The following is a 341,158-nucleotide window of genomic DNA, read 5'->3' on the forward strand; positions in this document are numbered from 1 at the left end:
CCGCTCATGAACCAAGTGAGCAATATAATCCAGTACCTTATTTCGTAGGGCTCGATAGATATAGGATTTAAAATTTGTGATTTGAATAGCCGCCCTATTAATCCAGAATTTAACGAATAGATCGTGTACAATATCTTCAACGACTTCTTCATCATCCAATTTCTTTAAAGCCAAACCAATCATTGGACGTTTATAACGATTGTAAAGTTCAGAAAATGCCAACTCATCCTCATTTTTAATCAGGTCAAAAAGCTCTTCATCTGATAATATGAAATAGTTGTGCATCAAAGGGATTTTGGTTATCCGTAAAAACGCAAAACTAAACAAAATTAGCGTATTACCTTAAAAAGAAACACGTCTTTTCCTTTATGCATATCTCTTTTAAAAGTGAATAATTAAATATGCAAATGATTAGATTAAATCTGTTTTAGATTATGTGTCGCAAAAAGCTTCTTAATATTGTTTAGAAAAATTTTCTTAAATTAGAAAGAAAAATAGCATGCAGAAAATCAACTCCTTTTCTAAAGCTATTTTTAATTCAGTATCCTATTACTTATTCTAATTTTTTTTCATTCTTCTTGCCAGCAAATTAAGCAGAGCTTTGAAAAAACTTTAAACCCGAAACCTAATTCGACTGTTGAAAAACCAAAAGCAGAGGAACATATTAGTAGCTCAAGCTGCTATTGAATCATCATCGAGCACATTTAATTACAGCACAGGCACAGACAATCAACCTACCAGCAGTATTATGCCGAAGGAAAACTATTGTTTTGTAACATTTCATTATTTCTCCAAAATGATTCAAAAAAATTACGCAAATGAAAATCTGCATTTAAACCCATTGAGGCAAGATAATTATTTAAAAAAATATTAATAATGATAAATAGATGTTTAAACACGAGAAATAATTAGATATTTCCTTATTTTCAGCAAGAAAAACAAATGATCATTGAAAATCACTTGATTTCAAGTTCAACATTTTGTTTAACGCAATAGATTTCACGCTAATAATTTTAAGCAAGCAATTTTGCTTAATCATTTTGTTTAAATAATAACTTATGAGCAATAAAACGTCAAGTTAAGTCTTGCCTCATTAGCAGCAGCCTTATACGTTTCATGCACACAAATCATAAAGTTCAGCCGAATAAATTAATGCATAAGTGAATAAAGACTGTTAAGAGTACCAGCAAATAAAAACAACACATATAGCTATCAAATAATCACTATCTATTCAAAACGAAATCACATATGAAAAAAAGCATCCGACATTTACTAGTACTCACGAGTCTGCTAACAGTTAGTAGTCTTGGTTCAAATTTATATGCGCAGGAAAAAGCCGACTTGGTAATACACAATGCGAAGGTGCATAGCATGGAAAACAATTACACGGTTGCTGAGGCAATTGCTATAAAGGGCAATAAAATCATCGCTGTGGGTTCCAACCAGGAAATCAAGAAAAACCAAGGTAAAAACAGTAAGGTCATTGATGCCAAAGGCAAGACCGTTATCCCTGGTTTATTTGATTCTCATGCCCATGTGATTCGTGCTGGTCGTTTTTACAACAGTGAATTACGTTGGGATGGTGTAAAAAGCTTGGAAAGAGCATTACAATTATTAAAAGAACAGGCTCAACGAACTCCAAAAGACCAATGGGTTAGAGTGGTTGGCGGTTGGTCTCCTTTTCAATTCAAGGAACAAAGAGATCCCACATTAGAAGAAATCAATGCGGCAACTGGAGATGTGCCGACCTTTGTGCTGTACCTATATGGAAAGGCTTATCTCAATAAGGCCGGTATTAAAGCCCTCAAGCTTGATGAAAATACGGAGAACCCAATTGGTGGTTTAATAGAAAAAGACAAAGAAGGAAAGCCAACAGGGATGCTATTTGCAGAACCAAATGCTTTTATCCTTTACTCTACTTTAGGCAAGCTACCAGAGCTTAGTAAAGAGGAAAAAATCAACTCCACTTTGCAGTATATGACGGAGTTAAACCGATTAGGGATTACCTCGGTGATGGATGCAGGTGGTGGTTTCCAAAACTATCCGGATGATTACAGCATTACTGACGAATTAAATGATCAAGGTAAAATTACTTTGAGACTCCCACATTATTTATTTGCGCAAAAAAAGGGGCAAGAATTAAACGATTATACGAAATGGGTCGGTATGGTTGATGTCGGTATTCACCCTAAAGCTACAGCCATTCCAAGAGATTATTATGTGGCGGGCGCTGGAGAGAATATTGTTTCAGATGCCGGCGACTTTGAAAACTTTATTTTCCCAAGACCAGAATTGCCGGATTCCATGGAAACACAATTGCTACCGGTAATTCGATTATTGGTGAATAATAGGTGGCCATTTAGATTGCATGCTACATATGATCAGACTATCGGTCGAATGTTGGATGTCATAGAAGCTGTAAACGAAGAAAATCCTTTAAATGATCTAGTTTGGTTTATTGACCATGCGGAAACGGTTAGTGAAGCAAATCTTAAGCGTATCAAAGCATTGGGTGGTGGTATTGCCATTCAGAACAGGATGTCCTTTCAAGGAGAAAACTTCATCCGTCGATATGGCAAGAAAGCTGCGAATGAAGCCCCTCCAATTCACAAGATCTTACAAATGGGAATTCCCCTTGGATTAGGAACAGACGCTACACGTGTCTCTTCTTATAACCCTTGGATAGCCTTGCATTGGTTGGTATCAGGCAAGACAGTAGGCGATACAGAAGTATTAAGTCCTGATCATAGATTATCCAGAGCACAAGCCTTACAGCTGTTGACTAAAGGAGGCTATGAGCTTATAAAACAAGGAAATGAGAAGGGTCTTCTTAAAAAGGGATATTATGCGGATTTAGCCATTCTAGATGAAGATTATTTCAGCATCGATGAAAGTAAAATCAAGGAACTAAAAGCAAACCTAACCATTGTTGATGGGAAGATTGTATATGCCGATGAACAGTTTCCAGGCTTAACAACAAAGAAGCTTGAGGTCATCCCGGCATGGAGTCCTGTAAAACATTACGGGGGCTATCAGTATCAGTAGTATAATGCAAATGAATACAATAGGTTAAAATAAACGAAATACATCACATGGAATTATTAGCCGTTGAGTTGCTGTCCCGCTGGCAATTTGGTTTTACAGCAGCAATTCACATTCTATTCCCATCCATCTCCATTGGATTATCCTTTTGGTTAGTCTATTGGTATTACCGGTACTTGAAAACCGAGAACGAGGCTTATCTAAAGCTATACAATTTTTGGAAGAAGATCTTTGCTGTAGGCTTTGGTTTAGGTATTGTTAGTGGTACAGTTATGACCTTTGAGTTTGGGCTCAATTGGTCGCGATATGCACATGCTGTAGGTCCAATTTTAGGGGTCATCATCAGTATGGAGGTTATAACTGCCTTTTTCCTGGAGGCAGGCTTTATTGGTATTATGCTTTATGCAGGCAAGCGAGTAAGTAAAAAGGTGATGTTTTTGGCTACTTGTATGGTTGCCTTGGGGACTCTGATGTCCATGACATGGATTATGAGTGCCAACTCTTGGATGCAGACTCCGGGAGGCTATGAGTTTGTCAATGGTCAATTCCTTCCCAAAGATTGGATGGCCATCATCTTTAATAAATCTTTTGTCATTCGATTACTTCACATTGTATTGGGTGTAGCCTTGACCAGCACCTTGGTGGTTAATGGGGTCTCTGCCTATTATCTTTTGAAAAAAAAGGATGTATATATACATCGTCGGGTATTCAATCAAGCTATGGTTTTCTTGACGATACTTATTCCCTTTCAACTTTATGTAGGGGATGAGACGGCATTATTAATCGGACTCGAAGGCGGACAGACCGGGAAATTATTAGCTCTGGAAGGCCATTTCAACGATGAAAGTGCCGATTGGTTGATCGCCATTGATGCCAATCAAAAGGAACAGAAAAACAACTGGCAATTCGGAATCCCTAAGCTTGGAGGGCTATTGATAAATAAGGACCCTAATAAACCAATCCCCGGATTGAATAATGTTCCTGTAGAAAATCAACCTCCTGTCAATACGATATTTTACACCTTTCGGATCATGTTTTTCATTGCTATTCTAATATACATATTCGTATTTGCAGGTCTATTTGCTCGAGTCCGAGGGACTTTTTTTACAAGTAAATTTCTACAGAAGTTTGCGGTATATATGTCTCCTATTGGCTTTGTTGCTATTGTCTGTGGTTGGTTAACAGCAGAAATTGGTCGTCAACCCTTTGTGGTCTATGGCCTTTTGCGGACAGATGAAGCCTATAGCATGCTTACAGAAAAACAGGTAGCAATAACCCTATCTATGATCATACTGATTTATGCTTTTGCCATCATTATGTATTTACGGTATTTCCAAAAACAGGTTAGAGTAGGTTTAAAATAATCCAATAAGAAAAAGCGATATGACAATTGAAATTTATATAGCATTAGCATTGATCGGATTTGCATTGACATTCTATTTGATGTTGGATGGTTATGACGTAGGATTGGGAATTATGCTACCCTTTCAAGGAAATATTCAGGATCAACGTGTTTTGGTTTCCATCGTACAATCGAGTTGGGATGGAAATGAAAGCTGGATTATCTTAATCGGGACTATGCTCTGGGGCGCATTCCCTGGTGTTTATTCTACCGTATTGCCAGACCATTACATTTATCTCTACATTATGCTGTTCGGCTTTTTCCTAAGAGCGGTGAGCATGGAGTTTCAAGGAACTAAAAGACAATTTGCCCAATATTGGCGCTATTTGTTTTTTCTGTCTAGCTGGATGATCGTACTCCCTCAAGGCCTAATCTTCGCAAGTATTATCTGTAGTTTCTTAAATCCTGCAGTAGTTAATCATGTCATCATGAACACTTGTATTGTTCTATTATTGGTTTTGATGTATGGGATTAATGGAATGAATTGGCAATACATGAAATCAGTAGGACGCGTGAAGAAAAAGGCTGTTCTATTCAGCAGGTGGTTGATCGTTTCATTTCTTCTGATCTTCTCCATCAGCTTATGGATGTTGCTTCAAAAAAATGCCATATTAATCAGCTTCAGTAAGGAGCGTGCCATTGCGCTTATTGCAGTTGCGGTACTAATATACATGGTCTTGATATTCATGTATTCCTATTACAGCTTTAAGAAAGTACAACAACATGTAGCCACCTTTTATGCCGCATTAATGATAGATTTATTATTGGTTATAGGCCTAGGATTATTTATGTTCCCTTATATTAGTCCGGAGGTGTTAATAGAAAATACAGCATCCCCAAGTCCAAGCAGTATTCGCTTTTTGGTGATTGGAGTAGGTTTATGTATGCCTATGGTACTTTGGTATAATTTATTTGCTTATCGCGTTTTTAAAGGAAAACAGAAATACGTCAATAAACACTAAACATTATGAAAATATTATCTCGTATTGTGTTGAATTTAATATTCCTGGTCATTGGCTCCCTCCTATTCTTTGCCTTCTTAGGTGTGCTAGGAATGGCAACTGCATTGATATCAGGAGCAGTATTCGGAATTCTAGCAGGAAGTCTCTTACCAAACCTTCTAAAGAAAAGAAACGATATTGATGCTTAAAGAATCAAAAGAGTGGTTGCATTCATATATTCCTAGCATAAAAAAGTATTGGATTTTAGGGGCAATATTTACCCTCGCGGGATCTATATGTTTTGTTGCTTTTGCCTTTTCGATTTCTCAATTCTTATACCTTTGGTTGAATAAAACCGTTGAAGAGAATTATTTATACCTTGCTGTGGTCGCCGTAATTCTTCGCTATATTTTCAATTATTTCAGCCAGCATTATAATGAACTGGCAGGAGAGAAATCCATGCTCTCCATGCAATCAGATTTCTTAAAAGCCAGCTTGAACAACCAACAGGTCAAACCAAGTGAAGCTGTACATATTTATAGCGATTTGTTGGAAGACACGAAACCTTACTTTAGCAACTTTATCCCAACTGGTATTGCCTCTGTTCTGGTAAGTGGAGCACTCATCTTGGTGTTCTTTTATATTGATCCCATTGTTGGGGGAATATTACTGCTCTCCTTACTGTTGATTCCCCTTCAGATGATTGCCGTTGGTTATGGCGCAGAGTCCATTCATCAGAAAAATATTCAGCTATTCTTACGATATTCTTCCGTATTCTACAATAGAATTCAATCCATAACCAGTATTCAGAATTTAGGAAAGCTAAAACAACAAGAAGAATTCATTCAGGAAAAAAGTACCGAAGTAAATGAGGCAAATATGAAGGTTATGCATGTAGCTATGCTTTCTTCTACTTTGATGGAGTTCTTCATTACCTTCAGTATTGCCATCGTTGCGCTCTATTTAGGATTAAGTTTACTGGATTATTTACCCTTTCACGAAAGAGGTGCTGGCTATCATTTTGGAAATGCGATGTTCCTATTGATGTTAACCCCCTTTTATTATGTTTACCTCAGGAAATTTGTTAGTGCCTATCACGATCGCAATAAAGCAATAGCAGTTGCTGAACAGGCGTATGAAATTATTAAGGAACAATCATTTCCTACTGTTACAACCTCCAAAGAACTTATAGAAAACAGCATGTTCTCCACAATTCATGTCCAGGATTTATGTTTCCAATATCAAAGGCAAGGCCAGATGGTGTTGCAAGACCTAAATTTCGACTTGCCAAATAAGGGCTTAGTTTGGTTAAAAGGAATATCCGGATCGGGTAAATCAACTTTGTTAAAACTGCTGACAGGATATTTAAATCCAAGCTCTGGAACAATTACGCTAGATAATTATTCAGTGGAAGAAACCGAGGAGTGGTTGTTAAAAAATACGGGCTATTTTAACCAGCACACTTTTGTGTTCACCGATAGCATCCGAAAAAACATTGCATTAAATCAAGATTTTTCAGAGTCTGAATGGACTGAACTCTTAAATTTTTCTGGCTTTCAACAGGTGCTAACAAGCAACCAATGGGACCTGGATGTTAGACTAACAAATAATGCAATTCAGCTTTCTGCCGGTCAAAAACAACTCTTAGGATTTGCTAGATTATTAGCTGAGCAAAAACCAGTTTTATTATTAGACGAACCTACAGCAAACCTGGATTCGCATTCCGAAGAGGTTCTTTTTCGTAAATTAATGGAACTCTCCAAAACCAAATTAGTCATCCTCGCAACGCATCAAACATCCGTAAAAGAATTAGCAGATTTCCAATTGGAACTATCGCTAGGTAGTCAAATCCATTTTTCATGATTAGACATATCCTACAATATTTCCTACACAAGAATCGTACTTCTTGGATCATTGGCCTAATACTCGCCATTATCTGGAGCATTTCCTTTATTGCTCTTCCTACAGTTGCTGGTTGGTTCTTAGTCGTTTGTTCCATAGTTTTTGCTACGGGCAATAGCACCTTCTCTTATTTATTCCCTTCCTCTATCATTCGCTTTATTGCCATTGTCAGGACGGCAACCAAATACTTCGATAAAACGAGAAACCATAAGACCGTACTTGGTCTAGAGCAATACCTACAGCTCCAAATTTTCAAGAATCTAGGCGCTCTACCCTACTATGAAAAGCAAGTTCATGACCATTCTGAAATTGCCCATACAAGCCTTAAAGGAATACAGGCCTTATCCAATTTTCTATTGCTTTGGTTCTTCCCTTTTATCGCTTTTCTGGTTAGCTCCGTCATTGCAGGCATCATCTTATGGGACTATGCCCTCAGCTTTGCCCTTATGTATGTTGCTTATGGGGCAATTGCTTTTTTCCTTGTCCCAACGATATTGCTAAGGAGAAATAAAACGCTACACCAAAAGGCGCAGGAGATTAAAAGAGAACAGAAAAAACAGCTTCTGGAGACTTTCGAAGCTTCAATCGAAATCAAGAAACTTCAATTGGCAGCATTCGTAATAGATCAACAGCAAGGCCAAACTAAAGAATTGCACAAGCTGAATAACATGATCCGTAAGCAGGCTATTGCCTTACAGCAAGTGGCGGGCCTATTATTCACATTGCTGGCTATCAATCTGTTGTTTCTATTTAGTTCTGCCGGAGAATCGGTACAAGTCAGTACAGGTATCTTCTTGGGAATTCTGGCCCTTACAGAACTAGCAGAACTATTGTTCTTCCAAAAGGCAATTAACAAGGAATTAAAGGCCAATGTACAACAGATCGATAAGTTGCTAGCGACAACAAAAGCTATAGATTGCTCTACAAGTCTGCCAAAATTGAATAGTTTGGAATTAAGTAATTGGTCTGCTAAAATACCGAATGAACCGCATCCTTTTCCTACATTGAACTTCAAGCTTCAAAAAGGCAAATGGCATGCCTTAGTTGGTCCTACTGGTGTTGGAAAGTCCACCCTATTAAATAGCTTATTCTATCCCGAATACCAAGCCTCTGGAAGCATGACGTGGAATGGCTCCCCCATACAGAAGCTACCCATTCCTCAATGTATTTACATGAGCCAAAATGCCAATCTACTGACAGGAACCATTCAGGAAAATTTCCTTCAATACTCAGAAGCTGAAATAGAACATATCCTTAACCTGGTCGATCTAAAAGAATGGTACACTCAATTACCGGAAAAGCATCACACTTGGATAGGTGAAAAAGGAGTCACCTTAAGTGGGGGACAAAGAAAGAAGCTGTTGTTAGCACAAAGCTTTATTCAATCTCCTGAGTTGATAATCCTCGATGAACCTACAGCAGGAATTGATAAAAGTAGCGCAAGACTGATTTTGGATAATTTAAAGCGTGAGTTTCCAGAGGTTACAGTTCTGCTTGTGACACATCAGCTGGAGTTGTTAGAGCAAGTGGATGAAGTGGTGAGGGTTGGTTGATAGAATGGGTAATGATAACTGCTGCCTTTTATCTGAATGACTTGCATGTCCCTTTTGTGAATCCTGTATAAAAAACCTGGGAATTGTAGGATTTAATATGAAGTGATTTACCTAAGACCTTAACTAATTACGATTGTATTTCCTTTGGGTTTGGCTTAGGATTGCTAGTAGTTAAGCTTGATATTGCTTCGATACTCTAATGGATTTTCTAAGGATCTTACACGGATCTCTTTCGGATCTCGTTCGCTTCTAACCGAACGAGATCCGAAGGAGATCCGAACAAGTTCCGAAGGAGATCCGATGGAGTGTCAAAGAAAACCCTTGGAAGAGACGATTAGACCACAGACAAAAGACAAAGAGACAACCTCATGAAACGGGAGTAAAATCAGTAAATTTTCTAACTGTGTTTAAGGGGATAATTAGGAAAACTTTTGTTTTATGATACGCTTAACTCCGTCTAAAGTTCCGTACCATATTGTGCCGTTATTATCTTCTTCTATGCAGATGATGGATTCTTCTCCAAGAGAATATACTTTTTCAGATATTTTCTTGGTTAATTCACTAACTTTCTCACAATCAATTAAATATTTATTAACTGTATTTGGATTAGCTTTTTTTCTTTGTAATTAATTCTTGAATTGTTTATTTCAATTTGTAAATTAATTATAGAATAATTGAATTTTTTCCATTTTGAATAGTCTATTTATATAATAAGGCATTCCGTTATGGAATTACCTACATTAATATACGTCAAACCATTAATTAAAAGAACTTCTTCTTAAAATTGAGTTTAAAAAAATTAATTGTACATGTAAATTTTCAAAGTGGTATAATTGCTAGCTTTGTATCTTTATGTAAAAATTTAAAACCTGTTGAATTTGGAAAGTTTCAAGAGGCAAAGATTAAGGATTCTGTGATTATATACTATATAGAGCAAATTTTAAAAATTAAAAGAGCTTATTAAGGTTAGATTTAATCTAACTATTTATTTTTGAATATTAAACCAACTCTCTTTATTTAAAAAAAATGAGCGATATATTCAATATTTTAAATAAATACAGTCTGTTTTTACATTTAATAAATCTATAAAAAATTTATGTTTCACATTTTTGGTTAGACCAATCTTAAAAGTATTCCCAGATGTATAAAATATATCAATATGATTTTCTGGATGCATATGTTCTTTTCCTTCAGCTTTTGCTTTCAGGAAAGTATCTAAATCTCTATCCAACCTTAAGTAACCATCTTCAAATATTAATAAATCTTTTAATAAAGGCCAGGTCTTACCTAAATATATATCATCTATGTCCGAAAAGGATTCTGCAAAGTCAAAATAATCTTCACTATAAAATTTAGGTTCATGAATGATGCTTATAATATCGGAAATGAGTCTGGCATCAATAGGCAAAATATTTTTATAATAAATTTTTCTCTCTATTGGACTAATATTAATTGTAAATGGAAAATGTATAGAATAGGTTTTATTATCAGATATAAAAAATAATCTACTCATTTTGTCAACGTTCAAAATGAGCATATTTTCCTCAAGTTTATTAGTTAAATCTTCAAATAAAATATATCTACAAGCTTCAAATAATATTTTAATAATATGCAGTTTGTTTTTTATTCTAAATTTAGGGAAAAACATTTCAATTGATTCTTGCCTTATTTTGAAACTAAGTTTTTTCTCCATTTAATAAAAATTTTTATTTGCTCTTATGAAAACTCTTGTGTTTTCCTCATCAAATTTCTCAATTCGACTATTTAATAAAGCTTCTTCTAATAAAGACCTTATATCTATTTCTATTTCTTCTTCTTCAAATAGTTTGTCTAAAAATTCTTTATAAGATATGTTTGGTTTCATCAAAAATGAAACTAATTGATTTTTGATTTCAGCTTGTTCTAGCTTAGTTGGTTCATATGTTTTAATGTAGTTATGTTCATTGATAATTTTCAAACCTTCTTCTAGATTATCTAATTTTTCGGGTTTAGTAACCAATAAATATGAATTCAAAAAAGACCTTGTCAACATAGTATACAGAATATTTCTATATTTATAATCATCTTTGATTTGGCCTGTTAAGCAAATTACAAAAGGAAACTCCAAACCTTTTACATTATTGGGATTTGAAACGTAAATGGTGTTTTCTACCTTTATTTTACTTTCATATGCACGGTTTATGGTCCATCCAATTTTTTTATTTATATGAATCGCAAGAGCTTCTATGTACTCGTAAATTTTTTTATTATCATCAAGTATTATTATTGCAATATCATTTGGTGTTAAATTAGGGTCGGAGTCTTTTATGGACTGAATTAACTTAATTACATCATTAGTATGTGTTGTTTTTATGATTTTAGTTCCTAATATGTTATTATCCTCAACATCTTCAAATCTGCGTATTGGTGATCTGGTAAAATGTATTTCATTGTTAGAAAACCTTTGAATATCATAACCAAAAGCTTTCCATTCATCATCTGAAAACCAATTCCATTTTCTCTTTTCAAATAAGCCAAGGCCTACTGAATGTGCAAACATCAACGTTTTAGGGTCAGTTCTATAACATTTATTTAGTATAACATCTACATTCAGAACATCATCTTTAGAAGACTCAAAAATATCTTGAAAAATGTCGCCTGCTATAAATACTTTATGTCTCGTTATTTTTTCTACAACTTTAAAAAACACATCAGGGAAATCTTGTCTTTCATCAACTAGAACATAGTCAAAAGCGTATTCAAATTCTTCATCTGGTATTTTATTTAATTGTTCTAATGCAGCTGTAAAAATAATTTTGTAATTAGTAATTGTTGACCACCTCATAAATGGAATCCCGTAATATGAACATATATAACTATATATTCCTGAATTTCTATCTGCTTTTGATCCCCATGCTCTATCTAGCCAAAGTTTTTTATTCCACTCTATTTGTTTTTCAACCTTCATAAAATTGAAAAAAGATGGAACTCTTTCTTTAAGTGTATTAGCTAAAGCAATATTATGACAAGTGAAAAATATTTTTGGACTATTTTTATTTAGGTATAAATCTTTTAATTTATGTAGCAATAATTCGGTTTTTCCAGTTCCTGAAAGGCCTTGTATTACAACAGTTTTATTGGTAAAGTCCTGATAAATAAAACGAGTTTGTTCGCCATCAAATAGAATTATGTTTTTTTTAACCTTTTCTAAAATAGTCATTGGAACATCCGCTCCAATTTTATCGATATCATTAATACTTCCAATTAACAAAGAAATTAATAGATCGCTAATTCTTTGCGATTTAGAGTCATCAATATTGATTTGTGTTAGAAGGCTGTTAATATCTCTATAATTCTTAGATTTTATTAATAATATATTATCCTTTTCCCATTCACGCAATCTTCCAATATGTTTTTTATAATTGTATTTTGATGAAAGTGAACTTAAATCATCTAAAAAGTCTTCGACATATTGTTCAAATAAGTCATCATCATCAGCTAGGTCGACAAACACTAACTTCTTTTTTGGAATTAAAATTACAAAAGCAGAATCAGAATAATCATATTCGAAATTTTCTAAAAGTGGTGATGATATTACATAGCATTGAAAGTTTAAATCAGATACAACATGCCTCTTTAAGTCATTAATTATGGAATGATTTGAATTCTCTTCATTTATGTGTAAAAATATTCGTTGATTCACTTTGTTAAATTTTAATAAATAAATTTCAAAAAATACTTAGAACTTATTGCCTTAGAAGTTGATAATATGGTTTTTCACCTCAGCCAATATAGAAAATAATCACGCCATAATAAAATATTTTGTCATGCTACTTTCATTACATTGGATCGGCTTCATAAATGCTCCTAAATCTTTTTAATATCTTTAAAAATCTTCACGCTTTTAGTGTTTTGCCCGCCCGCCTGATCACTCAGGCTTCGTTCTTTTCACTATTTTTGATATTCCTTTCCTACAATCCTTTTCAAAAATATCGCCAAGACACTTCGTCTATTTCTTAGATGTCGTTAAATCATGCTTTCGCATCTCTCATCAACGACCTTCGTCCAACTCCTTGTATGAAAGCAACAATGGTCTTTTAACCCTTTGCAACTACGTTTATTTAATAATATTCAGAAGGGATTTTTATAACGGAAGAGTCTGGGTTTATTTTTCTGGTTCCTTAGAAAACGTCAATATTTTTATTAACAAAATTTATTGAAAATTGCTTTTCATAAAAATAAATATTTTCAAGTAATAAGGTTCCAACAGAATTAATGACATTTTGTAAATTAGCTTGATAATGATTTAGATAAAAAAGTAATTAAAGATTGCTGGCACAATCATAACTAGTGCATTTAGAATTATAGAGTTGCTTAAGCTCAGCCATTCCTATGCCTAGGGAGTTGATAAAGTATAAGGGATAAAAAAAGTCGTCGTATCCTAGGGTAGATTCCGGCGTATAATTAATCTCCTTTTCCCAACTTGATTTATCTCCTGATTCTATTGCGACCACGCTGTCGGCTTCTACATCCAGATTATATTCAAGGCGTCTGATCAATTTTCCCTGATCAAATATCTCGATATACATATAGGGTACCCAGATATCAATTGTCATATTAAACACAAGATCATCTGCAGAAAGTAATTCAGCAATGCTTGTCCCCTTTTGTTCTAGCATATCTCCTTCCACGATAACATATCCTTTGGCTGCGGAAGTGAAAATTAAAGTATTTGGAGTTTTATCCTGACCTTCCAATAACTGTTCCCAGCTGAGATCATCTCTACGTTTTTGCAAAGACAGCATTTGCACCAGCTTATGTGCGTGATCTTCCTTTAATATGATCCAACTCTTACAGCTGAAGGTATTAAATAGTTCTTCCATTATTTTGCTCGGATTTGCTACACTTAAAAATAAAGAAAAATAACCTATTATTTTTGACAGGCTTATTTTGAACACATCTTGATTGTTCGTTATAAACAAAAAATCAGGACGCTATTTTTCATAACACCCTGATTATTAACGTGACCTCGCTGAGGCTCGAACTCAGGACCCACAGATTAAGAGTCTGTTGCTCTACCAACTGAGCTACGAAGTCTTTGAATGAGTCAAAGGTACAATCCCTCCTAAAAAAATCAAATAAATTCTAAAGTTTTTTGCTTTAAGTTGACATTCAATCTGCTTCAAATCCGACTTGTTTCTAAATTGCCTATCTCAAAATATATTTTAATACATTTATCAAAACTATTCACCTCATTAGAAGCTCTAAACAAAGTCTTTTCAGCCTTGTTATTATAGCAAACAATAAAAACATGGACATCCGAAATAACGAGAAGAACTTACAATTTGAATATGAGGAAAACGGGGAGATTGCTCGATTAGAATACCGTTTTTACAAGAAAAACATCGCCATGATGCATACGGTAGTTCCAGAAGCTCTGCAAGGTAAGGGAATTGCCTCCGCCTTAGCTGAAGAAGCCTTTGCGTTTGCAGAAGAAAGCAAGAAGAAGGTTATGGTCTATTGTCCTTTTGTGGCAAAATATATTAAGAAACATCCTGAACTAAGAGAGCAGCTGGATAAGGAATTTCATCCGAACCTTTAACCGCATACATTGTCTTTTACAAAAAAGAGCCCATGTCTCCATAGGCTCAATTTGGTTTTTATGAAAATTCTGTTTTAAAATATTATTCTACAACGTCAATAACTTTGCTATTGCTATGTTTTCTACCGAACATATCTACAGCTTCAATTTCTAAAGTATGTTTACCAGCTTTCAATTTAGGAAGTTTAACTTTCCAAAGGTGAGCTGAGTTAACCGCATCACTAGGTCTTCTACCAGCTACTAGATCCGTTGCACCATCATAATTTAAAACATCTTTTAAATATGCTGGATCGGTTCCTACTACCTTTTCCATTGCTTGCCATTCGCCATTATCAAGTCTATAGCTTACTTTGTCATTGGCAGAACCTAAGAAGAAGTTCGCATAAACATGATATCTAGCAGCATATTTAGCTTTTACAGTAGAAGGGCCAAACAGACCGATCGTGTAGTTATCATCTTTTCCAGCAACCTTATAATCGAAGGAATATTTATTGCCATCGATTTTCAAGATTGCATATCCCTTAGGCGTTCCATCACGCATGGTTGAAGTAGGAACACCCAATTCATTCGGCAATCCTGAATACCAGTCACCAGAGGTTGTTCCAACATTATATTCATGGTGTGGATTTGCGCCTTTCCATCCGTGATCAGCAGTATAGAAATTCTGCTGTTGGAAGTGTGTATGCGCAGAAAGAGATAATGTATTTGGATATTCAGCTAAGATATCGAATAAACGCTGTCTGTCTTTATTGCGGAAAGAAGCATCATTATCTGGATTTAAAGGAATATGGAAAGCAAGCACGATTAATTTATCCTTAGGAACAAACTTCAAGTTGTTTTCTACAAAATCCAATTGATCTTCACGTAATCCACCCTGATAACCTTTTCCTTTTTTAGGATGTGGATAGATAATATCATCTAAGACAATAAAATGAGCATTTCCCACATTGAAAGCATAATTTGCAGGACCAAAAACACGCTCATAGCCTTCATCAGATAAAGAGTCTTGTTGAACATCCAAGTTCATGTCGTGGTTTCCAATGACATTGTGCCAAGGAAGCCCCATTTGTCCAACAGTTTGTTTATAACTAGGGTGTAGTGTTAAGTTATCACCTACTAAATCCCCTAAACTAATCCCAAAGATCTGACCTTGTCTGTTTTTAGCTTCATCAACAATACCTTTACGGAAAAACTCCATTTCTTCAGCGGTATAAGCTTGTGGATCTCCAAATACAAAGGCAGAGAAGTTAGCAGATTCTTCTTTATGTTTCAAACCAAAGTCAATGGATTTAGGCAAAGGACCTGTAGGATCAACACCAGCATATTTCATTTTTGGTGAACCCTCAGGTTTGTGGATGTAATAGAATTTTGGATGATTATCAGCATCTACCGGAAGCTCATATCCTGTGGGCTTGATTACGAAAATAATGTTGTCTTTTTGGACAGGAAGGCTGTAATTCCCCTTTTTGTCGGTCTGTACTACTTCCCGACCATTACTTACACTAACACCTTCTATGCCTACTTCTTTGCGGTCCTGACGGCCATTGCCATTTAAATCGTTGTAAACTGTCCCCTTGGCAAGATCTTGCCCAAGTACTGTACCGGTCATCAAACATGCGACCAGCGACCAATATAATTTCTTCATTTTTTGTTTATGGTTGTTTAACCACAAACTTAAGAAAGATAAGTTAAGAAATGATTAATAGTGTGTTAAGGGAAAGATATGAGGATTAGATATGAGACCGCTTCGCTGTTAGATATGAGATATGAGACTTGGGTATGGCGTGCTATTTGTGAAATGATGAGATGTGAGACTTAATGAACTATCTAGATAGCACCCTAGGTAGGCAGTACTGAGCGAGTTGAGTATGAGGATTTATCCTCATCGAAAACGAGCGTAATGTCTGCCCGCTAAAATTATGCTTCCAAAGTACAAGTTTTCTATCTTAAATCTAACATAGGAATGTCTACCCGTTATAATTAAGCTTTCAAATCGCCACAAGTCTGTTGTCTGTTATCTGTTGTCTAAAAGCGTAGCGGTCTATCTCCCATCTCATATCTAGTAGCATAGCGGTCTCAACCCCCTCACATCTCACTCCTTCGCATCCTACTAACCATTACAAACATCAGCAGGCCAAACAAAGAAAATAAGGCAAAAGAATATTGCAAGCTAAATAGTTCAGCGATATAGCCAATTAATGGAGGTGCCATTAGAAAGCCGAGAAATGATATACTAGAAACCATTGCAAGGGCTACACCTGCAGGAATAGTTTTATGTTTACCTGCTACGCTATAGACCGTAGGTACATTACAGGCTACACCCAATCCAACCAACATAAATGCCAATGTGCAGATATAAAGATTAGGAAATAAAACCGAGGTTAGCATTCCTGCGAACATCAAGAGTCCACTGAGCTGCAATGTGCGACGTCTTCCTAATTTAGAGATAATGCCATCTCCGATAAAGCGGCCTAATGCCATCATTACCATAAAAGAACCAAAGCCAAGAATAACCAACTTTTCTGGAGCATGTATAACCTCTGAAAAGTAAACACCGCTCCATTCAAACATTGCCCCTTCTGTCGCCATGCTAAAGAAGCCTAAAATCCCCAATTGAATAATCATCCAATCAGGCTTATACTTTGACTTCTCCTCCTTCTCTTTCTGTTTCGGTTGCTCAGGAACAAGCAAGCGTTTGTTCCATAAGATATTAATCGTCAGCAAGAGAAACATGCCAATAAAGTGTTGCATGCTTGGCAGCTCCAATTGCATAGAAAGAAAACCCAACAAGGCGCCTGAAAAGCCCGCCAAGGACCAAGCTCCATGGAAAGAGGACATGATTGGTTTACCATAAATTTCTTCTGCCAGAACACCTTGGGTATTGACCGATATATTACCCATGTTTCCAGCCATACCAAACAAGAATAGACTTGCACCTAAGTACCAAACATTAGGCGATAATCCAATCAGGATAAGTACAAAAGCATATAAAAAAGCTGCCCAAGGCAATACACGGTGACTTCCAAATTTATTAACCAGGAAAGCGGAAATTGGAAGAGTAACCAATTGTCCAATGGGAATCATCAATAAAAGAGTGCCTAACTCAGCTTCTGATAGTCCCAAGCTTGTTTTAATACTCGGAATACGACTCGCCCAAGTAGCAAATCCTAAGCCTTGGCCAAAGAAAAATAATGCTACTGCAATGCGAATGCGTTGTTTTTGTTGTAGAGAATATGCCGAATCAGTACTCAATGAGCTCATTACCTTAATTTTTCAGCAAAATTAGCATTATTAATTCGGCTATCTATCTTAATGAAGTGTAAAAAATACACGTCTGTATATGTGTTGGTGAATAAACATATCTTAACCAATTCCAGATAATACTCCCCCAATATTTTACATTTACCTTAAAACCAATTAAATACATAAAATATTGAAGTAGGTAATAAATTGTAATATTATAGTAGTGTCATGCTAAAATGTTGGATCGAATATTAAATTTGTTAATTATTACCAATAATTATTGATTTCAATATGTTTAACAAATCATTATTAGCCTTTGCTTTACTACTTGCAGGGACTGGCAGCAGTATAGCACAAGTTCAACCTACCTTTTTATCAAATCCAACCATTAGCCCAGACGCGAAGACCATTGTCTTTAGCTATGAGGGTGACCTTTGGAAAGTTCCAACTCAAGGTGGACCAGCATTACGTATTACGGCAATGGATGGAAATGAGATTTCACCAAGAATCTCTCCTGATGGAAAGTGGTTAGCATTCTCTTCCAATCAAAACGGGAATATGGATGTTTATGTGATGCCTTTAGCGGGAGGTGAAATCCGTCAGATTACACACCATGATGGTGCTGACGATGTAGCAAGTTGGAGTTGGGACAGTAAGAGTATTTACTTTACCTCTACTCGCGAAAATAGAATGAGTAGTTTTAAGGTAGATGCAGCAGGTGGTACGGCACAGCGTATTATCCCACATTTCTTCAACTATATCCATAACATGGTGGAAACACCATCAGGCGAACTTCTTTTCACTGATTCATTTGAAAGCTATAGCTCTGCAAATAGAAAAAGGTATAAGGGTGCATTCAATCCTGATATTAAAGGCTACAACCCGAAGGATAATACCTTTAAAGACTATACAACTTATATAGGAAAAGACCTTTGGCCAACTGTTGACCGCAAAGGCAATATTTTCTTCGCTTCCGACGAAGGTAATGATGAATATAATCTATATACCTTCAACAACGGAAAGAAAACAGAACTAACGAACTTTAAAGAGTCTATCCGTACGCCTCAAGTTTCAGCAAATGGAGAATCCATCATATTTGAACGAGGATATCAGCTTTACATTTATGATGTTGCGAGTAAGAAAACAACTCAACCAAATATCATTGTTAGTAGAAACCAAGTATTGGGCAAATCCAAAGAGTTTGATGTCAGAGGTGCTATAAGCAATTTCGATGTTTCTCCAGATGGTAAAAAGTTAGCTTTTGTTTCTCGTGGTGAACTCTTTGTTTCCGATGTGGATGGCAAGTTTATTCGCCAAATGCCTTCTGCTGGCGAACGCATCATGGAGGTGAGCTGGTTAAAGGACAACCGTACGCTTGTTTATAATCAAACAGTAAATGGTTATCTGAATTGGTTTAGCCGTTCAGCTGATGGTAAAGGCGCTGCCAAACAACTAACATCCGACAAACGAAATAACCGTGACCTCAATCTTAACAAGGAGCGCACGAAAGCTGTTTACCTGTCAGGAAGAGATGAAGTAAGGATTCTTGATCTGGCATCTTTAAAAAGCAACACCATTGTAAAGGATGAACTTTGGGCTTTTCAAAATTCATCACCTTCATTTTCTCCTGATGGACAATATGTTCTATTCACCGCTATTCGCAATTTTGAACAGGATATCTTTGTTCACCACTTAGCAGATAATAAAACGATGAATCTGACAAATACAGGGGTATCCGAAACTTCACCTGTATTCTCTGCGGATGGAAAATACATCTATTTCTCCAGCAACCGCACGAAGCCTTCTTATCCAATGGGAATGGGAACTGCCAGCATTTATCGCATGGCCTTAGAGAATTTCGATGAGCCTTATCGTGTCAGCAAATTTGATGAGCTTTTTGAAGAACCTAAAAAGGAACAAAAAGATACTACGACCACTAAAAAACCGGTCGATAAAAACAAGCCGGCTAAACCAACTGTAGCAACAGCTAAACCGACACCTAAGAAAAACTTAGTGACCATTGATGTCAATGGACTTATGGATCGTATCCAACAGGTAAGTCCTTTTGCGGGATCTCAATTCTCACCTAAAGCCTTTAGCCGTGGAGACAAGCAATTCCTTTTCTTCCTGTCCAATCATGAAGGCAAATTAGGTATGTATCGTATAACCTATGAACCTTTTACAGCTCCAAAAACAGAGAAAGTGGTTGATGGTTCTGTAAACAACCTGATCGAAGTAGAGGGTCGATATTACATATTGGCAAACGGAAACTTCCAAAAATATAACATTGACTTTAACCGCGTTGAACCGGTAGAGATTTCCAGCAAATTCAATAGAGACCTGGATAAAGAATTTAAACAAATGTTCTTTGAAACATGGGCTAACGTTGAAGAGAACTTTTACGATTCTTCTTTCCATGGGGTAGACTGGGAAGGCATGAAGAAAAAATATGCGGCATATCTTCCAGGTATTAACAATCGTAATGACCTCAGAATCTTATTAAATGATATGCTGGGTGAATTAAATGCATCCCACTTAGGTTTTAGTAGCATGGGTACTGAAGAGCGTAAGAACTTCAATTTTGTGAGTAATGAGCTTGGCGTAACATACGATCAAAAGAATCCTTATAAAATCGCCAGTATAGTTCGCAATGGTCCGGCAAGTCGTAAGGGTATTGACCTACAAGCTGGCGATGAACTTGTGGCCATCAATGGTAACCCTATTGATAAAAATATGGATCGCGATTATTACTTAACCATGCCTTCACTAGCTCCTGAATTGCAACTTAGCATTAAAAGAAACGGCAAGGAGTCTACCATAAATATCCGTCCGCAAAGTAGTGCTGCATTCCGCGAGTCATTATATGATGAATGGATTAAAGGCAACCGCAGTAAGGTCGATCAATTAAGCGGTAACCGAATTGCCTATTCGCATATGAAGAACATGAGTACTTCCGAGTTAAACACGTTCTTGTTGGATATGGCTGAACAAGAAAACAATAAGGATGGTATCATCTTGGATTTACGCTATAATACGGGAGGAAATGTACATGATGAAGTTTTACGTTTCTTATCTCAAAGACCTTATCTACAATGGCAATATCGTGGTGGTAAGCGTGCTCCTCAATCGAACTTTGCTCCAGCTAGTAAACCAATCGTTTTACTAATCAACGAACAATCGCTTAGTGATGCCGAAATGACTGCAGCAGGATTCAAAGAATTGAAACTGGGCAAAATTATCGGTACAGAAACCTATCGCTGGATTATCTTTACCTCCGCTAAGAGTCTTGTAGATGGTTCTTCTTACAGATTACCAGGCTGGGGGTGTTATACCCTCGATGGACAAGATCTCGAACTTACAGGTGTAGCACCTGATATCGCTATAAAGAATACCACAGCAGATCGAATCGCAGATAAAGATCCGCAACTCGAAAAAGCAGTATCTGAAATCCTAAAGGATCTTAAGAAATAAACAATACAAAGCCGACGAGAGTCGGCTTTTTTGTTTATTTCTTGATTCGTATTACTACGAAAAATATGAGTAAAAGAGACTCTTTAAAAATGTATCTACGGACGAGATGCTACTGAAGAAGGAACAAAGCAATCCATTTTTGAACCTATTGAGATCTAGATAATATCAAGTATTATATTTTTCAAAAAATAATCCTAACTAACTTGGCAGCAAAAATCTAAATATAATTGAGCTAACATCAACAGTTCCTTCCACAGATTGTTTATCGACAAAAAAAGGAGACAATCCATATATGATGCCTCCTTAAGTAGCCCCGAGCAGAATCGAACTGCTATCAAATGTTTAGGAAACATCTATTCTATCCGTTGAACTACGGGGCCATGCTGCAAAACTAATATTTTAAGCAGCTTGTACAAAATTATTTCTTATCCCCTCTTTCTCCCCCTTCCCTTTCTCCTTCCAAAAACAACCACTATCCTATTCAAAAACACCAAAAAAATATACAATCCTCAATACCAAGCAATAACCAAAACATGATATAAATCACATTTATAAATGACACCTATTTCTTATAGACAAAAACGATAGTTAATAAAGAATATCAATACTTTTGAGGCGATAAAAAGCGTACTTTTGTATCAGAAAAAGAAAAGAAAATATTATGAGTTTTACAGGTAAAAATTTCCCGAGCATTACAGTTGACGCTATTGACTATTTAGGTGACAATTTCACATTGAACTTATTTGAGAAAGCGAAGCAAGAGAACAAGAAAATCTTGTTGTTCTGGTATCCAAAAGACTTTACGTTTGTATGTCCGACGGAGCTTCACGCATTCCAAGAAGCAGCTGCAGAGTTCGAAAAGAGAAACACGATCCTAGTTGGTGCATCATGTGACTCGGCAGAAGTACACTTTGCTTGGTTAAACACAGCAAAAGACAATGGTGGTATTGAGGGTGTTGAGTATCCGCTTGTTGCAGATACTAACCGCAACCTATCCAGTGTATTGGGCATCTTAGAAATGAAAGAGGTAGAGCACCCAGAGTATGGTACTTTGGTGGAGGGTTCTGCAGTAACTTTCCGTGCTACTTACTTGATCGATGAGACTGGTAAAGTATTCCACGAGTCAGTAAACGATATGCCTTTAGGCCGTAACGTTAAAGAATACATCCGCTTGATCGATGCTTACACGCACGTTCAAAAACACGGAGAAGTTTGTCCAGCAAACTGGGAAGAAGGAAAAGAAGCTATGAACGCAACTCGCGACGGTGTAGCATCTTACCTATCTCAAAACTAATAACCGAATTCTATAAAGAGGAGGTTATAGCCTCCTCTTTTTTTTAGATTCCATTGCCCAAACAATCGAATCTACTTGCTGAAGATCAAAAGCAACAACGGTTTAAATTAACAAACAGACATTAACGAATAAAAAATAATCATGTTACAAGAATTAAACGCTGATAACTTACAAGAAGTAGTAGACAATAACGAAGTAGTTATGGTTCAGTATGCCGCTTCTTGGTGTGGCAATTGCCGTATCATGAAGCCAAAATTTAAGAAACTTGCAGGCGAAAATGAGAACGTGACGTTCTTAATCGTCGATGCAGAGAAGTTTCCGGAATCAAGAAAACTAGCTAACGTAAATAACTTACCTACATTTGCCGCTTTCAAAAACGGTAAATTGGTAAACCAAGTACAAACAAATAAAATAGAAGGATTAACAGATTTATTAAATGAAGTTACCAATAATTAAGCACCTGACCGAGTTCATCGCTGAAAACGATGCAGACTTTGTCTTGGAAACAATCGAGACTTTAGAATCTTTGACCGAAGTTTCTCAATTGAAAGATGAGGAGCTGGATGTCATTGGTGAATTAATTTCAAATATGTACGGCGCCATCGAAGTAAACAAATTAGTACAAGAAGGCATGCCACAAAAAGAAGCCCTAAACAGCTTTATGAAGCGTGTAATGGGTTCAATTGATAAATAACCTCAAGCATTAGCTGCACTTGAGCAGCAATTATTGTTTTCCTTTTCCACAAAAACCTGTGCATAACTGTGTTTTTGTGGAAAAGTTTTTTAAGCCAATCCCCCGTTTTCCATTCTATTTGTATTACTTTTATATTCATTAAAGGTTAGATCAAATAAGCGCATCATCCTGCCAAATGAACCAATGCTTTAAACACATCGGTTTGAAGTCAAAGATTTTTAATTGTTGGTAAAAGGAATCAAATTAATTTGATTCCTTTTATTTTTATACGTAAAACTTCCTTATTTTTAGTTCTATGACGCTTAGAACATGCAGTTTACTGCTATACCTCCTTTTTCAATCTCTCTTTCTTCATGCCCAAAACAGCAGCAATGCTGCCCAGATTAAACTGAAGATTGATCGATTAAACAGTTTAGGCTCCGTGTTGTATTTTGCAGCACACCCCGATGATGAAAACACCAAGCTAATAGCCTGGTTGGCAAATGAAAAGAAATATAAGACCGCCTACCTATCCCTTACAAGAGGCGATGGCGGGCAAAACTTGCTAGGGACTGAGCAAGGAATTGAACTCGGCCTTATCCGCACGCAGGAATTATTAGCCGCCAGAAATATTGATCGAGGTGAACAATACTTTACTTCGGCTTTCGATTTTGGTTTCTCCAAAACCCACGAAGAAACATTCAATTTCTGGAAGAAAAACGAAACATTAAGAGAGGCTGTTTACCTGATTCGCAAATTACAGCCTGATGTCATTATCACACGCTTCCCTCCGGACAGTAGAGGTGGACATGGGCACCATCAAGCATCGGCGATCTTAGCACATGAAGCTTTTCTGGCTGCAGCAGAACCTTCTAAGTTCCCTGAGCAATTGAAAACCTTGAAACCGTGGAAAGCTAAGCGACTCGTTTGGAATACTGCAAATTTCGGTGGAATGAACCACACCTCTGAGGATCAATTAAAGGTCAATATTGGGCAGTATAATCCGCTATTGGGATATTCTTACGGCGAAATTGCCGCACTCAGTCGGTCTCAACATAAAAGCCAAGGTTTTGGTGCCGCTTCCCAACGTGGTGAAACCATAGAATACTTCGATCATGTGGTCGGCGATAAAGCCAATACCGATCTTTTTGAAGGAATTAAAACCGATTGGTCCAGACTGCCTGAACCGACAAACCGAATTCAAGAACTTATCAAACTTATCCAACAGAACTATAAAGCAAACAGCCCCGATCTTTCCATTCCTGATCTGGTTAAACTACACAAACACATCAATCAGCTAAAAGATTCTTTTTGGAAAAAAGAAAAACTCCAAGAGGTGGAGCAGCTTTTAATTGACTGTGCTGGCTTACACATGACCGCTACTAGTAAGAAGGCATTGGCTGTCATGCAGGAGGAAATGCCAATTCAGGTAGAATTAATCTCCAGATCCAACAACATCCCTGTGATCTTGAAAGCAATTGATGGAGATTCCAGTAAAGAAGTAAGTCTACCTGTCAATAAGACGCAAACCTTTACGATCCAAAAATCATTTGCCAATTATACCCAACCTTATTGGTTGGTCAAGCCACATACTCTAGGGAAATTTGATGTTGCTGAATCCGATTTCGGATATCCTGAAAACAGTGAAAAACCGAAGGTTACAGTTCAATTGGATTTCTATGGAGAAAAAATAAACCTAGATCTGCCAGTTGTCTATCGTTATGTAGACCCAGTACATGGTGAGATATTGGAGCCCCTCAGCATAAGCCCAATCATAACAGCGGCTTTAAGCAGTTCAAATTTACTTTTGCAGGCCAATGAAAACAAAAGTATTCGCATTCAACTTCAAAACCACAGCAATTCGACTCAAAGGGGCAATCTTCAGTTTAAACAAACAGATGGCTTGGTATTACAACCCAATCAATTTCAGGTAGAGATTCCTGCTGGCGGGATTTGGGAAGGACATATTCAAGTTTCAAACCCAAAAAACAGCCCAAGCACACAGGTCGATTTACTTTGGAACACTCAGCCTTTAATAGGCTACCACAAAATCAGCTATGATCATATCCCGAGCATAACTTGGTTCCCTCCTATTTCTCTTCAAGTCAAATCCCTGGAAATCACCAACCCTGTAAAACGCATTGCCTACATTCCAGGTGCAGGAGACCTGATTCCACAATCTTTGGAGAACATAGGCATTCAAGTCGATGTGCTAAATCCAGACAACATCAGCATGGGAGCTTTGAAACCTTACGATGCGGTGGTAGTTGGAGTTCGAGCCTACAATGTAAGCAATTCGGTGAACCGTTGGTTACCACAGGTAATCAAATATGTAGAAGATGGTGGCGTGGCAGTGGTACAGTACAATGTAAATTCGCGTATGGGCACTTCAGTTCTTGGTCCTTATCCTTTTCAAATAAGCCGAACTAGGGTAACGGAAGAAGATGCAGAAGTTAAGTTTACAGACCCGAAAGACCCGGTTTTAAACTATCCCAATAAAATTACAAAGGAAGACTTCAAGGGTTGGGTCCAAGAGCGTGGATTGTACTTTGCAGAGCAAATCGACCCGCAATACCGCAGCCCATTGCTTATGAACGACCAGAATGAGGCCGCTTCCAACGGTTCTTTAATCCTTACAAAACATGGAAAAGGTAAATTTGTCTATACTTCTTTGGCATTTTTCAGACAATTACCCGCTGGAGTGCCCGGAGCTTATAGATTATTTGTAAATTTGTTAACTAAAGAAGAAAAATAACTTAATCACATAATGGAAAATCAAATCGAGAACTCGAACGAAATCAATGCAAAAGGAATTATCCTACTATTTGGTGTTATCTTAGGTGGATTAACTGCTTTTGTTGCTACACACTCTTTATTAGGTATTATCGCAGGTATTGTTGGTGGATTGATCTTCGCCATCATCTTCATCTCGGCTCTATTGCCGCATAAACCACATGACAGATAATGGACTTCCTCCATTTGTACGATCTTGGAGACAATTCTATTGGTTAATTGTTCTCTGGCTTATCGTATGCATAGTATTGATGTATTTCTTTACTAGATACTTCGGATGAGTAGTATCGACTGGATAGTACTCATCCTCACCTTACTTTCTATTGTTGCTTATGGCATCTATAAAAGTAAGAACGTCAAGACCATTGACGGTTATATTCTTAGTGATCGATCTTTACCCTGGTATACGGTCGGTCTTTCAGTAATGGCCACTCAAGCGAGTGCTATTACTTTCCTCTCTGCCCCCGGGCTTGCCTATACTTCTGGAATGAGCTTTGTGCAATTCTATTTTGGACTGCCCCTAGCCATGATCGTCCTCTGTGTTACCTTTATTCCTATTTTTCATAAGCTAAAGGTCTATACGGCCTACGAATTCCTGGAGAAACGTTTCGATGTCAACACGCGTGTTCTTACGGCCAGCCTATTTTTGATTCAGCGTGGAATATCTACTGGAATCACCATTTTTGCTCCAGCAATCATTCTGTCCTCCGTTCTTCACGTCGATCTAACCTTAACGACATTAGGCATTGGCTCTCTGGTGGTCATTTACACGGTCTATGGCGGCACGAAAGCAGTATCCTATACCCAATTGCTGCAGATGGGAATTATATTCGCAGGTCTCCTCTTAGCGGGCATCCTCGTGGTGCACCTCTTGCCAACCAATATTGGATTCCGTGATGCACTTCATATTGCTGGTAAATCTGGAAAAACAAATGCCATTGATTTCAAACTCGATCTCAACAACCAATACACCGTTTGGACCGGTCTTATCGGGGGTTTTTTCTTACAGCTTTCTTATTTTGGAACAGACCAAAGTCAGGTAGGTAGATACTTGACAGGTGCTTCCATCAAGGAAAGTCGAATGGGCTTATTAATGAACGGCCTGTTGAAAGTACCTATGCAATTCTGTATTCTCTTGATCGGGATTCTTGTTTTTGCCTATTACCAATACCATACGCCGCCTTTGTTTTTTAATGAGGCAGAAGTAAACAAACTGGAACGAAGTGAGCACAGGGAAGCTTATCAGGGCATTATGCAGAAGCATGAGCAGCTCAGTCAGGAAAAGACCTTGGTGATCCAAAACTTGACCAATGCCTTAGATCAACATGAGGAGGCTAAAGTCGATGGATTCAGAAATCAATTGCAGGATTATAATAACCAAGAGAAGGTTCTACGAGAGGATTTAGTCAAATTGATGAAAAAGAATGATGTAGAAGCAGACACGAACGACAACAACTACATATTCTTACGCTTTGTTATTGACGTCTTTCCTAAGGGTTTAATAGGCCTACTAATTGCCATCATCTTCTTGGCGTCCATGGGCGCGACTGCCAGTGCTATTAACTCTCTGTCCTCAACCACGGTGATCGACATCTATAAACGATTTGTGAAAAAGGGTGCAGATGATGCCCATTACCTTCTGGCATCTCGAATCAGTACCTTATGTTGGGGAATATTTACCGTCATCATAGCTCTTTATGCCAACAAACTTGGTAATCTATTGGAAGCCGTGAACATTTTAGGGTCTTTGTTCTATGGAACGATCTTAGGGATCTTTTTAGTCGCCTTTTATGCAAAAAGCATATCCGGACGTGCCGTTTTTATTGCGGCATTAATTACTGAAGTCATTATTATCAGTCTGTGGAAAATGGATATTATGGCTTTCCTATGGCTCAACCCTATAGGCGCTGCCTTAGTGATCCTATTTGGCTTCTTAATTCAGGCATTACTCCCTAGGCGGGCCGTTTAATAGAACTTCCTGTAGAGGTCGAAGAGCACCATCTTATCGTAATCAGTCAGCACTCCCGTTCGGTCATTCTTTATAAACTTCTGCTTAAACACACGTATTACGGCCTCTGGTCGACTCATATCATAGCCCATAAGCTTGAGGGCATCTATTGGATTAAAGTTCGCAGGAGCTGGCATTAAAGCATTCGGATTATACCAAATCCCAAAACCTCGTTGCGCCAATCTTTCCCATGGAAAGAACGCACTTGAGTCATCCTTCCTCCCCGGTGCAAAATCACTATGCCCAATAAAGTTTTTCTGTGGAATTTGATAACGTGTCTTTAATGTATCCAAAAGGGTCATCAAAGATCGAATCTGCGAATCTGGAAAGGGTTCATTACCGTTATTGTCCAATTCAATTCCGATAGACACGGAATTCATATCGGTAATTTGACCCCAAGACCCCTTACCAGCATGCCAAGCACGCAGGTAGTCGTTCAACATTTGCACTACCCGACCGTCCCTACCAATCACATAGTGGCTACTTACCTTAGTATGTGCCAATTGAAAAGTACGAATAGTCTGGGCTATGCTGCTCTGTGAAGTATGGTGAATGATCACAAATTGAGGCTTACGAACATCATAGTGGATGGCTGCAGCATAATCAAATGCCTTGTTTGTTCCCTCACGAAACATATTCCAAGCATTTTCTTCAGGCGTAAGAGGCGGTGCTATTTGATTAACCAAATTGCTAGGCTGTAGCTTTGTTGAATCAATCAAGGTGTCTAACCTAATCACCGTATCCTCTACAATTGGGGTAGGTGCTATTACAGCCGTAGATGGTTGACCTAAGGTCTTGGTCTTCTTGCTGGTTGAGCAAGAAGCCATGAAAAATAACAATCCCAGTACCGCAACGTATCCTGTAAGTCTATGCATTTATTTTATTTTGGTAAATTCAACAGTATCCCCACTGCCAACGCCTCATTCCACTGGATTTTACCGTGCATGTCCGAATCATATAAAAGAGTTCCCCCTAAGGAAACATTGATCAAAGACGTGATTTTCGAACTGAAGGTGGCGTCCAAACGATGTGATGGATCTCCCATGTCCTTATAATCAGCAAATAAATTATAACGTGCTTTTAAGTTGATGTTCTTCGCAATATTTCTATTCAAGTCTGCTGTCAACTGAAATGCCAATTCATTCTTAAAGTTCTTGCCTTCTTCTACACCAAACTTAGGTCCTGTCCCTTTAGATGGATCCTTCGGGTTAGGATAGCGGCCATAACGCTCATAATAATCAGCAGCATTTCTTGGCTTTACTCGTTCGTCTAAAATTAAAACCTGACGGGCAGTACCGGTACCGATACGTAAGGAAAAGGTATTATCTGGTTTATACTCCAAACCCAGGGATTCGGTAAAATATGCCGGAGACATAAAAGAAGAAGTAATTCCCGTAATGGAGTCACGGCCATCCGATGCCTTGCCATAGATAAAGCGGTTGTCAAACTGCGATTCAAATGTAATCGCCGTATAGATACCCCAGCTTTTAGACAATTTATAGGACAATTTATTATCCCAGAAAATACGGTCATTATTCGGTTTAGCCACTTGGCCTTCATTTCGAACCTTTCCGTATTTTAAGTCAAACTCAGTTGTAAAATTGAAGTTATTGCGGTTAAACTCTGACTTGTGCCACATCAATCCCATGATTGCCCAAGAGTTGATACCCCCTAATTGCCAGTTTTCACTGAACTGGGCCTGGTTGAAATTTATACCCAACTTAGTCCAATGCTTCCAATAATTTACTTTCAAGTCTAATTTTGGAATGGGCACATTGATGTTCTTGATAGACAATGCCTTTTTCTTGTCCTCTTCGCTAATGCTGCTATCTGGTTTGACACGCAATTCACGAAGATCTTGTGCTTTTAGGGTCGAAAAACCCAAAATAAATAGGAAAACAGGTAATAGGTAAAATTTTATGTTCATACTATTTCTCTTTTTTAACATCTAGTTTGATATCTGGCAATTCCCGCAAAGGTCGCAAATTTGGGTGTAGTTTAAAGATTTCGTATTGTTTTTTTATGTAATTCCGTAACTGCATTTCAGTGGCCGTACTAATAAACTCATACGATGGTCTAAACAACTTCATGAACACCTGCAAATCTTCACCTTCCAGTCCTATCAAATTTCGTACTAATTCTGGAGTAAATCGATAATCAATAATATTTTGTTCATGAACCTTCCCGATAAACTCCGTAAATCGGCGTGCATTCTTCGCTTCTTTACTAACCATACTGTACAAATAATCGATGCTCAGCCCCACGCCTGTCGGGCCGATAGAAATCGCTTCTTTTGGAGCCGCTAAATTGAAAGCCTTCTTATATTCCCGCTTCATCTCATCCAATACATCGTCAGGATTTCTACGTCCATAAACCTGAACCTCCTGTATCTGCTTCACCGCTTCCTTAAGATTAACGATCAAGGCCGCTTGATTCTTATAAATGATCGTATCGGACAAATAACCCGCTTTCCGGAAGATAAGTTGATCTCCTGGAGAAGCAGTAATACTAAACTCGCCCCGCGAATCATTGTAAATGGAATTGTTGTTGCCAATATTACGGATTTGAACTTCCCCCAATCGCTGTTTCGTTATTACATCATAAACGATACCATCCAAACGTTGTTGTGCTTGACCGATATGTGGTAATGAGATAGCTCCTAGAAATAAAATAAGTAATAAGGTTTTCACTTTATAAAGCTACAGTATAGATGGATAGCTTTCTAATTTTTAACATCTTTTAATAGCTCCTGTAACTATTTTGATACGACCAGGAGTTGCCCTACAGAAACCGCATCCGAGCTTAAACTATTCCAAGCTTTTAGGTCGCTTACCGAAACATTGTTTCTGCTCGCAATAGCAGTCAGTGTATCAGATGCTTTCACTTCATAGATTTTCATAGCCACTGGCTTCTTTATTTCCTCCGCGGGAATAGGCGGTTCTACCTCTTCTTTATGTTCAATGATCTGATCTACCTTTTCAGCACGTGCGATAACTTCAACCTTTGGTTCTGCTCTATCGTATTGCTGTAAGTTATAACGCTCAATCAGGTCGATTAATAGCTGAGGGTATCTAGGGTTGGTAGCATATCCTGCATCTTTTAGGCCACGAGCCCATCCTTTATAATCGTTTTTGCTCAATTGAAAGAGCTTCTCATAACGTTTACGAAGTAAGAATTGAGAGTGATCTCGGAAAGATTGTTCCGGATTATCATATACTCGGAAGCAATCATTGGGATTATCATCCGATTTAGTGACTGATTTACCGTTCCAGGTACCGCCACATTTGATGCCGAAGTGGTTATTAGCTCTTAGGGCAAGGTCGCTATTACCATTGCCGGATTCTAAGATGGCTTGCGCAAGCTTAATACTTGCCGGTATACCATACTTATTCATCTCCTCGATGGCGATGCTCTTATAGCGCTCGATATAGGTTAGGCCTGAAGTAGAGGTAGCCCCTTTGTTGCCTGACTTAGAGGCTGTCGGGGTATTGGTTTTTCCGTGAGGATGCTTAAGCACCGTTCCGCGTTTCGTTCCACATGAAACGAAAAATAAGGCCAATATTAAACTGGCCAATGCTACCTTCTTCATCGTCTTGAAATGCCCTTAATTGAGGTTTGTCTTTTCGTCGTACTTCTCTAAATCGTAACGGTCAATCGTAGAAATCACTTTTCTAGACCAATCGCTGGTTTCAGAGTATCCCGAGCGAGCAATTCCCTTTACCCAAGATTGATAATCTTTCGAATCATGCTTCTCGAACAAAGGCTGTGTTGCCTTTCTGCGCTGCAATAAGCCGACGAAGTCACGGTAAGAATCCATCGGTGACTCGTATCCCTTATAGGCAGAACGAATCTTCTTGCTGCTGTTTTTACCCTTGATACCAAAATGGTTGTTGAGGTAACGAGCGATGCGGCTATTGCCGTATGCACTCTCATGAATAGCGACCGCCAAAATTACGGAGGCCGGTACACCTGTTTCTCGCATAAGCTTCTGCGCAGCTGAACTGTGCTTAGCAATATACGTCTTTGTTGTGTAGTCTTGAGCAAAGGCGCCCAAGGAAGTCAATGTAGTAAGTATACATACCACAAAAATCTTTCTACAATGCTTTAGCATAAACCTGTTTTTAGTTTAACACTACTTTTTGCGTAGCACAAAAAGCCCATCTCTAATCGGCAATATCAACTTCTCTACCCTTTCGTCACTTGCCAGTGTTTGATTTAATTCAATTACTTGTTTTGTCTGATTGTCCGGCTGTTCATCCAAGACCTTACCCTTCCAAAGGACATTGTCTACCAGGATGATCCCTCCAGAACGTACGCGGTCGATCAAAGCGTTGAAATAGTATAAATTACGTTTCTTATCCGCATCGATAAATACCAAGTCAAAAACCCCTTCGATCCTCGCGATCTCATCGGCCGCATCAGCGATATGATATACAATTTGATCTCCAAAGCCAGATTCATCGAAATATCCCTGAACCCGCTCCTGTTGCTCCTCGTTGATATCAATCGTATGTAGAACTCCTCCTTCTGCTAATCCCTCGGCCAAACATAAGGTCGCATAACCTGTGAATGTCCCGATCTCTAAGGCTAAGCTTGGCTGAACCATTTTGCTTAACATCGAAAGTACTCTTCCTTGATAGTGACCCGACAACATATGTGGCATCGTCTCCCTCAAATAGGTCTCTCGATTGACCTTTTTTAACAACGCATTTTCGCCGTCCGTAGTATCCTCTAAGTAGGCATTAAAACGCTCAGATTCTTCAAACATACCGGGCAAAGATAAGAATTAGGCTTTCATTTCTCCAAGACATTTTTACTAAATCCCTGTTTTACACATACTTAACAAGTAACAGATTGTGGCAATATAAAGCCAAAACAGCTATATTTTTATCCTCAGCCCATTTCGAGATTTTAACTAGAGGAAAGCGTTTTTATTGATTCTCGGCATAAAAGATCATAATATGTTTCCCTAAAGAATGCTGCAAAAAGTAAGGGGTTTTTAAAATCAAATCAAGTACATCGTTCCATAATGCTTCGACATAAGTTATGTATTCCTTCTAGTTTGCTTCGAGAACCCTAAGGAATTTCTTAGGATCAGATAGGGATCTTCTTCGGATCTCGTTCGCTTCTAACCGAACGAGATCCGAAGGAGATCCGAACAAGTTCCGAAGGAGATCCGAAGGAGTGTCGAAAGAAACCTCTGTAAGAGATGGTTAGACATCAGACAAAAGACAAAAGATTTTAAGCCTTTTGTCGGGGTAAAAATTTTGCTCCCCTCCATAAAATCTGTTTATTCTGTGGCTAGTCAAAGAAACTTCCTTTCTAAACTCCGTGTCGTATTTTAAGGAATGGTAAAAAGAATATTTAAATGCGGGCGATGCATGCATCGCCCCTACAAACAATCGTGATTTCAAGAATCCCAACTAAGATAACCGTAGGGTCGAAGCATGCTTCGACCGTTAAATAAATCCCACTTCCTATCTCACATCTCCTATCACATAGCGAAGCGGTCTCCTCACTATTTTTAAATAGAAAAAGGGCTAAACAATCAGCTCGTTTAGCCCTTTATATGCTTTGTCTTGGGTTATTAATCCAGAGACGCTGTTATCAATCTTAAAAATTCTGAACGCGTTACGTCGTTTTGAAATGCGCCTGTAAAGGCAGAGGTCGTGGTTACAGAGTTTTGCTTCTGTACCCCTCTCATTGCCATACACATGTGTTTACATTCGATTACGACAGCGACACCAGCAGGCTTCAATGTATCCTGAATACAATCCCTGATTTCATTGGTCAAGCGTTCTTGTACCTGAAGACGGCGAGCAAAGATATCCACCACACGAGGGATTTTGCTTAATCCAACGATATGACCATTCGGGATGTAGGCAATATGTGCCTTTCCGAAGAAAGGTAACATGTGATGCTCACACATAGAATACACCTCGATATCTTTCACAACCACCATTTGGCTGTATTCTTCTTGGAACATGGCACTACGCAATACTTCTGATGCATCGATACCATAACCATGCGTCAGGAACTGCAGAGCTTTAGCAACTCGTTCTGGCGTTTTAATTAAGCCTTCACGTTTCGGGTCTTCGCCGATAGCATCTAGGATATCAATATAGTGTTCTGCAATACGTTCAACATTTTTCTCGTTGTACTGATCTATTTTAAGATAGCCGTCTTGCTCGGCATCTTCAAATTGTTGAAATTTGCTCATTTTTGTTTGCTATTATTTTTGAGGTTATTCGCCGAAATATTCGACATAATTGTTTTCAGTCTCGTGCAGACGGACAGCATGTAAGATCACATTCTCCTGATCAAAGAAAGGTTTCAATATATGGAAGATTTCCACAGCAATAACTTCCGTAGAAGCCATCTTATCTTTCATAAAATCTACATCAAGATTTACATTCTTATGATCTAATTTATCGATTACTTCTTGAATGATAATATCTTTCATTCGTTTCAAGTCGATCAAGAAACCAGTTTCAGGGTTAATATGGCCTTTTACAGTCACAAACAAGTCGTAGTTATGGCCGTGCCAATTGGGGTTGGAACAGTTGCCAAAAACGCGCTCATTTTCTTCTAAAGACCAGTCTTCCCGGTACAATTTATGGGCAGCGTTAAAGCGTTCGCGTCGCGTAATATAAATCATAGTACAAAGATAAGGCAAATAAACGTAATTTAGTATTTTCACTTCGCGCATATGAACATTCTTATTGTATCAGCTACGGAACTTGAAATTGCCGATTCAGTTCCGACCTTCAACCATTATCGCATTGATCATTTGGTAACCGGTGTAGGCATGGTTGCGACGGCCTATGCACTTGGCAAGCGCCTTCAAGAGCGTAGTTATGATCTATTAGTCAATGTGGGTATCGCAGGAAGTTTTAATCCGGAGCATGAATTAGGGACGGTATTAAAAATCAAGTCTGACCGAATATTTCGTTTCGGTGCTGAACAGGGAAGTTCTTTCCTTCCGATCGAACAAATGGGATTTGGGGAGTCATCTTTTTCGGAGCGCTTACCAGCAGAAGATCTTGTAGCTGCTTACCATAATCTTCCCTATACAGATGCTATTTCCGTAAATATGGTTCATGGATCCGCAGAGACGATTAAAAGGTTACAAACGGAACTGCCAAAGAATTGCTTAGAGAGTATGGAAGGGGCAGCATTTTTCTATGCGGCACAGAAGGCTGGAGTGCCCTGTATTCAGGTTCGAGCGGTTTCCAATTTGGTGGAGGAACGCAACACGGCGAATTGGAATATTCCGAAGGCCTTACAAAGTTTGAATGATTGGTTACAAAATTTCCTAAACCACCAGAAAAGGGAATCAGACTTTTAGATTCTACGCTATAGGGGGCATTGCATCGAAAATAGTACACTGCGCTAACAAATATTCGATAAATAATAGTATTTTTGCCTAATCTAAACAAAAGACACTATTTGTAATACTGATGAGAGAAATACAATTCAGAGAAGCTCTTCGTGAAGCGATGAACGAAGAAATGCGCAAAGATGAAACAATCTTTTTAATGGGCGAGGAAGTCGCTGAATATAATGGTGCGTACAAAGTGAGTCAAGGCATGCTTGATGAATTTGGTGCTAAACGTGTTATCGATACGCCGATTGCAGAGCTTGGTTTTGCAGGTATTGGGGTTGGTGCAGCGATGAACGGATTAAAGCCAATCATCGAGTTCATGACTTTCAACTTCTCTTTAGTAGCTATTGATCAGGTTATCAACGCTGCAGCGAAGATTCACCAAATGAGTGGCGGACAATTCTCTTGTCCTATCGTATTCAGAGGCCCAACAGGAAATGCTGGACAATTAGGTGCACAGCACTCCCAAAACTTCGAAAACTGGTATGCAAATACACCAGGATTGAAAGTGGTTGTTCCTTCAACGCCATATGATGCAAAAGGTCTTTTAAAATCAGCGATCATTGATCCAGATCCGGTAATTTTCATGGAGTCTGAGGTGATGTACGGTGATAAAGGTGAAGTGCCTGAAGAAGAATACTACTTACCTATCGGTAAAGCAAATACAATCAAAGAAGGAACAGATGTAACTGTTGTTTCTTTTGGTAAAATGTTATCACGTGTTGTTATCCCTGCTGTAGAGGAATTGACAAAAGAAGGAATCAATGTAGAATTAATCGACTTACGTTCGGTACGTCCTATTGATTTCCCAGCGATCATCGACTCTGTTAAGAAAACAAACCGTTTAGTAATTGTTGAAGAAGCATGGCCATTGGCATCTATCTCTTCAGAAGTTACTTTCCACGTTCAAAAACATGCATTCGACTATTTAGATGCTCCTATCGTACGTGTTACTTCAGCAGATGTTCCATTGGGTTATGCACCTACCTTGGTAGAAGCTTCCCTTCCAAGCATCGCGAAAGTGGTTAAAGCCGTAAAAGAAGTATCTTATATCAAGAAATAAGAAAACGATTTTCAAAAAAAGCCCCTATGAGTGTTCATAGGGGCTTTTTTTGTAGTATTTAGAAATTAGTATTTAGTATATAGACCTATTGGCGGGATAGTTTTTTGAGCGTATTAGCGGGCGAAGCATGCCTCTCTCTGAGTTGTAAATGATGGTACTTTTATCACACCAATTGGTCTAACTACTCTGTACTAAATACTAAATACTAAAAAAGCTCGATTTTATCGAGCTTTTTTTATGCTTTAAAATGCTTATGCATTTACTTCAGCTTTATATCCATCTGCAGAAAGTAAGCTATCTACTTCAGCTGGGTTAGATAATTTCACGCGGATGATCCATCCTTCACCGTAAGGATCTGAGTTTACCAATTCTGGAGATGCATCAATTGCATCGTTTACTGCTAATACAGTACCGTTTACTGGCATAAAAAGATCAGAAACAGTTTTTACGGCTTCGATTGTACCGAATACTTCGTTTGCAGCAACCTCATCACCAACAGTGTTGATATCAACGAATACGATATCACCTAATTCGCGTTGAGCGAAGTCTGTAATTCCGATAACAGCTTCATCACCTTCTACACGAATCCATTCGTGGTCTTTGGTGTACTTTAATTCAGAAGGAAAATTCATGTCTTAAATATTTGTTTTTCCCTCAAAAATAGGATTAAGAAAGCATATTACAAAAGTTAAATGTATTTTTATACTATGAATACGAGCATCGTCAACCTTTATCAGCTTGCCTCTAAAGAAGAAAGATTAATCATTGGATTAATGTCGGGCACCTCCTTGGATGGTTTGGATATCGCTTTATGCCGAATCAAAGGGGCGGGTGATCAATCTGAGGTAGAAATATTGAATTTTACTTGCAAAGATTACGATCAATCTTTCCGCGATCAGGTTCGTGAAGTATTCGCAAAACGAGATATTGATCACCAGACTTTATGTGGATTGCATGCGCATATAGGGCTGGTTCATGCTGATTTGATATTGGAAGCCCTGGATGAATGGGGATTGAAAGCAGCAGATATTGATTTAATAGCAAGTCATGGACAGACAGTTTATCATGCTCCACAGTCTCTTACTGGAGACCGCAGCTTACCCAACAGCACTTTACAATTGGGAGATGGCGACCATATTGCTGTTAAGACAGGTATTATTACTCTATCGGACTTCCGACAAAAGCATCTAGCTGCTGGTGGTGAAGGTGCTCCTTTAGCTGCCTATGGCGATTACCTCTTGTTTAGTTCTCCAACAGAAAACCGCATTCTATTGAACATTGGTGGAATCTCTAATTTCACTTTCTTGCCTAAAAAAGATTCCACAATGGAGGCTTATGCCACTGACCTTGGACCTGGGAACACCATGATGAACCAGTTTATGTTTAAACATTATGGTCAAGAAATGGACAAGGATGCCACGGTTGCCAAACAAGGCTCCATACACCAAACCCTATTGGCGGAATTGGAATACGAAGAGTTCTTAAATCTTCCTTTTCCTAAGACTACGGGTCCTGAATTGTTTAATCTGGATTATTTGGAGCGAAAAATTGAAGGTGCGGACCTTATTAGCATACAACCTGAGGATGCAATGGCCACATTGAATGCCTTCTCAGCACAGACTATTATCAAAGGAATACAAAAAGCAACAGCAGGATTAGATAATTTTCAGCTTTATGTAAGTGGTGGAGGATTGCACAATCCACTTCTTATGGACCAGATAGCAACAGCATTTCCAGACAAAGTACAATCTTTTGAAGTTTTAGGAATTAATCCGGATGCTAAAGAAGCATGCTTATTCGCCATCTTGGCGAATGAAAGTGTGGCTGGTAATCCGGAAAACGTGCAGAACATTCAAGATTCACCAGCAGTATGCATGGGGAAAATTAGCTTGCCTTATTGATCTATGGCTTGATGAATGAAATCCTTAAAAGGTATCATGCTGGCATATGCCTTAATAATTGTTTCTAGCGCTTTAGGTGACTCCATTTCCTTTCGAGTAAGATTCTTGTGCAGAATGAAGCTGCGGTGCTTTAAAAGCTCGATATGCTCATTGTCTGCGGCATAGCCTGCTGGGGGTCTTTGTAGTTTATCTTCGCTAGACATATCTTCCGCTTTCCACCCTCCTTTTTCCAATGCTTTGAAAAGCTCTTCAGCAGAATAATCAATCTCCTGACGAATAGCTTCTAAGTGTTGCTTCTCGGGTCTCCAATAGCCTACAGCTATGAAAGTACCTTCTGGTTCAATATGAATATAATATTCTGGCCCTGCCAACTTACGTCCGTCTACCGATATTCCTGCAGCAAACCAAGACTTATAAGGATCTTTGTTTTTAGAAAAACGTACATCGCGATATATGCGGAATAGACATTTCTTGGCCGATATATCCGTATTGATATGTGGATCGATTTTAGATAATTCCTGGATAATACCTTCAATAAAAGCTATAACATTAGCATGAGCATGTTCATAACTGGCCTTATTCTCCTGAAACCATTCTCGGTTATTGTTTTCCTTTAGTTGAACTAAAAAATCGAATGTACTTTTTTCAATATGCATAGTGCCTAAAATAGAAGTAATAGTGAATATACCAATGGAGCAGCAATTAACAGTCCATCAAATCGATCTAAGAATCCGCCATGCCCGGGAAGGATTTGACCAGAGTCTTTAATACCCAAACTTCGTTTAAGCATAGATTCCACCAAATCGCCCAAAGTACCAAATACCCCAATAATAGTAGCCATTCCAACCCATTGATACGTAGAAAGACCTCCGAAATAGTGATTTAGAATAAAGGATATCCCAATAGCTAACAATACTCCACCAATAAAGCCTTCCCATGTTTTATTAGGGCTGATTCTTTCAAATAGTTTAGTTCGTCCAAAAGCACGACCTGTTAAATATGCCCCAGTATCATTGGTCCATAGTAGAATTAAGAAGCCTAACGGTATATAGGGATCAAACTCGTTTTTATTCAAGAAACCTAAACTAATAAAGAATAAAAATGGCACAGTTCCGTATAAAATACCTAAAATGGTATAGGCAATATCATGAAATGGTTTTTCTCGCTTCAAATAGAGTGATGAAACAAATAAAAGGACGATAAAGGGAACTATTAATAAGAATGATCTTGGCTGCAAATAGCCAAAGGTTATGAAACAGAATACAGCCGATAAAACAAGGGCAGTGACAGTCCCTGGTTGTGTCAATGGTTTAGTATCCTCCGATTGGCAGATGTTGAAGAACTCTCGGGCAGCTAATACCGCCACAAGTGAAAAGAACGCTGCAAACACATAGGGATTGAATAGGGTTGCAGCTACCAATACCAAGACAAAGAAAAAACCAGTAATAGCTCTAGTTTTCATTCTCTTGATCCTCCTCATCAAAACTGTCTATCAGTGCTGCTGCTTCTACTTGATGGTCAACATCAACGTAGAGCTCTATAACTCCAAACAAATAGGAAGAGTCCTGTCTATTCATTAGAACTGCGGGGGTATTGTTTTCAACAAGCATCTGCTTGATGATTTCTGCTTGAACAGCATTGGTAAAGGTTCTAATTTTAACCCAATTGGGATTGCTTATGCTCATGTGATTTTCGGCTAACTTGATAAAAATAGTATCCTACCGCTATCGCCAATAGTACACTTAGGATATAATATATACTGGAATATGATTCCATTGTTTGAATTTCTTTGAATGTTTTTCCTTCATTGAGTAAAACATAGGCAATAATGGTTACTGCAGCATTATTGATAAAGTGACCAAATACAGCGACCCATATATTTTGTGTCCAATAAAACGAATAGCCGAAGATAAGTCCCAATATCATCCGTGGAAAGAAACCATAAAACTGCAAGTGTATAGCCGAGAAAACAATGGCTGTTACCCAAATAGCTACATGGATATTGCCAAACATACGTGTCAATATACCTTGTAAAGATCCTCTAAAATAAAACTCCTCAACAATAGCTGGCACTACAGCCATAACAATCAGATTGAGAAATAAAAACAAAGGACTTGTCGTAACAATTACTTTTTCAATGATATAAGAAGACTCCTGTTCCTTATCGAACATCCAGGTTTCAATTCCCTTCATGGACTCTGGAAAAGACATCTTCTGATTCCAGAGACTGATAAATTCCATAGCAGGATTAAATACCACTAGAAAAAGGAGTGTAAGGAGAAGATACAGTCCAATCTTATTGGTATTACTCGGAAAATAACGGTATTGCCCTTTCTCCATATTCTGTAAGATCAGGGAAGGAAGTAAAAAAGTTCCCACACTACTAATCAAAAGCGTGGTATATAGGAATCCGGGCGACTCCAACAGTCCTGCTGCAGCATCTGGATTAAACAACCAATCTGCTTTACCTGTTACCAATACAAAACCAATCAATCCTAAGAATTGAGTTACAAAAGCACAACCTAAGGTTAACCCTAAAAGGATCATAAGAGAATACCAAGGAGAGTGCTGTTTGTGTGCTTCCATTTAGGATAATTTGTTTAGGATTTATTAGATAGTACAACCGTCGTTGCCACAGTTTGGCGCATCATCATTGGACTTTAAAAAGGTAATATCTGGTTTATTTGCTTTCCATTCCTCGTAACTCTTAGTGATAACTTCTTGGAAGGCATCAGCACCTTGAGCACCAGAAACAGCATATTTCCGGTCAAATAAGAAGAAAGGTACGCCACGAATACCAATTTGTTTGGCTTCCTGAAGATCACGTCGTACAGCCGTAGCATATCGGTCTGTTTTCAATGCCTCACGAGCTTCTTCTGGGTTTAATCCTACTTCTTCAGCTAATTGCACCAATACAGCCTGGTCTTCAATATTCTTGCCTTGTTCAAAATGAGCTTGAAATAATCTTTCCTTCATCTCCTTTGCCTTGTTTTGACTAGCAGCAAAATGAATTAACTCATGCGATTTGAAGGTATTTGCTGGAATATTCGTGTCAAAATCAATGTTTAAACCGACCTGACTAGCCATCTGAACAACATGACCTGTCATCTCCTTTGCCTGCTCTACAGAAATACCCTTTGAACGACTTAAAAAGCCATAAGTTGTATCTCCCGCAACATAATGATACTCCGGATTTAATTGGTAGCTCTTGTACTGAACCTCAATATCCGATTTAAAAGTAAGTTGATTTAAAGCATTTTCAAATTGATGTTTCCCAATATAACAAAAGGGACACATGATATCTGACCAGATTTCTATAAGCATCCCCAAATGTAGAACTTTAAAGCCTAAAAGGCAATAGAGCGCCTTATTATGTCCCAACAGAAGAGAATAAGGATCTCATAAAATAAAAGCCGGCAGTATGTGCCGGCTTCTACTTTTATGAATTAATTGACCCGAATAGGATCTTTCGGTTTTTTAATTTCTTTGTAAGGATATGTTTTCATTTCCTCTAAAAGGATCTGAACGGTTTTTTCCAATTGCGGATCTCGACCTTCGATTAAGTCCTTAGGTGTTTGCTCCACAAATACATCAGGTGCCACACCTTCGTTCTCAATGATGTAATTTCCTTTCAAGTCAAATACACCAAAGTTTGGCGAAGTAACACTTCCTCCGTCAATCAAAGGTGGATAACCACTGATACCAACAAGGATACCCATGGTCGTACGACCTACTAATTTACCCAACCCTTTATGGCGGAACATGTATGGCATCATATCACCACCAGAACCAGCATTCTCATTAATAATCATTGCCTTTGGACCAAAGATTCCATTACCCGGAGTAGTAAAACTACGTCCATCACGGATTCCCCATCCTGCTATTAAATCACGAGATAATAGATCAATCACATAATCTGCAACAGAACCGCCACCATTATTACGCTCATCTAATAATAAAGCTTTTTTGTCCATTTGCGAGAAGTAATAACGGTTGAATGAAACATAACCTTCACGACCTGTATTCGGCATATACACATAAGCAATCTGATTATTACTTAACTGATCTACCTTCTTACGGTTTCTTTCTACCCATTCTTGACGACGTAATGCCACCTCATTTCCAAAGGAGATCGGTTTAACCACTACATCTCTTGCGCCAGATAAGCTAGGCTTGTCATTAATCTTCAAGTTAACTTGCTTATCAACGGTATTATCAAAAAGACTATAGATATCGATGTCTCCAGTCAATTCTTTTCCATTTACTGCTAAAATGTACATCCCCTCTTGAATGTTCAGTCCTGGCTCAGCTAATGGCGCTTTAAAGGAAGGATTCCAGTCCATTCGACTGTAGATCTTTTGAATCTTATAACGGTTGTTCTCAATTGTGAAGTCTGCCCCTAGAACACCCGTTGATACCGAAGGTGCTGAAGGCTCATCACCTGGATAGATGTAACTATGACCAACAACCAATTCGCCTAGCATCTCATTTAACAGATATCCTAAATCGGAACGGTGATTTACATATGGAAGGAATTTCTCGTATTTTGCTTTAACAGCTTTCCAGTCAGCACCATGCATATTCTCCACGTAGAAGAAGTCCTTTTGCATAGCCCAAACCTCATTATAGATTTGCTTCCATTCTTGCTCAGGTTCAACTAACAACTTGATGTTATCAAGTTTTAATTTACCAGCTTCACCACCTACTTTTTGACCTGCTGTTACTAAATAATACCCTTGACGATTGCTGTAAAGCATTTGCTTACCATCGGCAGAAATAGTAAAACCACCAGCATTTTCAGCGATTGGTTTTTCTTCCATTTTATTGAAGTCAAAGGCATATATATTACGATCGCGCACATAGATCAATTGGTTTTCTACATGACCATCAAATCCAAAAGAGCCCGCAGGAATAGGCAAAGCTAAAATACGACTGTTGATGTTGTTGAAATCAACCTTAATGTCCTTGGATTTCTCTTTGCTCTTATCAGCTTCCTTGTTTTTAGAATCAGCTGCTTTGCTATCCTTTCCTTTATTTTTATCGTTTGCTTTATCGCTTTCCTTGTCTTTGTTTTCTTCTTTTTTCGGCTCATCCGACTTTACAGTCTCTTCATCACTTTCATTCTTAAAGAAAGAAGGCGTCTCACTCGAAAGCAAGAAAGCATAAGAATTAAATTGCGGACGGCGATCATAAGCTGTCATATGCAAACCTGAATTGGTCAAGCCTACATCTGTACTGCTATTGAATACCAAATATTTTCCATCTCTAGTGAATACTGGAGAAGAAACATTGCTCATACCATCGGTAATCTGTTGCGTTTGTTTCGTGTCCAAATTATACATGTAGATCGCTGTTACCCCATTCTGAAGAGTTTTAACAAAGGAAATCCATTTAGAATCAAATGACCAAGTTGGCTGGAACATATTATAGGTTCTACCCGTATGCGATCCTAAATAATCATCAGCAACTTTAACCACTTTCTTGCTGTCGATATCGACATAGTAAAGGTTAAGGTGCGAATCAGAATAGAATAGTTTTTTACTATCTGGAGACCATGTAGGTTGGAAATAGAAATTAGTATCCCCTAATTTGATATAAACCGGATCATTTACTGCCTTTTGATCGCGTAGTACCAATTGGTATTGACCGCCCTTATCGGAGATATAGGAAATCCATTTTCCATTAGGCGACCAAGCAGGAAAGCGTTCATGGCTTCCTGGTGAATTAGAGATATTACGAGCATCACCTTTCTCTTTCGGTACGGAGAAAATCTCTCCTCTCGATTCAAATAGCGCACGCTGACCTGTAGGCGATACTTCCCAACCACGGATACTCTCATTTAAATCTGCATAATGCGAACGCTTATACATCGCATCAGCATTCAAACGGATGCTCAATGGTGTAGATTTTTTATTTGCTGTATTTAGTATATGAAGCTTTCCGGCTTGCTCAAATACCAACTCATTACCACGACCGTTTAACGTACGGACATCATAATCTGAGAATTTCGTTAATTTCTCTACTTGCTTGGTTTTAACATCGTAGCTAAATACATTTACGGTTTTGTCTCTGTCTGACAAGAAATATACCTTATCTCCTAACCAAATTGGTTTAACATCATTGCACTTGTCGCCAGGTACAGTCTGTATTTCATTGGTTTTGGTATCAAAGATCCAGATTGATGGCATACCTCCGCCGCGATAGCGCTTAAAAGCTACGCGGTCTCTTTCTGTAGGATCACCGTTCTTAATGTAAGCCCAATAACGGCCATCTGCAGATGGAGAACCTTGATTCGCCTCTGGCATCGGTAGTGGATAATCAACAGAACCGTTGATTTTTGATTTATACAATCTTGCTCCCAATGAATAGGTCAATTCACGTTGAGTAGTAAAATAAACCTCATCATTAGAAATCCATCCGCGTAATACATCGGCTGCAGGGTGGTTAGTCACGCGCTGTGGAGCACCCCCGTCAATAGAAATAACATATACATCGGTATTACCATCGTAATTACCAGTAAAAGCTATTCTTGAACCGTCTGGGGAGAAAATAGGATTTTGCTCCACCGCAGGGTTAACTGTTAATCGACGTGGATTTTGACCACTTTTATCAGCGATCCAGATATCGCCTCCATAAACAAAAGTGACATGCTTTTCACTGATGCTTGGATTGCGTAATAGGAGCGTCTCTCCACCCGATTGGGCCATAACCAAATGACCAGCAGAAAGAGCTAATAGTGTTAAAATATTTTTTAGCATAAACATTAATTGGTATGAAAACTAAAAATATAAATTATTAGTCATTAAAATGGCTTAATACGCCTGTATATCCTAAATATTACGTTTTTAGGATTTATCTACGCTAAAAAGGGGGAAATTATAATACCTCTTGGAGGGACTATTTAATGCTAGGCAAGGAGCCTGAGGGGACAGAAATAAAAAAGGCTGCGATTTGCAGCCTTTTTAATGTTTATGCTTCTTCGTTAGCAATTTCTTCATCTACTAAAATACGTCCGCAGTGTTCGCAGATAATGATTTTCTTGCGTTGGCGGATTTCTGATTGTAATTGAGGTGGAATCTTGTTGTGACATCCTGAACAGCTATCACGCTCAATAGAAACTACTGCCAATCCGTTGCGGAATGATTTACGTAATTTCTTGATCACCTTCAATAAACGATCTTCGATTTGTTTTTCAGCATCTGCAACTGATTTTAACAATTGATCTTCTTCGATTTGAGTTTCTGAAGTGATGGTTTCTAACTCTTGTTTTTTACCATCTAACTCGCCTTTGCTGAATTCAACGTTCTTTACTGTTGCATCGTAAGATTCAGTTTTGTTCTTGATCTCAAACTCCGCTTCACGAATACGTTTCTCACATACTTGTATCTCTAATCCCTGAATTTCAATTTCCTTAGAAATTGCATCATATTCACGATTATTCTTTACTTCGTTAAGTTGTGCTTCGTATTTCTTGATTGCAGTTTGCGAATCCTTAATCATGTTCTTACGTTTCACAATAGAGTCTTCCAATTCGTCCAACTCATTGCGAATCTTTTCTATGCGCGTATCTAAACCTGCGATCTCATCCTCTAGGTCTGCTACCTCAATAGGTAACTCACCACGCACTTGGCGAATCTTGTCGATCTGAGTCTCCACAGACTGCCATGCCCATAAAGCTTTTAGTTTTTGTTCTACGGTTTGTTCCATTAACTGTAGTATTTTATTGGATTTGTGTCTATTTCCGTCAATAGGACAGCAAAGTTAGCAAATTTTTTCGTAATTATATCTAACAATAATTCTTGCGTAAATTGTTCACTCTCAAAATGTCCAATATCCGCAATAATTATCTCGCCCTCAGCATCGAAAAACTCATGGTATTTATAGTCTGCCGTAATGAAGATATCTGCTCCAGAACGCTTGGCATCCCCTAATAAGAACCCTCCAGCACCTCCACATAGGGCAACTCTGGATATGTTTTTACCCAATAAATCCGTGTGACGAATAACTTGCAAGTTGAATTTTTCTTTTAATAATCTCAAGAACATTTCGGCAGGCATCGGCTCTTTTAAGTTTCCAATAGCGCCAGAACCTACATATGAAATGTTATTATCCAGACTAACGATATGATATGCAACCTCCTCATAAGGATGTGCCGATAACATGGCAACTATGATCTTTCTTTCCAATTGAGCAGGAAAGATCACTTCAATTTTTGTCTCTTCGACGCGTTCTTGACTTCCTACTTCACCAATCGTTGGATTGGCACCATCCAATGGTCTGAAAGTACCATATCCCGCTGTATTGTAACTGCATTGATCATAATCACCAATAGCACCTGCTCCTGCTTCAAATAGCGCTGAACGAACTTCTTCCACATTGGCTCTAGGTACATAGACAACCAGCTTCTTTAGCAAACCTTTCTTAGGTCGTAAAATAGCTTGATTCTCTAAACCCAATATATCCGCCATTTTACTGCTCACCCCACCCAATACATTATCCAGGTTGGTATGAATGGCATATAAAGCGATATCATGCTTGATGGCTTTGATAACCGTACGTTCCACGTAATTCTTTCCATTGAAACGCTTCATCCCAGAAAATACAATGGGGTGATGGGAGATGATTAGGTCACATCCTTTGCGGATTGCCTCATCTACCACTTCCTCCGTACAATCTAACGAAATCAAGGCCTGCTTAACCTCCCGATTGGCATCCCCTACGATCAATCCAGAATTATCATAACTCTCCTGGTAATTCGATGGGGCAATCTCCTCTAAATATTGAATGATATCCTTAATTTTCATGTTTGTCCTGTTTTTGGTCTTGACTTTCCAGCCACTTATTATGTTCAATTATCAGTTCCCGATAGGAGTTGATCTTATACCAATACGATATAAAATAAACCACGCAGACGATAAAAGTCAGAATTTTAAAAAAGTCTGGAAAAGGAATATAATAAGCTAGAAAAGCAAATGAATAAATCATCCCAGCCCTATATCCAGGATTCTCCTCTACCTCAATCTTGCGATCATAAAATTCATTATTCAAGGAAAATGATAGTCTTCTGGCAACTTCAAAATTCCAATAAATATTAAAAAGAGGTACAACTAGAAACCATGCTTGGTATGGTAATAAAAAGCGATTTTCTTCCTTAATTAAATTTAGGGTTAAACGGATGGTATTAGCAAATAAAGCCCATACAATCATCACAACAATAGCAATAAAAATAAGAAATCGATATAATTCTTGTACGAACTCTGGAGAAAGTGTTTCCGGCATTCTGATTTGTTTAAACTTTAGTATTTAGCAATTATGATTTAATCTTTGATATAGTTTATCACTATAAAAATGTCTTTTTAAAGAACAATTTAATCAGCAATATAACATTCCTTATAAAAATACAGTTTAGCCTGCATAAAGTAAAAATATACATGGCTTCTTATGCAGATCAATTTTCTCATCCTTCCATTTTGCCAAGGTTTTGGTTGCGATGTATTCATCTGATCCCGTAATATTACAGGCAATACAAAGTTGGGTTTGAGGTTTACAGGATTTTAATAGATCAGTCAGCAGTTGATTATTTCGAAATGGTGTTTCAATGAATATCTGGGTGGCCTTTTCTCTTTGGCTTTGTTGCTCAAGTTCTTTTACTTTCTTTGTTCTGGCTCCCTTATCGATTGGCAAATAGCCATAGAAACTAAATTGCTGTCCATTGAAACCAGATGCCATTAGGCTTAATAATATAGAATTAGGGCCAACCATTGGAATAACACGGATTCCTCGCTTATGCGCCTCAGCAACGACCTCTGATCCAGGATCGGCAATAGCGGGACAACCAGCCTCAGACATCAAACCTAAATCTTTCCCCTGAAGAGCAGAAGCAAAGAGTTTCTGGTAATCTACTTTCTCCCGTTGATGCTTTCCATAATCATGAATGATTAACTCACTTTGCGGACACTTTAATCCAGCTTCTTTTAAGAATTTCCTAGCGGTTTTCTCATTCTCTACCACATATTCCTGAATACTATTTATAACATCTTGATGTAAATAAGTGTAAGATGCTTTCGCTGCATCCTCCGCCAAAGGAACTGGAATTAAATATAAGGAGCCTTTTTCCATGTTACAAACCTAGGCAATTTTATAGAATATCTCATTTTCCATATTAGGCTATTCCAACCAATTTTTATGGAAATATTACATTTAACTATAAAATTAAAATGAACTTAATAATTTCATAATAACTTAATTTCAGTGGGTTATGTAATTTTTTTGTATAAAAACCGTATTTTAACTGTATAGTCCATGGAATATATTTGTACGAAACAGCTTAATTAATATATTTGACTACAATGACGACACAAATCACATCAGGAGTAAAGATTTCAGTCGAAGCAACATATCAATCTGAATATTCCAATCCAGAGAATGAACATTTCATGTTTGCCTATCGGATTACTATTGAAAATGTAAGTGAATATACAGTGCAATTGTTGAGAAGACATTGGAATATATTTGATTCTATCGGCATCAATAAGCAGGTGGATGGAGATGGTGTTGTAGGTGAGCAACCTATATTAGCACCTGGTGAATCACACCAGTATGTCTCAGGCTGTAACCTCAAAAGTGAACTTGGTTTCATGGAAGGATACTATGAAATGATTCGAGAATTGGACAACTCCATCTTCCATGTGCACATCCCAAGATTCAATCTGGTTGCCTCCTACAGACTTAATTAAATAGGAGCTTCCGTCAGTCCTCTGTAGACTTTTCAATTAAAACATATCAGTACTAACAAATATTTAATAATTTTGTGCTTGGATTATTACGTCAAGACATCAGCGTGAGTATTTTAAGCACAGAACAAGTCAGCCATTCCTTTAACGATAGATGGTTATTCAACGATTTACATTTTGCCTTACAGAAAGGTGACCGAGTAGCCTTGGTCGGTATTAACGGGACAGGTAAGTCTACCCTATTGAAAATCCTTGCCGGATTAATCGAACCTACCAAGGGCCGAGTGGTCAAAGAGAAAGGACTTCAAATAGGATACCTTCATCAAGATCCAGATTTTTCTAATCTGGCAACTATTAACGACTTCATTTTCAGTTTGGATAATGAGCAACAACAGCTCATTAAAGAATATGAACAATTAATTGAAAACCAAGATGTTACATCTAAAAAATTCTTAGATGTAACCGAAAGACTGACCAATCTAAATGCTTGGGAATATGAAAATAATATCAAAACGATCTTAAATCGTTTTCAGATATCAAACTTCAACCAACGTATCGATTCTCTTAGTGGAGGACAAAAAAAGCGCCTTGCATTAGCCAAGCTCTTAATCGACGAACCAGATATCTATATACTGGATGAGCCGACCAACCATTTGGATATTGAAACTATTGAATGGTTAGAAAAACTATTATCCACTGGTCAAAAGACAGTCCTATTAGTATCCCACGACCGTTACTTCCTAGACAATATCTGTACGGAAATACGAGAATTAGATAAGGGGCAAGTCTATAACTACAAAGGTAACTACGCATACTTCTTAGAGAAAAAAGCCGAGCGTGAAGCTAATGAAATATTAGCAGCAGACAAGGCAAGGAATCTATGGCGTAAGGAGCTTGACTGGATGCGTCGTCAACCACAGGCAAGAGGTACTAAAGCCAAGGCAAGAATAGAATCTTTCTATGATCTGGAGGAGAAATCTAAAGGTCCTAGAAAGAAAGATAATGTTGAACTGTCGGTTAAAGTTTCCCGTCAGGGTAATAAAATATTGGAGTTGGAACATGTCTCCTTTGAGGTTCCTGATAAGAAGATCATATCGGATTTCTCCTATGTTTTTAAGAAGGGTGATCGCATTGGATTAGCTGGAAAGAACGGAAGTGGAAAGACTACCTTTTTAAATTTAATTACCAGTCAGCTCTCCCCTACTTCAGGAATATTATCGGTTGGAGAGACTACCAAATACGGATACTACAAACAAGAAGGTTTAAGCTTTTCTGCAGACGAGCGCGTATTAGACATTGTAAAAAATGTAGCCGATTTCATAGAGATGAAGAACGGAGAAGTTATTACCGCTTCGCAGCTATTGACCAAATTCTTATTTCCACCAGAGAAGCAATTTGGATTTGTATCCAAACTTAGTGGAGGAGAAAAGAAGCGCTTGCAGTTGATGCGTGTCCTTATGGCCAATCCAAACTTCTTAATATTAGATGAGCCTTCGAATGATCTGGATATCGACACCTTAAATGTATTGGAGGAATTTCTTGAAGAATATCCAGGCATCTTGCTCTTGGTATCCCACGACCGTTATCTCATTGATAAACTTACCGAACAATTGTTCGTATTCAAAGGTAATGGAGAAGTAGTCATCTACAATGGAAACTATGCAGACTTCAAGCAAGAACAATTAGAGTTAGATGCTGCAGAAAAGAAAGAAGAGAGGAAGCAAGAAAAGGTACAGGTTAAAGAAAAAGACAACAAGCAAAAGCTAAGCTACAAAGAGCAAAGAGAATTTGAAAGTTTAGAAAAAGAAATAGCCGATCTTGAAGAGCAGATCAGCCAACTGACTGGCGAGCTCTCCAGTAGCAACGACCATGTCGAGCTACAGAAGATCGCTGAAGAAATTGAAAAAACAAAATCATCCCTCGACAACAAGACTGAGCGTTGGATGGAATTAGCAGAATATATATAACAAGAACAACAGTCGTTCCACGTGAAACTCCAATCTTACAGTTTCACGTGAAACTTTGAAAATACCATATGTTTAAAAAGTATAATGTAATAGTAGTTGGGGCTGGCCATGCGGGCTGTGAAGCAGCAGCGGCAGCAGCAAACCTAGGATCTTCGGTCCTTCTCATCACCATGAACATGGGTGTGATCGCACAGATGAGTTGCAACCCTGCTATCGGTGGTGTAGCGAAAGGCCAGATCGTCCGTGAAATCGATGCGATGGGTGGATACACCGGAATCATTGCTGATAAGTCAACCATACAATTCCGTATGTTGAACCTATCCAAAGGTCCAGCCATGTGGAGCCCAAGAACACAAAACGACCGTATGCGTTTTGCAGAAGAATGGCGTTGGCAATTGGAATCCATACCTAATTTAGATATGTGGCAAGATACCGTCAAGGAAGTAATTGTAGAGGGTGATAAAGCTTGTGGTGTTATAACTTCTATGGGAATCCGAATAGAATCTGATGCCGTAGTATTAACCAATGGTACCTTCTTAAATGGTATTATCCACGTCGGTGAAAAGAAATTCGGTGGTGGCCGTACAGGAGAAAAAGCAGCAACTGGATTAACCGAACAATTGGTTTCACTTGGATTTGAATCCGGACGTATGAAAACCGGAACTCCTCCACGTGTGGATGGAAGAAGTCTAAACTATAGCCTCATGGAAGAACAATGGGGCGATGAAAATAAAGGAAGATTCTCTTATACTAATGTAGAAATCCCAACAGAACAACGTTGCTGTTGGATTACCTATACCAACCCAGAAGTTCATGAAATCCTTAAAACAGGATTCGAGAAATCTCCTATGTTCACCGGAAGAATCAAAGGATTAGGTCCGAGATATTGTCCATCCATAGAAGATAAAATCAACCGTTTCGCAGAACGTGAAAGGCATCAAATATTCGTAGAACCTGAAGGATTCCGTACCGTTGAAATTTATGTAAATGGATTTTCAACTTCCCTACCAGAGGATGTACAATTAAAAGCATTGCAATTAATACCAGGTTTTGAAAATGCCAAAATGTACAGACCGGGATATGCCATCGAATACGACTACTTCCCTCCTATGCAGTTGGATTTAACCTTAGAAACTTTAAGTGTGAAACACCTTTTCTTTGCAGGACAAATTAATGGTACTACAGGATATGAAGAGGCAGCAGCACAAGGATTCGTAGCAGGTATCAATGCACATCAAAGAATAAATGATGAACATGAATTGATCTTAAAAAGATCAGAATCTTATATAGGTGTTTTAATCGATGACCTAGTAACCAAAGGTACTGAAGAACCATATCGTATGTTCACCTCCAGGGCTGAACATAGATTATTATTAAGACAAGATAATGCCGACATCCGCCTTACCCCTATTGCACATAAATTAGGGTTGGTATCCGATGAACGTTTGCAAATCGTAAATGATAAGATTAAGAATTCAGATCATATTGTAGACTACTTAAAAAATAATTCTGTCACAGCAGATAATATGAATCGCGTGCTAGACGAAAAAGGCTCTAGTCAAATATCACAAAAATCTAGACTTTTCAATATACTTAGTAGACCACAAATCGAAATGTCAGATATCCGTCGAGCAGATGAGAATCTTTCAAACTACCTATCTCAATTTGATGCCGAAACCATTGAACAGGCTGAAATAAAAGTTAAGTATGACAGCTACTTTGAAAAAGAAATGGAAATTGTGAACAAGATGAAAAAGATGGAAGACAAAGAAATCAATCCTGACTTTGATTATAATTCATTAACTTCACTATCTATTGAAGCACGTCAGAAACTATTAAAAGTAAAACCTAGAACATTAGGTCAAGCTTCACGTATTTCTGGTGTTTCGCCTGCAGATATCAGTGTTTTAATGGTACACATGAGTTAACACACTGATAATCAATAATATAAACAAAATAAATACAGTATTAAAATAAAGCGATTTAAGACATTATTTTAATTTTTATGACTTACGACTCCAAAAAAGATAATATTTCCTCAAATCGTCTAAAAACAGGCTTAATTCAAAAGATACTGTTTTTAGGCTTTATTTTAATGATTAGTCTGAGTTTTATGCAATGTGCGAACATGCAAAGACCAACCGGAGGCCCAAAAGATTCTATTCCTCCAAAATTATTAAATGAATCTCCGGCTAACCTGACTAAAAATTTCAAAGCGAAAGAAATCGTCTTGACTTTTGACGAATATATAAAATTAGCAAGTTGGCAACGTGAGTTTAATCTTTCGCCAGATGCTGCTACTTCCATTCAACCCAAAATAAAAAAGAAGAATTTAATAATTACACTTCCTGATTCGTTAGAGGAAAACACAACCTATACCATCAATTTTGGAAAGGGTTTGGTAGACTACAATGAAGGAAATCCAATTCAGAATTATACTTATGTATTCTCAACCGGACCTGAATTAGATTCTTTAACTATTGAAGGATCGGTATTGAATGGTTATACAAAAGAATTTGACTTAAATAAGGATAAAGAAGTAATAGCAATATTAATTCCAACGGCTAAAGATTCCATTTTTGGAAAGAAAAAAGCTTCTTACTACACAGCTGTAGATTCATCTGGAAATTTTAAGTTTAAAAACTTAAGAGAGGATACCTACCGAGTATATGCCATTAAAGATTTAAATAACGATAAGATCTATAATATTAATGAAGAATGGATAGGCTTTCAATCCGATAGTATTAACCTAACTCAGAATGTATTTGGAATAAAATTAGAATATACTAAAGGTATTCCATTGATTTATAGAAATTTAGAAAAGAAAGTCAATAATGATGGTGCCATGTTATTAACCTTCAATAGAAGTTTAAATAATCCAACGGTTAAAATCATGGAACCTAGCAATCTGGATCAGAATAAGATTGTGAGATTAAACCCAACAACGGATACTATCAAAGTTTATACTGCAACAATGGATTATGATTCCGTGAAACTTCAGTTATCAGAAAACAATCAAGTAATAGATACTATTGAATTCCGAAAAGCTAGGGGAATTAAAGTAGATAAGAACATTGTTCCAAAATTCAACATTAGCAATAAAGTTGATCGCGTGAAACATATTGAATTAACCTCCTCCTACCCTATCGCATCGGTGGATAAGAATAAAATTATTCTAACAGAAGACTCTGTATCCAGAAGAAATTTCCAATTACAACAAGATTCTGTCGATAAGGAAATGTACCATATACGATTCAATTGGAGACCCAATAAAAATTACGAATTGGTATTGCAGGAAAAAGCCATATTGGGACTATTCGATGAATTCAATAAAGAAAGTAAACTAGCTTTTACCTTAAATGAAGCAGATAATTATGGCGATATCAACCTTAATTTTACAGGTTTGGATTCAGCCATGAACTATATCGTTGAATTAATAGACGAAAAGAAAGAGAATATCTTCAATGTCCAAACTTTGCCGGCAAATCGCCAATTGGCGTATTTGAAATTCCCAGGAGGTAAGTATTCTTTGAGAATAATAGAAGATGCCAATAAAAATGGTAAATGGGATCCAGGTGATGTTTACAAAGGTAAACAAGCCGAACGACTATGGTATTTAGATCGAACCTTTACCATTCGTGCCAACTGGGAGCAAAATGAAACCATTGAAGTGGATTTCAAATAAAAGAAATATTATTCTCCCTCTTTAAACCAGGAAGAATACAACACATAATTATGCGGTAATTTCTGCAATAAATTAAGCTGCTCCTCGCTGAGCGGCTTAATTTTTTTAGCCGGTACTCCAGCATATAAATAGCCACCTTCACAATGCGTATTTTCTAATACCACAGCTCCAGCAGCAATAATTACATTCGATTCAATTATCGCTTTATCCATCACAATAGCTCCCATACCTATCAATACATGGTCATGTATCACACAACCATGTACTATCGCATTATGACCAATATTGACATAATTACCTATATCTGTTCCATTTTTCTGATAAGTACCATGAATGGTTACATTATCTTGAATATTGGAATAATCTCCAACCTTGATATAATTCACATCTCCACGTACCACCGCATTGAACCAGATGGAACAATGAGCACCAATTTGCACATCTCCAACAAGGGTACAATTAGGCGCTATAAAGGTATCTTCGCCAATTTGAGGGTATTTATCTAATACAGGTAATATAGTCGCCATAATCGCTTAAAAATATATTTTAAAGAACAGTATCTTCCAAGTAGCTAGCATGTTGTGGATAATCCGTAGTATAATGCAAGCCTCGTGACTCTTTTCGATGCATAGCCGATTTAACCACCAAATAAGCAACTTGAATTACATTTCTTAGCTCACATAACTTAACAGACAATTTTGTACCCTTATAAAAGGCTTCTGTCTCTTCATGTAATAAACCCAATCTACGCATTGCTCTTTCCAAACGAAAATCAGAACGTACAATACCCACATAATCACTCATCAATTTTTGTGTTTCACGTAAATTGTGGGTTACCAAGATATCCTCATTACTTAGTTGCGTATTGGACTCATCCCAAGAAGGAATATGATCTTGAAAATCAATTGCACCAACCATTTTACTTGCATCCTCAAAAATACGATGTGCATAAACTGCTGCTTCTAATAAAGAATTGGAAGCCAAACGATTAGCACCATGAAGACCCGTAGAAGAACATTCTCCACAGGCATATAAATTTTGAATGCTAGTCGCACCGTATTCATCCACCATTATTCCACCACATAAATAATGTGCTGCAGGTGTTACAGGAATTAGATCCTTGGTCATATCCAAACCAATGGACATACACTTTTCATAAATGTTAGGAAAATGTGATAAAATATCTGCTTTGGAACGATGTCTAATATCCAAGTAAACATAATCCAATCCGGATTTTTTCATCTCTGCATCGATAGCACGAGCCACAATATCCCGAGGAGCTAAAGAACCGCGTTCATCATATTCCTCCATGAAGGATTCCCCATTAACACGTTTCAAAATTCCACCAAAACCCCGTACAGCTTCAGAAATAAGAAATGCAGGATATTCTTTAGGGTTATATAATGCTGTTGGATGAAATTGAATAAATTCCATATTCCTCACTTTTCCTTTTGCCCGATAAACCATAGCAATTCCATCGCCAGTAGCGATGGTAGGATTGGTCGTAGTAGAATACACATGACCAGCTCCACCTGTTGCCATCAAAGTCACCTTTGATAATATCTTTTCCACATCCTTCGTAAGGGTATTAAAGGCATATATGCCATAACAAGTGATATCGTCAGAACGTTTATCCACATGTTTTCCCAAATGATGTGGAGTAATCAGATCAACGGCAAAATAATGTGTTAATATTTCAATATTAGGATCTGCATGAATACGCTCCAATAAAGCACGTTCAATCTCATAACCAGTAATATCCTTATAATGTAAGATACGGTGCATAGAATGTCCACCCTCACGTGCAAGATCATATTCACCGGAATCCTCTCTGTCAAAGGAAGTTCCATAAGAAATTAACTCAGCAATACGTGCGGGACCTTCTTTTACCACGTTTTCCACAACGTGTGTATCACACAAACCATCTCCTGCTATTAATGTATCTTCAATATGTTTTTCAAAGCTATCGGTTTCATCCGTGACAACGGCAACACCACCCTGAGCATATTTCGTATTTGACTCATCCTCATTAGCTTTCGTTACAATAAGCACCTTTCCGACCTTAGCGGCTTTTAAGGCAAAACTCAATCCAGCAATACCGGAACCAACAACCAAAAAATCTACTTTTCTATCCACAATTTCTGTTTAAGTTGAAATAAACTTGTTTCATTAAATGAATCAACAAATTAACAAAATATGTGCAAAACATGTAGATAACTCGTGGAATAAAATTGAAAACTTGTCCATAATTCACAATCCCATCTATTTCCACACATTTATTACCAAAATATTAAGAGAAAATGACCACAATATTAACAACTCACCAACAAAATTCAATGAACATTAAAATATGGAAAAAATAAAAGCGAAAAAATAATAGTGCTGAAAATCAATCATTAACTATTTCAAGACTGTGGATAACTTGTGAATAAACAGATAATATCCACTAAAAAAAATAAAATCAGTTAGATTTATCCCCATTATTAACACACTAACAAACAATAAGAATCTTCTTTAATAAATAATATTATTGTTTATTGAAAAAAAGGAATGTGGATTTCGTTTCATTTTCTTTGATTACTTTTGTGTTCTCGATCAATCAAATTATATCAATAATCGAAGACCAGATGAATACTACTTTTGAACATGACTTGGAAGCGAAGGGCTATATCGATGTTGCGATAGATCCTAACCTTGATTTGGTGGAAGAAATCAATAGGCTGAAGAAGGAAAAGAATGCGGTAATCCTAGCACACTATTACCAAGAGTCTGAAATTCAGGATCTTGCTGATTATATCGGCGATAGTTTAGGCTTATCTCAACAGGCTGCAAAAACGGATGCTGATGTGATTGTTTTTGCTGGAGTACACTTCATGGCCGAAACAGCCAAGATCTTATCACCGAGCAAAAAGGTCTTACTTCCGGATTTAAAAGCCGGCTGTTCCCTATCTGACAGCTGTCCTCCGCACCTATTTGCCAAATTCAAAGAAAAGTATCCAGACCATTTGGTCATCACTTATGTGAACTGTACGGCAGAACTGAAAGCCCTATCGGATATCGTTTGTACTTCCAGTAATGCGGTTCAAATTGTGGAAAGTCTACCAGCAGATCAAAAGATTATTTTTGGTCCTGATCGTAACTTGGGTGATTATGTCAAGAAAAAGACAGGTCGGGATTTAGTGTTATGGAATGGTGCTTGTATGGTTCATGAAATATTCTCTCAAGAACGTATTGATGCACTTCGTGCAGAACATCCAGATGCTAAATTCATTGCTCACCCAGAATGTGAGGAACATATCCTAGCGCAAGCAGACTACATCGGTTCCACCTCCGGTATGTTGAAATTTACCATTGAGGACCCTGCAGATACATTTATCGTGGCTACGGAATCAGGAATTTTGCATCAAATGCAAAAAGCAAGTCCTGCAAAGACTTTTATCCCTGCTCCGCCAAATAACATGTGTGCTTGTAACGATTGTCCGCACATGAAATTAAATACCCTAGAAAAACTTTATAACTGCCTTTACTACGAAAGTCCGGAAATTATCCTTTCGGAAGATATTATTCAACGCGCACAAAAACCTATTGAACGCATGTTGGAAATCTCTGCAAAATTATGCTTATAAAATCGTATATGTTTGATAATAAAGATAAAACAAACCTGAATGAACTGGGTGAATTTGGATTAATTGAATATCTAACAAAACAGGTAGAATTGACCCAAAAGAGTTCGGTTAAAGGAATTGGAGATGATGCTGCAGTATTGGATTTTTCCAATTATAAAACATTAATATCCACTGATTTACTTCTAGAAAATGTACATTTTGACCTACGCTATGTACCTTTAAAACACTTAGGTTACAAAGCGATACAGGTCAATTTAAGTGATATTTATGCCATGAATGGAATGGCTTCACAAGTGACCATTTCCATTGGATTATCTTCTAAATTTCCATTGGAAGCTGTAGAAGAAATTTACGAAGGTGCACTGATTGCCTGTAAAAAATACGGCGTCGATTTAATCGGTGGTGATACTTCAGCTTCAACACAAGGTTTAGTGATTTCTGTAACCAGTATTGGCTATGCAGAAACCGATAAGATTGCTTATCGATCTGCCGCCAAAGAAGGTGATTTAATCTGTGTTTCCGGTGATTTAGGTGGTGCTTATGTGGGACTACAATTATTGGAAAGAGAAAAACAGATTTTCTTGGAAAACCCTAATATACAGCCAGATCTGGAAGGAAAGGATTATATTGTAGAAAGACAATTGAAACCCGAAGCTCGTAAGGATATTGTTGAATTATTAGCCGCATTGGAAATTCAACCACATGCTATGATCGATGTATCTGATGGTCTTGCATCAGAGATACTGCATATCTGTAAGGCTTCTAACGTAGGTTGTAAGCTCTATGAGGAGAAAATACCTATTGACCCAATGACTTATGAGACTGCAAGAGAATTTGGCTTAGATCCAACCGTATGTGCTCTGAGCGGAGGAGAAGATTATGAACTTCTATTTACCATACCTCAGGACGATTATGACAAGGTTAAAGGTCAATTGGATATATCCGTCATCGGACATATAACGGAAGCCTCTGCGGGCTATCAAATGATCTCTAAATCGGGTAATGTACATGACATCAAAGCCCAAGGTTGGAACGCCTTCAAATCCGAAGAATAAAATCGAGTAAGTATTAGAGGATAGCTTAAGCTAGCTCTCGATTCACCATATTTTATCTTATCAAGAGCCTAGTCAATAAAAAGGATTAGGCTCTTTTTATTGATAACTAAATGATTCAATTTGTTATTCTCTAAGTTTTAAGTATTTGAATTATTTAACTGCTAATAGTTCTAATTAGTTGAATGGCGGGCGATGCATGCATCGCCCCTACAAACAATCGTGATTTTATAGTTCCTAAGGACCATAACTGTAGGGTCGAAGCATGCTTCGACCGTTATCAAAAATTCAATAAATTCTTTCCCAACAATAGGTCTAAAATCTGGTGTCTTTTGTCTGTCGTCTCATATCTCTCAAAAGGGTTTTCTTCGCTACTTATTCGGATCTCCTTCGGAACTTGTTCGGAACTCCTTCGGATCTCGTTCGGTTAGAAGCGAACGAGATCCGAAGAAGATCCTTATCAGATCCCTAGAAATTCCTTTAGAGTAACGAAGCAAACTGAAGGCTGATTGCTGCCAAATACCTACTTCATTGCAAGGAAATATTTATAGGTTTATATCTGTGGTAAAATACTGTGAAATAAAAAAAGGTTCCTCGTGGAACCCTTTAAAAATTGGTATATTTTTTAGTTTTTATTGAATGCAATTTAGTGTTTAAACCTGGATCACCCCAACATTATAGGTTCCAATATTTGGGTTATGCGTGGCTGCTTCAATTCCCATGGAGATTATTTTTCGGGTTTCAGCAGGATCAATCACACCATCTACCCAAAGTCTGGATGCAGCATAATAAGGACTTAATTGAGTATTGTACTTTTCTTCGATATCCTTAAGCAGTTTATTCTTCTCTTCTTCTGTCAGAGTAACTTGTTTAGATTTTAGAGCTGCTTCCTGAATTTGTAATAATGTTTTACCAGCAGAAGCTCCACTCATCACTGCTATTTTCGCTGTTGGCCAAGCGTAGATTAACCGAGGGTCATAGGCTTTCCCACACATGGCATAGTTACCAGCACCATAGCTATTTCCGATCATAAAAGTAAATTTTGGAACAACAGAATTGGCCATAGCATTCACCATCTTAGCGCCATCCTTGATGATTCCACCATGTTCTGATCTGGAACCTACCATAAATCCGGTGATATCCTGGAAGAATACCAAAGGTATTTTCTGTTGATTGCAGTTCATGATAAATCGAGCTGCCTTATCCGCCGAATCAGAATAGATGACACCACCCATTTGCATTTCGGTGGAGTTTCCTGGCTTTTTAGCCTTGACTACTTCACGTTGATTGGCAACAATTCCTACAGCCCATCCATCAACACGAGCTAAAGCACAGATTAAGGTCTTACCATAATCCTTTTTATATTCCTCCAGACTGTCCTTATCTACTATTGCCTTCAATATTTCCAGCATGTTATAGGGTTTCAGTCTGTCTTCTGGCATATACTCGTAAATTTTTTCTACAGGATATTCCGGTGCTATTGGCTCTGATCTTGAAAATTTAAATTTTGGGTTTTCACCAAACTTGTCGACGATATTGCGAATGGCTTCTAAACAAGCCTCGTCATTCGGATATTTATTATCAGTCACACCTGATATTTCTGAATGTGTAGCAGCTCCCCCTAATGTCTCATTATCAATTACTTCACCTATTGAAGATTTGACAAGATAAGAACCTGCCAAGAAAACAGATCCTGTACCTTCAACGATTAAAGCATAATCTGACATAATGGGTAAGTAGGCACCACCAGCAACGCAAGAGCCCATAATGGCTGCTATCTGCGGAATGCCCATGGATGATATTTTAGCATTGTTACGAAATATTCTTCCGAAATGTTCTTTATCAGGAAAAATCTCATCCTGCATAGGTAGGTATACCCCTGCAGAATCCACCAAATAAACGATAGGTAAGTGATTTTCCATCGCTATTTCCTGTGCTCTTAAGTTTTTCTTACAAGTCATTGGAAACCAAGCACCTGCTTTTACTGTGGCATCATTGGATACGACGATACATAATCTCCCCTTTACATATCCCATTACCACGACGACACCAGCATTTGGACATCCGCCATGCTCCGTATATTGTCCATCAGCGGCAAATATTCCGATTTCCAAATAAGGTTTATCCTCATCCAGAAGAAAGGCTATCCTTTCCCAAGCAGACATTTTACCCTTTTCTTTTTGTTTTTGGATCTTATCTAATCCGCCACCTAAAACCAGGTCTTCGTGTTTTCTTCGAAGTTCATCTAGAAGCTGTTGCATTTTTTTGTTATTGTGTAAAATTTACTGGTCTATATTGTTAATTTATTATAAATATCATAAAATATAATTTGTTTTTTATAATATTTGTATAAAATAAATTATACCCAAATATAAACTTAACTAAAATAATATTATGTATTACGTTGATTCTGACGAACAATTAGCATTAGTAAAGGAGAGTGCACGAAATTTCGCCACAAATTATATCAAACCCTTCGTGATGGAATGGGATGAGGCACAAATTTTCCCTATCGATGTATTTAAAAAACTTGGTGAACATGGTTTCATGGGTATCATCGTTCCTGAGCAATACGGTGGTTCAGGATTGAGTTACCAAGAGTATATCACCATTTTGGATGAAATATCCAAGGTTTGTGGTTCAATCGGTTTGTCGGTTGCTGCCCATAATTCTTTATGTACAAATCATATTTTAAGCTTTGCTAACGAAGAGCAAAAGAAAAAATACTTACCTAAATTAGCTTCTGGCGAATGGATCGGTGCTTGGGGTTTGACAGAACCAGGCTCAGGATCGGATGCTGGTGGTATGAATACCGTTGCTGTTGCGGATGGTGACTATTATGTTTTGAATGGCGATAAGACTTTCATTACTCATGCTATTTCTGGTGATGTGGCAGTTGTCATGGCACGTACTGGTGAAAAAGGTGATAAAAAAGGAATTTCTGCTTTTATCGTGGAAAAAGGTACTCCGGGGTTCTCTGCAGGTGCTAAAATGGATAAATTAGGTATGCGTGCATCTGAAACAGGAAGTTTATTCTTTGAAGATTGCCGTATTCATAAAGATCAATTGATTGGAGAAATCGGTGATGGATTTGTTCAAGCGTTGAAATTATTAGATGGAGGTCGTATTTCCATTGCTGCTTTATCCTTAGGTATTGCGCGCGGTGCTTATGAATGTGCTTTAAAATACGCAAATGAGCGAGAGCAATTTAATACCAAGATTTTTGATTTTCAAGCAGTTGGATTTACATTAGCTGATATGGCGACTAAAATCAATGCTTCTGAATTATTGATCCGTCAGGCAGGATATTTGAAGGATAATGGTAAGAAAGTAACCAAAGAAGGAGCTATGGCGAAGCTTTATGCTTCAGAAACTGCTGTTGAAGTATCAAACGAAGGCGTTCAGATCCTAGGTGGATATGGATTTACCAAGGATTTTCCAGCAGAAAAATATTTTAGAGATGCGAAGCTATGTACCATTGGTGAAGGAACAAGTTCCATTCAACGTATGGTCATTGCTCGAGAAATTAAAAAAGATGTTTGAGCATAGATCAATTAGTTTGGTAGATTGTCCGCGTGATGCCATACAAGGCATGAAACAGCAGATTCCTACCCATAAAAAAATAAATTACATCAACAGCTTATTGGAAAGTAAGCTGTTTGATTGTATTGATTTTGGAAGTTTGGTTTCACCAAAGGCAGTGCCTCAGATGAGTGATACCAAAGCCGTATTGGAGGGATTGAACCCCTCTGATGTCAAGTTATTGGCTATTATTGCTAATTTGAAGGGTGCAGAAATAGGTGCTGAATTACCTCGAATTGATTATTTGGGTTATCCGTTTTCTATTTCAGAGACTTTTCAGATGAAAAATACCCATAGCAATGTACATCAAGCCTTTGACACTGTTCGTAGCATACAAGACCTATTAGCTGCCAAAGGTGAGCAAGAATTGGTGATCTATATTTCTATGGCATTTGGTAATCCTTATGGCGATGAATGGAATATGGACCTGGTGCTGGATTGGATAAACCAGTTAAAACATGCGGGGGTTAGCAACTTTTCTATTGCAGACACCACTGCTGAGGCGAGTCCGGATGATGTTCGAAATATGTTTCGTAATCTGACTGAAGAGTTCCCTGAAATACCTTTTAGTGCACATTTACATTCGCAGATTGAAACTGCCTTATTAAAAATTGATGCGGCTTTTGAGGCTGGATGTAGACGTTTTGAAGGCGCAATACTGGGATATGGTGGTTGTCCATTTGCCAAAGATGAATTGGTAGGGAATATTCCTTCGGAATTATTGATTGATCGCTTCAACAAAGGTACTTTTGAACAAGCAGCGAAATTGATGCAGGATTTTCAAATACTGATTAATGATGAATTATAATTTTATTTCTACACATAAAGCAGGCCATGCCTTCTACCTTACATTGGATAGAGAAGCAAAGCGTAATGCCTTTACCCCTACTACAGTCAATGAAGTTGCTCATGCGCTTCAGCAAGCGCAGGATGATGATGAGGTAAAACTGTTGGTATTGCAAGCTAATGGACCTGTATTTTGTGCTGGAATGGACTTAAAGACTTATCAAGATCCTAGCCTAGATACCATTAATCCGCAAATAGAATCGAAGGCAATTTCTCTAGGTGAGGTTTTCGATCAGTTTAATAAACCTTCTGTAGCTATTTTGGACGGTGATGTGATTGCTGGTGGATTCCTGTATATCCTAGGTTGTAACTACGTCTTGGCTAAAAAGGAGGTGAATTTTAGACTTCCTGAGGTTTCCTTAGGCATATTTCCATTTCAGGTAATGGCAAGTATGCTGCGTGTGATGTCCGAAAAGAAGGTTTTACAATTGTGTATGGATCCATCTGCCTTTGGTGTGGAGAAAGCAATTGAACTGGGATTAGTGGATGGAGTAAAATCAGATGCAGAAATAGATGAATTTATAGCATCCTTCGCAGACAAGTCTGTATTTGCTTTAGAAGCGGGAATAGAAGCGATTAAGGCTATTCGAAATCTAGGTTCAAAGGATCAATATGCTTATTTGTTAAGTCGCTTAGGCGCTTTAAAAGACCGTACAGAAGTAAAAGATCAGATTAAAGCGGAATTGAGGAACAAGTCTTAAGAAACTCTTTTTTCAATCCAGAAATTATTATAGCCCAGACCTACTTGAATATCCAATAGTTTCTGTTGCAGCATTTCAAGTACGGCTAAGAAATTGTAAACAAATTGTACTTTGTTTTCCGAATTCTTGGATAAGGCATTAAAGTCCAATGTATTGTTGATTTCTATTAATTCAGCAATAGCTTTCTTTTGCTGTTCAATGGTATAAGGGTATTTCACTACGGTATGTTTTACCTCTTGAACCCGATGCGTATAATGATACATTAAACGCTCATATACCAACATTAACTTATATAAGTCAAAGGAAGAAAGCTCCTCTTCTATACTACGAACATTGGTATTGGCTAATTTTAAATCAAAGGCTGTATTACCACGTTCATATAATTTTCCACGGTTTTCTTCTAACACTTTCAGCTCTTCGCATACTTCTTTGAACTGTTTATACAGCAATAATTTTTGAACTAATTCCTTTTTAAGGTCGATTTCATTTTCGTTTTCATCCAAATCAGGTCTTGGGAGAAGCATTTTGGCTTTAATCCGCATAAGTGTGGATGCTACGAAAATGAATTCTGATGCAAGTTCTATGTTTAAAGACTGCATGTGCTGGATGTAGGCTAAGAAATCATCTGTAATCTTGGAGATAGGAATATCATGAATATTCAATTCATCTCTTTCGATGAAGAAGAGTAATAAATCGAAGGGACCTTCGAATTGTTCTAATTTTATTTCGTAGTTTGTATTATCCATGGGATGGGTTCAAAAATAAGGATTTTGAGGGATATTACATGGAGTTATAAGACATTAAAGCAAAACAATTGCTTTGATAAAATTGTATATATATTCCATAGTTAAAAGAATAAATTGTTACTTTGTAACTTATTTTGAAAATTTTCACGTTATGCAGGTAGAAGCAGGACCGCTATTACAGAAAATTGAGTATCCGGAAGATTTAAGGCACTTAAAGGAATCGGAGCTTGAGGAAGTATGTAAGGAATTACGGCAATATATCATAGATATGGTTTCTGTGAATGGTGGGCATTTTGCGGCAAGTCTGGGTGTTGTAGAACTGACAGTTGCCTTGCATTATGCACTTCAAACACCTTATGATCAGATTATATTTGATGTAGGACACCAAGCATATGGGCATAAAATATTGACAGGAAGAAGAGACGTCTTTCATACGAATCGTATAATAGGCGGTATTTCTGGATTTCCGAAGCGTGGTGAGAGTGAATACGATGCTTTTGGCGTTGGGCACTCCTCTACTTCCATTTCAGCAGCCTTAGGTATGGCTGTTGCTTCCGCTTATAAGGGGGAGACCGATCGTCAACATGTGGCCATTATTGGAGACGGTGCCCTGACTGGGGGGATGGCCTTCGAGGCCTTGAACCATGCAGGTATTGAAAAATCTAATTTATTGGTTATTCTGAATGACAACTGTATGTCCATCGACCCGAACGTAGGGGCGATGAAAGAATACCTAACGAGTATTACCACTTCGAAGTCATACAATCGTTTTAGAGACGATTTAATAGCTGTACTGGCTAAGATATCCAAAAAGGGACCAAATGCTTATGGATGGGCTAAAAAGCTTGAACAGAGCATCAAAGGAACCTTATTAAAGAATGCTAATCTATTTGAATCCTTAAACTTTCGATATTTCGGTCCGGTTGATGGTCACGATGTGAATAAATTAGTAAAGACTATTGAGGATTTAAAGCATATCAATGGTCCTAAGTTATTACATGTTGTTACGGTCAAAGGTAAGGGGTATGCGCTTGCTGAAAAGGATCAGACGAAATGGCATGCACCAGGTTTGTTTGATAAAATAACCGGAGAAATAAAGAAATCAGTAAGTGATAAACCTCAACCACCAAAATACCAAGATGTTTTTGGACATAGCTTGGTAGAATTGGCAGAGGCGAATGACAAGATTATGGGGATTACCCCTGCAATGCCTTCGGGTTCATCGATGAATATCATGATGAAAGCGATGCCTGATCGTGCATTTGATGTGGGTATTGCAGAACAGCATGCAGTTACATTCAGTGCCGGACTGGCTGCTCAAGGCATGGTTCCATTTTGTAATATCTATTCTTCTTTTATGCAAAGGGCATACGATCAGGTAATACATGATGTAGCCTTACAGAATCTAAATGTTGTTTTCTGTTTAGACCGTGCCGGATTGGTAGGTGCCGATGGACCAACACACCATGGTGCTTATGATATTGCCTATATGCGTTGTGTTCCGAATATGGTTGTTTCTTCTCCAATGAATGAAGAAGAGCTTCGTAATTTGATGTACACGGCACAATTAAAAGACAAGGGACCTTTCACCATTCGATATCCAAGAGGAAATGGTGTTATGCCAGATTGGAAGTTACCATTCAAAGAAATTCCAGTTGGAAAGGGGCGCAAGTTGGCAGACGGTGAAGAGATTGCCATATTAAGTTTTGGAAGCATTGGTAATGAAGCTTGCAAGGCGATTCGTAAGTTACGTGAGGATGGAATTCATCCAGCGCATTATGATTTACGATTTGCTAAGCCCTTAGATCAAGAGCTGTTACATGAGGTATTCAAGAAGTATAGTAAAGTGATCACGGTAGAAGATGGGTGTCTTCCAGGTGGGATAGGTTCAGCGATTTTGGAGTTCATGGTAGACAATAATTACCATGCGCAAGTCGTTAGATTAGGGATCCCTGATGAGATTGTTGAACATGGAGAGCAAGCGGAGTTGTGGCATATCTGTGGATATGATGCGGCGGGGATCGAATTACAAGTTCGAAAGCTTACAAAAGGAATTAAGACAGAAAGTTTGGTAGGATAATTGCTTGTCTATAAGCGGTTATTCTGAAAATGATAAAATTCTTTAAAGGAGGCCAATCGGCCTCCTTTTTACTTATAAAAGTTTTCCACATTTATTAACAGTAACTTCAAATTTGCTTTAAAAAAAGTTTAAAATTGGAAGTTTGATTGCTTATGTTAATAAAATATATTTGCTTTATTTTTTACGTTGGAAAATGCTAAAAAACACACCTAAACCACTGTAATACAATGATATTTGGTTTTTTTGATTTTTTAATTTTTTAGCTCAAAATTTTTTGTCATATTCGTTGTAGGCAAAAGTTATGAACAGGATTTTTGTCAAATATTGGTTATCAAGTTATTAACAAAATAAGAATGGAAAAAACGTGTACAAGTGTTTGGGAAAACTGTCTTTCAGTGATAAAAGATAATATTCCAACGCAAAGTTTTAAAACATGGTTCGAGCCCGTTAAAGCTGTACGTCTTGAAGGAAACGTTTTAACTATTCAAGTGCCGAGTTTGTTTTTCTACGAGTGGTTGGAAGAACACTATGTCGGTATTCTACGAAAAACAGTTAAAAAGTTTTTGGGAGAGCAAGGTCGTCTGGAATATAATATTGTTGTAGAGAAATCTTCTGCGAATACACCATATACGACGAACATGCCTTCCAATGGAAATGGTGCTGAGGGGAAAAAACAATCTATTCCTATTCCGGTTGCAATCAACAAAGATTTCAAGAATCCTTTTGTGTTTCCTGGTCTTAAGAAAATGCAGGTTGATCCGCAGTTGAATCAAAACTATACTTTCGATAATTTTATTGAAGGAGAATGTAATCGCCTAGCTCGTTCTGCAGGATTTGCAGTGGCAAATAAACCTGGGGGTACTTCATTTAACCCATTAATGGTTTACGGTGATGTCGGTTTAGGAAAAACGCACTTAGCGCAGGCAATTGGAAATGAAATAAAACGTAATCTACCTGATAAATTGGTTATCTATGTTTCTTGTGAGAAGTTCTGTCAACAATTTGTTGACTCCTTAAAGAACAATACCATTAATGATTTCGTGAATTTCTACCAAGCTATGGATGTGATCATCATGGATGATGTTCATAACTTTGCCGGAAAAGAGCGTACGCAGGATATTTTCTTCCACATCTTCAACCATTTACACCAAACCGGAAAACAGATTATTCTAACATCAGATAAACCGCCAAAGGATTTATCTGGATTAGAGGAGAGACTATTAAGCCGCTTCAAATGGGGGCTTTCAGCAGATATTCAAGTCCCTGATTTAGAGACAAGAATGGCTATTCTGAAGAAAAAAATGTATTCTGACGGTATTGAGTTACCGGAAAATGTTGTGGAATACGTTGCGAATCAGATTGACAACAGTGTTCGTGAGCTTGAAGGCGCAATGGTGTCCTTACTTGCCCAATCTACACTGAACAAAAGAGAGATTGATTTAAACTTAGCGAAGTCGATGTTGAAAAACTTTGTGAAAAACACACACAAAGAGATATCGATGGAATATATTCAAAAATTGGTCTGTGAATACTTCGAAGTACCAGTAGAAATGGTAAAATCGAAGATTCGTAAGCGCGAGATTGTTCAAGCTAGACAGATATCGATGTACTTGGCAAAAAACCACACCAAGTCATCATTGAAAAGCATTGGAAACTTCTTCGGTGGCCGAGATCACTCCACCGTAATCTATGCCTGTCAAACTGTTGAAGACCTTATCGAAACCGATAAGAAATTCAAAACATATGTTCAGGATATCCAAAAGAAATTAAAAGCTTCTTAATAGAGGTTTTAAGGTTTACCAAAAAGGGGATGATTGCTTGCAGTCATCCCCTTTTTGATGGGGGTGGGTTGAGATATTATTAATTATTGAGCGGGCGATACATGCATCGTCCCTCCAAATAATGGGGAATTTGTGGTTAAGAATACCCGTAGATTTAGGGTCAAAGTATGTTTCGACCGCTGTCCAATATTAATATCTAATAAATTTACTGTTGTTGATTAGCAAAGTTTGAGGTTCTTTCGGCAAGCCTCAAGATGACACGGTCTTGGGGGTATATAGAAGAGACTCTTCGCTTTGCTCTGAGTTGGAAATGGTAAATTGTTTATCCCGACATAGGTCTAAGTTTACTCAATAAAACATAGCGATCTAATATCTAATAGCGAAGCGGTCTTCTCTTACTAATACAAAAAAAAGAGGCTTCCCTATTGGAAAGCCTCTTTTTCTATGAAACATGAATAATTGTTAATTATTTCACAGGAGATTCTTCTTGTTGTTGTTCTTCCTGTTGTTGCTCTTGTTCTGGATGAGCTGGTTGTTCCTCTTTTACTGGCTCAACTGCTGGTTCTTCACCTTTTTTCTTAGCTGCACGTTCTTCAACGATTTTTGCATATAGAGGTTTTTGCTCATCAGTCAAAACTTCACTTACTTTTTTGTCTAAGTCAGCATTAAGCGCTTCGATTTGAGTTGCTTTAGCTTCTTCTGCTTGAGTAGTGTCTGCTTTAAGCGCTAATTTTGCTTTTTTGTGCTCTAGTACAATATTATATACTGTAGCTTGTTGCTCTTCTGTCAAATTCAATTGAGTTGTCCACTCAGTTACAGTTTGCTTTGCTTTCTCTTCTGGATTTACATCCTGTGCAAAGGTTAGAGTTAATGAAAATAATACTGCGGATACTGCTAAAAATAACTTTTTCATGATTTTAAATGTTTTAGTTTTACTTCTAATTATTTACTCCGTTTTTGTACAATAATAACAGCCAAACAGTACCCTTTATTGTATGAATGTATCAGGTTTGTTACTTTTTAACGTTTCTTAACAATTAAATCTTTACTCTTATTACGCACTTATTTATAGTAAATATGCGTTTAATTGTCATTAAACCTTGTTTTAGATTAAAAAAGCGGCTAATTGTGTAAATGTTGATTTTATTTTCCATGTTACACAATAGAATGGTTTTGAGGATAGGGTATAACAAAAAGCCTCCGTATGGAGGCTTAGCATTTTTGTTTTTAATAGCAAGTGATTAGTTTTTCTGTCTTCTTTGTCCACGTTCAGGAGTTCGCTTACTCATTTCTTCGTATTTAACCTTCTGCTCGTCGGTAAGGATGGATTTAATTTTTGTCTGTTGTTCTTGACGCAAAGTTTTCATTTTTTCCATCTTAGCTTCTCTGCTTTCTTTCTCGTCTTGGAAAATGGCTTGTTGTTTTACTGCGCTAGCTTGGTTCCATTTTAAAATAGAATCTTTTTGTGCCGGGCTAAGCTTTAATTCTTGATCTAAGCGTTCAACCATACGCTTCGCCATTTCTTCTGGATTACGAGTTCCCTCACGTTGTGGACGATCTTGTGCATTACTAAATGTTACAACTGCACATAGTATAGCAGCTGATAAAATCAATTTTTTCATATCCTATCAATTTTAATTGTTAGTATAAATTTGATAAAATAAATCCGTAACTATTTACTATTTAGTGGTTTTTAACCTCTGTTAAGGTTCATTAACAATGTTTTCTATCAATTCGAGAAATGAAGCTTCCTGATCGATTGCTATATCAATGGGGATATAGTATAACGGTATATTGCCGAGCTGGGTTAAGTCAATACGCTGAGCGTCTTTTTCCGTTGTCAGGATGATTTTGTTTTCTGATGGTATGTTGTTGTACTGCTCTTTAATCTTTTTGTAGTCTAAGAGCTTAAAATCATGGTGATCGGGGAATCTAATATGCTCTAGCTTATTAAACTTGTTTTGTACATATTTAATTAGTGGACTTGGATTGGCAATGCCTGTCAGCAATAATACATCCGTTGTTTCTAATTGAGGATTATCTTTTTGGTGGGTTCTAAGGTTAATTAGATCTAGGTAGGTGATCTTAGAATAGTAAACCGGCGCTTGATTATATTTACGAAGCTTCTTTAATATAAGTTGTTTTTTATCTTCAGGAATAAGGTCCGGGCATTTGCTGATTAGAAAACAATCAGCACGTTTGGTCTGATTAAAGGTGTCTCTAAAGTTTCCGGTTGGTAATAATACAATGGGATTAATTATGGATTGGTAATCAAAAACCAAAATATTGCATTTGGCCTTGATTTTTCGATGCTGGTAAGCATCATCTAATAAGATGAGATTATGATCTTGTTGTAGAATTTCAATACCTTCTGCCCTATTTTCATCAACAGCAACCGCTATTTCCGGATAATTTTTCTTGAATTGTAGGGGTTCATCACCAACAAGCTCTGTGGTATCAGTGGTTTGAACTAAACGGAATCCTTTTGTTTTTCTTCCATATCCACGACTCAATGTCGCCACCTGGTATCTATCTTTAAAGTATCCGATTAATTTTTGAGTAAGAGGACTTTTACCGGCACCTCCGATTGCGAGATTACCTATGACAATACTGGCTACAGGAAATTCTTTGGATTTAAAAATAGCCAGGTCATACAATTTGTTGCGAAGCCAAATTATACAGGTATAAAGGATGGTAAAAGGAAATAATAACCACCTTAATAATTGCATAGCTATCTTTTTAAGATTTTAATTCCTACGTCATTTATACCACGTAGCGGGTTTTCTGTCATATTCTGCTCCAGGGAAAATACATATTTACCGGTATCTGGGAAGCTTAAGCCTTCTTTTAGAAGCTTTGTTTGTTCATAGAGATTACCTGCTGACCTTCCGATCCAACGTCCATCAGATTCAGCAAGATTGAATTCATAGCGAGTTGTTTTTTCACCTATACCAGGACCTTTCTCATGTAAAAAGAAATAAATATTGGAATAAGGGTAATAGGCCGTATGGCGTAGATTGACAAAAACATCATATTGGGCATTCTTATTTTGCACATCTACTTCATAAACGGGCTTAAAATCGTAATCCCAACTAAGGTTGGGAATTACGGTATTTCTTTCAAAGAATGCTCCTTCTTGGCAAGAGCCAAGAAAAAGAATACAAATAGCAAATAAAATCAGCATTCTCATAGCCAATTATACATTTTAACCTTCAGAGTTACCCTCTTGGTTTCTGTTGTTATTTGGTTTTCTATTGCGATTATTCGGTCTTCTACGCTGTTGTTTTTTAGCGGCATCCTCATTGTTCTCCGAACCTTCGTTAGCAGCTTTTTGATTATTCTGCTTTGCCTGGTTGTTCTCTGGTCTTGGCCTTGGACGGTTCTCCAGAGGAGTACGTTGTTGAGCCTGAGGATTGTCAGAAGGTCCTTTCTTCTTTGGTTTTTTCTTTTTCTTTCTGCGGTTTTTGTCATCCAAACGAGTTAAAGAATCTTGCCCAACCACATTTTCATAGTCAGGTATAGCTACTTTAGGCTCCTCATTTTTCTCTGGACTGACTAGATCTTGAACCTTTTTACCCTGAGAATTAATTTCAGCGAACTCTTTCACCTTGCTAGCAGGAAGTGGAATCCAACTTTCTGCGTGAGGATAAGAGAACCACATGGTTTTCTTAAAGATATCTGTTTTTTGCAGGTAAGCAAAGCCAGATTGGGTTTCAATGCGATCGATATGATTAGGAATATCCTTTAAAGCATCCATATAGCTATCCAATTCATAGTTCAGACAGCATTTTAACTTACCGCATTGTCCAGCAAGTTTAAGGGTGTTTAAAGAAAGATTTTGATATCGAGCTGCAGAGGTAGATACCGTTTTGAAGTCGGTTAACCAGGTAGAGCAACAAAGCTCACGACCACAAGAGCCTATACCACCTAGTCGGCTAGCTTCCTGACGCATCCCAATTTGGCGCATTTCAATACGAATACGAAATGCTTCTGCCATTCTCTTGATCAGCTCACGGAAATCCACACGTCCTTCTGCGGTATAGTAAAAGGTAGCTTTGGTCTTATCGCCTTGATAATCCACATCCGAGATCTTCATGGATAAACCTAACTCCAATGCCAAATTACGAGCACGGTGCATGGTCTCCCATTCCAGATCCTTTGCGATATTGTATTTAGCAACATCATTCTCATTTACCTTCCGATAGATCTTCTTGACCACATCTTCCGGTTTTACGTTGTTCTTCTTTAACTGTAATCTTACCAATTCACCTGTTAAGGACACATGTCCGATGTCGTATCCACCAGTATTGGGTTCTACGGCGACCATCTCGCCCATTTCCAGGTATATATTGTCTGTATTTACAAAGAATTCTTTTCTAGATCCTTTAAAACGAACTTCAACAATATCAAAAGGTTTATAGTTAGAAGGCAAGTCCATGTCGACTAGCCAATCGTAAATATCCAATTTATTACATCCGCTGGTCATACAAGTGCCGTTGTTATTACAACCTGCTGGCACTGTACCAAGGGTGCTACTACCGCAACCCCCACCGGATGAGCAACTGCCACATCCCATATTTTATGTAAATTATATATATTGAGTCCCCTGAGGGAACGTATTGTATTTAAATAATAAAACTAACTGCAAAGATAAATCTAAAAATAATATTTTAGGATTTGCATTTCTTTCTACAGAATAATGTGTTTTTTCTAATAGATCAATGGCTGTTTCCAGCTTCTCGAGTGTCGTTATTTCGCTAAACTTCTGTACAAACTCCAATTCGGAATCCTTTAAAAAGACTAGATTCGGCATTCCTTGGTTCAAAAGCACAATTTGTCTTAGGATATTGATGCTATAGACTAAGAATAGTTTTTGATTCTCCCGACCCAGCTTACTAAGCTCCTCCTCACAGATTTGTATGATGTTTAAGCCCGAATCCGTGACGATAAACCTTAGCCAACGAATCAACAGGTCAAAGTTAGTGTTTGCTTCTTCCTCCAATTGGGTTAATGCCGATTGGATATTTCCATCTGCTATAAAAGCAATCTCATTGGCTCGGTTGGGTTCAATCTGCTTATCCTGAATTAAAAATTGCTTTAATTCTTCATAGGACAGCTTATTGACTTTTACCAATTGCGTTCTAGAGATGATGGTATTTAATATTTTGTCTTGATTTTCAGCGACCAAAAGAAACAATGTTTTCTCTGGTGGTTCCTCAATCAGTTTTAATAAAGCATTTCCTTGTGTATCCAAATACTCCGGCAGCCACATGATCAAGACTTTGTATTCAGCCTCAAAGGCTTTTAAACTTAACTTCTTGATAATAGAATGGGCTTCAGCAATATTGATGTTCGCCTGCTTATTTTCTGCTTCTAACTGTTCTCTCCAAAAGCTTAAACTCATATACGGATTGGAAAGAAAGGCATTACGCCAATTTTCTATGTAGGTATTTGAAGTTTCATTCTTATCCTTTGCAAAGAATGGATAGGAGAAGTGCAAGTCTGGGTGAATAAGCTTTTCGTACTTGATACATGAGGCACATTGTCCACAGCTGTCGTTATCTTGTTTGTACTCACAATTTATAAATTGTGCATAGGCAATTGCAAGCGCTAAACTTCCAGAACCTTCAGGGCCTAAAAACAATTGGGCATGGCTCACGCGATTCTCTCGAACCGTGGCAATTAGTTGTTGCTTGAGTGCTTCATGACCTATTATTCTGTTAAACTGCATAGCTGTTGCCACAAATGTACAAATTTTAACCCTTTGCTTTTTAAGAAATGCCTTAGAACTCGAATTTGAATTATAATTATTTAGATTCTTTTCTGTATTATTGCATATAAAAATCTATCAATACAGAAATGAGATTTATTGTATCCACCTCTATTCTACTTAAACAATTACAAGCTATCAGTGGGGCTTCCAGTTCCAGCACCGTATTGCCTATTCTAGAAAACTTCTTGTTTGAAATCAAAGACAATATCCTTACGATTTCTGCTACCGATTTGCAGACCAGTATGGTTACTAATCTTCAGATCGAAGCCAAAGAAGAAGGCCGTGTTGCTATGCCTTCAAAGATCTTAATCGAAACTTTGAAAACATTACCTGATCAGCCAGTAGCCTTTTCCGTAGACACAAACACCTTAGCAATTGAGATTTCTGCAGGTGATGGTAAATACAAATTGAGTGGTGAGAATGCAGATGATTTCCCGAAGATCCCTGTTGTAGATAATATTTCTACCGTAAATATTTCTGCTTCTACCCTATTGGAGGCGATCAATAAAACCATTTTTGCAGTAAGTAATGATGAACTTCGACCTGCTATGTCGGGTGTATTGGTTCAATTGGCTGAGCAGTCAGCTACTTTTGTAGCAACGGATGCACACAAATTAGTTCGCTATCGCCGTACAGATGTGTCTGCTGAGAAACCGACATCATTAATCTTACCTAAGAAAGCTTTATCACTATTAAAATCATCCCTTCCATCGGATGATGTTAATGTATCTATAGAATATAACAATACCAATGCATTCTTTCAGTTTGGAAACATCAACTTAATCTGTCGTTTGATCGACGAGCGTTATCCAGACTACGAAGCTGTTATTCCTCGTTTAAATCCGAACAAATTAACAGTTGACCGTTCCTTGTTTTTAAACACCCTGCGTCGTGTAGTAATTTTTGCTAATAAGACGACTCACCAGGTTCGTTTAAAGATCAATGGTAGTGAACTACACATTTCTGCTGAAGATTTAGACTTCTCAAATGAGGCTCATGAACGTTTGAGCTGCCAATTTGAAGGTGAAGACATGGAGATCGGTTTCAACGCAAAGTTCTTAGTAGAGATGTTGAACAACTTATCATGCGAAGAAGTGGTATTGGAAATGAGCACACCTAATCGTGCCGGACTATTGGTACCAGCTATTAAAGAAGAGCATGAAGACATCTTAATGTTAGTGATGCCTGTAATGTTGAACAATATCTAAAACGCCCTACTTTGGACTTTATTTACGCGATTATTGACTTTATTCTCCACATTGATGACCATCTGGTGGAGATAGTAAACAATTATCAGACTTGGACTTACTTAATTCTATTTCTGATAATTTTTGCCGAAACTGGATTAGTAGTTACCCCATTCCTTCCTGGTGATTCTTTGTTATTTGCTACTGGCGCTATTATAGCAAAGCCAGAAACAGACCTTAACGTTTTTGTAATGTGGGTTCTGTTAATGGTAGCCGGTATTTTAGGTGATATGGTGAATTACCATATTGGGAAGTATTTTGGTCCAAAAGCATTTAGTGGAAAGTATAAATTCCTGAAAAAGGAATACCTGGAGAAAACAGAGAAATTCTATGAGAAGTATGGTGGCAAAACTATCATTTATGCTCGTTTTGTTCCAATTATAAGAACTTTTGCTCCTTTTGTGGCGGGCGTTGGTTCTATGTCATACGGTAAATTTGCATCTTATAACGTAATTGGAGCTATCCTTTGGGTTACTTCCTTCCTGTTTATAGGTTATTTCTTCGGAGGTCTACCAGTGATTAAAGACAATTTCACCATTGTCATCTTTGCGATTATATTCTTATCCTTACTCCCTCCAATAATTGAAGTAGTAAAGGAAAAATACGGTAAAAAGAAGGAAGTTCAATAGGACTTCCTTTTTTTTGTGCCACTTGAAAAAGCCTTGGTGCAATTGTTGCTAATCAAGGAACAGAATAATAGACTATGGAAATTCTATCCACTTTAATAGATTTTATCCTCCATATTGATAAACACCTGATAGAAATCACACAGGAATATCAAGCTTGGACTTACCTGATTCTCTTTTTAATCATCTTTGCCGAAACCGGATTAGTAGTTACACCTTTTCTTCCGGGTGATTCTGTGTTGTTTGCTATGGGGGCATTAATTGCTAAACCAGAGACTAATCTCAACTTAGGAATAATGATTCTTCTGCTTATTGCAGCAGCTATCCTAGGAGACTTTGTAAACTATGAGATAGGCAAGCATTTTGGCAATAGGGTGTTTAAACCGAATTCAAAAATCTTTAAACCGGCTTATTTAGAGAAGACTCAAAGCTTTTATGATAAATATGGTTTAAAGACCATCATATATGCTCGTTTTGTTCCAATCGTACGAACCTTTGCTCCATTTGTGGCAGGAATAGTTAGAATGCCTTATCGTAATTTTGGTCTATACAATATTGTTGGAGGAATTCTATGGGTAAGCTTATTCCTAATTGCGGGTTACTTCTTTGGTCAGATACCATTCGTCAAAAACAATTTCTCCATTGTGGTATTGGCTATTATTGCCATTTCCTTATTGCCAGCAATTATTGAAGTTATTAAAAGCAAGACAAATAAGTCCTAAGCGTACAATTACTGTTTAAACGCTTTTATGAAACAGTAGTCCAAAATTAAAAGACACGGTTTATGCGCTATCTATTACTTGCCCTATGTATTTGGGTAAATCCTTTATCTGCACAAAAAAATATTAAAGTTGATCGAAGAGAAGCCAAGGAGGCTTATGAATACCTCAATGACTTCCGTAAGAACCCAGACCGCTATGCTCGTAATTTAGGGATATCAAGATTAAAGAATGTCAGCCCTATACAATTGCGTTGGAATGAAACACTAGCCAAAGTGGCAGAGTTTCGCGCTAAGGATATGGCAAGACGAAATTACTTTGATCATGTCGATCCAGATGGCAATGGTATTAATTTTTATATACAACAAGCGGGTTATGCATTAAATCCAGCATGGCTAAAGAAACGTAGCAATAATAATTTCGAATCCATTGGTGCTAATCACGATTCGGCTGTAGATGTCATGAAATCATTTATTATTGGCAAGGGATCTCCGGGATATATGCACCGAAAGCATGTGTTGGGAATGACAGAATGGTATGCCCCTATGGAAGATATAGGGATTGCTTTTATCCGTGTCCCTAAAGGCTCAACATATAAAACATATATGGTCGTATTAATTGCTAGGCATGATTGGTAATTAAGAATACGAGTTTTACTTAAGTTTTATACCTTTGCATATGATAAAATCGATGACAGGGTACGGAATGGGTTCTTCTGAGAATGGTTCCGTTAAATATACCGTTGAAATCAAATCGCTTAATTCTAAGTTTTTAGAACTAAACCTACGTTTGCCGAAAGCTGTTTCAGATCGGGAATTGATTCTTCGTGGAGAATGTAGTAAACTGATTGAACGCGGAAAAGTGAATATCAACGTTTCTACTGAATATACCAACCAAACAGCCAAAGCAGCCAGCATTAACGCAGAACTTCTTAAGGAATACTATAAACAATTGCAGCATATCGCCTTTCAGTTGGGTGATACCAAAGCCAATATGTTTGAGCTTGCTTTAAATATGCCAGAGGTTATTAGCAATAATGATGAAGTTGATGAGGAAGAAGGAAAGGTTTTAGTGGCAGCATTTTATGCCGCAGTAAAGCAATTTGATCAATTCCGTCAAGATGAAGGCGCTGTCTTGAAAAAGGATTTGGAGCACCGTGTTCAATTGATTCTTACACATTTGACAGAAGTAGAGTCTGTTGAAGGATCTCGTATTCCCCTAATCCGCGAGCGTATCAACCAGTATATGGAAGAAGCTGTTGGTAAAGAGAATGTCGATATGAATCGATTTGAGCAGGAGTTGGTGTTCTATATTGAGAAATTGGACATCACAGAAGAGAAAGTTCGCCTACGTAGCCACTGTAATTATTTTATTGAGGCTTTGAATTCCCAAGATTCAAATGGTAAGAAATTAGGATTTATCTCCCAAGAAATGGGTCGTGAGATCAATACTTTGGGTTCAAAAGCCAACAATGCACAGATTCAGCAAATTGTGGTGAAGATGAAGGATGAATTAGAGAAAATAAAAGAACAACTATTAAACGTATTATAGCATGAGCGGAAAGCTTTTGATCTTTTCAGCACCATCAGGCGCAGGCAAAACCACCATTGTAAAACACTTACTTGCCAAACATGGCGATAAGATAGCTTTTTCTATTTCTGCAAGCACACGTGAACCTCGCGGGCAGGAAGTAAATGGCGTAGATTATTATTTCATTTCTAAAGAGGACTTCCTTCATAAAGTTGCCAAACACGAGTTCATTGAGTTTGAAGAAGTTTATTCTGGAACCTTTTATGGTACACTACGTACAGAGGTTGAGCGTATCTGGAACGAAGGGAAACATGTGATCTTTGATATCGATGTAGTCGGTGGATTGCGTTTAAAATCTAAATTTCCAGATCAGGCATTAGCCATTTTTGTTAATCCGCCTTCCCTAGATGTTTTGAAAGAAAGATTGAAAGGGCGTGGCACTGATTCTGAGGAGAAATTACAAGAGCGTTATGCTAAAGCTGAATTGGAATTATCTTATTCCGATCGTTTTGATGTTATCCTTCAAAACAATGACTTAGATACAGCTTGTGCAGAAGCAGAAAAATTGGTGTTGGACTTTATTAATTCTTAATATTCCCTAAAATAAACGTATGCGTAAAGTTGGTTTGTTTTTTGGTTCCTTTAACCCCATTCATATTGGTCATTTGATTATTGCAAACTATATGGCCAACTATACTTCCTTAGATGAGGTTTGGTTTGTGGTATCACCACAAAATCCATTTAAGGAGAAAAAGAGCTTGGGAAATATGTATGACCGCTTGGAGATGGTAAATCTAGCTATCGAAGGGGCAGAAAACCTTCAGGCTTCTGATATCGAATTTAATCTTCCTCAGCCATCGTATACCATAGATACCCTCATCCACCTCGCAGAAAAACATCCTAATAAAGAGTTTATTCTGATTATGGGAGAGGATAATTTGCAGGGTATCTTGAAATGGAAAAATGCCGATATTTTGCTTCGTGACTATAAAATCATTGTTTACCCTAGACCAGGATACGATGCAGGGGATTTAAAAGATCACCCATCCATTACAATGACCGATACTCCGGTAATGGAATTATCTTCTACCTTTTTAAGGCAAGCTATTAAAGAAGGCAAGTCCGTAAAATTCTATACCCCCGATGCAGTGATTGACTTTATTGATAAAAAGGGGCTTTATCTTTAAATGAGGCTGTCTTTATTAATAAATTGAAAAAACTATAAACCTTTTTCTTTGTCACTTGTTCATTAATTAGAAACACAAACACTAATTAAATTGGAGGAATATCAAAATGGATAAGTTAGATTTAAAAGGAAAATGGAACGAGTTAAAAGGAAAAATCAAACAACAATATGCTGATTGGACCGATGATGATTTGGCTTACGAAGAAGGTAAGGACGATGAATTACTCGGAAAATTACAGCAGAAACTAGGAAAAACACGTGAAGAAGTAGTAACCTGGTTGAAAGATTTAGGTTAATATATTTTAACGTGAAAGGCGGTCCTATCAATTATGATAGGACCGTTTTTGTTTATTGATTAATATGTATTTAAACATAGGTTGCCAATTAAATAATAGCTTGGTAACATACTAATTTATATTCTCTCCCATCAAATGACTAACTTAGCAACATGACGAAAAAGAGACCGACTATCCTTGTAGTGAATGATGACGGAATCACAGCTCCGGGAATCAAAGTATTGTTAGAAGTAATGCAAGAAATCGGAGATGTGGTCGTAGTAGCTCCCGATAGCCCTCAATCTGGAATGGGACATGCCATTACCATCGGAAAACCTTTACGATTAGATAAGATTGATTTATATCCAGGTGTGGAGATGTATAAATGCTCCGGTACACCAGTGGACTGTGTAAAATTGGCAGTTAATAAAATCTTTAAGGGCAAGAAACCAGAGTTATGTGTTTCGGGGATAAACCATGGCTTAAACTATTCCATTAATGTACTCTATTCAGGCACCATGTCTGCGGCGGTAGAAGGTGCTATTGAAGGTATTCCTTCTGTAGGGTTCTCCTTAGACGATTTTGCCTATAATGCTGATTTCTCTCATTGTAGACCTTATATTAAAACCATCGCTGAACAAGTTTTGCAAAATGGGCTGCCTAAAAACAGCTTATTAAATGTTAATTTCCCGAATATCAAGCACGATATTAAAGGCATTAAAATCTGTAGACAAGCGAATGCCAAGTGGTTTGAAGAGTTTGACGAACGCCTAGACCCATATAACCGAGAATATTTCTGGATGACGGGTAAGTTTGATTTACAAGATCGTGGAGAGGATACCGATGCTCATGCTATCATAAATGGCTATGTTTCGATCGTTCCTACGCAATTTGATATGACCGCACATCATGTTATTCCAGAGTTGAATTCCTGGAGCTTTGATGTTTAATACCTAAAATGAAAAATACTGTCCTTACTGGCTTTCTATTGGGATTGATATTTCCCATTATTGCCTTTGTATTAACTCGCTATACAGAACTGGTAGCAACCCTGTTTCCTGACAAACCTACCGGACTTTATATTTTAGCTGCGGCCTTTAATCTGATCGCTTGCTATTTTTGCTATAAAAAAGATTTGGATAAGACAGGAAATGGCTTTGTGCTTACTACCTTTCTTGGTATGCTTCTCATGATCTTCACCAAGAACATCTTGATAAGTGCCAACTAATACTTTCAAATATGAAATTAACCATAGGATTTTCTCCCTGCCCGAATGATACCTTTATTTTCGATGCTCTTATTCACGATAAAATCAATTGTGAGGGACTTGAGTTTGAGGTTGAATACCATGATGTAGAAACCCTAAATGCAAAAGCATTCCGTGCAGAATTAGATATCACCAAGTTGAGTTATCATGCTTTTGCTTATGCCACGGAAGATTATGAGCTACTAGATGCCGGCTCTGCTTTAGGATTCGGTGTTGGACCCCTATTAATTTGTAATAACCCCGATTTAGCAGAAGAACTTAAGGAATATGCGGGAAAGGAATTGCCAGAAAAGTTTCAAAATCTTCGAGTAGGTATTCCTGGAAAATATACAACGGCGAACTTTTTGTTGGGATTAGCCTATCCCACGCTTAGCAATAAGCAGGAAATGGTCTTTTCAGATATTGAGCAATCCTTATTAGATGGAAGCATTGATGTTGGTTTAATCATTCATGAGAATCGATTCACTTATATGGATAAGGGATTGCATAAAATTGTTGATTTAGGTGATTATTGGGAGAAGACCACAGGATCTCCTATTCCTTTGGGTGGCATCGTGATTAAACGCTCGCTTCCGGAAGAAGTTAAGCTGAAGGTCAATCAACTTATCAAGGAAAGTGTACAATTTGCTTTTGAGCATCCTAAATCAGGATTGGATTATATCCGATCTCATGCACAGGAGATGGAAGAAGAGGTTATGTATAAACATATAGAGCTTTATGTAAACAAGTTTTCGGAGAACCTCGGGGAAGGCGGTAGAAAGGCTATAAATGAGCTATTTGACAAAGCTAGAGAGCATAATCTTATACCGAGCAGTTCGAAAAGCATCTTTTTAGTAAAATAATTGATAAAAAAGGTTTGGGGTACTGTTAGTTATCGTCTGTAATAACTAAATTTGCCCGATTGATGTCAAAATGTCTGCTTATATTGTTTGGAGTCATTATTGTACATGCGAAAACAGAAATAGAATATTATGTTAAAATTTTTAAGCAAATTATTTGGTAGCAAATCCGAACGCGATATCAAAGCTATCATGCCAATTGTAAATAAGATCAAGGAAGAATATGATAAATTGTCGGGTTTAACGCATGATGAGCTTCGCGCAAAGACTCAAGAGTTTAAGCAACGGATAAGCACCTATTTGCAAGAAATTGACAATGAAATCAATGAACTAAAGAATACAGCAGAGTCAACTGACGACATGGAGGAAAAAACATCCATCTATGATAAAATTGACAAACTGACTAAAGATAGAGATAAAAAGCTTGAGGAAATATTATTGGAAATATTACCTGAAGCTTTTGCTGTTGTTAAGGATACTGCACGCCGCTTTACTGAAAATAAGGAAGTGGAAGTTACAGCTTCTGAATTCGATAGAGATTTAGCTGCTCGCAAGCCTAATGTTACCATTAATGGTGACAAAGCTGTTTGGCAGAACACTTGGAATGCCGCAGGTACTGAAGTTACCTGGAATATGATCCACTACGATGTACAGTTAATTGGTGGTGTTGTATTACACCAAGGTAAAATCGCCGAGATGTCTACTGGTGAGGGTAAAACCTTAGTAGGAACTCTTCCTACTTATTTGAATGCATTAGCAGGTCATGGTATACACATCGTAACGGTGAATGATTACTTAGCACGTCGTGACTCGGAATGGAATGGTCCAATCTTCGAATTCCATGGAATGAGTGTTGACTGTATTGACAAGCACCAACCAAATTCACCACAACGTCGTCAAGCTTATTTAGCTGATATCGTTTACGGAACGAATAATGAATTCGGTTTTGACTACTTACGTGATAACATGACCAATACAAAAGAGGCCATGGTACAACGTAAGCTTCATTTCGCTATGATTGATGAGGTTGACTCCGTTTTAATTGACGACGCTCGTACGCCTTTAATCATCTCTGGTCCTATCCCTATGGGTGACCAACATGAATTCCACCAATTGAAACCAAGAATTGAACGTTTAGTAAATGCTCAAAAAGGTTATATCAATGTAGTATTGAACGAAGCAAAGAAAGCTATTGCTGCTGGTGATACGGATGTGGAAAAAGGTGGTTTAGCACTATTACGTGCTTACCGTGGTCTTCCAAAAAACAAAGCTTTAATCAAGTTCTTGTCGGAAAGTAATCACCGTCAAATCTTACAGAAAGTAGAAAACTACTATATGCAAGAGCAGAACCGTCAAATGCCTAAGGCAGATGCGGAATTGTTCTTCGTAATTGATGAGAAAAACAATCAAGTAGAATTAACAGAAAAAGGTATTGAATTGATTACAGCAACTGGAGAAGATCCAAGTTTCTTCATCTTACCAGATGTAGGTACTGAGATTGCTGAAATCGAGAAATCAAATGTTCCTTTAGAAGAAAAAGCTGCTCAAAAAGAAGAGTTGATGCGTGACTATTCCATCAAATCTGAGCGTATTCACTCCATCAACCAATTGTTAAAAGCTTACACGTTATTTGAACGTGATGACCAATACATTGTTGATGAAGGCAAGGTAAAGATTGTTGATGAGCAAACTGGTCGTATTATGGATGGACGTCGTTATTCTGACGGTCTTCACCAAGCGATCGAAGCAAAAGAGAATGTGAAAGTAGAAGATGCTACACAGACTTATGCAACAATTACCCTTCAGAACTACTTCCGTATGTACCACAAATTGTCAGGTATGACGGGTACTGCTTCTACAGAAGCTGGAGAGCTTTGGGAAATCTATAAATTAGATGTTGTTGAAATCCCAACAAATAGACAAATTCAACGTGATGACCGTCAAGATTTTATCTACCGTACAGCACGTGAGAAATACAATGCGGTAGCACAAGAAATCCAAACATTAACAGAACAAGGCCGTCCGGTATTGGTGGGTACTACTTCAGTTGAGATTTCGGAGTTATTAAGCCGTATGTTGAAACTTCGTGGTGTGAAGCACAACGTATTGAACGCGAAGTTACACCAAAAAGAAGCTGATATCGTTGCTGAAGCTGGTCGTCCAGGACAAGTAACTATCGCTACGAATATGGCTGGTCGTGGTACGGATATTAAATTAACCGAGGAAGTAATCAATGCTGGCGGTTTAGCAATTATCGGTACAGAGCGTCACGAGTCGCGTCGTGTTGACCGTCAGTTAAGAGGTCGTGCAGGACGTCAAGGTGACCCAGGATCATCTCAATTCTTCGTTTCCCTAGAAGATCCTTTGATGCGTCTTTTCGCGTCTGAGCGTATCTCCAACCTAATGGTGAAGATGGGTGTTGAAGAAGGTGAAGTGATGCAACACAGTATGTTGACTAAATCCATTGAACGCGCTCAACGTAAAGTAGAAGAAAACAACTTCGGTATCCGTAAGCGTCTATTGGAGTACGATGATGTAATGAACTCACAACGTTCTGTAATCTATACAAAACGTAAAAATGCTTTATTTGGAGAACGTTTAGACGTTGACTTGAATAACACAATATACGATGTAGTAGAAGATGTGGTATTGCAAGCTAAAGAAGACAATTCTTTCGATGAGTTCCAAATTGAAGTAATCCGTGTATTCGCTGTAAACCCAGAGATTACAGCAGATGAATTTACTTCCAACTCTACTGATCAAATCGTAGAGAAGTTGTTCAATCAAGTAATTGAATTCTATCACCGTAAGCTAGAGCACATTGCAGAGCAGACCCTACCGGTATTGACGAATGTATTGGCTGAGCGTGGTGGTATGATTGAAAATATCATTATTCCGTTTACAGATGGAATTCGTGGCATTCAAGTTGCTACAAATCTTCAAAAAGCTGTAGAAACTAACGGTAAAGAAGTATTCAAATCTTTTGAGAAAGGTATTGTATTGGCCTTGATCGATGATGCTTGGAAAGAGCATTTACGTGAAATGGATGATTTGAAACAATCTGTTCAGAATGCTGTTTATGAACAAAAGGATCCAATTATCATTTATAAGATGGAGGCCTACAACTTGTTCAAAACGATGTTAGCAGGAATGAATAAAGATGTGGTAAGCTTCTTGTTCAAAGGAGAAATCCCAGGTCAACAACAACAACCGCAAAACATTCAAGCAGCTCGCCCAGAAGCACCTAAGGTAAAAGTTACTGAAACCAAAGAAGAGCTTAGTTCGCCTACAGGTGTGTCCGAAGAAGACCTAAATACACAAGAGGCTCAAGTGACACAACCTATCCGTAAGGAACAAGCAATCGGTAGAAATGACGAATGCCCTTGTGGTTCTGGTTTGAAGTACAAGAACTGTCACGGAAAACAAGGATAATATTAACATGATAAATAAAGGATTTATAGTAGTTTGCTTCATCTTTTTAGCCATTCCATTTGCTAAAGCGCAAGACGGAAAAGTTGAAGTGGTAAAAGATACCCTGATTAGTTTATTGCAGGAATATCGTGCATTCTATTCCATAAATCCTACTGCTTCTAAAGCGGTAAGTTTGGAACCTAAAACCATAGACAAATCGAAGGCTCGCCGGGTAAAGGTCCGTGGTTTTAGGGTACAGATTTATTCTGGCAGCAACCGGAATGAAGCAACGAATGTACAGAACAGTTTCATTCGCCAAAACTCCGATATGAATGCCTACCTTGACTATGTAGAACCTAATTATCGGGTAAAGGTCGGCGATTTCACCAGTCGCTCTGAAGCTACAGCATACATGCGCCGTCTGCGAGGAACATACAAGAATGTATTTGTGTTCGTCGAGGATGTGTGGACATGGCAATAGTGGAGGAATAACATGTCACCAATCAAGCAAAGGGTTCAAGAACTCGCTGAATCCTATTTTCAAGATACGGTAGAAACCCGTAGATTCTTACATCAACATCCTGAACTTTCTTTTGAGGAATATAATACCTCTGCCTTTGTAAAACGTATTTTAGACGATTTGCAAATTCCTTATGAAGCGATGGCTAACACGGGTGTAGTTGCTATTATTAAAGGAAATCTTCCCGGAGATAAAGTTTTAGCGCTTCGTGCCGATATGGATGCATTGCCTATTACAGAGGTCGATGGCCGAAGTTATGGCTCTCAAAATCCAGGTGTCATGCATGCCTGTGGACACGATGTGCATACCTCTTCCCTATTGGGTGTAACCAAGATTCTTAATAGCTTAAAGGATAATTTTGCGGGTTCCGTGAAATTGATTTTTCAACCAGGTGAGGAAAGATTACCGGGTGGAGCATCCTTGATGATCAAAGAAGGCGTATTGGAAAATCCATCTCCCCAAGGCATTATTGGACAACATGTCATGCCTTTTATTGAAACAGGTAAAGTAGGTTTCCGCTCTGGAAAATATATGGCTTCTTGTGATGAGTTGTTTATGACTATTCGCGGAAAAGGTGGTCATGGTGCTCAGCCACATCAAAATATTGACCCTATTGCCATCAGCGCACAGGTTATTACCGCCATGCAGCAGATAGTGAGCAGAAATGCTGACCCAAGAACACCTTCTGTATTATCCTGGGGAAAGATTGTCGGCAATGGCGCTACGAATGTGATTCCTGAGGAAGTTTACCTCGAGGGCACCTTCCGTACGTTTGATGAGAATTGGCGCGCTGAGGCGCATGAAAAGATGCTTAAAATGGCCGTCGGTATTGCGGAGAGTATGGGGGCTACCTGTGACTTCGAAGTTCGTAAAGGATATCCTTTCTTAATCAACGAGCCTCAAATAACCGCAATGGCTAGAAACCTAGCTGTGGAATATTTGGGCGAAGAAAATGTATTGGAATTGGATTTATGGCCTGCGGCTGAAGATTTCGCTTATTATTCCCAAGAAACAAATGCTTGTTTCTATCGTCTTGGAACGCGTAATGAGGAAAGAGGAATTACTTCTGCCGTACATACCTCAACTTTTGATATTGACGAAAAGGCTTTAAAAACCTCGATTGGTTTAATGGCTTTTATCGCTATAAATTATTTAGGTCAAGCTTAAATTAGTATGTCTTCGCATCACATCGTTCGGGAAAATCAGGAGCCGGCTTTGTTTATTGCCGATCCTTATTTGCTGTCGGAAAACCACCTGCATCAATTACTTGAATGGAGCCCAACCGTAATAACCCTTTCCGAACAGTACGAAACCCTCAAATCATTAGGTATGAAGGTGGATGTGTTGCTAACAGATGAGAAGACAAAACTTGACTTTCTAGAAGAAAACCTCGTCCTTATTCCCTATTCGGAGGATTTCCTGCCCATTCTATTTCATTTTTTGGCAGAAAAGAAGAATTATGCTGTCAACTTGATCTTAAAGGACTTAAACTTAGACTCCTTAAAAACTTATCTTGATGATTTTAATATCAATATCCTACGAGGAAACAGTAAAATACTATTTGTAAAGCAGTACGAGAAGTGGCTCCCTAAAGGACATCAATTGAGCTTGCCGATTGAGGATACAGCAGTTATTTCCTTTTCAAATACAGAGCAGGTAGCTGATAGAACCTTTCAAGTATTGGAAGATGGCTTTGTTAAAATGGAATCTCAAACGGATTATGTACCCTTAGCTGAAGAGATATGATCAATATTGTTTATGCTGGACCAGAGGATGCCCTTACTATCCATACCTTAGCTCATGCTATTTGGTATCCCACCTATCAGGATGTTCTAGCAAAGGATCAAATAGACTTTATGCTGGCCAAAATGTATTCGGAAGAAGCTATACAGAACGCCATGGCAGATCATAGTCTGTTTTATATCATACAGGAAAGCAACAGCCCCATTGGCTTTATTGCTGTCAAAGAAAAACAAGAAGTATTACGAATTGATAAGCTTTATCTTCTACCTAATACACAAGGTAAAGGCTTAGGAAGTCAATTGTTGGAATTTGCCGGTCAATTGGCTCTAGATAAGGAGATTAATATTTTAGAATTAAATGTTAATCGATATAATAAAGCCTACCATTTTTACTTGAAACAAGGCTTTGAGGTAGTAGAGACGGTGGATATTCCCTACTACCAGTATTTCCTGAATGATTATGTGATGCAGAAGCGTCTAATCCCTTAATTTTTCTACTCTTGAAGGCGTTTGTTCTCCTTTTACAATTCCAATCGCTCCTTGGGCAATTGCCTCAATACTCGATTTGATATTTTGGATATCCAAGGTGCTCACCTCATCTTTGACAGTATGGTAGTAGCTATCCTTGTCGATCTGCGAAGTTGAAAAAGTATGCGCAGGAACGCCTAATGCTGCTAAGACTGCATTATCGCTGCGGTAAAACAAATTCTGTGTCGTATATGGATCCGGATGAAATGTAAATGCTGTTCCTTTTAAATTCTCTTGCATTAATTTTCCTAAATCCGAAGCTGGATAACCGGTGATGTACAAGCTATTCGGACCAAATTTTGAATCCTTACCTATCATTTCAATATTAATCATAGCTACCACTTGATCTGGATTAATATTATTCGAGAAATACTTCGATCCGAACATTCCGATTTCCTCTGCAGTAAATGCCACGAATATTAGTGTCCGTTCATTGTTATTCATTTTCTTATAATAACGGGCTAGCTCAATCATGGCTGTTGTGCCTGATGCGTCATCATCAGCCCCATTAGCTATAGAATCTTGTCCCTGTGCCGGAAGAATACCGATATGGTCGTAATGACAGGAGAATACCACATATTCATTCGGTTTAGTCTTACCTGGGATGACGGCTGCCACATTGAACATCTCAAAATCATTCACTGTTTTATTGTGGGTAACCGCAATGTTCTTCGAACTTTCCTCTGCAACCATAAAGACCTTTCCACTAGTTGCCACAGAACCTTTGTTTGCCCCTTTGATACTGATGTTTTCTCGGTCATAAATGCGCTTAAACCGCGCTAAGAACGCCGCATGCTTTTTATCAACAAAGACAAAAGCACTTTCTGGATCTTTCTGGACTAGCTCACGAAAGCGTTGCGAGAAATCGTCATCTGGACCTATACTTACTCTTTTGATCTTCGTGTTGCTGCTATCGTAATTTCCGACGATTAGAAAGGATGCCGGATCTAATGCTTTCCCATCGATTTCCACAGCTTGTATAGCACTTTTACTGCGTTCTACGAAAAAGGATTGACGATAATTATCACCGATATACGGTTTTAAACCTATCTCTTTAAATTCCGAAGCAATAAAATCCGCTGCTTTACCGATGTCCGGAAGAGAAAGTGCTGAACGACCTCGCATATCATCAGATGCTAAGGTATTCAAGATGCGAGAAATATTCGCAGTGCTGGTTATTTCCGCTTTTTGAGCATGCCCAAAATGGATAGCTAAACCTATGCTTATAGCTGTTAGTAATATTCGTTTCATGATTATTGATTGGTGATTTTAAAATTACGGTAGAAAGAGCAAATAACTTAGATTTTTTGGTCACATATTTGCTATCAAAACCATTGAAGATAACAATTTTTATAAATTTAGTAAAAGGTTAGAAATAAGTATATTTGATAAAAAGTAAATCATGAAAGAAATTAGCGTTCAAGAATTAAAAGATATGATGGATCATAACGTTGAGTTTCAACTCATTGACGTTCGTGAGCCTTTTGAGTATGAGGTTTCCAATCTGAATGGCATTAACATTCCTTTATCAGGAGTTGTTATTGAGTCAGAAAAGATTTCTCGAGATATTCCCGTTGTTATACAATGTCGTTCTGGAAAGCGTAGTGCACAGGCAGTGATGCTATTAGAACAAGAAGGATTTACGAATCTTTCTAACTTATCAGGCGGAATTTTAGCATGGAAAGATGCTTTTGATCCAGAAATGGATGTTTATTAATAAACACTGAGTTAATAAAAATGCCCAAGGACTACTTGGGCTTTTTTATTTTGACCATTTTTTTGCATATCTTTTAAAATATTGTCGACTTTGTTGAGAAAAGAGAAAAAATGTGCTTTTCTCAGGCTTTACTGTTATAAAAATATTAAAAGAGCTAACTTTATAGTATTATTCCAAATGTAAACAAATAGATTATTCTATGTCTAAAGAAGCCAACACAACGCACAGTTTCTTCCAAGGGGTGGCGCGTAACTTTGACAAAGCTGCAAAGTTCACCAAATTCTCACCCGGAATCCTCGATCAAATCAAAGCCTGTAATTCGATATTGCGTGTTAAGTTTCCGGTAAAAATCGGAGACGGAATCGAAGTAATCGAGGCTTATCGAGTTCAACACTCTCACCATAAACTTCCTTGTAAAGGTGGTATCCGCTTTTCCATGGAGGTCGATCAAGATGAGGTAATGGCTTTAGCATCCTTGATGACCTACAAATGTGCCATCGTGAATGTTCCATTCGGTGGTGCTAAAGGTGGTATTAAGATCGATGCCAAAAAGTATAGCGAATATGAGCTGGAGAAAATCACGCGCCGTTATACTACAGAGTTAGTCAAAAAGAATTTTATTGGTCCTGGTACAGACGTGCCTGCTCCTGATTATGGTACGGGTGCTCGAGAGATGAGTTGGATCGTGGATACGTATACCACATTGAATCCAAACGAAATCAATGCACAAGCATGTGTAACGGGTAAACCAATTTCACAAGGTGGTGTTCGAGGGCGTACGGAGGCGACGGGTTTAGGTGTATTCTTCGGTGTGCGTGAAGCTTGTAAAGTGCAAGAAGATATGGATGCCCTAGGTTTGACCTTAGGTGTGGAAGATAAACGTGTCATCGTTCAAGGTTTAGGTAATGTGGGTTACCACGCTGCTAAATATTTTCAAGAAGCAGGTTCTAAACTTGTTGGACTGATCGAATACGAAGGAGCCATCTATTCTGAAGACGGACTAGACCTAGAAGCTGTTGTTGCTCATAGAAAACAAACAGGTTCTATCTTGAATTTCCCAGGCGCTACTAATATTGAAGAATCTGCAAAAGGATTGGAATATCCATGTGACATTTTGATTCCGGCAGCATTGGAATCTGTAATCCACGCTGGAAATGCGGATCGTATCCAAGCGAAAATCGTAGGTGAAGCAGCAAATGGTCCTTTAACTCCTGAGGCTGATGATATCTTCCACAAAAAAGGAATTCTTGTTATTCCTGATATCTACCTAAATGCAGGTGGTGTTACTGTATCTTATTTTGAATGGTTGAAAAACTTAAGCCATGTACGTTATGGTCGTTTAGAAAAACGCTTCAGCGAAAACATGTATGCGGAAATCCTTAATATCATTGAGTCGATGACCAATCAGAAGGTTTCCAAATTGGAGCGTAAAATCATCTTACGTGGACCAGATGAGGTAGATTTAGTATATTCTGGATTAGAGGACACCATGATAGGATCTTACCAAGAAATCCACCAGATATGGAAACATACGGAAGGTGTAGAAGACCTGCGTACCGCAGCATTTATCTGTGCCATCAATAAAGTAGGTGAATCTTATAAAGAATTAGGAATTTTCCCTTAAACCAAGGCTTATAATTTTCCTTACCTTTGTTCACATGAACAAGGCATATCAGCAGACTAAACAGGCCTTCCTGTTTAGTCTGACTTTTTATATACTCTCCCTATTGTTGATTCTGTTTCGTGTGGGCTTTGCCCCCATTATGCTCAGCATTTCCATGTTGCTATCTTTGATTTGGGTGGTGATGGTGCTGCTCGAGATCATGAAATCACCAAGAATTGACAATAAAGAGCGCATGCTTTTAGCATTGTTTATTATCTTTTTCAATATTATCGGCGGAATCGCTTATTTTTACCTACTTCGTGATCGAGTTACTGGAATAAAAATTATCAAAAAGAAATGACTAAGAAATTCATATTAAATATTGTCCTGAATCTAGGGATTGTATTCCTGGTACTAAGTGGTGTTGCTGGTTATAATAGTGGCAATATGCTCTTCCTAGGGTTGTCTATTGCCTTGCTGATTGTACTAATCTATCTAAAGGTTGTCTTGTTGAAACAAGTCAATCGGGATGTACAACAAAAACAAGCTGAAAAAATAAAGCAGCAACAAATACAAAGCAAAAAGAGGACTAAGAGATAGTCCTTTTTTTATGACCTATTCTATCCTCATATAAGAATCTATCTTTTTCCGTACGTGCTTATTTCCTAAATAATTCTTCTTATTTCCTTACACATTGCTTTGAAACTCTCACGGAAATTCATTGGATCTGGTAAGGATCTCCTTCGGATCTCGTTCGCTTCTAACCGAACGAGATCCGAAGGAGTTCCGAACAAGTTCCGAAGGAGATCCGAATAAGTATCGAATGAAACCCCTGAAATAGATATGTGATTTGAGACCGCTACGCTATTAGGTGTGAGACAAAAGACAGCAGAAAGTAGATGTAGGGATTAGGTGTCTGTCTATAAAATTTCCATTTGATTAATGCGAATTCTGTTGTTTAAGGCTTCCAGATTTATTGGGTATTAATCTTGTGGAACAATGTATGTTTTACGTGGAACATAGGCATAAAAAAAGGCCCCTATTAGGAGCCTTTCAACTATTTATTTTTGAACTATTTTACAAAAGGAGGTTTTTTAATAACCGCTTTGATTGGTTGATTACGGATAGAAATAAAGATTTCAGTACCGTCCTTAGCGAATGCTGTATCAACATATCCTAAACCGATGGATTTTTTCAAGGATGGAGATTGTGTTCCAGAAGTTACACGACCGATTTTGTTTCCTTCAGCATCTACGATCTCATAATCATGGCGAGGGATACCTCTATCGATCATTTCGAATCCAACAAGTTTCTGCGAAACACCTTTTTCTTTTTCTGCTTTTAAGTTTTCGGAATTCACGAAGTCCTTAGTGAACTTAGTCACCCAACCTAAACCTGCAGCAAGTGGAGATGTTTTATCGTCGATATCATTACCGTATAAACAGAAACCCATTTCTAAACGTAGCGTATCACGAGCGCCTAAACCAATAGGTTTAATTCCATAAGGTTTTCCAGCTTCCATGATAGCGTCCCATACTTGTTGCGCATGCTCATTTGCTACATAGATTTCAAAGCCTCCAGCACCAGTATAACCTGTTGCAGAAACCAATACATTGTCTACACCAGCAAATACACCTTTTTGGAAAGAATAATACTCCATAGGAGCTAATTCGATATCGGTTAAGGTTTGTAATGCATCTGCTGCTTTAGGTCCTTGAATAGCAAACAAGGATGTTTCATCAGAAATGTCTTTCATTTCAACACCGAAATCATTGTATTTGCTGATCCAGTTCCAATCTTTTTCAATATTCGAAGCATTAACCACTAATAAGTAAGTCTTGTCATCGATTTTATACGTTAAGAAGTCATCCACGACACCACCTTCTTCATTAGGAATGTAGCCGTATTGTACTTTTCCATCATAAAGTTTAGAAGCATCGTTCGAAGAGATCTTTTGAATAAGGTCTAGGGCTTTTTCGCCTTTTAGGATAAATTCTCCCATATGGCTCACATCAAAAATGCCTACGCCTGTACGCACGGTCTCATGTTCATCATTAATACCTGTATATTGAACAGGCATATTAAATCCGGCAAATGGAACCATCTTGGCGCCTAAAGCGATGTGCACGTTTGTTAACGCAGTATTTTTCATGATAATTCAATGAGTTTTAGTTCTTACAAAAATAGAAATTTATACGACAAAAGGGGCTTCATTTACTAAAAGTTAAGGAAATAGCATGCAATCGATTTAAACCTTAAATAAAGTGGGAATTAGGAAATGTATCCGTTGTTTTTCTAAAGATTTCGTAAATAATCTAGCTTTTTGTTGCGATTATCTTGTCGATTTTCGCTGTTAAATCGCAGAAATATGTAAAATCTGTAGCGCGCGTTGGAATTCCGGTTGTAGATTTGCCGAAATTTCAATCAATTCCTTGGTCTTCGGATGATTGAATTCTATTTTACTTGCATGAAGCAACATCGTATCGTGCTCAAAGGTTTCCTTCCAAAGCTTATTCTGTTTATTACAGCCGTGTGGCCTATCCCCTATGATGGGATGGAAAATATGCGCGAAGTGCCTTCTTAGTTGGTGCATTCTGCCTGTCTGAGGCATCGCCTTCACTAAAGTGTATCTGGATGTCGGAAATTTACCGAAGGGCAGGTCTATTTCGGCCTTTTCGATGATTTCAAAACGAGTTAATGCCTCTTGGAGGGTGCCGTTTTCTTTTTTAAGGGGATAATCTATTTCTGCATCAGCTTCTGGATGGCCTCTTAGTACGGCGAGGTATTCTTTTTTTATCTGGTTATTGGCAAAGGCTTGTTGTATTAGACTGTCCATCTCCTTGTTCAAGGAAAACAGAAGTACACCACCTGTTTTTCTATCCAAACGATGAGCAGGATAAACAGCTTGTCCGATTTGGTCCCTCAAGAGTTGAAGGGCAAATTCGGAGGTGTCAGCAGCTATGGAAGATCGATGTACGAGCAGCCCGTGAGGCTTATTAATAGCGATGAGATCCTCATCACGGTAAAGAATCTCCAACATTATTGTTTTTTCAAAGCATTGATTAGCTGATCGGCTTTCTCATCAAGTTTAGGGCTAATCCAGACTTGACTGAATGCTCCTCCCCCAATAATAATCTGTTCCCCATTCCAATTTATCTTGCTTAAGCTAAACAAATAATAATTGGAAGTGGTTGTGTAGGAGTTGATAAATTCGCTAACCACTTGATCGCCAAACAACATCATTCCAAGATCTACAGCATCTTGATGCTCGTATTGGAGTTGTTTCTTTAAAATCTCTTTTGCCTTATCTGCTAGTTTGCTTTCTATTTTTTCCTTAGAAGGATTTGTAAAAACGGCAATCAACATAATTGCAACAAGACTTAGGGCGAAAATGCGGGTTTTGCTCATGGGACAAAGGTAATGCTATTTTGCTATTAACGATTAAAAGATGCCGTTAAATAGCCAAACGGTTAAGGCATACATGAGGTATATAAATCCTAAAATGAGGACAAAAAGGATGATGGCAATGGTTAATAAGATGCCGATTCCAGAGCCTTGGTGTTTGTTTTCGTAGTAATGCTCGCGGAGTAATTTGATGTTCTTGTCGTTTGCTTTATTAAAGAAGTCAAAGACATTGCCTAACAAAGGGATTGAACCTATTATAGCATCGTAAGTAACGTTTAGGAGCATCCTTATGGTCAGTTTTCCACTGGTTCCATTACGATACATGACAGATACCAAGACCAAAGAGATGATCAGTGTTGCGATCTGTCCTGCAAAGGGAATGAAGTTTAATATAGGGTCTAATCCGAAGCGGAAATTACCAATGCGGAAGCGGCTATCCATTAAAACAGATAGCCGTTCCACCCATTGGAAATCTTTATTAATCTTATCTAATTTGTTCGCGTAGCGATTCTCCATTTTACTTTAATTCGAAAACAGCGTCAATGTTGCAAGTCAATTTGATTGGACGTATATCTAAATCCACCCCAGTACCAGCACCGTCCATCTCTGCATTGGCTGTTTTAGCCATAGCGTACATGCGTGGTTGCGGCATGATTTCATTCCAATTTACATTGCTATTGTCATTGATCATCAAGGCCTTCCCTACTGTTCCACCATCTGCACTAGCCAAGATGTCTGCGTTTGTGCGTGCATCCTTTACTGCTGCAGTTTTTAGTTCTTTCTCAATTTGTCTTTTCTGAGAATGATCGTATCCTGCGATCGATGTACTTTGCAAACCTTTGGCATCTACCTCATCCATCATCTTGTTTAAATTATTCAAGTTAGTAACCTTGATGCGGTATTGTCTTGATTGCAAGAGCTCATTATTTTTCTTCTTCGTTTCAGCATTGTAGCTGTAGATATTTTGAATGGTAAAGTCCTCTTTTTTCACACCATTTTTCATTGCTGCATCAAAAAGTTGCTTCTCCAAAGTTTCTATACTTACCTTCCTTCTGGTGTTCCCATCTTGGTAATATTCCTTAAGGGAAATGGACAAATAAATAATATCTGGTGTTACTTCCCTTTCGGCGTAGCCACGAGTAGAAACCCTTCTGCTGTTTTCCATAAGTGAATTTTGAGCTTGTGCAGTGAATACTGCGGTGAATAAAACGAGTACTGTTAAAATCTTTTTCATATGTATTTTTGTCTTAAAATGGGATAGGCAAAAACCTTTCCAAAAAATAGACAATTGAAATAGAGGAATGTTTAATGGGAAAGGACAAAAAATAAATTCATTTTTAGAAAAAATATAATATCTTTAAAAAAAACAATAATTAATAACATGCAAGAAGGAGTAGTAAAATTCTTTAATGAAGCCAAAGGTTTCGGCTTCATCATTCCAAACTCAGGAGAGGGCGAAATTTTCGTTCACGTTTCTGGTTTAGTAGACAAGGTTCGTGAAAAAGACCATGTTTCTTACGAGGTGGAACAAGGCCGTAAAGGTCTTAACGCGGTAAATGTAAAACTTATCTAAGGAATAGATTCATAATATATTTATTGTGTAAAAGCCCATTAGAGCTGTCTGATGGGCTTTTTCATGTCTAATGCGCCCGAAATAATTGCAATTCCCTATTATTGCTGCCTTTCTTTTCAGCGAAATAAATGTTTTAACACCTATAAAACATTGCCTACTGAATAAGAATAGAATAATTAGCCGAAAATTTCTTCTAAAATGTACAAGGAGTTTAGTTCTCCAAAGTTCTCCGTGTGCAAGCGGTAGTAGTCCACTACTTTTTGAAGGATAAATGCACGATCAGACTTACTTAATTTAATTTTGTTACAATCCTGAAAGTTTTCTTGTAACAAATCGCGAAACAAGGAAGAATAGGGTTCTGCAAGCACTTGGACATGCGCTGGCATAATGGAAGTGAATTGCCCTTCTTGTAGATCAAAATAGGGTTTTTTACTAATTGCAGGCTTAAAACCTAGGAAGTGTGTGAGCTTCAAGAGGAAAATAAGGTGGTAGTTCGCTAAACCTTCCTTGGCTTCATCCAGCCAGATAATGGCATTCTCTAAGAATTGGTATAGGTGTGGGTCAGGATGTTGATGCCTCAGCACTTTATACAGCACCTCATTGAGAAACATGGCCAAGGAGCTTTTAACAATATCTAAAGGGATACTGGTCAATGTTGGGCTCTGTTGCGCGTCTTTAATTCTCTGTAGATTGTTGTTTTCTTTGTTGTAGACAACCAGGTCCAACAAGTGAAATGGTTGAAGGATGTTGGTGTGGATCTTTGCCTTTGGCTTTCTAGCCCCGTTTATCAGGTAAGATTGTAACCCCAACTGCTCGGTATAAATCTGCGCTACGACAGAGCTTTCGGAATAATTGGTGATCTTAAGAGGGATGCCTTTGGTCTGAACCAACATAATCGTCCTGGATGTTTTAGGTTATTTTTTCTTGTTCTGGCGGTCATCAAGGATACTGTTGCGATCTATCTTGCGGAAGATGCGATATATCAAGGTTATGAATCCCCAACCAAATAAGATTACCCCTACTGTCATCAATAGCTTATACCAATTATTTTCTTCTCCCATAAGGATATAACTGAAATATACACAGAGAATTCCGCTGATTGTTAGGGAAAGCCCCTTGATAAGATACCTGTTCATTGTGAATTGTTGAAAACTATTGTTTGGCTTGCTTCATTAATGCTGATGCAAAATACAGTATTTTTGTTGGATTCTAAGGTTCCTCCCAACAATTTTAAAATAATTCCTAAATTATTATTGTATTTCCGAAAAGAAATATAGATATTTGCACACTCGTTTCTAAAGGAGACGATTATATATAGGAACAACAATAAAAATCGAATATCATGTCAAGAATTTGTGATTTAACAGGCAAGACGGCATTAAAAGGAAATAACGTATCACACTCGAACGTTAAGACAAAACGTAAATTCTATCCAAATTTACAGACCAAGCGTTTTTACATTCCAGAAGAGGACCGTTGGATTACTTTGAAAGTATCTACTTCTGCAATTAAAACGATCAATAAAAACGGTATTACAGCATCGATCGAGAAATTCATTAAAAAGGGTCATATTTAATAGATAGACGCCTGTTGTAATCAGCATAAAAAAGAATCATGAAATTCACCCGTGAGGGTATAAATAAGTAAGACAATGGCAAAAAAAGGAAATAGAGTACAGGTTATCCTTGAGTGTACTGAACACAAAGAAAGCGGTCTTCCGGGAATGTCTCGTTATATTACCACGAAGAACAAAAAGAACACAACTGAGCGTTTAGAATTGAAAAAATTCAACCCAGTATTGAGAAAAGTAACTGTTCATAAAGAAATTAAGTAATCAACACGGGTAGCTATGCTATCCCTAATAAAAATATAATACCATGGCAAAGAAAGCGGTTGCATCATTACAAAAAGGTGGTGGTAAAGAGTATACTAAAGTTATTATTACCACTAAATCTGCAAAAACTGGTGCCTATACTTTCAAAGAAAGTATGGTACACAACGACAAAGTAAAAGAGGTTGTTGCTGCAGGATCTAAATAAGCAGATCGATATTCCTTTTTTTAAAGTTTTTCTTTAAAAATCTTATTCATAGCCGTTTTGGTATCCCCAAAAGGGCTTTTTTAGTATCTCGCATTTCAGTATATTTGATTCATCATCATTCCGAAATTTAACACAGTCACTACATGGGATTATTTGATTTTTTTAAGAAGAAACAAGAGAGCGGTGAAGCACAAGAAGCACTAGACAAAGGCTTGGAGAAGACCAAAGAAGGGTTCTTTTCAAAGATAACGCGTGCTGTTGTAGGAAAATCAACCATTGACGATGATGTGTTGGATAACCTGGAGGAAGTACTGGTTACTTCTGATGTCGGTGTAACCACCACATTGAAAATTGTTGATCGAATCCAAAAGCGAGTTGCTCAAGATAAGTATGTCTCAACAGATGATCTACATCACCTGTTGAAAGACGAGATTCAAGGCTTATTGGCCGAGAATAATAGCAATGACTTTGAAACATTTGAATATGGTAACCAAAAACCATATGTCATTATGGTAGTCGGAGTCAATGGGGTTGGTAAGACAACGACCATTGGAAAATTAGCACATCAATTAAAAGCAGCAGGCAATAAAGTTGTCCTTGGTGCTGCAGATACTTTCCGTGCTGCCGCAGTTGACCAGATTCAATTGTGGGGAGAGCGTGTAGGCGTTCGTGTTGTGGCTCAGCCTATGGGTTCTGACCCTGCTTCTGTTGCTTATGATACGGTAAAATCAGCCGTGGCAAATGGAGATGATGTTGCCATCATCGATACTGCGGGTCGTTTGCACAATAAAGTTGGTTTAATGAACGAGTTGACCAAGATTAAAAATGTTATGCAGAAGGTTATCCCTAATGCACCACATGAAATCTTATTGGTATTGGATGCCTCAACCGGACAGAACGCTATAGAACAAGCGACACAGTTTACTCAAGCAACGGATGTGAATGCCTTGGCGCTAACCAAATTGGATGGAACAGCCAAAGGTGGTGTGGTGATCGGTATTTCTGATCAATTCAAAATTCCTGTTAAATACATTGGAGTAGGGGAGAAGATTGGTGATTTACAGCTATTTAACAAAAAAGACTTTGTAGACTCGCTCTTCAAATAGGTCTACTATTTTAATATGAAAACTAAGAAAGCACAAATAGGAACAACCGTACAAAAACCACGTGTAAATGTGGTTACTTTAGGATGTTCTAAAAATATACACGATAGCGAAGTCCTTATGGGACAACTGAAAGGCAACCAATTGGATGTGGTCCATGAAGCGACCAATATCCAAGCTTCGGATATCGTGGTGATCAATACCTGTGGATTTATTGATAATGCAAAACAAGAATCCATAGATACTATTCTTCAATTCTCCGAACTTAAAGAACAAGGAAAAGTTAACAAGGTCATTGTGACGGGCTGTTTATCTGAACGATACAAGCCTGAACTAGAGTCAGAAATCCCGAATGTAGATGCTTTTTTCGGCACGAATGATCTACCTGATTTACTATCCAGTATCGGAGCCGATTATCGCCATGAGTTACTAGGAGAACGTTTATTGACTACACCTTCTCATTTTTCTTATTTCAAGATTGCGGAAGGCTGTAATAGACCATGCTCATTTTGTGCTATTCCTTTGATGCGTGGTAAACACGTATCCAAGTCAATCGATGACTTAGTTAAGGAAGCTAAATTCTTAGCTTCAAATGGTACGAAAGAGTTGATCTTGATTGCTCAAGATTTAACGTATTACGGATTGGATATTTATGGCAAACGTAATTTATCTGATTTGATGCGTCATCTATCTGATGTAGATGGCATCGAATGGATCCGCTTACAATATGCTTACCCATCAGGATTCCCTATGGATATTCTTGATGCCATGAATGAACGCTCCAACATTTGTAATTACCTGGATATGCCATTGCAACATATCTCAGACAATATGTTAACATCCATGCGTCGTGGTACAAGTAAGCAGAAACAGATTGATTTAGTTAATAAAATTAGAGATAAAGTTCCTGATATCGCGTTAAGAACAACCTTGATCTGTGGTTACCCAGGTGAAACAGAACAAGACTTCCAAGAGATGTTGGAATGGGTAGAGGATACTCGTTTTGATCGTTTAGGATGTTTTACTTATTCTCATGAGGAGAAAACGCATGCTCACAACTTGGAAGACAATGTTCCGGAGGAAGTTAAGCAAGAGCGTGTTGATCAAATCATGGAGGTACAACAAGGTATTTCTTATGATATCAACCAAACGAAAGTAGGTAAGGAGTTCAAGGTATTGGTGGATCGTGTAGATGGTGATTACTTTATTGGAAGAACCGAATATGACTCACCGGAGGTGGATAATGAAGTGGTTCTGGATGCGAAAACCAATTACGCTCGTATTGGTGATTTCGTTCAAGTGAAGGTGGACCGTGCAGAAGACTTCGATCTCTACGGCAGTATTGTCAAATAACTGAAAGAATATAAGGCAGGCGACTGCCTTTTTTTTATTTTTCGTACTTTGTGTAGCGATTGCCTATATTTTTGTTTGAATTTAATAGTACTAGATGAAGGCCACCTATATTGATTACACTGACACCAATAGTTTTTCAAAAACCCTTTTAGCTTATATCAAGGCTGATGAGCCTTTGAGCTCATTCTATGGTAACAAGCCAACTTTGGAGGGATTTGAAAAACAGATTGCCTTAAAGCAAGGATTCAAATTCCGAAATATATTAGTTGATCAACTTCGTGATCAATACGGTGACTTATTAAAAGACTCTCCTGAGGTTGCCAAGAATATTCAGCTCCTGCAAGATGAGCACACCTTTACGGTAACCACCGGACACCAACTTAATATCTTTACTGGTCCTTTATATTTTATTTTCAAGATCGTAACGGCAATCCGGTTGGCAGATGACCTGAAGAAGCAATTCCCAAATAAGGAGTTTATACCGGTATATTGGATGGCTACAGAGGATCATGATTTTGCCGAAATTAACAATACCCGAGTATTTGGTAAAAAGATCACCTGGGAAGAGGATGCTAAGTCAGCAACGGGTAGAATGGATACTTCCACTATGACGGAGGTCATCAAGCAATACACCCAAACTTTCGGTTTGTCGGATATAGCTACTAAGCTTACCGAGATGGTTGATGATGCCTATGCTAAGGGAATGAACTTGGCAGATGCTACCAGAACCTTTGTAAATAGCCTGTTTAAAGATTATGGACTGCTAATTATTGATGCGGACAGAGCTGCTTTTAAAGCGCTTTTTTCGCCGATTATGGAAACCGATATTTTAGAAGAAAAAAGCTTTAAAGCGATCAATAAAACAAATGATGCTTTAGAAGAATTGGGATATAGTACGCAAGTACATGCTAGAGAGATTAACTTTTTCTACTTGACTGATGAGTTTAGAGAGCGTATTGTTCGACTTCCTGATGGCCGATTTGAGATCTTACATCAGAATATATATTTTACAGAAGCGGAAATAAAGAAAGAGATTCAGGAGCATCCTGAACGTTTTAGTCCTAATGTAGTGATGCGTCCGATGTATCAAGAAGTAATTCTTCCCAATTTAGCTTATATCGGAGGAGGTGCAGAGATTGTATATTGGTTGCAGTTGAAAGCTAATTTTGATCAATATAAAGTTCCTTTCCCCATTCTTATACCGCGTAATTCAGCCTTGATTGGTGATGATAGCTTAGCTAGTAAGATTTATCGATTGGATTTGACCTTTAAGAGCATCTTCAAGCCACTTAATACCTTGAAGAATGACTATGTGAAGCGGAAGACCAAACAGCGCCTACAGCTACAGGATGAGTGGATGGAGATGAACGCGATCTTTATGCGCATTAAACTTCGTGCACACAAGATTGACCCGACATTATCTGCAAGTACAGATGCGGTGAAAGCGCGCTTGAAGAAGGCAATGAATAACCTGGAAAAGAAATTCCTAAAAGCAGAAAAGCGCAATCATGAGGATGCGTTGATTCAAATAGAGCGCATTAAGGATAAGTTATTTCCAGGAGGTGGATTGCAAGAAAGAACCGATAATTTTGCCGTACTTTATCTGAAATACGGGGATGATTTGATTAAAGAATTGATCAAAGCATTCAATCCACTAGACTTTAAATTTACGATTTTGTATTAGACATGAGCGAGAACCAATTGACTTCAAGTAATTTTTATCAATATTATAAGGAGAAGGCGCAGCTTTCTGACGAGGATTTTTCTAAGTTAAAGCCTTATATTGATTTTAGAGAGCTTGCTCATAACCAGTATGTCATGCGGGCTGGTGAAGTGTGTAAGCATTTTCTTTTTGTTGAAGAAGGCCTATTGCAGTTCTTGTCTTTGGATGAAAAAGGAGGAGAACATATCCTTCAGTTTGCCCCTGAGAATTGGTTGGTATCCGACAGATCCAGTATGTATTTTGATGAGCCTTCCTTATATTACATAAAAGCCATTGAACCTAGTAAAGTAGTGTTTCTACATCCTAAATTCTTTTCCGAGGCAGCAAAATTGCAAGTGAACTTTTCCTTGTTTACCGAGACATCCTTGCAACGTAGTATCTACTTTTTACAACGTCGGATTAACTCTTTATTGGCCATGACAGCTAAAGAGCGTTATTTGGAATTTATGGAAATGTATCCAAGTTTACTATTGCGTGTTCCGCAATGGATGATTGCCTCATATTTGGGTATTACACCGGAAAGTTTAAGCCGAGTAAGAAGAGAGATCGCAAAAGATAGTTTTTAAAAATATTGCCTGAAATAACTTTCTGTTGTTTTGCGAATTATTAAAATGTCAGAATAGTTTTGGGGTTTAATCTTAAGCGGCTAACTTCGCCGATCTTAACTTATTTTTAATACTCACACACGATGAACAAGAGACTTTTTTTAATTGCTGCATTCTTTTCTTTGCTTTTTACTCAATTACGTGCGCAGGATAAAACCTATGCAGCAGGCTTATATGCCGATATGATGATGGAATCCCCAGGATATGATCTATATTATGGTGGAGTTTTTCGCTATGATTTCCATAAAAAACAGGCTGTAAAAGGCTATGTGGGCTATAGTACAGTAAATACAACCAGTATTGGTGTTGATTATAGTTATTTTTTTCTAGACAAAACCAAGTCGGATTTTAATGTATTTGTTTCGGGTGGCGTTTCTTACGATTTCTATCGGGAGAAGGTTAAATTAGAAATTGATGGCCAAGAAGCAACTGCTAAATTGAGTAGTAATATCTTTTTATTAAATCCTACCGTAGGTGTATCGTATTATGTTAAGCCATTGAACAGTTCTATTACAGCAGGCTACAAGGTTCGTTATTCGCCTAAACAGAACGCAGCAGATATTAATTTTCTATCCGTTGGCTTGCTTTATCACTGGTAAGAATTGATAATTCAAAATAAAAATGGGCTGAAGAAATATTTAAACTCTTCAGCCCATTCTGTTTTATTGGTAGAATACCTCAGCCATCATGCATCGGGCAGAGCCACCACCATACTTCTCAATACTAAAGAGCGGGGCATGCAATAGCTGTCCATGCTTTTCTAAGGTTTTTACTTGTTCGTCATCTAAAGATTCAAATGCCTGAGAACTCATGCAAATAAAGGGCTCACCATCTTTGTTTTGAACCTCTAACATGTTGCCTGCAAATCGATGCATTTGTGCTTCTGAGATTTCAATAATATCCTTTTTCGTCTCTTGAAACTTATTAACCAACATGGCTTTTTCCTCCGGACTTTTAACAGAGTCCAGACAGATCAAACAAAAATTAGTGCCCACACACATCATCACATTGGTATGGTATATTGGCAATTGTTTTCCTTCAACATCCTGTGTTGCATGAAATGCCATCGGGCTATAGTTTTGATCCTCACAGAAGATATTCAATACCTGTATGTCCGCTCGATCTGATAAACTACAGTAGGCGATGCGGTTTACTCGATCCAATACCATGGATCCAGTTCCTTCTAGATACAACTTCTGGTCTTCGAAATAAGTGTAATCCGTTAATTTATCAAAGTGTATACCTGCTTGTTCAAGCTTTCCTAAGTAGTTTAGGTTTCTTTCCCGTTGTCTGTTTTCAGCATACATGGGATAGAGAATTGCGTGATTCTTTCGAAAAGAAATCACATTGTTCGGGAAGATGCTATCGGGAGTATCGAACTTTCCGCTGTCTTGAACTACAATTACACGAATTCCTGCATTCTCAAGAGTTTTGACAAAGTTGTCAAACTCGGCTAGAGCAAGGTCATCAAGCCGATCTGTTTTGACTTCCTCCTCTTGAAAATAATTATTTACGGCCGTTTCTTCGTTCATACGAAATTCGTACGGCCTAACCATCATAATGGTATCTGTTGTTTGCATGTTAGCCTCTCATAAGTGGTAATGTAGAACAGCGTAATAGGCCTTCTTGTTTGCCTATTTCGTGATAAGGAATCTCTTCAACAGTAAATCCTTGCTCACGTAGCCAGTTGTTTAATCGGGTAAATTGTTTCTCGGTGACTACCACATCTGGCGCAATGGAGAACACATTAGAAAACATCTGATACATTTCATCAGCAGTGATTTGAAATAGGTTTTCCAACCCGAAAAGATCCTCTAGGTATTGGTAATCCTCTTGATCAATAAAGCCTCCCGGAAAGACGATTGCCTTGTCTTTTCCCACAGGTTGAAAGCAACAATCTAAGTGCAATGCGTTTGCACGAGGATTGGTCATGGACTTGATCAAGTTGAATTCTTTGACCTCTTTATTGGGAAATAAGTCGCGAATAAATTCTACGCCTTTCATATTTGTTCGTGCGGTATTAAAGCTCGCATAATCATCCCCTTTATAGGTTCCGACAAAGATGTGGTCATTCCATAATAATACATCACCACCTTCCATATGGATGTCCTCTGGAGCCGTAATCAACTTGTCTGCAGGGATCTCCTTAACCAGATATTGTATGGCATTCCATTCTTCAGCACGATCGGGTAGAATATTGGATTTGATAAACTTGTCCTCGATAACAAAACCAATATCTCGGGTAAAGATCTGATTAAGATCGTTAATAATTTCTGGCCTGTAAACTTGAACAGCATAGCGTTTAAGTACATTTTCAAAGGCATTTAGTTCATTTATCATATCCGCTTCTTTGGGGTAGGTCCCTTGCAGAATATGTTCTAAAGATTTGGGGTCATAAGCTTCATCAGTTTGGGGAATGGGACCGTTTCGTGTTGCAGTCCCCAGGATGACCGAATGTAGTCGGTCGGATTCATTGTTAACCTGCAGTTTGAGCATAAAATTTTAAAATTGGCATGCGCCTAAATTAGTAAAGATTCCCATCAATCTTAAAATCCTGAAGATTATTGTAAATAATTAATGTTTAATCCTTTAATACTATTATTTCGGCATTGATGTAGGTGACTCTTCTGTAGAAAATGAAATGAAAATGTTTAATTATTGTCTTTTTTTTAATGCAATCGTTTGAATAGAGAGACAATACCACAGTGTACGGGCCGTTGTGTTTTCAAGTAAATAAAATGAAGAATCGCTCTTGTTGCATGATTTGCAAGTAAAGTCCTGTAATGTTATTGTAAATTCAATATTATGCGCAATCGTTTGATGTGTTCATAAAAGTATTTGGAGCAAATGCGGGCATAAAATATCAGGTTAAAAAGCGTATCTTTGCACATCTAAATTCCCAAGTCAAAGTAAGGGATAAATAATTTGGATAACAGCAAGTTAATCAGTTCCAAAAGTTACAACAAATACATCAAATGAGTAACGTATTTTACCAAGAGAAATTTGAGGATCGCCATAACGGTCCAAGCGCTACGCAAGTAGAAGAGATGTTAACGGTTTTAGGTGTACAGTCCTTGGACGAGTTGATCGACCAGACGGTACCTGCCCAGATTCGCAAGAAAGAAGCTTTAAAACTTCCTGCAGCATTAAGCGAAGTTGCCTATTTGGAGAAAATCGCTCAGATTGCAGAGAAAAACAAAGTCTTCAAATCTTACATCGGTCAAGGATATAATGATGTTATCCTTCCGGGTGTTATTCAGCGTAACGTATTTGAAAATCCAGGATGGTATACCCAATATACACCATACCAAGCAGAGATCGCGCAAGGTCGTCTTCAAGCATTATTGAACTTCCAAACCATGGTATCTGACTTAACCGGATTGGAAATTGCCAATGCATCCCTTTTAGATGAAGCTACGGCTGCTGCTGAAGGTATGTTCATGCTTTACAGCGCACGTAAGAATAAAGATGCGAATGTGTTTTTGGTAACCCCAAATATCTATCCGCAAACTTTAGATGTATTGCAAACAAGAGCAGTTCCTTTTGGTGTTGAAATCCGTATTGCTGATCTTACTGTAGAAAACTTGACAGATGATGTATTCGCAGCATTTGTACAATACCCTGCAGCAGATGGATCAGTAGAAGATTATAAAGAATTCACTGCCTTCGCGCACGATAAAAATATCACCATCTGTGTGGCTACTGACATCATGTCTTTAGCTTTATTAACCCCTCCAGGAGAATGGGGAGCAGATGTTGTTGTTGGTAACTCACAACGTTTTGGTGTACCAATGGGCTTCGGTGGTCCACACGCAGCATTCTTTGCTACCAAAGATGCTTACAAGCGTAATATCCCTGGTCGTATCATCGGTGTAACTTCTGATTCAAATGGAGAATATGCTTTACGTATGGCGCTTCAAACTCGTGAGCAACACATCCGTAGAGATAAAGCATCTTCAAATATCTGTACTGCACAGGCGTTATTAGCTATTATGGCTTCTTTCTACGCGGTATACCACGGTCCTAAAGGAATCGAGAAAATCGCTTCTAGAATCCATGACTTAGCACGTTTAGCAGACAAAGCTATTCAGTCTTTGGGCTATACTCAAAACAACAAAGCTTACTTTGATACCTTGCGTTTCGATGCTGGTGATCAAATCGGAACTTTGAAAGCAGAAGCCTTAAACAATGAATTAAACTTCTTCTACCAAGATAATATCGTTGGAATCTCTATTGATGAGACAACAACTTATGCAGATATCGAAACTATCGTTAAGGTATTTGCTAAGATCAAAGGCAAAACGACTAAAGATGTAGATTTAGAAGGTTTAGTAAACGAATTGGATGTGGTTATCCCAGAAGAACTTGTTCGTTCATCGGAATACTTGACTCACCCAGTTTTCAACAGCCACCATTCTGAGAGTGAGATGTTGCGTTACATCAAGTCTTTAGAAGCAAAAGATCTTTCCCTTTGTCACTCGATGATTCCTTTGGGATCTTGTACGATGAAGTTGAATGCAACTACGGAAATGGTTCCTGTAACTTGGGCTCGTTTTGGTGGATTACATCCATTTGCTCCAGTAGATCAAACTACCGGATACATGCAATTAATCAATGAATTGAATGATTGGTTATGTGAAATCACAGGATTTGCGAAGATGTCCTTCCAACCGAACTCTGGTGCGCAAGGTGAATATGCTGGATTAATGGTAATCCGCGCTTACCACCAAAGCCGTGGCGATTTCAACAGAGACATCTGTCTAATCCCTGCATCTGCACACGGTACAAACCCTGCATCTGCTTCTATGGCAGGATTGAAAGTGGTTGTTGTAAAATGTGATGAGCGTGGAAATATTGAAGTAGAGGATTTAAGAGCTAAAGCTACTGAGCATGCAGCTAATTTGAACTCCTTAATGGTGACTTATCCTTCTACTCACGGTGTTTTCGAAGAGCCAATCGTAGAAATTTGTAATATCATCCACGAAAACGGTGGACAAGTATATATGGACGGTGCAAACATGAATGCTCAGGTAGGATTAACAAGTCCTGGATATATCGGAGCAGACGTTTGTCACTTGAACTTACACAAAACATTCTGTATCCCTCACGGCGGTGGTGGTCCTGGTATGGGCCCAATCGGTGTGGCGGCTCACTTAGTTCCATTCTTGCCTAATCACGAGGTGATTGAAATCTCTGGTGAAGAAGGTATCTCCGCTGTTTCCGCAGCACCATTTGGTTCAGCATCGATCTTAGTTATCTCTCATGCCTATATCGCTATGATGGGTCCTAAAGGATTAACTGATGCTACTAAAACTGCGATTTTGAATGCCAATTACATCAAAGCACGCTTAGAGCAACACTATCCAGTATTGTACGCAGGTGCTAATGGACGTTGTGCACACGAGATGATCTTGGATTGTCGTTCTTTCAAAAACGTAGGAATTGAGGTTGCAGATATCGCAAAACGCTTAATGGATTATGGTTTCCACGCACCTACCGTTTCTTTCCCAGTAGCTGGAACATTAATGGTAGAGCCTACGGAATCGGAATCTAAACCAGAACTAGATCGTTTCTGTGATGCATTGATCGCTATCCGCGCTGAAATTGCGGCGGTAGAATCAGGTGAAGCAGATCAAAAAGATAACGTATTGAAAAATGCACCGCATACAGCACGTGTAGTAACAGGTGATGAGTGGGATAGACCATACTCTCGTCAAACTGCTGCTTATCCGATTGAGTACTTAAGAATCAACAAATTCTGGCCTTCAGTAGGTCGTGTGAATGATTCACAAGGTGATAGAACATTAATCTGTTCTTGTCCTCCAATCGAAGCTTACGCGGAAGCATAAGTCAACATAGAACTATAGAAAATGCCCCGATAATGAACGTATCGGGGCTTTTCTTTTTTAGCCTTTCCTGCCTCCCAGACCTATTATCCTATTGCCCCTTTTTTAGTTCTTAATAACCCATTGCGGATACCTTTATCGCATCTCTTTTGCCATTTTCCTGTTACCCAAGTATAAGCCTTCCAATATTTTAGTAATTTAGTAGATTAAGGACACCTAAACATGAGAAACAAGAACCTTTATCGGCTATTAATAGGCTTATTATTGATTTTGATGGGAAGATTAGCTTATGGTCAAGATCGACTTTTTCAGTTTGGTCAGGAGAAAAGTTACGAGGAAACCTTGCTTGAAACCAAAAGCAAAGGAAAAGCCATCAACTGGATTGATGTCAACACCTCTGCTACCACCTGGAAGGCAAAAGGCAACCTATTAATTAATAAGGGAAATCCTATTGGGGTGGTTCGCTCGGAGAAGATGTATGAGAATTTTATCTTGACGGTGGAGTGGCGCCACATGGAAAGGGGAGGGAATTCCGGGATTTTTGTATGGTCTGATGCCAAAGCAGATCCCAATACCCGCTTACCTATGGGCATGGAAGTGCAGATGTTGGAGCTCGATTGGGTAAATATTCATGCGAAAGATGGTGTGCAACAACCTATTGCTTATGTTCATGGCGAACTGTTTGGGGCAGGAGGGATGACCGCCTCTCCAGATAATCCTCGGGGCGTACGCAGCAAGTCCATTGAGAATCGCTGTTTGGGTGTTGGACAATGGAACCGCTATACGGTCGTTTGTATAGATGGAACAGTTAAATTAGCTGTGAACGGCAAATTTGTGAACAGCATACGCCTAGCTTCTAAACGAAAAGGCTATATCTGCTTAGAGGCAGAAGGCGCTTTAATGGAGTTTCGAAATTTACAAGTAGTTGAACTCGAACCTGGGGTAGAAAGACCCGAATTCGTTGTAGATGCCCTTTAATCCGATTATATTTGCTTACCTATATTTAACAATATGCTAAAAAATGCAATCACCTATTTGTTTATCGCTGCCTTGGCAACCTCATGTGGCGGTAAATATGCAGCAACCGAAAAGGTTTATAAACGCAAAGCAAAGGAGTACTCCACAATTTATAAGGAAGCTCCGGTAAAAAGCCAGATCGAAAAGATTGCGGCAGATAATAAAGAATGGATTGGATCGATTAATTTCGGAATGCGTAAGCCCAATTATGTTATGATTCATCATACGGCGCAGAAGTCACTGGATCAAACCGTTAAGACCTTCCATAGCGAACGTGCGGGCGTGAGTTCACACTATGTGATAGGTCGTGAAGGTAAGATCGTACAAATGGTGAATGATTATTATCGTGCGCACCATGCTGGATTAGGACGCTGGGGGAATGACACCGATTTAAACTCCTCTTCCATCGGTATCGAATTGGACAATAACGGAACGACTGACCCTTGGACAGATGTGCAAATCAATGCCCTAGTTCAATTGTTGACTTACTTGAAAGATACCTATAAGATTCCACAGGCGAACTTTATTGGCCACATGGACTATGCCCCAACCCGTAAGAATGATCCATCGCGTTTCCCTTGGAAAACACTTGCAGACAAAGGATTTGGATACTGGTATGATGATGTATTAGAGACCCCTCCGGTAGGCTTTGATCCTAAGATTGCTCTTCGAATCATTGGTTATGATGTGAAAAATCTTGATGCGGCGATCAAGGGATTTAAATATCACTATATCCAACAAGATGTGACCTCCGCAAACCTGACAGAACAAGACCTAAAAATTCTTTATTCTATCTTTAAGAAGTTCTTATAATTAAGATAATAATTAGATAAGGGCATCTCTTAGAGATGCCTTTATTGTTTTGAAACATTAATAAATAGAGTACCCTTTCAAATGCAGGTTTTCCCATGAACAGAGAAACTCTAATTAAGGAAATAGATGACAGCCTATAATATCTGGAAAACGCTTGTTTAGTAGAAACAGAAGCCATCAAAATTCTTGATTGTTCAAGAGTTTTATGCGTGTTAATTTTGGGATTTATGAATCTGCTTTACCTCTGTTTTATGATGTAGTCTCATCGTCTTTCGTAGGGGTTTTCTAAGGGTTTGCTTCGACACTTCTTCGGATCTCCTTCGGAACTTGTTCGGATCTCCTTCGGATCTCGTTCGGTTAGAAGCGAACGAGATCCGAAGGAGATGCGTATCAGATCCCTAGAAATTCCGTGAGAGTATCGAAGCGATATCAAGCTTAACTACTATTATTCTTTAGCCAAACCCAAGGAATATAGCAGGATATATTTTAAACATAGGAATAGACTATGCTAAAGAGCTAGGTCAGGTTTTTATCGGTAAAAGAGGAAGTTTAATCCGTAAAAAACCCCTTTGAGCATTGATGGTCAAAGGGGTTCTTTTAGTGAGTCTAATATTAGACAGTCTTCACGAATTTCTCATCGTAATCTTCGATATCAACGATATAGCAGTTTTGGATTAAGAAGTCGAATAAAGGTTTTGCTTCATCAGAAACTGGCATATTCTTAGTCGTAACAATCTTATTGTTCTTTTTATCCAAGTAAGGATACGCATAGAGCTTTACGTTCTTGCTGAACATTCCAGAGATATAAGCTAATAATTCGTTGGTGTAATTCGCTTTGTTGTAGTTATCTGTGTTGAAGATGTTTTTTAAGTTGGATACGTTGGTTGCAATACCTACGTTTTTCGGCTTAAAAGTCTGAACAAACTCCGCTAAGTGGTTATTCCTACGGAAATTGGAGACTAATATGTTGTTTCCTGTAGAACAAAGATATTCAGCTCGATGTGCAAAGTAAACCAAATCCTCATCTGTAATACTTGAGTTTTCATCCAAAACATTACCCATTAGTACCTCGATTAATACGACGGTATCTTCTGGAATGGCCCCTGTATTTTTACGGAACTCCTCAACAGCTAAGTTGAATAGGTCAAAGTTTGGATTAGATTTCTGACGGTATTTGGTTCTTAGAATGATGATATTCTTTTTGTACAAATAGTCTTTGATTTGTGCAGCCTTTCCATCAGGTCTGAAAATAGCAGCGCGAGCAAATCCTTTTGCGATTAAGTATAAGTTTAAGAGGCGTTCATTTGCATTTTCGAATATTGGACCAGATACTTTTACCAAATCAATTTCAACCGAACCTACTGAAAGGTTGTCTACTAAAGATTCGATCATAAGCTGCGGATTCTCCGCGTAATAATAGGCAGCAAAGACTAAATTGACACCCAATATGCCCAGTACCTTGGACTGTAGACGGTTGTCGCTATCCAAAAGACGAACGTGAATAATGATGTCATTGGTTGGGCCTCCTACTTCATGTTGAAAGCGGATACCAATCCATCCGTGTGGCTCATTGGTTTTCGTAAAATTTAAAGTAGTAACTGTATCAGCAAAGGCGAAGAATTTCTTAGTGGCATATTTCTCGCCGTGTAGACGCTCTGTTAGCAATTCAAATTCATGCTTAAGCATCTTGGTTAGGCGCGTACGGCTTACGTAACGGCCATTATCTTCTACGCCATAGATAGCGTCAGAGAAAGCCATGTCATAAGCGGACATTGTCTTTGCAATGGTTCCAGATGCAGCACCTGCTTCGAAGAAGTTACGGGCAACTTCTTGTCCCGCGCCAATCTCTGCAAAGGTTCCATAAATATCCGCATTAAGGTTAATTTTTAATGCCTTTCGCTTAGTTTCATAAATTTCTCTTGCCATGCGGCAAAGGTAAGAAAATACCGTTAAATATTGCGTAAATCAAGGTAGGGAAAGAATAAAGTTAGGCTTGCTTATAGCAAGCCTAACTTTTTAAAGGTATAAAACAAGGCCGAACTGTGTAAGGCCTGTCCGATTTTATTGTCAAATAAGAATTGCTTGGCTTCTTCTATATCCATCAAAACAACTTCGATATCCTCAGAATCATCAAGCTCTTGCTCTTGGACTTTTTTACCACCTGTTAGTAGATAGGTGTAGGTAAGATTTCCTGAGGTAGCGGGGTTAGCAAAAAGCTCACAAATATATTCGCAATCATCGAATGCATATCCGGTTTCCTCCAACAATTCTCGTCGAGCGGCAACCTCCGGATCTTCTCCATCTTCTACCACACCTGCAGGCAATTCGACCATGATCGATTGTGCCCCATGTCGATATTGACGAACAAAGAGTATTTGATTGTTTTCTGTTATACCAATCATATTGACCCAGGTAGGATATTCCAATACATAATATTCCTCCTTGATATGTCCCGAAGGCATTTCCAGGCGGTCTACTCGTAATGTAGCCCAAGGACGTTGAATGATGTATTTAGAATCGAGTACTTTCCACTTTTCCATTAGTCCTTAACGATATCAGCCATCATTTGTGTTACTTTATCATCCAGGCGGTTAGAAATCTGACCATAATCGGAAGTAAAGGAAAGCGTCTCTTTAACGGAGCAATAGAATTTAATCTTGGGCTCTGTTCCCGACGGTCTTGCGGAGATAACATCCCCATCTACCGTGATAAATTGCAATACATCTGATTTTGGAAGATCAATTTTGGTCTTGGAACCTGTTTTCATATCTGTTGCTTCGCTCTGTTGGTAATCACGAACCTCTGCAACATCGATCCCTCCCAATGATTTTGGTAAGTCAGCGCGTAAATCACTCATCATCTGTTTGATTTCATCTGCTCCTGCTTTTCCTTTTTTCGTTAGGGAAATTAATTTCTCTTTATAATAGCCGTATTCTACATAAAGTGATAACAATACATCGAATAGTGATTTGCCTTCATTTTTGAAATAAGCACACATTTCAGCAATAAATGCACAAGCATTTACCGCATCTTTATCACGCACTAAATCACCAACCAAAAAGCCATAACTTTCTTCTCCACCAACTAAATATTTTTCCTTGCCCTCTAATTGGGTCATCACCTCTCCGATGAACTTAAATCCAGTTAAGGTCTCGTAATAGTTGACATCGAAACTCTTTGCGATATCGGAGAAAAGATTTGAAGTTACAATAGTTTTAACGATATAGTCGTTTGGTTTTAATGCACCAGCTGCTTTTTTACAAGAAAGCACGTAATAAGTCAACAAACTACCGATTTGGTTACCGTTGATTAATTGGTACTCACCAGAAGGGAGCTTAATTGCTACACCTACGCGGTCAGCATCAGGGTCAGTTGCCATAATCACATCGGCATCCAACTCCTCACCTTTTTTCATGGCGATAGACATGGCTTCTTCCTCTTCAGGGTTTGGATAAACCACCGTTGGGAAATTTCCATTTGGCTCTGCTTGTTCCTCAACCACGTGTATATTGTTGAATCCCCAAGCCTCAAGCATTTTAGGAACGATTGTAACGCCTGTTCCGTGAATTGGGGAATAGACTATCTTCAAGTCTTTCTGAGCCTTTACAGCGCCCGGATTGATGCTTAATTTCAAATTTGCTGCCACATAGATATCATCGAAATCAGCCTCAACTAATTTGATGTTCTCCGCTTTGCGTTCGAACTTGATCTCAGAAACCGATTGGATGGCATCTACTTCCTTAATAACATTTTTATCATGTGGAGCGACAAGTTGTCCTCCATCATTCCAATAAGCCTTATAGCCGTTGTATTCCTTAGGATTATGGGATGCGGTTAACATCACCCCACCCTGACAGCCAAAGTGCCTTACAGCGAAGGAAAGCATAGGCGTAGGGCGTAATTCCTGGAATAGATATACTTGGAAATCATTTGCCGAGAAAACATCGGCTACTAGATGACCGAAAGATTGGGAATTGTTTCTACTGTCGTAGGAAACGGCAACTTTGAGCTGTTGATCTGGGAATTGTTTTTTAAGGTAATTTGCTAAACCCTGTGTGGCTTTACCAATGGTGTACTTGTTCATGCGGTTTGAACCAACACCCATAATTCCACGTAAACCTCCTGTACCAAATTCCAGCTCCTTATAGAAAGAGTCTAGAAGTTCGGTTTCTTCATTTTGGTCTACTAATTTCTTAACCTCGGCAATTGTTTCCGGGTCGTACTCATTGCTTGTCCATTGTTGGATTCTTTGCTGTGTTTCTTGATCAAAATTGCTCATAAAGCGTATTGCTGTCTTTGTATTGTGATTTTCTACTTGTTCGTCTTTCTATTTATTGTCCTAATTTTCATTAGGCATCGCATGAACCATATGCGCGATCTAAGATCGTCACAAACCAACCATTCTTAAATTTCTTGACATGGAAGATCAGGGAGTTCTTTTCTTGTGCTAAAATTACACGATATGCGCCATTCTCCAAGGCTTCAATTTCTTTTTTCTTTGCCTCGTCGAATTTTACCTCCTCAAATTCCGCTAAGAACTTGGCAATTGTTTCCAAAGGCTTGTGTGTTGTACCGGCGGTAGTATCACAAAAGAATCCGATTTTAGTCCATTTGTCTTTTCCACAATCAAATTCAGGGATAGGGGCAAAGGTCAATACCTGATCGTTTTGAAAGGTTTCATAGGCATAGTGAGCAGGTACTGGATTTTTAAAATCTATGCTGTCTACAATGTTGTAAGTGTCTGCAACACCTGGACGATGAATGATGGCGATTCCAGTTTCAGGATTGATTAAGGCATTGATCTTATCGTTGTCCTGGCTTAGGTATGCCCTTGCAAATCGGGAAATGACTTCGGAGATTTGTTGGATTTCTTCGGGATTGTTCATGGATACCTGAGGGATACTATCTTGCTGTTGTTTATCAGATTTCTTACTGTTATTACAAGAAGCAAAAAGTAATAAACCGATGCTCAGGAAGTATAGAATGTTTTTCTTCATGCTGATTACTTGTTGTTTTTCCGGATAGTCTGTTCGATGGCATCCCACATTTCTGGGGATACAGCTTCAAGTCCGTTAAATTGACCGGCTCCTTGTAGCCATTCGCCACCATCTATGGTAATGATCTCACCATTGATATAACCTGCGAAATCAGATATCAAGAATGCAGCCAAGTTTGCTAGTTCCTGATGTTCTCCAACGCGTTTTAGGGGAACACGGTTTTTAAAATCAAATTTTGCGGCTAAATCACCTGGCAATAAGCGGTCCCAAGCACCTTTCGTTGGGAATGGTCCTGGTGCAATAGCATTGTTGCGAATGCCGTATCTGCCCCATTCTGCGGCTAAAGAACGTGTTAAAGTCAATACACCTCCTTTAGAAACTGCCGATGGTACCACATAACCTGACCCGGTGAAGGCATAGGTGGTGACAATATTCAAGACATTGGCGGCTTGTTTTTTCTCGATCCATGATTTGCCAAATTCCAAGGTGCAGTTTACTGTCCCTTTGAGAACGATATCGATTATGGTTGAAAAGGCATTGGCAGACAATCGCTCCGTTGGGGAGATAAAATTTCCTGCGGCATTATTTACCAATACATCGACTTGCCCAAAAGCTTCTTCTGCTTTAAGTCGCATGTTCTTTACATCCTCGATATCACGGATGTCACAAGCGACTGGCAGGACAGGGTTTCCTGTCTTTTCCGATATCTCACGTGCTGTTGCTTCCAACACATCCAGTTTGCGGCTGCTGATAACCAGGTTTGCACCTAACTCTGAAAAGTATGTGGACATGGCTTTGCCAAGTCCTGTGCCGCCACCTGTTACCACCACGGTTTTTCCTAGTAAGGCGTCTTTTTGTAATGCTCCTTGTACGGCCATGTTATGCTTTTTTAGTTAAGTTATCAATGATTGTTTGTAGGATGGCGCGCGTAGAAGGTGCCCACCATTGTTTAAGAACCTGTTCAATGGCTTCGCCTTTTGTTTCAGCTACCTGTGCCAATAGGTTTTTACGGATGTTAAGTTTGGAAGCTCGCCAAGCATTTCGATCAAACTGCATGAATTGTTTTGCTTTGCGACCTGTTGCCGTCTGAATACGATCAAACGGTACTACTTCGTCGATTAAACCAACCTTTAATGCCTCTGCAGGGGGAAGTAATCGTCCTTCCAAAAGGAATCGGGAGGCATTCGCACTTCCAATCCAGAAACTATATAATTCGAATATGCTGCTAGGCACGATAATGCCTACAGGGACCTCGTTTAATCCAATAATATATTCGCCTTCTGCCATGACACGGTAGTCGCAACATAAGGCTAAAACACAGCCTCCAGCAGGACTATGCCCGGTGATGGCTGCAATGCTAGGCTTTGGGAAAGACACCAACTCTTGAATCAAGTTGATAAATCGATTCCAGAAGACACGCATTTGCTCTTCGTCGTATTGAAATAAAGTTATTAGATCCAGTCCAGAAGTAAAGAAACCTTCTTTTCCTTGCAATATAATCGCCTCGATGGCTTCATCATCACGAAGTTTTTGCAAAGTTTCGGTAAGTTCATCAATCATCTCCAGGTGCATAGCGTTGGACTTGCCCCGGTCTAAAAGTATGTAGCAGATATGATCCGTAACTTGGGTTTTAATGTAATTGCTCATCCTAATTCAGTTGTTTCGTTAATCAAGGTAATTTACGGAAAAATTAAGGATTATGACAAGCTAATCCTATAATTCCACTAACGGTCTTGAGGAATGCACTGGTGCTTGCTGTTCAAAATCAGAAGTCTTGGTTTTTCTGGTGTTACCATTCTAGGCATAAAAAAACCGAGGGTTTTGCTATCCCCTCGGTTTCTGTTATTATTTGACTTCAAAGTCGATTACTTTACGTATTAGGCGGCCTTCCACATCCAGCCCTTCAATGATCATTCGGTAGGTTCCGATTTCATCGGAGGTAAAGAAGTTAAAGCTTGCTTTACCATGGTCGTCGGTTACAATTCCTGGTTCCCAATGTATGGTCATCCGTAGATCCTGATCAAATTGTTTATTGGAATCTACATCGTACTCTGGCTTGTAATACTCTTTCATTAGAGAAATTCCTTTAGGCTGAATGGCCAATAATCCACGAGGTCGGAAGTCGCCACGAGAAGCATCACGGCCTGTTTTACTGGTGATTACAATTAAGCCATTTCCACCATAGGAGCCGTAGATACTGGTATAGTTGATGTTTCTAAGTACCTCCACGCTGGCCACATCCTGCGGGTTGATACTGCTTAACATATCACTCTCCACGTACATTCCATCCAACACCACTTGCATTTCCACATTTCCACGGGTATTCATTGGCTTTCCACCTTGGAATACTACGCCCATTAATCGGCCTGCTAAACACATTTCTAATGTGGTACAGGTAGAGAGGTCATCAGCGGTGATTACTTGATCCGCATTTCCAGGACCATTTAAATTAGTGGAATTATCGGGTACTTTTGGTCTTTGAACCGTTACGACTACTTCTTCAATTTCAGTTACTTTATCCATAAGTCCCTTGCTTTCCAGTTGCTGGTAAAAGCGTTTTCCGGCGAGTAATTGCTCGCGGAAACTGGCATTGACATCGTTTTGAATAAGCGGATCGTTTTTCGCCAGGTTAACATCTGCTGGACTAGGTTTATTGTAGGTGATATCAATATTTTTCTTGCCCTTTTCATCTTGAGCGGATACCAAGAACTTCACGCTATCCGGGAATAATAATTTATCAAATTCAAATTCACCCTTAGCATTAGCGGTTGTATCGAGGTAATCCATAAAGTTTTTGGTGGAGATCAATTGCACCTTCGCGTTTGCTGCTGGAGCCTTTCGTCCTAACTTTTTCACCATACCTGTCACACGAAGACCTTTTTCAATAGGGTACATCGGTGTATTATTTAAGGAGTCCAATTGTTTCCAGTCAATTTTACGCCAACCTTGAGTCAACAGCAGGTCGTCCAACTCTTGTGTTTTTACGGTTCCATCAGCATTGAAATAATAAGCAGGTTTTTCAATGAAGCCTTTTAAATCAGCATTGAGGTAAAGGCTACTTAGGATGCTAACATCATCGGATAGATCCTTACCATATTTCGTTAGATTAATAACCGATGCAGAAAGACTTGCTAAGGTTGCTGTGTCTGTACCGGCAGAACTGCCCAAATCTAGTGTAAGGTTGTTGGTAACCTTGGAACGCTTGCCATACGAATCTTTGTCTTGTTCGATAGTCAATGGCATGATGCGGTTGTTATTCAAATTGAATATCACACGCTCCACCAAAGGCAAGAAATCCTTGTTCATGATGCTAATGGTCATTACGCCCGTTGGCACCTTATCTTTCCCTATTGAGAAAAGAACATTTTTATTGGAAGCTTTTTGCTTGGCAATGTAATAGATGTTTCCCAAGTGATGAAGGACAAAATAGACCTCTTCATTATTGACTTTGTCTTGGGAGATATTTACTTGAGCAAAGATTTTTGCTGGGCTGCTTTGGTTTACTGATATCGAATAGCCACTGTTTTCTATTGCTGGAAGGTTGATGGTTTTCTGTGTGTTATCTGCAAAATGTGCTTGAACGGTATAGCTGGTTCCCTTGTTTAAATAACAAGGTACGGATGCCATACCTAGGCTGTTGGTCTCTAATGTAGCCGCCGTATCGGTATTGTTGGCTAGGATATAAATCTTTGCTTTGATTCCTTTCCCTTGCGGATTGATGGCCTTAAATGCGATGCGGTTAAGCTCATCTGCTATTAAGTGACCTCCTTCAGGAAATGCTTGTATGCTGTTCTCGGAAAAGAATGATTTGGTACTGATTGTTTTTTGAACCTTCCTTTTATCAGGATTGGTGAAGCTTAGAAAAAGTAGCTTTCCTTTGTTTTTGTCATTTACTTTAATTTTTATACGACCCTCTTGGTCGATGTCTTCTCTTCCACGATCGACTACCTTCTCGCCATCTTTAAATTCGTAGGATATTTTTGTCTTTGGCATGGCAGCTCCGCTTACATTCGCCAATTGAATAACATAAAATTCCTGTCCATTCTCCGTGATGGTGGTACTTTTTGTTTCAATATTGTCTGAACGGACATTTCCGATATTGATGACTTTTTCAAAGAAATAATCTTCATCGTTATTCCGCATCCAATTGGTATAGGCTCTTAGTCGGTAGGAGCCCTCGACAAGGCTGTCTGCTAAGGCCATCTCTCCAACGGCGACACCAGCATATAGGGCGTTGATTTTTTGATCGACAATCTTTCCCGCAGGATTGATTAATTCGATGTAGGCCACATTGGATAATACGGACAGGCGATTTTCCATCCCAATTACGCTATAAAGCTTGTACCAGATTGTTTCACCAACGGCATAGACGTTACGATCGGTCTGCATGTGTAGCTTCTCTTGTGGGTGGTTGTTCGCATACTCGTTAAGGATTTTCTGCGATTTTTCTAATTGTTGCGCTTGAGTAGTTAAAGCTGCAGTAAGTGTGATAAGTAATAGAAGGAGATTTCTCGAGCTCTTCATAATTAATTTGGCTAATTCCCTATAATATTACGAAAAAAGCAGCGAATTATAGGAAAAGAATAAATTAGAGTGCTAATTATTAAATGGCTTCAATATCTTTGCGGTATGAATATTCTGATCATCGGCTCTGGAGGTAGAGAGTCTGCCTTTGCCTATAAAATCTCGAAAAGCCCAAAACTTAATCAATTGTTTATTGCTCCGGGTAATGCTGGAACATCTCAATATGGCCAAAATGTTGCCTTAAAGGTGACAGATTTCCAAGCCATCGGTGAGTTTGTTTTGGCTAATCAGATTGAAATGGTGGTGGTAGGTCCGGAAGAGCCTTTGGTAAAAGGTATTCACGATTATTTCCTTGCGGACGAGAAACTAAAAAGTATCGCCGTAATTGGCCCACAACAAGAAGGTGCTCAATTGGAAGGGTCTAAAGATTTCTCGAAAGAGTTTATGATTCGCCACCAAGTGCCTACAGCTGCATTCCAGTCTTTTGATAAGGACTCTTTGGAAGCAGGTTTGGCTTATTTGGATACTCAGCAGCTGCCTATCGTATTAAAGGCAGATGGATTGGCTCAAGGAAAGGGTGTTTTGATTTGCGAGTCTTATGAGGATGCTAAGGCAGAATTGAAGGCGATGATCAATGATGCGAAGTTTGGTGAAGCGAGTAGTGTGGTGGTGGTTGAAGAGTTCTTGAAGGGTATTGAACTTTCCGTATTTGTTTTGACAGATGGTGAGAACTATAAAGTTTTGCCTTCTGCTAAAGATTACAAAAGAATCGGTGAGGGAGATACAGGCTTAAATACAGGTGGAATGGGTTCGGTTTCTCCAGTTCCATTTGCAGATCAGGCTTTTTTAGATAAGGTAGAACAACGTATTATCAAACCTACCGTTGATGGTTTGAAGAAAGATAACATACCTTATAAGGGTTTTATATTTATAGGATTGATGAATGTTGGTGGTGATCCTTATGTGATTGAATACAATGTGCGTATGGGTGATCCGGAAACAGAGTCAGTATTGGTTCGTATTGAGTCGGATTTAGTAGATTTATTAGAGGGTGTTGCGAAAGGAGATTTGGATAAGCGTTCTTATACAGTGACTGATAAAACTGCCGCTACAGTAATGATCGTTTCTGGCGGTTATCCAGGAGCTTATGAAACCGGTAAAGTGATTAGTAACATCGAGAATGTTAAAGAGTCGATCGTGTTTCATGCAGGTACGAAATCCGAGAATGGTGAAGTGTTGACAGCAGGTGGCCGTGTATTAGCAGTTACTGCATTGGAAGATGATTTGTTTTCAGCACTTCAGCAAGCGACTGCTGATGCGGGACGTATCTTTTTCCAAGGAAAATACTTCAGAACGGACATAGGATTCGATTTGATATAAAAATATCGGTTTAAAAGCCAATGAGTTATATTTTTGCTGTGCAAAATATTTTGGAGGTATAGATAAAGCTTCTATATTTGCATCACCAAAGCAGAAAGGCCCGTTCGTCTAGGGGTTAGGACGCAAGATTTTCATTCTTGAAACAGGGGTTCGATTCCCCTACGGGCTACCGAGAGGCTCCAAAGAGGGCCAATGAGATTCAAAAACCGCGTTTAATTATATTTAAATGCGGTTTTTGTTTTTTACGATTCTCTGTGATTCTCTAAAATTCACCAAAAAGAACCCCGGCAAGAACCCCTGAAAACTTCCTTTTGAGCACTTTATTTGGTACCTTGTCGTATTGTTTAACCGTTATAAACCACGATCAGCATGGTAAAGACAGTCAAGATAGAATGTGGGATCAGTTTCAGGCTAAGGGAGGCCGGTTCCACCAAAGCTACACCGATCACCTGTTTCGTAGAATTCAACGGCAAGCCCGTGGTCAAGATCCCAACAGGCGGCAAGATCCTTCCGTCCAAATGGAACCCCGAGAAAGAGAAGCCTGTAGGTGGGCTGAAAGGGCTTGACCATCAGGAAGCCAAGGCCATTTCCGAGCGGGTCTCCTTTGTCAGGTCGGTCGTCGAAACCAGTTACAGGGAACATGTTTCCAACTTTAGATCCTATCCCAACAAGGAGTCATTCAAACAGCAGGTCATAAATGTGATCAATGGAAACGGAGAAAATAGGCCAGAGGAGGAAAAAGCTGACCTGTCATTGCTTTCCTATTTCGAAAAGCAGATCAGACTGAGCCGTGAGGGAAAGCGATTGATCATCAAGGGACCAAGAAAGGGACTTCCCTACCGTGAGAATACAATACTATCATATGAGGGAACACTTGAACTTCTTAAGGACTATATCAAAACACGTAAAAAAAAGAGACTCCACTTTGAGGATATCACCATGGATTTCTATCACGATATCCGGAGCTATATGTTTGAGGACTCCCGTTTCTCGCTGAACTATTTCGGCAAGGTCATCAAGCACATCAAACTGTTCATGCGGGAATCCGAAGAAGAGAAACTCCACGGTTCGGATATCTATCGGTCAAAGGGCTTTATCAAGGTTGAGGAGGATACCGATGCGGTCTACAATGATATCAAACAGCTGGAGGCAATCGCTGCGGTTGATCTTACCGGACATCCCGGCCTGATCAATGCCCGGGACCTTTACCTACAGGGCGGATGGACCGGACTCCGCTTCCAGGACTATTCTGTTCTGCAGGAAAAGGCCCGGGTCGTAGGAAACTTCATCCATATCGAAACGGAAAAGACGGGAGTCTTTGTCGCCATACCGATATTGCCCGCCGCCCGTGAAATATTGGAAAGGTACCGTGAGGAAGATGGAACCTACCGCTACCCAAAACCGATCAGCAACCAGAAGTTGAACGACTATATCAAGACCATCGGAAAAATGGCCGGGCTTGCACATCCCGTGACAATATCGGTTCCCGACGGCGGTAAAAGGGTCAAAATAACGATCCCTTTCCATGATGCAATGGGTACACATACGGCGAGGAGATCTTTTGCTACAAACATGTACAAGCATTACAGGCTTCCGGCCCAGACCATCATGAAGATCACGGGACATACAACAGAGGCCAACTTCTTTAAATATATCCGTATGACCCCTGAAGAAAATGCACAATTCATATTGGACACGGTTACTGAAAGGATGGCATTGGAAAAGAATAACAAAAAATAGATCGATATGGACATGAAAGAATTTCAGCAATTTTTATCGAACCTCGAGGATATACTGTGGTTTCCAAGAGTCTTTATCCAGAGCAAGAATGGTAAGTCATGGGATGATATATCGACAAAAAAATACTTCTCCACGGCATGGATGGATTTTTTCTCGGGAATCCATGACGGTACGTTCCAGGGCATGGTAGATAACCTGATAAATGGAAGTACGTTCGAGCAGAACGAAAAGGAGATCACTGAGCAGCTCACACCCATTCTTGATCATTTGGAAGCGTCCGAACCGGAGAAGGGAGCCAAGAAGCTTGGAGTAAAGATCGATATAGAAAAATTTGGTCGTTACCGGGAGATGCTTAAGGAAATGAGCGCAAAGGGAATCATCTTCGATATCATTCAGGATGAGGAGGACATTCGGGAAACTTACTTTATAGATTTCAGACCGGCAGATACGAGATCCTATCTGATCCAGTGTCTGAATAAAATATTGGACAACCCCCGAAATTCCAGGGAAAGGAAGATCAAGGAACTTGAGCGCCAGATTTCGGAAATGGAAAAAACGAACCTAGAGCTATCTACCCTTCTTTCAGGTTCCAGAGCAGAAGTTAGTGAACTAAAGAAGAAAAGCGGAGAAGACTGGGAGACAGTCCAATCGGTCAAAAAAGACAATAGTGAGCTCAGGGAGCAACTCTCAAAGTTTGTGGACAGTGACAAGGATGAGGCAACCGAATCCATAAAAAACAATAAGCTGCGCATGTACTACCTTTACAAGCTCGGTTTTTTGGACGATGCCATTTGGAACGAAAAGCTCGGCTACGAACAGCGGGTCAAAATACTTTGTAGGATATTGCAAGGGGAACCGCTGAAAATAGATACTGCCGTGCGATATTACAAACTGTTCAATTCCATAGGTTCGGCAGAACTTAGAGCCTATGAGGCCGAAAATGAAAGGACAGTTTTTGATTATATAAAAACTCTATGTGATATCGAATTAAAGAATGGTGAATTCATCAACAGCCTGAGAAAAAAATAAGAGGGAACAATGGGAGTGGGATTTCTTTCGTTTTCGACACGCTTAATTGTTCTCTAAATCACTTGTATAAATAGCTTTTGCGTTTCAGGGGAAGGGAGAGTAAATCCAGTGAATATTTTGTGATATATTTGTATCATATCCATAACAAACCAAAGTAAAAATAGATTATGATAAAGGTGTTTTTTTCAGCTCTTCTTTATTTTTCGCTGATATTCTCCGTATTTGCTCAGAAAACTTCCAAACCTTTTTATGGTACGTATGGAGATTATTCTACCCGCCTGACCCTAAAACCTGACAGCACATTTGAGCTTATTGAAGCCGATCCTATTTTTCCTTATACTTTTGAAACCTTTACCAGCAGCGGTTTTTGGAAATTACAGGGAGATACAGTAGTTTTAAACCCACATCTGGAAAAGAGATTACCCAAAATAACTGTACTGGAAAAATCGGTCAAAAAAAATAATGATTCTATTTCACTGAAGATCAGCTATTATTTGGAAACTTATGAGAAAAATAAGAGGGTCAGCATATCTCCGTTCAATTTTGAATTACTTTCCATATATATCAACAAAAGAAAAAACTACCGGAACATAGTCCATTCTCCACACAATAGACATTGCATGTTTTCTCCGAGAATAAGAAAGCAGGTGGTTATCGATTCAACGAAAATATTTAGCTTTCCGGGGCAGGAAGTTTCCAAGTTAGGGATATATTCGTACGGTTTTGAGAAAGTTATCGAAATTGAAGTCAATAATCCCCACGCCAACCATTTCGAAATCACTGTCATACAACCTTTGGACAAGGAAAGGATGCCAAGGAGCAAGAAGGTAATTATCAAAAGGGGGCAAGCCTACTTCTATGAATGGAAAGGAAAGATATCCAGTGGAATTTTCTCTTTGTCTCCTTTGGTGCATTTGGGTTTGTGAAAATAAGGTTTATAACTAGTACGATTGCCAAAAATTATATCCCTCCTTTTTTGGACGATGAATCGGCATTAGGTTTTGTCACCTTAATTTCCCTCCTCAGCCTATCAACAATTTTATCTATCGGCACTGATAGCTTACTCCAAGATATAATTACAGCATCATATCCACCAGATCTCTTTTTTGTTCGGTATTAAAGATTTTCAATGAACTGTAGGTTATGGTCAGATTGCGTTTATATCTATCTTTTTCATCTTTAAAATAGTTGAACTTGTCGCTTAAATTTGCACCGTTGCTCCCGCTAAAAAAAGCGATTTTTTTGTTGGTAAAATCAAAACCTCGTTTGAGGCTTTCAAATAATACATTGAAATAGGCACTCTCATTTGGATTAAGCAACAGAGAACCATCGCTTCCCAATGAATCGAGCTTCTCCAAAATATCCTTTGGAATATCTTTAAATTCTTGAACCTGCCCATAGATATTCATGCTATAGAATAGCATAAACACAATTATAAAACGTTTCATGATCGTTTTGGTAATTTGAAATGTAAGTATTTTTAACCTTTGGAAGCCATCCAAAGTACAGCTTGAAATCATCAGATAGGAATTAAAAAATAAATCTCATTTTGCCAACTTCTAATGACAAAGCCCTCGTTTCTCTAAAAAAAGGCTTTCCACTTCCGAGAATATTACTGTTTTTTGGGAAAATAAAGTCCATTTTTCCATCATTCCATGTCTTAGATTCCTTTACAAGATCAAATCTTAAAGTCTGCCCGTTTGAAATTAAAACTTTACGATTAGAAATATCTACCTTTTTACTTAACTTGATTGCTCCCGGGGGCAATCCATTTACTTTGATTAAATTTTCAATCCATTCATCAACATTGCTTATTTCAAGGTCACATCCTTTAGGACTCAATTCAAATATGAGGAACGCTTCTCTTATAAAATGAGATTTTATCTCCAACTTACACTCAGAATTATTTTTAAGAAAAAATTGACGTCCTCCATTAATAAGGACATATTTATTAGCTTCACATGAAAACAATGTTCCAAATGTTAAAATAGCGATAACTTTCAATATCAATAACCTATCTTTCATAATTGGGTATTTTAAATATTATCTTAAAGGAGTTGGATTATAAGGTCTTCCATCACGATAATCGTAAGAAACTTTTTGAGCTTGATATTCTAATGTTCCTTTAGTATCGTAAACTCCTTGTGTACCAAATTTAAGAGCCTCTAAAAGAATCCTTCTATAAAAATTAGCAAACCCTAACTGTTTCTGTTGTAAATAATGGTGACTTTCTTCAATTCTGACATAATCTTCTTCAAAATTACTTCCATATGCATTTCTCCCTAGTGATACTCCTGTTCCTCCCAGCCAATCAGCAAGACCACCAGTTCTGTGGATCGGCCTATCTTTTCCATGCGGAATATAACTATCATTGAAACTCATTGCAGGTCCCATAACTCCGATATTGAACAAAGTGTTTGAAAATCCGCCAATTGCACCCCCGATAGCACTGTTCAAAATTATGTTTTTATCATCACTTCCCAAAACTTTTTGAACAGCCCCTGAAGTGGCTCCGGTCAATGCTCCCTTTCCCGCTGAATAAGACAATTCCAAAAGTGAATTCTTCACACCTGTCCCAAAACCAGAACCCTTAATGGGATTGAATTTAGGAATGGCAGAACCGACCAAACCGCCGGCGACCATTCCGGCAACAGAGGCCAGGTTTATTTCGCCTCCGTACATAGAGTTGGTCACTACCGAGCTCACAGTCTGAGAAAGCATGTTGTAACCAAATGTATTCCCAAAGGAACCGAGGAGACCGGAGGTGCCGATCGCACTGAAACCTCCTCCAATTGCTCCCCCAAATGCACCCATTGCGACTGCATTTCCAAAACCGCTCCAATTCCAGTTCCCTGTGATTGCTGCCTGTACAGTATAGGAAACCGCCCCAACACCGGCGCCGATGATAGCTCCCCAAAATATTCCTGTGAGAATGGGAATAAAGAAGAATTCTCCATTTGGATCGACATAAATCAAAGGGTTGTTAAGGGCATAGGCAAACCTGTTATAGTTCTGGGTATTGAACGGGTCCTGGACAAATCCATCCGGAGAAAGGAATCGAGCGAGCCTCGAATCATATAGCCTCCCGTTCATATTGATCAGTCCGACGCTCAACAGGTGCTCGTGGCCTGTAAATCCCCTGTCCAGGATGGCGAACTTGGTAAGGTTATTATTGCTGCCGTCAGTAAGTTTGACAATATTCCCCCAGGCATCGAATTGCCTTTTCTCGACAATACCACCGGTAAGGTTTGTTATCATGACTATACTTCCGAGATAATCCCTGTGAAGGTAATAAAGGGCTCCAGCAACGGGAGCACTTCCCTTGGACTCCTTCCAGATTGCAGGTGCCGAATAGGCATCGCCCCCAAGATATAGGAAAAAGGAAACCTGGCCTGTCTGTGTGTCGTGGACTATTTCAGAGCTGCCGTCACCGGCATAATGCTTCCGATATCTTCTGAGCATTTTATCGGCCTGTTCTCCCCCATAGAACATATTTGCCCGGCCAAGGGAAGAATTGTACTGGAAGCTGATCCGGTCATGTCCGGTCTCGTGGATCTCTGTAGGCGCCTTAAAGGCATTGAAGCCAATGTTTTGGGGAGTCTTTGTCTGATAATGGGCGCTTGCTGCAGTATTCAATGTCAGATCCTGTTGTTTATAGCTGACCCCGCTGTATGAATAGGTACCCTGCCTCGTGTTTTGGGTAATCCTCCCTCTGGTATCATATTGCTGGCTCTGGCTACCATTATTGTCATTGAATGTGGTCAGTCTGTCCAGGTTGTCATATCCGAATGATTCGGACCAATCAAAAGCACTGTTTGTCCTGTTTGTAGGAAATTCCCGCTGTACATTGAAGGTAGTCCCCAGGTTCATCAACGTGGTCGGTGTCCCCGTGGTCCTGTATAATCTGCGCTGTTGTGGAAATCCATAAATGTCATATCTTAAAGATGTTCTCGAAACTCCCTGGGAAGCAGCTGTCAACTCTCCGCGAAGACTAAGCGAGTCCACTCGCCATAAGATATGTCCACCATCAGGTGTTGTGGGAAGGTTCAGCTGTTTGATCAGACCGTTCTGATATTGTGTTAATACAGTTTTTTCAGCGGAAGTTGACGTTGCCTTATGGGTGGCCTTGATCTTTGTACTGTTTACCCTGCCAAAAGCATCATATAGAAAAGTCCTGTTGAACTGGGCGAACGTATTATCTTCGGTCTGGGAAGAAAGTCGTTTATAGGTATCATAGGCATAGGTATCCGTCGAACTGTTGCCGTCCGCATTTACCAACGCTACTTTATTAAGAAGCTTTGAGGTTGCGTCATAGGTATAGGTCCATTGCATATTGGTTGCAGTGCCCGTAAAATTTCTTGTAGACAGTTTCCCCGCCTGGTCATAGACAAATTGGGACTGTCCCAATGGTGAAGTTTCCTGTTTTACCTGCCCCCATCCGTCATATGTGTAGAGGTAAGTTCCCGCACTGGGATCAACCAACTTTGTTCGCTGTCCCCATCCATCCTGCTCAATTGTCTGGACGCTGCTTCCATAATTGGAGGTTTTTAGATTTCCGTTCGCAAAATAGGAATACGTAACCGTTCCCCCAGGATCCTGTACGCTAGTGACCATATCGAAACCATTCCGGGAGGTCGTCACGGACTTGACTCCGTCGTTTACGGTCATATTTAGACCGGCATAACTATATGTCTTGACCCTTCCTGTATATTTTGTGGATTGATAGGTCCTTCCATAGCCGTCAAATGTTATCGTATTCCATAAGGTATAATTGCCCGGGGGCGATATTTCACTGGACTGATACACCCTTCCATATATGTCATATTTCCAGGACCGGCCTTCAAAAGTACCAAGGACGGTTTTATCCCTCTGTTCTATTTTTTGGCCAAATTGATCCATAGTCGTAACGGTTGAAGATCCGTCATCTCCCATAGCGGTTATGATGGTATTGAACACGTTTTTGGTATAGGTATTGGTCTTCACTTTCCCCAGATAATCCGTAGTGGTCAAAACTCGGTTCCATGTATCGTATGAATAGGCTTCATTTCTATTATATCTATCTGTATATGAAGTCAACATACCGGATGCCGAATTGTTTATAAAACTCTCGGATAGGCCATCGGCATCGGTATATTTGGTCCTGAACCGCCCAGTAGCATCATAGGTCATGTTTTCGGTCCGTGATCCGTCCGCTGGGGTTGTCGTTATCCGTTTCGTTAAATTACCAAAGACATCGTAGGTCAGGGCCTGGGTGATAAACAACGTGTTGTGCCCCTTGTCCTTTATCTGTGTCGGAAGGTGTCCTGTATATACAAGCTGCTTTTCTGTAGTATAGATCTCTGTTCCTACCTGTGTCGTGTCCTTTTGGTTGGTCAGCCTACCTATATAATAGGTTGCTCCCGTACTGTTTGCATATGTCCTAGCAGACCTTTCTGACCCCTGTCCATTGATGTCGGTCCTCTGAAAGGTAAGATTATAATATACATCATATGTAAACCTCTGGTTCTCATAGGTTCCCAAAAGCTTGTCTTTTAGAGAAGCGTAGGTAGGTACATTGACGAAAGTCTTATTGGCCAATGTGCTAGTCTGGTATAGATGATCCTGGCGACTGATATAATCGCTGAGAGTTGCTCCGTCAGGTACTCCTCCAGCAGGAGGCGGACTGGAGAGGGCCATGTTCTTTATCGCACTGCTGATATAGCTGTTCTTGGAAACAAATGTACGGAGGTTTGCCCCTCTTAATTGTGGACTCTGAATTCCTATTGTATAGGTACGGTTTACATCGGATGCCCCGGTGTGCAAATTGCTCCTGATGCTCTCTCCGAACCCAAGGAAGCCCAGTCCGTCTGCGTTTGTTACCGCATTTGCATACCCAAAGGTCTGTAGTCCCATCTGCCCGGCTGCATTTTTAGTTACAGCACTCGTAACGTACAACTGGGGAGCAAAGTGGATATCTATATAAGGGAACGTTTGGAAATAGGAGGAATTATATAGGGGTAGTCCGTTGCCGTTAGTACCTTCCATTAATCTGGCATAGTCGATGTAATGGTCTACTCCATCATGAAAAATTGTAGAGAGATGTCCTTCCTTCATCATATCTTTATCGGAACGGAACAATGATATCGAATTGTCACTTATGTAACCGTATTCAAGATTTGAATTCTGCTGGTCTGGGTTAAGGAATATTGGAATAGGATTATGACGAACATTAGTTGTTCGAGTGCTGGAAACGACATTCCCATAAACTGGTCGATAATTAGTATCTATTCCAATATTATGATAGATTGATACTCCAATATTGCCTGTTGAAGTCGAGTTATATGTCGTACTTTCGCTATGAACTATATCAGTTTTTCCATCATTGTTTACATCTGAAGGAACCAAGACATACTGCTTCATTGTATTGGTTCCGTCCCAGGTATTTTGTTTGTTGGTAAAAAGTTCATTTTTTTCATGTTTTACAAATCCATTACCTGTAGACATAAAAGTAGCAAAGAGACTATTATATCCTGTAGAAAACATTACATCCATTTTCCCGTCGCCATTATAATCACCTACCAATATTTTTTGGTTACTATGAATACGGGAGTCATTCACGCTCCATTTATGCTCGATGTAATTGGTAGTGCCCATTAGAGAATATACATGCATACTACCAATTTTGACGACAAGAACATCCGTTCTCCCATCGCCGTCAAAGTCTGATGAGAATAACTTATCTCCACTATCAAAATTTGAACTCACCCATCCGAGTTCGAATACAAAATTCTCAGTTTTTCTTCTATCTAAGTCAATAAAATAAGCAAATGATTCAGACTGAGAATATTCTTTGTGGCACTCCCCTGGATAAATTGGGTCAGGATATTCCCCAGTGATTATTTGTTCATTTAAACTTACAGCAATCTGGTCCGAAAGGCCATCTCCATTAAAATCTCCCGAAAGAAACTCAAATTTCATTGGCTTTCCTTCATGGTATTGATTGTCACAATTAGAATAATAGCCCATATGTAAAGGTATGTTATCCCAAAGTTTTGAATACTGAAAGTAAACAGGAGATACAGTTCCAGATGAGTAGGTCTCAAACTTATATTTATTCACTCCTTCACTTTTAACAAGCAAAATGCCGGTTCCAGGTAAGATTTTATTCTCATGGTTTAGCCAGATAGTCGGAAATATGTTTGTAAATGTACCGCTATTCACCTCATAACCAAGCTGCATATATGGAGATCCTGGATCCAGGTCAAAAAAAGCATAGAATTTGTCCTTGGAGGTTGGATACAAAATAAAGTCCATGCTTCCATTTCCTGTAAAGTCCGCTGTGATTATCTGAGAGTTATTGCTTGCAATTCCAGTGAGGCTTAAGTTTGAAATTACTGAGGACGTGAGCATATTAGTTGTACTATCGTACTCAAAACTAATCGGTGCAAATGCCGAGGTCTCTGGACCATCGAATTCCTGGATTCCGGTCATACGATCATAGTTCAGCGTGCCCACGGTAGAATAAACGGGCACATAATGTCTGTAACTTGTTCCGTTCGCTATTACGCTGACCTTATTGATCCGTCTGTCGGAATAGAAACCTGTTCCGGCAACATAGTTCTGTTCTGCCCGGTTTGCGACGGCATAACTGAACTCTACCCTGTTGAGCGCTGTAGCTGTTCCCCTACTGCCATAAAGAACTTTCGTAATGAACAGGTTATTGCTATAAGTGGTATATTCATAACTGATCCGTACTCCCTGCGCATTTTCCATATAGGTAATACCATATTGGAGCCTTGATCTTGAATTTGCATTCTGTCCGTAATAGGCCTTTGAGCCATTTGGATAGAACACCTCAAAATATGCCGGCCCAAAGGATGCGCCAAATGGAGAGACTCCCCTGGAAACTATCTTTAGATTCGAATACTGTTCCGTTTGGTACTCAGCCCCATCTCCTCCATAAGTTCCACTTTTTAGAAGGAGTCGTTGACCGTCCAATGCGAATCGATCATTCAAATCAAAATTGACCCCTCCCACACGGTCGTCTGAATATTTGGCGGCTCCCACACGGGAAACCGAGGAAAGTCCAAAGATATTCCAGCCATAGCCAGCGGTACCTCTGGTGCTCTGGCTATTATAGAGCAACCCCAACTCTGGAACGAAGCCATCGATGCCAGGAGGTAGGATGAAAGGAATGGTATAATTCATCGCGCCTGTTGCGGAAACGTCCAGATTGGTTTCTGTTCTCCCGGCACTGATAGTTGCAACTAGCGCTTGATGAGCTGAAATTTTCTGGACAGAAGGGACCAAGGTGTCAGAAAGCTGGACCTTTAGCGTATCAGTCGTGAATTGTGGAGAGGTTGAAGCATTCAACTTTGCGATGGAATCTACCAGGTGCAAAGTCAATATTTTTCTTCTGTCCAGGCCGATCGTATCGGTTTGGATCCTATTTTGTGAAAGACCGTCAAAACAAATAATGAAGATCAATGATAATATGATAGCCGCCTTTTTCATGTTATACCTCCTTAACTTTTTTAATAATAACCTCGGTCCATGTTTTGTCATCTTTAGAAATTCGGAGATGATAGATTCCGGGAATCAGATTTTCTGTAGAAAATTCAACATAGTCGTCCCTTTTGAGCTGATCCAAGGCTATCGTTCTTTTATTGCCGACATCAAAAAGCGAAACCTTGGGGATATGAAATCTGTTTTCGGTTTTTGGATGTACCTGAACAGTTCTTTTCTGTTTGTCGATATGTAGACGATAACTGTCCTCTATATAAATGACTTCAAGATTCGTTTCACCAACAGAAGTGTCCCCTTCAGATCCTGAAATGTTTACCGTAGGACAATTTATACATACCCACAGCCGTTTTATTTGATTCCCGGAAGCGTCGAAGGTAAAGGTGAGTTTTTGAGAAAATGCTTTTTGAGAGAAGGTCGTCGCTAGCAAAACTAAACTCAAAAGAATCATACTATTTACCCCTATCTGGGACCTATTATTAAAAATTGTCTTCCTTTTCATAATTTATTGATTAGTAATTCCGACGATTCCGCATACATAGAATGCTGATCCGTTTATAACTTAGAGATATTACAATCAAAATTATCATCAAATTATATCACTATTCGGACAAAAAAATATTTTTTTGACCATAATTGGCCGAATTATCCTATTAATAAAGGAGAACAGCATAGCAGGCAATGAAGCCCGGGCACTTTAAGAAGAATGGGGTCTATTAGAGGGCCATTCTCAGGCGGAATGTTTTTGGGGTGAAGTTGTATTTTTTGCTAAAAAGTCTACAGAAGTAATTGGAACTGGCAAAACCACATCGTTTAGAAATCTCCTTCACGGGAAGTATTTTTTGGATGAGAAGTACTTTAGAATGTTCTAGCCGATGATCTGTCACAAAATCGATGATCGTCTTTTTTTCAAGTTTATAGAATAGTCGCCTCAATGTCCGCTCGGTCATGAAGAATCGATTACAAAGGCTTTGAATATCCGTGATCTTAGAAGAAAGACAACCGGCCCTGAGATATCCCCGTATTTCGTGAATTTTTTCCTCGTTGGACATTTCAGATAGATGTATACGGTAGTCTTGGGCCTTATCATATATTTTCAGAATATTCTTGATCATGGGGAGAAGGGCGGATTCGAGGTCATTGTCCTCCAGCTGGGGTACATGCCAGATCCTGATGAGTTCTTTTGCAAGGGAGCGGCTCATAAAAAGTTTTTCCATATATTCTACCGAACCTCCGCTCTTTAAGGAAAATGACAGAAATTTATTCAGATTTGGTAGTGCCAGTTCCTCTCTCAGAATCCATTCCATCCGTAGGGAGATATAAAGGATAATATTCTTGCCCGGTTCAAACGTTGCCTTATATACATCCCGATTGTTCAAAGTTGCGTAATATGCCCCTCTTACAGGATGGTTTAGGAAATCGCCTTCGAGCATACTGAATTCAGACTCTCCGTCAAACATAAAGAACATAATCAATGACGGTTCAAGGACCTCGCATAGTATTGTTTCCCGTTTGTCAGAACATAGTTCCATTAGTTCCATGAAGTACAGAAAATTACTGTACCATTGAAACGACACACTTCCTCCAATGAATTTGTGATTTTGAGAATCTGCAAATGGAATTATGAATGTAATGTTATCTGTTATTGCCTTGCTACTTTTGCAGATCTCCAGTGAATCTAGATTAAATTTTATCGGTCTATTCATATCTTTAAAACTTCTAGGGGTAAAAGTCAACCAGCTATCTAAATTTAATTCATTTTTTCCGGTTTTTCAAAAATTCATTTAAGAGGTCCATTTTTTATGTATGTGCATTCGGTGTTACCATCGTCGGATTTTATACTTCCAAAGTTGGACTCCAATTGAGTTAGACTATAGTGAATCATTTGAAGTCTGATTTAAATAGTGATCAATCCCCTAATGAATCCCTTCGAATATTGTGCTATACAAACGTATTTCGTATGGCACAGGTACTTACAAGTTATTCGGAGTCGGAGTTCAAGGAGCTTCTATCCAACGAGGTCAGATCAGCAGTTAGAGAAGCTCTTTCTGGTGAAAGTAAGGAGAAACAAGCTTCACAGAACCATTCAGGGATTGGTTACAGGACAAGGCCCGAGACCCGAAAGTTATTAGGGATCGCTTATTCCACGATGCACTATTGGGAGAAGGCAGGGATATTGGTTCCCCACAGGATAGGCCGGAAAGTATTCTTCTCTGATCAGGCAATCCGTGAGGCGCTATCAAAAGCAGGAAAGGAGGCAAATAATGACCTTGGCTAATCAACATTTTGCGGTTAAGCATGCTAATTTCCCGTCCGCAATTTTATTATACCGATTGCCAATTCGAAGCATCATTTCTGTTTTCTTTTTCGAAAGCAGGCTGTATTTAGGACATAAGCTTCTAACCCTGTTCTGTGCATCAATTTATCGTGGACTCATGATATCAACCTATCAAGATACCGATAGAAAAGTCCATGATGCTGTATATCCAGATATACAGATCGGTCGATATATAGCACTCTATATATCCCGATCTCCAATAGGCTGTAATGCCAGTAGGCTCTTTGATTGGCTAGGTATTTCCGTTGCAACCTATACTGTTCCTCTCTCCAAAGAATGGAGGGAGAAAACACCCATGAAGCAGGTACATCCTTTGAGAGGAGGGAGACGAAGACCGTCTTACGACGGTCGCTTTTCCACCGCACTTCCTTTGCCCCTAACAGGGCAAAAGGTCCAATTTTCCTTAAGAAAATCGGAGCAAGCGGAGGTTGGGCAGAGCCTCACCTGCTTGCCTTTACGGCACCGTAAAGGGCGTTTTGAAAACCCTCCAGGGGTTTTCATGACCGCTGGGAGCGGTGTAGGATAAGAAAAAGGAACCCTCGGTAGGGTTCGATATATCGGATAGGCTATATATGCAGCATATGGGATATATAGCACAGCAGCTAAATGAACAAGCCAATGGAATCACAGAAAACAAGCGAAGAAAAAACATTGCGGACGATAAAATACGATATACAGACCGCACAGAAAATGGAAAGGATAGCCCTGAAACTGGGCAGGCCACAACGTCTGGTATTCATGCAGATGGTGGACTATTTCCACCGGAGCAAGAAGGATCCGAAGGACGTGAACGACGAGCTTTTGAAGAACACGCTGCTCAAACAGCACAGGGATTATATCGGATTCATCAGGACGCAGGAGAGCGATATACTGATCCCGATAAAAAGAGAAGTCGACCGCATGATCCGAAACCAGAAGAACATCGTCGAATTCTTCAACGGTCAGCAGAAGCATAACAAAGTCGTACTGGAAGTGGACAGGGAGATGCTCGATGGACAGAAAAAACATACCGAGGTTATCCTCCAGGTCGTCGGATCGCTGAACGATATCTCCGCCAAGATGGAAAGCAAGGAATCTTTGAAAGAGAAGTTTCGGTATATACTGGAAAACTATATCCGCACCAGGGAAGGTTTCGGGATGATGACCTCTGCAAAGGAGAAAGAAGAGCTCCAACGCAATACCAGAAAACAGATCGATCTTTTGTAGGAACAGGGAATGTTTTACTTGAAAAAAAACGAAATACGATGTACATCAATATCACGGATAAAAAGGAAGCGGCCAACAAGGGCAGCAGCGGGAAGCTCGTCCACTATCTGGAAAAGGAGAACCGCACGGAGAACAGACATCAGCCCGAACAGTGGTTCAACGGGCAGCGGAGCGATATCGAAGCCTACGAAGTTCGACGTTCACTCGATGGCAACAGGGCAAAACTGGGAAGCCACGAGGCGAAATTCTTCCTGATCAATATCAGTCCGAGCCAGAAGGAACTGGCGCACCTGAAAGACCGGTATGGTGAAGTCGGGATGAAAGAACAGCTAAAATTGTTCGCCGAGAAGGTAATGGATGAATATGCCAAGAACTTTAAGCGTCCCGGGATTGAGAGCCACAGGGACCTGATGTGGTTTGCCAAGGTGGAAGACCATCGTTATTACAGCCACAATGACAAGGAAGTTAAGGAAGGTATCAAGAAACGTGGAGATAAAAAAGCGGGGGATCAATTTCATATTCAGGTGATCGTGAGCCGAAAGGATATCACAGGAAGGTATAAGCTCAGTCCGATGAACAGCTCTAGGGGACGGAACGCCGAGCACTCCATGAAGATGGGGCAGTTTGACAGGGTTGCCTTCAAACAATCCGGCGAAACGCTCTTCGATACGGAGTTCAGCTTTGATCGAGGACTGGAAGAAACACTGGCCTATGCGAACGTGCAGAAGAACGGAAAGCTTTCCCAAAGAGAACAGATGGGTATCCTGATGCAGACGGAAACAGGTACCGAAAGGGATCGGTCATTTATCAATGACCTTGCTGTTGGGGTCTCCCGAGGAGATTTCGACAATACGGCAGGGCTGATCGAACAGATCGCTACGGGAATAGGTGGATTGCTGTCTACCTTGCTCGAACCGGTCCAGCCCGACATCGTACCGGAACAGGAACCGCGAAAGAAGAAAAAAAGAAAGGACAGTGGAATGCAGCGATGACAGACGATGCCGGGATCTTCGGTATGGATCTGTGACTATGTATATAGGTTGATTGGATAGACTATCAAAACGACAGGCAGAAAAAGCTGAAATGTTCCCCACAGGAAAAGCCGGGGGTAAATTGCTAAAATGTAAAAGCTTAAAGTTTTTAAAATTTAAAAGCACCAAAGCTTAGATGTTGCTATATTTCTTTAGGGAATGCAGACTGAAAAAAGCAGATATGCGAACATTGACTATATCAGCCTTAACAAGCGGGCAGAACAGTTAGCTCAATAAGGTACTAGCTTTTCCATTTGCACCGCTATGACAAAGATAGCCAGGCACGGCGTAAAGGTAAAGGGTATATAAACGCACCCCCTCTCCTGAAGGCCTTTGCGCTGTGCGCCCTTGACCCGATTACGCCGTCCTTCCATTTGGTGGCCTAAGCGATGGAAATGGGGAGGTGTGTACAGATGTTCAGGATTTTCTGTGAAAGGCTGATGATTCTGCCAGGCCCGGCAGGTTGATCCTGACTTTTGATATTGTTCGGTTTTTCCGTTGGTTTTAAGACCTAAAAGTTTTGGAGAAAGTTGATATTCACTCAAAAAATGTATATTGGATGTTCCATAAAGAGAAAATTCTTTCATAATCGGAATATTTAATGATTTAGTTTGTGAACCCGTCCCTTTCAGCATCTAGCGGAAAGGGACTGTTCTTTATTTTTGTCCGATATTATCAATGTCTCCAGGATCATAGAGGCCTTTGGATGGATTTTGCATAGCTGTACTGTGCTATCCTCTCCCAATGTGCCCCATCCAGCTGTTCCCTGTTCTGTAGGATGATCTCTATCGGTATCTCGTAGTCCACCCCGTCCGTATAGGCGATATACCGGAATGCGGAATGCTTCCATACCTGAAAGAGGACATCCGGTCGGATGTTTGCAAAGAAATGGCAGTAGAGCGTCTGTTCGAGCATGTCCCGGTCATCGGTCTCTATCAGGGGCAGGGCGATGTTTTCAATGTAGGAGCAAAAGTGCACAAAATGATCGTCCAGAAGGAGCCTGTCATAATAGTGCAGAACGGTATCCATGAACCGCTGTTCCCCCTTTCCTGCGAAGATCTGTAGGGTGGTTTGTTTTAGCATTTCCCCACTTATGCCGCCGCTCAGGAAACCCTTTCTGTCCATGATCCTCTGAGAATTCGGCGACGCTTCTAGCATCAGCAGGGACATCAATAGCTCGAAATCGTCGATACTGTCCAGAATCCTACAGCCCTCAAGGCTGAACTGTCCGCCTTCTGTGACCCTCTTCCTTTTGTAGGCAATCACCATTCCCCTTTCCGGTCGGATCGATGGATCGGAACCAAAGCTTTCTACGTTAAACAATAGGTTTCCCGAGGACAGTGTACGGACTTCCCCCATTCCCTGATCATGGTCGAATGCCTTAATGGTCCCTATCCTCGAAATACGGGCATTGCGCTTGCCCAGCGCCTCTTTGAGCCTGAATGCGATCTGGCTCTCTGCTGTCCTGTTCCTGCCATAGCGGTAGATCTTACCGGAAGACTTCTTTTCCCTCAGGTGTGGTGGCCATTCCGAGTCTGGCACGTTCCGAGAACGGAGGTCGCGCCTTGAAGCCCTGTCAGACTGCCTGTTCCTTGCTTCATTGAGGGCAAGTTCCAGCAGTCCGCTTTCTGAGATGATAGCGTTTTCGAACGCCCATTGGAAGATCTCCACGGGGCTCAGGTGCAGAAATTCATAGGCCCTGCCGTTTACCGACCTGTGCATGAACTCTACCTTTGTGAAGTCGGGGTCGAACGTGTTTACGGTGGTTCTCGCATTTTCATGGGAGAGATTGATAAAGATTAGAACCGCCCTTACCTTCTTCCCTGTCCGACCCAGGACATCTATCGCTTCGGAAAGCTGACGGTAGGCCCTTCGTAAAAGGCTCGTGGAGAACGAGACCTTTAGCTCGCCAAGATAGATACAATCGCCATCGTCGATGACGAAGTCCAGCTCCCTGAAGCGTTTGATATATTTCTGGCTCCTGTCCAGGCGTTCGTAGGACAGTATCCTTTTTTCAGTTCCGCCCACGGGTTTTAGCCATTCTCTCACCGCCAGTTCGAATTGCTCGGATATCAGATCCGAATACGCCCGGTTCCCTCTGGACTCCCTTATCCGCATGTTGGCAAGCCGGGACTCCTCCACAAACTTCCTGTATCCCGGATCGGAAGGATCCAGGAATGCAATGTTCCGTATCTTTGTTCTTGGATCCATATCCGGTCCGGTCAGTGAGCGAAAAATGAGCGATCAGGGCAATGGAGTCCATAAATCACTGGAGCCATCCTGCTGCTTCCTAAAAATAACAAATTTAATGGCTACCGGGAAATGGAGGTTCGTTATAATGCAAGCCAGTGAGGATAAAATTTATTCTTCAAACGCTTCAATCGTAGACAAACTCACCGTTATTAAAAATCTCATATAGGGTGATAAAGAATGTAAAATCTAGCGAAAGTTTCACAATTCGGTTTTAAAAACAAAATGCTACGATAGGTATTTAGAAAGACAATCTTATATGATCCATTTTAACAGCTTTTGATTCTTAGCTGAATTATAAGGAATTATACTGATCGAATCAACATTAAAGATCTTTATGTAAGGTTCTAATTGACTTTGCAGTCTATCTTTCATAAAAGAAAGATACTCTTCTTGACCATGCATTACATTGATGATGTGAACAATCTTATATTCTGTATCGAGGGCAATACCCGGAATTAAACACTTTTTGGTGCCACTCCTGTTTGTTTCTATCATGCCCAACGTATGAACAGATTTGAGAAACAATTCATTCAGCCAGTATTCAATAACATCTTTACTTGACAGGTCTACCTGCCGAAAATGCACGTTTTCAGCATGGTCGAACGCTTTCAATTCTACCATCCATAGAACATTGCTAGCTTTATCCAGCCAACAGACATCCATTTCTTTGACACCAAATGATTTTAATTTGTCATAGGCCTCACATTCGCTTAAGAAAAAGTAATCTTCATTTGGGAAATGAACAGTTACCCCATTTTCACTATATGGCATCATATTCCAAGATCCAATTTTATTTCATCATTGAACATTTCAAGCGCCTCAGTTATAATAGGATTGTCCGGCACACCTTCACGTAAATCACTTTTGAGGCATGAGATTGGCTGATCCTTCTCCCTTGTTAAAGAAAAGCAATTGATTGAAGTTTTATCTCTCTTTGCTATGATGGCCAATTGTTTGATGAGAAAATAATTGTGAGAAGTGATAAAAACCTGCACACCGGCCTTGCCCATCATCACGATCATTTCAGCCAAGCTTCGCACTGCCTTTGGGTGTAATGCAGTCTCTGGTTCATCCATAAAAAGTACCGTATTCCGATTGAGCCTTCTGTTCTTTATAAGCGTGGTCAATATACCTACTTTCTTTATTCCCTCAGCAGTCAGGGGCATACTATATTCTGTCTTCCCCTTTTTGAAAAGAAAGGGATTCTCCTTTGGTCCTTGGACAATGGTGCCTTCAAAAAGCTCTTCAAGCTCATTGTTTACTTTACTGAATTCACTAATAATCCTTCCTTGTTGTACAGGAACCCTCAAATCCAGAATAAGATCATAATAGGTGTCATCAAAACCTATCATATTAAATCGTTCACGTGTCAGCGCAATGGCGTCAAAAGCTGTCAAGACTTCTTTGGCTGGAACAAAGATGCTATTGTGTTCTTCTGTCTGTTTATCGATTTCATTGTCTTCGGTACAGTCGACAATATTTGTAGTTGTAGTTTCTCCGAATGAAAAATGTATTACCTGATTGTTTTCGAAGACCACTTCCGCGGAAAGTTTCTCAGACTGACCTCTGTTCACAAGTTCTCCAAGCCCATTTTTCCTTGGTTGGAACGTGTTGAGCAATTTCTCTGACAAAACCTTTTTAAATGATTGCTGAACAACAGATTGACTTGTTTGATAGTTTTCCAAAGATTTTGAGACACCATATAGGAGTTTCAGCAATGCGGTCTTTCCACTGTCATTTGGGCCAATTATTATATTGACAGGCGCAAGGTCTTCCGCTTCAAAATTTTTAAAGCCTAGAAAACTTTTTATATTTATCGATTTGATCATGGGTATTCTCTTCAACAGGAGTCTGAAAAACTATTTGCTTTTCTTTCTCAGGTTCCGTAGTTCAATATTTAATTCCTTTATATCCTCGTGAGCCTGTATCAATTGCTCTCTAGTAAGATTGTGTTGTTTAAGAAGGTCATTATGTACCTCTAATAGTGAGGTGTACCTTTGTTGAACGTCCTCTAACTGAAGCTTTAATTCTTCGTAACTTTTATTGGTTTCAGTAAGACTTGCTTTGAAATAAGGGGCGAGCTCAGGATATTCTATAGAAAAATCAAAGGGTATCGCTTTTCCATATTTTACCAAAATTGCATCTGATAATCCAGGATTGCGAAAATGACCGTACATGGTATTGGGTTGATATCCTGCTCTCATTGCGATATCACTATTTTTCTCTATACTAAGAGTTACCGCCCTATATAGCGATAGCCCTCGACCAGAGAATTTATGACTGTTACTTCTATTTTTTATGTCTTTGCTCACCATAATATATGAGTAACTAAGTTACACAGAGATAAACTTTGTTTTAAAGTTGATATTTTGTTTGTTTTTGTTGATTTTTGTTTATATTTGTAATGTTTAATAATATTTAACTTGTTTTTATATTGATTTTATATTGATTGAATGAAATAGTATCTTGAATAACTGATAAATAAACAGAGTCTCTCTCGCTCGAACAACCGCTAATTTTTTGAACACGAGAGTAGGCGGGTGAAGAACCCCTTCCAAGAATATTCCTTATCTTTGCAGATATTATATTCTTTAGGGAGGGCTTCACTTTAAGGTTAACACCTTAAGGCCTTTTGTGTTCGGCGATCTTCGGGTCGTTTGGTGCTTAGCGGTTACCAGAGCGAAAGGTGTGAAGTCCCTCCCTTACTTTTTTTGGCGACTATAACCAAGAGGCTCGTTAACCATTACGAGCGTGAAAAAGCAATTCTTACAAAATTTAATTTCTGCACCCGAATAAGGTCGGGAGCCATTGCATGGCTTTCCAAAACCTTAATGCGGAGGCGCCTCGCAATAGGTTCTTTATTAAATAACACAATTATGAACGTTATAAACCTATTTACAAATGAAGCTATTTTACAGCTACATGTGGCGTCTGTTTGCCCATATCTCAACCCTTTCAAAGGTTGTTCAAATACCTCTTAAAATATTCTCGCCTGCCAATCAATGGCATGGACTGGTAATGCCCGGCAGGTGTCTTTTCCTAGTTTTTTGTTTCATATCGTTTAGTTTAAATGACGCCCGACCACAGTCTCCCGAGAAATCGGGGGCTGGTTCGGGTTCTGAAATTAAACCCCTTAAGATCGGTGATCAAATTCCAGATGAACTTTGGAATTTGCCACTACAGGTCGTAAATCATCCTAATGGGAAAGAAACCATCACCCTAAGCGAATACAAAGGAAAGCTGATCATATTAGATTTTTGGGCCACTTGGTGCGGTACCTGTGTAAAGGGTTTCCCACTTGTTGATTCTATTCAGAATCAATTACGTGACCATGTCCAGTTTGTCCTTAACAATCCCAAAAGGACATTTGATGACAAGGAGAAAATAATAAATGCCATCAAATTAGCTAAGGATACCTATAAAATCAAGTTCGATATCCCTTCTACATATTTGGACACGACCTTCATAGGTCATTTCGAATTATTCTCATATCCCCATATTATTTGGATCGGTAAGAATAAGAAAGTCATTGCCATAACCGGAAAACGGGATCTTACCTACGAAAATGTAAGTAAATACATTAATGAGGGGTATATCACTCTGCCGGTTAAACCCGGTAGAAGGGATCAGTAAACTAAACCTAATCGAAACAGTATGTACAAGACAATTACATTAATCTTCACCATAGTTTGCATCTCAACATCGCAACTGCATGCCCAGATAAAGTCTATCAGTGGGAAAGTCTTTAAGGATCTCGATGGAAGTCCCATTGGTTCGGCCACTATAACTTCCTCTAAGTATAATAATCTAAGCAAATCTGATCCTATTGGCAGATTCGTTATAAATGTCAACAATGATATAGATACTTTGATCGTTTCGCACGTGGGCTTTGAGGCAAAGAGGGTTCCTATAGATTCAAAAACAGATTACCCATTGGAAATATATTTAGTGGTTTCTTCAACAGAGCTTTCCGAAATAGTAGTGAATACGGGCTATCAAACACTGCCTAAGGAAAGAGCTACGGGATCTTTTTCCCATGTTGACAACCATACCTTAAACCAGAGGGTCGGTGGAAATATCCTAGATCGGTTGGAAGGATTGTCAAGCAGTCTGCTCATTGATAAGCGAAACGAAAATCAAACAATTCAGATACGGGGAATCAGTACGCTAAACGAAGAAATCATGCAGCCCTTGATCGTATTGGACAACTTTCCGTATGAGGGTGGTTTAAGCAATATAAACCCGAATGATATCGAAAGTATTACGGTTCTGAAAGATGCTGCCGCCAGTTCGATTTGGGGAGCGAGAGCAGGGAATGGTGTCATTGTGATCAACACAAAAAAAGCGAGGACTAATCAGAGACCTCGAATAGATTTCAATTCGAACCTAACTCTTTCACCAAAACCAAATCTCTATACGGCAGATCAGATCGGCGTGGGTACGTTTGTAGACTTAGAAGCAGAGTTATTTGGCTTAGGTTACTACGATTATCTATTCGATGATCCTACCTACCCACCGATACCCCAAACAGCTGAAATACTTGAAAAGCTCCGTCAAGGACTTATCTCGCAGTCAGAATCTGATAGACTTATAAATGAATTGAAATCAAAGGATGTAAGATCGGACATGTCAAGATATTTATATAGACCTTCTGTACAGCAACAGTACCATGCGAGTATCAATGGGTCAGGCAATGGGATCAGATATTTGTTCTCTTCCGGCTTTGACAATGATCTCAATACTTTAAAAGGCAACTCCAATCAGCGAATTACCTTACGAACCGATAACAGTGTTGATATAACGGACCGGATTGAATTTCAGATCGGTTCAATTTATACGACCAACAGGGGGACGCTCAATAGTCCGGGCGGCTATGGAAGCTATATGTTCACCACAGCGATCTCTCCTTACGCATCACTTATGGACGAATACGGAAATCCTTCTGCACTTGATCTGTTCTATAGTAGAGAATTCACCGACCTTGCTAGGGAGAAGGGTCTTCTCGACTGGAAGTATAGACCGCTTCAAGAGCTGCTCTACAATGACAAAACCTCAAAGAACAATGACCTGCTTGTCAACCTTGGTCTAACCTATAAAGTTTTGGATTGGGCAAAGATAAGTCTGAAATACCAAAACCAAAAAAACTGGCTTTCTACGAGATGGAATAATGGACTCGAGAACTACACAACAAGGGACATTATAAATAGGTTTAGCCAGCTAGATGCTGATAAGGTCACTTCTCCAATTCCGAAGAAAGCCATTCTTCATACTACCGATGCGGAGAATACGATCCAAGCGATAAGAGGTCAGATAGATATCGCAAAGGAATGGGGAGGATTACATCATATCAATGCCATTGCCGGGGGTGAAATAAGGGGAAATAACAGAAAAACGTCTACAGATATAATTTACGGGTACGACGAAAATCACCTTGCAATCGAAAATATGAACTTTTCCCAACAATATCCGACATATGAATATCTGTATGGCAACGCCTTTATACCTAATGGAAGAAACTTAAATGAAACAACAAACCGATTTGTTTCCCTATTTACAAATATAGCTTACACATATAACAGTAAATATACATTGTCTGCCAGTGCAAGACGGGACGCGTCAAATTTATTTGGGGTCAACACAAATCAAAAATGGATACCGTTGTGGTCAATTGGTGGACTATGGAAAATGGACAGGGAATCATGGTTTGATCTACCACCATTGACAGATGTAAATTTGCGAGCAAGCTATGGTATAAGTGGTAATCTTTCCCCTAATGCATCTTCTCTTGCACGGATCTCTTACTATGGTGCATCAGCATCGACGATAGGTCTACCTTTCGCTTCAATAATCTCTCCTCCTAATCCGAATCTGCGTTGGGAGCAAGTGAAAACCGCTAACCTTGGTCTTGATTTTGGAGCTTTAAATAATCGTCTTAGAGGGTCGATTGATCTGTACAAGAAAAGTTCCTTTGATCTCTTAAACAGTAAAAAATTTGATCCTATAACTGGTACGACCACTGCCGTTCAAAACTCTGCAAGTATAAAATCAAAAGGGCTTGATCTTGTATTAAACAGTCAAAATACAACCGGAGATATCAAATGGTCTTCTACGTTTATGTTTAACTACGTTTCCTATAAAGTAACTGAAAATCTTGACCCCATTCCTCTTGAGGGTTTAGTCTCGAGTGGGAATACGATCTTTCCGGTTATCGGGTATAGTCCGTATCTAGTTGCTTCGTATAAATGGGCTGGCCTAAATCCCGAAAACGGTAATCCCAGAGGTTATGTTGATGGTCAAGTAAGTGAAGATTATAATGAGATACTAAAAAACCCGCTCGAAGAACAGGTATTACATGGAGCAGCCTTGCCTCCAATATTCGGAAATCTCAGAAATTCGTTTGAATGGAAGAACTTTTCCCTATCGTTTAATCTTTCATACAGGTTGAGTTACTATTTTCGGAAACCCAGCCTGAACTACACGGGGCTACTTCAAAATGGAAGTGCATTCGGTTATGGAGAGTTTGAAGATCGCTGGCAGAAATCCGGTGATGAGTTAACAACGAACGTACCATCATTTGTATATCCAGCGAGCTATCAACGGGATAACTTCTATTATTACTCAGATATAAATGTCGAAAAAGCAGACAATATCAAATTAGACGAGGTTTTTCTACAGTATAATTTGACGGAAAATGTAATTGGGATCAAGGGAATAAGGAGTGTTCAGCTCTACACATATCTCAACAACCTGAACTTATTCTTGTGGAAGGCGAACAAGAGCAATATTGATCCGGACAGGTTAGCCAGTTTTCGGACTCCAATAAGTATATCATTAGGTCTAAAAGTCACATTTAAATAAATAAATTATGTCGAAATCTTCTATTTTAAAAAATATAACAATTGGATTGTTCTCGGTAATCGCATTATCGATCCAATATTCATGTGAAAAATTTCTGGATGAAAAATCAGATAAAAAAATCGCTACTCCCTCCTCTTTGGAGGACCTGTCGTTAATGCTTGATAACTATTCTATGTTAAACGTGAGAAACCCTTCAGTTGGAGAAATTTCATCTGATAATTTTTACGTAACTGACAATGATTTACAAAGTGCAAATGAAAGGGAAAGGAGCTACTACTTATGGGAAAAATATGACCTAACGGCAGGAGATTGGAATGGGCCATATAATAATATTCTCCATGCGAATGTGATTTTAGAGAATGTCGAAAAGTTCAAAAATGAAAATATTGTTTTGGCGAGCACAATAAGAGGAAAGGCTCTTTTTTTACGCGCATTCAATCACTATTCTTTGTCTCAGTTGTATGCACCGCCCTTTGATCAGAATAATGCTGATTCAGATTTAGGAATACCTATACGGACTACCTCGGACCATGATGTAAAGCCTTTTAGAGCTTCTAATCTCGAAAGCTATAATGCTATAATAAATGATGTGTTAGGCGCATTACCTCTACTGCCCAGTTCTCCTGATCAAAAACACCATGCAAGTAAACCTGCGGCATTCGGACTACTGGCAAGAATTTATCTTAGTATGGGTTTTTACGATAAAGCTGGAGTATATGCTGATTCTTGTTTGCAGTTCTATAGTACGTTGATCGATTACAACACAATTAACGCTAATGCGAGTATCCCCTTTCCGCAAAGGAATGAAGAGGTTATCTATGAGGCTAGAACTTCCTCTCCATCGCTGTTAACAAGAGCGAGAGCAAAAGTAGATACGGTTCTGTTATCCCAATACGACGATTACGATTTGCGAAAATCAATATTCTTTTTATCTAATGCCAATGGAAGCAAAGCTTTTAAAGGAAGTTATACCGGATTAAGCACCTCCTCCATGTTTGTTGGGATCGCTACTGATGAGATGTATTTAATTAGGGCGGAATGTTTTGCCCGTAACGGAAAGATACTTGAAGCAATGGCAGACCTTAATCATTTAATGTTGAATAGGTGGAATAATGACAACCCTTTTGTTCCTTTCACAGCATCTGGACAAGTTGAAGCACTTGAAATAATCTTAACGGAAAGAAGGAAGGAATTGTTATTCCGTGGACTACGGTGGTCTGACCTGCGAAGGCTGAACATGGAGGATGCCGCAAGGATTACATTAACAAGGATTATCAATAATGAGGAATATAAGTTACTCCCGAACAGTAGCAGGTACGTTCTGCAGATCCCAAGAGAATCCATAGAGTTTAGTGGCATAGAACAAAATCCGTAAAATAACAGGGGGTTTCCGTGTTACTCAGAAACCCCTGTTTTTCTATCATTTTAGGAATCTATTATATTTCCTATTCCTACCCTGTCGACCATTGCCCAATTATCCTCTCGTTCCCTCTTCCAAATTCCGCAAGTTAAAACCTAATCCTTCATTTTTATGTCGGGATTAGCTGGAGTGCCCGTTTGCTGGGAACTCCATAACTGGCTTTTGACAGCATTGAATTCCGAAGGGACGGGAGTGGAATTTGCTGGTTTGTCCGTAGCAAGATAAACTCCGCAAACATTACTCCCTTCTTCACAGGAATCATCAATTCTTTTATAGTTATTGATATTCTCAATATCTGGCTGTGATAAAGAAGTTGACGTGTACCTATAGAAATGGCCCGCAACATTTGATTCAGGAGTTTCTCCACTTATCATCGTGAAAGACATAGTTCCTACTGCAATTGCAATAGCAATCGTACCTGTAACATTTTTCTTGATTATCTCCTTGATATTCATCTTAATGGTCTTTTTTATAATTCAAAAAAAGGTTGCCTCAAAAAACTTTAGTTAGAAATATTTTTTATCAGTCTTTTGGCCGACAAGCCCTCAGTAATTCTGCTTCCCGCATTGTTACTTCGTAATTTGTACCATAGATAAATTCCCCAACCGCTTAGCGTCAAAAAGAAAAGGTTGAAGAAAAGATGCTGGGTCCAGTTCATTCCGCTGATGACCGATCCGCATCCGCAGGGCAGCTTCTCCCAAGCTCCCAACAGTGCTACAGTTATATAGCCGGTAAAGACTGTCAATAATACAGTCGACATGATTAAGCCTACCTTTTGGAACCTCGTAATGACCAGAGCTGCTATTGTTGCCGCCTCCAAAATTGGAAGAGAGTAAATAAGGACGTATCCCAAGCGATCAGAAAAAGGTTGATTAAGGATACCGTTTCGAAATGAAGGGAAATCCGTTATCTTGTCGATAGTGACCGGAATCCAAAGTACAAGCAGCAAAATAATGATTGCTCTGTACAGATGAGATGTTCCAAATTTCCTTTTCATGTTTCCTTTTATTATTGATGTATGTTCTTTCCATCGAAGAAGCTCAGATCCTATCATCAATGCCTTCCCGATATTTCAAAGGTCGGAACAGTTTATGTCAAAAAAAGCGCAATCATATTGCGCTTTTTTTGGGGTAAAACTCTCTTTTCTCAGAAAAAACGGATTATAAAGATGTGCTAGTGATCATATGAGTTATTTTTTGATCGGGCATCTCGCCAAATGGGCGGATGCCATCTGTACGGTTCTTCGGGAGATGTTGAGTATATCTGCAATCTCCTGTTGGGAAAGCATCTGGCAAAGCTGAGGTAATTCTTCGGCAAACAATAAGCATTTTTCAAAGGCGGTCCCTTCGAGCGAAATTCTACGGAGGGCGGACATCTGTTTCTTTTTTTTATTGGCAAGTACATTGATGAGAATATCGGCATTTCTGTCCATCTCCCTCAGTTCAAGGATCGAACGATAGCTAAGCTGGATTATCTTTGTTCCCGGACGAAGGACTATAATATCCCCTTTGCTCGGTGTAGAACTGTAAAGGTGGTTCGTTGTCATGAGCCCCATCCCCGATGTTCCGACGCTTAGGATCTGTCTTTTGCCGGTATCGTCGTTTTCGATGACTCGTCCGATCAATCCTTTTATAACGATATAGATCTCTTTCTTATGTTCTCCCTCATAATATAAAAGATGGTTCTTTTTTAATTCTGTTAAGCATCGGATGTGCTTTTTGGCCCATTCAAGATGAAAGTCCTCCAATTCACAGTACTTTGACCATAACTGGATCAGAAAGCGGATCCCTGGATTATTGTTTCGCAACCGTCCCATATCATAGCAGTTTGTTGTAATGGAAATAGAGCAGTTGCCGTGTGGTGCTTTCGCTGGCTCCAATATAGCTTGCTATTTCCCGATTGCTGAGGTAATCCACATTGTTCCCGTACCGCTCCAAAAATAGATCCATACATAGGGAAGGCTCTTTTATGCACCTAAGGTAATGGGAAAACGAAAGGCCACTTCCATAATCCAGTTCCATGGCAACGGCAAGATCAAAAGCAAACTGCCTATTTTTTGCAATTAGAGGAAACACCAATCGGAATGGGACATAAAAAAGGTAGGTCGGCTCCAATGCCCTGACCAATGGGTAAAACGGGCTCCCGTCAGACGGACAGAACATTCCGGGCGTCAGGAACTGGATAAATCGGGAAAGGGTTTTTGAAATCGGAAACCTATTGTATTGTTTCAATAGCCCACTTGTTACCATGACCAGCATCGGTTCCTCGAACCTACAGTGCGAGCCCCTTGCCAGATAACCAACTGACATCTGTTCAACAAGGCCGTGTCTGTTCAGGTGAACGTAAAGAGACGACCCTTTCAGGTACCGTATAAAATGCGCTATGTCCAAAACTTTTTCCATATTCTCTCCTAGATATTTCTGCCAAGGCTGAGATGAACCGTTTACTCTTGGACTTTCCCTGAACGTTATCGTTCTTGTAGGCCGATTTGGGACGAGAAAGTCTCTTATTATAAATTTCAGGAGCTTTTTCTATGAAAAAAAGGCAAATACTGACGGTGTTTCACCGAAATAGCAAAAAACAGTCAGTATTTGAATGTTTTCTGTAACAATATTGAAACGAAAATGAGGTATCAGATCCTGTCAACGGAAGAAACACTGTTCATAGAGGCCTTATACGCTTTTCTAAAATTCCCCAGATCTCTATAGCCGACCAGAAGGTAGACTTCTTTCATAGGCATGCCCATTTGGGAGATCAGCCTCGATGCTTCGATCATCCTTAGTTTGATGATGTAGTCATAGGGCTTGATGGCATAGATGAGCTTGAACTTCTTTTGGAATGCCCCTTCGGTAAACGAACCCATTTCGGCCAGTGTATTCATATCCAACGGTTCGCGATAGTGCTTTTCCATATAGAGCCTGATCTTGTAGATAGCAACCCATCCTGTTTCCAATAGTTTTTTGTAATAGTGGCTCAGGGCAAAGGCTATTTTTTCCCTCAATTGTAATTTGACTATGCCACGGCTCTGGTCATTTACCTCGAAGAGTGCCAATAGTATCTCTTTCAAATCCGTATCGATCCGGCATCTCGGCATTATGCTGAACTGCCTTTCTGAGGTGAGCATCTCGGTCAGCGCTTCTCTCAACTCTGGATAAGGTCTGACAATATCCTTTGCCCATTTCGGATCTAGGGATACCACCAGTGTACTGACGGTAGAATCCGCAGGTATACTTACATGATAGGTGCCCTGGCTGTTATGGGATGGATAGAAGCTGTTCTCTTTTGCCTTTGTGATCTCGGCCCCGCTCTCTGTCGAGAATCCGATTTCTCCCTCCAGAACGAACAGAATGAAAAGCCTGTCCCCATTGATGCTGTACCGGAACGATAATGGCACAATGCAGTTGCACTGGATCAGCTCAAAATGGTATTTCTTGAGCACCAGTTTCTGCCGGAGAAATTCTGCTGCCCCGAAAGAATAAAGTATTGCGGAATCCGCAGGCTTCATCTGGATCCAGTTATCGGGGAACGGTTGTCCCATGAGGTCCTCGATACTTAAGGGGTCTTCGAAAAATCGGATATCATAATGTTCTTCCATAGTCCTACTCTAGTTCAGTGATCTGCCATAGATGTTCCATAACCTAGGAATTAAGAATCTAAAAAATACTTAAATATAACAAACTGGCCTCCAAGAAAGCATTCCTTTCGATGAAATAAGGTTCTTTCTGGATGAAATTGGGATAAAAGATGATCTCCCCATCCAAACAAACATCAGTACGGATAAAACACCCTGTTAGCCGATTACTATATTGCCCATTTTCCGGATGAACTCCCTTATCTCCGAGAGGCTCTTTCTGCCCAGTCCGTCCATGGCGGCAAGCTCACTGTCCGAAGCTGCGAGCAGATCCGCCACCGTAGAAATTCCGTTCCTCAAGAGGATATTTACCGGTCTTCGAGGGAGTTCGTCCTCCAGATAGATAAGTTCCTCATCCAAGATAGCAGAGAGCACGAAGTCCCCTTCTCCCAGAAGGTATCTGAGCTTCCTGAAAAGTTTATAGAGCGAGGCATAGTCCAGCCTTGCAAGGTCTATCCTTGCCTTTTGACCTTCCACGTATATCTCCACTTCCATTCTCTTCATGGCATCCTTTTTATCCGTTAAGCTCCTGCATAACATCCTTCGTTTAATTTGGCATATTTAATTTTTTCGTGCAATTTTTTTCGGCCAACTGCCGTTTGACCCATACGAAACTGCAATTTCGCTCGATATTCCGTCCGGCGGGCATTTCAGAAGCCCCATTACGGTGTTGCCGGCACGTTTCCAGATTTGGGGACAGGCCCAATTTTCGCTATATTAGAGAGACCTATATATTCCGAATAAGAAAAAGAGCCCCGAATATGCGGATCTTCGACTATTCAGATATCGATGAGTTTGAGATACAAACGCTTGAGACATTTGATGTTTATGCTGAATTTAATATCGTTGAATAACATCCCTAGAGAATATAGCCATGAAACAACAGCGAAAAAAATACAGTGGAGAAAAGAACAACAGGGAACGTACCATGGGGAAAATGATCGCTTCAGTGGGAAAGGTACTTAAAGAAAAGGGATATACAGGACTGACCGTAGCGAATATTTCGAAATGTGCGGGAGTGGACCGAAAGCTTGTCACTCTATACTTCGGATCGGTGGAAAAGCTGATAGAGACCTATATCAAGGGCAAGGACTATTGGTCTTCTGTGACCCTTGGAGCAATGGCGTTGTTCGGAAACTCTCCTAAGACCGGATCGAAGGATCTTCTGGAATTGATGCTTATGGACCTTCTTACCGAACTAAAGGGAAACGCCGAGCTACAAAAAATTATATCCTGGCAGATCTCTGAAAGATCAGAAGTCATGGCACACGTTGCCAGGGAGCAGGAAAAGATGGGCTCCCTGTTCATTGCCTTCCAGGACAGGGAACATAGGGAGAAGGATCTGGACCTTCGGGCGATTTCAGCAATACTGCTTTCGGGGATCAATTACCTCGTCCTGCACTCAGTAAATACCAACAGCACGATCTGTGAGATAGATGTCTCAACAAAGGAAGGAATGGACAGGATCAGGGCAGCGGTAAGCAAGATTTTGGAATGGGCCTATACTGACCAAGGAGTCAGTTCTAACAGTGCTATTCAGGGATCACGTTTAGCGGAGTAATTTAAATCTATCGAAATTGGACACAGTTTAATCTATAGTTTCATAAGCCAATAATAGCATACTGAAATCATTCTTCACATGTTCACTACTTCAAAAAAAAGAACCCCAAAAAGAACCACCGTTACAAAAAAATATAGGTTTGTGTCATTAAAATGCAATGTTTTGTATTCCCCTACGGGCTACAGATCTTGAGATCAAAACATACTAAAACGCTGTAAATTAAATGTTTGCAGCGTTTTTTGTTTTGTCGGATTTTACAAATTATTCAGTTTTTCCCATAATAAAAGTGAGTCATTCGGTGAGTCACTTTTTCAAAATGTATGACTCACTGGAAAGGGGTTAATCTTTTGATTGACAACATGTTCAGAAATTGAACATCTTGATTTCGTTAGGCTGCAAGGCTAATTTTGTTTCACTTAAATGATCAGATCATGAGTACAAATTATTCCTTGCTCTTCTACCTGAAGAAACCAAAAAACTACACAAGTGGTCCTAAGCCGATCTACATGCGCATCACCGTGGACGGTATTCCCAAAGAAGTGTCCACCGGAAAAGACTGCGATCCCTGCAAATGGAATTCCAGAGGCAATCGTGCCAAGGGAACTACAGAGAACGTAAAAACGTTGAACACCTACCTTGACACGCTTGAGCACAAGATTGCTGACATCCACCTGCAGATGGCTAAGAATGGAGCAGAAATCACAGCTGAATCCATTAAACTGAAATATCTCGGAAAGGATATCCAGCGGAAAACATTAATGGATGTGTTCCGTGAACACAACGAACAAATGAAAGCTTTATTGGGCAATGGTTTTAAGCCCAATACGCTCAAAGGCTACAACTCATCCCTTTCCCATATCGGGCTGTACCTCCAAGCGAGCTTCGGGGCGGAGGATATAGAGGCACGAAAGCTCGACCATGCCTTCGTGGTCGGCTACGAATTTTTCCTGCGATCCTCTAAAGGTTGCTCGGAAATCTCTGCGGCAAAGTATATGAAACATTTCCGCAAGATCGTAAAGATATGTATCGCCCACCGGTTGATCACCGAAGATCCCTTTGCCTTCTATAAAAACACAGCCAAGGCAAGACCGAAAGAATACCTTACCAGAGATGAACTTGACCGTATCGAGCAAAGGACATTTTCGATAGCGAGGCTGGAGCATGTAAGGGATATCTTTGTGTTCAGTTGCTATACAGGATTATCTTATGCTGATGCAAAAAAGCTGACCGTTTATGATATTGCCAAAGGTGTGGACGGTAAACTATGGATATTGACCAATCGGGAGAAAACAAATACGACTTCCAACATCCCTTTGTTACCCAAGGCGCTCACTATATTGGAAAAGTACAGGGATTACCCACCCTGCCAGGCCAAAGGAGTCGTACTTCCCGTATTGAGCAACCAGAAGATGAACAGCTACCTCAAGGAGATCGCTGACCTATGCGGCATTGCCAAGGAACTTACTTTTCACATGTCACGGCACACGTTTGCTACTACGGTGACACTATCCAATAATGTACCTATTGAAACCGTTTCCAAAATGCTTGGACATACCGATCTCAAGACCACACAACACTATGCCAAACTATTGGATACACGAGTGGCAAGCGATATGAATAGATTGGAGGAAACATTGGATAATAAAAAACCGAAACGCGATACAATAACGCCGGATGCCGTTATCGGGAAAATACCGGTTGTCTCGCTACAGCCGTGTTTGAATACTGATAAAGCTGGCTAAAAGAAGAATTTTGCAAAAGAAATGTAGATTAGCAAGTAACTCCTTGCTAACCTACATTTAATCTTTCGCAGACCTTGGAGATTCTCGGTTTTTTGGGTCTAAGCGAAGTATAGTCACCAGCGGAGAAAATGATCAAAGGCCGTGCCTACATGGTACACTCAGAAATCACTAACCTACCAAAACTCGAAAACAGTTATATGTTTATTCCGGTAAAATCGCTTTGACCACTTAATTCACCGTAAATTTATACTGACCGAATGAATTTGTAGACTAATAATAATCGGTTTATGGTGTATCAGAAGTATTTCGTGGTGGTCAAACACCATTTGGTCGAAAATATTTGTCCAAGATTGCCATTTTTTTTTAAATTTAATTCCCGTTTTGAAGGTTTTGCAGCTATACGGATATGAAAAGGACGGTAAAATATATGTTCAGGTCGCATGCTGTTGTGACCGATATCACTGGGAATACGCCTCGGTGTAGGTCTCGTTTGCCCTATGCCCAAACTGAGCGTATAGATATTAAAGAGGGTAACATTATCAGTCAGCATTACAGCCATATCCTTTTCTTTCTTGAGGTGCTGGAAGTTTATATACATACCGATCTTCAGGCAGATTACCTGATGGAGGATACCAGTCTATTCCTCTTTATGATGCTGGAAGGGAATATTTTATTCCAGAAATCCGATGGAACACATATAGCCGAAGCAAAAGAAAACATCTGCTATGCTACGTACAACCGGCAAGGCACGTATTCGTTCAGCTTACCGGCAGGAAGACACCGTCTCTGCTATATCATTCCTAGGAACGAGTGGGTAACAAAGAATATCCGCTATTATCCAAGATTGGAACCGTTTCTACAGCAGATGGAACAAAACAACCTGGCATTCGGACATATGCCCTCCTGCCGTATCGAAAAAGGAATGGAAAGAAGTCTTGATAAACTCTTTGAAAGGACAGTGATAAAGGATAAGGATCTTGAGGCAGTCTTGTTGCGCGATGCAAAAAGGGTGCTGTATCATTATCAGATGGCTGTGGAGAAAAAAATGACCGCTCGCGCCTATCTTATAAAAGAGTATATGGATCAAAATTATTCAGATCCCAATTTGACCAATAAAGCATTGATGGATAAATTTTACATCAGCGAAAGAACACTGATTGACACGTTTAAGGATGAGTTCGGAGAAACTCCACATAGATACCTGATAAATCTTCGTATGAAGGAGGCGAAAAGACTTTTGCAGATCGAGAAAAAAACTCCAACAGAAGTCAGTGTTTTGGTGGGATACGACAATTTTAGGAGTTTTAGGACACAGTTCGTCAAGACATTTGGATTTCCGCCCTCAGAGTACCGTTAAGCAATTTTTCCAGCTCTTTTTAGGTTATCAAAACTTTCTGGGTGTCAAAAAACTTACATTTTTACCCCATTTTTCTACCAAAAACACCCAAATTTTCTCTGTTTTTTGACACCTCCATTCGAGAAATGATATTGAACTTTGTTAAGTAAGCTTGAACAATTATTCTCTTTGGAGAAATTAAAGATATGGTAAGCGTATCGGGCTCCACACCATCTTTCCCGATGGCAGAGTCCCAGACAGGGTAGCCAACGGTAGTGAGACCAGTTACCCATATCCGCCGATACGCAGATGGACAGGTTCGGATGTCGGGACACAGGGGCGAGGGTTACATCGATAAAGTGCAGACAAGCCCAATGGGCAAGTGGGGCCAAGGCCGCCCTGCTGAACAACAGGCAAATGGATAAAGTTAAAAAATGGATGCAATGAACAGCAAAGGCATAGCGAAAAGAAGAATGGCAGATTTCCTCCGAAAAATCGGGGAACTGTACAGGTCTATACAGACTAGACTGCATGCCATATTATTGCGGATATCCATGATCGTTCCATTGGTTGAAAAAATTACCGTTATAGAAAGGTCTCCTTGTCGGATTGCCTTAGCCCAGAAGAGAGTTGTTAACAGGTTCTATTATCCTTGTAAGTTTGCACTCTTTAGGCTTTGCTCGGCTGATCGGTTTCAAGGAATCTGGTCAACCACGGCACAGGATCCCTCGATGGCATCGCTGTGAGGCAAAACCGGGATGCAAAGATTACTAAAAATATTTTAAACTAAAGTTCGCACTCATCTTCAAGTGCATAATTTGCCTATGGCAACTATAAAGAAAAACTGGCTACGTGCCGGTATATCATTATTCGTTTTATTGTTAGGGGTTTTCTATATTGTGAAGGCAACGGAGATGGAAGTTGGCAAAAACAATATAGTCATGCAACAGCGTTGGTATAGCACCGATGCTTCAGGCCAGAACATTGGAGTACTGCTGACATCTCCACCTCCAAGCGTCGGTGGTGAGGGTTGTGATCAGTTAAACAGCGGTGATTTCTGTGCGAAATTGCTAGAGTTTGTCGCATCCGTTAATCCCGAAGACTTGGAGGGACTCTCGATTGCAGATATTGAAAACGACATAACCGATGTTGAAGAACGGGGTGCAGCAAAGCATTTGCCCAGCAATTAATTGGTTCTCCAATGATAGAAACTTCTCAGGACGGATGTTCTGGGAAGTTTCTTTAGATTCACGGCTATTCTCTTGGATTGTCCTCCAGTCCGGACTGTAATATGGATTTATAAGGAATCGGTAAAACATACAGATTGCTATTTGGGGGCAGTTCATATTCCTCACCATTGACCTTTCTCTTTAATACCTTTGCAAATTCCGGCTCCCTGTTCAACCTTTTTAGGTCAGACCATCGAAGTCCCCGAAAGAAAAGCTCTTTTCTTCTTTCTTCTAGAATTCGTTCTAACAGTAGCTTCTGATCTGCTATTTCTATCGTTTCAAAAGTAAGATCGTATCGGCTTATTAACAGTTGGTTCAAAGCTTCCAAGGATATTGGTAGCTGATGGAGACGACAAGCAGATTCTGCCTTTATCAGATAGAGTTCGTCCACAGCCAATCCCGTGAACCATAACGGCACCCCGGTATACGAGCCTATAAAAGCATCCGTATCGTTTCTTTTTCCAAAATACGCTTGTTTTCTCAGGTCGTTTTCGGCGTAACTTTTTAGTAATATGGTATCTATCGTCAAACTCCCTCCTAGAAACGATGTTACCATGGACAGTGTTACCGAACTGCTCATGAAGAGTATCTCGGGGTTCGTTTCCCGAATACCATCAAAGGTAAAATAGGAGCCGCTTGGATTGGGCTGTCCTAGATTATCAAGATCATTAAAGTCTATCAAGGTGCTATTTTCGGAAAGTGCCAGTTCGGCGTACTCAAGCGCCTTTTCATAGTTTGACTGTTGCAGATAGACCCGTGCCAGTAAGGCCAGGGCAGCTCCCTTGTTAGGTCTTTCCCTTACTAAGGTAGAATGAGGCAGTAATGGTATGGCTTTTTCAAGGTCTCCAATGATCTGCCGGAAAGTCTCTTCAAGTGATGCCCTTTTCTCCACAATGTTAACGTCAGCCTCCAAACGGAGCGGAATCCCAAGATCGCTTCCCGAGGTCATCGGGTCATATTGCTTACAGAACACCTGACTTAACTGAAAGAATGTAAATGCCCTTACGAACAGTGCCGAGCCAAGAATGGAATTTCTGGTCGACCCCTCAGAAGCATCTATTTCCATATCCGACAGTCCGTCGATCACTATATTGGCATGGAGCACCCTTTTATACGCATGGTTCCACTCACCCACCTCTTCTGTACCAAAAATGTCCTTTTGCCACGTGTAGGCATTCTTCTCAAATGTTGGGTGGTTAGCATTATATATAATATCCCTGATATAGATCTCATCACCTCCCAGTATCCCGAGTCCGGATGCCGTAAAGTAGTTGATCACCATGCCGTTGTCCATTATTGCTTGATAATCCTCCAGCGATTCCGGTATAACCTGACTGAAGTTATACCGTTCCTCCAGGAAATCTTTCATACAGGAAGCCGTACCGGTTGCAATCGAAAGCAAAACTCCAATATGTAACCATTTATATCTTCGTAAAATTATTTTTTTCATCATCGTATTTAATTAAAAGTGACCAAGATTTAAAAAGAAGCCTGTAAGGACAGGGAAGTGATGCGAGGAGCAGGAAAATCAGCAGTTTGATATTCTGGGTCTATGCCCAGCTTATTTGCTTTCCAAAGAAGACCGACATTCCTCATGTTCAACAATACACGTAAACTGGAAAACTTCATCTTATTCGCCGGATTTTTCTTCCATTCATATCCCAGCTGTATATTTTGCAGCCTGATATAATCACCTTTAGCAATCAATGCATCCGAATATTTATAGACCTGCCCCTCATAATAGGAATCACTCGAAGTACTGTTCGTATAGGGTACGGCCGAAGGCACATTGGTTGTCTGTTCGTCCCCCGGACTCTTCCACCTGTTGGCAATATCCTGATGATAGTAGCCTGCACTAAAATACTCGTAACCGGGCAACATCGACTCAGCGCGCCAGATATGGCCTGCTTTCCACAGCAGGTGCAATCCGAAGGAAAAGTTTTTATACCGGACCTGATGAAGCCAAGATCCGAAATAAGGAGCGCGGGTCACACCTGCTACGCGCATTTGTTCCATGGGGTACTGTTCATAATATTCCCGATAGGTTTTTCCGCTGGCATCGTCAGGCAGCAATGTTCGCCCCGTATTCCCATCAAGACCATACCAAGGTAGCGTATATACCGTGTTTAATGATTCCCCTTCTCGGGGAGGGTTCGTCATGAACATCATGTTCACATCGTTCTGTTGCGACATGTTGTATGAGGTAACCTTGTTTGTATTTTTACTGAACATGAATGTCATATCCCACTCAACAGGCCTTTCCCTCAATACGTCAACATTCAGCTGCATATCTATCCCCTTTGTCAATAAACCCGCATAGTTGACCATGTTGTCTACCCTTGGTAAGACAGTGGTTACGATACCTGCGGTCGGATCCAGCAGGTCCTCACCTATCAGGTCACTGGCCGACTTACGGTAGAAGTCCAGCCTTCCCGTGACCCTGTTCTTCCATATCGAGAAATCCAACGCGATGTTCCACGTCTTCACGTTCTCCCATTTTAGTCCGGGATTTCCTACACTTTCCAAAATTGCCATCGGTAAGTTCGTCTGTTGATCCGTGCCGTAGCTTACGATATTATAGACAGACACGGATCTGTTCACATTACCGCTGCTGCCAAACGAAGTACTGATCCGCAGGTTGTTAAATAACGCGTCCCCGATAATCTTACTTTTCGTAAGATTCCATCCTATTCCTGTTGACCAAAGGGGAATTCCTTTTTGGTTGGTCTTTACCCCGAATAGATTGGATGCATCCCACCTTAGGCTACCCGTCAGGTCAAGATATCCGTTCCAGTTGGCACCGGCATTGGCGTAATAAGATATAAACCTGTCCACGACCTTGGAAATCCCGACGGGCGATGTTGGAATCACTGCTGATGAGGTCGGCCTTGTCGCATACCGTGTATTATAATCAAATTTATTTACTGCCGTCATCACATTGGGATCATAATCGTAGAAGAGATACCGCGGAAGCCCTTCGGCGATCCCCTGCCGTATCTCCGCACCAGCCAGAGCAGATATTTCTATTTTTCCAAATACCTGTTTGTAATCGGTCTGTAGACGGGCGTTATGGACTTCACTCCTGGAACCGGCATCTCCACTTAGTATATCACCATATGGTATAATCTGGGTTCCACCTTGTTGTGTAAAACGATTGACAAGGTTTCGCACATAAAAGCTTTCTTTCCCATAATGTGTCCAGTTCTTGTTCTGGTCTGTAGTATATTGGTACATGAGGCTAAAATTGAGAAATTCCCGAAATCGATACTGTAAGGTTGCCTGTGCCTGTACCTCATAAGCCTCTTGCCTGCTATCGATAAGCTCCCTTTCATCCAACGGTCTGTAAAGCCAGTCCAATAACCCGTTGTCTTCGGCTTGCTGCTGATAGGAAAACCGGTACGTTCTGGGAAAGGCCATGCTCTTACCTTCATCATCCCTTAACCTTGCATACGTAGGAAAGTCGTTGAGACTTAACGATATTCCGTTGGAGGAGGATCGGATCTGCGTATAGCGAAGGCTCGTATTGATATCTATGTTATTGGATAGCCGGAATCCGTTATGCAAAAGGGCATTCATCCTTTTGTATTCGTTTCCGATAACCTGCGCCCTGTTTCCGTCATAGTTTATCGAGGCGTAATAATTGTGTTTATCCGATCCGCCCCTAAAGTTTAGGGCATATTGCTGGTTGATGGAATTTCGGTAAAGGAGGTCTTTACCCTCCGTTCTGATATCGGTTGCCAGCATCCGTTGCTTTTGCTGTTCAAAATCATTTATCAGCCCGTCCTGTTCCGCAATCAACAGTTCGACATATAGTGGGATGGGCGTTTGGTTTCTAATGGCGTACCCACCGTTTTCAAAGATGGTTTCTTCGATATCCATCAGCAAGGGCGACCTCAGCCGTTTCTTATTGTAGAATAGATCCGGTCTGCTCCCTACAGAAAGGTTTCCGGTAAACGAAACGACATTCGGTTTCCCATAAGCTCCTGTTTTTGTCGTGACAACGATCACACCGTTACCGGCCCGGGCTCCCCATATCGAAGAGGCAGCAGCATCTTTAAGTATCGTAATGCTCTGTACGTCATTAGGATTGATGGTTGAGAGGTCTCCATCATAAGGGAAATTATCAATTACGATCAGCGGCGATGCATCTGATTCAATTGTAGAAAGCCCACGGACATTCATTGGCGTGACATAGGTTCTGCTACGGTCAAAATCCAGCCCGGTTGCCAGTCCCTCTATTTTATCCTGGATATTTGTGGACACGATAGCATCAAGCTGTTTATTACCGATGTATGAAAAAGAACCTGTCGACCGCTCCTGTGGAATCTTAAAGTACCCCGTATTGACCACTACCTCTTCTATGCTGTGCTCTATAGGAAACATAACGATCCGGAGGTGCTGCATGTCGGAAGTTATCTCCAGTACCGTCTCGTTGTAACCAACCCTTCTGGCGGTCAACAATTGGTTATCGGGTATAGGGTTGTATATCCGGAATACACCATTTTCATCGGTAGCGGTTATTTTTGAGCCTAGCTGTATGGTTACCTTGGCAAGAGGCGCTCGGGATAGCGAATCCAGCACCGTTCCGGTGACATATTGTTGGGCAAGCGCCGTAAGCGGCAACAACAATAAAGCAAAAATTGCACATTTTATCTTTTTCATCGTTAGTTAGTTCGAAGTGGATAGTTGGAAATGGTGACTTCATCATGCCTTCCTGCAAGCAGGGCTTTGATATTTTCGCGGGTAATCGACTCGTTGCGTGGCACTGCAAACAATCTTCCATCCAATATCCATACGACCCCTAAATAATCTCTATAGGAAGCCATAAGGATTTCATCTAATGGCTTATTGTTGATGACCGAAGGGAAAGTCCATCCAGTTTTCTCCATAAAAGTTTGCATCCGCTTTTCGTTATCGTATCTATTTACGGGCAATAGCGATACGTCTCTTGCGTTAAGTACCGAAATTAAGCTGTCAATATGCTTAACGGATTTGATACAGGGTGCACACCATGTAGCCCAAAAATCCAGGATGATCAATTTCCTATTCCGATAATCATTCATCGTAATGGTGTCTTTTCCGTCCGGATGGTTGACGACCTGTAGCGGAAGGTTCCATAATACCTCCGGTATCGTATCCCCGATCTGCAGAGGTTTGAGGTCCGTTAGCCCTGCGTCAGCCCGCTCTCCAACGGACTGTGCATAGGCGTTACTAAACATTATGAAACAAAAAAGCAGTAGTAACGATGCCTGCCGGACATATACCAGTCTATGTCCTTTGACGGCAGGCGTGCATATGCTTTCAAATGAAAAGAGTGTTATATATATTCGCTTTACTTTAGGCCAAAGCGTGGCCATTGCGTATAAAAACGTCATGTATTCAAATTCTAAGTGATTGAAAAATTGGGTTAGATTAAGAAAGGTCGTGAACAAGGAGCAATTGCAAGAGTTATTTGCAAATCAGCTTGCGCACAGTAGACATTAGTAATCTATACAGGAGGCTTTTTTAGGTTTTTATAAAGATGTTCTTTTCTTTTCATGGCTCGTTAAGTTCTGAGCCTTTAAAAGAAAACGGAGCGATTCTGCTTTCTGATCGTTGCCGAGGTACTACCGCTAGGACCTTAAACTCGATCGTACAACAGAGGTTCGCCCCGTATTTCTTGCAATTATACAAAAAAATCCGGGGGATATTCCCCTGTTGCCCCGAGTTTGTCAAAAGGCGGTAGTTTCCGACAACGAGGCTCTTTGGTTATATATTATTTATAATATTTCTCTAAATCAATATGATCAAACTATCTATTTAAGAATACATTTCACTTACATTATACAAATATATAATAAAAATATAGTTAAATACAACTTTTTTACAATTTAAAATATAATTCACCTCTACATATATTGCATATATATTATATAAGAATTGGAAAACGATAACACAAATATACATAGAGGGCAATATTTACATGAAGTCCTGAGAAATCATCCTCGGAGAATAAAGGATATAGTAGAAAGTGCAGGCTATAAATATGGAACTTTTTATAAGCATAAAAACAATCCAGAGCTCTCCTATGAAATACTTGCTAAGTATGGAAGGGTTATCAATAAAGATTTTTCCGTCGAGTTTCCTGAAATGAATGAGTTCCCATCTTTAGCATTGGTTGAAACAGGGTCTTCCCCAAATTCACCAGGCGATATACGTCGTGAGCTTGATGATTTACGGGAGAAGTACTCTTTATTCTTGAATAAACACAATGCAATGTTAGAGGCAAACATCGCTCTTCGAGAGGAAAATATCACTCTAAAAGAAGAGATTTCAGAATTAAGAAGGAGATTGGATCAACATAAGTAATAGGAGGGAAAAAATATGCAAATTCAAAAACTATTCATTAAAAACTTTAGAGGTTTTGAAGAAAAAGAATTCAAGCTAAACCCTCGCTTTACGGTAGCTATTGGAGATAACGGCACAGGAAAATCCACATTGCTACATGCCGTACAGGTTGTTGCAGGGGCTTTTTTCCTTGGGCTCCCTCGTGTAACACGAAGACATATACAGGAAAACGAAATCAGGTTTTCCATTAATCGCACCTCTAAGCAGGCAGAGTATTTTACCCCCACCATAGTAGAAGCTACTGGCCATATTAATGGTAGCGGTGAATTTACATGGCGCAGGATCATTCCCGAATACGGAAAGTCGAACTCTGTTAAAATCGAAGATATCGGGCAGATTAGAGATCTTGCGGCAGCCTACGCAGCATCCTTGAACAAGCCCAACAGACCCATGCTTCCATTGATCGCATTCTATGGTGTAAGGCAGTTGGGAGGCAGCGATGTCCGTCGGAAAAGGGTCAAAAAGAACAGAGTTATTATCCGGGATGGATATTACAACGCATTGGGTCCAAAATCCGACGAAAACCAGTTTACCCAATGGTTTTATTACTACGGTGAAGAACTAAAGGATGGAAACGAATTCGAAGGTACTTATGAGGCTGTCATAGACGCCATCGAGACGGCTATTCCGTATTTAAAGAACGTCACATTCGACAACTTTAGATTGGAACTTGTTGCAGACTGTGAGATCGAAGGACAGCCGACAAAACGACTGCCCCACTCGCTTATGAGCGATGGCGTAAAAAGAATGCTGGGTATTGTAACAGATATTGCATACCGATGCGCGACTTTAAATGGTTATCTAGGACGTGAGGCCGTAAAAATGACAACAGGGGTTGTTATGATCGATGAGTTGGACATGCACCTTCACCCAAACTGGCAACGTGTCGTCGTAAGGGATCTGAAAAGAGCTTTTCCCAATATCCAGTTTGTTGTTACGACACATTCACCCTTTATTGTCCAATCGGTTGAAAGCGATGAACTGATCAATCTTGACTTTATTATGGATATCCCTCCAAATGAGCTAAAGATAGATGAGGTGGCGACCGACATTATGGGAGTAGACAGCGCTTTCGCCGTGGAGAATGAGGAAAAGTACGAACAGGCCAAGAAGCTTTTGGGTATGCTGGATACAGATATCGATATATCCAGGATAAACCACGCGCTTGACGAAATTACCGACCCGGGGTTAAGGGCATTTTTGGAGCTCAATAAACTGTCAAAAGGAAAGAAATGAGACCGTTAAGCAAGGGAGCCGTTCCGCAGAACAATGGGAGTGATGTCCATGTAAGCGAGTATGCCGAATGGCGTATGTATCTGATAGAACGGATAGGTTATTATTGTGCCTACTGCAATATGCCTTTGAGCCATAGCCTTAATGTAGAACATGTGGTGGCCAAAACTCCTCGGGAAGGCCAAGATGCGGGAGATTATCTGGCCTGGGAGAATATGCTACTTGCCTGCGGTCCTTGTAACACTGCCAAAGGAAATATACCAACAGCCAATGACAGGTATTATTTACCCGAGACGAACAATACACTGATCCCGTTTGATGTGCAGGAACATCCCGAGAATCCAAACGCTGCGATTATCGTTCCCAGCGCGGGACTGAATGATCTGCAGAACATGAAGACCCGAAATACAATTGAATTAGTAGGGCTTGACAGGATAGACCTCCGCAACAAGGTAGTTGACATCCGTTGGAAAAGAGAAAAGCGACATTGTTATTGGCGCAGTTATCTTACGATCTTTTCTCAAAGGTCAAGATCTCACTCCCAGAAGAGATCGAAAATGCAGCGAGTCATGTTGCCCGATCTGCCGCTGAAACAGGATTTTTTATTTTATGGTTCAAGATATTTCGAGATGAACCAACTGTCATGGAGAAACTCTTGGATTCGGAATACATTCCCGGGACAGCAAGTGAATGCTTTAAAGAGGATACTTATGAATGGCTAAACAGAAATCCGGCAAATAATGATGACCCTATTTAGATTTTCTAATTTTAACTAGCCTGCACACACCACCCCATTCTCACCGCTTAGGCCACCGGTACGCAAAGAGACGGAATCGGGTCAAGGGCGTACGGGCGATGGACGCTAGTGGAGGGGTGCGTTTACTATACCCTTGACCTTTCCGGCTCCGTGGGTAATTTTGCAAAAGCGGTGCAGATGGGAACAATTTCCGTCCCGATATGGCAGCGGTCTTTGTTACCTCGCAAGTGGTGTGCGCACAGCGAAACACCTCTTGCATTCCGAACCGAGGTTCACGTAGCTTTCTGACGCAGGAAGAAATGCACGTGTACCGCAGGGAGACAGGGCGGTTCTATCGTTTCATCCCCTGATTCTTTTTTCTGCGCCTGCGTTTCCGCTCCTCCTCACTGGCAACGGTCTGCTGCCCGCCCGAGGCGTCGAATGCAGGTTCAAGCAACATTTCAAACAATCCCCACGCCCCTCCGGCAATGGAGGACAGCAGACCGCCGACATCAGAGTGCTTTTCAGTGTTGATGTCTTTCATAAAACTATCTGTTAAATGGGAAGTTTGCAACTGCGGATAGCGTTCAGCTAAGGCTGAAACTGCATGTAACTGCGCTTTCTGCTTTGCCGTGCCGTTTTTCATGGTATTTGCATAATCCATCCGTTCTTTCAGGCCTCGCTCAAAACCAAAGATCTCATCAAAAAGGGTTTCGCCCGACTGTTTGAATGCCGTACGGTCAAACTGGCCAAGCTTTGCTGAATGCGAAGCGTTCTTTCCTCTTGATGTATTCTGCGGACTAAGCTTGATCCTGTTGGTTATATCCTTACGGCTCACGATGATCTGTAGGTGTAACTGTTGTCCTTCCTTACGCTCACCACGTTGTTTTGTGCCGTTTTTCACTTCCTTATCATTATAGCCATAGTAACGGTAGTTTTCCAGTTTGCCGAACCAAAGCAGATCCCTATGGTCCCGTATAGTATCCCGCTTGAAATTTTTAGCGTATTCGTCCATGACCCCGATGGCAAATTCTTTAAGTCTTTCCTTAGCACCCTCTTCTCCGTACTGCGATATCAGGTGAGCCAGTTCTTTCTGGCTCGGGCTGATATTGATCAGGAAAAACTTACTGTCTTCTTTACCCAGTTTGGCTATGTTATTGTCTATACCGATCCGTACTTCATGGGGTCTGATACCGTTACTATTGCCATTGAACCATTTTTCGTGCCGGTCGAGGCTTTTCTTATCCCTGTTCTCCTTTTCCAGATAATTTACCAGTGCGCCACAGCTTCCTTTGTTATCTCCAGTTTCGGAGGTCGTGATATTGATGTACATTATGATCCGTTAAAGTTTTTCCACAGCTTGCCGTACCTGTCTGGCCAGCTCCTCTTTTTTTGTTGCCGATACCGGCCAGCCCAACGTTTCCCTTTGGGCGATATAATGTTCCAGTATCTTTCTGAAACTGGATTTCAGGGTTTCCTTCTCTCCGAGAGCTGCTATCAACTTTTTCAGATTAACATCCATCAGCTTTGCATACGCCAAACTTTCGCCTAGGGCCGAATTCCCCTTGAGCTGACCTTCAGCAATTGTCTTGGAGAGCGAGCCCATCAGTTTGACCATCGCCGTGAGTTCGTCCAGCATGGAATAGACAGGTACCAACAGGTCGCCCTCCTGTTTGCGGATAAAAGAGAGGATGCGGTTGACACCGCTCAACAGTTCCTTTTTCAGTACCTCATCGTTGAGGTCTGCCGGATCCTTCTTGCTCTTGTAGAAATAATCGACCATCTGCATGACCAACAGCCGCTTTGTGCGTCCGAGTTTTCGCGACAACAGCGCTAGCCTGTCATCGATCTCCTTCGGAAAACGTACCGATTTGGTGTTTTCATCCGACCTAACCATTGTTGTCTCCATCAGCTATTTGGATAAACCTGAACCTGCTTGCTTTAACCGGATGCCACGAAGGGATATATTCGAGATAACCGTACGACACCATCTCCGATAGGCACTTGTGGTAGGTAGCTATAGACCGTATACGTGAGAAACGCATAAGCCTGCTCCGGCTGGCGTGGAAGAAACCCCACGGATTACCTTCGTCCTGATGGTAGAAAAGTGCCATGATAAGCCCGATGTGTGATGGCAATAACCTCTTGTCAGCGGCTATCAGCTCAAAATAACCGCTGAACGAATGTCTGGGTATAAGCATATGTCTATCCATGGTCTGTCCTCCCTTTCATCATGCTGTCGATATCTTCTCTGCAATAGTACATTGTCCCACCGATCTTTTGGTACGGCAGTGTACCGTTGATCCGTAGGTTCTGTAGGGTTCCGGCAGATATACTGAGCATCTCCCTTACCTCTGCGCTGCGCAGCCATTGTCTGTCCTTTGCTTCTACGTTTTTGTTCTTTAGAATTGATCTCATTTCCTCCAATATTTCCTGCTTGAACTGCTGGAGATCCTTTTTTGTTACGATGTCTATTTCCATAGTTTCCCGATTTTTGTTACGATGATCCGGTAGCGATCCTTTCGCTGACCATGGTACAAAAATGGGGTATTATCGTATACTTAGGCTGACCAACGGAGGCTGTTGGTCATGTTCGGAATCTGAACGGGATGGTATCAGGACTTTTTTTTCGGGACGATCTTGAAAAGTTTTTCGTGCTCTTCGATCTTCACGCCCTTTTTTGCATCCTTCGGATCTTTTTTTACGAAGTAGTTGCGCGCAGTACTGATGGGGATATCCTTACCCTCGTAGGTGAAGTACATGGAGACAAGTTTGTAGTAGGGACTTTCGTAATCGGATTTCAACAGTTTGCGTCCATTAGGAAGCGTTAGATCCTTCAATTGACGGATGAGGTCAATGAAAGTTGGAAGGTGGTCGTCCTGTACCATCGCCTTGACAGATACCTCAAAGTCTTCGAGCTTTGAAAGCTTTTCTTCCAAGGCTCCGATCTTTTCCCGAAGTTCTGCGATCAGGTTGTCCTTTTCCGTCAACAGGAGTTCGTTCGGCCTGATGTTCCATTTGTCCCTTGGTATTAAAAATTCCTGAAATGCCCTTAGTTTTTCGGTATTGGATACATATAGGGCATGCTTGGAAGAGAAGGGATCACGGCCGTCAAAGTATTCGATCCTCTTTTCTACGATCCGCCAGACATGTGCAAAGAAATCATGCTCATTGTTCCGTTTGTCTTTTTCCAGATAATATTCCAGATGGTAGCGGTAGTAATCCTCGAAAGCAGAAGCATCAAGTTTATAGACTTTCAAAAGGAAATGGTTGTCGTCACTGCCTCTTTTCAGGCCGGTCAATACACCCAGATCATAAGGATGTACCTTACGTTGGAATGCTCTCCGGTATTTAAAGTATTTTGACGACATAGACCAAATTTACTAAAAAGATACAGAACGGACATCGTTAAAAACATGGTATATATAGTTATATGTATATCGACATCATGATATATCGGTATATCTGGAAAAGTCTGTCCGGTATACCCGAGAGTATACCGAAACCGAGCTCTATAATGCGGTTAGGCTATAAGGGTATCCCCGGAGGATACCCAAAACCCCGTTTGCAGCGCATACGGCAAGCAAAGTAGGGCTCTGCCCAACTTCCGCTTGCTCCGATTTTCTTTGGGAAAATTGGACCTTTTTGACCCGCAAGGGTCAAGGGAAGTGGGGTGGGAAAGCGACCGTCGCAAGGCGGTCTCCGGCACAGGATCTCTATAAAAGGAGATTGTTCTCCGCATGCCCCAGCCCTCCGTTGTTCGGAAAGCTGGGATGTGTTGGGAAAATGGACCGAGCTGGCGTTGCCTAGTGGGGTAATTGAGAACCGTTGATTGGCCGATAGGCAAACAAAGTAGCCTATTACTTATACCGCCGATCAGATGGTAGGATAAGTAATAGATATGTACATACTTTGATAAATAGATATCCAGATATAATGGTTTGAAGATACCATGATATGTTGGTATCAATATCGGCCCATAGCGTATTTGGCGGATCGGAATTAGTACATTATCCGATTTGCTTCCCTTGCTTACTAAAGAAAAACCAGAAGTCAATAGCCGCCATAATATTTTCCATATAGAATCGGATGGGAAAAGAACAGCTTGAAACGGGACCGTTAGATTATTCTGCGATCCCATGATCTACCTCCTTTCCTGCTTTTGAAAGGGCTTCACGGATAGCATCGTCAGAGAAGAACACTTTCCTACCTATTCTTCGTGGCACCAATATTCCGGTCTTCTCCCAGTAGTGCATCGTGGAATAGGCCACTCCCAACAGTTTTCTTGTCTCTGACCTGGTTCTATAGCCTATCCCATCAAAGGCTGGATCTTTTTTTTCTGCCGGACTGCTATTTAGAGCTTCCCTAACAGCTTCTTTTACTTGTTCGGATAGAAGTTCCTTGAACTCCGAATCCGAATAACTTGTGAGTATCTGTGCCATACGAAATACGTTTGTATAGCACAATGTTCAGGGGGATTCAATGAGGGACTGATCACTTTCAGAGATATTCACTATAGTTCAAAGGATTGTTTCAGAAGAGAAGATAACTCTGGCGTTAATAGAAGAACATAAATATTGGGCGGAAAAGCATCAATCATTATTATTTACAAACACACAGGTAGACAATGAGCAATTATTGGAAGAATTGGGATTTGAGGGATTGACAAAAATTAAAGATGAACCTTTTAAAACCGCTATTGATCCAGACGATAGGAAAGGTTATATCGATTCACTTAGGGACAATTTATTGATTTGCACCCGTGATATTCCAATGCAGGTTTTTGAAGACTTTGAGACACCAACAGAAAAGATTTTTAAGCAAAAATTTTGGACTTCCGAGATTATTCATAATTCTGCATAGTATTGTAAACTTATGGAGTTATTCGGTAATAAAAAAATGGACAGAAAATAAGGATTAGAACAGGCAATTCTGTGGAACATTTACAGAACTAGGAGAACCACTTCACGAAGAAGAAGAGCTATTAAGCAAATCGAAATTGGATGAAAACGGGAACAGAATAAATTTGTTTGATGACTTTCCAAATGAGCCTTTTAGATCTGGTCCAAAATCAAATAATTTAGCAGAATTAGATTCTCAAACTTTCGACAGGGTTTGCTGTAGCTGCACGAAATGTTTGCCAAAATATGGTGAAGAAGGTTATTAAAAATACGATCATTGCAGCAATTCCCATCATCCACCATTCCATTTGTACCCTATATGCATAAGTCTGCAACCAAGAGTTCAGGAGCATCCAGGCGATGGGGGCAGAAATCGCAAATGCCAAAGAGACCAGCATAATGAAATTCAACGAAATTAGTCTTATGACACTCCAGACCGATGCTCCCAAGACTTTACGGATACCGATCTCCTTAACCCTCCTTGCGGTGGCTGACAGTGCCAATGCAAAAAGCCCCATACAGGAAATGACAATAGCGATACCGGAGCCCATCATTACGATCTTGGAAAACGTACGGTCCTTTCTGTATAAGTTATTTGCATTCTCATCCAGATAAGAGGCCGGAATGGTCGCATTCGGATTTACGTTTTTCCATACCTTCCAAATATTCTCCATCGTTTTAGGAAGTGAACCCGTCTCTACCTTAATAAAAATATATTCAATATCAGATACATTTCCATTAATGGAAAGACTCAATGGTTCCACTTTCTTCCGCAGATGCTGAAAGTGGAAGTCATCGACTACTCCAATAACCGTACTTCCACCGTTGAGCCCAATCTTTTTCCCTAAAATACGTTCAATACCGCCCATCTGCTCTGCCATCTTTCGATTAACGATTACAGCAGCGGTATCCGTATGCATAGTACGGTCGAAATCACGTCCCCCAAGTAACCTGATTTCTAGAGTCTCGAAAAAATCATAATCTACACGCATATAATTGGTACTGTAATCCTTGTCTTCCTGTGAAAACTTCAAAATGCTACTTCTCAAGGTACCATCGCTGCCCAGTCCCAGATTAGCGTCCGACGCACTCACAGCTTTTACCCAGGTCTCCTTTGAGAGCTCTGCGCGCATCCTTTCCAATGCCTGTCCTTTGTCGATTCCCTTACCTATCGGAATACTGATGACCTCAGTTGCATTATATCCGAGGGGACGGGTTGCCAGGTATTCAATCTGTGAACTGACGATAATTGACGAAATGATAAAAAGAATCGTTATGGAAAACTGTAGCACTGTCAGTCCGCTCCTTAGCCTGGACGATTTGATGGTAACGTCTCCCCTTAAAGATTCATTCGCGTTCATACGGGCAATTTTGAAGGCAGGATATCCACCGGCCAGCAGGGTAACCGATAAAAAAGCACCGATAAAAAAGATTAGGGTTTCGGGGGAGAACAATGAAGATAGTTCAAGCCTGTAGTTTAACATTGAATTGTATTCGGAAAGGGCCAGCCAAGCAAAGAACAGACCAATGATCAAAGACAGGAAGCATACAAAAAACGTTTCCAACCACAATTGGACCGCTAGATCTTTGCGCGTTGCTCCAAGTATCTTCCTTGTGCCGATCTCCCTGCTGCGCTGCAAAGAACCCGCGAGCGTAAGACTGACAAAATTCGTACATGCCGTTATCAGGATGAGTCCCGCCACTGCCAGCAATATCCATGGATAGAAAGACGGTGGGCCGCCCGAAATACCGAAACTGTTGAGATGATAGTCCTTGATGGAAATAAGGTTGAGGGAAAACAGATCCCCCAGTTCCTCCGAACTTCCGCCTGAGTTTTTCCGTCCAACGATCTCATCTCTGTAATGGAGTTCGGTGAATGCCCTGGTTTCTCGCGCAAATTCGATGTTCTCTACGGTTCTATCCTGGAGCTTTAATATAACATCATGGTTCTGGGAAGTCCAGTTATCCCTGTCCGTCCTATAGTTTGGTTTAAGTTCGAACCTTAAGAGTGAACTGAAGCGGATGCTGGAATTTTGAGGAGTCTCGCCAAGGACGGCTGAAATGACCTTCTGCTCCCAAATTCCGTCAATGTTGACGCTAACCATCTTTCCAATGACGTCGACAGATCCGAACAGGTTACGGGCCATGTTTTCCTCTATTGCTATATTTCCGATGTCATTTAATGCATTTTTATCACCTGAAATAAGAGGAAAGGAAAATATCGACAGGAAGTCATCGTCCACATACCTGCTAATGGATACCAACTCCCTATCGCCGTTCTTCAGTAGAATACTCCCGCTGGCCATCCTGCTGATGTATTCAATTCCGGCGATCTCTTCCTTAAGGGCAGGAGCCAAGGGAGCTGCCATTGAGGAATTGTACCTCGCCCCGTTTTCATCGTAGCTCTTGCTATATAGCCAACCGATACGCTCCGCATCTTCATGAAAGCTATCGTAGGACAGTTCAAACCTGGCCGTAAGGAACAGCAATATCGCCGTCGCCAAAGACACTGACATCCCAACAACGTGTACGATACTGACCGTTCCGCGTTTTAGCATTGCGCGTAAAATGACCCTTAAATTTACCATTTCAGTAGGTTTATCGATTATTTATACCAAGATCAGCCTGCAACCATGGCCTGCACAATCCGGAAAGTGTCCTTAAATTGATTGAATTCGGAAATTCTTCCTTCTTCTATTCTGTATTCGGCAAAGAACGGTACTTTAAAAGCATTCCTGCTGGCCCTATCGTCCCGGAATAGTATCCCTTTACAAAAACCGTTTCCCCAAAGGCGAAAAAATCGTTGGCAACAGATTGCCAGTCCGTCCACTCACATCGCAGCCCTGCAAAAACATGCCCGAGCACTTCGCTGATTCCGACGCATATCCCTCTCCCGGGTAATCCGTCCATCTGGTTCCAACGCATATCCTGGGATAACAATTGAGCAATGCGATAATCGTTCCCTGAAGGAACTGTACAGCTCCCCGACAATTGCGATATTCTTTTCTTCCATACCGGCTTGTTCAATTTCGATAGGCCAAGAACTGTATCGGATAGGAACGGACGATACTCGGGCCGCTTTCGAGCTTGACAATCTTACCTTCTTTCCAATAGCAGGCTTTTCCGAATTGTTCCCCGCCAACGTATATCTCCCCATTTATCCGCTGTAGAAAAGAAGCCTTGGTAAGCGGCAGCAGTGGATCGGTCTCCAGCTCGGTCCTGGTCACGGATAGCTCACTCAGGTCGGTCTGCGTATCTACCCGGAAAAAAAACGCTCGGTTATTATTTTTTTCCCAGCCGGGTACAGAGAGTATATTGCCTTCCATCATACCCTTTCCAAAGTTATATCTTTCTGTAGGCAACTTGAGCACATGGCGCACCACTTTTCCCGTCTCAGGATCTATGCTTAACAATAGGTACGCAGGATTTTTATCATCATTCCGAATAGCGCTGACCAACAGCACCAATCTGCCCATCTGGTTATAATATGCTGAATGGACGTGCTGCTCGCCATATCCTTCCAGATCGGCCCTTACCTTCTCGATTCCCCGGATCTGGTGGGCTAAACTGATCTCTATAGCTTCTTGCAGATACGTTGCTTTTAGCGAGATCAGACCAGTAGGGATCTTGAAAAGTGCAAATGATATATCCGCTGGCATGTCCAGTTTCTCAATTCCCAACAGATTATCGATCTTATATACGTAACCGATGGTTCGATATCCCGTGGTCTGACAGGAGGCGTGAAGGTACAGGTTTCCTTGGGCATCGGTGTGATGGGCATAGAGATTTTCCTGCCGATCCGTCATCAGCGTAAGGTCCACTTCATCAGAGAGCACTTTTTTCCCCTCATAGGTAAATAGAACTACCCGTGCCCTTCCCGCAATGAGCTCCGTACCGAAATAGACGAGATTACGGCCACCGCCAATCTGTAGTTCATGCGCACCGCTGAGCCAGATCTTATCGTGGTTCAGTGGAATGAACGTCGTACTGCTTCCGCCTTCAGCTTTCCAGATGGTGGGAATACCGTTGGAAGTTGTTTTGGTACTTTCGGCCCCCAGTACATCGATCTTTAGGCCCTCACCCTGTTGGGGCTCGGGATCCTTCCTGTTACATCCGATCAAGATGATCGCTGAAAGGATCACTATTGCTTTGCTGAACATGTCATATCTTGATAAATTCCACCCTTCGGTTCTTGGCCCGGCCTGATGCCGTCGCATTTTCGGATACCGGCTCCGTTTCTCCCTTGCCCGAGGTCATCAGCCTTTCACCATCAATTCCTGAGGTTCTCACCAGCCAATCTTTTACCGCTTCGGCACGCTTGCCACTGAGGGCAAGGTTGTCCGCATCATCGCCAACCCCATCAGTGTGTCCCACAATGCTCAGACGGATTGCTGGCTCTTGCTCCAGGATAGCAGCGATCGATCGCAATACCCCAGCGGATTCCGGTTTTATGGAAGCCGAAGCGGTTTCGAACAGGATGCCCGTGGTAGCAAATCTACCTTCATTGAGGAGTTTACGTCTGGTATCCGGAATCCCTTTTGCAATTTTGATATTACCTATGAAAACACCGATCTGTTCATCTTTATAGGGACTGCTGCCCAAGCGCAGGAACAGCTGGTTCATGACTCCTTCCTTTGCTATCCCTTTGGGTACATCATATAGCTTCTGGCCGTCTATCCAGATGCGCAAACGCTCTTTTTGGCCCTGGATCGCTACATGGACAGGCCGGCCATACCAGCTCTTTACAGCCGGATTTCTCTCGGAAGCGCTGTGGAAATGACGGACATATCCGACATGGCTCTCCAGATTGAGATTCCCTGCGTCCGAGAGGGGGGAGATTTCCATATAGAACGACTTGGTCCCCTTGGGATCGACCAGCAGCTTATTGGAACTCGGCGATTCTTTTCCGGATGCCAGAAGTCCGAATTGGAACGAAGGGGGGAGCCAGCCCTTGAAATCGATATCCATCACAAGATCGAATTCAACGGTAAAATCGCTACCGAATGCTTTTTCATTGTCCGTTAAGGAGACACTGCTCTGGGCAAGTCGAAGCCATTTTCCGCCGATACCGTCCAGGGATACGATTACCGAGCTCCTGTTGCTGTTCCATCCGGCTGGAAGTTCGCCCACAGCTTCTGTGGAAAAATCATTCCCATACAGGAGCGTATCACCAGGTACGAAATCGTACCGACTGAACGACCCTATGGGCTTTCGTACTTCTTCGGTCCCATTAACGGATTCACCCGAATCCTCTTCTCCATTTTTGGAATTGCCTTTTCCCGCAGATTCGATCACCTTGTCCATACCTTTGTTCAATGCCTTATCGGTCTGTTCAAGTATTTTTCGGGTTGCCGTGTTCTCTACCTTGCCCTTTATCTTTTTTAATATGGACTGGGCACTGGCATCCATGGATATGCTGGTGAGTATACTGATCCATGCAATTGATGCTATGAATACTTTCGATATTGTATTTTTCATATGGGTTTGATATTGATAGTCCGTTAGGACAAAAATATAATGGACCTGGATGGACAAACGATCTTTTCGACCAACGGCCCTAATTTTCCGATAGAGATGCTGGAGGCTAGACGAGGATGGTTACAGTTTAAATGCAACGCCCACATTCAATACCGTAGCACCGTAGCCAAGCTCCGCAAATGCACCTACCTTTTGCGAAGCCCAGTATCTGGTTCCGATATGAACGCCCCACATAAATCCTCCGGCTGATGCAGAAACGGGTTCGGAGCCATCTCCCGACCACTTAACAGATGCTACGTTATAACCCAGCATCGCACCACCATAAGGATCGAATCTTTCCGAATTTACTTTCAGGTGGTAGGATCCCCTTGCTGCAGCCAGGACATAGCTATATTTCCATTCTCCGTACTCATTATAGCTTTCCTTCTTTCTGGCATAGGCAAGGTAGCCGCCAACACTGATGCGGTCAGAGACAGCTTGCTCATAACTGACTCCCACAGGGATGCCCAAGCCCCCGCCAATGCCCACACCGGCATTTAAAAGTTTGTCGCCTTGTTTAAAAGACTGTGCAAAAGAATTGTTGCTGCCCAGCAGCAGGACCAAAGCTGCCGCTCCGATTGTTTTTATTGGGTTCATATATAATTATTTAAAATTTCAATTTTTTCACTCGTCAGTAAACGGAATACCGAAGTTGACTCGGCAAAGCTATCGTGATTCATAACGTTTTAATTAAGTAATACTACCCAACATGAGATTTACGTAGGGTCTGTGCGAACCTCACTGTTGCCCTATCATTAAGTAATACTACTGAGGTCTCTTTTTTGAGAAATACTACCCTAAAAATCGGCTGTTGGTAAGACTATTTTTGCTACCATGAGAATCTTCTATCTTTTATTTTTGGCCTCCGCACTGGGGTGCGGCAAAAAGGACACAGCTCCCGAAAATTCCGGAAAAGTCAGCGGAACGGTAAGGGACGGGGCGGGCTCACCGATACCGGGGGTCCAGATCATCGTGGACAACAGCATATTCTTCAACAGCAAACTCTCCACAAAAACAACATCTGAAGGGAATTACACTCTGGCGCTCCCAAAAACAGGAAGCTGGTACGCATTTGCAGTCCACAAGGTACCGTTCAACGGAAAGACCTATGAGTGCTATCTACATCCCGAGGAACCAACGGGGTTTGGACCCGAGGGTGCAGTCCGTCATTTCAACTGGAAGCTCTCCGGTCAGAAGGCATCTCCTTTAACCGGACATTATGGGGGGACAGTAACCGTCGATAACTTTCCGGGACTATACCTGGAAACGGACAAGATACGGTTCACCCTTATCCCACAGGGCAGCCTAATCGATGGTTCAAAGGGACAGACCTTGGAAAGGTACGCGACGGACGGATATCAGATCCTGGATGTTCCGATCGGCCGATATAAGATCACCGCCCGCTATAATGGCGAAACCCTGAAACTCCGCAAATGGAACGCCGAAGATAGCTTTGCAACAGAACTCATCCTTGACTTTGAGCCGCAGATCGCCGCTCAGTGCGACAATTGTTTTAAGCTGGAATATAATAGATAACCATGATAAAATATTTATTTGGAACCGCTGCATTGATTTTGCTCTTGACATCTTGCGCCAAGGACGACGCCGTTCTGCCGGAACAGCACGACTATAAAATCGTTATTCCCCCATCCAATGGAAACCCGGGCATTGGTGACAGCGAAGAGGAACCTTTGGGTGTGGGATTAGCGCTACCGCAGGGCATACGGATCGTAGAGCGAAAGGACCATCCTTTTGATCCCGATCTGGGAAAGCTGTACGCTCATGCCAATTTTTTCTATGTGGACATCAATTTCGTAAACGACAGGATGCCGGGCACTCCTCCCGTCACCGTGGAACTTCCTGCGGGGCTGGTCGGGGTAAGCAGGATCCACGACAAGCAGAACGGGCTCAGCATAGAAAAACACCTGATCACCGTCCCGCCAACCGAGCGGTACGGTGGTGGCCGGGATACGACCACGGTCTATATTGGAATGGCATGTTTGAACAAAAACAGATCCATGCCCTGGTACGATAACATCGGACCCGAACAGGTATTCCCCATATCCAGGAACAATTACCACAAATTTATAGTTTCCACAGACCCGAACTTACGCAAACTGCTTGAGCTGCTCCTAGGACATCCCGGACTTAAGGTCAATGCGCACTGGGATCCGGTAGCTGCGCATGAGGAAGATTACGTGGTTCCCGAATGGATGAAGATACACAACGAGATCCAGGACATTATCTGGGATGTCACCGACGGTTTTGGGCTGACGCAGGGTAAGATGGACGAGCTCAAGGAAAAATTAAAACAGTATAGATAGTACCAATAAAATGAATGTATCGGGTGCAAAAGTTCACGTTTATCGATAATTTCCGCCGTTTGTCGAACATACCTGTGGTGAACCTTCCCATTTTTCTATCTTTCGCAAACAACAGATAAACTATTAATATTCATGAAAAAAGCATATCCATTACTAACCATATTCACTTTGTGTTCGACTTTGGCTCTCGGACAGCAGATCCAGGGCCGGGTTACCGATATCCAGAACGTCCCACTACAGGGGGCAACGCTCCACATCTACCGACAGGACAACCCAAGTCCAATCGCCTCGGTCAGCTCGGATTCTTCCGGCCAGTATATATTCGAAAAGCTGACCGTTGGGATATACTATCAGGTCAGAAGTAAAATGATTGGTTTTGAAGCCTGGTCAAGAGATTCTATCCTGGTAAAACAGCCCACATCTTTAGAATTGAATATCGCGATGGAGCCCAGCTCCAGCAATTTAGCTGAGGTGACCGTAACCGCAGATAGGGCTTATATCGAAAAACGTCACGACAGAACGGTAGTAAATCCACATATCATGTTGTCCAGTACCGGTGGTTCGGCCCTGGAGGCCCTTGAAAAATCACCCGGTGTACAGCTCGATCAGAGCGGAGACATCCGTCTCTCGGGAAAATCAGGTGTTTCCGTGTATATTGACGACCGCCCGACCAACCTTGTCGGTGAGCAGTTACGGGAATTTCTACGTACTGTTCCGGTAGCCCAGATCGACCGGATAGAACTGATGACAAATCCACCGGCAAACTATGACGCTGCGGGAAGCGGGGGAATCATCGCAATCCATACCAAACGATATCGATCTAAGGGTATACATGGAGGTGTGAGCCTTGCCTATCAGCAGGGAAAATACGGCCAGACAAACAATAGCGCCGATATTGCCGTAAATAGCGACAAATGGGCACTGTCGGCCAGTACCTCATTTTCGACAACGGACACCTATACCGATCTGGATATTCTCCGTAAGTTCGACGGCGGACAATCCCTCACCTCTCCGATATTTTCGCAGGATACCTGGATCAGGAGAAAAGGGATTTCTCTATCAGGCCGGCTGGGAGCGGATTATTTTATGGATGAAAAGAGCACGATCGGTGTCAACCTGAACCTTAGGTCCTCTCCACTTGAACTGAAATCCTTAGGGGAAAGCCGATTTATGTCATCTCCCGAAAACCCTGATTCTATCCTGATCGCAAACAACAAAGAAGAGCGTATGTTTTCGAACCTGGGAGCAAATCTCAATTACCGCTATAAGAACCCGGAATCCGGGCAGAAGCTTACAATTGACCTTGATTTCCTTACCTATAGGGGAAACAACGAACAGCTTTTCGATAATTCCACCCATCTCCCGGGAGGTGAAGCAATCTCTTTCGAATCACAGCTCGGAAGGGTACCCAACGATATCAAGATCTATTCTGCAAAGGTAGATTTCGTTCATCCCTTTAAAGAGACCATACGGATGTCATCAGGTCTCAAGACCAGCAGTACACTCACCGACAACGATGCGGACTTTTACAGGATATTCGAAGACGACATGATCGTCGACCTCGAAAAGACAAACCATTTCCGGTTCAGGGAATCTATCCATTCCGCCTTCACCAGTATTGACGGAAAATATGGGAAGTGGAGTTATCAGGCCGGTTTGCGCTTTGAAGGAACCATCTCCAGTGGACACCAACTGGGCAACGGAATGCAGCCGGATTCTTCGTTCAACAGAAGGCACTTTGACTTTTTCCCAACCGTCTATCTCCAGTACAGGCCCTCAACCGAAAGCAAACATACCATAAGCCTGAATTACGGAAGACGGATCGATCGCCCACATTATGCCTGGTTGAATCCATTCGTGACCCCATTTGACAAATATACCTATTACGTCGGTACGCCGTACCTGAGGCCTTCCTTCATAAATCAGACAGAGCTTTCATACACTTTCCAGCCACTTGTCGATTTCACGCTTGCCTACGCAAAGGTTAAGGACCTCATGAGCGAAACCATTCGGATCGAGGATGGGGTCTACTACAGTCAGCAGGGCAATCTGGGGTCCTTGAAGACCTTCAGCGCCACGCTCAATGTTACCTATAGCCCGATAGAGAAGTTCACTCTTATCGGCCATACGGCAATACATCACATCCATACCAAAAGTGCAATCTATGGACAGCAGCTCGATACCAAGGGAACATTTATGCTGATCAGGCCAGCGCTCACCTATAAGCCTTCCGAAAAATGGACCTTTCAGGTGGACGGAGAATATCAGGGAGGTCAGAAATTCGCACAGTTTTCCATGAAGGAACGAACAAGGTTAAATTCTGCCATCAATTTCAAGATGAATGCCGGATGCTCGTTCAATCTCGCTATAAATGATATTTTCCACAGCGATATCAATGCGGGCGAAATAGGCTATCTGTCCGGGACCTATGCGACCTTCTCTACTTTGCGCGATTCAAGGACCGTCAACCTGTCCTTTAGATACCGGTTTACCAAAGGTGCCAAGAACGATCGGCAATATCAGGGAGGCGGGGCGCAGAGCGAGCAGCAGCGAACATAGATGAAAGGTTCAGACCAGGACAGTTTTGACTGTCCGGTCAAACTATTCAGACGGCGGACAGACACTAACGCCTGATCCGGGCAGCGCTCCAGAACGAAAGGGCGAAGACAATAGCCACCGAAATCCATATTCTCACTTTCCTATCTCATCTTCAATGAAAATATCGGCCTAATCTACATCAAATGCCGAATATTGAATCCTTCATTGTTTGATACGAGCCCGGAAGGGTGAAGGCGTTTCTTCCAGGTATTTCGATAGGTTTCTTTATGCAGATGAAGAACCCATTTGGATCCGCATGGTTTTCGATCTTTGTAGATATGGTCATTCCTTCGGAGAGTACTATCGTATGGCCAGTATATTCTTTAGTGGAACAGAGAATGGGAGGCAGGTCAGCACTGAGGACATGCCTGAACCTGGCCGATGCAACGGGAGACCTTTTCCTTCCGAGATCAAATTCATGGGACACGAATCCTGCATTTCCGATTGAAGTCATTCTTACAAGATCCTCCCCAGAATAGTCCAGTCGAACTTGATGCGAAGAGCCCCCTGTCTCGAGCACTTTCATCCCCGTAACCTTCCCCTCCATCATTTCATAGTCGATGAACCTTCTGCCACAGATACGGTTTGTTCCTTCTTTTATTATAGAAACTACCGCACTGACCGGGTCACCATTTTTGGAGTAGCTGATTTCCATCTTCTGGGTTTGGCCTGCACCGGTCATATCGATTCGGTTGAGCCTTCCGGAAAGGTCGTAGCAAAAGCTTATAAACTCGTCCTCCTCCGGGCAGTTATAAGAAACGATCCTCTGCAAATTATCGTATTGCATCCGAAAAGTGGAAGTATCTCCGTTTTCGCAAACGGCATAACTATCTGGTAGCGAATATAAAATAGGGGTATTGGCATCCGTGCGGCAAGATACCGACATGAGCCCCAGACCACCCAGGATAACGAGCAATTTTAGTCTAGTCATGTTTAGGTGAAAAAATTTTACGCAAATTTCAAACAATTGGATGGAACGATTGACCGTTAATCTACCGCAATCCTCAAATGCGTAAAACTACGGACATCATCGACGCTGGAATAGAGTTGTCCTGTTCAGAAGATGAGTTCCCTGACCATCGGAACGTACTGCTTGCCTACCCCGATCTCGATCTCTCCGCTCACAAGGAGATAAAATCTCCTGACATCCCTATAGAGTTCCTGAACATGTTCCAGATTGACCATGTAGGACCGGTGGACCCGCATAAACTTATCGGGATCAAGCTTCTGACTGAGTACCCCTATACCATGGTTGCTTAGATAGGCACTATTGTCGGTGGTATAGATCCAGGTATAGTCCCGGTCTGCCCGCAAATAGGTGATCTCAGTTACATTCACCTTTATTAGTCTGCCGCCTTTTTCCAAAAATATACGACCGGGGTATCCGACCTGCTGGACTGAAGAAAATGGTCTGGCCACTTCAGGGGTACCGATACGGATCAAGGTTCGTTTGAGGTTTTCTGTACAGATAGGTCGGCGAAGGTAGCCCGTGGCACCATGATCGATTGCCCTGACCGCATCTTCCGCATTATCAGAAATTACCACAGAAATCGGAACGTGACTGATCCGCTCAAGAACATCGAATCCTGCTAATCCGGGTAGTGAAGCATTGATGAATACAACCGAAGGCTGTAGACAATCGATATATCGTACCGCTTCCGGACCATTGCAGGTTTCATGAAATATAGCAGGATAATCCAACGACACGATCTTTTTGCGGAGTTCCTGTCTAAAAGAAACATCCCTGTCCGCAATGAGCACTGATTGCTTAACCATAATTCTGATCTTTGATAGATTTCAAAATTAGTGGAGTTATTGGGCTGGTCGAACTGACAAATGTCAGGAATTGGCCTGGTTGGGCAATTTTGGTATATTGTGGTATTATTTCTTTGGTCCTAGATATGACAAGCGATATGGTTGACAGAAAACATTTTAATCAGGTTTGCGCCTTTGCCCAGCAATATAACATTTCCTTCACCCGTGATGAATTTGAGATCATCCGGAAAAACACGCGGTACATGGTCCTCCCGCCCCACACTGTGCTGATGGAACAGGGGAAATTGGTCAAGCAAATGTATTTCATGATCAGGGGCATTGCCCGTCTGTTCCGAATCCACGATGGTGTGGACCACACCCTGGGAATCGAATCGACCAATTATTTTCTCTCCACGCCACTTCTCCTTCAGAACGGGCAGGAATCCACCTGCGCTCTTGAATCACTCAGCGAGATGGAAGTGCTTGTCTGGGATCTGGCCAGCGTAACTTTGCTCAAGGAAGAAGTTCCGAGAATGAAAGATATGGAAATGGCCATCATGGACAGGCTCCTGGGTTGGCTTCAGGACAATCAGGTAGAATCAAGGTGCATGACTGCCGAAGAGCGCTACTACAAATTGATGGAGGCCCAGCCAAAAGTAATCCAGACCGTCCCACAGAAATACATAGCTTCCCTTCTGGGCATCCATCAGGACAGTCTGAGCCGTATCAGGAAAGGGCTGGGACAGAGGGGACAGATCAGATAAGTCCCCTCAGGTAGGCCTCCCTGACCAATCCGGCCGCAGTCCTGATATTGAGCTTTTGGTTCAGGCTATGCCGGTGCGACTCCACGGTCCGAATGCTGAGAAAGAGCCTATCAGCGATTTCCTGATTGGAATGTTCATGCGCGATCAATGCCAATACTTCACATTCCCTGTTCGTCAGCTTTACGTTCACCGCAGCATTCCTACCTGTAATGGCCTGATCTATTATGGAACGTTCGATCTCCCTATCGATGAACTGTTTTCCGGACATTACGCTCATGATAGCTTCAACAAGACCTTCCCGATCAGTTCCCTTCAAAAGATAGCCCATTGCACCGTTTCTCATCATCTTCCTCACGTAGAGGACCTCATCATGGTTGGTAAGAGCAATAATGGGCAGCTCAGGACATATCTCAAGAACCTTTAGACAGAGTGCCGTTCCATCGGTGTCGGGAAGCTCAATATCGAGTAGCAGTACGTCTGGAACGGTTCGCTCCAATGCAGAGAGAAGGCCCTCTCCGCTATGGGCCTTTAGTACAACCTCAAACTGCTGGAAGGTATCCAGCATCTGGACAAGCCCCTCTATGATCAGGGGATGGTCATCCACTATTCCTATCGTTGTCATATCTATAATTTTTCTACAAAGTAACTGATCGCCAATATTTCTTTCTACCGTACTTCTACCCATAGGAGAAATTAAGGTATGTTCGCTTCATTCCATTTATTTTATAGCGGCGGAACCGATCTCGATATAGATTGTTGTACCGTTGCCGAGAGAAGACCGGATTTCAATAGTTCCGCCCAGTTTTGTGACCCTGGAGACAAGTCCGCTCAGTCCCAACCCTCTCCTTTGGGGATTATTTTTGTCGAAGCCTATGCCATTGTCCTCAACAGTTATCCGTAAGATCCCCCCATTGCCCTCAAGCTGGACGATCCCTTCGGTTGCTCCCGAATGCTTCACCATATTGGTAACAGCCTCCTGAACCGTTCTATAGAGCGTCAATTCTACGGTCCTTTCAAATCGGGGAATATCACCAATAGGATAAAAATCAATGGAAAGTCCGTTGCCGTTTACCCGATGGCAGAAGGATTCTACTGCACATGCAAGTCCTTCCCTAAGCAGGAATTCGGGTGCAAGATTGTGGGAGATGTTTCGGATCTCGCGGACGGCAACTTCGATCAGTTCCCCGATCTCCGGGAGCGCTTTTTTCTCCCGGCCAGTAACTGCTGCATTGTGGATCCTAATTTTTGCAGCGGAAAGGACGCTTGCAACTCCATCATGTAATTCCCGTGCCGTTCGGGCCCTCTCTGTCTCTTCGCCGTTGAGCTGTGCTTCCAGGAGGTGCCTTTCGTAGTCTAGCTCCAATCTCTTCCGTTTCTGGTTTCCAACAATCCGTACGAATATTATCCCCCAGGCCAGTAAAACAGCTATAGAAACGGAAACAGTGACCCATTTGCTGTTTCGCTCAAGAACGGTGTTCTGTTCGGCGATCATAAGATCCCTTTCCGCAATACTCCTACGATGCTCCATGGTCCTGTATTTCAGTTCAAGTTCCTGGATGGACCGATGGGTTTCCCTATCCTTGAGGGAATCGGCAAGGGATCGGTACATCTTGCGCAGTTCAAGTGCTTCTCTGAATTTTCCAATCCCTTCTTTGATTTCAGAACCTGACAGGTACAGATCAAGCAGCTGTGGCTTGGGCAATTGTTCCTTGCCCAGTTTCATTGCCTTATGGAAATAACTTTCTGCGAGGGAGAAATTTCCCATATCTTTATTTACCGAGGACATTCCCGATAGAACGTATACCTCATTACCGGGAAATTCAGGGGACAAAAGTGATCCTGCCTTTCTGAAACACCGCAATGATTCAGTATACCTCTTCTGCATCCTGTAGATGTCACCAAGGTTATTATAAGCTTTGATCTCCATCTGTACATCTCCATACTTCTGTGCAATTTCCCTTAAGCGAAGGGCATGCCGTTCAGCTGGGCCAAAATCTCCGGACATTGCTTCGGCCACGACGATGTTGACCAAGCTACGCCCCATGGCCAGGGTGTCATTTAACTTCTGGGCCAGCTTTTGGGATTCCCACGCATACTCAAGCCCCTTTTTAACGTCATTCAGGTCAAGCATAAGGGAACTCAGGTTGTTATAATACTTCCGCCGGTCGGAAAGGTCGCGATTGCTCGGTTTTTTGATCGAAGAGGATATTTCCAATCCCTTTACCAGATTTTTGGCCGCTTCTTCCAATTTCCCCATTGCCTGAAGCTGTAGCGAAATATTGTTGTAGGCTGCCGCTGCCCTCGCCCGGTTGCCCAATTTCCTGCTTAGTCCAAGCGACTGCTGTGCAAAGGATAGCGCCTCTTCGTACCGAAGCTGCTCGTACAGAAATACGCTGTAATTACCCAAAAACGATAGCCTGCCATTATCATGTCCCATAAGGTTGGAAAGACTGTCTGCCTGTCTGAAATAATATTCAGCGGAATCCGGTCTCCCTTTCCTCTGCATTTCTTTTGCCTGGTCGATAAATTTAAATACGGTAGTGGTATCGCGGGCAAGGACACTATGGTGTGATAACATCAGCATTAAAGCAAGTAAGATCAATAAAGGTCTCCTAAGTATCATTTGAAGCAAGGTAAATGGTCAGTCGTCAATAATCTAACAAGTTGTTTCTCCGTGATTGTACGTAATCTGCAGATCTAGGAATTTGTTCGGGGTTATGCACCGTTCAAATGGAATAAATTTGTTCATTGAACTTATTATAATATTATGTACTCAATCCTTATTGCAGATCCCGATCCTTCTACAAGAATAATGGTCCGGGAGAGTTTAGCCCTTGTCCCCGGAATAAAGACCATAGCAGAAACGGCCTGCTGGAGGGAAACTACCTTGGTAATAGCGGATAAGGAACCCAATGTTATCTTTCTCGATCCGAAACTCTGTGGATGCAATCCTTTTGAAATACGCAAGGATAGACAAAATTCTCCGCAGATAATCATCATTTCTTCCGACAGGCTGCATGCCCAGAACGCTTATGATCTGGAGGCCCTGGACTTTCTGTGCAAGCCCCTGGAGAAGGAACGATTGGAACGGACCATCAGAAAGCTCATCGGTATAAATATTATCAATGAAGAGGATTCCGTTCCACAACATCCCTATCTTTTTGTGCCCTGCGCAAACGGATTCTCCCGGATTGACAGTTCCCGGATCCGTTTTATCAAGGCAGCCCGGGACTATACGGTGCTGTACACAGAAGATAGGGAATGGATCAGCTCCTTAGGTATCGGGAAGATCGTTCAGAAACTCGATCCTTCCCTCTTCATACGGGTACACAGGTCCTTTATTGTCAACCTGTCGAAGATCGAACGCATAGTGAGGACAGGATCCTGCACCTCTCTCTTTATGGAGGATGGACATGAGATTATCGTGGGTAGGTCTTACCTTGCGAAAATCAAAACTATTCTTCTCTAGCCAGTGCGGATTGATCCGGAACAATCCTACATTTTCCTCACTATCATAGGGATTTTATTTTGAAATCGATCTTTACATCCCTTCTTTCGGTGATCCCACACCCTTTGTTGCTATAGAACACAGGTCCATCATAGGTGCCCGTGATAAACCCTCTCGTGCTGGTTATCCGCGTGTTCCCACCGTATTTATGTTCCCCCGTGCCACATTCCAAGTACACATTGGCAAACATCTTTGGGGTTCCGCCTTCTAAAATAGAAATCCCAAGAAATGATTGGCCGGCTGCGTTTCCCCCGGGATAACTTCCTGTCTCCGTCCCCATACAGGACAAGCCCACCTGATGATTTCCTTTTTCGTCCTGGGAACCCACTGATATCAGTCCGCCCATGATCGCGCCGCTCAATCCTCCGGAAAGATCCAGAAGTTTACCTCCAATGGTTAGATAGAAATAGGTTTCCTTCTCCAGACGGATCTTGGTCAATAAAATTAATTTTCCGAATTTCCGTCTGCCATTAGGTGCTTTTGGATCACTGACATATCCATTTTTACTTTCTACTTCCACCTGGATTTCGACATCTTCAGTTTTGGTTATATTATGGGGTGCATAATATATTGCATCTCCCAGGACCATACTGGAATTGATCTTAGGGGATAGCATTCCGGCACCTGAAATTATTTTCCAGTTCTTTACCACAATATCCTTTGATCTTCCGATGTCCTCCAATGCAGCGAGCGGAACACTGTCGAGGTGGTTGTTTGCATTCAATGCTCCGAGTATCTGCTCCATCAGCTTCAGTTTAACTTCGCCGCCACTTCCAACAGATTCTTTGTCCTTTCGAAGTGTCACCTGATCCAACCATACCCAGTCACTGAAATGTGTGGTAGTCGTACTGACGTGTTTCGTCCCACTGTCGAGGACCGTTGAAACCCCGCACCAGACACCGTCTTTACGTTGGAAAGCTATCATTCTGGAAATTGGATTACCAAAGCCAAAGGGCTCGTGGTTAAAGGTTATCTTGACGGGTTTCTTAAAAATCTGACCTTCTGGTATAAGTCTATAGGCAGGCCTTTCAGACAGTCCGTCATGGGTATTGCTGATAGGTTGTATACCAAATAGTGTTGATTTCTCTACAGCTCCGGGCGGCACATCAAGACGTACCTGTCCTCCCAATTCCAGAAATCCTCCGGATGCACCGATGTTTTTTGTAACCCCGTCACCTAACGCGGTTCCCTTTTCCCGCTTTATGGGATCTGAAATAGCAGGTACAGGTTCCTCTATTGAAGGATGCTTGTCCTTTTTGCACGAAAGAAAAAGAAAAATAAGTAAGAAAGGTAAATACTTCATTGCTTAACGGTTTTTATGCAATTATAACATCCGATGTTCATTGCTGAAACCCACTTTCGACCAAGTGGTCAATTAGGGGGACAAAAGCTACATGGGCCGGACAAAAAGAACATCGTCCAAAGACTTATATTAAGGACGGGATGCTGATTTTCTAAAGGGAAACCCCGCTATGGTTTTCTCGTTGGTCCAGACGACATGTTAATCTGTCAAATCGGACCGTTCGTCGATTCAATGAATAAGCTCTCAAAAAAAACGACGATCTTTAGATCAAAAAAATAGAAATATGGAATTTTTTTCAAATCGGATCGGGGCTAAATACAGAATGCTTTTTCTGTACCTCCTGATCTCATTCATGACCATAAAAGTTTGGGCTGGTAACAGAATATCCGAACCTCTCAGAATAGCAACCTACACCTACGGGAATAACACTAGAATGGAAAACCTACATCCTTTGGCCGATCTTATTGAAAAGATATTTGGGACCACAGTAGAGTTAAAAAGCTACAATGACATCAATGATCTCGTAGCAGCTATTACTCAAGGGAAGGTGGATATCTCATTTATCAGCACAATGGGGAGCCTGGTACTCAATAACGGACAACACAAACATTCTATGGAAGCAGTTCTGACAATGGAGGTACCTCAAAATGCATCCGTAAATTATAGAACGGCATTCGTTGTTCCACGAGAATCGGATATTGTTTCCCTGAAGGATATCAGCCGCCTCAAGGGCGTTCGACTTGCATTGGTAAGCCCCGAATCTACCTCGGGCAACCTGATTCCGAGGTCAGTATTAGCCAAGATGGGAATTAGTTCTGTTGAATCTTTTTTCGGTAAGATTGATTATGCGGGCTCGCACAGGTCAGCGCTCGAACATGTCCTTGATGGGCGTGCCGATTTGGCTGCTTTCGGGAGTTCGGAATATACGGAATATGTGAAAAAACATAGGAATCACAGTAAAATCAGACTTATCCAGCTGTCAGACCCGATTCCACTTGGACCTGTACTGTTCAATAAATCTCTTGATAAAAACTTTCAACAAGAACTAAGGCAACTATTGACATCTCTCCATATCGAGCATCCAGCGGTTTTTGCAAAAATTACAGAGGGATGGATAGAAGCGATCGGCGCAGAAAGGTTTGTCGCCATAGAGTCCAATTATTATGAAATCTATATTGATTCCAAAGACAGTAATGGGAAATAATAATACTACGTTAACGTGATTTTGGGATAAGAAAAATGAACAGAAAAAACTTTATGCTACTAAAAATCAACCTGTTTTAAACAGAGATTGTCGCCTTTAAAATTTTGCCCTTGTAGGTCGAATGCGCAAAACGTTTTGCAAAATTTTTCAGCGACGAGCTTTTGGTTACTTTTCTCAAAAAAAAAGTGACTGTCCGTCCAACAAGAGGACATTTAGGTAATTCCTTATGGATATTCTGGAGCAAGCTGACCCCTTTATACCCACTCATTTTTCATGGGTTTCTGTTTTTTGGTTTATTTGGGCTAGACCTAATCGATATATTCCAATGGCCGGTAAATCAAGACTCATGAGTCAGATAAAACAGTTTATACGATTGCACAGGGAGGATTATCCCATTAAAACAATAGCCCGTCATCTTTCCATCAGTAAAAATACTGTGAAGTCCTATCTAAAGAAGTTATCGGACCTTAACTGCAGAAAGGTCAGGAGACGACTTCCAGCCCGGGTAAAGCAACCGTTATCGATTCCAGAAAGGCCGCTTAAAACATGGTCTCTGGACTTCATGAGCGATGTACTGACCAATAAGCGCAAGTTCAGGACCCTGAATATCATTGATGATTTTAATAAACAGGCCATCGCTATTGAGGTTGCGCACAGTATGCCAGCAAACAAAGTAACCTATCTATTGGAACGCATCATAAAAGAGCAGGGAAAACCTTCACGTTTCCGTACGGATAACGGCCCTGAATTTATCAGTAGGGAATTTCGAGATTGGTGTGCTGGCAAAGAAATAGAGATACAGTACATTCAACCAGGCAGGCCGATGCAAAACGGTTACATTGAACGTTTCAACCGCACGTTTCGGGAAAGTATCCTTGATGCCTACCTCTTTGAAGATACACAGCAAGTACAGATACTTGCAGAAGAATGGATTCAGGATTACAACTACAGAAGACCACATGAGTCATTGGGAGGAAAGACACTAATGGAATACGATGCCCTGCCGGCGGCATGTTATCAATAGGTCAACTTTAAAAAAGATTGACCTATTGATAACAACTATTTTTAAATTTGAAAACTCGCCTGGATGCCAGTCTGAAAATAGGGAGGGTTACAGCCTGACCGCTAACGTTTCGGGGCTTTGCGAAGGAACAGATTAGAAAGGTCGAATTTTCAACTTTGCACCAACGTTAACAAAACCAATGTGTTTGTTTCGTAACTCAAATAAATTTCACAATAAAATATCAGTTGAAATAACTATTTACTCCTTTAAACTTCTGTATTTGCTTATAAAAAACTTAGATTCAATTCTAAAGGCCATCATTCCTACTGATTATTGACAAATTTAGTTGTGCAACAGCCACCGATGTTGCGTGTCAGGAATTTTTCATTGTAGTTTGTATTCTATCAATTTGTTTTAAATGTCTGATAATATGATTGATGAAAAATTGAAAAGTGTCACCTAATTTTAGCTTGATTAAACTTGAAATTGACGTTTGAATTTTGACTTTATTTAGACTCACGTTTCTCGACTGGTTCAACAAGTCTAAAAGTTTAATTTGTTGATTTATGAATTTGTCAATAACACTTTTGTCAAGATTCGCATTTAGTGGATTTTTGTCTTTAAATGTTTTCATTTTATTCAACTTTCCTCTCGGCAACATACTTTTTGAAAAATAATTCCCTAAAACTCCATTCTTAAATTCAGGTTCATTTTTAGTTATTGAATTTTTGATTTTATTTTCTATTTGCGGTAGATAAAAGTCGCCATATAGGTTCAAATGCTCCAAACATTCTAAAATACTCCACGTAATTTCTGTTTCTTTCCACGTTAACGTATTCAAATCATAGCATTTCAGGTTTTCAGCTTTGTTGATGATCTGTTTCGTTTGTTCTGAAAGTGTTTGTATTAATTTCTCTGATTGCATAACTTTAACTTTTATCCAAAGTTCCAAAAACTATTTTTCTTAATCCTTGATTGAAGTCAAGACTTTTTTAATCTTGATAAAGTTTCTGCACTCATTCTCAAATAATTTGCAATATGTTTATTTGGGATTTCTTGAAAAAGTTGTGGGCTTCGTTTTAAAACTCTTTCATATCTTTCTCGTGGCGAATTTGTCAGAATATCGATCTCACGTTCCATTTGCTGGATAACCAGGTTTTCTAAAATTTTTATCCAAAGTTTTTGATTGTTTTCGTTTTTTAAATATTTGTCAATTTGTTCTTTGGTAACAACTTTTACAATCGTCTTTTTAATCGCTTGAATATATAAATCAGAAGGTTTTCCTGTCAAAAAAGAATCTAACGAAATGATTAAATTTTCTTTGTAACCAAAACGAATTATTTGCTCTTCGTGTTCATCTAATACAAAAATCCTTAAACTTCCGCTTTCGATAAAATATAAATTGGTGTCAACGCTGCCTTTTACCTTCAGAAACCCCCTTCTGTCAATTGTCATTTTTTTTTTCGAAAGTTCAATAATTTCTTTCATTTGTACATGGTTAGGGGTTCCTATATATCTATTGTAGCCAACAGGCACAGCTACGGATTACTAAAAAAATGTTTTATAAAACGTTAATATACAAAAACTTCGTCAATCCGTTTCTATTTGCATGTTAAAATCTCAATTAAAGTCATTACATTCTTGACTAAGCAATTGCAGCTATAACATATATCAAATCAATGAGTAACTCAGGGAAAGGTGTATTTGTAAAATATTGATAATAGGACTGTTTCTCATCAAGATTTGCCAGAATTTTATCTTTAACTTTCTTTAAATGCCCCTAGTTGAACGCAATCAGACTGACAAAGGCATCATTCTTTATTCTTCCTGCCTCCTGCGAATACAAATCCTTAAACTTATTATACTCATCTATTGCCAATTGATGCTTTTCTTTTTTACCTCTTATTGTTTCATTGCCATTGATTTCGTCTATAATAGTTGATAGTTTTGCGATTTCTGCAGCTATTTTAGCATTATCACCAACTTCGAAAAATATAGCATTAATATGCTCATCATATATCTAGCGACGATTATATTTCACATATTCGGCATTAAATACTGCTGCCTTGTTAGGAAATTCTGAGTGACTTGTCTGTTCAAAAACACCTTGATTAATTCGGTTAACTATTACAAGATATTATTCAAGTAAAAGCGGTTCATTAGAACGAATTTTCTTTTTTACAATCCACCCTCACCACCACTTTAAAGTAAAGGTCAAGCAATCGCACAATCACCTTCAGCTATTTAAGCTTAATCGTAAGCAGAGCGACACAACCAATTTCAGAATCCAATATTGACTAATATAAATATGTAATCTCTCATAAACATCAAGTTACAATTGCTAATATTAATATACAATAGCTGATAAAATAAGGCATTAGCGGCTTAAACTTTTCTCAAGATGAGATAAAAAAAACCAAATAATATACAAGGTATGATAGTGGTTATATATTCTAACAAATATGGATTACTAAGACTATTATACCTCTCATTAATTATCTATACCAAACTAAGGAGTTTAGAAAATTACTAAACCCCATTTAATGCAGCTAGAGGAAAATTATATTAAAGTTGATTGGTTAGAAATTGAAAAATTTTGTCCAGATGAATACCGATTCTTTAGATTTTATTTCGAAAGCAATGTGAAGGGTAATGAATAATAATATACTCCTCTTAACAACTGTTAGAAAAGTAAATAGGAGGCCTTAAGAGGCTGTATAAATTTTTTAAAATTAACTGCATAAATAATAGAATAAATAGGGATTTCGCTTTTAACATGTGATTCCCCCATCGGAGGCAAATATTGGCAGCCTCAGGTTTTAACCCGGAGCGAAAAGGCAACAAGACCATCGGTTTTGGCAAGTGTTTTTGTAACGCATCAAACAAAAATAATGACAAAACAATCATTAAAGTTTAAAAGCGAAATCCCTGATAGAATAAATAACCTCCATGGTTTTTTAATAAAAGTCACTATCTTTATCTAATAACAATTGCAGCTAAAACTTATGTCAAACCAGTGAGTCATTCGATGAGTAGGAAAACTAGAGGTTTGTAAATTACTGATAAATAGATTAATGTAAGTAGGGTTCGATTCCCCTACGGGCTACGGAAAAATGCTCAGCGAAAGCTGAGCATTTTTAGTATATAGTAGTTGAGACCGCTTCGCTATTAGATGTGAGATATGAGATTTGAGATAGAAAAGGTTGGTTATTAAAGTCGGTGGTAATAGACAATCATAGTGGTTTTCTTGGGTAATAAAAAGCGCGATTCTTTCATTTAGGATCCATATTGGACATTTTAATTTTTTAGTAAATTTGGTAAAAGTGTTCTGAAGATGTTCTGATATGGAAAACAAAATAAAAATTGATAGGCGTAGTAAGCAAGCAAAAGTATTCTACGAATATCTTAGAACACTTCCTTAAGTTGAGATTGAAGAATCACGTTTCAATAAGGATACTGAGAAGGTAATAGAAAAGGCTAAGACAGGAAAGGTGAGCAAAATTAGCCTTGAAGATTTTAGGAAAGAACTTTATACTTAATGTTCCGAATTGATATTAGGTAATTCTCGGTAAAGAATAAATAGCACAAGTTTATAGGTAATAAAAAATAAACGAAGTGTTTTGGCATCAGGCTTCTGTTGGATATTCTGTATATTTACATTAAACAATTCTGTAAAAAGTGCATGAAAAAAAGGAAGATGACAGTGGTTGTTAATCAAGTAAAAAAAGAAGAAGAAGACCTACTGGATATTGAGTTTTGGTTAAGTCGTCCTGCTTCAGAAAGGATAGCTGAAGTGACAAGATTACGTAAGGCATATTATACCTGGTTGCTTGGAAGCTATCCCCAACACTTGGAAAAGGTAATCACAAAACGTAAGAATGTTATTTGACCAAGATTTTATAGACTTCATCGATCTTCATAACCATTTTCACCTAATATTAACCATTTCCTTTTTACCTATTAGATATAATTGTAAAAGAAGACCTAAATCATTTTAATTATTTCGGCTTTCCATTGATATAATCTGACAAAATGCTGCTGTGAACAGTTGGGAAGTCTAATTTGATATTGCTTATACTGATTCCGCTATCGTAGGCCTTTTTCACTTTCGATCTATTTTCTGTTAGCTTATCGTTATTTGGCTTTTCCCCAAAAAGTTGGAAATAATTAATAGGACCTTGATTGGATAGGGTGATAATTTTCTTCCCTGCATAATTAACATCGTAGCTAATAACGTGGAATCTAATTTCCTTTTCTGCTTCTTGAATAATTTTTGCTGGAATGCTGCTTACCGGTATTATTTTACCATCCTTCGCAATTACTTTAACAATTTTTACATTGTTGTAATTAGAATTGAGATTTAATGATGCTCCCGAAGAATAATTCTCTTGATAAGTTGCTTTTATTTCCAATACAATGTCGACCGTATGAAGTCGGTTGTAATTGTTCTCTGTTGGTTTGGGATGCACCCATTGAACAGGACCTTTAAAGATCGTTTTTTGAGCAAATGCCTGGCCGAAAAAGAATAGTAAAATCAAAAATAAGTAGATCCTTTTCATATTCTCATTAATTAGTTAATAATGAATTGAAGTTAAGGCCATTCCATTCGTTTTAAAATAACTACTTCTCGTTATTTTGCGCACTAATTTATACCCCTTAATTGACATTAATAATTCTTTTTAATGTGGACAAAAACAACTAGAGATTTAAAAATTTCCTTTGCGACACCTTTCGGTTTCATTAAAGCAATATTAGTTAGTACTAGTTTTTATTCTTTCTTTTTACTTGTTGTTGAACATGGAAATTTGATTTTTTTGAAATCAAAAGCATTATTTTTTTGCAGATAAAAGAGAGAAAAATATCATCCTCCGGAAGCATACTACATCGTTTTCGTATGTTACGCAATCGATTGATAACCGAATGTAACGTCTTTTTAAGACAAATATTGTACATAATTGTAGCGTGATAGAACCTAAATTCTGAAAGAGCTTCTCTCTCGGAGTTTATGCCAAATTATGAAACCATACTAAAGAAATTTTACATGAAACAGTTGTACACGCAATTCTTTATTGTGTTTGTCTGGTTACTACCTAGCCAAGTTATGGCAAGGGGTGAATCTGTTGGCTTTGGTGTATTTAAAGATTCCTTTGATACACGATCCTTTAGTCAAAAAGACACAAATGAAAATCCGAACGCTCTCAACGTCATCAAAATCGGAAATACCAAATTCAAACTCAGTAATGATTCAGTTGCGGTAAAAGAATTATCTAAATATCCATTGACATCGCTTCAACAGGTATTAAAAGGGACTTCTTCTGGTGTATATGTTCAACAATCGTCTGGTGAACCCGGTACGATTAAAGAAAATATGACCATACGAGGAATTAGCCGTCCTATATTGAATGCGAAAAACTTCAGCGATAATAAGCCTTTGGTTGTTGTAAATGGTATTCCTTTGATTGAGGATCCTAATCTGGTTTATGATATTCAGAACAGTGAGAACACTCCTGTTGGAACAGCAACGAATATCTTTTCACTAATGGATTTGGACAACATCGAGTCGATTCATGTTTTAAAGGATCCGAGTACAACCGCAATTTATGGACCTCGTGCAGCTAACGGAGTGATCTATGTGACCACTAAAAATGCAAGATCGGGTGAACGTAGAATTTCTATCAATGGTTATACTGGATTTGCCACTCCGCCTAGTTTATATACGATAAATGCTGAATTTGAACGCGATTTCCGTCAGCCATTTTACGATCAGTATGCTACTGAGGCACAGAAAGCAGCTTACCCTAGTTACCTGAGTGATTCTTCAAATGTTAATTACTATGGACCTTCAAACTGGGTGGAAGAATATTATAAGACGACACCAATCTATTCTGTCAATGGTAGTTTAGAAGGTGGTGGCGATCGTTCTAACTTCCGTTTCTTCGCCAACCATATGAAAAATGCCAACTCGGCAGATGATACGAAGCTAAAGCGTTATATGGGATCCTTTTATATCAACATGATTCCTACGACTTGGTTAAAATTATCTGGAAATATTCAACTTGGACGTTTGGAGCGTGGTAGAAATAGATCCTTAACAGAGCGTTTCTCGGAAACTAACTTTGTACCGGATTTAAGTACACCATTTGCACCAAATAAATCGCTTTACGGCCAATACCTAAACGAGTATGATAAAAAGTCCTTTGATGATAATATCAATACCTCGCTTTTAGGTCTTTTCTCTTTAGACTTCAGATTGGCTAAAGACTTGAATTTCATGTCTAGAATCAGCATGGATTACAATGAAAATCGTAGAGATTTATTCTGGCCTTCTACTTTAATGACCTATAATAATTATGCTTCTAATTACTTCGGTTATAACGAACGTTTGTCATTTGACAATGTCGTAAATTACCGTAAAGAGCTAGGTGAAGGGTCAATCCTCTTAGAAGGTGGTTTTTCTGTTCAAGCAGATAAACAGAAATACAATTATATCCAAGCGTATAGAGGACCTAACGATTATATTAAAATCAATAAGGTAAGTGGTGATAAAAATAAAGCCGAATACTTACAATCTATTGGTTTTATTCCATACCTCTATACTGACAAGACGCAGCATCGCTTAATTTCAGGATTCCTAAAGGGGACCTACAGTCACAATTCAGGATTTGATGTTTCAGCTTTGTTCCGTCGCGATGGTTCATCACTATACCAAGCTTCTAAGCGTTGGTTTAATTCCTTTGCATTTGATGCCAAATACGATATAAATAAGCTGATTGGTTCAGATGGTTTTGATTATTTAAAAGCTAGTGCTTCCTATGGCCGAATGGGTAATTTACCATTGAGCGATATGGAAGCCGCTGGCTTACAATATTCTTCATCTTTGGGTTGGGATGGCAATAAAGCTGTTCTTTCTTATAACGGAATCGGAACGATCAGTAGACCGTATTCTTTTGGTTGGGTTGGATATGATATCCCATGGTCTTACCAAGATGTTATTAATCTTGGCTTAAGCCTTAAAACTAAAAGTAACTTCGGTGCTAATATCGAGTACTATCAAAAACAATCACACAATGTATTATTCCCAATTCCAACTGTAGCCGAGTCAGGATATAAGTTTGAATACTCTACAGGTATGGCTGTTAAGAATAACGGGGTTGATTTAACATTGAATTACAGCTTGCCAACTGATGAGAATAAGTTTGGCTGGAACTCCTCATTTAACATTTCTTACAATACCAATAAATTGACAAAACTCCCTAAAGGATTTGATGAATTGGTAGTAGGAAGAAACAAGTTAAAAGTTGGAGAGCGTGTTGATGCGTATTGGTTATTGGAAAACCAAGGTATTTACAAAAATGACCTTGATGTTCCAGTTCGCGCCAATGACTATAAGATCATGACCTATAACGGGGTTGATATGAAAGGTGGAGATCCACGTTGGTTAGATCGAAACAATGACTTTGATATCAATAACGATGACCGCAAGTTAATGGGTAATATCTTACCGAAATGGACAGGTGGATTCATGAACCAGTTTACCTATAAGAATTTCGATTTGTCTTTCTTATTGTACTTCAACATGAAACGTGATATCCTTAATCAAAATGCTGCTCGTTATTATGATTTCGTGAATGTTTCGGAGTCTACTTCGCTAGCAGGTGTTCGTGAGATTACTTACTGGGAGAAACATTTTGATACCGATAAATATCCTTTATACAATCCTTGGTCTTCGGTATCACCTTATCAGGTGGAGCAAGACATGTTTTTAGAAGATGGTTCTTTCTTGAAATTGAAAAACTTGTCTTTGGGATATGATCTAACCAAGGTCTTGAATAATAAAAAAGTTCAACGAGCTTATGTCTATGTAACTGGATCCAATTTATTGACCATTACCAAATACTCCGGTCGTGATCCAGAATTAGTGAATTATTATGGGTATGACACAGGTGCAGGTTTAGGCTTGGACAAAACATTCACCCTAGGTTTTAAACTTGATTTTTAAGAAGATGATGCGCTGTTTAAAAAATTGGAAACGTAGTGGTATTGCTATCGTTTTAACAGGAAGCTTAATGCTTTCTACGGTAAGCTGCGATAAGTTTTTGGATGTTGAATCCAATCATATTGTGAATGAATCGAACAAATGGAAAGATATTAACGATATCCGAAGCTCCTTATTGGGTGTCTACGGCTTACTTCGTACGGCATTAGCAGAAAAGAATGCACACTGGATGTACGGAGAGTTGAGAAGTGGAGATTTTCAATCTGTCTCTCGTCGTGACTTACAAAACATCATAGATGGCGAGTTGAATACTTCGTATGACTTGCTTACAAACATGTCCGACTGGAGAAGATTCTATGCGGTTATTAATGCTGCCAATTTGTTTATTGAACGCTCAGCAGAAGTTATTGAGCACGATTCGCAATATACAACCATCAATAATCAAGCTGATATTGCTCAAATGAAGGTCATCAAAGGCTTTGTGTACTACCTTTTAGCACGTACTTGGGGTGATGTACCAATTTGGGATAAAGCTTATGAAGGAACATTCCCAAAGATCAAAGCTAGTAGCGTAAATGAGGTCCTAACCTATGCAGAGAAACAAATCCTATCGGTTAAAGATGCATTGCCTTATCAATATGGTGTATCTACCGATCCAGTTCTACCAATGGACAGGTATTTAGGCTTTAGTTCTTCAAAATGGAATGGGGTTTTATTTAACCGCCTTGCGGCATATGCGGTTTTAGCTCACATCAATGCTTTTGAAGGTAACTATTTAGAAACCGTATTTTATGCGGATTTCGTTATGGCAAATGCTGCTAAAGCTAACTTGACCCAAAATGATCTAAATACACTAACAGGAACTACCAACACCGGATTTTATTTTGGAAACCGTGCGGCACATTTACTTGCTTTCCCTTTCCCGAATGGATCAAACGAAGGAACACAAGAAGGGCATATCGAAAGTTTAACATTAGCAGCACCTCTAGTTTCAAAGCCAACCCCAGATATGTTTATCCCGGTGGAAAAGATCGTAAGTATTTTCAATGAGCCAGGCGATAACCGCTTCAATATCGATAACACTGGTAAAGTTACTACACGTTACTTCTCTGAGTTCGGAGGTGTAAGACCTATTTTCTCTAAGATTAGAATGATACGTACTGGTACTTCAGGCACAGATGGTTCGATTCCTTTGTACACCTCTACCATGGTGTTTACTCGCTATGAAGAGATCAATTTGCTTCGTGCGGAAGGCTATGCTGCCTTAGGTCAAATAGACCAAGCAAGAGCAATTGTTAATCAGAACAGAAAAAATAGAGGCTTAACAGACTTGAATCCTGCTGAAAACATTGTGGATGCTGTATTCAATGAGCGACACAAAGAACTGATGGGTGAAGGATGGAGATGGTTCGACTTAATTCGTTATCAAAAAATTAAGAACAATAACCCAGAATTCTTAAGCCTTATCAATAGTAAAGGAATTTTCTGGCCTGTGAATAAACAGGTGTTATCAGCAAATGACCAATTAGAACAAAACCCTTTCTGGAAATAATATGAAACAGATAAAATCACTACTCGTTTACACGGCCGCTCTGGTACTTCTAATGAGCAGCTGCAGCAAATATGATGGCTATTTCGATTATGAAAATACAGAGAAGGTATTTCAAGGAACTAGCATTAATTATCTAGAGTCCAAAAAAGGCACATTTGACTCCCTTTTATTGGCTTTAAACAGATTGCCAGAGTTGAAACAAGCATTGAATGATCAGGAGCTTACCTTCTTTGCACCAACCAATGCTTCTTTTCAAATCGCTATCAATAATTTAAATCTTGTTCGTAGCAATCAGGGCAAAAGTAAGCTGTATATACAGAACTTAAGTCTTGTTGAATTAGATACCTTAATGACCAAATATATGGTTAAGGGTATTGTTCCTACAGATTCCATGAACCGTATTGACGGTCTATTCGTAGAGACTTATAAAATTTCACACCCTATGCATGCACAGCGTATCAAAGAAGATGCAAGTGGTTTTGTAAGCGGAGGTATGGAATTGGTTTATTACAGCGACACGAAAGACAACAATTTCATCTCACAGTGGAATCGTATAGCCTCCCAAGCTGTAAATATTTATACCACAACTGGTATTGTTCATGTTTTGGGGAGTAAGCATGAATTTGGATTCGGGGATTTCTTAACTAGAATGAATAAGTAACATGAAAAGCGTAAAGAAATTATTTATAGGCCTGGCTTTACTAGCCCTTAGCTTACCAGCTTTGCAAAGCTGTAAGAAATATTGGCCAACAGAAAACGATGCTTTCAATTTGGATATGAATTTTTCTGTAACAGAGTTTAAACCTATCCTTGGTCGTAATACCTACTATACAAATGTATTCAATGACAACCAATCAACTTTGCCATTGACCTTCCGTGTGCTGAATTTACGTTCTTTTGATGGTGATCCTGTTCCTGAGTTACTGAAGTTATTTCCAGTGCGTATTTGGACTAAACCATATACAGGTCTTGAGAAGAGCCTAGATGAAATCTATGCGAAGACAGATACGATTATGCGTCCTATCTGGGAAATCGGAAAACACTCTGGAGCATTTACCATGTGGGATGTTGCCGGATCTGACTTGATCAAGACAGAGCCTGATTCGTGTTACCTTTTTGATGTTGAAGTGAGCAACAATGGCGGACGCCGTTATTTCCGCAATCTGAAGTTAAAACCTCAGGTAGAAATGGCATCAGAAATCAGTACTGGATTTTCGGTTAATATCCTTGGCGATTCTACTCGTCAGAATATTAACGATATCAGATATTGGGTGAATCGTAAGGGAGATGGAAACAGTATAACCTTTAAATTCTTAGACCCTAAATTAAAACCGATTAAGCTTTCCAAATTCAATGATATGAAAACCGAAGATTGGAAAAAATTAATCCATGGTTTTAATATGAAGTTCGCTTCGGATTCAAGTTCCGTGACTTATGATGTTGCTTACCCAATTCCTTTGGTGCCAACTTTAAAAACAGATTACAACGATGGTAGTTTAGCATCTTCTAGTTTCTTATATAGCCGAACTGCTTTCGGTGGCACAAGAACGACCTCGATTTTATCATTAAGATACAGAATTTTCCAACAAGGAGATTGGGAAATAGTAGTGTATTTCCCAACCGAGGCACCATTATTTAAAAACGATTAACCTAAGTTGAAATGAAAAGATATATACTAACCATATATTTAGTCCTATTTTCCTTATTGACCTTTGCTCAAAGTTCAGTAACGATTACTGGTACTGTAACGGATGCGGTGAGTAAAAAGCCCCTAGAGAGTGTAAGTGTAAGATCAGCAAAAACCAATAAGTCCCTTGGGGTTACTCAAGCAAATGGTACTTATAGTATTACGACAACTTCTGATGATATTTTAAGTTTCACTTATGCAGGTTATGAAAAAAGCACTGTAAATCTCGCTGGAAGAACAAGTCGTACTGTCAATGTATCCTTAAAAGAAGCAAATAATTTCATTGAGGATATTGTTGTACAGGGTTTTACAAAACGTTCCAGAAAAACCTTAACAGGATCATCCATCAATATCAGTGGTAAAGACTTACAAGAAAATCCGGTTCCCAATTTAAATGAACTCCTTCAAGGTAAGGTTGCGGGTCTGAATATTCAGATGAACAATGGTACTCCTGGTGTTCGTGGATCGGTATTCATGCGTGGTCTTTCCAACTTGTCTATTCAAGGTACAGGGGTAGACTCTTATTTGACACCAACTTCACCATTATATATTGTTGATGGTGTTCGTGTAGATGATAACACCAACTTCGAATATGGTTTTGCAAGTGCTGGTACAGGGATTAGTCCATTATCACTTATTCCACCTGAAGATGTGGAATCGGTGGATATCTTGAAAGATGCGGCTTCAACAGCATTATACGGTTCTCGTGGTGCTTATGGGGTAATTATTATTACCACCAAGCGTGGTAAATCTCAAGTGCCGGTAATTCAATATACTACCAATCAGTTCCTTTCTGTACCACCACAATTACGTGATGTATTAGGTGGTAGACAAGAGCGTTTGTTGCGTATGAACCAAGTATTGAATTATTCGGATAGCTACTGGAAAGGTCGTGATGATTTAAATCAACAGCAGATTCTAACGGATAGTTTGAACCCTTATTTTAACAATTCTACCAATTGGCAGGCGGTTTTTATGAAACCTACCTATAACCAATCGCATAACGTTTCTGCTTCTGGTGGTGATACCCGTTTTAATTATAAAATCAACGGAAACTATTACAAGGAGAAAGGTATTATTCAAAATACAGGATTCAACCGTTATACCATGGATATGAATTCACAGTTTCAGCCGAACGATCGTTTTAGAATGTTCGCTTCGATGTCTGGTAAATTTGGTGAACAACAAACAGGATCGGGTACATCCGTAACGCAGGGTGGTGTTGCCTCAGCTTCATCAGCTTCTTCTCTATTACCTTCTCCAGAACAAGGTTTTGTAACAGGTGATCTAGTATCTGCTTTAGATGGCCGTAACGATAACCGTAGCACTAACTTGGTTGGTATGTTAGAACTAGAGTTTGAGATTCTGAAAGATTTCCGTTTCAAAAATACTTTCTCCTACAATTACTCAACCGATCGTACAGACTCCTATACACCGGCTATTGCGAATAACAACACCTCGAAATTCTATAATTTTGATGGTCAGCGCAATACGTTAAATAACATGTCTTTCTTATCTTACTTTAAGCAAGTGAATAAGCATAACTTCAGTTCCTACCTCTTCAATGAGCTAGACATGAAGAATTACTTAGCAAAAGCATATTTGAAGACAGGATTCCCGAATGATCAGTTAGAGGGTCCATTTGGTTATGCAAGTTCTAAAGGTGGAGCAATCTCCCTAGAAGATTACCGCAGTGCGGGTTTTGGGGCAACCTTTGCCTACAACTATGACCTAAAATATGTGTTGGATCTTTCCTACCGTATTGACAAAACATCTACTATCGGTCCTGAGCAACCTTGGGTTAAGAATCCTGCTGTTTCTGTTCGTTGGAATATGGAGAACGAGCCATTCTTAGAAAATGTAGATTGGATTGGAAACTTAGCACTTCGGGGTTCTTGGGGTAAGAATATCGTTCCTACCGGTACCGTGTTTGATGCCTATGGTAAATACATTTATACAGGTTATTTCAATAACCAACCTACCATTGGATTTAACTGGGGTCAAATGCCAAACCAAGCTTTAAAACCTTCAACTACGACATCCTTTAGTGCTGCAGTAGAAGGTGACTTCTTCGGTGGAAAATTTAATACCATCCAAGAGGTATATTACAAACAAGTGGATAATGAGTTGTTCAAAATGGCCTTAGCGGACCACAATGGCTTCGGCGAATTAAACTCCAATGATCTTGCTCACGTAACATACGGTTATGAATTTACTTTCAGCTTTAGACCATTGCCAGCTACAAGCGACTGGTCCTGGCGCTTTGAAGTAAATGGTGCTTTAAACCGTGATGTGTTAACCTTGTTACCAGCTCAAAATCGCCGTGTTTTGATATATGATGCAGTCAATAATTACCATACGCTATATATCTTAGGTAGAAATGCCCTTTCGCATGTACTTTATGATTATCGTGGTGTGTACAGCACAGACGCTGATGTACCGGTGAACCATGTTACTGGCGAACGCCTTAAAATGATCAACGGCAATAATGTTCACTACTTTGAAGGTGGCGATCCTATTTGGACAGACATAAATGGTGATTACATTATTGATGACCAAGATTTAGTGGCAAAAGGAAATGCTCAACCTCGTATAACGGGTGGTTTCTCTTCATTCTTAACCTATAAAAATTGGTCTTTGAACTTGATGTTCTCTTATGTTAAAGGTAGAGACATCATCAATGCGGCATTAGCAAACCAGCTAAACTCTTATTTCGATCCATTGATGACTTCTGATCAAGGTATTGGAGGTAAGAAAAACTCCGCTTTATTGCCATTAGACAAGTTTAATTTCTGGACGAAAGAGGGAGATGTTGCAGATTACCCTAACCCATATAGCTATTTAAGACAACAAGGTATGACGCCTTTCCGTCCGAACCAGACTTTGTTTATGGAAGATGGTTCATACTTGAAATTTAACTCAGCAACCGTACGTTATTCCATTCCTAGAGATTGGACGAAACGTTATCATATTTCTGCTATGAGCATTTATGCTACGGCAAATAATATTTACACTTTCTCTACTTATTCAGGCTTGAACCCTGAAGGAGTTACGGATATGGGCTTTGACCGTACGGACGGATATCCAAACAGACGATCGTATTCCCTTGGTCTTAATATTCAATTTTAAGCGCTCCAATTATGAAATCGATAAAAAGACATTTATTTAAGCTAGCAACAGCGACCATGCTAACATTTTCCTTCGTTAGCTGTGATAAGTTCCTCAATGTTGAACCCGTAGATAGTTTATCAGGGAATAACTTTTGGAAAGATGTGAATGATGCAGAGACATTTACTTTAGAGATATACCGTTTATTCCGCGAGTCAGCACTTTTAAAAGGCCCTTACTTCATCATGGGGGAATTAAGAAATGCTCCGGTAAGAAAAACATTATCCTACCCTAACCGTTGGGATATTCAATATGCTGCAGAAGGTAATGTTCCTAGACTAGCTTATGAGGTAAGACCTACACCTGGAACAGATGCCAACCGCTTTTGGACGTATAATGTAGAGTGGGATATTCTTGATGATTGGACTCCATTTTATAAGGTGATTCAAGGTTCAAATATCTTGTTTGAGAACATCGATCGTTTAGCGAAAAATGATCCTTCCATCTCCTCCAATATTATTCAAGCCTATCAAGCAGAAGCCGTTTACATGCGTTGTTTAAGCTATTTCTTCTTGATACGTTTATACGGGGATGTCCCTTATTACACCAATGCGAATAATTCCACACCGCTACCTCGATTAGACCATGTTCAAGTGGCTAAGAATTGTATTGCTGAGTTGGAAAAAATTAAAGACAAACTTCCTTGGACCTATGAAGAGCCAGCTAATCGAGGCGTACGTGCTATGAGAGGTTCTGTATTAGCTTTAATGATGAACTTGTATATGTGGATGGCAGGTTTCGACGAGCCTAATGAAACAAGTTATTATCAGAAGGTAGATGCCCTAGGTGATGAGCTAGTACAACAAGGAATGAACTCAGCACAAGCTTATGAGCTGATCCCATTAAATCGTATGGATGAAATCTTCCAAGGCCGTTCAAGAGAAACTTTATTCGAAATCCCAAATAGTGTCAACTACCAAGGTTTTGTATCTGCAAACTCCAGAAAAATGATTCCATTCTATGTATTGGATGGTTTCATGGTCAATTTGAATCAAGACAAAGTCAATTCTGAATTAGCCTATTCGCCAGAATACTTAAAGGAAATCTATCCTGAGGGTGTTGCTGATGGACGTAAAGGTGTATGGTTTGATGATTCCAACTGGTTATCAGGTGATGGTAAGTTCCGTTTTTACAAATTCCTAAACTTTGAATTTAAAGGAGCCAACTCCGCAGAAAACTATGGTAACTCCATTACCATCTTCCGAATGGCAGAGTCCATCTTATTACAAGCGGAGGCAAATGGTAAACTTGGAAATGAAGAAAAGGCTGCAAGTTTACTAAACCTGGTTCGTGCTCGTGCAGAAGCAACGCTTTATCCAGGAAACGGATATGACAATATCAATGAAGCGATCTATTACGAACGCTGTAAAGAATTAATGGGTGAAGGTTGGTATTTCTTCGATATCGTACGTTCGAAAAAGATTATCGACATCAAGTATGTTAGCCGTCCAATGAGTTACTCTATGTTCCAAGCTGGAGCATGGACTTGGCCAATTGACCGAAAAGCGTTGACAAACAACCCGTACATGAAGTTAAACTATTGGAATCAATAAGCATGAAAACAAACTTAACAATCTGTATACTTTTTCTAGCATCACTATTATTTGCTAGTAGTTGTAATAAAGATGGATACTTTGATGATTCAGGTGTTCATGATCCGAATTATAATGGTACCATGTTAGAGTACTTTCAAAACCATAGCAAGGATAGCACAAGCCTTTTTGATACCCTATTGAATGTGATCAAAATCGCAGGACTTGAAAATACAATTGCAAATGAAAACATTACCTTCTTTGCGCCTACGGACCCATCGATTAGATCGGCTATTAAGGAATTAAACTGGCAATTATATGCTGAAGGTAAAGATACGATTAGCAGACTCGATCAAGTTGATGCTACTGTATGGAATAAATTCCTAAGAGGATATATGATCAAAGAGAATAAAGGAATCACGGATTTCCCTCAAGTGGATACCATGGCACTAAATTCTTATGGTGGTCAATTATACCAAACATTAGATCAGGATCTTACTGTAAATATCGGTGTTGTCTATCACGATTTGAAAAATGGAGATGTAGTCATTAAATACCAAGGGCCGAGACAATTAGTTATTTCCTACATACCAGATGTCAGCAAGCCTTTGGAAAATTGGCAAACAGGTTATGTAGCAACCTCCAATATTGCTCCCAAAAATGGTCGACTACATGTCATCCGTTACTTGGGTCATTCCTTTGGATTTACTTATAGGCGATTTGCCAATGCAGCGATCGAAGCAGGCATAAAATATAATTAGTTAGGTCATGAAGAAATTATTTATATATACAAGCATCTGTTTAGCCGTACTTACAGCTTTTACAGCATGTAATAAAAAAATGAATTACGGTTCTGATCCTTATGGCGGACAGGTGGAACCACTAGGTATTAAATTCGAAGATAAACTGCCTAGCCCTAGTCAAGCAAGACCTGGAGAAGCCGTAACATATCGTGTGGAGGGAGCCAGTAAATTCCCGAATATGGAGTTTTTTGTGAACAATGTGAAAGTGACCGTTTCTACGGTTACAGATTCTACTGTGACTGTTCAACTTCCTGCCGTTATAAGTACGGGTAGTGCCAAGATTGTGGTCGATGGACAAACATTCGCTGGACCATTAACACCTATTTTAGGGAAAGTCAGTATCGACCCAACTTTTAATCCTGGAACCGGAGCTAACGGTCTAATCACTAAAATCGTTCGCCTGAAGAATAATCAAATCTTTATTGGTGGATATTTTACGGATTATAACGGTAATAAATCTTTAGCAGATATTAATGGTATCGCAAGAATTAACTCGACTGGAGAATTCGTTACTGGAATGGGCTTTGGTAAAGGAGCACAAGAAGGTTCTGCTGCTGGACTTGTAAATGGAATTGAAGAACTTTCTGACGGTAAATTGTTGATTTATGGAACATTCAATTCTTACGACTCCAATGCTAATGTGAAGAATATTACGGTATTGAACTCCACTGGTTCCTTGTATAAAGAATCTGTTTCCATTCTAAACTTAACAGAAGATCCAGCGAATAGCACCATGCTTGTACCCGCTTTTAACGGTGGAGCAGACAGAACAATTTCCAAGGTATTTGTTAGAAACTCAAAAGTAACTGCTATTGGAAACTTTTCGCAGTTTACCAGTAATTATTACGAGCGTTCAACCTACAACAGTATCCTACGCGATTATTTTGAATTTAAAAACATCTTTCGCATGAATATGGATGGAAGCTTAGACTCCACCTTTTTGGTCAATCACAGCTCCTATCCTAAACGTGGTAGTTTTGGTGTAAATGGTTTTGTAAATGACGGTTACATGGATGCCAATGGAAAAATTATCCTAGCAGGTGCCTTCACTCGCTTTAACAACGCTGTAAATGCAACCAACATTTTGCGCCTAAATGCAGATGGTAGTTTTGATAATTCATTTAATATAGGTGCTGGTGCTGATAAAGAAATAGCAAAAGTGATCCCATATACAAATGGACGTTACTTTTTAATCGGGTATTTCGACCGATACAATGGACAAGAAGCCAATAGGATGGTCTTAATTAATGCAGACGGAACCGTAGACCCTTCGTTTAAGGCGCTTAAGTTTACCAATGGATCACCTAATTACCTAGCAGTCCTTGAAAACGGTAAGATTTTAGTTAGTGGAAACTTTACAAATTACAACGAAGTAATACGCGAAGGTCTGATGATCTTAAACCCAGATGGTACTTTGGCAGCTAACTATAACAATACAGGTAGACTTGTTGGAAATATTTATGACTCCTACCAAGGCACCAATTCCCTAGGTCAAAAAACGATAACCTTAGTAGGGTATATCAACTCCTTTAATGGGAAATTAAATTTGGGAAATATCGTTCGATTAATTATTCAAGATTAACCTTATGAAAAGAAATAACACAACATTTAAGTTTACCCTTTTGCGCAGTGTCTTTTTATTGTCTCTGCTCATGTTTGCCTTTTCGTGTAATAAGGAATTGGAGAACAAAATTGATATTGGTAAACCAGGAGAGCCTGTTATCATTGATGGGAAATCCTATAAGGTAGCATATATCGTGGTTGATGGAGCTGTAGGTTCAGTAGTTGGTACTCAAGCTACGGATTTTAACAACATGCCATATCTTGGGAAACTTACAGAAAACGGTTTATTCAGCTGGAACTCCATTACCCAAGATAATGCACAGGATATTACTTTCTATGCGGATTTATTGACAGGTGTCAATGTGGCAAAACACAAAGTGAGTTCTAATGACCTTGCCTCAGCTAACCTAAGCCAGTACCCCTTGTTGTTTGATCGTTTGAAATCAAGCTTAGGTCTGCGTACTTCTGTCATTAGTAATAATGAAGATGTAGCAAGCCTAGCACAAAACTCGACTATCGATAATAAGAAAATTACAAGTTCAGATCAGGAAACACTTGAAGCCGCAAAAGCGGAACTAGCACTTGAAAACACTGGTTTCACCTTACTTACATTCAATGAAACAGATGTAGTTGGTAAAGCTGAAGGTTATGGGCCTAATTCTGCACCTTATGTCGCTTCTTTGAAAAATATTGATAATAAGATAAAGGATGTAATGGAAACCATTCAGAAGAGACCAAACTACAACACCGAAAAATGGTTATTAGTGGTGGCTTCTAATCGTGGCGGAGAATACGTAATTGATCCTAATCTCGACGATAACTCCTTGTACTCCGTTCCAAAAAGAAATAACTTTATCTTGTACTATAACAATCAGTTTCAATATAAAATTATTCAGAAAATGGACCTTTCAGATCCAACCTATGATGGATCTGCCATTCGCTATACAGGATCTGCTACAACAGCTACCCTTGCAGCAAACAAAGCTGACAAATTTAACTTAGGGTCAACAGCTACAGATGGTGAGTACACCATTCAACTTCGTATTAAAGTCCATGCTTTGGGAGTAAACAACCCAGCTATAATTTCTAAAATGAGTCATACGGGTAACTCCGTGAACGGCTGGTCTTTTATCTATAATGGTGCGTTGGGTTGGCGATTTAAAATCTTTGGCACCCAAGCCATCGATCCGAATCCGTTTGTTTTAGAACAATGGTATACTTTGACCGCCAAAGTCTACAACGACAAAGGAGTTCGTAAAGCAAGAGTGTACACCAATGGTGTGTTTGTTGCCGAAAGTACCATCACGAACGCACAAGGAACTTCTACTGAGCCATTGAAACTAGGCTATAGTACAGCCTTTGGTACCAATGGTTCCCATTCCATCACGGACGTACGAATTTTTAATACGGCTTTACCGGATGACTATATCGCAACAAACTATTGCTCAACAGCAATATACAATGATTCTCCATATTGGAAAAATTTGTTGGGCTATTGGCCAGCAATTGATGGATCTGGTGAGGTTATTAAGGATGCATCTCCAAATAAAAACGACTTTGAATTGACAGGTACGGTAGCGTGGAATAGTTTCTCTGAACGATCAGGGTCACTTTGTCCTACAACTCCTCAAAACTTAGAAATATTAACCATCCGTAGTGTGGATGTTCCTTTGATGGTTTATAACTGGTTCGGGGTAAAAGGTATTGAGAAATTTAACTTGGACTCCAAGTTTTGGTCACCTAGTTTTTCTGAAAATTAAGCATGATTATGAAAAGGATATATCAATTAATATGCCTTAGCGCACTTACTATCTCCGTTGTAGGGTGTAGTAAGGACAATAATGTAAGTTTTGTTGACGGTTATGATTTGGAAAGTAAAGAGGATACCTTAAATATTCAGCTTGATACCAACAGAAACTTTATCAATAAAAGTAAATATACCCAAGCACGTGTATTCCCCGGCTTAGTTGGAGATGCAGAAGTACGTGTAAAAGATTTTCCTGTGACTGTTGACTTAAACTATGTTGCAGTTCCCTCTTCTGACTTACGAATTAACGTTACTCCGGGTGCTTGGCAGAGTACTGCCATGTATGCCCCTGCGGGTGAATTGGTAGAAATCATGGTACCAGAAGGTGTATATGGTTTGACTGCTTTGGTCGGTGCACATGTGAATAAAAGTGAGGACGGTATTCCTGTCCCGCAGCGTGACTTGGATATTACCATTCAAAAGGTGCTCTTCCCTGGAAAAAACTATCTTAGAAACCTATATGGTGGCCTAATCTATATTTTACCTTCTGCACCTTTGGGAAGGACTGTTGAGCTTAAATTTACGGGTACTGTGAAAGCGCCAAGCTTTAAATTGGGAGTAACTGACCCAGCTCAATGGAAAGAGGAGATTAAGAAATCCACGGTGCCTTGGTTCGAATTAGAGGGTAATCGTATCGTCTTTACCTTACAAACCCAAAAAGCAAAAACCATTGGTGTAGATGACCCTAAAGAATTGATGGAAACTTGGGATAAAGCCATTAAAGTCGGGTATTGGGATTGGACAGGTTTAACTGAAGGTAACCCGAATCCAAAACACCGTGCCCCATTCAATAAATGGCGTATTGTACACGACGTATTGTTCAAATCGGGTGTAGCACAGGTATCAGGTTATCCAGTTCGCGCTAGAGCGAACGACTCTTACTTTAAACAAGCTACAACCATTGAAGAAGTAAAATACCTGAACTGGGGAACTTACCACGAGTTAGGGCACAATATGCAGCAAAACTCCATTTGGAATATTTCCACTTATACTGGAGAGGTAAGTAATAACCTTTTTCACTTCCGTGTTTCCAAAGTGTTTGGTAAACAATCCTATAAAATAGCTGAAATATGGAATAAAGGCATTGCCCAGAAGTTTATCGGTTCAGGCGTAAAGTGGAATACAACTTTCGAAAATCATTTGGATATTCGTTTGATTTTCTACGCGCAAATATTCGAGCGTTATGGTTATGAATTTATGACCTACCTCTATACCAGAGCGAGAAATGCACGCTTCTTATCAGCCAACGATCAGTCAAAGAATGACTTCTTCTATGAGGCGGTATGTGAATACACAAAAATCGATATGTTGCCTTTCTTTGATAAATGGGGCTGGACGATTTCAGATGTTTCCCGTAAGTATGTAGAGGAACAATTAGGATACCCTAAGTTAACGGAAGAACTGTGGTTAGCAAGTCCAGTAAGGGTATATTAATGGTGGTTTAAACCTAATAAATTATGAAAACGATGAATTTTAATAAGATATTTTTAGCTTGCAGCCTTTGCCTTTTGGTTATGGCTTCTTCTTGCCGTAAATTCCCTGATCCTCCTTTGGTATTCGAAGAAGAGCCTGAATTGGCTTTCCAAAAAGATCGCAAAGTACTATTGGTGGTTGTGGAAGGATTAAATGGAATTGAATTAGAGAAGGATACGCCTCCAACAATCAAATCCATGTTGGCAAACAGTAAATATACGTTTAATGGATTGAGCGATGGTTCTAAAGATGCCTTGACCTGGTCAAATATCTTGAGTGGACAATGGTCTGATGTACATAATGTACATGGCAATTCATTTGATCCTGAGGATATAGATGACGACGATATTCATGACCACGAAGGGACTGGTGGTGCGGAAGGCTTTGTCTCTATATTCCAACGTGTAAACGAAGTAGGTCGTAAAATGACCTCCGCAGCTATTGGTAATAAAGGAGATTTGACAGATTACGCCTTCAAGTATGCTGATAAATTAGTAGAGGTTGACTCGGATCAAAAAGTAAAAGATAGTACGGTAAATGTGATTAAGTCCATGGATGCTCATGCTTCCCTAGCCGTGGTACAATTTAGTGATGTTCGCAAAGCTGGACTGGCCAATGCCTTTAATATGAGCAATGCGAGCTATAAGGCTGCGGTTGATAAAACAGATGGCTATGTAAAAGAACTTTTAGACGCTGTCAAAGGCCGTTCAACTTATGATAAAGAAGATTGGTTAGTGATAATAACATCCAACCATGGTGGTATTGAAAACAAATATGGGAGCGATAGCTTCGAGGAGTTAAATACCTTTACTTTATATTATCACCCCTTATTTAAAACGCAGAAAACTTCTGCGGATTTAATGAATTATCTGCGTTTTCATGGATGGTATGCTAATGAAACCATTACAACAAATAGCAAAAGCATTTCTTACCCAGAAACTGGCGTTCATGCCGTTAGTACGGGTGGTGCAGAAGATGATATTTATAACCTCGCGAAAACTGGTGAACTGACTATTGAATTTAAAATCAATTTTTATAAACCATTGGAATTGCCAAATTTTTCAGCTTATGTGAATACCTATTCTTTTTGGTATCAAAACATCTTGAGTAAAGATAAAGAAGGCGGATGGGTTGGTGCAACAGTAGCTTCAGCTGTCCAAACTCCAGGGTGGTCAGTGAATGCTTATAGTTCAGATTCATACGGTATAACCCTTCAAGATGGGAAAACAACTAAAAGCGTTCGTATCCCGGGGAGAAAGAATCAAACTTGGCAGCATGTAGCCATCACTTTGAAGAAGTCAGGTGAAAAAACCATGATGATGGCATTTGTAGATGGAATAAAACAAGCCCAAGAAGAAATGGAGGTGAATGTAGCAGATTTGGACAATATTGAACCTATTATCCTAGGTTTCAGTAGAAGATTCCAATATGGTCTATTAGATTTCTATATGACCGATGTACGCTTTTGGAATAAGGCTTTGGCCGATTCTGAAGTGAGTCAAGTGGCCTGTCTTGCTGATCTACCAAATAATCATGCCTTGAACGGAAACCTGATTAGTGCTTTCCGGAAAAGTGATGGAAATAAACTTAAAGATGCTAAAGGAAATGCCGCTCGCGACCTATCTTTAACAGGTACACCAGTTCAAAAAACAGCATTCAATTATACACTTTGTTCATCAGGAAATGCCTTGCCATACTCATTGGTTGATATCGCACCCCAGATTTATTATTGGTTGGATATGCCGATCGCGGATTCTTGGCTGTTAAGCAGTAAGCCATTCCTGAACAATTACGAAGTAGAATTTATGCAAGAACAGACCAAATAATACCAAGATTATGAAATTATATAATTCGATTATTGGCCTAATAACTATTCTTTTCCTTTTTGGATGTGCAAAGGATGGTCTTTGGAATCAGGATACTGAGGTCCAACGTGGCCGTGTGGTTGGAACCCTTACCTCCTCGGAGGATGGTTCTCCATTGTCAGGAGTAAAAATATTATTCGAACGTCAGACGAAAGCCTCCGGTGCAAACAGCTTTGTGGATACCGTGGGCACAAATGCAGAAGGGAAATTCTCCTACGAGATCCCTTTCCCAAATAAGGTGCGCGTGGTACTTCGTGATACAGGACGCTACGAAGCAGATACAGCTTTTGTCGATGTAGCAGAAGGAACTGAATATACCATTGCATTACAGACTGCTCCTCGATTTGGAGTAGCGAAAGTAATCTCCACTGTGGTTGATCAAGATGGAAAACCATTGGCTGAAATCAAAGTAGGACTTTTCCTACGTGAATCAAACAATGAGTCTTATGTTGCAGCGGATACTATACTGACCAATGCACAAGGACAAGCAACTTTTGAAAATATTGCTTTCCCTGTAAACTATATGCTGAAGATTGTTGAAAATCCAAAAGCTTATGAGATTGATTCCGTTCAGAATAAATTAACAAGTAAACAAGATGTTCAAGTAGAACTGAAAACCAGAACCAAGTTTGGAAAAGGAACCATTGATTTAATTGCTAAAAACTACCACTCCTTAAAGGTCTTAAAAGGTGAAACTGTGAATATTCAAGTGAAGTCGGTTTTTGATGAGGACTTTTCAGCAGTAAAACAATATCAATTGGACGCCAATGGTAAAGTGTCAATCCCTAATTTCATCTATCCTGCTGAAATCAAGATTACACCAACTAGTACTGGACATCCATTCGCTGCTGCTACTTTCAGCTTGGAAGAAAGCAATGTTATCAATGGATTTACATTTGAACTACGTGACTTGAAACCACGCTATGAAATACCAGTTTATACCAATCTTAAAGTGAGTACACTGGATGTGGGTATGACCTTAGCTAACCCAACAGGAATAGCAAGCGATAGTAAGGGTAATATCTATTTTGCAGATGGTTCAGGACATAAAATAATCCGTGTTGATCGCAAAGGTGCAGCTAAGGTATTGATTTCAGGTTCAGCAGGTACTGTAGATGGTCCATTGGAGACCGCCACATTGAACCAGGTATGGGGATTGATCGTAGACCGTGAAGACAATATTTACTTTGTTGATAACGCTTCGTCAGGTTCTAGCCATAAAGTCCGTAAGATCACTTTTGATGCACAAGGTGGCGGAGTAGTTTCAACCATTGCTGGTTCGGGATCTAGTGGTGGTGCAAATGGTGTTGGAACCGCTGCGACGTTCAACCGTCCAGCAGGCCTAGCGATAGATAATGATGCACAAATTTTATATGTTGGTGAATGGGGTGGACACCGTGTTCGGAAAATCGATCTTGCAACGAAAACAGTAACTACATTAATGGGTACTGGTTCTGCTGCGAATACCGAAGGTTTTGGTGTCAATGCTGCCATTAATCAACCAGCAATAGGTTTAGCTTTAAGCCCAGATAACAAGAAATTATATGTCGGTGGTAATGCCTCCAACTCTGATCCTAACTCTAGAATTGGGGTAATAGATGTCAGCACAGGCGCCTTTAAATTCTTCGTTGGGAATAATGGGGACTACCGCGCCGGAGCTCCACGTGGAATGTTCATCACCTCGAATGGCGATATGATCTACTCGGCAAACGCTGCTGCTTTACGTGAAATCCGTATCGTCAATCTTAATCAAACGGTTGGTGATGCTCGATACACTAAATTAGCCGGATCAGGTGCAGGGTATGCGGATGGAAATGCACTGACAGCTAAATTCGCCGGACCTTTAGGAATAACGTATAACCCATGGACTGGAAATTGGTATATCGCCGATGGTGATGGTTCTACCAAAAACGTCCGTATCATGCGTTCCGCAGATATTGACTAAATACTACACGATGCTCAACCCTATTGAATAGCATAAAATGGGGCTTATCAGAGAAAGCGATCCTTCGGGGTCGCTTTTCTTTTTTCCATTCTGCTATAGAAAAATGATGGATTAGTAAACTTTTACATTCCCATGAGTTTAACAGTTATTATGCTGGTGTTTGCTTCGAGACTCTCCAGGAATTTCTAGGGATCTGAGATGGATCTCCTTCGGATCTCGTTCGGTCGGAACCGAACGAGATCCGAAGGAGATCCGAACAAGTTCCGAAGGAGATCCGTAAGTGTGGCGAATAAAACCCAAGAAAATAGATGTGAGATAGGAGACCGATACGGTATTAGACGTGAGAAATAATGGGAGGTATATCACTTACAACTCAGAGCGAAGCGAAGAGTATGAGCCCTACGGGCAGTAGTTAGTATATAGTACGGAGTATTTAGATCTATTGGCGGATAATAATTTCGTTACTTACAACTCAGAGCGAAGCGAAGAGGCGCAATTGCCCTCTCTTCGCCCGTCATCTTCCATCGAAGGTGGAAGATCTTTAAACGATGAAGATTTTTAAATTGTTAATAGTCGGTCAAAGCATGCTTCGACCGTTTAAATAAAAAGTGTAGACCATTATGCATTGTAAGTTTTCCCAGAAAAAAAATGAGAAGAGTATTGAATAATGAATAAAAAATGGTCAATTTAGGCCTGTTACAAATTACAATAGAACCAATTAAAACTGTTCATGGAACAAAGTAGGGATAAACTGCAACTAAGATTGATGTGGGAAAGGATTCGCAATGGCGATGAGGCTGCCTATTTTGATCTATATGCCCAGTTATATCCTGAATTGGTTCGATTTGGAATTCGAAGTTTTGGAGATGCTGACTTGGCTAGTGAAGCTACGGACAATGTCTTCCTTAGTATCTGGGAGAAGCGAGCTAATCTGGAACGTGTAGAGCAGGTTCAGAGCTACTTGATCAGCATATTGAAACGAAAGCTCATACGACTTACAGAACGTCGTCAGAAGCTCTCTAAAGCCTTACAGGCAGCAATAGATCAAGATGAGTGGACGGAGATGTCCTATGAGGAGTTTATTATTCGGGTTCAGTCTGATGAAATAGTGCAATTTAAACTCAAACAGGCACTAAATAAATTAACTTTTCGACAGAAACAAATTGTTCAATTGAAGTTTTTTGAAGGATTAACTTATGAACAGATTGCCGAGAAGACCGACATGACTGTTAAGACCTGCTATAATACTTTATATGATGCTTTGAAGATCATGCGTAAAGAATTTTATGATTTTTAACCCCTTGTAATCAGTCAATTATATATTATTTTCATTTTTTCTTAGGCAATTTTGCTGTTTTCAGGCACTATTAAGTAAATACCTAAGTAATGAAAGAGACCAGCTTTGTGGAGATTGAAGATTTCTTAATTGATTCGACTTTTCAACAATATTGTGCTGAGGAGAACTCCTTGAGTACAGCATATTGGGAGCGGTATATCGAAGATCATCCCCATCAGTTGGAAACCATCCTACAGGCCAAGCAGCTTTATCACATATTAAGTGCACATGCCAGGCCAATTCCAAAACAACTTGCTACGTTAAAAGAAAAAATCCATGCCGTTGAGGAACGAGTTAGTTTACCAACTAAGACTTCCTGGCGTAAATGGTTTGCTGCAGCGGCAATCCTTCTTGCTGTAGCTACTTTTTCCTATTGGTGGATCACTGGACCAGAACGCACCTATAATCAAACACTGGCAAAAATCAAACAAGAAGTTATTAAAACCAAGAAAGGTGAAAAGAAGCAATTTACCTTAATGGATGGTACAATAGTGACGTTAAATTCTGCATCGGAGCTACGCATCAGCAAAACGTTTAACCAAGAAGACCGACGGGTAACTTTAAAGGGTGAAGGGTATTTTGAAGTGGCTAAGAATGCCGAAAAGCCATTTTATGTAGAGACACAAGATTTTGATATCCGTGTCCTAGGAACGGTATTCAATGTTAAATCTTACCCTGAGGATAAAGAATCTGAAGCCTTTTTATTGGAAGGACTCATTGAGATGCAAAGCAAAGACAAAAACAGCAATGCCATTCTTATTAAGCCGAACCAAAGGGTATCGATTGGCCGGGGCAATAAACAACAGCAATCCACAAAACAACAGCAGCAGCATAATCGACTTAAAGGTATTCCTGCAAAGGAAATCTTGATTCATGAACTACAAGATGATTTGCCGGCAGATGAAATCGCTGATATCGCCTGGAAAAATGGTCGACTAGTAATGACTGACCAGGATTTTTTGGAGGTGAAACAATTATTGGAGCGTTGGTATAATGTAGAAATAGAATTGAACGATGCTGATTTAGATGCTTATCGATTTACAGCTACCTTTTCTAAAGAGAATATTCAACAAGCTTTAGAGGCTTTACAAAAAGTGCAACCTTTTAAATTTAAAATATATGGGGAAAAAATAACTATCACTAAAAACTGAAAAAGGACAGTGCGCTAACACTATCCTTTATACGATTAAATCAGTCGGCAGCTACATCTGAACACGTCTCTGCCAATTATAAACTTTAACCAAGTACTAAAATATGATTAAAAATGACTTGTTGCAAACGCAATATAACCGGCGATTGTACTTTAGATTCATTATTCGAATGAAACTAACCTTAATTATGATTCTATTCTTTCTGTTAAATGTCAATGCGAATGTGTATTCGCAGCAGAAAGTAACACTTGATTTAAAACACACGAAGCTTAGTAAAATCCTCAAAATCATTGAAGATCAGAGTGACTTTTACTTTGTTTTTAATCCGGGTATTAAACATTTTTCCAAGGAACTCAACTTGTCGGCAAAAGATGAGTTGGTACTGGATTTACTGCCTAAATTATTTAAAAAGAATAATTTGAGCTACACGGTTTCGGAAAATGGTTTAGTGGTGGTGAATGAGGTGAAGCAAAATAAAATTCGCGGTATTGTCACTGATATGGAAGGTCATCCTTTGGTGGGTGCTACCATTCGCATTAAAGGCTCTTCAGTAGGAAAAGCCACCGATCTAAACGGACAATTTGAGATGGATTTACCAAACGGTACTTTCCTCGTGATATCCTATACCGGTTTTTTAACGAAAGAGGTTCAAGTAACAGGTAATGGTGAATTAAAGGTAGAATTGGTTCCTGACCAAATGATGCTGAATGAAGTGGTAGTTACCGCACTTGGTATTACCCGTGAGAAAAGAACATTGGGATATTCGGTGACCCAGGTAAATGGAGAAAGTTTAACCCAAGCTCGTGAAAACAATGTGGCTAATGCCTTGGTAGGTAAAGTTGCAGGTTTAGATATTACATCGACATCCGGTGGTGTCGGTTCGGCCACTTCCGTTATTATTCGCGGTGCTTCCAGCTTAAGCCAAACCAATCAACCTTTATACGTCATTAATGGTGTTCCCATGGAAAATGCACCGCAAGGGATTACCAATACCAATCCGAATGGTAACCGAGGTAGTCAATGGGACAATGCTCCTGATATGGGAGATGCGATAGGGAATTTAAATCCTGATGATATTGAGAGTATTTCGGTACTGAAAGGAGCTGCTGCTTCAGCATTATACGGTTCTCGTGCGAAAGCTGGGGTAATCTTGATTACGACAAAATCTGGTAAAGGCTCAGGTATAGAGTTTAGCAGTAATTTTGTAACAGAACAGGTAATGGATCGTACAGATTGGCAATATGTTTACGGGCAAGGAACAAATGGAGAAAAACCTGCGGACGGTGCTGCAGCAGCACAAGTAGGAGGCTCCAGTTGGGGAGCTAAATTAGATGGTAGCTCTGTTCCTCAATTTGATAATGTTTCCAGACCTTATGTTGCCCAAAAAGACAACATCGAGAATTTTTACAAAAATGGCTATACATGGACCAATTCAGTAGCATTAAATAAATCCTTTGATTCGGGTTCATTACGCTTGTCGATTAGTGACTTGAGAAATGAATCGATTATGCCAAACTCTGGATTGAACCGTCAATCCTTTGGCTTAGCGGGTACTTTTGAGCCTATTAAACGCCTCAAAATAGATGCAAGATCAACCTATATTCTGGAAGATGCCAAGAATAGACCAATGCTGTCTGACGGTGCTGGTAGTGCCAACTACAATGCTGTATTCCTGCCTACGAGTGTGGATATTCGAGATCTACAACCGTGGAAAACAGAAACAGGAAATGAAATCGCCTATAATCGAGGCAACCCTTGGGATACTAACCCCTATTTTGCGGCTTATGAAATCGTAAATAATACCGATAGAAACCGATTAATGAGTTCATTATCGGCTCGATATACATTGGATAATGGTTTGTTTGTGCAAGGACGTGCCGGACAGGACTTTTATACCAATGCTTATTTTTCGGTATTTCCAGAGGGATTAGCTTATACTCCACCAAATAATTTAGTATCCCAAAAGATGCGTTTCTCCGATATCAATGCCGATGTATTGGTTGGGAAATCCTTTTCGGTAAATGAAGATTTTGGTATCACACCAAATATCGGAGCAAGTTTTAGAAATACAAAAACCGATGTTACTACTAACCAAGGAACAAAATTCTTAGTTCCGGGGGTGCATACTATTGCTGGATTGAAAAATAAATCCTTGGCTTATGCCGAATCAGAACAAGAGACACAGTCTTTTTATGGAACATTGGAGTTGGCCTACAAAGATTACCTCTATTTAACAGGTACAGTACGTTCGGATTGGTTTTCTACCTTAGCGGCTCCTGGGCTGAACAATAAATTAAGTGTAGTTTATCCTTCCTTAAGTGGTTCATTTGTTTTCTCTGAGCTATTACAGTCGGATCTAATAAGTTTTGGTAAACTTCGGGCAGGTTATGCGGTTGTTGGTCAAGCAACAGATCCGTATCAAACAGCTTTGACCTACAACTTCATGAGCCAATCCTTAAATGGAGCTGCTCTAGGTCAAATATCCTATGATTATATTCCTAATTCTTCTTTAAAACCTTCTAAGGCTACAGAATTAGAGATCGGAACGGACATTCGGTTCTTCAACGACCGATTGAATTTAGATTTAACTTGGTATAAGAAGCGTTCAGAGGATGAGATTATCAGGGTGAGTATCCCAACAACAGTGGGCTACAGTCAATCGGTATTAAACTCTGGATCCATTGAGAATATGGGTATTGAGGCTTTGATTACTGGGGTGCCTGTTCGTAATGATGCTTTCTCTTGGACAAGCTCATTAAACATGACCTATAACGACAATAAGGTAATCTCCCTAGCTGAAGGACTAGATGAGCAATTGATAGCGACTTCGCGTTCTGGAGTAGGGTTTTTAAAGAACATTCCTGGAAAGGCCATGGGACAGATTGTAGCCTTTGACTACGCTTATGATGATCAAGGGGTGATCCAAAAGAATGCCGATGGCACTGCTAAACAAGGGGAGCTGAAAGCATTTGGTTCTGCTTATAATAAATGGTTCGCCGGTTGGAATAACGACTTTACCTATAAGAATTTCAGTCTGGGCTTCTTAATTGACGGGAAGTTTGGTGGGAAATTGTTCTCTGGAACAGATTACCTAGGCTATATCAAAGGCTTGCACCAAGGTACTTTAGAGAATCGTGAAGAGTTAGGTAATAAAGCACCTAAATTCTATGAAAATACAGCAAACAACATATCGCACATTTTTGTAAATGATGCTAGCTTTATCAAATTCAGACAGTTTACATTGGGTTATAATTTCCCAACAAGTTTATTTAATGATCGGGTGAAGAGCTTAGGCCTGAGTTTGGTTGCACGTAATCTTTTCATTTTAATGAAAAAGACGGATAACATCGATCCAGAATCAAGTTACAACGCTACTTTCCCTGGTTTGGAGCTTGGAGGAATGCCTCCTGCGAGAACCTTTGGTTTCAACTTAAATGTTAAATTTTAATCCTAGACTGTTATGAAAATAAAATCGATAAAAATAGCTGCACTGATCTTATTGGCAGGTACGAGTTTACTTCAAAGCTGTACGAAAGATTTTGAGAAAATTAATACCGACCCAGTGGCTTATGGACCAACTAATTTTGATCCAAACTTCACATTTACTACCTCACAATTGACCTATACTGGAAGTATAGACTTTGCCTATGAAACATGGCGTGCAAATTTGATCTATGCGGGCACTATGATGCAAGGCCTTTCTTCGGTGGTTTCTTATTGGGCTGGTGATAAATATTTATTGACTCCTTGGTACACTTCAGCATATTGGGAGCGGGCTTATGCAGAGCAAGTAAAGCCGATCGTTGATGTGGTTGAAGTAACTCGTAATAACCCAAAATATAAAAACTTACATCAAGCAGCAAGAATTTGGAAAGCCTTAGTCTTTGCTCGTATTACGGACCTTTATGGTGATGTTCCTTATTCGGAAGCTGGTATGGGTTACTATCTGAAAAACCTATCGACCAAATACGATAAGCAACAGGATATCTACATAAACATGTTGAAGGAGTTGGAAGAAGCTGTGGCAGCTTTAGGTACAGGTACGGATGCAATCAGTGGCGATGTTATCTATGGAGGTGATGTAGAGAAATGGAAGCGTTTCGGAAACTCATTAATTTTGCGTTTAGCGATGCGTTTGACTAAAGTAGATGAAGGGACTGCCAAAACCTATGTGGGTAAAGTAGTCGGTAAAACCCTCATGGCCAACGAGGATAACGCTTTCGTGAAGCATGATGAATCTGGAGCTCGTGTGACCCAGAATAGAAACAGTCAGGTTTTATTGGGAGATGGTGGACAGGAACATTATTATGTGAAATGGTCCAATACCTTTATTAATGAGTTAAAGAATACAGCAGACCCTCGTTTGAAAGTTGCGGTGGTGAACTTGTGGATGAAAGATGGAGAAAAGGTTCAGAATGCTGGTTATAGCAACGATCCTTTGAAGCAAAAAGGAATGCCAAACGGGAAAGACCTAGGCAATAATGCAAGTTATGCCATTAGTAAGGATCCATCATTCACGAGTATGCCCGAGTATTCTTCTCCACATCCAAAAATGTTAAAAAGAGATGGGGTAACCTTTATCTTGACCTATACGGAGTCGGAGTTATTGTGGGCAGAGGCTGCTCAGCGTTGGGGAATTGGTGGTTCAGCTGCTGATCATTATAAAAAAGCAGTCAAATCTGGCATTACCTTCCTCGGTCAATATGATGCTTCATTAGCCATAACAGATGCTGTAGCTGAAGATTATGCAAATACGCATCCTTTAACAGCTGGCTTGAAACAAATTGGGATACAATATTGGATTCACCAAAACACAGCGTTAAACTTTTATGAGTCTTGGTCTAATTGGCGTCGTACAGGATTCCCAGAATTGGTACCTGTAAGCTACTTAAATAGCGATACGCAAGGGCGTATACCTCGTCGTTTTCCATATCCAGTGGCAGAAGCTGCAAGTGCCAATGCCGAATATTATAAAGCTGCAGCTGCTGCAGTGCCAGATGGCGACAATTTAATGGGACGTGTTTGGTGGGATAAAAAATAATTTATAAGTATATAGTCTGTTTTTGAGTGCAGTCTCCTTAGGGAGACTGTGCTTTTTTTGGTTTTAATGGGTAGTGCCAAACAATAGCAATGCTCAAAACTCCCAATTTCCTACCTCAGTCGCTTGGCGTTGACTGAGGTGAGGATTGGGTTTTTGTTCAACTTATAATTTAACTAAAATGAAGTCTTTGAAGAGGGCATTTCCTTACAAGAGGATTTAGCTTGATTTGCTAGAATCAAGGAAATGCTGATAACCATGATTACTGCGGCGATTCCTAATGCCTCATGGGTACCGTAAATTGGGAATCGTAATAATCCAGCAACCCCTTGTATCATCAGCATAAATTCATTCATAAATATGCCGAATAATAAACCATAGATCCCGAACCTTATTCCCCTGTTAAGCTGCAAGCTTTGATTTTGGAAAGCATAGCCTAGGATGAATAGGGATATAATGACCAATAATACCAAATGCAGGTAGGCAATGACAATTGGCCTAAAGCCGTAAACCAATTGGCTTAAGCTCGGGATTATGGATATAGCTTGTAGAATCAATTTTACACTCACCGCCAAAACAACGCAAACCCAGATAACTGTTGTTTCTTTTGCTAAGAATAATTTAGAATCTTGTTTTTTGATTTTCAGAAAACGTAAAAGAAGTACGGTCCAAAGGATAACCTGTAATGTAACTGTTAGCAATAATAAGACATATAACCAACTGGGAAATCCTTTCCACCACAATACCGAAAGAAAGTATGCAGGAAGTACGGTAAAGGCATACACTTTGGCAAAGCCTGCAAACATTATTTCCTTTCCTGTCCTATCGTATATCCAATAGCTTGCTAAACTGAGACAGGCAAAAAAGAACCAACCATTGTATTGGAAGTGCAAAAAGAAATATACGGAGGCTAATTGTTTTAATGGATCCAGCTGATGAGTAATCTTCAGGAAAACCAAAGCATAGGTTCCCAAAGAACTTAAAGCCAAATAGATTAATGAGGCCTTTATCAATACGATAATCGACAATGGTAGTCTCGTTTTTTTCAGTTCTTTCCACAAGATGATAGCAAACCAATATGATGCTAGAACACTTAAAAATGAGAAGCTTATGGAGAAGAAGGCGTATCCTGTGATGCTAAAGCTAATTAACATACCGTAAGAGGATAAGAGGTTAAACCAGAGTATCGGTTGAAACTTCTTTGGGATTCCTTCTTCCGTCTTTAGACGGAGTACTGCAGCAATCAAGAATACCATTAATGCCTGAGAAACCCAGCCTGCAAAAGCAAAATGAGAATGTGCATGCATAATGTTTTTCTGATCGAGCCAAGGGATAGGAAACAGGAACTTAAGGCGCATTAGAAGCCCAAAAACAGCCACTAAAAGAAAATTTAAGACACTGAGACATATCCAGTGCTTACTATTCATTAATGACCTTTCTGCTTTCATATGGAGGATGTTGCTAAAAATTCTTCTTCTTATTCTATTCCATCTGATGGGACAAATACCTTCCCACGTATAATTTGCAATTTATCGGACTTTTCCATCATCTTCATGGTACGGATGACCGTCTCTACCCTTAAGCCAGTCATATTCGCTAATTGCTGACGAGTCAGCATCAGTCGATTACAATCGGTACATATTAATCTGCGCTCTTGATTTAGCCTGTGGAGTAATTGGGTAATAATTTCCTCAGGACAAGCATTGCAAATAAGCTTGGTCAAGAATATTTTAAACCTTAAATCATGTGCAATCTCTTGTGTAATAAGCATATGTATGCTCGGGTATTCCCGAAGGATTTCTAAAAAAGAACTGGAATTTATCTTATAAACGGTGCAAGGGCTATCCGCCACAGCGGTTGCGATGTGAACTCCGGCATCCAAAATGGCCAATTCTCCAAGGCCTTCATTTGCACAGACCATCTTATGAAGGACTTCTTTTCCATCATCCAAGAAGTTACTGATTCGGACTCGACCAGTTTCAATTTGAAAATAAAAATTGGAAGGACTATTCTCTTGAAAGAGGATTTCCCCCGCTTGCATCTTTTTACAGATGGCCCCTTTTTCTAAAAGTAGTTGGGTTGGTATCATAAGATGTAATAATTAATAGCCCTTTCTTTTCGGACAAATTTATCCACGATAAGGTTTGTATGTGCTGACTTCGGTCACCTCAAATAGTGATTAATATCAATTTAACAATTAGATGGTTGAATATCAATACGTTGACTTGTGGAATTCTGAATTTTGAAAGGCGGTGGACTGACAATATGATTTCCCTCATAAAATTCGGGTAATGCATGCGGGTAACTTTGTCATAAATAAAATACAAAGTAAATCATTTGAGAAAAAAAAACCGAGAAACTATGAAAAAGCTAATTGTATTCTGTTTGATGAGTTTGTTCATATATGCATGTTCATCAAATAACAGTGAGAAAAAAGCAGACCGCACCTACGCCGAGGAAAGTGCACCTGCAGCAAGCGATCCAAATGCATACGATCCGCACCGTGGGGAGGGAAAATTCGACAAGGTAGACTTGGGCGATAAATTAGATGTAGCGATGGCGGAAGCTGGTAAAACGATCGTTGATTTAAAATGTGCTTCCTGCCACAAGATGACTGATGAGAAATTAGTAGGACCAGGCTGGAAGGGTGTTTCAGAGCGCAGGAAACCGGAGTGGATTATGAACTTCATTACTAATCCTGATGCGATGTTAGATAAAGATCCGGAGTTACAGGCACAATTGGAACTGTGTTTAGTTCGTATGCCAAACCAAAACTTATCGGATGATGACGCTAGAAAAATCCTAGAATATATGCGTCAGAATGACGGAGTAAAATAATTTTTAAGAGCGTTTATTAACCTCAAAATTTATCATACCATGGAATTAAAAAAATATCTATTAACAGGTTTAGCAGCGGCGACGTTGTTTTCAACCTTTCAAGCCTGTAAACCGAAAGGTGCCGGTGAAGCTGTAAGCGGTAATGCTGCAGAGAAAACGTATGTTGCTCCAGGCAAATACGATGAGTTCTACAACTTCGTATCCGGTGGTTTTAGCGGACAATTGTCTGTTTATGGGCTTCCTTCAGGAAGATTACTTCGGGTAATTCCTGTCTTCTCTTTAGATCCAGAAAAGGGCTGGGGCTTTAGTGAAGAAACAAAACCGATGTTAGAAACTTCCCACGGAAATGTGCCTTGGGACGATTTGCACCACGTGCAATTATCGAAAACAGATGGTAATTATGATGGCCGTTGGGTTTTTGCCAATGCCAATAATACACCTCGTCTTGCACGTATTGACTTAACAACTTTCCGTACAGCGGAAATCTTAGAACTGCCAAACAGTGGTGGTAACCACTCCTCGCCATTTATTACTGAGAATACAGAGTATGTGGTAGCAGGAACTCGTTTCTCCGTACCATTGGATGGTGAAGGTGGTGATGTGCCAATCAATACCTTCAAGAAAAACTTCCGTGGAACTTTAAGCTTCGTGAGTGTGGATAAGAATGATGGTAATATGGAGCTTGCTTTCCAAATCGAAACTCCAGGTGTAAACTACGATTTAAGTCGCGCCGGTAAAGGAGTATCCCATGGATGGTTCTTCTTCTCTACCTACAACACTGAGCAAGCAAATACCTTATTGGAAGTGAATGCTTCGAAAAATGATAAGGACTTTGTTTTGGCAGTGAACTGGAAGAAAGCAGAAGAGTATATCAAAGCCGGGAAAGGTAAAAAAGTTAGTGGATTGAAATATGCACACAACAAATACGATGAGAAATCGCATACTTCAAAAACTGAATTTAAAACCGAAACGCTTGTTTTGAATGCTGAAGAATTAGAAGGATTATGTTATTACATTCCATGTCCTAAATCTCCACACGGAGTAGACGTAGACCCTTCAGGAGAATACATCGTAGGATCAGGAAAATTAGCTGCATTAATCCCTGTATTTTCATTCAGTAAGATCCAGAAAGCAATTGAAGGAAAACAATTCGAAGGTAAATTCGGTGGTATTCCAATCATTAAATACGAGGCTGCCTTGTATGGTGAGGTTGAAAAACCAGGATTAGGACCATTGCACACCGAATTTGATGGTAAAGGTAATGCGATTACTTCCTTCTTCGTATCCTCTGAGTTAGTAAAATGGAATATCAAAGACTTAAAAATCATCGACCGCGTTCCTACTTACTATTCTACAGGTCACTTAATGATTCCTGGTGGAGATACTAAAAACCCAGATGGAAAATATGTGATTGCCTATAACAAAATCACCAAAGACCGTTTCTTACCAACTGGACCTGAGTTGTCACAGAGTGCTCAAATCTTTGATATCTCTGGCGATAAGATGCAGTTGATATTAGACTTCCCAACGATTGGAGAGCCTCACTATGCACAAGCTATCCGCGCAGAGAAAGTGAAGGATAAGAGTGTGAAAATCTTCAAAATCGAGGAGAATACCAATCCATATGTCACCAAGGGTGAGAAGGATGCTCGTGTAGAGCGTAAGGGTAATCAAATCCATGTTTATATCACATCGGTAAGATCACACTTCTCTCCAGATAATATCGAGGGTGTTCAACTGGGTGATGAAGTATTCTTCCACGTAACGAATATCGAGCAGGATTGGGATATGCCACACGGATTCGCAGTAAAAGGAGCGAAAAACGGAGAGCTATTGGTTATGCCTGGAGAAACACAGACATTAAAATGGGTACCAGATCGTATAGGAGTATTCCCATTCTATTGTACTGACTTCTGTAGTGCATTACACCAAGAAATGCAGGGATATATTCGAATTTCGAAGAAAGGTAGTAATGTGCCATTGACTTACAGTTTGGGCACTAACTTACCAGCCGAAGGTGCTAACTAAAACTACACAAAGATGAAAACTACAAACAATATGTCGGGCTTACATCGCATTTTAATGGTGCTATGCAGCTTGGCGTTGGTAGCCGTCATCTTCCTTCCTATATGGCGTATTGAGCTGGACGCAGCTCAATACCCTGAAGGGTTGGAACTGCAGATTTATAGCTATAAGCTAGCCGGACAAGTGGAGATAATTAACGGGTTGAACCACTATATCGGCATGAAGACCTTACATGTGGAAGATTTTGTAGAATTTACTGTTCTTCCGTATATCATTGGGTTTTTTGCCTTGGCCTTTCTTGCAGTCGGCATTGCCAATAAACGTAAATGGGTGTATATCCTGTTTGTTGCCTTTTTAATCTTCGGTATTGTAGCTATGGTTGATTTCTACATTTGGGAATACAATTATGGTCACAACCTAAGTCCAGATGCACCAATCAAAGTGCCTGGAATGTCATATCAGCCACCACTGATAGGATATAAACAATTACTCAATTTTGGAGCCTATTCCATTCCGGATATCGGGGGCTGGATATTTATTGCCTGTGGGCTGATCCTAGCTTTCGCTGCCATACAGGAATGGCGTAAAACCAAAACAACTAAACTCGCGTAACATGAAAAACTTTAAACTATTCTGGATTTGTTTAAGCAGTTTATTGCTGCTTACACTCGGATTACAAGCATGTCAAAGTAATAATGGGCCTAAACCGATCAAATACGGGACTGATCAATGCGCCTATTGTAAAATGACAGTTAGTGATGCTCGGTTTGGCACACAGCTACAAACTAAAAAAGGTCGTGTGTACAATTTTGATGATGTACAATGCATGATTGCTTTCGTGAAAGAAAGCAAGGTGAAAAAAGACGAAGTATCGGCTTTCTATTTACCAGACTACTCAAGTCAAAAATTAATGCCCGCAGAGAAGATGTTCTACCTGAAAAGTGAGGAGCTAAAAAGCCCAATGCGTGGAAATATTGCTGCTTTTAGCAATGCAGCAGATCTTGAAAAAACCAAGGAAACAGTAGGTGGTACCACCTTGACTTGGGATGACCTGTGGAAATAAATGGAGGAGCATGAAACGTTCAGCCATAAAAATATGGAGTGCCTTATTTTGTTTACTAATGACTGGGGGCATACTACATGCCTCCAGCATTAAAGTAGGGAATAAGCAAACCATAAAATCCATCAAGAAAGGAATTGAACTGGCAAAACCAGGAGATACCGTATGGGTAGATGCTGGACTCTATAAAGAGGGCAATATCCAAATTGATAAATCCATCTCCCTAATCGGAATAGGTAAACCTACCTTAGATGGGGAGAAAAAATTTGAACCTTTATCAATCAAATCTTCCGGTGTAACTGTTCAGGGATTCACCATTAAAGGATCTGGACATTCTTCCATCAATGATATCGCAGGTATTAAAATTTACAATACCCATCAAATCAAAGTGCTGGATAATGTATTGGAAGATAACTTTTTTGGAATCTACTCACAGAATTGCAAACATCTAGAAATCCGTGGAAATAAAATCCAAGCCTATGGAACTGCTGAGCAGTTAATCGGAAATGGTATTCATGGATGGAAATCAGATAGTTTAGACATCAAAGACAATGAAATCATCGGTCACCGTGATGGAATTTACTTGGAGTTTGTTACCAATACACATGTGATTAACAACTTGTCTAAACAGAACCTGCGATATGGATTGCATTTCATGTTTTCCCATGACAACAGTTATGTAGGAAATACCTTTCGTGCAAATGGTGCTGGTGTAGCAGTCATGTACACCAAGCATGTGCACATGGAGAACAATAAATTTGAAGAAAATTGGGGTGATGCAGCCTATGGTCTGCTCCTAAAAGATATATCGGATAGCCAAATAATCAATAATCAATTCGACCGTAATACAACGGGGATTTTCATGGAAGGATCAAACAGGATTCATCTGGAAAACAATAATTTCAAAGGTAATGGATGGGCCATTAAAGTACAATCTAGTTGCATGGATAATGTGTTTAAGAACAATAATTTTCTACAAAACACCTTTGACGTAGCAACCAATGGTACCCTGGCACTGAACAACTTCGAAAATAACTATTGGGATAAATACGAAGGCTATGACCTGAACAAGGATGGTATTGGCGATATCGCATTCCGCCCGGTAAGTTTGTTTTCTATGATGGTTGAACGATATCCCTCTGTGATGTTATTGTTCCGGAGTTTTATGGTCACTTTATTTGACCGTACCGAGAAGCTATTACCCAGCTTAACCCCCGAAGGGTTAAAGGATGAAAAACCAAGAATGAAATCGATACAAGTATGATACAGATCCAACATATAACCAAGGACTTTGGCAAGTTTAAAGTATTGAAGGACATTAACCTCAATTTAGAAGGTGGTCAGTGTGTCGCATTGATAGGTCCTAATGGTAGTGGGAAGACAACGTTAATTAAATCTATCCTAGGAATGGTCGTTCCTACAACAGGAACAATCCATTTTAATGGACAGAATATTCAGCATAAATGGACTTATAGAAATGATATTGGTTACATGCCGCAGATTGGTCAATACCCAGAGAATATGACGATCGGGCAGGTGCTGGATATGATGAAGGATATTCGTAAAATCCCTGAACCAAAGTTGGATATGGATTTATACCGGGACTTTGATCTTCCAAGCTTACTGGGGAAAAGAATGGGCACCTTATCTGGCGGAACCCGCCAGAAAGTGAGTGCATGTTTAGCTTTTATGTTCAATCCCAAAGCATTGATATTGGATGAGCCAACCGCAGGTCTAGATCCCTTGTCCACAGAGATATTGAAAGAGAAAATCAAGAAAGAATTGGGACAAAATAAATTGATTATCATCAGCTCCCATGTACTTTCAGATTTGGATGATTTGGTATCTCAGATTATTTATTTGCAAGACGGTAATTTATTATTTCATAAGAGCTTGCAGCAATTGAAAACCGATACAGGCACAGACAAGCTGTCAAAAGCGATAGCACATGTCATGTCTGAATCGATTACCTTAAAATAAGCGAATTCATGAATAAAATCATACGATATGTTTTTGCTGACCTATTGAGGAATAAAACTATCTTATTCTATACCGTACTACTTTTTGTTTTATCAATCAGTGTATTCAGTATGGAGAATAATTACGAAAAGGGTTTGGTCAGTTTATTAAACATTGTCTTATTTGTTGTTCCTCTAGTCAGCATTGTTTTTTCGAGTATCTATCTGTATAACAGTGCTGAGTTTATAAACTTATTAGTAAGTCAACCCTTGAAAAGGGAGAATATTTGGTTGAGCATCTTTATAGGATTAGCTGGTGCTATCAGTCTTTCTTTTTTCGTAGGGGTAGGAATTCCCATTTTTCTGTATGCCTTTAGTGGATCAGGTTTAACCTTGTTAGGATGTGGTTTACTGTTGTCCGTGATTTTTGTCGCCATCGCGATGTGGACATCAGTTTTGATACGCGATAAGTCCAAAGGTATCGGACTTGCCATTTTACTCTGGTTGTACTTTGGACTATTATTCGATGCATTAGTCTTGTTCCTATTGTTTCAATTTTCCGATTACCCAATCGAAAATATGATGGTTGCCTTATCCATGTTTAATCCCATAGATATCAGTAGGATCTTAATCTTATTGCAATTGGATCTATCGGCTATGATGGGCTATACAGGAGCCATATTTCGAGATTTTTTTGGAACTGGACTGGGCATGGGGATTACCTTATTGGTGATGGTCTTATGGGCCGTTATTCCGCTATTCCTTTCCGTTCGATATTTCAAGAAGAAAGATTTGTAAAAGATAAACTAAACGAATTATCATGATAAAATCAGCCATATTAGAGGTCTATAACATAGAACCTCGTTTAAAACACCCAACCATTTTCGAGCACTTCGATGCTTTGGACTCTGGTGAATCTTTTATCATCAAAAATGACCATGATCCTAAGCCTCTATATTATCAATTATTAGGGGAAAGAGGTAATGGCTTTACTTGGGACTATTTGGAATCAGGGCCGGAGTTATGGCAAGTAAGACTTGCCAAACCAGTAGCTGAGGGAGAGTCTGAAAATATTGGGATAATTGCCGCAAAAGATATTCGAAAAGCTGAACGACTCAAGCAACTGGGAATAGATTTCTGTTGCGGTGGCCAACAATCTATTAAAGATGCCGCTGAGTCCGTAGGACTATCAGAAGAAGATTTACGTGTTCAGCTGAATGAATCTGTTCTGCAGGAAATTCCAAGTACCAAATTGGATTACCAAGATTGGGATATCGATTTTTTGAGCGACTATATTAAACAAGTCCATCATAAATACGTACGTGAGAAAGGACCAATTATTCAAGAGTTGGCAAAAAAAGTTGCTATGCTACATGCAGGTGAACATCCTTCCTTAGTTCGTCTTTCTGATGAATTGGAAGAGTTTCTTTCGGAACTGTATTGCCACCTGGAAAAGGAGGAAAAACAGCTGTTTCCAGCAACTAAGAATCTCCATGAACTGTCGAGCAATCAGGCGAATCAATTAATTGATTTCTTGCGACTGGAGCATGAACATGCAGGAGATGAGTTGAGGAAGTTGCGAAAGATAAGTAAGGATTATCATTTGCCTGCCAATGCTTGCAATTCACACAGTTCATTATTCGAGCAGATCAAAGCCTTTGAGGCCGATTTGTTTCAACATATACATTTAGAGAATAACATCTTGTTTCCAAAGATGATAAAAGCTTACCGAGTACAGATTAGTTAAGTAGCCATGAGGATTAACCAACATACGAAGATTTCCGAATTGATCAAGGCCAATGAATTGGCTATTGATGCCATTGCCTCGATCGCTAAGCCATTGCGTAAAATAAAAATCCCGTTATTGCGTAAGGTATTGACGCCTCGGGTCAATATCGGTGAAGCATCGAAAATTGCTGGTGTTTCAATTATGGAATTTCGACGTGTGTTGGAGCCTCTTGGTTTCATTTGGGAGGATACTAGTCAATCTTCTCCTGTGGAGGTACAAGAGGAATCTGGTAGACCAGACTGGTTGAAAAAAACAAATTCCTTACAAGCTTTGGATGTTAGGCCACTGCTTGATGCCGATAAAGATCCTTTGAAGGATATATTTCAAGCCTATAAGGCATTGCCGCTTCATGGTGTGTTGTATATCATTAATTCCTTTATTCCTATTCCCTTAATCAAAAGATTAGAAGAAAGAGGGGCATTGTGCCATACCGAAAGTGTTAGCAATAATGAATACCACAGTTATTTCTACAAGGCTAAAGAGGATAAAAAAGAAAAATCTAAACCTCAAAATATCACTTTCCTGACCATTGAAGAATTTGAGGAAAAGGCCAAGGCTCTAAATGACTTTAAAAAAATTGAGGTTGATGTGTGTCATTTACCTATGCCTCAACCGATGGAATTAATCTTACATTTCTTAACAGACTTAAATAAGAACGAATATCTATATGTCTTACATAGAAAAGTTCCTTTACATCTTTTAGAAGAATTGGAGGAGTCATCCTTTCAAATCTTCATTTGTGAACCTGTTGAGGGTGATGTCCGCTTATTGATATTTCCTAAAGAATAATTAAAAAATGGCTAATATTTCCATAAATAAGGCCCCAGAAGGATATGCAGTTATTCCATTTTTTATAACAGCGGCCATATTCTTTTTTGCATTCAGCTTATTATTTCAACAGACTGGAAGCCAAATTCTGGGGCATTATTTTCAACCGAGAGTATTAGCGATCGTACATACCCTGGTACTGGGATGGGGAACCATGATCATCCTTGGTGCCGCCTACCAATTGATACCGGTGATCTTTGAAAGAGAACTGAAAACCCCAAGCTTAGCATTTGCCAGCTATATTTGCTTGACCATAGGTACCTGCTTTTTGATACACAGCTTTTGGTCTTTCCAAATCGGGTGGATGATGATCTTAGGTGGAAGCTTTGTATGTATAAGTTCCTATTTGTATTTCATCATTCTCTGGAGGACATTAAGAGATTCGGAACAAGCATTTGAACTGCATCTGTTTTTTATGTTATCCGCTTTTTGGTTTTGTTTTACATGCAGTATTGGTTTATTGTTAGCCATTAATTTGGCGCATCCTTTTATTGAAAAGAGCCATTTGGACATTCTGAAGCTACATGCACATGCAGGCATTGCGGGTTGGTTCTTGCAATTGGTGTTTGGTGCTGCCGCTAAGATGCTCCCTATGTTTTTATTGGGGAAATCCAATAAACGCAATTACCTATTCGCCTCTGTTATCCTCATAAATTTAGGCCTGTTGCTATTCCTCTGGAAGGGCTATAAAGATCAGGTTGATTTGTACTCGCTGCTTTTTGGGGGAATTGTATTTATAGGATTTATCTGCTGGGTATTGTATATTCTGGACTGCTTTAAGCATCGGGCAAGAAAGAAGATTGACATCCCTATGAGGCATGCATTTATTTCCATACTCTGTCTTTTAATGGCTTTTGGGACACTGCCTCTGGTGCTTAAGAACAGCTCAGGACAGTGGATTACCTTATATGCAATTTGGATTTTCCTAGGTTGGATAACCAGTATAATCCTGGGTATGACTTTCAAAACCTTACCCTTTATTATTTGGAATCTACGCTACAAAGGAATGAACGGTATGGCCAATTTGCCTATGCCAAAGGATTTATATAGCCAAGGGCTATTGAACGTCCAGTACTATGTTTTTCTCTTGAGTTTGTTGGCTACCGCCTTGTCCGTAGGATTAAAATTGAGATGGGCTATTAATGCCTGCACTTACCTATGGATCATCCTTGCAGCTAGCTACCTCATCAATGTGTTTAAGGTGCTTTTGCACAAAAGAAAGGTTCAACATGAAAATTGATTTGACATCTGCATATGCTGGGGAACAATTAAAAGCACAGCAAGCGCTAATGATGGTTATGGACCCCGAATTGGGGATAAATATCGTCGATATGGGTTTATTGTACGATTTAGATTTTTCCTCAGCCAACGAAATAAAGGTCGAAATGACTTTATCATCCCCCTATTGTCCCATGGGAGATTCTATCCTTTCAGGGGTAGAGAAATGCCTTCAAAAAGTCTTTCCCGATCGAGAAATTATCATCGACTTGGTTTGGCAGCCAGCTTGGTCTATTGATCGGATGAGTGATGAGGGCAAGGAACAATTGAATATTAAATAAGAATAATTTGACTTTAAGAACAATGCTATGAAAAAATTAGTTTATGTCATCTGTCTGAGCATCACTGCTCTATTTATGGGCTCCTGCGATAAAGAAGAAGCCTTAGAATTACCATTACAAGGAAAAGTAAAAGTAGGTGAAACGACTCTTGCTACCGGCGAACTGTTAAGTATATATTCGGATAATGAGCTCTCGGTAGGATACCATCCATTATATTTTCAATTGACTAAAGACGGTAAAACCGTGCGTAATGATAAGCTCAGTTTCACCACGCTTATGGACATGGGCACCATGAAGCATGCTTCTCCATATGGTACTTTAGCTTACTCCAATCAATATGATGCCTATGCGACCTACGCCATATTTACCATGCCTTCAGGAGAATCCGGTTCGTGGACTTTGGAGGTGAAAGCGGACGATAAAACCATCGCGGTTCCGGTTATTATTAAACCAGCAACAGCAGGAAATGTACCGGTAAAGACTATTACAGCGAAAGATGGATCACGATATGTATTGGCATTGGTTGAACCATCAAAACCTAAAATTGGATTGAATGATTTACATGTCATGATTTTCAAACGCTCCAGTATGTTTGATTTTCCAGCTATGGAAGGTTTGACTTTGGCATTTCATCCAGAAATGACCTCCATGAATCATGGGTCAAGTAACAATCAAAATCCTGTAGACGCAGGAAAAGGCCTTTATAAAGGCAAAGTAAACTACAGCATGACTGGTGATTGGCGTCTGTTCTTCACGATCCATAAAGGAGGTGAATTACTGGCCGAAGAGGTGTACTTAGATGTGTTGTTCTAAGTTTATCCCAATTAATACATGATTTAATTAACAGAAATAATTTAGTGCTATGAGAGCTATTCCATCTATATTCCTTTGTGTAGCAGCATTGTGTAGCATGCATGCAGTTGCACAAGAGCATAAGCATAACGATACAATGAAAAACATTCAGATTGAAGAGGTTCTAGTTACTAGCCAAGTCGGAATAAACAAGCGATTGGAACAAGAACAACGAGCTTCCAAACAAGCGAATATTGATCAAGTATTAGATCGCATTGCTGGAGTGCAAATGATTCGTCGAGGGAATTATGCATGGGAACCAACCATACGCAGTTTAAATGCCGCGCAGATAAATTTGAGTATAGATGGAATGGCAATCTTTGGCGCTTGTACGGATAGAATGGATCCGGTAAGCTCTTATATTGAACCCAGTAATTTACAACAGATCAATGTGAATCTGGGTCCTGGATTTAGTAATTATGGTTCTGCTATCGGGGGAGGTATTGACTTTAAGCTTGCCAATCCAAAATTGACAGAATCAGCCCAATTAAATGGTCTTTTGGGAACTGGTTATGAAACAAATTCCCAAGCATTTCAAACCCTCGCTTCCCTGCAATACAGCACAGCACGATATGGCCTTTTGGTAAATGGTATTTTCCGAAAAGCTCAAAACTATCGTGCAGCAAAACAAGCTGAAATTGCTAACTCCCAATTTCAAAAATGGAATGCCTCTGCGGCTTTTAAATATAAAATCAATTCCAAGAATGAGATTCAAGCACAATACTTAGCTGATTATGGTCAGGATATTGGCTATCCAGCCCTAACGATGGATGTGTCATTTGCCAATGCAAATATTGCTTCCATTACCCATGTCTATCAGCCAACAGTTGATGGAATGGACTTAATAAAAACCAAGGTATATTTCAATCATATTGATCATGCCATGGACGATACGAAGAGACCGGCGGAGACCGTGCCTATGCATATGGATATGCCTGGCGTGTCTTGGACAGCAGGTTTTTATTCAGAGTCAGGAAAATCTATTGGTAAGCATAAACTTCAAGCACGGGTCAGTGCTTATGTCAATCGACTGACTGCAAATATGACCATGTATCCGGAAACTGGTAGTCCTATGTTCATGTTTACTTTGCCCGACGTTCAACGTGGATTTATAAGTTTAGATGTTTCGGATAGAATATTATCCTCTGATAAATGGTCTATCGATCTTTTAGGTAATTATAGCTTCTCACATTCTGATTTATATAGTCAGGCTGGAAAAGATCAATTGTCGGGAATGAAAGAAGGAAGCTTAACACGCTCAAATCATCTTGGCAATGTTGCTGTAACGACACATTTCCAAGCAAATGAAAACTGGCATTTGATGGCTAAAGTAGGCTTTGCAAATCGTAGTGCTTCCTTGCAGGAATACTATGGTTTCTACCTCTTTAATCGATTGGATAATTACGATTACCTAGGCAATGTAGATTTGAAAACAGAGAAAGCCTTACAGTCAAGCTTAGGGATGACTTTTAAAAAGGATATTTGGCAGATTGAAGCCAATGGTTTCCATTATTTTTTCCGGGATTATATCGCGGGCCTAATTAATCCAGATTATGGTTTGATGACCATTGGAGCAAGCGGTGTAAAGCAATACCAGAATTTGGACCATGCTGCTTTATATGGTGGAGAGGTATCATTTCGGGTTAAACCCTTATCCTATTTAGAGCTAATCAGTACATTGGCTTATACCGAAGGTAAAGATCATGATGGAAATGCCTTGCCGCTAATTGCCCCATTAACCAATAATAACAGCCTCTTATTGAATTATAAAGGCTGGAATGCACAGCTTGACTTGTCCTATTTTGCAGCTCAAAATAAGGTAAGTCCAGCATTATATGGTGATTCAAAAACTCCATCAGCAACACTTTTACATGCTGGCATCAGGAAACAATTTGCATGGAAGCAACAGCGTATTACTTCTAGTTTTCGAGTAGAAAATATCTTGGATCGTTATTATTTTAGACATCAAGATATCATGAAGATTGCCAGACCAGGTCGCAACTTTATAGCGCAGATATCTGTGTCTTTTTAAGATCATTTTTTATAATTCTATCGCTTTATGTTTGCCCTCATAAATAAATAGGTTATTGTTGGTTAGCTTTATGTAATTCCTTGGAATTCTATCGCTTAACACAAAAAATCTATTACTATGAGAAACGTCATAAAGCGTGATGGAACATTTGAATCTTTTCAGGCTTTTAAAATTGAGGATGCCATAAAAAAGGCATTCGAGAGTGTATCTGTGCCCTATGATGATGAAGTTTTCCTAAGCCTTCAATCTGAAATTTTCGCCAGCGATTTATTGGATGTGGAAGATATACAAGATGCCATAGAAAAGAAGCTCTATGCATTCAGTTATTTTCCCGTAATGCGCTCTTTTATGCTTTTTCGGCATACCCGAAAGTTGCAAAGAGAACATATCGATCGTTTCGTTGATTCCAGTACCTATGTGGACAGTAGCCATGCTGTAGAAGAATATATTTATCAGCACGACTGGCGAATACAAGCCAATGCCAATAACTCCTTTTCCAATGCCGGATTGGTAAACAATACTGCAGGAAAGATTATTGCCAATTATTGGTTAGACAAAGTCTATAATCGACTGGAAGGGCATGCGCATCGAAATGCGGATATCCATATACATGATTTAGATTGTTTGACTGGCTATTGTGCCGGTTGGAGTCTTCGTGTTTTATTAGATGAAGGATTTAACGGGGTTCGTGGTCGTGTAGACAGTAAGCCTGCTTCGCATTTTCGGGAAGCCTTAGGACAGATGGCCAACTTCCTTGGAATCTTACAGAGTGAGTGGGCCGGCGCGCAGGCCTTCAGCTCCTTCGATACGTATTTAGCTCCTTATGTCTTCAAAGATCAATTAAATCAGATTGCGGTTAAGAAGGCTATCCGGAGCTTTGTTTATAATTTGAATGTTCCGGCACGTTGGGGGCAATCGCCATTTACCAATATTACCCTGGACTGGGTGGTACCACAAGATTTACAAGATCAGATACCCACAAAGAATGGTCAACATTTATTCCGTGGACTCGACATGCCGCACTTGGAGCGGATTGCGCATGAACGTGGTGTCATTAACCTGGAAGATCTATGCTATAAACATTTCCAAAAGGAAATGAATATGATCAACAAAGCATTCTATGAAGTCATGACTGAAGGAGATGCGAATGGTCAACCCTTTACCTTTCCCATACCAACGGTAAACATCACAGAGGATTTTGATTGGGATGGTGAAAACGTAGATATCTTATTTGAAAATACAGCCAAGATTGGGTCCTCTTATTTCCAAAACTTTATTGGTAGTCAATACCTGATGAACGATGCAGGGGAGCGGATTGAGAACCCTGAGGCTTATAAGCCCAATGCCGTGAGAAGCATGTGCTGCCGTTTACAGCTAGACCTTAGGGAATTACTTAAACGTGGTAATGGTCTATTTGGAAGCGCTGAAATGACCGGTAGTATTGGAGTGGTAACCATCAATATGGCTCGACTGGGGTATTTATATCCAGGAAAACGTGAAGAGCTCTATAAGCGAATTGATGAACTGCTGTTAATAGGAAAGTCCACACTTGAAAAGAAACGCAAGTTTATCCAAGAGATGTATGACAATGGTCTTTATCCCTATACCAAGCGCTATTTACCACATTTCAGAAATCACTTCTCTACCATTGGCGTCAATGGTATGAATGAAATGATCCGAAATTACACTTTTGATCAGGAAAATTTGGTAAGTCCTTGGGGGATTAACTTTGCTACGGAAATATTAGAATACATCCGCACCAAGTTACGTAGTTTCCAAGAAGAGACCGGCAATTTATATAATCTAGAAGCAACCCCTGCCGAAGGAACTACCTATCGTTTTGCTAAGGAAGATAAGAAGCGATTCCCCGACATCCTACAAGCGGGTCAGGAACAGAATATTTATTATACCAACAGTTCTCAAATCCCGGTAGACCATACCGATGATCCTTTTGAGGCGCTGTTGCTGCAAGATCAACTCCAATGCAAATATACCGGAGGGACGGTCTTGCACTTATATATGCGTGAAAAGATTAGCACCTCAGATGCTTGTAAAGACTTTGTCCGTACGGTATTAAGTAATTTCCGCTTACCCTATATTACTGTTACCCCTGTTTTCAGTATTTGTCCTGTACACGGCTATCTCAATGGAGAACATGAATATTGTCCAAAATGTGACGATGAAATCCTTAATAAACATAATTTAAATTTTGATCATGGAAACATTACAGAATGAAAGACTGCAAATTCTGCAGCAGCAACAACAAGAACGGAGTAAATGTTTGGTGTACACCCGCGTGATGGGTTATCATCGACCTGTAGAAAGTTTTAATATTGGTAAACAGGGCGAGCATAAGCAGCGGACTTTATTTAATGAAAGGCATGGCCAAACCGCTTTTTGATATAAGCCCCTTTACCTTATTAGATTACCCCAATAAAGCAGCCTGCATCTTCTGGTTTGCAGGCTGCAATATGCGTTGCCTATATTGTTATAACCCAGATATTGTTTTAGGAAAAGGTAAGATTGGGATCGATGAAGCTAAGCTATTTCTACAATCCAGAAGAGGATTGCTTCAAGCGGTGGTTTTTTCCGGTGGGGAATGCAGTATGCACCCTGATCTTATGAAGTTGGCTAAGATAGCTAAGGAAATGGGCTACCTCATTAAGGTGGATACCAATGGAACCCGACCTAAGGTTTTGAAAGCGATGTACGAGGAAGGTTTATTGGATTATGTAGCCTTGGACTTTAAAGCCTTATCTCCGAAATATAAGGAAATTACCCTATTTGACGACTTTAAGTCATTTGAGCAAAGTCTTGAGTTTTTAATTTCTACTAGATTAACTTTTGAAGTTCGTACTACTGTGCATGGACAATTGCTGTCAAATGATGATTTGCAGGAGATGTTGTTTTTCCTAGAAGGAAAAGGATATGTTGGAAACTACTACCTACAAGCGGCCTTAAATAATGTGAAAACATTATCCGATTTAAGCTATTCTTCCTTCGGAAAGGAAAAAATTAACTTTTCTTCTAGGAACATCCAAGTCATTATTCGCGCCTAGTAGGGATATGAGCTAAAATTAGGAAAAATAGTGCCTTATTAGCTGTTTAAACACATTTTATTTATTACTAAAACTTTTTTTATTGGCACTTAATTTGTTTTGATTGAAGAAAATTTTTTCAAAACAAATCACTATGAAACGCAATTACTTTATTTTGCTCTTATCTGCCATTGCCCTTTTCTTTTCAGCAAGCTGTTCTAAGGATAGCGATGGTGAAGATTTAAAAAACGCCACGCATAAGGCCGTTATTTATTCACCCGCTGTAGGCTTACAACGATTTACTGATAGTAAGGTTTTCCTTAGCGAAGCGCCTTTTGAAAAGTATGAAAATTTTACCCCTTTAAAATCATTGAATCTACCAGCGAACCGTACCGTAAATGATTCGGTAGTCTTTAATGTTAGCGATTATGTTGGTAAAACAATATATGTTGTTGCTCTCCGCAAAAAATTACTTTCCGATGGGTATTACAGCATCACCAGTACAACCTCTCAACCCTTGAAGAACATCAAGTTCACCGTAGTAGAAGATAAACCAGTTTATCAAGTAGCATTTGTTACTGCTGAGCCTAGTACAAAAACTTATACTGCTGATAAGGCTAATCTAACCTTGAAGGTTAAAAAAGGATCTTCGCCAGTTTCAAATCGTGAAGTTTATTGGTATGGTACGACTCAGCTTTGGAATGATCAACATAAGGCTTTAATCGAAAAAGAATATAAAGATAATGGCCGTGTCGCTGCCACACTGATGAATAGAACCGATGCTGATGGGTTGTTAAAAATAGGTATTCCAGTGAATGAAGCTGGAACAGTGAAAAACGGAGATAAGGTTGTCAATAACAACGAACATGTTTTCTTCGTTATGGAAGCAGGAAAAGTAAAAGAAATTATTGTCAATGTGGATAACCTTGTTTTATCAAAAACACTTAGTTTTTAATCCATTTGAACTTCTTAAATCTTCCATTTTATTTCATCTAATGGAAGCTTTTTTACATACCTGTGTAGGGATTACGAAGGAAATAACAAAAGAAGGAAAAGAATTCAATCTGTCATAAAAAAGCAATAAGCATGCTATACTAGCGTTCTGCATTCTATACAGTATTGTAAACAGAAAATACTTGAACGCACAGCTGTTTATTTAGCCTTGACTGTTCAGATTATATAAATACAACAACCTTCAAACCTGATTAGGGCATCATTCTAAGCAGAATCTGTTTGTTTTGTAAGGATATTGATGAAAAGAACTTAACCCAAAGGATTTTTGGTACAAGTTGTGTTAAAGTATAGTAACATATTAACAGAACATAAACACTTAATTATTACTTCTATGGATTCTAAACTGCAATCAATTTTAAGTTATTTGGGAATTTTATGGTTAGTTGCCTATTTCATGGGTAAAGATCAACGTGATGACTTTAGTCGCTTCCATTTAAAACAAGGTCTAGGTTTAATTATTTTTTCCTTCATCTTTTCTATTGCCTTAGGAATAATTGCTGCAATTGTTCCAGCAATCGGCATTTTTGTGAACATTGCTAGTATATTGATATTGGTTCTTTTGGTTATCGGAATTATGAATGCTGCCAATGGTAAAATGAAACCACTTCCAATTATTGGAGATTATTTTAGTAACTCCTTTAAGTTTATTGATCAGAATTAATTGATCAACAAAAGAGGTATTAGTAAGGTGTTAGGGCTTTCATGAAAATGACAGATTTAATAAACGGTTTCATTTTTATTTTAGGTTTAGGACTACTTGTAGCAAGTATTTTTCTATTCTTAAGAACGCAGAAGTTCATGCAATCAGCCATCCGTACGGATGCGATCTTGATTGAAAATAAAATGGTACAGGCCAGTGATAGGGATAATAAATCTGGCTCATGGATGTACCAACCGGTATTGGAATATGAAGTCAATGGAAAGAAATTGACCTTTTCACCTAATGTAAAATCGAATCCTCCACAATATAATTTAAACGAAAGAGTACCGGTGATGTATGACCCTAATGTCCCTGACAAAGCGCAGATCATTGGGTATTATCATCTATTCTTAGGGAGCATCATCTGTATGGTTTTTGGACTCCCTATGTTCGTGACGACCTTAGGTTATTTCTTGTTTAAATTCGGAGTCATTTAAATTAATTGATAAAGTCATGTCAGAACTATATTCATTATTTGTGAAAGTAAAAATAAGTAAGGATCAATTACATAAGTTCAAATCCTCTCGTCCTGTTGCTCCGGCACTGAACAGTTCTTGGACCAATTGGTGGGACAGTCGCGAAATGTATGATAAGCATGCCTTACAAGTTGTTCAATCTTACCATGCCGATAGTTATGGACAGATTATACAGGAAATAATTGACGAAAAATTCTCGGGAAGCCAAGATTTATATGATCCACATTCAGGTACCTGGTATTTTTATGTGCTTCAATTCAGTGAGAATTATCAAGAAATTATTCCCATGATGGCTATGTTGAAGGATCTAGCACATTATTTAGAACCTGAGGCTACTGGACATGCTTTCTTGTATGACTACATGTGGGAAAGTAAAGAAGTGATGTTTGAAATAACATATCAAAATAAAGAAGCTAAATTAACTTCAGCTGCAAGAACGGGGCAATTACCGTCTGAAATAGTTACTGAAGCAAACCAAATTTTGGATGATTGGTCAACGGAACTACAGAAGAGATACGAAGACTAATCTTAATCCCAATACTTCACATTCATGATAGAAATAAAACTTCTCTTCTTTATTTTGGGTAGCTTCTTTATGCTGGAGCAGCCAAATCTGTTTGCGGAGAAGGTCAAGGTGTATTTGGATCCTGTAAAGAAAGAAGTGCGAATTGAACAATATGGTTTATTGAGCTCTGAGATCGAATCTGAGATCGCCAAAACAGAGGAATATCGGAAAGTAAAAAACAACCAAATTAATTGGGTAAAAGAAACGGAATCATTCACGAATAAACGTGTGGAATGGCATCTTTCGGATAAGGAACCCAAATTGGTTATTCATTTCAATTATACTAACCCTGTTGACCTAGAAGCTATGGGTATTTATGCCAAGGATGATGAGATTTCGGTATTTGAATATGAAAACATGAAAATCCTTGCTGGTAAACCAACAGAAGAAGAAAACTTTGTGACATTTAATAATAAGGAATTAATTGCTTTTGAACTGACCTTTCAAGTCGAGAATTTTGTTGAAATAAAGGAAGGGAAAAAACTAATTCGAAACGATTTGCGAGGCAAGCCGCTATTTGGAAGGAAATCAGATGATTTTAGAGGCCGATTATTTCAAATCGCTGAAAATAAAGGTCAATTCCCAACAGCCATTAAAAATGGAAATACTTTTCTCTTGGACGAAGAAAGCAACAAGTTGACATTTGCTGATGATAGTAAGGGGGTGATGGATTTCTTGGATAATAATCAAATCCGAGTTCAAGTATGGAGACCCAATAGTAAAACTGCTCCATTTCAAGAAGAAGATCAAATTTATACTTATGAGTTCGATAATCTCCTTTTAAAACTTACTCCAATAACCAAAGGAAATCAGCCTCAAAAGAATAAAGAGGGCTACTATTTTGTGGGAATTAATTAAGGAATTTTATTAAACTGCTTTTTGGAAACGATTCTTTATTTCCTGATTAACTTCACTTAGACGAAGGTAGATCGGTAATAGGGAAAACAAAGATACTGCTGTGATAATTGGGAAACGAAGCAAGTCTTCATCTACGAAATATAGTAGAATTACACCTATCATTATAGACATAATCATAGCTCCCCCAGCCAAAAGACATAATAAACACTTCCGCTTAGTAGTAAGTTCTGTTAACGTATTTGTAGCTAGACTTTGCTGTCTCATTTGTAGTCCTATGGGTTAATATCTTGTTTGTTTGGCTTTAAAGCAGCTTTTTTTGTAGTTAATCAGCTACTTTTTGCATTGGCTAACTTAGAAATAAAAATTAATATTTTCAATAACATTTGTTAAAAACTTAATAAAGTTAGCTTCGAAACAACTAAAATATTAACTAGCGTGCTCGATAAAACTATTTAGCACAGCTAAAATAAATGCTATTAAAGAATAGGATCTAAGTAAGACCAAGTAAAAAATAACCAAAGCATACAGAACAAAACATGAATTACCGTTTCTAAGGTTTGCCCTTTCCATAGAGATGGAGAGTATACAAATAGTTGAAATATAAAACGTATACCCCAGAATATCGCAATCCCAAGACAGATTCTGTGACCAAGTTCTCCCTCGATCAACAGGTGGGAAGAGGTCAAGCTTAATAGTCCAAGCAAAAACAATAACAAAGCAATAAAGAAAGTATGCACTTTCATTATCTGACTATTCAAGAGAGATAGCCTTGGTAATTCTGCCTCCCAGTTAAATTTTCTAGGAAAACCAAAATGTAGGAGCGCTAGAAGTATTTGTAATGCTCCGGAGAGTTTAATGGCTAGTTCCATATTTTTTCAGTTTATAAGTGGTTATAAGCCCATATTGTTTAGTTGCATTTACCAAAATTAACGCAGCTTCTTTAAAGATTCTACGCCATTGCCGATCCGAATAAAAATGTAGAAAACCAATCTGATAGGCTAGAAAATTCAGCCAATCTCTTCGATGTTCCATGACGACAATTTGCCCTTCAGGTTTCAATACACGCTTCAATTCCTTAAAAAACTCGACCCTCTCCTCTTCGTTTCTGATTTCATGAGCAGCAAAAATGACGAGTATGCAATCAAAGGAATTGTTTTGATAACTTAAGTTTAAAGGATTTACAGCTTTACAAAGCGGATGGTTGGGATACCTTTTCCTTGCTCGCTTAATGGATACCTCACGATGTTTTAAAGGGTCATAAAAATCCGCTATAGTGAGGTTTGCCGATGGGAATTTTGATTGAATAAGTGCACTGGTTTCATCAAATCCGGCATGTATATTAAGAACTTGTTTATTATCCAAATGCTCAATTAAGGGAAATGAATATAAATCGGTTCGATCATATATCCAATAAGAAACGATCAAGGAAATAACGGATGATATAGTAACAAAGGCTAGGAGATATACTTTCCAAGGTTGAAACTGGAAAGGAAATAGGTGAGCAAAAGCGACCGCTAGAACAATAAATAGCAGAAGGATGGCATAATAGTGCCAATTGAACAATAGGATGTTCCATACGCCTTGAAATGGCTTTCGTTTTATTTCCAATTTTCCCTCCTTCCTTTTTTCCATGAATAGGGAATATCTCGAATGATGAACGCGTTTGCTAACTGTCCATGATCTAAACTTCTTTGTTTTAGAAACCCAAACTCCCAGGTTTTCACTTCAACTGGTTGGGGTGTCCAGTTGTTTCGTATTCCCTCAACAATACTTATTATTCCAGCCTGAGCATTCACATAAAAGGTAAATGGAAGTGGACCAGCATAGCGACGAGCGGTTTTCCAGTCTGGAAAAGGGGATCCAGCCGGGAGACTTAAATCCATTTGATGATGGTTTATATCTACCTTAATATCCGAAGCTTTAGACTGTACCAAAATGGACTCTTCATTCTCCTGAAAGGAGATATCAATCTTTTCATAACCATAATGGGTCATCAGATTTCCCATTTTCGTCATTAGGGCACTATCTGTTTCTGATTTTAAGATATATAATCCCCTTAGACGCTTGCCCGCTGCGGTTTTGTATTGTACAAAAATGCGGTAGCCTATCAGAAAGAAATCACTACCGGTCCACTTTGGAAAACCCTTCAACCGAAGATCCTTGGTTTGTACCATGGCGACAGCAACAAATGCCCACTTATCTTCATAACAATCCAAAACCAAAGGCTTTGGAATAAGATTTTCTAATTCTGCCTTTGGAAAGGCAAAAGTCAGAACTAATGAATAGTTGAAATGTGCTTCAATAGCAAATGGGTGCTGTTTTAGGAAATCCATAGGCTTTAGGTTTTAGCACTTTTTAAAACAAAAGCCTCCACATAAATTATACCCACAAATAGCATAGCGAATACTAAATTCCACCTTCCCCAAAGTAATAGTTCAGGAACGAATATGGTTTCTATGATATTCATCGATAAAACGAGGAGCATTTGAAATATAGCGGCTAATCGAGGAAACAAACGCGTAAAAATCCAGATGCTCATTCCAATTTCGAGTATTCCTATGGTTAATGTTAATGGCCTCGCATAGTTATAAGACAACAATTGCCCAACAATTTCTTCATGCCTTGGAGCTAGATTCAAAACTTTACAAACTAGTCCGTTGACTAGCCAAACAAGGCAGATGAAATAGTGTAAAATGCGCTTCATATTCTGAAAAACAAAGAAACGTTGATGTGAAACTAAATATACCATTTAATTTCCTTGCCAAGTAAAACTATCAAGATTATTAACCAAGAATGTTCAACCCCAGCTACAGTTTTTATAAAGATAGCCCATATATGCTTAAAGCTTGTTTTGGTCGTTATTTTCTCCATTTAACATTTATTGGCATAATGATTGGAAATGTAGACCTGAAATTAAACGCAGTTTTAAATTTTAATAGGATAATTATGAAAAAGTTAATGATTTTGGGGTTAGTGGCAATAGGATTAGCTTCTTGTAGTGAAGATACTATTGACAATATTGGTCGTGATACGGCATTAAATATAATTCGTTCCAACTCTTGGAACAATGTTGTTCATACGGAATTCGTAGATGGTAAAGAGGTTCTTCGTGATACCTTGGTTGGTGAAGGAAAAGATGCAAAACTAGATTTTAACAAAGATGGTTTTGCTTACATGTTTGATGGAAAAGGAGGAACGAAATCTGTTGCTTATGAAATGCCAAACAGCAAAACCATGATATTCGGGGGTACGACCTATAATATTCAAGAGAATATTGTAACTACCGTTGTGAAATTTAGTATGGAAAATGTTACTGCTGGTAAAACTTCCCGTTACGAATTTAAGAGACGTTAAGCTTAAACTTAATATGAGAGCTGGCGTATGGTCAATTGATCATGCGCCTTTTTTATTTCTTGAACTAAACTTATAAAACCTTTTGTTTTGCTTCTATCCACAAGGACATGTATTTACTGGAAGCAAACTGATTATTCCATAATATCTGCCCTATAAAATTTCTATTTCTATTTTGCTGTAAAACAGGAGCAATTTCTTGAAGCCTTTTCAGAAAAACTTCGGACTGATCATCCTTTCTCCAGGAATTAAGCTTGTTTTCACATTGTGTATGGGCATTTAGCCATGTATTTTCATCTTGATACAATTGTACGACTTTGTACAAAAAATCTTCATCCGTATCGTAAATAAAACCTGGCCATTCATGTTCATCACGCATCATACCTTCTGTTGCTACTTGACTACTAACACTAGGTGTACCCACCGAGAATGCGTCTACAAACTTTCCTTTTAAGCCTGCACCAAATGGTATTGGTGCTAAAAGTACCCGATACCTACCAAGTGTTTCCTTAGCATCTTCTGCTCGTCCTTTCACCATAAAGCCTTCAGCAGGTTTATTTAAGTCCCATACTTTTTGTGTTGGGTATGCCCCATATATATGTAATTCTACTTTTCCTAATCTTTTTCGAATACTTGGCCATAGACGCTTCAGTTCGACAACAGTGCGCCAATTGGGTTCATGGATGAAGTTGCCAATGAATACAAAGTTTTGTCGCTCTTCAAAACCCAGCTTTTTCGATGCTGTAGCTGCTTCAAATTGAAAAGGAAGGTAGCATAATAAGCTCGGCGAAATATGGAATTGTTCCGTCAATAAATTCATTTCATAAGTTGAAATGATTAAGGAAAGATCAGACCGAAGAATGGATGCAATTTCTCGACTAGCGAGATCAGAATACAGCATTTCCTGTGTAAATTCCAGGTTTTTCTTGTAGGCATCTTGCCTTGCTTGTCTCAGGAAGTGTAAGTCTTCTGTATCCAGAATCCGGATTGCCTGAGGACAAACTTCCTTTACTCGCCAACTGTATTGTTCTTCGATCATAAAGCGGTCGAACAACACATAATCGGGCTTCAATTCCTCCACATATTTGTTGAAAGAGGCATCATTCAATTGGATGACCTGTTCCTTGATTCCGAGGTTTTCTAAAGGGAAGGAAAACTCACTTTTGCTTGCTGCAGAACAGAAATGGAGTTCAAAACCTTGTTGAATGAATAACTGCATGATTTGAATAATTCGCCATCCTGCGGCAGAAGAAGTAGGCTCTGGCCAGACTAAACCAATAACAAGCATGCGTTTTCCCATAGTGCAAAGTTGCACATTTAATTCTATTCCATCAGGATGGCTTTATTTGTTACCTTTGTAACATATCAGAAAGCTATGCTAGGACTAAAATTATTGACAGATCCCCGTTGGGCTAATATTGCCGAGTCGAATCTTGAGGAAATATTAACCGACCATGCCTGGTGTGAGCAAAAAGCCGCATCCAATGCCATTACATTAATTACCCAAAATCCTGAATTTGAGGATTTGGTGCATGAATTAACCGCTATTGCCATTGAAGAAATGGAACACTTTAAGATGGTTATCGAGATCATTAAAGAGCGCGGCTATACGTTGGGTAGAGAGCGAAAGGATGATTATGTGGGGCAACTGATGAAGTTTGCTAAAAAGGATGGCTCCCGTAATATGGCATTTATTGACCGTCTATTATTTGCTGCTATGATTGAGGCACGTTCATGCGAACGCTTCCGCGTTTTATCGAAGAATATTGAAGACCAAGATTTAGCTAAGTTTTACCATGACCTGATGGTTTCCGAAGCGAATCATTATACAACATTTCTGAATTTTGCTCGAAAATACAGCACCGATGTGGATGTGGATAAGCGATGGAAAGAGTGGTTGGACTTTGAAGGCGAGCTGATTCAGTCCTACGGAACAAAAGAATATATACACGGATAGTATTTCTTAACATACATCAAGGAATAGGGAGCTTAGACTCCCTATTTTTGTATCATTGAAATAGGAGTTTATTATGATGGAATTAGGAATAGGTATGTTTGGCGATCTTCAAATTGATCCACAAACAGGGAAAATACAAGCACCACAGGAGCGTATTCAGGAGATAATCGAAGAGATTAAATTGATGGATGAGGTAGGGGTCGATTTCTTTGGGATGGGCGAACACCACCGTGCAGATTATGCTGTTGCATCACCTGAGATTATTTTGGCAGCAGCAGCGACTGTTACTAATCGTATTAAGTTAGGTTCAGCAGTTTCTGTATTAAGTTCGGCAGATCCGGTTAAACTATATCAGGATTTTGCAACCGTTGACTTACTTTCCAATGGACGTGCAGAGATTATGGCTGGCCGTGGATCATTCATTGAATCCTTTCCACTCTTTGGCTTTGACCTAAAGGATTATAGTGGACTGTTTGAGGAGAAATTAGACTTATTGTTGCGATTGAACAAGATGGATACCATTAATTGGACCGGTAAATACCGCCCAAGCTTGATTAATCAAAGCGTGTACCCAAGACCTGTAAACAACAGTATGCCTATATGGATTGCTGTAGGTGGCACTACAGAATCGGTGATCCGAGCAGGTAAATTAGGCTTACCAGTGATGTTTGCTATTATTGGTGGATCCCCAATAAACTTTAAACCTTTATTTGAGATTTATCAGCAAGCGTATTTGGACAATGGACACGATCCGGAAAAATTCCAAGTCGGTGTGCACATGCACTCCTTCTTTGGCGCAGATAGTAAAGAAGTAGCCGATTGGTATTACCCATACTATTCCAACCAGATGAATCGTATCGGTGCATCTCGTGGTTGGCCTCCATATCAAAAATCCCAATATGACTACGGTCGTTCCAGACACGGACACCTGATTGTAGGTGATGTGAACGAGTCTGTGGACAAGATCCTTCAAATGCAAGAAACCTTTGGGCTTACCCGTTTCTCGGCTCACATGGATGTAGGTAGTCCCGATCATAGCAAGATGATGAAGGCGATCGAAATCTATGGAAATGAAATCATTCCAAAGGTAAAAGCCGCAAAATAAAATAGCTGTTTACTTTTTAGCCTACAAAATAGATTAAAAGGAAGACCTTTAGCAGAAATCGAATTATACAACATACATTTTTCGCTGATTAATTCAGCAAAGCAGGGTTCCTAAGGAACCCTTTTTTTATGTTATTTGGAATTTTGTTTTGTTGTTTTTAGTCAGAATAATGATCCTAATCTGTTGTCTTTTTTATTGTTTAATACATGCAGTCGAAGCATGCTTCGACCCTACAACCTATCGTGATTTTATTATTCCTTACCGCCGAAACCATTAGGTAGAAGCACACTTCGACAGTTCCCCCTTTCTATATCATTTCTCACATCTAATAGCAAAGCGGTCTATTAACTATTTATTTCTGATTTGTATAGTTTGAAGTTCACTCAGCTAGCTTCGTGATGACGAGTTTTTATGGGTGGGAAGAGAGACTCTTCGCTTCACTCTGAGTTGTAAGACAAAATTTCTATCACGCAAATTAGTCCAAAATCTGTTGTCTTTTGTCTGTTGTCTCATTGTCTTTCACAGGGGTTTTCTTCGCCACTAATTCGGATCTCCTTCGGAACTTGTTCGGAACTCCTTCGGATCTCGTTCGGTTCCGACCGAACGAGATCCGAACAAGATCCCTACCAAATCCTAAGAAATTCCGTGAGAGTTCCAAAGGAAACTCGAAGGAAAATAGGGTGAAATACCAATTAATTACAAACAGATAAAGTTCAAGGTCCACAGCAAAATTGATGAGCATTGCCTGTTAATTCTTGTCAAACTTCAAGATTCAATTTTTTTATAGGGATAGTTTATGGAATTGTTTGGTTTACTGCATCTAGGTTAAAAATGATAGACCATGAAAAGAACAACCATCGCTTTAGCTCTGAGCTTCGTATTGCTCGCCAGTGCTAGTTGTAATCAATCTAGAGAACAGGAAGTTTCAATGCCGGAAATGGATTATGCGGTATCAGAAAATAAAGATTCTAATGTAGCACCCAAATCCATTAGATTAAAGGGGTCTGATGCTGCTGCGGCAGCGTCTGTTGCACCAGCTGAAAAAACTATCGAAAGGTCTCAAACGGTTAATAAACCAAAGATTATCAGGGAAGGTAATATCTCGATTGAGTCCAAGGATGTTAAGACCAGTAAGAAGAATTTAGATCAGCAATTGAAACAGATGGGGGGCTATTATGAGCGGGAATCCGCCAATACGGATAACAATAATCGGATTAGTTATGATTTGGTTTTGCGCATTCCATCGGATAAATTGGATGGGTTTTTAACCTCAGTAGAAAATGGCAAGGATAAAATTACCTCCAAAAGCCTGACTTCCGAAGATGTTTCCCTTCAATATTATGATTTGGAATCGCGTTTGAAAAGTAAAAGGGCTTATTTGGAGCGCTATCAAGCCATGGTTTCCTCCGCAAAGAATGTGAAAGAATTATTGGAAATACAGGAGCAGATCAGGCAATTGCAAGAAGAAATTGATAGCAGCGAAAGTGTGATGCGTAATTTATCTGGACAAGTGAATTATTCGAGCTTGCGGATTAATCTTTTTGATTACCAATCGAATTTGCCAATGGGATCAAATTCATTCTGGTCACGAGTGAAGAGTTCATTTGGGTTTGGGGGTGATTTAATTGCTAATATTGTTTTGGGTATTATCGGTTTATGGCCAATATTCCTCATTGGTTCTGTAGTTGTTTTTTTGATTTTACGTTGGAGAAATCGTCGAAAAGTACGTTTTCAAAGTAGAAATCAGTCGCTATAGTGGTTATTAGATTGTTTTCGGCGGCAACAGGACTTTTCTGTTGCCGTCTTTGTTTCAGGGTCTTAGCAGAATATTACATGAAGCTTATAATTTTTGATGTATCTTTGTGCTGTGGAAAAAGCAATAAAATTGGTTGATATACGAAGTTTGAGTTTAGCGCAGCTAAAGGATTCACTAGTGGAGATGGGTGAACAGGGTTTCCGTGCCAAGCAGATTTATGAATGGCTATGGGTAAAATCCTGTATCGATTTTGATGAAATGAGCAACCTTAGCAAGGGCCTTCGCGACAAGTTAAAAGACCGTTTTAGCATCAATTCCGTAAAAGTTAAGGAGTCACAAATCAGTTCCGATAAGACTATTAAGAGCAGTTTCACCTTGTTTGACGGAAATATCATCGAAGGGGTTTTAATTCCGGCAGATGATCGTATGACAGCTTGTGTGAGTAGCCAGGTTGGCTGTAGTCTTACCTGTAAATTCTGTGCTACGGGATATATGGACCGTAAGCGTAATTTGAATGCGGATGAAATCTATGACCAAGTTGTCTTGATCAGTAAGCAAGCAGAAGAGAAATATGGACACCCCCTGACCAATATTGTCTATATGGGTATGGGTGAGCCTTTATTGAATTATAGCAATATGATGAAATCTGTTGAGCGAATTACAGCTCCAGATGGTTTAAACATGGCAGCCAAGCGGATTACGGTATCCACTGCTGGTATTGCCAAAATGATAAAGAAGTTAGGTGATGATGGCGTTCGCTTTAATCTTGCCCTTTCTTTGCACGCTGCAAACGACAAAAAACGTAATGAAATTATGCCTATTAATGAGCAGAATTCATTGGCAGCATTAGCTGATGCATTGAAGTACTTCTACGCAAAAACAAAGAACCCCATTACCTTTGAATATATCGTATTCCATCATTTTAATGATGAATTGGAAGATGCTAAGGAATTAGCCAAATTCTGTAGGCATGTACCTTGTAAAGTTAATATCATAGAATATAACCCTATTTCATTAGCAGATTTTGTGAATGCCGATGCGGATAAGATTGAAGAATTCGCAGAGTATTTACGGAAACAGGGGATTATTACCAATGTTCGTCGTAGTCGTGGTAAAGATATTGACGCGGCATGTGGACAATTGGCTATCAAAGATAAAGACAAGGCTGAACAAGAGGCTTCTGTTTAAACTTTCTCTACTTTCCCCCTTACATTTGACAATTAGCTAACGATTAGCATACATTGAGCTAACAGTATTTTTCGATTTTGTGGAAAATATCTGCTATGCTTCAATTTTTGCTAAATAGTTGGACTTCCTTTTGGATGCTGTTTTATCCAGAAGTCTGCTATGCCTGTCAGAAGAATTTGATGGGTGATGAACAGGAAATCTGTACTTTTTGCCAATATCATTTGCCTTATACCGATGATCACCTAGATCCTAATAATCCTTGTTTTCAACAATTAAAAGGCCGATCACAGATACAATTTGCAGTTGCCTTATTTCGGTTAAGTAATGCTGGATTGGTGGAAAATCTTATTTATAATTTAAAATATAATAGTAAGCCGCAAATTGGTTATTATTTTGGTCGTGAATATGGCATTAAGCTGTTGAAATCCCCTTTTTTTGAAAGCATCGACCTATTAGTCCCCATTCCATTACATTCAAAAAGAAAACGAAAAAGAGGCTATAACCAGAGTGCTAAAATAGCGATGGGACTTGCCAGTATCTTGCAGGTGCCAGTCGATGAGACGATCTTATTTCGTAAGGTTCAAACCAAAACGCAAACAAGGTTGTCGTCCTTGGCTAGGGTAGCGAATGTAAGTGGTGTTTTTAGCTGTTCGAAAAAACCAGCTATTGATGGGAAGCACATCGTATTAATTGATGATGTGCTAACGACTGGGGCTACTTTGGTTTCTGCAGCAGAGGCCATAATAGAACGGTATCCTAATTGTAAGCTATCCGTAATTTGCCTTGCGAAGGCTTCTTAATTCGTGTTGAAGACCTATAAGAGACGACTTAGTCGTATTTTGCCCTTCTGTTATATAATAACAAATAACTAAATAGAGCCATACCTATGCCTACATAGTCCGCAAAAATATCCCACCAATCGGCCTGGCGATTATTGGTAAAATACATTTGCGCTCCTTCAGTTCCGAAAGCAAAAACAGTTGCGGTAATAAATGCGATGGTAAAAGTACGCCATTTTGTAGCTCTTCTTTTGGTATCTATAACCCGACCGAAAAGTACCAATGTAGTTAGTAAGTAGAAAGAACCCGTATGTACAAGTTTGTCAAATCCTTCGAAAAAATTTCCTGATGGTAAATCATCGGGTGGCAATAATAGAAGTATCATCATGATAACCGCCCATAAGATTGCCCAAGCGTAATTGATAATCCAGTTCATTGTCCTTAAAAGTCGCATTATTATCTGATAATAAAAAACAATTCGGCTAATTTTTACTGTTTTCCATTTAAGTTAACATAACCAATAAAAAATTTTACAGCTGAAAATCAGTGTGTTACAATAGATATTGAGATTATTATAGTACTATGTATTGCAAAGTACCATCTAAAGGATATATCTTTGTATAGTTATGATAGCAGAAAATACACAAACCCAAATGAGGAAGGGGATACTGGAGTACTGTATCCTTTCCATAATTTCTCGGGGAGAAATATATGCCTCAGACATTATCAGCGAGCTGAAGAAAGCGGAGCTGTTGGTGGTTGAAGGGACGCTATACCCACTATTAACAAGATTGAAGAATAATGGCTTATTAAGTTATAGTTGGCAAGAGTCTACTTCGGGACCACCTAGGAAATATTATCAGATTACAGCGGAAGGGCTAGAAGTACTACGTAGGTTGGATGTGACCTGGAAGGAACTGGTATTTGCCGTTGAGATATCCATAGCCAACCGAGAAATTTAACCATTAAACTAACTAATATTGTCATGAATAAAACGATTATAATAAACATAAACAGCATCGTATTCCACATTGAGGAGGATGCGTACGAGAATTTACGATCATATATGATCGAGATCAAGCGTCACTTTGGGAAATCTGAGGATAGCCGCGAGATCTTGGAAGATATAGAAAACCGAATTGCCGAGATGTTTTCTGAGCGTATCCACAGCGGTCGCAAAGAGGTTATCAATATCCTTGATGTCTCGGAGGTTATTGCACAGATGGGTCGTGTAAGTGATTTTGAGAATGAATTTGCGGATGAGCTGAAAGCAGAGGGGACTGCAACAGTTGACGCGGAGGAAAATAATACGGAGAAAACAGCTGAAGGACAAACGACTGAGGAGTCGACTTATACAGAGTCTAATTTTGCGGATTATACCATGTCAAAACGCTTGATGCGCGATATGGATGATAAGATTCTAGGGGGTGTATGTAGTGGTCTGGGGCAGTACTTTAATATAGATTCCAAATGGGTAAGGGTCATTTTTGTGTTATTCTTTCTGTTTGGAGGTTCCGGTGTGCTATTGTACTTTGTACTATGGGCCGTTATGCCAAAGGCACTTACTCGAGCTGATAAATTAGCTATGCGTGGTGAGCAAGCCAACCTGCACAATTTCAAAAAATCTTTTGATGAGGAGATGAAGGGATTGCGTGAAAATTTTTCTGGGACCGGCGAGCATATTAATCGAGGCGTTCGTTCGGTAGGGGATGTTTTAGGAAGTGTATTCTCGATAATCGGAAAAATAATGGCTGTCATTACCCTTATCGTTTCCGGGCTTACCGTAATCGGACTGTTTTTCGTGTATGTCATGAACATATTAAACCTCATTGGCTACCGAAATGAAATTTTCTTTCCACCATTAGAAATGTTGGATAGTAGCTCGGCATTCTTTGCCTTGACTGCAGGAACATTGGCAGTAGGAATTCCATTCTTGGCTTTATTCTTCTTGATGTTGCGCATCTTATTTAAGGCTAAGTCGAGCAACAATTATGTGAATATGTCCATGTTGGCGATTTGGATTGCCTCCATCATTACAATCTTCTATTTTGTGGTTGTAACTCAACAGGATTTCCGTGAGGAAAGTACGATTTCTGTGGAAAAACCTTTGGAAAAGAGGGATAGCTATGTATTTGAGGAAAATGATGTTCGTGTCATCAAGACTTCAGATGAAAATTTCAAAGGAAAGAAATTCGATATTACCTATGATGGTAAGAATATTATGGAAGAGATTCGTTCGGATGTAAGAATTCGTTTTGAAGCTATTGACTCGCTTAAGGCACCATATTTAGCGTACAATTATATTGCGAATGGCAAGACCTATGGGGAAGCTTCTGATTATGCTTCACAGATTCGCTATGGGGTAAACCAAACGCCTGAATCCATTATTTTCGACAGTCATTTCTCAATCAATTCAAAACCAGTTTACCGTGACCAGCGAGTTTCGATGGTCGTTTATCTTCCAATAGGTTCAAAAGTCACTGTAAACAGAGCTTTAGAGAACAAATTTCAAAATGGTTCGCTTTGGGATTGTTCTAGAGATCCAGAGCAGAAGTATTCGGAATGGTTGATGACGAAAGATGGGTTAAAATGTGTTAGAAAACTGGAAGAAGATAAGTTGGAGGCGGATGAGAAGGCATTAAAAGAGGCTGAAAAAGAATTAAAGAAAGCGGAGAAAGCAGAAAAGAAGAAAAATAAAAAGGAGGCTGAAGCAACCAATTCAGAAGAAGAAGCGTCTTCTGATGAGAGCGAAGCATAAAAAACGATAAATAGTACCTAACCAAATAAAATAACATTTAACTAAACACTACCATGGGAAGAATAATTGCGCTTATGATTGTCTTACTAACGGGGCTAATTAGTCAATCATTCGCAGGAAACCAAGATGCAGATGTCAAGGGCAAAGTTGTCAATCAGCAAAATCAACCAGTAGCTTCGGCTTCGGTGTATCTGATGGCATCGACTTCTAAGGTTTTATTGAAAACAGCTGTCACCGACGAAAATGGTGAGTACAGCATATTAAAAGCACCAAAAGGGAGCTATTTTATACAGGTAAGTTCTGTAGGATTTAATACGGCAAATTCAGCTGTATTTGAATTGGGGGATAAAACTGTAGAGGTTCCAACTATTCAGTTGACGACTGCTAGTCAGGCCATTGAAGCGGTGACCGTGCGCGGTCAAGTGCCAATGGTTCAAAGTAAAGATGGGAAGCTGATTTTAAATGTAGAAAACTCTTCCGTAGCTGCTGGAAATAATGCCTTGGAAGTCATTAAGCGTGCACCAGGCGTCAGTGTCGATAAAGATGATAATCTACAGCTGATGGGTCAGCAGGGGGTAAATGTGACTATTGATGGTCGGCAAACCTTTATGACCGGAGAGCAATTGGCTACTTTCTTGAAGTCTACAGATGGAGCACAAATAAAAAGTGTAGAAGTAAGTACTACCCGTTCTGCTAAAGATGATGCTGAAGGCGCAGTAGGAACGATCAACATCGTCATGAAAAAGAATAACTTGGAAGGTTTTAATGGTACCTTTTTGGCAAGTGCCGGAATGGGTAAGCATTTCCGTGGGAACTCTAGCTTGAGCTTAAATTATAAAAAGAACAATACAACCGTTTTCGGTTCTTATGCTTACACGGATAATAAACGCCAAATTGATTTATTGTTGGATCGTGATATTAGAAATGCTAACCAAGTTACTCGTTTCGATCAGGATGCCTATTTAGTTGAACGCGAAAAAAGCCATAATTACAAAGTTGGAGTTGAGCAAAAAACTTCGCTAAAGAACACCATGTTACTTCAATTTACAGGTAACAATAGTGTGGAAGATAGTGAAAATAAAAGTTTGACAAACATTATGTTATCTGCTAATATGGTAGATTCTATACTGAATTCGTCGTCCGTTAGCCATGCGCCATTCAACCGTTATTCCACCAACTTTAATAATGAATATAAGTTGGATACCTTGGGCAGTAAACTTGTTTTTGATGCCGATTGGAGTATGTTTAAAACAGCAAATGACAATCATTATATCTATAGAACAGAGCGTCCTGACGGTACATTGCATTATCCTGAACAACAAGAGCGCAGTGCTATGCCAACGGATATCGATATCTATGTGGCAAAATTGGATTGGTTGAAGCAGATGAAAAAGGGAAAATTTGAATCTGGTGTTAAGTATTCCTATGTGAATTCGGACAATAACCTTCAATTCGACTCCTTAAATCGGGCAGGTAATTGGGTAGATATTTCAAATCGTTCCAACTTATTCATCTATACCGAACAGATTGCTGCAGCCTATTTGGATTACAGCACCTCCATTGGTAAATGGGGATTGAAAGCAGGATTGCGTGGTGAGTATACCATCTCTGAAGGTAACTCAGTAACCAAAGATAAGGTTGTGAACCGCGATTATTTTGATTATTTCCCATCGGCTAATGTAAGCTATAATGCGAGCCCAAATCACATCTTTAATTTAGGCTATGCGAAAAAGGTTACGCGTCCGAATTATCGCTATCTAAATCCATTCCGTTACTACATCGATAAATTGACTTTCCAAGAGGGAAATCCATATATCAAACCACAGTACACGCATGGAATGACCTTGACCTATACCTACAGACAGATGTTCAACTTCACCTTAGGTACAGATTTGACCAACGATGCGATGGTGGAGAGTATGGGACAGGATAGCATTACAAATGAGACCTGGATTACACGTGATAACCTGGCGAAGACAAGTACCAGCTATATCAACATCAATGCGCCATTCCGAATTGGAAAATTCTGGACGATGAACAATAACATCACGGGTATATACATGCACTTTAAAGGACCTATCGCTGGTCACTATGCAGATTTAGGCTCTTTCTTCGTTCAAGGAAGTAGCATGCACAACTTCAAGATTAGTCCATCGTTTTCAGCAGAAATGACGATCAATGGTAATACACCATTTTTATACAATGTTTATAAAATTCAGGCAAGGGTGAATTTAGATGCCGGCATGAATTACACTTTCAAAGATCAACGTAGTTCCTTGAAATTGGCAGTGACGGATGTATTCCGTAGCAGCAGAACCAAGATAACGACAGATTATAACGAATTCCAATCGACGATTAGTCAGTATAATGATAATCAAACCGTTCGATTGACCTATACCTATAAGTTTGGGAACCTCAAGCAGCAATTCCGGAAACGGGATACCAATACCGAGGAGACGAATAGGGCTAATTAATAGGTAAAGTTCATTGTTTCAATGTTTAGTTAAGTTTTGGTCGTAAGTTCCCCACTTGCGGCCATCTTTTTTATCAGAAAACCTTAAATTGCGACATGAAATTAAAGCAAGTGGTTGTTTTTTGTGCATCCAGTCCAGGGCATGAGTCAATCTTTATGGAATCTGCAAGAATGGTTGGTGAAGCGCTGGTTTCGCGCGAAATTAACTTGGTATATGGTGGTGGAAGAGTAGGTTTAATGGGAGCTATTGCGGATAGCGTCATGGCTAATTATGGTGAGGTATATGGTGTTATTCCCAAATTCTTGAACAGTAAGGAGATTGGTCACCGAGATATCACGCAATTAATGGAAGTGGATACCATGCATGAGCGAAAGGCGAAGATGAATTTGCTATGTGATGGTGTTATTGCTCTGCCGGGAGGTTTCGGTACTATGGAAGAGCTTTTTGAGATGCTTACCTGGGGTCAATTAGGATTACACCAAAAACCCATTGGTTTACTCAACGTAGATGGGTTCTATGATCACCTGATCTTATTTATTGAGCATATGGTAAAAACAGGGCTTCTTAAGAAAGAGAATCAACAAATGCTCTTGTTCGCTAATGACATACACGAGCTTATTGATAAAATGGAAGCTTACGAAGCTCCAGCTGTTCCTAAGTGGCTCAACCTAGAGCAATCCTAATTCCCCATTCTTAGCGAAAGGGGAAATAAGATTTTGCATTATAATAACAGATGTCTTGGATTAATTTGCCTATCCAAGGCATATCGTGTGGTAATTCGCCATTTTTAATATCTTCTGCAAAGATATTGCAAAGCAATCTTCGGAAATATTCATGTCTTGGAAAGGACAAGAAGCTTCGGGAATCTGTAAGCATACCCACAAAACGGCTTAAAAGACCAATATTGGAAAGGGCGGTAATCTGTCTGGTCATACCATCTTTCTGGTCATTATACCACCAGCCTGAACCGAACTGCATTTTACCGGCAATATTTCCATCATTGAAATTTCCTGTCATGGATGCAAAAAGTTCATTGTCCATAGGGTTCAAGTTGTAAATGATGGTTTTTCCCAATTTCTGACGGTCAGCCATTCGGCCAAAGAACTTGGCCATTTTAGTGCCTTGTTTAAAATCACCAATACTGTCAAATCCCGTATCAGGTCCTAATTCTTGGTAAGCCCATTGGTTGGTATTGCGGAATGCACCCACATGAAATTGTTGTACCCACCCTTTTTCATGATCCCAACAGGAAAAATGAACCAACATCGCTGATTTGAACTTGTCGATTTCGGATTGTAATAAATCAGATCCTCCACGGACTTTCAGGAATATCTGTGCAATTTCTTGGTCCGTATAATCTTCTGCGAAGAAGTGGCTTAAGCCATGGTCCGAGATACAACAGCCTTGCTCTGCAAAGAAATCATGCCTGCCTTTTAAAGCATCTAAGAATTCTTGAAAGTTTTGTATTTCCTGGTTGCTCACCTCGGCCAATTGGTCAACATAAGCATTGTAGTTTTTGGTATGCTCAGGACTCATCGCCTTGTCTGGACGAAAAGCCGGATACATTTTAAACCCTACATCTTGTTTTGCAAACTGTTGATGATAAACTAAGCTGTCTACAGGATCATCCGTTGTACAGATAGTTTCTACCTTCATTTTGTTTAATAAACCATGAACAGCATATTCCGGAGATTTTATTTTCTCATTGGCTTCCGCATAAATTGCTTCTGCAGAATCAGGGTTTAATAAATCATGAATATCAAAATAGCGTTGAAGTTCGAGATGTGTCCAATGGTATAGTGGATTCCTCATGGTGTAGGGAACTGTTTCTGCCCATTTGCTGAATTTTTCATGGTCAGCGGCAGAACCTGTAATGAATTGTTCATTCACACCATTAGCGCGCATTGCTCGCCATTTATAGTGATCCCCTTGTAACCATGCCTTGGTGATATTTTCGAATTGATAGTTTCCGGCAACCTGATCTGGAGGTAGATGGTTGTGGTAATCTATGATCGGAAGGTCCTTGGCATAGGTATGATAGAGTTCTTCTGCAATGGCATGTTGTAATAAGAAGTTTTCGTCAAGAAAAGCTTTCATAAAATACTTTTGTAAGAATATACGTGGTTAATTTCGGGCATGAAAATAATGAATTCAAATTGATAATTAGCTTAATCTTAGCTTAAATTGTTTAAATATTTTAGTAAATTAGTGAAAATTAACATTTTAATAATGAAAACATTGCTATTAATCATATCCTTGACTCTTGGCTCCCTATTATCATATGGTCAGCAGAAGCTCAATCAACTTTGGGAGTCTAAAGAGCAACTTCCTGTTCCTGAGTCAGTCCTGTATGTTCCGGAGCGGAATGAACTTTTTGTTTCTTTAATTGATGGTGAAGGTACGGCCGCAGATGGCAAGGGAGGTATTGCCATTTTAAATTTGGACGGCAGTATGAAGAATGCCACTTGGGTTGAAGGATTAAATGCACCCAAAGGAATGGCCTTGTATAAAGATTTATTATATGTTGCCGATATCAATGAGGTTGTTGTGATTGACATCATTACTGGGAATGTGATCAATCAGATCAAGATTGAAGGGGCTGTATTTTTAAATGATGTAACAGTGGATTCTTTTGGGAAGGTATTTGTTTCGGATACGCGTCAAGGAAAGATTCACCTGATTCAAAATAGTAAACCAAGCTTATACATGAGTGAAGTTCCTAATGTTAATGGCCTTAAAATTATTGATGGAAGTTTATATGCTTTAGCAGGACCAGAGCTTTGGAAGATAAATAATAAACAAAAAACGGTAATTGCTAAAGGACTTAAATTAGGAGGAGATGGCTTAGAGCCTGTTGGTGATGGCAGCTTTTTAGTGACTTGCTGGGGCGGACTGATCTATCACATTACCGCTGATGGTAAAATCAGCCTATTGTTGGATGTAGAAGGAAAAATGAATACTGCCGATTTAGGTTATAATGCTAAAGAAAGAATTCTTTATGTACCGACCTTCTTAAATAATTCGGTAATTGCTTATCGCTTAGACTAAGTAAAGGATAAAGAATCGGGGCATTGAAATTAAGATTTCAATGCCCCGATTTTATTTATATCGAGATATCGCTGTGCTTTCAGCTACTTTAATAATTCGGTTAATTTTGCATTTAAAGCATCTCCATGAAGGTTTCTAGCGACAATTATTCCTTGTGGATCAATTAATACATTCTGCGGAATAGCTTTTACCCCATAGGTTTGACCTGCCGCATTATTCCAATTCTGTAAATCAGAAACGTGTTTCCAAGTCAGATTATCATCTTTTACAGCTTTAGCCCATGGTTCATAGTCGCGGTCAAAGGATACACCAAGGATTTCAAAGTTCTTGTCCTTGAACGTAGCATAGGTTTTAACGAGGCTAGGGCTTTGCTTGCGGCAATCTGGACACCAAGAAGCCCAAAAGTCAATAAGCACGTATTTACCCTTTAAATCCGATAGCGCATAAGGTTCACCGGCAAGATCCAATTGCGTAATACTTGGCGCTTTTTTACCGATCTGGGTGTTCTTCAAGGCCTTTAAATAACGATCGAATAGAAGACCATCATTCGTTTTACGAACTTTCTTATCTAATTTTTTATAGAGATCATTCAATTCCTTATAATTGGGATCATATCCTCCAATTTTCTGAATTAAGCGCAAAGAGTTTACATCTTTAGGATTCGCTTTCACTTGTGCCATCATCTCTTCCTTACTTTGTGCAAATACCAAGCTTGGGATCAGCAAAAATAGTAACCATAATTTTTTCATTGAACTTATTTATATGCTCAAATTTACTAATATCATAGGGAGACTTTCCTTATTCTATGTAAAAATAATAACATTTTGTCCGAATTCGATAATTAATGCATACCAATCAAATAGGCATTATGCATTCAGATTAGGGATTTTTAAGTGAAAATAGGTTGTACAACTATATCTTTACAACAATATTGAAAAACTTATTGCATTTTTTGCATACAAGGTCTAATAAATTATTAAATTTGAAACTCACTAAGGTATTTTTCAATTTAAATGGCAAGATTAAATTTATTAGAGGAAACCCGGTTTGAGAAGGTACCAGTCACGGTATACCCGACTCAGGGTGAAGCTTCTATTCAAGTTGCTCAACGCATTGCTAAGATCATTACAGACAAGCAAGCAAAAGGGGAAAAGGCAGTACTTGGTTTGGCTACTGGTGCTACACCAGTAAAAGTTTACAAGGAATTGGTAAGAATGCACAATGAAGAAGGATTAAGCTTCAACAATGTGGTTACCTTTAACTTGGATGAATACTATCCAATGCAGCCTACTGCAGAGCAGAGTTATGTGGTTTTCATGAACAAAAACTTGTTCGACCACATTGACATCCCAAAAGAAAACATCAATATTCCAGATGGAACATTAGCGTCAGAGGATGTACAAGCATATTGTATGGCCTATGAGCAAAAGATTTCTAGCTTAGGAGGATTAGATATCCAGATTTTAGGTATTGGTCGTACTGGTCACATTGGTTTCAATGAGCCAGGATCTGCACCTAACTCCGGTACGCGATTGGTAACCTTAGATGACCTTACTCGTAGAGATGCTTCGCGCGACTTCGGTGGTAAGGAAAATGTACCAACCAAAGCGATTACCATGGGTGTAGGTACTATCTTCAAAGCGAAGGAAATCGTCCTAATGGCTTGGAATGAGAAAAAAGCAGAAATCGTAAAGAAAGCAGTTGAAGGTGAAATATCTTCAGATATCCCTGCTACTTATTTACAGATGTCTGATAATGTAGAGTTTATCCTAGATCAGGATGCTGCTTCTGCATTAACACGTTTTAATCTTCCTTGGTTAGCACACGATGTGGTATGGGAAGCTACTTTGGTTAAAAAGGCCGTAGTTTGGTTATCCCTACACTTAGATAAAGCAATCTTGAAGCTTACGGATGATGACTATAATAATAATGGTATGGCGCAGCTAATTACTGAGCAAGGACCTGCTTATAGTATCAATATCCGTATTTTCAACGAGCTACAACGTACCATCACAGGATGGCCAGGTGGTAAGCCAGGTGTAGATGATTCTAATCGTCCTGAGCGTGCTGAACCTGCTCGTAAGAATGTTATTCTTTTATCTCCACACCCAGATGATGATGTAATCTCTATGGGAGGTACTTTCATCCGTTTAGCTGATCAAGGACACAATGTTCATGTGGCTTACCAGACCTCAGGAAACACTGCAGTATGGGACGATGATGTATTACGCTATTTGGAGTTCGTTCAAGATTTTGCTGTTGCTGTAGAGGATGATAATGGTGTTACGCGTAAAATCTATGATGATTCACGTGAATTCTTTAAAATCAAGAAACCTAATCAGGTAGATCCGGAAATCGTTCGTACAATTAAAGGCTTAATCCGTAAAGGTGAAGCTATTGCAGGAGCTCGTTTTGTAGGTCTTCCAGATGAAAATATCCATTTTATGGATCTTCCATTCTACGATCGTGGAAAATTCTCCAAAGAAGTAGATTTCGAAGATGATATCCAACAAACAATGGAGCTATTGCGTCAAGTAAAACCTCATCAAGTATTTGCTGCTGGTGACTTTGCTGACCCACATGGTACCCATAAAGTATGTTTCGATATTCTTTTGGAAGCATTAATTCGTCTTCGTAAAACGGATGAATGGACTAAGGATTGTTGGTTGTGGTTATACCGCGGTGCATGGCACGAATATCCAATTCATGAAATTGAAATGGCTGTTCCGCTTTCTCCTCAAGAGGTTAAACGCAAGCGTTTAGCGATCTTTAAACACCAATCTCAAAAGGATCTTCCAGTTTTCCCTGGTGATGATCCAAGAGAGTTCTGGGTTAGAGCAGAAGATCGTACTAGCGAAACTGCAGGATTATACCACCAATTGGGTCTTGCGAACTATGAAGCTATTGAAGCATTCGTTCGCTGGAAATTCTAAGCAATTAAGTTTAAATATATAGGAATGAAACCTCCGTCGAATGATGGAGGTTTTTTTTGTGCCTATATTTTGTAAAAATTTCGGATTATTAATCTTTTTGTCGGATTCTTTATTTTTTCATTGCAGGTTGAGATTTACATTTGCGCATCTATTTAGAATTAGTACAAATAAAATGAGACTAACCATCGCACTGTTTCTATTGGGTGTTTCAGCTATCTACCATGAAGCCCAAGCGCAAACCACCGTTAAAGGTGTCGTATTAAATAAACAAGGAGAATTCCTAGAAGGCATTAGTGTTCGAGGCCAAGGAAAAGCAACCAGGACCAATGAACAGGGATATTTTGAACTGTATATTGCCAAGCCTGGTGAATTTAACCTTGATTTCTCTGGAGTAGGATTCCATAAACATCATTTAACGGTTCAACCCAATGGTTTGGAAACAAGCATCCAAAACCAGATTCTACAAGAATCAAAACATCAAATCGAACAGATTGACGTCAAAGGATACAACTCCGTAAATCACCGCTCACTAGAGGTAAGTAAATCTGGTGTTCGCGATCTTGATTTGCCACAAGCTGTTCAAGTAATTAATAGTCAAGTAATCTCTGATCAGCAGGTCAATGTATTGAGTGATGCGTTGAAAAATGCAAATGGAGTAGCATTAGGAGCTAATCGTGGAGGTGTTAATGAGAATTTCTATGCTCGCGGATATAGCTTAGGGACTAACAATATCTTCAAAAATGGTGCTCGCACGAACAATGGTGGTTCTATTGAAGCGAGTACATTGGAGTCTGTACAGATATTAAAGGGAAGTGCTGCTTTATTGTATGGTGGTGTAAGTGGAGGAGCTGTGCTTAACCTAGTGACGAAAAAACCGAAGTTTGAAAATGGAGGTGAAGTGTCTATGCGTTTTGGAAGTTATAATCAGTATAAACCTATTGTAGATGTTTATGGACCAATTTCTCAGAAATTAGCATTCCGTATCATTGGAACAGGTTCTTACGCAGAAAGCTTCCGTGATGAAGTGGAATCGAAACGTATCTATGTTAACCCTTCTTTGCTATACCAAATGAATGATAAGTCGAGCTTAAATGTTATGTTCGACTACCTAAAAAGTGATTTTACACCTGACTTTGGTATCGGTTCTGTAGAAGGTAAAATTCAAAAAGAAGTTGGTCGTAATGCTTTTATTAATGTGCCTTGGGCATTTAACAAGACAAACTCTTCTAATGCGCAGGCAGATTTTGGACATCAATTTAATGATGACTGGAAATTGCAGGTCTTAGCAAGTTACCAACAATATAATAGAGATTATTATGGTGCCGAACGTATTCAAGCTAATGCACAAGGAATTGCACCTCGAGCTTTAAATAGAACTAAACAGGATGAATTAACCTATAACCAACAGATTAATTTGACTGGGAAACTTACTACTGGATTTCTGAAACACCAAATATTAGTAGGTGGAGATGCGGATGAATCTAACGTAAAGAACTATGCATTTAATATTTATGCAAAGGGAGGTTCTCAACCGAGTACAAGTTATGATAATATCGATCTATTCAATCCATATGCTGAAGGGATGCGCACTGATAAGCCATTGGACTCTTTAAAAACAAGAACAAGTACCGATATTTTTCGTGTTGGTGCGTTTGTACAGGATTTAGTATCAGTGACCGATCAATTTAAAGTATTGCTTGGTGTTCGATATACTTATCAAAATACAGGTCGAGGTTTGGTTTATGATTATAAAACAAATACAGAGACTACAACACCGAATGTTGGAAAAGATAAAGAAGACATGGGGAATAAGATTGACAAGGCATGGTCTCCAAAATTTGCTTTGATCTATCAACCTTTAGTTTCTACAAGCATCTATGTGAGCTACAGTAATAATTTCGTTTCTAATGCTGGTTACGATGTTAACTACCTACCCATGACACCTTCTTCTATTGATCAATATGAGGCAGGTATTAAAAATGATTTCCTTCAAGGGCGTTTATCGACGAACCTGACCTGGTATAGAATTCAAAATAATAACTTCGCACAGACTATCATTGGAGCAGATGGAAAAGTGGCAGATGCGAATATGAAAGAATTCACTGGTGTTTCAGCATCTGATGGTATTGAATTGGATGTTGCAGGTGAATTGGGCAAAGGATTTAATGTGTTGGCAGGGTATAGCTATAATTTCATGCGCTATTTAGAGACGAATGAAAACGGTGTGGTAGAAGGAATTCGCCTTGTGGGAACAACAGCACATACTGGAAATGCTACATTATTTTATAGTCTTCCAGACCATATCGCTAAAGGACTTAAATTAGGTGTATCGGCATTCTATACTGGAAAAAGAAATGCGGGATGGAATACGACCAAGGTTAACCAAAAAGAAGGAGTAGATCGAATCATTCCAATTGATCCTTTCACAACCTTTGATTTCACTGCTGGCTACACGTATAAGAACTGGAATATCATGGCAAAAGTCAATAACATAGGTAATGCTTTCAATTATTATGTTCATGAGAACTACAGCGTGAATCCGATTCCACCACGTGGATTCACCACTACGTTGAGCTATAAATTCTAATTTCAAGGTTTTCTTTAAGTTCAATAGTATCATATAATTAGTAATCTGTTTGACAGCTGTTTTCTTTTAAGCAGCTGTCTTCATTTTATTATGGAAAAAATAAGTTGATTACGTCAGTGGAATGTTGAAATCGAAGGGCATTGGCATCATTTGCTAAAAATTAATTATATTTACAATTGTTATAGCTTATTAAAATTGAACATGAACCTTTTAGAACGAGTTGAGCAGGCATTAGATTCCATTAGACCTTATTTGGAAACTGATGGTGGTAATGTATCTATAGAGGAAATTACACCTGATAATGTTGTTAGATTAAAGCTCTTAGGAACTTGTGCAAGCTGTTCGATGAGTATTATGACGTTTAAGGCCGGATTGGAACAAGCCATTAAGAAAGCCGTTCCTGAAATTGTAGCTGTTGAAGCAATTAATTTGACAGATATGAATGACCCTAACGCAATCACTCCGAATAGATTTTAGGATATTTTTGAGGGGTTAACACAATTTAACAACGACCTATCAATTATATAATTAGTTTTGTGAGAAGATGATTTCCTGGAGAGCACATACCCTTATTATAATCTTGTTTTTAGTCACCTGCGTGCAGGCCATGGCTCAAGACAAAAAGGCTGTACAATTCTCTGGATTTACCTACGCAAAAGATACCGATATAGCTGTGCCGTTCGTCACAGTTAGAAATACCACCTTTAATAACGAAACTATCGCCGCTAACCATGAGGGTTATTTTAGCTTCGTGGTGCGTATGGGCGATGTAATCGAATTTTCCTCCATTGGATATGAAACCGTACGTGTGACTGTTCCTCAACTAAGTGAGGATAAGTATACACTACGTGTTGAATTAAATCCCTTGGTTGAAGAATTGCCAGTGATTACTTTAGGAAGACCTCTTCCTTGGGCAAGTATCGAGGAATTTAACCGTGAATTCTTGGCGATTAATATCTCCAATGATGATGTAATTACGGCTAAACGTAATTTATCGCCACAATCTATGGCGCTTTTAGCGCAAATTTTACCTCGTGATGCTGGTGAAATTCAAGCCTATAATAGCATGCAGCGACATATCAATATGTCCAATAAAGCTATTAATCAGAATTTCAACAATCCATTGTTAAACCCATTCGCATGGGGAGCTTTAATTAACCAAATTAAACGTGGTGATTATAGCAGACAACGCTTGAAGTACTAATCTCTTAATTAGAATCCAACAAAGATCTTCTATTGAATCCTTTTATGTTTAGCCGTGAAGCTAAATAGGAAACTAATGTAGACACAATCATTACGGTAGCTATGATAATAGCAAAATCGGCATAACGAATATCAACAGGATACGCATCAAATAAAGAGCCTTCATTGGTAGTAACCAATCCGAATCGTTCCTGCAACAAACAGAATAGCAAGCCTATTACCGCACCTACAAAACTTCCGATAAAAGCTATCATAACCCCTTGATAAAAGAAGATATTCTGAATCAAATGATCATTTGCTCCTAAGCTTTTTAATACAATAACATCTTGTTTCTTGTCAATTACCAACATGGTCAGGGAACCAATAATATTAAAAATGGCTATTATGCCAATAATAGTCACAATAAAGAATACGATCCATTTTTCAGAACGTACAGTCTTATACAAAGTGGGATTCTGTTGCTCCCGGTTTTTGACATTAAAATCCTTACCTAATATTCCTTGAACTTCTTTTTGTAATGCTTTGGAATTGTCGTTATTTCCATACAATTCAATTGCAGATACACCTTGATGTTCATTTAGAAGATCTTTGGCAAAGTCAATAGGAACAATAATAAGATCATCAAATCCTGGTTGAAATCTTAATACTGCATTACTTGTAATTAGTCTAGAGCGGATATCCTCTAATGGATTGATATTGCTAGCAGACGCGTTTTTATCCGGTATATGGAGCATTATCTGGTCGTCACCACCCCGAAGTGGTACTTTTAGATTCGCTTGAACAAGAGCGCCTAGAATAGCGTAATAATTACCATCCGATTGTAAGTTTAAGGAACCTGCTAAGATCATCTCTTGCGAAGCATGCGTATGCAAGCTACTAGGCTCTATTCCTTTGATCTTACCTATAAATTGTTGATGATTGTATTCCACCAGCACCTTGTCTTCCAAGACCTCACTATAAGAAGTTATCTTCTTGTTATGGCGTAGTTGTTCAAATTTTTCAGAATTACTCGAGAAAACTTTACCCTTGGCAGGCTCAATTCGTAATTCCGGTGAAAACACACTGTATTCGGATAAGATGAATTTTTCTAATCCATTATAAAATGAAAGGACAATTACCAATGCTGCGGTACTAACCAATACACCAACTACACTAATACCCGAAATGATGTTAATCGCATTAACGGATTTCTTAGAAAATAAATATCGCTTTGCAAAGAAGATTGGTAATCTCATGCGGTTAGGCTCTTATAAATGGATTCAATTCTTTTTCTTCTTTGATCGTTGTAGTCGGTCCATGTCCAGGATATACGGTAGTTTCCTCTGGGAGTGTATAAATAGTATTGGCGATGCTCTCCATTAATTGTTGATGGTTTCCACCTGGCAGGTCAGTTCTACCTACGCTGCGATGAAATAATACATCTCCACCGATTAAGAAGTTATGTTCCGCACTGTATAAACATAAATGTCCAGGAGAGTGTCCAGGAGCAAATAATAAGGATAAAGACTCATCTCCTATTTCAATCTTGTCATCTATTGTTAAGAAGGTCTCTGGTATTGGTGATGGTTCATATCGAATGCCCATTTGAGGTGCATAATTTTGCACTTGAACTAATAAAGGCAATTCATTCTCATGAAATTGTGGCATTAATCCATATGTTTCATAAATGAAACGATTACCTAATACATGATCAATATGTCCATGTGTATTTACCAAGGCTATCGGTTTCAGTTCCTGACCATCAATAAAAGATTGAAACAATTGCTCTTCTTGGTAATTATGCATCCCTGGATCAATAATGATACATTCCTTCGCATCATTATAGATGACGTAAGTGTTCTCTTGATAAGGATTAAAGGTAAAAGTCTTGATATGTAACATATCCAAAAATAGAAATTTATTTCTGCATTCATTCAGAATGCTAAAGGATGTTTAGTTAATAAATGATTAATTGAAGCCTTGGATCTTAAAGTTCATTCCATATTTCCCAATTCTTTTCCGCTTGCAGAATAAGCATTTCAAAGCCATTCTTAATCTTGGCTCCTCTTGCTTTTCCATGTTTTAGAAAACGAGTTTCTTCAGGATTGTAGATTAGATCATATAACAAGTGATCAGGGCCAATGTCTTCATAAGGTATGTCAGGACATTCGTCAATATGGGGAGCAGTGCCAACTGGTGAACAGTTAATGATTAAGTGATGTTCTTGTATTGTTGCTGGACTTAGGTCTGCATAGCTAATCGTTTCTGCTGTTCGAGTCCTGCTTACTACTTGATAGGTAATATGCATTTGATCCAAAGCATATTTAACTGCTTTAGTTGCTCCACCATTTCCTAAAATAAGAGCTTTTTGATGATGTTTCTCTAATAAGGGTTTCAGAGATTCTGCAAATCCAAAGGCATCAGTATTGAATCCTTTTAATCTTGGTTTTTTTCCAATCTCTTGCCTAATCTGTATGCAGTTTACTGCACCAATTGCCTTAGCCTCTTCGGATAACTCATCTAAATATGCAAGTACATCCTGTTTATAGGGGATGGTCACATTGACTCCGTATAAATCGGGATTGTCTGTATAAAGTTTGGGGAAATCTTCAATAGAAGGAATAGGGTAAAGATCATAATCAATACCTTCAATTCCTTCATTTGAAAATTTTTCTAAATAGTATTTTTTGGAAAATGAATGCCCTAAAGGGTATCCAATTAGTCCTAAGTATTTCATTTGCCTTCCGAGTACTTTTTGATAATATCAATAATGATTGGATTACCTTGCAATTGTGGAAGGTATTCAAATAAAATATAATGTTTCTCTGGATCTGTATTTAACGCGATTTCCAAGAAATTCAAGGCTTCATTGTATTTACCAGCTGCAAATAAATAAGCAACTAAACGATAATACAAAACAGCCTCATCTGGATTACATTTAATGGCTTCCGAAATAACCTCAGTAGCTTCTTGTAATCGACCGATTTCATATAATAAGGATGAGAAATCTAACCATGCTTCAACGTCTGTACTGTTTAACTCAACTACCTTGGTATAAGCCTCAATGGACTCATCAAATTGCTTTAATTTATAGCGTGCATCTGCAATAGCAAACCAATAGTCTGGGTTCTCATCATCAATATCCAAGGCTTTCTTGTAGAAATGCAATGATTCAAAATAACGTTCTTCGAAATCTAGAGTTACCCCAATACCAAACCAAGCATCGCTTTGATTGCTATCTAACTTTACTGCTTTCTTGTAGTAAGAACGAGCCTCATCCATTAGTTCCAACTTCTCATAACATTCGCCCATCGCACAATAAGTATCTGCGGTAGGGGGCTCATATTCGAAGGTCATCTTATAAACCTCAATGGCTTCAGCAAAGCGGTCAAGATTTACCAAGGCATTCCCTTTATTGAAATATGCAGATGAAAAGTTTTCTTTGATCAAGATGGCATAGTCATAAGCATCAATAGCAGCCTCAAATTGTTCCAATTTATGGTAAGCATTGCCGAGGTTGTACCATGCGGCAAAAGAATACGGATCAGTATCTATGTATTGTTTATAGAACTGAATACTTTCTTCTTGTTGTTCAAGAACATCATAACAGAAAGCAATTTCATATAGCGCATCTTGATTTTCATTGTTCAGTTTCAGACATTTCTTTAAATAAAGAATCGCTTTCTCATAACTTCCCTGAACTTGATAAAGCCCTGCAATCTGATAATAGATCTCATCTTTAGAGTCAGCTAATTCTAGCGCTTTAAAGAAGTTTTCTTCTGCTAAAGTATGATCGTTCAACGAAGAAAAGATTGTTCCTCTAATAAGGTAAATGTCAGCTTCTGAAGGCTCCAAGTATTCTGCCTTTGTCAATGCTTCCAATGCTTGATCATATTTCAAGATACTAGCCAGCAAATGTGCCTTTTTAATCAAGAAAGTAGTTTCAAATGGGTGTTGGGCTGCAGCAAATTCGATTACCTGTAATGCTTTGATTGGATCGTTCTTGGTAATGTAATAGTCAATGATACTTTCAAAAGCTTTTGCATCGAAAAAGTATTGGTCCTCATTCCGCAACATCTCCTCATACCGATCAACTGAGAATTTTTGTTCTTCAGGTGATTCAAACTCAAAGTCTTCTTCCATTATTCTCCTCTTTTAAATAATCAATTCCCATTATTCTCATGTTGAAAATAGTAAATATTAAATTGTCTTGTCTTAAATTATTTTCAACATATCCACAATCCTATGACTAACAGTACTTAGGAAAGTAAATTTTTATTAATAAAAAAAAGAGCCGGTCGATAAACCGGCTCTTTTAATATGTTAATTATTATTGCTAATAATTATTTTTTGATCTCAACACGACGGTTTTGGATTCTTCCTTCTTCAGTAGCGTTAGATGCAACTGGATTAGCTTCTCCGTAACCTGTAGCTGTGATGCTAGATGCAGAAACACCAGCGTTTACTAAGTATTGTTTAACTGCGTTAGCACGGTCTTTAGAAAGATTCAAGTTGTAAGCTTCAGTACCTTCTTCTGATGCATAACCATCTAAAGTTACAGTAGCGTTGTTATCTTTCAATTCTTTTGCTAATCTATCTAAAGTAGCGTAAGATTCAGTTTTTAATACTGAGCTATCAAATTCGAATTGAATTGGAGCAAAGTATCCTGAAGTAGTACCGTTGTCAACTAATTGTTGCTCTGGGAATTTGATAGGACATCCTGAACCATCAACTACAGTACCTGCAGGAGTTCCTGGACATTTATCGAATTTATCAGATACACCGTCACCATCAGAATCTTTAGCTAATTGATCAACAGTACCTTCTAAAGTAGATACACGTTGTTTCAATGCTTCAACTTCGTTACGTAATGAAGGATCTTTCAACTCGTCGTACATAGTAGCAACTGGGTTAGTGAAAGTTAAGCTTTCTTTATCACGTGATCCTAAAGTGAATTCTAAACCACCATAGATGTTAGAGAATTTACCTTTGTAGTCAGTTCTAGCATGACCGAAAAGCAGGTTATCATCAGTGAAGTTCATTGTGTAACCTAAGTTCAAGGCAACAACTTCAGATAATTTGAATTTAACACCAACTCCTACTGGAATGTAACCACTTAATTTGTAGTCTTTAGTTCCGTCTGGTTCACGATCACCGAATACTTTCTCTCCCCAAGTTCCTTTGTAGTCATGTGCTACAGTTTGGAAATCGTTGTCAGAGTATTGTACTGGGTTACTTGCTAATACACCCATACCCACTTTAGCGTAGAAGTTAACAGCGTTTTCTCTTCTCATGAAGTCGATAGTACCTAATTGGAATACACCATTTAAGCTAGCTGCCCAGTTTACATCTACGTTTACTGATTGTGCACCGTGAATACCTTCAGCTGCAGGACCAGATAAATCATGGTTGTAAGTTTTGATACGACCACGGTTTCCTTCTAATTCTAATCCGAATAAGTGAGAGAATTGTTTACGGATAGTTAATCCATAATATTCACCTACTTTATTTTGGAAGTATCCAACTTTCTGTCCGAATGGGTTAGATCCACCTAAAACTGTATTAGGAGTAGTGATACCACCTTGTAATCCAATTGACCAAGTTCTGTATTGACCTCTACCACCAAATACGGTTGGAGTTTGTGCTTGTGCAGTCTCTGCGAAACCTAATGCGGCTACTAAAGATGCTGCGATAGCTGTTTTTTTAATTGTAGAATAGTTCATACTCTTTTTTTTAAGGTTATTAAAATTTTTAATTGTTTCTAGTTGTTCAAAAATCAATTTAACATAACTTAACAATAACGATGCCAAAAAATGTTAAATTGTAAAAAGTTGATTTTTTATACTCTAAGCCCAACTTTTTCTGCGTAAAAATACTATTAAACAATATATAACGCAAATTTTTTAGAAAAACATTGTTCTAATTCGATAAATAATGCACGGCTAACTTGGCAATGTAGCTTTTTTGCTACAAGATGTAATGAATAACCGCCAGAGTTAAGCCTCCTAATAGCGCACTAACGGGTATAGTTAATATCCATGCCCATAGCAAACTAATTGTAACACCCCATCGAACTGCCGATACACGCTTCACAACACCAACCCCGATAATTGATCCGGTAATGGTGTGTGTAGTAGAAACCGGAATACCAAAATGCTCCGTAATACCTAAAGTTATAGCGCCTGCCGTTTCAGCACTGACACCCTCCAATGGAGTAACCTTTGTGATTTTGGTACCCATCGTTTTCACAATCTTCCAACCTCCACTCATCGTACCTGCAGCAATTGCCGCGTAACAAGCTAATGGCACCCATTCAGGCATCTGCTCAAAAGTACCAATTACCCCTTGAGCGATTAATGCCGTCGCGATAATACCCATTACCTTCTGTGCATCATTACCTCCGTGGGCAAAACTTAGTCCTGCTGAAGAAACCAATTGTAAAATCTTAAACCAACGCTCTGCTACAGCTGGCCTAGCTTTCTTACAAATATTGATAATTATTAACGTAATAATAATGGAAATAATCATACCCATTAAAGGGGCAAAGATGATAAAAGATACAATCTTTAAGGTTGCACTTAGGTTGATTGCTTCGATCGGATTAATACCTTGAAATACAGCATAAGCCATTCCTGATCCTGCAAACCCACCGATTAAGGTGTGACTTGAACTGGATGGGATTCCATAGTACCAGGTAAATAAGTTCCAAGAGATTGCTGCAACGAGACCGGCGAATATGACCTCCAGCGTGATGAATTGTTCAATAACAGTTTTGGCGATCGTATTAGCTACTTTATGATCTGTAAACACAAAATAAGCCACGAAGTTAAATAGTGCCGCCCATAGTACAGCCATAAATGGCGTTAGTACCTTGGTGGATACAATTGTCGCAATCGAGTTTGCAGCATCGTGAAATCCATTGATATAATCAAATGCAATGGCCAACACAATTACGACAACTAATAATGTGGTAACTCCCATAATAATTTTAGTCCTAAGATTTAATGAAAACTAGGCGTTTTTCACCAAAATACTTTCCAATACATTCGCAACATCCTCACATTTGTCTGTTGCATCTTCCATTGCAGATAATACTTCCTTATTCTTGATCAAGTTAATCGCATCTTTTTCATACTCGAAAAGATCAGCTACTGCTTTGTCAAAAATGTAATCCGCTTTGTTCTCCACACTATTGATGCGAACGCAAGAATCTGTAATGTTTCTGATGTTCTTTAGGTCTTTTAATTCAAATAAGGCTTTCGCAACGTGTTCTGTAGCTTCTAAGATTAAACTAGAAATCTCTTTCATTGGCTCGCTTGGAGTCTCCACCTTGTATAATTCCATACGATTTGATGCACCGTGTATAAAATCTGCTACATCATCTAATGAACTTGCTAAGGCGTGGATATCCTCACGGTCAAAAGGTGTAATGAAGTTTTTACCTAGTTCTAGGTGTATTTGGTGAGTTAGGTTATCACCTTTGTGTTCTAAATCTTCTAATAATTTAGAGTTGTTTTTTCTAAGTTGTAAATCAGTGGTATGTACACTCTCCTTTAACAACTTAGCCATTTCGATCAGATTTGAGCCCGCTTGCTCAAAAAGAGGGAAGAATTTTTTGTCCTTAGGAACAAAGTATTGAAAAATGCTATTCAAAGACATGCTTTTAAATTTTAATAGCGCAAAAATATGGAGTTAATGTTAAGTTAATGTTAAGTTTTCATAAATAGCCTTTTTTACACCTTCTCTAAAGTGAACGAAAAGGTCGTCCCAATGCCCTCTGTACTGCGTACATGAACATTCTGTTGATGGGCCTCAATAATATGCTTAACAATCGCCAAACCTAAACCTGAACCACCAATGTCCCGTGATCTACTTTTGTCCGTTCTGAAAAATCGTTCAAACACACGGGGCAGGTTTTTCTCCTCAATGCCCAAGCCATTATCTGTAATCTCTATCAAGATCTGATCAATTAATGGATGAGTTTTTATTATCGTCTGACCATTTCTCTTGCCATATTTAATGGAGTTGTCGATCAAGTTGATTAGTACTTGTTGTATTTTTTTCCGATCAGCTTTAACAAAAACCGGATTGTTATTCTTTGTTTGGAAATTTAAGGTGATATTTTGTTCAGAAGCTTTATATTCTAAATCATCAATTATCTCTTTAATCAATGCTTGAATATCAAACTTCTCCTTCTCTAATAAGACCGCCCCAGACTCTAATTTAGCAATCTCATCCAAATCATGAATCAAATAGCTCAAACGATCTAAATTACGGGCAGCTTTATTTAAGAAATTGATAGCCATCTCGGGGTTTTCCTCCAGCATACCGTCTTGTAGGGTTTCAACATAACCTTGGATAGCAAATAGGGGGGTCTTAAATTCGTGTGAAATATTGGAGAGAAACTCTTTACGAAACTTTTCTTGAGCCTTTAATTGGTCAATCTCTGATGCTTTTTGTTTTGCCCAATCACGAACCTCTTTTTCGGCATCGCCAATTGGATCATCAGATTTATGGTCGCCTAAAGCATCTTTAAGCTCTTTTCCTAACTTAAGATTGTGAATTAATTTATAAACCGATTTAATCCTTTCATAAACAAACTTCTGAAAAACATAGTTCAAAAGGGAAAAGGAAAGTATAAAGCTTAATATTAATAAGAAAATGAAAGTAGGGAAATCACGCTCGTAATAGAAGTTCATCCCTGATAAGACCAAGGAAAACACAAAACTGATAATCAGTATGAGCGACCTGAAATTCATGCTTTTTTAGCGAGTTGCAATTCTATTTAATATTATACGCGTGCAATAATGGTTTTTCCACCAACTACCTTCTGATCAATATTAACTTCCACCTTTGCATCTAATGGTAGGAATAAATCCACACGGGAACCAAATTTAATGAAACCAAATTCATCACCCTGTTGTACAGGTTGTCCCTCTTTAACATACCATACAATACGTCTTGCTAAAGCACCAGCGATCTGGCGGAACAATACCTCAATCCCATCTGCACGTTTTACAACAACCGTAGTACGTTCATTATCTGTTGAAGATTTTGGATGCCATGCTACTAAAAATTTACCTGGATGATACTTAAAAAAGGATACTATCCCAGAAATCGGATTTCTATTCACATGCACATTGACTGGCGACATAAAAATCGAAACCTGTATTCTGCGATCCTTGAAATATTCTTGTTCTTCAGCTTCTTCGATAACGACCACTTTACCATCTGCTGGACAAAGGATAACACCTTCATCTAGGCTGATCTTCTTTATTGGGCTGCGGAAGAACTGTAAAATTGTGATTAATAAAAATGCTGAAACCGCATAAATTAACCAAGTAACAATCTTTCCCGCATCAAAATAATGTGCTACAGCCAGTAGTACGAAAATAAATAATACGACTAAAGCTAAACTGGTATATCCTTCTTTGTGAAACTTCATGATTAAAAATTTGCTCAAATATAAATTAAACTTGGGAAATCCTATGAATTCTCTTCTTTTCTATGAATAGATAGACTATGAAATACAACAGAACCATCACCTGCGTGCTGTGCCCTCACTTCAACAGTGAGTTCATCATCAATGTATTCCCCATTTTTAAACGATGGTGGATAGGTTTGAAGGCTCTTTATTGCATCGAAAAATAATTTATCAAAATGTGGGTCTGTCTTACTTAAAAGATCAAAATTACTTACACGACCATCTTTCTGGACGCGAACTTTATATTTCAAATCAAAATAACTGAAACTCGGCACTTCTGTACCTTTAAAGATATCTGAAATAGATTTAGCCAAATAACTCGTAAAGTCGATATGTTCATCATAGTTACAGTTTTTAGACACCAAAGCCTCAGCGCGGAAAAACTCTTCTATAGGACCTATTGGATATTTCGCATTGGTATATACTGACTCTGTGTATAAATCATAACCCTCAGCAAATACGCCGGTTTTCTCGTAATATTCTTCTCCAACTAGGACCCTTTTCTTATCGTCTTCAAAATAAATCCGCCAATTTCCCACCGGGTATCCATTGGTAATAGAGCCTCTTAATCGAACAAATGGAAACCCATATGGATTGAAACCGATGTGTGGAATCTTAAAATCATACTTTCCATTTCCTTCTTGAATCATCTGGGATCCTGTAGTATTCCAAAAAGAACTAATCTTTGGGAATTCAGAATCATAAGAGATAACCATCATAGGTTTCCCATCGGGATAATAAAAGGTCCAGTCCCCAACAGCAACGCCTTGTTCATACCGAACCTGCCATTTTAGTTGCATGTTTGCATGATAAGCCTTAAAAACCCCATGTTTTATCCCTTGTTTATACTCTCCTTCTAATATTACTTTCCCTTGTTGATTAAAATCAGTAAATGGTCCTGTAAACAAACTGGTTTTTGGGTCAAAAGATGCAACACGTTCTATCTGTTTAAATTCACAATTCTTATCAACGAGATAATATCCCGCATCATAATAAAATCGAACTCGATCGTCGCCAGCTTTCTCAAAATAAACAGGCTTGCTCTTCTGCGCATAACCCAACATAGAAAGAGATGAATTCAGTATAAAACATAAAAAGAAGACTGATCTCAGCATCGCAATTTTATTAATGGGCTTCTAGCCAATTATTACCTTCACCAATTTCAATTTCAATAGGCACGCCCATTGGAATTGCCGATTTCATGCGGTTGGCAATGATTTCTTTAAATATAGCTACCTCGGATTTTGGAACATCAAAGACCAATTCATCATGTACTTGCATAATCATTTTTCCTTCTAAACCTTTCTCTTCAATATCCGCCTGAATGTTAATCATCGCTATTTTGATTAGATCAGCTGCTGATCCTTGAATAGGTGCATTAATGGCATTTCGCTCTGCAAAACCACGAACAGTCATATTCGCAGAATTGATGTCACGTAAATAACGTCTTCTTTTTAAGATTGTTTCCACGTACCCATTCTCTTTTGCAAACTCAATAACTTCACCCATATATTGACGGATACCGGTGTATTGCTTGAAATACTGATCTATAATTTCCGCAGCCTCTTTTCTTGAAATCCCTAAATTCTGCGATAAACCAAATGCAGATTGACCATAGATAATACCAAAGTTTACCGCTTTCGCATTTCTACGCATATCGGAAGTAACTTCTTCCAAAGGAACGGCATATACCTTTGCTGCTGTAGCTTTGTGAATATCTAAGCCTTGTTTGAAAGCTTCCTGCATATTCACATCCTTGCTTAGCTCAGCCATAATACGCAACTCTATCTGCGAATAATCCGCTGACAATAATGTCCAGGATGGATCCCTAGAAATAAAAGCTTTACGAACCTCCCTGCCTTTTTCTGTACGAATAGGAATATTCTGTAGATTCGGATTAGTCGAACTTAATCGGCCCGTAGCCGCAACAGCCTGATTATAGGAAGTGTGAATCAAGCCAGTGCTCTTGTTAACCAAGGTTGGCAAAGCATCTACATAAGTTGATTTTAACTTCTGTAACTGTCGGAACTCTAAAATATCCTGAACGATGTCTGATTTATTAGCTAATGCCAATAATACATCCTCACCGGTTTTATATTGACCTGTTTTGGTCTTCTTAGCTTTCGGGTCTAATTGCAATTTATCAAATAATACCTCACCCAACTGCTTCGGAGATGCAATATTGAAGGTTACACCTGCTTTTTCATAAATCTGAGATTCTAAACGTTTTACATCTTTCTCGATCTCTTTAGAGAAATTCTGTAAAGTAGGTTCATCAATTTTAACCCCATTTAATTCTACATTAGCTAATACCTGTACCAATGGGAATTCTACCTCCTCAGCCAATTTTAATGTAGAAGTTTCTTCCAATAAAGGCTGGAACTTATGCTTTAGTTGTAAAGTTATATCGGCATCCTCTCCAGCATACTCCTTGATTTTCGCTAATTCCACATCACGCATGTTCCCCTGGTTTTTGCCTTTGGCACCAATAAGGTCTGTAATAGATACTGGACTATATTTAAGATAGGTTTCTGCCAGGTAATCCATGTTATGGCGCGTGTCTGGATCAATTAAATAATGAGCCAGCATGGTATCAAACAATGGCCCCCTCACCTCTACACCATACTTGGAAAGCATAAGGATATCGTATTTAATGTTTTGACCCACTTTTTGAATACTTTCTTTTTCAAAAATAGGCTTGAAGAGATTAACAGTTTCCTGTGCTTGTTTAGAATCTGCCGAAACAGGCACATAATATGCAGTTCCTGGCTCAAAGCTAAAGGACATACCAACCAATTCAGCGGTAATAGCATCTAATCCTGTGGATTCTGTATCAAAACAAAATGAATCTTGATTATTCAACAACTCCACTAATTTTTCTTGTTCCTCTAACTGTTCAGCAAGAATATAGGTATGCGTGGTATTCTCAATACTATTTAAAGTTCCTTGTTCCTCATCTAATAGTTCAACAGGGCTATTCGAGCTAAATGCGTCATCAGTCGGAATGGCAAATAAATCCATTTGTCCACCTTTTGGAGCTGCATTATCGGCCATATTAAAGCCATCACCAAATATGCGTTTCCCTAAGGTGCGGAATTCCAATTCAACGAATAAAGGCTCTAGAGCGTCCTTACTAGGATCCTCCAATAGTAATTTTTCCTCTTCCAGGTCTACAGGAACATCCAATAGGATCGTTGCTAACTTCTTGGAAATTAATCCTTGTTCAGCAAAGTTCTCCACATTTTCCTTCATTTTTCCTTTTAACTTATCGCTATTAGCAATTAAGTTTTCAATGGAACCGTATTCCTGAATTAATTTCTTCGCTGTTTTCTCTCCAATACCAGGGATACCCGGGATATTATCCACAGCATCTCCCCAAAGACCTAAAATATCAATGACTTCATGTACATTGTTGATCTCCCATTTTTCCAATATCTCTGTTACACCCAATACTTCGGCACCATTCCCCATACGGGCAGGCTTGTAAATAAAGATATTCTCGGATACCAATTGTCCGAAATCCTTATCAGGCGTCATACAATAAACCTGATAACCGGCCTTTTCGCCTTTTTTGGCCAATGTACCAATGATATCATCTGCTTCATAACCATCCATGGTAATGATAGGGATGTTAAATCCTTCAATTAATCGGAATATATAAGGAATTGAAGCGGCTAAATCTTCTGGCATACTTTCGCGCTGTGCTTTGTATTGTTCAAAGTCCAAATGCCGTTGAGTAGGAGCTGCTGTATCAAAAACCACCGCAATATGTGTCGGTTTCTGATTATTCAAAACTTCCAACAATGTATTGGTAAAACCCATGATCGCCCCAGTGTTCAAACCATATGATGTCAGTCTTGGGGTTTTGCTTAAAGCAAAATAAGCACGATAGATCAGGGCCATCCCGTCTAAAAGAAATAACTTTTTCAAATTCTTAATATTTACGATATAAACAAAGTTAACAAATTCAAGCTACCTAAAGATTAACAAATTTTTTCCATTTTTGTGGCTGAGGTAAGAATCATTTATTCGTCAATGAATTAATATGCGCGGTATAGTAACGAAATCTACAGGAAGTTGGTATCAGGTTAAGGATGATAATGGGAACAGCTATGAATGCCGTATTAAAGGTAAATTCAGGACCCATGGCATTAAAACAACCAATCCTATTGCTGTTGGTGATATCGTAGACTTTGAATTAGAACCTGGTCAGGATTCCGGTGTAATCACCCAATTGGAACCCAGAAGGAACTATATCATCCGCCGTTCGGTCAACCTTTCCAAGCAAACACAAATCATAGGTGCCAACCTCGATCAAGCTATTTTGGTCGTTACATTGGCCTCTCCCCCCACCTCAACCGGTTTTATCGATCGTTTCTTAGTCACTGCAGAAGCCTATAGCATTCCGGCGATATTGGTCTTTAATAAATTAGATCTGTTCTCCGATGAAGGTCTAGAGATATTGGCCGAATACATGGATCTCTATGAAAACTTAGGTTATTCTTGTTATGCAGTATCAGCCCTTAAAGGCGAACATATTGAGGAACTCCGCCAATTATTGAAAGATAAAACAACATTAGTATCAGGGCACTCAGGAGTTGGTAAATCAACGCTAATCAATGCCATAGTACCCGGCTTAGAATTAAAAACTGGAATTATTTCTGAATGGTCTGATAAAGGTAAGCATACAACAACCTTCGCTGAAATGATTGATTTGCCTTTTGGTGGTCAGTTGATTGATACACCAGGTATCCGTGAATTGGGAATTGTTGATATTGAACCCCAGGAACTATCACATTATTATCCTGAAATGAGAAAATTGCTTAATCAATGCAAATTTCATAATTGCAGGCATATCAATGAGCCTGGATGTGCAGTTCTTGCAGGTCTTGAATCTGGAGAAATTGAACCAAGTCGCTATGAAAGTTATATTTCCATCTACAATAACGAAAATAATCGCAACTAGTTAAACATAATTCATCGTTATTTGTATTTATTGAACGTATTATAAAATAATAAACCTGTTTGATAAGTATATGAAACCAATTTGGAAATGGATTATTGGGATTTTCGCAGTTATTATCATCGCCATTCTCGTGGCCGGATGGTATTTTAATAGAAACTGGAAACCCATGTTGGAGGAGAAGTTAAAGGAGGTGGTTCATAATTCAACCAATGGCCTTTATACTTTAAAATATGATGACCTAGATTTGAACATTACTTTAGGAAATGTAACCCTAAAGAATGCCGAACTAATCCCTGATTCTGCTGTTTATAAGAAGATGGTGCTCGATAAAAAAGCGCCTAATAGCCGCTTCCATATAAAATTAAATGCATTAAAGGTGAGAAGCTTTAACCTTTGGGATGTCATCAAAAACAGAAAACTCTTCATTAAGAACATTAGTTTCGAGTCACCTAACATTCACATGATCAGTGAGTACCATGCTTATAATGATACTATTGTGCCAAATAAGGAAACAAAAACCCTTTATGATAATATTAAAGATGTTTTTAGTTCGGTGAATGTACGCGATATTAAAATAGACAACGTAAAATTCAAATTCTCCAAAATAGAAGAAGGGAAGAGTTCCGATATCGAATTGGACAGTGTAGCCATCAAAGTGCACGATGTCCTTGTCGATGAAACATCCATCCAAGATACAACCCGTCTGTTCTATACAAAAATGGTGGAAGTTGATGTACCTGGCTTTGAATATGAATTGTCAAACGGCTTCTATATTGCCAAATTTGATCGCCTATCCATCAATACTCAAGATCAAAATGTCTTAATGACAAAAGTGGAGTACCGCCCGAAAATGAGTAAAGGTCAATTCTTTAAAAGTAAGGGGCAAAACGTAACTATGGCAGTCATGAAGTTTGATACCCTAAGATTTGAAAAATTAGATTTCAAACGTGTAATTGACGATCAACAAACCATCGCTCAAAATGTGCAAATTAAAAACGGTTCAGTTTCCCTATATAATGATAAACGATATCCTAAAAAGACCTCAAATAAAATAGGGAAATCTCCGCATCAACAATTATTAAAACTAAAACAACTCATACATATCGATACGGTATTCCTTAATAATGTGGATGTCTTATATGGTGAGTTTAGTGCCAAATTCCATCAGGAAGGGACTATTACATTCAACAATGCTACCGGAACAATTACCAATGTGACCAATGACAGTCTTTATTTAAAGGACCACCGATGGATGCGTGCTAATTTTAGTTCCAAAATTATGAATGCAGGATTGTTAAAAGTGCAGTTTGGATTCGATATGTTGAGCAAGTCGGGAGAACATACCTATAAAGGTACTTTAGGAGGGATGAATGCCACCTCTTTCAATAAGATTTTGAAACCATTATTGAATGTGAAAATAGGTTCCGGTAATATTCGAAGTTTAAGTTTCGATATGCAAGGTACTGATCGCAAAAACTGGGGAAACCTTCGATTTAATTACGATCACCTAAAATTAAACTTGCTGAATAAGCCGGGTGAAGATATGAGTAAAACCAAAAAAGGAATACTTTCCTTCGTGGTGAATAACATTTTAATCAATGATAGTAATCCGGATGCCAATGAGAAATATCATGTTGGTAAGATCAACTATACACGTGTTGCGGAGCATTCTTTCTTTAAAACTTTATGGCAAAGTTTACTAGAAGGAATTAAACAGACCGCCGGTATCAGTAAAGAAAGAGAAGCTAAGCTTATGGGCGCAGCAGAGAATGTGAAGGAAGTGGGGCAAGAATCCAAAAACGTCATCAAAAAAACTGGTAATTTCTTTAAAGGATTGTTCAAGAAAAAAGAGAAAGAAGAAGAACAGGAAGAAAAATAATACCTTATTTTTCCGTTTTCAATTCCTTGATTTTTGAGCGTAATCCCTATGTTTGTAGCAATGGACTCGGTATTAAGCTTCCTCAAATTCATATTTAGGTATCATAACAAGACAGTCAATCAAGTCCTGTTTTACATCAGTTTGATCTGTACCATTGTGATGGTACTGCATGTAGGTTATATTACCGATCCCAACCTGGCTAGATATACCCAAGATACCGTTATATTCATGTTTTATGGGCTTTTTGCCTTTGAAACGATCCGGACAGTTTCCTCCATTTATTTCACCAGGAGGATTAATGTTTCCCACTATTCAGGGGTCGTCGTCACGGCCTATTTCTTCTTGATCACTTTCGCCCGTTTAACAGGAGGATTTCTCGAAACATTTAGTAAGGATGAATGGCTCTATCTCGGTATTCTCATCATGTTTATAGCCGAGCTCTCTAGAAGCAGCTTGTTTTTCGATAATTTCTACTTTAATCCAACCATACTCTTTGTCGTATCCTTTTTAGGATTAATTGTCTTGGGCGCTTTTTTATTAATGTTGCCGAGGACCACAACAGAAGCACCACTTACATTCGTAGATGCCTTTTTTATGGCGACCAGTGCCGTTTGTATTACAGGTCTTTCTGTGACCGATATTTCTACTAATTTCTCCCTGTTTGGACAATCAGTCATTATGGCGCTTATCCAAATAGGCGGATTGGGGATTATGACCTTTACTGGTTTCTTTGGTTATTTCTTCTCAGGTGGTTTCTCCTTCAAGAACCAACTGATGTTTGGAGAAATATTAGGCGAGGATAAACTAAACTCGGTTATCTCTACATTATTGACCATTATTTTTATTACCCTTTTATTTGAGTTTATTGGCGGTATTATCATCTTCTTTACATTAGATTCCAGTTTATTTGAGTCTGTCGGTGACCAGATATTCTTCGCCGCATTCCATGCGATCTCAGGATTTTGTAACTCTGGATTTACCATTATCAAAGATGGAGTAACCAATGATGCTTATCGCTTTAACTATAATTTCCAATTAGCCGTAGTCTCCATGCTGATTCTAGGAAGCTTAGGTTTTGGAACGATATTTAACTTTTATAAGTTGGTAAAAGAAAAGATCAATTCGATTTGGTGTAAATATATCCTAAAGAGGGGTTATCGCCATAAGCCTATGGTGTTTACTTTTAACTCCAGATTTATAGTGTTGTGTAATGTCATTGTAATCGTATTGGCTACAGTATCTTTCTTCTATATGGAAAAGGAACACACTTTATTGGCTGATAAGTCTACTTATGGGCAATGGGTTTCTTCCATCTTTATGGCAAATTCTGCCCGATCAGCAGGATTCAATAGCATTGATTTGAACTTTATCAATATTCCAACCTTAATTATGATCGTTACGATTATGTGGATTGGTGTATCCCCAGGATCTACGGGTGGAGGTGTAAAGGTTACTACCGTGGCCATAGCCCTAATGAATATTGTAGCCCTGGCAAGAGGTAAAGAATCTATAGAAATTTATAAACGTAGAATTGCGTCAGAATCGGTCAATAAGGCATTTGCTATTATCTTATTATCAATCCTGACCATTTCATTTAGCTTTATTTTACTCAATTTTTCCGATCCGAATCAGGAAATGATGCCATTGTTGTTTGAATCGGTATCTGCCTATACGACTTGTGGACTTTCCTTAGGCATCACGCCTAATCTTTCTGCCACCGGAAAAATTATTCTTATGTTAACCATGTTCGTTGGTCGTGTTGGGATGTTAACCTTACTGGTTGCCTTTATTAAAAATACGCAGAACAAAAGTTATATTTATCCAACCGAAAAAATATTGTTTTAAGAGGAATGAAATACATCGTACTAGGACTTGGACATTTTGGACGCTCATTAGCTATTCACTTGACGGAATCAGGCCATGAGGTCATTGCTGCAGACAAAAACTTGAGTATTGTTGAACAGAACAAGGATAAAATTACCCATACCGTATGTATGGACAGTACCGACAAAGAGGCTGTTAGCTCCTTGCCCTTGCGCGAAAGTAATGCTGTGATTGTTGCCATTGGTGAAGATGAAGGTGCATCGCTTTTAACCATTGCCCTCTTAAAACAGTTAAAAGTAAAACGTATCATCGGTCGTGTAGTTTCAGATTTGCAGAAAACTGTTCTTGAAGCCATGAATATTGAAGAATACATCATGCCTGAAGAAGAAGCTGCAGAACGATTAGCTATGCGTTTAGATAATATTGATATTGTCGATTCCTTTAAAGTGTCCGAAAAATATTCCATTATAGAAACGAAGGTTCCCAGTAAATACATTGGCATGACCTTGAAGGAGGCCGATCTGACCAATAAATACAAGGTTATCGTCTTGACTACTGTAAAAACGGAAACTGCAACCACTGGTGATGGAGTAACCCGGGTTTCCAAGGAAGCTTCAGGAATTGCCAAATCTGATACCATCCTCCAAGAAAACGATATCCTCGTCCTGTTTGGTGAACTATCCAACATTAAAAACTTAATACAGAAAGGTTAGGGTTTTCTTTAATCAGAATAATAATTCACAACACTTTACTTCAAGTTAAAGTGCCAAGTAATTTATTTCCGAGATATTATATTCATCTGTCAAGAATATTAATTACCTCTTCACGAGTAACAACATCATTTCTATCAGACTGTTGCATAAGTAATAAAAAGCCTAAATCTTCTTTTTCCCCATTTGTCAACGATTTTAAAAGCTCGTTTTCTTTATATTCCACATAAAAAGATACTGCCTTTTCTAAAAGGTGCTTCACACTTATATCTTCAAAAGCAGATATAATTTTAACTTTTGTTAAGAGGTTATCATTTATGTCTATCTTCTTTCTCATTTTGTCTATTTTTAAATTGATAGAAATATACATAATGTATACAATAAGTGTGTCTTGATTTGTTGTTAAAGTTTTGACATTAAATTTTTATAATTGATCATCCAAAAGCCTCTGAGAAAATGTGTGTACTATCCTATTAGAAAACGACATCCTCGTCTTATTTGGTGAACTATCCAACATTTAGAAGTTTAATTCAGAAAGGTTAGGGTTTTCTTTAATCAGAATAATAATTCATAACACCTTTATTTCAAGGTAAAGTGATCAATTTCTTAATTATTCAAATAATGCATTAATTTCAGTATATACCGTCCGAAATTTGGTTAATAGCGTTGCTTTATTCAAAGTTTATTACTTAGTAACATGTAAGCTAGGTCAAGAAAGTAATAATGGGAAGGAAGTTTTAGTTTATTATTTCCTTGATCTTTTACTCCTATTTCTCTTCATATTCCTTATGGATTGCTTCGAGAACCCTAAGGAATTTCTTAGGATCTGATAGGGATTTTGTTCGGATCTCGTTCGGTCGGAACCGAACGAGATCCGAAGGAGATCCGAACAAGTTCCGAAGGAGATCCGAAGGAGTCTCTAATAAAACCTATGTAAGAGACAGTTAGACATCAGACAAAAGACAATAGAAAGTAGGCTAGGAAAAAGTAGAAGATGAAACGAGAATTAAGAATTAACTTGATAAAGTATAGTAAAATGTCGTTGTTTTTTGGAGCCTATGATAGGCTGAGGACATTCAGCATATTTGATTATAATTATAGTGCGTTTAGCTCTTCTGTATTGCTGATAGAAAATCATTAGGATAGAAGTTTGGGCGTTGAAGAAATGAGTTTAGGTTGAAAATTAGGGTAGAAAATGCGCTGTAATATCAAAAAATGCATCTAAATATAATGTTAGCCTATATCTTTTCAATTGCATAGGCTATCTTAAAATACATCGTGCATTATTGAAATCATTTCTATATTTTTGGAGCTATATCATTAATAACCCTTTATTACAATCCATGAAGAATTGGTTTAAGGAAAATCAGACGCATTTATTAATCATCGGGATTTTCCTGCTGTTAGTAGTATTTTACTTCACCCCTGTTTGGCAAGGGAAGACCTTATTGCAAAGTGACGTTATGCAGGCTAGGGGTAGCCAAAAAGAGATTTTTGATTTTAGAGAAAAGGATGGTAATACGCCATTGTGGACAAACTCCATGTTTGGTGGTATGCCTACTTACCAGATATGGTACGATCATGCGAACAACGTAGCGAGTTACATCGGTCCGGCAATAAGGAAAGTTTTTCCTCCACCGGCAGATGCTTTGTTATTGTTTTTGTTAGGCGGTTATTTCCTGTTTTCGGTTCTCAAAATACGACCTTGGTTAGCAGCAATCGGCGCTGTCGCTCTGGCATTCTCGTCTTATAACTTTATGTATATTGAGGCTGGGCACATCAGTAAGGCCTATGCCATATCTTATATGGCGCCTATTATAGGAGCCGTCATACTTACCTATCGGGGAAGTAGACTCTGGGGGCCAGCTATATTAGCGCTTTTCCTAGCTTTAGAGCTCCGGGCAAACCACATTCAGATTACCTATTACCTATTTATTGCTTTACTAGTTTTAGTAGGATTTGAATTGTATTACGCTATTCGCGATAAAAAATTAAAGAATTTCGCCCAAGCATCCGCCATGCAATTGGTTGGTGTTGCAATTGCCGTTTTGGTAAATGCTTCAGTTTTATTTCCTACATACGAATACAGTAAGTTGACCATTCGTGGAAAATCAAATATTACGAAAGCAGAGAATGGTGATAAAGGTGCGCATGGTTTGGATAAAGAGTATGCCTATGCATGGAGTCAAGGAATTGGTGAAACCATTACCTTCTTGATACCCGATGCTTATGGTGGTAAAACTTCCGGATTATTAGATGAAAATTCCAATGTCGTTAAAACCCTTACCAAGTTGGGAATGCCACAAGCAGAAGCATTACAGTTCGCTAATGGTGCTACGCCTACTTATTGGGGTGAGAAGTCATTCACGCAAGGGACCTGGTATTTCGGAGCAGGGATAATCTTCTTATTTATCCTCGGATTGGTGATTGTAAAAGATCGCTTGAAATGGTGGATTTTAGGAGCAACCTTGCTCACCATATTCCTTTCTTTTGGACGCCATTTTCCGTTGATCTCTGATCTTTTCTTCGATTACTTCCCGATGTACAATAAATTTAGGGCAGTAGAAAGTATCTTGGTAATACCATCCGTATTGATTCCAATGTTAGCAATTTTGGCTATCAATGAAATTATTACTCGAGGATCGGAAATTAAAGACTTGGACAAGAAAGTGCTTTATACAGGAGGTATTGTGGCAGGAATCTGTTTGATCGTTGCCATATTGCCAAGTATACTGGCGCTGAGAACGTCTAATCACCAAGAATATGTGGCGCAGTTGCAACAACATATTGGAGATCAGGCATTGACTACAGAGCTTGTAAACTCCTTAATTGCTGACCGTACCGATATGGCATCCAAAGATGCGTGGCGTTCATTCTTTATCGTGGCATTAACCTTTGGTTTCATCTGGTTGTACATCAAGAAGAAAACAACTGTTGCTGTGATGTTGGCAGCTATTGGTGTGATTACTTTAGTTGACCTTTGGTCTTTAGATAAACGCTATCTAAATAATGATTCATTCGTTGACAAGAGTATTTACGATCGTCCGATTCAAGAGCGTGAAGTCGATCAATTAATCCACATGGATAAAGATCTTTCTTACCGTGTGCTTGATTTGACGACTAATCCATTCCAAGATGCTTCCGCTTCTTATTTCCATAAGAGTTTAGGTGGATACCATGCCGCTAAATTGATGCGTTTCCAAGAAGTATTGGAAAATCTGTTCGATAGCGGCATTAATGAGGATGTTTTAGACATGATGAACGTTCGTTACCTCATTGCTAAAAATCCGCAAAACGATTCGGACAATATTCAACGTCGTAGCTCCGCTTTGGGTAATGCATGGTTTGTGAGCAATGTAAAATTCGTTAAGGGCAGCAATGCTGAAATGGACGCAATGAAGACCTTTGATCCGAAAAAAGAGGCAATTGTCAATGAAGGATTAAAAGATCAGTTCGGAAATGCTTCCATTGGTCAACCAACAAATGCTGATATTAAATTGGTTTCTTACCACCCTGATACCATGCGCTATGAATACAGCGCGCCAAACCAAGTGTTTGCCGTGTTCTCAGAAATCTTTTATGATAAAGGATGGAAAGCGTTTGTGGACGGAGAAGAAGTGCCAATCATCCGTACGAACTACTTACTTCGTGGATTATCACTTCCAGGTGGAAACCATAAAGTGGAATTCGTATTCGCACCGGTATCCATGAAAATATCCAATACCATTTCATTAATCGCTTCGATTATCTTGGTACTTGGGTTTGGTTTCGCGATTTACTTGTCTTTGAAACATAGAAAAAAGAAGGCGTAGCCTTCTTTTTTAGTATTTAGTATTTAGACCTATGACGGAGTACCTAGGCTAAATGAAAGGATTGTAAAGCGTTCTTTTTTTGAGCTAAGGCTATATTTTCTGAACTTAAAAGTATTTTTAAACAATAGAACGGTTGAAGAAAGCTTCAACCGTTCTATTGTTTAAATGGGATACAGAAGAGGTGCTGCGGAGGGATATTTAAATTTATCATTTAAATGTTTAGCAAATAAAATAATCGATTATTTCTCTATCACATATGGGTCTAAATACTATATACTAACTACTAACTACTTCAAATGCTTTTTACCACCTTCTATCTAATAGCGAAGCGGTCTCATATCTCATATCTCACATCTATTTATTACATTTACCTTCATGAGTACTTCGATTAGCTTACTTTCGGCTTTTCAATTGGATTTGATAGAGGCCGGTTGTGATGAGGCGGGACGTGGATGTTTAGCTGGGCCTGTGTTTGCTGCTGCAGTGATATTTCCTGCTGATTATTGTAATCCGGTGCTGAATGATTCCAAGAAGTTATCGGAAAAGAAAAGGATGGAATTAAGGCCTATCATTGAACAGGAAGCCTTGGCTTATGCCGTGGCAAGTGTTTCTGCGGCGGAGATTGATCGTATCAATATACATCGAGCATCCTATTTAGCCATGCACCGTGCCTTAGATCAACTGACCATCAAAGCAGAGTACCTTATCATCGATGGCAATAAGTTTATCCCTTATGCAGAGCTGCCCTACAATTGTATAGTCAAAGGGGATGGTAAATACCTCTCCATTGCTGCTGCTTCCATATTGGCGAAAACCTATCGTGACGAATATATGGAATCCATTGCCCATGACTTCCCAGATTATGATTGGCTAAGCAACAAAGGTTATCCAACCATCAAACACCGACAAGCAGTCCTTAATCTAGGTTTGACCCCACATCATAGAAAGACTTTTAAAGTCACTGAACCTCAGTTGAAAATGGTTTTTTGAGGTCGTTGACGCTGTTAGGTTTGAGACCGCTTCGCTACTAGATATGAGATTTGAGACCGCTTCGCTGTTAGATGTATGGGTTTTAAAGGATTTAAAGTAATGCGTGCGATGCATGCATCGCCCCTAAAAACAATCGTAATTTTAATATTCCTAGCACCATTACCGTAGGGTCGAAGCATGCTTCGACCGCTTAAATAAAAAAATAACTAGAAAACCTAAATAGTCTAAAGTTCCCTCATCATAGATTCGGGACGACGAGGTCTTGTGGGGGGGGTGGAGACTCTTCACTTCGTTCTGAGTCGTAAATGACCTATCCCAATTATATCTCATATCTAATAGTGCAGCGGTCTCAATCAAGCAGTCTCCCCTGTAACTTCTCTGATATAAACTATTGTTTACATTAATTTACACTTCTTCTTATTTTCTTTGCTGAAGATTGGTGATAAAGTAATATTTTTTATTTATACTGTTGTCAATAAGAAGTTTACACGTGGAACATATGAAAAGAATTATCATTTTATTTTATCTGGTTCTAACTTGTTCTAGTTTATTGGCTCAGAAGAAGAAAGAAAAGTATGAATTATTGCCAGCATTCCCTGTAAAGGTCGATGCAGATCTTAAGGAATGGGATGGAAAGTTGACGCTGATGGATGCAGATAGTAGTTGGATGTTTGGATTAACAAGCGATGCAGATTACCTGTATGCGGCCGTTAGAATCAAGGATCCGATGTTGCAACAGGAGGCGGTGAGGAATGGGATTGTTATTAACATCAATCCGGATGGGAAGAAGAAGGATGGGGCTCAACTTATATTTCCAATTCCAGACAGTGAAACCTTGCGAGCGATTGCTAATGATGAGAATCTACCGAATATGAATGTTCGGGAGGAGCTGATCAAAAGAAGTAGAGGCTATGGTGTTCGCGGATTTGCACATATTGTTGATGGACGTTTGTCCTTTGACAATACCTACGGGGTTCAGATTAGTGCTAAGTTGCTGGAGAATGGAGCAATGCTATACGAATCAAAGATTCCAATAGCTTCCATAGGAATCAAGAATCGCAATAAAGAAGTCGCGATTCAGGTTATGATCAACAATCGGTATGCGCAATTGCAAAAGATGTTGAAAAACCGACCAGCACCTACAGGCATGTACGGTGGGATTTATTCAAGACCAACTCCCACTGTCAAAAGTCCCTTTAAGATGAAGACGGAAGTCTGGGTCTTAGGGCAACTGAAGGAGCAATAAAATTAGTTTATGGATAGAATGTTAAAAGCTGTGATGATTGTATTCATCATGGTACTTGGCCTAAGCGCAAGCGCTCAGACTAACCGTGTAGTAAATGGCATGTTGCGGGACACCGAATCGAGACCGATATCAGGTGCTACCGTTCGCTTGATCTCCGATAAGGATACCTTATCGACCAGTTCAACCAATGCCGGTTTCTTTACTTTTGAAAATGTGAAAGCAACAAAATTTAAGGTTCGTGTAAGCAGCCTTGGTTTTGAAGCCGTAGAAAAAGAAGTGGACTTCCCTGAAGGGCAACAGGAAGTTCGCATTCCTAGTTTTGTGTTAACCTTAAATGCCAATCAAATCGAAGAGGTGGTGGTAGCTGGGGTCTTGACTGTGCAGGTAAAGGGGGATACCGTGGAGTATTCAACCAAAGACCTGAAATTACGTCAAGGTGCCGTAGCTGAAGATGCTTTGAAGCGCCTTCAAGGGGTAGAAGTTGATAAAGATGGTAATGTAACGGCACAAGGCGAAAGTGTAACTCGCGTACGTATTAACGGAAAGGATTTCTTTGGTGGCGATGTTAAAACAGCTACACAAAACCTTCCTGCTAATATCATCGAGAAAATCCAAGTAGTGGATGACTTCGGTGATATGGCTAATATTACGGGCAACAAATCTGGTGATTCAGAGAAAGTATTGAATATACAGATTGACCCAAAATACAATAAGGGTTTTATGACCACATTGCGTGGTGGATATGGTACGGAAGACCGTTATCAAGCGACCGGTATGTGGATGGGTATGACCAATAAAACGCAAGTATCGGTATTAGGTAATTTGAACAATATCAATGCACCATTATTTGACTTTAACACTTCTGGTGGAGGTGCACGACGCAGAATGGGCGGCGGCGGAAGATCAGGTGGTGGTATGTTTGGAAACCCAAGTGGACTAACGAATGTTGGTTCCATCGGTTTAAACGTCCGTCATGATTTCTCCGATAAGTTGAAAGTATATGGTAACTACTCTTATGGTCGTGACGATAACAATACCTTTACCAAAAGCTTGACTGACCATACCATTGATGAAGGAAATCAAGTTGATCAATCAGAGGATAATAGCAATAAAATCACTTCCAGTCACCGTTTGGAAGCGAATATTGAATGGAATATTAGCGATAAGGATTACATCAAGTTAACTCCTCAGTTTGGTTTTAATGATGTGAAAACAACCTCGGATATTTTCACTAATTCTTATTTGAACGATATTTTCGTGAATGAACAGACAGAGTCTGTTTTAAATAATAGTAATGTTCCACGTTATAGCCTTTCAGGTTTATACAATCGTAAATTAAATGATAAAGGACGTAATTTGTTCTTCAACTTTAATTACGATAATGCGGCAACTACTAATGATTACGATAGGGTATTACAGCGTAATTTAGCAGATCCGGATAATTCTGGAACACCACTTTCAGAGATTTATGAAAAAACCCTTAAAGAGGTAAATAATAAAAGCTGGAACGCAGGAACTACCTTATCCTATACTGAGCCTCTATCTCAATATGGTAAGTTGGAGTTCACCTATGATTTCAACAAAAATGCTTATGATAATAAGAATTATCAGGATGCATATTTTGAGAATGGTAATCCAAACAATGATCCTGATTTGAATTTCCACTTTTTACAGGATTATTCATTTACCACACATCGTGTTGGTGCGAGCTACATGTTCGAAAATGAAAAAATTAAATACTCAGTAGGGGCATCTGTTCAGCCATCCCTATTAAAAGGAGATGCTTCATCTGATGACGAAAGTGCCATCATAGATCGTAAGAACTTTAACTTCATTCCAATTGCACGTTTTGAATATAAGTTCTCTCGTCAGAAGAACATTAGCTTAAACTACTCTGGAAGATCAACGGAGCCAACGGTTAATCAGATCCTTCCTTATGCAGTAAGCAACAGTAGAACAAATACGGTAATTGGTAATCCGAACTTGAATCCAGAATTCAGACACCAATTAAGCGTTCGTTTCCGATCTGGTGATTTCCAAAAAGGAAATACTTTCTTTGCTTTCTTGAATGGTAGTTTAACTTCTGATCGTATTACGACCTTTAACAAATCTTTCCGCGATCCGGAATTAGGTATGATCCGTGAGACGCGTTATTTGAATTCTGATGATCCAGTGTACAATGTGAGTTCATTCTATCACTTTGGAAAATCACTAAAGGAGAAAACTTATAATTTGATGTTAATGGGAGGTGTTACTTATAACAAGAACCTATCCTACATTGCATCAAATCCAACAGCTACAACTGGCGATAAAAACATTATTAACAACTATGTTTTCATGCAAGGTTTAAGCTTCCGTTATACACCGTCCGAGAATTTGGAAATTAATCCGGGTATTCGTTATAGCTATAACCTATCAAGAAATGATTTACAGACAGCTAGTAACCGTAACATCTCTTCACTATCACCGACGTTAAATGGTTCAGTAAACATTACTAAATCGACTATTTTCGGTGCAGATGTGATGAAGACCTTTAACTCAGGATACGGTTCTTTAAGTGATGCGAATCCGTTTATCATCAATACTTATATCGAGCAAAGATTCCTAAAAGATCAGCGCGCAACAGTACGTTTACAGGCATTTGACTTGTTAAATCAACAAACGAACTTAAGCAGAACAGTTGCTGATAACTATTATTCAGATACACAAACCAATCGTTTGGGCCGTTACTTCATGTTGTTGTTTACATTTAAACTTCAGAAGTTTTCAGGATTGCCACCATCAGAAGACAGTGGCTTCCCTGGTGGAGGAATGAGACATCGCTTTTAAGGTTAGTTAGTTTAAAAAAGAAGTGCCGGGTTAGCCTGGCATTTCTTTTTTGTAGTATTTAGTAGAGAGTATTTAGTAGATAGACCTATTGGCGGGATAGATTTTGTGGAGCGTTATAGCTGTCGAAGCATGCTTCGACCCTACGGTTATCGCGGGTAGAAGTAATAATTTCAGGGTGGTATGTAGAGGCGATGCATGCATCGTCCGCATATCCTTAATTCCTAACATCCTAACAAATCTGGTGTCTGTTGTCTATCATCTGGTGTCGTTAAAAAACGGGCGGACATTCCATTCGTTCTCGTCAGGGGATAAATCCCCTTTCCTCAAACTCACTTAGTACCGCCCCTACCTTTCGTGCTAACTAGAAAGCTTGTAATACCCTAATAGCCGTCCAACGTAGGGGCAGTACTAAGCGCAGCGGAATGTCTGCCCGATTAAATAGTAGTATTTAGTAGATAGATCTATTTGCGGGATAGATTCGATATAGCTGTCGAAGCATGCTTCAACCTTACAGTTTTTTGGTTCAACCCTGGCTGAAAATCATCGTACATTTTTTTAAGAAATAGTAGCTCTTATTATTAATTCCATTGCCTCGACGTCTTGTTTACTTTGTTATGTTAATTGTATCTATGGTCTATTGTCTGCTCTATTAACTAAATGCTTACCTTTGCAAAACCTATAAAAAAATAAATGGATCAAAAAATCTTCCAATTAGACAATGGATTACGCGTATTATTTCGTCCAGACAAATCGGCAATTACACATGCGTGTTTATTGGTTGATGTAGGATCTCGTCATGAACAATTAGGCAAATTCGGTACAGCGCATTTTATTGAGCATTTATTGTTCAAACGCACTGAACGTCGCAGTACCAATCAAATCCTGAATCGTTTGGAAGCAGTTGGAGGTGACTTGAATGCCTATACCACCAAGGAATACACTTGTATTCATGCTTCTTTTTTGAACCCATACTTAGATCGAGCATTGGATTTATTTGAGGATATTATCTTTCATTCCCAATATCCAACCGATGAAATGGAAAAGGAAAAAGGAGTGATTCTAGATGAAATGGCTTCCTATTTAGATAGTCCTGAAGATGCAATCATGGATGATTTCGAAGATTTGGTTTTTGCAGGGTCAGGATTAGGACATAATATATTAGGCTTAGAAGCTGATTTGAATAGTATTCAACAAGCAGATATCAAGCAATTTATCAAGCAGCATTATGCAACCTCTAAGATGGTTGTCGCCATTTCAGGAAATTATAGCGAAAAGAAAGTATTAGCGATTGTTCATAAATTGTTCAGCGAAGTGGAGAGTTATCCTTGGGATCATGTTGCCGAAGATTTCGTTAAACCACTAAGCCAGCAAATTGAATTAGAAAGACCAATTAACCAAGCACATTATGTGCTAGGAGGTCAAGGATATAGTATATACGACCAAAGGAAAACTGGTTTACTCTTGTTAAATAACTTTTTGGGAGGCTATGGGATGGCATCGATTCTGAATTTGAATATTCGTGAGAAATATGGAATTGCTTATACCATCGAGTCGAATTATAGTTTATATGCAGATACAGGCTTATTTAGCATTTATTTAGGAACAGATGAGGAGAAGTTGGATAGAGCTCTGAAGTTAGTACATAAGGAACTGCGTAAATTAAGGGAACAGCCGGTTTCTGTTAATTTCCTACAGAAGGCTAAGAATAAGTTTAAGGGTCAGATTGCACTAGCAGAAGAAAATAGGATGAGTTTAATCATTGCTGAAGCAAAGAATATATTAGATTATGATCGTGTAGTCACACTTTCGGAGGTATTTGAAAAGATTGATCAGGTCAGCGTTCAAGAAATTCAGGACATTGCGAATGATGTTTTTGCGCCATCTAACCTTTCCTCTTTAGCATTCGTGCCTGAAGATTAAGGATATTTTTATATTTGTGATAGAATAAAGAAACCAATATGAAGACAGCTTATATTTTCCCAGGACAGGGAGCCCAATTCGTAGGAATGGGTAAAGATTTATACGAAAGTAACGAAGAGTCAAAAGCATTATTTGAGCAAGCAAATGAAATTTTAGGATTCCGTATTACGGACCTTATGTTTGCTGGTACAGAAGAGGATTTGAAACAGACAAATGTTACTCAACCTGCAATTTTCTTGCATTCGGTTATCTTAGCAAAAGCTTTAGGAGAAAAATTTCAACCGGATATGGTTGCAGGACATTCCTTGGGTGAATTTTCTGCTTTAGTGGCGGCAGGTGCACTTTCATTTGAAGATGGTCTTCGTCTAGTTGCAAAGCGTGCGAATGCGATGCAGAAAGCAACAGAATTAGAACCAGGAGCAATGGCGGCAATCTTAGGATTAGATGATGTAATTGTTGAGGAAGTATGTGCTCAAGTAGAAGATGTAGTTGTTCCAGCAAATTATAACTGCCCTGGTCAATTGGTTATTTCAGGATCAGTTTCAGGTGTAGATACTGCTTGTGAGAAATTATTAGAAGCAGGTGCAAAACGTGCATTGAAATTAAATGTTGGTGGTGCTTTCCACTCTCCATTAATGGAAGCCGCAAAACAAGAATTGCAAAATGCGATCATAGATACAGAAATTAGTATTCCTGTTTGTCCGATCTACCAAAACTACGATGCATTACCTTATCAAGATCCAGTAGCTATTAAGGAGAATTTAATTGCTCAGCTTACCGGTGCAGTACGTTGGACACAAACAGTAGAAACCATGTTGGCTGATGGGGCTGAAAGTTTTGTGGAAGTTGGTCCTGGTACAGTGTTGCAGGGTCTTGTTAAAAAAGTAAATAGACAAATCCCTACTTCTTCTGCAAGTATTGCAGAATAATTTGGGTTGAAAATATTAGATGGTTAAGGAAGGGGGCAATTAGCCCTCTTCTATTATCTATCCTAATCAAAAAGCTCATGGAAAAGACACAAATAAATGCTGATGAATTTGTTTCCAAATTTATGGCTGGTAGTTTGAAGCATTTAAAGTACATTCAAACAGCCATTAAAATTTTTCCATTAAGAGATATTGCACCCTATCTAAAAACGCCTATTCCGCCCATTTTCTTTGGGTATAACCTATTAATCCATCTGACAGAAGGTTATTTTAATCAACAAATAGAATCGACGGCTTTCATGGTTGAAGCACCAGCAGTGCTGATCAGCAATTATGGAAATATCTCTGCAATTCACTCTGTTGATAAGTCTGCCCAAGGTTACTGCGTGCTTATTAATGAGCAAGCAATGACCTCTCTATTCAGAGAACAAGAGATCCTCAATATATTTACCATATCTCCACTACTGAATTTGGTACAGCAAGATAGTTCTGAATTAAACAGTTTGTTAGACTTACTCTACAAGGAAATCTATAGCTCGAATCCCTATAAGGAATTGTACGAGAGTATTTTCAAATCGGTGCTGTTGATGATCATTAAACTTTCCAATGTGAACAAGACTCTTGGTCGTAGACAGGAGGTGGCTATTGCGTTTAAACAATTGGTTCACTTGCATTTCGATAAGTTTAAATCCGTAGATTTTTACGCTGACCGCTTGGCAGTTTCCATAAATTATTTAAATCGCTGTGTTTCTTCCGTGTTCAAAAAGTCCTCCAAGGAAATTATTCTGGAAGTGGCGATTATACATAGTCAATTATTGCTTTCTGAAACCAATAAAAGTGTTGCAAGTATCGCGTATGAATTGGATTTTGCAGACCCTTCCTATTTTGCTAGACTCTTCAAAAAAATCATAGGGATATCTCCTACTGAATATAGAAAAAGTGTTTTCCATAGTATATAACTTTCGATTTTTTCTCAATCACTTCCCTATATAGTTTGCTAATCATTCCTTTTTTTTAACAAATGATAAAAGGGATATGCACGTTTAGTCCTAATTTTTGTCTTAATTATTATAGTATAATAAGGGCTATCCCCCTAATTTTGTATGGATAGTTTCATTAAAATAGGAAGAGAAATGAGCGAAATCATAGAACAAATATCATTTGATAATTATATAACAGACTTTAAGGAGCATTTAAAGCACCTATTTCGTGAGGAATTTGATTATAATTCCATGAGTTTAAATAGGGATTTGCCAAAGGAATTTTTGGCTGAGATCATGTCGAAGAAACCTTTATCCGTTGCGGTTCCAATTTTACATGGAGGACGAGGAATTGCGGTAAAGGAATGTTTAAGTGTACTTGCTGCTGCTTCTTATGAGTCTTTGGCTTTATCCTTAATGTTTGGGATTAATATAGCCTTGTTTTTGGAGCCTTTGGCGAAATATGGAGAATATTCAGTTCAAGAAAGAATATTCAAAGATTTCATGGAAAACAATGCGATGGGTGGGTTAATGATTACGGAGAAAGCTTACGGTAGTGATGCCCTTAATATGAAAACCGCCTACCAACAGGTTGGTGATTCCTATCATATTAAAGGACAGAAACATTGGCAAGGATTAAGTGGTGCAGCCGATTATTGGTTGGTAACAGCACGTAAATTTAATGCGAACGGTGAGTTGGCGAGGGATATCGATTTCTTCGTTACGGAGAATGGTTTGTCTGAACAACATATTCCAATGACAACCCGCTATAATAACTTAGGTTTATACGCTATTCCTTATGGAATAAATGAGATAGATGTTGTTGTTCCAGAAAATCAGAAACTAATAGCAGAAAGTACGGGGATTAAGTTGATGTTGGATATGTTACATCGTAGTCGTTTGCAATTTCCTGGTATGGGAATGGGCTTTATTAAGCGACTATTGGATGAGTCACTTCAACATTGTCAAAACAGAATAGTGGGAGCAGCTCCATTGGCACAAGTAGATGCCGTGAAATTCCAGTTAGCTCGCATTCAAGCAGCCTATACCATCTGTTCGGGAATGTGTGCTTTCAGTGTTGGACATAGTGGTATTGAAAATGATCTTGCCACAATGAGCATCGAGGCAAATACATTAAAAGCATTGATTACAGATTTGATGCAAGAATCTGCACAGATCAGTTTACAATTGGCAGGTGCGAATGGCTATCGTTTAGATCATATCGCAGGAAGAGCCGTTGTGGATAGCAGACCATTCCAAATATTTGAAGGGTCTAACGAAATGCTATACAGCCAGATTGCTGAAGCGGTATTGAAATTAATGCGTAAAGCTAAGGAAACTAACTTATTGACCTTTATGAAAGGATTTAATCGTAGCACCTTAAGCGCTGACTATTTTAAAGATACCTTAAACTTCCAAGTAGATGGAACGTTAAAGCAAAGAGATCTGGTTACTCTTGGTCGTATGATTGCCCGTGTGATCAGTTTCCAAATGGTATTAGAGTTGCCAGGATTTAATCAACAATTGGTTGAAATAACGCGTCAGCATATCCATATGGACTTAATGATGTTCCATGGACAGCTGAATTCGAAGAACCATGTAGATCCAATTATGGATTATGAGTTAGATTCTAATTGGGTTAACTTCTTAGGATAATCTTAAAAGATATATAAAATAAAAAATCCCCAATTTGGGGATTTTTTATTTTATAAGATTTTTGATTTTATAAACCAAAAGCTGTTTTTACTTTATCAACGTAATCGAGTTTCTCCCATGTAAACAAGTCTACTTCTACAGTCTTGCTATCTCCATTGGAGTTTTCAAAGGTTTTAATAACTGTTTTAGGTGTTCTTCCCATGTGTCCATATGCAGCAGTTTCTGCATAGATCGGATTACGTAGTCCTAAACGAGTTTCTATTCCATATGGAGTCATATCGAATAACTCAGCTATGATAGTGGCAATTTCACCGTCCGTTTTATTGACTTTAGATGTACCATAAGTATTCACATAGATTCCCATCGGATCTTTTACACCAATAGCATAAGAAATCTGAACAAGGATTTCATCAGCAACTCCTGCTGCTACTAAATTCTTTGCGATATGACGTGTTGCATAAGCAGCAGAACGGTCAACTTTAGAAGGGTCTTTTCCTGAAAAGGCACCACCACCATGCGCTCCTTTGCCACCATAGGTATCTACAATGATTTTACGCCCTGTTAAACCTGTATCACCATGTGGACCTCCAATAACGAATTTACCAGTAGGATTGATGTGATATTTGATTTGATCGTTAAATAAAGCGTGTAATTCTGGTTTTAATTGTGCTTTCACACGAGGTACCAAGATATTGATGATGTCTGCTTTAATTTTCTCTTGCATTTCCTGCTCGGAAGCGAAGTCATCATGTTGTGTGGAAATAACGATTGTATCGATACGAACCGGTTTATGATTGTCGTCGTATTCTAAAGTTACTTGTGATTTAGCATCTGGACGAAGGTAGCTGATTTCTTTGTTTTCACGACGAAGAGCAGCTAATTCGTAAAGAAGGCGGTGAGAAAGGTCTAAAGCAAGAGGCATGAAGTTTTCTGTTTCATTATTGGCATAGCCAAACATGATTCCTTGGTCACCAGCACCTTGTTCTTGTTTTGTAATACGATCCACACCTTGGTTAATGTCTGCAGATTGCTCATGGATTGCTGAAAGCACACCACATGAGTTTGCTTCAAACATATACTCGGATTTGGTATATCCGATTTTTTCAATGACTTGACGTGTAATTTTCTGTACGTCTAGATAGATTTTAGATTTTACTTCACCAGCTAGCACTACTTGACCTGTTGTTACTAAGGTTTCGATAGCCACCCGCGCATCCTCGTCCCAAGCTAGGAAATTGTCGATTAATGCATCCGAAATTTGATCTGCTACTTTGTCTGGATGACCTTCAGAAACAGATTCGGAGGTAAATAAATATGCCATAAATAATTAAAACGAATTGAATGGAGAGGGCAAGGCAGTATGTGAAAAATCATTTGTCCCGAATGGTTTTAGCACTTTTTTACTGTGGTTGCAATCTCTCATTTACATTAAATAATGCAAAATGCAAATCAGTCCACATTTTGTGTGGCACAAAGCTACGATACTTTGTATTATTTAAAAAGTATTTCATTCATTTTATTATCTTTAGCGGAATTATAAGATTGAGATGACAAAAAAGCGCATCCTGTTTGTAGTCAATCCCATATCAGGCGGGAAGAAGAAGACAGCATTTAATAAACAGGTCTTGGAGGTGTTGGATTTAAGTCGATTTGAGCCTACATTTAAGATTACCAATCACGTTAACCATGCCTATGAATTGGCAAAAGAAGCTATCCAAGAGAAATATGATGCCGTTGTTGCCGTAGGTGGTGACGGTACGATTAATGAAATCGGTTCTGCATTAGTGGGATCTGGAATTCCTTTGGGCGTAGTTCCGGAAGGTTCAGGGAATGGACTTGCTCTATACCTAGGGATTCCTATGAATGAGTCTGCAGCTCTTCGTCGAATTAACCGTTTCGATTCGGTAGCTATTGATTGTGCAAAAGCTGAAGAGCGATTTTTCTTTAATATTGCTGGGATTGGGTTTGATGCCAGTGTCAGTGATAAGTTTGCAAATGAAACCTTTAGAGGTCCTATAGGTTATTTAAGAACTGTCGTCAATTTGCTTTCGAAATATAAGCCGAAAAAATACACCTTACATATTGATGGGAAAAAATATGAACGTGAAGCATTTATGATTTCTGTCGCCAATTCTCCACAATATGGGAATAATGCTTACATAGCACCCAATGCATCTATAAATGATGGGGTGTTGGATGTATGTGTTGTCCATAAATTTCCGTTATATACTTTACCATTGATGATCTTTCATTTATTTAATAAGACCGCCGATCAATCCGAATACGTGGAAATTATTCCTGGGAAACAGATTTGCATTGAGCAAGAAGGTCAGGCACCAATACATTTAGATGGAGAGCCCATGGACCTGGGAAAAGAAATTAATATTGAAGTATTGCCGAAGGCATTAAATATTATATGTTAAGATGAGTAAACAAAAGAAACAAAGATTTGAAGGTATTGTCTATTCCACTTCGGATGATTTCAACTATCAAGAATCTGATTCTATGGAAGAATTAGATACACTTCCGATAGGAAAGCAGAAATTAAAAGTGGGATTAGACAAGAAGGCTAGAAAAGGAAAAGTTGTTACATTGATTACAGGATTTATCGGAAAACAGGATGATTTAGAAGATTTAGCGAAAACTTTGAAGCAACGATGTGGCGTTGGAGGTAGTGCAAAAGACAGTGAAATCTTGATACAAGGTGACTTCAAGGAGAAAATAATCCAATACTTACAATCGGAGGGGTATTCCGTAAAAGGGTTTGGAGGCTAGAAAAGCGGAATCATTGTAAATGGTTAAATTACAAACGAATAATTTAGTTGGTTTGTTAAAAAAGGGTTAGCACAGCAACCCTTATTGTGAGTAAACGCTCACTTAAATTTAACATTTAACGATTTGATAATTTGCATATCAGAAAAAAAATGGTTTTCATTGTAAAAAAATAGGAATGTTAAACCGTTATGTACAAACAGAGCATGCATTGATTGGAGAACTGCTGTAGCATATCAATGAAATACGTAACACAACCTAAAATGGTCAATTTCGTATATCTTCAAATTAATTTTGTTTTTAACAGAAAATGCTATATTTGTTTTGAATTTATGTAAAATAACGGCATTTGGCTTGCATAAAATTGAATTTAACTTAATAATTAAACAACAGTAAAAAATCTAAAAATTAGTAAAAAAATGGCAAACGCACCAAAAACTACAACGGCCCCAGCTAAACAAGATAGTGGCAATGCGGGTAACTTATTTGCAAGTTTAGCAATTATCATCTGTTTAGTGATCGGTTTCTTGGTTTACAAATTTGTAATGGGTGATCCTAGTAACTTCGTTGACGGAAATGTAGAAAACAGACCTTTACCTGGAAACTATTTCGGAATGGTTTATCATGCAGGATATGTTGTACCTGTACTTCTTGGTTTATTCTTAATGGTATGGGTATTCTCAATTGAGCGTTTTATTGTAATCGGAAAAGCATCTGGTACAGGAAACGTTGGTAACTTTGTTAGAAAAGTACAAGGCTTATTAAGAACAGGTAACATCGATACAGCTATCCAAGAATGTGATAAACAAAAAGGATCTGTAGCAAACGTTATTAAAGCTGGTCTTTTGAAATATAAAGATGTTGAAGCTAACCCAGGATTAGATGCTGAGAAATCAGTATTAGCTATCCAAAAAGAGATTGAAGAAGCTACAACATTAGAAATGCCAATGTTAGAGAAGAACTTAACAGTAATCGCTACTTTAGTTTCTATCGGTACATTGACAGGTCTATTAGGAACAGTAACAGGTATGATCAAGGCCTTCTCGGCATTGGCAACTGGTGGTGCTCCTGACCAAGCTCAATTAGCAAACGGTATCTCTGAGGCCTTGATTAATACAGCTACTGGTATCGGTACATCTACTATCGCTATTATTTTCTATAATATTTTAACTTCTAAGATTGATACATTAACGTATTCTATTGATGAGGCTGGTTTCTCAATCGTACAAACATACGCTGCGAACCACAAATAAGAAGATTCTGAAAAAAGTTGAAAATAATTTATGCATTGTTCAACTTTTCAGCATCATACTTACAAAAGAAATAGAGTATTCATCTTAAAGAAGTAAAGAAATGGGAAAAGCAAAAGTAAAAAGAGCCAGTACCTCCATCGACATGACGGCGATGTGTGACGTATCCTTCCTACTTCTTACATTCTTCGTTTTGACGGCAACAGCACGTCAACCGGAAACGATGCCTGTAGATACTCCTGCTTCAACTACCTTAGAGAAATTGCCAGATGATAACTTGGCAGTAATCACGGTAGGGCATGGTGGCAAGGTTTTCTTTGGAATCAAAAACCCTAATGTTAGGAAAATGACCCTAGAGAAAATGTCTGCGAAATACAACATCCCATTTTCGGCTGAAGATTACGAGAAGTTTAAACTTATGGACGACTTCGGTGTGTCTATGAAGGAAATGCGCGGCTTATTGTCCTTACCAAAGGATGACCGTAAAGAAGACATTCAAAAAGGTGTACCTGTAGATAGTACAGAGACTAATTCGAATGAGCTTTATCACTGGGTACAACAAGCGCGTATCGCAACGGTGGAATTCAATCGTGAGCGTGAGGAAAAAGAGAAAAACTTCGTTGATCCAGGTCAAATGAAAGTGGCTATCAAAGCTGACGCAACTGAGAAGTATTCCGTAATGAATTTGATCATTGAAACCCTACGTAACCAAAAACAGAACAGATTTAGTTTTGTAACCGGCTTACGCACGGAAAAATAATAGAATAAAATGGCAGAATTAAATCAAGACTCCGGAGGCGGTAAAAAAGGCGGGAAAGTTAGGTCGAAGAAAAATGGAGGTCGTGTAGATTTAACCGCGATGGTGGATCTAGCATTCCTTCTGATTACCTTCTTCATGTTGACAACCTCCTTGAGTAAGCCGCAAGCGATGGACATTGCCTTCCCTGATAAAAATAAAGATATATCGGAGCAGAATCCAGATTTGGAAATTGCTGATAACCGTTCAATCACTTTGTTATTAGGATCTGACAATAAAATCGTTTGGTATTATGGTCAATTGGCAAAGCCAATTACACCTCCAACTGTGGTTGATTACTCCAAAGAAGGTATCCGTAAGGTGCTTATCGAGAAGAAAGCACAGGTTCCGGCAGCAACAGGTGGTAAAGACCTGATCGTCGTAATCCGTCCAAGCGATGAGTCGGTACACCTAAATGTGGTAGATATATTAGACGAAATGAAAATCGTAGATATTAAACGTTATATGATTTCTAAGATCAAACCTGAAGAAATTCAAGTGTTGAAAGATAACAACGCTTATACCGTTAAATAATTACGATAAAAAACTAAAGATATGATAGGTTCAAAATTAGATTTATTTAAGAAAGAATGGCTTGATGTCGTTTTCGAGAATAGAAATAAAGAATATGGAGCTTATGCTTTGCGTAAGTTTGGGCCAAAGGCAACCAATATTGCTTTATTCTCTGTGTCGTCAGTCGTACTTTTCTTTGTAGCTGTGAAAGCATTTGACCTAAAGATTTTTCCTGAGAAGGAAGCTCCAGTAGAACAAATCGTAACTCCAGTTACCCTTGAGGACTTGGTTCCACCTCCAGAGGAGGAAGAAGAAGAGCCACTTCCTCAAGAAGAAACTCCACCTCAACGTATTCAACAGGATCCACCTGCAGAAGACTTGATCCGTTTCCCAGAACCAAAAGTTGTGGATTCAAGACAAGTTAAAGAAGAAGTGGTATCTCAAGAAGAAATTAAGGAGAAAAACGCTACCCCAGCAAGGTTGACCTTAAAAGGTACTCCAGGTGGTACTGCCGTTCCTCCAGGTGAGTTCGGAAGTAAAAAAGTAGATGGTGCAATCACCGGTTCCTTAAAAGGTTCTCCAGATGGTGATGCAAATAAAATCTACGACTTCGAATCCGTAGAGGTACCAGCAGAATACCCAGGAGGTATTAATGCGTTCCGTAACTTTATCGTAGAGAAGATGACCCCAATGTATCCTCAAGCAGCGATTGAAGCTGGTGTTAAGGGTGTTGTTCAGTTATCATTCGTAATCGATAGAACCGGACAGGTTACTGATATTAAAATTGATAAAGATTTATCACACGGTATTGGTGCTGCTGCTGTTAAGGCATTAAAAATGTCTAAAAAATGGCAACCAGCAGTACAAAATGGACGTAAAGTTCCTGTGAAGTACTCCTTGCCAATCCGTCTGGATTTATCCAGTCAATAAAATTAGATTTCAAATGTCGGATACTCCAACAAGAAATTCTTATAGACAGAAATCGCCCACACAGCGATTTCTGTCCATTTTAGGACTATTGATGTTCGTGTTTTATTTTGTGCTAGGGTTATTAATAATCTTCTGGAAGAACTTTCCACTTGAAATAGATCCTACCTATAAAAAACTGTTCGGCATCCTCCTAATCGTTTATTCCTTTATGCGCTTTGCCCGTCTGTGGCAGAAAAATTTTAGGGATTAATTTAATCCTTAGCGCATATTTATATTCTAAGTAAATATGAAGCGTAAGAAAATACTTCCATTTTTATTGATAGCAATATTTGGCTTATCAGCATCCTGTTCCAGTAATTCTACAAAATCAGATTCTAAAGATTCGGTAAAATCAAAGGTTCAGGTGGATAAGAATGATATTCTTACTGGTGAAATGGCTGTTATAGTAGATGAGGCTGAATTCCCAATCATGCGTGAGCAATTGGATGTCTTTAAATCTTCTTACACCAACGCAAATGTAAAATTAATAGCACTTCCTGAACGTGAGGCAATCAATAGCTTATTAGAAGGAAATGCTGCAATGATTATTTTAGCGAGGGAGCTTACTAAAGAAGAGAATGCAGGGTTCAATCAAAGAAATATTTCTCCGAGGGTATTTCCCGTATGGCACGATGGCGTGGTTTTTGTAAATAATATTTCATCTGCAGATACTTCAATCAATGTTCAAACGTTAAGTTCATTGTTGAAGGGGAATGATTCAGGAAAAAATTTAGTATTGGATAATATCAATTCTAGCATTGTTCGTAGGGTAAAAGAGTTTACAAAGGTTAATGAGATTTCATCGAAGTCGGTAAAAGCTTTAAAATCCTCTTCTGATGTATTAAAGTTCTTAGAAACAAATACAGAGGGAATTGGAGTTTTATCTTATGGACAGTATTTAGATTATAGAAGGCAATTTGGAGAAGAAAATAAAATTCGTATCTTAAGCCTTCAATTTACGGATGCTAAGGGAAACACGGTATATTCGAAGCCTTCGCAGACGACTTTTGCTACGGATGAATATCCCTTAAAAACGACATTCTACGTATTGAATTATCAGCCAAACATGGGATTAGGTGTTGGTTTTTCAGCATTCTTAACGGGAGACCGTGGGCAAAGAGTAGTGTTGAAATCAGGACTTTTACCGGTGACCATGCCAGGGAGAGAAATTATAATTAGAGACAACATAAATTAGTTTATAACAAAGAGTAAATAATAGATTATGACAAACAGCAAATTATTTTTAAGTCTTTTGTTAGCAGGGGCAGTAAGTACTGCTAGCGCCCAAAGTTTAAAAGATGCAAAAGCTGCAATGGAAGTGGAGCAATATGGCAAAGCTAAAGACATGTTGCAGAAATTGGTGGCTAAAAAAGCCAAAGATGGTGAGAATTACTTTTATTTAGGTCAAATTTATTTGATCAATGATAAAGTAGATTCTGCTGCTATCGTTTTTCAACAAGGTTTAACAAATGCGCCTAAAGAAAAATTGAATAATGTTGGTTTAGGTGCCGTTGATTTAATCAAAGGTAATGCCGCTGCTGGTGCTCAGAAAATTGCTGATGCAACCAATGGTGTTGGTAAAAAAGAATATTTGAATTTATATTATGCTGGTCGTGCATATATTGATGCTCCTAAACCAGATTACCAAAAAGCAGTTGAGTATTTAACTAAAGCTCAAGAATTAAACAAAAAAGATCCTTTGATCTCAGTTGCATTAGGTGATGCTTATGCTGGATTACGTGAAAATAGCCAAGCATATGTACACTACCGTAATGCATTAACAATTAATGATAAATTGTTAGCTCCTCAAATTGGTCAGGCTATCATCTCTAGAAGAGCACAAGCTTATGATCAAGTTTTGGAAGATTTAGGGCTTTTGGCAACAGAACACCCTGATTACGGACCGATCTATCGTGAGATTGCAGAGACTTATTACTTGTCTTCATTGAAAGCTCCTGAAGACCAGTACCGTGAGATCAACCAAAAAGGTGTTGAGAACTACAAGAAGTATTTAGCTTTAACAGGTGATAACTCTATCGATGCTAAAATCCGTTATGCCGATTTCTTGGTTTATTCAGCTAGTTTCGATGAGTTGAAAACTGTATCTCAAGAGTTAGCAAGTGTTCCTGATGTGGACCCTAAGGTTTTCCGTTATTTAGGATATATCGCATTTACGCAGGATAAAGACTATGCTAAAGCGAAGGAGAATTTGACAGAATTGTTTAGCAAAGTAGATACTAGCCGTTTAATTGGCCGTGACTACTTAATTGCTGGTATGTCTGAAATCTTGGCTGGAGATAAAGCTAAAGGTTTAGAGTACTTAAATACGGCGATTACCAAACAAGGTGAAGATGATGATTTTGATGCAGAAATTGCTGAAACAGCATTCTTGAAATACCAAGAGAATGAAATGGAAGCAGCTAAAGAATTATTTAAAATTCCAGCAGCGAATCCAAAATCAAACTTCTACGCTGATGCTAATTACTATTTAGGTCAATTAGCTTATGGTGTCGGTTCTAAATTGGTAGCTGTTCCAGAAGGTACTGAGCGTACTCCAGAAGAAGCTGCTGCTAAGTTCAACGAGGCTAAACCTCACTTGGAAGAAGCAATTAAAGCGTTAAGTATCGCTGCTAATGCAACAGAACAACGTGCAAAAGATATGTATCAAATCAATGCATTATACTATAAAGGCTTATCTGAAATGGCTTTGGATAATATCCTAGCTGATCCAGATAATGCTAAAGGTATATTTGTTGATACATTCAAGAAATTATTAACAGCAATTTCTTCTTCAACTAAAGAAGATCCTAATAATACAGTTTATGCTGCTGATGCACATTCTTATTTAGGATATTATGCATATTTGAAAGGCGATACGGCTACTGCTAAGCAACATTTCACTGAAACGTTGAAAATTAGACCAGAAGATGCATTCGCAAAACAAATGATAGAAGCTTTATAAGCTATACAGCTTAAAAAAATAGAAAAGGATCGCATATTGCGATCCTTTTTTTGTTGCAATAGGTTTTGAATTGAAGATATCTTTCTGTGGAAATTGAAATCTACAACTTTGTTACTAAGATTGAATCAAGGAACAAATAGATGGTTAAACGTCTTGTTTAATGAGCACAATAGCTGTAGGTTAAATAACTAGAAGCCACCTTGTTATTTATACTGATTCAAAATAACAAAAAGGCACTTCATAGTGCCCTCCCTCACTTTTTATATTGACAGATTTTGCTATTTTTGTTACACTACTAGTAGAAGTAAACCATTAATATGAACGATTTAGCAACGCAAAGTGCGCCAATTGATTATTTACCGATCTTAATTCAGTTGGCTGTGGCTGTAGGCTTTGGTGTAACGACCATTATTGGTACCCACTTAATTGGTCCTAAAGTACGGACTGAGAATAAGTTAGGTGCGTTTGAGTCTGGAGTTGAAGTAGTTGGTAATGCAAGACAACCCTTTTCAATCAAGTATTTTCTTGTAGCGATTTTATTCGTCATTTTTGATATTGAAGTTATCTTCATGTATCCATGGGCAGTGAACTTCAGGGAATTTGGTTGGCAAGGATTAATGGAAATGTTTGTTTTCATGGGTCTTTTACTATTGGGCTTTATTTATATCATTAAAAAGAAAGCATTAGATTGGGATTAAACTTGTTTTAAGACTGATCATTCGCGCTAATCCATTTTACAATGAGCAATATTACCTTAGCAGATAAGCCTCCTGGTGTAGAGGGAGCTGGATTTTTTGCAACGACATTGGATAAGGCTATTGGGCTAGCTAGGGCAAACTCCCTATGGCCATTGCCTTTTGCGACGTCTTGCTGTGGGATTGAATTTATGGCAACTATGGGCTCTACTTATGACTTGGCAAGATTTGGTGCTGAGCGTCCGAGTTTTTCTCCTAGACAAGCAGACATGCTTTTAGTTATGGGAACAATTGCAAAGAAAATGGCGCCAGTATTGAAACAAGTATATATTCAAATGGCGGAACCACGATGGGTGATAGCCGTAGGAGCTTGTGCATCCAGTGGTGGAATTTTTGATACTTATTCCGTATTACAGGGAATCGATGAGATTATTCCTGTAGATGTTTATGTGCCGGGATGTCCTCCAAGACCAGAAGCAATTTTAGATGGGGTATTAAGACTTCAAGATATCGTGAAAAATGAATCCTTGAATAGAAGAAATACACCTGAATATAAAGCATTATTAGAAAAGTACGGTATATCAACAGATAATGGATAAGCTGACTAACCAAATTGTAATTGAAAAATTGCAAGTAAAATTTCCTGAGAAGCTCACCAATATCGTTGAGCCAAAAGGATTATTAACTTTAGAAACAGATAGAGAGACTTTAATTGATCTCTTAAGTTATATAAAATCGGATGACCTGCTTCAGTTTATTTATTTGACTGATATTACAGCTGTTCATTACCCGAATCAGGAGAAGTCCTATGCTATCGTCTATCATGTACATAGTTTGGTGCATAATGTTCGTATTCGCATTAAAGTTTTCTTGTCAGCGAATGATTTGACTATTCCAACGGCTACAGGCATATGGAATGGAGCGAATTGGATGGAAAGAGAAACATATGATTTCTTTGGGATCCAATTTGAAGGACACCCTGATTTAAGAAGAATCTTGAATATGGATGACCTTGGTGTTTTTCCGATGCGCAAAGAATATCCTTTGGAAGATCCAAACCGTATGGATAAGAAGGACTTTTATTTTGGACGTTAAGTGAAGATGTATAATGAGTAAACCTATTACACGAATTTCAAGTAATGCGCCAGTTTTTGAGGATAATGATCCACAAGACGAGCTGATTACCCTAAATATTGGACCAACTCACCCTGCCACACATGGTGTGTTTCAGAATGTGGTTCAAATTGACGGTGAGCGTATTGTTAGTGGTGTCTCTACTATTGGCTATATACACAGAGCATTTGAAAAGATTGCTGAACATCGTCCATATTATCAAATTACCCCATTAACGGATCGGCTGAACTATTGTTCATCACCTATCAACAATATGGGATGGCACATGACAGTTGAAAAGCTTTTGGATATCGAGATTCCTAAGCGTGTTCAGTACATGCGTGTCATCGTTATGGAATTAGCAAGGATTGCTGACCATATTATCTGTAATGGTATCCTAGGTGTTGATACTGGAGCATTCTCTGGTTTCTTGTATGTGATGCAAGAGCGAGAATTCATTTATGAAATCTATGAGGAGATTTGTGGAGCTCGTTTGACGACCAATATTGGTCGTATTGGTGGTTTTGAGCGCGACTTTAATGAGCAAGCATTTGCTAAAATCCGTGAATTCTTAGTGAGATTCCCTCCTGTATTAAAAGAATTCCAAGAATTATTTGATCGTAATAGAATCTTTATTGAAAGAACTTCCAACGTAGCTGCAGTAACTCCTGAGGAAGCATTAAGTTATAGTTGGTCAGGACCTATCTTAAGGGCTACTGGTATTGACTATGATGTCAGAGCACATTCACCATATTGTTCGTACGAAGAATTTGATTTTGATATTCCTGTTGGAACAAATGGAGATGTTTATGACCGTTTTATGGTTCGTAACGAAGAAATGTGGCAATCAATGCGCATTATCGAACAAGCGCTAGAGAAGATTGATAAAGAACCAAAAGGAGTATTTCATGCTGATGTTCCAGCATTCTACTTGCCTCCTAAGGAGCAAGTTTATACCAATATGGAGGCCTTAATCTATCACTTTAAAATTGTGATGGGTGAATGGGATGCTCCAATAGACGAAGTTTATCACGCGGTAGAAGGTGCCAACGGTGAATTAGGGTTTTATCTCCTAAGTGATGGAGGTAGAACACCATATCGTTTGCACTTCCGTAGACCTTCGTTTATCAATTATCAGATGTTTGCACCAATGAGTAGTGGAATGCTTATTTCCGATGCAATCATCAATATGAGTAGTTTAAACGTAATAGCAGGAGAATTAGATGCTTAGTGTTAAAGAAAATATGATTGTCGAGTTTTCGGCAGATCTTCTAAGTAAATTTTCTGAAGTCGTTAGTCGATATCCAGAAGGGAAACAGAAGTCAGCACTTCTTCCTATTTTACATTTGGTTCAAGAAGAATACGGATGGTTAAGTGTAGATGCTATGGAAAAAGTAGCTTTTTTCCTGCGTATACAACCTATAGAAGTATTTGAAGTAGCAACCTTCTATACGATGTTTTTGTTGCAGCCTCAAGGCAAGTATTTGTTGGAGGTATGTCGAACTGGACCTTGTTGTTTGGTTGGTGCCGAAAAGATCATGGATCATTTGGAGCAGAAGTTAGGGATCAAAGAAGGAGAAGTTACGGAAGATGGTTTGTTTTCTTGGCGTGGTGTGGAGTGTTTGGCTGCATGTGGTTATGGCCCTGTATTGCAGATAGGTCCTAGTTATACTTTCTATGAGAACTTAACTAATGAAAGTGTAGACCAATTAATAAATGATTTAAAGGAAAAAGCAAAGGCATAGCATTATGGGACGTAAGTTATTATTAGAACATATCAATGTGCCGGGAATCAATACTTTCGCTGTTTATCGGGAGAAAGGTGGATATAGATCGGTCGAGAAGGCCTTAAAAACCATGTCTCCAGATGACGTAGTAGAGGAGGTTAAAAAATCCGGACTTCGTGGTCGTGGAGGAGCAGGATTCCCTACGGGTATGAAATGGAGCTTTTTAGCTAAACCAGAAGGTGTGCCTCGTTATTTGGTGTGTAATGGTGATGAATCAGAACCTGGAACTTTTAAGGACCGATATCTGATGACTCATATTCCGCATGCCTTAATAGAAGGGATGATTGTTTCTAGCTATGCGCTGGGAGCAAATACTTCCTATATCTATATCCGAGGTGAAATGATGCCTCAAATTCGAATTATTGAAAATGCCATTGCAGAAGCTAAAGCTGCAGGTTTTTTAGGCAAAAATATTCTTGGAACAGGTTATGACTTGGAAATCTATGTTCAACCGGGTGGTGGGGCATATATCTGTGGTGAGGAAACCGCCTTGTTGGAATCACTTGAAGGAAAAAGAGGAAACCCAAGAATTAAGCCGCCATTTCCTGCTGTTGCCGGATTATATGGATGCCCTACGGTTGTAAACAATGTGGAATCTATTGCTGCTACTGTTCCTATTGTGAATGATGGTGGTGAGGAATATGCGAAAATTGGTATTGAACGCAGTACAGGAACTAAACTAATCTCCGCTTCTGGGAATTTAGTGAAACCTGGTGTATATGAAATTGAAATGGGCCTTCCTGTAGAGGAGTTCATATATTCTGATGAGTATTGCGGGGGAATAGCGAATGGTAAGAAATTGAAAGCTGTTGTAGCTGGAGGTTCATCAGTACCTATTTTACCTGCTAATTTAATTACAACGACCATTAATGGAAATCCACGACTGATGACTTATGAGTCATTAGCCGATGGCGGTTTTGTAAGTGGTACAGCGATGGGATCTGGAGGATTTATTGCATTTGATGAAGATCAATGTATCGTTCGTAATACCTATAATTATACACGTTTCTACCGTCATGAGAGTTGTGGGCAATGTTCACCTTGTCGTGAAGGAACGGGCTGGATGGAGAAAATCTTATATAAGATTGAGTATGGAAAGGGAACAATGGAAGATGTGGATTTATTATGGGAGATTCAACGTAAGATTGAAGGAAATACCATCTGTCCGCTAGGAGATGCTGCTGCATGGCCTGTTGCTGCTGCCATTCGTCACTTTAGAGATGAATTTGAATGGCATATCCTAAACCCACAAGAATCACAAACACGTAATTATGGTTTAGCGCATTATGCTGACCCATTAGTACCTGTAACAGAATAAAAGGCCAATTTTTAAAGATTAAATAAAATGGCAGAAGAAATTCAGAAATTTAAAGTTACCATCGATGGAATCACTGTAGAAGTGGATCCAGGGACTACCATATTAAATGCCGCTAGGAAGATTGGTGGAGAAATAGTGCCTCCAGCGATGTGTTATTACTCCAAATTAGAGGGTAGTGGTGGTAAATGCCGTACTTGTTTGGTTAAAGTGAGCAAAGGATCTGAGAAGGATCCACGCCCAATGCCAAAACTGGTTGCATCCTGTAGAACTACGGTGATGGACGGTATGGAAGTGTTAAACATTACGGCACCGGAAGTATTGGATGCTCGTAAAGCTGTCGTGGAGATGCTATTGATCAATCACCCATTGGATTGCCCAGTGTGTGACCAAGCAGGAGAATGTAAGCTTCAAGACTTAAGTTACGAACATGGAACGGAACAAACTCGCTATGAGTTTGAGCGTCGTACATTTGAACGCATTGATATTGGGGATAAGATTCAATTACACATGAACCGTTGTATTTTATGCTACCGTTGTGTGTTTGTTGCTAATCAACTAACTGAAAAAAGAGAGCATGGTATCTTAAATCGTGGAGATCACGCAGAGATTTCTACATTTATTGAACAAGCTTTAGACCATGATTTTATTGGAAATGTCATTGATGTATGTCCAGTTGGAGCTTTGACAGATAAGACATTCCGATTTAAGAATCGTGTATGGTTTACAAAGCCAGTGAATGCACACCGTAACTGTACCAAATGTTCAGGCAATGTGACCCTTTGGTATAAAGGAACGGATGTCATTCGAGTTACAGGGCGTAAAGATGAATTTGATGAGGTTGATGAATTCATTTGTAATGAATGCCGTTTTGAGAAGAAGCATACCGATGATTGGCAATTAGAAGAGCCAACCAAGGTGTCTGATCAATCTGTAATCGCATCAAATCATTATGAGACATTTGTTCCACCTTCGGTTATTAAAAATGATCCGAAGTTGAAGGAAGCGAATGTGGAGCAGTTAGCTAGATCTGAAAAATTGAAATAACATAGGGGAATGGATACAGCCTTTATTTTAGAAAAATTAATATTAGTAGTAGTGGTGTTTGTGGTAACCTTGGTTATTGCCATGTATTCTACTTTGGCGGAGCGTAAAATTGCAGGTTTTATGCAGGACCGTCATGGACCTGATCGTGCGGGTTTATTTGGAATTCTTCAGCCACTATGTGATGGTGGTAAATTCTTTTTTAAAGAGGAGATTATTCCTGCTGGAGCCCACAAAGCTTTATTTATCCTAGGGCCTACCCTAGCCATTATTACCGCATGTATTAGTTCAGCAGTAATTCCTTGGGGACAGACTTTAACCATAGGTGATCGAGCAATTTCATTGCAGGTTGCCGATGTAAACATTGGAATCTTATATGTTTTTGGTGTAATTGCATTAGGGGTTTATGGAATTATGCTTGGTGGATGGGCATCGAATAACAAATTCTCTTTAATGGGAGCAATACGTGCTGCATCACAAAGTATCAGCTACGAGATTGCCATGGGCTTATCCATTATTGCTTTATTAATGGTTACTGAGACCTTATCAATTGGAGAAATTGTTGCTGACCAATCTGGTTTCGTGAATTGGAATATCTGGGTTCAGCCTTTGGGCTTCCTTATTTTCATGACCTGTGCTTTTGCGGAGTGTAATCGTGTTCCCTTTGATTTACCAGAATGTGAAACTGAACTTGTAGGTGGTTATCATACCGAGTATTCGTCCATGAAGTTGGGCTTATATATGTTCTCGGAATACATTAATATGTTTGTTTCATCGTCATTGATGGCAGCATTGTATTTCGGAGGTTACAATTTCCCATTCATGCATGATTTGGGTTTATCGGAAAATTGGATTACTATTTTAGGAGTAATCGCATTTTTCCTTAAGATATTTGGTTTTATTTTCTTCTTTATGTGGATCCGTTGGACACTTCCACGCTTCAGATACGATCAATTAATGAATCTAGGCTGGAAGATGTTAATACCATTGGCTATTGCCAATATTGTATTAACGGGAATTATTACCATATTAAAGGATACTTATTTTTAATCCGGAGATTATTATGCAGTCGTTATCAAATAGAAAAAAAGTACTCGAACAGAAGCCTATGAGCTTTTGGGAGCGAATATATTTACCAGCAATTGCGAAGGGGCTTTCGATTACTATCAGGCACTTCTTTAAAAAGATCCCTACGATTAAATATCCAGAAGAGATTCGCCCTTACTCTAAGAATTTCCGGGGTCAACATTCGTTGAAACGTGATGAATTAGGTAGAGAGCGTTGTACGGCATGTGGATTATGTGCTTTATCATGCCCAGCAGAAGCAATTACAATGACAGCCGGAGAGCGTAAGAAGGGTGAAGAGAATCTGTACAGAGAAGAGAAATATGCTGTGGTGTATGAAATCAACATGCTTCGTTGTATTTTCTGTGGATTATGTGAGGAAGCTTGTCCGAAGGAAGCCATTTATTTAGATGGAATGCATGTTACAGCAGATTACCTAAGAAAAGATTTCATTTATGGGAAAGACAAATTGTTGGAACCAAAGTTTGATATCACCAAATTGTCTCAGCCAACATCAAAACAATTAGTACCATGACCGCATTTTATTTAGTAGCATTTCTATCCATCTTTTTCGCATTGATGACCATCTTTACGAAGAATCCTGTGCATAGTGTGTTATATTTAGTTGTAACTTTTTTCACTTTTACGATTCATTACATTCTGTTGAATGCACAGTTTTTAGCAATGGTAAATTTCATTGTTTACATGGGTGCAATTATGGTTTTATTCCTATTTGTCCTCATGTTGTTGAACCTGAATAAAGATACAGAACCAATGAAATCCAATTTAGTGAAGATTATGGGTGCTATTGCAGGTATGTGTCTTTTAGCAACCTTCTTAGGAGCTTTTAAAGTTATCGACGCGAATAACGCCATGATACAACCTCACGAAAACATCGGATTGGTCAAGAACCTGGGTAAGGTATTATTCAGTGACTTCTTATTGCCATTTGAAATATCCTCCATCCTTTTATTAACAGCGATGGTTGGAGCCGTATTATTAGCTAAAAAAGAAACTCGAGTAAAAACACATGGATAGTCTTTTTCAAAATATGCAGGGGATTCCCCTAAATCATTATTTGATTTTCTGCAGCATTATCTTTGTAATTGGTGTTATCGGTGTATTAATCCGCCGAAATGTCATTATCATCATGATGTCCATTGAGCTCATGTTAAATTCTGTGAACCTATTATTAGCTGCATTCTCGGCTTATCGCGGAGATCCAAGTGGTCAGGTTTTCGTTTTTTTCATTATGGCTTTAGCAGCTGCAGAGGTAGCTGTAGGATTAGCCATTATTATTATGGTGTATCGAAATACCAAATCGGTAGATATCGAATCCCTGAGTAAATTAAGATGGTAGTATTAGAATATTAGATTGAATAGAATATGATAGAATTAATTTGGACCATCCCCTTAATTCCTCTTTTGGGATTCATCGTCTTAGGATTGTTGCGCAATCAACTCCCTAAGCCATTGATCTCCATAATTGGTTGTGGTGTTATCCTAATTTCCTTTTTGCTTAGCTGTGCGCTGTTTAAAGAAGTATATGATGCACGACAACTCGGCGAATCTGCTACTTTTTCAAAAGAAATCTTTAATTGGTTTACTGTAGGGAGTTTCAGCTTGAATTTAAGATTCTTAGTAGATCCACTAAGCTCCATTATGCTATTGATTATTACTGGAGTCGGATTCTTAATACACCTGTATTCATCCTGCTATATGGCAAAAGATGATGGTTTTGGTAAATATTTTGCCTATTTGAATCTCTTTATCTTTTTCATGCTATTGTTAGTATTGGGGTCAAATTACCTGGTTATGTTCATTGGCTGGGAAGGAGTAGGGCTATGTTCTTACCTATTAATTGGATTTTGGTTCCAGAACACGAACTATGCAAAAGCTGCTAAGAAAGCATTTGTAATGAACCGTATTGGTGATTTGGGATTTCTAATTGCCATGTTCTTCATCCTTGCAAATTTCGGATCTTTAGAATATTCGGTTGTTTTACCTCAAGTAGCGGGATTGCCAATGGGTGATTCTGTTTTGTTGGTTATCACCATGTTGTTATTTATAGCTGCAACAGGTAAATCGGCTCAGATTCCATTGTTCACTTGGTTACCTGATGCGATGGCCGGACCAACTCCTGTATCCGCATTAATCCACGCAGCAACTATGGTAACTGCGGGGATTTATATGATCGCTCGTTCCAATATTATGTTTACACTTTCACCAGTAACGATGGAAGTGATTGCAATAGTAGGTACAGCGACGGCCTTAATTGCAGCATTTATTGCCATAACACAAAATGATATAAAAAAGGTATTGGCGTATTCCACGGTTTCTCAATTAGGCTATATGTTTATTGGTTTAGGCGTAGGTGCTTTTACAGGTGCATTTTTCCACGTACTAACACATGCATTTTTTAAAGCATTGTTATTCTTAGGAGCTGGATCAGTAATACATTCTATGAGCAATGAGCAAGATATGCGTTCTATGGGAGGTCTGAAGAAATACATGCCAACTACTTATATTACCATGTTAATCGGAACAATTGCTATTGCGGGGATTCCACCATTCTCAGGATTCTTTTCTAAGGATGAGATTCTTGCACATGCTTTTGTTGCTAACCCTATCTTTTGGGTTCTTGGATTTTTAGGAGCGTTATGTACTGCGTTTTATATGTTCCGTTTATTGTATCTAACCTTCTTTGGAAAGTTCCGTGGTACAGAAGAACAAAAGCACCATTTACATGAATCACCTTGGGCAATGACCTTACCATTGATTATTTTGGCTGTATTGGCTGTAGTTGGTGGAGCATTAAATATTCCTGAAGCCTTACATGGTGGACATTGGCTTAAAGATTTCTTGAGCCCAGTGTTTGCTGATACAAATAAAATAGCACAACCTTTTGAACTAGCTCATAGCACAGAATATTTATTGATGGGTGCATCTGCAGTAGGAGCAATCATTATGGCCTTTATTGCATATCAAAAATATGTCAAGAAGGAGGAGGTTCCTCAAACTGATGATGCCGTTCAACCAAGCGGTTTATATAAACTATCCTACCATAAGATGTATGTGGATGAGATTTACGATGCGATTATTGTGAAGCCATTAAATGGTCTTTCTAAATTCTTTCATCAAATTGTGGAGCGTTCAGGGATTGATGGCTTGATCAATGGAATTGGCGACTTTTTTCTTTCCTCAGGAAAAGGAATCCGCCAGTTACAAAGTGGCCATGTTGGGTTTTATATTTTTATGATGGTAATTGGTGTAATTGCCTTCATGCTTTACGGATTATTAACGATCTAGAACAGAATTTAGGAATCAATGGATAACCTTTTTATACTGCTGTTATTGCCTGTTATAAGTGCTATTGTTTTAGCATTTATAAAAAAGCCTTCTGCTAAGTGGGCAGCCTTAGTCCTTTCATTATTACAGTTAGGACTTACCATACCGTTTATTTGTAATTTCGTGCCGGACGCAAGCATGCAATTCTCGCAATCCTTTTCCTGGATTGAGAGCCTAGGAATTCGTTTCCAGGTTGGAATTGATGGTATCAGCTTACCGATGCTTATTTTAACAAATGGACTCATTCCTTGTATTATCCTAGCTAGCTTTGCCCATCAGCAAAAAGGCAATTTCTATGCTTTGATATCTTTTATGCAAGCAGGATTGGTATTGGTTTTTATTTCTTTAGATGCCTTTTCATTCTATGTTGGATGGGAAGCAGCATTAATTCCAATTTATTTTATTTGTGCACTTTGGGGAGAAGGAGATCGCATCCGTGTCAATTTGAAATTCTTCGCTTATACCTTCTTTGGAAGTTTATTGATGTTGATTGCAATTATTTATTTGTATCAACAAACCGGAACAAAAGATCTTTCGTGGTCAACATTGACCAGTTTATCTTTAAATGATGCTTCGCAACGTTGGATATTCTGGGCTTTCTTTGCTGCTTTTGCTATTAAGGTACCTTTATTTCCATTCCATACTTGGCAACCAGATACCTATACTAATGCTCCAGCAGCAGGTACTATGTTGTTATCTGGTATCATGCTTAAAATGGGATTGTATGGCTTCTTACGTTGGTTATTGCCACTTGTTCCGCAAGCTGTAGAAAGCTATGCTACTGTGGCCATGATTCTGAGTTTGATTGGAGTAGTCTATGGTTCTATCATCGCATTCAAGATGGATGATGCCAAAAGACTTATTGCCTATTCTTCTATTGCTCACGTTGGACTTATTAGTGCTGGAATCTTTTCCTTTTCTCAAGAAGGATTGCAAGGTGCAATTATACAAATGGTAAACCATGGTATCTCTGTAGTGGGATTATTCTTCATTATTGATATTATTCAACAACGCACTGGTACCAGAAGTTTAAAAGAGTTGGGGGGCTTAGCAGCAAAAATGCCTGCTTTAGCAATTACATTCTTAATCATTTTGATGGGAGCTATTGGATTACCTCTGACAAATGGATTTATTGGTGAGTTTTTATTATTAAAAGGAATATTTAGTACAGCAGATTATGGAGTTTGGTATGCTATAGCCGGTGGAACAACGTTGATCTTTGGTGCTGTATATATGCTTCGTTTCTACCAAAAAACCATGTTAGGACAATCTGTTTCTAGCATCGCTAATATTTCAGATATAAAAGGATTTGAGTTATTGCTCTTAATCATCATTTCATTATTCGTATTGTTGATCGGTATTCTTCCAAATGGATTACTACATTTATCGGAAGCTTCAGTGACGCAATTATTACAACAAATTAAATAGAATAGGTTTAACATTATATTATGGGTGCGATTATTACACTTTGTCTTCTAGGAATACTGGTATTGTATTTGGGCTTATATAAAGCTAAAAATGCGTTATTACCTGTAAGTGTACTAGGATTGCTAGTTGCTTTGGGATTTGAAATCTATACTTGGAATGTAAATCCTGAACCATTGTATAAAGGAATGGTACTTTTTGACCATTTTGCTTTATCCTTCTCAATCCTCTGTATTTCCTTAACCATCTTGATTTTATTCCTTTCTAAAGAATATTTCAAGGCTATTTCAGATAATGTTGCCGAATATTACTGTTTGATTCTATTCTCCCTTACTGGGGCATTGATGGTAAATGCTTACCATAATTTTGCCATGCTTTTCATCGGGATAGAAATTATGTCGGTTGCCATGTATATCCTTACAGGTATCCGTCGTACAGACAAAATATCGAATGAAGCATCGTTGAAATACTTCATTATGGGGGCATTCTCGACTGGTTTCCTTTTATTTGGAATTACCCTTTTATACGGTGCAACTGGCTCTTTTGATCTGAGTGCAATTAAACTATATATCCTAGATAATCCGACCACTGTGTCTCCATTATTCTATGCTGGTATTCTGTTATTGTTAGTAGGACTATGTTTCAAAGTTGGAGTGGCACCATTCCATTTTTGGACACCGGATGTTTATGATGGAGCTCCAATATTGATCACCACCTTTATGAGTACGGTAGTGAAAATTGCATCCTTTGCAGGATTCCTTCGTTTATTCAGTACCGTATTAGTTCCTTTAAATGAGTTCTGGACACCGATCTTATTGACTGTTGTCATCATTACCCTATTTGTAGGAAATATATCTGCATTAATGCAGACAAGCTTTAAACGCATGATGGCATATTCCAGTGTTTCTCATGCCGGATATATGTTATTTGCAATTCTTTCCATTGGACCAAACTCTGCAGCAGGAATCTTGACTTACTCCGCAGCCTACGGATTGGCATCGATTATTGCGTTTGCATCTTTGATATTGGTTAAACGAAATGTTGGCTCGGATCAATTTGAATCTTTCAATGGATTAGGTAAAACCAATCCAGGTTTAGCATTTGCCGTTACAGTGGCTATGCTTTCCCTGGCAGGTATTCCTTTAACTGCTGGATTCATTGGGAAATTCATGATGTTCAGTAATGTGATGAATGATTACCATACAGTATTATTGGTATTAGCAGCAATCAATGCAGCTATTGGTGTATTTTATTACCTCAGAGTGGTTGTGCATATGTACCTTATGAAAAAGGGCGAAGCTGAGCATACGGAAGTAAGCTTCCCTGCAAATTTCAAATTTGTATTGATATTGGCTGTCATTCTAACCATCTTGATCGGTATTTATCCGAATTGTATTGTTGGATTGATTTAAGAAATGCCATTTATATTTTGATCTTTGATCAAAAAAAATATTTTTATAAAAACGGGGTGCAGCATATGTTCCCCGTTTTTCGTTTTAAAGAATAATTTTCATTTTAAACTCGTTATTATTTTGGTAAAATGGATGGATCGATTCATTAAATATGAAGTAGAATCTAAAATCTCTTTTTACTTTGCCAACAAATTGTATCTTTATAAAGCACCAGTTAATATTATGCGAAGTGTACAGAGATATCTAATATTTATTTTTACCATAAGTGCCTTGCTCATTTCAGCAGGTGAATTATATGCCCAAACTCAACTAACTGGAAAGGTAATTGATGCAGAGACTAAGGAGGCCATTGCTGGAGCTACCGTTAGACTCTCACTGAGCAAAGAAGCAACTTCCACAGATAGCTTAGGTGTTTTTCGATTGCGGAAATCGGGAACCAATATTTCTATACGCATTGCTGCGATGGGGTATAAAACCATTACTGTACATCCACCAAAAGATTCTTCAGCATGGGTAATCGAACTTCAAGAAGATTCCAATACCATTGAAGCAATTACCATTACACGGAAAGGAAAGTATAGCAATAAGAACAATAAGGCGGTTGAATTAATTGACCTCGTCATTCGACATAAAAATCAAAATCGACTTACTGGAAAGGATAGCCTACAGTTTGAACAATACGACAAACTCAAATTTGGTTTTGTAGATCCAAAAGTTGGTTTTAAAAAGGGCTTATTGGATTTAAACTTCCTATTCCAAAATATAGATTCCCTAAGTCAACCTGGAAAGAAACTATTGGCATTATATCAAGAAGAAAGTAATGCTCGGGTTTATGGCAAAAAGAATCCTTCCAAATTTAAGAAGGAGATTTATAGTCAAAAGAAAACCGAATTTGACCAACGTTACGTCAATAACCCCAATATTCAGCAATTCATGAATTACATGTTCCAGCAGGTTGATGTGTATGATGAGAGTATTTATCTTTTGAATAAACAATTCTTAAGTCCAATTGCGGATAATGGGAAGCTCTTTTATCGCTATTATATTGTGGACACCATATTTAATGATGAAGGGTATTTTATTAAATTAGATTTTGAACCTCGGAACGAGACTGATTTGTTGTTCAAGGGTAGTCTACAAGTGAGCATGGATGGTAGTTATGCTGTGAAACAGGCAAATCTAAAAGTTCTCAAAAGAGCGAACTTAAATTGGATTAAGGATGCTGAATTGAACTTCCATTATCGAAAGGATAGTACAGGAGTGATGTTATCTGATACGACTCGTACGTTTATTACTTTAGGTGTAGGTTCGGGCGAATCACTGTTTGGTGATCGATTGAGTATAAATGGGAAGTATCAATTGAATGCGACTTTTCCAAAAGGTGTGTTCAATGGTGCACCTATTGAATACCTGGCAAATGCCAGCGATACTGCTCCGACCCGACCATTGGCATTAAACAGTACAGAAAGTAAAACCTACCAGAATATTGAAACTTTAAATAACAAGACAAGTTTTAAATCTATGCTTGCCCTTGGCTATTTAGTTGCCCAGGGTTATTATACGCTTGGCAAGTTTGAATTCGGTCCATTGGAATACTTATACAGTCGAAACAATATTGAGGGGAATCGCTTTCGTATTGGTGGTCGAACCACCCAAGCATTAACCGATAAAGCTTTTTTTGAAGGATATTTAGCATATGGAGACCAGGATAAAGAGTTGAAATATTTCCTGAAATCCGCAGTTACTTTAAATGGCAATTCGGTAGTCAACTTTCCTGCACATTATGTAGAAGCAACTGTGCAGCAGGATATTTTAGAACCAGGGATGCAGATCTCCTATCTGAAAGGCGACAGTTTCTTTAGATCAATACGCAAAAATAGACCAACCAAGTGGTTCTCTACCCAAGGCTATCAATTGCAGCATGTCATTGAATTTGGTAATCACATCAGTTTGACTACTGGATTTACCCATATGGATCGCAATACTGTAGGTGATCTACAATTGATCAGTTCAGGAAATCCTGATCATTTACTGCGAAAAATAGCGACTAATGAAGTTCATATGGACCTTCGTTGGGCACCATTTGAAAAGTTTTATCACAGAAACCTAACTCGTAAAACCATTATTGAGAAATACCCTGTATTCAATGTGGTTTATACGCAAAGTTTAAGTGGTTTCTGGAACAGTACTTATCCGTATCAGAAATTGAATGCTGCGGCTTCAAAACGATTATTTTTAAATCAATTAGGCTTTGCAGACGTCCGTCTATCCGCTGGCAAGATTTGGGGAACACTTCCATATCCTTTACTGGAACTTCCAAATCTACGTCAAAAGGACGATCGCCATAAGATTGATTTTGATTTAATGAATCCAATGGAGTTTGTAGCAGATCAGTATATTAAATTCGGATTCTACCACCAAATGCAAGGATTTCTATTCAATAAGATACCGTTGATTAAGAAACTCAATCTTCGTGAGGTATGGGGAGCAAACATGTTCTATGGTAAATTATCCGATCGTAACAATCCCTACCTCAGTGATAAGGTTGTTCAGTTTGATACGGATGCAGATGGTCAGATATTGACCCATGTTTTAGGTCAAGCCCCTTATTGGGAAGGTTCAGTAGGGATAGATAATATTTTGAATGTCCTGAAGGTGGAATATGTCAAGCGCTTGACGTATGCCGGCTTACCTAATGTAAATCAAGACAGATTCCGTATAAGCATAAATATCAATTTCTAATGAGTTATCAAAACATTACTTTACAGATCGTTGATCGTACTGCTATTTTGACGATCAATAGGGAAGCCAAGCTCAATGCTCTAAATAAGGAAACTATTGGAGAATTAAAGGATGCTTTGGCTGAAATATCCGCAAATGAAGAGGCATGGGGAGTTTTACTCACGGGTGCAGGGGAGAAGGCTTTTGTTGCTGGTGCAGATATTCAAGAATTTATGGATAAATCAAAAGCAGAAGCTAGTGAATTGTCCAGGTTCGGGCATGAGCTTATGGATACCTTAGCAAGCTTTCAAAAACCAACCATAGCAGCTATTAACGGTTTTGCTCTAGGTGGTGGATTAGAATTGGCGCTAGGCTGCCATCTTCGTATAGCCTCAACAAATGCTAAAATGGGCCTGCCTGAAGTATCCTTAGGACTAATTCCAGGATATGGTGGCACACAGCGTCTAGCTCAATTGGTGGGCAGAGGGAAAGCATTGGAAATGCTCCTAACTGGCGATATGATAACGGCGCAAGATGCATTGCAATGGGGACTTGTTAACCATGTAGTAGAGCAAGATGCTTTAATAGCCAAAGCCCAGGAAATTCTGCAAAAAATGTATAGCCGATCAAAAACTGCTCTGGCAGCAGCTATTCAAGCTGTCAATGCCACAAATGATTCTCGAGGATTTGAAGCAGAGATCAAAGCATTTGGTCAATGCTTTGGTGAGCCTGACTTCCTGGAAGGTGTAAGTGCATTTCTAGAAAAACGAAAACCTAATTTTTAAGATTCTAAATATTTTAAGGAACAGGCATTGGACTAAACCAATGCCTGTTTTTTTATTTAATAAGTCTGATAATCTAGATTATACATCAATTTTTATGATAATTTTTTATTGAGATAAAACAAAAGCTTCTTTATGTTGTCTTATCATTCAGTAATTATTGCCAATCACTAGTAAACCTCTTATGAGCAATAACGATGTGTTTTCACAGAAAGAACGGAATGTTATCATTCTTTTGATAATAATTGTGCTTGGAGGAATTATCCTCTATGCCACTTCAGGTATTTTTGGTGCCTTTCTTGGAACCATGGTCATGTATACCTTGTTCCGTAATCTCAATATATTCTTTATTGAAAAATGGAATTGGCCAAAACCACTTTCCTCTGTCGTTATTATTATCATTTCCATATTTATCATTGTGCTACCCTTTGTTGGTATTGGAAAGATGCTTGTCGATAAGGCGATTGAGTTGCAAGCGAATCCGCAATGGATAAAGCGTATCATGGATGCCATAGATACCTTTGTCGGTGATAAATTAGGCCAACCAGACTTAATTGAAAAACAACTGGAGGCGAGTTCTACCTACTTGGCCGGTTTATTAACCTCTACCTTAAGCGGCGCAGCGAATGCATTTTTAGAAATTACTGTGATGTACTTCTTACTTTACTTCTTATTTGTGAATTACAAAGGATTTGAAGGCAGTCTAGTACATTATTTACCTTTTGATGATGAGAATGCCACCGTGTTTGCTGAAGAGTTGAAAAACATAACCTATTCCAATATTATTGGACAAACGATCATTGCTATTATACAAGGTGGTTGCTTGGCTATAGGCTTTATGATCTTTGGTGCGAAGGATCCTTTATTCTGGGGAGTTATTTGTGCTATTCTTTCCTTCATTCCCTTACTTGGACCTCCATTAATATTTGTTCCTGCCGCTTTGGTACTGCTCACAGAAGGGGCAACGTGGCAAGGTGTCGGTTTATTAATTTGGGGATTTGGTCTTGTTATTAACATTGATAATGTCCTTCGGCTTGTCATTGCTAAAAAGGTCGGGGATATCCATCCTATTATTACGGTAGTTGGAGTAATTATCGGTCTGCCCATATTTGGATTGATAGGCTTGGTCTATGGACCTTTATTGCTGGCGTATTTTCTAATCGCTGTTCGAATTTACAAAGCGAATAAACGATTGGCACTTAAGAAAGATCGATTACAAGATCAATTGGACGAGTAAAATAGGCATTAGACATTGACATATCCCAACATGTACTCGTTAAAACGTTCGTAATACACTTGAAACCGTTCTTGTTTACCAGATTTGTTCAATAATACATTCATTACTCCTTGTGCGGAATATTGAAAAGGCTCAATAAGCATATCTTCTAAAAAGGATACTCCACGATTGCCTTGCAATTTATAGACGGCTTCCTTAGCACACCAACAAGCATAAAGTTGATTTACTTGATGCGCAGGGTCAATAAAAGCTAACTCTTCTGGTTTTAAGAATTTGTGTTGAATTCGTAATACCTTTTCCTTGACAATTTCTAAATCAATTCCACAAACACCTGAAGAGCATAGCATGACTCCTGCATAATCATAAGAGTGCGTAAGTGATATTTCATAAGGGAAGTCAGGAAGATAGGGTTTGCCATTTGGATCAGAAGGACAATTGATATATTCTGGAGTCTGTAATAAATAACGCAACAAGACACGGGTTGCAAGCCAGTGTAAAGTCCTTTTTCCTTTTGCTAAGCTCTCCAGTTTGGCTTTTTCAGCATCATCTAACTGTAAGTAGCTTACCAACTGTTCCGCCGATTCTTCAATTTTCCATAATGCAATCCGGCTGTTTGCATCCAATTCTTTCAAATATGCTAATGCCATAATCAAATATAAGGCTTAGATTGTTATTGATGCTTATAATTCATCGTCTAAATGCAATATTAACCCATTCCCCCGCATAAAGTTTTATGGAAAAACATTTAATAGTCTACGAACCTTTAATTTGCGTGCTATCCTTGAATAATGTATTTTTGAATCCTGCTTTGCCGCAGCTATTTAGCTCAAACTATGATCTTATCAGATAAAAGAATTTTAGAGGAAATCGACAATGGTACAATTGTCATTGAACCCTTCGATAGAAAATGCTTAGGAACCAACTCCTATGATGTACATTTAGGAAAATACCTTGCCACTTATAAGGATGATGTATTAGATGCCAAGAAACACAATGAAATTGAGCATTTTGAAATTCCTGCTGAAGGTTTTGTCCTGATGCCTGGGACTTTATACTTAGGAGTAACCTTAGAATATACCGAAACGCATGGACATGTACCTTTCCTTGAAGGTAAATCAAGTACCGGACGCTTAGGAATTGATATCCACGCTACAGCTGGTAAAGGCGATGTAGGCTTTTGTAATACTTGGACATTAGAAATTTCAGTTGCTCAACCTGTAAGGGTGTATGCTGGAATGCCAATTGGACAGTTGATTTATTTTGTGGTGGAAGGGGAAATTGAAACGTTCTATAATTCTAAAGGAAATGCCAAATACAATAGCAAGACCATTAGACCGGTGGAAAGTATGATGTGGAAAAACCCATTTTAGTTTTCTACAAAATGAATATGATATAAAAAATTGAAGTCGATAGTAGTATCGACTTTCTTGTTTTACAGGATAAAGATAATACGACAGAAATATTTATTTTAGTTAAACAACTATTGGGTTTTCTTGTTCCGCTATTTCAGAACAATGATTTACTTAATAGTATTTCATATATTTGATTTAAACGAAAAGAGTTGATGTTGAACAAAATGCGCGTTTTATTAGCCTTAGGCTCTATATTTTCAATAGGAGTTGTACAGGCACAAGAGGGAAAGATGGAGTTGGATCCTGCTGGATATGTTACAAAGTATAACCCCGAATTTCAAGGAATAGGTCCAAAAGTATATGTATTACCAGCGCCTCGAACAAAGGAGGAGGAGCTAACGGATTCTTACAAGGAAAAGAAAGGCTTTTTTGATTCAATCGCCCGTCAATTGGATTATCAGTACTTATTGAGTGACTTTAAGCACAGTGCTAATGTGGGTTATTTAAGGCAGAATTTCAATCCTTTTCCATCATCTGAGCAAGACTGGAATACATTGATTCAGAAGCTCGAAATAAATAATAACAAGGTATTAGCAGCTGGCTTAGCCAATGAATATGCTTTGCAAGCTATTCAAATTGGAGACCTTAATAAAGGGATTGCTATTTTAATCCGTGGAATCAATATGCTTCAGGCAAGTGATCTGCAAGATGAAAAGGCAATTATGGAGTACAATTTAGCCAATGCCTACCTCTACGCTGGTAAAAATGCAGACGCGATTGCTTTGCAAGAGAATTATCTAAAACGTGTACTTGCTGGGAAAAATCAAGCAGACCAAGGAATCGCTTTATTGGCGATAGCGATGACTGAAGCACATAACAAAAATTACCGTGCTGCTGAAAACACCATTATTCGTCGTGCCATCCCATTGTTTAATAAGGCAAAGGCATACGATGGAAAAGTACAGGCGTGGATTAAGCTAGCCCGTATTTATCAAATGCAAAATAAGCATACAGAAGCACAATGGTTCTTAATTCAAGCTAGAGATCTAGCTCGGGCAAAGAATATCGAAAATGACCTTCCAGAAATCGAATATATGTTAGGCTATTCCAAATATGTACAGCAAAATTACCGAGTTGCAAAAGCAGAATTGGAAAATGCACTTGCTTTAGCCGATGGTGAAAATAATAAAGTACTTTCTTTAGCAATAAATGATAAACTGGGTGATATTTATCTCTTAATGGGTGATTTTAAGGAAGCTGAAACCGCACTTCAACAATATTGGCAACTGCGACAAGAGGTTTTTCCACATGGAACCTAAACTAAAATAATCTTTATGGCCCCACTTTTGATTCTTTATCGAGTCTTGGCTTGTTAAAAAACATTAAAAAGCATCAAAATTGGTAATTCCCATGAATATTTTACGTTTGCACTTCATTGCTTATTGTTAATTTTAATTAATTTTAACGGTTAATGTTCAGTCACACAATTAAAAGACCACATCAACCAAATAAATTGTACTATTTAAAGTTTACAGAATATATGTTTAAAAATCTCATTTTTTGTCTTGCGTTAGTTTCCGTGGTAGCTTGTGGCGCTAAACCACGTGTGGATCTAGATCAAGAAGGGATGGTATTGAAACCTACCACGCAGCACGAAATCATAGCGAAAACAGTAGCTGAATTATTGGAATATCAGTCCTACAAGCGCGTGCCTATGAACGACTCGATCTCCAATATTGTATTTGATAACCTAATCAAGATGATTGATCCAGGAAAAAATTACATGCTCCAATCGGATATTGATGGATTCCAACAATATAGAAATAATATGAGCCAAGATTTCCGTAAAGGAGATTTGACCAGTTCTTTCTTTATTTACAGTAAATATGTTGATCGCTTTTTACAGGCGATGAATTATGCCCTAGCAGAATTGGATGCGAAGCATGACTTTACGAAAGATGAAACGTACAACAGTTTCCGCGAAAAGGAAAAATGGTTTACTACGGATGCGCAATTGAAAGATCAAATGCGTAAGCGTGTAAAATATGACTTGTTGAACTTGAAATTGGCAGGTAGTGATTCCGTAAAAGTGGATGAAGCCAAAAATAAAGAGACACTAAAAAGTCGTTATAATAACTTGATTTCTCAGGTTAAGAAAACCAATTCCAACGATGCGTTTCAAACTGTCATGACAGCATTTACGGATGCTATTGACCCACATACCAACTATTTCAACCCTTCATTATCGCAAAGCTTTAATGAGAGCATGTCCAATACCTTAGAAGGTATAGGTGCGCAATTACAAATGGAGAATGAAATGGTAACCATTAAGATGATTATCCCAGGCGGACCTGCATACAAGGATAAAAGCTTGCAGATTAACGACCGTATTGTCGCTGTAGCTCAAGGAAATGGTGAATTTGAAGATATCGTTGGATGGCGTATTGACGCTGCTGTTGCTAAAATTAAAGGTAAAAAGGGTACAGTTGTTCGTTTGAAAATATTACCTGCTGGAGCCTCCGCATCTGCAACTCCACGTATTGTAACTTTGACTCGTGAAAAGATTATTCTTGCGGAAGAGTCTGCAAAACGTGAAATCAAAACAATTAAAGGTCCAGATGGTAAAGATTTCAAAATCGGTATTATCAACTTACCAAAATTCTATATCGACTTCGAAGCGGTAAGACGTGGAGATCGTGACTATAAAAGTACGACTCGAGATGTTCGTTTATTGTTAGATACGCTGAAACAAGAAGGTGTTGATGCGGTATTGATGGATTTACGTAATAATGGCGGTGGTTCACTTCAAGAAGCAGTAGAATTAACAGGTTTATTTATTGATAAAGGCCCAGTGGTTCAAGTTCGTGATACCCGTAATAATGTTCAGATAGAGAAAGATCAAGAAGCAGGATTGGCATGGGAAGGTCCTTTTGGGGTTATCATCAATCGTTTCTCCGCATCTGCATCGGAAATTTTTGCTGGAGCTATCCAAGACTATGGCCGTGGTGTTATCTTAGGATCCACCAGTTATGGTAAAGGAACAGTCCAAAGTGCGATGGATATGTCTAGATTTATCAGCCAAACACAACGCTTGCTAATTAAGGCTTCAGGAACTTCTGATCCTGATACCCCTAATGGAGCACCTCAGTTTGGACAGATTAACTTGACTATGGGTAAGTTCTACCGTATCAACGGTAGCAGTACACAACACAAAGGTGTAACCCCAGATTTGACTTTCCCAACGCAATACACAGCAGAGAAATTTGGGGAAAGCTCAGAAAAAGCCGCTTTACCTTGGGATCAAATTAAATCGACAAACTTCCAGAAGATTGCCGATTTGAAGGACATCAACAACAAGTTGAATGAAATTCATAAAACAAGAATGGTGAAATCACCAGCTTATTCTTATTTAATGGAGGATATCGAGGAATTTAATAAGGACGAAGAGATGCCGGCTATTAGCTTAAATGAAACCAAGCTGAAAGCAGAACGCGAAAAAATCCGTCTTAAAAACCGTGATCGCATTAATAAACAATTGGCATTCTTAGGTAAACCACTTTGGAAAGAAGGACAACCTCAACCAAAGTTAGAGTACGACTTCGTCCTTGACGAAAGTGCCAATGTCATGATAGATTATATCAAGCTTAAGAAGTAAATTCATATAAACTAAAAACGGGACGATTATCGTCCCGTTTTTAGTTGGTTAAGACCGCTGCGCCCTGCGGGCAGTATATAGTAGTCAGTATTTAGTAGTTAGACCTATTGGCGGGTTAGATTTTATGGAGCGTTATAACGGTCGAAGCATGCTTCGACCCTACGGTTATTGCGGTTGGAATTAATAAAATCACGAATGTCTGTAGGGGCGATGCATGCATCGCCCGCCAATTTCAAAGTCTTTCATCTGTAGTCTAAAATCTGTTATCTCATTTAAATATTTCCCTACACAACGCTCGTATCTCCAATCAATTTTGCTAAATTTGTTAGTTATGGCAACACGTGTACCTTTGGCTGAACGAATGCGGCCGCAGACACTTCAAGACTATGTAGGACAACAACATATCATTGGAGAGGGCGCTGTACTTTGGAATGCAATTCAGCAACAATCCATCCCGTCAATGATCTTTTGGGGCCCTCCAGGCGTGGGTAAGACGACTTTGGCACTCTTGGTCGCCAAAGCCTTAGATCGTCCGTTCTACAGCCTTAGCGCTATTCAGTCTGGGGTTAAAGACGTGAGGGAGGTTATTGATAAGGCCGAACAAATGCGTCAGTTTAATCAAGAGCAGCCTATTTTGTTCATTGATGAGATTCATCGTTTCTCCAAGTCACAGCAAGATTCACTATTAGGTGCAGTGGAACGTGGAACAGTTACCCTAATAGGTGCTACTACGGAAAACCCTTCTTTTGAGGTGATCTCTGCTTTATTATCCCGTTGCCAAGTATATGTACTAAATGAACTGTCAAAAGACGAGCTAATTGCTATTTTAGATCATACTTTAGCGAACGATGTTTACCTCAAGGAAGAAAAGATAAAGATAGAGGAATACGAAGCCTTATTGCAGCTATCCTCTGGTGATGCCCGTAAATTACTCAATATATTGGAGCTTGTTAGTCAGGCGGCCTTCCACCAACAGCAAGCGATTACCAATGCTTTTGTCGCCCAACATGTGCAACAAAATAGAATCCGATATGATAAAACAGGAGATCAGCATTACGATATTATTTCCGCTTTTATCAAATCTATCCGTGGATCAGACCCCAACGCTGCCGTATATTGGTTGGCAAGGATGATTGAAGGGGGGGAAGATCCTAAATTTATTGCCCGTCGTTTATTGATCTTAGCATCGGAGGATATTGGCAATGCCAATCCGAATGCCCTACTGTTGGCAAATAATTGTTTTCAAGCTGTCAATGTTATTGGTTGGCCGGAATCAAGGATAATCTTATCGCAATGTGTGACCTATTTGGCTAGCTCGGCAAAAAGCAATGCAGCCTACGAGGCCATCAATAAAGCGCAAGCTATCGTGAAAAAGTCAGGGAACCTTTCTGTGCCAATACATTTACGTAATGCCCCAACAAAATTGATGAAAGAACTGGATTACGGAACAGATTATCAGTATGCACATGCTTTTCCGGGCAACTTTGTTCAACAGGAGTATATGCCGGACGAACTCAGTGGACTAACTTTATATGATCCAGGAAATAACAGTGCTGAGGAAAAATTACGACAATCTTTGCGCGAGAAGTGGAAAGGTAAATATGGCTATTAGAATTTTAAGTACATTTGCGTTACATGCTAGAAACATTTACAACGATAGATTTTGAATTGGCTACGGCCAAATATAACAGTGTATGTGCTGTAGGGATCGTGAATGTGCAGGACGGTAAAATCAGCAATGAGTTTTATAGTCTGGTACAACCGCCTGAAAACAAATACATGTGGCAAACCTCTCGGGTGCATGGTATCAAACCTAAACATACCGTACAAGCCCCTTCATTTCTGGAAATATACCCCATTATCAAAGATCTTATCCAAGGCCAACATATGGTGGCACATGATGAACTCCTTGATCGATCGGTCTTGAAAGAGACCATGTCATTCTATCAATTGCCCTATACGGAACTTCAATTGGCAGATACTTGGGATTGTACCAGTAAAATTTACCGAGCATTAGGCTTTGAACGTACGAAGCTTAGCATCTGCTGTGAACTAATGGCTGTTCCATTACAACATCATGATGCACTCTCTGATGCTCGTGCGACTGCAGAACTGTTCCTAAAAAGGAACGAAGCTATTCATATCAAAAAATTAGGGTAATTATGAGTAAGATTATCAATGTTATTTTATCAGGTGGCGTGGGTTCCAGACTATGGCCTCTATCCAGAAAAGCCAGACCTAAGCAATACCTACCTGTATTTGAAGGGAAAACACTATTTGAATTAACCGTTGAACGCAATCAAGAACTGGCCTCCAAGGTCATCTTGGTAGGATCCGTTCAGAATAAGGATCTCGCAGAACCATTTCTAAAGGCTGTAGAGCATGATATCATTGCCGAAGCTGCACCTCGTAATACGGCCGCAGCAATTGCTTTCGCCGCTTTCCATGCTGATCCAGATGATATTCTTATTGTCACTCCTTCCGATCACCTGATTGAAAATCAGGAAGCTTATGCCGAAGCCATCAACCAAGGTATTGTATTTGCGCAAGAGGGTTTCATAGCCACTTTTGGGATTATTCCTACACGTCCTGAAACAGGATATGGTTATATCGAGCAACAAGGTAATACTGTACTTTCTTTCCGCGAAAAACCCAATGAAGAAACCGCGCGTGATTTCCTCAAGAAAGGTAATTTCCTTTGGAATTCGGGTATCTTCTGTTTTAAGGCTGGGGTTTATTTGGAAGAATTGATGCGCTTTGAACCAAAATTATATGCTACCTCCGAAGTGGCCTTTGAATATGCCGAGGATTTAATTCTCGATGAAGAACACTCCATGCAGATTCCTTCCAAGAGTATTGACTATGCTGTATTGGAAAGAAGTGATTTGATTAAAGTCGTTCCAGCACACTTTAACTGGTCCGATATGGGGGCTTTTGACTCTTTGTATACCTATTTTAAGGAAAAGGGATACCAGGAAGATGAAAATGGCAATATTGTTGTAGGATCGAATAAGCATACTGTTTTCGTCGGTCTAAGCAATTGTATGTTGATCAATACGGATGATGCTGTATTAGTCCTCGAAAGAAGCCGATCGCAAGACGTAAAACAGGTTTACGAACAGTTAGAAAAGGAGAATTCCAATTTAATTTAATCACCGCTGTAGCGTTGTTTGTTTCGTGTTCGTTAAACTAGTATTAAGAAAGTATTAATACTGTGCTATTTTTGATACAGGTTAGCCTGAAAACCAAACACTATTAAAAACAAACGCTATGGGATTTTGGTCAAATTTATTTGGTAAAAAAGAAACAGTAAACAGAAATTCACATCATCAAAACTTGGCTTGGATTGGTTGGGATATGCACAACCACCTCTTACCTGGAATTGATGATGGCAGTCAAAACCTAGAACAATCCATCGAATTAATCCAAGGTCTACAAGAATTAGGTATTAACCATGCGGTCTGTACACCGCACGTCATGGCAGGTGTTCACAACAATACACCCGAAACCATCAGTAATGCCCATAAAATCTTAGTAGAAGGATTAAAAGATAAAGGAATTGAATTCAACGTACAATATAGTGCGGAATATATGATTGACGATCAACTGGACTCTTGGGTACAAGCAAACAATCTATGTTTAATTGCTGACAAGTACATGCTGATTGAAATGTCTTATTTATCCGAATCCAAAGCCCTTTTCACCATGATAAAGGATATTCAGGATAAAGGCTACCAACCTATTTTAGCACATCCAGAACGCTATAACTATTACCACAATAGCTTCAAAATCTTCGAAGAAATCAAGAATGCCGGCTGTATGCTGCAATTAAATCTACTGTCCATCAGTAAATACTATGGCGAGCATGTAAAAACCGCTGCATTGACACTTATCCGTTCCGGAATGTACGACTTTGTCGGTACAGATATGCACCATACACGACACCTTGAAGCACTCAAAAGTGTTGTCCGAAAATACAATATCCAAGACCTTCTGAAAGACTGTACAATCCGTAACGCTTCCCTATTCCAGGAAATGGAAAAAAAAATAGCGTGAGAATAGAGTTTAGACGATAGACAACAGACGATAGACAATAGACAATAGAACCTGTAAAGTCTGTTTTCTGTTGTCTTAACTGTATATAGCATCGCCCGCCATCAAGTATATCCTCCAATCTGTTTTCTGTTGTCTACTATCTGATGTCTAAAATTAAATTAAACGGGCGGACATTCCGTTCGTTCTCGTCGGGGCATAAATCCCCTTCCCTCGAACTCTCTCAGTACCGCCCCTACCAAACGTGCTATCTAGATAGTTTCCTGGCCGTTATGTAGCACCCACGCGTAGGGGCAGTACTTAGCGCAGCGGAATGTCTGCCCGCCTCTAAAAATAGTATGGAGTATAAAGACCTATTGGAGGTTGTTTTTTTATTTAAGCGGTCGAAGCATGCTTCGACCCTACGATTATGGGGTTAAAAACAATAAAATCACGATTGTTTGTAGGGGCGATGCATGCATCGCCCGCCATCAAGTATATCCTCCAATCTGTTTTCTGTTGTCTACTATCTGATGTCTAAAATT

Annotated in this window: 295 protein-coding genes, 3 tRNA genes and 3 pseudogenes (1 of these 301 running past the window's edge); 187 read left to right on the plus strand and 114 right to left on the minus strand. The window is 39.2% G+C overall.

Annotation, left to right across the window (positions count from 1 at the left end):
- Positions 1–285, minus strand: partial view of an RNA polymerase sigma factor gene (locus ABD676_RS13260; protein ID WP_344675497.1) — the 5' portion only. The gene continues 279 nt to the left of window position 1, outside the view; 285 of the gene's 564 nt are visible here — the first part of the coding sequence; its start codon is at positions 283–285; its stop codon lies off the left edge, out of view.
- 963 nt (positions 286–1,248) lie between these two features.
- Here ABD676_RS13260 and ABD676_RS13265 point away from each other — a divergent pair.
- Genes ABD676_RS13265 through ABD676_RS13290 form a run of 6 tightly spaced genes read left to right on the plus strand, consistent with a single transcriptional unit; the run spans position 1,249 to position 8,840 of the window.
- Entirely contained in the window at positions 1,249–3,045 is a 1,797-nt protein-coding gene (locus ABD676_RS13265; protein WP_344675196.1) for an amidohydrolase, read from the plus strand.
- A gap of 47 nt (positions 3,046–3,092) precedes the next feature.
- A complete protein-coding gene (locus ABD676_RS13270) occupies positions 3,093–4,406 on the plus strand; it encodes a cytochrome ubiquinol oxidase subunit I (protein WP_344675197.1) in 1,314 nt (437 codons plus the stop codon).
- Between the two features lie 19 nt (positions 4,407–4,425).
- A complete protein-coding gene (locus tag ABD676_RS13275; protein ID WP_344675198.1) occupies positions 4,426–5,406 on the plus strand; it encodes a cytochrome d ubiquinol oxidase subunit II in 981 nt (326 codons plus the stop codon).
- A 5-nt stretch (positions 5,407–5,411) separates the two neighbouring features.
- Positions 5,412–5,594 carry a hypothetical protein gene (locus tag ABD676_RS13280; protein WP_344675199.1) on the plus strand — a complete coding sequence of 61 codons (183 nt, stop codon included), beginning with the start codon at positions 5,412–5,414 and terminating at the stop codon, positions 5,592–5,594.
- Positions 5,587–7,248 carry an ATP-binding cassette domain-containing protein gene (locus tag ABD676_RS13285; protein ID WP_344675200.1) on the plus strand — a complete coding sequence of 554 codons (1,662 nt, stop codon included), beginning with the start codon at positions 5,587–5,589 and terminating at the stop codon, positions 7,246–7,248. Before ABD676_RS13280 ends, ABD676_RS13285 begins: the two co-directional genes overlap by 8 nt.
- Entirely contained in the window at positions 7,245–8,840 is a 1,596-nt protein-coding gene (locus ABD676_RS13290; RefSeq protein ID WP_344675201.1) for an ATP-binding cassette domain-containing protein, read from the plus strand. The genes ABD676_RS13285 and ABD676_RS13290 overlap by 4 nt, the downstream gene beginning before the upstream one ends.
- A 419-nt stretch (positions 8,841–9,259) precedes the next feature.
- On the opposite strand, the gene ABD676_RS18255 is transcribed toward ABD676_RS13290, so the two are convergent.
- The 5 genes from ABD676_RS18255 to ABD676_RS13310 form a co-directional block, all read right to left on the minus strand.
- Positions 9,260–9,421, minus strand: a complete 162-nt coding sequence (locus ABD676_RS18255) for a two-component regulator propeller domain-containing protein (protein ID WP_425565292.1) — start codon at positions 9,419–9,421, stop codon at positions 9,260–9,262.
- Positions 9,422–9,879: 458 nt separating this feature from the next.
- Entirely contained in the window at positions 9,880–10,533 is a 654-nt protein-coding gene (locus ABD676_RS13295) for an STM2766 family helicase-associated protein (protein ID WP_344675202.1), read from the minus strand.
- On the minus strand, positions 10,534–12,522 hold the full coding sequence (locus ABD676_RS13300) for an STM2767 family DEAD/DEAH box helicase (protein WP_344675203.1): 1,989 nt from the start codon (positions 12,520–12,522) through the stop codon (positions 10,534–10,536).
- 619 nt (positions 12,523–13,141) lie between these two features.
- Entirely contained in the window at positions 13,142–13,702 is a 561-nt protein-coding gene (locus ABD676_RS13305) for a hypothetical protein (RefSeq protein ID WP_344675204.1), read from the minus strand.
- A gap of 141 nt (positions 13,703–13,843) precedes the next feature.
- Positions 13,844–13,916: transfer RNA gene (locus ABD676_RS13310), tRNA-Lys, on the minus strand.
- 214 nt (positions 13,917–14,130) lie between these two features.
- Here ABD676_RS13310 and ABD676_RS13315 point away from each other — a divergent pair.
- Entirely contained in the window at positions 14,131–14,421 is a 291-nt protein-coding gene (locus ABD676_RS13315; protein WP_344675205.1) for a GNAT family N-acetyltransferase, read from the plus strand.
- Between the two features lie 82 nt (positions 14,422–14,503).
- Here the strand turns inward: ABD676_RS13315 and ABD676_RS13320 are convergent, their stop codons facing one another.
- Complete coding sequence (locus ABD676_RS13320) at positions 14,504–16,066, minus strand: calcineurin-like phosphoesterase C-terminal domain-containing protein (RefSeq protein ID WP_344675206.1); 1,563 nt, start codon at positions 16,064–16,066, stop codon at positions 14,504–14,506.
- Positions 16,067–16,506: 440 nt separating this feature from the next.
- On the minus strand, positions 16,507–17,682 hold the full coding sequence (locus tag ABD676_RS13325) for an MFS transporter (protein ID WP_344675207.1): 1,176 nt from the start codon (positions 17,680–17,682) through the stop codon (positions 16,507–16,509).
- 273 nt (positions 17,683–17,955) lie between these two features.
- Between ABD676_RS13325 and ABD676_RS13330 the strand changes: the two genes are divergently transcribed.
- Positions 17,956–21,135, plus strand: a complete 3,180-nt coding sequence (locus ABD676_RS13330) for a S41 family peptidase (RefSeq protein WP_344675208.1) — start codon at positions 17,956–17,958, stop codon at positions 21,133–21,135.
- Between the two features lie 308 nt (positions 21,136–21,443).
- Here ABD676_RS13330 and ABD676_RS13335 read toward each other — a convergent pair.
- Positions 21,444–21,515 (minus strand) — tRNA-Arg (locus ABD676_RS13335).
- Between the two features lie 281 nt (positions 21,516–21,796).
- On the opposite strand from ABD676_RS13335, the gene ABD676_RS13340 reads away from it, so the two are divergent.
- The 6 genes from ABD676_RS13340 (at position 21,797) to ABD676_RS13365 (ending at position 27,864) form a co-directional block, all read left to right on the plus strand.
- Positions 21,797–22,429, plus strand: a complete 633-nt coding sequence (locus tag ABD676_RS13340; RefSeq protein ID WP_344675209.1) for a peroxiredoxin — start codon at positions 21,797–21,799, stop codon at positions 22,427–22,429.
- Positions 22,430–22,570: 141 nt separating this feature from the next.
- The gene (locus ABD676_RS13345; RefSeq protein WP_344675210.1) at positions 22,571–22,885 is read left to right on the plus strand and encodes a thioredoxin family protein; all 315 of its coding nucleotides are present in this window, start codon (positions 22,571–22,573) and stop codon (positions 22,883–22,885) included.
- A complete protein-coding gene (locus tag ABD676_RS13350; protein ID WP_344675211.1) occupies positions 22,866–23,123 on the plus strand; it encodes a DUF6952 family protein in 258 nt (85 codons plus the stop codon). The genes ABD676_RS13345 and ABD676_RS13350 overlap by 20 nt, the downstream gene beginning before the upstream one ends.
- 295 nt (positions 23,124–23,418) lie before the next feature.
- On the plus strand, positions 23,419–25,857 hold the full coding sequence (locus ABD676_RS13355; protein ID WP_344675212.1) for a PIG-L family deacetylase: 2,439 nt from the start codon (positions 23,419–23,421) through the stop codon (positions 25,855–25,857).
- A gap of 12 nt (positions 25,858–25,869) precedes the next feature.
- Positions 25,870–26,067, plus strand: a complete 198-nt coding sequence (locus ABD676_RS13360) for a hypothetical protein (protein ID WP_344675214.1) — start codon at positions 25,870–25,872, stop codon at positions 26,065–26,067.
- Positions 26,068–26,172: 105 nt separating this feature from the next.
- The gene (locus ABD676_RS13365) at positions 26,173–27,864 is read left to right on the plus strand and encodes a sodium:solute symporter family protein (protein ID WP_344675215.1); all 1,692 of its coding nucleotides are present in this window, start codon (positions 26,173–26,175) and stop codon (positions 27,862–27,864) included.
- Here ABD676_RS13365 and ABD676_RS13370 read toward each other — a convergent pair.
- From ABD676_RS13370 to ABD676_RS13405, 8 genes are all read right to left on the minus strand, one after another.
- Positions 27,861–28,778 carry an N-acetylmuramoyl-L-alanine amidase gene (locus tag ABD676_RS13370; RefSeq protein WP_344675216.1) on the minus strand — a complete coding sequence of 306 codons (918 nt, stop codon included), beginning with the start codon at positions 28,776–28,778 and terminating at the stop codon, positions 27,861–27,863. The two genes, ABD676_RS13365 and ABD676_RS13370, sit on opposite strands and share 4 nt — an antisense overlap.
- 5 nt (positions 28,779–28,783) lie before the next feature.
- A complete protein-coding gene (locus ABD676_RS13375) occupies positions 28,784–29,830 on the minus strand; it encodes a DUF3078 domain-containing protein (protein ID WP_344675217.1) in 1,047 nt (348 codons plus the stop codon).
- Position 29,831: 1 nt separating this feature from the next.
- Positions 29,832–30,593: a peptidase associated/transthyretin-like domain-containing protein gene (locus ABD676_RS13380; protein ID WP_344675218.1), complete on the minus strand. Its 762-nt coding sequence runs from the start codon at positions 30,591–30,593 to the stop codon at positions 29,832–29,834.
- A 65-nt stretch (positions 30,594–30,658) separates the two neighbouring features.
- Entirely contained in the window at positions 30,659–31,492 is an 834-nt protein-coding gene (locus ABD676_RS13385; protein ID WP_344675220.1) for a glucosaminidase domain-containing protein, read from the minus strand.
- A gap of 15 nt (positions 31,493–31,507) precedes the next feature.
- Positions 31,508–32,014 (minus strand): glycoside hydrolase family 73 protein, encoded by a 507-nt coding sequence (locus ABD676_RS13390; protein ID WP_344675221.1) that lies wholly within the window; start codon positions 32,012–32,014, stop codon positions 31,508–31,510.
- A gap of 21 nt (positions 32,015–32,035) precedes the next feature.
- Positions 32,036–32,671, minus strand: coding sequence for an O-methyltransferase (locus ABD676_RS13395; protein WP_344675223.1), 636 nt, complete (start codon positions 32,669–32,671; stop codon positions 32,036–32,038).
- A gap of 819 nt (positions 32,672–33,490) precedes the next feature.
- Positions 33,491–34,123: a GTP cyclohydrolase I FolE gene (gene folE / locus ABD676_RS13400; RefSeq protein WP_344675225.1), complete on the minus strand. Its 633-nt coding sequence runs from the start codon at positions 34,121–34,123 to the stop codon at positions 33,491–33,493.
- A gap of 24 nt (positions 34,124–34,147) precedes the next feature.
- On the minus strand, positions 34,148–34,561 hold the full coding sequence (locus tag ABD676_RS13405) for a 6-pyruvoyl trahydropterin synthase family protein (RefSeq protein WP_344675226.1): 414 nt from the start codon (positions 34,559–34,561) through the stop codon (positions 34,148–34,150).
- A gap of 51 nt (positions 34,562–34,612) precedes the next feature.
- On the opposite strand from ABD676_RS13405, the gene mqnB reads away from it, so the two are divergent.
- Both mqnB and ABD676_RS13415 read left to right on the plus strand, forming a co-directional pair.
- On the plus strand, positions 34,613–35,251 hold the full coding sequence (gene mqnB, locus ABD676_RS13410) for a futalosine hydrolase (protein ID WP_344675227.1): 639 nt from the start codon (positions 34,613–34,615) through the stop codon (positions 35,249–35,251).
- A gap of 112 nt (positions 35,252–35,363) precedes the next feature.
- On the plus strand, positions 35,364–36,350 hold the full coding sequence (locus tag ABD676_RS13415; RefSeq protein WP_344675229.1) for a pyruvate dehydrogenase complex E1 component subunit beta: 987 nt from the start codon (positions 35,364–35,366) through the stop codon (positions 36,348–36,350).
- A 251-nt stretch (positions 36,351–36,601) separates the two neighbouring features.
- Here ABD676_RS13415 and gcvH read toward each other — a convergent pair whose 3' ends face one another.
- Positions 36,602–36,982 (minus strand): glycine cleavage system protein GcvH, encoded by a 381-nt coding sequence (gene gcvH / locus ABD676_RS13420; RefSeq protein ID WP_344675230.1) that lies wholly within the window; start codon positions 36,980–36,982, stop codon positions 36,602–36,604.
- Between the two features lie 75 nt (positions 36,983–37,057).
- Between gcvH and ABD676_RS13425 the strand changes: the two genes are divergently transcribed.
- Positions 37,058–38,251: an anhydro-N-acetylmuramic acid kinase gene (locus ABD676_RS13425; protein ID WP_344675231.1), complete on the plus strand. Its 1,194-nt coding sequence runs from the start codon at positions 37,058–37,060 to the stop codon at positions 38,249–38,251.
- Here ABD676_RS13425 and ABD676_RS13430 read toward each other — a convergent pair.
- The 10 genes from ABD676_RS13430 to ABD676_RS13475 form a co-directional block, all read right to left on the minus strand.
- A complete protein-coding gene (locus ABD676_RS13430) occupies positions 38,245–38,907 on the minus strand; it encodes a DUF2461 domain-containing protein (RefSeq protein WP_344675232.1) in 663 nt (220 codons plus the stop codon). The two genes, ABD676_RS13425 and ABD676_RS13430, sit on opposite strands and share 7 nt — an antisense overlap.
- Before the next feature lie 5 nt (positions 38,908–38,912).
- The gene (locus ABD676_RS13435) at positions 38,913–39,713 is read right to left on the minus strand and encodes a phosphatidate cytidylyltransferase (RefSeq protein WP_344675233.1); all 801 of its coding nucleotides are present in this window, start codon (positions 39,711–39,713) and stop codon (positions 38,913–38,915) included.
- Positions 39,703–39,936, minus strand: coding sequence for a putative signal transducing protein (locus tag ABD676_RS13440; RefSeq protein WP_344675234.1), 234 nt, complete (start codon positions 39,934–39,936; stop codon positions 39,703–39,705). The genes ABD676_RS13435 and ABD676_RS13440 overlap by 11 nt, the downstream gene beginning before the upstream one ends.
- A complete protein-coding gene (locus ABD676_RS13445) occupies positions 39,908–40,837 on the minus strand; it encodes a CPBP family intramembrane glutamic endopeptidase (RefSeq protein ID WP_344675235.1) in 930 nt (309 codons plus the stop codon). The genes ABD676_RS13440 and ABD676_RS13445 overlap by 29 nt, the downstream gene beginning before the upstream one ends.
- A 24-nt stretch (positions 40,838–40,861) precedes the next feature.
- Complete coding sequence (locus ABD676_RS13450) at positions 40,862–41,575, minus strand: DsbA family oxidoreductase (protein WP_344675236.1); 714 nt, start codon at positions 41,573–41,575, stop codon at positions 40,862–40,864.
- Positions 41,576–41,697: 122 nt separating this feature from the next.
- Entirely contained in the window at positions 41,698–45,009 is a 3,312-nt protein-coding gene (locus ABD676_RS13455) for a S41 family peptidase (protein WP_344675237.1), read from the minus strand.
- Positions 45,010–45,220: 211 nt separating this feature from the next.
- Positions 45,221–45,958, minus strand: coding sequence for a zinc ribbon domain-containing protein (locus ABD676_RS13460; RefSeq protein WP_344675238.1), 738 nt, complete (start codon positions 45,956–45,958; stop codon positions 45,221–45,223).
- On the minus strand, positions 45,958–47,055 hold the full coding sequence (locus ABD676_RS13465; protein WP_344675240.1) for a Nif3-like dinuclear metal center hexameric protein: 1,098 nt from the start codon (positions 47,053–47,055) through the stop codon (positions 45,958–45,960). The genes ABD676_RS13460 and ABD676_RS13465 overlap by 1 nt, the downstream gene beginning before the upstream one ends.
- Positions 47,045–47,530, minus strand: coding sequence for a hypothetical protein (locus ABD676_RS13470; protein WP_344675242.1), 486 nt, complete (start codon positions 47,528–47,530; stop codon positions 47,045–47,047). The genes ABD676_RS13465 and ABD676_RS13470 overlap by 11 nt, the downstream gene beginning before the upstream one ends.
- Positions 47,531–47,656: 126 nt before the next feature.
- Complete coding sequence (locus ABD676_RS13475) at positions 47,657–48,370, minus strand: SAM-dependent methyltransferase (RefSeq protein ID WP_344675243.1); 714 nt, start codon at positions 48,368–48,370, stop codon at positions 47,657–47,659.
- 230 nt (positions 48,371–48,600) lie between these two features.
- On the opposite strand from ABD676_RS13475, the gene apaG reads away from it, so the two are divergent.
- From apaG to ABD676_RS13495, 4 genes are all read left to right on the plus strand, one after another.
- Positions 48,601–48,987 carry a Co2+/Mg2+ efflux protein ApaG gene (gene apaG, locus ABD676_RS13480; protein WP_344675244.1) on the plus strand — a complete coding sequence of 129 codons (387 nt, stop codon included), beginning with the start codon at positions 48,601–48,603 and terminating at the stop codon, positions 48,985–48,987.
- A gap of 104 nt (positions 48,988–49,091) precedes the next feature.
- Entirely contained in the window at positions 49,092–50,951 is a 1,860-nt protein-coding gene (locus ABD676_RS13485; RefSeq protein WP_344675245.1) for an ABC-F family ATP-binding cassette domain-containing protein, read from the plus strand.
- A 68-nt stretch (positions 50,952–51,019) separates the two neighbouring features.
- On the plus strand, positions 51,020–52,879 hold the full coding sequence (mnmG, locus tag ABD676_RS13490) for a tRNA uridine-5-carboxymethylaminomethyl(34) synthesis enzyme MnmG (RefSeq protein ID WP_344675246.1): 1,860 nt from the start codon (positions 51,020–51,022) through the stop codon (positions 52,877–52,879).
- A gap of 167 nt (positions 52,880–53,046) precedes the next feature.
- Positions 53,047–54,636 carry an Ig-like domain-containing domain gene (locus ABD676_RS13495; RefSeq protein ID WP_344675247.1) on the plus strand — a complete coding sequence of 530 codons (1,590 nt, stop codon included), beginning with the start codon at positions 53,047–53,049 and terminating at the stop codon, positions 54,634–54,636.
- 8 nt (positions 54,637–54,644) lie between these two features.
- Here ABD676_RS13495 and ABD676_RS13500 read toward each other — a convergent pair whose 3' ends face one another.
- Both ABD676_RS13500 and nadB read right to left on the minus strand, forming a co-directional pair.
- Complete coding sequence (locus ABD676_RS13500) at positions 54,645–55,163, minus strand: gamma carbonic anhydrase family protein (protein ID WP_344675248.1); 519 nt, start codon at positions 55,161–55,163, stop codon at positions 54,645–54,647.
- A 19-nt stretch (positions 55,164–55,182) separates the two neighbouring features.
- On the minus strand, positions 55,183–56,775 hold the full coding sequence (gene nadB / locus ABD676_RS13505) for an L-aspartate oxidase (RefSeq protein ID WP_344675498.1): 1,593 nt from the start codon (positions 56,773–56,775) through the stop codon (positions 55,183–55,185).
- A gap of 488 nt (positions 56,776–57,263) precedes the next feature.
- On the opposite strand from nadB, the gene nadA reads away from it, so the two are divergent.
- Together nadA and thiL are read left to right on the plus strand one after the other, a co-directional pair.
- Positions 57,264–58,262 carry a quinolinate synthase NadA gene (gene nadA / locus ABD676_RS13510; protein ID WP_344675249.1) on the plus strand — a complete coding sequence of 333 codons (999 nt, stop codon included), beginning with the start codon at positions 57,264–57,266 and terminating at the stop codon, positions 58,260–58,262.
- 8 nt (positions 58,263–58,270) lie between these two features.
- Positions 58,271–59,317, plus strand: a complete 1,047-nt coding sequence (gene thiL / locus ABD676_RS13515; protein WP_344675250.1) for a thiamine-phosphate kinase — start codon at positions 58,271–58,273, stop codon at positions 59,315–59,317.
- Between the two features lie 650 nt (positions 59,318–59,967).
- Here the strand turns inward: thiL and ABD676_RS13520 are convergent.
- The gene (locus ABD676_RS13520) at positions 59,968–61,575 is read right to left on the minus strand and encodes an acyl-CoA carboxylase subunit beta (protein ID WP_344675251.1); all 1,608 of its coding nucleotides are present in this window, start codon (positions 61,573–61,575) and stop codon (positions 59,968–59,970) included.
- Positions 61,576–61,708: 133 nt separating this feature from the next.
- Here ABD676_RS13520 and ABD676_RS13525 point away from each other — a divergent pair, with 133 nt between their 5' ends.
- Genes ABD676_RS13525 through ABD676_RS13535 form a run of 3 tightly spaced genes read left to right on the plus strand, consistent with a single transcriptional unit; the run spans position 61,709 to position 64,443 of the window.
- On the plus strand, positions 61,709–62,857 hold the full coding sequence (locus tag ABD676_RS13525; RefSeq protein WP_344675252.1) for an acyl-CoA dehydrogenase family protein: 1,149 nt from the start codon (positions 61,709–61,711) through the stop codon (positions 62,855–62,857).
- The gene (locus ABD676_RS13530; RefSeq protein ID WP_344675253.1) at positions 62,850–63,704 is read left to right on the plus strand and encodes a beta/alpha barrel domain-containing protein; all 855 of its coding nucleotides are present in this window, start codon (positions 62,850–62,852) and stop codon (positions 63,702–63,704) included. Before ABD676_RS13525 ends, ABD676_RS13530 begins: the two co-directional genes overlap by 8 nt.
- Complete coding sequence (locus ABD676_RS13535) at positions 63,691–64,443, plus strand: enoyl-CoA hydratase-related protein (protein WP_344675254.1); 753 nt, start codon at positions 63,691–63,693, stop codon at positions 64,441–64,443. The genes ABD676_RS13530 and ABD676_RS13535 overlap by 14 nt, the downstream gene beginning before the upstream one ends.
- Here the strand turns inward: ABD676_RS13535 and ABD676_RS13540 are convergent.
- On the minus strand, positions 64,440–65,189 hold the full coding sequence (locus tag ABD676_RS13540) for a segregation and condensation protein A (RefSeq protein ID WP_344675255.1): 750 nt from the start codon (positions 65,187–65,189) through the stop codon (positions 64,440–64,442). The two genes, ABD676_RS13535 and ABD676_RS13540, sit on opposite strands and share 4 nt — an antisense overlap.
- A 151-nt stretch (positions 65,190–65,340) precedes the next feature.
- On the opposite strand from ABD676_RS13540, the gene dxs reads away from it, so the two are divergent.
- Both dxs and dnaA read left to right on the plus strand, forming a co-directional pair.
- Entirely contained in the window at positions 65,341–67,269 is a 1,929-nt protein-coding gene (gene dxs / locus ABD676_RS13545; protein ID WP_344675256.1) for a 1-deoxy-D-xylulose-5-phosphate synthase, read from the plus strand.
- A gap of 353 nt (positions 67,270–67,622) precedes the next feature.
- Entirely contained in the window at positions 67,623–69,050 is a 1,428-nt protein-coding gene (gene dnaA, locus ABD676_RS13550; RefSeq protein WP_344675257.1) for a chromosomal replication initiator protein DnaA, read from the plus strand.
- A gap of 466 nt (positions 69,051–69,516) precedes the next feature.
- Here the strand turns inward: dnaA and ABD676_RS13555 are convergent, their stop codons facing one another.
- The 6 genes from ABD676_RS13555 to ABD676_RS13580 form a co-directional block, all read right to left on the minus strand.
- Positions 69,517–69,963, minus strand: a complete 447-nt coding sequence (locus ABD676_RS13555; RefSeq protein WP_344675258.1) for a hypothetical protein — start codon at positions 69,961–69,963, stop codon at positions 69,517–69,519.
- Between the two features lie 328 nt (positions 69,964–70,291).
- Positions 70,292–70,672, minus strand: a complete 381-nt coding sequence (locus ABD676_RS13560) for a hypothetical protein (protein ID WP_344675259.1) — start codon at positions 70,670–70,672, stop codon at positions 70,292–70,294.
- An 81-nt stretch (positions 70,673–70,753) separates the two neighbouring features.
- Positions 70,754–71,779: a tetraacyldisaccharide 4'-kinase gene (gene lpxK / locus ABD676_RS13565; RefSeq protein WP_344675260.1), complete on the minus strand. Its 1,026-nt coding sequence runs from the start codon at positions 71,777–71,779 to the stop codon at positions 70,754–70,756.
- 2 nt (positions 71,780–71,781) lie between these two features.
- Positions 71,782–72,234, minus strand: a complete 453-nt coding sequence (locus tag ABD676_RS13570; RefSeq protein WP_344675261.1) for a gliding motility lipoprotein GldH — start codon at positions 72,232–72,234, stop codon at positions 71,782–71,784.
- Between the two features lie 21 nt (positions 72,235–72,255).
- Positions 72,256–73,626, minus strand: coding sequence for a PSP1 domain-containing protein (locus tag ABD676_RS13575; RefSeq protein ID WP_344675262.1), 1,371 nt, complete (start codon positions 73,624–73,626; stop codon positions 72,256–72,258).
- A gap of 12 nt (positions 73,627–73,638) precedes the next feature.
- Positions 73,639–74,781: a DNA polymerase III subunit gene (locus ABD676_RS13580; protein WP_344675263.1), complete on the minus strand. Its 1,143-nt coding sequence runs from the start codon at positions 74,779–74,781 to the stop codon at positions 73,639–73,641.
- Positions 74,782–74,909: 128 nt separating this feature from the next.
- Here ABD676_RS13580 and dnaN point away from each other — a divergent pair, with 128 nt between their 5' ends.
- The 16 genes from dnaN to ABD676_RS13660 all read left to right on the plus strand — a co-directional run bounded on the left by dnaN (position 74,910) and on the right by ABD676_RS13660 (position 88,674).
- Complete coding sequence (gene dnaN, locus ABD676_RS13585; protein WP_344675264.1) at positions 74,910–76,031, plus strand: DNA polymerase III subunit beta; 1,122 nt, start codon at positions 74,910–74,912, stop codon at positions 76,029–76,031.
- An 11-nt stretch (positions 76,032–76,042) separates the two neighbouring features.
- Positions 76,043–76,699 carry a DedA family protein gene (locus ABD676_RS13590; protein WP_344675265.1) on the plus strand — a complete coding sequence of 219 codons (657 nt, stop codon included), beginning with the start codon at positions 76,043–76,045 and terminating at the stop codon, positions 76,697–76,699.
- A gap of 74 nt (positions 76,700–76,773) precedes the next feature.
- Entirely contained in the window at positions 76,774–77,418 is a 645-nt protein-coding gene (locus ABD676_RS13595) for a DedA family protein (RefSeq protein WP_344675266.1), read from the plus strand.
- 62 nt (positions 77,419–77,480) lie between these two features.
- Complete coding sequence (locus tag ABD676_RS13600; protein WP_344675267.1) at positions 77,481–78,053, plus strand: CAP domain-containing protein; 573 nt, start codon at positions 77,481–77,483, stop codon at positions 78,051–78,053.
- Positions 78,054–78,093: 40 nt separating this feature from the next.
- On the plus strand, positions 78,094–78,966 hold the full coding sequence (locus tag ABD676_RS13605; RefSeq protein WP_344675268.1) for a YicC/YloC family endoribonuclease: 873 nt from the start codon (positions 78,094–78,096) through the stop codon (positions 78,964–78,966).
- Between the two features lies 1 nt (position 78,967).
- Positions 78,968–79,537, plus strand: coding sequence for a guanylate kinase (gene gmk, locus ABD676_RS13610; protein ID WP_344675269.1), 570 nt, complete (start codon positions 78,968–78,970; stop codon positions 79,535–79,537).
- A 19-nt stretch (positions 79,538–79,556) separates the two neighbouring features.
- On the plus strand, positions 79,557–80,132 hold the full coding sequence (nadD, locus tag ABD676_RS13615) for a nicotinate (nicotinamide) nucleotide adenylyltransferase (protein WP_344675270.1): 576 nt from the start codon (positions 79,557–79,559) through the stop codon (positions 80,130–80,132).
- Between the two features lie 106 nt (positions 80,133–80,238).
- The gene (locus ABD676_RS13620) at positions 80,239–80,427 is read left to right on the plus strand and encodes a CsbD family protein (RefSeq protein WP_344675271.1); all 189 of its coding nucleotides are present in this window, start codon (positions 80,239–80,241) and stop codon (positions 80,425–80,427) included.
- A gap of 152 nt (positions 80,428–80,579) precedes the next feature.
- Positions 80,580–81,356, plus strand: coding sequence for a 5'/3'-nucleotidase SurE (gene surE / locus ABD676_RS13625; protein WP_344675272.1), 777 nt, complete (start codon positions 80,580–80,582; stop codon positions 81,354–81,356).
- Between the two features lie 8 nt (positions 81,357–81,364).
- Positions 81,365–81,634, plus strand: a complete 270-nt coding sequence (locus ABD676_RS13630; RefSeq protein WP_344675273.1) for a hypothetical protein — start codon at positions 81,365–81,367, stop codon at positions 81,632–81,634.
- 11 nt (positions 81,635–81,645) lie between these two features.
- On the plus strand, positions 81,646–82,515 hold the full coding sequence (locus tag ABD676_RS13635; protein ID WP_344675274.1) for a menaquinone biosynthesis family protein: 870 nt from the start codon (positions 81,646–81,648) through the stop codon (positions 82,513–82,515).
- Between the two features lie 129 nt (positions 82,516–82,644).
- Complete coding sequence (gene secA / locus ABD676_RS13640) at positions 82,645–85,944, plus strand: preprotein translocase subunit SecA (RefSeq protein WP_344675275.1); 3,300 nt, start codon at positions 82,645–82,647, stop codon at positions 85,942–85,944.
- A 7-nt stretch (positions 85,945–85,951) separates the two neighbouring features.
- Positions 85,952–86,404, plus strand: coding sequence for an SPOR domain-containing protein (locus tag ABD676_RS13645; RefSeq protein WP_344675276.1), 453 nt, complete (start codon positions 85,952–85,954; stop codon positions 86,402–86,404).
- Between the two features lie 12 nt (positions 86,405–86,416).
- Positions 86,417–87,610 (plus strand): M20 metallopeptidase family protein, encoded by a 1,194-nt coding sequence (locus ABD676_RS13650; protein ID WP_344675277.1) that lies wholly within the window; start codon positions 86,417–86,419, stop codon positions 87,608–87,610.
- A gap of 6 nt (positions 87,611–87,616) precedes the next feature.
- Entirely contained in the window at positions 87,617–88,189 is a 573-nt protein-coding gene (locus ABD676_RS13655) for a hypothetical protein (RefSeq protein ID WP_344675278.1), read from the plus strand.
- Complete coding sequence (locus tag ABD676_RS13660; protein ID WP_344675279.1) at positions 88,186–88,674, plus strand: GNAT family N-acetyltransferase; 489 nt, start codon at positions 88,186–88,188, stop codon at positions 88,672–88,674. Before ABD676_RS13655 ends, ABD676_RS13660 begins: the two co-directional genes overlap by 4 nt.
- Here ABD676_RS13660 and ABD676_RS13665 read toward each other — a convergent pair.
- Positions 88,663–89,964, minus strand: a complete 1,302-nt coding sequence (locus tag ABD676_RS13665; protein ID WP_344675280.1) for a M28 family metallopeptidase — start codon at positions 89,962–89,964, stop codon at positions 88,663–88,665. The genes ABD676_RS13660 and ABD676_RS13665 overlap by 12 nt on opposite strands.
- A gap of 151 nt (positions 89,965–90,115) precedes the next feature.
- Between ABD676_RS13665 and ABD676_RS13670 the strand changes: the two genes are divergently transcribed.
- From ABD676_RS13670 to ABD676_RS13685, 4 genes are all read left to right on the plus strand, one after another.
- Positions 90,116–90,430 (plus strand): rhodanese-like domain-containing protein, encoded by a 315-nt coding sequence (locus tag ABD676_RS13670; protein ID WP_344675281.1) that lies wholly within the window; start codon positions 90,116–90,118, stop codon positions 90,428–90,430.
- Positions 90,431–90,629: 199 nt separating this feature from the next.
- Positions 90,630–92,054, plus strand: a complete 1,425-nt coding sequence (locus tag ABD676_RS13675) for a Glu/Leu/Phe/Val family dehydrogenase (protein ID WP_344675282.1) — start codon at positions 90,630–90,632, stop codon at positions 92,052–92,054.
- 34 nt (positions 92,055–92,088) lie between these two features.
- Complete coding sequence (locus ABD676_RS13680; RefSeq protein ID WP_344675283.1) at positions 92,089–92,394, plus strand: hypothetical protein; 306 nt, start codon at positions 92,089–92,091, stop codon at positions 92,392–92,394.
- Complete coding sequence (locus tag ABD676_RS13685) at positions 92,391–92,633, plus strand: DUF6358 family protein (protein WP_344675284.1); 243 nt, start codon at positions 92,391–92,393, stop codon at positions 92,631–92,633. The genes ABD676_RS13680 and ABD676_RS13685 overlap by 4 nt, the downstream gene beginning before the upstream one ends.
- 472 nt (positions 92,634–93,105) lie before the next feature.
- On the opposite strand, the gene gcvT is transcribed toward ABD676_RS13685, so the two are convergent.
- The 5 genes from gcvT to ABD676_RS13710 form a co-directional block, all read right to left on the minus strand.
- Positions 93,106–94,185 carry a glycine cleavage system aminomethyltransferase GcvT gene (gene gcvT, locus ABD676_RS13690; protein WP_344675285.1) on the minus strand — a complete coding sequence of 360 codons (1,080 nt, stop codon included), beginning with the start codon at positions 94,183–94,185 and terminating at the stop codon, positions 93,106–93,108.
- A gap of 201 nt (positions 94,186–94,386) precedes the next feature.
- On the minus strand, positions 94,387–95,073 hold the full coding sequence (locus ABD676_RS13695; protein WP_344675286.1) for a pseudouridine synthase: 687 nt from the start codon (positions 95,071–95,073) through the stop codon (positions 94,387–94,389).
- Positions 95,073–95,441 (minus strand): hypothetical protein, encoded by a 369-nt coding sequence (locus tag ABD676_RS13700; protein ID WP_344675287.1) that lies wholly within the window; start codon positions 95,439–95,441, stop codon positions 95,073–95,075. The genes ABD676_RS13695 and ABD676_RS13700 overlap by 1 nt, the downstream gene beginning before the upstream one ends.
- Before the next feature lie 33 nt (positions 95,442–95,474).
- Complete coding sequence (locus tag ABD676_RS13705) at positions 95,475–95,954, minus strand: DUF4112 domain-containing protein (protein WP_344675288.1); 480 nt, start codon at positions 95,952–95,954, stop codon at positions 95,475–95,477.
- A gap of 1 nt (position 95,955) precedes the next feature.
- A complete protein-coding gene (locus ABD676_RS13710; protein WP_344675289.1) occupies positions 95,956–96,672 on the minus strand; it encodes an SIMPL domain-containing protein in 717 nt (238 codons plus the stop codon).
- A gap of 147 nt (positions 96,673–96,819) precedes the next feature.
- On the opposite strand from ABD676_RS13710, the gene ABD676_RS13715 reads away from it, so the two are divergent.
- Positions 96,820–97,011, plus strand: coding sequence for a cold-shock protein (locus ABD676_RS13715; RefSeq protein ID WP_099365114.1), 192 nt, complete (start codon positions 96,820–96,822; stop codon positions 97,009–97,011).
- Between the two features lie 176 nt (positions 97,012–97,187).
- Here the strand turns inward: ABD676_RS13715 and recO are convergent, their stop codons facing one another.
- Complete coding sequence (gene recO / locus ABD676_RS13720; RefSeq protein ID WP_344675290.1) at positions 97,188–97,904, minus strand: DNA repair protein RecO; 717 nt, start codon at positions 97,902–97,904, stop codon at positions 97,188–97,190.
- Between the two features lie 21 nt (positions 97,905–97,925).
- The gene (locus ABD676_RS13725) at positions 97,926–98,147 is read right to left on the minus strand and encodes a signal peptidase (protein ID WP_344675291.1); all 222 of its coding nucleotides are present in this window, start codon (positions 98,145–98,147) and stop codon (positions 97,926–97,928) included.
- Between the two features lie 206 nt (positions 98,148–98,353).
- On the opposite strand from ABD676_RS13725, the gene rpmB reads away from it, so the two are divergent.
- From rpmB to ABD676_RS13765, 8 genes are all read left to right on the plus strand, one after another.
- Positions 98,354–98,587 (plus strand): 50S ribosomal protein L28, encoded by a 234-nt coding sequence (gene rpmB, locus ABD676_RS13730; RefSeq protein ID WP_094258637.1) that lies wholly within the window; start codon positions 98,354–98,356, stop codon positions 98,585–98,587.
- 75 nt (positions 98,588–98,662) lie between these two features.
- Entirely contained in the window at positions 98,663–98,845 is a 183-nt protein-coding gene (rpmG, locus tag ABD676_RS13735; RefSeq protein ID WP_002998409.1) for a 50S ribosomal protein L33, read from the plus strand.
- A 43-nt stretch (positions 98,846–98,888) separates the two neighbouring features.
- The gene (locus ABD676_RS13740) at positions 98,889–99,050 is read left to right on the plus strand and encodes a DUF4295 domain-containing protein (RefSeq protein ID WP_344675292.1); all 162 of its coding nucleotides are present in this window, start codon (positions 98,889–98,891) and stop codon (positions 99,048–99,050) included.
- A 143-nt stretch (positions 99,051–99,193) separates the two neighbouring features.
- Positions 99,194–100,156 carry a signal recognition particle-docking protein FtsY gene (gene ftsY, locus ABD676_RS13745; RefSeq protein WP_344675293.1) on the plus strand — a complete coding sequence of 321 codons (963 nt, stop codon included), beginning with the start codon at positions 99,194–99,196 and terminating at the stop codon, positions 100,154–100,156.
- 15 nt (positions 100,157–100,171) lie between these two features.
- On the plus strand, positions 100,172–101,506 hold the full coding sequence (gene rimO / locus ABD676_RS13750) for a 30S ribosomal protein S12 methylthiotransferase RimO (RefSeq protein ID WP_344675294.1): 1,335 nt from the start codon (positions 100,172–100,174) through the stop codon (positions 101,504–101,506).
- 94 nt (positions 101,507–101,600) lie between these two features.
- The gene (gene bshC / locus ABD676_RS13755; RefSeq protein WP_344675295.1) at positions 101,601–103,190 is read left to right on the plus strand and encodes a bacillithiol biosynthesis cysteine-adding enzyme BshC; all 1,590 of its coding nucleotides are present in this window, start codon (positions 101,601–101,603) and stop codon (positions 103,188–103,190) included.
- 2 nt (positions 103,191–103,192) lie between these two features.
- Positions 103,193–103,795: a Crp/Fnr family transcriptional regulator gene (locus tag ABD676_RS13760; RefSeq protein WP_344675296.1), complete on the plus strand. Its 603-nt coding sequence runs from the start codon at positions 103,193–103,195 to the stop codon at positions 103,793–103,795.
- A 122-nt stretch (positions 103,796–103,917) separates the two neighbouring features.
- Entirely contained in the window at positions 103,918–104,433 is a 516-nt protein-coding gene (locus ABD676_RS13765) for a hypothetical protein (protein WP_344675297.1), read from the plus strand.
- A gap of 63 nt (positions 104,434–104,496) precedes the next feature.
- Here the strand turns inward: ABD676_RS13765 and ctlX are convergent, their stop codons facing one another.
- Both ctlX and ABD676_RS13775 read right to left on the minus strand, forming a co-directional pair.
- On the minus strand, positions 104,497–105,414 hold the full coding sequence (ctlX, locus tag ABD676_RS13770) for a citrulline utilization hydrolase CtlX (RefSeq protein ID WP_344675298.1): 918 nt from the start codon (positions 105,412–105,414) through the stop codon (positions 104,497–104,499).
- Position 105,415: 1 nt separating this feature from the next.
- Positions 105,416–106,330, minus strand: coding sequence for a dimethylarginine dimethylaminohydrolase family protein (locus ABD676_RS13775; RefSeq protein WP_344675299.1), 915 nt, complete (start codon positions 106,328–106,330; stop codon positions 105,416–105,418).
- Between the two features lie 479 nt (positions 106,331–106,809).
- Between ABD676_RS13775 and gcvP the strand changes: the two genes are divergently transcribed.
- The 3 genes from gcvP (at position 106,810) to ABD676_RS13790 (ending at position 111,510) form a co-directional block, all read left to right on the plus strand.
- Positions 106,810–109,683: an aminomethyl-transferring glycine dehydrogenase gene (gcvP, locus tag ABD676_RS13780; protein ID WP_344675300.1), complete on the plus strand. Its 2,874-nt coding sequence runs from the start codon at positions 106,810–106,812 to the stop codon at positions 109,681–109,683.
- 219 nt (positions 109,684–109,902) lie between these two features.
- Positions 109,903–110,658 carry a 3-keto-disaccharide hydrolase gene (locus ABD676_RS13785; protein WP_344675301.1) on the plus strand — a complete coding sequence of 252 codons (756 nt, stop codon included), beginning with the start codon at positions 109,903–109,905 and terminating at the stop codon, positions 110,656–110,658.
- 33 nt (positions 110,659–110,691) lie between these two features.
- Positions 110,692–111,510, plus strand: coding sequence for an N-acetylmuramoyl-L-alanine amidase (locus ABD676_RS13790; RefSeq protein ID WP_344675302.1), 819 nt, complete (start codon positions 110,692–110,694; stop codon positions 111,508–111,510).
- 612 nt (positions 111,511–112,122) lie between these two features.
- Here ABD676_RS13790 and ABD676_RS13795 read toward each other — a convergent pair.
- The 7 genes from ABD676_RS13795 to ABD676_RS13825 all read right to left on the minus strand — a co-directional run bounded on the left by ABD676_RS13795 (position 112,123) and on the right by ABD676_RS13825 (position 121,031).
- Complete coding sequence (locus ABD676_RS13795; RefSeq protein WP_344675303.1) at positions 112,123–113,436, minus strand: nicotinamide mononucleotide adenylyltransferase; 1,314 nt, start codon at positions 113,434–113,436, stop codon at positions 112,123–112,125.
- Positions 113,437–113,507: 71 nt separating this feature from the next.
- Positions 113,508–114,050, minus strand: coding sequence for an NUDIX hydrolase (locus ABD676_RS13800; protein ID WP_344675304.1), 543 nt, complete (start codon positions 114,048–114,050; stop codon positions 113,508–113,510).
- Positions 114,050–115,789 carry a phospho-sugar mutase gene (locus ABD676_RS13805; protein WP_344675305.1) on the minus strand — a complete coding sequence of 580 codons (1,740 nt, stop codon included), beginning with the start codon at positions 115,787–115,789 and terminating at the stop codon, positions 114,050–114,052. Before ABD676_RS13805 ends, ABD676_RS13800 begins: the two co-directional genes overlap by 1 nt.
- A 70-nt stretch (positions 115,790–115,859) precedes the next feature.
- The gene (locus ABD676_RS13810) at positions 115,860–116,507 is read right to left on the minus strand and encodes a hypothetical protein (protein ID WP_344675306.1); all 648 of its coding nucleotides are present in this window, start codon (positions 116,505–116,507) and stop codon (positions 115,860–115,862) included.
- Positions 116,508–116,512: 5 nt separating this feature from the next.
- On the minus strand, positions 116,513–117,385 hold the full coding sequence (locus tag ABD676_RS13815; protein ID WP_344675308.1) for an SDR family oxidoreductase: 873 nt from the start codon (positions 117,383–117,385) through the stop codon (positions 116,513–116,515).
- Position 117,386: 1 nt separating this feature from the next.
- Entirely contained in the window at positions 117,387–118,154 is a 768-nt protein-coding gene (locus ABD676_RS13820) for an enoyl-CoA hydratase/isomerase family protein (RefSeq protein ID WP_344675309.1), read from the minus strand.
- Positions 118,155–118,352: 198 nt separating this feature from the next.
- Positions 118,353–121,031: a hypothetical protein gene (locus tag ABD676_RS13825; RefSeq protein WP_344675310.1), complete on the minus strand. Its 2,679-nt coding sequence runs from the start codon at positions 121,029–121,031 to the stop codon at positions 118,353–118,355.
- Positions 121,032–121,136: 105 nt separating this feature from the next.
- Here ABD676_RS13825 and purD point away from each other — a divergent pair, with 105 nt between their 5' ends.
- From purD to ABD676_RS13850, 5 genes are all read left to right on the plus strand, one after another.
- A complete protein-coding gene (gene purD / locus ABD676_RS13830) occupies positions 121,137–122,411 on the plus strand; it encodes a phosphoribosylamine--glycine ligase (protein WP_344675312.1) in 1,275 nt (424 codons plus the stop codon).
- Positions 122,412–122,508: 97 nt separating this feature from the next.
- Positions 122,509–122,580, plus strand: a tRNA-Glu gene (locus ABD676_RS13835).
- A gap of 200 nt (positions 122,581–122,780) precedes the next feature.
- Positions 122,781–124,151: a site-specific integrase gene (locus ABD676_RS13840; RefSeq protein WP_260039925.1), complete on the plus strand. Its 1,371-nt coding sequence runs from the start codon at positions 122,781–122,783 to the stop codon at positions 124,149–124,151.
- A gap of 12 nt (positions 124,152–124,163) precedes the next feature.
- On the plus strand, positions 124,164–125,180 hold the full coding sequence (locus ABD676_RS13845; RefSeq protein WP_344675314.1) for a hypothetical protein: 1,017 nt from the start codon (positions 124,164–124,166) through the stop codon (positions 125,178–125,180).
- 167 nt (positions 125,181–125,347) lie between these two features.
- Complete coding sequence (locus ABD676_RS13850) at positions 125,348–126,106, plus strand: copper resistance protein NlpE (RefSeq protein ID WP_260039922.1); 759 nt, start codon at positions 125,348–125,350, stop codon at positions 126,104–126,106.
- 34 nt (positions 126,107–126,140) lie between these two features.
- Here ABD676_RS13850 and ABD676_RS13855 read toward each other — a convergent pair.
- The 5 genes and pseudogenes from ABD676_RS13855 to ABD676_RS13875 form a co-directional block, all read right to left on the minus strand.
- Positions 126,141–126,700: pseudogene (locus ABD676_RS13855) on the minus strand (DUF8192 domain-containing protein).
- Between the two features lie 10 nt (positions 126,701–126,710).
- The gene (locus tag ABD676_RS13860) at positions 126,711–127,205 is read right to left on the minus strand and encodes a hypothetical protein (RefSeq protein ID WP_260039920.1); all 495 of its coding nucleotides are present in this window, start codon (positions 127,203–127,205) and stop codon (positions 126,711–126,713) included.
- A gap of 18 nt (positions 127,206–127,223) precedes the next feature.
- Positions 127,224–133,724: an FG-GAP-like repeat-containing protein gene (locus ABD676_RS13865; RefSeq protein ID WP_344675315.1), complete on the minus strand. Its 6,501-nt coding sequence runs from the start codon at positions 133,722–133,724 to the stop codon at positions 127,224–127,226.
- On the minus strand, positions 133,675–134,133 hold the full coding sequence (locus ABD676_RS13870; RefSeq protein WP_260039918.1) for a hypothetical protein: 459 nt from the start codon (positions 134,131–134,133) through the stop codon (positions 133,675–133,677). The genes ABD676_RS13865 and ABD676_RS13870 overlap by 50 nt, the downstream gene beginning before the upstream one ends.
- A gap of 265 nt (positions 134,134–134,398) precedes the next feature.
- Positions 134,399–135,388 (minus strand): helix-turn-helix transcriptional regulator, encoded by a 990-nt coding sequence (locus ABD676_RS13875; RefSeq protein WP_344675317.1) that lies wholly within the window; start codon positions 135,386–135,388, stop codon positions 134,399–134,401.
- 170 nt (positions 135,389–135,558) lie between these two features.
- On the opposite strand from ABD676_RS13875, the gene ABD676_RS13880 reads away from it, so the two are divergent.
- From ABD676_RS13880 to ABD676_RS13900, 5 genes and pseudogenes are all read left to right on the plus strand, one after another.
- Complete coding sequence (locus tag ABD676_RS13880; RefSeq protein WP_344675318.1) at positions 135,559–135,960, plus strand: hypothetical protein; 402 nt, start codon at positions 135,559–135,561, stop codon at positions 135,958–135,960.
- A 157-nt stretch (positions 135,961–136,117) separates the two neighbouring features.
- Positions 136,118–136,546 (plus strand): hypothetical protein, encoded by a 429-nt coding sequence (locus ABD676_RS13885; protein ID WP_344675319.1) that lies wholly within the window; start codon positions 136,118–136,120, stop codon positions 136,544–136,546.
- 164 nt (positions 136,547–136,710) lie between these two features.
- Positions 136,711–136,851, plus strand: a pseudogene (locus tag ABD676_RS18260) (hypothetical protein); the annotation flags it as partial.
- A gap of 69 nt (positions 136,852–136,920) precedes the next feature.
- Entirely contained in the window at positions 136,921–137,226 is a 306-nt protein-coding gene (locus ABD676_RS13895; RefSeq protein WP_344675321.1) for a hypothetical protein, read from the plus strand.
- Positions 137,227–137,264: 38 nt separating this feature from the next.
- On the plus strand, positions 137,265–138,218 hold the full coding sequence (locus ABD676_RS13900) for a DUF5712 family protein (RefSeq protein WP_344675322.1): 954 nt from the start codon (positions 137,265–137,267) through the stop codon (positions 138,216–138,218).
- Between the two features lie 269 nt (positions 138,219–138,487).
- On the opposite strand, the gene ABD676_RS13905 is transcribed toward ABD676_RS13900, so the two are convergent.
- The 5 genes from ABD676_RS13905 to ABD676_RS13925 form a co-directional block, all read right to left on the minus strand.
- On the minus strand, positions 138,488–138,844 hold the full coding sequence (locus tag ABD676_RS13905) for a hypothetical protein (RefSeq protein ID WP_260042084.1): 357 nt from the start codon (positions 138,842–138,844) through the stop codon (positions 138,488–138,490).
- Between the two features lie 103 nt (positions 138,845–138,947).
- On the minus strand, positions 138,948–140,468 hold the full coding sequence (locus tag ABD676_RS13910) for a hypothetical protein (RefSeq protein ID WP_344675325.1): 1,521 nt from the start codon (positions 140,466–140,468) through the stop codon (positions 138,948–138,950).
- A gap of 294 nt (positions 140,469–140,762) precedes the next feature.
- A complete protein-coding gene (locus ABD676_RS13915; RefSeq protein ID WP_260042087.1) occupies positions 140,763–141,284 on the minus strand; it encodes a hypothetical protein in 522 nt (173 codons plus the stop codon).
- Positions 141,281–142,339: an AAA family ATPase gene (locus ABD676_RS13920; RefSeq protein ID WP_260042088.1), complete on the minus strand. Its 1,059-nt coding sequence runs from the start codon at positions 142,337–142,339 to the stop codon at positions 141,281–141,283. Before ABD676_RS13920 ends, ABD676_RS13915 begins: the two co-directional genes overlap by 4 nt.
- Positions 142,340–142,369: 30 nt before the next feature.
- Positions 142,370–142,714: a hypothetical protein gene (locus ABD676_RS13925; protein ID WP_344675328.1), complete on the minus strand. Its 345-nt coding sequence runs from the start codon at positions 142,712–142,714 to the stop codon at positions 142,370–142,372.
- A 697-nt stretch (positions 142,715–143,411) separates the two neighbouring features.
- Here ABD676_RS13925 and ABD676_RS13930 point away from each other — a divergent pair.
- Genes ABD676_RS13930 through ABD676_RS13940 form a run of 3 tightly spaced genes read left to right on the plus strand, consistent with a single transcriptional unit; the run spans position 143,412 to position 148,743 of the window.
- On the plus strand, positions 143,412–144,143 hold the full coding sequence (locus tag ABD676_RS13930) for a TlpA family protein disulfide reductase (protein WP_344675330.1): 732 nt from the start codon (positions 143,412–143,414) through the stop codon (positions 144,141–144,143).
- A 21-nt stretch (positions 144,144–144,164) separates the two neighbouring features.
- Positions 144,165–147,368: a SusC/RagA family TonB-linked outer membrane protein gene (locus ABD676_RS13935; RefSeq protein ID WP_344675331.1), complete on the plus strand. Its 3,204-nt coding sequence runs from the start codon at positions 144,165–144,167 to the stop codon at positions 147,366–147,368.
- Between the two features lie 7 nt (positions 147,369–147,375).
- Complete coding sequence (locus ABD676_RS13940; protein ID WP_260042113.1) at positions 147,376–148,743, plus strand: RagB/SusD family nutrient uptake outer membrane protein; 1,368 nt, start codon at positions 147,376–147,378, stop codon at positions 148,741–148,743.
- Positions 148,744–148,883: 140 nt separating this feature from the next.
- Here the strand turns inward: ABD676_RS13940 and ABD676_RS13945 are convergent, their stop codons facing one another.
- The 5 genes from ABD676_RS13945 to ABD676_RS13965 all read right to left on the minus strand — a co-directional run bounded on the left by ABD676_RS13945 (position 148,884) and on the right by ABD676_RS13965 (position 152,923).
- On the minus strand, positions 148,884–149,243 hold the full coding sequence (locus ABD676_RS13945) for a hypothetical protein (protein WP_260042116.1): 360 nt from the start codon (positions 149,241–149,243) through the stop codon (positions 148,884–148,886).
- Between the two features lie 47 nt (positions 149,244–149,290).
- The gene (locus tag ABD676_RS13950; RefSeq protein WP_260042118.1) at positions 149,291–149,785 is read right to left on the minus strand and encodes a MauE/DoxX family redox-associated membrane protein; all 495 of its coding nucleotides are present in this window, start codon (positions 149,783–149,785) and stop codon (positions 149,291–149,293) included.
- Between the two features lie 192 nt (positions 149,786–149,977).
- Positions 149,978–150,667, minus strand: coding sequence for a Crp/Fnr family transcriptional regulator (locus tag ABD676_RS13955; RefSeq protein ID WP_344675332.1), 690 nt, complete (start codon positions 150,665–150,667; stop codon positions 149,978–149,980).
- 753 nt (positions 150,668–151,420) lie between these two features.
- Positions 151,421–152,383, minus strand: a complete 963-nt coding sequence (locus ABD676_RS13960; RefSeq protein ID WP_344675333.1) for a helix-turn-helix transcriptional regulator — start codon at positions 152,381–152,383, stop codon at positions 151,421–151,423.
- Between the two features lie 195 nt (positions 152,384–152,578).
- Positions 152,579–152,923, minus strand: a complete 345-nt coding sequence (locus ABD676_RS13965) for a DNA-directed RNA polymerase subunit alpha C-terminal domain-containing protein (RefSeq protein ID WP_260042123.1) — start codon at positions 152,921–152,923, stop codon at positions 152,579–152,581.
- A 370-nt stretch (positions 152,924–153,293) separates the two neighbouring features.
- Between ABD676_RS13965 and ABD676_RS13970 the strand changes: the two genes are divergently transcribed.
- From ABD676_RS13970 to ABD676_RS13990, 5 genes are all read left to right on the plus strand, one after another.
- Positions 153,294–153,980 carry a TetR/AcrR family transcriptional regulator gene (locus ABD676_RS13970; RefSeq protein ID WP_260042125.1) on the plus strand — a complete coding sequence of 229 codons (687 nt, stop codon included), beginning with the start codon at positions 153,294–153,296 and terminating at the stop codon, positions 153,978–153,980.
- A 431-nt stretch (positions 153,981–154,411) separates the two neighbouring features.
- On the plus strand, positions 154,412–155,722 hold the full coding sequence (locus ABD676_RS13975) for a site-specific integrase (RefSeq protein WP_344675334.1): 1,311 nt from the start codon (positions 154,412–154,414) through the stop codon (positions 155,720–155,722).
- A gap of 406 nt (positions 155,723–156,128) precedes the next feature.
- Complete coding sequence (locus ABD676_RS13980; RefSeq protein ID WP_344675335.1) at positions 156,129–157,079, plus strand: helix-turn-helix domain-containing protein; 951 nt, start codon at positions 156,129–156,131, stop codon at positions 157,077–157,079.
- Positions 157,080–157,333: 254 nt separating this feature from the next.
- Positions 157,334–157,483 carry a hypothetical protein gene (locus ABD676_RS13985; protein ID WP_344675336.1) on the plus strand — a complete coding sequence of 50 codons (150 nt, stop codon included), beginning with the start codon at positions 157,334–157,336 and terminating at the stop codon, positions 157,481–157,483.
- A 399-nt stretch (positions 157,484–157,882) separates the two neighbouring features.
- Positions 157,883–158,248: a hypothetical protein gene (locus tag ABD676_RS13990; RefSeq protein WP_344675337.1), complete on the plus strand. Its 366-nt coding sequence runs from the start codon at positions 157,883–157,885 to the stop codon at positions 158,246–158,248.
- A gap of 64 nt (positions 158,249–158,312) precedes the next feature.
- On the opposite strand, the gene ABD676_RS13995 is transcribed toward ABD676_RS13990, so the two are convergent.
- The 3 genes from ABD676_RS13995 to ABD676_RS14005 are packed head-to-tail and all read right to left on the minus strand — an operon-like array spanning position 158,313 to position 163,506.
- Positions 158,313–159,740, minus strand: coding sequence for a RagB/SusD family nutrient uptake outer membrane protein (locus ABD676_RS13995; RefSeq protein WP_344675338.1), 1,428 nt, complete (start codon positions 159,738–159,740; stop codon positions 158,313–158,315).
- Positions 159,741–159,766: 26 nt separating this feature from the next.
- Entirely contained in the window at positions 159,767–162,949 is a 3,183-nt protein-coding gene (locus ABD676_RS14000; RefSeq protein ID WP_344675339.1) for a SusC/RagA family TonB-linked outer membrane protein, read from the minus strand.
- A 2-nt stretch (positions 162,950–162,951) separates the two neighbouring features.
- Positions 162,952–163,506, minus strand: a complete 555-nt coding sequence (locus ABD676_RS14005; protein WP_344675341.1) for a TlpA family protein disulfide reductase — start codon at positions 163,504–163,506, stop codon at positions 162,952–162,954.
- Between the two features lie 700 nt (positions 163,507–164,206).
- Between ABD676_RS14005 and ABD676_RS14010 the strand changes: the two genes are divergently transcribed.
- From ABD676_RS14010 to ABD676_RS14020, 4 genes and pseudogenes are all read left to right on the plus strand, one after another.
- Entirely contained in the window at positions 164,207–164,635 is a 429-nt protein-coding gene (locus ABD676_RS14010; RefSeq protein ID WP_344675342.1) for a hypothetical protein, read from the plus strand.
- A 15-nt stretch (positions 164,636–164,650) separates the two neighbouring features.
- On the plus strand, positions 164,651–165,910 hold the full coding sequence (locus tag ABD676_RS14015) for an AAA family ATPase (protein WP_344675343.1): 1,260 nt from the start codon (positions 164,651–164,653) through the stop codon (positions 165,908–165,910).
- Between the two features lie 74 nt (positions 165,911–165,984).
- Positions 165,985–166,152, plus strand: a pseudogene (locus ABD676_RS18265) (HNH endonuclease); the annotation flags it as partial.
- Between the two features lie 221 nt (positions 166,153–166,373).
- Positions 166,374–166,664 carry a hypothetical protein gene (locus ABD676_RS14020; protein WP_344675344.1) on the plus strand — a complete coding sequence of 97 codons (291 nt, stop codon included), beginning with the start codon at positions 166,374–166,376 and terminating at the stop codon, positions 166,662–166,664.
- Between the two features lie 331 nt (positions 166,665–166,995).
- Here the strand turns inward: ABD676_RS14020 and ABD676_RS14025 are convergent, their stop codons facing one another.
- The 5 genes from ABD676_RS14025 to ABD676_RS14045 all read right to left on the minus strand — a co-directional run bounded on the left by ABD676_RS14025 (position 166,996) and on the right by ABD676_RS14045 (position 171,085).
- Positions 166,996–167,976 (minus strand): DUF5712 family protein, encoded by a 981-nt coding sequence (locus ABD676_RS14025; RefSeq protein WP_344675345.1) that lies wholly within the window; start codon positions 167,974–167,976, stop codon positions 166,996–166,998.
- A gap of 9 nt (positions 167,977–167,985) precedes the next feature.
- Positions 167,986–168,552, minus strand: a complete 567-nt coding sequence (locus ABD676_RS14030) for a BfmA/BtgA family mobilization protein (RefSeq protein ID WP_344675346.1) — start codon at positions 168,550–168,552, stop codon at positions 167,986–167,988.
- 296 nt (positions 168,553–168,848) lie between these two features.
- Positions 168,849–169,124 (minus strand): helix-turn-helix domain-containing protein, encoded by a 276-nt coding sequence (locus ABD676_RS14035; protein WP_344675348.1) that lies wholly within the window; start codon positions 169,122–169,124, stop codon positions 168,849–168,851.
- Positions 169,125–169,258: 134 nt separating this feature from the next.
- Complete coding sequence (locus ABD676_RS14040; RefSeq protein ID WP_344675349.1) at positions 169,259–170,014, minus strand: hypothetical protein; 756 nt, start codon at positions 170,012–170,014, stop codon at positions 169,259–169,261.
- Between the two features lie 753 nt (positions 170,015–170,767).
- On the minus strand, positions 170,768–171,085 hold the full coding sequence (locus ABD676_RS14045) for a MerR family transcriptional regulator (protein WP_344675350.1): 318 nt from the start codon (positions 171,083–171,085) through the stop codon (positions 170,768–170,770).
- 196 nt (positions 171,086–171,281) lie between these two features.
- Here ABD676_RS14045 and ABD676_RS14050 point away from each other — a divergent pair, with 196 nt between their 5' ends.
- Entirely contained in the window at positions 171,282–171,506 is a 225-nt protein-coding gene (locus tag ABD676_RS14050) for a hypothetical protein (RefSeq protein WP_344675351.1), read from the plus strand.
- Positions 171,507–171,732: 226 nt separating this feature from the next.
- Here the strand turns inward: ABD676_RS14050 and ABD676_RS14055 are convergent, their stop codons facing one another.
- The 4 genes from ABD676_RS14055 to ABD676_RS14070 all read right to left on the minus strand — a co-directional run bounded on the left by ABD676_RS14055 (position 171,733) and on the right by ABD676_RS14070 (position 177,550).
- A complete protein-coding gene (locus ABD676_RS14055) occupies positions 171,733–174,132 on the minus strand; it encodes an ABC transporter permease (RefSeq protein ID WP_344675352.1) in 2,400 nt (799 codons plus the stop codon).
- Positions 174,133–174,567: 435 nt separating this feature from the next.
- On the minus strand, positions 174,568–175,704 hold the full coding sequence (locus ABD676_RS14060) for a hypothetical protein (protein ID WP_344675353.1): 1,137 nt from the start codon (positions 175,702–175,704) through the stop codon (positions 174,568–174,570).
- 1 nt (position 175,705) lies between these two features.
- Positions 175,706–177,022 (minus strand): OmpA family protein, encoded by a 1,317-nt coding sequence (locus ABD676_RS14065; RefSeq protein WP_344675354.1) that lies wholly within the window; start codon positions 177,020–177,022, stop codon positions 175,706–175,708.
- 120 nt (positions 177,023–177,142) lie between these two features.
- Complete coding sequence (locus ABD676_RS14070) at positions 177,143–177,550, minus strand: hypothetical protein (RefSeq protein ID WP_344675355.1); 408 nt, start codon at positions 177,548–177,550, stop codon at positions 177,143–177,145.
- Positions 177,551–177,895: 345 nt separating this feature from the next.
- On the opposite strand from ABD676_RS14070, the gene ABD676_RS14075 reads away from it, so the two are divergent.
- The 3 genes from ABD676_RS14075 to ABD676_RS14085 all read left to right on the plus strand — a co-directional run bounded on the left by ABD676_RS14075 (position 177,896) and on the right by ABD676_RS14085 (position 181,944).
- A complete protein-coding gene (locus ABD676_RS14075) occupies positions 177,896–178,597 on the plus strand; it encodes a carboxypeptidase-like regulatory domain-containing protein (RefSeq protein WP_344675356.1) in 702 nt (233 codons plus the stop codon).
- 2 nt (positions 178,598–178,599) lie between these two features.
- The gene (locus tag ABD676_RS14080; RefSeq protein WP_344675357.1) at positions 178,600–179,385 is read left to right on the plus strand and encodes a hypothetical protein; all 786 of its coding nucleotides are present in this window, start codon (positions 178,600–178,602) and stop codon (positions 179,383–179,385) included.
- Positions 179,386–179,517: 132 nt separating this feature from the next.
- On the plus strand, positions 179,518–181,944 hold the full coding sequence (locus ABD676_RS14085; RefSeq protein WP_344675359.1) for an outer membrane beta-barrel protein: 2,427 nt from the start codon (positions 179,518–179,520) through the stop codon (positions 181,942–181,944).
- A gap of 178 nt (positions 181,945–182,122) precedes the next feature.
- Here the strand turns inward: ABD676_RS14085 and ABD676_RS14090 are convergent, their stop codons facing one another.
- Positions 182,123–182,770: a hypothetical protein gene (locus ABD676_RS14090; RefSeq protein ID WP_344675360.1), complete on the minus strand. Its 648-nt coding sequence runs from the start codon at positions 182,768–182,770 to the stop codon at positions 182,123–182,125.
- Between the two features lie 269 nt (positions 182,771–183,039).
- On the minus strand, positions 183,040–183,759 hold the full coding sequence (locus ABD676_RS14095) for a LytR/AlgR family response regulator transcription factor (RefSeq protein ID WP_344675361.1): 720 nt from the start codon (positions 183,757–183,759) through the stop codon (positions 183,040–183,042).
- 11 nt (positions 183,760–183,770) lie between these two features.
- On the opposite strand from ABD676_RS14095, the gene ABD676_RS14100 reads away from it, so the two are divergent.
- On the plus strand, positions 183,771–184,502 hold the full coding sequence (locus ABD676_RS14100) for a Crp/Fnr family transcriptional regulator (protein WP_344675362.1): 732 nt from the start codon (positions 183,771–183,773) through the stop codon (positions 184,500–184,502).
- On the opposite strand, the gene ABD676_RS14105 is transcribed toward ABD676_RS14100, so the two are convergent.
- Together ABD676_RS14105 and ABD676_RS14110 are read right to left on the minus strand one after the other, a co-directional pair.
- Positions 184,495–185,124, minus strand: coding sequence for a response regulator (locus tag ABD676_RS14105; protein ID WP_344675363.1), 630 nt, complete (start codon positions 185,122–185,124; stop codon positions 184,495–184,497). The genes ABD676_RS14100 and ABD676_RS14105 overlap by 8 nt on opposite strands.
- A gap of 96 nt (positions 185,125–185,220) precedes the next feature.
- Positions 185,221–187,125, minus strand: a complete 1,905-nt coding sequence (locus ABD676_RS14110; protein ID WP_344675364.1) for a tetratricopeptide repeat protein — start codon at positions 187,123–187,125, stop codon at positions 185,221–185,223.
- A 144-nt stretch (positions 187,126–187,269) separates the two neighbouring features.
- Here ABD676_RS14110 and ABD676_RS14115 point away from each other — a divergent pair, with 144 nt between their 5' ends.
- A complete protein-coding gene (locus tag ABD676_RS14115) occupies positions 187,270–187,971 on the plus strand; it encodes a LytR/AlgR family response regulator transcription factor (protein ID WP_344675365.1) in 702 nt (233 codons plus the stop codon).
- A 43-nt stretch (positions 187,972–188,014) separates the two neighbouring features.
- Here the strand turns inward: ABD676_RS14115 and ABD676_RS14120 are convergent, their stop codons facing one another.
- Positions 188,015–189,313 carry a hypothetical protein gene (locus tag ABD676_RS14120; protein WP_344675366.1) on the minus strand — a complete coding sequence of 433 codons (1,299 nt, stop codon included), beginning with the start codon at positions 189,311–189,313 and terminating at the stop codon, positions 188,015–188,017.
- Positions 189,314–189,746: 433 nt separating this feature from the next.
- Between ABD676_RS14120 and ABD676_RS14125 the strand changes: the two genes are divergently transcribed.
- On the plus strand, positions 189,747–190,517 hold the full coding sequence (locus ABD676_RS14125) for a phosphate/phosphite/phosphonate ABC transporter substrate-binding protein (protein ID WP_344675367.1): 771 nt from the start codon (positions 189,747–189,749) through the stop codon (positions 190,515–190,517).
- A 226-nt stretch (positions 190,518–190,743) separates the two neighbouring features.
- The gene (locus ABD676_RS14130) at positions 190,744–191,541 is read left to right on the plus strand and encodes an IS3 family transposase (protein ID WP_344675368.1); all 798 of its coding nucleotides are present in this window, start codon (positions 190,744–190,746) and stop codon (positions 191,539–191,541) included.
- A gap of 352 nt (positions 191,542–191,893) precedes the next feature.
- Here the strand turns inward: ABD676_RS14130 and ABD676_RS14135 are convergent, their stop codons facing one another.
- Both ABD676_RS14135 and ABD676_RS14140 read right to left on the minus strand, forming a co-directional pair.
- On the minus strand, positions 191,894–192,445 hold the full coding sequence (locus tag ABD676_RS14135; protein ID WP_344675369.1) for a DinB family protein: 552 nt from the start codon (positions 192,443–192,445) through the stop codon (positions 191,894–191,896).
- A 56-nt stretch (positions 192,446–192,501) separates the two neighbouring features.
- Positions 192,502–193,008, minus strand: coding sequence for a Crp/Fnr family transcriptional regulator (locus ABD676_RS14140; RefSeq protein WP_344675370.1), 507 nt, complete (start codon positions 193,006–193,008; stop codon positions 192,502–192,504).
- A 2,194-nt stretch (positions 193,009–195,202) separates the two neighbouring features.
- On the opposite strand from ABD676_RS14140, the gene ABD676_RS14145 reads away from it, so the two are divergent.
- Positions 195,203–195,409 (plus strand): hypothetical protein, encoded by a 207-nt coding sequence (locus tag ABD676_RS14145; protein WP_344675371.1) that lies wholly within the window; start codon positions 195,203–195,205, stop codon positions 195,407–195,409.
- Between the two features lie 109 nt (positions 195,410–195,518).
- On the opposite strand, the gene ABD676_RS14150 is transcribed toward ABD676_RS14145, so the two are convergent.
- A complete protein-coding gene (locus ABD676_RS14150; protein ID WP_344675372.1) occupies positions 195,519–196,079 on the minus strand; it encodes a hypothetical protein in 561 nt (186 codons plus the stop codon).
- Positions 196,080–196,561: 482 nt separating this feature from the next.
- Here ABD676_RS14150 and ABD676_RS14155 point away from each other — a divergent pair, with 482 nt between their 5' ends.
- The 16 genes from ABD676_RS14155 to ABD676_RS14230 all read left to right on the plus strand — a co-directional run bounded on the left by ABD676_RS14155 (position 196,562) and on the right by ABD676_RS14230 (position 224,439).
- Positions 196,562–199,519 carry a SusC/RagA family TonB-linked outer membrane protein gene (locus tag ABD676_RS14155; protein ID WP_344675373.1) on the plus strand — a complete coding sequence of 986 codons (2,958 nt, stop codon included), beginning with the start codon at positions 196,562–196,564 and terminating at the stop codon, positions 199,517–199,519.
- On the plus strand, positions 199,509–201,068 hold the full coding sequence (locus ABD676_RS14160) for a RagB/SusD family nutrient uptake outer membrane protein (RefSeq protein WP_344675374.1): 1,560 nt from the start codon (positions 199,509–199,511) through the stop codon (positions 201,066–201,068). Before ABD676_RS14155 ends, ABD676_RS14160 begins: the two co-directional genes overlap by 11 nt.
- A gap of 1 nt (position 201,069) precedes the next feature.
- A complete protein-coding gene (locus tag ABD676_RS14165; RefSeq protein ID WP_344675375.1) occupies positions 201,070–201,729 on the plus strand; it encodes a hypothetical protein in 660 nt (219 codons plus the stop codon).
- Position 201,730: 1 nt separating this feature from the next.
- On the plus strand, positions 201,731–202,717 hold the full coding sequence (locus tag ABD676_RS14170; RefSeq protein WP_344675376.1) for a DUF5007 domain-containing protein: 987 nt from the start codon (positions 201,731–201,733) through the stop codon (positions 202,715–202,717).
- A gap of 11 nt (positions 202,718–202,728) precedes the next feature.
- A complete protein-coding gene (locus ABD676_RS14175; protein WP_344675377.1) occupies positions 202,729–205,884 on the plus strand; it encodes a SusC/RagA family TonB-linked outer membrane protein in 3,156 nt (1,051 codons plus the stop codon).
- Positions 205,885–205,895: 11 nt separating this feature from the next.
- Positions 205,896–207,476, plus strand: coding sequence for a RagB/SusD family nutrient uptake outer membrane protein (locus tag ABD676_RS14180; RefSeq protein ID WP_344675378.1), 1,581 nt, complete (start codon positions 205,896–205,898; stop codon positions 207,474–207,476).
- A 2-nt stretch (positions 207,477–207,478) separates the two neighbouring features.
- Complete coding sequence (locus tag ABD676_RS14185; protein ID WP_344675379.1) at positions 207,479–208,216, plus strand: fasciclin domain-containing protein; 738 nt, start codon at positions 207,479–207,481, stop codon at positions 208,214–208,216.
- A gap of 7 nt (positions 208,217–208,223) precedes the next feature.
- Positions 208,224–209,840 carry a DUF5008 domain-containing protein gene (locus ABD676_RS14190; protein WP_344675380.1) on the plus strand — a complete coding sequence of 539 codons (1,617 nt, stop codon included), beginning with the start codon at positions 208,224–208,226 and terminating at the stop codon, positions 209,838–209,840.
- 4 nt (positions 209,841–209,844) lie between these two features.
- Complete coding sequence (locus ABD676_RS14195; RefSeq protein WP_344675381.1) at positions 209,845–211,581, plus strand: LamG-like jellyroll fold domain-containing protein; 1,737 nt, start codon at positions 209,845–209,847, stop codon at positions 211,579–211,581.
- Between the two features lie 8 nt (positions 211,582–211,589).
- Positions 211,590–213,062, plus strand: a complete 1,473-nt coding sequence (locus ABD676_RS14200) for a M60 family metallopeptidase (RefSeq protein WP_344675382.1) — start codon at positions 211,590–211,592, stop codon at positions 213,060–213,062.
- Between the two features lie 23 nt (positions 213,063–213,085).
- Positions 213,086–214,927: a LamG-like jellyroll fold domain-containing protein gene (locus ABD676_RS14205; RefSeq protein WP_344675383.1), complete on the plus strand. Its 1,842-nt coding sequence runs from the start codon at positions 213,086–213,088 to the stop codon at positions 214,925–214,927.
- Between the two features lie 10 nt (positions 214,928–214,937).
- Entirely contained in the window at positions 214,938–216,911 is a 1,974-nt protein-coding gene (locus ABD676_RS14210) for a SpaA isopeptide-forming pilin-related protein (RefSeq protein WP_344675384.1), read from the plus strand.
- 730 nt (positions 216,912–217,641) lie between these two features.
- Positions 217,642–218,208 (plus strand): RNA polymerase sigma factor, encoded by a 567-nt coding sequence (locus tag ABD676_RS14215; protein ID WP_344675385.1) that lies wholly within the window; start codon positions 217,642–217,644, stop codon positions 218,206–218,208.
- A gap of 89 nt (positions 218,209–218,297) precedes the next feature.
- Entirely contained in the window at positions 218,298–219,398 is a 1,101-nt protein-coding gene (locus tag ABD676_RS14220; RefSeq protein WP_344675386.1) for a FecR family protein, read from the plus strand.
- A 169-nt stretch (positions 219,399–219,567) separates the two neighbouring features.
- A complete protein-coding gene (locus ABD676_RS14225) occupies positions 219,568–222,846 on the plus strand; it encodes a SusC/RagA family TonB-linked outer membrane protein (RefSeq protein WP_344675387.1) in 3,279 nt (1,092 codons plus the stop codon).
- A gap of 12 nt (positions 222,847–222,858) precedes the next feature.
- Positions 222,859–224,439 (plus strand): SusD/RagB family nutrient-binding outer membrane lipoprotein, encoded by a 1,581-nt coding sequence (locus ABD676_RS14230; RefSeq protein ID WP_344675388.1) that lies wholly within the window; start codon positions 222,859–222,861, stop codon positions 224,437–224,439.
- A 173-nt stretch (positions 224,440–224,612) separates the two neighbouring features.
- Here ABD676_RS14230 and ABD676_RS14235 read toward each other — a convergent pair whose 3' ends face one another.
- Both ABD676_RS14235 and ABD676_RS14240 read right to left on the minus strand, forming a co-directional pair.
- On the minus strand, positions 224,613–225,743 hold the full coding sequence (locus ABD676_RS14235) for a hypothetical protein (protein ID WP_344675389.1): 1,131 nt from the start codon (positions 225,741–225,743) through the stop codon (positions 224,613–224,615).
- Positions 225,744–225,913: 170 nt separating this feature from the next.
- On the minus strand, positions 225,914–226,525 hold the full coding sequence (locus ABD676_RS14240) for a Crp/Fnr family transcriptional regulator (protein WP_344675390.1): 612 nt from the start codon (positions 226,523–226,525) through the stop codon (positions 225,914–225,916).
- Between the two features lie 272 nt (positions 226,526–226,797).
- Here ABD676_RS14240 and ABD676_RS14245 point away from each other — a divergent pair, with 272 nt between their 5' ends.
- The 21 genes from ABD676_RS14245 (at position 226,798) to ABD676_RS14345 (ending at position 246,028) form a co-directional block, all read left to right on the plus strand.
- A complete protein-coding gene (locus tag ABD676_RS14245) occupies positions 226,798–227,274 on the plus strand; it encodes a c-type cytochrome (RefSeq protein ID WP_344675391.1) in 477 nt (158 codons plus the stop codon).
- A gap of 39 nt (positions 227,275–227,313) precedes the next feature.
- On the plus strand, positions 227,314–229,302 hold the full coding sequence (gene nosZ, locus ABD676_RS14250; RefSeq protein WP_344675392.1) for a Sec-dependent nitrous-oxide reductase: 1,989 nt from the start codon (positions 227,314–227,316) through the stop codon (positions 229,300–229,302).
- A 12-nt stretch (positions 229,303–229,314) separates the two neighbouring features.
- A complete protein-coding gene (locus tag ABD676_RS14255; protein ID WP_344675393.1) occupies positions 229,315–229,911 on the plus strand; it encodes a hypothetical protein in 597 nt (198 codons plus the stop codon).
- 1 nt (position 229,912) lies between these two features.
- Positions 229,913–230,362, plus strand: a complete 450-nt coding sequence (locus ABD676_RS14260) for a nitrous oxide reductase accessory protein NosL (protein WP_344675394.1) — start codon at positions 229,913–229,915, stop codon at positions 230,360–230,362.
- Positions 230,363–230,372: 10 nt separating this feature from the next.
- Positions 230,373–231,623, plus strand: coding sequence for a nitrous oxide reductase family maturation protein NosD (locus ABD676_RS14265; protein ID WP_344675395.1), 1,251 nt, complete (start codon positions 230,373–230,375; stop codon positions 231,621–231,623).
- Positions 231,620–232,339, plus strand: coding sequence for an ABC transporter ATP-binding protein (locus ABD676_RS14270; protein ID WP_344675396.1), 720 nt, complete (start codon positions 231,620–231,622; stop codon positions 232,337–232,339). Before ABD676_RS14265 ends, ABD676_RS14270 begins: the two co-directional genes overlap by 4 nt.
- Before the next feature lie 8 nt (positions 232,340–232,347).
- Positions 232,348–233,115 (plus strand): ABC transporter permease subunit, encoded by a 768-nt coding sequence (locus ABD676_RS14275; protein ID WP_344675397.1) that lies wholly within the window; start codon positions 232,348–232,350, stop codon positions 233,113–233,115.
- 22 nt (positions 233,116–233,137) lie between these two features.
- Positions 233,138–234,064 carry an iron-sulfur cluster repair di-iron protein gene (gene ric / locus ABD676_RS14280; protein ID WP_344675398.1) on the plus strand — a complete coding sequence of 309 codons (927 nt, stop codon included), beginning with the start codon at positions 233,138–233,140 and terminating at the stop codon, positions 234,062–234,064.
- Positions 234,065–234,070: 6 nt separating this feature from the next.
- Positions 234,071–234,895, plus strand: a complete 825-nt coding sequence (locus ABD676_RS14285; RefSeq protein ID WP_344675399.1) for a DUF2249 domain-containing protein — start codon at positions 234,071–234,073, stop codon at positions 234,893–234,895.
- A gap of 7 nt (positions 234,896–234,902) precedes the next feature.
- Complete coding sequence (locus ABD676_RS14290) at positions 234,903–236,174, plus strand: hypothetical protein (RefSeq protein ID WP_344675400.1); 1,272 nt, start codon at positions 234,903–234,905, stop codon at positions 236,172–236,174.
- Complete coding sequence (locus ABD676_RS14295; protein WP_344675401.1) at positions 236,164–236,493, plus strand: metal-sulfur cluster assembly factor; 330 nt, start codon at positions 236,164–236,166, stop codon at positions 236,491–236,493. The genes ABD676_RS14290 and ABD676_RS14295 overlap by 11 nt, the downstream gene beginning before the upstream one ends.
- A gap of 27 nt (positions 236,494–236,520) precedes the next feature.
- On the plus strand, positions 236,521–237,306 hold the full coding sequence (locus ABD676_RS14300; protein ID WP_344675402.1) for a hypothetical protein: 786 nt from the start codon (positions 236,521–236,523) through the stop codon (positions 237,304–237,306).
- Positions 237,307–237,403: 97 nt separating this feature from the next.
- Complete coding sequence (locus tag ABD676_RS14305; RefSeq protein WP_344675403.1) at positions 237,404–239,377, plus strand: TonB-dependent receptor; 1,974 nt, start codon at positions 237,404–237,406, stop codon at positions 239,375–239,377.
- A 117-nt stretch (positions 239,378–239,494) separates the two neighbouring features.
- Positions 239,495–241,612, plus strand: a complete 2,118-nt coding sequence (locus ABD676_RS14310) for a ribonucleoside triphosphate reductase (RefSeq protein ID WP_344675404.1) — start codon at positions 239,495–239,497, stop codon at positions 241,610–241,612.
- Positions 241,593–241,778 (plus strand): anaerobic ribonucleoside-triphosphate reductase, encoded by a 186-nt coding sequence (nrdD, locus tag ABD676_RS14315; protein WP_344675405.1) that lies wholly within the window; start codon positions 241,593–241,595, stop codon positions 241,776–241,778. The genes ABD676_RS14310 and nrdD overlap by 20 nt, the downstream gene beginning before the upstream one ends.
- Positions 241,759–242,436 carry an anaerobic ribonucleoside-triphosphate reductase activating protein gene (locus ABD676_RS14320; protein WP_344675406.1) on the plus strand — a complete coding sequence of 226 codons (678 nt, stop codon included), beginning with the start codon at positions 241,759–241,761 and terminating at the stop codon, positions 242,434–242,436. The genes nrdD and ABD676_RS14320 overlap by 20 nt, the downstream gene beginning before the upstream one ends.
- Positions 242,437–242,569: 133 nt before the next feature.
- Complete coding sequence (locus tag ABD676_RS14325) at positions 242,570–243,370, plus strand: hypothetical protein (protein ID WP_344675407.1); 801 nt, start codon at positions 242,570–242,572, stop codon at positions 243,368–243,370.
- Between the two features lie 390 nt (positions 243,371–243,760).
- Positions 243,761–244,090 (plus strand): DUF4870 domain-containing protein, encoded by a 330-nt coding sequence (locus tag ABD676_RS14330; RefSeq protein ID WP_344675409.1) that lies wholly within the window; start codon positions 243,761–243,763, stop codon positions 244,088–244,090.
- Between the two features lie 47 nt (positions 244,091–244,137).
- Positions 244,138–244,566 (plus strand): DUF3592 domain-containing protein, encoded by a 429-nt coding sequence (locus ABD676_RS14335; protein WP_344675411.1) that lies wholly within the window; start codon positions 244,138–244,140, stop codon positions 244,564–244,566.
- 16 nt (positions 244,567–244,582) lie between these two features.
- On the plus strand, positions 244,583–245,131 hold the full coding sequence (locus tag ABD676_RS14340; RefSeq protein ID WP_344675413.1) for a hypothetical protein: 549 nt from the start codon (positions 244,583–244,585) through the stop codon (positions 245,129–245,131).
- Positions 245,132–245,155: 24 nt separating this feature from the next.
- On the plus strand, positions 245,156–246,028 hold the full coding sequence (locus tag ABD676_RS14345) for a hypothetical protein (protein ID WP_344675415.1): 873 nt from the start codon (positions 245,156–245,158) through the stop codon (positions 246,026–246,028).
- A gap of 9 nt (positions 246,029–246,037) precedes the next feature.
- On the opposite strand, the gene ABD676_RS14350 is transcribed toward ABD676_RS14345, so the two are convergent.
- The 4 genes from ABD676_RS14350 to ABD676_RS14365 all read right to left on the minus strand — a co-directional run bounded on the left by ABD676_RS14350 (position 246,038) and on the right by ABD676_RS14365 (position 248,732).
- Positions 246,038–246,292 carry a hypothetical protein gene (locus ABD676_RS14350; protein WP_344675416.1) on the minus strand — a complete coding sequence of 85 codons (255 nt, stop codon included), beginning with the start codon at positions 246,290–246,292 and terminating at the stop codon, positions 246,038–246,040.
- 588 nt (positions 246,293–246,880) lie between these two features.
- A complete protein-coding gene (locus ABD676_RS14355) occupies positions 246,881–247,660 on the minus strand; it encodes a class I SAM-dependent methyltransferase (RefSeq protein WP_344675417.1) in 780 nt (259 codons plus the stop codon).
- On the minus strand, positions 247,627–248,361 hold the full coding sequence (locus tag ABD676_RS14360) for a DUF2071 domain-containing protein (RefSeq protein WP_344675418.1): 735 nt from the start codon (positions 248,359–248,361) through the stop codon (positions 247,627–247,629). The genes ABD676_RS14355 and ABD676_RS14360 overlap by 34 nt, the downstream gene beginning before the upstream one ends.
- A gap of 5 nt (positions 248,362–248,366) precedes the next feature.
- Complete coding sequence (locus ABD676_RS14365) at positions 248,367–248,732, minus strand: DoxX-like family protein (RefSeq protein WP_344675419.1); 366 nt, start codon at positions 248,730–248,732, stop codon at positions 248,367–248,369.
- A 242-nt stretch (positions 248,733–248,974) separates the two neighbouring features.
- On the opposite strand from ABD676_RS14365, the gene ABD676_RS14370 reads away from it, so the two are divergent.
- Positions 248,975–249,382: a hypothetical protein gene (locus ABD676_RS14370; RefSeq protein WP_344675420.1), complete on the plus strand. Its 408-nt coding sequence runs from the start codon at positions 248,975–248,977 to the stop codon at positions 249,380–249,382.
- A gap of 70 nt (positions 249,383–249,452) precedes the next feature.
- Here the strand turns inward: ABD676_RS14370 and ABD676_RS14375 are convergent, their stop codons facing one another.
- Entirely contained in the window at positions 249,453–250,679 is a 1,227-nt protein-coding gene (locus ABD676_RS14375) for a glycosyltransferase (RefSeq protein WP_344675421.1), read from the minus strand.
- A gap of 75 nt (positions 250,680–250,754) precedes the next feature.
- On the opposite strand from ABD676_RS14375, the gene ABD676_RS14380 reads away from it, so the two are divergent.
- The 5 genes from ABD676_RS14380 to ABD676_RS14400 all read left to right on the plus strand — a co-directional run bounded on the left by ABD676_RS14380 (position 250,755) and on the right by ABD676_RS14400 (position 256,185).
- Positions 250,755–251,336, plus strand: coding sequence for a MiaE family protein (locus ABD676_RS14380; protein ID WP_344675422.1), 582 nt, complete (start codon positions 250,755–250,757; stop codon positions 251,334–251,336).
- A 73-nt stretch (positions 251,337–251,409) separates the two neighbouring features.
- Positions 251,410–252,441 (plus strand): LLM class flavin-dependent oxidoreductase, encoded by a 1,032-nt coding sequence (locus ABD676_RS14385; RefSeq protein WP_344675423.1) that lies wholly within the window; start codon positions 251,410–251,412, stop codon positions 252,439–252,441.
- 841 nt (positions 252,442–253,282) lie between these two features.
- Positions 253,283–254,197 carry a DUF4349 domain-containing protein gene (locus tag ABD676_RS14390; RefSeq protein ID WP_344675424.1) on the plus strand — a complete coding sequence of 305 codons (915 nt, stop codon included), beginning with the start codon at positions 253,283–253,285 and terminating at the stop codon, positions 254,195–254,197.
- Positions 254,198–254,293: 96 nt separating this feature from the next.
- Complete coding sequence (gene rlmN, locus ABD676_RS14395; RefSeq protein WP_344675499.1) at positions 254,294–255,385, plus strand: dual-specificity RNA methyltransferase RlmN; 1,092 nt, start codon at positions 254,294–254,296, stop codon at positions 255,383–255,385.
- 95 nt (positions 255,386–255,480) lie between these two features.
- Positions 255,481–256,185 (plus strand): ComF family protein, encoded by a 705-nt coding sequence (locus tag ABD676_RS14400; protein ID WP_344675425.1) that lies wholly within the window; start codon positions 255,481–255,483, stop codon positions 256,183–256,185.
- A 28-nt stretch (positions 256,186–256,213) separates the two neighbouring features.
- Here ABD676_RS14400 and ABD676_RS14405 read toward each other — a convergent pair whose 3' ends face one another.
- Positions 256,214–256,600 carry a VanZ family protein gene (locus tag ABD676_RS14405; protein ID WP_344675426.1) on the minus strand — a complete coding sequence of 129 codons (387 nt, stop codon included), beginning with the start codon at positions 256,598–256,600 and terminating at the stop codon, positions 256,214–256,216.
- Positions 256,601–256,790: 190 nt separating this feature from the next.
- Between ABD676_RS14405 and ABD676_RS14410 the strand changes: the two genes are divergently transcribed.
- The 4 genes from ABD676_RS14410 to ABD676_RS14425 all read left to right on the plus strand — a co-directional run bounded on the left by ABD676_RS14410 (position 256,791) and on the right by ABD676_RS14425 (position 262,079).
- Entirely contained in the window at positions 256,791–257,126 is a 336-nt protein-coding gene (locus ABD676_RS14410; RefSeq protein ID WP_344675427.1) for a PadR family transcriptional regulator, read from the plus strand.
- Between the two features lie 23 nt (positions 257,127–257,149).
- Positions 257,150–258,922: a PspC domain-containing protein gene (locus ABD676_RS14415; RefSeq protein ID WP_344675428.1), complete on the plus strand. Its 1,773-nt coding sequence runs from the start codon at positions 257,150–257,152 to the stop codon at positions 258,920–258,922.
- A gap of 53 nt (positions 258,923–258,975) precedes the next feature.
- Positions 258,976–261,396, plus strand: a complete 2,421-nt coding sequence (locus tag ABD676_RS14420) for a TonB-dependent receptor domain-containing protein (protein ID WP_344675429.1) — start codon at positions 258,976–258,978, stop codon at positions 261,394–261,396.
- 95 nt (positions 261,397–261,491) lie between these two features.
- Positions 261,492–262,079, plus strand: a complete 588-nt coding sequence (locus ABD676_RS14425; protein WP_344675430.1) for an LOG family protein — start codon at positions 261,492–261,494, stop codon at positions 262,077–262,079.
- 10 nt (positions 262,080–262,089) lie between these two features.
- On the opposite strand, the gene uxaC is transcribed toward ABD676_RS14425, so the two are convergent.
- A complete protein-coding gene (uxaC, locus tag ABD676_RS14430) occupies positions 262,090–263,493 on the minus strand; it encodes a glucuronate isomerase (RefSeq protein ID WP_344675431.1) in 1,404 nt (467 codons plus the stop codon).
- A 132-nt stretch (positions 263,494–263,625) separates the two neighbouring features.
- Between uxaC and ABD676_RS14435 the strand changes: the two genes are divergently transcribed.
- On the plus strand, positions 263,626–264,444 hold the full coding sequence (locus ABD676_RS14435; protein ID WP_344675432.1) for an SMP-30/gluconolactonase/LRE family protein: 819 nt from the start codon (positions 263,626–263,628) through the stop codon (positions 264,442–264,444).
- An 83-nt stretch (positions 264,445–264,527) separates the two neighbouring features.
- Here the strand turns inward: ABD676_RS14435 and ABD676_RS14440 are convergent, their stop codons facing one another.
- The gene (locus tag ABD676_RS14440) at positions 264,528–265,193 is read right to left on the minus strand and encodes a TlpA family protein disulfide reductase (RefSeq protein ID WP_344675433.1); all 666 of its coding nucleotides are present in this window, start codon (positions 265,191–265,193) and stop codon (positions 264,528–264,530) included.
- A gap of 264 nt (positions 265,194–265,457) precedes the next feature.
- On the opposite strand from ABD676_RS14440, the gene nagB reads away from it, so the two are divergent.
- The 4 genes from nagB (at position 265,458) to ABD676_RS14460 (ending at position 271,168) form a co-directional block, all read left to right on the plus strand.
- The gene (gene nagB, locus ABD676_RS14445; protein WP_344675434.1) at positions 265,458–267,377 is read left to right on the plus strand and encodes a glucosamine-6-phosphate deaminase; all 1,920 of its coding nucleotides are present in this window, start codon (positions 265,458–265,460) and stop codon (positions 267,375–267,377) included.
- 172 nt (positions 267,378–267,549) lie between these two features.
- Positions 267,550–269,964, plus strand: coding sequence for a TonB-dependent siderophore receptor (locus ABD676_RS14450; protein WP_344675435.1), 2,415 nt, complete (start codon positions 267,550–267,552; stop codon positions 269,962–269,964).
- A gap of 201 nt (positions 269,965–270,165) precedes the next feature.
- Entirely contained in the window at positions 270,166–270,441 is a 276-nt protein-coding gene (locus tag ABD676_RS14455) for a NifU family protein (protein ID WP_344675436.1), read from the plus strand.
- 130 nt (positions 270,442–270,571) lie between these two features.
- Complete coding sequence (locus ABD676_RS14460) at positions 270,572–271,168, plus strand: hypothetical protein (protein WP_344675437.1); 597 nt, start codon at positions 270,572–270,574, stop codon at positions 271,166–271,168.
- A gap of 4 nt (positions 271,169–271,172) precedes the next feature.
- Here ABD676_RS14460 and ABD676_RS14465 read toward each other — a convergent pair whose 3' ends face one another.
- The 11 genes from ABD676_RS14465 to polA form a co-directional block, all read right to left on the minus strand.
- Positions 271,173–272,402 (minus strand): FtsX-like permease family protein, encoded by a 1,230-nt coding sequence (locus tag ABD676_RS14465; protein ID WP_344675438.1) that lies wholly within the window; start codon positions 272,400–272,402, stop codon positions 271,173–271,175.
- A 4-nt stretch (positions 272,403–272,406) separates the two neighbouring features.
- On the minus strand, positions 272,407–273,048 hold the full coding sequence (locus ABD676_RS14470; RefSeq protein ID WP_344675439.1) for an MBL fold metallo-hydrolase: 642 nt from the start codon (positions 273,046–273,048) through the stop codon (positions 272,407–272,409).
- Between the two features lie 85 nt (positions 273,049–273,133).
- Positions 273,134–273,883 (minus strand): shikimate dehydrogenase family protein, encoded by a 750-nt coding sequence (locus ABD676_RS14475; protein ID WP_344675440.1) that lies wholly within the window; start codon positions 273,881–273,883, stop codon positions 273,134–273,136.
- A complete protein-coding gene (locus ABD676_RS14480) occupies positions 273,880–275,289 on the minus strand; it encodes a tetratricopeptide repeat protein (RefSeq protein WP_344675441.1) in 1,410 nt (469 codons plus the stop codon). The genes ABD676_RS14475 and ABD676_RS14480 overlap by 4 nt, the downstream gene beginning before the upstream one ends.
- 200 nt (positions 275,290–275,489) lie before the next feature.
- Positions 275,490–276,869 (minus strand): OmpA family protein, encoded by a 1,380-nt coding sequence (locus tag ABD676_RS14485; protein WP_344675442.1) that lies wholly within the window; start codon positions 276,867–276,869, stop codon positions 275,490–275,492.
- A 244-nt stretch (positions 276,870–277,113) separates the two neighbouring features.
- Positions 277,114–278,127: an inorganic phosphate transporter gene (locus ABD676_RS14490; protein WP_344675443.1), complete on the minus strand. Its 1,014-nt coding sequence runs from the start codon at positions 278,125–278,127 to the stop codon at positions 277,114–277,116.
- Between the two features lie 30 nt (positions 278,128–278,157).
- Positions 278,158–278,805: a DUF47 domain-containing protein gene (locus tag ABD676_RS14495; protein ID WP_344675444.1), complete on the minus strand. Its 648-nt coding sequence runs from the start codon at positions 278,803–278,805 to the stop codon at positions 278,158–278,160.
- Between the two features lie 74 nt (positions 278,806–278,879).
- Positions 278,880–279,905 (minus strand): sensor histidine kinase, encoded by a 1,026-nt coding sequence (locus tag ABD676_RS14500; RefSeq protein ID WP_344675445.1) that lies wholly within the window; start codon positions 279,903–279,905, stop codon positions 278,880–278,882.
- Positions 279,906–279,937: 32 nt separating this feature from the next.
- Entirely contained in the window at positions 279,938–280,591 is a 654-nt protein-coding gene (locus tag ABD676_RS14505) for a phosphatidylserine decarboxylase family protein (RefSeq protein ID WP_344675446.1), read from the minus strand.
- A 41-nt stretch (positions 280,592–280,632) separates the two neighbouring features.
- On the minus strand, positions 280,633–281,745 hold the full coding sequence (locus tag ABD676_RS14510) for a toxin-antitoxin system YwqK family antitoxin (RefSeq protein ID WP_344675447.1): 1,113 nt from the start codon (positions 281,743–281,745) through the stop codon (positions 280,633–280,635).
- A 10-nt stretch (positions 281,746–281,755) separates the two neighbouring features.
- On the minus strand, positions 281,756–284,560 hold the full coding sequence (polA, locus tag ABD676_RS14515) for a DNA polymerase I (protein ID WP_344675448.1): 2,805 nt from the start codon (positions 284,558–284,560) through the stop codon (positions 281,756–281,758).
- A gap of 115 nt (positions 284,561–284,675) precedes the next feature.
- Here polA and rsgA point away from each other — a divergent pair, with 115 nt between their 5' ends.
- The 4 genes from rsgA (at position 284,676) to ABD676_RS14535 (ending at position 290,012) form a co-directional block, all read left to right on the plus strand.
- The gene (gene rsgA, locus ABD676_RS14520; protein ID WP_344675449.1) at positions 284,676–285,596 is read left to right on the plus strand and encodes a ribosome small subunit-dependent GTPase A; all 921 of its coding nucleotides are present in this window, start codon (positions 284,676–284,678) and stop codon (positions 285,594–285,596) included.
- 70 nt (positions 285,597–285,666) lie between these two features.
- Positions 285,667–287,475 carry a hypothetical protein gene (locus ABD676_RS14525; RefSeq protein ID WP_344675450.1) on the plus strand — a complete coding sequence of 603 codons (1,809 nt, stop codon included), beginning with the start codon at positions 285,667–285,669 and terminating at the stop codon, positions 287,473–287,475.
- Between the two features lie 48 nt (positions 287,476–287,523).
- Positions 287,524–289,320 (plus strand): TrkH family potassium uptake protein, encoded by a 1,797-nt coding sequence (locus tag ABD676_RS14530; protein ID WP_344675451.1) that lies wholly within the window; start codon positions 287,524–287,526, stop codon positions 289,318–289,320.
- A 5-nt stretch (positions 289,321–289,325) separates the two neighbouring features.
- Positions 289,326–290,012: a potassium channel family protein gene (locus tag ABD676_RS14535; RefSeq protein WP_344675452.1), complete on the plus strand. Its 687-nt coding sequence runs from the start codon at positions 289,326–289,328 to the stop codon at positions 290,010–290,012.
- Positions 290,013–290,094: 82 nt separating this feature from the next.
- On the opposite strand, the gene ABD676_RS14540 is transcribed toward ABD676_RS14535, so the two are convergent.
- On the minus strand, positions 290,095–290,346 hold the full coding sequence (locus ABD676_RS14540; protein ID WP_344675453.1) for a hypothetical protein: 252 nt from the start codon (positions 290,344–290,346) through the stop codon (positions 290,095–290,097).
- 1,006 nt (positions 290,347–291,352) lie between these two features.
- On the opposite strand from ABD676_RS14540, the gene ABD676_RS14545 reads away from it, so the two are divergent.
- The 8 genes from ABD676_RS14545 (at position 291,353) to ABD676_RS14580 (ending at position 304,368) form a co-directional block, all read left to right on the plus strand.
- Complete coding sequence (locus tag ABD676_RS14545) at positions 291,353–293,821, plus strand: YfhO family protein (RefSeq protein WP_344675454.1); 2,469 nt, start codon at positions 291,353–291,355, stop codon at positions 293,819–293,821.
- A 375-nt stretch (positions 293,822–294,196) separates the two neighbouring features.
- Positions 294,197–294,811 (plus strand): ribonuclease HII, encoded by a 615-nt coding sequence (locus ABD676_RS14550; RefSeq protein WP_344675455.1) that lies wholly within the window; start codon positions 294,197–294,199, stop codon positions 294,809–294,811.
- A 499-nt stretch (positions 294,812–295,310) separates the two neighbouring features.
- Entirely contained in the window at positions 295,311–296,057 is a 747-nt protein-coding gene (locus ABD676_RS14555; protein WP_344675456.1) for a DOMON domain-containing protein, read from the plus strand.
- Between the two features lie 9 nt (positions 296,058–296,066).
- Entirely contained in the window at positions 296,067–298,886 is a 2,820-nt protein-coding gene (locus tag ABD676_RS14560; protein WP_344675457.1) for an outer membrane beta-barrel protein, read from the plus strand.
- Positions 298,887–299,576: 690 nt separating this feature from the next.
- Positions 299,577–300,806 (plus strand): M16 family metallopeptidase, encoded by a 1,230-nt coding sequence (locus ABD676_RS14565; RefSeq protein WP_344675458.1) that lies wholly within the window; start codon positions 299,577–299,579, stop codon positions 300,804–300,806.
- 38 nt (positions 300,807–300,844) lie between these two features.
- Positions 300,845–301,735, plus strand: a complete 891-nt coding sequence (gene fabD, locus ABD676_RS14570) for an ACP S-malonyltransferase (protein ID WP_344675459.1) — start codon at positions 300,845–300,847, stop codon at positions 301,733–301,735.
- A gap of 77 nt (positions 301,736–301,812) precedes the next feature.
- A complete protein-coding gene (locus tag ABD676_RS14575) occupies positions 301,813–302,691 on the plus strand; it encodes a helix-turn-helix domain-containing protein (protein WP_344675460.1) in 879 nt (292 codons plus the stop codon).
- Positions 302,692–302,865: 174 nt separating this feature from the next.
- The gene (locus ABD676_RS14580) at positions 302,866–304,368 is read left to right on the plus strand and encodes an acyl-CoA dehydrogenase family protein (protein ID WP_344675461.1); all 1,503 of its coding nucleotides are present in this window, start codon (positions 302,866–302,868) and stop codon (positions 304,366–304,368) included.
- 67 nt (positions 304,369–304,435) lie between these two features.
- Here the strand turns inward: ABD676_RS14580 and metK are convergent, their stop codons facing one another.
- Positions 304,436–305,689 (minus strand): methionine adenosyltransferase, encoded by a 1,254-nt coding sequence (metK, locus tag ABD676_RS14585; protein ID WP_344675462.1) that lies wholly within the window; start codon positions 305,687–305,689, stop codon positions 304,436–304,438.
- A gap of 226 nt (positions 305,690–305,915) precedes the next feature.
- On the opposite strand from metK, the gene ABD676_RS14590 reads away from it, so the two are divergent.
- From ABD676_RS14590 to ABD676_RS14710, 25 genes are all read left to right on the plus strand, one after another.
- The gene (locus ABD676_RS14590) at positions 305,916–306,791 is read left to right on the plus strand and encodes a diacylglycerol/lipid kinase family protein (RefSeq protein WP_344675463.1); all 876 of its coding nucleotides are present in this window, start codon (positions 305,916–305,918) and stop codon (positions 306,789–306,791) included.
- A 1-nt stretch (position 306,792) separates the two neighbouring features.
- Positions 306,793–307,143, plus strand: a complete 351-nt coding sequence (locus ABD676_RS14595) for a translation initiation factor (RefSeq protein WP_344675464.1) — start codon at positions 306,793–306,795, stop codon at positions 307,141–307,143.
- A 416-nt stretch (positions 307,144–307,559) separates the two neighbouring features.
- Positions 307,560–308,393: a MotA/TolQ/ExbB proton channel family protein gene (locus ABD676_RS14600; protein WP_344675465.1), complete on the plus strand. Its 834-nt coding sequence runs from the start codon at positions 307,560–307,562 to the stop codon at positions 308,391–308,393.
- Between the two features lie 100 nt (positions 308,394–308,493).
- The gene (locus ABD676_RS14605; RefSeq protein ID WP_344675466.1) at positions 308,494–309,150 is read left to right on the plus strand and encodes an ExbD/TolR family protein; all 657 of its coding nucleotides are present in this window, start codon (positions 308,494–308,496) and stop codon (positions 309,148–309,150) included.
- 9 nt (positions 309,151–309,159) lie between these two features.
- Positions 309,160–309,720: an ExbD/TolR family protein gene (locus ABD676_RS14610; protein WP_344675467.1), complete on the plus strand. Its 561-nt coding sequence runs from the start codon at positions 309,160–309,162 to the stop codon at positions 309,718–309,720.
- 21 nt (positions 309,721–309,741) lie between these two features.
- The gene (locus tag ABD676_RS14615; protein WP_344675468.1) at positions 309,742–310,629 is read left to right on the plus strand and encodes an energy transducer TonB; all 888 of its coding nucleotides are present in this window, start codon (positions 309,742–309,744) and stop codon (positions 310,627–310,629) included.
- 286 nt (positions 310,630–310,915) lie between these two features.
- Positions 310,916–311,863: a PstS family phosphate ABC transporter substrate-binding protein gene (locus tag ABD676_RS14620; RefSeq protein ID WP_344675469.1), complete on the plus strand. Its 948-nt coding sequence runs from the start codon at positions 310,916–310,918 to the stop codon at positions 311,861–311,863.
- Between the two features lie 27 nt (positions 311,864–311,890).
- Positions 311,891–313,630 carry a tetratricopeptide repeat protein gene (locus ABD676_RS14625; protein WP_344675470.1) on the plus strand — a complete coding sequence of 580 codons (1,740 nt, stop codon included), beginning with the start codon at positions 311,891–311,893 and terminating at the stop codon, positions 313,628–313,630.
- Between the two features lie 317 nt (positions 313,631–313,947).
- Complete coding sequence (locus tag ABD676_RS14630) at positions 313,948–314,328, plus strand: NADH-quinone oxidoreductase subunit A (protein WP_344675471.1); 381 nt, start codon at positions 313,948–313,950, stop codon at positions 314,326–314,328.
- A gap of 41 nt (positions 314,329–314,369) precedes the next feature.
- On the plus strand, positions 314,370–314,924 hold the full coding sequence (locus ABD676_RS14635; RefSeq protein ID WP_344675472.1) for an NADH-quinone oxidoreductase subunit B: 555 nt from the start codon (positions 314,370–314,372) through the stop codon (positions 314,922–314,924).
- A complete protein-coding gene (locus ABD676_RS14640) occupies positions 314,917–315,420 on the plus strand; it encodes an NADH-quinone oxidoreductase subunit C (protein ID WP_344675473.1) in 504 nt (167 codons plus the stop codon). The genes ABD676_RS14635 and ABD676_RS14640 overlap by 8 nt, the downstream gene beginning before the upstream one ends.
- Positions 315,421–315,433: 13 nt before the next feature.
- Complete coding sequence (locus ABD676_RS14645) at positions 315,434–316,669, plus strand: NADH-quinone oxidoreductase subunit D (RefSeq protein WP_344675474.1); 1,236 nt, start codon at positions 315,434–315,436, stop codon at positions 316,667–316,669.
- Positions 316,662–317,183 carry an NADH-quinone oxidoreductase subunit NuoE family protein gene (locus ABD676_RS14650; protein ID WP_344675475.1) on the plus strand — a complete coding sequence of 174 codons (522 nt, stop codon included), beginning with the start codon at positions 316,662–316,664 and terminating at the stop codon, positions 317,181–317,183. The genes ABD676_RS14645 and ABD676_RS14650 overlap by 8 nt, the downstream gene beginning before the upstream one ends.
- Before the next feature lie 4 nt (positions 317,184–317,187).
- Complete coding sequence (nuoF, locus tag ABD676_RS14655) at positions 317,188–318,543, plus strand: NADH-quinone oxidoreductase subunit NuoF (RefSeq protein WP_344675476.1); 1,356 nt, start codon at positions 317,188–317,190, stop codon at positions 318,541–318,543.
- Between the two features lie 27 nt (positions 318,544–318,570).
- On the plus strand, positions 318,571–319,587 hold the full coding sequence (locus tag ABD676_RS14660; RefSeq protein WP_344675477.1) for an NADH-quinone oxidoreductase subunit G: 1,017 nt from the start codon (positions 318,571–318,573) through the stop codon (positions 319,585–319,587).
- A 9-nt stretch (positions 319,588–319,596) separates the two neighbouring features.
- Positions 319,597–320,634: an NADH-quinone oxidoreductase subunit NuoH gene (gene nuoH / locus ABD676_RS14665; protein ID WP_344675478.1), complete on the plus strand. Its 1,038-nt coding sequence runs from the start codon at positions 319,597–319,599 to the stop codon at positions 320,632–320,634.
- A gap of 13 nt (positions 320,635–320,647) precedes the next feature.
- Complete coding sequence (locus ABD676_RS14670) at positions 320,648–321,184, plus strand: NuoI/complex I 23 kDa subunit family protein (protein WP_344675479.1); 537 nt, start codon at positions 320,648–320,650, stop codon at positions 321,182–321,184.
- Positions 321,181–321,687, plus strand: coding sequence for an NADH-quinone oxidoreductase subunit J family protein (locus tag ABD676_RS14675; RefSeq protein ID WP_344675480.1), 507 nt, complete (start codon positions 321,181–321,183; stop codon positions 321,685–321,687). Before ABD676_RS14670 ends, ABD676_RS14675 begins: the two co-directional genes overlap by 4 nt.
- Positions 321,680–322,009, plus strand: a complete 330-nt coding sequence (gene nuoK / locus ABD676_RS14680) for an NADH-quinone oxidoreductase subunit NuoK (protein WP_344675482.1) — start codon at positions 321,680–321,682, stop codon at positions 322,007–322,009. Before ABD676_RS14675 ends, nuoK begins: the two co-directional genes overlap by 8 nt.
- 26 nt (positions 322,010–322,035) lie before the next feature.
- The gene (gene nuoL / locus ABD676_RS14685) at positions 322,036–323,958 is read left to right on the plus strand and encodes an NADH-quinone oxidoreductase subunit L (protein WP_344675483.1); all 1,923 of its coding nucleotides are present in this window, start codon (positions 322,036–322,038) and stop codon (positions 323,956–323,958) included.
- Between the two features lie 18 nt (positions 323,959–323,976).
- On the plus strand, positions 323,977–325,425 hold the full coding sequence (locus tag ABD676_RS14690; protein ID WP_344675484.1) for a complex I subunit 4 family protein: 1,449 nt from the start codon (positions 323,977–323,979) through the stop codon (positions 325,423–325,425).
- Between the two features lie 20 nt (positions 325,426–325,445).
- Positions 325,446–326,834 (plus strand): NADH-quinone oxidoreductase subunit N, encoded by a 1,389-nt coding sequence (locus ABD676_RS14695; RefSeq protein WP_344675485.1) that lies wholly within the window; start codon positions 325,446–325,448, stop codon positions 326,832–326,834.
- A gap of 132 nt (positions 326,835–326,966) precedes the next feature.
- Entirely contained in the window at positions 326,967–329,576 is a 2,610-nt protein-coding gene (locus tag ABD676_RS14700) for a DUF5686 family protein (RefSeq protein WP_344675486.1), read from the plus strand.
- Complete coding sequence (locus ABD676_RS14705) at positions 329,576–330,340, plus strand: enoyl-CoA hydratase/isomerase family protein (protein ID WP_344675487.1); 765 nt, start codon at positions 329,576–329,578, stop codon at positions 330,338–330,340. Before ABD676_RS14700 ends, ABD676_RS14705 begins: the two co-directional genes overlap by 1 nt.
- 181 nt (positions 330,341–330,521) lie before the next feature.
- Entirely contained in the window at positions 330,522–331,574 is a 1,053-nt protein-coding gene (locus tag ABD676_RS14710) for an AI-2E family transporter (protein WP_344675488.1), read from the plus strand.
- 8 nt (positions 331,575–331,582) lie between these two features.
- On the opposite strand, the gene ABD676_RS14715 is transcribed toward ABD676_RS14710, so the two are convergent.
- Positions 331,583–332,221 (minus strand): 4'-phosphopantetheinyl transferase family protein, encoded by a 639-nt coding sequence (locus tag ABD676_RS14715; RefSeq protein ID WP_344675489.1) that lies wholly within the window; start codon positions 332,219–332,221, stop codon positions 331,583–331,585.
- 186 nt (positions 332,222–332,407) lie between these two features.
- On the opposite strand from ABD676_RS14715, the gene dcd reads away from it, so the two are divergent.
- The 7 genes from dcd (at position 332,408) to ABD676_RS14750 (ending at position 340,637) form a co-directional block, all read left to right on the plus strand.
- Entirely contained in the window at positions 332,408–332,944 is a 537-nt protein-coding gene (gene dcd, locus ABD676_RS14720) for a dCTP deaminase (protein WP_344675490.1), read from the plus strand.
- 206 nt (positions 332,945–333,150) lie between these two features.
- Entirely contained in the window at positions 333,151–334,245 is a 1,095-nt protein-coding gene (locus tag ABD676_RS14725; protein WP_344675491.1) for a tetratricopeptide repeat protein, read from the plus strand.
- Positions 334,246–334,466: 221 nt separating this feature from the next.
- A complete protein-coding gene (locus ABD676_RS14730; protein ID WP_344675492.1) occupies positions 334,467–336,581 on the plus strand; it encodes a carboxy terminal-processing peptidase in 2,115 nt (704 codons plus the stop codon).
- Positions 336,582–336,912: 331 nt separating this feature from the next.
- The gene (locus tag ABD676_RS14735) at positions 336,913–338,193 is read left to right on the plus strand and encodes a replication-associated recombination protein A (RefSeq protein ID WP_344675493.1); all 1,281 of its coding nucleotides are present in this window, start codon (positions 336,913–336,915) and stop codon (positions 338,191–338,193) included.
- 23 nt (positions 338,194–338,216) lie between these two features.
- On the plus strand, positions 338,217–338,741 hold the full coding sequence (locus ABD676_RS14740) for an exonuclease domain-containing protein (protein ID WP_344675494.1): 525 nt from the start codon (positions 338,217–338,219) through the stop codon (positions 338,739–338,741).
- 2 nt (positions 338,742–338,743) lie between these two features.
- Positions 338,744–339,733 (plus strand): mannose-1-phosphate guanylyltransferase, encoded by a 990-nt coding sequence (locus tag ABD676_RS14745; RefSeq protein WP_344675495.1) that lies wholly within the window; start codon positions 338,744–338,746, stop codon positions 339,731–339,733.
- A 118-nt stretch (positions 339,734–339,851) separates the two neighbouring features.
- Positions 339,852–340,637: a tyrosine-protein phosphatase gene (locus ABD676_RS14750; protein ID WP_344675496.1), complete on the plus strand. Its 786-nt coding sequence runs from the start codon at positions 339,852–339,854 to the stop codon at positions 340,635–340,637.
- The last annotated feature ends 521 nt before the right edge of the window (positions 340,638–341,158 follow it).

It is taken from the genome of Sphingobacterium kyonggiense (assembly GCF_039536825.1).
Classification (GTDB): Bacteria; Bacteroidota; Bacteroidia; order Sphingobacteriales; family Sphingobacteriaceae; genus Sphingobacterium; species Sphingobacterium kyonggiense.

What these genes read in the sequence shown, in the direction of transcription:
- ABD676_RS13265 (WP_344675196.1), top strand. Translation starts at nt 1,249, where the DNA reads ATGAAAAAAAGCATCCGACATTTACTAGTACTCACGAGTCTGCTAACA.
- ABD676_RS13270 (WP_344675197.1), top strand. Translation starts at nt 3,093, where the DNA reads ATGGAATTATTAGCCGTTGAGTTGCTGTCCCGCTGGCAATTTGGTTTT.
- ABD676_RS13275 (WP_344675198.1), top strand. Translation starts at nt 4,426, where the DNA reads ATGACAATTGAAATTTATATAGCATTAGCATTGATCGGATTTGCATTG.
- ABD676_RS13280 (WP_344675199.1), top strand. Translation starts at nt 5,412, where the DNA reads ATGAAAATATTATCTCGTATTGTGTTGAATTTAATATTCCTGGTCATT.
- ABD676_RS13285 (WP_344675200.1), top strand. Translation starts at nt 5,587, where the DNA reads ATGCTTAAAGAATCAAAAGAGTGGTTGCATTCATATATTCCTAGCATA.
- ABD676_RS13290 (WP_344675201.1), top strand. Translation starts at nt 7,245, where the DNA reads ATGATTAGACATATCCTACAATATTTCCTACACAAGAATCGTACTTCT.
- ABD676_RS13295 (WP_344675202.1), bottom strand. Translation starts at nt 10,533, where the DNA reads ATGGAGAAAAAACTTAGTTTCAAAATAAGGCAAGAATCAATTGAAATG.
- ABD676_RS13305 (WP_344675204.1), bottom strand. Translation starts at nt 13,702, where the DNA reads ATGGAAGAACTATTTAATACCTTCAGCTGTAAGAGTTGGATCATATTA.
- ABD676_RS13315 (WP_344675205.1), top strand. Translation starts at nt 14,131, where the DNA reads ATGGACATCCGAAATAACGAGAAGAACTTACAATTTGAATATGAGGAA.
- ABD676_RS13320 (WP_344675206.1), bottom strand. Translation starts at nt 16,066, where the DNA reads ATGAAGAAATTATATTGGTCGCTGGTCGCATGTTTGATGACCGGTACA.
- ABD676_RS13325 (WP_344675207.1), bottom strand. Translation starts at nt 17,682, where the DNA reads ATGAGCTCATTGAGTACTGATTCGGCATATTCTCTACAACAAAAACAA.
- ABD676_RS13330 (WP_344675208.1), top strand. Translation starts at nt 17,956, where the DNA reads ATGTTTAACAAATCATTATTAGCCTTTGCTTTACTACTTGCAGGGACT.
- ABD676_RS13340 (WP_344675209.1), top strand. Translation starts at nt 21,797, where the DNA reads ATGAGTTTTACAGGTAAAAATTTCCCGAGCATTACAGTTGACGCTATT.
- ABD676_RS13345 (WP_344675210.1), top strand. Translation starts at nt 22,571, where the DNA reads ATGTTACAAGAATTAAACGCTGATAACTTACAAGAAGTAGTAGACAAT.
- ABD676_RS13350 (WP_344675211.1), top strand. Translation starts at nt 22,866, where the DNA reads ATGAAGTTACCAATAATTAAGCACCTGACCGAGTTCATCGCTGAAAAC.
- ABD676_RS13355 (WP_344675212.1), top strand. Translation starts at nt 23,419, where the DNA reads ATGACGCTTAGAACATGCAGTTTACTGCTATACCTCCTTTTTCAATCT.
- ABD676_RS13360 (WP_344675214.1), top strand. Translation starts at nt 25,870, where the DNA reads ATGGAAAATCAAATCGAGAACTCGAACGAAATCAATGCAAAAGGAATT.
- ABD676_RS13365 (WP_344675215.1), top strand. Translation starts at nt 26,173, where the DNA reads ATGAGTAGTATCGACTGGATAGTACTCATCCTCACCTTACTTTCTATT.
- ABD676_RS13370 (WP_344675216.1), bottom strand. Translation starts at nt 28,778, where the DNA reads ATGCATAGACTTACAGGATACGTTGCGGTACTGGGATTGTTATTTTTC.
- ABD676_RS13375 (WP_344675217.1), bottom strand. Translation starts at nt 29,830, where the DNA reads ATGAACATAAAATTTTACCTATTACCTGTTTTCCTATTTATTTTGGGT.
- ABD676_RS13385 (WP_344675220.1), bottom strand. Translation starts at nt 31,492, where the DNA reads ATGAAGAAGGTAGCATTGGCCAGTTTAATATTGGCCTTATTTTTCGTT.
- ABD676_RS13390 (WP_344675221.1), bottom strand. Translation starts at nt 32,014, where the DNA reads ATGCTAAAGCATTGTAGAAAGATTTTTGTGGTATGTATACTTACTACA.
- ABD676_RS13395 (WP_344675223.1), bottom strand. Translation starts at nt 32,671, where the DNA reads ATGTTTGAAGAATCTGAGCGTTTTAATGCCTACTTAGAGGATACTACG.
- folE (WP_344675225.1), bottom strand. Translation starts at nt 34,123, where the DNA reads ATGAGCAAATTTCAACAATTTGAAGATGCCGAGCAAGACGGCTATCTT.
- ABD676_RS13405 (WP_344675226.1), bottom strand. Translation starts at nt 34,561, where the DNA reads ATGATTTATATTACGCGACGCGAACGCTTTAACGCTGCCCATAAATTG.
- mqnB (WP_344675227.1), top strand. Translation starts at nt 34,613, where the DNA reads ATGAACATTCTTATTGTATCAGCTACGGAACTTGAAATTGCCGATTCA.
- ABD676_RS13415 (WP_344675229.1), top strand. Translation starts at nt 35,364, where the DNA reads ATGAGAGAAATACAATTCAGAGAAGCTCTTCGTGAAGCGATGAACGAA.
- gcvH (WP_344675230.1), bottom strand. Translation starts at nt 36,982, where the DNA reads ATGAATTTTCCTTCTGAATTAAAGTACACCAAAGACCACGAATGGATT.
- ABD676_RS13425 (WP_344675231.1), top strand. Translation starts at nt 37,058, where the DNA reads ATGAATACGAGCATCGTCAACCTTTATCAGCTTGCCTCTAAAGAAGAA.
- ABD676_RS13430 (WP_344675232.1), bottom strand. Translation starts at nt 38,907, where the DNA reads ATGCATATTGAAAAAAGTACATTCGATTTTTTAGTTCAACTAAAGGAA.
- ABD676_RS13435 (WP_344675233.1), bottom strand. Translation starts at nt 39,713, where the DNA reads ATGAAAACTAGAGCTATTACTGGTTTTTTCTTTGTCTTGGTATTGGTA.
- ABD676_RS13440 (WP_344675234.1), bottom strand. Translation starts at nt 39,936, where the DNA reads ATGAGCATAAGCAATCCCAATTGGGTTAAAATTAGAACCTTTACCAAT.
- ABD676_RS13445 (WP_344675235.1), bottom strand. Translation starts at nt 40,837, where the DNA reads ATGGAAGCACACAAACAGCACTCTCCTTGGTATTCTCTTATGATCCTT.
- ABD676_RS13450 (WP_344675236.1), bottom strand. Translation starts at nt 41,575, where the DNA reads ATGCTTATAGAAATCTGGTCAGATATCATGTGTCCCTTTTGTTATATT.
- ABD676_RS13455 (WP_344675237.1), bottom strand. Translation starts at nt 45,009, where the DNA reads ATGCTAAAAAATATTTTAACACTATTAGCTCTTTCTGCTGGTCATTTG.
- ABD676_RS13460 (WP_344675238.1), bottom strand. Translation starts at nt 45,958, where the DNA reads ATGGAACAAACCGTAGAACAAAAACTAAAAGCTTTATGGGCATGGCAG.
- ABD676_RS13465 (WP_344675240.1), bottom strand. Translation starts at nt 47,055, where the DNA reads ATGAAAATTAAGGATATCATTCAATATTTAGAGGAGATTGCCCCATCG.
- ABD676_RS13470 (WP_344675242.1), bottom strand. Translation starts at nt 47,530, where the DNA reads ATGCCGGAAACACTTTCTCCAGAGTTCGTACAAGAATTATATCGATTT.
- ABD676_RS13475 (WP_344675243.1), bottom strand. Translation starts at nt 48,370, where the DNA reads ATGGAAAAAGGCTCCTTATATTTAATTCCAGTTCCTTTGGCGGAGGAT.
- apaG (WP_344675244.1), top strand. Translation starts at nt 48,601, where the DNA reads ATGACGACACAAATCACATCAGGAGTAAAGATTTCAGTCGAAGCAACA.
- mnmG (WP_344675246.1), top strand. Translation starts at nt 51,020, where the DNA reads ATGTTTAAAAAGTATAATGTAATAGTAGTTGGGGCTGGCCATGCGGGC.
- ABD676_RS13495 (WP_344675247.1), top strand. Translation starts at nt 53,047, where the DNA reads ATGATTAGTCTGAGTTTTATGCAATGTGCGAACATGCAAAGACCAACC.
- ABD676_RS13500 (WP_344675248.1), bottom strand. Translation starts at nt 55,163, where the DNA reads ATGGCGACTATATTACCTGTATTAGATAAATACCCTCAAATTGGCGAA.
- nadA (WP_344675249.1), top strand. Translation starts at nt 57,264, where the DNA reads ATGAATACTACTTTTGAACATGACTTGGAAGCGAAGGGCTATATCGAT.
- thiL (WP_344675250.1), top strand. Translation starts at nt 58,271, where the DNA reads ATGTTTGATAATAAAGATAAAACAAACCTGAATGAACTGGGTGAATTT.
- ABD676_RS13520 (WP_344675251.1), bottom strand. Translation starts at nt 61,575, where the DNA reads ATGCAACAGCTTCTAGATGAACTTCGAAGAAAACACGAAGACCTGGTT.
- ABD676_RS13525 (WP_344675252.1), top strand. Translation starts at nt 61,709, where the DNA reads ATGTATTACGTTGATTCTGACGAACAATTAGCATTAGTAAAGGAGAGT.
- ABD676_RS13530 (WP_344675253.1), top strand. Translation starts at nt 62,850, where the DNA reads ATGTTTGAGCATAGATCAATTAGTTTGGTAGATTGTCCGCGTGATGCC.
- ABD676_RS13535 (WP_344675254.1), top strand. Translation starts at nt 63,691, where the DNA reads ATGATGAATTATAATTTTATTTCTACACATAAAGCAGGCCATGCCTTC.
- ABD676_RS13540 (WP_344675255.1), bottom strand. Translation starts at nt 65,189, where the DNA reads ATGGATAATACAAACTACGAAATAAAATTAGAACAATTCGAAGGTCCC.
- dxs (WP_344675256.1), top strand. Translation starts at nt 65,341, where the DNA reads ATGCAGGTAGAAGCAGGACCGCTATTACAGAAAATTGAGTATCCGGAA.
- dnaA (WP_344675257.1), top strand. Translation starts at nt 67,623, where the DNA reads ATGGAAAAAACGTGTACAAGTGTTTGGGAAAACTGTCTTTCAGTGATA.
- ABD676_RS13555 (WP_344675258.1), bottom strand. Translation starts at nt 69,963, where the DNA reads ATGAAAAAGTTATTTTTAGCAGTATCCGCAGTATTATTTTCATTAACT.
- ABD676_RS13560 (WP_344675259.1), bottom strand. Translation starts at nt 70,672, where the DNA reads ATGAAAAAATTGATTTTATCAGCTGCTATACTATGTGCAGTTGTAACA.
- lpxK (WP_344675260.1), bottom strand. Translation starts at nt 71,779, where the DNA reads ATGCAATTATTAAGGTGGTTATTATTTCCTTTTACCATCCTTTATACC.
- ABD676_RS13570 (WP_344675261.1), bottom strand. Translation starts at nt 72,234, where the DNA reads ATGCTGATTTTATTTGCTATTTGTATTCTTTTTCTTGGCTCTTGCCAA.
- ABD676_RS13575 (WP_344675262.1), bottom strand. Translation starts at nt 73,626, where the DNA reads ATGGGATGTGGCAGTTGCTCATCCGGTGGGGGTTGCGGTAGTAGCACC.
- ABD676_RS13580 (WP_344675263.1), bottom strand. Translation starts at nt 74,781, where the DNA reads ATGCAGTTTAACAGAATAATAGGTCATGAAGCACTCAAGCAACAACTA.
- dnaN (WP_344675264.1), top strand. Translation starts at nt 74,910, where the DNA reads ATGAGATTTATTGTATCCACCTCTATTCTACTTAAACAATTACAAGCT.
- ABD676_RS13595 (WP_344675266.1), top strand. Translation starts at nt 76,774, where the DNA reads ATGGAAATTCTATCCACTTTAATAGATTTTATCCTCCATATTGATAAA.
- ABD676_RS13600 (WP_344675267.1), top strand. Translation starts at nt 77,481, where the DNA reads ATGCGCTATCTATTACTTGCCCTATGTATTTGGGTAAATCCTTTATCT.
- ABD676_RS13605 (WP_344675268.1), top strand. Translation starts at nt 78,094, where the DNA reads ATGATAAAATCGATGACAGGGTACGGAATGGGTTCTTCTGAGAATGGT.
- gmk (WP_344675269.1), top strand. Translation starts at nt 78,968, where the DNA reads ATGAGCGGAAAGCTTTTGATCTTTTCAGCACCATCAGGCGCAGGCAAA.
- nadD (WP_344675270.1), top strand. Translation starts at nt 79,557, where the DNA reads ATGCGTAAAGTTGGTTTGTTTTTTGGTTCCTTTAACCCCATTCATATT.
- ABD676_RS13620 (WP_344675271.1), top strand. Translation starts at nt 80,239, where the DNA reads ATGGATAAGTTAGATTTAAAAGGAAAATGGAACGAGTTAAAAGGAAAA.
- surE (WP_344675272.1), top strand. Translation starts at nt 80,580, where the DNA reads ATGACGAAAAAGAGACCGACTATCCTTGTAGTGAATGATGACGGAATC.
- ABD676_RS13630 (WP_344675273.1), top strand. Translation starts at nt 81,365, where the DNA reads ATGAAAAATACTGTCCTTACTGGCTTTCTATTGGGATTGATATTTCCC.
- ABD676_RS13635 (WP_344675274.1), top strand. Translation starts at nt 81,646, where the DNA reads ATGAAATTAACCATAGGATTTTCTCCCTGCCCGAATGATACCTTTATT.
- secA (WP_344675275.1), top strand. Translation starts at nt 82,645, where the DNA reads ATGTTAAAATTTTTAAGCAAATTATTTGGTAGCAAATCCGAACGCGAT.
- ABD676_RS13645 (WP_344675276.1), top strand. Translation starts at nt 85,952, where the DNA reads ATGATAAATAAAGGATTTATAGTAGTTTGCTTCATCTTTTTAGCCATT.
- ABD676_RS13650 (WP_344675277.1), top strand. Translation starts at nt 86,417, where the DNA reads ATGTCACCAATCAAGCAAAGGGTTCAAGAACTCGCTGAATCCTATTTT.
- ABD676_RS13655 (WP_344675278.1), top strand. Translation starts at nt 87,617, where the DNA reads ATGTCTTCGCATCACATCGTTCGGGAAAATCAGGAGCCGGCTTTGTTT.
- ABD676_RS13660 (WP_344675279.1), top strand. Translation starts at nt 88,186, where the DNA reads ATGATCAATATTGTTTATGCTGGACCAGAGGATGCCCTTACTATCCAT.
- ABD676_RS13665 (WP_344675280.1), bottom strand. Translation starts at nt 89,964, where the DNA reads ATGAAACGAATATTACTAACAGCTATAAGCATAGGTTTAGCTATCCAT.
- ABD676_RS13670 (WP_344675281.1), top strand. Translation starts at nt 90,116, where the DNA reads ATGAAAGAAATTAGCGTTCAAGAATTAAAAGATATGATGGATCATAAC.
- ABD676_RS13675 (WP_344675282.1), top strand. Translation starts at nt 90,630, where the DNA reads ATGTCTAAAGAAGCCAACACAACGCACAGTTTCTTCCAAGGGGTGGCG.
- ABD676_RS13680 (WP_344675283.1), top strand. Translation starts at nt 92,089, where the DNA reads ATGAACAAGGCATATCAGCAGACTAAACAGGCCTTCCTGTTTAGTCTG.
- ABD676_RS13685 (WP_344675284.1), top strand. Translation starts at nt 92,391, where the DNA reads ATGACTAAGAAATTCATATTAAATATTGTCCTGAATCTAGGGATTGTA.
- gcvT (WP_344675285.1), bottom strand. Translation starts at nt 94,185, where the DNA reads ATGAAAAATACTGCGTTAACAAACGTGCACATCGCTTTAGGCGCCAAG.
- ABD676_RS13695 (WP_344675286.1), bottom strand. Translation starts at nt 95,073, where the DNA reads ATGTTGGAGATTCTTTACCGTGATGAGGATCTCATCGCTATTAATAAG.
- ABD676_RS13700 (WP_344675287.1), bottom strand. Translation starts at nt 95,441, where the DNA reads ATGAGCAAAACCCGCATTTTCGCCCTAAGTCTTGTTGCAATTATGTTG.
- ABD676_RS13705 (WP_344675288.1), bottom strand. Translation starts at nt 95,954, where the DNA reads ATGGAGAATCGCTACGCGAACAAATTAGATAAGATTAATAAAGATTTC.
- ABD676_RS13710 (WP_344675289.1), bottom strand. Translation starts at nt 96,672, where the DNA reads ATGAAAAAGATTTTAACAGTACTCGTTTTATTCACCGCAGTATTCACT.
- ABD676_RS13715 (WP_099365114.1), top strand. Translation starts at nt 96,820, where the DNA reads ATGCAAGAAGGAGTAGTAAAATTCTTTAATGAAGCCAAAGGTTTCGGC.
- recO (WP_344675290.1), bottom strand. Translation starts at nt 97,904, where the DNA reads ATGTTGGTTCAGACCAAAGGCATCCCTCTTAAGATCACCAATTATTCC.
- ABD676_RS13725 (WP_344675291.1), bottom strand. Translation starts at nt 98,147, where the DNA reads ATGAACAGGTATCTTATCAAGGGGCTTTCCCTAACAATCAGCGGAATT.
- rpmB (WP_094258637.1), top strand. Translation starts at nt 98,354, where the DNA reads ATGTCAAGAATTTGTGATTTAACAGGCAAGACGGCATTAAAAGGAAAT.
- rpmG (WP_002998409.1), top strand. Translation starts at nt 98,663, where the DNA reads ATGGCAAAAAAAGGAAATAGAGTACAGGTTATCCTTGAGTGTACTGAA.
- ABD676_RS13740 (WP_344675292.1), top strand. Translation starts at nt 98,889, where the DNA reads ATGGCAAAGAAAGCGGTTGCATCATTACAAAAAGGTGGTGGTAAAGAG.
- ftsY (WP_344675293.1), top strand. Translation starts at nt 99,194, where the DNA reads ATGGGATTATTTGATTTTTTTAAGAAGAAACAAGAGAGCGGTGAAGCA.
- rimO (WP_344675294.1), top strand. Translation starts at nt 100,172, where the DNA reads ATGAAAACTAAGAAAGCACAAATAGGAACAACCGTACAAAAACCACGT.
- bshC (WP_344675295.1), top strand. Translation starts at nt 101,601, where the DNA reads ATGAAGGCCACCTATATTGATTACACTGACACCAATAGTTTTTCAAAA.
- ABD676_RS13760 (WP_344675296.1), top strand. Translation starts at nt 103,193, where the DNA reads ATGAGCGAGAACCAATTGACTTCAAGTAATTTTTATCAATATTATAAG.
- ABD676_RS13765 (WP_344675297.1), top strand. Translation starts at nt 103,918, where the DNA reads ATGAACAAGAGACTTTTTTTAATTGCTGCATTCTTTTCTTTGCTTTTT.
- ctlX (WP_344675298.1), bottom strand. Translation starts at nt 105,414, where the DNA reads ATGCAAACAACAGATACCATTATGATGGTTAGGCCGTACGAATTTCGT.
- ABD676_RS13775 (WP_344675299.1), bottom strand. Translation starts at nt 106,330, where the DNA reads ATGCTCAAACTGCAGGTTAACAATGAATCCGACCGACTACATTCGGTC.
- gcvP (WP_344675300.1), top strand. Translation starts at nt 106,810, where the DNA reads ATGAGTAACGTATTTTACCAAGAGAAATTTGAGGATCGCCATAACGGT.
- ABD676_RS13785 (WP_344675301.1), top strand. Translation starts at nt 109,903, where the DNA reads ATGAGAAACAAGAACCTTTATCGGCTATTAATAGGCTTATTATTGATT.
- ABD676_RS13790 (WP_344675302.1), top strand. Translation starts at nt 110,692, where the DNA reads ATGCTAAAAAATGCAATCACCTATTTGTTTATCGCTGCCTTGGCAACC.
- ABD676_RS13795 (WP_344675303.1), bottom strand. Translation starts at nt 113,436, where the DNA reads ATGGCAAGAGAAATTTATGAAACTAAGCGAAAGGCATTAAAAATTAAC.
- ABD676_RS13800 (WP_344675304.1), bottom strand. Translation starts at nt 114,050, where the DNA reads ATGGAAAAGTGGAAAGTACTCGATTCTAAATACATCATTCAACGTCCT.
- ABD676_RS13805 (WP_344675305.1), bottom strand. Translation starts at nt 115,789, where the DNA reads ATGAGCAATTTTGATCAAGAAACACAGCAAAGAATCCAACAATGGACA.
- ABD676_RS13810 (WP_344675306.1), bottom strand. Translation starts at nt 116,507, where the DNA reads ATGAAGAAAAACATTCTATACTTCCTGAGCATCGGTTTATTACTTTTT.
- ABD676_RS13815 (WP_344675308.1), bottom strand. Translation starts at nt 117,385, where the DNA reads ATGGCCGTACAAGGAGCATTACAAAAAGACGCCTTACTAGGAAAAACC.
- ABD676_RS13820 (WP_344675309.1), bottom strand. Translation starts at nt 118,154, where the DNA reads ATGAGCAATTACATTAAAACCCAAGTTACGGATCATATCTGCTACATA.
- ABD676_RS13825 (WP_344675310.1), bottom strand. Translation starts at nt 121,031, where the DNA reads ATGAAGAGCTCGAGAAATCTCCTTCTATTACTTATCACACTTACTGCA.
- purD (WP_344675312.1), top strand. Translation starts at nt 121,137, where the DNA reads ATGAATATTCTGATCATCGGCTCTGGAGGTAGAGAGTCTGCCTTTGCC.
- ABD676_RS13840 (WP_260039925.1), top strand. Translation starts at nt 122,781, where the DNA reads ATGGTAAAGACAGTCAAGATAGAATGTGGGATCAGTTTCAGGCTAAGG.
- ABD676_RS13845 (WP_344675314.1), top strand. Translation starts at nt 124,164, where the DNA reads ATGAAAGAATTTCAGCAATTTTTATCGAACCTCGAGGATATACTGTGG.
- ABD676_RS13850 (WP_260039922.1), top strand. Translation starts at nt 125,348, where the DNA reads ATGATAAAGGTGTTTTTTTCAGCTCTTCTTTATTTTTCGCTGATATTC.
- ABD676_RS13860 (WP_260039920.1), bottom strand. Translation starts at nt 127,205, where the DNA reads ATGAAAGATAGGTTATTGATATTGAAAGTTATCGCTATTTTAACATTT.
- ABD676_RS13865 (WP_344675315.1), bottom strand. Translation starts at nt 133,724, where the DNA reads ATGACAAAACATGGACCGAGGTTATTATTAAAAAAGTTAAGGAGGTAT.
- ABD676_RS13870 (WP_260039918.1), bottom strand. Translation starts at nt 134,133, where the DNA reads ATGATTCTTTTGAGTTTAGTTTTGCTAGCGACGACCTTCTCTCAAAAA.
- ABD676_RS13875 (WP_344675317.1), bottom strand. Translation starts at nt 135,388, where the DNA reads ATGAATAGACCGATAAAATTTAATCTAGATTCACTGGAGATCTGCAAA.
- ABD676_RS13885 (WP_344675319.1), top strand. Translation starts at nt 136,118, where the DNA reads ATGATATCAACCTATCAAGATACCGATAGAAAAGTCCATGATGCTGTA.
- ABD676_RS13895 (WP_344675321.1), top strand. Translation starts at nt 136,921, where the DNA reads ATGATCCGAAACCAGAAGAACATCGTCGAATTCTTCAACGGTCAGCAG.
- ABD676_RS13900 (WP_344675322.1), top strand. Translation starts at nt 137,265, where the DNA reads ATGTACATCAATATCACGGATAAAAAGGAAGCGGCCAACAAGGGCAGC.
- ABD676_RS13905 (WP_260042084.1), bottom strand. Translation starts at nt 138,844, where the DNA reads ATGAAAGAATTTTCTCTTTATGGAACATCCAATATACATTTTTTGAGT.
- ABD676_RS13910 (WP_344675325.1), bottom strand. Translation starts at nt 140,468, where the DNA reads ATGGATCCAAGAACAAAGATACGGAACATTGCATTCCTGGATCCTTCC.
- ABD676_RS13915 (WP_260042087.1), bottom strand. Translation starts at nt 141,284, where the DNA reads ATGATGCCATATAGTGAAAATGGGGTAACTGTTCATTTCCCAAATGAA.
- ABD676_RS13920 (WP_260042088.1), bottom strand. Translation starts at nt 142,339, where the DNA reads ATGATCAAATCGATAAATATAAAAAGTTTTCTAGGCTTTAAAAATTTT.
- ABD676_RS13925 (WP_344675328.1), bottom strand. Translation starts at nt 142,714, where the DNA reads ATGAGAGCAGGATATCAACCCAATACCATGTACGGTCATTTTCGCAAT.
- ABD676_RS13930 (WP_344675330.1), top strand. Translation starts at nt 143,412, where the DNA reads ATGAAGCTATTTTACAGCTACATGTGGCGTCTGTTTGCCCATATCTCA.
- ABD676_RS13935 (WP_344675331.1), top strand. Translation starts at nt 144,165, where the DNA reads ATGTACAAGACAATTACATTAATCTTCACCATAGTTTGCATCTCAACA.
- ABD676_RS13940 (WP_260042113.1), top strand. Translation starts at nt 147,376, where the DNA reads ATGTCGAAATCTTCTATTTTAAAAAATATAACAATTGGATTGTTCTCG.
- ABD676_RS13945 (WP_260042116.1), bottom strand. Translation starts at nt 149,243, where the DNA reads ATGAATATCAAGGAGATAATCAAGAAAAATGTTACAGGTACGATTGCT.
- ABD676_RS13950 (WP_260042118.1), bottom strand. Translation starts at nt 149,785, where the DNA reads ATGAAAAGGAAATTTGGAACATCTCATCTGTACAGAGCAATCATTATT.
- ABD676_RS13960 (WP_344675333.1), bottom strand. Translation starts at nt 152,383, where the DNA reads ATGGAAGAACATTATGATATCCGATTTTTCGAAGACCCCTTAAGTATC.
- ABD676_RS13965 (WP_260042123.1), bottom strand. Translation starts at nt 152,923, where the DNA reads ATGAAGAGAATGGAAGTGGAGATATACGTGGAAGGTCAAAAGGCAAGG.
- ABD676_RS13970 (WP_260042125.1), top strand. Translation starts at nt 153,294, where the DNA reads ATGAAACAACAGCGAAAAAAATACAGTGGAGAAAAGAACAACAGGGAA.
- ABD676_RS13975 (WP_344675334.1), top strand. Translation starts at nt 154,412, where the DNA reads ATGAGTACAAATTATTCCTTGCTCTTCTACCTGAAGAAACCAAAAAAC.
- ABD676_RS13980 (WP_344675335.1), top strand. Translation starts at nt 156,129, where the DNA reads ATGAAAAGGACGGTAAAATATATGTTCAGGTCGCATGCTGTTGTGACC.
- ABD676_RS13990 (WP_344675337.1), top strand. Translation starts at nt 157,883, where the DNA reads ATGGCAACTATAAAGAAAAACTGGCTACGTGCCGGTATATCATTATTC.
- ABD676_RS13995 (WP_344675338.1), bottom strand. Translation starts at nt 159,740, where the DNA reads ATGATGAAAAAAATAATTTTACGAAGATATAAATGGTTACATATTGGA.
- ABD676_RS14000 (WP_344675339.1), bottom strand. Translation starts at nt 162,949, where the DNA reads ATGAAAAAGATAAAATGTGCAATTTTTGCTTTATTGTTGTTGCCGCTT.
- ABD676_RS14005 (WP_344675341.1), bottom strand. Translation starts at nt 163,506, where the DNA reads ATGTTTAGTAACGCCTATGCACAGTCCGTTGGAGAGCGGGCTGACGCA.
- ABD676_RS14015 (WP_344675343.1), top strand. Translation starts at nt 164,651, where the DNA reads ATGCAAATTCAAAAACTATTCATTAAAAACTTTAGAGGTTTTGAAGAA.
- ABD676_RS14025 (WP_344675345.1), bottom strand. Translation starts at nt 167,976, where the DNA reads ATGTACATCAATATCACGACCTCCGAAACTGGAGATAACAAAGGAAGC.
- ABD676_RS14030 (WP_344675346.1), bottom strand. Translation starts at nt 168,552, where the DNA reads ATGGAGACAACAATGGTTAGGTCGGATGAAAACACCAAATCGGTACGT.
- ABD676_RS14035 (WP_344675348.1), bottom strand. Translation starts at nt 169,124, where the DNA reads ATGGAAATAGACATCGTAACAAAAAAGGATCTCCAGCAGTTCAAGCAG.
- ABD676_RS14040 (WP_344675349.1), bottom strand. Translation starts at nt 170,014, where the DNA reads ATGTCGTCAAAATACTTTAAATACCGGAGAGCATTCCAACGTAAGGTA.
- ABD676_RS14045 (WP_344675350.1), bottom strand. Translation starts at nt 171,085, where the DNA reads ATGGCACAGATACTCACAAGTTATTCGGATTCGGAGTTCAAGGAACTT.
- ABD676_RS14055 (WP_344675352.1), bottom strand. Translation starts at nt 174,132, where the DNA reads ATGGTAAATTTAAGGGTCATTTTACGCGCAATGCTAAAACGCGGAACG.
- ABD676_RS14060 (WP_344675353.1), bottom strand. Translation starts at nt 175,704, where the DNA reads ATGTTCAGCAAAGCAATAGTGATCCTTTCAGCGATCATCTTGATCGGA.
- ABD676_RS14065 (WP_344675354.1), bottom strand. Translation starts at nt 177,022, where the DNA reads ATGAAAAATACAATATCGAAAGTATTCATAGCATCAATTGCATGGATC.
- ABD676_RS14075 (WP_344675356.1), top strand. Translation starts at nt 177,896, where the DNA reads ATGAGAATCTTCTATCTTTTATTTTTGGCCTCCGCACTGGGGTGCGGC.
- ABD676_RS14080 (WP_344675357.1), top strand. Translation starts at nt 178,600, where the DNA reads ATGATAAAATATTTATTTGGAACCGCTGCATTGATTTTGCTCTTGACA.
- ABD676_RS14085 (WP_344675359.1), top strand. Translation starts at nt 179,518, where the DNA reads ATGAAAAAAGCATATCCATTACTAACCATATTCACTTTGTGTTCGACT.
- ABD676_RS14090 (WP_344675360.1), bottom strand. Translation starts at nt 182,770, where the DNA reads ATGCAATACGATAATTTGCAGAGGATCGTTTCTTATAACTGCCCGGAG.
- ABD676_RS14095 (WP_344675361.1), bottom strand. Translation starts at nt 183,759, where the DNA reads ATGGTTAAGCAATCAGTGCTCATTGCGGACAGGGATGTTTCTTTTAGA.
- ABD676_RS14105 (WP_344675363.1), bottom strand. Translation starts at nt 185,124, where the DNA reads ATGACAACGATAGGAATAGTGGATGACCATCCCCTGATCATAGAGGGG.
- ABD676_RS14110 (WP_344675364.1), bottom strand. Translation starts at nt 187,125, where the DNA reads ATGATACTTAGGAGACCTTTATTGATCTTACTTGCTTTAATGCTGATG.
- ABD676_RS14115 (WP_344675365.1), top strand. Translation starts at nt 187,270, where the DNA reads ATGTACTCAATCCTTATTGCAGATCCCGATCCTTCTACAAGAATAATG.
- ABD676_RS14120 (WP_344675366.1), bottom strand. Translation starts at nt 189,313, where the DNA reads ATGAAGTATTTACCTTTCTTACTTATTTTTCTTTTTCTTTCGTGCAAA.
- ABD676_RS14125 (WP_344675367.1), top strand. Translation starts at nt 189,747, where the DNA reads ATGGAAAACCTACATCCTTTGGCCGATCTTATTGAAAAGATATTTGGG.
- ABD676_RS14130 (WP_344675368.1), top strand. Translation starts at nt 190,744, where the DNA reads ATGGATATTCTGGAGCAAGCTGACCCCTTTATACCCACTCATTTTTCA.
- ABD676_RS14135 (WP_344675369.1), bottom strand. Translation starts at nt 192,445, where the DNA reads ATGCAATCAGAGAAATTAATACAAACACTTTCAGAACAAACGAAACAG.
- ABD676_RS14140 (WP_344675370.1), bottom strand. Translation starts at nt 193,008, where the DNA reads ATGAAAGAAATTATTGAACTTTCGAAAAAAAAAATGACAATTGACAGA.
- ABD676_RS14145 (WP_344675371.1), top strand. Translation starts at nt 195,203, where the DNA reads ATGAAAAAAAGGAAGATGACAGTGGTTGTTAATCAAGTAAAAAAAGAA.
- ABD676_RS14150 (WP_344675372.1), bottom strand. Translation starts at nt 196,079, where the DNA reads ATGAAAAGGATCTACTTATTTTTGATTTTACTATTCTTTTTCGGCCAG.
- ABD676_RS14155 (WP_344675373.1), top strand. Translation starts at nt 196,562, where the DNA reads ATGAAACAGTTGTACACGCAATTCTTTATTGTGTTTGTCTGGTTACTA.
- ABD676_RS14165 (WP_344675375.1), top strand. Translation starts at nt 201,070, where the DNA reads ATGAAACAGATAAAATCACTACTCGTTTACACGGCCGCTCTGGTACTT.
- ABD676_RS14170 (WP_344675376.1), top strand. Translation starts at nt 201,731, where the DNA reads ATGAAAAGCGTAAAGAAATTATTTATAGGCCTGGCTTTACTAGCCCTT.
- ABD676_RS14175 (WP_344675377.1), top strand. Translation starts at nt 202,729, where the DNA reads ATGAAAAGATATATACTAACCATATATTTAGTCCTATTTTCCTTATTG.
- ABD676_RS14180 (WP_344675378.1), top strand. Translation starts at nt 205,896, where the DNA reads ATGAAATCGATAAAAAGACATTTATTTAAGCTAGCAACAGCGACCATG.
- ABD676_RS14185 (WP_344675379.1), top strand. Translation starts at nt 207,479, where the DNA reads ATGAAAACAAACTTAACAATCTGTATACTTTTTCTAGCATCACTATTA.
- ABD676_RS14190 (WP_344675380.1), top strand. Translation starts at nt 208,224, where the DNA reads ATGAAGAAATTATTTATATATACAAGCATCTGTTTAGCCGTACTTACA.
- ABD676_RS14195 (WP_344675381.1), top strand. Translation starts at nt 209,845, where the DNA reads ATGAAAAGAAATAACACAACATTTAAGTTTACCCTTTTGCGCAGTGTC.
- ABD676_RS14200 (WP_344675382.1), top strand. Translation starts at nt 211,590, where the DNA reads ATGAAAAGGATATATCAATTAATATGCCTTAGCGCACTTACTATCTCC.
- ABD676_RS14205 (WP_344675383.1), top strand. Translation starts at nt 213,086, where the DNA reads ATGAAAACGATGAATTTTAATAAGATATTTTTAGCTTGCAGCCTTTGC.
- ABD676_RS14210 (WP_344675384.1), top strand. Translation starts at nt 214,938, where the DNA reads ATGAAATTATATAATTCGATTATTGGCCTAATAACTATTCTTTTCCTT.
- ABD676_RS14215 (WP_344675385.1), top strand. Translation starts at nt 217,642, where the DNA reads ATGGAACAAAGTAGGGATAAACTGCAACTAAGATTGATGTGGGAAAGG.
- ABD676_RS14220 (WP_344675386.1), top strand. Translation starts at nt 218,298, where the DNA reads ATGAAAGAGACCAGCTTTGTGGAGATTGAAGATTTCTTAATTGATTCG.
- ABD676_RS14225 (WP_344675387.1), top strand. Translation starts at nt 219,568, where the DNA reads ATGAAACTAACCTTAATTATGATTCTATTCTTTCTGTTAAATGTCAAT.
- ABD676_RS14230 (WP_344675388.1), top strand. Translation starts at nt 222,859, where the DNA reads ATGAAAATAAAATCGATAAAAATAGCTGCACTGATCTTATTGGCAGGT.
- ABD676_RS14235 (WP_344675389.1), bottom strand. Translation starts at nt 225,743, where the DNA reads ATGCATGCACATTCTCATTTTGCTTTTGCAGGCTGGGTTTCTCAGGCA.
- ABD676_RS14240 (WP_344675390.1), bottom strand. Translation starts at nt 226,525, where the DNA reads ATGATACCAACCCAACTACTTTTAGAAAAAGGGGCCATCTGTAAAAAG.
- ABD676_RS14245 (WP_344675391.1), top strand. Translation starts at nt 226,798, where the DNA reads ATGAAAAAGCTAATTGTATTCTGTTTGATGAGTTTGTTCATATATGCA.
- nosZ (WP_344675392.1), top strand. Translation starts at nt 227,314, where the DNA reads ATGGAATTAAAAAAATATCTATTAACAGGTTTAGCAGCGGCGACGTTG.
- ABD676_RS14255 (WP_344675393.1), top strand. Translation starts at nt 229,315, where the DNA reads ATGAAAACTACAAACAATATGTCGGGCTTACATCGCATTTTAATGGTG.
- ABD676_RS14260 (WP_344675394.1), top strand. Translation starts at nt 229,913, where the DNA reads ATGAAAAACTTTAAACTATTCTGGATTTGTTTAAGCAGTTTATTGCTG.
- ABD676_RS14265 (WP_344675395.1), top strand. Translation starts at nt 230,373, where the DNA reads ATGAAACGTTCAGCCATAAAAATATGGAGTGCCTTATTTTGTTTACTA.
- ABD676_RS14270 (WP_344675396.1), top strand. Translation starts at nt 231,620, where the DNA reads ATGATACAGATCCAACATATAACCAAGGACTTTGGCAAGTTTAAAGTA.
- ABD676_RS14275 (WP_344675397.1), top strand. Translation starts at nt 232,348, where the DNA reads ATGAATAAAATCATACGATATGTTTTTGCTGACCTATTGAGGAATAAA.
- ric (WP_344675398.1), top strand. Translation starts at nt 233,138, where the DNA reads ATGATAAAATCAGCCATATTAGAGGTCTATAACATAGAACCTCGTTTA.
- ABD676_RS14285 (WP_344675399.1), top strand. Translation starts at nt 234,071, where the DNA reads ATGAGGATTAACCAACATACGAAGATTTCCGAATTGATCAAGGCCAAT.
- ABD676_RS14290 (WP_344675400.1), top strand. Translation starts at nt 234,903, where the DNA reads ATGGCTAATATTTCCATAAATAAGGCCCCAGAAGGATATGCAGTTATT.
- ABD676_RS14295 (WP_344675401.1), top strand. Translation starts at nt 236,164, where the DNA reads ATGAAAATTGATTTGACATCTGCATATGCTGGGGAACAATTAAAAGCA.
- ABD676_RS14300 (WP_344675402.1), top strand. Translation starts at nt 236,521, where the DNA reads ATGAAAAAATTAGTTTATGTCATCTGTCTGAGCATCACTGCTCTATTT.
- ABD676_RS14305 (WP_344675403.1), top strand. Translation starts at nt 237,404, where the DNA reads ATGCATGCAGTTGCACAAGAGCATAAGCATAACGATACAATGAAAAAC.
- ABD676_RS14310 (WP_344675404.1), top strand. Translation starts at nt 239,495, where the DNA reads ATGAGAAACGTCATAAAGCGTGATGGAACATTTGAATCTTTTCAGGCT.
- nrdD (WP_344675405.1), top strand. Translation starts at nt 241,593, where the DNA reads ATGGAAACATTACAGAATGAAAGACTGCAAATTCTGCAGCAGCAACAA.
- ABD676_RS14320 (WP_344675406.1), top strand. Translation starts at nt 241,759, where the DNA reads ATGGCCAAACCGCTTTTTGATATAAGCCCCTTTACCTTATTAGATTAC.
- ABD676_RS14325 (WP_344675407.1), top strand. Translation starts at nt 242,570, where the DNA reads ATGAAACGCAATTACTTTATTTTGCTCTTATCTGCCATTGCCCTTTTC.
- ABD676_RS14330 (WP_344675409.1), top strand. Translation starts at nt 243,761, where the DNA reads ATGGATTCTAAACTGCAATCAATTTTAAGTTATTTGGGAATTTTATGG.
- ABD676_RS14335 (WP_344675411.1), top strand. Translation starts at nt 244,138, where the DNA reads ATGACAGATTTAATAAACGGTTTCATTTTTATTTTAGGTTTAGGACTA.
- ABD676_RS14340 (WP_344675413.1), top strand. Translation starts at nt 244,583, where the DNA reads ATGTCAGAACTATATTCATTATTTGTGAAAGTAAAAATAAGTAAGGAT.
- ABD676_RS14345 (WP_344675415.1), top strand. Translation starts at nt 245,156, where the DNA reads ATGATAGAAATAAAACTTCTCTTCTTTATTTTGGGTAGCTTCTTTATG.
- ABD676_RS14350 (WP_344675416.1), bottom strand. Translation starts at nt 246,292, where the DNA reads ATGAGACAGCAAAGTCTAGCTACAAATACGTTAACAGAACTTACTACT.
- ABD676_RS14355 (WP_344675417.1), bottom strand. Translation starts at nt 247,660, where the DNA reads ATGGAAAAAAGGAAGGAGGGAAAATTGGAAATAAAACGAAAGCCATTT.
- ABD676_RS14360 (WP_344675418.1), bottom strand. Translation starts at nt 248,361, where the DNA reads ATGGATTTCCTAAAACAGCACCCATTTGCTATTGAAGCACATTTCAAC.
- ABD676_RS14365 (WP_344675419.1), bottom strand. Translation starts at nt 248,732, where the DNA reads ATGAAGCGCATTTTACACTATTTCATCTGCCTTGTTTGGCTAGTCAAC.
- ABD676_RS14370 (WP_344675420.1), top strand. Translation starts at nt 248,975, where the DNA reads ATGAAAAAGTTAATGATTTTGGGGTTAGTGGCAATAGGATTAGCTTCT.
- ABD676_RS14375 (WP_344675421.1), bottom strand. Translation starts at nt 250,679, where the DNA reads ATGGGAAAACGCATGCTTGTTATTGGTTTAGTCTGGCCAGAGCCTACT.
- ABD676_RS14380 (WP_344675422.1), top strand. Translation starts at nt 250,755, where the DNA reads ATGCTAGGACTAAAATTATTGACAGATCCCCGTTGGGCTAATATTGCC.
- ABD676_RS14385 (WP_344675423.1), top strand. Translation starts at nt 251,410, where the DNA reads ATGATGGAATTAGGAATAGGTATGTTTGGCGATCTTCAAATTGATCCA.
- ABD676_RS14390 (WP_344675424.1), top strand. Translation starts at nt 253,283, where the DNA reads ATGAAAAGAACAACCATCGCTTTAGCTCTGAGCTTCGTATTGCTCGCC.
- rlmN (WP_344675499.1), top strand. Translation starts at nt 254,294, where the DNA reads ATGTATCTTTGTGCTGTGGAAAAAGCAATAAAATTGGTTGATATACGA.
- ABD676_RS14400 (WP_344675425.1), top strand. Translation starts at nt 255,481, where the DNA reads ATGCTTCAATTTTTGCTAAATAGTTGGACTTCCTTTTGGATGCTGTTT.
- ABD676_RS14405 (WP_344675426.1), bottom strand. Translation starts at nt 256,600, where the DNA reads ATGAACTGGATTATCAATTACGCTTGGGCAATCTTATGGGCGGTTATC.
- ABD676_RS14410 (WP_344675427.1), top strand. Translation starts at nt 256,791, where the DNA reads ATGATAGCAGAAAATACACAAACCCAAATGAGGAAGGGGATACTGGAG.
- ABD676_RS14415 (WP_344675428.1), top strand. Translation starts at nt 257,150, where the DNA reads ATGAATAAAACGATTATAATAAACATAAACAGCATCGTATTCCACATT.
- ABD676_RS14420 (WP_344675429.1), top strand. Translation starts at nt 258,976, where the DNA reads ATGGGAAGAATAATTGCGCTTATGATTGTCTTACTAACGGGGCTAATT.
- ABD676_RS14425 (WP_344675430.1), top strand. Translation starts at nt 261,492, where the DNA reads ATGAAATTAAAGCAAGTGGTTGTTTTTTGTGCATCCAGTCCAGGGCAT.
- uxaC (WP_344675431.1), bottom strand. Translation starts at nt 263,493, where the DNA reads ATGAAAGCTTTTCTTGACGAAAACTTCTTATTACAACATGCCATTGCA.
- ABD676_RS14435 (WP_344675432.1), top strand. Translation starts at nt 263,626, where the DNA reads ATGAAAACATTGCTATTAATCATATCCTTGACTCTTGGCTCCCTATTA.
- ABD676_RS14440 (WP_344675433.1), bottom strand. Translation starts at nt 265,193, where the DNA reads ATGAAAAAATTATGGTTACTATTTTTGCTGATCCCAAGCTTGGTATTT.
- nagB (WP_344675434.1), top strand. Translation starts at nt 265,458, where the DNA reads ATGGCAAGATTAAATTTATTAGAGGAAACCCGGTTTGAGAAGGTACCA.
- ABD676_RS14450 (WP_344675435.1), top strand. Translation starts at nt 267,550, where the DNA reads ATGAGACTAACCATCGCACTGTTTCTATTGGGTGTTTCAGCTATCTAC.
- ABD676_RS14455 (WP_344675436.1), top strand. Translation starts at nt 270,166, where the DNA reads ATGAACCTTTTAGAACGAGTTGAGCAGGCATTAGATTCCATTAGACCT.
- ABD676_RS14460 (WP_344675437.1), top strand. Translation starts at nt 270,572, where the DNA reads ATGGCTCAAGACAAAAAGGCTGTACAATTCTCTGGATTTACCTACGCA.
- ABD676_RS14465 (WP_344675438.1), bottom strand. Translation starts at nt 272,402, where the DNA reads ATGAGATTACCAATCTTCTTTGCAAAGCGATATTTATTTTCTAAGAAA.
- ABD676_RS14470 (WP_344675439.1), bottom strand. Translation starts at nt 273,048, where the DNA reads ATGTTACATATCAAGACTTTTACCTTTAATCCTTATCAAGAGAACACT.
- ABD676_RS14475 (WP_344675440.1), bottom strand. Translation starts at nt 273,883, where the DNA reads ATGAAATACTTAGGACTAATTGGATACCCTTTAGGGCATTCATTTTCC.
- ABD676_RS14480 (WP_344675441.1), bottom strand. Translation starts at nt 275,289, where the DNA reads ATGGAAGAAGACTTTGAGTTTGAATCACCTGAAGAACAAAAATTCTCA.
- ABD676_RS14485 (WP_344675442.1), bottom strand. Translation starts at nt 276,869, where the DNA reads ATGAACTATTCTACAATTAAAAAAACAGCTATCGCAGCATCTTTAGTA.
- ABD676_RS14490 (WP_344675443.1), bottom strand. Translation starts at nt 278,127, where the DNA reads ATGGGAGTTACCACATTATTAGTTGTCGTAATTGTGTTGGCCATTGCA.
- ABD676_RS14495 (WP_344675444.1), bottom strand. Translation starts at nt 278,805, where the DNA reads ATGTCTTTGAATAGCATTTTTCAATACTTTGTTCCTAAGGACAAAAAA.
- ABD676_RS14500 (WP_344675445.1), bottom strand. Translation starts at nt 279,905, where the DNA reads ATGAATTTCAGGTCGCTCATACTGATTATCAGTTTTGTGTTTTCCTTG.
- ABD676_RS14505 (WP_344675446.1), bottom strand. Translation starts at nt 280,591, where the DNA reads ATGAAGTTTCACAAAGAAGGATATACCAGTTTAGCTTTAGTCGTATTA.
- ABD676_RS14510 (WP_344675447.1), bottom strand. Translation starts at nt 281,745, where the DNA reads ATGCTGAGATCAGTCTTCTTTTTATGTTTTATACTGAATTCATCTCTT.
- rsgA (WP_344675449.1), top strand. Translation starts at nt 284,676, where the DNA reads ATGCGCGGTATAGTAACGAAATCTACAGGAAGTTGGTATCAGGTTAAG.
- ABD676_RS14525 (WP_344675450.1), top strand. Translation starts at nt 285,667, where the DNA reads ATGAAACCAATTTGGAAATGGATTATTGGGATTTTCGCAGTTATTATC.
- ABD676_RS14530 (WP_344675451.1), top strand. Translation starts at nt 287,524, where the DNA reads ATGTTTGTAGCAATGGACTCGGTATTAAGCTTCCTCAAATTCATATTT.
- ABD676_RS14535 (WP_344675452.1), top strand. Translation starts at nt 289,326, where the DNA reads ATGAAATACATCGTACTAGGACTTGGACATTTTGGACGCTCATTAGCT.
- ABD676_RS14540 (WP_344675453.1), bottom strand. Translation starts at nt 290,346, where the DNA reads ATGAGAAAGAAGATAGACATAAATGATAACCTCTTAACAAAAGTTAAA.
- ABD676_RS14545 (WP_344675454.1), top strand. Translation starts at nt 291,353, where the DNA reads ATGAAGAATTGGTTTAAGGAAAATCAGACGCATTTATTAATCATCGGG.
- ABD676_RS14550 (WP_344675455.1), top strand. Translation starts at nt 294,197, where the DNA reads ATGAGTACTTCGATTAGCTTACTTTCGGCTTTTCAATTGGATTTGATA.
- ABD676_RS14555 (WP_344675456.1), top strand. Translation starts at nt 295,311, where the DNA reads ATGAAAAGAATTATCATTTTATTTTATCTGGTTCTAACTTGTTCTAGT.
- ABD676_RS14560 (WP_344675457.1), top strand. Translation starts at nt 296,067, where the DNA reads ATGGATAGAATGTTAAAAGCTGTGATGATTGTATTCATCATGGTACTT.
- ABD676_RS14565 (WP_344675458.1), top strand. Translation starts at nt 299,577, where the DNA reads ATGGATCAAAAAATCTTCCAATTAGACAATGGATTACGCGTATTATTT.
- fabD (WP_344675459.1), top strand. Translation starts at nt 300,845, where the DNA reads ATGAAGACAGCTTATATTTTCCCAGGACAGGGAGCCCAATTCGTAGGA.
- ABD676_RS14575 (WP_344675460.1), top strand. Translation starts at nt 301,813, where the DNA reads ATGGAAAAGACACAAATAAATGCTGATGAATTTGTTTCCAAATTTATG.
- ABD676_RS14580 (WP_344675461.1), top strand. Translation starts at nt 302,866, where the DNA reads ATGAGCGAAATCATAGAACAAATATCATTTGATAATTATATAACAGAC.
- metK (WP_344675462.1), bottom strand. Translation starts at nt 305,689, where the DNA reads ATGGCATATTTATTTACCTCCGAATCTGTTTCTGAAGGTCATCCAGAC.
- ABD676_RS14590 (WP_344675463.1), top strand. Translation starts at nt 305,916, where the DNA reads ATGACAAAAAAGCGCATCCTGTTTGTAGTCAATCCCATATCAGGCGGG.
- ABD676_RS14595 (WP_344675464.1), top strand. Translation starts at nt 306,793, where the DNA reads ATGAGTAAACAAAAGAAACAAAGATTTGAAGGTATTGTCTATTCCACT.
- ABD676_RS14600 (WP_344675465.1), top strand. Translation starts at nt 307,560, where the DNA reads ATGGCAAACGCACCAAAAACTACAACGGCCCCAGCTAAACAAGATAGT.
- ABD676_RS14605 (WP_344675466.1), top strand. Translation starts at nt 308,494, where the DNA reads ATGGGAAAAGCAAAAGTAAAAAGAGCCAGTACCTCCATCGACATGACG.
- ABD676_RS14610 (WP_344675467.1), top strand. Translation starts at nt 309,160, where the DNA reads ATGGCAGAATTAAATCAAGACTCCGGAGGCGGTAAAAAAGGCGGGAAA.
- ABD676_RS14615 (WP_344675468.1), top strand. Translation starts at nt 309,742, where the DNA reads ATGATAGGTTCAAAATTAGATTTATTTAAGAAAGAATGGCTTGATGTC.
- ABD676_RS14620 (WP_344675469.1), top strand. Translation starts at nt 310,916, where the DNA reads ATGAAGCGTAAGAAAATACTTCCATTTTTATTGATAGCAATATTTGGC.
- ABD676_RS14625 (WP_344675470.1), top strand. Translation starts at nt 311,891, where the DNA reads ATGACAAACAGCAAATTATTTTTAAGTCTTTTGTTAGCAGGGGCAGTA.
- ABD676_RS14630 (WP_344675471.1), top strand. Translation starts at nt 313,948, where the DNA reads ATGAACGATTTAGCAACGCAAAGTGCGCCAATTGATTATTTACCGATC.
- ABD676_RS14635 (WP_344675472.1), top strand. Translation starts at nt 314,370, where the DNA reads ATGAGCAATATTACCTTAGCAGATAAGCCTCCTGGTGTAGAGGGAGCT.
- ABD676_RS14640 (WP_344675473.1), top strand. Translation starts at nt 314,917, where the DNA reads ATGGATAAGCTGACTAACCAAATTGTAATTGAAAAATTGCAAGTAAAA.
- ABD676_RS14645 (WP_344675474.1), top strand. Translation starts at nt 315,434, where the DNA reads ATGAGTAAACCTATTACACGAATTTCAAGTAATGCGCCAGTTTTTGAG.
- ABD676_RS14650 (WP_344675475.1), top strand. Translation starts at nt 316,662, where the DNA reads ATGCTTAGTGTTAAAGAAAATATGATTGTCGAGTTTTCGGCAGATCTT.
- nuoF (WP_344675476.1), top strand. Translation starts at nt 317,188, where the DNA reads ATGGGACGTAAGTTATTATTAGAACATATCAATGTGCCGGGAATCAAT.
- ABD676_RS14660 (WP_344675477.1), top strand. Translation starts at nt 318,571, where the DNA reads ATGGCAGAAGAAATTCAGAAATTTAAAGTTACCATCGATGGAATCACT.
- nuoH (WP_344675478.1), top strand. Translation starts at nt 319,597, where the DNA reads ATGGATACAGCCTTTATTTTAGAAAAATTAATATTAGTAGTAGTGGTG.
- ABD676_RS14670 (WP_344675479.1), top strand. Translation starts at nt 320,648, where the DNA reads ATGCAGTCGTTATCAAATAGAAAAAAAGTACTCGAACAGAAGCCTATG.
- ABD676_RS14675 (WP_344675480.1), top strand. Translation starts at nt 321,181, where the DNA reads ATGACCGCATTTTATTTAGTAGCATTTCTATCCATCTTTTTCGCATTG.
- nuoK (WP_344675482.1), top strand. Translation starts at nt 321,680, where the DNA reads ATGGATAGTCTTTTTCAAAATATGCAGGGGATTCCCCTAAATCATTAT.
- nuoL (WP_344675483.1), top strand. Translation starts at nt 322,036, where the DNA reads ATGATAGAATTAATTTGGACCATCCCCTTAATTCCTCTTTTGGGATTC.
- ABD676_RS14690 (WP_344675484.1), top strand. Translation starts at nt 323,977, where the DNA reads ATGGATAACCTTTTTATACTGCTGTTATTGCCTGTTATAAGTGCTATT.
- ABD676_RS14695 (WP_344675485.1), top strand. Translation starts at nt 325,446, where the DNA reads ATGGGTGCGATTATTACACTTTGTCTTCTAGGAATACTGGTATTGTAT.
- ABD676_RS14700 (WP_344675486.1), top strand. Translation starts at nt 326,967, where the DNA reads ATGGATCGATTCATTAAATATGAAGTAGAATCTAAAATCTCTTTTTAC.
- ABD676_RS14705 (WP_344675487.1), top strand. Translation starts at nt 329,576, where the DNA reads ATGAGTTATCAAAACATTACTTTACAGATCGTTGATCGTACTGCTATT.
- ABD676_RS14710 (WP_344675488.1), top strand. Translation starts at nt 330,522, where the DNA reads ATGAGCAATAACGATGTGTTTTCACAGAAAGAACGGAATGTTATCATT.
- ABD676_RS14715 (WP_344675489.1), bottom strand. Translation starts at nt 332,221, where the DNA reads ATGGCATTAGCATATTTGAAAGAATTGGATGCAAACAGCCGGATTGCA.
- dcd (WP_344675490.1), top strand. Translation starts at nt 332,408, where the DNA reads ATGATCTTATCAGATAAAAGAATTTTAGAGGAAATCGACAATGGTACA.
- ABD676_RS14725 (WP_344675491.1), top strand. Translation starts at nt 333,151, where the DNA reads ATGCGCGTTTTATTAGCCTTAGGCTCTATATTTTCAATAGGAGTTGTA.
- ABD676_RS14730 (WP_344675492.1), top strand. Translation starts at nt 334,467, where the DNA reads ATGTTTAAAAATCTCATTTTTTGTCTTGCGTTAGTTTCCGTGGTAGCT.
- ABD676_RS14735 (WP_344675493.1), top strand. Translation starts at nt 336,913, where the DNA reads ATGGCAACACGTGTACCTTTGGCTGAACGAATGCGGCCGCAGACACTT.
- ABD676_RS14740 (WP_344675494.1), top strand. Translation starts at nt 338,217, where the DNA reads ATGCTAGAAACATTTACAACGATAGATTTTGAATTGGCTACGGCCAAA.
- ABD676_RS14745 (WP_344675495.1), top strand. Translation starts at nt 338,744, where the DNA reads ATGAGTAAGATTATCAATGTTATTTTATCAGGTGGCGTGGGTTCCAGA.
- ABD676_RS14750 (WP_344675496.1), top strand. Translation starts at nt 339,852, where the DNA reads ATGGGATTTTGGTCAAATTTATTTGGTAAAAAAGAAACAGTAAACAGA.